At 72.1% G+C, this 454142-nt stretch carries 421 protein-coding genes, 7 tRNA genes, 1 other RNA gene and 3 riboswitches (2 of these 432 only partly in view); of the genes, 155 read left to right on the top strand and 274 right to left on the bottom strand.

From position 1 onward, the window contains the following. Together AOA12_RS09845 and lnt are read left to right on the top strand one after the other, a co-directional pair. On the top strand, positions 1-1186 hold the 3' end of the coding sequence (locus tag AOA12_RS09845; RefSeq protein WP_054682413.1) for a DEAD/DEAH box helicase. Its footprint begins 1223 nt before the window's first position; 1186 of the gene's 2409 nt are visible here — the last part of the coding sequence; its start codon lies beyond the left edge, outside the window; it ends in the stop codon at positions 1184-1186. A 55-nt stretch (positions 1187-1241) separates the two neighbouring features. Continuing rightward, the gene (gene lnt / locus AOA12_RS09840; protein ID WP_197281160.1) at positions 1242-2777 is read left to right on the top strand and encodes an apolipoprotein N-acyltransferase; all 1536 of its coding nucleotides are present in this window, start codon (positions 1242-1244) and stop codon (positions 2775-2777) included. Between the two features lie 3 nt (positions 2778-2780). On the opposite strand, the gene AOA12_RS09835 is transcribed toward lnt, so the two are convergent. The 4 genes from AOA12_RS09835 to AOA12_RS09820 all read right to left on the bottom strand — a co-directional run bounded on the left by AOA12_RS09835 (position 2781) and on the right by AOA12_RS09820 (position 5456). Further along, positions 2781-3155, bottom strand: a complete 375-nt coding sequence (locus AOA12_RS09835; protein WP_054682411.1) for an RNA polymerase-binding protein RbpA — start codon at positions 3153-3155, stop codon at positions 2781-2783. Positions 3156-3271: 116 nt separating this feature from the next. Beyond that, entirely contained in the window at positions 3272-4045 is a 774-nt protein-coding gene (locus AOA12_RS09830) for a glycerophosphodiester phosphodiesterase family protein (RefSeq protein ID WP_054682410.1), read from the bottom strand. Continuing rightward, a complete protein-coding gene (locus AOA12_RS09825) occupies positions 4042-4989 on the bottom strand; it encodes an SPFH domain-containing protein (RefSeq protein ID WP_054682409.1) in 948 nt (315 codons plus the stop codon). Before AOA12_RS09825 ends, AOA12_RS09830 begins: the two co-directional genes overlap by 4 nt. Next, the gene (locus AOA12_RS09820; protein WP_054682408.1) at positions 4986-5456 is read right to left on the bottom strand and encodes an NfeD family protein; all 471 of its coding nucleotides are present in this window, start codon (positions 5454-5456) and stop codon (positions 4986-4988) included. The genes AOA12_RS09825 and AOA12_RS09820 overlap by 4 nt, the downstream gene beginning before the upstream one ends. A gap of 133 nt (positions 5457-5589) precedes the next feature. Here AOA12_RS09820 and AOA12_RS09815 point away from each other — a divergent pair, with 133 nt between their 5' ends. Both AOA12_RS09815 and AOA12_RS09810 read left to right on the top strand, forming a co-directional pair. Beyond that, entirely contained in the window at positions 5590-6372 is a 783-nt protein-coding gene (locus AOA12_RS09815) for an SDR family oxidoreductase (protein ID WP_054682407.1), read from the top strand. Between the two features lie 4 nt (positions 6373-6376). After that, positions 6377-8371 carry an alpha/beta hydrolase family protein gene (locus tag AOA12_RS09810; protein ID WP_054682406.1) on the top strand — a complete coding sequence of 665 codons (1995 nt, stop codon included), beginning with the start codon at positions 6377-6379 and terminating at the stop codon, positions 8369-8371. A gap of 22 nt (positions 8372-8393) precedes the next feature. On the opposite strand, the gene AOA12_RS09805 is transcribed toward AOA12_RS09810, so the two are convergent. Continuing rightward, positions 8394-8939, bottom strand: a complete 546-nt coding sequence (locus AOA12_RS09805) for an HdeD family acid-resistance protein (protein ID WP_054682405.1) — start codon at positions 8937-8939, stop codon at positions 8394-8396. Between the two features lie 36 nt (positions 8940-8975). Between AOA12_RS09805 and AOA12_RS09800 the strand changes: the two genes are divergently transcribed. Beyond that, complete coding sequence (locus tag AOA12_RS09800) at positions 8976-9680, top strand: hypothetical protein (protein ID WP_156366451.1); 705 nt, start codon at positions 8976-8978, stop codon at positions 9678-9680. Between the two features lie 67 nt (positions 9681-9747). Here the strand turns inward: AOA12_RS09800 and zapE are convergent, their stop codons facing one another. Then, positions 9748-10818 (bottom strand): cell division protein ZapE, encoded by a 1071-nt coding sequence (gene zapE, locus AOA12_RS09795; protein WP_082406132.1) that lies wholly within the window; start codon positions 10816-10818, stop codon positions 9748-9750. 50 nt (positions 10819-10868) lie between these two features. Between zapE and AOA12_RS09790 the strand changes: the two genes are divergently transcribed. Beyond that, the gene (locus tag AOA12_RS09790; protein WP_054682402.1) at positions 10869-11429 is read left to right on the top strand and encodes a TetR/AcrR family transcriptional regulator; all 561 of its coding nucleotides are present in this window, start codon (positions 10869-10871) and stop codon (positions 11427-11429) included. Positions 11430-11557: 128 nt separating this feature from the next. Here the strand turns inward: AOA12_RS09790 and AOA12_RS09785 are convergent, their stop codons facing one another. Next, positions 11558-12193, bottom strand: coding sequence for a formylglycine-generating enzyme family protein (locus AOA12_RS09785; RefSeq protein WP_054682401.1), 636 nt, complete (start codon positions 12191-12193; stop codon positions 11558-11560). Positions 12194-12248: 55 nt separating this feature from the next. On the opposite strand from AOA12_RS09785, the gene AOA12_RS09780 reads away from it, so the two are divergent. After that, positions 12249-13562 (top strand): MFS transporter, encoded by a 1314-nt coding sequence (locus AOA12_RS09780; protein WP_054682400.1) that lies wholly within the window; start codon positions 12249-12251, stop codon positions 13560-13562. A gap of 6 nt (positions 13563-13568) precedes the next feature. On the opposite strand, the gene AOA12_RS09775 is transcribed toward AOA12_RS09780, so the two are convergent. Genes AOA12_RS09775 through polA form a run of 4 tightly spaced genes read right to left on the bottom strand, consistent with a single transcriptional unit; the run spans position 13569 to position 20035 of the window. After that, the gene (locus AOA12_RS09775) at positions 13569-14330 is read right to left on the bottom strand and encodes an SGNH/GDSL hydrolase family protein (protein ID WP_054682399.1); all 762 of its coding nucleotides are present in this window, start codon (positions 14328-14330) and stop codon (positions 13569-13571) included. Further along, on the bottom strand, positions 14327-15688 hold the full coding sequence (locus AOA12_RS09770; protein ID WP_054682398.1) for an MFS transporter: 1362 nt from the start codon (positions 15686-15688) through the stop codon (positions 14327-14329). The genes AOA12_RS09775 and AOA12_RS09770 overlap by 4 nt, the downstream gene beginning before the upstream one ends. A gap of 3 nt (positions 15689-15691) precedes the next feature. Then, the gene (locus AOA12_RS09765) at positions 15692-17368 is read right to left on the bottom strand and encodes a DUF885 domain-containing protein (protein WP_054682397.1); all 1677 of its coding nucleotides are present in this window, start codon (positions 17366-17368) and stop codon (positions 15692-15694) included. A gap of 33 nt (positions 17369-17401) precedes the next feature. Then, positions 17402-20035, bottom strand: coding sequence for a DNA polymerase I (polA, locus tag AOA12_RS09760; protein WP_054682396.1), 2634 nt, complete (start codon positions 20033-20035; stop codon positions 17402-17404). A gap of 57 nt (positions 20036-20092) precedes the next feature. Between polA and AOA12_RS09755 the strand changes: the two genes are divergently transcribed. Continuing rightward, positions 20093-20548, top strand: coding sequence for a hotdog fold thioesterase (locus AOA12_RS09755; RefSeq protein WP_054682395.1), 456 nt, complete (start codon positions 20093-20095; stop codon positions 20546-20548). Positions 20549-20604: 56 nt separating this feature from the next. Here AOA12_RS09755 and AOA12_RS09750 read toward each other — a convergent pair whose 3' ends face one another. After that, the gene (locus AOA12_RS09750) at positions 20605-21213 is read right to left on the bottom strand and encodes an ANTAR domain-containing response regulator (RefSeq protein WP_054682394.1); all 609 of its coding nucleotides are present in this window, start codon (positions 21211-21213) and stop codon (positions 20605-20607) included. A 58-nt stretch (positions 21214-21271) separates the two neighbouring features. On the opposite strand from AOA12_RS09750, the gene AOA12_RS09745 reads away from it, so the two are divergent. Further along, positions 21272-21354: transfer RNA gene (locus tag AOA12_RS09745), tRNA-Leu, on the top strand. A 76-nt stretch (positions 21355-21430) separates the two neighbouring features. Here AOA12_RS09745 and pyk read toward each other — a convergent pair. The 28 genes from pyk to AOA12_RS09605 form a co-directional block, all read right to left on the bottom strand. Further along, a complete protein-coding gene (pyk, locus tag AOA12_RS09740) occupies positions 21431-22885 on the bottom strand; it encodes a pyruvate kinase (RefSeq protein ID WP_054682393.1) in 1455 nt (484 codons plus the stop codon). Between the two features lie 58 nt (positions 22886-22943). Further along, positions 22944-24419 carry a glutamate synthase subunit beta gene (locus tag AOA12_RS09735; RefSeq protein ID WP_054682392.1) on the bottom strand — a complete coding sequence of 492 codons (1476 nt, stop codon included), beginning with the start codon at positions 24417-24419 and terminating at the stop codon, positions 22944-22946. After that, positions 24412-28998, bottom strand: coding sequence for a glutamate synthase large subunit (gltB, locus tag AOA12_RS09730; protein WP_054682391.1), 4587 nt, complete (start codon positions 28996-28998; stop codon positions 24412-24414). Before gltB ends, AOA12_RS09735 begins: the two co-directional genes overlap by 8 nt. Before the next feature lie 52 nt (positions 28999-29050). Further along, on the bottom strand, positions 29051-30040 hold the full coding sequence (gene lgt, locus AOA12_RS09725) for a prolipoprotein diacylglyceryl transferase (protein ID WP_054682390.1): 990 nt from the start codon (positions 30038-30040) through the stop codon (positions 29051-29053). Between the two features lie 36 nt (positions 30041-30076). Beyond that, on the bottom strand, positions 30077-30847 hold the full coding sequence (gene trpA / locus AOA12_RS09720; RefSeq protein ID WP_054682389.1) for a tryptophan synthase subunit alpha: 771 nt from the start codon (positions 30845-30847) through the stop codon (positions 30077-30079). Further along, positions 30844-32052 (bottom strand): tryptophan synthase subunit beta, encoded by a 1209-nt coding sequence (gene trpB / locus AOA12_RS09715; RefSeq protein WP_054682388.1) that lies wholly within the window; start codon positions 32050-32052, stop codon positions 30844-30846. The genes trpA and trpB overlap by 4 nt, the downstream gene beginning before the upstream one ends. Next, a complete protein-coding gene (trpC, locus tag AOA12_RS09710; RefSeq protein ID WP_054682387.1) occupies positions 32049-32858 on the bottom strand; it encodes an indole-3-glycerol phosphate synthase TrpC in 810 nt (269 codons plus the stop codon). Before trpC ends, trpB begins: the two co-directional genes overlap by 4 nt. Before the next feature lie 2 nt (positions 32859-32860). Continuing rightward, complete coding sequence (locus AOA12_RS09705) at positions 32861-33091, bottom strand: DUF6704 family protein (RefSeq protein WP_054682386.1); 231 nt, start codon at positions 33089-33091, stop codon at positions 32861-32863. A 32-nt stretch (positions 33092-33123) separates the two neighbouring features. Next, positions 33124-33714: a Trp biosynthesis-associated membrane protein gene (locus AOA12_RS09700; protein ID WP_054682385.1), complete on the bottom strand. Its 591-nt coding sequence runs from the start codon at positions 33712-33714 to the stop codon at positions 33124-33126. Then, a complete protein-coding gene (gene hisI, locus AOA12_RS09695; RefSeq protein ID WP_054682384.1) occupies positions 33714-34064 on the bottom strand; it encodes a phosphoribosyl-AMP cyclohydrolase in 351 nt (116 codons plus the stop codon). Before hisI ends, AOA12_RS09700 begins: the two co-directional genes overlap by 1 nt. Further along, complete coding sequence (gene hisF / locus AOA12_RS09690) at positions 34061-34825, bottom strand: imidazole glycerol phosphate synthase subunit HisF (protein ID WP_054682383.1); 765 nt, start codon at positions 34823-34825, stop codon at positions 34061-34063. The genes hisI and hisF overlap by 4 nt, the downstream gene beginning before the upstream one ends. Further along, positions 34825-35667, bottom strand: a complete 843-nt coding sequence (gene hisG, locus AOA12_RS09685; RefSeq protein ID WP_054682382.1) for an ATP phosphoribosyltransferase — start codon at positions 35665-35667, stop codon at positions 34825-34827. Before hisG ends, hisF begins: the two co-directional genes overlap by 1 nt. A 47-nt stretch (positions 35668-35714) precedes the next feature. Then, a complete protein-coding gene (locus tag AOA12_RS09680; protein ID WP_054682381.1) occupies positions 35715-35978 on the bottom strand; it encodes a phosphoribosyl-ATP diphosphatase in 264 nt (87 codons plus the stop codon). Between the two features lie 19 nt (positions 35979-35997). Next, on the bottom strand, positions 35998-36660 hold the full coding sequence (gene rpe / locus AOA12_RS09675) for a ribulose-phosphate 3-epimerase (RefSeq protein ID WP_054682380.1): 663 nt from the start codon (positions 36658-36660) through the stop codon (positions 35998-36000). An 80-nt stretch (positions 36661-36740) separates the two neighbouring features. Then, positions 36741-38099: an RsmB/NOP family class I SAM-dependent RNA methyltransferase gene (locus tag AOA12_RS09670; RefSeq protein WP_054682379.1), complete on the bottom strand. Its 1359-nt coding sequence runs from the start codon at positions 38097-38099 to the stop codon at positions 36741-36743. Then, positions 38096-39028, bottom strand: a complete 933-nt coding sequence (gene fmt, locus AOA12_RS09665; RefSeq protein ID WP_054682378.1) for a methionyl-tRNA formyltransferase — start codon at positions 39026-39028, stop codon at positions 38096-38098. Before fmt ends, AOA12_RS09670 begins: the two co-directional genes overlap by 4 nt. 8 nt (positions 39029-39036) lie before the next feature. Further along, the gene (locus tag AOA12_RS09660) at positions 39037-41016 is read right to left on the bottom strand and encodes a hypothetical protein (protein ID WP_054682377.1); all 1980 of its coding nucleotides are present in this window, start codon (positions 41014-41016) and stop codon (positions 39037-39039) included. 13 nt (positions 41017-41029) lie between these two features. Further along, positions 41030-42223, bottom strand: a complete 1194-nt coding sequence (gene metK / locus AOA12_RS09655) for a methionine adenosyltransferase (RefSeq protein ID WP_054682376.1) — start codon at positions 42221-42223, stop codon at positions 41030-41032. 105 nt (positions 42224-42328) lie between these two features. Continuing rightward, positions 42329-42583 carry a DNA-directed RNA polymerase subunit omega gene (gene rpoZ, locus AOA12_RS09650; protein ID WP_054682375.1) on the bottom strand — a complete coding sequence of 85 codons (255 nt, stop codon included), beginning with the start codon at positions 42581-42583 and terminating at the stop codon, positions 42329-42331. A 298-nt stretch (positions 42584-42881) separates the two neighbouring features. Further along, on the bottom strand, positions 42882-43778 hold the full coding sequence (gmk, locus tag AOA12_RS09645; RefSeq protein ID WP_054682374.1) for a guanylate kinase: 897 nt from the start codon (positions 43776-43778) through the stop codon (positions 42882-42884). Next, positions 43771-44661: an orotidine-5'-phosphate decarboxylase gene (pyrF, locus tag AOA12_RS09640; RefSeq protein WP_054682373.1), complete on the bottom strand. Its 891-nt coding sequence runs from the start codon at positions 44659-44661 to the stop codon at positions 43771-43773. The genes gmk and pyrF overlap by 8 nt, the downstream gene beginning before the upstream one ends. Beyond that, entirely contained in the window at positions 44658-47945 is a 3288-nt protein-coding gene (gene carB / locus AOA12_RS09635) for a carbamoyl-phosphate synthase large subunit (protein ID WP_054682372.1), read from the bottom strand. Before carB ends, pyrF begins: the two co-directional genes overlap by 4 nt. Next, positions 47938-49074 (bottom strand): glutamine-hydrolyzing carbamoyl-phosphate synthase small subunit, encoded by a 1137-nt coding sequence (carA, locus tag AOA12_RS09630; protein ID WP_054682371.1) that lies wholly within the window; start codon positions 49072-49074, stop codon positions 47938-47940. The genes carB and carA overlap by 8 nt, the downstream gene beginning before the upstream one ends. Beyond that, positions 49071-49613 carry a PH-like domain-containing protein gene (locus AOA12_RS09625; protein WP_054682370.1) on the bottom strand — a complete coding sequence of 181 codons (543 nt, stop codon included), beginning with the start codon at positions 49611-49613 and terminating at the stop codon, positions 49071-49073. Before AOA12_RS09625 ends, carA begins: the two co-directional genes overlap by 4 nt. Next, positions 49610-50929: a dihydroorotase gene (locus tag AOA12_RS09620; RefSeq protein ID WP_054682369.1), complete on the bottom strand. Its 1320-nt coding sequence runs from the start codon at positions 50927-50929 to the stop codon at positions 49610-49612. The genes AOA12_RS09625 and AOA12_RS09620 overlap by 4 nt, the downstream gene beginning before the upstream one ends. Continuing rightward, a complete protein-coding gene (locus tag AOA12_RS09615) occupies positions 50926-51894 on the bottom strand; it encodes an aspartate carbamoyltransferase catalytic subunit (protein WP_054686938.1) in 969 nt (322 codons plus the stop codon). Before AOA12_RS09615 ends, AOA12_RS09620 begins: the two co-directional genes overlap by 4 nt. 5 nt (positions 51895-51899) lie before the next feature. Continuing rightward, entirely contained in the window at positions 51900-52433 is a 534-nt protein-coding gene (pyrR, locus tag AOA12_RS09610; RefSeq protein WP_054682368.1) for a bifunctional pyr operon transcriptional regulator/uracil phosphoribosyltransferase PyrR, read from the bottom strand. 70 nt (positions 52434-52503) lie between these two features. After that, the gene (locus AOA12_RS09605) at positions 52504-53190 is read right to left on the bottom strand and encodes a hypothetical protein (protein WP_156366449.1); all 687 of its coding nucleotides are present in this window, start codon (positions 53188-53190) and stop codon (positions 52504-52506) included. 189 nt (positions 53191-53379) lie between these two features. On the opposite strand from AOA12_RS09605, the gene mvk reads away from it, so the two are divergent. The 6 genes from mvk to AOA12_RS09575 are packed head-to-tail and all read left to right on the top strand — an operon-like array spanning position 53380 to position 59847. Next, the gene (gene mvk / locus AOA12_RS09600) at positions 53380-54408 is read left to right on the top strand and encodes a mevalonate kinase (protein ID WP_335337375.1); all 1029 of its coding nucleotides are present in this window, start codon (positions 53380-53382) and stop codon (positions 54406-54408) included. Beyond that, positions 54405-55370 carry a diphosphomevalonate decarboxylase gene (mvaD, locus tag AOA12_RS09595; RefSeq protein WP_054686936.1) on the top strand — a complete coding sequence of 322 codons (966 nt, stop codon included), beginning with the start codon at positions 54405-54407 and terminating at the stop codon, positions 55368-55370. The genes mvk and mvaD overlap by 4 nt, the downstream gene beginning before the upstream one ends. Positions 55371-55378: 8 nt before the next feature. Further along, positions 55379-56506, top strand: a complete 1128-nt coding sequence (locus AOA12_RS09590) for a phosphomevalonate kinase (protein ID WP_054686934.1) — start codon at positions 55379-55381, stop codon at positions 56504-56506. Then, on the top strand, positions 56493-57653 hold the full coding sequence (gene fni / locus AOA12_RS09585; protein WP_197281231.1) for a type 2 isopentenyl-diphosphate Delta-isomerase: 1161 nt from the start codon (positions 56493-56495) through the stop codon (positions 57651-57653). The genes AOA12_RS09590 and fni overlap by 14 nt, the downstream gene beginning before the upstream one ends. Then, positions 57650-58696, top strand: a complete 1047-nt coding sequence (locus AOA12_RS09580) for a hydroxymethylglutaryl-CoA reductase (RefSeq protein WP_054682365.1) — start codon at positions 57650-57652, stop codon at positions 58694-58696. Before fni ends, AOA12_RS09580 begins: the two co-directional genes overlap by 4 nt. Beyond that, positions 58693-59847: a hydroxymethylglutaryl-CoA synthase gene (locus AOA12_RS09575; RefSeq protein WP_054682364.1), complete on the top strand. Its 1155-nt coding sequence runs from the start codon at positions 58693-58695 to the stop codon at positions 59845-59847. The genes AOA12_RS09580 and AOA12_RS09575 overlap by 4 nt, the downstream gene beginning before the upstream one ends. 52 nt (positions 59848-59899) lie before the next feature. Here the strand turns inward: AOA12_RS09575 and nusB are convergent, their stop codons facing one another. The 16 genes from nusB to AOA12_RS09495 all read right to left on the bottom strand — a co-directional run bounded on the left by nusB (position 59900) and on the right by AOA12_RS09495 (position 74969). Further along, on the bottom strand, positions 59900-60307 hold the full coding sequence (gene nusB / locus AOA12_RS09570) for a transcription antitermination factor NusB (RefSeq protein ID WP_054682363.1): 408 nt from the start codon (positions 60305-60307) through the stop codon (positions 59900-59902). A gap of 6 nt (positions 60308-60313) precedes the next feature. Then, positions 60314-60874 (bottom strand): elongation factor P, encoded by a 561-nt coding sequence (efp, locus tag AOA12_RS09565; protein WP_054682362.1) that lies wholly within the window; start codon positions 60872-60874, stop codon positions 60314-60316. Between the two features lie 55 nt (positions 60875-60929). Next, positions 60930-61403, bottom strand: coding sequence for a type II 3-dehydroquinate dehydratase (locus AOA12_RS09560; protein ID WP_054682361.1), 474 nt, complete (start codon positions 61401-61403; stop codon positions 60930-60932). After that, positions 61400-62731 carry a helix-turn-helix transcriptional regulator gene (locus AOA12_RS23580; RefSeq protein WP_054682360.1) on the bottom strand — a complete coding sequence of 444 codons (1332 nt, stop codon included), beginning with the start codon at positions 62729-62731 and terminating at the stop codon, positions 61400-61402. Before AOA12_RS23580 ends, AOA12_RS09560 begins: the two co-directional genes overlap by 4 nt. Positions 62732-62735: 4 nt before the next feature. Then, positions 62736-63428: a hypothetical protein gene (locus AOA12_RS09550; protein ID WP_054682359.1), complete on the bottom strand. Its 693-nt coding sequence runs from the start codon at positions 63426-63428 to the stop codon at positions 62736-62738. A gap of 116 nt (positions 63429-63544) precedes the next feature. Further along, complete coding sequence (gene aroB, locus AOA12_RS09545; RefSeq protein WP_054682358.1) at positions 63545-64621, bottom strand: 3-dehydroquinate synthase; 1077 nt, start codon at positions 64619-64621, stop codon at positions 63545-63547. Next, positions 64618-65166, bottom strand: coding sequence for a shikimate kinase (locus AOA12_RS09540; RefSeq protein ID WP_054682357.1), 549 nt, complete (start codon positions 65164-65166; stop codon positions 64618-64620). Before AOA12_RS09540 ends, aroB begins: the two co-directional genes overlap by 4 nt. Further along, positions 65163-66374, bottom strand: a complete 1212-nt coding sequence (gene aroC / locus AOA12_RS09535; protein WP_054682356.1) for a chorismate synthase — start codon at positions 66372-66374, stop codon at positions 65163-65165. Before aroC ends, AOA12_RS09540 begins: the two co-directional genes overlap by 4 nt. 4 nt (positions 66375-66378) lie before the next feature. Next, complete coding sequence (locus AOA12_RS09530; RefSeq protein ID WP_054686930.1) at positions 66379-67221, bottom strand: shikimate dehydrogenase; 843 nt, start codon at positions 67219-67221, stop codon at positions 66379-66381. Continuing rightward, complete coding sequence (gene mltG, locus AOA12_RS09525; RefSeq protein WP_054682355.1) at positions 67221-68462, bottom strand: endolytic transglycosylase MltG; 1242 nt, start codon at positions 68460-68462, stop codon at positions 67221-67223. Before mltG ends, AOA12_RS09530 begins: the two co-directional genes overlap by 1 nt. Continuing rightward, entirely contained in the window at positions 68462-68932 is a 471-nt protein-coding gene (gene ruvX, locus AOA12_RS09520) for a Holliday junction resolvase RuvX (RefSeq protein WP_054682354.1), read from the bottom strand. Before ruvX ends, mltG begins: the two co-directional genes overlap by 1 nt. After that, positions 68929-71595, bottom strand: coding sequence for an alanine--tRNA ligase (alaS, locus tag AOA12_RS09515; RefSeq protein WP_054682353.1), 2667 nt, complete (start codon positions 71593-71595; stop codon positions 68929-68931). Before alaS ends, ruvX begins: the two co-directional genes overlap by 4 nt. A 57-nt stretch (positions 71596-71652) precedes the next feature. Beyond that, entirely contained in the window at positions 71653-71922 is a 270-nt protein-coding gene (locus AOA12_RS09510) for a YtxH domain-containing protein (RefSeq protein ID WP_054682352.1), read from the bottom strand. Positions 71923-71995: 73 nt separating this feature from the next. Then, complete coding sequence (gene rpsD, locus AOA12_RS09505; RefSeq protein WP_054682351.1) at positions 71996-72625, bottom strand: 30S ribosomal protein S4; 630 nt, start codon at positions 72623-72625, stop codon at positions 71996-71998. A 204-nt stretch (positions 72626-72829) separates the two neighbouring features. Next, the gene (locus AOA12_RS09500; RefSeq protein WP_054682350.1) at positions 72830-73612 is read right to left on the bottom strand and encodes a siderophore-interacting protein; all 783 of its coding nucleotides are present in this window, start codon (positions 73610-73612) and stop codon (positions 72830-72832) included. A 10-nt stretch (positions 73613-73622) separates the two neighbouring features. Next, positions 73623-74969 (bottom strand): replication-associated recombination protein A, encoded by a 1347-nt coding sequence (locus AOA12_RS09495; RefSeq protein ID WP_054686928.1) that lies wholly within the window; start codon positions 74967-74969, stop codon positions 73623-73625. Between the two features lie 179 nt (positions 74970-75148). Here AOA12_RS09495 and AOA12_RS09490 point away from each other — a divergent pair, with 179 nt between their 5' ends. The 3 genes from AOA12_RS09490 (at position 75149) to AOA12_RS09480 (ending at position 77596) form a co-directional block, all read left to right on the top strand. Beyond that, positions 75149-75493, top strand: coding sequence for a hypothetical protein (locus AOA12_RS09490; protein WP_054682349.1), 345 nt, complete (start codon positions 75149-75151; stop codon positions 75491-75493). Positions 75494-75544: 51 nt separating this feature from the next. Beyond that, on the top strand, positions 75545-76900 hold the full coding sequence (locus AOA12_RS09485) for a DUF349 domain-containing protein (protein WP_335337374.1): 1356 nt from the start codon (positions 75545-75547) through the stop codon (positions 76898-76900). Between the two features lie 126 nt (positions 76901-77026). Next, the gene (locus AOA12_RS09480) at positions 77027-77596 is read left to right on the top strand and encodes a hypothetical protein (protein ID WP_054682346.1); all 570 of its coding nucleotides are present in this window, start codon (positions 77027-77029) and stop codon (positions 77594-77596) included. Here AOA12_RS09480 and AOA12_RS09475 read toward each other — a convergent pair. From AOA12_RS09475 to smc, 10 genes are all read right to left on the bottom strand, one after another. Further along, entirely contained in the window at positions 77583-79850 is a 2268-nt protein-coding gene (locus tag AOA12_RS09475) for a RelA/SpoT family protein (protein ID WP_054682344.1), read from the bottom strand. The two genes, AOA12_RS09480 and AOA12_RS09475, sit on opposite strands and share 14 nt — an antisense overlap. Before the next feature lie 55 nt (positions 79851-79905). Further along, entirely contained in the window at positions 79906-80889 is a 984-nt protein-coding gene (secF, locus tag AOA12_RS09470) for a protein translocase subunit SecF (RefSeq protein ID WP_054682342.1), read from the bottom strand. After that, entirely contained in the window at positions 80889-82604 is a 1716-nt protein-coding gene (secD, locus tag AOA12_RS09465; RefSeq protein WP_054682340.1) for a protein translocase subunit SecD, read from the bottom strand. Before secD ends, secF begins: the two co-directional genes overlap by 1 nt. Before the next feature lie 34 nt (positions 82605-82638). Continuing rightward, positions 82639-83046, bottom strand: coding sequence for a preprotein translocase subunit YajC (locus AOA12_RS09460; protein ID WP_054682338.1), 408 nt, complete (start codon positions 83044-83046; stop codon positions 82639-82641). 75 nt (positions 83047-83121) lie between these two features. Continuing rightward, positions 83122-84156, bottom strand: a complete 1035-nt coding sequence (gene ruvB / locus AOA12_RS09455) for a Holliday junction branch migration DNA helicase RuvB (protein ID WP_054682336.1) — start codon at positions 84154-84156, stop codon at positions 83122-83124. Then, the gene (gene ruvA / locus AOA12_RS09450; protein ID WP_054682334.1) at positions 84149-84766 is read right to left on the bottom strand and encodes a Holliday junction branch migration protein RuvA; all 618 of its coding nucleotides are present in this window, start codon (positions 84764-84766) and stop codon (positions 84149-84151) included. The genes ruvB and ruvA overlap by 8 nt, the downstream gene beginning before the upstream one ends. Positions 84767-84828: 62 nt before the next feature. Next, positions 84829-85398, bottom strand: coding sequence for a crossover junction endodeoxyribonuclease RuvC (gene ruvC / locus AOA12_RS09445; RefSeq protein WP_054682332.1), 570 nt, complete (start codon positions 85396-85398; stop codon positions 84829-84831). Between the two features lie 70 nt (positions 85399-85468). Further along, positions 85469-85969, bottom strand: coding sequence for a DUF2004 domain-containing protein (locus AOA12_RS09440; protein ID WP_054682331.1), 501 nt, complete (start codon positions 85967-85969; stop codon positions 85469-85471). Between the two features lie 44 nt (positions 85970-86013). After that, positions 86014-86883 carry a signal recognition particle-docking protein FtsY gene (gene ftsY / locus AOA12_RS09435; protein ID WP_054682330.1) on the bottom strand — a complete coding sequence of 290 codons (870 nt, stop codon included), beginning with the start codon at positions 86881-86883 and terminating at the stop codon, positions 86014-86016. Positions 86884-86990: 107 nt separating this feature from the next. Beyond that, on the bottom strand, positions 86991-90476 hold the full coding sequence (gene smc / locus AOA12_RS09430) for a chromosome segregation protein SMC (RefSeq protein WP_054682329.1): 3486 nt from the start codon (positions 90474-90476) through the stop codon (positions 86991-86993). A gap of 180 nt (positions 90477-90656) precedes the next feature. Between smc and AOA12_RS22575 the strand changes: the two genes are divergently transcribed. Both AOA12_RS22575 and AOA12_RS09420 read left to right on the top strand, forming a co-directional pair. Beyond that, entirely contained in the window at positions 90657-94325 is a 3669-nt protein-coding gene (locus AOA12_RS22575) for a choice-of-anchor I family protein (RefSeq protein WP_082406122.1), read from the top strand. 91 nt (positions 94326-94416) lie between these two features. Next, entirely contained in the window at positions 94417-94854 is a 438-nt protein-coding gene (locus AOA12_RS09420) for a GNAT family acetyltransferase (protein WP_054682328.1), read from the top strand. Positions 94855-94871: 17 nt separating this feature from the next. Here the strand turns inward: AOA12_RS09420 and AOA12_RS09415 are convergent, their stop codons facing one another. Then, a complete protein-coding gene (locus AOA12_RS09415; RefSeq protein WP_054682327.1) occupies positions 94872-95555 on the bottom strand; it encodes a GntR family transcriptional regulator in 684 nt (227 codons plus the stop codon). 46 nt (positions 95556-95601) lie between these two features. After that, positions 95602-96597 carry an ornithine cyclodeaminase family protein gene (locus AOA12_RS09410; protein WP_054682326.1) on the bottom strand — a complete coding sequence of 332 codons (996 nt, stop codon included), beginning with the start codon at positions 96595-96597 and terminating at the stop codon, positions 95602-95604. A 252-nt stretch (positions 96598-96849) separates the two neighbouring features. Between AOA12_RS09410 and AOA12_RS09405 the strand changes: the two genes are divergently transcribed. The 7 genes from AOA12_RS09405 to AOA12_RS09375 all read left to right on the top strand — a co-directional run bounded on the left by AOA12_RS09405 (position 96850) and on the right by AOA12_RS09375 (position 104190). Further along, entirely contained in the window at positions 96850-97770 is a 921-nt protein-coding gene (locus AOA12_RS09405; protein ID WP_054682325.1) for an ABC transporter permease, read from the top strand. After that, positions 97767-98735, top strand: a complete 969-nt coding sequence (locus AOA12_RS09400; protein WP_082406121.1) for an ABC transporter permease — start codon at positions 97767-97769, stop codon at positions 98733-98735. Before AOA12_RS09405 ends, AOA12_RS09400 begins: the two co-directional genes overlap by 4 nt. Beyond that, positions 98732-99742, top strand: a complete 1011-nt coding sequence (locus AOA12_RS23575; protein WP_054682311.1) for an ABC transporter ATP-binding protein — start codon at positions 98732-98734, stop codon at positions 99740-99742. Before AOA12_RS09400 ends, AOA12_RS23575 begins: the two co-directional genes overlap by 4 nt. Further along, complete coding sequence (locus AOA12_RS23570) at positions 99739-100548, top strand: ATP-binding cassette domain-containing protein (protein ID WP_054682309.1); 810 nt, start codon at positions 99739-99741, stop codon at positions 100546-100548. The genes AOA12_RS23575 and AOA12_RS23570 overlap by 4 nt, the downstream gene beginning before the upstream one ends. A gap of 33 nt (positions 100549-100581) precedes the next feature. Further along, the gene (locus tag AOA12_RS09385; protein WP_054682308.1) at positions 100582-102105 is read left to right on the top strand and encodes an ABC transporter substrate-binding protein; all 1524 of its coding nucleotides are present in this window, start codon (positions 100582-100584) and stop codon (positions 102103-102105) included. Positions 102106-102205: 100 nt separating this feature from the next. Next, the gene (locus AOA12_RS09380; RefSeq protein ID WP_197281105.1) at positions 102206-103429 is read left to right on the top strand and encodes an amidohydrolase; all 1224 of its coding nucleotides are present in this window, start codon (positions 102206-102208) and stop codon (positions 103427-103429) included. After that, positions 103426-104190 (top strand): aspartate/glutamate racemase family protein, encoded by a 765-nt coding sequence (locus AOA12_RS09375; protein WP_231637219.1) that lies wholly within the window; start codon positions 103426-103428, stop codon positions 104188-104190. The genes AOA12_RS09380 and AOA12_RS09375 overlap by 4 nt, the downstream gene beginning before the upstream one ends. Before the next feature lie 80 nt (positions 104191-104270). Here AOA12_RS09375 and AOA12_RS09370 read toward each other — a convergent pair whose 3' ends face one another. Together AOA12_RS09370 and AOA12_RS09365 are read right to left on the bottom strand one after the other, a co-directional pair. After that, positions 104271-104843 carry a GNAT family N-acetyltransferase gene (locus AOA12_RS09370; RefSeq protein ID WP_054682306.1) on the bottom strand — a complete coding sequence of 191 codons (573 nt, stop codon included), beginning with the start codon at positions 104841-104843 and terminating at the stop codon, positions 104271-104273. 73 nt (positions 104844-104916) lie between these two features. Continuing rightward, positions 104917-105390, bottom strand: coding sequence for a GNAT family N-acetyltransferase (locus AOA12_RS09365; protein ID WP_054682304.1), 474 nt, complete (start codon positions 105388-105390; stop codon positions 104917-104919). A gap of 88 nt (positions 105391-105478) precedes the next feature. Here AOA12_RS09365 and AOA12_RS09360 point away from each other — a divergent pair, with 88 nt between their 5' ends. The 4 genes from AOA12_RS09360 (at position 105479) to AOA12_RS09345 (ending at position 107640) form a co-directional block, all read left to right on the top strand. After that, the gene (locus AOA12_RS09360; RefSeq protein ID WP_197281104.1) at positions 105479-105877 is read left to right on the top strand and encodes a DUF1801 domain-containing protein; all 399 of its coding nucleotides are present in this window, start codon (positions 105479-105481) and stop codon (positions 105875-105877) included. A gap of 147 nt (positions 105878-106024) precedes the next feature. Then, a complete protein-coding gene (locus AOA12_RS09355) occupies positions 106025-106363 on the top strand; it encodes an ArsR/SmtB family transcription factor (RefSeq protein WP_054682301.1) in 339 nt (112 codons plus the stop codon). Beyond that, positions 106356-107207: an SRPBCC domain-containing protein gene (locus AOA12_RS23835; protein WP_054682299.1), complete on the top strand. Its 852-nt coding sequence runs from the start codon at positions 106356-106358 to the stop codon at positions 107205-107207. The genes AOA12_RS09355 and AOA12_RS23835 overlap by 8 nt, the downstream gene beginning before the upstream one ends. Before the next feature lie 73 nt (positions 107208-107280). Further along, the gene (locus AOA12_RS09345) at positions 107281-107640 is read left to right on the top strand and encodes a VOC family protein (RefSeq protein ID WP_054682296.1); all 360 of its coding nucleotides are present in this window, start codon (positions 107281-107283) and stop codon (positions 107638-107640) included. Between the two features lie 45 nt (positions 107641-107685). Here AOA12_RS09345 and AOA12_RS09340 read toward each other — a convergent pair whose 3' ends face one another. Then, positions 107686-108315 carry a GyrI-like domain-containing protein gene (locus AOA12_RS09340; protein WP_054682294.1) on the bottom strand — a complete coding sequence of 210 codons (630 nt, stop codon included), beginning with the start codon at positions 108313-108315 and terminating at the stop codon, positions 107686-107688. Further along, a complete protein-coding gene (locus AOA12_RS09335) occupies positions 108312-108971 on the bottom strand; it encodes a class I SAM-dependent methyltransferase (protein WP_054682292.1) in 660 nt (219 codons plus the stop codon). The genes AOA12_RS09340 and AOA12_RS09335 overlap by 4 nt, the downstream gene beginning before the upstream one ends. Positions 108972-109144: 173 nt before the next feature. Here AOA12_RS09335 and AOA12_RS09330 point away from each other — a divergent pair, with 173 nt between their 5' ends. Genes AOA12_RS09330 through AOA12_RS09320 form a run of 3 tightly spaced genes read left to right on the top strand, consistent with a single transcriptional unit; the run spans position 109145 to position 110621 of the window. Beyond that, positions 109145-109495: an ArsR/SmtB family transcription factor gene (locus AOA12_RS09330; RefSeq protein WP_054682291.1), complete on the top strand. Its 351-nt coding sequence runs from the start codon at positions 109145-109147 to the stop codon at positions 109493-109495. Next, a complete protein-coding gene (locus AOA12_RS09325) occupies positions 109488-109958 on the top strand; it encodes an SRPBCC family protein (RefSeq protein ID WP_054682289.1) in 471 nt (156 codons plus the stop codon). Before AOA12_RS09330 ends, AOA12_RS09325 begins: the two co-directional genes overlap by 8 nt. Before the next feature lie 12 nt (positions 109959-109970). Continuing rightward, on the top strand, positions 109971-110621 hold the full coding sequence (locus tag AOA12_RS09320) for a dihydrofolate reductase family protein (RefSeq protein WP_054682287.1): 651 nt from the start codon (positions 109971-109973) through the stop codon (positions 110619-110621). A gap of 40 nt (positions 110622-110661) precedes the next feature. Here AOA12_RS09320 and AOA12_RS09315 read toward each other — a convergent pair whose 3' ends face one another. The 8 genes from AOA12_RS09315 to AOA12_RS09280 form a co-directional block, all read right to left on the bottom strand. Further along, positions 110662-111231, bottom strand: a complete 570-nt coding sequence (locus tag AOA12_RS09315) for a dihydrofolate reductase family protein (protein ID WP_054682286.1) — start codon at positions 111229-111231, stop codon at positions 110662-110664. A 114-nt stretch (positions 111232-111345) separates the two neighbouring features. Continuing rightward, positions 111346-114558 carry a DEAD/DEAH box helicase gene (locus tag AOA12_RS09310; RefSeq protein ID WP_054682284.1) on the bottom strand — a complete coding sequence of 1071 codons (3213 nt, stop codon included), beginning with the start codon at positions 114556-114558 and terminating at the stop codon, positions 111346-111348. Then, positions 114555-115460: a bifunctional DNA-formamidopyrimidine glycosylase/DNA-(apurinic or apyrimidinic site) lyase gene (mutM, locus tag AOA12_RS09305; protein ID WP_054682282.1), complete on the bottom strand. Its 906-nt coding sequence runs from the start codon at positions 115458-115460 to the stop codon at positions 114555-114557. Before mutM ends, AOA12_RS09310 begins: the two co-directional genes overlap by 4 nt. Continuing rightward, a complete protein-coding gene (rnc, locus tag AOA12_RS09300; protein ID WP_054682280.1) occupies positions 115453-116145 on the bottom strand; it encodes a ribonuclease III in 693 nt (230 codons plus the stop codon). The genes mutM and rnc overlap by 8 nt, the downstream gene beginning before the upstream one ends. 4 nt (positions 116146-116149) lie before the next feature. Continuing rightward, entirely contained in the window at positions 116150-116359 is a 210-nt protein-coding gene (gene rpmF, locus AOA12_RS09295; RefSeq protein WP_050721097.1) for a 50S ribosomal protein L32, read from the bottom strand. Between the two features lie 2 nt (positions 116360-116361). Then, positions 116362-116922 (bottom strand): YceD family protein, encoded by a 561-nt coding sequence (locus tag AOA12_RS09290; protein WP_231637218.1) that lies wholly within the window; start codon positions 116920-116922, stop codon positions 116362-116364. A gap of 1 nt (position 116923) precedes the next feature. Continuing rightward, the gene (gene coaD / locus AOA12_RS09285) at positions 116924-117421 is read right to left on the bottom strand and encodes a pantetheine-phosphate adenylyltransferase (RefSeq protein ID WP_054682278.1); all 498 of its coding nucleotides are present in this window, start codon (positions 117419-117421) and stop codon (positions 116924-116926) included. A 79-nt stretch (positions 117422-117500) separates the two neighbouring features. Next, positions 117501-119642, bottom strand: coding sequence for an ATP-dependent DNA helicase RecG (locus AOA12_RS09280; RefSeq protein WP_054682275.1), 2142 nt, complete (start codon positions 119640-119642; stop codon positions 117501-117503). A 92-nt stretch (positions 119643-119734) separates the two neighbouring features. Between AOA12_RS09280 and rsmD the strand changes: the two genes are divergently transcribed. Continuing rightward, on the top strand, positions 119735-120301 hold the full coding sequence (rsmD, locus tag AOA12_RS09275; protein WP_082406119.1) for a 16S rRNA (guanine(966)-N(2))-methyltransferase RsmD: 567 nt from the start codon (positions 119735-119737) through the stop codon (positions 120299-120301). 78 nt (positions 120302-120379) lie between these two features. Here the strand turns inward: rsmD and thiL are convergent, their stop codons facing one another. Then, positions 120380-121360, bottom strand: coding sequence for a thiamine-phosphate kinase (gene thiL, locus AOA12_RS09270; RefSeq protein ID WP_054682273.1), 981 nt, complete (start codon positions 121358-121360; stop codon positions 120380-120382). Between the two features lie 22 nt (positions 121361-121382). Between thiL and AOA12_RS09265 the strand changes: the two genes are divergently transcribed. After that, positions 121383-121856, top strand: coding sequence for a DUF3515 family protein (locus tag AOA12_RS09265; protein WP_054682271.1), 474 nt, complete (start codon positions 121383-121385; stop codon positions 121854-121856). Positions 121857-122040: 184 nt separating this feature from the next. On the opposite strand, the gene AOA12_RS09260 is transcribed toward AOA12_RS09265, so the two are convergent. From AOA12_RS09260 to AOA12_RS09230, 7 genes are all read right to left on the bottom strand, one after another. Then, positions 122041-123120, bottom strand: a complete 1080-nt coding sequence (locus AOA12_RS09260; protein ID WP_082406117.1) for a D-alanine--D-alanine ligase family protein — start codon at positions 123118-123120, stop codon at positions 122041-122043. Continuing rightward, positions 123026-124153 (bottom strand): NAD(P)H-dependent glycerol-3-phosphate dehydrogenase, encoded by a 1128-nt coding sequence (locus AOA12_RS09255; RefSeq protein ID WP_054682265.1) that lies wholly within the window; start codon positions 124151-124153, stop codon positions 123026-123028. The genes AOA12_RS09260 and AOA12_RS09255 overlap by 95 nt, the downstream gene beginning before the upstream one ends. Further along, entirely contained in the window at positions 124143-124898 is a 756-nt protein-coding gene (locus AOA12_RS09250; RefSeq protein WP_054682263.1) for a lysophospholipid acyltransferase family protein, read from the bottom strand. Before AOA12_RS09250 ends, AOA12_RS09255 begins: the two co-directional genes overlap by 11 nt. Then, entirely contained in the window at positions 124895-126259 is a 1365-nt protein-coding gene (gene murA / locus AOA12_RS09245; protein ID WP_054682261.1) for a UDP-N-acetylglucosamine 1-carboxyvinyltransferase, read from the bottom strand. The genes AOA12_RS09250 and murA overlap by 4 nt, the downstream gene beginning before the upstream one ends. 66 nt (positions 126260-126325) lie before the next feature. Further along, positions 126326-126922 carry a 3-isopropylmalate dehydratase small subunit gene (leuD, locus tag AOA12_RS09240; protein WP_054682260.1) on the bottom strand — a complete coding sequence of 199 codons (597 nt, stop codon included), beginning with the start codon at positions 126920-126922 and terminating at the stop codon, positions 126326-126328. 1 nt (position 126923) lies between these two features. Next, a complete protein-coding gene (leuC, locus tag AOA12_RS09235; protein ID WP_054682258.1) occupies positions 126924-128399 on the bottom strand; it encodes a 3-isopropylmalate dehydratase large subunit in 1476 nt (491 codons plus the stop codon). Positions 128400-128561: 162 nt separating this feature from the next. Then, positions 128562-129575, bottom strand: a complete 1014-nt coding sequence (locus AOA12_RS09230) for a TerC family protein (RefSeq protein WP_054682256.1) — start codon at positions 129573-129575, stop codon at positions 128562-128564. A gap of 234 nt (positions 129576-129809) precedes the next feature. Here AOA12_RS09230 and AOA12_RS09225 point away from each other — a divergent pair, with 234 nt between their 5' ends. Together AOA12_RS09225 and AOA12_RS09220 are read left to right on the top strand one after the other, a co-directional pair. Beyond that, on the top strand, positions 129810-130373 hold the full coding sequence (locus AOA12_RS09225; RefSeq protein ID WP_054682254.1) for an RNA polymerase sigma factor: 564 nt from the start codon (positions 129810-129812) through the stop codon (positions 130371-130373). Continuing rightward, the gene (locus AOA12_RS09220) at positions 130370-131521 is read left to right on the top strand and encodes a DUF4349 domain-containing protein (RefSeq protein WP_054682252.1); all 1152 of its coding nucleotides are present in this window, start codon (positions 130370-130372) and stop codon (positions 131519-131521) included. Before AOA12_RS09225 ends, AOA12_RS09220 begins: the two co-directional genes overlap by 4 nt. Before the next feature lie 74 nt (positions 131522-131595). Here AOA12_RS09220 and AOA12_RS09215 read toward each other — a convergent pair. Beyond that, a tRNA-Glu gene (locus AOA12_RS09215) sits at positions 131596-131671 on the bottom strand. Between the two features lie 134 nt (positions 131672-131805). Between AOA12_RS09215 and AOA12_RS09210 the strand changes: the two genes are divergently transcribed. After that, the gene (locus AOA12_RS09210; protein ID WP_054682250.1) at positions 131806-132444 is read left to right on the top strand and encodes an MBL fold metallo-hydrolase; all 639 of its coding nucleotides are present in this window, start codon (positions 131806-131808) and stop codon (positions 132442-132444) included. A 75-nt stretch (positions 132445-132519) separates the two neighbouring features. On the opposite strand, the gene AOA12_RS09205 is transcribed toward AOA12_RS09210, so the two are convergent. The 6 genes from AOA12_RS09205 to AOA12_RS09180 form a co-directional block, all read right to left on the bottom strand. Beyond that, the gene (locus tag AOA12_RS09205) at positions 132520-132789 is read right to left on the bottom strand and encodes an HPr family phosphocarrier protein (RefSeq protein ID WP_054682248.1); all 270 of its coding nucleotides are present in this window, start codon (positions 132787-132789) and stop codon (positions 132520-132522) included. 39 nt (positions 132790-132828) lie between these two features. Next, complete coding sequence (locus tag AOA12_RS09200; protein ID WP_054682246.1) at positions 132829-134853, bottom strand: PTS fructose transporter subunit IIABC; 2025 nt, start codon at positions 134851-134853, stop codon at positions 132829-132831. 26 nt (positions 134854-134879) lie between these two features. Beyond that, positions 134880-135830: a 1-phosphofructokinase family hexose kinase gene (locus AOA12_RS09195; RefSeq protein WP_054682245.1), complete on the bottom strand. Its 951-nt coding sequence runs from the start codon at positions 135828-135830 to the stop codon at positions 134880-134882. Beyond that, the gene (locus tag AOA12_RS09190) at positions 135827-136606 is read right to left on the bottom strand and encodes a DeoR/GlpR family DNA-binding transcription regulator (RefSeq protein ID WP_054682224.1); all 780 of its coding nucleotides are present in this window, start codon (positions 136604-136606) and stop codon (positions 135827-135829) included. Before AOA12_RS09190 ends, AOA12_RS09195 begins: the two co-directional genes overlap by 4 nt. Positions 136607-136951: 345 nt before the next feature. Then, positions 136952-137578, bottom strand: a complete 627-nt coding sequence (locus AOA12_RS09185) for a LysE family transporter (protein ID WP_054682223.1) — start codon at positions 137576-137578, stop codon at positions 136952-136954. Next, positions 137575-138528 (bottom strand): arsenic resistance protein, encoded by a 954-nt coding sequence (locus AOA12_RS09180; RefSeq protein ID WP_054686918.1) that lies wholly within the window; start codon positions 138526-138528, stop codon positions 137575-137577. Before AOA12_RS09180 ends, AOA12_RS09185 begins: the two co-directional genes overlap by 4 nt. A 158-nt stretch (positions 138529-138686) precedes the next feature. Here AOA12_RS09180 and AOA12_RS09175 point away from each other — a divergent pair, with 158 nt between their 5' ends. After that, entirely contained in the window at positions 138687-139799 is a 1113-nt protein-coding gene (locus AOA12_RS09175; protein ID WP_082406113.1) for an agmatine deiminase family protein, read from the top strand. A gap of 281 nt (positions 139800-140080) precedes the next feature. Here the strand turns inward: AOA12_RS09175 and AOA12_RS09170 are convergent, their stop codons facing one another. The 5 genes from AOA12_RS09170 to AOA12_RS09150 all read right to left on the bottom strand — a co-directional run bounded on the left by AOA12_RS09170 (position 140081) and on the right by AOA12_RS09150 (position 145918). Continuing rightward, positions 140081-141130, bottom strand: coding sequence for an EamA family transporter (locus AOA12_RS09170; RefSeq protein ID WP_054682222.1), 1050 nt, complete (start codon positions 141128-141130; stop codon positions 140081-140083). A 78-nt stretch (positions 141131-141208) separates the two neighbouring features. Continuing rightward, positions 141209-143158 (bottom strand): DUF2207 domain-containing protein, encoded by a 1950-nt coding sequence (locus tag AOA12_RS09165; RefSeq protein WP_054682220.1) that lies wholly within the window; start codon positions 143156-143158, stop codon positions 141209-141211. An 80-nt stretch (positions 143159-143238) separates the two neighbouring features. Further along, positions 143239-143859, bottom strand: coding sequence for a TetR/AcrR family transcriptional regulator (locus tag AOA12_RS09160; RefSeq protein WP_054682218.1), 621 nt, complete (start codon positions 143857-143859; stop codon positions 143239-143241). After that, entirely contained in the window at positions 143859-144905 is a 1047-nt protein-coding gene (locus tag AOA12_RS09155; RefSeq protein WP_054682216.1) for a helix-turn-helix transcriptional regulator, read from the bottom strand. The genes AOA12_RS09160 and AOA12_RS09155 overlap by 1 nt, the downstream gene beginning before the upstream one ends. After that, entirely contained in the window at positions 144902-145918 is a 1017-nt protein-coding gene (locus AOA12_RS09150; protein ID WP_054682215.1) for a helix-turn-helix transcriptional regulator, read from the bottom strand. The genes AOA12_RS09155 and AOA12_RS09150 overlap by 4 nt, the downstream gene beginning before the upstream one ends. Positions 145919-146119: 201 nt before the next feature. Between AOA12_RS09150 and AOA12_RS09145 the strand changes: the two genes are divergently transcribed. The 6 genes from AOA12_RS09145 to AOA12_RS09120 all read left to right on the top strand — a co-directional run bounded on the left by AOA12_RS09145 (position 146120) and on the right by AOA12_RS09120 (position 150643). Then, positions 146120-147742: a serine hydrolase domain-containing protein gene (locus AOA12_RS09145; protein WP_054682213.1), complete on the top strand. Its 1623-nt coding sequence runs from the start codon at positions 146120-146122 to the stop codon at positions 147740-147742. Beyond that, complete coding sequence (locus tag AOA12_RS09140) at positions 147739-148050, top strand: hypothetical protein (protein ID WP_054682211.1); 312 nt, start codon at positions 147739-147741, stop codon at positions 148048-148050. Before AOA12_RS09145 ends, AOA12_RS09140 begins: the two co-directional genes overlap by 4 nt. Continuing rightward, the gene (locus AOA12_RS09135) at positions 148047-148943 is read left to right on the top strand and encodes a hypothetical protein (RefSeq protein ID WP_054682209.1); all 897 of its coding nucleotides are present in this window, start codon (positions 148047-148049) and stop codon (positions 148941-148943) included. Before AOA12_RS09140 ends, AOA12_RS09135 begins: the two co-directional genes overlap by 4 nt. Before the next feature lie 97 nt (positions 148944-149040). After that, positions 149041-149568 carry a septum formation family protein gene (locus tag AOA12_RS09130; protein ID WP_054682207.1) on the top strand — a complete coding sequence of 176 codons (528 nt, stop codon included), beginning with the start codon at positions 149041-149043 and terminating at the stop codon, positions 149566-149568. 29 nt (positions 149569-149597) lie between these two features. Beyond that, entirely contained in the window at positions 149598-150251 is a 654-nt protein-coding gene (locus AOA12_RS09125; RefSeq protein ID WP_054682205.1) for a hypothetical protein, read from the top strand. Positions 150252-150370: 119 nt separating this feature from the next. Continuing rightward, positions 150371-150643, top strand: a complete 273-nt coding sequence (locus AOA12_RS09120) for a GlsB/YeaQ/YmgE family stress response membrane protein (RefSeq protein WP_054682203.1) — start codon at positions 150371-150373, stop codon at positions 150641-150643. A 29-nt stretch (positions 150644-150672) separates the two neighbouring features. Here AOA12_RS09120 and tpx read toward each other — a convergent pair whose 3' ends face one another. From tpx to AOA12_RS09105, 3 genes are read right to left on the bottom strand one after another with little or no spacing between them, the layout of a single operon-like run. Next, the gene (gene tpx, locus AOA12_RS09115) at positions 150673-151170 is read right to left on the bottom strand and encodes a thiol peroxidase (protein ID WP_054682201.1); all 498 of its coding nucleotides are present in this window, start codon (positions 151168-151170) and stop codon (positions 150673-150675) included. Between the two features lie 30 nt (positions 151171-151200). Continuing rightward, complete coding sequence (locus AOA12_RS09110; protein ID WP_082406110.1) at positions 151201-152088, bottom strand: DUF6999 family protein; 888 nt, start codon at positions 152086-152088, stop codon at positions 151201-151203. 2 nt (positions 152089-152090) lie between these two features. After that, entirely contained in the window at positions 152091-152765 is a 675-nt protein-coding gene (locus AOA12_RS09105) for an iron-containing redox enzyme family protein (protein WP_054682199.1), read from the bottom strand. A gap of 158 nt (positions 152766-152923) precedes the next feature. Here AOA12_RS09105 and AOA12_RS09100 point away from each other — a divergent pair, with 158 nt between their 5' ends. After that, positions 152924-154273, top strand: a complete 1350-nt coding sequence (locus AOA12_RS09100; protein ID WP_442922258.1) for an IS30 family transposase — start codon at positions 152924-152926, stop codon at positions 154271-154273. A 31-nt stretch (positions 154274-154304) separates the two neighbouring features. Here AOA12_RS09100 and AOA12_RS09095 read toward each other — a convergent pair whose 3' ends face one another. From AOA12_RS09095 to AOA12_RS09065, 7 genes are read right to left on the bottom strand one after another with little or no spacing between them, the layout of a single operon-like run. Next, complete coding sequence (locus AOA12_RS09095; RefSeq protein WP_054682196.1) at positions 154305-155429, bottom strand: 3-oxoacyl-[acyl-carrier-protein] synthase III C-terminal domain-containing protein; 1125 nt, start codon at positions 155427-155429, stop codon at positions 154305-154307. A gap of 14 nt (positions 155430-155443) precedes the next feature. Further along, positions 155444-156082, bottom strand: a complete 639-nt coding sequence (locus tag AOA12_RS09090) for a 4'-phosphopantetheinyl transferase family protein (protein WP_054682194.1) — start codon at positions 156080-156082, stop codon at positions 155444-155446. Further along, positions 156079-159987 (bottom strand): non-ribosomal peptide synthetase, encoded by a 3909-nt coding sequence (locus AOA12_RS09085; RefSeq protein WP_054682192.1) that lies wholly within the window; start codon positions 159985-159987, stop codon positions 156079-156081. Before AOA12_RS09085 ends, AOA12_RS09090 begins: the two co-directional genes overlap by 4 nt. Before the next feature lies 1 nt (position 159988). Beyond that, on the bottom strand, positions 159989-160900 hold the full coding sequence (locus AOA12_RS09080; RefSeq protein ID WP_197281103.1) for an isochorismatase family protein: 912 nt from the start codon (positions 160898-160900) through the stop codon (positions 159989-159991). Continuing rightward, positions 160897-162543: a (2,3-dihydroxybenzoyl)adenylate synthase gene (locus AOA12_RS09075; RefSeq protein WP_197281101.1), complete on the bottom strand. Its 1647-nt coding sequence runs from the start codon at positions 162541-162543 to the stop codon at positions 160897-160899. Before AOA12_RS09075 ends, AOA12_RS09080 begins: the two co-directional genes overlap by 4 nt. A 14-nt stretch (positions 162544-162557) precedes the next feature. Further along, a complete protein-coding gene (locus tag AOA12_RS09070; protein WP_054682187.1) occupies positions 162558-163640 on the bottom strand; it encodes an isochorismate synthase in 1083 nt (360 codons plus the stop codon). Further along, entirely contained in the window at positions 163637-164449 is an 813-nt protein-coding gene (locus tag AOA12_RS09065) for an SDR family oxidoreductase (protein ID WP_197281100.1), read from the bottom strand. Before AOA12_RS09065 ends, AOA12_RS09070 begins: the two co-directional genes overlap by 4 nt. Positions 164450-164559: 110 nt before the next feature. Here AOA12_RS09065 and AOA12_RS09060 point away from each other — a divergent pair, with 110 nt between their 5' ends. Both AOA12_RS09060 and AOA12_RS09055 read left to right on the top strand, forming a co-directional pair. Further along, positions 164560-166329, top strand: a complete 1770-nt coding sequence (locus tag AOA12_RS09060) for an ABC transporter transmembrane domain-containing protein (RefSeq protein WP_197281098.1) — start codon at positions 164560-164562, stop codon at positions 166327-166329. Beyond that, positions 166326-168086 carry an ABC transporter ATP-binding protein gene (locus AOA12_RS09055; protein WP_231637217.1) on the top strand — a complete coding sequence of 587 codons (1761 nt, stop codon included), beginning with the start codon at positions 166326-166328 and terminating at the stop codon, positions 168084-168086. Before AOA12_RS09060 ends, AOA12_RS09055 begins: the two co-directional genes overlap by 4 nt. A gap of 424 nt (positions 168087-168510) precedes the next feature. On the opposite strand, the gene AOA12_RS09050 is transcribed toward AOA12_RS09055, so the two are convergent. From AOA12_RS09050 to AOA12_RS09030, 5 genes are all read right to left on the bottom strand, one after another. After that, positions 168511-170310 (bottom strand): thioredoxin domain-containing protein, encoded by a 1800-nt coding sequence (locus AOA12_RS09050; RefSeq protein WP_054682181.1) that lies wholly within the window; start codon positions 170308-170310, stop codon positions 168511-168513. 67 nt (positions 170311-170377) lie between these two features. Then, on the bottom strand, positions 170378-171229 hold the full coding sequence (locus AOA12_RS09045) for an ATP-binding cassette domain-containing protein (RefSeq protein ID WP_054682178.1): 852 nt from the start codon (positions 171227-171229) through the stop codon (positions 170378-170380). Continuing rightward, entirely contained in the window at positions 171226-173040 is a 1815-nt protein-coding gene (locus tag AOA12_RS09040) for a dipeptide/oligopeptide/nickel ABC transporter permease/ATP-binding protein (protein ID WP_054682176.1), read from the bottom strand. The genes AOA12_RS09045 and AOA12_RS09040 overlap by 4 nt, the downstream gene beginning before the upstream one ends. Further along, positions 173037-173978 carry an ABC transporter permease gene (locus AOA12_RS09035; RefSeq protein WP_054682174.1) on the bottom strand — a complete coding sequence of 314 codons (942 nt, stop codon included), beginning with the start codon at positions 173976-173978 and terminating at the stop codon, positions 173037-173039. Before AOA12_RS09035 ends, AOA12_RS09040 begins: the two co-directional genes overlap by 4 nt. A gap of 85 nt (positions 173979-174063) precedes the next feature. After that, complete coding sequence (locus AOA12_RS09030) at positions 174064-175626, bottom strand: ABC transporter substrate-binding protein (protein WP_054682172.1); 1563 nt, start codon at positions 175624-175626, stop codon at positions 174064-174066. A gap of 234 nt (positions 175627-175860) precedes the next feature. On the opposite strand from AOA12_RS09030, the gene AOA12_RS09025 reads away from it, so the two are divergent. Together AOA12_RS09025 and AOA12_RS09020 are read left to right on the top strand one after the other, a co-directional pair. Then, complete coding sequence (locus AOA12_RS09025) at positions 175861-176829, top strand: alpha/beta hydrolase family protein (RefSeq protein WP_054682170.1); 969 nt, start codon at positions 175861-175863, stop codon at positions 176827-176829. Positions 176830-176843: 14 nt separating this feature from the next. Further along, the gene (locus AOA12_RS09020; protein ID WP_054682168.1) at positions 176844-177815 is read left to right on the top strand and encodes an alpha/beta hydrolase family protein; all 972 of its coding nucleotides are present in this window, start codon (positions 176844-176846) and stop codon (positions 177813-177815) included. A 94-nt stretch (positions 177816-177909) separates the two neighbouring features. Here AOA12_RS09020 and AOA12_RS09015 read toward each other — a convergent pair whose 3' ends face one another. Further along, complete coding sequence (locus tag AOA12_RS09015) at positions 177910-178317, bottom strand: RidA family protein (RefSeq protein ID WP_054682166.1); 408 nt, start codon at positions 178315-178317, stop codon at positions 177910-177912. A 639-nt stretch (positions 178318-178956) separates the two neighbouring features. Further along, positions 178957-179142 carry a hypothetical protein gene (locus AOA12_RS09010; protein ID WP_054682164.1) on the bottom strand — a complete coding sequence of 62 codons (186 nt, stop codon included), beginning with the start codon at positions 179140-179142 and terminating at the stop codon, positions 178957-178959. 1030 nt (positions 179143-180172) lie between these two features. Between AOA12_RS09010 and istA (AOA12_RS09005) the strand changes: the two genes are divergently transcribed. The 4 genes from istA (AOA12_RS09005) (at position 180173) to AOA12_RS08990 (ending at position 184024) form a co-directional block, all read left to right on the top strand. After that, a complete protein-coding gene (istA, locus tag AOA12_RS09005; protein WP_082405821.1) occupies positions 180173-181375 on the top strand; it encodes an IS21 family transposase in 1203 nt (400 codons plus the stop codon). Then, positions 181375-182172: an IS21-like element helper ATPase IstB gene (gene istB / locus AOA12_RS09000; protein ID WP_054678490.1), complete on the top strand. Its 798-nt coding sequence runs from the start codon at positions 181375-181377 to the stop codon at positions 182170-182172. The genes istA (AOA12_RS09005) and istB (AOA12_RS09000) overlap by 1 nt, the downstream gene beginning before the upstream one ends. 151 nt (positions 182173-182323) lie before the next feature. Next, on the top strand, positions 182324-182890 hold the full coding sequence (locus tag AOA12_RS23555; RefSeq protein ID WP_197281095.1) for a hypothetical protein: 567 nt from the start codon (positions 182324-182326) through the stop codon (positions 182888-182890). 348 nt (positions 182891-183238) lie between these two features. Beyond that, complete coding sequence (locus AOA12_RS08990) at positions 183239-184024, top strand: PIN domain-containing protein (RefSeq protein ID WP_054682159.1); 786 nt, start codon at positions 183239-183241, stop codon at positions 184022-184024. A gap of 355 nt (positions 184025-184379) precedes the next feature. Here the strand turns inward: AOA12_RS08990 and AOA12_RS23085 are convergent, their stop codons facing one another. The 20 genes from AOA12_RS23085 to AOA12_RS08895 form a co-directional block, all read right to left on the bottom strand. Then, positions 184380-186323: a hypothetical protein gene (locus AOA12_RS23085; RefSeq protein WP_156366448.1), complete on the bottom strand. Its 1944-nt coding sequence runs from the start codon at positions 186321-186323 to the stop codon at positions 184380-184382. Positions 186324-186753: 430 nt separating this feature from the next. Then, positions 186754-186825 (bottom strand) — tRNA-Gln (locus tag AOA12_RS08985). 78 nt (positions 186826-186903) lie between these two features. Then, entirely contained in the window at positions 186904-188193 is a 1290-nt protein-coding gene (locus AOA12_RS08980; RefSeq protein ID WP_054682157.1) for a threonine/serine exporter family protein, read from the bottom strand. A gap of 51 nt (positions 188194-188244) precedes the next feature. Continuing rightward, complete coding sequence (gltX, locus tag AOA12_RS08975; protein WP_054682154.1) at positions 188245-189756, bottom strand: glutamate--tRNA ligase; 1512 nt, start codon at positions 189754-189756, stop codon at positions 188245-188247. 198 nt (positions 189757-189954) lie between these two features. After that, on the bottom strand, positions 189955-191208 hold the full coding sequence (locus AOA12_RS08970) for an MFS transporter (protein ID WP_054682153.1): 1254 nt from the start codon (positions 191206-191208) through the stop codon (positions 189955-189957). Continuing rightward, on the bottom strand, positions 191201-191968 hold the full coding sequence (locus AOA12_RS08965) for a fumarylacetoacetate hydrolase family protein (RefSeq protein WP_054682151.1): 768 nt from the start codon (positions 191966-191968) through the stop codon (positions 191201-191203). Before AOA12_RS08965 ends, AOA12_RS08970 begins: the two co-directional genes overlap by 8 nt. Positions 191969-191972: 4 nt before the next feature. After that, positions 191973-193073: a branched-chain amino acid aminotransferase gene (locus AOA12_RS08960; protein WP_054682149.1), complete on the bottom strand. Its 1101-nt coding sequence runs from the start codon at positions 193071-193073 to the stop codon at positions 191973-191975. Positions 193074-193124: 51 nt separating this feature from the next. After that, positions 193125-194177, bottom strand: a complete 1053-nt coding sequence (locus AOA12_RS08955) for a 3-isopropylmalate dehydrogenase (protein ID WP_054682146.1) — start codon at positions 194175-194177, stop codon at positions 193125-193127. A gap of 9 nt (positions 194178-194186) precedes the next feature. Next, positions 194187-195791, bottom strand: a complete 1605-nt coding sequence (serA, locus tag AOA12_RS08950) for a phosphoglycerate dehydrogenase (RefSeq protein WP_054682144.1) — start codon at positions 195789-195791, stop codon at positions 194187-194189. A 123-nt stretch (positions 195792-195914) separates the two neighbouring features. Beyond that, positions 195915-196286 (bottom strand): hypothetical protein, encoded by a 372-nt coding sequence (locus AOA12_RS08945; RefSeq protein ID WP_054682141.1) that lies wholly within the window; start codon positions 196284-196286, stop codon positions 195915-195917. Further along, a complete protein-coding gene (locus tag AOA12_RS08940; RefSeq protein WP_231637216.1) occupies positions 196283-196843 on the bottom strand; it encodes a DNA polymerase III subunit gamma/tau in 561 nt (186 codons plus the stop codon). Before AOA12_RS08940 ends, AOA12_RS08945 begins: the two co-directional genes overlap by 4 nt. Before the next feature lie 188 nt (positions 196844-197031). Next, positions 197032-198057, bottom strand: a complete 1026-nt coding sequence (gene ilvC / locus AOA12_RS08935) for a ketol-acid reductoisomerase (protein ID WP_054682137.1) — start codon at positions 198055-198057, stop codon at positions 197032-197034. A 34-nt stretch (positions 198058-198091) separates the two neighbouring features. Beyond that, positions 198092-198601 carry an acetolactate synthase small subunit gene (gene ilvN, locus AOA12_RS08930; protein ID WP_054682134.1) on the bottom strand — a complete coding sequence of 170 codons (510 nt, stop codon included), beginning with the start codon at positions 198599-198601 and terminating at the stop codon, positions 198092-198094. A gap of 1 nt (position 198602) precedes the next feature. Beyond that, a complete protein-coding gene (locus tag AOA12_RS08925) occupies positions 198603-200402 on the bottom strand; it encodes an acetolactate synthase large subunit (protein ID WP_054682133.1) in 1800 nt (599 codons plus the stop codon). A gap of 48 nt (positions 200403-200450) precedes the next feature. Then, complete coding sequence (ilvD, locus tag AOA12_RS08920; protein WP_054682131.1) at positions 200451-202157, bottom strand: dihydroxy-acid dehydratase; 1707 nt, start codon at positions 202155-202157, stop codon at positions 200451-200453. A 9-nt stretch (positions 202158-202166) separates the two neighbouring features. Beyond that, entirely contained in the window at positions 202167-202928 is a 762-nt protein-coding gene (gene otsB / locus AOA12_RS08915) for a trehalose-phosphatase (RefSeq protein ID WP_054682129.1), read from the bottom strand. Continuing rightward, positions 202925-204340 (bottom strand): alpha,alpha-trehalose-phosphate synthase (UDP-forming), encoded by a 1416-nt coding sequence (locus tag AOA12_RS08910; protein ID WP_054682127.1) that lies wholly within the window; start codon positions 204338-204340, stop codon positions 202925-202927. Before AOA12_RS08910 ends, otsB begins: the two co-directional genes overlap by 4 nt. A gap of 119 nt (positions 204341-204459) precedes the next feature. Beyond that, positions 204460-205644 carry an acetyl-CoA C-acetyltransferase gene (locus AOA12_RS08905; protein ID WP_054682125.1) on the bottom strand — a complete coding sequence of 395 codons (1185 nt, stop codon included), beginning with the start codon at positions 205642-205644 and terminating at the stop codon, positions 204460-204462. Continuing rightward, on the bottom strand, positions 205641-206294 hold the full coding sequence (locus AOA12_RS08900; RefSeq protein WP_197281091.1) for a CoA transferase subunit B: 654 nt from the start codon (positions 206292-206294) through the stop codon (positions 205641-205643). The genes AOA12_RS08905 and AOA12_RS08900 overlap by 4 nt, the downstream gene beginning before the upstream one ends. Before the next feature lies 1 nt (position 206295). Next, positions 206296-207072, bottom strand: coding sequence for a CoA transferase subunit A (locus AOA12_RS08895; protein WP_054682123.1), 777 nt, complete (start codon positions 207070-207072; stop codon positions 206296-206298). Positions 207073-207173: 101 nt separating this feature from the next. Here AOA12_RS08895 and AOA12_RS08890 point away from each other — a divergent pair, with 101 nt between their 5' ends. From AOA12_RS08890 to AOA12_RS08880, 3 genes are read left to right on the top strand one after another with little or no spacing between them, the layout of a single operon-like run. Next, entirely contained in the window at positions 207174-207974 is an 801-nt protein-coding gene (locus AOA12_RS08890) for an IclR family transcriptional regulator (RefSeq protein ID WP_054682121.1), read from the top strand. 38 nt (positions 207975-208012) lie between these two features. Next, positions 208013-208267, top strand: a complete 255-nt coding sequence (locus AOA12_RS08885; RefSeq protein WP_054682120.1) for a hypothetical protein — start codon at positions 208013-208015, stop codon at positions 208265-208267. Between the two features lie 53 nt (positions 208268-208320). Continuing rightward, positions 208321-208752, top strand: coding sequence for a MarR family winged helix-turn-helix transcriptional regulator (locus tag AOA12_RS08880; protein WP_054682117.1), 432 nt, complete (start codon positions 208321-208323; stop codon positions 208750-208752). 40 nt (positions 208753-208792) lie between these two features. Here the strand turns inward: AOA12_RS08880 and AOA12_RS08875 are convergent, their stop codons facing one another. The 9 genes from AOA12_RS08875 to AOA12_RS08835 are packed head-to-tail and all read right to left on the bottom strand — an operon-like array spanning position 208793 to position 217370. Next, a complete protein-coding gene (locus tag AOA12_RS08875) occupies positions 208793-209680 on the bottom strand; it encodes an alpha/beta fold hydrolase (RefSeq protein ID WP_054686908.1) in 888 nt (295 codons plus the stop codon). Next, a complete protein-coding gene (locus AOA12_RS08870; protein ID WP_054682115.1) occupies positions 209677-210429 on the bottom strand; it encodes a 3-hydroxybutyrate dehydrogenase in 753 nt (250 codons plus the stop codon). The genes AOA12_RS08875 and AOA12_RS08870 overlap by 4 nt, the downstream gene beginning before the upstream one ends. Beyond that, positions 210426-211112 carry a TetR/AcrR family transcriptional regulator gene (locus tag AOA12_RS08865; protein WP_054682112.1) on the bottom strand — a complete coding sequence of 229 codons (687 nt, stop codon included), beginning with the start codon at positions 211110-211112 and terminating at the stop codon, positions 210426-210428. The genes AOA12_RS08870 and AOA12_RS08865 overlap by 4 nt, the downstream gene beginning before the upstream one ends. After that, positions 211109-212656, bottom strand: a complete 1548-nt coding sequence (locus tag AOA12_RS08860) for a class I adenylate-forming enzyme family protein (protein WP_054682110.1) — start codon at positions 212654-212656, stop codon at positions 211109-211111. Before AOA12_RS08860 ends, AOA12_RS08865 begins: the two co-directional genes overlap by 4 nt. Continuing rightward, entirely contained in the window at positions 212653-213795 is a 1143-nt protein-coding gene (locus tag AOA12_RS08855) for a branched-chain amino acid ABC transporter permease (protein WP_054682106.1), read from the bottom strand. The genes AOA12_RS08860 and AOA12_RS08855 overlap by 4 nt, the downstream gene beginning before the upstream one ends. Beyond that, entirely contained in the window at positions 213792-214667 is an 876-nt protein-coding gene (locus tag AOA12_RS08850; RefSeq protein ID WP_054682103.1) for a branched-chain amino acid ABC transporter permease, read from the bottom strand. Before AOA12_RS08850 ends, AOA12_RS08855 begins: the two co-directional genes overlap by 4 nt. Then, positions 214664-215377: an ABC transporter ATP-binding protein gene (locus AOA12_RS08845; protein WP_054682101.1), complete on the bottom strand. Its 714-nt coding sequence runs from the start codon at positions 215375-215377 to the stop codon at positions 214664-214666. Before AOA12_RS08845 ends, AOA12_RS08850 begins: the two co-directional genes overlap by 4 nt. Beyond that, positions 215374-216138, bottom strand: a complete 765-nt coding sequence (locus AOA12_RS08840) for an ABC transporter ATP-binding protein (protein ID WP_054682099.1) — start codon at positions 216136-216138, stop codon at positions 215374-215376. The genes AOA12_RS08845 and AOA12_RS08840 overlap by 4 nt, the downstream gene beginning before the upstream one ends. A 20-nt stretch (positions 216139-216158) precedes the next feature. Beyond that, positions 216159-217370 carry a substrate-binding domain-containing protein gene (locus AOA12_RS08835; protein WP_054682097.1) on the bottom strand — a complete coding sequence of 404 codons (1212 nt, stop codon included), beginning with the start codon at positions 217368-217370 and terminating at the stop codon, positions 216159-216161. A 188-nt stretch (positions 217371-217558) separates the two neighbouring features. Here AOA12_RS08835 and AOA12_RS08830 point away from each other — a divergent pair, with 188 nt between their 5' ends. Beyond that, a complete protein-coding gene (locus tag AOA12_RS08830; RefSeq protein WP_082406104.1) occupies positions 217559-219724 on the top strand; it encodes an acyltransferase family protein in 2166 nt (721 codons plus the stop codon). A gap of 32 nt (positions 219725-219756) precedes the next feature. Here the strand turns inward: AOA12_RS08830 and AOA12_RS08825 are convergent. Then, a tRNA-Lys gene (locus AOA12_RS08825) sits at positions 219757-219829 on the bottom strand. A gap of 93 nt (positions 219830-219922) precedes the next feature. Between AOA12_RS08825 and AOA12_RS08820 the strand changes: the two genes are divergently transcribed. From AOA12_RS08820 to AOA12_RS08800, 5 genes are read left to right on the top strand one after another with little or no spacing between them, the layout of a single operon-like run. Continuing rightward, entirely contained in the window at positions 219923-220750 is an 828-nt protein-coding gene (locus AOA12_RS08820; protein ID WP_054682094.1) for an inositol monophosphatase family protein, read from the top strand. Between the two features lie 12 nt (positions 220751-220762). After that, positions 220763-221320: a hypothetical protein gene (locus tag AOA12_RS08815; RefSeq protein ID WP_054682091.1), complete on the top strand. Its 558-nt coding sequence runs from the start codon at positions 220763-220765 to the stop codon at positions 221318-221320. Between the two features lie 55 nt (positions 221321-221375). Further along, positions 221376-222053 (top strand): hypothetical protein, encoded by a 678-nt coding sequence (locus AOA12_RS08810; protein WP_231637215.1) that lies wholly within the window; start codon positions 221376-221378, stop codon positions 222051-222053. Then, complete coding sequence (locus AOA12_RS08805) at positions 222050-222595, top strand: hypothetical protein (RefSeq protein WP_054682089.1); 546 nt, start codon at positions 222050-222052, stop codon at positions 222593-222595. The genes AOA12_RS08810 and AOA12_RS08805 overlap by 4 nt, the downstream gene beginning before the upstream one ends. Beyond that, positions 222580-223110, top strand: a complete 531-nt coding sequence (locus tag AOA12_RS08800) for a hypothetical protein (protein WP_054682086.1) — start codon at positions 222580-222582, stop codon at positions 223108-223110. The genes AOA12_RS08805 and AOA12_RS08800 overlap by 16 nt, the downstream gene beginning before the upstream one ends. Here AOA12_RS08800 and AOA12_RS08795 read toward each other — a convergent pair. The 6 genes from AOA12_RS08795 to AOA12_RS08770 all read right to left on the bottom strand — a co-directional run bounded on the left by AOA12_RS08795 (position 223046) and on the right by AOA12_RS08770 (position 229367). Beyond that, on the bottom strand, positions 223046-224353 hold the full coding sequence (locus tag AOA12_RS08795; protein WP_197281089.1) for a hypothetical protein: 1308 nt from the start codon (positions 224351-224353) through the stop codon (positions 223046-223048). The genes AOA12_RS08800 and AOA12_RS08795 overlap by 65 nt on opposite strands. 21 nt (positions 224354-224374) lie before the next feature. Then, positions 224375-225178: an ABC transporter ATP-binding protein gene (locus AOA12_RS23080; RefSeq protein WP_197281088.1), complete on the bottom strand. Its 804-nt coding sequence runs from the start codon at positions 225176-225178 to the stop codon at positions 224375-224377. After that, a complete protein-coding gene (locus tag AOA12_RS23075) occupies positions 225175-226245 on the bottom strand; it encodes a FecCD family ABC transporter permease (protein WP_054682084.1) in 1071 nt (356 codons plus the stop codon). Before AOA12_RS23075 ends, AOA12_RS23080 begins: the two co-directional genes overlap by 4 nt. After that, complete coding sequence (locus tag AOA12_RS08780; RefSeq protein WP_231637214.1) at positions 226242-227315, bottom strand: FecCD family ABC transporter permease; 1074 nt, start codon at positions 227313-227315, stop codon at positions 226242-226244. Before AOA12_RS08780 ends, AOA12_RS23075 begins: the two co-directional genes overlap by 4 nt. Before the next feature lie 31 nt (positions 227316-227346). Next, positions 227347-228426 (bottom strand): iron-siderophore ABC transporter substrate-binding protein, encoded by a 1080-nt coding sequence (locus AOA12_RS08775; protein ID WP_054682082.1) that lies wholly within the window; start codon positions 228424-228426, stop codon positions 227347-227349. Between the two features lie 122 nt (positions 228427-228548). Beyond that, a complete protein-coding gene (locus tag AOA12_RS08770) occupies positions 228549-229367 on the bottom strand; it encodes a helix-turn-helix domain-containing protein (RefSeq protein ID WP_054682080.1) in 819 nt (272 codons plus the stop codon). A 368-nt stretch (positions 229368-229735) separates the two neighbouring features. Here AOA12_RS08770 and AOA12_RS08765 point away from each other — a divergent pair, with 368 nt between their 5' ends. Genes AOA12_RS08765 through AOA12_RS08755 form a run of 3 tightly spaced genes read left to right on the top strand, consistent with a single transcriptional unit; the run spans position 229736 to position 232375 of the window. Further along, entirely contained in the window at positions 229736-230827 is a 1092-nt protein-coding gene (locus AOA12_RS08765; protein ID WP_197281085.1) for an AraC family transcriptional regulator, read from the top strand. Between the two features lie 11 nt (positions 230828-230838). Continuing rightward, positions 230839-231615, top strand: a complete 777-nt coding sequence (locus tag AOA12_RS08760) for an N-acyl homoserine lactonase family protein (RefSeq protein ID WP_054682076.1) — start codon at positions 230839-230841, stop codon at positions 231613-231615. Between the two features lies 1 nt (position 231616). After that, complete coding sequence (locus tag AOA12_RS08755) at positions 231617-232375, top strand: glucose 1-dehydrogenase (RefSeq protein ID WP_054682074.1); 759 nt, start codon at positions 231617-231619, stop codon at positions 232373-232375. A gap of 113 nt (positions 232376-232488) precedes the next feature. On the opposite strand, the gene ssrA is transcribed toward AOA12_RS08755, so the two are convergent. Then, positions 232489-232858: a transfer-messenger RNA gene (gene ssrA / locus AOA12_RS22560) on the bottom strand. 126 nt (positions 232859-232984) lie between these two features. On the opposite strand from ssrA, the gene AOA12_RS08750 reads away from it, so the two are divergent. Next, entirely contained in the window at positions 232985-233644 is a 660-nt protein-coding gene (locus tag AOA12_RS08750) for an SIMPL domain-containing protein (RefSeq protein WP_054682072.1), read from the top strand. Between the two features lie 13 nt (positions 233645-233657). Here the strand turns inward: AOA12_RS08750 and smpB are convergent, their stop codons facing one another. The 4 genes from smpB to prfB all read right to left on the bottom strand — a co-directional run bounded on the left by smpB (position 233658) and on the right by prfB (position 237350). After that, entirely contained in the window at positions 233658-234134 is a 477-nt protein-coding gene (gene smpB, locus AOA12_RS08745) for an SsrA-binding protein SmpB (RefSeq protein WP_054682069.1), read from the bottom strand. A 73-nt stretch (positions 234135-234207) separates the two neighbouring features. Continuing rightward, positions 234208-235122, bottom strand: coding sequence for a permease-like cell division protein FtsX (gene ftsX / locus AOA12_RS08740; protein ID WP_054682065.1), 915 nt, complete (start codon positions 235120-235122; stop codon positions 234208-234210). Continuing rightward, positions 235119-236141: a cell division ATP-binding protein FtsE gene (gene ftsE / locus AOA12_RS08735; RefSeq protein ID WP_054682062.1), complete on the bottom strand. Its 1023-nt coding sequence runs from the start codon at positions 236139-236141 to the stop codon at positions 235119-235121. The genes ftsX and ftsE overlap by 4 nt, the downstream gene beginning before the upstream one ends. 99 nt (positions 236142-236240) lie before the next feature. Beyond that, positions 236241-237350, bottom strand: coding sequence for a peptide chain release factor 2 (prfB, locus tag AOA12_RS08730; protein WP_054682061.1), 1110 nt, complete (start codon positions 237348-237350; stop codon positions 236241-236243). Here prfB and AOA12_RS08725 point away from each other — a divergent pair. Continuing rightward, a complete protein-coding gene (locus AOA12_RS08725; protein ID WP_054682059.1) occupies positions 237349-238617 on the top strand; it encodes an MFS transporter in 1269 nt (422 codons plus the stop codon). The two genes, prfB and AOA12_RS08725, sit on opposite strands and share 2 nt — an antisense overlap. Positions 238618-238627: 10 nt before the next feature. Here the strand turns inward: AOA12_RS08725 and AOA12_RS08720 are convergent, their stop codons facing one another. The 7 genes from AOA12_RS08720 to AOA12_RS08690 are packed head-to-tail and all read right to left on the bottom strand — an operon-like array spanning position 238628 to position 243054. Continuing rightward, entirely contained in the window at positions 238628-239056 is a 429-nt protein-coding gene (locus AOA12_RS08720) for a pilus assembly protein TadG-related protein (RefSeq protein ID WP_231637213.1), read from the bottom strand. Continuing rightward, positions 239053-239508: a TadE/TadG family type IV pilus assembly protein gene (locus AOA12_RS08715; RefSeq protein WP_054682058.1), complete on the bottom strand. Its 456-nt coding sequence runs from the start codon at positions 239506-239508 to the stop codon at positions 239053-239055. The genes AOA12_RS08720 and AOA12_RS08715 overlap by 4 nt, the downstream gene beginning before the upstream one ends. Continuing rightward, positions 239483-239878 carry a TadE/TadG family type IV pilus assembly protein gene (locus AOA12_RS08710; RefSeq protein WP_054682056.1) on the bottom strand — a complete coding sequence of 132 codons (396 nt, stop codon included), beginning with the start codon at positions 239876-239878 and terminating at the stop codon, positions 239483-239485. Before AOA12_RS08710 ends, AOA12_RS08715 begins: the two co-directional genes overlap by 26 nt. Continuing rightward, the gene (locus AOA12_RS08705) at positions 239878-240069 is read right to left on the bottom strand and encodes a hypothetical protein (protein WP_054682053.1); all 192 of its coding nucleotides are present in this window, start codon (positions 240067-240069) and stop codon (positions 239878-239880) included. The genes AOA12_RS08710 and AOA12_RS08705 overlap by 1 nt, the downstream gene beginning before the upstream one ends. 59 nt (positions 240070-240128) lie before the next feature. After that, positions 240129-241040 (bottom strand): type II secretion system F family protein, encoded by a 912-nt coding sequence (locus AOA12_RS08700; protein WP_054682052.1) that lies wholly within the window; start codon positions 241038-241040, stop codon positions 240129-240131. Further along, positions 241037-241894, bottom strand: coding sequence for a type II secretion system F family protein (locus tag AOA12_RS08695; protein WP_054682050.1), 858 nt, complete (start codon positions 241892-241894; stop codon positions 241037-241039). The genes AOA12_RS08700 and AOA12_RS08695 overlap by 4 nt, the downstream gene beginning before the upstream one ends. Next, positions 241891-243054: a CpaF family protein gene (locus AOA12_RS08690; protein ID WP_054682048.1), complete on the bottom strand. Its 1164-nt coding sequence runs from the start codon at positions 243052-243054 to the stop codon at positions 241891-241893. The genes AOA12_RS08695 and AOA12_RS08690 overlap by 4 nt, the downstream gene beginning before the upstream one ends. 100 nt (positions 243055-243154) lie before the next feature. On the opposite strand from AOA12_RS08690, the gene AOA12_RS08685 reads away from it, so the two are divergent. Next, positions 243155-243236 (top strand) — tRNA-Leu (locus tag AOA12_RS08685). Positions 243237-243303: 67 nt separating this feature from the next. On the opposite strand, the gene AOA12_RS08680 is transcribed toward AOA12_RS08685, so the two are convergent. Next, on the bottom strand, positions 243304-244899 hold the full coding sequence (locus AOA12_RS08680) for an isocitrate lyase (RefSeq protein WP_054682046.1): 1596 nt from the start codon (positions 244897-244899) through the stop codon (positions 243304-243306). Positions 244900-245159: 260 nt separating this feature from the next. Here AOA12_RS08680 and AOA12_RS08675 point away from each other — a divergent pair, with 260 nt between their 5' ends. Next, the gene (locus tag AOA12_RS08675) at positions 245160-245867 is read left to right on the top strand and encodes a DedA family protein (protein ID WP_054682045.1); all 708 of its coding nucleotides are present in this window, start codon (positions 245160-245162) and stop codon (positions 245865-245867) included. Between the two features lie 6 nt (positions 245868-245873). Here the strand turns inward: AOA12_RS08675 and AOA12_RS08670 are convergent, their stop codons facing one another. The 4 genes from AOA12_RS08670 to murI form a co-directional block, all read right to left on the bottom strand. After that, on the bottom strand, positions 245874-246788 hold the full coding sequence (locus AOA12_RS08670) for a cation diffusion facilitator family transporter (protein WP_054682042.1): 915 nt from the start codon (positions 246786-246788) through the stop codon (positions 245874-245876). A gap of 105 nt (positions 246789-246893) precedes the next feature. Then, complete coding sequence (rdgB, locus tag AOA12_RS08665; RefSeq protein ID WP_082406490.1) at positions 246894-247484, bottom strand: RdgB/HAM1 family non-canonical purine NTP pyrophosphatase; 591 nt, start codon at positions 247482-247484, stop codon at positions 246894-246896. Positions 247485-247513: 29 nt separating this feature from the next. Further along, positions 247514-248254 carry a ribonuclease PH gene (rph, locus tag AOA12_RS08660; RefSeq protein ID WP_054682038.1) on the bottom strand — a complete coding sequence of 247 codons (741 nt, stop codon included), beginning with the start codon at positions 248252-248254 and terminating at the stop codon, positions 247514-247516. Continuing rightward, positions 248251-249078 carry a glutamate racemase gene (gene murI / locus AOA12_RS08655; protein ID WP_054682036.1) on the bottom strand — a complete coding sequence of 276 codons (828 nt, stop codon included), beginning with the start codon at positions 249076-249078 and terminating at the stop codon, positions 248251-248253. The genes rph and murI overlap by 4 nt, the downstream gene beginning before the upstream one ends. 40 nt (positions 249079-249118) lie before the next feature. On the opposite strand from murI, the gene AOA12_RS08650 reads away from it, so the two are divergent. Next, complete coding sequence (locus AOA12_RS08650) at positions 249119-250444, top strand: nicotinate phosphoribosyltransferase (RefSeq protein ID WP_054682035.1); 1326 nt, start codon at positions 249119-249121, stop codon at positions 250442-250444. A gap of 12 nt (positions 250445-250456) precedes the next feature. On the opposite strand, the gene AOA12_RS08645 is transcribed toward AOA12_RS08650, so the two are convergent. From AOA12_RS08645 to AOA12_RS08635, 3 genes are read right to left on the bottom strand one after another with little or no spacing between them, the layout of a single operon-like run. After that, positions 250457-250720: a DUF3039 domain-containing protein gene (locus AOA12_RS08645; RefSeq protein ID WP_054682033.1), complete on the bottom strand. Its 264-nt coding sequence runs from the start codon at positions 250718-250720 to the stop codon at positions 250457-250459. Positions 250721-250776: 56 nt separating this feature from the next. After that, on the bottom strand, positions 250777-252354 hold the full coding sequence (locus AOA12_RS08640) for a hypothetical protein (RefSeq protein ID WP_054682031.1): 1578 nt from the start codon (positions 252352-252354) through the stop codon (positions 250777-250779). Continuing rightward, a complete protein-coding gene (locus tag AOA12_RS08635) occupies positions 252330-253637 on the bottom strand; it encodes an ABC transporter ATP-binding protein (RefSeq protein ID WP_231637212.1) in 1308 nt (435 codons plus the stop codon). The genes AOA12_RS08640 and AOA12_RS08635 overlap by 25 nt, the downstream gene beginning before the upstream one ends. Before the next feature lie 193 nt (positions 253638-253830). Between AOA12_RS08635 and AOA12_RS08630 the strand changes: the two genes are divergently transcribed. Both AOA12_RS08630 and AOA12_RS08625 read left to right on the top strand, forming a co-directional pair. Next, a complete protein-coding gene (locus tag AOA12_RS08630) occupies positions 253831-254523 on the top strand; it encodes a phosphocholine cytidylyltransferase family protein (RefSeq protein ID WP_054682028.1) in 693 nt (230 codons plus the stop codon). Between the two features lie 54 nt (positions 254524-254577). Then, complete coding sequence (locus AOA12_RS08625) at positions 254578-255540, top strand: hypothetical protein (RefSeq protein ID WP_054682026.1); 963 nt, start codon at positions 254578-254580, stop codon at positions 255538-255540. Here AOA12_RS08625 and AOA12_RS08620 read toward each other — a convergent pair. Both AOA12_RS08620 and AOA12_RS08615 read right to left on the bottom strand, forming a co-directional pair. After that, complete coding sequence (locus AOA12_RS08620; RefSeq protein WP_054682024.1) at positions 255522-256232, bottom strand: response regulator; 711 nt, start codon at positions 256230-256232, stop codon at positions 255522-255524. The two genes, AOA12_RS08625 and AOA12_RS08620, sit on opposite strands and share 19 nt — an antisense overlap. Further along, positions 256229-257506 carry a sensor histidine kinase gene (locus AOA12_RS08615; RefSeq protein WP_054682022.1) on the bottom strand — a complete coding sequence of 426 codons (1278 nt, stop codon included), beginning with the start codon at positions 257504-257506 and terminating at the stop codon, positions 256229-256231. Before AOA12_RS08615 ends, AOA12_RS08620 begins: the two co-directional genes overlap by 4 nt. Positions 257507-257612: 106 nt before the next feature. Here AOA12_RS08615 and AOA12_RS08610 point away from each other — a divergent pair, with 106 nt between their 5' ends. The 3 genes from AOA12_RS08610 to AOA12_RS08600 are packed head-to-tail and all read left to right on the top strand — an operon-like array spanning position 257613 to position 260748. Beyond that, complete coding sequence (locus AOA12_RS08610; RefSeq protein ID WP_054682020.1) at positions 257613-258596, top strand: Bug family tripartite tricarboxylate transporter substrate binding protein; 984 nt, start codon at positions 257613-257615, stop codon at positions 258594-258596. Next, positions 258593-259237: a tripartite tricarboxylate transporter TctB family protein gene (locus AOA12_RS08605; RefSeq protein WP_197281081.1), complete on the top strand. Its 645-nt coding sequence runs from the start codon at positions 258593-258595 to the stop codon at positions 259235-259237. The genes AOA12_RS08610 and AOA12_RS08605 overlap by 4 nt, the downstream gene beginning before the upstream one ends. Beyond that, positions 259237-260748 carry a tripartite tricarboxylate transporter permease gene (locus AOA12_RS08600; RefSeq protein ID WP_054682016.1) on the top strand — a complete coding sequence of 504 codons (1512 nt, stop codon included), beginning with the start codon at positions 259237-259239 and terminating at the stop codon, positions 260746-260748. The genes AOA12_RS08605 and AOA12_RS08600 overlap by 1 nt, the downstream gene beginning before the upstream one ends. 315 nt (positions 260749-261063) lie before the next feature. Here the strand turns inward: AOA12_RS08600 and AOA12_RS08595 are convergent, their stop codons facing one another. Next, on the bottom strand, positions 261064-261828 hold the full coding sequence (locus AOA12_RS08595) for a hypothetical protein (protein ID WP_054682014.1): 765 nt from the start codon (positions 261826-261828) through the stop codon (positions 261064-261066). A gap of 104 nt (positions 261829-261932) precedes the next feature. Beyond that, positions 261933-262484: a hypothetical protein gene (locus AOA12_RS08590; protein ID WP_156366446.1), complete on the bottom strand. Its 552-nt coding sequence runs from the start codon at positions 262482-262484 to the stop codon at positions 261933-261935. 121 nt (positions 262485-262605) lie between these two features. Between AOA12_RS08590 and helR the strand changes: the two genes are divergently transcribed. The 4 genes from helR to AOA12_RS08570 are packed head-to-tail and all read left to right on the top strand — an operon-like array spanning position 262606 to position 267375. Next, a complete protein-coding gene (helR, locus tag AOA12_RS08585) occupies positions 262606-264759 on the top strand; it encodes an RNA polymerase recycling motor ATPase HelR (protein WP_054682009.1) in 2154 nt (717 codons plus the stop codon). A gap of 10 nt (positions 264760-264769) precedes the next feature. Beyond that, the gene (locus AOA12_RS08580; RefSeq protein WP_054682007.1) at positions 264770-264982 is read left to right on the top strand and encodes an SCO4848 family membrane protein; all 213 of its coding nucleotides are present in this window, start codon (positions 264770-264772) and stop codon (positions 264980-264982) included. Further along, positions 264979-266241 carry a maltokinase N-terminal cap-like domain-containing protein gene (locus AOA12_RS08575; protein WP_231637211.1) on the top strand — a complete coding sequence of 421 codons (1263 nt, stop codon included), beginning with the start codon at positions 264979-264981 and terminating at the stop codon, positions 266239-266241. The genes AOA12_RS08580 and AOA12_RS08575 overlap by 4 nt, the downstream gene beginning before the upstream one ends. A gap of 60 nt (positions 266242-266301) precedes the next feature. Then, entirely contained in the window at positions 266302-267375 is a 1074-nt protein-coding gene (locus tag AOA12_RS08570) for a glycosyltransferase (protein ID WP_054686896.1), read from the top strand. 456 nt (positions 267376-267831) lie between these two features. Here the strand turns inward: AOA12_RS08570 and AOA12_RS08565 are convergent, their stop codons facing one another. The 3 genes from AOA12_RS08565 to AOA12_RS08555 form a co-directional block, all read right to left on the bottom strand. Next, entirely contained in the window at positions 267832-269280 is a 1449-nt protein-coding gene (locus AOA12_RS08565; RefSeq protein WP_054682003.1) for a CDP-glycerol glycerophosphotransferase family protein, read from the bottom strand. A 2-nt stretch (positions 269281-269282) separates the two neighbouring features. Then, complete coding sequence (locus tag AOA12_RS08560; RefSeq protein ID WP_054682000.1) at positions 269283-270512, bottom strand: CDP-glycerol glycerophosphotransferase family protein; 1230 nt, start codon at positions 270510-270512, stop codon at positions 269283-269285. A 64-nt stretch (positions 270513-270576) separates the two neighbouring features. Beyond that, positions 270577-272010, bottom strand: coding sequence for a S1C family serine protease (locus tag AOA12_RS08555; RefSeq protein ID WP_054681998.1), 1434 nt, complete (start codon positions 272008-272010; stop codon positions 270577-270579). A 142-nt stretch (positions 272011-272152) separates the two neighbouring features. Here AOA12_RS08555 and AOA12_RS08550 point away from each other — a divergent pair, with 142 nt between their 5' ends. Continuing rightward, complete coding sequence (locus AOA12_RS08550; RefSeq protein ID WP_054681996.1) at positions 272153-273352, top strand: aminotransferase class I/II-fold pyridoxal phosphate-dependent enzyme; 1200 nt, start codon at positions 272153-272155, stop codon at positions 273350-273352. Between the two features lie 11 nt (positions 273353-273363). Here the strand turns inward: AOA12_RS08550 and AOA12_RS08545 are convergent, their stop codons facing one another. Further along, a complete protein-coding gene (locus AOA12_RS08545) occupies positions 273364-274185 on the bottom strand; it encodes a carbon-nitrogen hydrolase family protein (RefSeq protein WP_054681994.1) in 822 nt (273 codons plus the stop codon). Between the two features lie 147 nt (positions 274186-274332). Here AOA12_RS08545 and AOA12_RS08540 point away from each other — a divergent pair. Then, a tRNA-Met gene (locus tag AOA12_RS08540) sits at positions 274333-274409 on the top strand. A gap of 682 nt (positions 274410-275091) precedes the next feature. Then, positions 275092-277086, top strand: a complete 1995-nt coding sequence (locus AOA12_RS08535) for a solute carrier family 23 protein (protein WP_054681992.1) — start codon at positions 275092-275094, stop codon at positions 277084-277086. A gap of 57 nt (positions 277087-277143) precedes the next feature. On the opposite strand, the gene AOA12_RS08530 is transcribed toward AOA12_RS08535, so the two are convergent. Continuing rightward, positions 277144-278049 (bottom strand): helix-turn-helix domain-containing protein, encoded by a 906-nt coding sequence (locus AOA12_RS08530; protein WP_054681990.1) that lies wholly within the window; start codon positions 278047-278049, stop codon positions 277144-277146. Positions 278050-278325: 276 nt separating this feature from the next. Between AOA12_RS08530 and AOA12_RS08525 the strand changes: the two genes are divergently transcribed. The 4 genes from AOA12_RS08525 (at position 278326) to AOA12_RS08510 (ending at position 281749) form a co-directional block, all read left to right on the top strand. Further along, positions 278326-279267, top strand: a complete 942-nt coding sequence (locus AOA12_RS08525) for a helix-turn-helix domain-containing protein (RefSeq protein ID WP_054681988.1) — start codon at positions 278326-278328, stop codon at positions 279265-279267. Positions 279268-279358: 91 nt separating this feature from the next. Next, on the top strand, positions 279359-280216 hold the full coding sequence (locus AOA12_RS08520; RefSeq protein ID WP_054681986.1) for a hypothetical protein: 858 nt from the start codon (positions 279359-279361) through the stop codon (positions 280214-280216). Positions 280217-280353: 137 nt separating this feature from the next. Further along, entirely contained in the window at positions 280354-281298 is a 945-nt protein-coding gene (locus AOA12_RS08515) for a hypothetical protein (RefSeq protein WP_054681977.1), read from the top strand. 64 nt (positions 281299-281362) lie between these two features. After that, a complete protein-coding gene (locus AOA12_RS08510; RefSeq protein ID WP_054681975.1) occupies positions 281363-281749 on the top strand; it encodes a DUF1304 domain-containing protein in 387 nt (128 codons plus the stop codon). Between the two features lie 40 nt (positions 281750-281789). Here the strand turns inward: AOA12_RS08510 and AOA12_RS08505 are convergent, their stop codons facing one another. The 4 genes from AOA12_RS08505 to AOA12_RS08490 form a co-directional block, all read right to left on the bottom strand. Next, positions 281790-282419 carry a TetR/AcrR family transcriptional regulator gene (locus tag AOA12_RS08505; RefSeq protein ID WP_054681972.1) on the bottom strand — a complete coding sequence of 210 codons (630 nt, stop codon included), beginning with the start codon at positions 282417-282419 and terminating at the stop codon, positions 281790-281792. A gap of 1 nt (position 282420) precedes the next feature. Then, positions 282421-284055, bottom strand: coding sequence for an MDR family MFS transporter (locus AOA12_RS08500; RefSeq protein WP_054681970.1), 1635 nt, complete (start codon positions 284053-284055; stop codon positions 282421-282423). Between the two features lie 148 nt (positions 284056-284203). Then, entirely contained in the window at positions 284204-287101 is a 2898-nt protein-coding gene (locus AOA12_RS08495) for a UPF0182 family membrane protein (protein ID WP_054681968.1), read from the bottom strand. An 82-nt stretch (positions 287102-287183) separates the two neighbouring features. After that, positions 287184-288311 carry a YlbL family protein gene (locus AOA12_RS08490; RefSeq protein WP_054681966.1) on the bottom strand — a complete coding sequence of 376 codons (1128 nt, stop codon included), beginning with the start codon at positions 288309-288311 and terminating at the stop codon, positions 287184-287186. Between the two features lie 135 nt (positions 288312-288446). Here AOA12_RS08490 and AOA12_RS08485 point away from each other — a divergent pair, with 135 nt between their 5' ends. Next, a complete protein-coding gene (locus AOA12_RS08485) occupies positions 288447-289835 on the top strand; it encodes a zinc-dependent metalloprotease (RefSeq protein WP_054681964.1) in 1389 nt (462 codons plus the stop codon). 825 nt (positions 289836-290660) lie between these two features. On the opposite strand, the gene AOA12_RS08480 is transcribed toward AOA12_RS08485, so the two are convergent. Both AOA12_RS08480 and nudC read right to left on the bottom strand, forming a co-directional pair. Next, entirely contained in the window at positions 290661-292394 is a 1734-nt protein-coding gene (locus AOA12_RS08480; RefSeq protein WP_054681961.1) for an ATP-dependent helicase, read from the bottom strand. Further along, positions 292391-293320 carry an NAD(+) diphosphatase gene (nudC, locus tag AOA12_RS08475; RefSeq protein ID WP_054681959.1) on the bottom strand — a complete coding sequence of 310 codons (930 nt, stop codon included), beginning with the start codon at positions 293318-293320 and terminating at the stop codon, positions 292391-292393. Before nudC ends, AOA12_RS08480 begins: the two co-directional genes overlap by 4 nt. A 98-nt stretch (positions 293321-293418) precedes the next feature. On the opposite strand from nudC, the gene AOA12_RS08470 reads away from it, so the two are divergent. Next, complete coding sequence (locus AOA12_RS08470; protein ID WP_231637210.1) at positions 293419-294633, top strand: phosphotransferase; 1215 nt, start codon at positions 293419-293421, stop codon at positions 294631-294633. Between the two features lie 36 nt (positions 294634-294669). On the opposite strand, the gene AOA12_RS08465 is transcribed toward AOA12_RS08470, so the two are convergent. Then, entirely contained in the window at positions 294670-297939 is a 3270-nt protein-coding gene (locus tag AOA12_RS08465; RefSeq protein WP_054686893.1) for an ATP-dependent DNA helicase, read from the bottom strand. Continuing rightward, the gene (locus AOA12_RS08460; RefSeq protein WP_054686892.1) at positions 297936-301064 is read right to left on the bottom strand and encodes an ATP-dependent DNA helicase; all 3129 of its coding nucleotides are present in this window, start codon (positions 301062-301064) and stop codon (positions 297936-297938) included. Before AOA12_RS08460 ends, AOA12_RS08465 begins: the two co-directional genes overlap by 4 nt. A gap of 91 nt (positions 301065-301155) precedes the next feature. Between AOA12_RS08460 and AOA12_RS08455 the strand changes: the two genes are divergently transcribed. Together AOA12_RS08455 and AOA12_RS08450 are read left to right on the top strand one after the other, a co-directional pair. Continuing rightward, the gene (locus tag AOA12_RS08455; protein WP_054681955.1) at positions 301156-301380 is read left to right on the top strand and encodes a DUF3107 domain-containing protein; all 225 of its coding nucleotides are present in this window, start codon (positions 301156-301158) and stop codon (positions 301378-301380) included. A gap of 14 nt (positions 301381-301394) precedes the next feature. Continuing rightward, positions 301395-301685 carry a hypothetical protein gene (locus AOA12_RS08450; RefSeq protein ID WP_054681953.1) on the top strand — a complete coding sequence of 97 codons (291 nt, stop codon included), beginning with the start codon at positions 301395-301397 and terminating at the stop codon, positions 301683-301685. Positions 301686-301693: 8 nt separating this feature from the next. Here the strand turns inward: AOA12_RS08450 and AOA12_RS08445 are convergent, their stop codons facing one another. Beyond that, a complete protein-coding gene (locus AOA12_RS08445) occupies positions 301694-302422 on the bottom strand; it encodes a ferritin-like fold-containing protein (protein WP_054681951.1) in 729 nt (242 codons plus the stop codon). A 139-nt stretch (positions 302423-302561) separates the two neighbouring features. Between AOA12_RS08445 and AOA12_RS08440 the strand changes: the two genes are divergently transcribed. Both AOA12_RS08440 and AOA12_RS08435 read left to right on the top strand, forming a co-directional pair. Next, positions 302562-304076, top strand: a complete 1515-nt coding sequence (locus tag AOA12_RS08440) for a DEAD/DEAH box helicase (protein ID WP_054681948.1) — start codon at positions 302562-302564, stop codon at positions 304074-304076. Positions 304077-304209: 133 nt separating this feature from the next. Next, positions 304210-304626, top strand: coding sequence for an SHOCT domain-containing protein (locus AOA12_RS08435; RefSeq protein WP_054681946.1), 417 nt, complete (start codon positions 304210-304212; stop codon positions 304624-304626). A gap of 48 nt (positions 304627-304674) precedes the next feature. Here AOA12_RS08435 and AOA12_RS08430 read toward each other — a convergent pair whose 3' ends face one another. Further along, positions 304675-305499 carry a PHP domain-containing protein gene (locus AOA12_RS08430; RefSeq protein ID WP_054686890.1) on the bottom strand — a complete coding sequence of 275 codons (825 nt, stop codon included), beginning with the start codon at positions 305497-305499 and terminating at the stop codon, positions 304675-304677. Positions 305500-305636: 137 nt separating this feature from the next. Here AOA12_RS08430 and AOA12_RS08425 point away from each other — a divergent pair, with 137 nt between their 5' ends. Continuing rightward, complete coding sequence (locus AOA12_RS08425; protein ID WP_054681944.1) at positions 305637-306671, top strand: endonuclease/exonuclease/phosphatase family protein; 1035 nt, start codon at positions 305637-305639, stop codon at positions 306669-306671. A 62-nt stretch (positions 306672-306733) separates the two neighbouring features. Then, complete coding sequence (locus tag AOA12_RS08420; protein ID WP_054681941.1) at positions 306734-308134, top strand: aminopeptidase P family protein; 1401 nt, start codon at positions 306734-306736, stop codon at positions 308132-308134. A 4-nt stretch (positions 308135-308138) separates the two neighbouring features. On the opposite strand, the gene AOA12_RS08415 is transcribed toward AOA12_RS08420, so the two are convergent. Further along, the gene (locus AOA12_RS08415) at positions 308139-308801 is read right to left on the bottom strand and encodes a general stress protein (protein WP_054681939.1); all 663 of its coding nucleotides are present in this window, start codon (positions 308799-308801) and stop codon (positions 308139-308141) included. A 58-nt stretch (positions 308802-308859) separates the two neighbouring features. Between AOA12_RS08415 and AOA12_RS08410 the strand changes: the two genes are divergently transcribed. From AOA12_RS08410 to AOA12_RS08400, 3 genes are read left to right on the top strand one after another with little or no spacing between them, the layout of a single operon-like run. After that, positions 308860-310143 (top strand): magnesium transporter MgtE N-terminal domain-containing protein, encoded by a 1284-nt coding sequence (locus tag AOA12_RS08410; RefSeq protein WP_054681937.1) that lies wholly within the window; start codon positions 308860-308862, stop codon positions 310141-310143. Then, on the top strand, positions 310143-310682 hold the full coding sequence (locus AOA12_RS08405; protein WP_082406092.1) for a DUF1003 domain-containing protein: 540 nt from the start codon (positions 310143-310145) through the stop codon (positions 310680-310682). Before AOA12_RS08410 ends, AOA12_RS08405 begins: the two co-directional genes overlap by 1 nt. Continuing rightward, on the top strand, positions 310679-311845 hold the full coding sequence (locus AOA12_RS08400; RefSeq protein ID WP_054681934.1) for an Mrp/NBP35 family ATP-binding protein: 1167 nt from the start codon (positions 310679-310681) through the stop codon (positions 311843-311845). Before AOA12_RS08405 ends, AOA12_RS08400 begins: the two co-directional genes overlap by 4 nt. 15 nt (positions 311846-311860) lie before the next feature. On the opposite strand, the gene AOA12_RS08395 is transcribed toward AOA12_RS08400, so the two are convergent. Further along, on the bottom strand, positions 311861-312232 hold the full coding sequence (locus tag AOA12_RS08395) for a twin-arginine translocase TatA/TatE family subunit (RefSeq protein WP_054681931.1): 372 nt from the start codon (positions 312230-312232) through the stop codon (positions 311861-311863). A 75-nt stretch (positions 312233-312307) separates the two neighbouring features. On the opposite strand from AOA12_RS08395, the gene AOA12_RS08390 reads away from it, so the two are divergent. Next, positions 312308-312943 carry an O-methyltransferase gene (locus AOA12_RS08390; RefSeq protein ID WP_054681929.1) on the top strand — a complete coding sequence of 212 codons (636 nt, stop codon included), beginning with the start codon at positions 312308-312310 and terminating at the stop codon, positions 312941-312943. 50 nt (positions 312944-312993) lie between these two features. On the opposite strand, the gene AOA12_RS08385 is transcribed toward AOA12_RS08390, so the two are convergent. Beyond that, positions 312994-313887 (bottom strand): LysR family transcriptional regulator, encoded by an 894-nt coding sequence (locus tag AOA12_RS08385; protein ID WP_054681927.1) that lies wholly within the window; start codon positions 313885-313887, stop codon positions 312994-312996. A gap of 158 nt (positions 313888-314045) precedes the next feature. On the opposite strand from AOA12_RS08385, the gene AOA12_RS08380 reads away from it, so the two are divergent. From AOA12_RS08380 to AOA12_RS08350, 7 genes are all read left to right on the top strand, one after another. Then, positions 314046-316430: a CaiB/BaiF CoA-transferase family protein gene (locus AOA12_RS08380; protein ID WP_054681925.1), complete on the top strand. Its 2385-nt coding sequence runs from the start codon at positions 314046-314048 to the stop codon at positions 316428-316430. Positions 316431-316497: 67 nt separating this feature from the next. After that, on the top strand, positions 316498-317334 hold the full coding sequence (locus tag AOA12_RS08375) for a crotonase/enoyl-CoA hydratase family protein (RefSeq protein WP_054681923.1): 837 nt from the start codon (positions 316498-316500) through the stop codon (positions 317332-317334). A gap of 5 nt (positions 317335-317339) precedes the next feature. After that, a complete protein-coding gene (locus AOA12_RS08370; RefSeq protein ID WP_054686889.1) occupies positions 317340-318512 on the top strand; it encodes a thiolase family protein in 1173 nt (390 codons plus the stop codon). 11 nt (positions 318513-318523) lie between these two features. Next, positions 318524-318919 carry an OB-fold domain-containing protein gene (locus tag AOA12_RS08365; RefSeq protein ID WP_054681921.1) on the top strand — a complete coding sequence of 132 codons (396 nt, stop codon included), beginning with the start codon at positions 318524-318526 and terminating at the stop codon, positions 318917-318919. Between the two features lie 80 nt (positions 318920-318999). Then, on the top strand, positions 319000-320388 hold the full coding sequence (locus AOA12_RS08360; protein WP_082406090.1) for an MFS transporter: 1389 nt from the start codon (positions 319000-319002) through the stop codon (positions 320386-320388). A gap of 123 nt (positions 320389-320511) precedes the next feature. Further along, a complete protein-coding gene (locus AOA12_RS08355) occupies positions 320512-320868 on the top strand; it encodes a PadR family transcriptional regulator (RefSeq protein WP_054681917.1) in 357 nt (118 codons plus the stop codon). Further along, on the top strand, positions 320865-322220 hold the full coding sequence (locus tag AOA12_RS08350; protein WP_054681916.1) for a permease prefix domain 1-containing protein: 1356 nt from the start codon (positions 320865-320867) through the stop codon (positions 322218-322220). Before AOA12_RS08355 ends, AOA12_RS08350 begins: the two co-directional genes overlap by 4 nt. A 101-nt stretch (positions 322221-322321) precedes the next feature. Here the strand turns inward: AOA12_RS08350 and AOA12_RS22555 are convergent, their stop codons facing one another. The 3 genes from AOA12_RS22555 to dapE form a co-directional block, all read right to left on the bottom strand. Then, positions 322322-322495: a DUF3117 domain-containing protein gene (locus tag AOA12_RS22555; protein ID WP_082406089.1), complete on the bottom strand. Its 174-nt coding sequence runs from the start codon at positions 322493-322495 to the stop codon at positions 322322-322324. Positions 322496-322589: 94 nt separating this feature from the next. Continuing rightward, a complete protein-coding gene (locus AOA12_RS08345; RefSeq protein WP_054681915.1) occupies positions 322590-323798 on the bottom strand; it encodes a hypothetical protein in 1209 nt (402 codons plus the stop codon). Continuing rightward, positions 323780-324856, bottom strand: coding sequence for a succinyl-diaminopimelate desuccinylase (gene dapE / locus AOA12_RS08340; protein ID WP_054681914.1), 1077 nt, complete (start codon positions 324854-324856; stop codon positions 323780-323782). Before dapE ends, AOA12_RS08345 begins: the two co-directional genes overlap by 19 nt. Before the next feature lie 36 nt (positions 324857-324892). Between dapE and dapD the strand changes: the two genes are divergently transcribed. After that, positions 324893-325837 carry a 2,3,4,5-tetrahydropyridine-2,6-dicarboxylate N-succinyltransferase gene (dapD, locus tag AOA12_RS08335; protein WP_054681913.1) on the top strand — a complete coding sequence of 315 codons (945 nt, stop codon included), beginning with the start codon at positions 324893-324895 and terminating at the stop codon, positions 325835-325837. Between the two features lie 73 nt (positions 325838-325910). Continuing rightward, positions 325911-326714: a polyphosphate kinase 2 gene (ppk2, locus tag AOA12_RS08330; RefSeq protein WP_054681911.1), complete on the top strand. Its 804-nt coding sequence runs from the start codon at positions 325911-325913 to the stop codon at positions 326712-326714. 22 nt (positions 326715-326736) lie between these two features. On the opposite strand, the gene AOA12_RS08325 is transcribed toward ppk2, so the two are convergent. From AOA12_RS08325 to AOA12_RS08300, 6 genes are all read right to left on the bottom strand, one after another. Then, a complete protein-coding gene (locus AOA12_RS08325; RefSeq protein WP_054681909.1) occupies positions 326737-327111 on the bottom strand; it encodes a type II toxin-antitoxin system VapC family toxin in 375 nt (124 codons plus the stop codon). Then, positions 327108-327371 (bottom strand): hypothetical protein, encoded by a 264-nt coding sequence (locus AOA12_RS08320; protein ID WP_156366443.1) that lies wholly within the window; start codon positions 327369-327371, stop codon positions 327108-327110. Before AOA12_RS08320 ends, AOA12_RS08325 begins: the two co-directional genes overlap by 4 nt. Positions 327372-327404: 33 nt before the next feature. Further along, the gene (locus AOA12_RS08315) at positions 327405-328700 is read right to left on the bottom strand and encodes a citrate synthase (protein ID WP_054681906.1); all 1296 of its coding nucleotides are present in this window, start codon (positions 328698-328700) and stop codon (positions 327405-327407) included. 94 nt (positions 328701-328794) lie between these two features. Next, positions 328795-329901 (bottom strand): succinyldiaminopimelate transaminase, encoded by a 1107-nt coding sequence (dapC, locus tag AOA12_RS08310; protein WP_054681903.1) that lies wholly within the window; start codon positions 329899-329901, stop codon positions 328795-328797. 6 nt (positions 329902-329907) lie between these two features. After that, positions 329908-330228 (bottom strand): ferredoxin, encoded by a 321-nt coding sequence (gene fdxA / locus AOA12_RS08305; protein ID WP_054681901.1) that lies wholly within the window; start codon positions 330226-330228, stop codon positions 329908-329910. Continuing rightward, positions 330225-330611, bottom strand: coding sequence for a histidinol dehydrogenase (locus tag AOA12_RS08300; RefSeq protein WP_335337373.1), 387 nt, complete (start codon positions 330609-330611; stop codon positions 330225-330227). Before AOA12_RS08300 ends, fdxA begins: the two co-directional genes overlap by 4 nt. 157 nt (positions 330612-330768) lie before the next feature. Here AOA12_RS08300 and AOA12_RS08295 point away from each other — a divergent pair, with 157 nt between their 5' ends. The 6 genes from AOA12_RS08295 to AOA12_RS08270 are packed head-to-tail and all read left to right on the top strand — an operon-like array spanning position 330769 to position 337796. Continuing rightward, a complete protein-coding gene (locus AOA12_RS08295; protein WP_054681896.1) occupies positions 330769-331554 on the top strand; it encodes an ABC transporter ATP-binding protein in 786 nt (261 codons plus the stop codon). Next, complete coding sequence (locus AOA12_RS08290; RefSeq protein ID WP_054681894.1) at positions 331551-332390, top strand: ABC transporter ATP-binding protein; 840 nt, start codon at positions 331551-331553, stop codon at positions 332388-332390. The genes AOA12_RS08295 and AOA12_RS08290 overlap by 4 nt, the downstream gene beginning before the upstream one ends. Further along, positions 332387-334255, top strand: coding sequence for an AMP-dependent synthetase/ligase (locus tag AOA12_RS08285; RefSeq protein ID WP_054681891.1), 1869 nt, complete (start codon positions 332387-332389; stop codon positions 334253-334255). The genes AOA12_RS08290 and AOA12_RS08285 overlap by 4 nt, the downstream gene beginning before the upstream one ends. Next, entirely contained in the window at positions 334252-335190 is a 939-nt protein-coding gene (locus AOA12_RS08280; RefSeq protein WP_054681889.1) for a branched-chain amino acid ABC transporter permease, read from the top strand. Before AOA12_RS08285 ends, AOA12_RS08280 begins: the two co-directional genes overlap by 4 nt. Further along, positions 335187-336404: a branched-chain amino acid ABC transporter permease gene (locus AOA12_RS08275; protein ID WP_082406088.1), complete on the top strand. Its 1218-nt coding sequence runs from the start codon at positions 335187-335189 to the stop codon at positions 336402-336404. The genes AOA12_RS08280 and AOA12_RS08275 overlap by 4 nt, the downstream gene beginning before the upstream one ends. 48 nt (positions 336405-336452) lie before the next feature. Further along, a complete protein-coding gene (locus AOA12_RS08270; RefSeq protein ID WP_082406086.1) occupies positions 336453-337796 on the top strand; it encodes an ABC transporter substrate-binding protein in 1344 nt (447 codons plus the stop codon). Positions 337797-337866: 70 nt separating this feature from the next. Here the strand turns inward: AOA12_RS08270 and AOA12_RS08265 are convergent, their stop codons facing one another. Both AOA12_RS08265 and AOA12_RS08260 read right to left on the bottom strand, forming a co-directional pair. After that, positions 337867-338583: an ABC transporter ATP-binding protein gene (locus AOA12_RS08265; RefSeq protein WP_054681885.1), complete on the bottom strand. Its 717-nt coding sequence runs from the start codon at positions 338581-338583 to the stop codon at positions 337867-337869. Positions 338584-338615: 32 nt separating this feature from the next. Continuing rightward, the gene (locus AOA12_RS08260) at positions 338616-340106 is read right to left on the bottom strand and encodes an ABC transporter permease (RefSeq protein WP_054681883.1); all 1491 of its coding nucleotides are present in this window, start codon (positions 340104-340106) and stop codon (positions 338616-338618) included. Positions 340107-340368: 262 nt separating this feature from the next. On the opposite strand from AOA12_RS08260, the gene trpS reads away from it, so the two are divergent. Further along, positions 340369-341409, top strand: a complete 1041-nt coding sequence (gene trpS / locus AOA12_RS08255; protein ID WP_054679560.1) for a tryptophan--tRNA ligase — start codon at positions 340369-340371, stop codon at positions 341407-341409. 8 nt (positions 341410-341417) lie between these two features. Here trpS and istB (AOA12_RS08250) read toward each other — a convergent pair whose 3' ends face one another. The 4 genes from istB (AOA12_RS08250) to AOA12_RS08235 form a co-directional block, all read right to left on the bottom strand. After that, positions 341418-342230 (bottom strand): IS21-like element helper ATPase IstB, encoded by an 813-nt coding sequence (istB, locus tag AOA12_RS08250; RefSeq protein ID WP_054679557.1) that lies wholly within the window; start codon positions 342228-342230, stop codon positions 341418-341420. Then, positions 342227-343906: an IS21 family transposase gene (istA, locus tag AOA12_RS08245; RefSeq protein ID WP_054679554.1), complete on the bottom strand. Its 1680-nt coding sequence runs from the start codon at positions 343904-343906 to the stop codon at positions 342227-342229. Before istA (AOA12_RS08245) ends, istB (AOA12_RS08250) begins: the two co-directional genes overlap by 4 nt. Before the next feature lie 258 nt (positions 343907-344164). Continuing rightward, positions 344165-344479, bottom strand: coding sequence for an AzlD domain-containing protein (locus AOA12_RS08240; RefSeq protein ID WP_054681882.1), 315 nt, complete (start codon positions 344477-344479; stop codon positions 344165-344167). Continuing rightward, positions 344476-345192, bottom strand: a complete 717-nt coding sequence (locus AOA12_RS08235; RefSeq protein WP_054686885.1) for an AzlC family ABC transporter permease — start codon at positions 345190-345192, stop codon at positions 344476-344478. Before AOA12_RS08235 ends, AOA12_RS08240 begins: the two co-directional genes overlap by 4 nt. A 58-nt stretch (positions 345193-345250) precedes the next feature. On the opposite strand from AOA12_RS08235, the gene AOA12_RS08230 reads away from it, so the two are divergent. Further along, the gene (locus AOA12_RS08230) at positions 345251-345808 is read left to right on the top strand and encodes a helix-turn-helix domain-containing protein (RefSeq protein WP_335337372.1); all 558 of its coding nucleotides are present in this window, start codon (positions 345251-345253) and stop codon (positions 345806-345808) included. 98 nt (positions 345809-345906) lie between these two features. Here the strand turns inward: AOA12_RS08230 and typA are convergent, their stop codons facing one another. From typA to AOA12_RS08200, 6 genes are all read right to left on the bottom strand, one after another. After that, positions 345907-347820: a translational GTPase TypA gene (gene typA, locus AOA12_RS08225; protein ID WP_054681879.1), complete on the bottom strand. Its 1914-nt coding sequence runs from the start codon at positions 347818-347820 to the stop codon at positions 345907-345909. 90 nt (positions 347821-347910) lie between these two features. Continuing rightward, positions 347911-348465: a PH domain-containing protein gene (locus tag AOA12_RS08220; RefSeq protein ID WP_054681877.1), complete on the bottom strand. Its 555-nt coding sequence runs from the start codon at positions 348463-348465 to the stop codon at positions 347911-347913. A gap of 1 nt (position 348466) precedes the next feature. Beyond that, the gene (locus tag AOA12_RS08215) at positions 348467-350170 is read right to left on the bottom strand and encodes a dipeptide ABC transporter ATP-binding protein (protein WP_054681876.1); all 1704 of its coding nucleotides are present in this window, start codon (positions 350168-350170) and stop codon (positions 348467-348469) included. Then, the gene (locus AOA12_RS08210) at positions 350167-351114 is read right to left on the bottom strand and encodes an ABC transporter permease (RefSeq protein WP_054681873.1); all 948 of its coding nucleotides are present in this window, start codon (positions 351112-351114) and stop codon (positions 350167-350169) included. The genes AOA12_RS08215 and AOA12_RS08210 overlap by 4 nt, the downstream gene beginning before the upstream one ends. After that, positions 351104-352033 (bottom strand): ABC transporter permease, encoded by a 930-nt coding sequence (locus AOA12_RS08205; protein WP_054681871.1) that lies wholly within the window; start codon positions 352031-352033, stop codon positions 351104-351106. Before AOA12_RS08205 ends, AOA12_RS08210 begins: the two co-directional genes overlap by 11 nt. A 158-nt stretch (positions 352034-352191) precedes the next feature. After that, positions 352192-353829 (bottom strand): peptide ABC transporter substrate-binding protein, encoded by a 1638-nt coding sequence (locus AOA12_RS08200; RefSeq protein ID WP_054681869.1) that lies wholly within the window; start codon positions 353827-353829, stop codon positions 352192-352194. A 134-nt stretch (positions 353830-353963) separates the two neighbouring features. Here AOA12_RS08200 and AOA12_RS08195 point away from each other — a divergent pair, with 134 nt between their 5' ends. After that, complete coding sequence (locus AOA12_RS08195; protein WP_054681867.1) at positions 353964-354752, top strand: CPBP family intramembrane glutamic endopeptidase; 789 nt, start codon at positions 353964-353966, stop codon at positions 354750-354752. A gap of 284 nt (positions 354753-355036) precedes the next feature. Beyond that, positions 355037-356014 carry a hypothetical protein gene (locus AOA12_RS08190; protein WP_054681865.1) on the top strand — a complete coding sequence of 326 codons (978 nt, stop codon included), beginning with the start codon at positions 355037-355039 and terminating at the stop codon, positions 356012-356014. Between the two features lie 171 nt (positions 356015-356185). Here AOA12_RS08190 and gcvP read toward each other — a convergent pair whose 3' ends face one another. The 8 genes from gcvP to AOA12_RS08150 all read right to left on the bottom strand — a co-directional run bounded on the left by gcvP (position 356186) and on the right by AOA12_RS08150 (position 366761). Then, on the bottom strand, positions 356186-359011 hold the full coding sequence (gene gcvP / locus AOA12_RS08185) for an aminomethyl-transferring glycine dehydrogenase (RefSeq protein WP_231637243.1): 2826 nt from the start codon (positions 359009-359011) through the stop codon (positions 356186-356188). Positions 359012-359092: 81 nt separating this feature from the next. Beyond that, complete coding sequence (gene gcvH, locus AOA12_RS08180; RefSeq protein WP_054681860.1) at positions 359093-359470, bottom strand: glycine cleavage system protein GcvH; 378 nt, start codon at positions 359468-359470, stop codon at positions 359093-359095. After that, a complete protein-coding gene (locus tag AOA12_RS08175) occupies positions 359467-360660 on the bottom strand; it encodes a glycine cleavage system aminomethyltransferase GcvT (RefSeq protein ID WP_054681858.1) in 1194 nt (397 codons plus the stop codon). The genes gcvH and AOA12_RS08175 overlap by 4 nt, the downstream gene beginning before the upstream one ends. A 13-nt stretch (positions 360661-360673) precedes the next feature. Next, on the bottom strand, positions 360674-362050 hold the full coding sequence (locus tag AOA12_RS08170) for an L-serine ammonia-lyase (protein WP_054681856.1): 1377 nt from the start codon (positions 362048-362050) through the stop codon (positions 360674-360676). After that, positions 362047-363357 carry a serine hydroxymethyltransferase gene (gene glyA, locus AOA12_RS08165; RefSeq protein WP_054681854.1) on the bottom strand — a complete coding sequence of 437 codons (1311 nt, stop codon included), beginning with the start codon at positions 363355-363357 and terminating at the stop codon, positions 362047-362049. The genes AOA12_RS08170 and glyA overlap by 4 nt, the downstream gene beginning before the upstream one ends. Positions 363358-363402: 45 nt before the next feature. Further along, a riboswitch (glycine riboswitch) is annotated at positions 363403-363505 on the bottom strand. Next, positions 363506-363596: riboswitch (glycine riboswitch) on the bottom strand. A gap of 95 nt (positions 363597-363691) precedes the next feature. Then, positions 363692-365149, bottom strand: coding sequence for an amidohydrolase (locus tag AOA12_RS08160; RefSeq protein ID WP_054681852.1), 1458 nt, complete (start codon positions 365147-365149; stop codon positions 363692-363694). A gap of 80 nt (positions 365150-365229) precedes the next feature. Then, the gene (locus tag AOA12_RS08155) at positions 365230-365967 is read right to left on the bottom strand and encodes a hypothetical protein (RefSeq protein ID WP_054681850.1); all 738 of its coding nucleotides are present in this window, start codon (positions 365965-365967) and stop codon (positions 365230-365232) included. A gap of 32 nt (positions 365968-365999) precedes the next feature. Continuing rightward, on the bottom strand, positions 366000-366761 hold the full coding sequence (locus AOA12_RS08150) for a DUF5058 family protein (protein WP_054681847.1): 762 nt from the start codon (positions 366759-366761) through the stop codon (positions 366000-366002). Between the two features lie 142 nt (positions 366762-366903). Continuing rightward, positions 366904-366993: riboswitch (glycine riboswitch) on the bottom strand. 142 nt (positions 366994-367135) lie between these two features. Between AOA12_RS08150 and AOA12_RS08145 the strand changes: the two genes are divergently transcribed. The 7 genes from AOA12_RS08145 to AOA12_RS08115 all read left to right on the top strand — a co-directional run bounded on the left by AOA12_RS08145 (position 367136) and on the right by AOA12_RS08115 (position 375008). Further along, the gene (locus tag AOA12_RS08145) at positions 367136-367735 is read left to right on the top strand and encodes a TetR/AcrR family transcriptional regulator (protein ID WP_054681845.1); all 600 of its coding nucleotides are present in this window, start codon (positions 367136-367138) and stop codon (positions 367733-367735) included. An 89-nt stretch (positions 367736-367824) separates the two neighbouring features. Then, positions 367825-368502, top strand: a complete 678-nt coding sequence (locus AOA12_RS08140; RefSeq protein WP_054681843.1) for an NUDIX hydrolase — start codon at positions 367825-367827, stop codon at positions 368500-368502. 11 nt (positions 368503-368513) lie between these two features. After that, positions 368514-369824, top strand: coding sequence for a quinolinate synthase NadA (nadA, locus tag AOA12_RS08135; RefSeq protein WP_442922277.1), 1311 nt, complete (start codon positions 368514-368516; stop codon positions 369822-369824). Then, positions 369821-371476: an L-aspartate oxidase gene (nadB, locus tag AOA12_RS08130; RefSeq protein ID WP_082406084.1), complete on the top strand. Its 1656-nt coding sequence runs from the start codon at positions 369821-369823 to the stop codon at positions 371474-371476. Before nadA ends, nadB begins: the two co-directional genes overlap by 4 nt. After that, a complete protein-coding gene (gene nadC, locus AOA12_RS08125; RefSeq protein ID WP_054681840.1) occupies positions 371470-372336 on the top strand; it encodes a carboxylating nicotinate-nucleotide diphosphorylase in 867 nt (288 codons plus the stop codon). The genes nadB and nadC overlap by 7 nt, the downstream gene beginning before the upstream one ends. After that, positions 372336-373478: a cysteine desulfurase family protein gene (locus AOA12_RS08120; RefSeq protein ID WP_054681838.1), complete on the top strand. Its 1143-nt coding sequence runs from the start codon at positions 372336-372338 to the stop codon at positions 373476-373478. Before nadC ends, AOA12_RS08120 begins: the two co-directional genes overlap by 1 nt. 567 nt (positions 373479-374045) lie before the next feature. Further along, positions 374046-375008, top strand: coding sequence for a glycosyltransferase family 2 protein (locus AOA12_RS08115; protein WP_054681836.1), 963 nt, complete (start codon positions 374046-374048; stop codon positions 375006-375008). A gap of 36 nt (positions 375009-375044) precedes the next feature. Here AOA12_RS08115 and AOA12_RS08110 read toward each other — a convergent pair whose 3' ends face one another. After that, the gene (locus AOA12_RS08110; RefSeq protein WP_054686880.1) at positions 375045-376907 is read right to left on the bottom strand and encodes an ABC transporter ATP-binding protein; all 1863 of its coding nucleotides are present in this window, start codon (positions 376905-376907) and stop codon (positions 375045-375047) included. A gap of 133 nt (positions 376908-377040) precedes the next feature. On the opposite strand from AOA12_RS08110, the gene AOA12_RS08105 reads away from it, so the two are divergent. Beyond that, positions 377041-378552, top strand: a complete 1512-nt coding sequence (locus tag AOA12_RS08105; protein WP_054681834.1) for a DHA2 family efflux MFS transporter permease subunit — start codon at positions 377041-377043, stop codon at positions 378550-378552. Between the two features lie 45 nt (positions 378553-378597). Here AOA12_RS08105 and AOA12_RS08100 read toward each other — a convergent pair whose 3' ends face one another. The 3 genes from AOA12_RS08100 to AOA12_RS08095 are packed head-to-tail and all read right to left on the bottom strand — an operon-like array spanning position 378598 to position 380437. Further along, complete coding sequence (locus AOA12_RS08100; RefSeq protein ID WP_231637207.1) at positions 378598-379158, bottom strand: hypothetical protein; 561 nt, start codon at positions 379156-379158, stop codon at positions 378598-378600. Beyond that, positions 379110-379238, bottom strand: a complete 129-nt coding sequence (locus AOA12_RS24025) for a hypothetical protein (RefSeq protein WP_257720156.1) — start codon at positions 379236-379238, stop codon at positions 379110-379112. The genes AOA12_RS08100 and AOA12_RS24025 overlap by 49 nt, the downstream gene beginning before the upstream one ends. 47 nt (positions 379239-379285) lie before the next feature. Continuing rightward, a complete protein-coding gene (locus AOA12_RS08095; protein WP_054681833.1) occupies positions 379286-380437 on the bottom strand; it encodes an AI-2E family transporter in 1152 nt (383 codons plus the stop codon). 105 nt (positions 380438-380542) lie between these two features. Here AOA12_RS08095 and AOA12_RS08090 point away from each other — a divergent pair, with 105 nt between their 5' ends. The 3 genes from AOA12_RS08090 to AOA12_RS08080 are packed head-to-tail and all read left to right on the top strand — an operon-like array spanning position 380543 to position 386201. Continuing rightward, positions 380543-384487, top strand: coding sequence for a Pls/PosA family non-ribosomal peptide synthetase (locus tag AOA12_RS08090; RefSeq protein WP_054681831.1), 3945 nt, complete (start codon positions 380543-380545; stop codon positions 384485-384487). After that, positions 384484-385848 (top strand): M1 family metallopeptidase, encoded by a 1365-nt coding sequence (locus AOA12_RS08085; RefSeq protein WP_231637206.1) that lies wholly within the window; start codon positions 384484-384486, stop codon positions 385846-385848. The genes AOA12_RS08090 and AOA12_RS08085 overlap by 4 nt, the downstream gene beginning before the upstream one ends. Positions 385849-385907: 59 nt before the next feature. Next, positions 385908-386201, top strand: coding sequence for a SelT/SelW/SelH family protein (locus tag AOA12_RS08080; protein ID WP_054681829.1), 294 nt, complete (start codon positions 385908-385910; stop codon positions 386199-386201). A 40-nt stretch (positions 386202-386241) separates the two neighbouring features. On the opposite strand, the gene AOA12_RS08075 is transcribed toward AOA12_RS08080, so the two are convergent. The 3 genes from AOA12_RS08075 to AOA12_RS08065 form a co-directional block, all read right to left on the bottom strand. After that, positions 386242-388209 (bottom strand): BCCT family transporter, encoded by a 1968-nt coding sequence (locus AOA12_RS08075; protein ID WP_231637205.1) that lies wholly within the window; start codon positions 388207-388209, stop codon positions 386242-386244. A 65-nt stretch (positions 388210-388274) separates the two neighbouring features. Next, entirely contained in the window at positions 388275-388739 is a 465-nt protein-coding gene (locus tag AOA12_RS08070) for a hypothetical protein (protein WP_054681826.1), read from the bottom strand. Positions 388740-388841: 102 nt separating this feature from the next. Next, entirely contained in the window at positions 388842-389843 is a 1002-nt protein-coding gene (locus AOA12_RS08065) for a glutamine amidotransferase (RefSeq protein WP_335337371.1), read from the bottom strand. A 170-nt stretch (positions 389844-390013) separates the two neighbouring features. Between AOA12_RS08065 and AOA12_RS08060 the strand changes: the two genes are divergently transcribed. Next, positions 390014-390700: a type 1 glutamine amidotransferase domain-containing protein gene (locus tag AOA12_RS08060; protein WP_054681824.1), complete on the top strand. Its 687-nt coding sequence runs from the start codon at positions 390014-390016 to the stop codon at positions 390698-390700. Positions 390701-390753: 53 nt separating this feature from the next. On the opposite strand, the gene AOA12_RS08055 is transcribed toward AOA12_RS08060, so the two are convergent. The 6 genes from AOA12_RS08055 to AOA12_RS22545 form a co-directional block, all read right to left on the bottom strand. After that, positions 390754-391356, bottom strand: coding sequence for a mismatch-specific DNA-glycosylase (locus tag AOA12_RS08055; protein WP_156366650.1), 603 nt, complete (start codon positions 391354-391356; stop codon positions 390754-390756). A 338-nt stretch (positions 391357-391694) separates the two neighbouring features. Further along, a complete protein-coding gene (locus tag AOA12_RS08050) occupies positions 391695-392561 on the bottom strand; it encodes an AraC family transcriptional regulator (RefSeq protein ID WP_054681820.1) in 867 nt (288 codons plus the stop codon). 196 nt (positions 392562-392757) lie between these two features. Further along, positions 392758-393177 (bottom strand): PIN domain nuclease, encoded by a 420-nt coding sequence (locus AOA12_RS08045; RefSeq protein ID WP_054681817.1) that lies wholly within the window; start codon positions 393175-393177, stop codon positions 392758-392760. Further along, on the bottom strand, positions 393168-393392 hold the full coding sequence (gene vapB / locus AOA12_RS08040) for a type II toxin-antitoxin system VapB family antitoxin (protein ID WP_054681815.1): 225 nt from the start codon (positions 393390-393392) through the stop codon (positions 393168-393170). The genes AOA12_RS08045 and vapB overlap by 10 nt, the downstream gene beginning before the upstream one ends. Before the next feature lie 146 nt (positions 393393-393538). Further along, entirely contained in the window at positions 393539-393907 is a 369-nt protein-coding gene (locus AOA12_RS22550) for a PIN domain-containing protein (protein WP_082406079.1), read from the bottom strand. After that, the gene (locus AOA12_RS22545; RefSeq protein WP_231637204.1) at positions 393904-394044 is read right to left on the bottom strand and encodes a toxin-antitoxin system; all 141 of its coding nucleotides are present in this window, start codon (positions 394042-394044) and stop codon (positions 393904-393906) included. Before AOA12_RS22545 ends, AOA12_RS22550 begins: the two co-directional genes overlap by 4 nt. Before the next feature lie 187 nt (positions 394045-394231). Between AOA12_RS22545 and AOA12_RS08030 the strand changes: the two genes are divergently transcribed. Continuing rightward, complete coding sequence (locus AOA12_RS08030) at positions 394232-394648, top strand: barstar family protein (RefSeq protein WP_054681812.1); 417 nt, start codon at positions 394232-394234, stop codon at positions 394646-394648. 105 nt (positions 394649-394753) lie between these two features. Here AOA12_RS08030 and ychF read toward each other — a convergent pair whose 3' ends face one another. Continuing rightward, on the bottom strand, positions 394754-395827 hold the full coding sequence (ychF, locus tag AOA12_RS08025; protein WP_054681810.1) for a redox-regulated ATPase YchF: 1074 nt from the start codon (positions 395825-395827) through the stop codon (positions 394754-394756). A gap of 48 nt (positions 395828-395875) precedes the next feature. Continuing rightward, the gene (locus tag AOA12_RS08020; protein WP_054681808.1) at positions 395876-396625 is read right to left on the bottom strand and encodes a class I SAM-dependent methyltransferase; all 750 of its coding nucleotides are present in this window, start codon (positions 396623-396625) and stop codon (positions 395876-395878) included. A 77-nt stretch (positions 396626-396702) separates the two neighbouring features. Here AOA12_RS08020 and AOA12_RS08015 point away from each other — a divergent pair, with 77 nt between their 5' ends. Continuing rightward, positions 396703-397287, top strand: a complete 585-nt coding sequence (locus AOA12_RS08015) for an exonuclease domain-containing protein (RefSeq protein ID WP_054681806.1) — start codon at positions 396703-396705, stop codon at positions 397285-397287. Positions 397288-397345: 58 nt separating this feature from the next. Further along, entirely contained in the window at positions 397346-398644 is a 1299-nt protein-coding gene (locus AOA12_RS08010) for a DNA recombination protein RmuC (protein ID WP_054681803.1), read from the top strand. A 7-nt stretch (positions 398645-398651) separates the two neighbouring features. Here AOA12_RS08010 and AOA12_RS08005 read toward each other — a convergent pair whose 3' ends face one another. From AOA12_RS08005 to AOA12_RS07980, 6 genes are all read right to left on the bottom strand, one after another. Further along, positions 398652-398837, bottom strand: coding sequence for a hypothetical protein (locus AOA12_RS08005; RefSeq protein WP_054681801.1), 186 nt, complete (start codon positions 398835-398837; stop codon positions 398652-398654). A 178-nt stretch (positions 398838-399015) separates the two neighbouring features. After that, a complete protein-coding gene (gene glpX, locus AOA12_RS08000) occupies positions 399016-400008 on the bottom strand; it encodes a class II fructose-bisphosphatase (protein WP_054681799.1) in 993 nt (330 codons plus the stop codon). 145 nt (positions 400009-400153) lie between these two features. Continuing rightward, complete coding sequence (locus tag AOA12_RS07995) at positions 400154-401593, bottom strand: GntP family transporter (protein ID WP_082406076.1); 1440 nt, start codon at positions 401591-401593, stop codon at positions 400154-400156. 33 nt (positions 401594-401626) lie between these two features. After that, on the bottom strand, positions 401627-402523 hold the full coding sequence (locus tag AOA12_RS07990) for an NAD(P)-dependent oxidoreductase (RefSeq protein ID WP_054681796.1): 897 nt from the start codon (positions 402521-402523) through the stop codon (positions 401627-401629). A gap of 47 nt (positions 402524-402570) precedes the next feature. Then, positions 402571-404007, bottom strand: a complete 1437-nt coding sequence (locus AOA12_RS07985; RefSeq protein ID WP_054681794.1) for a four-carbon acid sugar kinase family protein — start codon at positions 404005-404007, stop codon at positions 402571-402573. Positions 404008-404180: 173 nt separating this feature from the next. Then, positions 404181-404885, bottom strand: coding sequence for a FadR/GntR family transcriptional regulator (locus AOA12_RS07980; RefSeq protein WP_054681792.1), 705 nt, complete (start codon positions 404883-404885; stop codon positions 404181-404183). 189 nt (positions 404886-405074) lie between these two features. Here AOA12_RS07980 and fbaA point away from each other — a divergent pair, with 189 nt between their 5' ends. After that, positions 405075-406106 (top strand): class II fructose-bisphosphate aldolase, encoded by a 1032-nt coding sequence (gene fbaA, locus AOA12_RS07975; protein WP_054681790.1) that lies wholly within the window; start codon positions 405075-405077, stop codon positions 406104-406106. 148 nt (positions 406107-406254) lie between these two features. Here fbaA and AOA12_RS07970 read toward each other — a convergent pair whose 3' ends face one another. After that, a complete protein-coding gene (locus tag AOA12_RS07970; RefSeq protein ID WP_054681788.1) occupies positions 406255-406767 on the bottom strand; it encodes a DUF6264 family protein in 513 nt (170 codons plus the stop codon). Then, positions 406764-407807 (bottom strand): 4-hydroxy-3-methylbut-2-enyl diphosphate reductase, encoded by a 1044-nt coding sequence (locus AOA12_RS07965; protein WP_197281078.1) that lies wholly within the window; start codon positions 407805-407807, stop codon positions 406764-406766. The genes AOA12_RS07970 and AOA12_RS07965 overlap by 4 nt, the downstream gene beginning before the upstream one ends. 61 nt (positions 407808-407868) lie before the next feature. Here AOA12_RS07965 and xseA point away from each other — a divergent pair, with 61 nt between their 5' ends. From xseA to AOA12_RS07930, 7 genes are all read left to right on the top strand, one after another. Beyond that, positions 407869-409140 (top strand): exodeoxyribonuclease VII large subunit, encoded by a 1272-nt coding sequence (gene xseA / locus AOA12_RS07960; protein ID WP_054681786.1) that lies wholly within the window; start codon positions 407869-407871, stop codon positions 409138-409140. Between the two features lie 551 nt (positions 409141-409691). After that, complete coding sequence (locus AOA12_RS07955) at positions 409692-409925, top strand: exodeoxyribonuclease VII small subunit (RefSeq protein ID WP_082406075.1); 234 nt, start codon at positions 409692-409694, stop codon at positions 409923-409925. Next, the gene (locus AOA12_RS07950) at positions 409925-410560 is read left to right on the top strand and encodes a DUF4245 family protein (RefSeq protein WP_054681782.1); all 636 of its coding nucleotides are present in this window, start codon (positions 409925-409927) and stop codon (positions 410558-410560) included. The genes AOA12_RS07955 and AOA12_RS07950 overlap by 1 nt, the downstream gene beginning before the upstream one ends. After that, positions 410561-411205 (top strand): carbonic anhydrase, encoded by a 645-nt coding sequence (locus tag AOA12_RS07945; protein WP_054681780.1) that lies wholly within the window; start codon positions 410561-410563, stop codon positions 411203-411205. A gap of 66 nt (positions 411206-411271) precedes the next feature. Continuing rightward, a complete protein-coding gene (locus AOA12_RS07940; RefSeq protein WP_054681778.1) occupies positions 411272-412669 on the top strand; it encodes a class II fumarate hydratase in 1398 nt (465 codons plus the stop codon). Between the two features lie 14 nt (positions 412670-412683). Beyond that, positions 412684-413754 (top strand): sensor histidine kinase, encoded by a 1071-nt coding sequence (locus AOA12_RS07935; RefSeq protein ID WP_231637203.1) that lies wholly within the window; start codon positions 412684-412686, stop codon positions 413752-413754. After that, positions 413751-414401: a response regulator transcription factor gene (locus AOA12_RS07930; protein ID WP_054681776.1), complete on the top strand. Its 651-nt coding sequence runs from the start codon at positions 413751-413753 to the stop codon at positions 414399-414401. Before AOA12_RS07935 ends, AOA12_RS07930 begins: the two co-directional genes overlap by 4 nt. A gap of 39 nt (positions 414402-414440) precedes the next feature. Here the strand turns inward: AOA12_RS07930 and AOA12_RS07925 are convergent, their stop codons facing one another. Next, positions 414441-415757 carry a PhoH family protein gene (locus AOA12_RS07925; RefSeq protein WP_231637241.1) on the bottom strand — a complete coding sequence of 439 codons (1317 nt, stop codon included), beginning with the start codon at positions 415755-415757 and terminating at the stop codon, positions 414441-414443. Positions 415758-415995: 238 nt separating this feature from the next. Beyond that, on the bottom strand, positions 415996-416781 hold the full coding sequence (locus AOA12_RS07920) for an isoprenyl transferase (protein ID WP_054681772.1): 786 nt from the start codon (positions 416779-416781) through the stop codon (positions 415996-415998). Positions 416782-416903: 122 nt separating this feature from the next. Here AOA12_RS07920 and trhA point away from each other — a divergent pair, with 122 nt between their 5' ends. Then, a complete protein-coding gene (gene trhA / locus AOA12_RS07915) occupies positions 416904-417608 on the top strand; it encodes a PAQR family membrane homeostasis protein TrhA (RefSeq protein WP_054681770.1) in 705 nt (234 codons plus the stop codon). On the opposite strand, the gene AOA12_RS07910 is transcribed toward trhA, so the two are convergent. Next, positions 417580-417801, bottom strand: coding sequence for a hypothetical protein (locus AOA12_RS07910; RefSeq protein WP_231637202.1), 222 nt, complete (start codon positions 417799-417801; stop codon positions 417580-417582). The genes trhA and AOA12_RS07910 overlap by 29 nt on opposite strands. A gap of 144 nt (positions 417802-417945) precedes the next feature. On the opposite strand from AOA12_RS07910, the gene AOA12_RS07905 reads away from it, so the two are divergent. Then, positions 417946-418356, top strand: coding sequence for a DUF4307 domain-containing protein (locus AOA12_RS07905; protein WP_054681768.1), 411 nt, complete (start codon positions 417946-417948; stop codon positions 418354-418356). A 141-nt stretch (positions 418357-418497) separates the two neighbouring features. Beyond that, positions 418498-418986, top strand: a complete 489-nt coding sequence (gene greA / locus AOA12_RS07900) for a transcription elongation factor GreA (protein WP_054681766.1) — start codon at positions 418498-418500, stop codon at positions 418984-418986. A gap of 23 nt (positions 418987-419009) precedes the next feature. Here greA and AOA12_RS07895 read toward each other — a convergent pair whose 3' ends face one another. The 8 genes from AOA12_RS07895 to AOA12_RS07860 form a co-directional block, all read right to left on the bottom strand. Further along, the gene (locus AOA12_RS07895; protein WP_054681764.1) at positions 419010-420002 is read right to left on the bottom strand and encodes a hypothetical protein; all 993 of its coding nucleotides are present in this window, start codon (positions 420000-420002) and stop codon (positions 419010-419012) included. A 19-nt stretch (positions 420003-420021) separates the two neighbouring features. Continuing rightward, positions 420022-421857 carry a substrate-binding and vWA domain-containing protein gene (locus tag AOA12_RS07890; RefSeq protein ID WP_054681763.1) on the bottom strand — a complete coding sequence of 612 codons (1836 nt, stop codon included), beginning with the start codon at positions 421855-421857 and terminating at the stop codon, positions 420022-420024. A 52-nt stretch (positions 421858-421909) separates the two neighbouring features. Beyond that, positions 421910-423136: a threonine ammonia-lyase gene (gene ilvA, locus AOA12_RS07885; RefSeq protein ID WP_054681761.1), complete on the bottom strand. Its 1227-nt coding sequence runs from the start codon at positions 423134-423136 to the stop codon at positions 421910-421912. Further along, the gene (locus tag AOA12_RS07880) at positions 423133-424320 is read right to left on the bottom strand and encodes an AI-2E family transporter (protein ID WP_054681759.1); all 1188 of its coding nucleotides are present in this window, start codon (positions 424318-424320) and stop codon (positions 423133-423135) included. Before AOA12_RS07880 ends, ilvA begins: the two co-directional genes overlap by 4 nt. A gap of 9 nt (positions 424321-424329) precedes the next feature. Continuing rightward, positions 424330-425217, bottom strand: a complete 888-nt coding sequence (locus tag AOA12_RS07875; RefSeq protein ID WP_054681757.1) for a M48 family metalloprotease — start codon at positions 425215-425217, stop codon at positions 424330-424332. Between the two features lie 97 nt (positions 425218-425314). Continuing rightward, positions 425315-425881: a LemA family protein gene (locus tag AOA12_RS07870; protein ID WP_054681755.1), complete on the bottom strand. Its 567-nt coding sequence runs from the start codon at positions 425879-425881 to the stop codon at positions 425315-425317. 81 nt (positions 425882-425962) lie between these two features. Next, positions 425963-427276 carry a D-arabinono-1,4-lactone oxidase gene (locus AOA12_RS07865; protein WP_054681753.1) on the bottom strand — a complete coding sequence of 438 codons (1314 nt, stop codon included), beginning with the start codon at positions 427274-427276 and terminating at the stop codon, positions 425963-425965. Further along, on the bottom strand, positions 427273-428508 hold the full coding sequence (locus AOA12_RS07860; protein ID WP_054681750.1) for an alanine racemase: 1236 nt from the start codon (positions 428506-428508) through the stop codon (positions 427273-427275). The genes AOA12_RS07865 and AOA12_RS07860 overlap by 4 nt, the downstream gene beginning before the upstream one ends. A gap of 677 nt (positions 428509-429185) precedes the next feature. On the opposite strand from AOA12_RS07860, the gene AOA12_RS07855 reads away from it, so the two are divergent. Further along, the gene (locus AOA12_RS07855; protein ID WP_197281077.1) at positions 429186-430160 is read left to right on the top strand and encodes an AraC family transcriptional regulator; all 975 of its coding nucleotides are present in this window, start codon (positions 429186-429188) and stop codon (positions 430158-430160) included. 27 nt (positions 430161-430187) lie between these two features. Here AOA12_RS07855 and AOA12_RS07850 read toward each other — a convergent pair whose 3' ends face one another. From AOA12_RS07850 to AOA12_RS07840, 3 genes are all read right to left on the bottom strand, one after another. After that, on the bottom strand, positions 430188-430403 hold the full coding sequence (locus AOA12_RS07850) for a hypothetical protein (protein WP_054681746.1): 216 nt from the start codon (positions 430401-430403) through the stop codon (positions 430188-430190). 8 nt (positions 430404-430411) lie between these two features. Continuing rightward, positions 430412-431344 (bottom strand): hypothetical protein, encoded by a 933-nt coding sequence (locus AOA12_RS07845; RefSeq protein WP_054681744.1) that lies wholly within the window; start codon positions 431342-431344, stop codon positions 430412-430414. A gap of 158 nt (positions 431345-431502) precedes the next feature. Next, positions 431503-432753 (bottom strand): benzoate/H(+) symporter BenE family transporter, encoded by a 1251-nt coding sequence (locus AOA12_RS07840; protein ID WP_082406072.1) that lies wholly within the window; start codon positions 432751-432753, stop codon positions 431503-431505. A 64-nt stretch (positions 432754-432817) separates the two neighbouring features. On the opposite strand from AOA12_RS07840, the gene AOA12_RS07835 reads away from it, so the two are divergent. After that, complete coding sequence (locus AOA12_RS07835) at positions 432818-433345, top strand: helix-turn-helix domain-containing protein (RefSeq protein WP_054681739.1); 528 nt, start codon at positions 432818-432820, stop codon at positions 433343-433345. A gap of 42 nt (positions 433346-433387) precedes the next feature. Here AOA12_RS07835 and AOA12_RS07830 read toward each other — a convergent pair. The 8 genes from AOA12_RS07830 to AOA12_RS07795 form a co-directional block, all read right to left on the bottom strand. Then, positions 433388-433460, bottom strand: a tRNA-Leu gene (locus tag AOA12_RS07830). 51 nt (positions 433461-433511) lie between these two features. Next, positions 433512-434888, bottom strand: a complete 1377-nt coding sequence (locus AOA12_RS07825) for an NAD(P)/FAD-dependent oxidoreductase (protein ID WP_442922276.1) — start codon at positions 434886-434888, stop codon at positions 433512-433514. After that, positions 434885-436213, bottom strand: coding sequence for a S8 family serine peptidase (locus AOA12_RS07820; RefSeq protein WP_054681737.1), 1329 nt, complete (start codon positions 436211-436213; stop codon positions 434885-434887). Before AOA12_RS07820 ends, AOA12_RS07825 begins: the two co-directional genes overlap by 4 nt. Before the next feature lie 5 nt (positions 436214-436218). Then, a complete protein-coding gene (locus AOA12_RS07815; RefSeq protein ID WP_054681735.1) occupies positions 436219-436689 on the bottom strand; it encodes a DUF501 domain-containing protein in 471 nt (156 codons plus the stop codon). An 89-nt stretch (positions 436690-436778) separates the two neighbouring features. Next, entirely contained in the window at positions 436779-437276 is a 498-nt protein-coding gene (locus AOA12_RS07810; protein WP_231637201.1) for an FtsB family cell division protein, read from the bottom strand. A gap of 29 nt (positions 437277-437305) precedes the next feature. Continuing rightward, complete coding sequence (gene eno / locus AOA12_RS07805; protein ID WP_054681733.1) at positions 437306-438586, bottom strand: phosphopyruvate hydratase; 1281 nt, start codon at positions 438584-438586, stop codon at positions 437306-437308. Positions 438587-438693: 107 nt separating this feature from the next. After that, the gene (locus tag AOA12_RS07800; RefSeq protein WP_054681731.1) at positions 438694-439365 is read right to left on the bottom strand and encodes an O-methyltransferase; all 672 of its coding nucleotides are present in this window, start codon (positions 439363-439365) and stop codon (positions 438694-438696) included. A gap of 31 nt (positions 439366-439396) precedes the next feature. Further along, positions 439397-440458, bottom strand: coding sequence for a hypothetical protein (locus AOA12_RS07795; RefSeq protein ID WP_054681729.1), 1062 nt, complete (start codon positions 440456-440458; stop codon positions 439397-439399). Between the two features lie 91 nt (positions 440459-440549). Here AOA12_RS07795 and AOA12_RS07790 point away from each other — a divergent pair, with 91 nt between their 5' ends. Beyond that, complete coding sequence (locus tag AOA12_RS07790; RefSeq protein ID WP_054681727.1) at positions 440550-441032, top strand: DUF4442 domain-containing protein; 483 nt, start codon at positions 440550-440552, stop codon at positions 441030-441032. Positions 441033-441177: 145 nt separating this feature from the next. Here AOA12_RS07790 and AOA12_RS07785 read toward each other — a convergent pair whose 3' ends face one another. Next, positions 441178-441963 carry a helix-turn-helix domain-containing protein gene (locus tag AOA12_RS07785; RefSeq protein WP_054681725.1) on the bottom strand — a complete coding sequence of 262 codons (786 nt, stop codon included), beginning with the start codon at positions 441961-441963 and terminating at the stop codon, positions 441178-441180. Positions 441964-442054: 91 nt separating this feature from the next. On the opposite strand from AOA12_RS07785, the gene AOA12_RS07780 reads away from it, so the two are divergent. From AOA12_RS07780 to AOA12_RS07760, 5 genes are all read left to right on the top strand, one after another. Further along, positions 442055-442558: a VOC family protein gene (locus AOA12_RS07780; protein WP_054681723.1), complete on the top strand. Its 504-nt coding sequence runs from the start codon at positions 442055-442057 to the stop codon at positions 442556-442558. Positions 442559-442662: 104 nt separating this feature from the next. Beyond that, positions 442663-443244, top strand: a complete 582-nt coding sequence (locus AOA12_RS07775; protein WP_082406070.1) for a hypothetical protein — start codon at positions 442663-442665, stop codon at positions 443242-443244. A gap of 97 nt (positions 443245-443341) precedes the next feature. Beyond that, positions 443342-443947 (top strand): copper resistance CopC family protein, encoded by a 606-nt coding sequence (locus AOA12_RS07770; protein WP_082406068.1) that lies wholly within the window; start codon positions 443342-443344, stop codon positions 443945-443947. A 189-nt stretch (positions 443948-444136) separates the two neighbouring features. Continuing rightward, entirely contained in the window at positions 444137-444727 is a 591-nt protein-coding gene (locus AOA12_RS07765; RefSeq protein WP_054681721.1) for a copper chaperone PCu(A)C, read from the top strand. Position 444728: 1 nt separating this feature from the next. Beyond that, positions 444729-445970, top strand: coding sequence for a Dyp-type peroxidase (locus AOA12_RS07760; RefSeq protein ID WP_054681719.1), 1242 nt, complete (start codon positions 444729-444731; stop codon positions 445968-445970). 6 nt (positions 445971-445976) lie between these two features. Here the strand turns inward: AOA12_RS07760 and hisS are convergent, their stop codons facing one another. Together hisS and AOA12_RS07750 are read right to left on the bottom strand one after the other, a co-directional pair. Continuing rightward, positions 445977-447278: a histidine--tRNA ligase gene (gene hisS / locus AOA12_RS07755; protein ID WP_082406067.1), complete on the bottom strand. Its 1302-nt coding sequence runs from the start codon at positions 447276-447278 to the stop codon at positions 445977-445979. Between the two features lie 31 nt (positions 447279-447309). Continuing rightward, a complete protein-coding gene (locus AOA12_RS07750; RefSeq protein WP_082406484.1) occupies positions 447310-448038 on the bottom strand; it encodes a MazG nucleotide pyrophosphohydrolase domain-containing protein in 729 nt (242 codons plus the stop codon). A gap of 129 nt (positions 448039-448167) precedes the next feature. Here AOA12_RS07750 and AOA12_RS07745 point away from each other — a divergent pair, with 129 nt between their 5' ends. Further along, complete coding sequence (locus AOA12_RS07745) at positions 448168-450912, top strand: phosphoenolpyruvate carboxylase (protein ID WP_054681716.1); 2745 nt, start codon at positions 448168-448170, stop codon at positions 450910-450912. 6 nt (positions 450913-450918) lie between these two features. Here the strand turns inward: AOA12_RS07745 and AOA12_RS07740 are convergent, their stop codons facing one another. Further along, positions 450919-451521: a gamma carbonic anhydrase family protein gene (locus tag AOA12_RS07740; protein WP_054681714.1), complete on the bottom strand. Its 603-nt coding sequence runs from the start codon at positions 451519-451521 to the stop codon at positions 450919-450921. A gap of 113 nt (positions 451522-451634) precedes the next feature. Here AOA12_RS07740 and gdhA point away from each other — a divergent pair, with 113 nt between their 5' ends. Next, positions 451635-452993: an NADP-specific glutamate dehydrogenase gene (gene gdhA / locus AOA12_RS07735; RefSeq protein ID WP_054681713.1), complete on the top strand. Its 1359-nt coding sequence runs from the start codon at positions 451635-451637 to the stop codon at positions 452991-452993. 139 nt (positions 452994-453132) lie between these two features. Here the strand turns inward: gdhA and mfd are convergent, their stop codons facing one another. Continuing rightward, positions 453133-454142, bottom strand: the final stretch of a protein-coding gene (mfd, locus tag AOA12_RS07730) for a transcription-repair coupling factor (RefSeq protein ID WP_197281076.1). It continues 2587 nt past the right edge of the window; the window shows 1010 of its 3597 coding nt (coding positions 2588-3597); its start codon lies off the right edge, out of view; its stop codon occupies positions 453133-453135.

The raw sequence follows: 454142 nt of genomic DNA, 5'->3' as shown, positions 1-454142 counted from the left end.
GCCCATCACGGCGGGGGAGTACACGCAGCTGACGGGACGCGCGGGGCGGCGCGGCATCGACGTGGAGGGACACGCCGTCATCCAGTGGCGCGACGGCGTCGACCCGCAGGCCGTCGCCGCGCTGGCATCCCGCCGCACCTACCCGCTGAACTCGAGCTTCCGCCCGACCTACAACATGGCCGTGAACCTCATCGACCGGTACGGGCGGGAACGTGCCCGCGAGCTGCTGGAGTCGTCGTTCGCGCAGTTCCAGGCCGATCGTGCCGTCGTCGGGCTGGCGCGGCAGGTGCGCGAGAGCGAGCAGTCGCTCGAGGGCTACGTCACCGCGATGGCGTGCGACCGCGGCGACTTCGTCTCCTACGCGGCGCTGCGCCGCGAGCTCGGCGACGTCGAGCGGCTGAACCGTGCCGACCGCGCGGCGTCCAAGCGGCAGCAGCACGAGCGACAGCAGCAGGTGGCGTCGCTGCGCCGACGGCTGCAGCGGCATCCCTGCCACAGCTGCCCCGACCGCGAGCACCACGCGCGCTGGGGAGAGCGTTATACGAAGCTCAAGCGCCAGATCGACAAGAAGCGGCATGAGATCGAGACGCGCACGGGCACCGTCGCGCGCATCTTCGACCGCGTCGTCGACGTGCTCGCCGAGCTGGACTACGTCGCGATCGACGCCGACGGGACGACGCGGCTGACCGACGCGGGCGCCACCATGAAGCGCATCTACGGGGAACGCGACCTGCTCGTCGCCGAGTGCCTCCGCCGAGGCCTGTGGAACGATCTCGATCCGGCGGGGCTCGCGACGATGGCATGCTGCCTCGTCTACGAGCCGCGACGCGAGGGCGCCGAGACCGACATGCGCGCGCTGCCGCGCGGACCCTTCCGGCGCGCGCTCGACGCCACGCAGACGCTGTGGGCGCAGCTCGACGACCTCGAGCGCGAGCACCGGCTGCCCGGCTCCGAGCCCGTCGCCACGGGCCTCGCCGAGGCGATGCACGGCTGGGCGCGCGGCGGCTCGCTCGATCGCGCCCTCGTCGTCACCGACCTCGCCGCGGGCGACTTCGTGCGCTGGGCGAAGCAGACGATCGACCTGCTCGACCAGCTGGCACGCACCGCCGACGGGCCGATCGCGTCGACCGCGCACCGGGCCGTCGACGCCGTGCGCCGTGGCATCGTCGCGTACAGCTCGGTGTAGACCCGCGCTCGCGTAGGCTCGTTCTGTGCCCGACACCCCCCGCCCGATCCTTCCGATGTGGGCGGCGCTCCTCGGCGCCGTGGCCGGCGGGCTCGCGCTCGATCTGGCCTTCCCGGACGCCGGCGTCTGGCCCCTGGCCTTCGTCGGCGTCGGCCTCTCGCTCGTCTCGCTGATCGGCCGGAGCGCCGGCGGTGCGTTCCTCGTCGGGCTCGCGTTCGCGGCGTCCTTCTGGTTCACGCACGTCTCGTGGACGAGCCGCTACCTCGGTGTGCTGCCCTGGTTCGCGCTCGCGGGCTTCGAATCGCTGCTGTCGGCCGTCGGCGCGGTCGGCATCGCGCTGGCCTACCGATGGATGCCACGCGTCGCGCCCGGCACGACGGGCCGCGTCCTGGGGCTTCCGCTGCTCGTCGCGGGGGTGTGGACGGCGCGCGAGCTGTGGCTCGGCACGTGGCCGTACACGGGCTTCCCGTGGGGCCGCATCGGCATGAGCCAGTCGGAGAGCCCGCTCGCCGCGCTCGCGTCGTGGCTGGGGGTCACGGGCCTCACGTTCGTCATGGTGTTCGCCGTCGCGGCGGCGATCGAGGCCGTGCGATGCCGGCGCACGGCGCACTGGCGCGGCGGCGTGCCCGCGCTGGCGGCGCTGGTGGCGCTGGTCGCCGTGCCGGCGTTCCCCACCGCCGACGCCGGCACGTGGCGCGTCGGGGCCGTGCAGGGCAACGGTCCGGCAGCGTACTTCGACACCCGGGCCCCGTACGCGGTGTTCGAGGCGCAGCGCGCCGCGACGTTCCCGCTCGTCGGCGAAGACCTCGACGTCGTGGTCTGGCCCGAGGGGGGTGTGGACGCGGATCCCACGAACAACGTCGACGTGGCCGAGGAGCTCGACCGGCTCGCGGAGCGCCTCGACGCGCCGCTGCTCCTCAACGCGGCGACGCGGCGCGGCGACGACATCTTCAACACGTCGATGCTGTGGGTCGCGGGCTCCGACAACCCGGTCGCGATGCACGACAAGACGCGGCCGGTGCCCTTCGGCGAGTACGTGCCCGACCGCTGGTTCTATCGTCTCTTCGCCCCGGACCTCATCGACCTCATCCAGCGCGAGTACACGCCCGGCACCATCCCGCCGTTCTTCGACGTCGACGGCGTCGGCGTGGGCCTGGCGATCTGCTTCGACGTCATCTACGACGACGTGATCTGGTCGGGCGTGCGCGACGGGGCCCAGGTCCTGGTCTTCCAGACCAACAACGCCGACTTCCGCGACACCGACGAGAACCTGCAGCAGCTCGCGTTCGCGCGCATGCGCGCCATCGAGACGGGACGTGCCGTCGTGAACATCTCGACGGTCGGCACGAGCCAGGTGATCGCGCCCGACGGACGCGAGCTCGACGCGCTCGACGCCGACGTCGCCGGCGCGATGGTCACCGACGTGCCGCTGCGCGAGGGACGGACACCGGCCGTGGTCATCGGTTTCGCGGTGCAGCTCGTCGTGGGCTGGGGGAGCGTGCTGGCCCTGCTCGCCACGGGCGTGCTCGTGCGCCGGCGACGCGAAGAGCCGGTGCCGAGCCCCCAGGGGACCGACACCGGCTCTTCGTGAACGTCAGGCGCTCAGGCGCTCTTGACGCGCCGCGCCGCGGCGCTCGCGGAGCAGCGCGAGGCGCTCCTCGAGCAGTTCCTCGAGCTCCGGAATCGTCCGGCGCTCCATGAGCATGTCCCAGTGCGTGCGGGCGGCCTTGTCGCCCGAGTGGTCGACCTCGACGACATCGTCGCCGACGCGACGTCGCGCCTCCGCACCGCACGTGCGGCACTCCCAGGTGTCGGGCACCTCTGCGTCGGCAGCGAACGTCATGACCGTCTCACGGTCGCACTGCGTGCAGACATAGGTGTGGTTCGCGCGTTCATGGAACACGACGCCTTCCTCGCTCTGCAGGCTGGAAGCGCCGAGCCGCATGCCGCGCAGGCTGCGATCTGCCATTGTGTGGTCCTCTCGTCGTCACACAGGTATAGCGTTCGGACCTGTGCGCATCATCCCAACCTTCGACGGTACCACTGCATTCACAGGTGATGCTCAGGGGCGGGTCGGAGGAGGCTCTATCCGACGGTTCCGATCGTGCGGAGAGCCACGTCCACGCGGTCGGTGACGAGGCCGTCGACCCCGTGGTCCAGGAGCCTGCGCATCTCGTCGGCGTCGTTGATCGTCCACACGTGCACCTCGACGCCCGCGTCGTGCACGGCATCGATCAGGCGCGGCGTCACGATCGGAAGGCCGCGCTGTCGCGGCGGCAGCTGGACGGCGTCGATCCCGCTCAGGACGCGTCGCACGAGCGCCCTCGAGCGCACGCCGACGGCGGCGAGCAGCCGCGCGATGGTGGCCCGCCCGGCCGAGGTGGCCGGGTCGCCGCCCGCGGCCCGGCAGGCGGCGACGGCGGCCTGACGGCGCGCGTCGGAGAAGCTCGTCAGCAGCACGCGATCGGCGTGGCGGGCGACGATGCGCCCGGCGGGCTCGGCGGCCGCGGCCGCCTTGACGTCGAGGTTGAACCGCAGGGTGGGGAACGTGTCCAGCGCCTGCTCGAGCGAGAGCAGGCCGCCGCGCGTCGCCATGAGCTGCTCGAGCTCGGCGTGCGTCACGTCGGCGATCGGACGGGCGTCGCCCGTCACGCGCGTGAGCGTGTCGTCGTGGAACAGCACGACGGCCCCGTCGGCGGTCAGGTGGCAGTCGGACTCGACGTAGCGTGCCCCGACCGCGTGCGCGGCGGCCACCGCCGCGAGCGAGTTCTCGGAGACGTCCTCGGCGTCGGCGGGCACGAACCCGCGATGCGCGAGCGCGCGCGGGGCCGTGACGCCGCCGAACCAGGGATGCGTCACGAGGAGCCCGTGCCGGCCGGGCCCGACCTCCGCAGTCCGTCGCTCGGCGGACGCGGCGCGAAGGCCGTGCTGAAGCCCTTGAGCGCCTCGGTGAACTCGCTCGGGATGATCCACACCTTGTTCGAGGCGCCCTCGCTGATCTTGGGCAGCGTCTGCAGGTACTGGTAGGCGAGCAGCTTGTCGTCGGGGTTGCCCGCGTGGATCGCGTCGAAGACCGCCTGGATCGCCTGCGCCTCGCCCTGCGCGCGCAGCACGGCGGCCTCCTTGTCGCCCTCGGCGCGCAGGATCTCCGCCTGGCGCCGGCCTTCGGCTTCCAGGATCTGCGACTGCTTGGAGCCCTCGGCCGTGAGGATCGCCGCGCGGCGGTCGCGCTCGGCGCGCATCTGCTTCTCCATCGAGTCCTGGATCGACACCGGCGGGTCGATCGCCTTGAGCTCGACGCGCGAGACGCGCAGACCCCACTTGCCCGTCGCCTCGTCGAGCACGACGCGCAGCTGGCCGTTGATCTCGTCGCGGCTCGTCAGCGCCTCCTCGAGGTTGAGCCCGCCGACGACGTTGCGCAGGGTGGTCGTGGTGAGCTGCTCGACGGCGCTGAGGTAGTTGGCGATCTCGTAGGTCGCGGCGCGGGCGTCGGTGACCTGGAAGTAGACGACGGTGTCGATCGAGACGACCAGGTTGTCCTCGGTGATGACGGGCTGCGGCGGGAACGAGACGACCTGCTCGCGCATGTCGACGAGCGGCCGCAGCCGGTCGATGAACGGCACCAGCAGGTTGAGTCCCGGCGAGAGCGTGCGCTGGTAGCGGCCGAGCCGCTCGACGACGCCGGCGTAGGCCTGCGGGATGATGCGGATGGACCTGAAGATGACGACGACCACGAAGATCGCCACCACCACCAGCAGGACAGCGATGAAGATCTGTCCGATGAACGCGCCGACGTCGATCATGCCGGCTCTCCTTCCTGTGGGATGGGGGAGACCTCGACGGTCGCGCCGCGCACGGCGACGACCGTCACGACGTCCCCCGAGGCGAGATCGAGGGTCGACGACCGCGCCGTCCAGGTCTCGCCGTTGTCGAGCTTGACCGAGCCCTCGCCGTGCACGAACGGCGCCACCACGCGACCGCGCTGGCCGAAGATGGCGTCGACGTTGGTGGGCACGAGCGCGCTCGACCGGCGCAGCGCGCGCAGCAGCAGGGGTCGGATCGTGAACAGCAGCAGCGCCGAGACCGCCGCCGCGGCGAGGATCTGAAGCCACCACACGGACCCCAGGAGGTTCGCGCCGAGCCCGCCGATGAGCGTGCCGGCCGCGAGCATGAGGAACGTGAACTCGAGCGTCAGCAGCTCGATGATGACGAAGAGCACCGCCAGCACGAGCCAGGCGATCCACAGGAACTGCGTGAGATCGGGCAGCACGGCGTACTCCTTCCGGGGAGGTTGATCGAACCCTAACACCCGCCGTCGACACGATGCGTTGATAGTGTCGGTAGGTCCGCCCTTGCGCGGCGGCCCGACCCAGACGCAGCAGTCAGACGCAGCAGGAGCTCACATGTCCCAGCCCATCCCCGCCGGCACGCTCAGCGGCAGGACCGCCCTCGTCACGGGCTCGTCCCGCGGCATCGGCGCCGACACGGTCCGCTACTTCGCGGAGGCTGGCGCGAACGTCGTCATCAACTTCCGCAACAAGGCGCCGCGCGCGGAGAAGCTCGCCGCGCAGCTGCGCGAGCTCGGCGTGCAGGCGCTCGTCGTCGGCGCGGACCTCACCGATCCGGCATCCGTCGCCGACATGTTCGCGCAGGTCGCCGAGACCTTCGGGAGCCTCGACGTCCTCGTGCTCAACGCCTCCGGCGGCATGGAGAGCGGCATGGCCGAGGACTACGCGCTCACGCTCAACCGCGACGCGCAGCTGAGCGTGCTCGACCACGCCCTCCCGCTGCTGCACGGCGCTGACGACGGGCGGCCGGCATCCCGCGTCGTGTTCGTGACGAGCCACCAGGCGCACTTCATCCGCACGACGCCGACGATGCCCGAGTACGAGGCGGTCGCCCTGTCGAAGCGGGCGGGGGAGGACGCCCTGCGCGAGCGGATCCCGGGGCTGACGGAGAGCGGCATCGAGTTCGTCGTCGTCTCCGGCGACATGATCGAGGGCACGATCACCGCGACGCTGCTGGAGCGGGCCAGCCCCGGTGCCATCGCCTCGCGCCGCGAGTCGGCGGGAAAGCTCTACAACGTGTCGGAGTTCGCCGCCGAGGTCGCCCGGGCCGCCGTCGACCCGGTGCCCGCCGACAACACGCGCCTCGTGGGCGACACCTCGTTCTTCGACGGAGAGTGAGGGGATGCGTCCGACCGACATCGAGCATCTGATCGCGGTCGGACGCCCGGCGCTCGCGCCCGACGGCTCGTTCGCGCTGTTCGCGACCTCACGGCCGTCGCTCGAGGCGAATCGGTACGTCGGCCAGATCTGGCGTGTCGAGCTGCGGGGCGATCGGAGCGGCTCGCGTCCGAGGCGGCTCACGCTCGGCGTCGCCGACTCATCTCCCCGGCTCTCCCGGGACGGCTTGACGGTCGCCTTCCTGCGCCCCGACGCCCGCGGTCGCGCGCAGCTCTTCCTCGTCGCCGCGTCGGGCTCCGAGGCGGTTCGGCTCACCGACGCGCACGGCGGCGTCGGCGCCTTCGCGTGGTCGCCGGACGGCGCGCGCATCGCGTACACCGCCCGCGTCGCCGAGCACGGACGCTACGGCACGGTCGAGGGCGTGGATGCCGCGCACGAGCCGCCGCGCCGCATCACCGGCATCCGCTGGCTCGCCAACGGCGTCGGCTACATCGCCGACCGGCCGGCGCACGTGTTCGTCGTCGACGTGCCCTCGCTGGGCGACGAGCCGCGCTACGAGCCCGCCGCCGCGCCTTCGCATGACGCGGCGCCTTCGCATGACACGGCTCGCACGGCGGTCCCGACGTCGCGTCAGCTCACCCTCGGCGACGTCTCGCACGCGGGCGTCGCGTTCTCGGCGGACGGCGCGGAGGTGCTCACCGTGCACGAGCCGATCGAGCGGGATCGCCGCGACCTGCGCACGCCGCTCGTCTCGATCGCGATCGCCGACGGCGCGGTGCGGGAGCGGATCGGCGTCGCCTCGCAGCTGAGCATCCAGGACGTCGAGGTCGCCCCCGACGGTCACGTCTTCGTCGTGGCGCATCACGTGGGGGAGTCGGGCGTCGACTTCGTCGGGCCGCGGCTGGCCGTGTGGATGCTCAACGACGCCGGCCCGCGCCGGCTGACCGACCCGGACGTCGTCGACCCCGGCGAGATCGGCAGCCACCTGTCGTTCCTCGGCGACGACGTGCTCGTGCAGAACCGCGCCCGTGGCCGCGTGACGCTGATGCGGCTCACACGCGGCGGAGACCTCCGTACCGTTCTCGACGGCGACGTCGAGGTGCTCGGGCATGCGGCATCCGACGACGGCACGATCGTCGCCGCGGTGGCGACCCCGGAGGGCTTCGGCGAGCTGGTGGTCGTCGGCGAGGGCGCCGTCACCGACTTCTCCGCCGCCTTGCGCGCGCGGTCGGTCGTCACACCGGCCGAACACGTCGTCCCGGCGCGCGACGGGTATCCCGTGCACGGCTGGCTCGCCGTTCCCGAGGGGGAGGGGCCGTTCCCCGTCGTCCTCCAGATCCACGGCGGCCCATATGCCCAGTACGGCATACACGTGTTCGATGAGACCCAGGTGCTCGTGGACGCGGGATACGCCGTGGCGTACTGCAACCCGCGGGGGAGTGCGGGCTACGGTCTCGCGCACGGCCGGAGCATCCGGCAGCGCATGGGCACGGTCGACATGACCGACGTTCTCGACTTCCTCGACGGCGTGCTCGAGCGCGACCCGCGCGTGGACGCCGCGCGGCTCGGCATCATGGGCGGGTCGTACGGCGGCTACCTGACCGCGTGGATCACCGCTCACGATCATCGGTTCGCCGCGGCGATCGTCGAGCGCGGGCTTCTCGACCCGCTCAGCTTCCAGGGCACGAGCGACATCGGCTCCTACTTCGGCGACGAGTACGTCGGCACCGACGAGACCCGCATCGCGGCGCAGAGCCCGCTGGCCGCGGTCGGCGGTGTCACGACGCCGACGCTCGTCATCCACTCCGAGCTCGACCACCGGTGTCCGCTGGAACAGGGCACCCGGTACTACACCGCGCTGAAGCGCCGGGGCGTCGAGACGGAGATGCTGATCTTCCCGGGGGAGGACCACGAACTGACCCGATCGGGGCAGCCGCGGCACCGCGTGCAGCGCTTCGACGCCGTGCTCGAGTGGTGGCGGCGTCACCTGCCCGTGTGAGGAGCCGGTGACGCCGCCGCGCTCACTTGCCGAACGTGAAGGCGCGTCCGATCTGGATGGCCCCGAGGACGACCGCCGAGATCCCGAGCAGCCACCACAGCACCGCCGCGCCGAAGGCCGGCGAGAACAGCAGCGTGATGCCCGCGATGATCGAGATGATCGAGAAGAAGATCGTCCAGCCCTTCGAGGGTGCGGCGCTCAGCGTGGAGAGCGCCACGACGCCCTCGATGATCCACATGATGCCGACGAGCACGCCGATGAAGACGGCGAGTGTGAGGGCCGTGGCACCGAGGTTCGCGAAGGCGACGATGCCCGCGGCGATGAAGACCAGGCCGAGCAGGATGTGCCCGATGCGCGCCCATCCGCCCTTCTGCTTCGAGAAGATGCCGAGCCCGGCGTAGGCGAGCCCCGCGGCGATGGCGTAGATCGCGATGATCGCCGCGACGACCATCGCCGTCTTGCCGGGCCAGACCAGGATGAGGATTCCGGCGATGAGGGCGAGCACACCGCCGACACCCAGCGCCGTGCGGATCGCGTTGATCTCTGACTTGTCGAGCACAATGGACATGAGCGCCTCTTTCCCGGACCGTTCTGTGAGGTGGCGATGCCCATGCTAGACCCGCCGCGTGCACCGGGGCGAGAGGCACGCGCGTCGGCGCCCGACCGGCTCGAGCGGTCGTCGGGCCTCGTGTCCGTCCGTGCGCGCAGGATGATCGCGCTGGTCGCGGGCGTCGTGCTCGCGGCCGCCGTGACCGCGCTGGCGACCGTGCTCACGATCGCCGCGGCGTCCGACGACGAGGTCACGGTGCTGATCGGATCGTTCGACTCCGCCCGGATCACCGGTCTCGCCGTGCTCGCGGCGCTGTCGAGCCTCGTCGTAGGACTGTGCGCGATCCCCGTGCGCGGGCCGTGGCTGCTCCTCCTGGTGCCCGCCCGCCTCGCGGCCATGGCCGCCTCGTTCCTGGCCCTGCTCGCGTTCTGGCTCGCGTCCTCGGCGTCGGTGGTGCCGCTGGTCAGCGACGGATGCGAGACCGGCTACGTGGTGCAGGAGAGATCGTTCCTGCTGCTCGGGACCGGCACCGTCTACAGGACGGACGGCATTCTCGCCACGCCGGTCCAGTGGATCGGGGGCGACGACGGATACCGTCCGTTCCAGGACGGCGCGTACACGCTCGTCGACGACGGCGACGAGCTCCACGTCTCGTACGACGCCGATCGCGCCGGCTTCGGTCCTTCCGCCACGCTCGAGTTCACGCTGCCGAAGCGAACGGACCGCGATCTCTCCTGCGATGTCACCATTCGCCGATAATGCACATTATGTCAGCTTGAGCGCAACGAACCCGCGAGGGTGCCATCTATCCCGCCGAGGGTGCCAGCTATCCCGCCGAGGGTGCTTCCCCTCCTCCGGTGAAAGCACCCTCGCGAGAACAACCAGCACCCTCGCGTCGGGGTTCGAGCATCGCGAGGCGGCTGAGCGTGCGGGCCGCGTCGAGCGGCGGCTCCCTCGCATCCAGCATGCGGCGCGGTGCGCCGGCCGCCCGGACGTCGAGCCGCCGATCGCGGTCGTACAGCACGTCGACGAGCCGGCACAGCCGGGTGAGCGGATCGCATCCGACGGACGACAGGTCGGGAACGGCGAGCACGCGGATGCGGGCGAACCGGTCGGCGAGCCGCAGGTACTCCCCCGTGCCGAGCGGCCGGTCGCACAGCTCCGCGAAGGTGAACGTCGCGGCCGTCCCGTCCGCGGCGGCAGCGCGGACGACCAGCCCGTTGATCGTCAGGTCGACGCCGCCCGCAGGCTGCCCACCCGGCGCCCCGGCGTCGACCTCCCAGCTCCCTCCCCCGAAGCCCGAGCCGCCGGCCACGTCCCGGCGATAGTCGCGGCCGGACCCGATCGACACGACGTCGAGGCGCGACTCGATCAGAGCGATCGCGGGCAGGAACCGCTCGTGGAACAGCGGGTTGGGCATCAGCCCGCGGGGCTCGTCGTTCGAGGTGGCGAGAAGGAGGATTCCGCGCGCTGCGAGCACCTCGAGCGTCGTCGTCAGGTAGACCGCGTCGGCGACGTCGTGGACATGGAACTCGTCGAAGAGCACGACGCGCGCGGACCCGAGGATGCCGCCGATCGACGCCTCCACGGGTTTCCGTGCCGCCGCGATCTCGGCCTGCAGGTCGCGGAAGAAGTCATGGAAATGGAAGCGCCGCTTGCGAGAGGTCGGCACGGCCCCGTAGTACAGGTCGAGCAGCACCGACTTCCCCCGCCCCACCGGGCCCCAGAGATAGAAGCCGTGCGTCGGCGGCTCGGCGAGTCGTGCGATCGCGGACCGCTGCGCCTCGTCGAACGCGAGCCCCGAGGCGTGCACGGCGCACAGGAATCGTGGGGACGTCGCCGATGCGATGCTGCTCGGCTGTCCCTCTGGACCGGATCCTCGACGCCGGAAGCGCATGTGGCATCCTCCTGTTACTCTACAAACATAGAGTAACAGGAGGATGCCACATGGCCCGCCCGGGAGACCGTCGACCGCTGATCGCCGATCAGGCGATCGCGATCCTCGCGCGCGGCGGCGCGCGCGCTCTCACCCACCACGCCGTGGACCGCGAGGCGGGCATCGCCGCGGGGTCCACGTCCTACTACTTCCGCACCCGCGACGCGCTCGTGTCCGCCGCGGTGGAGCGGATCCGGCACCATTCCCGCACGGCCTTCGACGCCGCGGCGGCGCCCGATCCGCTCACGCCGGGCACGGCATCCGCGTTCATCGCCGACCAGCTGCACGACCTCGCCACGCGACGGCGGGAGCACGCGCTGGCGGTCGTGGCCCTGCTTCCCGAGGTCGCCGAGGTGCCGGCGCTCCGGCGCAGCCTGATGGGCAGTCTCTTCTCCCGCGAGCTGGCCGGCGGGCTCGTCGTCGCGCTCGGGCATCCGCCCGGATCGCCGGCGGCCGACGATCTGGTCGACTATCTGATGGGGCGGCTGCTCAGCCTGCTGTTCGCGCCGCGCGAGGACGCGGGCGACGACCGCGCGGCGACGCAGCATGCCGTGGAACGGCTGCTCCGGTAGCACCGGCCGATCGCCGGGGCCTGCGCTCCCGAGGACGACGTCGTTCCCGAGGACGACGTCGTTCCCGAGGAGCGACACGCCGGGCGTCCGCCGTCGGGAAGGCGCGATCTCCTCGGGAACGAGAGGGTCTACGACGCGCCGCGCGCCAGCCGCATGCCGATGTCGCTGCCGCCCCGTCGCGCCGCGGCGCCGCGACGCAGGTCGGCGCGCACGCTCAGCGGGCTGACCGCGACGCTGCCGCCGCGCAGCACGCGCTCCGCTCCCCCGGCATCCGCGTCGAACAGGTCCCAGCACCACTCCCACACGTTGCCCAGCGTGTCGAAGAGGCCGTTGAGGTTCGGCAGCCGGTGGCCGACCGGCCGGGGCGACGACACGCCGTCGGCGCTCGTCCACGCGATCTCCCGCAACGGTCCGTAGTGGGCGCCCGTCGATCCGGCGCGGCACGCGAACTCCCACTCCGCCTCGGTCGGCAGGCGATAGCCGTCGGCGTCGCGGTGCCACGTGACGTCCTCGCCGTCGAACGAGTAGGCGCTGTCGAGCCCCTCCCACTCGGACGCGGCGTTGCACAGCCGGATCGCCCGCAGCCAGGAGAGGCCGGTGGCCGGCACGCGCGGGCGCGACACCGGCTCCCCCAGCAGCTCGGCGACGACCTCCTGCGTCACGGGGAACACGCCGAGCTCGAAGTCGTCGACCGCGACCGATCGTCGCGGACGTCCCTGCGCGAGCGATCCGCCGGCGATGCGCGCGAGCTCGATGTCCACCACGCCGACGACTCTAGCGGTGCGGAGACCGGTCGGCATCGGAGAGTAGCGTTGTGGGGTGACCCAGCCGAACGACCCCCATGCCGTGCGGGCGTGGTTCATCTGGACGGTCGGCGTCACGGGGTACGTGCTCGCCGTGGCCAACCGCACGTCGCTCGCGGCCGTCGGCGTGGATGCCGCGGGTCGCTTCGGCATCGACGCGTCGACGCTCTCGATGTTCGCCGTGGTCCAGCTCGCCGTGTACGCCGGGATGCAGGTGCCGATCGGCGTCGTGCTCGACCGCTGGGGCGCCCGGCCCGTCATGACGATCGGCATGGCGCTCATGGCCGTGGGCCAGCTGATGATGGCGCTGTCGCCGAACGTCGGCATGGCGCTCGTCGCACGCATCCTCCTGGGCGCGGGCGATGCGGCCGTCTTCCCGTCGGTGCTGCGCCTCATCGCGACCTGGTTCCCGATGCATCGCGCGCCGCTCATGGTGCAGCTCACCGGCATCGTCGGCCAGAGCGGTCAGCTGGTCTCCCTCGTCCCGCTCGCCGCCCTGCTGCACGCCACGAGCTGGTCGGTCGCGTTCGGCGGCGTCGCGGGCCTCGGCGTGCTCTTCACCGTCCTCGTCTTCGTGCTGATCCGCAACCATCCGCCCGAACGGCAGAAGGACGTCGCGGTCGACACGACCACCGGCGCCGTGCGCGTCGTCACGTCCCAGGTCGACGCGCGGACCGGCATCCGCGCGGCCTGGGCGCATCCGGGCACGCGTCTCGCGTTCTGGTCGCACTTCACCACGCCGTTCGCGGGCACCGCGTTCATCCTGCTGTGGGGCGTCCCCTTCCTCACCGCGGGCGAGGGGCTCACGCTCGCCGAGGCGGCGGGGATCACGTCGCTCTACGTCTTCGTCGGCATGGCGCTCGGGCCCGTCATGGGCGAGGTCTCACGCCGCGTACCGCACCGCAGATCGCTGGCGCTCGTGCTGCCGACGATCGCCGTGCAGCTCGTCGCCTGGCTCGCGGTGATCCTGTGGCCCGGGCCCGCCCCGATGTGGCTGCTCATCGTGCTCGTCGTCGCCCTGGGCACGGGCGGCCCGGCGTCGATGGTCGCCTTCGACCATGCGCGCACGCACAACCCCGCCCACCGGCTCTCGACCGCGACGGGCCTCACGAACGTCGGCGGGTTCGTGGCCGCCCTCGCCGCCGTGCTGCTCATCGGGCTCGCCCTCGACATCCAGGGCGCGGGCACGCCCGACACCTATACGCTCGACGCGTTCCGCATCGCCTTCCTCACCCAGATCCCCCTCTGGCTGCTCGGGACCGCCTTCATCCTCGTGGAGCGCAAGCGCACCCGCATCCTGATGGGACTCGACGAGCCGCGCACGACGTGAGCGCGCTCAGCCGGCGACGCGCACCCAGTCGGGCAGCTTCGGCGGCCGTCCGTCACCCGACGACGTGCCGGTGAGGCGCCGTCGGACCCACGGCCCGAGATGTTCGCGCGCGTAGTCGCGGCCGCTCAGACGTGCAGACTCCGGCACGTCGGGGAGCGACCACCACCCGTCGGGCGCCCTCTCCCCCAGCGCCTCCAGCACGCGCGCCGCCACGCGGTGGTGGCCGCGCGCGTTCATGTGCAGCCGGTCCTGCGACCAGTGGTCCGGGCGCGAAAGCTCGGTGTCGGGCCAGTTGAACGCGCGCACGACGTCGTCGCGCCCCACGATCCGCGCGGCGACGGCCTCCGACAGCGCGTCGCCGCGCCGCTGGACGAGCCCGCCGAGCGGCAGCTGCGCCGACGGGTTCGCGCCCGAGAGCAGGATGAGGCGCACGCCCTCCTCGTCGCAGCGGCGCAGCACGTGCGAGAACGCCGCGGCGATGTGCGGCACGGTCGTGCGGGGCCGCAGCATGTCGTTGCCGCCGCCGTTGAAGGACAGGTGCGTCGGCCGCAGCGCGAGCGCCGCCTCGAGCTGCTCTCGCACGATCGGCCAGACGAGCTTTCCCCGCACGGCCAGGTTCGCGTACTCCACCGGCGCGCCTCGCGACGCGGCCCAGCCCGTCGCGACGAGGTCGGCCCACCCGCGCACGGTGCCGTCGGGCAGCTCATCCCCCACGCCCTCGGTGAACGAGTCGCCGATCGCGACGTAGCGGACGGATGCCGCGGTCATCGGTCGTCCAGCGCCGCGCCGCGCCGGTCGACGAGGCCCCACGCGGCGGCGGCCGCGGCGATGAAGAAGACGGCGAACACGCCGAACGCGAGCGGGACGCCGCCGATGAGCAGCATGGGCGGCACGCTCAGCGGCGCGAGGATGGACGCGATGCGGCCGACGCCGGCGGCCCACCCCGCCCCCGTTCCGCGCAGCGACGTCGGGTACGTCTCGGGCGTCACGGCGTACAGGGCGCCCCACGCTCCGAGGTTGAAGAACGACAACGCCATCCCCGTCGCGATGATCATCGCCTCGCCGGCGGCGACGCCGAACAGCACGGCCGAGACGGCCGAGCCGGCGAGGAAGACCGAGAGCGTGAGACGCCGTCCCCACACCTCGATGAGCCAGGCGGCGACCGCGTAGCCGGGCAGCTGCGCGAGGGTGATGATGAGGGTGAACTGGAAGGAGCGCACCAGGTCGTAGCCCTGGCTGAACAGCAGCGTCGGAATCCAGATGAACGCGCCGTAGTAGGCGAAGTTGACGCAGAACCAGACGATCCACAGGCTCGCGGTGCGCGCGCGGAACTCCGTCGTCCACAGGGCCAGGAGGCGCTCGCGCCCCGTGCGTGCCACGGTCGCGGTCGCCGGGACGACGGCGACCGGCGGCTCCGCGGCGGGCGCGCCGCGCGTGAGCGGCGGCGAGGTCTCGAACGTCGCGACGACCGCGCTCGCCTGCGCGTCGCGACCCTGCTGGGCGAGCCACCGCGGCGACTCCGGCAGCCCCCACCGCACGATGAGGGCGTAGGCCGCGGGAATCGCGCCGAGCGCGAACGCCCACCGCCACCCGGCCTCCGAGACGGGGATGACGAAGTAGCCGATCAGCGCCGCCGCGGTCCAGCCCACCGCCCAGAACGCCTCGAGGATGACGATGACGCGTCCCCGCATGCGGGCGGGCGAGAACTCGCTGACGTACGTGCTCGCGACCGGAAGCTCGGCACCGAGCCCCAGGCCGACCAGGAAGCGCAGCACGAGCAGCGCGACGAGGCCGCCGACCAGGGCGCTGGCGCCCGTCGCGATGCCGTAGACCAGGAGCGTGAGCGCGAAGACCGACCGGCGTCCGATGCGGTCGGCCAGCAGTCCGCCGACGCTCGCCCCGATCGCCATGCCCGCGAAGCCCGCCGACGCGATCCACGACGCCTCCGTGGGCGAGAGCGACCACTGGGCGACGAGGGCGGTGATGACGAAGGAGATGAGGCCCACGTCCATGGCGTCCAGCGCCCAGCCGACGCCGGAGCCCGTGAGCACGCGCAGGTGCGCGCGGGTGAACGGCAGCGCGTCGAGCCGCTGCGCGGGCGAGGAGGAGGGCGCTGTCCCGGTCACGGCTCAGCCCTCGCGGAGCGCCGCGCGCAGCGTGTCGAGGCCGACGCCGCCGAGCGCGAGCGCCCGCCGGTGGAACTCCTTGATGTCGAACGCCTCGCCCTGGTGCGCGCGGTAGTCGTCGCGGATCTGCTCCCAGATGCGCTGTCCGACCTTGTACGACGGCGCCTGCCCGGGCCAGCCGAGGTAGCGGTTGACCTCGAAGTCGACGAACTCGTCGGGCATGTTGACGTTGCGGCGCAGGAACTCGCGCGCGTACGCGTAGTCCCACGTGCCGTCGCCCTCGGGCGTCGGCTTTCGCAGGTGCACGCCGATGTCGAGCACGACGCGTGCCGCGCGCAGGCGCTGGCCGTCGAGCATGCCCAGCCGGTCGGCCGGATCGTCGAGGAAGCCGAGCTGTTCCATCAGCCGTTCGGCGTAGAGCGCCCATCCCTCGGCGTGCCCGCTCGAGCCGGCGAGCAGCCGGCGCCAGGAGTTCAGCTCCGCCCGGTTGTACACGGCCTGCGCGATCTGCAGGTGATGGCCGGGAACGCCCTCGTGGTACACCGTGGTCAGCTCGCGCCACGTGTCGAAGGTCGTCACGCCCTCGGGCACCGACCACCACATCCGCCCGGGGCGCGAGAAGTCGTCCGTCGGTCCCGTGTAGTAGATGCCGCCCTCGGTGGTGGGCGCGATCATGCACTCGAGCCGGCGGATCGGCTCGGGGATGTCGAAGTGCGTGCGCCCCAGCTCCGCGATCGCCTGGTCGCTGGTCCGCTGCATCCACTCGCGCAGGGCGTCGGTGCCGTGCAGGGTGCGCGAGCCGTCGCGCTCCAGGTGCGCCACGGCCTCCTCGACCGATGCGCCCGGCAGGATCTCGTCGGCGACGGCCTCCTGCTCGGCCACCATCCGCGCGAGCTCCTCCAGACCCCACTCGTACGTCTCGTCGAGATCGATCACCGCGCCGAGAAAGCGCTGCGAGTGCAACGCGTAGAGCTCGCGCCCCACGGCGTCGTCGGTGCCGGCGGCGGGGGCGAGCTCCGTCGTCAGGAAGGCGGCGAGCCGGTCGTAGGCGGCGCGCGCGGCATCCGCGCCCGTCGAGAGGTCGCGTGAGAGGGAGGCGGGCAGCGATCCGTCGGCCGGCGCCGCGCCCTCGACGAACGTGCGGAAGAACCCGTCGGCGGCGGTGTAGCGATCGATCTGCGTCACGACCTCGGCGACCTGGCGCCGCGCGGGCACGACGCCGCGGGAGACGCCCTCGTGCAGCGTCGCGATGTATCCGTCGATCGCGTCGCTCATCGCGGCCAGACGGCGGGAGATCGTCGCCCAGTCGTCGACCGTCTCGGTCGGCATGAGATCGAAGTTGTTGCGCAGCTCCTGCGCGGGCGACGCGATGACGTTCACGTCGCGCAGGTGCGCGCCCGCCTCGTGCAGCCGGATGCCGAGAGCCAGCTCCGCGGAGAGGTCCGCCTTCGTCACGACGTCGACGTCGTCGACGGGCTGCGCCGCCTCCAGCGCCGCGAGCGTCGCCCTCGTCGCCTCGAGCACGCGCGCGGTGCCCTCGGGCGACAGGTCGTCGAGCCGGTCGTTGTGCTCGGAGCGACCGATGTACGTCGCGAGCCCCGGTGAGAGCGCGGCGATCGTGTCGACCCACTGCTCCGCGATCGCGTCGACGGGGGTCTGGGGACGGAGTTCGTCAGTCATTCCTCGAGGATACTGACGACGGCAGGCAGCGGATCAGTGCCCGGCCTCGTCCCAGTTCGGGCCGCGCCCGATCTGCACGTCGAGGGGGACGCGAAGCTCCGCGGCGTCGCCCATCCGCGCCCGCACGATGCGCTCGGCCTCGTCCCACTCGCCCGGCGCGATCTCGAGCACCAGCTCGTCGTGGATCTGCAGCAGCACGCGCGAGGCGAGCCCGGCGGCCGCGAACTCCGCGTGGATCCGGTTCAGCGCGATCTTCATGATGTCGGCCGCGCTGCCCTGGATGGGCGCGTTGAGCGCCGCGCGCTCCGCGTTCTCGCGCAGCACGCGGTTCGGGCTCGTGAGATCGGGGAACGGGCGGCGCCGGCCGAAGATCGTCGCGGTGTAGCCGTCCTCGCGCGCACGCTCGACCGATGAGCGCAGATAGTCGCGCACGGCGCCGAAGCGCGCGAAGTACTCCTGCATCAGCTGCCGCGCCTCGGCCTGCTCGATGCGCAGCTGCTTCGACAGCCCGAAGGCGCTGAGCCCGTACACGAGGCCGTACGACATGGCCTTGACGCGCGTGCGCATGACGCCCGTCACCTCGGAGGGATCGACGTTGAACACGCGCGCGCCGACATAGCGGTGCAGGTCCTCGCCCGAGTTGAACGCGTCGATCAGCCCGGCGTCCTCCGACAGGTGCGCCATGATGCGCATCTCGATCTGCGAGTAGTCGGCGGTGAGCAGCGTCTCGTACCCCTCGCCCACCTCGAACGCGCCGCGGATCCGACGCGACTCCTCCGTGCGGATCGGGATGTTCTGCAGGTTGGGATCGGTGCTCGACAGGCGTCCGGTCTGGCTGGCCGTCTGCAGATAGGTCGTGTGGATGCGGCCGTCGTCCGCGATCGCGGTGTCGAGCGACTCGATGATCTGGCGCAGCTTCGTCGTCTCGCGGTGCTGCAGCAGAAGGTCGAGGAACGGGTGCGGGTTCGACTCCTGCAGGTCGGCGAGGGTCGCGGCATCCGTCGAGTAGCCGGTCTTGATCTTGCGCGTCTTCGGCAGCTCCAGCTGGTCGAACAGCACCTCCTGGAGCTGCTTGGGCGAGCCGAGGTTCACCTCGCGGCCGATCGTGGCGTAGGCGCGCTGCGCGGTGTCCTCCGCCCGCTCCCCCAGCTCGGCCGAGAACGCCGAGAGCTTCTCGTGCGAGACGGCGACGCCCGCGAGCTCCATGTCGGCGAGCGTCAGCAGCGTGGGCAGCTCGATGTCCACGAGGACGGATGCCACGCCCTCCGGCAGCTCGTCGCGCATCGCCTCGGTCACCCGGAGCGTGAACCACGAGCGCTCGGCGGCCGAGGCGCCCTCCTTCTCGGGGACCAGCTGCGAGGGGTCGGCCTCGGGCAGCTCTTCGCCGAGGAAGCGGTCGACGAGGTGCGCGAGGGTCTTGTCCGGGAAGCTCGGGCGCAGCAGCCAGCCCGCGAGCACCGGGTCGTAGGACAGCCCGCCCAGGTGGACGCCCGCCCGACGCAGCGCCTTCAGCTGCGGCTTGGCGTCGGCGAGCACCTTCGGGGCGTCGCCCTGCAGCCATGCGCGCAGGGCGTCGGCGGCATCATCGTTCCAGTCGCTCTCCGCCGCGGCCGCGAGCGTCGCCGCGCCGATGTACGTGGGAAGGCCGCCCTGGATCTCCACGGTGAGCGCCACGGGCCCCTCGGCCGCCTCCGCCCAGGCCGCGAGGCCGGCAGGGTCGGTCCGCACGGGCGCGGGGGGCTTGGGCGCCGCGGCGGCGCCGGCGTCCTCGCCGTCGGCCTCCAGCGCCTCGAAGACCCGCGGCAGCAGCGTGCGGAACTCCAGGCGCGCGAAGATGTCGCGCACGGCCTGCGCGTCGACGGGGCGCACCTCCAGCTCGGCGGGTGTCACGTCGAGCTCCACGTCGCGCAGCAGCCGGTTGAGCGCGCGGTTGCGCTTCACGTCGTCGAGGTGCTCGCGCAGGTTTCCCCCCACGACGCCCTTGATCTCGTCGGCGCGCGCGAGCAGCTCGTCGAGCGTGCCGAACTGGGTCAGCCACTTGACCGCCGTCTTCTCGCCCACCTTGGGCACGCCCGGCAGGTTGTCGCTGGTCTCCCCCACGAGCGCGGCGATGTCGGGGTAGTTCTCGGGCGGCACGCCGTAGCGCTCGACGACGGCGTCCGGTGTGTAGCGCTTGAGCTGCGACACGCCCTGCACGCTCGGATAGAGCAGCGTCACCTCCTCGGTCACGAGCTGGATCGTGTCACGATCGCCCGAGCACACGAGCACGTCGTAGCCCTGCTCGGCGCCCTGCGTCGCGAGGGTCGCGAGGATGTCGTCGGCCTCGACGTCCTCCTTCGTGAGCACCGTCACGTTCATGGCGCGCAGACAGTCCTGCAGCAGCGGGATCTGACCCTTGAACTCGGGCGGCGACTCCGACCGGTTCGCCTTGTACTCCGCGTACTCGCGCGTGCGGAACGACTCCCGCGACGTGTCGAACGCGACCGCCAGGTGCGTCGGCTTCTCGGCCTTGACGAGGTTCACGAACATCGACAGGAACCCGTAGATCCCGTTGGTGTGCTGTCCGTCCTTCGTGGAGAAGTTGTCCACCGGCAGTGCGAAGAACGCCCGGTAGGCCAGCGAGTGGCCGTCGACGACGAGGAGGGTAGGCTTTTCCGAGTCCGACACCCTGCCAGCCTAGACGCGGGCGCGGACATCCGAACCGGTTTCCTTCAAAGGTGAGCAATGACTTCCGACAACTCCCCGGCCGTCAGCCCCGGCCTGGAATGGGCCCGCAAGCGCGGCCTGGGCAGACTCGCGGAGAAGATGGAGATGGAGCTGCTCGAGTTCTCGGTCGAGCGCTGCGTCGCGACGATCCCCGTCAAGGGCAACACCCAGCCGGTCGGCCTGCTGCACGGCGGCGCCTACGTCGTGCTCGGCGAGTCGCTCGGGTCGATGGCCGCCAACCTGTGGGCGGGTCCCGGGCGGCTCGCGGTCGGGGTCGACATCAACGCGACCCACACGCACTCCGCGATCGACGGCATCGTCACGGGCGTGTGCACGCCGCTGCACCTCGGTCGCAGCATGGCCGTCCACGAGATCGTCGTCACCGACGAGGCGGGCAACCGCTGCTCGACGGTGCGCATCACGAACATGATCCGCGATCTGCCGGCGAACTGGAAGCCGGGGCCGCACGCCTAGGGGCGTGCGAGCTCAGGAGAAGGTCTCGACGCGCCGTCCACGGACGGCGGCTCGACTCACTTCTTCGGGGAGAGCTGCTCGATGATCGCCTTCGCGACGTCCTGCATCGTCAGACGGCGGTCCATCGAGGCCTTCTGGATCCACCGGAACGCCTCGGGCTCGGTGAGGCCCATCTTCTCGTTGAGCAGGCCCTTCGCCCGGTCGACGAGCTTGCGGGTCTCGAAGCGCTCGACCATGTCGGCGACCTCGGCCTCGAGCGTGATGATCTGCTCGTACCGGGCCAGGGCGATCTCGATCGCCGGCAGGAGGTCGTTGGGCGTGAACGGCTTCACGACGTAGGCGAGCGCACCGGCCTCGGTGGCCCGCTCGACGAGCTCCTTCTGGCTGAAGGCGGTGAGGAGCACGACGGGGGCGATGTGGTTCTTCGTGAGCCGGTCGGCGGCGCTGATGCCGTCGAGGACGGGCATCTTCACGTCCATGATCACCAGGTCGGGACGCAGCTCGGTGGCCAGCTGCACCGCGGTCTCCCCGTCGCCGGCCTCGCCCACGACGTCGAAGCCATTGTCGCGAAGGATCTCCACGATGTCGAGTCGGATGAGCGACTCGTCCTCGGCCACGACGACACGACGCGGTACGGTCCCGGTGTTGATCTCCTGCTCAGTCACTCGTTTATCTTACGGCCTGGCGCGGCCTCTTCCTGCGGTATTGTCGACTGCGGCACCTGCCGGTGTGGCGGAATGGCAGACGCGACCGACTCAAACTCGGTTGCCCGAGAGGGCGTGTGGGTTCGACTCCCACCACCGGCACGACGAGCGGCGCGGAGCGCGGAAAGAGGTGTGGGGCGGATGCCGTCCGGCATCCGCCCCACACCTCTTCGCCGTCTCAGCCCAGGCTCTCGCCCTTGTAGATCGGCGCACGACCGTAGACCGCGTCACCGATCTTGTGCACGCGGATGTCGTTGGTCGTGCCCATGATTCCGGGAGGCGAGCCCGAGATCACCACGACCTTGTCGCCGTCTGATGCCAGGCCCCGCCCCAGGAAGTACTCATCCACCTGCAGATACATCAGGTCCGTGTGGGCCACGGGATCGACGAGCGACGACTGGACGCCCCAGGTGAGGGCCATGCGGCGACGGATCGCCGGGTCGGTCGCGAACGCGATCATCGGGATCCGCGAGCGCAGCCGCGACATCCGGCGCGCGGTGTCACCGGATTCCGTGAAGATGCAGATGTACTTCGCCTCGACGAACTTGGCCACCTCCTCGGCGGCCAGGGTGATGATGCCGCCCTGCGTGCGCGGCTTCGCCGTGACCGGGAGGATGCGCTCGAGCCCGTGCTCCTCAGTCGAGTCGATGATGTTCGCCATCGTCTCGACGACCTTCACGGGGTAGGCCCCGATGCTCGTCTCACCCGACGCCATCACGGCGTCGGCTCCGTCCAGCACCGCGTTGGCCACGTCGCTTGCCTCGGCTCGCGTGGGCACGGGGCTGTCGATCATCGACTCGAGCATCTGCGTCGCGACGATCACGGGCTTCGCCATGCGCCGGCACAGCTCGACGGCGTGCTTCTGCACGATCGGCACCGCCTCGAGCGGCAGCTCCACGCCGAGGTCGCCGCGTGCGACCATGATGCCGTCGAACGCGTCGATGATCTCTTCGAGGTTGTCGACGGCCTGCGGCTTCTCGATCTTGGCGATGACAGGCACGCGACGCCCCTCTTCGGCCATGATGACGCGCACGCGCGTGACGTCGGTGGCGCTGCGCACGAAGGAGAGGGCGACGATGTCGCAGCCGGCCCTCAGGCCCCAGCGCAGGTCGGCCTCGTCCTTCTCGCTCAGGGCGGGCACGTTCACCGCGACGCCCGGAAGGTTGATGCCCTTGTTGTTCGACACGGCTCCCGCGACGACGACGGTCGTCGTGACGACGGGGCCGTCGACCGAGGTGACCTCGACACGCACCTTGCCGTCGTCGATCAGCAGGGTGTCGCCCGGCTTCACGTCGTCGGGCAGGCCCTTGAACGTCGTCGAGACGATCTCCCGGGTCCCGACGATGTCTTCTGTCGTGATCTTGAACACGTCGCCGACGGCGAGCTCGTGGGGCCCGTCCGCGAACCGGCCGAGCCGGATCTTGGGGCCCTGCAGGTCGACGAGCACCGCGACGGCGCGCGCAGCGTCGTCGGCGGCCTTGCGCACGTGCGCGAGGCGCTGCTCGTGGTCGGCGTAGTCTCCGTGGCTGAGGTTGAATCGGGTCACGTCCACGCCCGCGTCGATGATCGATCGGATCATCTCATACGAGCCGGTGGCGGGACCCAGGGTGGCGACGATCTTCGCACGTCTCACTGGTATGACTCCGGTCCTTGATGGTGGTGGATGTCTTGATGGTGGTGGATGGTTCAGGTCAGAAACGAGCGAAGTCCAGACCGATCGCGATGTCGGTCGGAGAGACGGGGGCCGGCAGCGACGTACGACCCATCAGGTACTCGTCGACCGCCGCGGCGGCGGCACGGCCCTCGGCGATCGCCCAGACGATGAGCGACTGGCCGCGCCCGGCGTCGCCGGCGACGAAGACGCCCGGTGCCGTGGTCTGGTAGTCGTTCTCCCGCTGCACGTTGCCGCGCGAGGTGAAGACCGTGCCGATCTGCTCCTGGAGCGTCGTCTGCTCGGGGCCCGTGAAGCCCATCGCGATGAGCACCAGGTCAGCGGGGATCTCCCGCTCGGTGCCGCTGCGGGGCACGCGGCGGCCGTCGGGCAGGTACTCGGTCTCGGCCACGCGCAGCGCGCGCACCTCCCCCGCCGCGTTGCCCAGGAACTCGACGGTCGACACGAGGTAGGCGCGGTCGCCGCCCTCCTCGTGGGCGGACTGCATCTCGAAGAGCGTCGGCATCGTCGGCCACGGCTGGTGATCGGGACGCGCCGCCGGGGGCTGCTTGCCGATCGCGAGGTTGGTGACGCTGAGGGCGCCCTGGCGGTGCGCGGTGCCGATGCAGTCGGCGCCGGTGTCGCCGCCGCCGATGACGACGACGTGCTTGCCCGCGGCGCTGATCTGGTCGGGGACGGCGTCGCCCGCGACGACGTGGTTCGACTCGACGAGGTACTCCATCGCGAAGTGCACGCCGGCGAGGTCGCGACCGGGGATCGACAGGTCGCGCGGGACCGTCGCGCCCGTGGCGACGACGACCGCGTCGTAGCGCGCGCGCAGGTCGTCCCACGTGATGTCGACGCCGATCTCCACGCCTGCGCGGAAGCGCGTGCCCTCGTCCTGCATCTGCCGCAGGCGGGTCTCGATGTGGCGCTTCTCCATCTTGAAGTCGGGGATGCCGTAGCGCAGCAGGCCGCCGATGCGGTCGTCGCGCTCGTACACCGCGACGGTGTGGCCGGCGCGCGTGAGCTGCTGCGCGGCCGCGAGGCCGGCGGGCCCCGAGCCGACGACGGCGACCGTCTTGCCCGTCAGCCGCGCGGGCGGCTCGGGCTCGACCCAGCCGTTGGCGAACGCGTCGTCGATCGTCGAGACCTCGATCTGCTTGATCGTGACCGCGGGCTGATTGATGCCCAGCACGCACGCGCTCTCGCACGGCGCCGGGCACAGCCGGCCCGTGAACTCGGGGAAGTTGTTCGTCGCGTGCAGCCGCTCGATCGCCGCGCGTCCCTCCCCCCGCCACATCAGGTCGTTCCACTCGGGGATGAGATTGCCGAGCGGGCAGCCCTGGTGGCAGAACGGCACGCCGCAGTCCATGCAGCGACCGGCCTGGCGGCGGAGCACGGCCGAGTCTCCCGGCTCGTACACCTCCTTCCAGTCCAGGATGCGCACGGGCACCGGACGGCGTGCGGGCAGCTCCCGCTCGGTCGTCTTGAGAAAGCCCTTGGGGTCAGCCACCGGTCACCTCCAGGATTCGGTTCCAGACGACGTCGCCGTCGGGGTCGAGCCCCTCGGCGACCGCCTCCTGGCGGGTCTGCAGCACCGCCGCGTAGTCGCGCGGCAGCACCTTCACGAACTCGAGCGACACGTCATCGAAGCGCGCGAGGAAGTCCGCGGCGCGCGGCGATCCCGTGCTCTCGACGTGCTGCACGAGCAGGCTGCGCAGCACCTCGAGGTCTGCGCGGTCGAGCGGCAGGAGCGACAGCTCCTCCGAGGCCAGCGCCTGCGCGTTGACCTGCTCGGGGGTGAGGGCGTGCACGTACGCGGTGCCGCCCGACATTCCGGCGCCGAGGTTGCGGCCCGTCGCGCCGATGATCACGGCCAGACCGCCCGTCATGTACTCGAGCGCGTGGTCGCCCACGCCCTCGACGACGGCCGTCGCGCCCGAGTTGCGCACGAGGAAGCGCTCGCCGACGACGCCGGAGATGAACATCGAGCCGCCCGTGGCGCCGTAGCCGATGACGTTTCCGGCGATGACGTTCTCGTGCGGTGCGATCGACGCGCCGCGCGGCGGGCGGATGGTGATGTCGCCGCCCGACAGGCCCTTGCCGACGTAGTCGTTGGCGTCGCCCTCGAGGCGCAGCGTGATGCCCGACGGCAGGAAGGCGCCGAGCGACTGGCCCGCCGTGCCGTGCAGCGTGATGTCGATCGTGTCCCGCGCCAGGCCCGCCTCGCCGTACCGGCGGGTCACCTCGTGGCCCAGCATCGTGCCGACGGCACGCTCGGTGTTGCGGATGGGGAGCTCGATCACGACCGGCGCCGCGTCCTGCAGCGCGTCGCGCGACATCTCGATCAGCTGTACGTCGAAGTGCGCGTCGAGCTCGTGGTCCTGCGCGCGCAGGTGCCGGCGGGGCGCGCCCGCCGGGATCTGCGGGCCGCGCAGGATCGGCGTGAGGTCGAGTCCGCTCGCCTTCCAGTGGTGGATCGCGCCGTCGACGTCGAGCAGGTCGCTGCGGCCGATCGCCTCGTCGAGCGAACGGAACCCGAGCTCGGCGAGGTACTCGCGCACCTCCTGGGCGATGAACTCCATGAAGTTGACGACGAACTCGGGCTTGCCGGCGAAGCGGCTGCGCAGCACGGGGTTCTGCGTCGCGACGCCCACGGGGCACGTGTCCAGGTGGCAGACGCGCATCATGATGCAGCCCTCGACGACCAGCGCCGTCGTGGCGAAGCCGTACTCCTCGGCGCCCAGGAGCGCCGCGACGATCACGTCACGGCCCGTCTTGAGCTGACCGTCGGCCTGCACGACGACGCGGTCGCGCATGTCGTTGAGCATGAGCGTCTGCTGCGTCTCGGCGAGGCCGAGCTCCCACGGCGTGCCCGCGTGCTTGAGCGAGTTCAGCGGGCTCGCGCCCGTGCCGCCGTCGTGGCCCGACACGAGGATGACGTCGGCGAGGGCCTTCGCCGTGCCCGCCGCGACCGCGCCGATGCCCGACTGGCTCACGAGCTTGACGTGCACGCGCGCGGACGGGTTCGCCCGCTTCAGGTCGAAGATGAGCTGCTTCAGGTCCTCGATCGAGTAGATGTCGTGGTGCGGCGGGGGCGAGATGAGCCCGACGCCGGGCGTGCCGCCGCGCGTGCGCGCGATCCACGGGTACACCTTCTGCGGCGGCAGCTGGCCGCCCTCGCCGGGCTTGGCGCCCTGGGCGAGCTTGATCTGGATGTCGTCGGCGTGCGTGAGGTACATGCTCGTCACGCCGAAGCGGCCGGAGGCGACCTGCTTGATCGAGCTGCGGCGCTCCGGGTCGAGCAGACGGTCGACGTCCTCGCCGCCCTCCCCCGTGTTCGACTTCGCGCCCAGCCGGTTCATCGCGATGGCCAGGGTCTCGTGCGCCTCGCGCGAGATCGAGCCGTAGCTCATCGCGCCGGTGGAGAACCGCTTCACGATCGACGACACCGGCTCGACCTCGTCGATCGGCACCGGCGGGCGGATGCCCGTCTTCAGCCGGAACATGCCGCGCAGCGTCTTCAGCTCCGCCGCCTGGTCGTCGACGCGACGCGTGTAGTCGCGGAACACGTCGTAGCGCCGCGTGCGCGTCGAGTGCTGCAGCCGGAACACGGTGTCGGGGTTGAACAGGTGCGGTGCGCCATCGCGGCGCCACTGGTACTCGCCGCCCGTCCACAGGCGCTCGTGCGCGCGCGCCGCCTCGTCCTCCGGGTAGGCGAAGTCGTGCCGCTGCTGGTTCTCGGTCTGGACCTCACGGATGCCGATGCCGCCGAGCTTGGTCTCGGTGCCCGTGAAGTACCGGTCGATGAACTCCTGCGAGAGACCGACCGCCTCGAACACCTGGGCGCCCGCGTAGGACGAGATGGTCGAGATGCCCATCTTCGACATGATCTTCAGCACGCCCTTGCCGAGCGCGTAGATCAGGTTCTTCACGGCCTGCTCCGGGGTGCGTCCGGTGATGAAGCCCGCCCGCACGAGGTACTCGACGGTCTCCATCGCCAGGTACGGGTTCACCGCCGACGCGCCGTAGCCCATCAGCGTCGCGACGTGGTGCACCTCGCGCACGTCGCCCGCCTCGACCACGAGCGCCACCTTCATGCGGTTCTCGTTGCGGATCAGGTGGTGGTGCACGGCCGAGACGAGCAGCAGCGACGGGATCGGGACGAGGTCCTTGTTCGAGTCGCGGTCGCTGAGGATCACGTACTCGGCGCCGTCGGCGATCGCGTGGTCGACCTCCTCGCAGATCTCCTCGAGGCGGTGCGCGAGCGCGTCGGGTCCCTGATCGAAGTGGTAGATGCCGCGGATGGTCACCGACCGGCGTCCCGAGAGGGCGCGATCGAGGTTCTGGATCTTCGCGAGCTCGTCGTTGTCGATGACCGGGAAGTCGAGCGTGATGAAGCGCGTGTGCTCCGGGCCCCAGTCGAGCAGGTTGCGCACGGGGCCGAGGCCGATCGACAGCGAGGTCACGACCTCCTCGCGGATCGAGTCGAGCGGCGGGTTCGTGACCTGCGCGAACTGCTGCACGAAGTAGTCGAAGAGCAGCCGCGGACGGTCGCTCAGCGCCGCGATCGGCGTGTCGGAGCCCATCGCGCCCAGCGGCTCGGCGCCCGTCTGGCCCATCGGCGTGAGCAGGATGCGCACTTCCTCCTCGGTGTAGCCGAAGGTGCGCTGACGGCGCGTGATCGACGCGATCGGGTGCACGATGTGCTCGCGCTCGGGAAGCTCCTTGAGACGCACGCGTCCCGCGTCGAGCCACTCCTGCCACGGGTGCAGGGCCGCCAGCTCGGCCTTGATCTCGTCGTCCTCGACGATGCGGCGCTGCGCCGTGTCGACGAGGAACATGCGGCCGGGGCGCAGGCGTCCGCGGCGCTTGATGCGCTCGGGCGCGAAGTCGAGCACCCCGGTCTCCGAGCCGATGACGACGAGGCCGTCGGTCGTCTCCGTCCAGCGCCCCGGGCGCAGGCCGTTGCGGTCGAGGGTCGCGCCGACGACCGTGCCGTCGGTGAAGATGAGGGCGGCGGGCCCGTCCCACGGCTCCATCTGGGCGGCGTGGTACTCGTAGAACGCACGGAGGTCGGGCGCGATGTCGGCCTGCTTCTCGTAGGCCTCGGGCACCATCATCATGATCGCGTGCGGCAGGCTGCGGCCCGTGAGGGTCAGCAGCTCCAGCACCTCGTCGAACGAGGCCGAGTCGCTCTGCCCCTCGACGCAGATCGGCAGCAGGGGACGGATGTCGCCGATGAGGTCGGAGGCGAGCTGCGACTGCCGGGCGCGCATCCAGTTGCGGTTGCCGCCGACGGTGTTGATCTCGCCGTTGTGCGCGAGCATGCGCAAGGGCTGCGCGAGCGGCCACGACGGGAAGGTGTTGGTCGAGTAGCGCGAGTGCACGACCGCGAGCTCCGATGCGAAGCGCGGGTCGCGCAGGTCGGCGTAGAACGGCTCGAGCTGCAGCGTCGTGACCATGCCCTTGTAGCCGAGCGTGCGGCTGGACAGCGAGACGAAGTAGGCGCCGAGCTCGTGCTCGGCCCGCTTGCGCAGGCGATATGCGACCCGGTCGAGCGCGATGCCCGACAGCGCCGGCGCGTCGCCGACCGCGGGGCGCGAGAGGAAGATCTGCTCGAAGGCGGGACGCGCCTCGAACGCGAGCTTGCCGAGGTGCGCGTCGTCGGTCGGCACCGAGCGCCAGCCGAGCACCGTGAGGCCCTCCGAGGCCGCGAGCTGGGTGATGTGCGACTTCAGCTCGTCGCGCGCGCCGTCGTCGAGCGGCAGGAACGCGAGACCCGCGACGTACTCGCCGCGCGGCGGGAGGTCGAACCCGACGACCGCGCGCAGGAACTCGTCGGGCATCTGCGTGAGGATGCCCGCACCGTCGCCCGTTCCCGCGTCCGACCCGATGGCACCGCGGTGCTCCAGATTGCGCAGGGCCTCGAGGGCGAGCTCCACGATGTCGTGGCCGGCCTCTCCGCGCAACGTGGCGACCATGGCCAGGCCACAGGCGTCTTTCTCGAAAGCGGGGTTGTAGAGTCCCTGCTTCCGCGGCAGTCCTGCGAGGCCGGTGCCCGGGGTGGGGCGGCGGGATCGATGGGCCATATGTTGTGTCCTCACGTGTGCTGTGTTGGGGGACGCCATCGGCCCACGGTTGCTATTCGGTTGCGGATGTGCTCTTCGCGATCGCCCCGATCTCGACGTGTGCCGGCGGTTCACTCAGGTCCACGTAGTCCTCAGTGTCTTGCGATTCTACAGCGCCGTCGGCCTGCGGCATACGATCGGCCACGTAGGGCGAGGGCTCGAGCCCGAGGTGGCGGCGCTTCTGCACGATCATGATCGCGAGGCCGACGACGACGCCGATGATCGCGGCCCACACGTTCGTCCGCAGCCCGAGGATGATGTCGCTCGGATCGATGCGGATCGACTCCCACACGATGCGTCCGGCGCTGTACCACACGAGGTAGAGCCCGAACAGGCGACCCCACTGCAGGGTGAAGCGGCTCCCCGCCCAGAGCAGCACGAACACGCCGATCAGGTTCCAGACGACCTCGTAGAGGAACGTGGGGTGGAACAGCGTGCCCGGCTCCAGTCCCGCGGGGAAGGCGGGGTTGGTCTCGCTGATCTCCAGGCCCCACGGCAGGTCGGTGGGCAGGCCGAACAGCTCCTGGTTGAACCAGTTGCCGAACCGGCCGACCGCCTGCGCCAGCAGCAGGCCGGGGGCGAGCGCGTCGGCGAAGGTCCAGAACCGGATGCCGGTCCACCGGCATCCGAGCCACGCGCCCACGGCGCCGCCGATGAGCGCCCCGTAGATCGCGATGCCGCCGTCCCAGACGTTCCAGATCGCGTCGCGCACGAAGGGGTTCCACCACTCGTGGCCCTCGCGGAAGTAGAAGTCCGCGTGCGTGAACACGTGGTACAGGCGCGCCGCGACGATCGCGAACGGCACCGCGAGCAGGGCGATGTCGATCACGACCCACCGCTCCGCCCCTCGCCGCGTGAGACGGTTGTTGGTGAGCAGCGCGGCCAGCACCATCCCCGTCATGATGCACAGGGCGTAGAAGTGGATGGGGACCGGGCCGATCGAGAAGCTGTTGATGCTCGGGCTCGGGATGCTGGCTGCCACGGAGAGTGCGGAGAAAGTCACGACCGCGAGTTTAGCCCGCCCCGCCCCGCGCGCACGTCAGGACGTGAGCGCGCGGGTCGCCTCGGCGAGGCCGTCGAGCCCGCCGTCGCGCAGCGCGCGCACGAGGGCCGTGCCCACGATCGCGCCGTCCGCGTACTCGTGCACGCCCGCGACCTGCTCGCGCGTCGAGATGCCGATGCCGACGCACGCGTTCTCGGCGCCGTGCGCGCGGAGCCGCTCGACGAGCCGCCGCGCGGCCGCGTCGAGCTCGGCGCGCTCGCCCGTGATGCCCATCGTCGAGACCGTGTACACGAAGCCCGTCGTGCTCTTCACGATGAGGTCGAGCCGCTCGTCCGTCGACGTCGGGGCCGCGAGGAAGACGCGGTCGAGACCCGTGCGCTCGGACGCGGCGATCCACTCCTCCGCGGCCTCCGGCGTGATGTCCGGCGTGATGAGGCCCGCGCCTCCCGCGGCCGCGAGGTCGTCGGCGTAGCGGTCGACGCCGTACTGCAGCACGGGGTTCCAGTAGGTCATGACCAGCACCGGCCTGTCGGTGCGCGCCGTGATCTCCCGCACCGCGGTGAACGTGTCGCGCACGCGGAACCCGCCCGCGAGGGCGGCCTGCGTCGCCTCCTGGATGACGGTGCCGTCCATCACCGGGTCGGAGTAGGGAGGGCCGAGCTCGAGGATGTCGGCGCCGTTCTCGGCCAGGGTGACCGCCGCGTCGATCGACGTCTGCAGGTCGGGGAAGCCCAGCGGCAGGTACCCGACGAAGGCGCCGCGGCCCTCCGCGCGCGCCGCCGCGATCGCCTCGGCCACTCGGCTCACGGCTGTGCCCCCTCGTCGTAGAGCCCGAACCAGCGGGCGGCGGTGTCCATGTCCTTGTCGCCGCGGCCCGAGAGGCACACGGCGATCACCGCGTCGGGGCCGAGCTCGCGCCCGAGCCGCAGGGCGCCCGCCAGGGCGTGCGCCGACTCGATCGCGGGGATGATGCCCTCGGTGCGGCTCAGCAGCCGCAGGGCGTCCATCGCCTCGCTGTCGGTGGCGGGGATGTACTCCGCGCGGCCGATCGCCGCGAGCCACGCGTGCTCGGGACCGACGCCGGGATAGTCGAGGCCGGCCGAGATCGAGTGCGACTCGATCGTCTGGCCGTCGTCGTCCTGCAGCACGTAGGTCTTCGAGCCGTGCAGCACGCCCGGACGGCCGCGCTCGATCGAGGCCGCGTGCCGCTCGGTGTCGACGCCGTCTCCCGCGGCCTCGACGCCGTAGAGGCGCACGTCCTCGTCGTCGAGGAACGCGTCGAACATGCCGATCGCGTTCGAGCCGCCGCCGACGCACGCCACGACGGCGTCCGGCAGCCGGCCCGTGACCTCCTGCAGCTGCTCGCGGGCCTCCTCGCCGATGACCTTCTGGAAGTCGCGCACCATCGCGGGGAACGGGTGCGGGCCCGCGGCGGTGCCGAAGATGTAGTTCGTGGTCTCGACCGACGCCACCCAGTCGCGGTACGCGTCGTTGATGGCGTCCTTGAGCGTGCGCGAGCCCGTCGTGACGGGCACGACCTCCGCGCCGAGCAGGCGCATGCGCGCGACGTTGAGCGCCTGCCGCTCGGTGTCGACCTCGCCCATGTAGATGGTGCAGTCGAATCCGAACAGCGCCGCCGCCGTCGCCGTCGCGACGCCGTGCTGGCCGGCGCCGGTCTCGGCGATGACGCGGGTCTTGCCCAGCCGCTGGGTGAGCAGGGCCTGGCCGAGCACGTTGTTGATCTTGTGCGAGCCCGTGTGGTTGAGGTCCTCGCGCTTGAGCAGCACGCGCGCACCGCCCGCGTGCTCGGCGAACCGCGGCACCTCGGTGACGATCGACGGACGGCCCGCGTACGTGCGCAGCAGGCGCACGAACTCGGCCTGGAAGGCGGGATCGGCCTTGGCCGCCTCGTACTCCGCCGTCAGCTCGTCGATCGCGGCGATGAGCGACTCGGGCATGTACCGGCCGCCGAAGTCGCCGAAGAACGGCCCTGCGGCCTCTCGCAGGCTCACGTGGACTCGCTCCGTTCGGTCGGTGCGACGCTCGAGCCCGCCTCCAGGAAGGCGTGCAGCGTCGTCACGGGGTCGTTGGTCACCAGTGCCTCGCCGATCAGCACGACGTCGGCGCCGGCGGCGCGGTAGTGGGCGACGTCGGCGGGCGTGAGCACGGCCGACTCGGCGATCCTGACGGCGTCGGCCGGAAGGTGCGCGGCGAGCCGCCCGAACAGATCGCGGTCGAGCTCGAACGTCGACAGGTCGCGGGCGTTCACGCCGACCAGTCGCGCGCCGACGTCGGCGGCCCGGTGCACCTCGTCGAGCGCGTGCGTCTCGACGAGGGGGGTCATCCCGAGCTCGAGGATGAGCGCGTGCAGCCGCTCGAGCACGGGCTGCTCCAGCGCCGCCACGATGAGGAGCACGAGATCGGCGCCCGCGGCGCGCGCCTCGAGCACCTGGTACTCCGTCGCGATGAAGTCCTTGCGCAGCACGGGCAGCCGGACGGCGGCCTTCACGGCCTCGAGGTCGGCGAGCGACCCCTTGAAGCGGCGTCCCTCGGTGAGCACCGAGATCGCCGAGGCGCCGCCGGTCTCGTAGAGGCCGGCCTGGTGCGCGGGGTCGGGGATCGCGGCCAGGTCGCCGCGGGACGGGCTCGCGCGCTTCACCTCGGCGATGATCTTCACCCGCTCCGAGGGGGCGAGGGCGGCCAGGGCGTCGAGGGCCGGCGTCTGCGCCAGGGCGGCGCGTTCCACGACGGCCGTCGGCCGATCCTGTGCGCGTGCGTCGGCGTCCTCCACCGCGCCCGCGGTGAGGTCCGCGAGCATGCTCAATGCTGCTTCGGGGTGTACTTGGGTCCGTTCACGCCGTAGCCGGCCTTCGCCATGATCCAGCCCACGATCGCGCCCACCACGAGCAGGACCGCCGAGGCGACGACGAGCGCCGGCATCTCGAGCCAGAAGAAGAGCGTGCCCAGCGCGAAGGCGAGCAGCATGATCACAACGGCCGTCCAGGCGGCGGGCGAATGTCCGTGTCCGGGGTCGGCGATCGGGTTGCTCATGGTTCTCCTTACGCTTACGGGATGCCGCCAGTCTAGCGGTCCGTGGGGTCGTCGCCGCGCGACAGGTCGTCCCACGAGTCGATCGCGTCGTGCGGACGCGACCGGTCGACGCGATCGGCCTCGGCCGCGTCGGTGCGGTAGCGCCGCCCCGAGCCGGCCCAGCGGTGCGCGGTGGCGAGGGTGAACACGCCGCCGGCGCCGATCAGGACGGCGGCGGCCAGCGCGAGCACGGGCCACGCGGTGGCCGAGATCGACGAGACGAGCGCCGACACCGCGGCGGTGCCGGCGAGGCCCGTCGCCTCGGTGACGACGGCGGCCACGGCGTCGAGCGGATGCTCGGCGGCGATGCGCCACGCCGACCAGGCGAGCGTCGCCCCGATCGCGAGGGCGAGGGCGCCGAACGCATAGCGCAGCGGCCTGCCCACGAGGGCGAGGGCGAGCCCGAGGGCGAGCGCCGCGAGGCTCAGCGGGGCGAGGAGCGGCACCGCCGCGTCGCCCGACACCTCGAGGACGTCGCCCGTGTCGCCCAGCGTCACGAGCAGCCAGCTCTGCGTCGAGGAGATCAGGGCCAGGGCGCCGCCCACGACGATGACGAGCAGTGCGACCAGCCGCGCGCGGCGCATCACGGCAGTCCCACCACCGGCGTCAGGTCGACGCCGTCGAAGCACGTCCGGTCCCCCGTGTGGCAGGCGGCGCCGATCTGGTCCACCGTGACGAGCAGGGTGTCGCCGTCGCAGTCGAGACGCACGCCCCGCACGTACTGCACGTGACCCGAGGTGTCGCCCTTGCGCCAGTATTCCCCCCGGGAGCGCGACCAGAACGTCACGCGGCCGGTCGTGAGCGTGCGGCGGAGCGCCTCGGCATCCATCCACGCGAGCATGAGCACCTCGCCGGTGTCGTGCTGCTGGATCACCGCGGGCACGAGCCCGTCGCCGTTGAACGCGACGCGCGCGATCGCCTCGTCGGGGCTCATCGCCGCACCTCGACGCCGGCGTCGGCCAGCGCGGCCTTCACCTCGCCGATCGTCAGCTGACCGGAGTGGAAGACCGAGGCCGCGAGCACGGCGTCGGCGCCCGCGGCGATGGCGGGAGCGAAGTGCTCGGTCGCCCCCGCGCCGCCCGACGCGATCACCGGGACGCGGGAGATCTCGCGCATCAGCGCGATCAGCTCGAGGTCGAAGCCGTCGCGCGTGCCGTCGGCGTCGATCGAGTTGACCAGCAGCTCCCCCGCGCCGCGCTCGATGGCCTCCCTCGCCCATTCCAGGGCGTCGAGCGTCGTGAGCGTGCGCCCGCCGTGCGTCGTCACGACGAAGCCCGACGGCGTGTCCGGCGCCCGCTTGACGTCGAGCGACAGCACGAGCACCTGCGCGCCGAACCGGTCGGCGATCTCGTCCACGAGCGCCGGTCGCGCGATCGCCGCCGAGTTCACGCCGACCTTGTCGGCGCCCACGCCGAGCAGGCGCGCGACGTCGTCGGCCGAGCGCACGCCGCCGCCGACGGTCAGCGGGATGAAGACCTGCTCCGCGGTGCGGCGGACGACGTCGAACATCGTCGCCCGCTCGTCGACCGTCGCGGTGACGTCGAGGAACGTGAGCTCGTCGGCGCCCTGCTCGAAGTACCGGCGCGCGAGCTCCACGGGGTCGCCCATCTCGCGCAGGTTCTCGAAGTTGACGCCCTTGACCACCTTGCCGTCGGCGACGTCGAGACACGGGATGACCCGGCAGGCGAGCGTCATCAGAGCCTCGCGTTGTGGATCGCGGTGACGAGGATCGCCCGCGCGCCGATCGCGTACAGGGCGTCCATGACCTGGTTGACCGTCGCGCGCGGCGTCATGACGCGCACCGCGACCCACTCGGGGTCGCGGAGGGGCGAGATCGTCGGCGACTCGATGCCGGGGGCGATCTTCACGGCCTCGTCGACCAGGCGCGCGGGAAGGTCGTAGTCGACGAGCACGTAGCGTCGCGCGACCATGACGCCGCGCAGCCGCCGCAGCAGCGTCTCGGTGCCCTCCGCGTCGTGCGGCGAGGCGATCAGGACCGCCTCCGACTCCAGCAGCACGGGCCCGAAGATCTCCAGGCCCGCCTGACGCAGCGTCGTGCCGGTCGACACGACGTCGGCCACCGCGTCGGCGACGCCGAGGCGCACGGCCGACTCGACCGCGCCGTCGAGCGGCACGAGGTCGACGGCGACGCCGTGGCGGTCGAGATAGGCGTCGACGAGGCCCGGGTAGGCGGTCGCGACGCGCAGACCGTCGAGGTCGGCGAGCTCGCCGAACCGTCCGGGAGGACCGGCGAAGCGGAAGGTCGAGGCGCCGAAGCCGAGCTTCTCGACCTCGCGGGCGCCGGGCATGCGCGCGTCGAGCAGCAGGTCGCGGCCGGTGATGCCGACGTCGAGGGCGCCCGAGCCGACGTAGGTGGCGATGTCCTTGGGGCGCAGGTAGAAGAACTCGACGTCGTTGACGGGGTCGAGCACGTGGAGGTCCTTGGAGTCGCGCCGGCCGGTGTATCCGGCCTCGGCGAGCATCTGGGCCGCGGTGTCGGCGAGCATGCCCTTGTTGGGCACGGCGATGCGAAGCATGCGTAGGTCTTTCGTGTCAGTCGTGTACGTGGGTCACCGGGGCGGGGTCACAGATGTCGGTACACGTCCTCGAGCGTCAGGCCCTTGGCGAGCATCAGCACCTGCAGGTGGTACAGCAGCTGCGAGATCTCCTCGGCGGCCGCGTCGTCGGACTCGTACTCGGCGGCCATCCACACCTCGGCGGCCTCTTCGACGATCTTCTTGCCGATCGCGTGCACGCCGCGGTCCAGCTGCGCGACGGTTCCCGAGCCCTCGGGGCGGGTGGCGGCCGTATGGGTCAGCTCGGCGAACAGCTCGTCGAAGGTCTTCACCCTGCCAGGGTACCGGGCGTCAGTGGCGGTGGTGCGCCGCGGCCTCGTCGCGCAGCGCCGCGATCGCCGCCTCGGGGCTCTCTCTGCCGAAGACCGCCGAGCCCGCGACGAACGTGTCGGCGCCCGCCTCGGCCGCCTGCGCGATCGTCGACTCCGAGACCCCCCCGTCGACCTGCAGCCACACCTGCGAGCCGCGACGACGCACCTCGTCGTGCAGCCGGGCGAGCTTGGGCATCATGCCGGCCAGGAACGACTGGCCGCCGAAGCCGGGCTCCACGGTCATCACGAGGATCTGGTCGAACTCGTCGAGCACGTCGAACAGCGGCTCCACGGGCGTCGTCGGCTTGATCGCGACGCCCGCCCGGGCGCCGATCCGCCGCAGGCGCCGCGCGAGCGTGATCGGCGCCGTCGCGGCCTCGAGGTGGAAGGTGACGCTCGCCGCGCCCAGCTCCGCGTATCCGGGCGCCCAGCGGTCGGCATCCGCGATCATGAGGTGCACGTCGAGCGGGACGGGGCTCGTCGCCTGGATGCGCTCGACCATCTGCGGGCCGAAGGTGAGGTTCGGCACGAAGTGGTTGTCCATGACGTCGACGTGCACGAAGTCGGCGGAGGCGATGCGGGCGAGATCCGCCTCCATGTTCACGAAGTCGGCGGACAGGATGCTGGGATTGATGCGCGGCACCCGTCGATTATCTCAGCGGAGCCGGGAGTATCTCAGCGGAGCCGGGAGTATCTCAGCGGAGCCGGCTCGCTCCCGCCCCGTCACCGCCGGCCGAGGAGCGTGATCGACATCGCGTCGGTGCCGTGCCGGTGCGGCCACAGCTGTGCGCGTCCCGTGCCGTCGACGGGCGCGGGGAGATCGAGCGGATGCCGCGCGACGTCCTGCAGCACGGCGCGGGCGTCGAGCTCGACGAGCTCGCCGTCGAAGGCGCGCCGCACGTCGGCGACGACGCCGGCCGTCTCGGCCAGGTGCGGCGAGCACGTCACGTACGCCACGACGCCCCCGGGCGCGAGCGCGGACGCCGCCGCGCCCAGCAGCTCGCCCTGCAGCGCCGTCAGCTCGGGCACGTCGCCCGGCGCCTTGCGCCACCGGGCCTCGGGCCGGCGGCGCAGCGCCCCCAGGCCCGTGCAGGGCGCGTCGACGAGGATGCGGTCGTAACGCGCGCGTCCCGCGCGCGTGCGGCCGTCCTCCTCCGAGACCGGCACGCCCCCGGGGACGCCCGCCACGGAGTCGCGCACGAGCTGCGCGCGCGCCGGCGCGACCTCGTTCGCCTCGAGGGCGGCGCCGTGCAGGCGGGCCTCCGCGGCCAGCACCGCCGTCTTCCCCCCGGGGCCCGCGCAGAGGTCGAGCCAGCGCTCGCCGGCCCGCACCGGACGCGCGCGGCTGAGGGCCAGCGCCGCGAGCTGCGAGCCCTCGTCCTGCACGCGCAGCCGTCCGCCCGAGCCGGCCACGACCGGCCCCGGATCGCCGCCCGGCCACCGGAAGCCCAACGGCGAGGCGCCCGTGCGCTCCGCGTCGGCGGGGATCTCGGCGAGGCCCGGCAGCGCCGCCATCGTGACGACGGGCGGTACGTTGTCGCTCGCGAGCAGCGCCGTCAGCTCGTCGGCACGCCCCTCGGCGGCGAGGGCGCGGCGGAACGCGCGGATGACCCAGACCGGGTGCGCGAACCGCACGGCGAGACGCTCGTCGTCCGACCGCGCGGCGTCCTCCAGCCGCGCGATCCAGGCGTCGAGGTCGCGCTCCGACACCCGGCGCAGCACGGCGTTCGCGAATCCCGACGCGGGGCCGCCCGCGGCCTTGCGCACGAGGCGCACGGTCTCGTTGACGGCGGCGTGCGAGGGCACGCGCATCGCGAGCAGCTGGTGCACGCCCAGCCGCAGGGCGTCGCGCACCGCCGGATCGATCGCCGCGACGTCGCGGCCCGCGGCATCCGCGACGATCGCGTCGTAGGTGCCGAGCATCCGCAGCGTGCCGTAGGAGAGCTCCGTCGCGAACGCGGCGTCCGCGCCGCCCAGCCCGGCACGCCGCAGGGCGCGCGGCAGCAGCAGGTTCGCGTAGGCGTCGGACTCGGAGACGGCGCGCAGCGTGTCGTAGGCGACCCACCGCGGCGTCGCGCTCACGGGGCCTCCCCCGGCAGCGCGATGCGCGGGTCGTCGGCGCGCAGGCCGCGCCACCAGTCCGCGGCGGCCATGGCGCCCTTGCCGGCCGGCTGCACGGTCGTGAGGGCGATCGTGCCATCGCCCGTTCCGGCGATCACTCCACGCTGGTGCAGAGCGAGGCGGCCCGCGTCGAGCGCGACATCGGGTCCGCGGTGAGCGGCGAGCACCTTGAGCCGCTGCCCGGCGAACATGACGTGAGCGCCCGGTTCGGGCGTCGTCCCCCGGTAGCGCTCGAGCACGCGTTCGGCCGGCTGCGACAGGTCGAGCGCGCCGTCGGCGATCGTCAGCTTGGGCGCGAGCGTCGGCTCCCCCGTCTGCGGCGCAGGCCGGGCGGTGCCGTCGGCGATCCGGTCGAGGACGTCGACGAGCAGCTCTGCGCCGCGAGCGGCGAGCTCGGCGAGCACGTCACCGGCCGTCGCCGTGGGCGGGACGTCGTAGCGCAGCCGCCCGTAGACGTCCCCGGCATCCAGCGCCGGCACGAGGCGGAAGACGTCGGCGCCCGTCTCGCGATCCCCCGCGATGAGCGCGTGCTGCACGGGCGCCGCGCCGCGCCACCGCGGCAGCAGCGAGAAGTGCAGGTTGATCCACCCGTGCGGCGGCAGCGACAGCAACGGCTCGCGCACGAGCCCGCCGTAGGCGACGATCACCCCGAGGTCGGGCTCGAGCCGGGCGATCGCCGCGGTCGCGTCGTCGTCGAGACGGTCGGCCTTGATCACCGGAACCCCCAGCTCGGCGGCCGCCTGCGCCACCGGCGACGGCGTCAGCACGCGCTTGCGACCAAGCGGCGCGTCCGTGCGCGTGACGACGCCGACCAGTTCGTGGGGCGACGCCGCGACCGCGCGCAGCGACGGGACGGCGGGCGCGGGCGTTCCCGCGAAGACGATGCGCATGAGACTCCTCACAGCTCCAGCTCGGGCACGTCGAGCCGCACCCTGAGTGTAGTTCGGCGGTCTCGCCCGCGACGGCCGCGCAGCGCCTCCGAGACGACCGCCGCGCGCAGCGATTCCGCGACCGCCTTGCCCAGGCCGTAGTCGAAGCGCACGAGCGACCGCACCGCGTCGTCGGGCAGCGTGCCCGTCGCGGCGCCGGTGGCCGCGAGCGGGACGGGGCCGAGCAGGGCGTCGGCCGGAAGCGCCGGCACGTCGCCGCGCAGCCGCTCCCAGGCCGCCTTCACGGCCGTCGCGGTCCCCTCCACCGTCGCGACGCGCACGGTCGGAGGCATCCGCAGCGGCGCGCGGTCGGCGAGCTCCGCTCGCGCGTAGGCGGCCTGCGTCCACGTCGCGAGCGCACGCGCGACGGGGCCGTCGACCCCGACGAGGTGCACGGGCGCCCCGGGGGCCGCGAGGGCGGCGGCGTTCGACCACCAGCGCAGGCACGACTCGCCGATCCGCAGCTGCTCGGCCAGCAGCATGCGCTCGGCGTCGAGCAGGACCACGGCGCGATAGCCCCCCGGGGCGAGGGGCTCGGCGCCCCGCGTGGCGATCACGAGCGCCGGCCTCGCCTCGACCTCGGTGACCTGGTGCTCGCCGTCGGCGACGATGACCCGCGTGTGCGGGAAGGCGCGCCCCAGCTCGTCGGCGGTGCGCTCCGAGCCCGATGACACCATGCGCAGCCGGTTCGACGAGCACTCCGCGCAGGCCCACGCCGCGAAGGCCCGGCCGCACCACGCGCAGTCGGGGGCGGAGCCCGGGCGGCGGGCCCGCAGCGGGCCGGCGCAGTGCGGGCAGCGCGCGGGATGCCGGCACTGCGCGCAGACGAGGACGGGCGCGTAGCCGGGACGGGCCACCTGCACGAGCACCGGGCCGTCCGCGAGGGCGTCGCGCACCGCCGCGAACGCCGTCGACGGGATGCGGGCGCCCCGCGGCTCGCTCTCGCCCGTCGCCGACAGCACGACGCGCGGGCTCTGCCGCCGCGCGGCCGGGACGTCGTGCACCCAGCCGAGCAGCACGAGCCGTTCGACGTCGGTCGTGCGCGTGTGTCCCGCGAAGACGAGCGCGCTGCCCTCGAGCTCCTGCCTCAGCAGGGCCGCGTCGCGCGCGTGCACGCCGGGGCTCAGCGGCTCGGCGAGCAGCGGGTCGCCGTCGTCCCAGACGATGACGACGCCGACGTCGTGCGCGGGCGCGTAGACCGTCGACCGCGTCCCGACCACGACGCACGGCACGGGGCTCAGCACGCGGAGGTACGCGGCGTAGCGCTCCGGGCCGGAGCGGTCGGCGTCGTCGCGCACGACGGCGTCGGCCGGGGCGTGCCGTTCCAGCGCCCTCAGGACCTGTGCGCGGTCGCGGTGGTCGGGAAGCGCGACGAGCGCGCTCCGCCCGCGGGCGAGCGTCGCGATCGCGATCGCGGCGAGCAGCTCGGCCCACTGGCCCTGCGGCTCGCCGGGCACGGGATGCGGCACGGCGTCGACGGCGACTCGTTCGCCGGCCGCGATCCGGTCGTCGAGGGTCGGGAAGCCGCCGAGCACGTCGCGGGCCCAGAGCGCGGCCGCGGCGTCGATCGCCGGCGCCGGGGGCGGCGGCGCGGCGAGCCACGCCTTCTCGGCGCGCACCATGCGCTTGGGGATCGCGAGGCGCAGCACGTCGCTCGCCGACCCCGCCGCGCGATCGGCCGCCCGGCGCGCCAGCGTATAGAGGGCGAGCGGCAGCACGGCGACCGGCGACACGACCGCGTCGAGCTGCGACAGCGGTCGCGGCGGCTCGGAGATCTCGGCGAGCTCGACGATCCAGCCCTCGACGACGCGGCCGGCCGATCGCAGCGGCACCTTCACGCGCACGCCGGGCAGCGCCGTCTCTGCGAGCTCGGCGGGGATCTCGTAGTCGAACAGCCGGTCGAGCTGCGGCAGCGGCACGTCGACGAGCACGCGCGCGACGCGGATCATGTCGGCGTCCCGTCTAGAGCCCGGCCGCGGCCTTCAGCTCGTCGACGCGGTCGGTGCGCTCCCACGTGAAGTCGGGCAGCTCGCGGCCGAAATGGCCGTACGCCGCCGTCTGGGCGTAGATCGGGCGCAGCAGGTCGAGCCGCTCGATGATCGCCTGCGGGCGCAGGTCGAACACCTCGCGGATGGCGTCCGTGATGCGCTCGTCCGGCACGTGCCCCGTGCCGAACGTCTCGACGTACAGCCCGACGGGCGCGGCGCGGCCGATCGCATAGGCGACCTGCACCTCGAGCCGGTCGGCGAGGCCTGCGGCGACGGCGTTCTTCGCGACCCAGCGCATCGCGTACGCCGCCGAGCGGTCGACCTTCGACGGGTCCTTGCCGCTGAACGCGCCGCCCCCGTGACGCGCGGCCCCGCCGTAGGTGTCGATGATGATCTTGCGCCCCGTGAGGCCGGCGTCACCCTTCGGGCCGCCCGTCACGAAGGGACCGGCGGGGTTGATCACGTACTTCACGTCGGACAGGTCGAGACCCGTCGACCGCAGCACGGGGTCGATGACCTCGGCCTGCACCGCCGCACGCAGCGCGGGGATGGAGATGTCGGGATGGTGCTGCGTCGACAGCACGACCGTGTCGACCGTGCGCGGCACGGCGCCGTCGTAGCCGAGGGTGACCTGGGTCTTGCCGTCAGGGCGCAGGAACGGCAGGGCGCCGCTGCGACGCGCGTCGGTCAGCCGCTCCGCGAGCCGGTGCGCGGTCCAGATCGCGAGCGGCATGAGCTGCGGCGTCTCGGTCGTCGCGTAGCCGAACATGATGCCCTGGTCGCCCGCGCCGAGTGCGTCGACCGGGTCGTCGGAGCCGCCCTCGCGGTGCTCGATCGCCGTGTCGACGCCGGCCGCGATGTCGCCGGACTGCTCGCCGATCGACACCGTGACGCCGCACGAGTCGCCGTCGAAGCCGGTCTCGCTCGACGTGTAGCCGATGCGGTTGACCATGCGGCGCACGATGCCGGGGATGTCGACGTAGCCGTCGGTGCGCACCTCTCCCGCGACGTGCACGAGACCCGTCGTCACCAGGGTCTCGACCGCCACGCGGCTGCCCGGGTCGACGGCGAGCAGGGCGTCGAGGATGCTGTCGGAGATCTGGTCGCAGATCTTGTCGGGGTGGCCCTCGGTGACCGACTCGGACGTGAAGAGGCGCAGCTGGCTCATGGATGTGCTCCAAGCAGAACAGAAGGGGTGTCACACAATCATGCCCCCGGCATCCGACATCCGGATCCCAGGGGCACGAGAACGCCACACGGCGTCACGGGAAGATCAGTCGACGTGGCGCAGGCGCAGCTTGTCCTCGTGGATCTCGTGCAGCGCGATCGTGAGGGGCTTGTCCTCGATGCTCGAGTCGACGAGCGGCCCGACGTTGTCGAACAGGTTGCCCTCGTGCAGGTCGGAGTAGTAGTCGTTGATCTGGCGCGCGCGCTTCGACGCGTAGATCACGAGCTGGTACTTCGAGTCGACCTTCTCGAGCAGTGCGTCGATGGGCGGGTCGATGATGCCCTTGTCACGCGTGGTCATGGAGGACCTCCTGAGGTCGGATGCGGGTGGAGAGTCGTCGCCGGTGCGTCGCCGCCGGAGCGCAGCGATCACGGCATCCGATCATTCTACCCGACGCGGCGCGACGAGCCCCTCCCGTCGGTCGACGAATCGGGTTTCGACACGCGCACTCCGTGCGCTGCTCGACCAGCGGGGGCGGTAGCCGCCCTCCGCCCCACCCCGCTGGTTGAGGAGCTGCCCCGGAGGGGCAGCGTATCGAAACCCCTCCCGCCGACCGTTGCACAGCCCCCGCGGATTCTCCGCGGGGACGGACCGCGCCCTACCGCGCGAGCGTCGCCACCTCTGCCGCCGCGCGGGCGATGTCGTCGTTCACGACGCGGTAGTCGAACTCGCCCTGCGCCGCGAGCTCGACCTTGGCGGTGCGCAGGCGTCGCGCGCGCTCCTCGGCGTCCTCCGTGCCGCGTCCGACGAGCCGGTCGACGAGCTCGTCCCAGCTCGGCGGCAGCAGGAAGATGAGGGTCGCGTCGGGCGCCGCCGCGCGCACCTGGCGCGCGCCCTGCAGGTCGATCTCCAGCAGCACGGTGCGGCCCTCGGCCAGCGCCGTGTCGATCGGCGCCTTCGGCGTGCCGTAGCGGTGCCTGTTGTGCACCGTCGCCCACTCGAGCAGCTCGCCCGATGCGACGAGCCGGTCGAACTCGGCGTCGTCGACGAAGAAGTAGTGCTCGCCGTGGACCTCGCCCGGGCGGGGCGCCCGCGTCGTCGCCGAGACCGAGAGCAGGATCTCGGGGTGGTGCTCCTTGATGTGCGCCGCCACGGTGCCCTTGCCGACGGCGGTGGGGCCCGCAAGCACGAGCAGGCGGCTGCGACCCGGGCGCGCGACCGCCTCCGGGAGACGCCCGTCGATGAAGTCGAGCAGCACCGTGCGCTGCCGCGAGCCGAGACCGCCCAGCCGCTTGACGGGCGAGATGCCGAGCTCGGACAGGATGCGGTCGCGCTTGCCCTCGCCGATCGCGGGGATGGAGGTGAGGAACTCCGTGACGCGCATCGTCCCCGCCGGCGACGCCGGGTCGGCCCACGCACGGCGCAGCAGCTCCTGCGGGGTCACGACGCGCGTCGAGACGTCGCGCTTGAGCGCGGCGCGGGCGCGGCGCACCTCGACCGCGCGCCGCGATGCCGCGGCGCGGTCGACCTCGGGCGGGGTACGCGAGTCAGCCATCCTTGCCCTCCTGAGCAGAGAGTCCGTCACGAATCGCACGATACAGCGCCGCGCGCTCTGCGATGCGCGCGCGGATGCCGTCGGGGCCGGCCGACAGCACGCTGCGGCTCTCGTTCGCCACGACGCCGGGGGTCAGCGCGCCGAAGATCGCGCGCAGGTCGGCCGGCTCGGCGCCCTGCGCGCCGAAGCCCGGCGCCAGGATGGGCGCCCCGCGCAGCACGTCGTCGCTCAGCCCGACCGACGCGCGGTCGACCGTCGCGCCGACGACCAGGCCGATCGGCCCGAGCCCGTCGCCCGCGAACGCCGCGCTCGAGTTGATCGCCGTCACGTCGCGCGCCACGCGCTGCGCGACGGTCTCGCCGTCGCCCGCGGCCACGTCGACCGTGTGCGCGCTCTGCAGCGCGTACGCCTCGGGGTTGCTCGTCGCGGCCAGCACGAACACGCCCTTGCCCGCGCGCACCGCGGTCGTCAGCGTCTCGCGCAGCGAGTCGGGGCCGAGGTACGGGCTCACCGTGAGGGCGTCCGCCTCCAGGGGCGCGCCCGCGTCGAACCACGCCGCCGCGTATCCCGCCATCGTCGAGCCGATGTCGCCGCGCTTCGCGTCGGCGATCACGAGCAGGCCGGCGTCGCGCGCTGCCCGCTGCACGTCCTCCAGCGCCGCGAACCCGGCCGAGCCGAAGCGCTCGAAGAACGCGACCTGCGGCTTCACGACGCCCGCCTGCCCGGCGGCGGCCTCGACGACGCGCAGGCCGAACTCGCGCACGCCCGCGGCGCCGGCATCCAGTCCCCACTCGCGCAGCAGCGCCTCGTGCGGGTCGATGCCCACGCACAGCGGCCCGTGCGCCTCGAGTGCGGCGCGCAGGCGCGCGCCGAACGAGGTCATGCACGCTCCCGGCGGTCGGCGGCGTACTCCTGCAGGCTCCGCACCGCGAAGCCCTCGCGCAGCACGGGCAGCGCGCTCACGGCGGCGCCGAGCACGGCCATCGTCGTGAACAGGGCCTTGTCGCCCGCGACGGCGGCCGCGCGGATCTCGTAGCCGTCGGCGCGCGCGATGCCGCCCGACGGGGTGTTCACGACGATGTCGATCTCGCCCGCGTTGATGAGGTCGACGATGTTGCGCTCGCCCGTCCCCTGCGTCTCGGAGTACTTCTCGACGGTCTCCACCCGGATGCCGTTGCGGGCCAGGATCTCGGCGGTGCCCTCCGTCGCGACGATGCGGTAGCCCAGCTCCTGCAGGCGGTGCGCCGGCAGGATGACGGCGCGCTTGTCGTCGTCGGCGACCGAGAGGAACACCGTGCCCGACGTCGGCATGCCGCCGTACGCCGCGGCCTGGCTCTTCGCGAACGCGGTCGGGAAGTCGCGGTCGATGCCCATGACCTCGCCGGTCGAGCGCATCTCGGGGCCGAGCACCGAGTCGACCGTGCGGCCGTCGGCGGTGCGGAACCGCTTGAACGGCAGCACCGCCTCCTTGACCGACACGGGGGCGTCGAGCGGCACGCGCGAGCCGTCCTGCGCGGGCAGCAGCCCCTCCGTCTTGAGCTCCGCGATCGTGGCCCCCGCCATGATCCGCGACGCCGCCTTGGCCATCGGGATGCCCAGCGCCTTCGACACGAACGGCACGGTGCGCGACGCCCGCGGGTTCGCCTCGATGACGTAGAGCACGCCCGCCGACACGGCGAACTGCACGTTCAGCAGTCCGCGCACGCCGACGCCCTCGGCGATCGCGAGCGTCGCGGCGCGCACCCGGTCGACCTCCGTGCGGCCGAGCGAGATCGGCGGCAGCGTGCACGACGAGTCGCCCGAGTGGATGCCGGCCTCCTCGAGGTGCTCCATGACGCCTCCGACGTACAGCTCGTTCCCGTCGTAGAGGGCGTCGACGTCGATCTCCACGGCGTCGTCGAGGAAGCGGTCGACGAGCAGCGGCGCGCTCTCGCCGATGATCGCCTGGTCGGCGATGCGCACGAAGTAGTCGCGCAGGCTCGCGGTGTCGTAGACGATCTCCATGCCGCGTCCGCCGAGCACGAAGCTCGGGCGCACGAGCACCGGATAGCCGATCTCCTCGGCGATCGCGATCGCGCCCGCCTCGTCGGTCGCGGTGCCGTGCCGCGGCGCCGTCAGGCCCGCGCGCTCCAGCAGCTGCGAGAACTGCTCGCGCTCCTCAGCGACGTCGATCGCCGCGGGCTTCGTGCCGAGGATGGTGTAGCCGGCCTCCTCGATGCCCTTCGCGAGCCCCAGCGGCGTCTGGCCGCCGAGCTGGCAGACGACGCCGAGGATCTCGCCCGACTGCGACTCCGCGTGCAGCACCTCGAGCACGTCCTCGAGCGTCAGCGGCTCGAAGTAGAGGCGGTCGCTCGTGTCGTAGTCGGTCGAGACCGTCTCGGGGTTGCAGTTGACCATGACGGTCTCGAACCCGGCGTCGGCGAGGGCGAACGACGCGTGCACGCACGAGTAGTCGAACTCGACGCCCTGGCCGATGCGGTTGGGGCCCGAGCCGATGATGACGACCTTCGTGCGCTCCGACGGCGTGACCTCGGTCTCGGTGTCGTAGGACGAGTAGTGGTAGGGCGTGAGCGCCGGGAACTCGCCGGCGCACGTGTCCACCGTCTTGTAGACCGGGCGGATGCCGAGGCCGTGGCGCACGCCGCGCACCTCCGCCTCGGTGAGACCGCGCAGCTGTGCGAGCTGCGCGTCGCTGAAGCCGTGCTCCTTCGCGAGGCGGATCGTCGCGGCGTCCAGCTCCGCGGCATCCGCGACGAAGGCGGCGACCTCGTTGATCAGCACGATCTGGTCGAGGAACCACGGGTCGATCTTGGTGGCCTCGAACGCCTGCTCGATCGTCGCGCCCTTGCGCAGCGCCTGCTGCAGCGTCACGATGCGGCCGTCGGTGGGGGTCTTCGCCGTCTCCAGCAGTTCCTCGACCGAACGCGGCTCCTCGCCCCAGTGGAACGACGAGCCGCGCTTCTCCAGCGAGCGCAGCGCCTTCTGCAGCGCCGTCGCGTAGTTGCGGCCGATCGCCATCGCCTCGCCGACGGACTTCATGGTCGTCGTCAGCGTCGCGTCGGCGGCGGGGAACTTCTCGAAGTTGAACCGCGGCACCTTCACGACGATGTAGTCGAGGGTCGGCTCGAAGCTCGCCGGCGTCGCCCGCGTGATGTCGTTGGGCACCTCGTCGAGGCGGTAGCCGATCGCGAGCTTCGCCGCGAGCTTCGCGATCGGGAAGCCCGTGGCCTTCGACGCGAGCGCCGACGAGCGCGAGACGCGCGGGTTCATCTCGATCACGATGATGCGCCCGGTGTCGGGGTCGACGGCGAACTGGATGTTGCAGCCGCCCGTGTCCACGCCCACGGCGCGGATGATGTCGATGCCGATGTCGCGCAGCTTCTGGTACTCGCGGTCGGTGAGCGTCAGCGCGGGGGCGACCGTGATCGAGTCGCCGGTGTGCACGCCGACGGGGTCGACGTTCTCGATCGAGCACACGACGACCGTGTTGTCGGACGTGTCGCGCATGAGCTCGAGCTCGTACTCCTTCCAGCCGAGGATCGACTCCTCCAGCAGCACCTCGGTGGTCGGCGAGTCGCGCAGGCCGGCCCCGCCGATGCGGCGCAGGTCGTCCTCGTCGAACGCGAAGCCCGAGCCCAGGCCGCCCATCGTGAACGAGGGCCGCACGACGAGCGGGTAGCCGAGCTCCGCGGCGCCCGCGAGCAGGTCGTCCATCGTGTGCGCGATGACCGAGCGGGCCACGTCGGCGCCGGCGGCGATGACGAGCTCCTTGAAGATCTGGCGGTCCTCGCCCTTGCGGATGGCGTCCACCTTGGCGCCGATCAGCTCGACGCCGTACCTGTCCAGGATGCCCTGCTCGTGCAGCGCCATGGCGGCGTTCAGCGCGGTCTGCCCGCCGAGGGTCGGCAGGATCGCGTCGGGCTTCTCCTTGGCGATGATGGTCTCGATCACCGCGGGGGTGATCGGCTCGATGTAGGTCGCGTCGGCGAAGTCGGGGTCGGTCATGATCGTCGCCGGGTTCGAGTTGACCAGGATGACGCGCACGCCCTCCTCGCGCAGCACGCGGCAGGCCTGGGTGCCCGAGTAGTCGAACTCGCACGCCTGGCCGATCACGATCGGGCCCGACCCGATGACGAGGACTGAGTTGATGTCGGTGCGCTTAGGCACGGTTCTCCTTCACCAGGTCCGCAAACCTATCGAACAGGTAGTTGGCGTCGTGCGGGCCCGCGGCCGCCTCGGGGTGGTACTGCACGCTGAACGCGGGGATGTCGAGGGCGCGCAGGCCCTCCACGACGTTGTCGTTGAGGCCGATGTGGCTGACCTCGACGCGGCCGTAGCCGTTCGGGCTGTCCACGGTGCCCTCGAGCGGCGCGTCGACGGCGAAGCCGTGGTTGTGCGCCGTGATCTCGACGCGTCCGGTCGCCTTGTCGAGCACGGGCTGGTTGATGCCGCGGTGGCCGAACGGCAGCTTGTAGGTGCCGAAGCCGAGCGCGCGGCCGAGCAGCTGGTTGCCGAAGCAGATGCCGAAGAACGGCAGCCCCGCGTCGAGCACGGCGCGCAGCAGCGCGACGTGCCGGTCGCTGGCGGCCGGGTCGCCCGGGCCGTTCGAGTAGAAGACGGCGACGGGGTCGATGGCGCGGACGTCGTCGATCGTGACGTCCTGGGGCAGCACGTGCACCTCGAAGCCACGCGCGGCGAGGTTGTCGATCGTCGCCTGCTTGACGCCCAGGTCGAGCACCGCGAGGTTGCCGAGGCGCTCCCCCTGCGCGGGGGTGACGCTGGCGACGTCGACGGAGACCTGCGCCGAGAGGTTCCGGCCCGCCATCGGCGGCGCGTCGCGCACGATGCGCAGCTGCTCCCCGGCATCCAGCGCCGCGGCCTCGCCCGAGAAGATGCCGCCGCGCAGCGACCCGGCGCTGCGCAGCACACGGGTGATCGCGCGCGTGTCGATGCCGCTGATGCCGACGATGCCGTCGCGCACGAGCGCGTCGTCGAGCGACTCCTCCGCGCGCCAGTTGGAGACGACGCGCGAGGGGTCGCGCACGATGTAGCCGGCGACCCAGACGCGACGCGACTCGGGGTCTTCGCCGTTCATTCCCGTGTTGCCGATGTGCGGCGCGGTCTGCAGCACGATCTGGCCGGCGTACGAGGGGTCGGTCAGGGTCTCCTGGTAGCCCGTCATGCCGGTCGCGAAGACGACCTCGCCGAGGGTCGTCCCGCGCGCGCCGTAGGCGCGTCCGGTGTGCCGGGTGCCGTCTTCGAGGACCAGGACGGCGGGGTCTGTCGTGAGGATCATGCGTCGCTTTCCGCGAGGTCGGAGGGATCGGCGGATGCCGAGGGAGGGGATGCCGGCGTCAGGATGCCGGAGATCGCGTCGGTCAGGGCGCGCGCGGAGCTCTCCTGGGGCCGGAAGTAGCTGTCGACGACGTCGCCGGCGTCGGTGCGCCAGCTCAGTCGCACGAGGCCGTCGCGCTCGACGACGCGGTCGATCGCGACGGTGGCCTGCTCGACCGCGGCGATGCGCTCGCGGTCGAAGAAGATGCGGGGCTGGCCGGTGAGGTCGAGGGCCACGCCCGCGTCGGTGACGGTGACGTCGGCGCGCGAGCGGAACGTCAGGCCGCGGATCGAGAGCCGCTCGAGCGGCTCGGCGTGCCGCGTGGTCGCGACGTACAGTCCCGACACGACCGTACGCGTCGCGGCGTTCGCGGGCGCCTCGCCCACGGGCACGGCGATGCCGCTGTCGCGGCGCGCGCGTCGCAGCCAGCCCCACAGGCCGAGGGCCAGCAGCACGACGGCGAAGCCGATCATGATGCCGATGGCGATCTCGCGGGTCATGCGCGTGCCCCCTCGGCGCCGGATGCGGTCAGGTCCTGCAGCTGCGCGTCGGCGACGGTCACGACGCCGCGCGAGATCGTCCAGCGCACCTCGCCCGGCAGCTCCTGGCCCAGGTAGGGCGAGTTGCGGCTGCGGCCGCGCAGGTCGTCGACCGAGAACGCGCGCGCGGGCGCCGGGTCGTAGAGCGTGAGCGAGGCGGGTGCGCCCGCCTCGACGGGCGTGCCGGCGTCGTCGAGGCGGCCGATGCGCGCGGGGGCCGTGGACATGACCCGCGCGACGTCGTCCCAGGTGAGCATGCCCGTGTCGACGCACGCCTGCTGCACGACCCGCAGGGCGGACTCGAGCCCCACCATGCCGTGCGACGCGGCCTGCCACTCGCACGACTTCGTCTCGGCCGGGTGCGGGGCGTGGTCGGTCGCGACGATGTCGATCGTGCCGTCCGCGAGCCCTTCGCGCACCGCCCGCACGTCCTCGTCGCGGCGCAGCGGCGGGTTGACCTTGTACCGCGGGTCGTATCCGCGCACAAGCTCCTCGGTGAGCAGCAGGTGGTGCGGGGTGACCTCGGCGGTGACGTTCACGCCGCGCTTCTTGGCCCAGCGGATGATGTCGACCGAGCCGGCGGTCGACAGGTGGCAGACGTGCAGGCGCGAGCCGACGTGCTCGGCCAGCAGCACGTCGCGCGCGATGATCGACTCCTCGGCGACGCGGGGCCAGCCGGCCAGGCCGAGCTCGGCGGAGACCGTGCCCTCGTTCATCTGGGCGCCCTGCGTGAGGCGCGGGTCCTGCGCGTGCTGGGCGATGACGCCGTCGAACGCCTTCACGTACTCGAGCGCGCGACGCATGATGAGCGGATCCCACACGCACGATCCGTCGTCGCTGAACACGCGCACGCGGGCGCGCGAGGTCGCCATGGCGCCCAGCTCGGCGAGGCGCTCGCCCTTCTGGCCCACGGTGACGGCGCCGATCGGCTGCACGTGCACGTAGCCGGCCGCCTCGCCGAGCGCGAGCTCCTGCTCGACGACGCCGGCGGTGTCGGCGACGGGCTGGGTGTTGGGCATCGCGAAGACGGTGGTGAACCCGCCGGCCGCAGCGGCCTGCGAGCCGGTGAGGATCGTCTCGGAGGCCTCGAACCCCGGCTCGCGCAGATGCGTGTGCAGGTCGACGAGCCCGGGGAGCGCGATGAGCCCGTCGGCGTCGACGACGCGTGCGCCGGCACGGCTCAGTCCGCTGCCGACCTCGGCGATCACGCCGTTCTCGACGACGACGTCGGCGGCCTCTCCCCCGTTGATCCTGGCGCCGCGGATGACGATGGTCATGATGCGTTCTCCTCCGTGTTCGTCTCGCGTTCGCCCGCCAGCAGCAGGTACAGCACCGCCATGCGCACCGACACGCCGTTCGCGACCTGTTCGAGCACGGTCGAGCGCGGTGAGTCGGCGGCGTCGGCGGAGATCTCCAGGCCGCGGTTCATCGGTCCCGGATGCATCACGATGCTACCGGCAGGAAGGGCGGCCAGTCGCCCCGCGTCGAGCCCCCAGCGCCGGGAATACTCCCGTTCGGTGGGGAAATACGCGGCGTTCATGCGTTCCAGCTGGATGCGCAGCATCATGAGCGCGTCGGGCCCCTCGGCGACGGCCTCGTCGAGGTCGTAGCGCACCGACACGGGCCAGGCGGAGAGATCCTGCGGCACGAGGGTCGCGGGGGCGACGATCGTGACCTCGGCGCCGAGCGTCGTGAGCAGCCAGACGTTCGACCGGGCCACGCGCGAGTGCAGGATGTCGCCGACGATCGCGACCCGCATGCCCGCGAGGTCGCGACCCCGGCTGTCGTCGCCGTGCCGGCGCTTGCGCATCGTGAACGCGTCGAGCAGCGCCTGCGTCGGGTGCTCGTGCGTGCCGTCGCCCGCGTTGACGACGCCGGCCGAGATCCAGCCGCTCGTCGCGAGCGTGTGCGGCGCGCCGGAGGCGCCGTGGCGGATGACGACGGCATCCGCGCCCATCGCCTGCAGCGTCTGCGCGGTGTCCTGCAGCGACTCGCCCTTCGAGACGGACGAGCCCTTCGCGGAGAAGTTGATGACGTCGGCCGACAGGCGCTTGGCGGCGGCCTCGAACGAGATGCGGGTGCGCGTGGAGTCCTCGAAGAAGAGGTTCACGACGGTCTTGCCGCGCAGCGTCGGCAGCTTCTTGACCTCGCGGCTCTGCGTCGCGCGCATGTCCTCGGCGACGTCGAGGATGCGCACGGCGTCGGCGCGCGAGAGCGTCTTGGTGTCGAGCAGGTGTCGCATGCCGGTCACTCCCCGCCGATCGAGACGAACTCCTCGCCGTCCACCTCGGCGAGGCGCACGTACACGCGCTCGTCCCGCGCGCTCGGCAGGTTCTTGCCGACGAAGTCGGGACGGATCGGCAGCTCGCGGTGGCCGCGGTCGACGAGGATCGCGAGGCGCACGGCGGCGGGGCGGCCGATGTCGTTCAGCGCGTCGAGCGCCGCGCGGATCGAGCGGCCCGAGAAGAGCACGTCGTCGACGAGCACGACCGTCCTGCCGTCGATGCCGCTGTCCGGGATCTGCGTGGGCTGCGGGGTGCGCGTGGGGTTGCGGTGCAGATCGTCGCGGTACATCGTGACGTCGAGCGCGCCCACGGGCACCGGCTGCCCGCCGAAGTCGCCGAGCAGGGCGCCGATGCGGCGGGCGAGGGCCACGCCGCGGGTGGGGATGCCCAGGAGCACGAGGCCGTCGGGCCCCTTGTTCGCCTCCAGGATCTCGTGCGAGATCCGAGTCAGTGCGCGGGCGATGTCAGCGTCATGCAGCACGGTGCGCGTGCTCATCCGCCGCTCCCTTCTCCGCCTCACGGGACGGGGTTAAAGGTTGCTGTCGGCTCAGTCTATCGTGCGTCCCTCATCCGACGTCGCGTCGGCGTCGTGCGAGCCGGGCGATCAGAGCGGCGAGGGCGGCGATCGCGGCCAGCGCGGTCCAGACGGCGAGCACCGTCTCGGTCCACCGCGTCGTGTCGTACGACCTCTCGGCGAACATCGGGGCGATGGCGAAGGTCGCGACCAGGTAGCCCCACACGGTGGTCGGCACGAGCAGGGCGACGGCGGGGATCCACGCGGCATCGTCGCGGGCGAGCGCGACGATCAGGACGACGAAGCCGATCAGGCCGAGCAGACCCGGGAGCATCACTCCCCATCCGTCGAGGACCGCTGCGAGCGGCGACACCGCGCCGGTCATCCCGGACCACACGCAGTGGACGCCCATGAGCACGAACGGTGTCGCTGCGGCGAGCGCCGCGACCAGGCCCAGCCGTCTCCGGGAGCGCGTGGCGATCCCGGAGATCAGCACGAGCGCGACCGCGATGAGCAGGTGGCCGAGGCCGAAGAGCTCCGCGGCGTTGCCGATCGGCTCCCAGGGGTCGGCCGGGAGGAAGTAGTCGAAGCGGTGGTCCTCGACCCATGCGCCCGCAAGCTCCCACGTGTCCCATGCCGTCACCCAGCGCTGCATCGAGGCGGCGAACTGCGCCACCGCAGAGACAGCGAGGCTCAGCACCGCCAGACCGCCGAGGACGACCACACGAGTGAGGTTCATGCTCCCCCCCTCCGGTCGCAGATCCGTGCGCGCACGCTAACAGCCCAAGATGACGCAGCGGTGACGCGGGTGAGACGCACACCCCCCACCCCCGCATCCCCCTGCACCCCACGTCAGACCTCCCTCTTCAACCGCGGCAAAGTGCGGGTGCGGGCTGGCGCTACCCGCGCTTTGCCGCGGTTGAAGAACATGGGAGACGGGGCTGTTAGCATTCAGACACTTCACATGAGTGCACGCGTAGATGTCCCAGACACCTCGGATGCCCGTCCAGAGATCGATGTCGCACCCCCGTCCGGTGTGGGACATGCCAGTGCGAAAGCGATCCTCTTCGGCGAGCATGCCGTGGTGTTCGGCGAGCCCGCGATCGCGGTGCCGGTGCGCTCGCTGACGGCATCCGTGCGCCTGCACCGCACCGACGGCAGCGCGCGCCTCGACAGCGCCCTCTACCACGGCCCGCTGCACACCGCTCCGCTGCGGCTCGACGTCACGACCACCGCGCTGCACGCCGTGCTCGACCACCTGGGCGAGCCCGGCGCCGCCGTCGCGATGACGATCGAGAGCACCATCCCGGTCGAGCGCGGCCTCGGCTCGAGCGCCGCGGTCTCGGCGGCGATCGTGCACGCCGCCCTCGACGCGTGGCGCACGACCGCCGACGACGAGACGATCCACGAGCTCATCCAGGTGTCCGAGCGACGCGCCCACGGCTCGCCGAGCGGCCTCGACGCGCGCGCGGTACGGGCGACCGGTCCGCTGTGGTTCCAGCGCGGCGCCGTCGCGGGCCTCGAGGTCGCGACCCCCCTGCACCTCGTGATCGCCGACTCCGGCGTGCGCGGCCGCACGCGCGAGGCCGTGCAGGGCGTCGCCGACCGGCGAGAGGCGGATGCCGCGACGATCGACGCGCTCATCGGCGCGCTCGGCGGGCTCAGCGTCGCCGCCCGCGACGACCTCGCCCGCGGAGACCTGCCGCGCATCGGCGCGGGCATGAGCGAGGCGCACCGGCTGCTCGTTGAGCTCGGCGTCGGCGATCCCGCACTCGACCATCTCGCCCGCGCCGCCGCCGGCGCCGGCGCGCTCGGCGCCAAGCTCACCGGCGGCGGCCGCGGCGGATGCGTGCTCGCCCTCGCGACCGACGCCGACCATGCGACGGCGATCGCCGCGCACCTGCGCGGCGCCGGGGCGAGCGCGGTGTGGACGACGACCGTGGAGGCGACGACATGACCCGTGCGACCTGTACGGCGCACCCGAACATCGCCCTCGTCAAGTACTGGGGCAAGGCCGACGCGGCCCTGAACCTGCCCGCCACCGGCAGCCTGTCGATGACCCTCGACGTCTTCCCGACCGTCACGACCGTGACCGTCGACGACGCCCTCGCGCGCGACGAGTTCGTCCTGGGCGGCGAGCCGCAGAGCGGCGTGCCCGCGGAGCGCGTGACGCGCTTCCTCGATCTCGTGCGCGCGCAGGCGGGCAGCGCGGCGCATGCGCGCGTCGAGTCCCGCAACGACGTGCCCTCGGCGGCCGGGCTCGCCTCGTCCGCCTCGGGGTTCGCGGCGCTCGCCGGCGCCGCGGCCGCCGCCTACGGGCTCGATCTCGATCCGACCGCGCTCAGCAGGCTCGCCCGGCGCGGCTCGGGCTCGGCGTCGCGCTCGGTCTTCCCGGGGTTCGCGCTCTGGCGCACGGGCGACGACGCGCACTCCGTCGCCGAGCCCGTCCGCGCCCCGGACATGGCGATGGTGATCGCGATCGTCGATCGCGCGCAGAAGCCCGTGTCGAGCCGCGAGGCGATGCGCCGCACGCGCGAGACGTCGCCGTACTACCCGGCCTGGGTCTCGTCCACCGCCGAGACGCTGGAGGCGGCGATCGCCGCGTGCGCGGAGGGCGACCTCGAACGTCTCGGCGCGCTCGCCGAGACGAACGCGATGCGCATGCACGCCGCGATCCAGGCGTGCGATCCGCCGATCCGCTATCTGACGGCGACGAGCGTCGCGCTGTTCGACCGGGTCGCCGCGCTGCGCGCGCACGGCGTGCGCGCGTGGGCGACGGCCGATGCCGGCCCGAACGTCGTCGCGATGTGCCACCCCGACGACGTCGCCGCGGTGCGGCAGGGGCTCGGCCCGCTCGCGGAGCTCGTGGTGGCGCGCCCCGGCCCCGGCCTCGCGCTGCACGCGGACGCCGACGGGTGACCGCCGGGATGTCCCGCTCCGTCGTCGCCCGCGCGCCGGGCAAGCTCTTCGTGGCCGGCGAGTACGCCGTCGTGTCGCCGGGCGAGCCCGCGGTCCTGGTGGCGGTGGACCGCTTCCTCACCGCGACGCTCACCCCGCACGGCGGCGACGGCGGACGCATCGCCTCGCCCGCGCTCTCGGCGTCGCCGCTCCCCTGGCGCCGCGCGGCCGACGGCTCGATCGCGATCGACGGCACCGGGCGCGCCGCCTACCTCGCCTCGCTGCTCACGCTCGCCGACCGGCTCCGGGCCGAGCGCGGCATCGCCCCGGCCGGCTTCGACCTGGCGATCGACAGCGGCCTCGACGACGACGCGGGGCGCAAGCTCGGACTGGGCTCCTCGGCGGCCGTCGTCGTCGCGACGGCGCGCGCCCTCGACGCGCACCTGGGTCTCGGGCTGCAGCCGCACGAGCTGTTCCGGCTCTGCCTGCTCGCGACCGTGCGCGTCGCCCCCGCCGCCTCGGGCGGCGACCTCGCGGCGTCGTGCCTCGGCGGATGGGTGGGATACCGCTCCCCCGACCGCGCCGCCCTCGCGCGCGTCGTCGACGCCGAGCCCGTGGAACGCGTCCTCGCCCACGAGGCGTGGCGGCGATCCCGCCTGGAGGCGCTGCCCGCGCCCCGCGACCTGCGGCTGCTCGTCGGCTGGACGGGCTCCCCCGCCGCGACGACGAGGCTCGTCGCCGACGTCGCCGCGCGCATCGGCGCCGACGCGCACGCCGCCTTCGTGCGCGCATCGCGCTCCGTCGTCGCGCAGCTTGGCGACGGCCTCGCGGCCGGCGACGACGGCGCCGTGCTCGACGCCGTGCGCCGCGCCCGCGACCTGCTCCAGGGCCTCGGGGCCGGCGCCGGGGTCGGCATCGAGACCGAGCGGCTCCGCGTGCTCTGCGACACCGCCGTCGCGCACGGCGCCGCGGCCAAGACGTCGGGCGCCGGCGGCGGCGACTGCGGCATCGCCCTGGCGCCCCCGGATGCCGATGCGGTCGGTATCGTCGAAGCGTGGCACGCGAACGGCATCCTCCCGCTCCCGCTTCGCGTGGCGGACGCCCGCTCCGTCGCACGGGTCGAGCACGTCGAAGGAGGCCGGCGTGAGATCGCCTGACGACGCGTCCCCCGAAAGCGCCGCGCAGGATCCGGCCGGCGCCGCGCGTAGCGCCGCGGTCGCCGCGCGCAAGGACGACCACCTGCGTCTCGCCGCCGCGCAGCACGAGGGCGCCCCGCGCCGCAACGCGTGGGACGAGATCGAGTTCGTGCATCACGCGCTCGACGCGATCGACCCCGCGCGGTGCGACCTCTCGGTCGAGTTCGCGGGCCTGCGCGCCGCCGCGCCGTTCTACATCAACGCGATGACCGGCGGGAGCGAGCGCACCGGCGAGGTCAACCGCGCGCTCGCGATCGCCGCGCGCGAGACGGGCGTGCCGCTCGCCTCGGGGTCGATGGGCATCGCGCTCGACCATCCCGAGACCGCCGGCACGTTCCGCGTGCTGCGCACCGAGAACCCCGACGGGCTGCTGTTCGCCAACATCGGCGTCGAGCGCACGGTCGACCACGCGCGCCGTGCGATCGACCTCGTCGCCGCCGACGCCCTGCAGGTGCACGTCAACGCCGTGCAGGAGACCGTCATGCCCGAGGGCACGACCCAGTTCTCGTCGTGGATCGGCTCGCTCGAGCGCATCGTCGCCGGCGTCGAGGTGCCGGTCATCGTCAAGGAGGTCGGCTTCGGCCTCAGCCGCCGCACGCTCGAGCGGCTCGCGTCGATCGGCGTGCGCGTGGCCGACGTCGCCGGCACGGGCGGCACCGACTTCGCGCGCGTCGAGAACGACCGGCGCGTCGGCGGCGACCTCGCCTACCTGGCCGGCTGGGGCCAGCCGGCCCCCGCGTGCCTGATCGACGCGCCCGCCGACGGCCCGACGCTGCTCGCCTCGGGCGGCGTGCGCACCCCCCTCGACGTCGTGCGCGGCCTCGCCCTCGGCGCCCGCGCCGTGGGCGCCGCCGGCGCGCTGCTGAAGGTCGCGCTCGACGGCGGCGCCGACGGCCTCGTCGCCACCCTCGCGCAGTGGCAGAGCCACACGCGCGCGCTGCTCGCCCTGCTCGGCGCGGCCGCCCCCGCCGACCTGACCCGCACCGACGTCATCGTGCACGGCGGGCTCGCCCACTTCGCGAACGTGCGCGGCATCGACGTGCGCGCCCTCGCGCACCGGTCCTCTCCCCTCCATCCCGAGAACACCCGAGAAGAGGTCTCCCCATGAGCCAGACGGTGACGCCGATCCCCACCAGCTGGGTCGGACCGCTTCGCCTCAGCGGCGAGGTGACGGGCGAGCAAGAGGTGCCGCTCGCCACCTACGAGACGCCGCTGTGGCCGTCGGTGGGACGTTCGGCCCGGGTCTCGCGCCTGGTCGACGACGGCATCCGCGTGACGATCGTCGACGAGCGCATGACGCGCTCCTCGCTGTTCGTCGCACGCACCGCCGCCGACGCCGTCGCGGCGGGCAGCGCGCTGACGGCGCGCTTCGACGACCTCGCCGCGATCGTGGCCGCGCAGAGCCGCTTCGCCCGGCTCATCGACGTGCACACCGAGGTCGTCGGCAACCTGCTGTTCGTGCGCTTCGCGCTCACGACGGGAGACGCGTCGGGCCACAACATGACGACCCTCGCGGCCGAGACCTTCATCGACCACGTGCTGGCGTGGCATCCCGAGCTGGAGTACGGCTCGATCTCGGGCAACTACTGCTCCGACAAGAAGGCGACCGCCGTGAACGGCATCCTCGGTCGCGGTCGCAGCGCCGTCGCGGAGATCCTCATCCCCGCCGCGGTCGTCGCCGATCAGCTGCGCTCGAGCGCGCAGCGCATCGCCGACCTCAACGTGCGCAAGAATCTCGTCGGATCGACGATCGCGGGCGCCCTGCGCTCGGCGAACGCGCACTACGCCAACATGCTGCTGGCCTTCTACCTGGCCACGGGCCAGGACGCCGCCAACATCGTCGAGGCCTCCCAGGGCATCACCTACGCGGAGGTGCGCGGCGAGGGCGACCTGTACTTCTCGTGCACCCTCCCGAACCTCATCGTCGGCACGGTCGGCAACGGCAAGGACCTGCCGTTCGTCGACGAGGTGCTCACGAGGCTCGGATGCCGCGAGGAGCGCTCCAGCGGCGGCAACGCGCGTCGCCTGGCCGCGCTCATCGCCGCTACCGTGTTGTGCGGCGAGCTGTCGCTGCTGGCGGCGCAGACCAATCACAAAGAGCTGATGGCATCACACCTCGTGCTCGAGCGGAAGGCGGGAGGCCGGCGATGAGCCTGCGACTGGGAATCCACGATCTGTCCCTGGCGACGACGTCGTTCGTCGTGCAGCTCGACGACCTCGCGGCGTACGCGGGCGTCGACCCCGACAAGTACCGCCTCGGCCTCGGGCAGGAGCAGATGAGCGTCCCCGGCGCCGACGAGGACATCGTCACGATGGCGGCGCGCGCCGCCGCGCCGATCCTCGAGCGGCACGGCGTCGACGGCATCCGCACGCTCTACGTCGCGACCGAGAGCGGCGTCGACCAGTCGAAGTCGGCGGCCGTCTTCGTGCACAGCCTGCTGGGGCTGCCGTCGTCGTGCCGCGCGGTCGAGCTGAAGCAGGCGTGCTACTCGGGCACGGCGGCGCTGCAGGCCGCGCTGGGGCAGATCGCGCGTTCGCCCGAGGACCGCGTGCTCGTCATCAGCGCCGACATCGCGCGGTACGCGCTCGACTCGGCGGCGGAGGTCACGCAGGGCGCCGCGGCGGTCGCGATGCTCGTCTCCGCCGATCCCGCGCTCGTCGAGCTGGAGAGCGCCACGGGCATCTACACGGCCGAGGTCGACGACTTCTGGCGCCCCAACGACAGCTCGACCGCGCTCGTCGACGGCAAGCTCTCGGTCGACGCCTACATCGACGCCTATCTCGGCGCGTGGGACGACTACCGTGCCCACGGCGGCGTGCCGATCGAGCAGATCGACCGGTTCTGCCACCACCAGCCGTTCACCCGCATGGCCGCCAAGGCGCAGCGCGCCCTCGCGGAGCACGTGGGCGCCGAGATCGACGAGGCGCGTCATCTGGGATCGACGCGCTACAACCGGCGCATCGGCAACTCCTACACCGCGTCGCTGTACGCGGGGCTCGCGAGCCTGCTCGACGGCGACGACGATCTCACCGGCGCCCGCATCGGCCTCTACAGCTACGGCTCGGGGAGCATCGGCGAGTTCCTCGCGGGACGCGTCGTCCCCGGCTATCGCGACCACGGCCGCGCGGCCGCGACGCTCGCCGCCCTTGACACCCGCACGACGCTGTCGATCGAGCAGTACCGCGCCCTGCATGCGGGCGCCGCGATCGGCAGCGTCCAGGACGTGACGATCGCGCCCGTCTCATCGGGGCCGTTCCACTTCACGGGCGTCACGGGGCGCGCGCGCCACTACCGTCGCTGAGGGCTCGACGTGGGTGGCCGGCCTCGCGCGGGACGTGCCACCCACGGGGTCGTCAGGACCGCGCGATGCGCGCGAGCACGCCGTGCACGAACGCGCCCGAGTCCTCGGTGGAGTACTCCTTCGCGAGCTCGACCGCCTCGTCGATCGCGACGGCGGCCGGGATCTCGTCGTTGAAGAGCAGCTCCCAGGTCGCCAGCCGCAGCACGGCGCGATCGACGGCCGGCATCCGCTCGATGCGCCAGTCGCGCGCGTGCGTGACGATCTGCTCGTCGATCTCCTCGCCGTGGTCGATGACGCCGTCGACGATCTCGCGCGCGTACAGCCAGGAGGCCTCGCGGGCGGGCTCGCTGGCGGCGCGCTTCGCCTCGGCGGCCAGCATGACCGGCAGCGCCTCGCCCCGGATGTCGCTCTGGAAGAGGATGTCGAGCGCGCGCTTGCGCGCCTTGCTTCGGGCGCTCACGCCCGATTACTTCTCGCGGCCGAGGTAGTCGCCCGTGCGCGTGTCGACCTTGACCTTGGTGCCGGTCTCCAGGAACAGCGGCACCTGAATCTCGTAGCCGGTCTCGACGGTCGCCGACTTCGTGCCGGCCGACGAGCGGTCGCCCTGCAGGCCCGGCTCGGTGTAGGTGATCTCCAGCACCACCGACGCGGGCAGGTCGACGTAGAGCGGCGTGTCGTTGTTGAGCGCGATCGTGACCTGCTGATTCTCCAGCAGGAAGTTCTTGGCGTCGCCGACCGTCGCCGCGGGGACGTTGATCTGGTCGTAGTTGGTCAGGTCCATGAACACGAAGCTGTCGCCGTCGTTGTACAGGTACTGGAAGTCACGACGGTCGACGTTCTCGATGTCGACCTTGGCGCCGGCGTTGTACGTGCGGTCGACGACCTTGCCCGTGACGACGTTCTTGAGCTTGGTGCGCACGAACGCACCGCCCTTGCCGGGCTTGACGTGCTGGAACTCCACAACGCTCCAGAGCTGCCCGTCGATCGAGAGCACGACGCCGTTCTTGATGTCTGCGGTGGATGCCATGAGTGTGGAGTTTCCGTTCGTAAGAGTCCGTCGGGCGAGCGCCCGACTCTCGATTCTACGCGATCGCGTCGATCAGCAACTCGGTCGCGCGGGCATAGCCGGCGACGCCCTCGCCGATGACGTGCACGACGGCGACATCGCGCACGTACGAGAAGTGACGGAAGTCCTCGCGCTGGTACACGTCGGAGATGTGCACCTCGGCGACGGGGAGGGAGACGCCGCTCAGCGCGTCGCGCAGCACGACGGAGGTGTGCGTGAGCCCGCCGGGGTTGATCACGATGCCCGCGCAGTCGTGCCGCGCCTCGTGGATCGCGTCGATCAGCACGCCCTCGTGGTTGCTCTGAACCGCACGCACCTCATAGCCGCGCACGGACGCCGTCCCGGCGACGAGCCTCTCCACGTCGGCCAGCGTCTCGTGGCCGTAGATGTCGGGCTCGCGCGTGCCGAGCAGGTTGAGGTTCGGTCCGTTGACGAGCAGCAGGCGTCGGGTCACGATGCGACCATACACCGGGCGCGGCGACCTGCTCATCCGAGCTCGGCGCCGCGACGGCGGGCCAGCTCTGCTGCTCGCTCCCGGTCGGGCACCCGCAGCTTCGTGAGCACGATCGACACGTAGTTCGCGATCGTCTTGCTCGAGACGCCGAGCCGCTCGGCGATCGCCGTGTTCGGCAGCCCGCGCACGATGCCGGCGAGCACCTGGCGCTCGCGATCCGTGAGCTCGGGAAAGGCGGATGCCAGCCGCGCCCCGTGCAGCGCCGGCGCCGCCGCGGCCGCCAGCGTGTCCACGAGGTGACGGTCGGCGCCCGACAGCGCCGACTCGGCCGGACGCGGCCAGACGGTGAGGTCTGCGAGAGGAAGACCGAGGTGCAGGATGGCGCTGGCGTATCGTCCCGGATGATCCGGCTCGGCGCCCGGGCCCGCCTGCGCCCACACGCCCACGTGCCCCGACCGGCGGAGCACGACGCTCCGCGCGCCGGTCGCGACGCGCACCGACTCCGCGAACTGCGCCGGGATCTCGACGGGGTCGACCGCGTTCCGCAGGCGTGTCATCAGCGACGACAGCGCCGCATGCTCGTCGGCGCGCCCGCGAAACACGAGGCGTCGCCCGAGCCGGCGTGCCAGCGGAACGACCCAGATGCCGGCGACGACCGCTGCCGCCGCACCCGCCGGGGCGGGCCAGGGCGGCGGCAGCCACATTCCCGTGACGGCATGCACCGCGGCGAAGACGGCGCCGAGCACGGCACCGGCCACGACGACCGCCAGCCACAGCGCCAGCAGACGGTCGACGAGCTCGGTCCTCGGCGCGACCAGGCCCGCGAGAAACCCGGCGCCCGGCAGCAGGAACGCGACCTGCAGGAGCACCGAGACGACCGGCGGCGGGTCGCCGAGGGCCGAGCCGGTGAGCAGGACGCTCATCAGGTCCGCCGGGACGACGAGCGTCAGGAGCAGGAGCGCGCCCAGCAGCGGCCACCGCACCGACTCGCGCTCGGCAGCGCTCGATCGCCGCCAGTACCGGTACCCCTGACCCCCGATGACGAGCAGCAGCAGGAGCGGCGCGAGCGGCAGCGGCCAGAGGAAGCGCTCGGCGACGTCGGGGCCGACCAGCACGGACACCGCGACCAGCCCGACGGCCAGTGCGGCGATGCCGATCATCCAGCGCGGGACGGACCGCCCGCTGGGGTACAGCGCGAGCAGGAGGAACAGCGTCGCGGCGAAGACGAACGAGGCGGGCGAGCCGGCACGCTCGTCCGTGCGCGGCCACACGACGTCGGCGAGCTGCGCGGCGAGGTGCACGACGACGAGGGCGATCATCCACCGGCGTGAGGATGCGCGCGCCGGCTCCTGCTGCGTCGTCATGTCGTCACTCTGTCACGGGGCTCGCATCGATGACAGGCGCCGATGGCTCCATGCGGCGCGCACGGCGGAGCAGCACGGGTCCGAGCACGAGGAAGGCGAGGACGATCGCGGGGATGCCGCCGAGGTTCGCCACCCAGCCGGCGAGCGGGACGAGCCCTCCGAGCACCGTCACGGCGATCGCGGTGGGAAGCCCGATCGTCCGTGTCCGCGCGCCGCGGACGGCGAACGCGATCCACCAGGCGCAGAAGACGACCGCCGTCGTGATGGCGGCGGCGGAGAAGCCCACGTAGGTGGACTGCAGCGCCGCCCTGGCGATGCCGTCGTCGCCTGCGAGCTCGGCGATGGCCGTCGCGTTGAATCCGCGTCGCGCGATGTTGGTCATGCCCGCCAGGAACCAGCTCGTGATGCCGATGATCGCGGCCGACTGCATCGCCCGCCGCCAGACGACGGCGTCGACCGCCGCGCTGCGCCAGACCAGTTCGGTCGCCGCGGCGAAGAACACGAGGTAGCAGAGGCCGACGATCGTGAAGGTGAGCCCGCCGGCGAGGCCGAACCAGTAGTTCGCGGCGGCCTCGGCGGGAGTCGGATGCTCGGCCTCGCTCAGCGCGGGGCCGATCCCCAGCACGAGGAACTGCAGGAGGTGGGCGAGCCCGGCCACGAGCGCGGACCAGCCGGTGAGTCGGAGCAAAGGGCGCATGGCGCCTCCGTTCGCGAGGGCGCCCGGATGGCGCCGGATGCTCGGAACGCTAGGCCGTCGTCTTCCCGGAAGGTTCGGGAGATCCGGCGGAGGGCACCTGATCCGGCGGATATCCGCTAGGCGCCGACCTCCTGGTAGGCGGCGAAGAGGAGCGACTCGTCGGGGGCCTGCAGCACCGTCGGCTTGGCGATGTCGTCGAGCACGATGAAACGCAGCATCGAGCCGCGCGTCTTCTTGTCGCGCTGCATCGTCGCGAGCAGCTGGGTGAACGCGCCGGCGCGGTACGAGGTCGGCAGGCCGAGCGACTCGAGGATGTCGCGATGACGCTGCGCCGCGGTGTCGGACAGCCGCCCCGCGAGGCGCGACAGCTCGGCCGCGAACAGCATGCCGACCGAGATCGCGGCACCGTGACGCCAGCGGTAGCGCTCGGCGTGCTCGATCGCGTGGCCGAGGGTGTGCCCGTAGTTGAGCACCTCGCGCAGCCCGGCCTCGCGCAGGTCCTCGCCCACGACGCGCGCCTTCATGTCGATCGCGAGCTCGACGCAGCGGCGGAAGGCGTCGCTGCGCGGGTCGACGACGGCGACCGGATCGGCCTCGATGAGCTCCAGGATCTCGGGGTACCAGATGAACCCCGCCTTCACGACCTCGGCGAACCCCGCCGTGCGCTCGTTCGGCGAGAGCCCGTCGAGCAGGTCGAGGTCGCACACGACCGCGCGCGGCGGCCAGAACACGCCGACGAGGTTCTTGCCCTCGGCCGTGTTGATGCCCGTCTTGCCGCCGACCGCGGCATCCACCATCGCGAGCACGGTGGTCGGCACCTGCACGACGGCGACGCCGCGCAGCCACGTCGCGGCCACGAAGCCCGCCAGATCGGTGACCGCTCCCCCGCCGAACCCCACGACGGCGTCGGTGCGCGTGAAGTCGGCCTGGCCCATGACCTGCCAGCAGAACGCCGCGACCTCGACGCGCTTGCCCTGCTCGGCGTCGGGGATCTCGGCGAGCAGCACCTGACGGCCCTCGCTCAGCAGCTCGCGCAGCGCGGACGCCTGGTCGGCGAGCGTCGGCGGGTGCACGATGAGCACCTTCTGCGCCGAGGGCGGCAGCGCGTCGGCGACGAGCGGGAGGATGCCGCGGCCCACGGTCACCTCGTAGGGCGCCTCCCCCGCGACGGTGATGACGGTGTGGTCGGTCATGGCATCTCTCCTTCTGCGGTCGCGGCGGGGTCTGCGGTCTCGGCGGTGCCGGTCTCCGCGGCCCACGCCACGACGCGGTCGACGACGTGCTGCAGCGGGCCCGTCGACGTGTCGACGGTGAGGTCGGCGAGGCGTTCGTAGGTCTCGCGGCGCGCCGCATACACGTCGCGCCAGCGCTGCACGGGGTCGGGGTCGTCGAGCAGGGGGCGGCTCGTGCCCCGGATGCGCGAGGCGACGCGTTCGGGCGACACCGTCAGCAGCACGACGCGATGGTCCGCGAGATCACGCTGCGTGTCGGTGTCGAGCACCGCGCCGCCGCCGAGCGCGACGACGCCCTCGCCCGCGAGGGCCGACGCGACGGCCGCGCGCTCCAGACGCCGGAAGTGCGCCTCGCCGTGGGTCGCGAACAGGGCGTCGATGGGCCCGTGGTCGCGCACGACCGCGGCGTCGGTGTCCACGAACGGCACGTCGAGCGCCTTCGCGACCCGCCGGCCGACGCTCGACTTGCCGGCGCCCATCGGGCCGATGAGGACGAGCGCCGTCATCCGAGCGAGGCGTCGCTGGCGCCCGAGCTGCGCAGCGTCTCGGGGATCGCCGCGAGGTATCCCTCGAGGTTGCGGCGCGTCTCGGCGACGCTGTCGCCGCCGAACTTCTCCAGCACGACCTCGGCGAGCACGATCGCGACCATCGCCTCGGCGACGACGCCCGCGGCCGGCACGGCGCACACGTCGGAGCGCTGGTGGTGCGCGCCGGCGGCCTCTCCGGTCGCGACGTCGATCGTGCGCAGCGAGTGCGGCACGGTCGCGATCGGCTTCATCCCGGCGCGCACGCGCAGCACGGTGCCGGTCGACATGCCGCCCTCCGTGCCGCCGGCCTTGTCGCTCGCGCGCGCGATGCCCGACTCCGTCGAGAACAGCTCGTCGTGGGCGGCCGAGCCGCGACGACGCGTCGTCTCGAAGCCGTCGCCGACCTCGACGCCCTTGATGGCCTGGATGCTCATGAGCGCCTGCGCGAGCTTCGCGTCGAGGCGGCGGTCCCAGTGCACGTGCGAGCCGAGCCCGGGCGGCAGGTCGTAGGCGAGCACCTCGACGATGCCGCCGAGCGTGTCGCCGTCCTTGCGTGCCGCGTCGACCTCGGCGACCATCGCCGCGGAGGTCTCCGCGTCGAAGCAGCGCAGCGGATCGGAGTCCAGGGCCGCGACGTCGTCGGGCGACGGCAGCGCCGAGCCGGCGGGCGCCTGCACGGGACCGATCGAGAGCGTGTGGCTGACGAGGCGGATGCCGAGCTCGCCGAGGAACGCGCGGGCGATCGCCCCGAGGGCGACGCGCGCCGCGGTCTCCCGGGCGCTGGCGCGCTCGAGCACGGGTCGCGCCTCGTCGAAGCCGTACTTCTGCATGCCCACGAGGTCGGCGTGACCGGGACGGGGACGCGTGAGCGCCGCGCCGCGGCCGCGGGACTTCTCGGTGAGCTCGACGGGCTCGGCGCTCATCACCTCGACCCACTTGGGCCACTCGGTGTTGCCGATGCGCAGGGCGATCGGGCTGCCGAGCGTGAGACCGTGGCGCACGCCGGCCGAGATCGTGAGCTCGTCCTCCTCGAACTTCATGCGCGAGCCGCGCCCGTAGCCCAGCTTTCGGCGCGCGAGGTCGGCTTGGATGGCGGCTCGTGAGATCGGGACGCCCGCCGGCAGTCCCTCCATGACGGCAACCAGTTCGGGGCCGTGCGATTCGCCGGCCGTGATCACGCGAAGCATTCGTCTATCCTCCCACGAGCGCCCGGCGCATCTCCGCCAGCACGTCGTCCTCGTCGGGCAGCGGGGCGTGCACGTCGCCCGTCGAGAACACGCGGATCTGCAGCACGGCCTGGTGCAGCAGCATCCCCGCCCCGCTCACCGCGCGCAGCCCGGCCCGCTCCCACGCGCTCGACAGCACGGTGGGCCAGTGGCCGTACACGACGTCCATGAGCAGGCCCCCGGCGTGCTCGCCGCCCGCGAGGGCGTCGGCGACCGCGGGATCGAGCGGCGCGTCGCCCGGGAGCGTCGCGATCGTCACGTCGCGCGGGCCGAACGGGCCGGCCGCCAGCGGCGCGGCGTGCACGACGACGTTCAGCCGCTCGCCGAGCGCGACGAGCGGCACGACCGCCTCGGGGCGGCGCGCCGCGACCTCCACGTCGCGCGCGCCCATCTCGGCGAGGGCGACGAGCGCCGACGTCGCCGTCGCGCCGGCGCCGACGATGCGCGCCCGCTCCGCCTCGGTGACGCCCTCCTCCGCGAGAGCCCGCACGATGCCGCCGACGTCGGTGTTGAACCCCCGCCGCTCCGGCCCGGTCAGCAGCAGCGTGTTCACGGCGCCCGTGAGCTCCGCGCGGTCGTCGCGGGTCGCGGCGGCGGCGTGCGCGACGCCCTTCAGCGGCATCGTGAGCGACAGGCCGCGGTACGAGGCGTCGAGGGATGCCAGCTCGCGCGGGAACGACGCCTCGTCGACGCGCCGGCGCCCGTAGCACCAGCCGCGTCCGAGCCGGCGGTACGCGGCGGCGTGCAGGGCGGGCGAGAGGCTGTGGGAGATCGGATCGCCCCACACCTCCAGCCGGTCGGGCCCCATCAGCACCCCGAGCCGGGGTTCGCCTCGCACCACTGGTCCCACTGCTCGACGTACACGAGGTGCTCGTCGTAGGTCTCGGTGAAGATCGTCTCGCCGGTGTCGAGGTCGACGGTCACGAAGAACAGCCAGGGCCCGTCGGCGGGGTGCATCGCCGCGTCGATCGCCAGATCTCCCGGGTTCGAGATGGGCCCGACCGGCAGGCCCGTGTGCACGTAGGTGTTCCACGGGTTGTCGTCGGTGAGGGCCGCCTCCGACGAGCTCGCGCTGCCCGAGTGCATCTCGTCGTATCCGTACTGCGCCGTCGAGTCCATCTGCAGCAGGCCGTGCGTCTGGTCGTTGCCCGGGTCGAGGCGGTTCTGGATGACGCGCGACACCTTGAAGAAGTCGGCCTCGAAGCGCGCCTCGCGCTGGATGATGGAGGCGATCGTGAGGATCTCCTGGCGGCGCTCGAGCGGCACCCCCGCGGCGTCGAGCGACTGCTCCGCCCGCTCTACCATCGTCTGGATGACCTCGGTCGCGGTCACGCCCGGGTCGAACGTGTACGTCGCCGGGAAGAGCCAGCCCTCGAGCGAGGATGCCGAGACCGCGTACACGCTCGGATCGGCGATCGCCGCCTCGAGGTCTGCGATCGGGATGTCCAGGCTCTCGGAGAGGATCTGCACCGTCTGCACGACGGTGAGGCCCTCGCGCAGCTGCGCGACCGAGTCGCGTCTGCTCGTCGGATCGCTCAGCATCGTCAGCGCGGCCTCGGAGGTCATCGTGCGCTGCAGCGCGTAGACGCCCGGCTGGAACGTCGGGTTCTTGCCGGCGCGGATCAGGTAGTTGTAGAAGGCGTTCGGCGTCTTGGTGACGCCGGCCTCGTGCAGGGTCTCGGAGATCGTCGACCCGTCGTCGCCGCTGACGATGGTGACGAGCACCTCGCCGCTCGCGAGACCCTCCTCGTAGTCCTCCGGCTCCCCCCATCCCATGAAGGCGCGGATCGGAGCCTCGTAGGCGTTCCACAGCGCCGCGCCGCCCCACACCAGGCCGCCGAGCAGCGCGAGCACGACGACGAACATGCCCCACGCCGCGATGCGGCTCTTGCGCCGATCTCGGTCGTGCCGGCTCTGCCGGCCGGGTGCGGAGGACGACTGCTCGGCGAAGAGCGACTCGATCGTGGGGGGCGATGAGGCATCGGCACGATGACGGCGACGCTGTCCGCGATGGTCAGCGAGCCGGTCGTCCGGCGAGAGATCGGGCATCAGGCGGGCTCCTGGGGGATATGCACGAGGGCACCGGCGGGGGTTCCCGTGCCCTTCTCGACGTCGATGGCCTGCTGCAGCAGCACGACCGCGGCGACTTGATCGACAATCCTACGAGACGAGCGCTGGGTACGGCCCGACTGACGCAGCGCCGTGTGCGCCGTCACCGTGCTGAGCCGCTCGTCGACGAGCCGCACGGGAAGCCCCGTGGCCTCCGCGATGCCGTGCGCGAAGGCCCGGGCGTCCTCGGTCGACGACGTGTCGTTGCCGCGCAGCGACACCGGCAGCCCGACGAGGATCTCGAACGCGCCGTGCTCCTCGGCGAGCTGCGTCACGCGGGCGAGCGCCCGGTCGTCGCGCGGAACGGTCTCGACGGGCACCGCGAGCATCCCGTCGGGGTCGCAGCGGGCCACCCCGACGCGTGCGGTGCCGACGTCGATGCCGAGCCGGACGCCCCGCCGAAAGCTCACGCCGCCGCCGTCTCCACGGCCGACACGAGCGACCCGAGGGCCGCGGGCAGCGCCGCGACGTCGGTTCCGCCGCCCTGGGCGAGATCGTCGCGACCGCCGCCGCCGCCGCCGAGCACGCCCGCCGCGGCCTTGGCGAGCGCACCGGCCCGCACGCCCGCGGAACGCGCGGCCTCGTTGGTCGCGACGATGACGACGGGACGTCCGCCGACCTCGGCGCCCAGCGCCACGACGGCCGCGTCGCCGCCCAGGCGCTCGCGCACCTGCAGGGCGAGCGCGCGCACGTCGTCGGCCGACGCGGCGGTGCCGAGGGACTCGGCCACGACGAGGCTCGAGCCCGCGCGCTGCGCGGACTGCACGAGCGACGGGAGCTTCTCCCCCAGCGCCTTCGCCTCGAACTGCGCGATCTTCTTCTCGGCGGCCTTGAGGCTCGCCTGCAGCTCGGCGATGCGCGCGGGGATCTGGTCGCGCGGCGCCTTGAGGTTCGTGGTCAGCTGCGAGACGATCGCGCGCTCGGCCGCCAGCTCGCGGAACGCGTCGAGGCCCACGAGCGCCTCGACGCGCCGGTTCGATGCGCCGACGGACGACTCGCCGACGAGCGAGATGAGACCGATCTCGGCGCTCGTCGCCACGTGCGTGCCCGCGCACAGCTCACGCGACCACGGGCCGCCGATGTCGACCATGCGCACGGTGTCGCCGTACTTCTCGCCGAACAGTGCCATGGCGCCGAGCTCCTTGGCGTCGGCCAGCGGCATCACGCGCGTCGTGACCTGCAGGTTGTCGTGCACGGCGTTGTTCGCGATCTCCTCAATCTCGCTCTTCGTCGCGTCCGACAGCGCCTGGCTCCACGAGAAGTCGAAGCGCAGGTAGCCGGCGCGGTTGAGCGAGCCCGCCTGCGTCGCCGTCTTGCCGAGCGTGTCGCGCAGGGCCGCGTGCACGAGGTGCGTGGCGGAGTGCGCCTGCTGCGCGGCGCGGCGGTTCGCGGCGTCGACGACGCTCGTCGCCGGCTGCCCGACGCCGACCTCGCCCGCCGTGACCTCGACGGTGTGGCTCACCAGGCCCGCGACGGGACGCTGCACGTCGATGACCTCGAGCTCGAAGCCGGGGCCCACGATGACGCCCTTGTCGGCGACCTGGCCGCCCGACTCGGCGTACAACGACGTCTCCGCGAGCACGATCTCGGCGATCTGGCCCTGCGTCGCGCGCGGGGCCGGCCGTCCGTCGACGAGGATGCCGAGGACGCTCGACTCGGTCTCCAGGTCGGTGTATCCCGTGAAGACGGTCTCTCCGCGCCCCCGCAGCTCGCTGTACACGCTGAGGTCGGCGAGGGCGCGCTTGCGCGACTTGGCGTCGGCCTTCGCGCGGTCGCGCTGCTCCTTCATGAGCAGGTCGAACGCCTCGCGGTCGACGCTCAGGCCCGCCTCCTCGGCGACCTCGAGCGTGAGGTCGATCGGGAAGCCGTACGTGTCGTGCAGCAGGAACGCCTCGGCGCCCGCGAGCGCGCCGCCGCCGGCCGCCTTGGTCTCCGTCACGGCCAGGTCGAGGATCGTCGAGCCGGCCGCGAGCGTGCGCAGGAAGGTCTCCTCCTCCGCGAACGCGTACTGCGAGATGCGCGCCCAGTCGGTCTCGACCTCGGGGTAGGCGCTCTTCATCGCGTCGCGCGACGCCGTGAACAGCTCGGGGAAGGTGGGGCCGTCGACGCCCAGGAGGCGCATGGCGCGCACCGAGCGACGCATGAGGCGGCGCAGGATGTAGCCGCGGCCCTCGTTCGACGGCGTCACGCCGTCGGAGAGCAGCATGAGCGAGGAGCGCACGTGATCGGCGATGACGCGGAAGCGCACGTCGTCGGCGTGCTCGGCGCCGTAGCGGCGGCCCGACAGCTCGCTCGCCCGATCGAGCACGGGGCGCACCTGGTCGATCTCGTACATGTTCTCGACGCCCTGCTTGATGAAGGCGACGCGCTCCAGGCCCATGCCGGTGTCGATGTTCTGCTTCGGCAGCGGGCCGAGGATGTCGAACTCCGTCTTGGAGCGCACGTTCGCGATCTGCTCCTGCATGAACACGAGGTTCCAGATCTCGGTGAACCGGCTGTCGTCGACGGCGGGACCGCCGTCACGGCCGTAGGCGGGACCGCGGTCGAAGTAGATCTCCGAGCAGGGACCGGCGGGACCGGGCTGGCCCGTGTGCCAGTAGTTGTCCTCGAGGCCCATGCGCTGGATGCGGTCGGCGGGCAGCCCGGCGACCTTCTGCCACAGGGCCGCGGCCTCGTCGTCGGTCTCGTAGACGGTGACCCACAGGTCCTTCTCGTCGAAGCCGAAGCCGCCGTCGGCCTCGGAGGCGGTCAGCAGCTCCCATGCATAGCCGATCGCCCCCTCCTTGAAGTAGTCGCCGAACGACCAGTTGCCGAGCATCTGGAAGAACGTGCCGTGGCGCGCGGTCTTGCCGACCTCTTCGATGTCGTTGGTGCGGATGCACTTCTGGTTGTCGGCCGCGCGCGGGTAGGGCGGCGGGACCGTGCCGTTGAGATACGGGATGAACGGCACCATTCCGGCGATCGTGAACAGCACCGAGGGGTCGGGGCTGACGAGCGACGCCGACGGGACGATGACGTGGTCGTTCTTCTCGAAATAGGAGAGGAAGCGCTGGGCGATCTCAGCGGTCTGCATGTGGGGTCCTCGGGCATGGCTCATCCCCGGCCCGGAGGGCGCGGGGCGAGCGGGGGGTCAGTCTTTGTCGGTGACGGCGTCGGCCGCGTCGGTCAGCGCCTCGCGGGCGGCGTCGACGACATCGGATGCCGTGTCCTTCGCCTTCTCGGCGAGCTCTGCGATCTGGGCCTCCTGGTCGCGGTAGGCCTCACCGATGCGGTCGGTGAACTCGGAGATGCGCGCGTCGACCTCGGCGAGAAGCTCGTGCCCGCGCGGGTCCTTGTTGACGAAGTGCGCCACGACGAAGCCGCCGGCGATCCCCAGCACGAACCAGAGCACGTTCTTCATGGGTTCCATGTTAGGCGCAAACGCCGAAGGGCGCCGGGGAGTCCCGGCGCCCTTCGGTGTGGGGACGCGAGCGTCAGCGCGCCGCGTAGTACTCGACGACGAGCTGGACGTCACAGACGACCGGGACCTCGGCACGCTTGGGGCGACGCACGAGACGGGCCTGCAGCTTGTCGAGCTCGACCTCGAGGTAGCCCGGAACGGGGGGCAGGACCTCGGCGTGACCGCCGACGGCGGCGACCTGGAACGGCTCGAGCGACTCGCTCTTCCCCTTGACGTGGATGAGCTGGCCCGGCTTCACGCGGAACGACGGGCGGTCGACGAGCTGACCGTCGACGAGGATGTGGCGGTGCACGACGAGCTGGCGCGCCTGCGCCGTCGTCCGGGCGAATCCGGCGCGCAGCACGAGCGCGTCGAGACGCATCTCCAGCTGCTCGACCAGGTTCTCACCGGTCAGGCCGTCCTTGCGGCGGGCCTCCTCGAACTGGATGCGCAGCTGCTTCTCGCGGATGCCGTACTGCTCGCGCAGACGCTGCTTCTCGCGCAGGCGGACGGCGTAGTCGCTGTCGGCCTTGCGCTTGGTGCGGCCGTGCTCGCCGGGGGCGTAGGGACGCTTCTCCAGGTAGCGGGCGGCCTTCGGGGTCAGCGCGACGCCGAGCGCGCGCGACAGGCGGACCTTGCGGCGGTCCTGAGACTTCGTGACCACGAAGCTCTCCTTCCGATGACGCGGCCGTGTCTTTCACGGCTCGCGGACGTATCTCCCGCTTCTCGCCCTCGTCGGACTGCACGCCGGAGCACGCCGAGAGGTCGTGATCAGAGAAGGGGGATGCCCGAGAACACGGTCTCGAGCCGGTCCATCTTATCAGGTGCCGAAGCCGCGACCCGCGCGGCCACACGTGCGACGAGCCGGTCAGTCGGGGAAGATCTGCCCGATCGGCTCGCGCTTCTCGGCCTGGAAGCGGTCCTCCGTGCGCCCGCGCGCCCAGTAGCCCGAGAGCGACACCTGCGCGCGCTCCAGCCCGCGCTCGTCGAAGAGCAGCCGGCGCAGGGCCTTCATCGACTCGCGCTCGCCGTGCGCGAAGACGTTCGCACGTCCCTCGCGCCAGGCGAGCCCGCGCACCGAGGCCGCGAGCGTGCCCGCGTCGTGGCCCGTGTCGAGGATCCAGCGCACCGCCACGCCCGCGGGCGCCGCCAGCTCGATCACGGCGTCGTCGGCGTCGATCTCGATGAGCACATCGCCGACGGCGTCGGCCGGCAGGGCCTCGAGACCGGCGGCGATCGCCGGCACCGCCGAGAGGTCGCCCGCGAACAGGTACCAGTCGGCGGCGGCATCGGGAGCGTAGCCTCCGCCGGGCCCGAAGAGCGAGATCGTCGCGCCGGGCCGCACGCTCGCCGCCCACGGTCCGGCCAGGCCCTCGTCGCCGTGCACGACGAAGTCGATGTCCAGCGTCTGCGCCGCCGCGTCGACGCGGCGCACGGTGTAGGTGCGCGTCACGGGCAGCGACTCGGGCGCGGGCGTCGTGAAGCGCAGCTTGACGTACTTGTCGGTCTCGGGCCGGTCCTCGAACTGCGCGAAGCCCGGTCCGCCGAGGGTCACGCGCACGAGGTGCGGGGTGAGGAACGTCGACGACACGACGACGAGGTCGATCGTGGGACGCGGGGGGCGTGCTGCGGTGCGCGAGGAGAGGGCCATCTCCCCCACGCTACCGGCCGGAGCCGGACGGGGGCCCGTCGTCGCCGAGGATCTTGCGGATCTTGTCGAGGCGCGGCCCGATCTCGCGTTCGACGCCGCGCGCGGTGGGCTCGTAGTAGCGCCGGCCCCGCAGCTCGTCGGGGAGGTACTGCTGGCGCGCGACGCCGACCTCCAGATCGTGCGGATAGACGTACCCCTTGCCGTGCCCCAGCCGCTTCGCGCCGGGATAGTGCGCGTCGCGCAGATGCACGGGCACGCGACCGAACCCGCCCGCGCGCACGTCGGCGATCGCCTGCTCGAGAGCCATGCACGCCGCGTTCGACTTCGCCGTCGTCGCGAGGTAGGCGGTCGCCTCGGCGAGCGGGATCCGCCCCTCGGGCATGCCGATGAACGCGACGGCGTCGGCCGCGGCGACGGCGATCTGCAGGGCCTGCGGATCGGCGAGCCCGATGTCCTCGGCCGCCGAGATCACGAGCCGGCGCGCGATGAACCGCGGGTCCTCCCCCGCCTCGATCATCCGCGCGAGGTAGTGCATCGCGGCATCCACGTCTGAGCCGCGGATCGACTTGATGAACGCGCTGATCACGTCGTAGTGCTCGTCGCCCTGCCGGTCGTATCGCAGCAGGGCGCGGTCGACGGCCTGCGCGACGTGCTCGGCCGTGACGACCGGCGTCTCGCCACCATCGTCCCCGCTCTCACCGTCGTCCCCGCTCTCGTCGTCGTCTCCGTCGGCGGCCTCGACCATGGACGCCGCGGCCTCGAGCGAGGTCAGGGCGCGGCGCGCATCCCCCGACGCGAGGCTGATCAGGGCCGTCCGCGCCTCCGCGGACACCTCGACGGCCCCGGCCAGCCCGCGCGCGTCGGCCACGGCACGATCGATCAGCACGCCGAGGTCCGCGTCGGTGAGGGGCTGCAGCGTCAGCAGCAGCGAACGCGACAGCAGCGGCGAGATCACCGAGAACGACGGGTTCTCGGTCGTGGCGGCGATGAGGATGACCCAGCCGTTCTCGACGCCCGGCAGCAGCGCGTCCTGCTGCGCCTTCGTGAACCGGTGGATCTCGTCGAGGAACAGGATCGTCGACGCGCCGTACAGGTCGCGCTGCGTCATCGCGTCGTGCATGACCTCGCGCACGTCCTTGACCCCGGCGGTCACGGCCGACAGCTCCACGAAGCGCCGCCCCGACGTGCGGGCGATCGCCTGCGCGAGGGTCGTCTTGCCCGTTCCCGGCGGCCCCCACAGGATCACCGAGACGGCGCTGCCCGACGAGGTGGCCGGGTCGGCCAGCGCCACGAGCGGCGACCCCGGGCGCAAGAGATGCGACTGCCCGGCGACCTCGTCGAGCGACGTGGGGCGCATGCGCACGGCCAGGGGCGTCTGGCCGTGGAAGAGGGCAGCAGGGGTCACGCATCCAGGCTAATCGCGGGCACCGACACGGCGTCGCGGCATCCCCGCGCCGATGTCGCACGATCGTCCGCCGGGCGATGGCGCCCAGTACTCTGGAGGCGGCCCGGGAAACCGGGAGAGAGGCAGTCTCTGTGGCAACGGGCAACGACAAGAAGGCGGCGCGCGCCGCACGCGACCGCGCGCGGGTCTACGAGGCGCGACAGCGGTTCCATGACGGGGTGATCTCGCGGCGGCGGCGCGACAACCTCATCGCGGGCGTCGGCGGCGGCCTGCTGCTGATCGCGATCGTCGCCGGCCAGACCGCGTACTTCACGGTCGGCGCCGGTGCCCCGTCCCCGTCGCCGTCGCCGAGCGTGTCGCCCACGCCCGACGCGCCCTCTCCGAGCGTGAGCGCTCCCCCGCCGAGCACCCCCGATCCCGCCCCGAGCACCCCCTCCGCGACCCCTTCGGCGACGGCGCCGGGTGCCGCCCGGTAGGCTGAAGCTCGTTCGAACCACCAGGCGGATCCCGCCGCGATGAGGTATCCCGTGACTGACGACGCCATCTCCCCCGAGTCCGCTTCCAGCGAGACCCCCGCAGGCGACTCCACCGCCGAGTCCGAGGCCGCGCCCGCGACCGAGAACGAGGCGGTCGCGACCGCCGACTCCGCCGACCCCGGCCCCTGGGGCCGCGTCGATCCCGACGGCACGGTCTCGGTGCGCGAGGGCGACCAGTGGCGCGTCGTCGGCCAGTACCCCGACGGAACGCCGGAGGAGGCGCTCGCCTACTTCGAGCGGAAGTACGCCGACCTCGCCGGCGAGGTCACGCTGCTCGAGGTGCGCTACCGCCGCGGCGGCCGCTCGGCGTCGGATCTCCGCTCGACCGTCAAGACCGTGCGCGGGCGCATCACCGACGCCGCCGCGGTCGGCGACCTGGCCGCGCTGCACGCGCGCCTCGACGCGCTGGAGTCCGACCTCTCCGAGGCCTCCGTCGAGGAGCAGCAGGCCCAGCGCGAGGCCCTCGCCGCCGCCGTGGCCGAGCGCACCGGCATCGTGGAGCAGATGGAGGCGATCGCCGCGCGCGATCCCCAGCGCATCCAGTGGAAGCAGACCTCCGCCGATGTGACCGCGCTGTTCGAGCAGTGGCAGCGGCACCAGGCCTTCGGGCCGCGGCTGCCCAAGTCGACGGCGCAGCAGCTGTGGAAGCGCTTCCGCGACGCGCGCTCGGTCGTCGACAAGCACCGCCGCGAGTTCTACGCGAGCCTCGATGCCGCGCACAAGAACGCCCAGGCGGCCAAGACGCGCCTCATCGAGCGCGCCGAGGCGCTCGCCAGCCGCGGCGAGGACGGCATCCCCGCGTATCGCGCTCTGCTCGACGAGTGGAAGTCGGCCGGGCGGGCGGGCCGCAAGGCCGACGACGCCCTGTGGGTGCGGTTCAAGGCCGCCGGCGACGTGCTCTACGGCGCGCGCACCGACCGCGAGACGGCGGAGAACGAGGCCTCCAAGGAGAAGATCGACGCCAAGCGCGCGCTGCTCGACGAGGCGGCGGCGATCGGCACGGAGAAGGACGTCGCGCGGGCGCGCGCGCTGCTCACGAGCATCCAGCGCCGCTGGGACGATCTCGGCCGCATCTATCCGCGTGAGACGGAGCGCTCCCTCGACGACCAGCTGCGCAAGGTCGAGCAGGCCGTCAAGAGCCGCGAGGACGCCGAGTGGAAGGCCAGCAACCCCGAGACCAAGGCGCGTCAGAACGACATGACCCAGCAACTGCGTGACGCGATCGCCAAGCTCGAGGCCGAGCTGGTGGCCGCGCAGCAGACCGGCGACCGCGGCAAGATCGCGCGGGCGCAGGAGGCCCTCGACGCGCGCAAGGCGTGGCTCACCGCGCTCGGCGGCAACGCGTAGTCGTCGCACGCGGGCGAGACCCGGGGCGAGGGCACTCCTCGTCCCCATCGCGCGCGATCGCGATGTTGTCCACAGATGGACGGCTCCTGGCCGTGCGGACCGCCGCCACTGCGCGATCATGCCGGTATGGGCTCGCTCTACCTCTACCGTCCCGGTGACCGGTTCTCGCCGGCCGAGCTGACGGCCGCGCGCATCGACGGCGACCTCACGGAGATCGGCGAGGCCTTCATGCCCACCGACGCCGTCGAGACGGCCGATCTGCGCGGGCGCTCGCTGCGCGGCGTCGTGCCGTCGCAGCTCGCGGCGACGCGCGCGACCGCGGCGTGGGTGCACGGCGCCCTCGCCGACCTCCCGGTGCGGCTGACGCTGCAGCGGGCGTCGGACACCCGCGTGCACCGCATCGTCGATGCGCGGATCGACTACTCCGACCAGCGCCTTCCGCTCGCGCACATGTGCGAGGTCGGCGGCATGCTGGTGAGCACGCCCGAGCGCACGCTCGCCGATCTGGTGCGCGACCGCTGCGCCGGCATGTCCGACGCGGAGGCGACGATCGCCGCGATGATCGCCTGGCGGCCCGGCCTCGTCGACCGCACGGCCCGATGGCTCGCCGCCGCCCCGCCCGTGCACCACAAGCGCGCGGCGCTGGCGCACCTGCGCCGCCGCGCTCAGGAGGTCGCGGCCCTCACGAGGTCGTGACGCGGTAGACGTCGTACACGGCGTCGATGCGCCGCACGGCGTTGAGCACGCGGTCGAGGTGCACGGTGTCGCCCATCTCGAAGACGAAGCGGCTCAGCGCGAGCCTGTCGTCGGTCGTCTGCACCGTGGCCGACAGGATGTTCACGTGGTGCTCGCTGAGCACGCGCGTGACGTCGCTGAGCAGGCCCGAGCGGTCGAGCGCCTCGACCTGGATCTGCACCAGGAAGACGCTCTTCGACGTCGGCGCCCACGTCACGTCGATGAGACGCTCGGGGTTGGCGCGCAGCGCGGCGACGTTCGTGCAGTCGGAGCGGTGCACCGAGACGCCGCTGCCCCGGGTGACGAAGCCGAGGATCTCGTCGCCGGGAACGGGCGTGCAGCACTTCGCGAGCTTGACCAGGATGTCGGGCGCGCCTCGCACGAGCACGCCGGAGTCTCCCCCGCGCGGCGCCTTCGAGCGACCCACGCGCGGCAGGTCGATCGGGCCCGTCGCGGTGTCCTCCTGCGCGGCGACGATCGCGGCGACCTTCTCGATCACCGACTGCGTCGAGACGTGCCCTTCACCGACCGCGGCGTACAGGGCCGTGACGTCCTCGTAGCGCAGCTGGCGGGCGACCTCGGCGATCGACTCCTGCTGCATGAGCCGCTGCAGCGGCAGGTTCTGACGTCGCATCGCGCGTGCGATGGCATCCTTGCCCTGCTCGATCGCCTCGTCGCGCCGCTCTTTCGTGAACCAGCCGCGGATCTTGCTGCGCGCACGCGTGCTCCTGACGAAGCCCAGCCAGTCCTGGCTCGGGCCCGCGTCGGGGTTCTTCGAGGTGAACACCTCGACGACGTCGCCCGAGTGCAGCTCGGACTCCAGCGGCACGAGCCGGCCGTTGACCTTCGCGCCCATCGTGCGGTGACCGACCTCGGTGTGCACGGCGTAGGCGAAGTCGACGGGCGTCGCGCCCGCGGGCAGCCCGATCACGCGGCCCTTGGGCGTGAAGACGTAGACCTCCTTGGCGCCGATCTCGAAGCGCAGCGAGTCGAGGAACTCGCCCGGGTCCGCCGTCTCGGCCTGCCAGTCGGAGATGTGCGCGAGCCAGGCCATGTCCGCGTCGACCGAGGACGTGCTGCCCTTGCCGCCGTTGGCCTGCTCCTTGTATTTCCAGTGCGCCGCGACGCCGTACTCGGCCTGGTGGTGCATCTCGTGCGTGCGGATCTGGATCTCGACGGTGCGTCCGCCGGGACCGATCACGGTCGTGTGCAGCGACTGGTAGAGGTTGAACTTCGGCGTCGCGATGTAGTCCTTGAACCGGCCCGGCAGCGGCGTCCAGCGCGCGTGGATCGCCCCGAGCACCGCGTAGCAGTCCCGCACGGTGCCGACGATCACGCGGATGCCGATGAGGTCGTAGATGTCGTCGAACTCGCGACCGCGCACGACCATCTTCTGGTACACCGAGTACAGCTGCTTCGGGCGGCCCATGACGCGGCCGCGGATGCGCAGCTCGCGCAGATCGTCCTCGACGGCGTCGATCACCGTGTGCACGTACTGCTCGCGCTGCGGTGTGCGCTGCTTGACGAGGCTGTCGATCTCGGCGTAGAGCTTGGGGTGCAGCACGGCGAACGAGAGGTCCTCGAGCTCGTTCTTGATCGCCTGGATGCCGAGCCTGTTGGCCAGCGGGGCGTAGATCTCCAGCGTCTCGGTGGCCTTCTTCGCGGCCTTCTCGGGCGGCACGAACCCCCAGGTGCGCGCGTTGTGCAGGCGGTCGGAGAGCTTGATGAGCAGAACGCGGATGTCCTTCGACATCGCGACGATCATCTTGCGCACGGTCTCGGCCTGCGTCGCGTCGCCGTAGGTGACCTTGTCGAGCTTGGTGACGCCGTCGACGAGCATCGCCACCTCGTCGCCGAAGTCGTGCGTCAGCTGCTCGAGGCTGTAATCGGTGTCCTCGACCGTGTCGTGCAGCAGCGCCGCCGCGACGGCCCGCGGGCCGAGGCCCAGATCCGCGAGGATCTCGGCGACGGCGAGCGGGTGCGTGATGTAGGGCTCGCCGCTCTGGCGCTTCTGCGACGCGTGCGCGGCGGCGGCGACCGAATAGGCCTGCTCGATGATCGCGAGATCGCCCTTGGGGTGATGCGTGCGCACGGTGCGGATCAGCTGGTCGACGCCGTCGCGCGAGGCCGCGCGCGAGAAGATCCGCGGCACCAGGCGGCGCAGGCTCGGCGACTGCGGCGAGCCGGAGGCGGGCGGGGTCACCGTATCGGCCATGCCCTCACCTCCACACTGTGCAACGCCCTCATCCTATGCCCGCCGGAGGGGTCGCTCAGACGTCGCCCGCCTCCTTGGCCCGGGCCGCGAGGATGCGGGCGTCGTGCGCGCGGATCTCCGGCTCGCCCTCGCGCATGAGGGAGAACAGCGGGGCGGCGACGAAGAGGGTCGAGTACGCCGCGACGATCGTGCCGACGAAGATCGACAGCGAGATGTCGGTGAGCGTCTGCGCGCCGAGCCAGAGCGCGCCGATGAACAGGATCGCGCCGGTCGGGATGGCCGCGACGACCGTCGTGTTGATCGAGCGGACGAGCGTCTGGTTGACGCCGAGGTTGACCGACTCGCCGAACAGCCGCGACGTCCCCTCCTCGCTCGTCGTCTCCCGGATCTTGTCGAACACGACCGTGGTGTCGTACAGCGAGTAGGAGAGGATCGTGAGGAAGCCGATCACGGCGGCGGGCGAGATCTCGAACCCGCAGAGCGCGTAGATGCCGACCGTGATGATCAGCACGTCGAGCAGGCCGATGATCGCGGCGACCGACATCTTCCAGGTGCGGAAGTAGATCGCGAGCACGATGAAGGTCAGCGCGAGGAAGATCGCGAGGCCCCACAGCGACTGCCGCGTGACGTCCTGCCCCCAGGCCGGGCCGATGAACGACGAGCTGACCTCGTCGGTCGAGACGCCGTACGCCTCGGCCAGCGCGGCCGTGACGGCGCGCGTCTCGGCATCCGTCATCTGGTTCGTCTGCACGCGGATCGCGTCCTCGCCGACGGTCGTGACGTGCGCCGTCGCGTCGGAGACGACCGACCGGACGGCGTCGCTCGCGAGCAGCTGGTCCGTCGACTGCACGTTGTTGACGGTGAACTGCGATCCGCCGGTGAACTCGATCGAGAACTGCGGCGGCTTGACGACGAGCACGAGCGCGGAGCCGATCACGAGCAGCGCGGCGATGATGAACCACAGCCGCCGCCGGGCGACGAACGGGAACGAGGTCTTGCCGGTGTAGAGGTCGTTGCCGACCTGCGTCATGGTGCGCATCAGCGATCCTCTCCCTTGCCCGCGCCGATCCCGGCCTCGAGCTCGGCCTGCTTCCGTTCCGCGATCGTCTGCCGCTTGACGGCCTCGCCGCGCGAGCGCGACGCGCGCCGTTCGGCGGCGGTCCCGCCGCCGGCGGTGACGGGGGCGCGGAACTGGGCGCGCCCGCGATAGACGGCGCCGAGCGCGGTGGGATCCATGCCCGACAGCGGATGCCCGGATCCGAAGAAGCGCGAGCGCGCCGCGAGCTGCATCACGGGGTGCGTGAACAGGATGAAGATGAGGATGTCGATGAACGTCGTCAGGCCCAGCGTGAAGGCGAAGCCCTTCACCGTCGCGTCGGCGAGGATGTACAGCACGACCGCGGCGAGGATGTTGATCGACTTCGAGATGTAGATCGTGCGCTTCGCGCGCGCCCATCCGTCCTCGACCGCGCTCGTGATCGACTTGCCGTCGCGCAGCTCGTCGCGGATGCGCTCGAAGTACACGATGAACGAGTCGGCCGTGAACCCGATCGTGACGATCAGGCCCGCGACGCCGGCGAGCGAGAGCCGGAATCCCATGCGCCACGCCAGGATGCACAGCGTGAGATACGTGAGCACGCCCATCACGGCGAGCGAGGCGATGATGACGAAGCCGAGCGCGCGATAGACGATGAGCGAGTACAGCGCGACGAGCGCGAGGCCGATGAGGCCCGCCACGAGGCCGATCTGCAGCTGCTGCGAGCCGAGCGTCGCGGAGATCGAGCTGGAGCTCTGCACCTCGAAGCTGATCGGCAGCGCGCCGTACTTCAGCTGGTCGGCGAGCGTCTTCGACGACTCCTGGTCGAAGTTGCCGGTGATCTGCGGACGGCCGTCGAGGATGACGGAGTTCATCCGCGGGGCCGTGAGCACGGAGCCGTCGAGCACGAACGCGAACTGGTTGCGGGGGCTCTCCAGGCCGAACACGCGCTGGCTGACGGCGCCGAAGGCCTCCGTGCCGGACTCGTCGAAGCGGATGTTGACCGACCACTGCCCGTTCTGCGGGTTGACGCCGTTCGTCGCGTCGGCGATCGACGACCCGTCGAGCTCGACGGGCCCGAGGATGTACTTCGCCCCGCCCTCCCGGTCGCACGTGATGAGCGGCTGATCGACGGGAGCGCTCGCGGGGTCGTTGGCCGGATCCGCGCAGTCGTGCGCGAGGAACTGCGCGTACAGCGCGTCGGTGATCCACGCGGGATCGGATCCGTCCGTCGGCTCCGCCGTGGGGGTGGCGTTGAGCGTGGGGTCGGGGGACGGATACGGCGTCTCGACCCCGTCCTCGCCCACGAACGACGTGGCCGGCGCACCCGTGAAGATCACCGCGCGCAGCTGGAGCTGCGCCGCCGCCTCGATGCGGTTGCGCGTGTCCTCGTCGGCCTGGCCCGGGATCTGCACGACGATCTGGTTGCCCGCCTGCGTCGTGATGTGCGGCTCGCTCACGCCGGAGGCGTCGACGCGCTGGCGGATGATCGAGGCGGCCTGGTCGAGCTGCTCCGCCGAGGGGTTGGCGCCGTCGGGCGTCTGCGCCTCGAGGACGATCTGCGTGCCGCCCTGCAGGTCGAGCGCGAGCTCGGGGACCCAGGAGCTGCGCTCGAAGACGTGCACGCCGAGGGCGTTGATGCCGAAGAGCACGGCGATGATCGCCAGCAGCGCTGTCAGCGCGCGCCAGGCATGGCGAACGGGTGTTGGTGTGGCCACGGTGCGGGCAGCTTTCCGGGAAAGTGAGGGGGGATCAGGCCTTGGGCTTGTCGTCGCCGTCGGGCGTCACGTCGTCCGGCGTGGCGTCGTCGATGAGGTCGTCGCCGGGGACGTCGGTGCCCTCGGGCTCGACGACGCGGAGGATGCCCTGGCTGTGCACCTTGATCTGCACGCCGGGGGCGAGCTCCACGACCGCGGGACGCGAGAGGTCCTCGCCGTCGAACTCGACGAGGGTTCCGTACAGCCCGCCCTGCAGCAGCACCTCGACGCCGGGCAGCATCTGCCGCGCCTTCGCCTCCTGCTCCTCCTTCATGCGCTTCGTGCGGCGCCGCGAGCTCCAGAACATGAAGACGATCAACGCGACGAGCACGAGGGGGAAGAGGAGGTCCATCGCGCCGAATCCGGGCTGCTGCTCGGTGGCTGGCGTCGTAGCGAAGATCATAGAGTCGGGTCACCTTTCACGGTGGGCACGGCGCAGCGGCGCGGGAAGAGGAAGGACGGCGAAAGCCTCCAGCGATTATAGGTCATCGAGTCTCAGGGCCTGCTCGGCATGCGGAACACGGAGATGCGCGTAGGCCTCCGGCGTCGCGATGCGGCCGCGGGGCGTGCGTCCCATCAGTCCGATGCGCACGAGGTAGGGCTCCACGACCGACTCGATCGTCTCGCCCTCCTCCCCGACCGTCACGGCCAGCGTGCTGAGACCCACGGGGCCGCCGCGGAACCGGCGCACGAGCGCGTCGAGCACGGCGCGGTCGAGACGGTCGAGCCCGATCTCGTCGACGTCGTAGAGGTCGAGCGCCGCCGACACCGATCCCGTCGGGACCGCGCCGCCCCGCGGGCTGCCGTGCACGACGGAGTAGTCGCGCACGCGGCGCAGCAGCCTGTTGGCGATGCGCGGCGTGCCGCGCGACCGGCGCGCGATCTCGGCGCGCGACTCGGGTCGCAGGTCGACGCCGATCACGAGCGCGGAGCGCTCGATGACCTGCTCGAGCTCCGCCGGCTCGTAGTACTCCAGGTGCGCCGTGAAGCCGAAGCGGTCGCGCAGCGGGTTCGGCAGCAGGCCCGCGCGCGTCGTCGCGCCCACGAGCGTGAACGGAGCCAGGTCGAGCGGGATGCTCGTCGCGCCGGCGCCCTTGCCCACCATGATGTCGATGCGGAAGTCCTCCATCGCGAGGTAGAGCATCTCCTCGGCCGACCGCGCCATGCGATGGATCTCGTCGATGAACAGCACCTCGCCGGGCACGAGGCTCGACAGGAGGGCGGCGAGGTCGCCCGCGTGCTGGATCGCCGGGCCGCTCGACAGACGGAGGGGGCGCTCGCTCTCGTGCGCGACGATCATCGCGAGCGTCGTCTTGCCGAGGCCCGGAGGGCCCGACAGCAGGATGTGGTCGGGCGGACGCTGCTGGATGCGGGCCGCGTCGAGCAGCAGCTGCAGCTGTCCGCGCACCTTGTGCTGCCCGACGAACTCGCCGAGCGAGCCGGGACGCAGCGCGCCCTCGACGGCGAGCTCGGTCTCGTCCTCGGCGAGGCCGGGATCGCGCGGATCAGGCACCGGTCTTCTCCGCACGTGCGGGGCCGAGCTGCGCGAGGGCGAGCTTCAGCAGGGCGGGCACGCTGTCGGGCGCGTCGGAGGCGCCCGTGACATCCGTGACGACCTCGTCGGCGACCCGCTGGTTCCAGCCGAGCGACACGAGCGCCGACACCACCTGGGCGGCGACGCCCGCGGCGGGGGCGGATGCCGGGCCCGCCGGCCGCGCGCGCGCCAGGTCGATCTTGCCCGCGAGCTGCACGACGATGAGCTTCGCGGTCTTCGGGCCGATGCCGGAGACCCGGCGGAACGGGGCGTCGTCCTCGGCGGCGACGGCGTCGGCGATCTGGTCGACCGTGAGCGACGACAGCACCCCCATCGCCGATTTGGGGCCGACGCCCGAGACGCCGAGCAGCTGGGTGAAGACCGTGAGCTCCTCGCGGTCCGGGAACCCGAAGAGCGAGAACGCGTCGTCGCGCACGATGAGGCTCGTGTGCAGCGTGATCTCGTCGCCGACGTGCGACGCGCGCGCGAGCTGCGGCGAGACCGCGACCGAGAAGCCGACTCCCCCGACGTCGACGACCAGCAGGTCGGCGTCGATGAGGAGCACGACGCCGCGCAGAGAGGAGATCATGTCGATAGCCTAGGATTCGATTCGGATGTTTGTTCGACCGACACGCCGCGGCGGGCGGCGGATCAGCGGCGGGAGAGACGTTCGGCATCCATCCACGCGCGTTGCGCGGGCGTCAGCGTCCCCGCGGAGGGCGCGGCGGGACCCGGGGCGCCCCCCCGCCACGCATGGCAGAGGGCCAGGGCGAGCGCGTCGGCGGCGTCCGCAGGCTGCGGAGGCGTGTCGAGGCGGAGCACGCGGGCGATCATCGCCTGCACCTGACGCTTGTCGGCCGAGCCGTAGCCCGTGACCGCGGCCTTCACCTCGGAGGGGGTGTGCGTGGCGGCGGGCAGCCCGTTCTCGGCGGCGACCAGCAGCGCGATGCCGCTGGCCTGCGCGGTGCCCATGACCGTGTGGCGGTTCTGCTGCGAGAAGACGCGCTCGACCGCGACGACGTGTGGCCGGTGCTCGGCCACGGTCGCGCGCAGTCCCTCCGCGATGAGCGCGAGACGCCGCTCGATCGCCAGCTCCGGCGGGGTGCGCAGCACGCCGACGTGCACGAGGCGCGCCGTGCGGTCGGGCCGCACGTCGACGATCCCGACGCCGCAGCGGGTGAGGCCGGGGTCGACTCCGAGAACGCGAAGAGCGGATGCCACTCCCCCACGCTACGCGGCTCGACGGCGTCCAGGGCGCATTGCGCCGCGAGTCCGCCGACGTCGGAGAGCGCTAGTCGGCGCTCGTGACGGACTGCACGGAGCCGTCGCTGTGCAGGTTCACCAGCAGCACGGCGTCGGTGTCATCCAGGTCGAGGCAGTACTCCAGCACGGCGAACGGGTCGGAGCCGCCGAGCTCGTCGGCCAGGATCGTCATGCTCACGAGCTGCATCGACTGGATGACGTCGATGTGCACGTCGCCGGTCAGCTCCGTGAGGAAGTCGGTGATCTCCTCGCCGTGGCGCTCCTGCGCCTGCAGGATGTACTCGGTCACCTCGCTCGTGCGATCGTCGAGCTCGGAGACCATCGCGTTGCGCGCCTGCAGGTCGATGCCCTCCAGGGCGAGGATCATCGAGGCGGCGACGTCGAGGGCGTGGGCCGAGACGTCCTCCTGGTCGGGCGCGGTCAGATCCACGACGACGCGCTGGTCGCCGAAGTCCACCTCCGACGACCAGAAGATCGAGCCGTCCGGGCCCGTCTCCAACAGTCCGAAGTAGTCGTGCTCGATGGCCATGCCTCCATACAACCAGCCCCGGCCGCCGCGCGCGACCCCGAAGACTACTCCACGAGCGACGCCGCGAACACGTGCGGTGTGAAGCCCGTCAGGTCGCCGATGCCCTCGCCCTGGCCGAGCAGCTTCACCGGGATGCCGGTGCGCTCCTGCACCGCCAGCACGAAGCCGCCTTTGGCCGAGCCGTCGAGCTTCGTGAGCACGAGTCCCGTCACACCGGCGTGCTCGAGGAACGCCTCGGCCTGCATGACCCCGTTCTGCCCCGTCGTGGCGTCGAGCACGAGCAGCACCTCGCTGATCGGGGCCTGCTTCTCGATGACACGACGGATCTTGGTGAGCTCGTCCATGAGCCCGCCCTTGGTGTGCAGCCGCCCGGCCGTGTCGACGAGCACGATCTCGGTGCCGGTGCGCTTGGCGTAGTCGATCGTCTGGAAGGCGACGGAGGCCGGGTCCTGCCCCTCCTGCTGCGGACGCACGATCTGCGCTCCCCCGCGCTCGGCCCACGTCGCGAGCTGGTCGACCGCGGCGGCGCGGAACGTGTCGGCGGCGCCGACGACGACCGAGCGCCCGTAGCGCTGCAGGAACTTGGCGAACTTGCCGATCGTCGTCGTCTTGCCGACGCCGTTCACGCCCACGACGAGCACGACCGCGGGACGCTCGGTGAGCTTCAGGGTCGTGTCGAAGCGCGCGAAGCGCTCCTCGAGCGACTCCTTGAGCATCCGCTGCAGGTCACGCGGGTCCGTCGTGCGGTACCGCTCGACCTTCTCGCGCAGGTCGTCGACGATCTGCTCGGTGATGTCGGGGCCGAAGTCGGCGGTGATGAGCGCCGTCTCCAGATCGTCCCAGGTTGTCTCGTCGATCGTCGGCTTGACGAACATGCCGCGCAGCGCGCGCCCGAGTGACCACTTCTCCGCCATGCATCCACCCTAAGGCCGCCGCCGCTCCGCCATCCTGCCCCGCGATGGCGGCGGTCTCCTGCCGCGGCGCGAGAGATCTCCGCCGCGCGGGCAGGATCGTGGCGCCCTCACTCGGCGGCGCGCACGCGCTGGCCGACGACGGCCGACACGCCGTCCTGGCGCATCGACACGCCGTAGAGCGCGTCGGCGATCTCCATGGTGCGCTTCTGGTGCGTGATGACGATGAGCTGGCTCGACGAGCGGAGCTTCTCGAACACGCCGAGCAGGCGGCCGAGGTTGGCGTCGTCGAGGGCCGCCTCGACCTCGTCGAGGATGTAGAAGGGGCTCGGCCGCGCCGTGAAGATCGCGGTGAGGAAGGCGACCGCGGCGAGCGACCGCTCGCCGCCCGACAGCAGCGACAGCCGCTCGATCTTCTTGCCGACCGGCCGCACCGCGACCTCGATGCCGGTCGTGAGGGGGCTGTCGGGGTCGGTCAGCGAGATGCTGCCGGTGCCGCCGGGGAACAGGATCGGGAACACCTCGGTGAAGGCCGTGCGGGTGTCCTCGAAGGCGGCCAGGAAGATCGTCTGCATCCGCTCGTCGAGCTCGTCGATGATCGTGAGCAGGTCCTGCCGGGTGCGGGTCAGGTCGGCGAGCTGCTCCGTGAGGAACGCGTGCCGCTGCTCCAGCGCGGCGAACTCCTCCAGGGCGAGCGGGTTCACCCGGCCGAGCTGCACGAGCTTGCGCTCCGCCTCCTGCAGCCGCTTGCGCTGCCGCGCGCGGTCGAACGGCACGGGATCGGCGTCCTCGCCGTCGGCGGGGACGGGCTGGTCGGGTCCGTACTCGGCGACGAGGATCTCCTCGTCGAGGGCGAGCTCGGATGCCACGCGCTCCAGCAGGCTCGTCACGTGCAGCCGCTTCTCGTGCATCTGCAGCTCGAGGCCGTGCACGCTCTCGGTCAGCACCGCGAGGCGTTCCCGCACCGTCGACTCCCTGCCCCGCAGGTCGCGCAGCTGCGCCGACAGCTCGGTGCGGGCCCGCTCGGCGAGCTGCAGCGCCACGCGCGCCTGCGTCACCGACCGGTCGACCGAGTCGAGCAGGGCCGGCAGCTGGTCGGCGACCTCGGCGGCGATCTCACGCTGCTGACGGCGGATCACGGCCCGGCGCGCCGCCTCTTCGGCGGCCGCGCGCTCACGCTCGCGCTGCCGCTCCAGCTGCACGACGCGCGCCTGCCCCGCGCGCACGCGCTCGCGCAGCGTCTCGACGTCGAGGCGCGCGCGCATCTCGGCCTCGCGCGCCTCCTCGAGCGCGGCGAGCAGCTCGTCGCGCGCCGACGCGTCGAGGATGGGCCGCGGCGTGTCCTCGGCGCGCGCGAGCTCGGCGTCGGCCGCCCGCGCTGCGTTCTCCGCCTCGGCGACGGCGCTCTGCGCCTGCGCGACGCCGGCCTCCAGCCGCTCGCACTCGGCGACCGCCGACTCCAGGCGCACGGTCGCGCGATTGAGCTGCTCGGAGTGCGCGGCCAGGGCGGCGTCGTGCTCGCGCAGCGCCGCGAGCGACTCCCGCGTGCGCCGGCGCGCGTCATCCCACCGGCGCTGCGCCTCGGCCAGGGCATCCCGCAGCGCGTCGGCGACGACGACCAGCTCGTCGTGGCGGGCGCGGGCCGCGTCGCGCTCGGCCGCGAGCTCGAGACGCGACCGGTTCGCGCCGGATCCCGCGCGCACGGTCGCCGCCGTGACGACCTCGCCGTCCCGCGTGACGACCGTGAGCGGCCCCTCGGCGTCCGCGACGGCGGCGTGCGCGGCGTCGAGGTCGTCGGCGATCGCGACGCCGGCGAGCACGGTGAGGACGCCCGGGGGCGCGGTCACGACCTCGCCCGCCGGCGTCAGCCCGCCGGGCGGGCCCGCCGCGCCGCGCTCGACCGCGGCGACGACGATGTCGACGACGCCGAGGTCGGCGCCGCGGGCGTCGGCGGCCAGCACGCGCGCCGCCCCGACGTCGTCGACGAGCACGCCCTCGGCGAGCGATCCCAGCGCGGCGGCGATCGCCGTCTCGAAGCCCTTGCGCACCTTCACGGCGTCGCCGACGAGCCCGCGCACGCCCTCGCCGCCGCGTTCGATGAGCGCCGCCGCCGCGTTGCGCACGTCGAGCGCTCGGCCGAGCGCCGTGGTCTGGGCCGTGAGCGCGTCGATCTCGCGCTCCGCGACGTGCAGCCGCTCGCGCAACTCGCCCACCGCGGTCTCGGCCTCGGTCGCGTCGCGCTGGGCCTGCTCGTAGGCCGTCGCGTACTCGTCGGTGGACCCCTGCGGCGCCGCGCTCGTGTCGATGCCGGCGAGCGCCGCCTCGGCCTCCGCGCGGCGCTGACGTGCGGCATCCAGCGCGCGCTCCTGCCGCTCGACGGCCGCGCGCACCGCCTCCAGCCGCGAGGCCGCGGCCTTCGCGGACCCGCGCAGCGCCGTGAGCCGCATGTCGTGCTCCGAGACGAGGGCGCTCTGCGCGGCGATGTCGGCGTCGAGGGCGTCGAGCTCGGCCCGGGCCCGGGTCACGTCGCGCGACGCGGCCTCCGCGGCATCCTGCACCTCGCCGATGCCCGCTGCGACCTCGTCGTTCTCCGCGCGCGCCTCGTCGATCGCGGCCTGCGAGACCGTCGTCACGTCGAGCACGAGCCCGCCGTCGTCCTCGAGCAGCGCGAGGCGCTGACCCGCGAGCCCGTACAGTCCGCGCAGGCGCTCCTGCACCTGCTCGAGGGCGAACGCGGTCGCCCTCGCCGCATCGACGGCCTCCGACCGGCGCTGCCCCTCGAGCTCCGCGATGCGGCGCTTGAGCTGATCGGCCTCGTCCTGCAGCACGATGCGCTCGGCGTGACGCTCCTGCTCGTTGCGCGCGTGGTCGGCGAGCTGCGTGCGCAGCGCCACGAGCTCGTCCGCGTGCAGGCGCGCCTTCGCGTCGCGCACGACCGCGGCGATGGATGCCGCCTCGCGCGCGATCTCGGCCTGCTTGCCCAGCGGCTTGAGCTGACGGCGCACCTCGCCGGCGAGGTCGCTCAGGCGCGTGAGGTTCGCCTGCATCGCCTCGAGCTTGCGCAGCGTCTTCTCCTTGCGGCGCCGGTGCTTCAGGATGCCCGCGGCCTCCTCGATGAACCCGCGGCGGTCCTCGGGCGTCGCCTGCAGCACGTTGTCGAGCCGACCCTGGCCGACGATCACGTGCATCTCGCGGCCCAGGCCCGAGTCGCTCAGCAGCTCCTGCACGTCGAGCAGCCGGCAGGACTCGCCGTTGATCGCGTACTCGCTCGAGCCGTTGCGGAACAGCGTGCGGCTGATCGTCACCTCGCTGTACTCGATCGGCAGGGCGCCGTCGCCGTTGTCGATCGTGAGCTGCACCTCGGCGCGCCCGAGCGGGCCGCGCGTCGCGGTGCCGGCGAAGATGACGTCCTCCATCTTGCCGCCGCGCAGCGTCTTCGCGCCCTGCTCGCCCATGACCCATGCGAGCGCGTCGACGACGTTGGACTTGCCCGATCCGTTCGGTCCCACGATGCACGTGACGCCGGGCTCGAAGACGAACGACGTCGGCTGCGCGAACGATTTGAAGCCCTTGAGCGTGAGGCTCTTGAGATGCATACGGGGCGCCTCCGCGACTCGGAACTGTCGTCCACGGTAGCGGACGCCCCGCCGCGCGCCGCGCTGACGCGCCCTGATCGCGGCGCCCGCGCGACAGCGCCCCGTCGCCGGCCGTTCACTCCGCCGTCACCCCGGGTGAGTACGCAGGGAGGGCACCTGTCACCGACCCCGAGGACACCCATGCCTTCGCATCCCCGACGCCGCGCCGGCGCGATGACCGCCGCGACCGCCGTCGCGTGCGCGCTCGCGCTCGCTCCGGTGACCGCGGCATCCGCCGCGATCGTCGACGCCCCCATCGTCCACTCCGCCGCCGACGCGGCGCTGACCCTGACCCCGATCGGCAGCTTCGAGACGGGCGTGTTCGACGAGTCCGCCGCCGAGATCGTGCAGGCGCACGGCGACCGCCTCTTCGTCGTCAACGCACTGGCCGGCTCGGTCACGGTGCTCGACTACTCCGACCCGACCGCGATGACCGAGCTGTTCGCCATCTCCTCCGACGGCGTCGCGAACTCGGTCGCCGTGCGCGCCGACGGCCTCGGCGTCATCGCGTTCGAGGCGACGACGAAGACCGACCCGGGACACCTCGTGTTCTTCGACGCCGCCGCGGAGGACGCCGCGACGGCCGTGCTCGGCTCGGTGACGGTCGGCGCGCTCCCCGACATGGTGGCGATCTCGGCCGACGGGCGCTATGCGGTGGTCGCGAACGAGGGCGAGCCCGCCGACGACTTCCAGATCGACCCCGAAGGGTCGATCGGCGTCGTGACGCTGCCCTCGACGCTCGCGGCCCCCGCGCAGGCCGACGTGCGCATCGCCGACTTCCACGCCTTCGAGGGCGGCGCGCTGCCCGCCGGCGTGCGGGTCTTCGGCCCGCAGCCGCACGGCGCCGACCTGCCGGTCAGCCGCAACCTCGAGCCCGAGTACATCACGGTCGTGGGCGGCACCGCGTACGCGACGCTGCAGGAGGCGAACGCGATCGCGACGATCGACCTCGACACGGCGACGGTGACCTCGATCGCACCGCTCGGCACGAAGGACCACGGCGTCGCCGCGAACGCGCTCGACCCGAGCGACCGGGACGGCGTCTTCTCGCTGCGCACGTACGAGGGGCTGAAGGGGCTGTACATGCCCGACGCCATCGCGTCGTTCACGGGCGCCGACGGCGCGACCTACCTCGTGACGGCGAACGAGGGCGACGCCCGCGAGTGGGGCGACTACGTCGAGCCGTCGCGCGTCAAGGACCTCGCGGACAAGAACGGCCAGCCCAAGGACGGCTTCGGCCCCGTGTGCGCCGACAGCCCGCTGGCGGCGCACCTCGGCGACGACGGGCTCGGACGCCTCAACGTCACGAAGGAGTCGGGCTTCGACGAGGCCGCCGGCTGCTACCGCGAGCTGTACGCCTTCGGCGGCCGCTCCTTCTCGATCTGGACGACCGCGGGCGACCTCGTGTGGGACTCGGGATCCGCGTTCGAGGAGATCACCTTCGCGGCCGCGCCCGACTTCGTGAACTCCAACCACACGGCGTCGGGCTTCGAGAGCCGCAGCGACGACAAGGGCCCCGAGCCCGAGGCCGTCGCGATCGGCACGCTGAGCGGACGCACGTACGCCTTCATCGGCTTCGAGCGCGTGGGCGGGGTCGCCGTCTACGACGTGACCGAGGCATCCGCCCCGTCGTTCGTGACCTACGTCAACAACCGCGACTTCGCGCAGTCGGTCGAGGACGGCGGCGACCTCGCCGCCGCGGGCGACCTCGGTCCCGAGGGCCTGGCCTTCGTCGCGGCGAGCGACTCGCCCACGGGCACGCCGCTGCTCGCGGTCGGCAACGAGGTGTCAGGCACGACCACGGTGTTCGAGATCGACGACCTGCTCGCGCCGTCGACGATCGACCTGCAGGTGCTCACGATCAACGACTTCCACGGCCGCATCGAGGCGAACCACGAGAACGGCGAGGCGGGCGCGGCCGTGCTCGCGGGCGCCGTCGACGCGTTCCGCGCGGCGAACCCGAACACGCTGTTCGTCTCGGCGGGCGACAACATCGGCGCCTCGACGTTCACCTCGTTCATCGACGACGACAACCCCACGATCGACGCGCTCGTCGCGGCGGGCCTCGACGTGAGCGTCGTCGGCAACCACGAGTTCGACCAGGGCTTCGACGACCTCGTGGACCGGGTCATCCCCCGCTACGGCGACGACCGGTTCGCCCTGGGCGCCAACGTGTACGAGAAGGGCACGACGACGCCGGCCCTGCGCGAGTTCGCGGTCGAGGAGGTCGACGGCGTGCGCGTCGCCTTCATCGGCACGGTCACCGAGCAGACGGCCGCCATGGTCAGCCCCGCCGGCATCGCGGACATCGGCTTCGGCGACCAGCTGGAGGCGGCGAACCGCGTCGCCGAGCGGATCGAGCGCGACGGCCTCGCCGACGTGACCATCCTGCTCACGCACGAGGGCTCCGACTCCGACGACTGCGCCGTGATCGCGGACGAGGACACCCTCTACGGCGACCTGATCCGCGGCGCGGCCGACAGCATCGACGCGATCGTGTCGGCGCACACGCACCAGCGCTACTCGTGCGAGATCGCCGGCCGGCCGGTGATCCAGGCGCACCAGTACGGCACGACGCTCGGCAAGCTCGACATCTCGGTGGACGCCGCGACGAAGGACCTGCTCTCGATCGACGCCTCGCTCGTGCCGCTGGTCGTCGACAAGCAGCCCGCGTTCGGCGTCAACACGGTCGTCGAGCAGATCGTGGCCGCCGCCGTCGAGCTCGCCGAGCAGGAGGGCGCCGTGCAGGTCGGGCGCATCAGCGCCGACATCCTCCGCGGCGGAACGCCTCCCGGCGACGACCGCGGGGTGGAGTCCTCGCTCGGCAACCTCGTCGCCGACCTCTATCTGTGGGCCACGTCGAACGACGAGTACGTCGGGACGCCCGCCGTCATCGGCCTGATGAACCCGGGCGGCCTGCGCGCCGACCTGCTCTACGGCACCGACGGCACGATGACCTTCCGCGACGTGGCGAACGTGCAGCCGTTCGCGAACACGCTCGTGACCGTCTCGCTCACCGGCGCCCAGCTGAAGTCGGTGCTCGAGGAGCAGTGGCAGCCCGACGGCTCGTCGCGGCCCAAGCTGCACCTCGGCGTGTCGGAGGGCTTCGCCTACACCTACGACCCGGATGCCGCGCGCGGCGCGCGCATCGTGTCGATGACGCTGAACGGCGCGGCGATCGATCCCGCGTCGACGTACACGGTCGTGACGAACTCGTTCCTCGCCGACGGCGGTGACAACTTCGTCACGTTCGCGAGCGGCGCCGACCGCACCGACACGGGACAGGTCGACCTGCAGGCGACCGTCGCGTACTTCGCGGCGCACGACGTCGTGGACCCCGCTCCGCTCGGCCGCGCCAAGGTCGCGTCGGGCAACGGCGGGGGCGGGAACAATGGCGGTGGCGACGGCGGCAACAATGGCGGCGGGAACAACGGCGGCGGGAACGACGGCGGGAACAACAACGGCGGCGGCGGGAACGACGGCGGCAATGGCAACGGCGCTCCCGGTGGCGGCAACGGCGGCGGAAGCGGCCAGACCCCCGGTGGCGGCCAGCCCGGCACGGGCGGCACGCCCGGCGGGCAGCCGGGGGCGAACGGCGGCGGCTCCGGCACGCCCGGCGGCTCCACCGACGGCGTCGGCGGACAGGGCTCGCACGGCAGCGGCTCCAACGGCGGCGGCTCGGCCGACGCGGCCGACCGCCTCGCGGCCACCGGCGGCGAGGCGCCGTACGCGCTGAGCCTGACGTTCGGCGTGCTCCTGCTGATCGCCGGTGGCGTGCTGCTGGCGGTGCGCCGCCGGCACGCCGGCTGACGCTCGGCGACGACGTGACGGTGGGGCCGGATGCTCGGGCATCCGGCCCCACCGTGCGTGTCCCCTTCGGCATCCGCGATACCGTGCTGCCATGCCCGACAGCAGGCCCCGCGCCGAGATCCGCGAGTTCGACGCACGCGACACCGACGAGACCGTCGCCCTCTGGGAGGCCTGCGGGCTGACCCGCCCGTGGAACGACCCGCGCGCCGATATCGCGCGCAAGCTCGCCTCGCAGCCCGAGCTCTTCCTCGTCGCGGAGGACGCGTCCCGGATCGTCGGCAGCGTCATGGCCGGCTACGACGGGCATCGCGGCTGGATGTACTACCTCGCCACGGCCGTCAGCCATCGCGGCCAGGGCCTGGGTCGCGCGCTCGTGGCCGAGGTCGAGAGACGTCTCGAGGTGCGGGGCTGCCCCAAGGCCCAGCTGATGGTGCGATCCGACAACCGGCGCGCCACGGGCTTCTACGCCGCGCTCGGCTACGAGGCGAACGACGTGCTCGTGCTCGGCAAGCGGCTCATCGAGGACTGACTGCGCCGCGCGCGGGACTACGCCTGTTCTCCCCCGCCCAGCAGCACGAGCGTGGGCACGCGGCCCTTCTCGATGTGCGCGTAGGCCAGGCTCTCGGCGAGGCGCTCGTTGCCGGTCTCGATCGCGTGCAGCAAGTCGTCGTGCTCGTGCGACTGCGTGTGCGGGTCGCGGTCGGCGGTGAGGTAGAAGAGCCACGTCATCCTGCCGATGACGGGCCGCATGAGCGCCGTGAGCAGCTCGCTGCCGGCCATGCGCACGATCTCGTCGTGGACGTGCGCGTGCGCCTCGGCGACCGCGAGCCGGTCGCCCTGGGCGACGGCGTCGTGGGCGCGCTCGAGGACCGCGCGCAGCGGCTGCACGCTCCCCGCCTCGGCCGCACGGCGTGCCGCGAGGCGTGCGGCGAGCGTCTCGAGCCCGAGCCGCACGTCGAAGAACTCCTCGATCGTGCGGGCCGTCCACTCGGCGACCCGCGCGCTGCGGCGGTGGGCGGTGCGCAGGAACCCGTCGTTGTCGAGCTGGTGGATCGCCGTGCGCACGGGCACCCGCGAGACGTTCAGCTCGCTCGCGAGACGGCCCTCCTTGATCGCCGTGCCCTGCGGATAGTGACCCGTGATGATCGCGGTGCGCAGCTTCTGGTAGGCCTGCTGCGCCAGCGACTCGTCGGGGGTCTCCGCCCCGCCGCCCGCACCGGCCTCGACCATCGCCGTGCCCTCCCGCCTCTCCCGGCCCCGTCTCGGGGCCCTCGTCTCATCCCCGCAGCGCGATGGTCGTGCCCGCGCCGACGGCGCGTGCCCGGTCGAGCACGTGCACGACCGCGGCGAGGTCCTGCCCGCCGATGCCGACGGAGTTGAACACCGTCACCTGGCTCGCGCCGGTGCGTCCGCGTGCGTCCCCGGCCAGGATAGCGCCGAGCTCCACGAGCTCCTCGACGGCCACGCTTCCGGCGTCCACGGCGTTGCGCACGTTGCCCGAGTCGGCGAGGGCGACGGCCAGCGCGTCGACGGCGACGAGGTGCGCGCGCGCGAACACGGCCGGCGTCACCTCCGTGTAGGCGGGACGCGGCGGCGAGCCCACCGCGTTGACGTGCACGCCGTCGGCGAGCTGGCCGACGTCGAGAATGGGCCGGGCCGAGGGCGTGAGGGTGCACACGACGTCGGCGCCGTCGGTCAGCGCGTCGATGCGCGGCACCGCCCGGGCGGCGATGCCGGCGCCGTCGAGCGCCGCGATCGCCGTCCGCGCGCGGTCCTCGGATCGCGACCAGAGCCTCACGTCGTCGTACCGGTGGCCCGCCGTGAGCGCGCGCACGTGCTCGACGGCCAGCGGCCCCGCCCCCGCCACGGCGAGCGTCCTCGCATCCGGCCGGGCGAGCGCCCTCGTGGCCAGGAGCGTCATCGCCGCGGTCCGGAGCCGGGTCAGGGCCGCGCCGTCGACGATCGCCAGGCAGGCGCCCGTGTCGGCGTCGTAGAGCGACACCGTCGACCTCTGCGCCGGCAGCCCCCGTGTCCTGTTGGCAGGGGCGTCGGCGAGCACCTTGACGGCGAAGAGGCGGCGATCGGCGTCCATCGACATCATCGGCACGATCGCGGCCGCGTCGGGTGCGGACGAACGGGGATCGCGGAGCGCGTGCGGCGCGGGCTGCACGACATGGCCCCGGGCCATGCCGACGTGGACCCGCTCGAGCTCCGCCACCAGTCCGTCCCAGTCGACGAGCTGCTCGACGTCGGCAGATGTCAGCACGTGCATCCGATGGCCTCCTCAGTTTTGGTATACCGAACATAAGGTAGGCGGCATCCCGACCTCAAGTCGACGGCGTTCCCCGGTGCCGCATGAGCACGGGTAGTCGCGAGTCGAACACCGTTTCTCCCTGAAAAATCAACATCTGCGACGATCGCACGCGTCCGGAATGTTCGCTCGGCGAAACTGCGATGCCACACGCCTGAAACACGGGATGGCGATCCTGTATACCAAATACCGGAACGAGCGGATCGAGGACACATGGCAGGCTGGCTGCTGCGACGCGCCGCGCAAGCGCTCGCGACGATCTTCGTGGTCTGCACGATCGCGTTCCTGCTCGGCCGGCTCAGCGGCAGCCCCGCCGCCCTGCTGCTGAGCGAGAACGCCACACCCGAGCAGATCTCCGCGCTCGACGCGGAGCTGGGCTTCGACCGGCCGCTGTGGCTGCAGTACCTCGACTACCTCGCCGGCCTCGTCCGCGGCGACTTCGGGGACTCGTACCGACAGCGCGGCGTCTCGTCCATGGACCTCGTGCTGGAGCGTCTTCCCGCCTCCCTCCAGCTCGGCGCCGTCGGACTCGTCCTGGGGCTCGTCCTCGCGATCGGCGCGGCGCTCCTCATCCAGCTGCGCGCCAGCTCCGCGCTGCGCACGACCTTCCTCACCCTGGGCTCGGCGCGGCAGGCGATCCCCGACTTCTTCTTCGGCCTGCTCCTCGTGCTCGTGTTCTCGGTCGGGCTCGGCGTGCTGCCCTCGCTCGGCAACCGGGATCCGCTGGGCATCGTGCTGCCCGCCGCCACGGTGGCGACCGCGCAGTTCGTCGTCTACATGCGGCTGCTCGACAACGCGCTGGGCGAGCAGTTCCGCCTCGACTACGCGCGCACCACGCTCGCGCGCGGCGAGAGCAGGTTCCGGGTCGTCGTGTTCGAGCTGCTGCCCAACGCCGCGCTTCCCGTGCTCACGATCGCGGGCATCAGCCTCGGCACCTTCCTCGGCGGCCTCGTCATCGTCGAGAACGTCTTCGCGTGGCCAGGCATGGGCCAGCTCATGCTCAGCGCCGTCTACGCCCGTGACTTCCCCGTCGTGCAATCCGGTCTCATCGTCGTCGCGCTCCTGTTCATCCTCTCGAACGCCCTCGTCGACGTGCTGACCGCCGCCCTCGATCCCCGTGTGAGGCTCCGATGACACCCGAGACTCCGATGAGCCGTGACGCCGTCACGCGCACGGACGCTCCCCTGAGCACGGACACGACGCCGCCCGCCGTGGCGGCCCCCGACACGGCCGCGCGCTTTCGCCTCCCCCGGCTCTCCGCGCTGGAGTGGACGGGCGTCGGCATCCTCGCCGTCGTCGTCGCCTTCATCCTGATCCTGCCGCTCACGCCCGGCTACGACCCGCTCGGGCAGGATCTGTCCCGCACGTTCGTCCCGCCGTTCACCGACCCGGCCCATCCCCTCGGCACCGACGTGCTCGGACGCGACACGATGAGCAGGCTCGCGCAGGGCGGCCAGGTCTCCCTCGGCATCGTGCTGCTCGTCGTGATCGTCAACGCGATCATCGGCATGACGATCGGGATGATCGCGGGCTACGCGGGCGGGCGGCTCGACAGCCTCCTCATGTCGTGGGCCGACGTGCAGCTCGCCATGCCGGTCATCCTCATCCTGATCGCGCTCTCGGCGACCTTCGGGCCGAGCAGCGCGCTCATGGTGATCACCCTCGCGGCGACCTACTGGGTCGGCTACGCGCGGGTCGCGCGCAGCACCGCCCTGACCCTGCGCGAACGCGACTTCGTCACCTCGGCGCGCATCCAGGGCGGCACGCCCCAGTGGATCGTCTCGACGCACATCGCCCCGCACGTCGGCGTGCAGACGCTCATCCTCGCGTCGTCCGACATCGGCGGCATCCTGCTGCTGACGTCGTCGTTCGACTACCTCGGCCTCGGCGTGCAGCCCCCCACGCCCTCGTGGGGCCTGCTCATCTCGGAGGGGCAGAAGTTCATCCGCGACGCCCCGTACCTCTCGATCATGCCCGGCGTGGCGATCTTCCTCGTCGTCATCGCGACGAACCTCGTCAGCCAGCGCTTCACCGCCGAGCGCGACCTGTCCACGCTGCGACGCCGACGCGTGTCGCGCTGGAGGAAGGATGCCTCATGACCGCCGAGCTTCTCCGCGTCGACGACCTCGTTGTGACCACGCGCACCGAGGAGGGCCGCGACGTGCGCCTGGTCGACAATGTGTCGTTCACGGTGCACGACGGCGAGGTGCTCTGCCTCGTCGGCGAGTCGGGGTCGGGCAAGAGCCTGACGATGGCCGCCGTGCTGGGGCTGCTCCCCGCGGGCGTCGAGGTGAGCGGGGGCAGCGTGACCTACCGCGGGCGCGACCTGCTCGCCATGACCGAGCGCGAGCTGCGGTCGCTGCGCGGCAACGAGCTGTCGATGGTCTTCCAGGACCCGATGACGGCGCTCAACCCCGTCAAGCGCGTGGGCGCCCAGCTCGCCCGGGCCGTGCGGCTGCACGCTCGGGGGATGACACGGGCGCAGGTGCGCGCTCGCGTGATCGAGCTGCTCGAGGCCGTGGGCGTGCGGGACGCCGCCGCGCGGGCGCGCACGTACCCGCACCAATGGTCGGGCGGCATGCGCCAGCGCGCCGTCATCGCCGCGGCGATCGCGCACGATCCGCGCCTGCTGGTCGCCGACGAGCCGACCACGGCGCTCGACGTCACGATCCAGGCGCAGATCATGGATCTGCTCGCCGACGCCCGTCAGCGCACGGGCGCGGCGATGGTGCTCATCACCCACGACCTCGGCCTCGTCGCGCAGACCGCCGACACGATCTGCATCATGTACTCCGGCAGGATCGTCGAGCAGGGCAGCGTCTGGGACGTCTTCGACCGGCCCCGGCATCCCTACACGGCGGGCCTGCTCGGAAGCCTGCTGTCCAGCGCGCACGCGGGCGGCCGCGCCTACTCGATCCCCGGCGCGCCCCCGGCGCCCGCGCGCCGGCCCGCGGGCTGCGCCTTCGCGCCGCGCTGCGAGCTCGCCGCGAAGTCGGCCGTGTGCGAGACGACGCCGCCCGCGTTCCGGCTGGTCGGGGCGGGGCACCGGTCGGCCTGCCATCACGCCGACGACGTGCGCGCCTTCGCCGAGGAGGTGACCGCATGACCGAGCGGGAGGCGGTGCTGGAGATCGAGGACCTGCACGTGCACTTCTCGCGCCGGCGAGAGGTGACCAAGGCCGTCGACGGCGTCTCGCTCACGCTGCATCGCGGCGAGACGCTCGGCCTCGTCGGAGAGTCGGGATGCGGCAAGTCGAGCCTCGTGAAGACGATCTTCGGCATCAACACGCCGACCTCCGGCACGATCCGGGTCTTCGGCGAGGATCTCGCCACGCTCCCCGCGCGGCGGCGGCGCCAGCTGCAGAACCGCGTGCAGCTCGTGTTCCAGGATCCGTACTCGTCCCTCGATCCGCGCCTCAGCGCGCACGACATCGTCGCCGAGCCGCTCGTCATCCACCACCGGTACTCCAAGGACCGCGTCGTCGAGCTGCTCGACAGCGTCGGCATCGGCGCCGACGCCCTGCGCAAGACGCCCGCGCAGTTCTCCGGCGGCCAGCGTCAGCGGCTCGGCATCGCGCGCGCCCTCGCGCTGCAGCCCGACGTGCTCGTGCTCGACGAGCCCGTGTCGGCGCTCGACGTCTCGGTGCAGGCGCAGGTGGTCAACCTGCTGCTCGACCTGCAGGCGAGCCGCGGACTGTCCTACCTGTTCATCGCGCACGATCTCTCCGTCGTGCGCTACCTCTCCGACCGCGTCGCCGTCATGCGCCAGGGCCGCATCGTCGAGACCGGCGCGAGCGACGAGGTCTTCGAGCGCCCCCGCGACCCGTACACGCGCATGCTGCTCGACGCGATCCCGATCCCCGACCCGCACGCCCGCCCACGACCGAGCCCGTCCCGCACCACCACCACCTGACCCCACACCCCGATCCCCCTGCCAAGGAGAACCATGTCACGTCACACTGCCGCCGGGCGGCGCGCCGCCGCCGTCGCCGCGGCCTCCGTCCTGCTGCTCAGCGGCTGCGCGTCTTCCGCCCCGGCCGAGGACGCCGGCACCGAGCTGACCGTCGGCGTCGTCACCGAGCCCGAGCGCTCCCCCGACCCGATCGTCGACGGCTCGCTCGCCGGCTACAACGTCTACTACAACCTGTTCGACCAGCTCACGCTTCTCGACGCCGACGGCGCCGTGCAGCCCGCCCTCGCCACGTCGTGGGAGGCGAACGACGACTTCACCGAGTGGACGTACACGCTGCGCGACGACGTCGTGTTCCACGACGGCTCGCCGCTCACCGCCGACGACGTCGTCTTCACCTACGAGACGGTGCTCGCGACCCCGGATGCCGACAACCTCGGCTACATGGGGATGCTCGAGTCGGTGAGCAGCCCCGACGAGTCGACCGTCGTCTTCCACCTCGACTCGCCGTTCTCGCCCTGGCCGTCGATCACGACGACCCAGTCGATCGTGCCGAAGGCCGTGTACGAGGAGCTCGGGTCGGAGGGCTTCGCCAAAGCGCCCGTGGGCACGGGGCCGTTCCGCTTCGTCAGCTGGACGCGCGGCGTCGACTACGTGCTGGAGCGCAACGAGGACTACTGGGGCACCGTGCCCGAGATCGGCACACTCACCTTCCAGACCGTCGCCGACGAGCAGGCCCGCCTCAACGGCGTGATCTCCGGCAGCCTCGACATCGCGCTCATCTCGCCGAACCAGGTGTCGTCGGCGGACGGATCGGGCGTCGAGATCGCCGAGCGCGCGTCGAACGGCGTGACGTTCCTCGGCATGAACTCGACGAGCGGACCGCTCGCCGACGCGCGCGTGCGCACGGCCGTCTGGCACGCCATCGATCGCGAGGAGCTGGTCACGTCGGTGCTGAGCGGTCGCGCAGTGGCCAACGACCAGGTCGTCGCGCCGAACGTCGCGGGTCACGTCGCGGACATCGCGGGCCCCGCCTTCGACCCCGCGGCGGCGCAGGCGCTCCTCGCCGAGGCGGGCTACGACGGCACGCCGATCCCCCTCGAGTACGCGACCGACGGGCGCATCCCGCTCAGCTCCGAGATCGCGCAGGCGATCGCCGGCTATCTCGAGCGCGTCGGCATCACGGTGGAGCTCGTCGGCATGGACCAGGCCAGCCTGTCCAACCGCATCTACGGCACGGTCGACATGAAGGGCATCTTCCTCAACACGTGGGCGCCCTCGACGATGGACGGCGACATGCCGATCACCAACATGTTCGCGGGCGGCCAGAACGACTACGCGAAGAGCGCGGAGACCGCGGCCCTCGTCGACGCGCAGCGCCGCGTCGAGGGCGCCGACCGCGACGCGGTCTTCCAGGAGCTCGCCGAGCTCAACTTCGCGCAGGCCTACCTCATCCCGCTGTTCACCCCCGAGACGGCGTACGCCGTCGCCCCGGGGATCGAGTGGACGCCCCGCGTCGACGGGCTGTACTCGCTCGCCGACCTGACCTTCGGCGGCTGAGCCGAGACGGTCCAGGATACCGCCGCGCACCCTTCGGCGGCATCCTGGACCGAACCCCGTCCTCCCCGACGACACCTCCCTCCGACGAAGGATCATGCCCATGACCGAGCTGTTCATCCGCAACGTCCGCCCGTGGGGCGCACCCGCCTCCGACGTCGTCCTGCGCGACGCGCGCATCGCGACCGTGCAGACGGCCGGGAGCGCGCCGCCGCCCGCCGCCGCGGAGGAGCTCGACGGGCGTGGCGGCATCCTGCTGCCGTCGTTCAGCGACGTGCACGTGCATCTCGACTCGACGCGCATGGGTCTGCCGTTCCGGCCCAACACGGCGGGCGACACGCTGTGGGATCGCATCATGAACGACCGGAAGAACTGGCGCTCCGCCGAGAAGCCCGTCGCCGAGCGCGCCGCGTACACGCTCGGCCGCATGATCGCGCAGGGGGCGACGCGCGTGCGCTCGCACGCGCAGGTCGACGCCGACTCCGGCCTGGAGAAGTTCGAGGGCGTCGTGAGCGCGCGCGAGGCGCACCGCGACCGGGCGCACGTCGAGATCGTGGCGTTCCCGCAGGTCGGCATCCATCTCGAGGACGGCGTGCCCGACCTGCTCGACGCCGCGCTCCGCAACGGCGCCGACATCATCGGCGGGCTCGACCCCTGCGGCATCGACCGGGATCCGCGACGCCACCTCGACACCGTCTTCGAACTCGCCGAGCGGCACGGCGTGCGCATCGACATCCACCTGCACGAGCAGGGCACCCTGGGCCTGTTCTCGCTCGGGCTGATCGCCGAGCGCACCCGCGCGCTCGGGCTCGCGGGCCGTGTGACCGTGTCGCACGCGTTCTCCCTCGCCTCCGGGCTGCCGCAGGTGGGACACGCCCTCGACGAGGTCGCGGAGCTCGACATCGCCCTGACGACGGTGGCGCCGAAGGGCTCGGCGGCGTGGCCCGCCGACCTGCCGCTTCTGGAGGTGCTCGACCGCGGCATCCGGGTGGGCCTCGGCGAGGACGGCCAGCGCGACTACTGGTCGCCGTGGGGCAACGGCGACATGCTCGAACGCGCCTGGATGCTCGCCTTCACCCAGGGCTACGTGAAGGACGAGCACGTCGAGGCGGCGCTCGCCGTCGCGACGTGGGGCGGGGCGACCGTCATCGACGCGGCGCTGCCGAGACTCGGCCGCTCGCCCCATCCCGGCGTGGCGCCCGGCGACCCCGCCGAGCTCGTCGTCGTCCAGGGCGACTCCCCCGCCGCGGCCGTGATGGACCGTTCCGCGGACCGCGTCGTCATCCACGCGGGACGCGTCGTCGCGGCCGGGGGCGAGCTCGCGTGAGCGCGCCGACGATCCTCGTCGTCAACTGCAACACCGACGCGGCGATGTCGGAGGCCATCGCCGGCGTCGCGCGCACCGCGGCCTCCGCGGGCACGCGCATCGTCCCCGTGACGCCCGCGTGGGGGCCCGCGTCGGCGGAGGGCTACGTCGAGAGCTTCGCGAGCGCCGTGGCGACGATGGACGCCGTGGCCGCCCACGCCGAGCCGTTCGACGCCGTCGTGATGGCGGGCTTCGGCGAGCACGGCCGGGAGGGGATGCGACAGCTCGTGCGGCAGCCCGTCGTCGACATCACCGAGGCGTCCGCGTACCTCGCCTGCCTCGTGGCGCACCGCTTCGGCATCGTCACGACGCTGCCCTCCACCCTGGCCGGCATCGACGAGGCGCTGCGCACGATCGGGCTGTCGGGCCGGTGCGCGGCGATGCTCGCGAGCGGGGTCCCCGTGCTGCACGCGGGCACCGACCCCGTCGCGACCGCGGACACCCTCGAGGCCACCGCGCGCGAGGCGCTCGCGCGCGGTGCCGACGCGATCGTGCTCGGCTGCGCGGGCTTCGCCGGCCTCGACGCCGAGCTGGAGCGGCGCCTCGGCGTGCCGGTGCTCGACGGCGTCGCGTGCGCCACCCGGCTCGCGGAGGACCTCGTCGCCCTGGGCAAGCGCACGAGCACGCGCGGCCCCTACGCGCCGCGCGACGCCGCGAAGCACTGGGAGGGCCCGCCGCTCGGCGCGCGACCCGCCCCGCCGCCGTCGTTCCCGAGGAGATGAGTCCCTCCCGAGGAGCGACACGCCGGCATCCGGCCCTCGGGAACGACCCTCCCCTCGGGAACGAACGCGGCGGTCGCGGCTCAGGCGAACGGCAGTCGCATGAGCACGCGCGGGAAGCCGTCGAGCACGGAGCCGGTGTCGGCGGCCTTCGCGAACCCGGCGTGCTCGAAGAGGCTGCGGGTGCCCACGTAGGCCATGGTCAGATTGACGCGGGCACCCTCGTTGTCCACCGGGTACCCCTCGATCGCCGGAGCGCCGGACTCGCGCGCGTGCGCGACCGCGCCGTCGACGAGCGCGTGCATGATCCCCTGCTTGCGGTGACCGGGGCGCACGCGGAAGCACCACAGCGACCAGACGTCGAGGTCGTCCACGTGCGGGATGAGCCGGTTCCGCGCGAAGCTCGTCGCGGCGCGCGGATGCACCGCCGCCCAGCCGACCGGCTCGTCGTCGAGATAGGCGAGCACTCCCGGCGGCGGATCCTCCGCGCACAGCTCCCGCACGCGCGCGGACCGGCCGGGCTCGCGCAGGGCCACGTTCTCCTTGCTGCCGATGCGGTAGCTCAGGCAGAAGCACACGTTCGACGTCGGCTTCTTCGGCCCGATGACGGCCGCGACGTCCTCGAACACGGTCGCCGGGCGCACGATGATTCCCATGTCACCAGTGTGGCAAGGCGCCGGTCGTCGCTGAAGGGCCCCGGCATCCACGAACCGACCCACGGCAGGGGATCTACGCGGCGGGCCCCAGCGGCATGCCGTAGTACCGGCTGTGCGGGTCGTCGGCGTAGTCGGCGAACGGCCCGCGGGCGACGAAGCCGTGCCGTTCGTAAAGCCGCTGCGCCGCCGCGAAGTAGTCGTGCGTGCCGGTCTCGAGGTTGAGCTCCCGCAGGCCGGCGGCCCGCGCGGCGGCGACGATCTCGGCGAGCAGCGCGCCCGCGACGCCGTGACCGCGGGCGCTCGCGGCTGTCCTCATCGACTTCACCTCGCCGGTGCCGTCGTCGTGCACCTTGAGCGCGCCGACGCCGAGGAGCGCGCCGCCGTCGTCGGCGCGAGCGGACCACATCGTCACCGACGGATGCTCCAGCGCCTCGACGTCGAGGGCGTGCACGCTCTCGGCCGGCGACAGGGTGTGCATGTCGCCGAGGTGCTCGCCGAGCAGCGCGAGCACGTCGGCGGCGCGGGGGCTCTCGATCGCGATGCGCATACGGGGAGTGTATCCGCGCCCTGCGGAGCGATACGCTCGGTGCACGTCCGACCAGATCGCAGGAGCAGCGGAGGTCAGCATGCGCGCCGTGCCCGATGACATCCTCGACTATCACGCGCGGCTCGACGCCGAGGCGCGACCGGTCTGCGACCTGCTGCTCGCGATCGTCGAGCGGGAGCTGCCCGACGCCGACCGCAAGATCTGGCACGCGCATCCGGTCTGGTTCTTCGACGGGAACCCCGTCGTCGGATACGACCGGCTGAAGGCGTCCGTGCGCCTGCTGTTCTGGAGCGGGCAGTCGTTCCGCGTGCCGGGCCTGAGCCCGGAGGGCACGTTCCGCGCCGCGGAGGCGCGGTACACGGCCCCGGATCAGGTCGACGCCGAGGCGGTGCGCCGCTGGCTCGCCGACGCGCGCGACATCCAGTGGAACTATCGCGACATCCGCAGGAACGGCGGCCTTCGCCCGCTTCGCGGCCTCGACGGATGACGCACGGCGCGGGATGCCGCGCTGCTGCGCGCGCTCGATGCCGGCCCCGGTTCGCACGACCGCCTTGGGATCGATTCTTCACCAATATCCATAAGTACAAACGTATGCTTGTGCTATGATGATCGCAGCCGAGCAGAGAGGCGCACGATGAGCACCGACGCAGCCGCAGCGGATCTCGATCTGGCGCTGCGCGCCCTGGCCGACGGGAACCGGCGCGCGATCCTGCAGGCGATCCGTTCCACGCCGCAGCCGGTCGGCGCGATCGCCGACCGGGTCGGGCTGTCGCAGCAGACGACCTCCCACCACCTCGGCGTGCTCCGGAAGGCCGGGCTCGCCGTCGGCACGCGAGAGGGCACCCGTCACCTGTTCGCCATCGACACCGACGGCCTCGCGGCGGTGCGCTCGTACCTGGACGACTTCTGGCCGCGAAAGCTCGCCGACCTGAAGACCGCGATCGAGGCCCGGGAGGAACAGGACCGTGGCTGAGTTCCGGGACTCCATCGACATCGCCGCCTCGCCGGAGACGGTGTTCCAGTACCTCACGACGAACGACGGCATGACCGCCTGGATGGGTCAGTACGCCGATCTCGATCCGACGCCCGGCGGACGGTTCGCCGTCGACATCGCGGGCCACCCCGTGCGGGGCGCGTACCTGCACGTCGAGCCCCCGAACCGCGTGGTCGTCTCCTGGGGGTTCGCCGGCAGCGACGACCTGCCCCCCGGCTCCTCGACCGTGGAGTTCCGGCTTACCCCGATCCGCGGCGGCACCCGGGTCGATCTGCGCCACTCCGATCTGCCCGACACCGAGGCGCGCGGCCACGCGGACGGCTGGGCGAACTTCCTGCCGCGCCTCGCCGTCGCCGGCGCGGGCGGCGACGCCGGACCGGATGACTGGCGCCCGCTCCCCGACCGAACCGATCCGCCACGCACCGACACCCGCACCGACCCGGAGGATCCCATGACACCCGACACCGCACCCGACACCGCCCGCGACATCGTGCAGCAGTACCATCGCGCGTGGACGAGCGGCGACGTCGAGGCCGCGATGCGCCATATCGCCGACGACGTCGTCTGCCGCGCCCCGGGCATCGACCTGAACGGCAAGGACGCCTACCGCGCGTTCATCGGCGGGTTCGCCCCGATGCTCACCGGCATCGGCGACATCGCCGAGCTCGTCGACGGGGATCGCGTCGCGCTGTTCTACTACCCGCAGACGGCCGCGACCTCGACGGCGCCGGCCGCGGAGCTCTTCACCGTGGCAGGCGGGAGGATCACGGCGAGCGTGCTGATCTTCGACCGGCTCTCCTACGGCCCTCCCGAGCAGGAGTGAGACGGGATCTCATCCTTGCCTGCGGGATGCCGGGCCCCCTTGTGCGAGGGCGGGCGGTGGGTACACTGACCGCATGCCCGTCATCGGAATCGGCGGCCTGTTCTTCCGCAGCCGCGACCCCGAGGCCCGAGCCGCCTGGTATCGGGAGCACCTCGGCATCGACGCCGGGCACGACGCCATCTGGACCCAGGGCGAGGGCATGACCGTGTTCGCGCCGTTCGCCGCGGACAGCGACTACTTCGCCGCCGACCAGCCGTTCATGCTCAACCTCCGCGTGACCGGCCTCGACGAGCTGACGGCACGACTGGAGGCCGCGGGCATCGAGGTCGAGCGCCGCGACGAGTGGGACACCGAGTACGGGCGGTTCGTGCGCATCCACGACCCCGAAGGCCTGCCGATCGAGCTGTGGGAGCTGCCCGAGCGGTCCGCCTGATCACGCGGCCCCTGCAACCCGGCCCGGTCGCGGCGTCGGCGAGGACTACTGCGCGGAGACGTTGGCGACGGGCTGGCGGAGCAGGGTGCGCAGCTTCTCCGGCGCGACCTTCCGGGCGTCGCTGAAGTACACCTCGTGATGCTTCCCGCGCACGCGGAGCCCGTTGTCCGGGATGAACCGGTGATGCATCCGCTCGAGCACCGGCCCCTCGTCGTCGAACGAGCCGATGTGCAGCGTCTGCACGCAGCGCCCCTCCGACAGCGACTCGAGACGGATGTCGTCGAGACGCGGCGGCGGGGCCTTCTCCCCGACCAGCTCGATCGCGCTCTCGAACATGCCGCGGCCCATCCACTCCGGCACCATGAGCATCATCGTCCAGTCCCAGCGGGACTTGTCGCGCGAGACGGTGAAGGCATCCATGTCCTCCGCCCACCAGAGCCCCTCGAGAGGGGGCACGACGTAGTCCCGGCCGAGCTCCCGACTGCTGGCGAACTTCAGCTTGTAGGCGACCGGATACAGCGTGGCGAGAGCGTCGGCATAGGCCGGCGAGCTGTTGGGATCCCCGTGCCCGTCGACCATGAGGTACTGCATGTCGGGCACGTCGACGATGCGGAACCGGCCGCGGACGGCCCGGTAGCTGTCGAGAGACTTCTTGACATCGATCTTGTCGCTCATCGGGCACCTCGGGCTCGGGAGGCGGAGTTCCGCACCGCGGCCGTGCGCGAGGCACTCGGCGAGCGGACGGCAAGGAGCGCGCCGTGAGGCCGAGCGCCGGGATCCGTGCGCCCCTCCGTGCGGGTGACGACGAAGCCCGCCGCCTCGACGCTCGCCGCGAGCAGTTCGATCGGCCAGGAATACGCGGTGGTGACCGCGTGATCGAACGGCTCCGGCCTCGGGCCGGCGAAGAACCCGATCGCGAGACCGCCGCCCGGCCCGAGGCTCCGCGCGAACTCGTCCAGCGGTGCGCTGACCAGCTCAGGGTCCGTGTGGATGAGCGAGTACCAGGCGAGCACGCCGCCCAGCGAACCGTTCTCGACGCCGAGGTCCTCGGCCAGGCCGAGCCGGTAGCGCGCTCCGGGGTAGGCAGCCCTCGCATGCTCGATGAACTCGGGAACGGGATCGATGCCCTCGACGTCGACTCCGCGCCTGGTGAGATGATCGGTCCATTGACCGGGACCGCAGCCGACGTCGAGCACGCGCCCGTCGATGCCGCTCGCCCACTCCTCGATGAGAGCGAGGTCGGGTCCAGCCACGTGTTCGATGCGCCCGACCGCGTCGATGTACTCGCCCGCCCGGGCACCGTACGAGGCTCGGACCGATTTCAGCGACATCCCGTCCCTGCCCCGCCGGCCGCGTGCCGGCGCTTCGCGCTCGCATCGGCTCTGCCGTCCATCCCCTCAGCCTAGAGCCGGCGGACCGTCGCGAGACCGGAGGGGTCTTGCGCACAGCGGACCGAATCTCGCTTGCCTCTGTACATTTTCCGATATGGGCATATGATCGTCTCATGGCACGAGCAGCGACGACCTCCGACGCGTTCAACGCGATCGCCGAGCCGCAGCGCCGGGAGATCCTCATCCGGCTGCGACGCGGCGAGCGTGCGGTGGGCGATCTGGCCCAGGAGCTCGGGATGTCCCAGCCCCAGGCGTCGAAGCACCTGCGGGTGCTTCGCGAGGTCGGACTGGTGCACGTTCGCGGCGACGGCAAGCAGCGGCTGTACGACCTCGATGCGAACGGGCTGCTGCCCGTCAAGGAATGGCTGGGCGGCTTCGAGCAGTTCTGGAACGAGAGCTTCGACCGCCTCAACGACTACGTCCAGGACCTGAGCCGGACGCGACAGGAGGAGACGCATGAGTGACACGGCCGACCGGGAGATCGTGGTCTCCCACATCATCGACGCCCCACGGGACCTCGTCTTCGAGGCGTTCACCGACGTCCGGCATCTCTCGCGGTGGTGGGGGCCCGAGGGGTTCACGACGACCACCCGGTCGTTCGAGTTCCGCGTCGGCGGCGAATGGAGCTTCGTCATGCACGGGCCCGACGGCACGCACTACCCCGAATGGATCCTGTGGCGGGAGATCACCCCGCCGGAGCGGCTCGTGCTGCTGCACGGCGCGTTCCGCGACGACCCCGACGCCTTCGACTCCTTCCTCAGCTTCGAGGAGGCGGGCGACCGCACGCGGATCGTGATGCGCACCGTGTTCCCCACTCAGGCGCTCCGAGACGAAGCCGTCGAGAAGTACCACGCGATCGAAGGCGGCCAGCAGACCCTGCGCGGTCTGGCGGCCTACGTCGCCGAGATCTCGCAGACCGACCGATAGCCAGGAGGCATCATGTCACTCGTCCGCGTGCACAACTTCTCCGTCTCGCTCGACGGCTTCGGCGTCGGCGAGGGCCAGCGTCTGGAGGCGCCGTTCGGGCACGCCGGACACCGGCTGCTCGAATGGGCCGTTCCGACGCGCACCTTCGCCGCGATGGGGTTCCACGGCGATCAGGAGGGCACGGTCGGCGTCGACGAGGCTTTCGCGAGCCGGTGGAACACGGGCATCGGCGTGGAGATCATGGGGCGCAACAAGTTCGCCCCTCAGCCCGGCCCGTGGCCCGATGACGACTGGCGAGGCTGGTGGGGCGACGACCCGCCCTTCCACACGCCGGTCGTCGTGCTCACGCACCATCCGCGTCCGCCGCTGGAGCTGAAGGGCGGCACCACCTTTCACTTCGTCGACGCCGAGCCCGCCGACGCGCTGGCACGGGCCCGTGAGCTCGCCGGCGGCCTGGACGTGCGCATCGGCGGCGGCACCACGACGATCCGCGAGTTCCTGCACGCGGACCTGATCGACGAGATGCACATCGCCGTCGTGCCGATCCTGCTCGGGCGGGGCGAACGGCTCTGGGAAGGAGCGGAGGGGCTCGAGCAGCGCTTCCGCATCGAGGCGGTCGCCTCGCCGAGCGGCGTCGTCCATCTGACGTTCTCGCGACGATGACGGCGGCGTGGTCCCTTCGCGCCGGCCCGGTCGCATCGCGTCAGGCTCGGGCTCGCACGGGCCGGTACCGCAGGGCGAGCGCTCCCGACCGGAACTCCCGGCGGTCCACGAGCTCGAGCTCGATGCGCTCGCGCAGGCCGGCGAGGAGCGTGGGTCCGTGTCCGGCCAGGACCGGCTGCACGACGAACTCGTACTCGTCGATCAGCCCGAGATCCGCCAGCGCCAGGGGCAGCGTCACTCCGCCCGCCCACAGTCCCTCGCCCGGCTCCTCCTTGAGCCGCCGGACAGCCTGCCCCACGTCGCCTCGCACCAGCTCGGCGTTCCAGTCGACCTCGCTCAGCGTGCTCGACACGACGTGCTTCCTCGCCCCGTCGATGGCCTCGGCGAACGGGACCTCCCACTCGTTCATCCAGTCGGGCCACGCACCGGTGGCGGGCCTCCGCCACGCCGACTCCATCATCCGGTAGGTCATCCGTCCGAAGAGCAGGGCATCCGCGCGCGCCATCTCGTCGGTCCAGTAGCGCATCGACTCCTCGTCGGGCGGGAGCCCCGCCTCGTGATGGCAGCAGCCGTCGAGCGTGACATTGATCGAGTATCGAAGCGGTCTCATCTCACCGATCTCCCTCGTTCGATCGAAGGCCCGGGTTCTCCCGTGTCGGGTTCACCCTAGCCGAGCCGCCCCGATCCGGTGGTGCGGAACGTGCCGCTGCACAGTCGTGCAGGACTACGGCGCGAGGGATGCCGCGAGCTGCTGGAAGTAGTTGTGCCTCGCCCAGGCGGCACGGTCGCCGATGACGTACAGCCGGCGTCTCGCGCGACTGGCCGCGACGTTGACGAGGTTGACGGTGGATGCCGCCCATGCCTTCGCACCGGGAGAGGCGGGATCGCCGCCGAGGACGAGGAAGACCACCGACGCCTCCTTGCCCTGCGCCGTGTGGATCGTGCCCGCCGTGAGTCCGGGATGGCTTCGCGAGAGCGTCTCGAGCCGGTCGGCGACGGCTCGGAACGGCGAGATCGCGATCACCTCCTCCGGAGGGATGCCGTGTTCCGAGAGGTAGGCGAGAGCCTTCTCCAGGCGGACGATCTGGTTCTCCTGAAGGTGGCTCCCGCGGGTCGGCGCCGGCTCGTCCACCCAATGGCTTCGGGCGATGAGCGGGCCGGTGGCGCTGTCGAAGGGATCCGGCTCGTCCGGATCGTCCGGGCGACGCGTGACGCCGTTCACCATGATGCCGTTGTAGGCGATCTCGTTGCAGAGGGTGAACATCGGGTCGTCGCAGCGGCGGTGCACCGTCAGCGGCGCGCTCACCCACACGCGCTGATCGCCCTGCTGAAGGGTCGTGCCGTGGCGCGACACCCGGTCGGCGAGCGTCTGCACCGACGCCTGGGGAGGCAGCCACGTCTCCGTGACCCCGTAGGCGATGGCGATGTCGCGCTGGGCCTTGTGCGGGATCGTCACGACGGGCTGCAACTGGAGCGGGTCGCCGACGGCGACCACGCGCTGCGCGCGCCAGATCGCGCCGACGGCGTGCTGCGGCGAGGCCTGACCGGCCTCGTCGACGAGGACCCATCCGATGCTCTCGGCGCCGATGTCGCCGAACATGCGCCCGAACGACGCGAACGTCGTCGAGACCAGCTGGACGACGAGAAAGAACAGCTGCCACGCTGCGAGCCGCTTCTCGGGCTCGAGGTGGCGCGGGCCGCCGCCCGCGACGATCTCCAGCGCGGCCCGGAGCCCGTCGATCACCGTGGCGGCGGTGTTCGCGAGGAAATCCTGGTGGAGCCGCATCGCGGCGAGGAACAGATCCGACCGTGCGGCGTCGAGCTCTGCGTCGAGCCAGGGGGCGCGCAGCTCGCGCGCCTCGCCGGTCCACGCCTCGTCCGGGTACGACGGCCCGACGTCCATCCTGTCGGTCTCGATCCGCTGCCGGAGGTCGGCCAGGGACGCCGACGCGCGCGCTGCTCCCTCCTCGGCTTCGGCGAGCTCGCGCCGGAGCTCGGCGGCGCGCTCCTCCTGCAGGCGGAGGCGTGTCTCCGCATCGTGCAGGGCGGTCTCCACGGCGTGCAGGCGTTCCTCGAGGGGATGCAGCGCCGCACGCCATTCGCGAACGGCGCGTCCGAACGTGAAGATCGTCTCCCACGCGCCTGGCCTGGCGCCGACATGGCGATCGCGGACCGTCGCGGCGAGAGCGGTCTCGCCGTGCGCCCGTTCGACGACGCTCCGCTCGGCGGCCACCTCCTCCTCGACGCCGTGGAGCTGAGATCGGACCCGTGCCGTGTGCTCGAGCCGGCTCCGCTCGGTCTCGATCGCCTGCGGGAGCCGGCCCCAGCGCTCCTGGGCCTCTCGTCGCCTCGCCAGCAGCGCGTCGACCCGCTGCTCGGCCCGCGCGAAGTCGTCACGCGCGTCTTTCCAGCTCTTGTGCGGAACGGTCCCGTCACGCCACTGAACGAGACGGGTCTGCATGCGCGGCGGGCTGTCCGGCACCGGCTCTCCCGTGCGCGGATCCTTCTTGTCGAACCAGAACGCCGACCGGAAGGAGCTGCGATTGCGCTTGTTGCCGAGGCGAGCGGCGACCAGTCCCCAGGCTCGGGCCTCCGGCGCGTGGCCGTTCTGCGCGTCGACGTCGGCGAGCACCTCGGTGGCGATGTCGGCGAAGTAGTCGGCCTCGTCGTGCCACCGGGAGTGGATCGCGCCCTGCGCGGGGATCTCCGCCGTCACGTTCTCGACGGCGGCGTTGTTCGCCGACACGACCACCATCTCGTAACCCGTCAGTTCGGGCCGCAGCTGGCGCACGGCCCGGCGATGCCCGTCCCCCGAGGTCCACAGGTGGGTCGTCGACGTGAACGCGTCCTCAGAACGGGCGAGCGACGCCAGCCGCCGAGCGCGTTCGACGACGTTGCCGGCGAGGACGTCGCGCAGCATGGTGGTCTTCCCCGTGCCCGGCGGACCGTTCACCCCCATCAGCCCGCGAGCGGGCGCCACGTCGGCGAGGGCGTGGTTCACCGCGAACTGCTGCCGCAGCGAGAGACCGTGCGCCGGGTCGGAGGGCCAGCGTCCCTTCGGGAGACGCTCCACCGCCACACCGCGGTCCGCCGCATCCCGGGTTCGGATCACATCCACGCGCTCGGCACGATCGAGGGCGCCGTCGGTCGTCAGGTAGCTCGCGAAGGCGTCGCCCATGCGACGACCGCCGACGACCTCCTCCCGGACGGCGGCGAGATCGTCCAGGAAGAAGCTGTTCAGGAAATCGGCGTCGCCGGTCTCATCCGCACGCTGCAGCGAGACCGCCACGGACTGGACGACGATCGTCTCCGTCGCGAGGCGAGGACGGCCGGCGACGCCCGCGACGGTCTGCGCCGTGCGCATCAGCGTCACGAGCGATTCCCCGTCCTGCGCGAGAGGCGTGTCTATCCCCGCTGCCTCGCGACGACGCCCCTCGTGCTCGTCGACCGCTTCGAGCAGGCGCTGCTGGGCCGCCGGGAACCCGTCCGCCCACGCGCCGCCGCGCGCGCCGAGCGTCTCGATCCGTCCCACGCCCCACAGCGCAGAGGACAGAACCGCGGAGTCGGCCGCCAGCCGCCCGCCGCCGTCGACCAGAAGCCCGGCGCACGCGCTTCGCCCGGCGGGGCGCTCATCGTACGCGTCCCTGTCCTCGCCGAAGGCCTCGTGCAGGCTCTCGTAGGTCGCTTCGAGGTCGTAGACGCCGAGATAGACGGTGTGCTGCCAGACCCGTCTCGTCTTGCCGACGGGCTCCGGCGGCCGAAGCGCGTCCCACGGCAGCGGATCGCCGGGCCTCCATTCGACCACCTGCCGGTCCCCGGATCGGACTGCTCGCGGGGTGGGCTTCGGAACCCGCTGCGGGCTGAAGAGCTCGAGCATCCACCAGAATCGCAGGATGCGCTGCCGCTCGTCTTCCGTTTCCGTCTGATCGGGCCTCATGGTTCAATGCTCCTCCCCCGCTGACAACGTGGGCAGAAGTGCGAGGAGCGATTCATGAACGCGACCCGCCTGATCGCCGCCCCGCAGCGACGACAGGGCTCCCCGGAACGCCCGTAGACCTGGAGGCTCCTGCTGAAGTATCCCGCCTGCCCGTTCACGTTGACGTACTGGGCGTCGAAGCTCGTGCCGCCCTCGGCCAGTGCCTTCGCGAGCACGGCGCGCACCTCGGCGAGGAGCCGGTTCACGCTCCGCGTCGCCAGCGCCGACGCGGGCGTCTCGGGGTGGATGCGGGCCGCCCACAGCGCCTCGTCGGCATAGATGTTGCCGATGCCGCTCGCCACGGTCTGGTCGAGGAGCACGCGCTTGACGCCGCTCGCCTTGCGGGCGAGCAGCGCGCGGAACCGCTCGTCGGAGAACCCCGGGTCGAGCGGATCGCGCGCGATGTGCGCGACCTGCGAGGGCACGAGGCGCAGCTCGCTCCCCCGGCCGCCCGCGAGCCCGTCGGCACACGGTCGCAGCTCGTCGATCGCGAGCGAGCCGAACGTGCGCTGATCGGCGAAGACGACGGCGAGCGATCCGTGCGCGGGATGCAGGATGTCGATGCGCACGCGCTCGTGCCGCTCGGCCGGCGCACCCGACTCGCGCAGCAGGAGCTGGCCGCTCATGCCGAGATGGCCGACGACGGCCTCGCGCCCGCCGTCGAGCGGCATCCACAGGAACTTGCCCCGTCGCACCGCCGCCGTCAGACGTCGCCCCATGAGCGCGGACGTGAAGACGGCGGCATCCCCGCGGTGCCGGGTGAGCGCCCGCTCGTCGAGAACGCTCACGCCCTCGATGAGGGCGCCCGTGATCGCGGGCTCGAGGCCGGCCCGGACGACTTCGACCTCGGGCAGCTCAGGCACGCGCCGAGAGCTCGTGCCACAGCGCGAGCGCACCGGCCATCTCGGCCTGCTTCTTGCTCGTGCCGGTGCCCGTGCACGACGCGTCGCCGACCGACACCGTCGCGGTGAAGGTACGGTCGTGGTCGGGACCGGTCGAGTCGACCGTGTAGACGGGCGCCTCCATGCCGAGACGTGCCGCGAGCTCCTGCAGGCTCGTCTTCGGATCGATCGCCGCGCCGTAGCGGTCGGGATCGGCGAGCAGCGGTTCGACCAGCCGCAGCACGAGCGCGCTGGCGGCCTCGGGGCCGGCCGAGAGGTAGACCGCGCCGAGGATCGCCTCGGTCGCGTCGGCGAGGATCGAGTCCTTGTCGCGCCCGCCGGTGCGGTCCTCCCCGCGGCCGAGCCGGATGTACTCCCCCAGCCCGATGCCGCGGGCCACCTCGGCGAGGGCGACGGTCGACACGACGCTCGCTCGCCGTTTCGCGAGGGCCCCCTCGTCGAGCTCGGGATGGCTCGTGTAGAGGTGCACGGTCACGGCCTGGCCGAGGATCGTGTCGCCGAGGAACTCGAGTCGCTCGTTGTGGGCGATGCCGCCGTTCTCGTAGGCGAACGAACGGTGCGTCAGCGCAAGCACCAGAAGCTCGGGATCGATATCGACCCCGAGCTTCTGAGTGAGCGCAGCGTGCTGTGCAGGAGCGCCGGTCACGACGTCAGACGTCGGCGACCTTGCGGCCCTTGTACTCCAGGAACAGCTCCGTGCCCTGCGAGTCGGTGACGACCTTCGCCTGGTGCGGGCGGCTGTAGACGACCTTGCCGTTCTCGACCGTCTTCACCAGCGCGGGCGCCTCGGCCTTCCACTGCGCGCGACGCGAGCGGGTGTTCGAACGGGAGACCTTCCGCTTCGGGGGGTTACCTGCCATGACTAGCTCTTCTCTTCTTCGGCGGCGCGCACTGACGCGTCGCCTTCGTGGTCTGGGGTGTAGGCCTGCAGCGCGGCCCAGCGCGGGTCGATCGTGGCATCCGGCGCGGGAGGCTCCGTCAGCTTCTCGCCCGTCACCGGGTCGAGGCCGGGGCAATCCGGCTGACAGACCGGCTGGAAGGGAAGCGACAGGACGATCGCATCCCTGACCAGAGTTTCAAGATCCACGTGGTCGTCTTGAACCTGCAGGTCAGTCGCTTCATCCCCAGGATACCCGAACAGCTCCTGAAACTCGACTTCGACTGGCCGGACGATGTCGGTGAGGCATCGTCCGCACACTCCCGCGTACTCCGTGTCGACCTCCGCCGTCACCAGGATCCCCTCGTGCACCGACTCCAGCCGCACCCGCAGGTCGACGGGCGTCTCCTTGTCGACGGAGACGAGACCCTCGCCCCAGCGCTCGGGAGCGGGCACCGTCCGCTCCAGCTCGCGCATCTCGCCGGGACGGCGCACGATGTCGTGCGCCGAGAAGACGAACGGGCCGTTCAAGCGTGAACGGGCCATGTCAGAACCCTCGCGCGCCCGTGTCGAGGAAGCGGGCGACCGGGCCCGGCACGAACGGCGACACGTCGCCGCCGAGCGCCGCGACCTGGCGCACCAGCGAGCTGGAGACCAGCGCGTGCGACGGGTCGGGCAGGAGGAACACGGTCTCGATCTCCGCGAGATGCCGGTTCACGATCGCCATCGGGGTCTCGTAGGCGACGTCGACCTGCGAGCGGATGCCCTTCACCAGCACGCCGGCGTTGACGTCGCGCGCATAGTCGACCAGCAGCCCGACGCTCCACGAGGCGACGACGACGTTGCCCTCGATCCCCTGCTCGGTGATCGACTGCTCCAGGAGGCTCAGTCGCTGCGCGATCGGCAGCATCGCCTCCTTGCCGGGGTTGTGCACGATCAGGACGTGCAGCTCGTCGTACAGCGAGGCCGCGCGGCGGATGACGTCGAGATGGCCGAGTGTCGGCGGATCGAACGATCCCGGGACAACTGCGATCCGGTTGTTCATGGTCTCCAGCCTATCGTTGCCTCGCTGTGACTCCGCCTCCAGCCTGGACGCGCGCGGACGCGAACCGCCCGCGCTCTCGTCAGCTCCTCGTCAGCGCGGCGCGCTCGCGCTGACCCAGGCGGCGCTCGATCGCCGCGGCGAGGCCGGGATGACGCAGCAGCGCCGGGTCGTCCTGCAGCACGCGGTCGGCCTCGATGCGCGCGTACGCGATGAGATCGGCGTCGGCGACGACCCGCAGCAGGCGCAGCGAGGAGCGCACGCCCGACTGCGCGTCGCCCAGCACGTCGCCCTCGCCGCGCAGCTGCAGATCGATCTCGGCGAGCTCGAACCCGTCGGTCGTGGACGCGACCGCCTCGACGCGCTCGCGCCCGGGCGTGCCCGCGGCCGCCTCGGTCACGAGCAGGCACAGGCCCGGCAGGCCGCCGCGCCCGACCCGGCCGCGCAGCTGGTGCAGCTGCGACACGCCGAACCGCTCCGCCTCGAGGATCACCATCGTCGAGGCGTTCGGCACGTCGACGCCGACCTCGACGACGGTCGTCGCGATGAGCACGTCGATGTCGCCGCGCGAGAAGGCCTGCATGACGGCGTCCTTCTCGTCGCTGGGCATCTTGCCGTGCAGGATCTCGAACCGGACGTCGCGGTACGAGGGATGCCGGGACAGCATGTCGTGCACCTGCACGACGCCCCAGCGCGTCGCCGACTCCGACGGCTCATCGGCCTCGTCGGACGTCGACGCGTCGGCGTCGATCGAGGGGCACACGACGAACGCCTGACGGCGCTGCGCCACCTCCTCCGCGATGCGGTCCCACACGCGCGCCCACCACGCGGGCTTCTCCGCGAGCGGGGCGACGAACGTGGAGATGCCCGCGCGTCCCTCGGGCATGGTGCGGATCGTGCAGACGTCCAGGTCGCCGAACACGGTCATCGCGACCGTGCGGGGGATCGGCGTCGCCGTGAGCACGAGGACGTGCGGGGCGATGCCCTTTGCGCGCAGGCTGTCGCGCTGCTCCACGCCGAAGCGATGCTGCTCGTCGACGACGACGAGCCCGAGGTCGGCGAACGTGGTCGACGCGCTCAGCAGCGCGTGCGTGCCGACGACGATGCGGGCCTGCCCCGAGGCGACGCGCAGGGCCGCCTTTCGCCGCTCCGCGGCCGGCAGCTGTCCCGTCAGCAGCGTCGGCATGAGCTCGGGCGACAGCTGCGGGCCGAGCATGCGGGCGATCGAGCGCACGTGCTGGGCCGCGAGCACCTCGGTCGGGGCGATGAGCGCGGACTGGCCGCCGGACTCGGCGACCTGGAGCATCGCCCGGAGCGCCACCAGCGTCTTGCCCGAGCCGACCTCGCCCTGCACGAGGCGGTTCATCGGCCTCTCGCCCTGCAGCTCATCGGCGACGATGTGCCCCACCGCCGCCTGGTCGGGGGTGAGCGTGAACGCCAGATCGGCGTCGAACCTCTCCAGCAGCGCGCCCGGACGGCGCACGACGGCGGGCATCGCCCGCAGCAGCTGACGGTGCTGCAGCAGCGCGGCCTGCAGCACGAAGGCCTCGTGCATGCGCAGCGTCCGCCGCGCCGGCTCGATCTGATCGAGCGTGTCGGGACGATGCAGCCGCACGAGGGCGGTGCGCGCATCGAGCAGGCCGTGCTCGGCGCGCAGAGCGTCGGGCAGCGGATCGGGCACGTCGCCGAGGTCGTCGAGCACCGTCGCGATGCTCTTCGCGATCGTCCAGCTCGTGAGCGTGCTCGTGGCGGGATAGATCGGGATCGGACGGTTGACCCACCGCTCGGTGCTCTCGCTCGCGGCGACCGGATCGTCGAACAGCTCGTACTCGGGGTGCGCGAACTGCTTCTGATACTTGAACTCGCCGACCTTGCCGGAGAAGATCCCCCGCCGTCCCGCGATCAGCTCGTTCTTGCGCCACTCCTGGTTGAAGAACGTGAGGCTCACGGTTCCGAAGCCGTCGCCGATGACGACCTCGAGCAGGCTGCCCTTGCGCTGGCGCATGCGACGCGACGTGACCGAGATGATCTCGGCGACGATCGTCACCTGCTCCCCCACGGGCAGCGATGCGATGGGGGTGAGCTCGCCCCGCTGCGCGTGCCGGCGCGGATAGTGGTCGAGCAGGTCGCCGACCGTCTCCATGCCGAAGGCGCGCGCGAACGTCTTCGCCGTCTTCGGCCCGAGCGCGCTCTCGAGCGGGCTGGAGAGCGAGAGCGGCGGCATGCCAGCAGTCTAGGCACGGTCGCCGACATGCCCGCCGCGCGGCGACGTGCACGGCGGGCGTCGACGAGCGAGGCGGGCGATATCGTGAAGCGGTGACGAGGATCATCGCGGGCCTGGCCGGATCGCTGCCGCTGGCGGTGCCCGACGCCGGCACGCGTCCGACGAGCGACCGCGTGCGCGAGTCGCTGTTCGCCGCCCTCGAGTCCGCCGACGCGATCGCGGATGCCGCGGTGCTCGACCTCTACGCGGGGTCGGGCGCCCTCGGGCTCGAGGCCGTCAGCCGCGGCGCCGCGGCCGCCGATCTCGTCGAGAAGGCGCCGCGCGCGGCCGCGGTGGCCGAGCGCAACGTGCGCGCCGTGAGCCGGGCGGTGCCCGACGCACGGGTGCGCGTGCACCGTCAGAGCGCCGAGGCCTTCCTGCGCGCCGTCGCCGGCACGTGGTCGCTGGTGTTCGCGGACCCGCCGTACGACCTCGCGGGCGACGAGCTGCGCGGCACGCTCGAGCTGCTCGTGCCGCGGCTGTCCCCCGACGCCCTCGTCGTCGTGGAGCGCGCCACGCGCTCGCCGGAGCCCGCGCTGCCCGACGGTCTCGTCGTCGAGCGCTCGAAGCGCTACGGCGACACGACGCTCTGGTGGCTCGCGCCCGCCACCGCCCCCTGACCGCGACATCCTCCGCCCGGCACCCCCCACGCCCCGATCGTGAGGCGGGGATGCCGGTGGAAGGCGGCGACGAGGCGTTCAGCCGCGGTGGGCGTCCCAGTCGCGATAGGGGTCCCAGCCGGTGCGCCCCGTGGCCGGGAGGCCGCCGATCGTGACGGCGGCATCCGTCAGGGGGTGCACGCTCCCGAGGGGGCGGAAGCCGTCGGGCAGGGCGACGTCGGAGGGGAAGCAGGCCAGGAGCGCGTGGTCCTCGCCGCCGTGCAGGGCGTCGTCGTCGAGGCCGGGCGGGAGGTCGACCGTGACGCCCGACGCCTCGGCCAGACGCGTCGCGTCGAGCAGCAGGCCGTCGGAGACGTCCATGAGCGCCGTCGCTCCCGCCGCCGCGGCGATCGGGCCGAGCGCGACCGGCGGATGCGGCCGCAGCTGCACGTCGAGGTCGCGCCGCTGCGCCGGCGACAGCTCGTCGCGTCGCACCGGCACGGGCTCGCCCGCGGCATCCCGGAAGAGGTCGAACAGCACGCGCAGGCCGCGGCTCGCCGCGCCGAGCTCGCCCGCGACGGCGACCACGTCGCCGGGCCGGGCGCCCGACCGCAGCACGGGCTCGACGCCGTCGAGCACGCCGAGGGCCGTGACCGCGATCGTGAGCGTGTCGGACACCGTGAGATCGCCCCCCTCGACGGCGCACCCCGGCGCCAGCAGCCGGCACGCGTCGCGGAGTCCGCGGGCGAGGTCTTCGACGAAGCCGATCGTGGTCTCGGGGGGCAGGGCGAGCGCGACCACGAGCGCGATGGGACGCGCTCCCATCGCGGCGACGTCGGCGAGGTTGACGGCCGCCGACTTGAACCCGAGGTCGACGCCGCTCGACCACGCGAGCCGGAAGTCGGGACCGTGCACGAGGGTGTCGGTCGTGACGACGATCCGCCCGCCCGGGGCCGCGAGCACCGCGGCGTCGTCGCCCGGCCCGACCTCGGCGTCCGACGGCCCGAGCACCGCGAGGATGCGACGCAGGATCGCCCCCTCGCTCAGGCTGCCGACGGTCTGCTCGCGTTCTGTGCCCACACGTCCACGGTAGCCTTGAACCGTGCCCCGACCCCGCCTCGCCGTCGTCTCGCTGTGCGCGCTCGTGCTGGCCGGAGGGCTCACGGGCTGTGCGGGAACCGTCGCGATGACGCCCGCCGCCGACGCGAACGACCCCGACTGCGCCGCCGTCACGGTGCGCCTGCCCGACACCGTCGCGGGACAGGAGCGCCGGTGGACCGACGCCCAGGCGACCGGGGCGTGGGGCGCGCCCGCGACGACGGTGCTGCTGCGCTGCGGCGTCCCCGAGCCGGGCCCCTCGGCGCTGCCGTGCGAGACCGTCGGCGGCACGGACTGGATCGTCGACGACTCGGAGGCGCCGAACTACCGGTTCACGACGTACGGCACCTCGCCCGCCGTCGAGGTGTATCTCGACGGCGAGCTCGTTCCCGGCCGCACCGCGCTGGACGCGCTCGCATCGGCCGTGCTGCTGCTCCCCCGCACCGACCGCTCATGCAGCGAGCGCCCCTCCACCTGAGAGCTCTCCTCTCTCTCCCTCCCCCCGGGCGAGCACCCCCCTGCCCACGAGGGTGCCAGTTATTGTCGCGAGGGTGCTTCCAGCCGTGCGGCGAGAGCACCCTCGCCGAGACAACTGGCACCCTCGCCGAGATAGCTGGCACCCTCGCGAGGGGGGTGGGGGGATCGTCGTTCGTGGGGAGGGCTCAGAGGGCGGCCTCGATGAGCTCCGTCACGAGCTCTTCGTACGTCATGCCCGACGCGATCCAGCACTTCGGGAACATCGAGATCGGCGTGAAGCCGGGCATCGTGTTGATCTCGTTGACGTAGAACTCCGTGCCCGTGTAGAAGAAGTCGACGCGGGCGAGCCCCTGCCCGCCCACGGCCTCGAAGGCGCGGGCGGCGATGCGCTGCATCTCGGTGAGCTCGCCGTCGCGCAGCGGCACGGGGCAGACCAGCTCCACGCCGGGCACGCCCAGGTACTTCGCCTCGAAGTCGTAGAACTCGCGTCCCGTCACGACGATCTCGCCGGCGAGGCTCACGCGCGGGCGCCCGCCGTCGCGCGCGGGCAGCACGCCGCACTCCAGCTCGCGGGCCGTGACGCCCTGCTCGACGAGCACCGTGGCATCCTCGGCGAAGGCGATGTCGAGCGCCGCGTCGAGATCGTTCCAGTCGGCGACCTTCGAGACGCCCACGCTCGACCCGGCGCGCGCCGGCTTCACGAACACCGGCAGGTCGAGCGAGCGCAGACGTCGCTGCCACAGCTCGGGATCGGCGCCGAGATCGGCACGCGTGACGGTCACCCACGGCACGACGGGCACGTCGGCCGCCTTCAGCACGTTCTTGGTCGTGTGCTTGTCCATCGCGATCGCCGACATCAGCAGCCCCGCACCGGCGTAGGGGATGTCGAGGAGCTCCAGGAAGCCCTGGATCGTGCCGTCCTCGCCGAACCGGCCGTGCAGGATCGGGAACACCACGTCGACGTCGCCCAGCGACTCGATCGAGCCGTCGGCCCGGCGCACGCGCAGCTCACGGGTCGTCGCGCTCTCCGGCCACAGCACGCGCGTGCCGTTGTCGACGACCTCGGGCAGGCGCTGCGGATCGAGGGAGAACTTCGCCGGATCGTCGTCCTCCAGCACGAAGGCGCCGTCCCGCGTGATGCCGACGGGGATCACGCGGAAGCGATCGCGGTCAATGGCCCGCAGCACTCCCCCCGCTGTTGCGGAGCTGATCGAGTGCTCGCTGGAGCGTCCGCCAAAGAGCAGCACCACCGCCGGTCTGGTCATTCTGAGTCCTCTCGCCCTTCGGCTTGTCGTCGTCGGTCGTCAGGTGAGGTGCGATGTCACGAGGGTTCATTGCGCCGTCGAGCACCATCTTGACCTGCTCGACGATGGGCATCTGCACGCCCGCCTCGCGGGCGAGCTGCAGCACGGGCGCGACGGATGCCAGCCCCTCGGCGGTCTGGTCCATCTGCTTGATCACGTCGGGGAGGCTCAGCCCCTGCCCCAGCAGGCGGCCCGCCGTGTTGTTGCGGCTCAGCGGCGACTGGCACGTCGCGATGAGGTCGCCGAGCCCCGCGAGGCCCTGCAGCGTCTCGGGCTGGGCGCCCTGCGCGACGGCGAAGTCGGTCATCTCGACGAGACCGCGGGTGATGATGGACGCCTTGGTGTTCTCGCCATAGCCGACGCCGTCGACGATGCCGATCGCGACGGCGATGAGATTCTTCAGCACGCCGCCGAACTCGGTGCCGATGACGTCGTTGTTGACGAACGACCGGAAGTACGCGTTGCGGGCCCGCAGCGCGACGGCCTCGGCCGTCTGCGGGCTCGTCGAGGCGATGACCGCGGCGGTCGGCTGCTCGCGCGCGATCTCCAGGGCGAGGTTCGGCCCCGATGCGACCGCGATGCGGTCGGGGTCGCAGTGCAGCTCCTGCTCGAGCACCTGGCTCATCCGCAGCCCCGTGCGCCGCTCGACGCCCTTCATCAGGGAGATGATCGGCACCTCGCTCTTCGCGACGAGCGGGCGGACGCCCTTGAGGTTCTGCCGCAGCGCCTGGCTCGACACCGCGATGTAGATCTGCGTCGCGCCGTCGAGCGCCTCGGACAGGTGCGGCGTCGCGGTCATGCGCTTGGGCAGGTTGATGCCCGGCAGATACTGCGTGTTGCGGTGCGCCTCGCGGATCTCGTGCGCCAGCTCGGGACGGCGCGCCCACATGACGACGCGGGCGCCGCCGTCGGCGAGCACCTTGCCGAACGTCGTGCCCCAGCTGCCGGCGCCGATCACCGCGACCTTGGCTCCGTCGCTTCCCCTAGGACTCAAGGCGTCCCGTCTCCTTCTGCCCGTGGTCCGATGGGTTCCATCGCTGGGCCGGCGGCTCCGCGTCGCGCAGGCGTCCAAGCAGGCCGGAGATGTCGGCCATCACGGCGTCGGTCGCGGCCGCCGACTGCGCGGTGCCGGCGAACGCCGAGAGGTCGGTGGGCGGGCCGAGCAGCACGCGCACGCGGCGGCGCAGCGGCCACAGGCGCAGCTTGCCGTAGCGCGGCAGGATCTGCTGCACGCCCCACGTCGCCACGGGGATGACCGGGATCGATCCCGCGAGCGCCAGGCGCACGGCGCCGGTCTTGCCGCGCATGGGCCACAGGTCGGGATCGCGCGTGAGCGAGCCCTCGGGGTAGACGATGACGCCGCGCCCGAGGCGCACGAGCTCCTCGGCCTGCGCGATCGTCTGCTTCGCCGACGACGCCGACGACGCCCGCGCGACCGGGACCATGCCGGTCGCCCGCAGCACCCAGCCCAGCACCGGCACGCGGAACAGGCTCTCCTTGGCCATGAACCGCGGCGCGCGGCCGAGCCGCCACGTCGCGACGGCGATGATGATGGGGTCCAGCTCGCTGTAGTGGTTGGGGGCGAGCACGTAGGGGCCCTCGGCGGGCAGGTGCTCGCCGCCCTCGATCTCGATCTTCGCGAGCAGGCCCGTCAGCGGGATGACGATCACGGCCAGCGGCCAGAACGCGCTGGGCCGCGACTTCTCGGGGCCTCCTCGCCGCGTCACCACGGCGGTCACTCCACGACGTCGAAGTCGGCGCCGAGCGCGGCGAGCTTCTCGAACAGCTTCTCGTAGCCGCGGCGGATGATGCCGACGTTGCTCACGTGTGACTCGCCCTTCGCGGCGAGGGCGGCGATCACGTAGCTGTACCCGCCACGCAGGTCGGGAACGACGACGTCCGCCCCGTGCAGCGGGGTCGGGCCGTTGATGACCGCGGCCTGCTCGAGCGCACGCCGCGCGACGCGCCGGTCGGGGCTGTCGAGCCCCTGGGGGTGGATGACGATGTCGGCGCCCATCTGGTTGAGCGCCTCGGTGAAGCCGAGCCGGTTCTCGTACACGGTCTCGTGCACGATCGACGTGCCGGCCGCCTGCGTGAGGGCGACGATGAGCGGCTGCTGCCAGTCGGTCATGAAACCGGGGTGCACGTCGGTCTCGACCATGACCGGCTTCAGCTCGGCGCCGCGGCGGAAGCGGATGCCGTCCTCCGCGATGTCGAACGTGCCGCCGACCTTGCGGAAGACGTTGAGGAAGGTCAGCATCTCCTGCTGCTTCGCACCGCCGACGAAGATGTCGCCGTCGGTCGCGAGCGCCGCGCACGCCCACGAGGCGGCCTCGTTGCGGTCGAAGATGCAGCGGTGGTCGTATCCGGCGAGCTCGTCGACGCCCTCGATGAAGATGACGCGGTTCGGCTCGTAGGAGATGATCGCGCCCATCTTCTGCAGCACGCCGATGAGATCCATGATCTCGGGCTCGATCGCCGCTCCGCGCAGCTCCGTCGTCCCCTTCGCGCGCACGGCGGTGAGCAGCACCTGCTCGGTGGCCCCGACGCTCGGATACGGCAGCGAGATGTTCGCGCCGTGCAGCCCCTGGGGCGCCGACAGGCGGATGCCGCTCGGCAGCTTCTCGACGACGGCGCCGAAGGCGCGGAGCGCGTCGAGGTGGAAGTCGATGGGACGGTCGCCGATGCGGCATCCGCCGAGGTCGGGGATGAACGCATGGCCGAGCAGGTGCAGGAGCGGCCCGCAGAACAGGATCGGGATGCGCGACGAGCCGGCGTGCGCGTCGATCTCGTCCATCTCGGCCGAGACGGCGTCGCTCGGGTCGAGCCGCAGCACGCCCTCCTCGACGTCGTCGACGTGCACGCCGTGCGCCTCGAGCAGGCTGCGCACGACGCGCACGTCGCTGATGTCGGGCACGTCGCGCAGCACGCTCGCGCTCCCGCCCAGCAGCGATGCGACCATCGCCTTGGTCGCGAGGTTCTTCGCGCCCTTCACCTCGACGCGCCCCGCGAGGGGTCGTCCGCCGCGGATGACGAGCGTGGTCCCGCCGTGGACGTCACCGTTGTTCGGTGCCGTCTCGACGCTGGGAAGTGTGTTCATTCGGAGGATCTCGCTTGCTGGTTGACGGATGCTGCGGCCGAAGCGCCCCGAGGGGCGCGTCGCACACTATCGGATGGGCAGCGTACGAGGACGCCATGCCTCGCGGCGCGCCTCGAACTCGGCGATGCGGTCCTCGTTGCGCAGCGTGAGCCCGATGTCGTCGAGGCCTTCGAGCAGCCGCCAGCGCGTGTAGTCGTCGATGTCGAACGGCACGACGAGGTCGCCCAGGACCGCGGTGCGCTCCACGAGGTCGATCGTGATCTGCACGCCGGGCTGCGCCTCGATCGCGGCCCACAGCCGCTCCAGGTCGGCCTCGCCGATCACTCCCGTGAGCAGGCCCTGCTTGCCGGAGTTGCCGCGGAAGATGTCGGCGAACTTGGGGCTGAGCACGGCCTTGAAGCCGTAGTCGCGCAGCGCCCACACGGCGTGCTCGCGACTCGACCCGGTGCCGAAGTCGGGGCCCGCGACGAGCACGGACGCGTTCGCGTACACGGGCTGGTTGAGCACGAACTCGGGGTCCTGCCGCCAGTTCGCGAACAGCGCGTCGTCGAACCCGGTCTTCGTCACCCGCTTGAGGTAGACGGCCGGGATGATCTGGTCGGTGTCGACCGCCGAGCGGCGCAGGGGCGCCGCGACGCCGGTGTGCGTCGAGAACTTGTCCATGTCAGGCCTCCGCCCCGTTGATGCCGCTGATCGAGTACGCGGCGTCGGCTGCCGCGTCGAGATCGGCGGGACTCGCCAAGCGGCCCAGCACGGCGGTCGCGGCGGCGACGAGCGGCGACACCAGGTGCGTGCGCCCGCCCTTACCCTGGCGGCCCTCGAAGTTGCGGTTGCTCGTCGAGGCGCAGCGCTCGCCCGGCGCCAGCTGGTCGGGGTTCATGCCGAGGCACATCGAGCATCCGGCGAAGCGCCATTCGGCGCCGAAGTCGGTGAAGACCTTGTCGAGGCCCTCGGCCTCCGCCTCCAGGCGCACGCGCGCCGAGCCGGGCACGACCATGACCCGCACGCCCTCGGCCTTGGTGCGGCCCTTGACGATCGAGGCGAACTGGCGCAGGTCCTCGATGCGGCTGTTCGTGCACGAGCCCATGAAGACCGCATCCACCGGGATGTCCTTCATCGGCGTGCCGGGGGCGAGGTCCATGTACTCGAGCGCGCGCTCGGCGGCGACGCGCTCGTTCGGGTCGTCGAACGACGCGGGGTCGGGCACCGTCGCCGACAGCGACACCCCCTGGCCGGGGTTGGTGCCCCACGTGACGAACGGCTCCAGCTCGTTCGCGTCGAGGAAGATCTCGGCGTCGTAGACCGCGCCCTCGTCGCTGGGCAGCGTGCGCCAGTAGGCGACGGCGTCCTCCCAGTCCTGGCCGGTCGGCGCGTGCGGCCGGCCCTTGACGTAGGCGAAGGTCGTCTCGTCGGGTGCGACCATGCCGGCGCGGGCGCCCGCCTCGATCGACATGTTGCACATCGTCATCCGGCCCTCCATCGAGAGGGAGCGGATCGCGCTGCCGCGGAACTCCAGCACGTAGCCCTGGCCGCCGTTGGTGCCGATCTTGGCGATGACCGCGAGGATGATGTCCTTCGCGCTCACGCCCGGCTTCAGCTCGCCCTCGACGGTGATGGCCATGGTCTTGAAGGGCTTGAGCGGCAGCGTCTGGGTCGCCATGACGTGCTCGACCTCGCTCGTGCCGATGCCGAACGCCATCGCGCCGAACGCGCCGTGCGTGCTCGTGTGCGAGTCGCCGCACACGACCGTGATGCCGGGCATCGTCAGGCCCAGCTGGGGGCCCACGACGTGCACGATGCCCTGCTCGGCGTCGCCGAGCGAGTGCAGGCGCACGCCGAACTCCTCGGCGTTGCGGCGCAGCGTCTCGATCTGCGTGCGGCTCGTGAGGTCGGCGATCGGCTTGTCGATGTCGAGCGTCGGGGTGTTGTGGTCTTCCGTGGCGATCGTCAGGTCGAGCCGCCGCAGCGGCCGTCCCTCCGCGCGCAGACCGTCGAAGGCCTGGGGGCTGGTGACCTCGTGCACCAGGTGCAGGTCGATGTAGATGAGGTCGGGCTGGCCGTCCTCGCCCTTCACGACCAGGTGATCGTCCCAGACCTTCTCGGCCAGGTTGCGGGGGCGATCGGGGATCTGCGTTGTCATGTCTCTCGTGCTCCTGTGGGTCGGATGTGCCCGCGCCAGACTCCGCGACGAGAGGGGGCTCAGAACGAGGTCCCGTCGCGGCGGCTAAGGAGGAGGCGCGCGATCCGCATCCCACGATTCTAACACCGCGCCCGCTGGGCGCCCCCAAACCGCCCCCGCGGCTCAGGCGTCGTCGGAGCGCGGGGCGATCTTCGCCTCGGGACCGCGGCGCGCCTCGCGCGCCGATGCGATGAGGCTCGCGACGGTCGCGACGGTCATCGAGACCACGATCACGAGCAGCGACGTCCAGGTGGAGATGTCGGGCACCCACGTGATGTGCTGCCCGCCGTTGATGAAGGGCACCTCGTTCTCGTGCATCGCGTGGAAGATGAGCTTCACGCCGATGAACGCGAGGATGAAGGCGATGCCGTAGTGCAGGTAGCGCAGCCGGTCGAGGAGCCCGCCGAGCAGGAAGTACAGCTGGCGGAGGCCCATGAGCGCGAAGATGTTCGCGGTGAACACGATGAACGCGTTCTGGGTGATGCCGAAGATCGCCGGGATCGAGTCGAGGGCGAACAGCAGGTCGGTCATGCCGATCGCGACGAACACGATGACCATCGGCGTGAAGATCTTCTTGCCGTTCACGACGGTGCGCACCTTGGCGCCGTCGTAGTCGTCGCTGATCGCGACCCGGCGGCGGATCATCCGCACCAGGAAGCCCTCCTTCTGCTCCTCGTGCTCCTCGCCGGGGAACGCCTGCTTCCAGGCGGTGTAGATCAGGAAGGCGCCGAAGAGGTAGAAGATCGGCAGGAAGTTCTCGATGATCGCGGCGCCCAGCAGGATGAAGATGCCGCGCAGCACGAGCGCGATGATGATGCCCACCATCAGCACCTTCTGCTGGTACTGCCTGGGCACCGCGAACTGCCCCATGATCAGCACGAACACGAAGAGATTGTCGATCGACAGGCTGTACTCGGTGAGCCAGCCGGCGACGAACTGGCCGGCGAACTCGCCGCCCGCGAACATCCACAGCAGCCCTGCGAAGATGAGCGCGAGCACGACGTAGAACACGACCCACAGGGTCGACTCCCGGGCCGACGGGATGTGCGGGCGCTTGATGATGAGCAGGAGGTCGATGATGAGGATGGCGACGAGAACGACCATCGAGCCGATCTCGAACCAGACGGGGAGGTCCATGCAGGCCTTTCGGAGGGTAGGGAGAATTCCCGAAAGTCTCTCCCCCGCTCGCGCGGCGCGCACCCGGAGCGCAACGATGGAGCTCGTGATGACGGGTGCGCGAGGACGGGATACTCCCTCTCGCTCTGAGAAGAATACAGGGGATGCGGTGTGCGGGATGACCCGTGAGACGTTTCTCTCTTTGATGACACTGAGCAGTCGAGAGACGATGAGGACGGCAACGATGAGGACGGCATGAGCGAGACGGCATCCCCTCCCACTGACGCGGAGCTCGTCGCGGCCGCCGCGGGCGGCAGCGAGCACGCGTTCCGGCGGCTGTATCGCGCGTACGTGCGGCCGGTGTACTGGATCGCGCACGGGCTCCTGGGCAATCCCGCGGATGCCGAGGAGGTCGTGCAGGAGACGTTCCTCGCCGCGTGGCGCAAGCTGCCCGGGCTGGAGCTCGCCGGCGAGTCGCTCCTGCCGTGGCTCGTGACGATCTGCCGCTTCCAGAGCGCCAACAGGGTGCGACGGCAGATCCGCGATCGCGAGCACACCGCCGGCGCCGTGGAGGAGACGCTTCCCGCGACCGTCGACGTCGAACGGCAGGTCGTCGACGGCCTGCTCGTCGACGCCGTGCTCGCCGAGGTCGGCGCGCTCAGCACGCTGGACCAGGAGATCTTCCGCCTCTGCGCGGCCGAGGGCTACGCCTATCACGCGGCGGCCGAGCAGCTCGGGGTGTCGCACGGCACCGTTCGCAATCGTCTCTCCCGCATCCGCACCCGGCTGCGGACCACGATCGACTCGGAGATGACATGAACGACAGGACCATCGCGCTGCCGCCGCTGAGCGAGGCGCGCATCGATGAGATCGAAGACGCGCTCTTCGACCGGATCGCCCGTGACGACGCCGCACGCCGATCCGCAGAGACCCGCCGCACGCGCCGTCGTGGCCGCGCGTGGGCGGGCGGGCTCGCCGCGGCGGGCATCGTCGCCGTGGCCGCGTTCATCGGCCCGCAGCTCGTGTCGGGCGGGATCTCGGGCGGGATGTCGGCCGACAGCAGCGCCGCGGAGTCGGCGCCGATGCCGGCCGACGGCTCGTCCTTCATGGGCGGGAGCGGGCTGAGGGAGAGCAGCACGAGCGACTCGCTGGCGGTCGACCCGGAGCTGCCGCAGAGCATCGACGGCGTCAAGGCCTCGGAGCTGGTCGAGGCCGACGCGCCGCGCGAGGTCATCGTGACCGCGAGCGCATCGGTCGAGGTCGATGACATCGACACGGCGCTGGAGGCGATCCAATCGGCCGTGACGAGCCGCGGAGGCTTCGTCGAGAACATGAGCGTGGGCGACGGCGGCTCGCCCGTCTACGACTCGGGCGCCTACGCGCCCGACGTGTACTCGGCGCCCGCCTCGTCGCACGCGTGGATCACGGTGCGCGTGCCGTCCGATGTCCTCACCGAGGTCAACACCCAGCTTCGGGAGATCGGCCGGGTCACCGCGTCGCAGATCGACCGCAACGACGTCACGACGCAGGCGATCGACCTGCGCGCGCGCGTCGCCTCGCTGGAGGCCTCCGTGGAGCGGCTCACGACGCTCATGGGCGAGGCGGGCTCGACGGCCGACCTGCTCGCCGCCGAGAGCGCGCTGTCGCAGCGGCAGGCCGAGCTGGACTCCTACCGGCAGCAGCTCACGTACCTGGAGGGTCAGGTGCAGCTGTCGACCCTGTCGATCTCGCTGAGCACGCCCGCTCCCCCCGTGAAGGCCGACCCGGCCGGCTTCGGCGACGGCCTCGCGGCCGGCTGGAACGGCTTCGTCGCCACGGTGAACGGGATCGTCATCGGCCTCGGCTTCCTGCTCCCCTGGCTCGTCGCCGCCGCCGTCGTGCTGTTCATCGTGATCGCCGTCCGCCGCGTCCGCCGCGCCCGCCGCACGGACACGAAGGACACCGCCGCACCACCGCTGGCCGAGTAGCCCGCGGGGGGTGGCCCGACCACCCGGCCGACAATGAACAAGCCCCCGCTCTGGAGAGCGGGGGCTTGTTCCGTTGGTGACCCCAGCGGGATTCGAACCCGCGTTACCGCCGTGAGAGGGCGGCGTACTAGGCCGCTATACGATGGGGCCTCACCGTGTTGCTCCGCCCTGCGGGGCAACCGTTACATCATGCCACAGCTCTTCACGCTCCGCAAAATCGGACGGGCATCGCGCCGCTCGGGCGCCGCTTGCCACCGGCGTGCGTCGCGCGGTTGACTGGTCGCATGCGCGTCACGAAGCATGAACACGCCTGCCTGCGCCTCGAGCAGGGCGGCAGCACCCTCGTCATCGACCCCGGCGACTTCACCCCGCCGCTGCACGGCGTGCAGGCGCTCGCGGGCATCGTGCTGACCCACCAGCACCCCGACCACTGGACGCCCGAGCACCTCGACCGCCTGCGTCGCGACGCCCCTGAGGCGCCGATCTTCGGCCCCGCGGGCCTCGCCGCCGCGGCCGCCGGTCATGACGTCACGGTCGTGCACGCGGGCGACACCGCCCAGGCGGGGCCGTTCGCCCTGCGCTTCTTCGGCGGGCGGCACAACGTCATCCACGAGTCGATCCCCGTCATCGACAACGTCGGCGTGCTCGTCGACGACGTCTTCTACTATCCCGGCGACTCGTACGCGGTGCCCGAGGGCGTCGACGTGCAGCTGCTGGCGGCCCCGATCGGCGCTCCGTGGCTGAAGATCGGCGAGGCGATGGACTTCGTGCTCGCGACCCGGCCGCGCCGCGCGTTCGGCACGCACGACATGGGCCTGTCGAGCATCGGCCTCGGCATGCACCGCGATCGCCTGCGCTGGGCGACCGAGCAGCACGGCGGCGAGTTCCTCGCGCTCTCGGCGGGCGACAGCACCGAGGTCTGACGACGACGGAAAGGCGGATGCCGCGGGGTCTCCCCCGCGGCATCCGCCTTGTCCCGGTGCTGGATCACCGTGCGGTCACTCCGCGTCGTGGTCGGTCTCCAGGAACGCGACGAGCTTCTCGAGCGCGGCGTCGGCGCCGTCGCCCTCCGCCTTGAGGGTGACGACCGTGCCCTGCGTGGCGCCGAGGCCCATGAGGCTCAGGATGCTGCCGGCGTTGAGGTCGGGGCCGCCCTCGACGGCGATCGTGACGGGCACGCCCGTCTCCTGCACCGCCTGCACGAACAGCTTCGCGGGACGAGCGTGCAGACCCGAGCTGCTCGCGACGGTGGCCGTACGTTCTGCCATGGTGTTTCTCCTTTGTGTGTGGTCGATGTGTGGTCGGACTCAGGCCGGAACGGCGACGGCTGCCGCCTCGACGGGCTTCTTGCGCACCCACGCCTTGAGGGCGATGATAGCCAGCGCCGAGACGACCGTACCGGCAGCCAGCGCGACGAGGAAGCCCCATACCGGGCTGATCGCGAAGAACACGAAGATGCCGCCGTGCGGCGCCCGCGACTCGACCGCGAACGCCATGCTGAGCGCCCCGGTCAGCGCGCCGCCGATCATGGACGCCGGGATCACGCGCAGCGGGTCGGCCGCGGCGAACGGGATCGCGCCCTCCGAGATGAACGATGCGCCGAGCAGCCACGCCGCCTTGCCGTTCTCGCGCTCGACGGGCGTGAAGAGCTTGCGGCCCAGCACGGTCGAGGCGAGCGCCATCGCGAGCGGCGGCACCATGCCCGAGGCCATGACGGCGGCCATGATGAGGTACGGCGTGTTGTTCCCCGCGGTGGCGGCGCCGAGCCCCACGGCGGCGAACGAGTAGGCGACCTTGTTGACGGGGCCGCCGAGGTCGAAGCACATCATGAGGCCCAGCAGCGCGCCGACGCCGACGATCGCGCCCGTCGCGGCGAGGTTGTTCAGCCCGTCGGTCATCGCGACCATGAGCGACGCGATGGGACGCCCGAGGAACAGCACCATGAGCCCGGATGCCACGATCGAGCCGATCAGCGGGATGATCACGACCGGCATCAGGCCGCGCAGCCAGCGCGGCACGTCGAACGTGCCGAGCCACCAGGCGATGAAGCCCGCGAGCAGACCGCCGATGATGCCGCCGATGAAGCCGGCGCTCATCAGGTTGGCGACCGCGCCCGCGACGAAGCCCGGCGCGATGCCGGGACGGTCGGCGATCGCGAACGCCACGTATCCTGCGAGCACGGGCACGAGGAAGCCCATCGACGTCGAACCGATCATGAAGGCGACAGAGCCGAGGTACTGGCCGATGCCGCCCGCCGGAAGATCCCACAGCGAGTTCTGGATGATGACGTTCGCGGCCTCGTCGGTGACGTCGAAGCCGCCGAGCAGGAAGCCCAGCGCCATGAGCAGGCCGCCGCCCGCGACGAACGGGATCATGTAGCTCACGCCCGTGAGCAGCCAGCGCTTGATGCGCGCGCCGACCGACTCCGCCTCGGTGGGAGCGGAGCTCGACGCCGTCGCCGAGCCGCTGACGCGCTCGGCGTTGGGGTCCTTCGCCGCGGCGATCGCCTTGCCGATCAGCTCGGCGGGGCGCTCGATGCCGGCCTTCACGCCCGCGCGCACGACGGGCTTGCCCGCGAAGCGCTCGGGGGTGCGCACGTCGACGTCGACGGCGAAGATGACGGCATCCGCGGCATCGATCACCGCCGAGTCGATGGCCTTGTATCCGCTGGAGCCCTGCGGCTCGACCGTCAGCTCGATGCCCTGCTTCTTGCCCTCGGCGGTGAGCGCGTCGGCGGCCATGAAGGTGTGTGCGATGCCCGTGGCACAGGCGGTGACCGCGACGATGCGGGCGGGCCGGCCGTCGACCTGCACGCCCGCGTCGGCGGGAACCGCGGCGACGGGGGCCGCTGCGGCCTCCTCGGCCGGCGCGGCCTCCTCGATCTCGCCGACGGCGACGCGCACGAGGTGCACGACGTCCTCGGGCGTCGCGGCCTCGCGCAGCCCGGTCGTGAACTCCTCGCGCATGAAGGCGCGGGCGAGCTTCGACAGCACCGCAAGGTGCTCCTCGGCCGCCGTGTCGGGCGCCGCGATGAGGAAGACGAGGTCGGCCGGTCCGTCGAACGCACCGAAGTCGACGCCCGGCTTGAGACGGGCGAACGAGAGCGACGGGGTCGTGACGGCGGGGCTCTTGGCGTGCGGGATCGCGATGCCGCCCGGCAGGCCCGTCTCGTCCTTCTCCTCGCGCGCCCAGGCGTCGGCGGCGAGGGCGGCCGCGTCGGTCGCACGGCCCTCGCCCGCGACGCGCGCGGCCAGGGCCTCGATCACGGCCCGTTTGTCGCCGCCGAGCGGTTCGTCGAGACTGACGAGCTGCGGAGTGATGATGTCTGCCACGGTGACCTCCTGTGGTCGTGGGGGTTTCAGAGGGAGAGGGCGCGCACCGGAATGTCGCCGGAGGGAAGATCGGAAGCCGTCGGGGCCTGGGTGCCCTCGAGGGATGCGGCGGCGGAGCCGTAGCGGATGCCGCTGCGCACGCACTCCTCGGGCGTGGCGCCCTCGGACCGTGCGAGGACGAAGCCGGCGAGCGAGCTGTCGCCCGCGCCCACCGTGCTGCGCACGCGGATGGGCGGCGGCGTGCCGAACCAGGCGCCGTCGGCGGTGACGAGCACCGCGCCCGCGCCGCCGAGCGTCACGAAGGCCGCCGCCACGCGGTCGGGCACGAGCTCGCGGGCGACGCGGTGGACGGCATCCGCCAGGTCGCTCTGCGGGTCGAGCGCGACGCCGGCGAGCTCCGCGAGCTCCTCGTCGTTGGGCTTGATGAGGTCGGGGCGCGCGCGGTCGACGACGGCGTGCAGGGCGGGACCCGACGTGTCCACCGCGATGAGCGGAGCCGCGTCGCCCCACTGCTCGCGCACGGCCTCGATGACGGTGACGTAGAAGTCGGAGGGCGCCCCGGGCGGCAGCGAGCCGGCGATCACGAGCCAGTCGGCGTCCTCGACGGCGGCGACGGTCTCGTCGACGAGCCGGTCGAGCTCGACGGCGCCGAGCGCGACGCCGGGCAGGTTGAGCTTGGTCGTCACGCCGTCGGAGTCGACGATCGCGAGGTTCGCGCGCACGTTGCCGCGCACGCGCACGGGGCGCACGGCGAGTCCCGTCGTGCGCAGCACGGTGGCGAACGGGTCGGCGTCGTCGAGCGGGAGCACGGAGACGACCGCGCGCCCGGCGCCCGCGAGCACGCCGGCGACGTTGATGCCCTTGCCGCCCGCGTCCTCGCGGAGGGAGCGGGCGCCCTGCACCTCGCCGACGCGCAGCGGCGCGGCGAGCGTCACGGTGCGATCGAGCGACGGATGCGCGGTGAGAGTGACGATCATGGGGTCCAGACCTCCGCTTCGGATTCGATGAGCGCCTGCGACAGGGCGGCGTCGGGGGCACGATCGGTGACGAGCACGTCGATGTCGGCGAGCGGCGCGAACGACACGAGCAGCTGCTGCCCGAACTTGCTCGAGTCGCTCAGCACGACGACGCGCTGCGCCGCGGCGACGATCGCCTGCTTCACGGCGGCCTCGTCGGGGTCGGGCGTGCTGAGCCCGAAGCGCTCGCAGATGCCGTTCGTGCCGACGAAGGCGATGTCGGGCCGCATCCGCTCGATCGTCGCGACGGTGTGGGCGCCCACGGCGGCGGCGGTGAGCCCGCGCACGCGTCCGCCGATCGCGGTGAGCCCGAGGCCGGTCACGCCCGCGAGCGCGTGCGCGATGGTCATGGAGTGCGTGACGACCTCGATGGACCGCTGCGCGACGCGCGCACCGAGCGCGTGGGCGAAGACGCCCGTCGTCGTGCCCGCGTCGAGGTAGATCGAGCCCGTGAAGCCCTCGGGCACGAGATCGAGGGCGCGCTGTGCGATGGCGTGCTTGGCCTCGCTGCCGCGCTGCTCGCGCTCGGCGAGGGAGAACTCGGCCGTGCTCACGCGGTTCGGGGCGACGGCGCCGCCGTGCACGCGGCGCAGCACGCCGCGGTCCTCGAGCTGGTGGAGGTCGCGTCGCACGGTCTCGGTGGTCACGCCGAAACGCCGCGCGAGATCGATGACCGAGACGCGACCGTGAGCGTCGATCAACTGCTCGACGATCTGCTGTCGCTCCGGCGCATACACGTTGGCCTCCTGTGGCTCGCCCACAGAATACGACCCAAACCCACACAAAACAAGACCCCTCACACTCACACGCCCCCGCATCCCTCCACCCCACCGAGACCACATCCACCGGCCGAGAGTGCATCCACCGGCCGAGAGTGCATCCACCGGCCGAGACCGCCTCTGCCACCGAGAGTGCATCTGCCGGCCGAAAGTGCATCTGCCGGCCGAGAGTGCGTCTCACGACTGCAGTCTCGGCCGGCAGATGCATTCTCGCGGGATGGACGGAGGGGGTGGATGCCGGGGTGCGCGTGGGCGCGTGGGCGCGTGGGTGGGCGGGCGTGCGCGCGGACGGGGCGGGGCGGGTCAGTGGACGAAGAGGAGGAGGGCGGCGACGACGATGAAGAGGGCGCCGAAGACGGCGTTGAGGGTGCGCTGGCCGCGCGGGGTCGACACGTAGCGGCGGAACGGGCGCGCGGCGGCGGCGAAGAAGAACCACATCACGATCACGTCGACGACCACGACCGTGACGGTGAGCACGACGTACTGCGGCACGAGCGGCTGGTCGAGCCGGATGAACTGCGGGATGAAGGCGAGGAAGAACACGATCGCCTTCGGGTTGAGCAGGTTCACCCACAGCCCGCGGCGCAGCATCGCCCACGCCCCGGTCGTCGAGCGCGACGGCTCGGCGTCGCCGGCATCCGCGCTCGGCTTCGTGAGGATGAGGCGGATGCCGAGAAAGACCAGGTATGCCGCGCCCGCGTAGCGGATCGCGTTGAACAGCACGGGCGATCCGGCCACCAGCACGCCCACGCCCGCGGCGACGATGAGCACGTGCACCACCAGCGCCAGCTGCTGCCCGATGATGCCCCACAGCGAGCGGCGCCATCCGACCGTGAGCGAGTTCGACATCGTGTTCACGGCGCCCGCGCCGGGCGTGAAGCTGATGATGATCGACGCCGTGAGCAGCGAGATCCACAGGGCGAGGCTCATGCGCGCGCCCCCGGCACGCCGGGCACGAGCCGCGGCACGAGCCGCACGAGCACGACGAGCACCACGAGCTCGACGAGCGTCTGCGTCACGACCGCGAGCGGGGCGAGGTCGAGCGCGGCGGGCAGCGCGAGTGCGAGCGGCAGCACGACGAGCGAGTTGCGCGTCACGCCGGTGAACACGATCGCGCGGTGCGCCGGCGCCGCCAGGCGCGCCGCACGGCCCGCGAGCACGCCGATCGCGGTCATCGCGATCGCGAAGAGCAGATAGACCGGCACCGTGAGCGCGAGCGCGCCGAGGCGGCCCACGACCGCGTGCACCTGAGAGGCGACGACAACGGCGAGGGTGAGCACCATCAGCGGCACCATCGCCGTCTCCCCGCCGCGCAGCAGGGCCCCTCCCACGGCGGTGCGCGCCGCGGCCTGCGTCAGGCCCGCCGCCGCGAGCGGCACGACGATCAGCACGAGGAAGGCCTCGGCGAACGGGGCCAGGTCGATCGCCGAGGCCGCCGATCCGCCCGTCATGATCCAGAGCAGGGGCGGCAGCAGCAGCATCTGCGCGATCATCAGCACCGGCGTGACGGCGAGCAGCCGCGTGCGGTCTCCCCCGGCCACCCCGGTGAACGCGATGACGTAGTCGACGCACGGCGTGAGCAGCACGAGCAGCACGCCGATGAGCAGGGCGTCGTCGTGCGCCACGACCCGCGACACCGCGAACACCACGAGCGGCGCGAGCACGAAGTTCACGACCAGCGCGACGAGGAGGAAGCGGCGGTCGCGCAGCGCCGCGCCGAGCCGCGAGAACGGCACGCCCAGGAACGTCGCGTACAGCACGAGCGCGAGCACGGGCGTGACGAGCGCCTCGGCGGGGGCCGCGACGGCGGGCACGGCCAGCCCTGCGACGGCGCCGAGCGCGAGCGCGGCGAGGTACAGCACGACCTGATGCCGTTCCATCCACTCTTGCGCACGCACTCGGACATTGTCGCGCACGCGGGCGGCGTCGCCGCGCACGCGCCGCCGCCGTCGCGCGCGGTCGGCCGGCGCTGGCGACATCCTGCCGTGGCGCGGGCTGACATCGATTAACCTAATTCGGTTTGTTAACCTCGGGGACCATGACGAACGTCGCTCGACCCCCGAGCACCACCCCGAGCACCACGCCGAGCACCACGCCGCGCGACCGGCATCCGCAGCCGCGCCATCGCATGCCGCACGAGAGCGAGCCCCAGGCCCGCACGTGGATGGGATGGCCGGCCGCGAGCTACATGCTCGACGGCTCGATCGTGCCCGTCGACGACGTGTGGGGAGCATGGGCCGCCGTCGCCGGCGCGATCGTCGACGTCCAGCCCGTGACGATGCTCGTCGCGCCCGGTCACGAGCACACGGCCCGGCGCCTGCTCCCCCGTGCCGTCGAGCTGCTCGTCGTGCCGGTCGACGACGCATGGCTGCGCGACAGCGGCCCCACGTTCGTGCGCGACACGGCGCGCGGCGACGCCCTCGCCGCCGTGAGCTGGGAGTTCAACGCCTGGGGCGGCCTGGAGCTCGCGGAGACCGCGGCCGACAACGCGCTCGCCCCGCTCGTCGCCGAACGCGCGGGCGCGACGCTCGTGCGCTCGGCGATGGTGAACGAGGGCGGAGGCATGCAGGTCGACGGCGCGGGAACCGTCATCGTGACCGAGACCGTGCAGCGCGACCCGCAGCGGAACCCGGGATGGAGCCGCGCCGAGATCGAGCGCGAGCTCACCCGCACCATCGGCGCCCGGCACGTGATCTGGCTGCCGCGCGGGCTCGCCCGCGACTACAGCCCCCTCGGCACGCGCGGTCACGCCGACATGGTCGCGGCGTTCAGCGCCCCGGGCACCGTGCTGCTGCACGACCAGCGCGACCCCGCGCACCCCGATCACGCCCTCACGCGGCGCCTGCGTGCGCAGCTCGCACGGGAGACCGACGCGGACGGCCGTCCGCTGCGCATCGTCGACCTGCCCTCCCCGACCGTGCTGCGCGACGCGGGCGGCTGGGTCGACCTCAACTACGCCAATCACGCCGTCGTCAACGGCGCCGTGATCATGGGCGTCTTCGACGACCCGGCCGACGACGAGGCCCGTGAGGTGCTGGGCGCCGCCTACCCCGGCCGCGAGCTGATCGGTGTCGACGCCCGCGCCGTCTTCGCGCTGGGCGGCGGCATCCACTGCATCACGCAGAACCAGCCGGCGGTGCAGGGGACGTAGGCGGATGCCGGCCGTGAACGCGGCAGGTCGGGTGGTGGGGCGGGGGCCAGGGCCGACCTCGGCCTCCGCCCCGGTTTCCGCCTCGCACCCTCGCTGGTCGACCACCCCACCCACCCCACCCCCGCTGGTTGAGTAGCCGCCGTAGGCGGCGTATCGAAACCCGTGTAGCGGTCCGTTAGACGGGTTTCGATACGCGCGCTGCGCGCGCTACTCAACCAGCGGGGTCAGGGGTAAGCGCGCTACTCAACCAGCGGGAGAGGAAGCGGGCGGGAGCGGAGTGCCTAGGCGAGGGACATGCCGACGAGGGAGATGAGGGAGAGGACGATGCCGGCGGCCTGCAGGCGGTTGGGGCGCTCGCGCAGCAGCAGGTAGGCGAGCGCGATCGTCACGGCGGGGTAGAAGCCGCTGACGACGGAGAGCACGGCGAGATCGCCGAAGCCGAGGCCGAACGTGAAGAGGGCGTTCGCCGTGGCGTCGAGCGTGCCGCTGAACGTCGCGAGCAGCACGGCGGAGATCAGCACCGTGCGCCGCGCGGCCGGCGAGACCGACACGCGTGCCGCGACGCCCGGCGTCTCCGCGAGCAGCGGGGCGGCCGTCGCCGGCGGCCGTCCGCCGGCGACGTCGCCGACGACGGCCGCGCCGCGCGACGAGCCCGCGAACAGCTCGGGTGCGGGCGCGCCCGAGCGCGGGTCGGCCGCACGCGTATCGATCACGATCGGGCGCCGCCGCACCAGGAGGACGGCGACGATGAGGAAGGCGACGACGGCGCACGTGATGCGATTGGCCATGAGCGGCGTGAGGCCGGCCTCGTCGACGTGGACGTTGCCGAGACCGCCGTCGAGGTAGATGTAGAAGACGCCGAGGAACGCCCCGGCGAGACCCGCCTTGACCATGTCCACCGGACGCGCCTTCGATGTGCGCGCGTCGGGCGCCGCCGCGACGAGGCCGATCGCGACGAGCCCGACGACGACCGCGGCCCAGCCGAGCGGGCTGAACGTCTCGCCCGTCGCGAGGCCCGCGAGCATCGGCACGACGGTCGACACGATCGCGACGACGGGCGACAGCGTCGTCATGGGGCCGACCGCGTAGGCGGAGTAGAGCAGCCAGATGCCGAGGCACGAGGCGATGCCGGTCGCGATGCCGCCGATCCAGGTCTCGGCGTGCCACACGCCGCCGTCGAAGGGCGCCGCGATCGTCAGGGCGAGCACGCCGGCCAGGGCGGCGACGCCGGTCACGAGCATCGCGACGATGCGCCGCGATGCGAAGCCGCCGATGAAGTCGGCCGCGCCGAAGAAGAGGGCGCTGGCGGCGCCGAAGAGGACGGCGATCATGGCAGGTCTGTCCTTCCGAGGAGAGTGAGGGGGAAGAGGATGCGGGAGGGCGCGAGGTCCGGGGCACGGCGTGCGCGTCTAGACACCGCCGCCTCCCCCTCCCCCTCCGCCTCCGCCCGAGGAGCCGCCGCCGCCCGAACCGCCGGAGCTCGACGATCCGGCGCTGCCGGAGTAGCTCGACGAGGTCTGCGCGACGAACCCGCCGACGTGACCGGCGAGGTGTGCGGGGTGGAAGCCTCCCTCGGCGACGATCCACGACGGCCGGAGGTGCTGGTAGCAGCGGGCGAGGTTCTCCAGCCACTCGCGCTCGAGGCCGAAGACGACCGCATAGGGCAGCAGGCGCTCGTACACCCGCACGACGGCGAGCTCGGCGTCGATCGCCGCGCCCGCCGGTCCGCCGGAACCGGCCGCGACGGCGATGCGCTCGGCGCCCGACGCGCTCTGCAGCATGCGCAGGCGATCGGCCTCGGCGATGCGGATGAACAGCTGCAGGCCGCGCAGATGGTCGGCCAGGTCGCGGCCCGCGGCCGTCAGCGGCCGGCGCCGGAGCGCGGCCACGACGAGGAGCACCGTGGCGACGGTGCCCGCCGAGCCCAGCAGCCACGGCGCCATGAGCCACGGCGTGCGCTCGATCCGGTCGATCAGCACGACGAGCCCGACCGTCTCGGCGGCGACGACGAGGAGGCCGAGCGCGAGGACGAGGGCGACGGCGCCGCCGAGCGTCCGGCGGAGTCCGAGCTCGACGGCCCGACGCCCCGTCTCACGGCGCCACGACACGATCCGCTCGGCGAGGGTCGTGTCCACCCGGTCGAACCAGCGTGCGGCGCCGATCGCGAAGCCCGGCGGGACGAGCATGTCCGCGAAGGTGCGCTCGGCCGGTGTGAGGCCGTGGTGCGCCAGCGCCTGGATGCCGAAGACCGGCACGCCCGGCCGCCGTCCCGCGGGTCCGGCGACAGCGCCGACGGTGAGACCGGGATAGCCGCCGAGCGGCACGACGTGCTCGAGCATGCGCGCGTTGCCGCGCACCGCGAGATCGAGCATGCCGGCGACCGCGGCGCGCCGCTGCTGACCGGCGAGGTCGGCGGCGAGGAACAGGTCGACGCCGGCGGGCGGCTCGTACTGCGCGACGATGGCGCGGCGGCGCGGCGCATCGCGCCAGAGGCTCGCGCGCAGCAGCAGGATCACGACGCCCAGCAGGGCGGCGCCGGCGGCCGGGCCGGCGGCGATCAGCGGCGCGAAGCGCTGCACGAGGCTCGGCTCCGGCTCGGCGAAGGTGCGCGGCGCGAACCCGACCGCGATCGTCAGGTTCTCGCGGGCGGCGAGGCTCTCGACCACGGCGGTGAACACCGCCGCGCCGTCGGGCTCGTCGACGCGCGCGATCGTGCAGGGGTCGCCCGACCCTTCGACGCCCTGATAGCAGGCGGTGTGACCCGTGAGGCCGGCCACGAGCTGCGGGGCGACGCGCAGCTCCGCCGAGACGCGATGGAAGGGCTGACGCCAGCCGGTGCCGTTGACGTCCCAGTAGAACTCGTCGCGCGCCGTGTCGGCGAAGAAGTGCGTCACGTCGCGCTGCGCGTACTCGATGACGTAGGTCTGCGCGCCGTGGACGAACCGCCCCTTCGGCACGGCGATCGTGAGCACGTCGAGGTCGCCGTCGGCCTCGACCGAGTAGTCGCGCGGCCGGCCCGTCTCGTCGGTCACCGCGATGATCTCCAGGTGCGTGTCGATGCCCTGGTAGTGGCTCGGGATCGCGCGGAGGATGCCGCGGTTCTGATCGTGCGCGGGGAACACCGCGACGAGCGTCTCGCGGGTCGTGAGCACCGAACGGCCGTCGGCATCGCGGTCGAGGGCGTACTCGGCGTGGAACGAGGCGAACTCGAAGTCGTCGACGCCGGCCGGGGCCGAGGCCGGGGCGCCCGTCGCCCCGTGCGCCGCCGGCGCGACGCCGACGAGCGCGAGCGCGGCGATCAGCAGGGCGGTCACGAGTCCGCCGGCGGCGCCGTGACGGCGAGGGGTCTCGGTGGTCATGCCGCCACGCTATATTAACCGGATTAGTTTATGCGTGACTCCTTTGTGTCACGGCACGCATCTGACAGGCGGCGACACGGCTACGAGGCGCGGGACGCCAGGCGGTGCTCGAGCGCCTCGATGAACGCGTCGACGGCGAAGGCGAAGACGGCGTCGGCGCGCGCGCTCCCCTTCGGGTTGGCGCGGAGCGAGGCGCCCAGCGCGTTGTCGGCGAGCTCGGTCTCGATCGGATAGACGCGCTCCGGCGCGCCGAGGTCGAGCGCACCGCCGGCGGTCAGCAGGTCGACCGTGCCGATGATGCGATACACCTCCTCGGTCGTGAAGCCGGCGTCGCTGAGCACCTCGGCGAAGTCGATGACGGATGCCAGGGGCTCCGCCGCCGTCACCTGCGAGATCATGAGGTCGGCGGCGAGCCAGGGATGCTGGCCGATCGAGTCGCGGTCGTGGCGGGCGACGTGGCGGATGACCTCCTGCCAGGTCCAGCTGCGATCGATCTTGGGCCCCTGCTCGACGTGGATCGTCTCGCGCATCAGCTCGAGCACCTCGTCGAGCCCGCCGACGTGGTTGTAGAGCGACGGCGAGGTCACGCCGAGGTGCTTGGCGAGCTGGGCCATCGTGAGCCGGCCGTGATCGTCGGCGACCTCGAGCGCCGCGCGCGCGATGCGCTCGCGCGACAGGATCGGGATCTTGGGTCTGGCCATCAGCGGCGTCCTTCTTTCTTCACAGCGTCGTTCTTCTTCACAGCGTCGTTCTCCGTGTCGTCCGCGCCCGGCGCGTCGGCACGGCCGTGCGTCGCCCACCACACGCCGAGCTCGAACCGCGAGCGCACGCCCACGGCGTCCATCAGGCGGGCGAGCTGGCGCTGCAGCGTGCGCGCCGATACGTCGAGCACCCGGGCGATGTCGTCGTCGTTCAGCCCGTGCGCGCGCAGGGCGAGCGCGCGATCGGTCGTGCCGCCCTCCAGCGGCAGCGCCAGGCCCGTCGTCCACCAGCTCTCGAAGACCTCGCCCAGCGCGTGCAGCATGAGGGGGTTCTCGGTCACGAGGGCGCCCGACACGGGGCGGCTCCCCTCGTCGGCGGAGAGCGCGGCGCGCTGGGCGGGGGCGAGCGCGAGCCACGTCGGGACCCGGGCCGACACGCGCACTCGGGCGCCCGACGCGACGAGGGCGGACACGAGCGGTCGCAGCGCGGGATCCCGCAGGGCCCCGACGCCGAGCAGCAGCCGGTGATCGGCCGGCCGCGGCTCGGACGCCCAGCTCTCGAGGTGATCGCGCACGCGGACGAGGTCGGGGATCGCCGCGCTCACGCCGGCCGCGACGCCCCCGAAGAGCTCGTCCCACCACACGTCGATGTTGCCTGCGACGAAGATCAGCGACAGCGAGTGCTCCGCGGCCCGGCTCGCCCCGTTCGCGGACGGCGCCGCGGGGACCGCCGGCCGGTCCGCGCACGTCGTCAGCGCGGCCAGCAGGTCACGCCACTCGCGCATGCGCCCGCGCGATCGGCTCAGCTCGTCGGCGACGGCGCGCGTCACCGTCGTCTCGGGGGGAACGATCTCCAGCCCGTCGCGGGCGACGCGCACGAGCCCCGCCGCCTCCAGCGCCGTGAGCGCCGGTCCGAGGTCGACGCCGGGCGGCGCGATCCGCCTGATCTGCTCGAGCGTGCGCGGCTTGCCGCGCTGCAGCCGCAGCAGCAGGTCGAGGGTGCTCCCGTCGCGCAGCACGGCCGCCATCGCGGCCGCCGCGCTCATGCGCGCCCCGCGGCCCAGGCCGCGCCGAGCTCGAACCGCGACGTGGTGCCGTAGGCGTCCATCGCGTCGGCGATGCGCCGGCGCACGGTGCGCACGCCGATGCCCAGGATCTCTGCGACGTGCTCGTCGGTCTTGCCCTCGCTGAGCAGCTCGAGCACCGACTGCCATCCGTCGGAGGTCTGCGGATAGGGCACGCCGGTCGCCCACAGCGACTCGAACAGCGTGTGCATCGCGTGCACGACGGGCGTCGCGTAGATCATCGCCATGCCCACGGGCGAGTCGGCGCCCCACGTCGTCGGCAGTGCGGTCATCACGCGCTGGTCGACGTAGAACCAGCTCGGCAGCCGCGGCGCGAGGCGCACCCGGATCCCGATGCCGACGAGCGCGTCGAGGGCCTCGCGGTCCTCCGCCCGGTCGAGCGCGGAGTGGTGGAACAGGTAGCGGATCTCGTAGCCGCCGGCGCCGAGCGCCTCCTGCAGGTTGCCGATCATCGGGATGACGTGCTCGTGGATCCAGCCCATGTCGGGCAGCACGGCGCTGGGCGTGCCCGGCGGCACGCGCGACGCGATCTCGAACCAGCGGTGCATCGCGGTGTCGGCGCCCTGCGTGATCTCGCCCTGGATCTCCTGGCCGGCGGGCGCCGCGCCGAGCTGCCAGGCGCGCGAGAGCTCCGGCAAGCCCGAGATGAGGTCGACGAGATCGCCGAGCACCCGCTGCTCGTGCTCGAGCTGGGCGGCCGCGAGCTCGCCGATGACGGTCTCGGGCGCGATGAACTCCAGGCGGCCGTCGGTCTCGACCGCGAAGCCCGCGTGGATGAGGCCGTCGATCGTGGCATCCGCGTCGGCGCGCGCCTCCCCCGCGCTCGCCTCGCCCGCGCCGAGCAGGGCGGCTGCCTCGTCGCGGCTCGTGGGGCGCACCCGCATGAGCGGGACCAGGGCGTCGGCGTAGGCGCGCACGAACGGCTGGAGGCGTCCGACGCGAATGTGATCCTGCGTTTCGGGGAACTGAGCCATCTCGGCACCTCTCGATCGATCGCCGGACACCGGCTGCGCGGGCCCGCCGCGACAGACGCTCGGTGCCAGGACGCTCTGGCAGCGTTGTGTCATGTCCTCTGGACGCCACGCATAAACTAATCGCCTTTGCTTATGGTGCCATTGTGCCCCATCGGAGCACGGATCGCACCATGCGATCGCCGACGCGCCCCAGGAGTGACCATGACCCGCCGCACGCCCTCGTCCGCCGGCGCCTCCCTGCGCGCGCGACGCGCACGATCGATCGCCGCCGCGATCACCGCGGTGCTCCTCGTCGCGACGCCCGGCCTCGGCGCGACGCCGGCGCAGGCCGCCGCGACGAGCGCTCCCGCGACGGAGGGCGCATGGGAGGGGCTGATGACCGGCGCCCTCGCGCGCACGGCGACCCTGCCCGGCGCGCAGGCCCCGGCCGCCTGGGCGATCGTCGAGCCGGATGCCGGCGACGACCTCGTCGCGGCGACGGGCGGTGCCGGGGGCGCGGGCGCCGACACGCCGTTCCTCATCGGCTCGCTGAGCAAGCCGGTGGCGGCGGCCGCACTCCTGCGGCTGGTCGACGCGGGCGCGGTGCGGCTCGACGCGGCGGTGCACGAGTACCTTCCGGGATTCCGCGCGCACGACGCGAATCCGCTCACGGTGACCCAGCTGCTCTCGCACACGAGCGGCCTGAGCACCGAGGCCGGGCTCGACGCGCGCAAGGATCCGGCCCTGACGATCGCCGAGCGCGCCGCCGGGGCCGAGGGCGTCGAGCGCGTCGACGCGCCCTCGCCGGGCTTCGCCTACTCCAACCTGAACTATGCGATCGTCGGCGCGATCGTCGAGCGGGTCAGCGGGCGGGACTATGCGGCGTTCGTGCGCGACGAGGTCTTCTCCCCGCTCGGCATGGACGACTCCTCGGCGGATCCCGCGACGGCGCAGGAGATCGCGCGCCACGGCCATCTGTTCGCCTTCGGCTTCCCGGTCGGCGTGCAGGAGATCGTGCCGGCCGGCGCCGCACCCGACGGCTACACCGTCTCGACGGCCCGCGACCTCGCGGCGTTCCTGCGGATGCTGCTGCGGAGCGGACTCGCCGACGACGGCACGCGCGTGCTCAGCGACGCCGCCGTGCACGCGATGCTCCGCACCCGGGCAGCGGCCACCGAGACGGGCGCCGCCGCGCCCGGCACCGACGGATACGGGCTCGGCTGGGGCACGGGAGGCACCGTCGAGCGGCCGATCGCGGCGCACATCGGCCGCACCGAGGGCTTCTTCGCGCACGCGCTCCTGATGCCGCAGAGCCGGCGGGCGGTCGTCGTGCTGCAGGCGGCGAACGGCCGCCTCTACGATCAGGCGGCCACCGTGCACGCCGCGGCGGCGGCTCTCGCGGGCGAGGACGCGGAGGGCGTCGGCGAGCCCGCCGCCGTGACCGCGGCGATCTTCGTCGCCTTCGGGCTCGTGGCCGTCGGCGCCGTGCCGCTCGTCGGCCTGCTGCGGAGACGGCGCGATCGGCGCGCACCGCCGCGCACGCGCGCCGAGGCGCTGCGACGCCGCGCGCTGCGCGCCGTGCTCGACATCGGGGGCGCCGTGCTCATCCTCGTGCTGTGGCCGCTCGGTGCCGGCATGATGCTCACGGGCACGCCGACGCTGGGCACGAACCCGTTCTCGATCTCGATCGAGCTGACCCTCGTCTCGTGGGCGCTGGCCGCGCTGCTGCTGGTCCGCGGCGTCCTCACCGCGACCCGCCCGTCGCGCGTGCCGCCATCCGATGCCGGGGCCGAAGACGATCACCTGCCCGAAGACCGCCGGGATGCCGAGGAGGACGACGAATGACCGAGGACACGCCCCACTACCGTCGCATCGCGCTCGCCGACGACCTGCACCTCACGTGGGACCGGCACGCCCTCACGCTGGCCACGACCCGCTGGGACCCGGGAACCTTCGTCTACGACATCGAGTACCTCACGATCGAGGCGCTGCCATCGCGCGGCGGGATGAAGGTCGTCCTGGGATCGCGCGGCGCGCACCATCGCTTCGCGGTGCTGCGCTTCGAGCTCGACGACCCGGCGTTCCGCCGGTTCGAGGCCTTCCTCGCGCCCGTCATCGCGTACCGCGATCGGCTTCGCACCTCGCTCGCGTGAGCTATCGCTACGCGATCGGCAGCTACGGCCGGCCGGTGTCGCCGCCCCGCCGGCGACTCGCCTTCGCGGTGTGCGCGCTCGTGGGCTCCGGCGCCGCCCTCGTCGGCGCCCTCGCGCTGGGGTGGGAGATCGTGCCGCCCTGGGTCGCCGCCGTGCTCTTCGCCGCCGCGATCGCGTGCGGCACGCTGTCGGCGGCGCAGGGCCGTCCGGCCGGGGAGATCTTCTTCCCGCGGTCGGACGGCACATGGGCCGACCTGGACGGGAGCCGGGTCGTCGACGCGCGCCACCTGGCGGGAGGGCCTCCGATCGGCGCCTTCGAGGCGGCGTGCACGGGCGGCTTCGCGGCGGCGAGCGTGTGCGGGAAGCGACGCTCCGGACGGTTCTCCGCGGGCACCGAGCTGCACGACGTCACCGTCCTCGTCACGGCCCCGGGTCGGCGCGCATACCGCACGCGCATCCTGCTGCACCTCCTGCCGGGCGACGACGACCGGCTCTGGCCGGGAACCGTGCTGCCGGCCGCCCGGTTCTCCGACGTCGCACCCGACATCGCGATCCTGCCCGACGACCTCGGCGACCTGCTCACCGCCGAGGAGCGGGAGCGGCTCGACGCGGTGTGCCGCGCCGCGCCGTCGCTGCGCGAGGCCGTGCACGCACCCCTCCGCGACACGCAGACGTATCGGCGGATCACCCGCGGGCACAACGAGTTCTGGACCTTCTTCTACGAGCGCCCGCACGCCGTGTGGCAGGATGTCCGCGCACGCGGCGACGGGCTGCGGTACGTGCAGATGACCGGGGTCGCGCTCGGCGCCTTCCTCGGCACGTCCGCGCTGGTCCTCCTCGCGATCGCGCTGCGGCTCGTCGTCCCCTGGCTCGACGGCGGCGTGGCGGGATGATGCATTGGCACTTGGCTGCCCCACTAAAACTAATGATATTTGCTTTACTGATCATGACGCACCCCGAACCGTGCCGACCTGAACGAAGGAGACCCCGATGAAGACGTCCCGCCCGCTCCCCCTCCTCATCGCGACGACCGCGATCGCCGTCGCGACCGTGCCCCTCGCCGGCTGCGGCTCGGCGTTCGATCTGCTCGAGGCGGCCGCGTCCGGCGGCCCGGCCGACACCGAGACGCGAGACGCCGAGACGGGCGAGATCGTCGAGGGCGGCACGACCGACGTGTTCACGATCCGCGTCGGCGACTGCCTGAACGACCCCACGACCGACGGCGAGGTCTACGAGGTGACGACGGTGCCCTGCGGCGAGCCGCACGACTACGAGGTCTACCATCACGCCGAGCTCGCCGACGGCGAGTACCCGGCCGATCTCGACGAGCAGGCCGACGCGCTCTGCATGGCGGCGTTCGCCGACTTCGTCGGCGTGCCCTTCGAGGAGTCGATGCTGGGCTTCACCTACTACACGCCCACCGTGCAGAGCTGGGTGCAGGGCGGCGACCGCGCCGTCGACTGCCTCGTCTACGACCAGGCGCTCACGACGGGCACGCTCGCCGGCACGGCCAGATAGAGCCCCGGGGACCGACGACGGAGACCCCCATGACCGCATCCCCCACAGAGCCTCCGCGTCCGGAACGCCTCGTGCCGTCGAGGCTGAAGACCGACACGGGTGCCGGGCTCGTCCAGGAGCGCGCCGGCGCGAAGACCTGGGCCGCGTTCGTCGGGTCCTGGGCGCTGCTCGCGTTCGGCGTCGTCGGCCTCTTCACGGGCGGCCTGGCGATCATGGGCGTCGGCGGGTTCTGCGCCGAGGGCGGCCCCTACGAGATCGCCGTGCACTGCCCCGACGGCACGGCGCTCGTGATGAACCTCGGCTTCCTGCTCATCGCGATCGGCGTGCTGCTCGGCATCTTCGGCGCGCGCGGATTCGGCCCGCCGGTGCACGGCTACGCGTGGAGCCTCGTGTTCGGGTCGATGGGCGTCGCGTTCCTCGTCTCGGCGTTCGCCCCGCCGGCCGGCGTCTCGGTCTCATGGCTCGTCTGCGGCATCCTGTTCCTCGCCCTCGCGCTGCTGCCGGCGCCGCTGCTGCGCATGGGATGGCCGCGCTCGGTGTTCGGGCGCCGCCGGCTCGACGGACGCAGCCTCGTGGTGCACGGGCTGCCGGTGCGCCACGCCGCCGTGTTCGCGGCGGCGTGGCTGGCGTCCGTCACGGCCGGGGCGCTCCCCGCGCTGCTGCTCGCGCAGCGGTTCTCCTGACGCATCGCGGATACCACGCCCGGCCGTCGCTCCACAATCCCCTGGGGCGACGCCGCCGATCGACCTAGCCTCGTTGTCAACCGCACATCCGTGGTTCGTACAACGGAAGGACATCGATCATGAGCTTCCTCGCTTTTCTCCTTCTCGGCCTGATCGCCGGCGCCATCGCCAAGGCGATCCTGCCGGGCAAGCACGGCGGAGGCTGGTTCGCGACCCTGCTTCTCGGCGTCGTCGGCGCGTTCGTCGGCGGCTGGCTCGGCGGGCTGCTCTTCAACGCCGACCTCGGGAGGTTCTGGTCGCTCGAGACCTGGGCGCTCGCGATCGGCGGCTCCATCGTCGTCCTGCTGATCTACGGGCTGATCACGGGACGGAACAGGAGCCGCGCCGAGTAGCGGCCCCCGTCCCCCGCGATCGCCGCCGCTCAGCCGAGCGCGGCGATCGCGGCGTCGTAGTCGGGCTCGTCCGCGGTCTCGGCCACCAGCTGCGTGTAGACGACGCGACCGTCGGCGTCGAGGACGACGACCGAGCGCGCCAGCAGTCCGGCGAGCGGGCCGTCGGCCATCGTCACGCCGTAGTCCTCGCCGAAGCCGGAGCGGAACGCCGACGCCGTGACGACGTTCTCGATGCCCTCCGCACCGCAGAAGCGGCCGTGCGCGAACGGGAGGTCCTTCGACACCGCGAGCACCACGGTGTCGTCGAGCCCCGCGGCGAGCTCGTTGAACCGGCGCACCGAGGTGGCGCAGACGCCCGTGTCGATGGACGGGAAGATGTTGAGCACGACGCGGCGGCCCGCATAGTCGCCCGACGCGACGGGCTCCAGGCCCGAGCCCACGAGCTCGAAGGCCGGCGCCGCCGACCCGGTGTCGGGCAGCTCGCCGACGGTGCTGACAGGGGTGCCGCGGAAAGTGATGTTCGCCATGCCTTCACTGTAGCGGCGGTCGCCGACGCGTCAGTCGAACTCCGCGGGCGTCTCACGCGGATACGCGCCGCCGGCGATCTTCACGAGCTGCGCGTGCGCGTACTCGCAGATGAGCGCGTGACGGTAGACCATGCGCGGCACGTCGACGTTCGAGTCCATCCACAGGCTCATGCCCGCGATCTTCCAGTGCCGGAACGTGTCGTCGTCGCAGATGAGGGCGAGGATCTCGAGGAAGGAGTCGTCGAACCTCATGGAGTGCACCGCGCGGCGGTACTCCTCCAGGGTGAGCGCCATCGAGAACGGGATGTTCATGAAGCACAGGGCCGTCTGGATGTCGAGCCTCATGAACCGCCGCACGTGCCGCTCCGCATCGAGGGGCGGGATGTCGAGCTGCGCGAAGTCCAGCGTCTCGGCGGGCACGAGCGGCGTGCCGTCGAGCGCGATGAGCACGTCGTAGACGTTGATGTCGTGCTCGACCACGGCGTTGTCGCCGAGGCACGTGAGCGCCGTGGGCCGCAGCGTGACAGGCTCCATGTCGACGGAGCAGTTGCGGATGATGAAGTTGACGAGGTTCGTCTCGACGACGAAGTGCCGGATGAGCAGCTCGACGGCGTCCGGCGCCACGAACCGGCGCAGGAACCAGATGCACAGCCGGTCCATCGTGTGCAGCGGCATCCAGCGGAACGGCAGGACGCGCTTGACCACGGAGACGACGCCAACGAGCAGGCGCGAGAGGATGCGCGCGACCGGGTACAGCCAGCGCCGCGACAGGCGCCGCTGGTCGTCGATGATCTGCCGCACCACCGATCGGTCGAGCGGCACCGACGGGTCGGAGTAGATCGCCTCCCACATGCTCGGGTCGCTGCGGACGTACTCCGGGACCCTGGGCAGCTCGGGCAGGTGCGGGAGCTTCGGCATCGTCAGCTGTCCAGCTCCTCGAGCTGCATCGCGTACAGGCGCGCGACGACCTCGGCACAGCGCACGATCTCGTCGGCGCCCGCGTCGTCGACGATGCCGCTCGTCAGGATCGCCTCGAGCGCGCCGGTGTGCTCCGCGTCGGCCTGCTGGTGGTACGTCATGAAGTGCACCTGGTCGTCGGCGAGGCCCAGCACCTCCTGGAAGCGCGCGGCCCAGCCCGCGGCGCGCTTCGCCCCCAGCCCCTCGATGATGAACATGGCGCCCATGAGCCCGACCGGGTTCGGCCGGGACGCGTAGTGGAACATGTACCCCGAGAGCGCCTCGGAGCCGATGTTCTTGCGGCCGGCGCGGATCTCGTCGAGCGTGCCGCCGACGGCGACGTAGTCGCGCTCGATCATCTGGTAGTCGCGGTGCTCCTCCTCGGCGTGGCGGATCGCGGCCGAGCGCAGCACGAAGTGGTCCATGTCGAAGCTCGACGCGGCGCGCGAGATCCAGGGCGACCCGTCGACCACCTGCTGCCGCAGGTTGAACAGCAGCCGCTTGTAGTCGTCGAGCGTCACGGTGCCCTCGGCGAGCCTGCGCAGCACGGGCACCTGATCGAGCCGTTCCTCGAGCGAGGCCCAGACGTCGGAGAGGCGCTCGAACAGCGTGTCGGTGGAGGTCGCGGTGGTCGGCATTGTGGTGCTCCTTTACAGGGCGAATTCAACTGGTCGTCGCAACACCTTGATCGTGGAGGTGTTCAGCAGTGGCGACAAAGGATTGGCTCGCGAAGACGAGCGAGGTTCCTGAGGGTGCGCGTCGGCAGTGGCGTGCGGATCGAGCGTTGCGGCCGCCGATGCGTTCGCCTGGACGACCTGAGCCCTCGCGGGCGGTGCAGCGGCAGTTCTGGTGTCTGATCGCGACGGGCATCACCTCGGCCGAGGCGGCGCTGAAGGTGGGCGTGTCCGTGCCGGTCGGGACCCGTTGGTTTCGTCACGCTGGCGGCATGCCACCGATCTCACTGGCCGAGCCCACCGGCCGCTACCTGTCCTTCGAAGAGCGCGAGGAGATCGCGCTGTTACGCGCCAAGGATGTCGGGGTGCGTGAGATCGCACGCAGGATCGGCCGCGACCCGGGAACGATCTCCCGCGAGCTACGCCGCAATGCCGCTACGCGCAGCGGCAAGCAGGAATACCGGGCGCTGGTGGCGCAGTGGAAGGCGCAGCAGGCGGCGAAACGACCGAAGGCGGCGAGATTGGTGACCAACGCTAGGCTGCGCGAGTACGTCCAGGACCGTCTCGCCGGCAACGTTCGCCGGCCTGATGGCAGCGTCGTCGTTGGCCCGGAGCCGCTGGCATGGAAGGGGCGGAACAAGCCGCACCGGCAGGACAGGCGGTGGGCGATCGCGTGGAGCCCGGAGCAGATCTCGCATCGGTTGGAGATCGACTTCCCGGATGATGAGTCCATGCGCATCAGCCACGAGGCGATCTACCAGTCGCTGTTCATCCAAGGCCGTGGCGCGCTCAAACGCGAGCTCGTCACCTGCCTGCGAACCGGCCGTGCGCTCCGGCGGCCACGGGCTCGAACGCAGAACCGCCCGCAAGGGCACGTCACCGCCGATGTCGTGTTCTCCGAACGCCCCGCAGAGGCTGCGGACCGCGCCGTCCCTGGGCACTGGGAAGGCGACCTGATCATCGGCACCGGCCGGTCGGCGATCGGCACGATCGTCGAGCGCAAGAGCCGCTCGACCCTGCTGGTGCATCTGCCGCGGCTGGAAGGCTATGGCGAGATCCCACCGGTCAAGAACGGTCCTGCGCTGGGCGGCTACGGCGCCGTCGCGATGAACGCCGCGCTCATCGCGACGATGACCAAGCTCCCCGAACAGCTCCGGAAGACGCTCACGTGGGACCGCGGCAAGGAACTCTCAGCGCATGCCCAGTTCGCGCTCGAGACGGGCACGAAGGTGTTCTTCGCTGATCCCCACTCGCCCTGGCAACGCCCGACGAACGAGAACACCAACGGGTTGCTGCGACAGTACTTCCCGAAGGGCACCGACCTCTCACGGTGGTCCGCGGAAGACCTCGAAGCAGTCGCTCTCGCGCTGAACAACCGGCCACGCAAGGCCCTCGACTGGAAGACACCCGCCGAGGTGTTCGAAGAGCAGCTACGCTCGCTTCAACAACCCGGTGTTGCAACGACCGGTTGAACGCAGGCAGCCCTCTGCGGGGACGAGACGGTCAGGACGGCGGGGCGACGACGGTGAGGTGGGCGAAGGCGAACGAGAAGCGTCCCGACTCGGGCACGGCCAGCAGCACGGTCTCGCCCGGGGCGAACCGGCCCGTGCGCCACGCCTCTTCGAGGGCGATGAAGATGCTCGCCGATCCCGTGTTGCCCCTCGTCTCGAGGTTCGAGAACCAGCGGCCGGTGTCGAGGGTCGGGATGCGGCGCCGCAGCGCGTCGAACGCGACGTCGCGGAAGACGTTGGTGCTGTAGTGGCAGAGCACGTGGTCGAGATGCCGCACGTCGACGAGGCCGATGTCGACGAGCTGCTCGAACTGCGCGATGCCGGCCTCGGCGAGCCCGTCGAGCACGCTCACGTCCTGGCGGAGCAGGAACATGCCGGCATCCGCCGCGGTCTGCACGTCGACGTCCTGCCACGTGCGTCCGACGAGCGGGTCGAGGCCGTCCATGCCGGCGCGCATGCACACGTCGTGCTCGTGCGCGAGCGACACGTGGCGCACCCAGTCGACGCGCAGCGACGGCCGGGCCGGGTGCGGCTGGAACTCGACGATCACGGCGCCGGCGCCGTCGGAGAGCATCCAGCGCAGGAAGTGCGCGTCCATGCCGGCGCGGATGCCGTCGTAGCGGCGCTCGCGCAGGCTGCGGCTCGCGAGCTCCGAGCCGACGACGGCGGCCCGCGGGTGGTCGCCGAGGCGGATCTTGCTCACCGCCGCGTCGAGTGCCGCGAGGCTCGAAGCGCACACGCCCGACGCGGAGAGGAGCTGCATCGGCCCGCCGCCGAGCCGGCCGTGCACCATCGAGGCGAAGCCCGGGACGAGCACGTCGCCCATGGTCGTGGCGCACGCGAGCATGCGGAGGTCGCCCGCCGCGATCCCCCGGTCGTCGAGGGCCGCCCGCAGCGCCTTTACCGCGAGCTCCTCGTTCAGCTCGGTCGGCTCGCCGTGCTCGTCGAGCGCGTAGTGGCGCTGCCGGATGCCGTTGGCCTCGAGCACGCGGCGGCGGATGCGCGCCGTGACCGCGTCGTCGCCGCCCAGTCGCGCCACGATGCCGTCGTTGTCGACGGGCGGTCCCGGCAGATACCGACCGAACCCCGTGAGATAGGCGGTCGCGGTCGTTCCCATAGATCGACCCTAGGTCAGAAGCCGGACATTCCTCCCGATTCGTCCACGACGCACCAGGAGCCCAGGGCCGATCGCCCCTGCCACTCCCCGAACCGCACGCCGTCGGGCGCCCGTCGCGCGTCGACCGCGTGCACGCGGTCGAGCGTCGCGAGCCCCGCCTTGACGAGGCACTCCTTGCGCGTCCACAGCGCCAGGGCGGCCCGCGCGGGCTGCGCCTCGCCCTCCAGCCACGCGCGCTCGGCGGGCGTCAGCGCCCCCGCCGGCACGGCGCCCGGCATCCGCTCCACGTCGACGCCGCACGGCCGCCGCGCGGCGATGGCGGCGACCACGCCCCGCGCGTGGCTCAGGCTCACGTGCACGTCGTCGGGCGCGCCGACGATCCGCGGCACGCCGTGCTCGTCGCTCCCGCATCCCTCGCATCGCTGCGCCAGCACGAGCGCCCCGGGATCGCGGCCGAGCAGTTCGCCGGCGACGTCGCGCGCCAGCAGATGCGCCGCCTCGTAGGCGGCGCGATCCTCGGCGTGCACGAGGCGATCGCGGCGCGCCGTCTCGACGTCGGTCAGGGAGGCCGTGCCGCGCGTCCGCGTGAACCCGCGCTCTCGCTCCCCGGCGAGCCCGTGCCCCGAGGCCTCCACGAACCGGACGACGGTCACACGAGAGTCCTTTCGCGGTGCCCCTGGCGCTGGACCTCCGACGCTATCACCGCGGCGACCTCGGCGGCGGCCGGCCGGCGCACGAGCTCGGCGTGCGTGACGGGCAAGCGCACGATCCGCACCTCGCCCGCGACGTGGCCGTGCCATCCCTCGGGATCGAGATGGGTCTCGCTGCGCGGGGCGGCGGCCTCGATGAGGGTCAGGTCGCCGGGCAGGACGCCCGGCGGCGCCGTGCGCACGATGCGCGCGGCCTCGATCACGCTCGCGATGCACCCGTTCAGCAGCCGTTCGGGCAGGGCGGCCAGCGCGCTCCCCGAGCCGCGCAGGCGCCGGGCGACCTCGGCGCGGTCGAGCCGGGCGGCGCGGCGGGGATCGGTCTCGTCGAGGCCCGCGAGCCGCAGCACGCCGAGCAGCGCGTCTGCCTCGGTCGGCTCCGACAGGTGCTGCCACTGCTCGGCGGGATAGGCGTCGAGCAGCACGACCGCTCCGACCGGCTGGCCCTCGCTCCGCGCCAGGGCGGCCACCGCGTGCGCCGCCATGCCGCCCAGCGACCAGCCCGCGACGTGGAAGGGGCCGTCCGGGACGACCGCCCGGATCGCCGCGAGCTGGCGGCGCGCGAGCGCGCCGAGCGAGGCCGCCGGCTGCGGCGCGCCCTCGCCCAGCCCCGGCGCCTGGACCACGTGCACGGGGAGGTCGCGGGGCAGCGACGGCAGCAGGCTCGTGTAGCACCAGCCGAGGCCGCCCGCGGGCGGCAGCAGGAAGAGCGGGGCGCCGCCGGGCTCGCCGCGGCGCAGCGTCAGCAGCTCGTCGAAGTCGGAGGTCGCGGCGCCGTCGTCCGTCCCGCGCCCCGCGAGGGCCGCGGCGAGGGCGGCGGGCGTGGGGTGCGCGAAGACGTCCGAGAGCCGCGGCTCGAGCGCGCACTCGTCCTCGATGCGGCCGATGAGCCGCAGCACCGACAGCGAGTCGCCGCCGAGCGCGAAGAAGTCGGCGTCGGCGGGCGCCGACGGCATCCCGAGCACGTCCGCGAACGCGGCGCAGAGGCGCTGCTCGAGCAGATCCCGCGGACCCGTGCCGTCCGCGGGCACGGACGTGCCGGCCGGCCACTGCTCGCGCAGGCGACGCCGGTCGGTCTTCCCGCTCGGCGACAGCGGGATCTGCGGCACGCGGATCCACTCCGCCGGCACGAACCCGGCCGGCAGGCGGGCCTCGGCGGCGGCGCGCAGCCCCGCGACGAGGCCGCGGGCCCCGTCGCCGTCCGTCTCGCCGTCCGCCGCGAACCAGGCGACCAGGCGCCCGCCCTCGGCGCCGACCGCGACCCCTCGCACGCCGGCGGCATCGGCCGCGCCCAGCAGCACGGCCTCGATCTCGCCCAGCTCGACGCGCTGGCCGCGGATCTTCACCTGGTCGTCGATGCGCCCGCCGTAGCGGAGGGCGCCGTCGGGGCGCCAGGCGGCGAGGTCGCCCGTGCGGTAGAGGCGGCCCCACGGGGTCTCCACGAAGCGCTGCGCCGTCAGGTCCGCCCGGCCGACGTAGCCGATCGCGAGCTGCACGCCGCCGAGCCAGAGCTCCCCGGTGGCGCCGATCGGCACGGGCCTCAGGCGGGCGTCGAGCACGAGGCACGAGGAGTTCCACACCGGCCGTCCGATCGGCACGGCCGTGCCGGGCGCGGCATCGTCGGGCCCGCAGTCCCACGCGGTGATGTCGACGGCCGCCTCGGTGGGGCCGTAGAGGTTGACGGGGAAGACGCCGAACACCTCCCGGGAGCCCGCGACGAGCTCGGCGGTGAGCGCCTCGCCGCTCGTGACGACGGCCCGCGGACGGGCGGCGTCCGCCGTCGCGAGGACGCCGCGGCTGACGCGATCGTCGAGGAAGGCGCGCAGCATCGACGGCACGAAGTGCACGACGCCGACGCGCTCGTCGACGAGGAGGCGGGCGATCTCGCGGGGATCGCGGTGCGCGCCGGGCGGCGCGATCACGACCGCGGCGCCCTGCTGCAGCGGCCAGAACAGCTCCCACACGGACACGTCGAACGAGATCGGCGTCTTGTGCAGCACGCGCTCATCGGGCGCGAGCGCGAGATGGTGCTGCATCCACGCGAGGCGGTTGTCGATCGCGCGGTGCGACACGAGCACGCCCTTCGGCCGTCCCGTCGAGCCCGAGGTGAAGAGCAGGTACGCGGGCGCGTCGACGTCGTCGAAGACGTCGCCCTGCCACGGCTGCTCCCGCCGCGCGTCGGCGAGCGTCTCATCGTCGATCACCAGGACCGACCGCGCGTCCTCGAGCATGTCGGCGATGCGCGCGGCGGGCAGCTCGACGTCGATCGGCAGGTAGACCGCGCCGATCAGCGCGAGCGCGTGGATCGCCTCGTAGAGCCCGAATCCCCGCTCGAGCCGCACGCCCACCGCGTCGCCCGGCCGCACGCCACCGCGCACGAGCAGCGTCGCGATGCGGCGCGCGGCCGCGTCGAGGTCGCAGTAGGCGCGGCTCTCGCCGGCGTGGCGCAGGGCGACGGCCGACGGCGTGCGCGCGGCCTGGGCGGCGAACCGCTGTCCGAGGGTGCGCGGCTCGCGTGCGACGGCCGTGTCGTTGAACCCGCCGGCCGGGACGAGGCGTCGCCGCTCGTCGTCCGGCAGCAGCTCGAGATCGTCGACCGGCGTCTCGGCGTCGGCGGCGGCCCACACGCCGATCCAGTGCCGCAGCCGCTCGAGGTGCAGGTCGAGGTCATCGTCGTCGTACAGCGCCGGGTGCGCGTCGAGCTCGAGGCGCACGTCGCGCCCGCGGCCGGGGGTGCCGCGCACCGTGAGCGTGAGATCCTCGACGGGACCCGCGGTGACGTTGCGCACCGTCCCGGACGTGTCGCCGAACGTCAGCTCGAGGCCGAACGGGATGAGGTTGACCTGCAGGCCGAACAGGTCGGTCCCCGATCGTCGCGCGAGGCGCCGGGCGAGCCGTTCCTGCCGCTCGAACGGGTGCGCGCGCAGCGCGCGCTGCTCGGCGCGGGTCGCGTCGAGGGCGTCGGCGACGGTGCCGGATGCCGGGATCGTCGCGGGCAGCACGTTCATCGCGGTGCACACGGTCTGCGCGGCGACGAGCGCGCCGACGCCGGGGAGGGCGCGGTTCATGAGCGGCAGGCCGATGCGCGCCGATGCGCCTCCGGTGAACCGGGCGACGTAGCTCCCGGCCGCGGCGACGAGCAGGTCGGCCCAGGTCGTGCCGAGCCGGCGTGCGCCGCCGGCGATCGCCGCCTGCAGCTCGTCGTCGAGCGCGAGCGCGCGGCGGATCGCGCGGGGCGCCGGCGTCTGCACGCGGCCCGCGAGCGAGGCCGATCCGGTCATCGCCGCGAGCCGCTCGTCCCAGAACGCCTCCGACGCCGGCGCCCGGTGGTCCTCCGCGACGAGCGCCGCGAGCGGCACGGGCGGCCGCTCCTCGGCGCCCGCGTACAGCTCGGCGATGCGGCGCAGCAGCTGCTGGGCGCCGTAGCCGTCGCATACGACGTGGTGCGCGGCGTGCCACCACTGCGCACGACGGCCGGGCAGCCGGACGAGCCCGGTCCTCGTGGTCTCGCCCGCCGGCAGGTCGAACGGCCGTTCCAGGGCGGCGCGGATCGCGCGATCGGCATCCTCGTCGCTGCCCGCGCCGACGACGTCGAACGGCACGGGCGCGGGCGGACGCACGCGCTGCTCGGGTCCCTGCGCCGTGAGCCGGAACTCGGTGCGCAGCTGCGGGAACTCCCGATACGCGGCGGCGACCGCCGCGGCGAGCCGGTCGGCGTCGACGTCGCCGTGCAGGTCGACGACCTCGGCCGTCGTGTAGGCGGTGCTCCGCGGGTCGAGCTGGTGCGCGAAGAACAGTCCCTGCTGCGCGGCGGTGAGCGGAAGCCAGTCGTGGTCGGCGTCGTGCGGCATCTCAGCAGCGCACAGCCACGGCGGCCTGCGCGCGCAGCCAGCTCACGGTGGGCGTGCGCACGAAGTCGCCGAACTCGATGTCGATGCCGTCGTCGGCGAGGGCGTCGAGCAGCTCGAACGCGCGCAGCGAGTCGAGACCGAGCGCGAAGAGGTCGGCATCCGGCTGGGCGAACGCCTGGGAGACCTGCTCGGGGTCGACGAGCGTGCGCAGGCTCTCGTGCAGGAGGGCGTCGACGCCCTCGCCGGCACCCGGATCGGCGTCGCCCTCGCCGGCACCGCGATCGCGCAGCGTCGCGACGACGTCGCCGGCGCGCAGCACGACGCCGCAGCATCCCGCGATCTGGGCGAGCGCGAGCCGGTGCTGCTCCTCGCCCAGGTCGGCGACGCCGTCGGCGACGACGAAGGGCTGGATCTCGCGCTGGAACGCCTCCATCGCCGTCGCCGCGATGCCGATGTGCGCGTAGACGCCCGCGATCACGAGCTGGTCGCGGGAGGCGGCGGCGAGCCGCTCGGCGAGGTCGCTGCGCGCGAAGGCGCTGTAGCGGTGCTTCTGCAGCACGGTGTCGCCGGGTGCGGGCGCGACCTCGGCGACGATGTCGGTGTGCTCGGGGATCGCGCGCATGCCGGGGCCCCACAGGTCGCGCTGCAGGCCGCGCTCCGCCTGGTCCTGGTCGCCGTGCTGCGCCGTGTAGAACACGGGCACGCCCCGCTCGCGCGCGGCGGCGAGGATCTCGGCCGTCGCGGCGATCGCCGTGCGCAGCGCCGCGCACGTCTCGGCGTAGGGGCGCACGAAGTAGCGCTGCAGGTCGTGCACGAGCACGGCCGCGCGCGCGGCGTCCAGGCTCCACGCCGCCCGGCTCGCGGGCAGCTCGGTCACGGGGGCGGCGTAGTCGACGGCGGTGGGGAGGCTCATGCCGGCACGTCCTTCCGAAGGTTCTGGGAGAGCAGGCGGCGCAGCTCTCGGCGGCTGTTCTTTCCGACGTGCGTGACGGGCAGCTCGTCGAGGAACACCACGCTGTCGGGGATCTTGTAGGCGGCGAGCCCCGCGTCGCGCAGGAAGCCCGCGAGATCGGGGCGGTCGGCGGCTCGCTCGGTCTGCGCGACGAGCACGACGCGCTCGCCCAGGTAGGCGTCGGGCACGCCGACGACGACCGCGTCGCGCACGTCCGGATGCGTGAGCACGACGTTCTCCAGCTCGTCGACGGAGACCTTCTCGCCGCCGCGGTTCACCTGGTCGCTGTCGCGGCCCGTCACGACGAGGTGGCCCGACGGCAGCCGGCGCACGCGGTCGCCCGTGCGGTAGAAGCCGTCGTCGGTGAACGAGTCGGCGTCGGCGCGGGGCGAGCGGTAGTAGCCGCGGATCGTGTACGGACCGCGGGTGAGCAGGCTGCCCTCCTCGCCCGGGGCGACGTCGACGTCGTTCTCGTCGACGACGCGGATCTCGTCGTCGGGGCTGATCGGCCGTCCCTGCGTCGAGACGACGAGCTCGTCGGGATCGTCGGCGCGCGTGTAGTTCACGAGCCCCTCGGCCATGCCGAACACCTGCTGCAGGCGCGCGCCGAGCACCTCGCCGATCTCGGCGGCGACGGTGTCGGCGAGTCGTGCGCCGCCGACCTGCAGCGTCGTCAGGCTCTCCAGCCGGGGCGCCCGGCGCCGTGCCGCCGCGATCCACGCCTGCGCGAGCGGCGGCACGAGCGCCGCCGTCGTCACGCGGTGCCGCTCGATGAGGCGGAACGCGGTGCGCGGGCTCGGATCGGATGCCAGCACGACCGTGCCTCCGGTGTGCAGCACGCCGAGGATGCCCGGCGAGCTCATGGGGAAGTTGTGCGCCGCAGGCAGCGCGACGAGCATGCGCGTGCTCTCGTCGAGCCCGCAGATCTCGGCGCTCGCGCGCACGGAGTAGAGGTAGTCGGCGTGCGTGCGCGGGATCAGCTTCGACACGCCCGTCGTGCCGCCCGACAGCTGCAGGAACGCGATCTGCTCGGCGTGCGCGGTCGGCAGCGGCACGGTCGACGGCGCGGCCGTCCACGGGTTCTGCCGCCACAGGTTCACGTCGACGAGCTGCGGGGGGCGCACGCCCTCCGCGCGCAGCCGATCCGACACGTCGGCGTACAGCGCCGCATGGTCGACGCGGTCGGCGCCCGCCGAGACGACGAGGGCGGCCGCGTCGGCGAGGGCGCAGAACTGCGTGAGCTCGACCTCGCGGTGCGACGGCAGCGCGAACACGGGCACGGCGCCGAGGCGGAACAGCCCGAGCAGCGCCTCAAGGTACTCGACGACGTTGGGCAGCGCGACCACGACGCGGTCGCCCGGCGCGACGCCGAGCCCCGCGAAGCGGCACGCCGCCGCCCGGGCGCGGGAGCCCAGCTCGGCGTAGGTCCAGCTCTGCTCGGTGCCGTAGGCGTCGACGCCGACCACGGCGACGCGGGGGGCGAACCGCGCCGTGCGGTCTTCGACGAACGAGGCGAACGTCTCGTCGGTCCAGTGGCCGCGCGCGCGGTAGCGCTCCCGGAACTCCTGGGGCCAGCCGCGCACGTCGGCGATCGCGCTCCTCACCGCTCCGCCGCCGCTCACAGTCCGACCGCGCCCAGCATCGTGGCGAGCTTGGCGCCCGTCTCGCGCACCTCGGCGTCGGGGTCGGAGCCGGCGACGATGCCCGCCCCGGCGTACAGCCGCAGCCGGTCGCCCTCGAGCACGCCGGCCCGGATGGTCACGGCGAACTCGCCGTCGCCGTCGGCGTCGACCCAGCCGACCGCGCCGGTCAGCGGGCCCCGGTCGCTCTCCAGGCGCGCGATCACGTCGAGGGCCGCGCGACGCGGCACGCCGCCGACCGCGGGTGTCGGCTGCAGCAGCTGCGCGACGTGCAGCGCGCTCAGCGCGCGGCTCGAGGGATCGGCGAGCTCGGCGCGGATCTGCGTGCCGAGGTGGTGCAGCGTGTCGGTCGAGATCACGCGCGGCGCGGCGTCGGCCTCGATGCGCACGCAGTGCGGGCGGAGCATGGCGACGATCTCGTCGACGACGAACGCGTGCTCGGCGAGGTCCTTCGCCGACTCGGCGAGCAGCGCCGCGCGCTCCAGGTCGCGCACCGGGTCGTCCGAGCGCGGCACCGAGCCCGCGAGCGGGAAGCTCACGAGGTCGCGGCCGGTGCGCCGCACGAGCAGCTCGGGGCTCGCGCCGATGAGCTGCGGCGACTCCGGCCCGTCGTCCAGCGGCACGCCGAACACGTAGCGCCCGGGACGACGACGCAGCAGTCCGCCCAGCACGGCGGCCGGCTCGAGCGGGGGCGTGCTGAAGACGTCGAGCCCGCGGCCCAGCACGACCTTCTGCACCGCACCGGCGCGGATGCGCTCGAGCGCGAACCGCACGTTCGCGGCGTACTCCTCGGGCGTGGGGCGCGCCTCGATGCGATGCGACCGCTCCGGGTCGTCGCCGGAGGGCGCCTCGCGCCCGCGATCGTCCGTGCCGCCCGAGACGACGTGCGCGACACCGGGGCCGTCGGGCTCGAACGAGAGGGCGGCGACGGCGCGCTCCCCCGGCGCCAGCCCGCCGATCACCTCGTCCGCCCACGACGATCCCGCCCCGCGCAGCGTGCGCACGACGGCGCCGTCGACCGTCGTGTCCCCCGCGAACAGCACTCTCTTCTGCCCCGTCATAGCGACGCACCTCCATCTACGAAGATCTGCTGCAGCGTGATGTGCCGGGCGGCATCCGACAGCAGAAAGCACACGAGCTCCGCCACGTCGCCCGGGTCGGCGATGCGCCCGAGCGGGATGCCGACGCGGAACGCCGCGGGGTCGCCGCCGATCGCCGCGCGCGCTCCCGCCTCGGCATCGGGCCAGAGCGTGCGCTGCATGGGCGTGTCGGTCGAGCCGGGCTCTACGACGTTGCAGCGGATGCCGCGTTCGGCGAGCTCCAGGCCCGCGCATCGCGTGAGAGCCGACGCGGCGGCCTTCGAGGCGGCGTAGGCGAGCATGCCCGTGCGCGGCACGCGCGCGGCGTTCGAGCTCACGACGACGACGGAGCCGCCGTCGCGCACGCGCGGGGCGCCGTGCCGCAGCAGGTGGAAGGGACCGGTGGCGTTGACGTCGAGGTGGCGCTGCCAGGCGCCGGGGGTCGTGTCGTCGAGCCTGCCGGGCTCGAGCACGCCGGCCGCCGAGACGAGGCCGTCGAGGGGGCCCCGGGCCTCCGCCCGCGCGAACGCCGCGGCCACCGCGTCGTCGTCGGCGACGTCGGCCGCGAGGACGAGCGTCGCCGCCGCACCGGCTCGCGCGGTCTCGGCGGCGACCGAGTGCAGCCGATCAGCATCGCGGTCGAGCAGGGCGAGCGACGCGCCGGCCGCGGCCAGCCGCAGGGCGATCGCGCGCCCGATGCCCGACGCGGCGCCGCTCACGGCGAACGCGGCCGGCGGCACCGGGGACGTCGCCGGGACGCCGAGGCCGGCCCGCATCGATTGCACATTCATCGGTTGAATATTAGCCCAGGCTAACCTATGCCGTCGACGCCCTGTTTCACCTCCTGACACCGCGCCCGGAAAGCATGGTCCGCGCTAAGGCATGCCTATCCTTGGGAGCGATGAACGCGCCCCGGATGGTCCCCGTCTCCCCCGTCACGGATGCCGAGAGCACGGCGGATGCCGCCCTGCGGCCCCGCTGGTTCGGCGTGCGCTGGCCGCTGTGGTTCCAGGCTCCGCGCGAGCCGCTGACGTCGGCGCCCATCGCGTACGACGAGGGCACCACGCCGACGCGGTTCACGTGGCGGGTGATCGCCGCCGCCTGGTCGTACACGGTTCCCGCGACGCTGCTGCTGATCGTCGGCCAGGTCGCCGCCGCCATGCTGCCGGTGATCGCGGGCCTCGCGATCGACCGGAGCATCGCGACGGGCGATCCGGGCGCCCTCGTCTGGTGGCTGGCGGTGCTGCTGGCCGACATCGCCGTCATGTCGATGGGCTTCCGGTTCGGCTCGCGGATGGGCTTCTTCGGCATGCAGACCGTGCAGCACCGGCTGCGCACGCAGGTCACCGACCGCCTGCTGCACCCCGCAGGCATGGCCGATCGCCGGCTCGACGGCGCCATGCTGTCGATCGCGACGAGCGACGTGCTGCGCCTGGCCGCGAGCCGGCAGCTCAGCCTCTATCCCGTCGGCGACCTCGCCGCCGTCGTGGCCTGCGGGGTGGGCCTGCTGGTGATCGACGTCGCGCTCGGCGTCGCCGTGCTCGTCGCCGCCCCGGTGCTGCTGTGGGTCATGACGATCGCCGGGCGCCCGCTGCAGCGCCGCAGCGCGCAGCAGCAGGTCCTCGTCGCGGCGGCGACCGGCCAGGGGTCCGATCTCGTCGCCGGGTACCGCATCATCAAGGGCGTGCGCGCCGAGGCCGAGGCGGCCGCGCGGTATCGGGTGGCCAGCCGCACCGCGCTGCAGAGCGCACTGGCGGCCCGCACGACGCGCGGCCTCTACGTAGGGTCCATGAACATCGTGACCGGCCTGTTCATCGCCGGGCTGACCATCGCGGCGGCGGCGCTGGCGCTCGCCGGCCGCATCAGCGTGGGAGAGCTGATCGCCGCCGTCGGCCTGATGCAGTTCCTGATCACCCCGCTCACCGCCCTGCCGGCGGGTGTCGGCGCGGTGTGGGCGGTCGCGATCGCCTCGGCACGGCGCGTGCTCGACCTGCTGCGCACCCCGTACGCCGTGCCGCCCGGCAGCGTCGCCGTGCCGCCGAGGGCGCTGCCCGCGCCCGCGACGGCGCCCCCGCGGATCGCGCTCGACGACCCGGCGCTCGGCGGCGCGTCCGGCATCGTCGTCCGTCCGGGCGAGTGCGTCGGCATGCGACTCGACGGCGTGCGCGCACGGCGGCTCGTCGACGCGCTCGCGCTCGGGCGCGGCATCCGGCTCGACGACGTGCCGGGCGACGGACTGCCCGTCGAGGACTACCGCACGCGGGTGCTGGTCGCCCCGCACTCCGCCGACCTGTTCGACGGCAGCATCGCCGACAACCTGGTCAGCCCCGGATACGACGACGGCCGCGTGCTCGAGGCGCTGCACGCCGCGGCGTGCGACGACATCCTCGACGTGCTGCCCGACGGCATCCGCAGCCACGTCGGCGAGGGCGGCACGCGGCTGTCGGGCGGGCAGCGGCAGCGCATCGCCCTCGCGCGGGCGTATGCGGCGGATCCGCCGGTGCTGGTGCTGCACGACCCCACGACGGCCGTCGACTCGGTGACCGAGGCGGCGATCGCCGAGCGCCTGCGCGCCATGCGCGCCGGGCGCTCGACGCTGCTGATCACCGGCTCGGGGGCGCTGCTGTCGGTCTGCGACCGCGTCGTCGCCGACGAGGCGGTGCGGGCGTGAGCGGGATCGAGACGGGCGCCGAGCGGATGCCGGAACGCCTGCCCATCGCGAACGGGCGCGACACGGCGCGCACGATCTGGAGGGCGCTGCGCGGACACCGGTGGACGCTGGTGCTGTCGATGCTGGCGTCCGCCGGCGGAGCCGCGCTGAGCCTGGTCACCCCCGCGGTGCTGGGACGCATCGTCGACGACATCTCCGCGCGCGCCGAGGTGCCGGTGTGGACGTACGGCGCGGCGATCGCGGGCGCCTCGGTCGCCTCTGCCGCCCTGTCGGCGGCGGGCGTGATCGTCGCATCGCGGGTCATGGAGCGCGTGCTCGCCGACCTGCGGGAGCGGCTGGTCGGCACGGCGCTCGATCTGCCGCAGCAGCGCGTCGAGCGGTCGGGCACGGGCGACCTGGTGTCGCGCGCGAGCGACGACGTCGGCCAGGTGTCGGAGGCGCTGTCACAGGTGCTGCCGACGCTCTCGGCGACGGTGTTCACGATCGCGCTGACGGTGGCGGGGATGACGGTGCTCGACTGGCGCTACGGCATCGCCGTGGTCGTCGCGCTGCCGCTCTACGCGCTCGCGCTGCGCTGGTACCTGCGCACGGCTCCCCAGATGTACGCCGCCGAGCGGGCGTCGGTCGGCACGCGGGCGCACCATCTGCTCTCGGCGCTGCGCGGCATCGACACGGTGCAGGCGTACCGGCTCACCGACCGGCACGCCCACCGCATCGCCGACGCGTCGTGGGACGTCGCGCGCTGGTCGCTGCGCGCCCGGACCGTGCTGACGATGTTCTTCGGCCGCCTCGACCTCGCGTTCGGCGTCGCGCTGGCGATCGTCATCGGCACCGGGTTCTGGCTGGTGGACGCCGGGGTCGGCACGCTCGGCGCCGCGACGACCGCGGTGCTGTTCTTCCTGCGCCTGGGCGGTCCGATCCGCCAGCTGATGATGGTCGCCGATGTGCTGCAGTCGGCGACCGCGTCGCTCGCGCGCATCGTCGGCGTGATCGGCATCGCGCCCGACGCGGCCGAGCGAGCGGACGGGTCGCCGGCCGGCGGGCGGGTGCGCATGCACGGGGTCGGCTTCGGCTACGAGCCCGGCCAGCCGGTGCTGCACGACGTGACGCTGCTCATCGACGAGGGCGAGCGGGTCGCCGTCGTCGGCACCTCGGGCGCGGGGAAGTCGACGGTCGCGGCGCTGCTCGCCGGCATCCACGCGCCCGTCAGCGGATCGGTGCAGCGGCCCGGCGACACCGTGCTCGTCACGCAGGAGAGCCACGTGTTCGCCGGCACCCTGCGCGACAACCTCACGCTCGCGGCGCCCGGGGCGAGCGACGACGAGGTCGTGGCCGCGCTGGCGGCGGCGGGCGCGCACGACCTGCTCGACCTGCTGCCCGAGGGGCTCGACGCGCCGGTGGGGTCGGCGGGGCACCGGCTCACGGCGGCGCAGGCGCAGCAGCTGGCGCTCGCCCGCATCGCGCTGGCCGACCCCGACCTGGTCATCCTCGACGAGGCGACCGCCGAGGCCGGGTCGGCGCACGCGCAGGCGCTCGACGACGCCGCGGATGCCGCGCTCGCCGGCCGCACGGGCCTCGTGATCGCGCACCGCCTGTCGCAGGCCGCCGCCTGCGACCGCATCGTCGTCATGGCGCACGGGCGCGTCACCGAGACCGGCACGCACGACGAGCTCGTCTCCGCCGACGGCGAGTACGCCCGCCTCTGGCGCGCCTGGGACACCCCGCCCCCGACGGTCGGCCCACCGGCATCCGGGTAGTTCCGCGTCGCGGACCATCAAACGGGTTTCGATACGCCCGCTCCGCGGGCCACTCAACCAGCGGGGTGTGGGGCGAACCACACCCCCGAAACCCCACCCCGCCCCACCCACCCCGCTGATCGAGTGCCCGCGGCGGAGCCGCGGGCGTATCGAGATCCGTGTAACGGACCGTTAGACCGGTTTCGATACGCCCGCTCCGCGGGCTACTCAACCAGCGGGGTTGGGGCGAGCGAGCGGGGTCGGGGCGAGCCGCGCCCGCGCCCCACCGCACCCACCGAGCACCCCCGAAACCCCACCCCACCCACCCCGCTGATCGAGTGCCCGCGGCGGAGCCGCGGGCGTATCGAGATCCGTGTAGCGGACCGTTAGACCGGTTTCGATACGCCCGCTGCGCGGGCTCCCCAACCAGCGGGAGGGGACCGCTTCACGCCCGAGACACCGGGACGGCGTCCGGGTCCGAAGCGGGCAGGCGGCACGCGAAGCCGCGGCAGTCGTGGGCGAGACCGGGCGTGTCCGCCTTCCCCTCGAACAGCGCGAAGCCGGCATCCGCGAGCGCGCTCGCCTGGTCCGCCGTGACGCACGCCACGAGGTCCGCGTCGGCGCGGAGCGCCGCCTCGCGGAGCGGCGCCGCACCGTCGACGACGACGATCTGCCGCGGGGGCTCGACGAGTCCCGCCGCGGCCCGGAGGTATGCGGCGTGCGCGAACGGCTCCCTCCGCGCCCGCTCGGCGTCGCGGGCGACGATCGCGACCGCGGCCTCGCGGTACCGCTCCCCCGCGCCGAGCCGCCAGGCGGTGAGCGCCGCGAGCGCGAGCGACGACGGCCCCGACGGCAGATCGCCGTCGCCCTCGCCGCCCGCCACGGCGAGCCCGTGCGCGGCGAGCACCGGGTCGGCGGCGAGCCTGCCCTCGAGCGCGTCGTCGAGGACGTCGCGCGCCCGCACCGCCCACGAGGCGGCGCCGGTCGCGAGCGCGAGCCCGAACAGCCCCTCGGCCAGCAGTCCGTGATCGGCCGCGGTGGCGACGGCGTCCGACGCGACGCCCGCCACCGAGGCACGCACGAGCCGCCCTGCGGCATCCCGGTTCACCCGCAGGATCGTGGATGCCGCGGTCGCCGCCGCGTCCACCCATTCCCGCTCGCCGAGCACGGCGCCCGCGCGGGCGAGCGCCCCGATGGCGAGTCCGTTCCAGCCGGTGATCGCCTTCTCGTCGACCGCGGGCCGCACGAGCGCGGGGCGGTCGGCGAGCGGATGCCGGTAGTAGCCGCCCTCGCTGCGGGCCCCGTCGATCGTCGACTCGGAGTCCTGCGCGGCACCGAACGCCCCGCCCTCGAGCCGCAGGGTGTCGAGGAGGAAGCCGGCGATGCCCCGGGCGATCTCCGGGGATCCCGCGTCGAGGGCGACGTCGAGCAGCTGGGCGTTGTCGGTCAGCATCCGCTCGTAGTGCGGCACGCTCCAGTCGCGGCGGGTCGCGTAGCGGAAGAAGCCGCCGTCGAGGTCGCACAGCTCCGATCCCGCCATCGCCGCGAGCGCACGCGAGGCGGAGGCCGCGGCACCCGGGGCCTCGCGCCGCACGAGCGGCGTCTGCAGGAAGCGCAGCACGGTCGCGACGGGGAACTTCGGCTCGGAGCCGAACCCGCCGTGGACGAGGTCTTCGCCCGCCGCGATCGCGTCGGCCGCCGCCGCCAGCGCCGCGGCATCCGGGGGCGTCCCGGGAGCGTCCGCCGGGATCGAGGCGAGCGCCTCGGCGACGGTCGCAGCCGCGGACTCGAGCCGGTCGCGGCGCCGCGTCCACGCCTCGCGCACGGCCGCGAGCACGTCGACGAAGCCCGCCTGCGACGGCCGGGCGACGGGCGGCCAGTAGGTGCCGGCGAAGAACGCCCGCCCGTCCGGCGTCGCGAACACCGTGAGCGGCCAGCCGAGGCCGCGGGTGAATAGGGAGGCCGCGGCCATGTAGGCGGCGTCGACGTCGGGATGCTCCTCGCGGTCGACCTTGACCGCGACGAAGCCCTCGTCGATGCGCGCCGCGATCGCCGGGTCCGAGAACGACTCCCGGGCCATCACGTGGCACCAATGGCAGGTCGAGTACCCGATCGAGATCAGCAGCGGCACGTCGCGGCGCTGCGCCTCGGCGAACGCCTCCGGCCCCCACGGGAACCAGTCGACGGGGTTGTCCGCGTGGGCGCGGAGGTAGGGGCTGAGCGCGTTCTCGAGCCGGCGGGCCATGCCTCCACGGTACGCGCCCCGTCGCCGATGCGGGGATGCGCGTACCGTGGAGGCATGGCCCGGTCGGCTATGACGCGGCGGCCTCCGCGGCGAGCATCCGGCGTCTCTCGGCCCGGCGTTCGGCCTGCTTCTCGGGGTCGAGCAGCGGCGACGCGAACAGCAGCTTCTTCGTGTACGGATGCTGCGGATGATCCGTCACCTGCAGCGCGTCGCCCTGCTCGACGATGTCGCCGCGGTAGATCACCGCGACGCGATGGCTCAGGTGGCGGACGACGTCGAGGTCGTGGGAGATGAACAGGTACGACACCTTCGTCTCGTTCTGGATCGACAGCAGCAGGTCGAGGATGCGCGCCTGCGTCGTGAGGTCGAGGGCGCTCACCGGCTCGTCGCACACGATCAGCTTCGGGCTGAGCGACAGCGCCCGCGCGATCGCGACGCGCTGCCGCTGGCCGCCGGAGAACTCCCGCGGCAGCCGGTCGAGGGCGCCCGCGGGCAGCCCCACCTGGTCGAGCAGCTCGTCGATCCGCGTGCGCGCGTCGCGGCGCGAGACGCCCTGTGCGCTGAGCGGCTCGGCGAGGATGTCGCCGACCGTCATCGACGGGTTCAGCGACGAGTACGGGTCCTGGAAGACGACCTGCACGTCGTTGCTGAGCCCTCGTCGGGCGCGGCGGCTGAGGTGGGAGATGTCGCGGCCCTCCAGGAGGATCCGTCCCTCGCTCACGGGGGCGAGCCCGAGCACGGCCCGGCCGATCGTGGTCTTGCCCGATCCCGACTCGCCGACGAGTCCGAGCGTCTCCCCCTTGCCGATGCGCAGCGAGGCGCCGCGCACGGCCTGGAAGATCTCGCGCTTCAGCCCGCGCTTGCGGTAGTTGACCGCGAGGTCGTCGATGACGAGCAGGTCGTCGTTCTGCGCGCTCATTCCGCGCCCTCCTTGTCGGTCGTGAGGAGCATCGTGCGCGGCTCCTTGCCCTCCAGCGTCGAGTCCAGCAGCATCCTCGTGTACGGGTCCTGCGGGTGGCGCAGGATCTGCGTCACCTCGCCCGACTCGATGAACTTCGAATGGCGCAGCACGACGACGCGGTCGCACAGGTCGGCGACGACGCCGAAGTTGTGCGTCACCATGACGATGCCCATGTCGAAGCGCTTCTGCAGGTCGCGGAGCAGGTCGAGCACCTCCGCCTGCACGGTCACGTCCAGCGCCGTCGTCGGCTCGTCCGCGATCAGCAGGTCCGGCTCGCACGACACCGCCCCCGCGATCAGCACGCGCTGCGCCATGCCGCCCGAGATCTCGTGCGGATAGGAGCGGAACGTGCGCTCCGGGTCGGCGATCCCCACCGTCGCGAGCAGCTCGAGCGCACGCTTCTTCGCGTCGGCGCGCGACATGCCCATGCGCTTCACGAGCGGACGGGTCAGCTGGTAGCCGACCGTGTAGGCGGGGTCGAGGTTCGACATCGGCTCCTGCGGGATGTACGCGATGCGCACGCCGCGCAGGGGGTCCATCCGCGACGCGGAGATCGCCCCGTTCGCGGAGCTCACGAGCTCGATGCCGTCGAAGACGATGTGGCCCTCGGCGACGACCGCCTCGGAGGGCAGCAGCCCGAGGATCGCGAACGCCGTCTGCGACTTGCCCGAACCCGATTCGCCGACGATGCCGAGCACCTCGCCGCGGTCGACGTGGAAGGAGAATCCGTCGACGACGCGGCTCGCCGTGCCGTCGGGCCGCGGGTACTCGATGGAGAGATCTGAGACCGAGAGCAGGTGCGGGCTCGTCTCGACGGCGCCGGTGGATGCCGCGGCCCGCCGCCCCGGGGTCTTGCGCGGCTGCGTCTTCCTCTTCGCCTTCTTGGTCTTCTCGCCCTCTTCCAGCGCATCGCGCAGGGCGTTGCCGAACAGCGCGAACGCCGCCGTCACGATCGAGATCGCGGCCGCCGGCCACAGCAGGCCGATCGGGTTGACGTAGATGTTGCGGAACGCCTCGTTGAGCATGACGCCCCACGTCGGGTTGGAGGGGTCGCCGACGCCGAGGAACTCCAGGCCCGCCTGCACGTTGATGGCGATGCCGGCGACGAGCGACGCCTGGATGATGATCGGCGCGCGCACGACCGTGAGCACGTGCCGCGCGATGATGCGCCCGTCGGAGAGGCCCGACACGCGGGCGGCATCCACGTACAGCTCTCCGCGCACGGTGATCACGGCGGTGCGCACGAGACGGAAGAAGCCGGGGCTGAGCAGGACGCCGAACACGACCATCGCGAGCCACAGGTTCGGCCCGAAGGCGGCGCGCGCCGCGAGCAGGATGATGATGCCGGGCAGGGCCATGAGCATCTCGGTGAACCACGACGAGATCGAGTCGAACCAGCGGCCGTAGAAGCCGGCGACGAGACCGGCGGGCACGCCGATCACGAGGCCCACGCCGACCGCGACCATGGCCGCGGCGAGGGTGAGCAGCGTGCTGCTGACGAGCTGCGAGAAGATGTCGCGCCCCGCGCTGTCGGTGCCGAACCAGAACTCGGGCCCGGGCGGCTTGAAGATGTTGCCGAGGTCGATGGTGCTCACGTCGTGGGGCATGATCCACGGCGCGAGCAGTCCGACGATGAGCGTGAGCGCCAGGATGAAGACGGAGATCGCGCCGAGCGGCTCCCGGATCACCCGCAGGAAGGTGTTGCGCTGCGGCCGGCGGCCGGCCACGAGCGACTTCACGGACGTCGTGTTGAGTGCGGGCTGGGTCATGACAGTCGCGCCTTCGGGTTGAGCCACGCGACGGCGAGGTCGATGGCGAAGTTGACGATGACGACGATCAGGATCGTGACCGTGACGACGCCCTGGATGATCGGGATGTCGCCACGGGCCGTCGACTGCACGGCGAGGTAGCCCATGCCGGAGATGTTGAAGATCTGCTCCACGATCACCGAGCCGCTGAGCAGGCCGATGATCTGCAGGGAGAGGATCGTGAGTCCGGGCGGGGCCGCCGATCGGAGGACGTGCTTCCAGAGGATCTCCCGCTCGCCGATGCCGCGGCTGCGCAGGGTGCGCACGTAGTCGCGGCGGAGCACGTCGATGAGCGCGCCGCGCACCTGCTGCGCGGTCGCGGCCACGGTGCCGACGACGAGGGCCGTGACGGGGAGGACGAGCGACCACGCCCATCCCCCGAGGCCCTGCTCGATCGGCACGTAGCCCGTGGCGGGGAAGATGCGCCAGTTGATCGCGAACAGCGTCACGAGGAGCATCGCGATGATGAACCCCGGGACGGCATAGCCGACGATCGCGAGCACCTGCACCACGCGGTCGGCCCAGCCGCGCCGCACGGCGGCGGCCATGCCGAGCGCGACCGCCAGGATCGCCGAGAGGACGATGGTGACGATGACGAGCGACAGCGTGACGGGAAGGCGGCTGAGGATCGCCGAGGTCACGGGCTCGGAGGTGAACCACGACGTGCCGAGGTCGCCCTGCAGGGCCCCGATCGCCCATTGGAAGTAGGACTGCAGGACGGGCTGGTCCAGGCCGAGCTGGACCAGCCTCGCCTCGATCATCTCGTCGGTCGCCTCGAGCCCCGCGAGGCGGGCCGCGATGTTGCGTCCCCCGGAGAACACCATCACATAGGTGAGCAGGGTGACCACGAACAGCAGGAGCACGCTCATGCCGATGCGGCGCAGCAGATAGCCGATCATGTCTCTCCTCGGGCCGGCGGGTGCGGCGGCTCATGCGAACCGCCGCACCCTCTCCGGCGCTCTGATGCCGTCGGACGGCTTCCGGTCAGCTCGCCGGCCGGAAGTTGTACAGGAACGGGATGGACGCGGCGTACTGCGCGTCGACCTCGAGCCGCGGCGAGTGGTAGTAGCCGTAGGGCTGCGCATAGATCGGCACGATCCAGGCCTGCTCCATCACGAAGCGGTTCAGCTCCTCGGCCCCGGCCTTCAGCTTCTCCTCGTCGAGGAAGTTCGCGCGCATGTCCGCGATGATGCGGTTCGCCTCGGGGTCCTCGATCTTGAAGGTGTTGAACGGCTGGGTGGGCGCGGCCGACATGGCGCCGTTCCACGGGTCGGGGCGGTTGCCCGCCGACCAGAGCACGGTCGGCATGTCGGGGCGGATGAGGCCGAACGCGTCGCTGGCGACCAGCTCGTTGACCACCGGGACGAGGCCGATCGAGGTGAACGCCTCCTGGATGACCGCCTTCACGGCGGGGTCGGTGTACGTGAGCCACGTGACGCCCACCTCGGCGCCCTCGAAGCCGGCCTCGCTCACGAGCTCCTTGCCCTTCGCGGGGTCGTAGGGATACAGCTCCTCGAGCTCCTCCAGGTAGCCGTCGACGCCGGGCGCGTACAGCTGGGTGTTCATGGCGGCGCGGCCGTTGAAGAGCGACGCGGCGATCTTCTCGCGGTCGAACGCGTAGTTGAGCGCCTGCCGGACGCGCACGTCGGCGATCGCGGCCGACTTGGTGCCGTTGCGGTCGGTCAGGTGCAGGCCGTAGCCGGCGTTCTCGGTGCCCACGTAGATCATGCCCGCGCCCTCGACCTGGTCGGCGGAGCTGAGGTCGACGTTGACCGCGTCGATCTGGCCGCTGACCAGCGCGTTGACGCGTGCCGTCTGGTCGCCGATGATCTGCAGGTTGACCTTCTCGAAGTGCTGCAGGTCAGGGTTCCAGTAGTCGGGGTTCTTCGTGAACCAGAGGTTCTCCCCCACGCTGCTGGCCGTCGCGTCGTAGATGTAGGGGCCCGTTCCGACGGGGTTCGTCTTGATCTCCTCGGTGCCCAGCTTCTCGGGGCTGCCCATGAAGCCCGACCCGTTCGCCAGGTACATCAGCAGGTAGGGCTCGACGTCGGAGAGGACGATGTCGACCGAGTACTCGCCGGTGACGACGACGTCCTGCACGAGGCGCAGGTTGCCCGCGGTCGCGCCGGTGCCATCGCGGTAGTGCAGGATGTTCGCCTTGACGGCCTCCGCGTCGAACTTCGCGCCGTCGGTGAACGACACGTCGTCGCGGAGCTCCATGGAGAGCGTCTTCAGGTCGTCGCTGAACTCCCACGACGTCGCCAGCATGGGCTCGAACTGGCCGTCCGGCGTCAGCAGGATGAGCGAGTCGTACGTGGTCTGGAAGACGAAATGCTGCTCGCCCGCGAGCGCCTGCTCCGGGTCGAGGGAGGGAGGTCCGGCGTGCTGTGCGATCGACAGCACCGTCACGGCGTTCGATGACGCGCCGTCGCCGCCGGTGCTGCCGCTGCCGCCATCACCGCCTCCGCCGTCACCACCGCCGGCGCAGCCGGCGAACAACAGGGCCGAGACGGCCACGACGGCCGCCAGGGAACGGGGAAGCTTCACAATTTCTCCTTCGAAATCACGCTCGGTTTTGTCACCTTAGGACGCGGCGGCCCAAAATCCAACTGCCACTTGATAGATTTTCATAAACGGGTATCCCAGTTGCTCCCACGAGGGCTTCGGGAAGGCCCGTCGACGCCGGAGCATGCCCGCCAACGACGGTCGCGGCATCGCCCGTCGTCCCGGGGTTCGCCCGCGGGGCTCGGCCCGGCACCGCAACAGATCGAGGAGGATCGCGTGAGCGAAGAAATCGTCGCCATGATCAAGCAGGCCGACAGCAGGATCGAGGACCTCTCGCTGCTGGACGGACGCGTCACCGGGTTCCGCGTGCGCGTGGAGGATGCCGGTGACGCGCCGCTCGTCGTCTACCTGCACGGCGGCGGAGGCGGGGCGTTCGAGTGCCTCACACCCGGCCGGTCGGCGCTCGGCACGGCCGCGGACCACGGCATCCCCGGGTTCTCGCTGAACCGGCCCGGGTATCACGGCAGCGAATGGCTCGGCGTCGGCGCCACGGAGGACGACGCGCTCTACCAACCGACCGCGAAGGTCATCGACGACGCCCTCGCCGACCTCTGGGAGCGCTTCGGCGGCGAGTCCCGGGGCATCGTGGTCTACGGCGCGTCGGTCGGCGGCGCGGTCGCCATCGACCTCGCGAGGATCTGGGGCGAGCAGGCCGCGACGGGCAGCAACCGCTGGCCGCTGATCGGGCTCATCGCCACCGACGTCGGGCACGCGAAGACGCAGGAGGCGTTCGACTGCTGGAATGCGACGGAGGTCAAGGAGGTCGTCGACAGCGTCGCCCCGCTCGTGCAGCAGTACTTCGACTTCGGGCCGGACTGGTGCCGCTTCGGCTCGCCGGGCGAGGGCGGCCGCGCACTCGTCATCCCGCGCGCCGAGATGCTCGAGATCACCGGCGGCTGGGCGCGTCGCGCGCTCGATCAGGCCGCGTCGGTCACGGTGCCGGTGCTGTATCGCGTCGGCGAGTTCGACCCGCTGTGGCTGACGGAGGACGAGCACATCGCCGCGTTCAACGCCGCGCTGCGCACGTCGTCGCCCTATGTCGACGGGGGGCGCGTGGACGGTGCGAGCCACGGCATCACGGGTGGGCCGCGGGGCGCCTCGTGCATCCTCGAGTTCGTCGCGTTCCTCGAGCTGTGTCGCGCGGCCGCCAAGGAGCCGCGCCTCATCGACCACAGCAAGCGCTGAGCGACGGCCGCATCATGGAACAGGCGATCATCGACGCGATCAAGGCATCGGACGAGCGGATCGAGGAGCTGTCCCTCGACGGCGGCCGCACCACCGGCGTGCGACTGCGCCTCGGCGACACGGGAGACGCGCCGCTCGTGATCAGCATCCACGGCGGGGGCGGCATCGCGTGGGGCGCGGTGGTGCCGGGCGCGTCGGAGCTCGGCAAGTATGCCGACCTCGGGATGCCGGGATTCGCGCTGAACCGGCCCGGCTACGGCGGCAGCGAGTGGCCGGGCATCGACCCGACCGTCGACGACCGGTACTTCCCGATCACGGCCGAGCGCTTCGACGACGCGCTCGCCGAGATCTGGGAGCGCTTCGGCGGCGCGTCGCGCGGCATCATCGTCCACGGCGCGTCGACCGGCGGCGCGATCGCGATCATGCTGGCCGCGCGCTGGGGCCGGCGCGACGTCGCGGGCGAGGCGCAGCGGTGGCCGCTGCTGGGCATCTCGGTGACCGATGTCGGGCACGACCCGTCGCAGCGGGCGATCGACGTGTGGAAGTCGACGAGGGTCGTGGACTTCTTCGACGACCTGCTGCTGCAGCTGCTCGACAACTTCGACCTCGGCCCGTCGTGGTGCCGCGTCGAGATCCCCCGCACGACCGTCGCCGAGCTGACGCCCCGCGTCGAGGCCACCGAGATCTCCTCGGGAGGCTGGCCCCGCATCGCCCTCGGCGAGGCGTCGGCGGTGACGGTTCCGGTGCGCTATCGCCTCGGCGAGTTCGACCCGCTGTGGAAGACCGGCGACGAGCAGATCGCCGAGTTGGCCGCCGCGTTCCGTACGCGGTCGCCGTACGTGGATGCCGCACGCGTGGACGGCGCGAGCCACGGCATCGGCAGCGGGCCCCGCGGACGCTCGGAGGAGCTGTGGCGGTTCTCGTTCCTGGAGCTGTGCCGTGCGGTGGCGGCTGAGCCGCGGCTGGTGGATCGCACGAAGCGCTGAACGTGCGGCGGAGGGCGCGCGTACCGGCGGGAGCCGGGGCGCGTGCCCTCCGTCGTGCGGCGCGGGTGTGTCTGTTGCGGGAGCGTTTGATTGCTCAGTCGGTGACGGCGGCGATGGCCTCGATCTCCACGAGCTGCTCGTCGTAGCCCAGGACCGTGACGCCCAAGAGTGTGCTGGGTACGTCGTGCTCGCCGAACGCGTCGCGCACGACCTCCCACGCCGTCACAAGGTCGGCCTGCCGCGCTGACGCGACCAGCACGCGCGTGCTGATCACATCGTCGATCGTCGCACCGGCCGCCGCCAGCGCGCGCTTCATCGTCTCGATGCACGCGGCCGCCTGGCCGGCGTAGTCGCCGACGGCGACAGTCGCGCCGTCCTCATCCAGAGGGCAGGAGCCTGCCAGGAAGATCAACCGCGCATCCTTGGGCGCTGTCGCGGCGTAGGCGTACTCGGCAACGTCGGAGAGCGTGGATGCGCGGATCAGGCGGACGGCGCTGGGCATGGGTCCATCCTGCCAGGGTGTTGGTGGGCCTGTCGGGGGTGGGTTGCGCGGGCGCTGAGGGCGCGTGATGGGTGGACTCGGACCGAGAACAACTGAGGGGCTCGGACCAGGTGACGCCGCGGGTGCCGATCCGGCTAGAACCCGCGTGATTCCGTGGTTCTCATGCCGACAACGCTACCGGTACCTACCGGCTGATGCCGGCCGATCCGGGGGTTTCTGGTCACCAATCTGGTCACCTGAGCAGGCTCCGAAGGCCGCCCAGCGCACTTGTCCCCAGGCGTGCGACAGAGCCATCAGGGCGTCCAACCCGGGATTCCTGCGCCGATGAGACGACGACGCGGCTACCCCGAGATTCTCGCCGCCGAACTCTCCCTGCAGCGCCAGCGTGCGCTGGATGGTGGCGCTGAGGTCCGGGTCGATGCTAGTGATGCAGCCAACCAGAGTGTCCGCCACCGGCGCTGGGCGTAGGGGTGTCATATATAACAACGCGGGTCGGGGCGCGTCCTGAAGGAGGCAACGGTGTCACATGAAGCCCAGGTCAGATCTGGGTTCTTTCAAAGAAATGTAGGGGTTATTGCAGCATTCGTTGCAGTTCCACATCGATTTCTTGCCTGGCTTCGAGTCTCGACGGGCGGTGTCTCAGATCGGGGATGGCAGCAGGGCGAGGTCGGATAGTAGGTAGCGCCGTCTGACGCGCCGCATTCGTTCGTCGTCTCCCCAGGGTTCGATGGTGATCGTCAGGAGGCCGAGTTCGTCTAGTTCCTTCGTGGCGCGAGTCCAAGTGTCGTCCGACATGCCGTACTGCGGCTTCCGGTAGCCGTCCATGAACTGTCCGTCCGGGTGCTTGTTACCTCCAAGCAACTCGCGGAGGGCGACGTAGACAGCGAGCGCTCGGCCAGAGAGCTCGAATATCCATCCTGCTTCCCAGAGTTGGATGGGAAGCGTTACCCATCGCGCTCCTCCGGTGGTCGTCCATATCTTCTCCCGAGCCGTCTGGTTGCAGGAGTGTGATCTGAGCGGGTTTTCCGGGTCGAGGAGTTCGGTCGATGAGTTGCCGCGAACTGAGCCATTTCAGGGCTTCGTTCACACGTCGACTACCTGAGGCTTCCGGAAGGTCGAGCAGCCGGGCATAGCCGGCGGAGGTGCGAGGGGCGACGGTGCGCGGCGGCCTCGTCGCTTGCATCGCCAACGTGAGGTAGAGCTTCAGTCGGACGCTGCCGCCCTGACCACCTGCCATGAGTTGCGCGAGCATCGGGGGCTCATCCCCGATCGAACGAACGAACTCCACGGGGAACTGGACACTTGCCGTGCGCTTGGATCGGGCAACCGTGGCCTTCATCGCTGCGACTGCATCAGCGGATACCATCAGTTCGCCTCCCGGAGCTCATGTCGTTTGTAGCGGAGTAACAGGGAGTCCGGGGGTACATGGGGTCCTCTGGGGTACCCGTACTTCTTATGGATACCGCTGCAAGCGCACTCTTGCCTCCGCTGTTGAGACGATGCTACTCCGCTGATAGTGGGTGTGTAACTCCGCTACGAGCGGTAGTTCGCTCCGCTTGGATAGTGAGGGTGAGCGCGTTGCATCGAAGTGAAGCACAAGCCAAGGTGGAGGTACATGACAGACGATGCCCCTCTGTCGGTCAGGACAGAGGGGCATCTGACAGAACGAAAGGAGCAACCCATGAGTCGCGGATTCCGTCTTACCGTCCGTATCACTGTAGCCGGACTCGAAATCACAATCGAGCCCTGGTAGCTCAGGGGGAGAGCGTCATCGGCGCTCTCCCCCTGAGTGTCGACGGCGCTTGAGAACTGATCGATAGCGGCGCTCGAAAAGTGGACACTCAACGATTGGAGAGTGATCACTTTGGAAGACTGGGCGCTGATCAGGAGGCTGGCTTCGGACGGGGTTCCGAAAGCGCAGATCGCGGCGCGGTTGGGGATCTCGCGGACGACCGTGATCAAGGCGGTGAACTCCGACGGGCCGCCGAAGTATGAGCGGTCGCCGCGGCCGACGTCGTTCACGCCGTTCGAGGTGCGGGTGCGGGCGTTGCTCGCCGAGCATCCGCGGATGCCGGCGACGGTGCTCGCGGAGCGGGTTGGTTGGGAGGGCTCGATCCGCTGGTTCCGGGACAATGTCGTGAGACTGCGACCTGAGCATCACCCGGTCGACCCGGCGGATCGGCTCTCGTGGGCGGCGGGCGATGCGGCTCAATGTGATCTCTGGTTCCCGCCGCGGAAGATCCCGCTCGAGGACGGCACGACGGCGCTGTTGCCGGTGTTGGTGATCGTCGCGGCGCATTCGCGGTTCGTGACTGCGCGGATGATCCCGACCAGGAAGACGGAGGATCTGCTGCTCGGGCACTGGGATCTCATCCAACGGCTCGGCGCGGTCCCGCGGCGGCTGATCTGGGACAACGAGTCCGGCATCGGGCAGCGCGGCCGCCTCGCGCAAGGTGTTGCGGCGTTCGCGGGGACCCTCGCGACGAAGGTCGTGCAGCTGAGGCCCTACGACCCGGAATCGAAAGGGATCGTGGAGCGCCGCAACGGCTGGCTCGAGACCTCGTTCATGCCCGGCCGCACGTTCACTTCCCCGGCGGACTTCAACGCCCAGCTGGAGGGCTGGCTGGAGAGAGCGAACGCGAGGGTGGTGCGGACGATCAAGGCACGCCCGGTCGATCTGATCGGCCACGACCGTTCACGGATGCTCCCGTTGCCGCCGATCCCGCTGCAACTGGGCTGGCGAGAACGAGTCCGCCTCGGGCGGGACTACTACGTCCGCCTCGACGCGAGCGACTACTCCGTCGATCCCGCCGCGATAGGCCGGTTTGTCGACGTAATCGCCGATCTCGACCGTGTTCGGGTGCGCCTGGAGGACAGGCTGGTCGCTGACCACGCGCGGGTCTGGGCGCGCGGCTCCACGATCACCGATCCCGCACATCTGGAGGCCGCGAAACGGCTGCGGCAACAGTTCCAGACCCCACGTCCTGATCCCGTTGATGACCTGGCGCGTGATCTCGCGGACTACGACCGGGCGTTCGGGATCGAAGGAGTCGCCTGATGGCTACCTCGAAGACCAGCGAGTCGGTGAAGCAGATCACCTACCTCGCCGGCGCACTCAAGGCACCCCGGATCACGGAGGCCGCAGCCCGGATGGCGGACCAAGCACGCGACGCCGGGTGGTCGTTCGAGGACTACCTCGCCGCCGTCCTCGAACGCGAAGTGAGCGCTCGCAACGCTTCCGGCGCGGAGCTGCGGATCAAAGCGGCCGGGTTCCCGAGCCGGAAGACGCTCGAGGACTTCGACTGGGACGCGCAACCAGCCACTCGGCAGCAGATCGCGGCGCTCGCTTCGGGAGGGTTCCTCCTCGAAGCGCAGAACGTGGTCCTGCTCGGCCCTCCCGGAACCGGGAAGACCCACCTCGCGACCGCGCTCGGAATCGTCGCCGCCCGCCACGGGCACCGAGTGCTGTTCGCGACCGCGACCGACTGGGTCACCCGCCTCACCGACGCCCACCGGCAAGGCAACCTCCCGAAAGAGCTCGCCCGGCTGCGGCGTTACGGGCTGATCATCGTCGACGAAGTCGGCTACCTCCCGTTCGAACAAGACGCAGCGAACCTGTTCTTCCAACTCGTCTCCAGCCGCTACGAGCACGCGTCACTGATCCTGACCTCGAACCTGCCGTTCTCCAGCTGGGGAGGGGTCTTCGGCGACCAGGCCGTTGCCGCCGCGATGATCGACCGCATCGTTCACCACGCCGACGTCCTCACCCTCAAAGGCGCCAGCTACCGACTCCGCGGCCGCGGCATCGACAGCCTCCCCAGCATCCGCACCACCACCGACGAAACACCTAGCTAGACTGCCCGCAACCGTTCACTTTTCGAGCGCCGAAAGCGTCCAGAGTTCGAGCGCCGCCGACACTGAGCCTTCTCAGCCTGCATCGAGCAACCGAGAAGGCTCGCACGCCGCAATCGCAGAGCGCCCATCCCCGCATCGGCAAAATAGGAGGATGAGCCTCGACCACATGGACACACCCTCCGAGGGAGTGGTCGTGGAGCGCCTGCGTACCGAAGCGACCAACTGGATCAATGCGGTCTCGCTTCAGTCAGGACGTGTGGGCCGCCGCTTCCGTAAGCAGCATCCCGAGCAGGTGGAAGTTCAGGCCCTCGAAGTCGACCTGCACTTCTTCCTCGTGGCGGTGGTTCGTCTCCGCCGCTGCATCGAACGCACCGCCAAACGTGTCACTGGACTCGATGCTCCCCTCGGTAAGCGCCTCCATGCCTTCGACGGCGAAGTGCCGTGGTTACTCCGGGTCAGAAACGTGAGCGAGCACATTGACGAGTACACCCTTGACGAAGGTCGCGACGGAACAGTTAGCCGCCAGCAGGTGCAGACCTGGTACCTCGACGTCGCCGAGGACGGCGGCCCGATCTGGGGCTGGCTCGGCGAACGACTCGACATCGAGCAGACCGAGAAGGCGGCACTTGCCCTCTACCGCGGTTTCCTCTCCGACTGTGAGGCATGGATCATGACAAGACCGGACGATCACAGCTCAGGAGCGAAGCCGACCGTGTGACCGAGCCGAGCTTCCCCAGACACCGAAACTCGCAGAGGTCGTACTAGCGTCAGAGATCCCATGTGGTATTTCCGCAATCCCACCTATAATTCTCTGCCCAGTAATGCTCTCCTGGCCAGAGACTTCGCCGCCACCATCGCCCACACGACTCCGCCTATCCGGCTGGCCCAGAACCATTCGCGACAATCCGCCCCATGGCGCGTTGTGAGAGGCTCATTGAGTCCCACTGTCTGCGGTCACGGATACGGTGAGCGGGTGGTCCAACTAACTCCTGGCGCTTCGCTTCAGAGCGCGATCGCGGCACTCGAAGAGACATCCCGCACAGCCTCAAACATCGTCGGAGCAGGGATGCCCGTCGATCGGCTGAACGAGTATCGTACGTGGTCCACTCGCCAGATTAGGTCGCTCACCGGCCAGCTCATGCCCGCTTCGATCGAAGAACTGGTGGCCTCGCGTCGACACTGGCTGCTCCAGTCGCTCGACCCTATCGCGTATGGCGTTGCAGCGGTGGGTGAACTCGTGGATCTAGAAGTCACTAGCTGCATCGAAGCCGTAAGTGCAGCACTCAAGGACTTGCGGGGGCAGGCGGATGTTTGGTCGAAGTGGCGAGAACACGGCATCGCCGGAAAGCCCTATGCCGCCGTCGTCTTGGACACCAACGTGCTGCTTCGACACTCCGAGAATCTGATCGACATCCCCTGGAATGTCGGGCTCAACATCTTCCCCCACGAAGCCATCGCTCTCGGGATCCCAATGGTTGTCGTCGAAGAACTCGACAGGCTGAAGGACAGCAACGGTGCCATGTACCTCGGAGATGAGAAGCTCGCTGTGCGGACGCTTGCGCGGAAAGCGCTTCGCTCCCTCGATACCGTCTTCAAGGCGGGCTACTTGAACTGGCAGATCCGAGAACGCGGGGCAGGTGGCATGCAGCTGCCAGATGAGCTCCACGCAATACTGATCGTCGACGATCTTCACCACACACGCACGCGCGACGCCGATCTGGAGATTATGGATCAGGCAATTCGGCTGCGCCCCTTCACGTCGAACGTTGCTCTCGCAACGTACGATCAGGCGATGATCTTCCGAGCACGAAGCGCAGGCTTGAAGGCGTTCAGGCCGACGGAGGATTCCTGACCATGGATTGACCTCTTGCTCACGCGCCTCGTGGCATCCCGAAGTTCGGCAGCTCGAGTTGATCGACCGCTACTACTTACCCCTTGAAGCCAGTGTCTTGGGTTTCAACGAGCGTTGGTGGATCAGCCGAGCTGTACCGATGAGCCAGCAAAAGTACTGCCTGGTTCTCGTTCGTTCTTGACGGAGAGGAAGTTGCGCGAGCTGAAGTGAATCATGCGGCTCATCTCGGTGGGGACCACGTCGGTTCGCCCCTCCCCCGGCACATCGTGGAAGTTGCCCTCATCGAACTACGCTCCCAATATGCCAACGACCCAGGAACCAACGACACAGTGCACTAGGAGCACGGAAATGCCCCTTACTGGCTTGGCGGGACTGATTGCCCCGCTGCGACCGACAACCGTTCAGCATCAGACGCGGGGCGAGACGCGCGCTCGCTCTCAACATGGAGTTTGAGATCCGCAGGTAGCCAGGAGCGACGGCGTCGGAAACACTCAGCGCAACGACGGAGCACAGCAGGCAGTTTCGTCGCTCGTCCCAATAGCCAGACAGAAACAAGGATAGCCGCGAGAGATGCCAATACTACCCACGGCCCCCATTCACCGGTATCGGCCGCCAACCTGAGAGGAAACAGCATCTTGCCGATCACGGTCGACGTATCGACCTCCGAGACGTAGTCGAGCAGATCCCGCAAGGCTGGCACAGCCACGAGCGCCGCGAGAATGGTCGCAATCCAGGCCAACCGCAACGAGCGGCTCGCCTGAGTATTTGCAGACCGAGTGGCATTGGCTTGCGACGATAGATCCAATGCGGTCTCGACTGTGCGTCGCATCTCCTCCCCGCCAAGGTCCGTCAGGAGGCGGGTTGCAATCTGGCGCGCTGATCCAAAGCGAATCTCCTGTTGTCGCATGTCGGCCAAGACCTTAATGGCTTCGGCATAAGCGCGTTCAAGTTTCTTGCCATACAGCGCGCCGCCGGTAACGGCCGATTCCAGATTTCGCAGACGGAAGTATTGCACGAGTGTGTGCTCGACGATCAGCACGGTATCAAGATCACGGATTGGCTCTGGGGGCGCTCCAATGAGTTGAATACGGGTCGTCGAGCCGAGGTTCGTATAAAGCTGGTGGTCGGCACTCACCGAGAGATCTGCGCCGGAGAGTCGGTCAAGATTGACGTTGGCGTCTGAGTCGAATCGAGTAGCCACCCGAGCGATCGCGTCCTTGTGACGGACCTGCCACAGCTCCGCAGACCCACAACAATGGCCCATCGCGGCCATCACGGTGGCATGAGTGTTCCACTCTCGTGGGAGGGGAACTCCAAGTGCTGTCCCGACGGCACCAAAATGCCGCTCGAGCGAGTCCGCCATGGTTGGCGAGTCAGGGAACTCCATCGCCCGCAGGCGTGCACCTGCATCAGAGATCGTCCGCCACTCCCCCAGAAGACGTTTCACTGGGAGGCCGATCAGCAGTGGCTCTGGGATTTCCGATCGTACGAGAACCGCGCGATCAGATCGGGCGATCTCGACAAGCTGTGCGGTCGTCATCTCTCGATGAATGGGAAGCGCGATTGTGAGCTGAACTACGCCGCATCGGTGTATGAGCAGCCGCGGCTCGAACGCCGCGTGCGCAGTCTCGCTCACCCCTGGGATCCGCAGGTCATGGTAGGAGCCTCGGAGAATCAGCCGTACGAAGTCATCGCCAATGCGGCTTGCACCACCGAACAGCGTCTCGTCGATCTGATGCTCGGCAGCCGCAATCTTCTGGGCATCTACGATTACTTTCCGAGCCATGCTGAGCGCCCCATCAAGCGAGTCAGCGCCGCTATCCGCCGCATCGACGACGGGAGCATCGACAGCCGCGGATCGAGACCACCTGCGTCGCAGTGCATTGGTGACGAGTCGTGGGTGCCGCCAAGCGAACCTCGCGGCCGCTGCAAACGACTTGCCCGACCTGAGGTCAGCCACATCATCTCGCAGTCTCTCACCCGAACGAATGACCTTGACCAGCGAGCGCATCTTCGGTGTGAGTCGGACCCCGGATTCCGATGGCCATGCCGCTGCAACCGCAATGTCCGCTCGAAACAGTCGCCGCACTGCAAATTCGAGGTCGATTGGCCCACCGGCATGGCTGGTCATCGTGAAGTGAATAGTAGGCGACGTAAACAGCGCATCGTGAGAATCCTGCTGATCGATCACGTTCACCCTATCCGTCGGACGCCCCAAGGTAGACATGATGCTCGCCATCTTCTTCAAGGGATTGCACAAAATTGCGCCTAAGAAATTCCATGCCTTGGTAGCAATCACGGACCTCCTTCGAGCGGTCAGCTGCTGTGACGGAGTCATCGTGCCACGGAGTCTCTCACTACCCTCCGCGATCCGATACTCGTACATCCGCACCACGCGCGCCTGGATCTCCGCGTCATACGTCCTCACTGCTGACATGATCATTCCTTGTTAGATCATGCCCTCCCACAGCCCCAGGCCGGTTCACCTCAGCGCCCACCGACGCTAGTGGACAACACCCCAGTTGCACCATTGAACTAACAGGCCCGGACTACAAGGTTCGCGTCGTCGGCGAACGGAACGCTGCGAACGTCGGTGTGCGGCCGCTCCATGCGCCGCCCAGCGCACAGAACCCGGAGAACGGAAGACCCGCCGAAACCGCAGGGAGCCCCTGAGAATCAAGGGGCCAAGGCCAGTTCGATTGACCATGGTTCGAGTAACGTCCTCACTGCTGGGGTACCTGGACTCGAACCAAGAACAACTGAACCAGAATCAGCCGTGTTGCCAATTACACCATACCCCAAGGGCATCAGCCGAAGCCGTGCACCGAGGGTCAAGCTTAGCCGACGATCCCCGAACCGCCAAAACGAGGAACCCGCTCCTACCCCTGTCCCCGGAGCTGCTCCCGCACCGAGAACCGTGACGGGTCGAACAGGCTCGCGAGGTACGCGCCCAGCGCGACGCCCACGCCGACGCTGAGGCAGATCGCCGCGGCGGTGCCGAAGTGCGCGAGGCCCGATCCGCCGCTCATCTGCTGCAGGATGCCGAGGAACACCTGCAGTCCGGGCAGCAGCGCACCGGTGATGCCCATGAGGGCGAGCACCTGCTGCGGGTATCCGGTCCGCGCGGCGAACACGACGGTCACGACGCCGAGCACGACGCCGCTGAGCGAGCTCGCCCACAGGGCGTCGAGCCCGACGACACGCAGCAGCAGCTGGTTGGTCGCGCCGGTCACCACGCCGAGCACGAGCGCGGGGAGGATCAGCGAACGCCGGCCGCCGTTCGCGAGCGCATTGGACAGTGCGCCCAGTCCCGAGAACACCAGCACGAGGTACCACGGCATGCTCGGCAGGTCGTCGATGCGCGGGTGCTCCATGTGGAACAGCTCGCCGAGCGCGAACGTCACCACCCCGCCCAGCGCGATGCCGACGGCCGTCACCGCGAGGCTTCCGGCACGGCTCATCGCCGACAGGTAGTCGGCGTCGATCGCGTCGGTGACGGCGCTGATGAGCTGCGGCAACGGCAGGATCAGCAGCCACGTCACGGCGATCGCCGCGGCGGCGCCGACCGGATCGACGAACCCGGCGAGCACGAGCGCGGTCGCCACCGCTCCCCCGGCGGCGCTCTGCACGGCCGCCGCGAACAGCCGCGGCATGAGCACGCGCGACGCGCCGAGCCCCACGAACGAGCTGATCAGCTGCAACACCGCGGCCGTGACCCACGCCTGCCAGAGCACCCCGACCTGCATCGTGATGAACACGGCGAGCATCGTGAGCCCCGCCGTCGTCACCGCCCCGTTCGTCGCGCGGTCGCGCACGCGAGAGACGTCGTCGCGCAGCACGTCCACGCGCGCCGACTCGCCGATGCGCGCCGCGACATCGGCCAGGCCGCGCAGGCGCGAGCAGTCGATCACGTCGAGCGTCCGCGCGGCGCCCGAGACGCTCACGGAGCCCCCGTCGGGCGCATGCGCCTGCGTCAGCACCACGCGACCGAACACGGTCACCGACGCCTGAGCCAGCCCCAGCAGCGAGGCGCACGACGTCAGCACGCGCGACGTCTGGCCGCCCGACTGACCGGACTCCAGAAAGCCGAGACCCAGCGCGCTCAACAGCTCCAGCCGCTGCCGCACGTCGTCGGCGGACAGGTCACGAACGGCATCCGCGGCGGTCATGCGTCGATCCTAGGGCCGCGCACGGCCCCACGACCGCACACGCATCCGAGCTCAGCCCAGGTGCTGCACGAGCGCCCCGAGCCGGCGCACCGTCTCGGCCTTGCCGAGCAGTTCCATCGACTCGAACAGCGGCGGCGACACGCGACGTCCGCTCAGCGCGACGCGCGGCGGGCCGTATGCGACGCGCGGCTTGAGCCCGAGCCCGTCGATGAGCGCGTCCGACAAAGCCTGCTGCACGGCCGCGGCGGTGAAGCCCTGCTCCGGCACCAGCTCGAGCGCGGCGACGGATGCCACGAGCACCTCGCCCGCGTTCGCGGGCAGCCCCTTGAGCGCATCGTCCTCGTACGTCACCTCGTCGCGGAAGAGGAAGCCGAGCAGCCCGGGCGCGTCGCCCAGCAGCTGCATGCGCTCCTGCACGAGCGGCGCCGCGGCATCCAGCATCCGTCGTTCGTCGTCGGTCAGCGGCTCCGACACCAGACCGGCCGACGCGAGGTACGGCACGAGGCGACCCGCGAAGTCGGCGGGCTCGAGCAGGCGGATGTGGTCGCCGTTGATCGACTCGGCCTTCTTCTGGTCGAAGCGCGCGGGGTTGGGGTTCACGTCGGCGATGTCGAACGCCGCGACCAGCTCGTCGAGCGAGAACACGTCGCGGTCGGGCGCGATCGACCAGCCGAGCAGCGCGAGGTAGTTCAGCAGGCCCTCGTGGATGAAGCCCTTCTCACGCTGCAGGAACAGGTCGGCCTGCGGGTCGCGCTTCGACAGCTTCTTGTTGCCGGTCTCGCCGAGCACGAGCGGCATATGCCCGAACCGCGGCACGAAGTCGGCCACGCCCGCCTCGACGAGCGCGTCGTACAGCGCGAGCTGCCGCGCGGTCGACGGCATCAGGTCCTCGCCGCGGATCACGTGCGTGATGCCCATCAGCGCATCGTCCACGGGGTTCGTGAACGTGTACAGCGCCTGACCGCCGGCCCGCACGACCACGAAGTCGGGGAACGAACCGGCGGGGAACGTCACCTCGCCGCGGATCAGGTCGACGTAGGTGAGGTCCACGTCGGGCACGCGCAGGCGCCACGCGGGCTCGCGACCTTCGGTGCGGAACGCGGCCTTCTGCTCGTCGGTGAGGTCGCGGTCGTGGTTGTCGTAGCCGAGCTGCTTGGCGCGGCCGGCCGCCTCGTTGCGGGCGTCGATCTCCTCCGCCGTCGAGTAGGACTCGTAGACGGCACCGCTCGCGATGAGCTTCTGCAGCGTCTCGGCGTAGATCTCCGTGCGCTGCGACTGGCGGTACGGCTCGTGCGGCCCGCCCTTCTCCACGCCCTCGTCCCAGTCGATGCGCAGCCACGTGAGCGCATCGATGAGCTGCCGGTAGCTCTCCTCGCTGTCGCGCGCCGCATCGGTGTCCTCGACGCGGAAGATGAGCCTGCCGCCGGTGTGCCGTGCGTACGCCCAGTTGTACAGCGCGGTGCGGATCAGGCCGACGTGCGGAAGCCCCGTCGGCGAGGGGCAGAAGCGCACGCGGACATCGCTGCCGGTCGCCGTGGTGGTGCGAGGATGCGGAGTAGCCATAGGCGTTCCAGTCTACGGCGGGGTGCACGTGTGGCGGTGGGGTGTGCACGTCTGGCAGTGAGGATGCGCATCACGAAGACAGGAGAAATCAGCGCTACAGGACGATCCGCGGCGAAACCTCCTGTCCCGGTGATATCTCCTGTATTGAGGGGATGCCGGGGCCTGGGCATACGGCGCGCCGCATGCGTGCCCGGCGGCTCAGCGCTGCCGGGCGAGCGGCGCCGCGGCCGCGACGGCGACGACGATGACCAGCGCGACGAGCGCCAGGCCGCCGTAGCCGATCGCGCCGAGCACGCCGCCCGCCGCGATCGCGCCCAGGCCGCCGACGAGGCTCATCGCGAGGTCGCTGCGTCCCTGCCGCACCGTGCGCCTCTCCTCCGACGACGACTCGGTGAGCAGCGTCGAGCCGGCGACCGTCGACGCGCTCCAGCCCAGCCCGAGCAGCACGAGCGCGATCGTCACGGCCGTGTTCGAGTCCTGGCCGAAGGACGCCGTGAGCATCGCCGCGACGAGCAGCACCTGCCCCACCAGCACCGTGGCGACGCGTCCGACGCGGTCGGCGAGCATGCCGAACACGGGCGACAGCGCATACATGCCCGCGATGTGCAGGCTGATGGTCAGGCCGACGACCTCCAGCGACGCGCCGTGGTGCACGAGGTGCACGGGCGTCATCGCCATGACCGCGACCATCACGCCGTGCGCCCCGGCGATCGCGATCATCGCGAACAGCGCCGTGCGCGGACGGTCGTCGCGCGCGATGGCCGCGCCGGCGCCCGACGCCCGCTCGCCCGCGACGCGCTGCGCCAGCTTCAGCGGATCGGGACGCAGCAGCACGAGATACAGCACGATCGCCAGCACCTGCGCGACGACCGTGAAGACGTACGCGCCGGTCATCGGCGGCATCCCGAGCGCCTGCCCGATCGCCTCGCCGGGCCCGACGAGATTCGGGCCGAGCACAGCGCCGATCGTCGTCGCCCACACGACCACCGACAGATCGCGTCCGCGCGACGCATCGGTCGCCAGGTCGGCGGCCGCGAAGCGCGACTGCAGGTTCGCCGCCTGCCCCGCGCCGATGAGCGCGAACCCCGCGATCAGCAGCGGGAACACCCGCACCGCTGCTCCGAGCACGACGACCCCGACGCCCAGCAGGGCGATGACCATGCCGATCGCGAGGCCGATGCGACGGCCCCGCCGGCGGGCGAGCGTCGCGAGCGGCACCGCGACGGCCGCCGTGCCGAGGGTCACGAACGCCGTCGCGAAGCCGGAGAGGGCGTCGTCGCCCGAGACGTCCGCGGCGAGCACCGCGCCGAGCGAGATCGTCGCGCCGAACGCCACGCCGCCGAGCACCTGCCCGGCCGACAGCACCGCGACGGTGCGACGCTGCACGCGGGCGAGCGTCGTCGCGTCGACGCCGGTCGCCGCCTCCGGCCCGGATGCCGAGGACTCAGGCATCGCGTGCGGTGTTGCGCAGCACGCCGATGCCGGTGATCTCGACCTCCAGCGTGTCGCCGGCGACGAACGGGCCGACGCCCGCCGGCGTTCCGGTGAGGATCACGTCGCCCGGCAGCAGGGTGAACGCCGCCGACGCGTACGCGATGATGTCGGGCACCGTGTGCACCATGTCGCTGATCGGCCCGTCCTGCCGCACCTCGCCGCCCACGCGCGAGATCACGCGCGCTCCGCCGTCGAGGTCGAACTCCGTCTCGATGACCGGGCCGAGCGGGCAGAACGTGTCGAACCCCTTCGCACGCGACCACTGCCCGTCGGACCGCTGCAGATCGCGCGCCGTCACGTCGTTGCCGATCGTGTAGCCGAAGACGTGGTCGAGGGCGTTCTCCGCGGGCACGTTCTTCGCGATCCTGCCGATCACGACGGCGAGCTCGCCCTCGAAGTCGGTGCGCTGCGACTGCGGCGGGCGCACGATCGCGTCGCCCGGGCCGATCACCGCCGTGTTCGGCTTGAGGAACAGCAGCGGCTCCGCGGGCGCCTCGCCACCCATCTCGGCCGCGTGGTCGCGGTAGTTCTTGCCGACGCACACGACCTTGGAGCGCGGGATGACCGGGGCGAGCAGCGTGGCATCCGCGAGCGGGACCCGCTCCCCCGTCGTCTCGAACCCGGCGAACAGCGGATCCCCGGCGAGCACGACGAGATCGCCCTCGTCGACGACGCCGTACCGGATGCGCTCGCCGTGACTGAACCGCGCGATCTTCATCGCGTCAGGCGTCCAGGCGGATGAGCCAGCCGTGCGTGTCCTCGCGACGTCCGTACTGGATGTCGGTGAGCTCCTGGCGCAGCGACAGCGCGAGCTCGCCCGTCGGCTGCGCGTCCTCGAAGCCCTCGGCCTTGAGCACGCCGATGGGCGTCACGACCGCCGCGGTGCCGCACGCGAACACCTCGACGATGTCGCCGGATGCCACGCCCTCGCGCCACTCGGCGAGCGAGATCGGCCGGCGCTCCACGCGGTGGCCGCGGTCGACGGCGAGCTGCAGGATCGAGTCGCGCGTGATGCCCTCGAGGATCGAGTCGGAGTGCGGCGTGACGATCGTGCCGTCGGCGAACACGAACACCACGTTCATGCCGCCGAGCTCCTCGACGTTGCCGTCCTGGTCGAGGAAGACCACCTGGTCGCAGCCCTGCGCGTACGCCTCCGACTGCGGGAGCAGGCTCGCCGCGTAGTTGCCGCCGGTCTTCGCCGCACCGGTGCCGCCCTTGCCGGCGCGCGCGTACTGCTCGCTCAGCCAGATCGACACCGGCGTCACGCCGCCCTTGAAGTAGGCGCCCGCGGGGCTCGCGATGAGGTAGTAGGCGACCTTCTCGGCCGGGCGCACGCCGAGGAACGCCTCCTTGGCGAACAGGAACGGACGCAGGTACAGGCTCTGGTCGTCACCCGACGGCACCCAGGCGCCGTCGACGGCGATGAGCTCGCGCAGCGACTGCAGGAAGTAGTCGGCCGGCAGCTCGGGCAGGGCGAGCCGGCGCGCCGAGCGCTGCAGCCGCAGCGCGTTCTGGTCGGCCCGGAACGTGTGGATCGAGCCGTCGGCGTGCCGGTAGGCCTTGACGCCCTCGAAGACCTCCTGGCCGTAGTGCAGCACGGCCGCCGCCGGGTCGAGCGAGATCGGCCCGTAGGGCTGCACCCGGGGCCGGTGCCACCCGCCGCCTCGCGACCAGCAGATGTCGACCATGTGATCGGTGAAGTTGGTGCCGAAGCCGGGGTTCGCCAGAATCGCATCGCGCTCGGCGGTGCTCTTGGCGGCGAGGTTCTTCGTCACGGCGAACTCCAGCGGAGTGATGTTCGACGCGGTGTCGGTGAGTGTCATGAGCGATCCTTGTTCCACGCGCCGTGGGAGGCGCCCACGCGCGATTCCAGATTACGCCGATACGCGGGCGGCGATCGCGTCTCCGACCTCGCCGGTCGTGCGCGCGCCGTCGCCTCGCGAGGCGATGTCGTCTTCGACCGCCCGGGTCACGCGCTCCGCCTCGTCCACCAGCCCGAGGTGATCGAGCAGGAGGGCGACCGACAGGATCGCGGCCGTGGGGTCGGCCTTCGCCTGACCGGCGATGTCGGGGGCCGAGCCGTGCACCGGCTCGAACATCGAGGGGAACGCGCCCTCGGGGTTGATGTTGCCCGAGGCGGCGAGCCCGATACCTCCGGTGATCGCACCGGCGAGGTCGGTCAGGATGTCGCCGAAGAGGTTGTCGGTGACGATGACGTCGAATCGGCCGGGGTTCGTGACCAAGAAGATGGTGGCCGCATCGACGTGCAGATAGTCTACGGCCACATCCGGATACTCCGCGCTCACGGCATCCACGAGCCGCTTCCAGATGCCGCCCGCGTGCACGAGCACGTTCGTCTTGTGCACGTAGGTGAGCTTCTTGCGGCGGCGTGCGGCCTGCGCGAACGCGTAGCGCACGACGCGCTCGACGCCGAACGCCGTGTTGACGCTCGTCTCGTTCGCGATCTCCTGCGGCGTGCCGACGCGGATCGCCCCGCCGTTGCCGACGTAGGGCCCCTCGGTGCCCTCGCGCACGACGACGAAGTCGACGTCGCCCGGCTCGGCGAGCGGGCCGGGAACGCCGGGGTACAGCTTCGACGGCCGCAGGTTGATGTAGTGGTCGAGCGCGAAGCGCAGCCGCAGCAGCAGCCCGCGCTCGATGTTCGCGTCCTTCAGGCGCGGGTCCCCGGGCACTCCCCCCACGGCGCCGAGCAGGATCGCGTCGTGCGCCGCGATCGACGCGAGGTCGTCGTCGGTGAGGGTGTCGCCCGTGGCGAGGAACCGGTCGGCGCCGAGCGAGAACCGGGTCTTCTCGAACGTGACCTCGCCGCCCGCGGTCACGGCGTCGAGCACCTTCTCCGCCTCGGCGATGACCTCGGGCCCGATGCCGTCACCGGGGATGACGGCGAGCTTGACGATGCGCGACATTGCGGCCTCTCAGGACTCGGTGATCTGGATCTGCGTGAACAGGTCGGCGTGGATCTGCGCGCGCACGTCGGCGAGCAGGTCGTCGGGCACCGGCGAGTCGACCGTGAGCACCGACAGCGCCTGGCCGCCGGCGGCGTGCCGGGCGATCTGCATGCCGGCGATGTTGATGCCCGCGTCGCCGAACTTCTGGCCGTAGACCGCGACGATGCCGGGACGGTCGGCGTAGCGCATGACGACGTGGTGCGTCTCGATCGGCAGCTCCAGGGCGTAGTCGTCGATGCCGACGAGCTTCTCGATCTGCTTCGTGCCCGTGAGCGTGCCCGAGACCGCGAGCTGCGAGCCGTCGGAGAGCGCGCCGCGCAGCGTGATGACGTTGCGGTACTCCTCCGAGCGGTCGTCGACGATGAGGCGCGCCTCGACGCCGCGCTGCTCCGCGAGCAGCGGCGCGTTCACGTACGACACCTTCTCGCTCACGATGTTGGTGAACACGCCCTTGAGCGCGGCGAGCTTGTAGACGCTCACGTCGTACTGGTTGAGCTCGCCGTGCACCTCCACGTCGAGGCTCGTGAGCGGCGACTGCGCGAGCGCCGCGAAAATCTGGCCGAGCTTCTCGACGAGCGGGATGCCGGGGCGCACGTACGGGTCGATGACGCCGCCCGCGACGTTGACCGCGTCGGGCACGAGCTCGCCGCCGAGCGCGAGGCGCACCGACTTGGCGACCGAGACGCCCGCCTTCTCCTGCGCCTCGTCGGTCGACGCGCCGAGGTGCGGCGTGACGAGCACGTTGGGCAGGCTCAGCAGCGGGAACGCCGTGCCGTCCTCCTTCGGCGGCTCGCTCGTGAACACGTCGAGGCCGGCGCCCGCGATCTGGCCGCTCGTGAGCGCCTCGTGCAGCGCGGCCTCGTCGATGAGACCGCCGCGCGCGACGTTGACCACGTAGGCGGTCGGCTTCATGAGCGCGAACTGCGCCGTGCTGATCATGCCCGTCGTCTCGGGCGTCTTCGGCATGTGGATCGTGACGAAGTCGCTGCGCTGCAGCAGGTCGTCGAGCGACACCAGCTGCACGCCCAGCTGCTGCGCGCGGGCGCTCGTCACGTAGGGGTCGTACGCGACGACGTCCATGCCGAACGCCTGCAGGCGCGCCGCGATGAGCGCGCCGATGCGGCCCAGGCCGATGATGCCGAGCGTCTTCTCGTACAGCTCGACGCCCGTGTAGGCGCTGCGCTTCCACTGCCCGGCGGCCAGCGAGGCGTTCGCGGCCGGGATGCGGCGGGCGAGGCCGAGGATGTGGGCCACCGTGAGCTCGGCGGCCGAGATGATGTTGGAGGTCGGCGCGTTGACGACCATGACGCCGGCGGTCGTCGCCGACTTGATGTCGACGTTGTCGAGGCCGACGCCGGCGCGCGCGATGACCTTCAGCCGGGGCGCGGCCGCGATCGCCTCGGCATCCATCTTCGTCGCCGAGCGGATGAGCACGGCGTCCGCCTCGGCCAGCGCCGGCAGCAGCTCGGCGCGGTCCGCGCCGTTGACGCTGCGGATCTCGAAGTCTGGACCGAGCGCGTCGATCGTTGCGGGAGACAGTTCTTCGGCGAGGAGGACGACGGGCTTAGACACGCTGGCAGACCTTCGGTGTGACGCGGATGCGTGGGAGCAGGGAACGGGTCGACGCCGCACGCACGGGGCGAGACCGAGGATCAGCCTATCGAACGCGCGGCACGACTCCCGACAGCGTGACGCTCAGCCGCCGACGAGCGAGGCGCCGTTGGAGTACGCGTAGGCGAGGATGTTCAGCCAGAACACCCCCACGAGGCCCATGCCGGCCAGCATGATCAGCAGGAACGGCACCGCCGGGCGGCGGGAGCCCAGCGCCACCCCGCCCGCGAACACCGCGATGGGGAACACGACGGCGAGCAGCAGCACGAACCATCCCATGCCGTTGAGCCCGAGCGGCCCGATCGCCTGCGAGACGAGGAACGAGATGGCCGCCCACACGAAGTAGGCGTACAGCAGGCCGAAGAAGCCCGTGATCGTCAGGACGAGCCAACGTGGCAGCGCCGAGGTCTTCGCGGTCTTCTCCGCCTTCGCGGGCTTCGCGGTCTTCTCCGTCATTGCCCCACCGCCCCCACCATCACGAACGGCCACGGCACGAGCAGCACGACCCCCGCGACCAGCAGCGCCAGTCGCACCCACGCCGCCGAGGCGCGCGTGACGACGACGACCGTCACGAACCACAGCAGCGGCGCCGCGACGGCGAACACGAACGCGGGCAGATACGCGGCGTCCGAGACGAGGAGCCGGGCGACGACGCGCAGCCGGTCGCCCGAGATGAACCAGCCGATCGTGTAGAGCAGGTACACGCCCGCGAGCACGCCGAGCGTGACGAGCGCCGCGTTGCCCATCGGCGCGGGCTCCGACGGCATGGTCACCGTGCCGTCGGGGGCGATGTGCCCCACGGCGTTCGCGCCCTTGCCCACCGCGGTGAAGCCGTCCGGCAGCGCCAGGGGGTCCGCCGTCGCCGCCGGATCCTGCTGGGCGGCCAGATCCTGCTGCGCGACCGGATCCTGCTGCGCAGTGGGCTCCTCGGCGACCGGTGCCGCCGTGCCCGCCTCCAGCGTGGGATCGTCGTCGCCGTCCCATCTCAGGGCGTCGTCGTCTCTTCCGCTCATCACGGCATCAGCCTAGCGGGCGGCGCCGCACGGCGAACGGAAGAGCCCGGCCCCTGTGGGGGCCGGGCTCCGTGCGGCATGATGCCACGGGCCGGCACGGTGGTGCCGGCAGTCTGGTGCCGGGTCAGCGCGCAGCGCTGCGCTGAACCGAAGAGGTCAGCGCGCAGCGCTGCCCTGAACCTAGGAGGTCAGCGCGCAGCGCTGCCCTCGGTGTAGTCGGCGTCCTCCTGCTTCCAGGCGAACAGGGCGCGCAGTCCGCGGCCGACCTGCTCGATGGGGTGCTGGGCGGCCTTCTCGCGCAGCTCGAGGAACTCCTTGGCGCCGTTGTCCTGGTCGCCGATGAAGCGCTCCGCGAACGCGCCCGACTGGATGTCGGCGAGCACGGCCTTCATGTTCTCCTTGACGTGCGGGTCGACGACGCGCGGGCCCGAGACGTAGTCGCCGTACTCGGCCGTGTCGGAGACCGACCAGCGCTGCTTGGCGATGCCGCCCTCCCACATGAGGTCGACGATGAGCTTGAGCTCGTGCAGCACCTCGAAGTACGCGATCTCCGGCTGGTAGCCGGCCTCGGTCAGCGTCTCGAAGCCGTACTGGATGAGCTGCGACACGCCGCCGCAGAGCACGGTCTGCTCGCCGAACAGGTCGGTCTCGGTCTCCTCGGTGAAGGTCGTCTTGATGACGCCCGCGCGGGTGCCGCCGATGGCCTTCGCGTACGACAGCGCGGTCGCCCACGCCGAGCCCGAGGCGTCGCGCTCGACGGCGATGATGTCGGGGATGCCGCGGCCCGCGACGAACTCGCGGCGCACCGTGTGGCCCGGGGCCTTCGGCGCGATGAGGATGACGTCGACGCCCTCGGGAGCCTCGATGTAGCCGAAGCGGATGTTGAAGCCGTGCGCGAACGCGAGCGTCTTGCCGGGCGCGAGGTTCGGCTTAATCGACTCGCTGTAGATCGACCGCTGGTGCTGGTCGGGCGCGAGGATCATGATGAGGTCGGCCCACGCCGAGGCGTCGGCGACGTTCTTCACCTCGAAGCCGTCCTCCTGGGCCTTCGCGATCGACTTCGAGCCGTCCTTGAGGGCGATGACGACCTCGACGCCCGAGTCGCGAAGGTTCTGCGCGTGGGCGTGACCCTGCGAGCCGTAGCCGACGATCGCGACCTTCTTGCCCTGGATGATCGACAGATCGGCGTCGTCGTCGTAGTACATCTCGGCCATGGTGTGTGTTTCTCCTTGGGGGTTGTGGTCTGGATCAGCCGCGCAGGACGCGTTCGGTGATGCTCTTGCTGCCGCGACCGATGGCGAGCAGGCCCGACTGGGCCAGCTCCTTGATGCCGTAGGGCTCGAGGGCGCGCAGCAGCGCCTCGACCTTGCCGCGGTCGCCGGTGACCTCGACCACGAGCGAGTCGGGGCCGTAGTCGACGACCGAGGCGCGGAAGAGGTTGACGACCTCGATCACGTTCGACCGGTTCTGGTTGTCGGCGCGCACCTTGATCAGCATGTGGTCGCGCTGCACGGATGCCGCGGCGTCGAGCTCCACGATCTTGATGACGTTCACGAGCTTGTTCAGCTGCTTCGTCACCTGCTCGAGCGGCGCCGACTCGACGTCGACGACGACCGTGATGCGCGAGAGACCCGGCACCTCGGTGACGCCCACGGCGAGCGACTCGATGTTGAAGCCGCGGCGGGCGAACAGGCCCGCGACACGCGTGAGCAGGCCCGGCTTGTTCTCGACCAGCAGGCTCAGGACGTGATGGCTCATGTCACACCTCCTCATCGAACGCGGGCGCGTGGTCGCGCGCGTACTGCACATAGCTGTTGCTGACGCCCTGCGGCACCATCGGCCACACCATCGCGTCGGCGCTCACGACGAAGTCGATCACCACGGGGCGGTCGTTGATCTCCAGCGCCCGCTGGATCGCGGCATCCACCTCGTCCTCCTTCTCGACGCGCAGCGCGACGCAGCCGTAGGCCTCGGCGAGCTTGACGAAGTCGGGGATGCGCACGGTGTCGTGGCCCGTGTTCAGGTCGGTGTTCGAGTGACGGCCGCCGTGGAAGAGCGTCTGCCACTGGCGCACCATGCCCAGCGACGAGTTGTTGATGATCGCGACCTTGATCGGGATGTCGTTGATGACGCAGGTCGCGAGCTCCTGGTTGGTCATCTGGAAGCATCCGTCGCCGTCGATCGCCCACACGACGCGCTCGGGCTGCGCGACCTTGGCGCCCATCGCCGCGGGCACCGAGTAGCCCATCGTGCCGGCGCCGCCGGAGTTGAGCCACGAGTCGGGGCGCTCGTACTTGATGAACTGCGCCGCCCACATCTGATGCTGGCCCACGCCGGCGACGTACACGGCCTCGGGGCCCGTGAGCTCGCCGATGCGCTGGATGACCTGCTGCGGGGCGAGCAGGCCATCCTCGGTCGGCGCGTAGCCGAGCGGGAACTCGGCGCGCAGGCCGTCGAGGAACGACCACCACTCCGAGATGTCGGGCCTGTCCGCGCCCACGATGCTGCGGTAGGCGGCCTCGAAGTCGACGAGCACCTCGCGCACGTCGCCCACGATCGGCACGTCGGCCGTGCGGATCTTCGAGATCTCGGCGGGGTCGATGTCGACGTGCACGACCTTGGCGTGCGGCGCGAAGCCCGCCACCGAGCCCGTCACGCGGTTGTCGAAGCGGGCGCCCAGGGCGACGATGAGATCGGAGTCCTGCAGCGCCAGCACCGCGGGGACGGTGCCGTGCATGCCCGGCATGCCCAGGTGCTGCGGGTGCGAGTCGGGAAAGGCGCCGCGGGCCATGAGGGTCGTCACGACGGGCGCGCCCGTCGTCTCGGCGAGCCGCAGCAGCTCCTTCGACGCGTGCGCGCGGATGACGCCGCCGCCGACGTAGAGCACGGGCTTCTTGGCCTCGGCGATGAGCGCCGCGGCGGCCTGGATCTGCTTGCCGTGGGCGCGCGTCACCGGGCGGTAGCCGGGCAGGTCGACGACGGGCGGCCACACGAAGGGGGCGCTCGCCTCCTGCGCGTCCTTGGTGATGTCGACGAGCACCGGACCGGGGCGGCCGGTCGAGGCGATCTCGAACGCGGCCGCGAGGGCGCCGGGGATGTCCTCGGCCTTCTTCACGAGGAAGGAGTGCTTCGTGATCGGCATCGTGATGCCGACGATGTCGGCCTCCTGGAACGCGTCGGTGCCCATGAGCGGCGCGTGCACCTGGCCCGTGATGCACACGATCGGGACGGAGTCCATGTAGGCGTCGGCGATCGCGGTGACGAGGTTCGTCGCGCCGGGGCCGCTCGTGGCGATCGCGACGCCGGTGCGGCCCGAGACGCTCGCGTAGCCCTCGGCGGCGTGGCCGGCGCCCTGCTCGTGGCGCACGAGGATGTGGTTGACCGCCGGGTCGTCCATGAGCGGGTCGTAGACGGGCATGATCGCGCCGCCGGGGATGCCGAAGACGTCGGTGGCGCCGAGGAGCTCGAGCGAGCGGACGACCGCCTGCGCGCCGGTCAGGGTCTGCGGGGCTGTGGAACGGGCGGGCGGCCGAGGCACGGCCGCGGTGTCGGATGACATAGGTGTGTTGTCCTCAGGAGAAGAACGGGAATCGGAGTGTGTGTGGGCCTAGCCCGTGGTGGCGCCTTCGGCAGCCGAACGCACGAGCTTCGAGTACTTGGCCAGGACGCCACGGGTATAGCGCGGAGGAAGGGGCTCCCAGCCCTCACGGCGGGAGCTCAGCTCAGCCTCATCGACGAGTAGGTCGAGAGTGCGAGTCGCGATATCGACCCGAATCAGATCACCATCGCGCACGAAGGCGATGGGACCTGCGTCCACCGCTTCGGGTGCTATGTGGCCGATGCACAGGCCGGTTGTGCCGCCGGAGAATCGACCGTCCGTCAATAGTAGGACATCTTTCCCGAGCCCGGCGCCCTTGATGGCGGCGGTGATCGCGAGCATCTCGCGCATGCCGGGGCCGCCCTTGGGCCCCTCGTAGCGGATCACGACGACGCTGCCCGCCGCGATGTCGCCGGCGGCGAGGGCGTCGAGCGCGCCGCGCTCGCGCTCGAACACGCGTGCCGGGCCCTCGAACACGGCGGCGTCGAAGCCGGCGGTCTTGACGACCGCGCCCTCGGGCGCGAGCGAGCCGTGCAGGATCGTGAGGCCGCCCGTCGCGTGGATCGGGTTGTCGAAGGTGCGGATGACCTTGCCGTCGATGGGGTCGGGGTCGAGGTCGCGCAGGTTCTCGGCGACCGTCTTGCCGGTCACCGTGAGCGCGTCGCCGTGCAGCAGGCCCTCGTCGAGCATCGCCTTCATGATCACGGGGATGCCGCCGTGCCGGTCGACGTCGTTCATGACGTACTGGCCGAACGGCTTCAGGTCGCCGACGTGCGGCACCCGGTCGCCGATGCGGTTGAAGTCGTGCAGGCTCAGCTCGACCTCGGCCTCGCGCGCGATCGCGAGCAGGTGCAGCACGACGTTCGTCGAGCCGCCGAGCGCCATCGCGAGGGCGATCGCGTTCTCGAACGCCTCGGGCGTGAGGATGTCGCGCGTCGTGATGCCCAGGCGCAGCAGGTTGACGACGGCCTCGCCCGAGCGGTGCGCGAACGCGTCGCGGCGGCGGTCGGCCGACGGCGGGGCGGCGGAGCCGGGCAGGCTCAGGCCGAGGGCCTCGGCGACCGAGGCCATCGTGTTCGCCGTGTACATGCCGCCGCAGGCGCCCTCGCCGGGCGCGAAAGAGCACTCGATGCGCTTGAGGTCGGCCTCCGACATGCGGCCGGCGAGGCACGCGCCGACGCCCTCGAAGGAGTCGATGATCGTGATCTCCTTCTCCGTGCCGTCGGAGAGCTTGACCCAGCCGGGCGCGATCGAGCCGGCGTAGAGGAAGACGCTCGACAGGTCGAGGCGCGCCGAGGCCATGAGCATGCCGGGGATCGACTTGTCGCAGCCGGCGAGCAGCACCGTGCCGTCGAGGCGCTCGGCCATGACGACGGTCTCGACGGAGTCGGCGATGACCTCGCGGCTCACGAGCGAGAAGTGCATGCCCTCGTGGCCCATCGAGATGCCGTCCGACACCGAGACCGTGCCGAACTGCAGGGGGTAGCCGCCGCCGGCGTGCACGCCCTCCTTGGCGCCCTGCGCGAGCCGGTCGAGGCTGAGGTTGCAGGGGGTGATCTCGTTCCAGCTCGAGGCGATGCCGATCTGGGGCTTGTCCCAGTCCTCGTCACCCATGCCGACGCCGCGCAGCATTCCGCGGGACGTCGTGGCTTCAATGCCGTCGGTGACCACTCGGGAACGCGGTTTGATGTCGATGGTGTCGTCGCTGGAGGCCATTGTGAAAGTCTATTCCCGAGCGGCCGCCCGTTCGTGCGCCAGGCCGGTGAGCAGCCGCGCGAGGGCGTCGATGTCGTCGACGCGCACGGCCGCCGCCGTCTCCCCCGGCCCCACCCGCACGCCCACGTCGCCGGGGCCGAGGCTGCGGATCGCGTCCTCGTCGGTCACGTCGTCGCCCGCGAAGAGCACCGCCGAGGCGCCCGTCTCGGCGCGCAGCCGCGCGATCGCGGCATCCTTGCCCTCGGCGCGATGGGAGAACTCGACCACGTCGTGGCCCTCGCGCCGGCGCCAGTGCGGCGCCGCCTCGGCCATCACGGCGTCGACGGCGTCCCGGGCGCGCGGGGCGAGCGCCCCGTCGGCGAGGCGGGTGTGCAGCGCGAGGCCGAAGGTCTTCGTCTCGATCCAGGCCCCGGGAACGCCGGAGATCTCCGCCGCGATCCGCGCGCGCAGCGCGTCGCGCAGCGCGGTCGCGGCCTCGTCGGTGTCGGCGGACGCGCCGGCCCCCGGCATCCAGAACTCCGCGCCGTGCGAGCCGGCCAGCAGCTCGCGCGCGTCGTCGTCGTGCTCGGCGATCACGCGCAGGTCGGCGAGGCTGCGGCCCGAGACGAAGGCGACGCGCGTGTCGGGCACGGCGAGCAGCGCGTCGACCGCGCGCCGCGCCGCGGGCGCCATGCGCGCCGACATCGGCTCGTCGACGAGCGGCGACAGCGTGCCGTCGAAGTCGAGCGCGACGAGCAGCACGGGCGTCGTCACGAGCGCGTCGAGCGTCATCGCGAACCGCGCATGGCCTCGAGGTCGGCGAGGAACCGTCGCGACCAGCCCGCGACGTCGTTCACCCGCACGCGACGGCGCAGGGCGCGCATCCGGCGCCGCTGCTCGGCATCCGACATCTCGACGGCCGCGACGATGGCGTCCTTGACGCCCTCGATGTCGTGGGGGTTCACCCGCACGGCCTGCGTGAGCTCGTCGGCCGCCCCGGCGAACTCGCTCAGCACGAGCGCGCCCCGTCCGTCGATGCGGCTCGCGACGTACTCCTTGGCGACGAGGTTCATGCCGTCGCGCAGCGCCGTGACGAGCATGACGTCGGCGGCGAGGTAGAGCGCGACCATCTCGTCGCGCGGATAGGAGTGATGCAGGTAGCGCACGGCCGAGTGGCCGACGGTGTCGAAGTCGCCGTTGATGCGGCCGACCATGAGCTCGATCTCGTCGCGCAGCTGCATGTAGGCGGCGACCCGCTCGCGGCTGGGGCTGGCGACCTGGATCAGCGTGACGTCCTCGCTGTCGAGCCGGCCCTCGTCGAGCAGCTCGCCGTAGGCCTTGAGCCGGTGCCGGATGCCCTTCGTGTAGTCGAGCCGGTCGACGCCGAGCAGGATCGCGCGCGGGTTGCCGAGGCTCTCGCGGATCTCCCGCGCCCGTGCCTGGATCTCGGGCCGGCGCGCCAGTTCCTCGTACTGCGCGCCGTCGATCGAGATCGGATACGCCTTCGCGACGGCGCGACGCACGCCGTCGCCCTCGGGCACCGTGATCGAGCCCGCCTTCGTCTCGTAGCCGAACAGGCGGCGAACGGCCCGGGCGAAGTTGCCCGCGTCGGCCACGCGCTGGAAGCCGATCACGTCGGCGCCCAGCAGGCCGTCGATCACCTGGCGGCGCCAGGGCAGCTGCGAGTAGATGCCGTATGCCGGAAACGGTATGTGATGGAAGTAGCCGATCAGCACGTCGGGACGCAGCTCGCGTAGCAGGCGCGGCACGAGCTGCAGCTGGTAGTCCTGCACCCACACGGTGGCGCCGTGCGCCGCGACGTCCGCGGTCGCCTCGGCGAAGCGCCGGTTGACCTTGACGTAGGCGTCCCACCACGCCCGGTGATACGTCGGCGCGGCGATCACGTCGTGGTAGAGCGGCCAGATCGTGTCGTTCGAGAAGCCCTCGTAGTACTCCGCGATGTCGTCCTCGCTCAGCCGCACGGGCACGAGCGACATGCCGTCGAACGTGAACGGGGGCAGGTCGAGGCCGGCGCGACCGGGCCAGCCCACCCAGGCCCCGTCGGCGGCGCGCATCACGGGCTCGAGCGCCGTGACGAGCCCGCCGGGCGAGTGACGCCACGGATCGTCGTCGTCATCGGTCCGATCGACGGGGAGGCGGTTGGAGACGACGACGAAGTCGGCTCGATCTTGCGGAAGGTTCACGAAGCTCCTCTCCGTGAACCAACATAACCGCAAACGTCCCGCGGGCGGGACGAGCGCGGACAGACCGCCTGGACGGCCCGGCGGGGGGAGCCGGGCCGTCCAGGCGGAACCTGGGGCCGTCAGCGCGTGAGGATGAGCGCCTCGCCCTGTCCCCCGCCGCCGCACAGGCCGACGGCGGCCGTGCCGCCGCCGCGCCGTGCGAGCTCGTGCGCCGCGTGCACCACGAGACGCGCGCCGGAGGCGCCGATGGGGTGGCCCAGCGCGATGCCGCCGCCGTGGATGTTGACGACGTCCTCCGACAGGCCCAGCTCGCGCTGCGAGTGGGCGACCACCGCGGCGAACGCCTCGTTGATCTCGACGAGGTCGAGGTCGGAGGCGGCGATGCCCTGTTTGTCGAGGGCGCGAGCGATGGCGCGCGCGGGCTGCGCGTGCAGCGAGTTGTCGGGGCCGGCGACCTGGCCGCTCGCACCGACCGTCGCGAGGACCGCCCAGCCCTTCTGCTCGGCGTGCCCGCGCGTCGTGAGCACGACGGCCGAGGCGCCGTCCGAGATCTGCGACGAGCTGCCCGCCGTGATCGTGCCGTCCTTCGAGAACGCCGGCCGCAGCCCCGCGAGGCTCTCCGCCGTCGTGTCGGGGCGGACGCCCTCGTCGCGGGTCACCGCGATCGGGTCGCCCTTGCGCTGCGGCACCTCGACCGCGACGATCTCGGCGTCGAACGCGCCGCTCGCCTGCGCCGCCGCGGCCCGCTGGTGCGACAGGGCGGAGATACGGTCCTGCTCCTCGCGGGTGATGCCGAAGGAGGGGTTGAGGCGCTCCGTCGACAGGCCCATGCTCTCGCGGTCGTACGCGTCGGTGAGGCCGTCGTAGGCCATGTGGTCGAGGACCTCGACCGATCCGTAGCTCCAGCCGTCGCGCGAGCCGACGAGCAGGTGCGGCGCGCGCGTCATGGACTCCATGCCGCCGGCGACGACGACGTCGACGTCGCCCGTGGCGATCATGCGCGCGCCGTCGATGATGGCGGTGAGGCCGGAGAGGCACACCTTGTTCACCGACGAGGCCGGCACGTCCCAGCCGATGCCGCCCGCGATGGCCGCCTGGCGCGCGGGGTTCTGCCCCGAGCCGGCCGGCAGCACCTGGCCCATGACGACCGCGCCGACGTCGCCGGCGTCGATGCCGCCCTGCGCGAGGGCGCCCGCGATGGCGAGCCCGCCCAGCTGAGGCGCGCTGAACGACGCCAGGCCTCCCTTGAGGCGGCCCTGCGGCGTGCGGGCCGCGGCGACGATGACGATGTCCTGAGCGCTCATGCGTTCTCCTTCAGCGTGTCGGCGATGATCAGTTCGGGCTCGGTGGCGGCGACGACCTCGTCGATCGTCACGCCTGGGGCGACCTCGACGAGCACGAGCCCGGCGTCGGTCACGTCGATGACGGCGAGGTCGGTGATGATACGGTCCACGACGCCGCGCCCCGTGAGCGGCAGCGCGCACTCGTCGACGATCTTGGGGGCGCCGTCGCGCGCCACGTGCTCCATGAGCACGATGACCTTGCCGGCGCCGTGCACGAGGTCCATCGCGCCGCCCGGGCCCTTGACCATCTTGCCCGGGATCATCCAGTTGGCGAGGTCGCCGCTCGGCGACACCTGCATCGCGCCGAGGATCGCCGCGTCGATCTTGCCGCCGCGGATCATGCCGAAGCTCGTCGCCGAGTCGAAGAACGAGGCGCCGGGCAGCGTCGTGACGGTCTCCTTGCCGGCGTTGATGAGGTCGGGGTCGACGGCGTCCTCCGTCGGGTACGGGCCGACGCCGAGGATGCCGTTCTCCGACTGCAGCACGACCGTGACGCCCTCGGGCACATGGTTGGGCACGAGCGTCGGCAGGCCGATGCCGAGGTTGACGTAGGAGCCGTCGGCCAGCTCCTGGGCCGCCCGGGCGGCCATCTCGTTGCGGGTGAGGGCCATGTCATGCTCCTTCGGGCTGGGCGACGGTGCGGCGCTCGATGCGCTTCTCGATGTCGGGACCGACCTCGACGATGCGGTGCACGAACACGCCCGGCAGGTGGATGCGGTCGGGGTCGAGCCCGCCCGGCGGCACGAGCCGCTCGACCTGCGCGATGCAGACGCGGCCCGCCATCGCGGCGAGCGGGTTGAAGTTGCGCGCCGCCTTGTTGAAGACCAGGTTGCCGTGCGTGTCGCCCGCGACGGCGTGCACGAGCGAGAAGTCGGTGGCGATCGCCTCTTCGAGCACGTACTCGCGCGGCTCCCCCGTCAGGTCGAACGTGCGCACGTCCTTCGGCGCCGACGCGACGGCGACGCCCCCGTGGTCGTCGTACCGGCGCGGCAGGCCGCCCTCGGCGACCTGCGTGCCGACGCCCGTCTGCGTGTAGAAGGCGGCGATGCCGGAGCCGCCGGCGCGCAGCTTCTCGGCGAGCGTGCCCTGCGGCGTCAGCTCGAGCTCCAGCTCGCCGGAGAGGAACTGCCGCTCGAACTCCTTGTTCTCGCCGACGTACGACGAGGTCATCTTGTGGATCCGCTTGGCGTTCAGCAGCACGCCCAGGCCCCAGTCGTCCGTCCCGCAGTTGTTCGACACGATCGACAGGTCGGTCGTGCCCTGCGCCAGCAGCGCCTCGATCAGCGCGATGGGATTGCCCGAGAGGCCGAATCCCCCGACCGCGATCGAGGCCCCGTCGGGGATGTCGGCGACGGCGTCCGCCGCCGAGGGGAAGGTCTTGTCGATCACGCGCGCTCCTTCGTCGTCGTCTCTCGTCCAGCATCCTGCGCGGTGCCCGCGGGCGCCAAGCCGCCGCTTGCGATGTGGAACCGTGGCGCTCTAGTGTCCATATGGTGGACACCAGACGCTCCGTGCCCGGCGCGCAGGCGATCGCCCGGGCCGCGCACCTGCTGCGACTCGTGACCGCCGCGGGCGACACGGGACGCGGCGTGCAGGAGCTCGCGCGCGACGCCGGCCTCTCGCGATCGACGGCGCACCGCCTGCTCTCGGCGCTGCGTGCGGAGGGGCTCGTCGATCAGGACGAGCACACGGCCAGGTGGATGCCGGGGCCCGAGCTGTTCCTCATGGGATCGGTGGCCGCCGCCCGGTACGACGTCGCCGGCCTCGCCCGCGACATCGTGCGCTCGCTGGCGGTCACGACCGAGGAGAGCGCCTTCCTCTCGGTGCGACGCGGCGACGAGACGGTGTGCCTGCTCCGTGAGGAGGGCTCGTTCCCGATCCGCTCGTTCGTGCTCGCCGAGGGGGTGCGGTTCCCGCTCGGCGTCGCGTCGGCGGGGCTCGCGATCCTCTCCTTCCTGCCCGACGACGACCTGGAGGCCTACCTCTCCCGGCATCCCGAGCTCGGCGAGCGCTGGGGACGCGCCCACGATGCGGAACCGCTGCGGGCTCGGCTGGCCGAGACGCGCGACCGTGGCTACGCCGTGAACCCCGGCCTCATCGTGGAGGGCAGCTGGGGCATGGGCGCCGCGGTGTTCGACCCCGCGGGCCGCCCGGAGTGGGCGCTGAGCCTCACCGGGGTCGCGTTCCGCTTCAACGCGGACAGGCTTCCCGCGCTGGGCCGGCTGCTGCTGGCCCACGCGCATCAGCTCACCACGCGCATCGCCGCGACGCGGCGCGGACACGTGCGATAGCCACGCCGGGCCACCCGCATCGCGCTACCGTGGAGGGCATGCGCAAGTACGTGTTCGGAACCGGGATCATCTCCGCCGTGACCAGCGGGCTGGCGCTGCTCCGTGCCACGCGCGGCGGCCAGCCCTTCACCTGGCGCCACGCGCTCGCCTGGCTGGGATGGGCGATCACCCTCGCCTACGCCATCGGCGCGATCGTCGACGAGCGCCGCGTCAGCCACGGCGTCGAGGTCGCCCCCGACTCCCCCGCACACGTCAAGCAGCAGAAGCTGCTCGCGGCGCAGCTGCGTCGCTGACGCGCCGCGTCGCGCAGCCGCGCGCATCGTCGCCCGCCATCCATACTGGAGGGATGAACCGCGAGGAGACGTTGCTGCGCCTGATCATGAGCGTGCACACGCTCACGCGCGTCGCCTCGCTGGAGACGCGCAACGAGACCCCCGTCGCCCAGTGGCGCACGCTCGCGCTGCTGCGCGACCACGGCCCTCAGCGCGTGGGCGACCTGGCCCGGCTGAGCCGCGTCACGCAGCCCGGCATGACGCGGCTGGCCGGTCACATGATCGATGCGGGACTGCTCAAGCGCTCGCTCGATCCGGGCGACGCGCGCGCCTCGGTGCTGTCGATCACGCCCGACGGCGAGGCGGCGCTCGTCGACTGGCTCGATCTGCTGTCGTCGACCGTGTCCCCGCACTTCGCCGACCTCGACGACGCGGACTGGGCGGCCCTCGAGCGGGTCACCGAGATCCTCGCGGACAAGTCGGCGACGCTCGACCTGCCGCGCTGAGCCCTTCCCGCCGGGCGCGCCCGTGAGCCCGCCGCGCGCCCTACGCCGCCAGCCGCTCCCGGATCCGGCCGACGATCTGTTCCGCGCCGCGCTCCGACATCACCACGGTGTAGTGGTTGAGATCCGGGAGCTCGAGCTGTCGCAGCTCGGGATACCGCTCGCGCAGCGCGTCGCGGTGCGCCGGCGGATACAGGCCGGGCGTCTCGTCCTGCAGGCCGCGCGGAACGGTGATCAGGTCCGCCGGATGGCGCAGCGCGCCGAGGGCGTCGAGCAGCGCCGTCCCCGCGTTGAGGTCGACCGTGTCGTCTCGGGTCGTCTCGTAGCTCGTCGCGGGCCGCAGGGTCTCGCCGTCGGGCACGAGGTCGTACGCGAGGTAGCGCTCCAGCTCGGGCGACCAGTCGCGGACGAACGCGGGGTGCGCACGCCAGAAGTCGAGGTACGCGTCCACGTCGGCGAACCTCATCGACAGTCGGGCGGCCGTCGGGCCCAGGATCGCCTCGATGAGCGCGTCGGGGTCGAGCCCCTCGGGCGTCGCGAGCGGCGCCCCGCCGTCGACGAGCAGCAGGCGCGTGACGAGCTCGGGATGCCGGTGCGCGAACACGACCGCGACGAACCCGCCCATCGAGTGGCCCACGACGAGCGTGGGAGCGATGCCGAGGTGCGCGAACACGGCCGCGAGGTCGTCGGCGTGCGCCGACATGCCCGCGGCACCCCGCACGCCGTTGCTGCGGCCCCTCCCCCGCAGGTCGGGCGCGACGATCCGCACGTCGGGCAGGAGGTCGGCGACGAACTGCCACGCCAGGTGCGACGAGGTCACGCCGTGCACGAGCACGACGGTCGGGGCGTCGTCGGCCGCGGCGTCCCAGACGCCCACGCACAGGGTGCCGCCGTCCACCGGCACCTCCACGATGCGATGCTCGCGTGTCATCGTGCGGTCCACCCTCCGTCGATCGTGTAGCTCGCGCCCGTGACCATGCCGGCCGCGTCCGAGGCGAGCCACACGGCGAGCGAGGCGACCTCGTCGGGCTCGATCAGCCGCTTGACGGCGCTCTCGGTGAGCATGATCCGCTCGACGACCTCGCTCTCGGCGATGCCGTGCACCTTCGCCTGGTCGGCGATCTGCCGCTCCACGAGCGGCGTGCGCACGTAGGCGGGATTGATGCAGTTGCTCGTCACGCCGTGCGGCCCGCCCTCCAGGGCGGTGACCTTCGACAGGCCCTCGAGGGCGTGCTTGGCCGAGACGTACGCCGACTTGAAGGCGCTCGCGCGCAGGCCGTGCGCGCTGGAGATGTTGATGATGCGCCCCCAGCCGCGCTCGTACATCCCCGGCAGCGCCGCGCGGATGAGCAGGAACGGCGACTCCACCATCAGCCGGTGCATGAACCGCCAGCGGTCGGGCTCGAACTCGGGCAGCGGCGCGACCGTCTGCACGCCGGCGTTGTTGACGAGCACGTCGACGCGCAGGTCGAGCGACTCCTGCGCGGCGGTGTCGGAGAGGTCGACGACCCAGGCCTCGCCGCCGATCTCGTCGGCCACGGCGCGGGCGCTGTCGCCGTGCAGATCGGCGACGGTCACGTGGGCGCCCTGCGCCGCGAACGCGCGGGCGCACGCGAGGCCGATGCCGCTCGCGCCTCCCGTGACCAGGGCGCGCTTGCCCTCCAGCTGCAGACCCGTCATCGTCCCGTCCCTTCCTCGCGCCGCTCCAGCGCGTTGCGGATGAATCTCGCCATGTGTCCCGCGATCTCGGCGGGCACGTCGTCGGACAGCCGGCCGTCGGCCTCGCCCTCCCACAGCAGGTAGCGCATGCCGATCAGCTCGCCGGCCCCCATCAGCGCCCATGCCGTGACCTCGGGGTCGAGCCCGGGGTCGACGTCGCCGCTGGCCTGGGCCGCACGGAGCCCCGCCTCGTAGCCCTCCACGATGCGGGAGTAGTGCAGCCGCAGCAGCTCGGGCGACACCGATCCCGCCTCGCGGATGACGCGGTAGAGCGACGGGTGCGCGACGGTGAACCGGAAGAACCCCTCGAAGCCCGCCCGCTCGGCCTCGATGCGGTTGGCCGCGCCTTCCATCGCCTCGGCCATCGCGTGCCGCACGCGGCGGTTGAGATCGATCACGAGCGCCTCGAAGATCGACTGCTTGCTGTCGAAGTAGAGGTAGAACGTGCCGAGGCCGGCCCCGGCGCGCTCGGTGATCTTGACGATCGACGCCTCGTGGTAGCCGAGCGTCGAGATGACGTGCTCGGCGGCATCCAGCAGTCGCCGGCGCGTCGCCTCGCCGCGCTTGGTCAGCGGCTTGCCCGCGGCCGACAGCGACGCGGCGTCGGCATCGAGGTCGTCGACGGCGAAGCCCTCCGCGCTCATGCGTCGCCTCCGAGCGATGCGCGCGCACGATCGCGCAGCCGGGAACGGGCGATCTTGTCGATCCCCGAGCGCGGCAGCTCGTCGACGAAGTCCACCCGCACCGGCACCTTGAACCCGGCCAGCTGCGAACGCGCGTGCGCGAGCACCTCGTCCTCGCCGAGCGTGCGGCCGGGACGGCGCACGACGAAGGCGACGCCGCGCTCGCCCCACACGTCGTCGGGCACGCCGACGACGGCGGCCTCCGCGACGGCGGGATGCAGGCACAGGGCGCGCTCCACCTCGGCGGGCGCCACGTTCTCGCCCCCGGAGATGAAGATGTCCTTGCGCCGGTCGACGATGCGATAGACGCCGGCGTCGTCGCGACCGGCGATGTCGCCCGTGCGCAGCCAGTCGCCCGCCATCGCGCGGGCCGTGGCCTCGTCGTCGTGGAGGTAGCCCGCGAAGACGCTCGGGCCGCGCACCCACAGCTCCCCCGTCGCCGCGCCCCGCAGCTCCAGTCCGGTCTCGGGGTCGGACAGCCGCACGTCGACGTGCGGGTACGGCCGGCCCACGGCACCGGGATGCGCCTCCGTCTCTGCGGCGGGCAGCACCAGCACGTTCGGGCCCGCCTCGGTCAGGCCGTAGCCGCGCGTGAGCCCGCAGCCCGCGTCGCGCCACGCGTCCGACACGTCCTGCGGCAGCGCCGCGCCGCCGACGAGCGCGCTGCGCACGGTGCGGACGGCGGCGGCGGAGAACGACGGATCGTCGGCCAGCATCCGGTAGTGCGTCGGGACGCCCATCATCGCGGTGACCCCGCGCTCGGCGATGAGCTGCAGCACGCGCTCGGGACGGAACGACCGCTCCATCACGACCGTCGCGCCCACCCACCAGGCCAGCAGCGGCTGGCAGTTCCACGCGGCGATGTGGAACTGGGGCAGCACCGCCAGCACGACGTCGTCGGCCGTCAGCTGCACGGCGCCGGCGAAGGCGAGGTTGTTCCAGAACACGTTGGCGTGCGTGAGCACGACGCCCTTCGGGGCGGCCTCGCTGCCCGACGTGTAGATGACCAGCAGCGGATCGTCGTCGCGCGCCTCGCGCAGGTCGGCCGGCGCCCCGCGCCGGGTCGGCACCTCGCTCTCGACCTCGGTCGTTCCCAGCAGCGCCATCGGCGGACGCCCTTCGAGGCGGCGCAGCGCATCGCCCGCCGTGCCGAGGTACTCGTCCTCCACGAGCAGCAGCGCGGGTCGCGCCGAGGCGAGCGCCTCCGCGAGCTCGCGCGGGGCGAGCCGCCACGACAGCGGCACGAACGCGATGCCCGCACGGGCGCACGCGAAGAAGGCCACGACGTGGTCGATGGAGTTGCCCGACACCGTCGCGATGCGGTCGCCCGGCCCGTAGCCGCGCCGACGCAGCCGGTCGGCCAGTGCCGCCGCCCGCGCGTCGAGGGCGCGGTAGGCGATCGTGACGCCGCGGTCGTCGATCGCGACACGGTGCGGCGTGGCGGCGGCCCGGTCGGCCAGCAGGCGCCCGATCGTGTGCGGCCCGGCGTGCTGCGGGCCGCTCATCCCCGCACCTCGACGGCCTCGTCGGCGCCGGCCTCGGCATCGTCGAGCTGCCGCAGCTGCGTGCGCGTGCGCTCGCCGCGACGGCGGCGCACCCAGCCGTCGATCGTGCCGGCGATGCCGCCGGGCAGGAACATCACGACGAGGATGAAGAGCACGCCCAGCAGGAACAGCGGCTCCGACAGCGGCACGCGCAGCACGCCGGGCAGGTCGGCGATCCACTCGGAGCGGGCGAGCACGGCGAGGCGCTGGTCGAGGATCGTGTAGAGCACGCCTCCCAGGATGGCACCCCAGCGGAAGCCGACGCCGCCGAGCACGACCATCACGAGCACCGTGATCGTCAGGTCTGCGCCGACGGCGCTGGGCTGCGTGCCCGACTGCAGCAGCATGTACATGATGCCCGCGAGCGTCGCGCAGCCGGCCGCGACGACGAAGACGACGAGCTTCGCCGCGTACGGATGCAGGCCGAGCACGCGCACGCGCACCTCGTTCTCGCGCACGGCCTCGGCGAGGTGCCCGAGGCGCGAGCGGTCCACCCACAGCGCGATCAGGTACACGACGACGACAACGACGAGCGTGAGCCAATAGAGGTTGCGCGTGTTGACGACCCCGACGAGCCACTCGGGCACCTGCGCGACGGGCAGCCGCATGCCCTCCTCGCCGCCCGTGACCTGCTGGTTGCGTCGCACGAGCACGGAGCCCGCCTGCGCGAAGGCGAGCGTCACCATCGCGAACGGGATGCCCGAGACCCGCATCGCGACCGATCCGGTCAGCAGCGCGATGAGCAGGCCGCCGACGAGGGCGATGAGCGCGCCGGGCCACAGGGGCACGCCCAGGTACTTCAGCGCGATGCCGAGGCCGTAGGCCCCCGCGCCGAAGTACAGCGCGTGGCCGAACGAGAGCATGCCCGCGGTGCCGAGCAGCATGTTGTACGACAGCGCGAGGGCGGCGAACACCATGCACAGCGAGAGGAGCGCGAGCGTGCCGGAGGTGTAGGTCGCGCCGGGCAGGATGCCGGGGATCTGCACGTTCAGCAGCGGCAGCACGGCCATCAGGACGATGAGCGCGGCGCCGACGACGAACGGCACGTACGCGCCCTTGCGGCCCGGAACGAGCGCGGGGGCGCCGGTCGTGAGCGTCATGCCTTCCTCCCCAGGATGCCGGCGGGACGCACGAGGAGCACGACCGCGAGAAGGGCGACGACGATGAAGTCTCCCGTGCCGCCGAGATAGAAGTTCGCGAACTGCTGGAGCACGGCCACGAGCACGGAGGCGATGGCCGCTCCCGTGAGCGAGCCGAGTCCGCCGATCACGGTCACGATGAACGCGAAGATGAGCAGCGTCGACCCCATGTGCGCGGAGACGAACGTGTACCAGTGCATCGCGAGCACGCCGCCGATGCCGGCCGCGGCCCCGCCGATCGCGAAGACGATCGTGAACGAGCGGCGCACGTCGATGCCGAGCGCCGTGACCATCGAGCGGTTCTCGACGCCGGCGCGGATGATCATGCCGTAGCGCGTCTTCCGCAGGAACAGGACGATCGCGGCCAGCACGACGCCGGCCGCCAGCATCAGCAGCCAGTAGATGTTCGGGATGCTGGCGCCCAGCACGGGCGTCGTCTGCTTGAGCCAGGCGGGGCCGGCGATGTTGATGGCATCCGTTCCCCAGATCCCCTCGAACAGGGCGATCGCGGCGAACGAGAGGCCGACCGTGACGAGCACCTGCTCGATGTGGCGCTCGTAGAGGGGCCGGATGAGCACGAGCTCGGTCAGCGTCGCGAAGACGGCGCCGACGAGCGCGCCGACCAGCACCGACAGCAGGAACGAGCCCCACGAGGCCGTGCCGAGCGCCTGCGCGACCTGCCAGCCGATGAAGGCGCTGAGGGTCAGGAACGCCCCGTGCGCGAAGTTCAGCACGTGCATGAGGCCGTAGATGAGGCTGAGGCCCGATGCGACGAGGAAGTACAGCGCGCCGAGGCCGACGCCCGTGACGAGGATGACGACGAGGGTGCTCACGCGTGCACCTCCCCGCTGACGCCCAGCAGGCGCGTCGTGAGAGCGGTGTCGTCGAGGATCTCGCGCGCGTCGCCGGTGTGCACGACGCGGCCGCTGGAGATGACGATCGCTCCCGCGGCGAGACGCCGGACGACGTCGAGGTTCTGCTCGACGAGGAGGATCGGCACGGTCTTCGAGGCCTCCTGCAGCGCGTCGGCGACCTCGGCGACGATCTTGGGCGCGAGCCCCTTCGTCGGCTCGTCGACGAGCAGGATCCTGTTGTCGTTGAGCAGGGCGCGGGCGACCGACACCATCTGCTGCTGTCCGCCCGACAGCGTCCCGGCCATCTGCGCGCGGCGCTTCACGAGGTCGGGGAACAGCTCGGCGACGAACTCGCGGCGCGGGCTGCCGTCGCGCTCGGCGAGGGCGAGGTTCTCGGCGACGGTGAGCTTGGCGAACACCTCGCGGTCCTCCGGAACGTAGCCGACGCCGCGCTTCACGATGCGGTGCGTCGGGAGGCCGTCGATGCGCTCGCCGGCGAGCGTCACGGCGCCGCGGCGGTGGATCAGGCCCAGGATGCCGCGGATGGTCGAGGTCTTGCCCGCGCCGTTGCGGCCGAGGACGGCGGTGATGCCGACGGGCGGCACCGAGAACGTGACGTCCTCGACGACCTGCTGGCCGGCGATCGACGCCGAGAGGTGCTCGACGGTGAGGACGGGGGCCGCGGTCATGCCGCCGTCCCCAGGTAGGCGCTCTGCACGAGCGGGTTCGCCATGATGGCCTGCGGCGTGTCGAACGCGATGATCGACCCCGAGTACATCACGGCGACCTTGTCCACGAGGCCCATGAGCACCTCGATGTGGTGCTCGACCATGAGCACGGTGCACTCCTTCTCGATCTGCATGCGGCGGATCGTGTCGATGAGGCCCGGCACGTCGCCCGACGCGACGCCCGCCATGGGCTCGTCGAGCAGCACGATCCGGGCGTCGGTGGCCAGCAGCACCGCGATCTCGAGCTTGCGCTTGTCGCCGTGCGAGATGTCGCCCGCCGCGCTGTCGAGCCGGTGGTCGAGGCCCACGAGGGCGAGCTTCTCCCGGGCGAGCTGCGTCGCGGCATCCGATCTGCGCGGGAAGCGCAGCAGCGAGTAGTTGCCGCCGAGCGACACCTGCGCCGCGATGCGCACGTTCTCCAGCACGCTGAGCCGTGGGAAGAGGCTGGATGTCTGGAAGGTGCGCCCCAGTCCCGCCCGCGCCCGCTGGGGCACGGAGGTGCGGGTGATGTCCGCGCCGTTCATGAGGATGCGGCCCGAGGTCGGCGCGACGAGGCCGGAGATCACGTTGAAGAACGTGGTCTTGCCGGCGCCGTTCGGGCCGATCACGCCGACGAGCGTGCCCGGCGCGACCTCCAGGTCGACGTCTTTCAGAATGGTGGCTCCGCCGATCTGCAGGCCGAGGCCTTCGGCACGCAGGGCGGGCGGGACGGGGGCGTTCATGACGCGATGCTCTCCAGAGGTCAGTTCGCTTCGGCGGGTGCGACGGCGTCGGCCGGCACGCGCTCGATGAGCTCGGGCACGAAGGAGCCGCCGTCGGCGACGAGCCTCACCTGGTACATCTCCTGGAGCAGGGCGTGGTCGCTCGCGCGCACCGTCGTCGTGCCCTTGGGGCCCTCGAAGGAGTAGCCCTCGAGGGCCGCGATCATGGCATCCACGTCGCCCTTGCCCTCGCCGATCGCGTGCACGAGGAGCTGCGCGGCGACGAACCCGTCGGGTGTGAACAGGTCGGGCGTTCCGCCCGCGGCCGTGACGGCCTCGACCATCGCGGTGTTGACCGCGTTGTCGGGTCCGCCCGAGAAGTAGTGGTTGAGGAAGCTGATCTGCTCGCTCGCGGCGCCGTACGCGCCGAAGGTCGCCGCGTCGCCGAGACCCGTGACGACGGGGATCGAGTCGAGCACGCCCTGCTGGCTCATCGCCTGCCACATGGCGCCGGAGGTGGCGCCCGCCCATGCGACGAACACGAGGTCGGGCGCGGCGGCGATCACCTGCTGGGCGGCGGGCGTGAACTCCGTGACGTCCTCGGCCACGAGCACGCTGTCGACCGTCGCGCCCTGGGCGCCGAGGATCGCCTTCACGGCCGCCTCGTTGCCCTGGCCGAAGGCGGTGTTCTGTGCGAGGACGGTGATCTTCTTGCCCTCGAGGTCGTCGAGGAACGTTCCGGCGGTGGCGACGTCCTGCGCCGACTGGCGGCCCGTGCGGAACGTGTACTCGTTGATGCCGGTGACGCCGTCGGCCGCCGCGGGGCCGGAGAGGAACAGCACCTGGTTCTGCGCCGCCTGCTCGGCCAGCGCGAGGGCCACGCCCGACGACGCCGAGCCGCCGAGGATGTTCACGCCGTCGCCGATGAGCTCCTTGGCGATCGTGACGGCCGTGTCGGGATCGCCCGTGTCGTCGCGGTAGATGACCTCGATCGTCGTCCCGTCGACCTCGCCCGTGCCGTCGGTCGCGTAGTCGAGACCGGCCTTGAAGCCGTCGAGGTACTGCTTGCCGTAGCCGGCGAGCGGCCCGGTCTCGCTCGTGATGATGCCGACCCTGACGGTCGCGGGACCCTCCTCGGTCGCCGCCGTGCCGTCACCCGTCGCCGGGGCGTCGGCCGTGGGCGCGCACGCCGCGAACGCGAGCGCCGACACCGCCACCACCGATCCCAGGAGCAACTTCTTCGTAACCCGCATGTGAGTGCCTTTCACCATTGGAAGAACTGACCTGAAACCTGATTCAGGTATTCACATTGTGCGCCCGACAGCCCCGCCTGTCAACCTGGCGAGCCGACTCGCTGCCACGAGAACCGCGCCGACGCAAGCCCCTTTGATGCTCAGCGCGAGCCGACCTAGCATCGAGAGGAAGATCTGAGGGGGAGCTGATGCCGACTCAGGCCTCGACCGTGAAAGCTGCGGCGGCCGACAGGTCACATTTCCGACTCGACATGCAGGGCCTGCGGGCGGTCGCCGTGCTCGTCGTGTTCGCCGATCACATGTTCGGGTGGCCCGCCGGCGGCTTCCTCGGCGTCGACGTGTTCTTCGTCATCTCCGGGTTCCTCATCACCGGCTTGCTCCTGCGCGAGTACGAACGCACCGGACACATCTCCTTCCGCGCCTTCTACACCGGACGCCTCAAGCGCATCGTCCCGTCGGCGACCGTCGTCCTCCTGCTCACCGTCGCCTTCTCCCATGCCCTGTTCACCGCGCAACGCGCCACGTCCATCACCTGGGACGCGCTGTGGGCCTTCCTCTTCGGCGCCAACTGGAACTTCGCGATCGCCGGGACCGACTACTTCCAGCAGGGCGGCGCCGTCTCGCCTCTGCAGCACTACTGGTCCCTGTCCGTCGAGGAGCAGTTCTACTTCGTCTGGCCCTGGCTCCTGCTCGGCCTGCTCGTCGTCTTCGCCCGCTTCACGACCGTCACTCCCGTGCGCGCACGCTGGATCGCCGGCACCGCGATCACGATCGTGAGCCTCGCGTCGTTCGCCTGGGCGCTGGTCCAATCGGCGACCAGCCCCACCGTCGCGTACTTCTCCACCTTCACCCGCGGGTGGGAGCTCGGCGTCGGCGCGCTCATCGCCATCGCGGCGCCGCTGTTCACCGGCATCCCGGCGCGTGCGCGCACGACGCTCGCCTACATCGGCCTGGGCGGGATCTTCGCCTCGTGCCTCCTGATCACCTCTGAGACGACCTGGCCCGCGCCGTGGGCCCTGCTGCCCGTGTTGGCCACGGCGCTGGTCATCGTCTCCGGCATCGGCGCACAGGCACCGCATCTGGCGCCCCTGACCAACCGCGTGTCGGTCTTCATCGGCGACATCTCGTACAGCCTCTACCTCTGGCACTTCCCCGTCGTCGTCTTCGGCCATGCCCTCTATCCGGGCGCCGGCCCCTGGGTCTCGCTGTGCATCGTCGCCGTCGGCTTCGCCCTCGCGGTCGCGCAGTACTACGGCGTCGAGAAGCCGCTCTGGAAGTCCCCGCTGGGCCGGCGGCGTGCGCGCGGATCCTGGGCCTCGTGGCGACGCGAGCACGCGGGCCGCATCGTCCACGGTCTCGCCGCGGGGTGCGCGGTGCTCCTCCTCGTCGCGATGAGCGTCGTGTTCCTCCCCTCGCCGCCGCCCGCGAGCGTGGCCTCCGCGGGCTCGTCCGTGCCCGCGCCCTCCGCGTCGCCGTCGGACCCCGCGCCCGCACTGCGCACGCACGCGACGAAGGTGTTCGACGGCCTGCGCACGACGTCGTGGCCGCAGGAGCTGACCCCGTCGGTCGACGAGGTCGGCCCCGACGCCAAGGCGAAGGCGTGGGTCGACGACGGATGCCTCGCGCTCGGCCCCGGCACCGACGCCGATCCGCACGAGACGGCGGAGCGATGCGTGTACGGCGATCCGGACGCGCCGAGATCGGCGCTGCTGGCGGGAGACTCGATGGCCATCAGCTGGCTGCCGGCTCTCCAGGGCGCCCTGGGACCGGATTGGTCGATCCGCGTGGTGGCGCTGCAGCAGTGCCCGTTCGCGGACGTCAGCGTCACGAAGAACGACGGCAGCGATCACGCCGACTGCGACGACTTCCATGCCCTCACCCGCGAGATCGTCCGCGAGACCGAGCCCGACCTCATCGTGCTCTCGCAGACGGACAGCACGCTGCGTCGGCTGGTCGACGCCGACGACGAGGCCGAGTCGGCGTCGCTGGTCCGCCGCGCGGCCGAGGACACGATCAGCGCCTTCGCGGCGTCGAGCGAACGGGTCATCGTGCTCGGCGCACCGCAGAGCATCCCCGACATCGCCGAGTGCTACACCCGCACGGCGGGTCCCGCGACGTGCGCGGGCACGATCCAGGACCTCCACCGGACCGCGGCGGCCCAGCTCGCGCGGGCCACCGCGAGCGTCGACAACGCCACGTTCGTTCCCGCCGACCCGTTCCTCTGCTGGCACGGCGACTGCCCGGCGACGATCGACGGCTACGTCGTGATGGCCGACGGCGCGCACCTGACCCAGCAGTACTCGGCCTCGCTGGCCCGCGTGCTGCAAGAGGCCCTGCCCCCGGACATCCCCTGAGGGGGTCTGGGAGGCAGGGCCTCTCGTGTGGGTGCGCCCCCAGGGACTTGAACCCTGAACCCACTGATTAAGAGTCAGTTGCTCTGCCGATTGAGCTAGAGGCGCGTCGGTCCGCATCAGGCGAACCGAGGAGAAACGTTACCATCCCACGGCGCGCTCCGCCAATCGAGGGCGCGAGACCCCCGTATCCTGGGGAGCGTGACCGATTCCCCCGTGCGGCGCCGCTGGGATGCGCCCTTCGACGGCGACCTGTCAGCCGATCTCGGGCTGGCCCTGCGGCTGGCCGACACCGCCGATCGCGTGTCGATGGCGCGGTTCGACGCGGCCGATCTCGACGTGCGCGTCAAGGCCGACGCGTCGCACGTGACCGAGGCCGATCTCGCGACGGAGCGCGCGATCCGCGATCTGCTGCAGAGCGAGCGGCCGGAGGACGGGGTCTTCGGCGAGGAGTTCGGCACGAGCGGTTCCGGCGACCGTCAGTGGATCATCGATCCCATCGACGGCACCGCCAACTATCTCAAGGGCATCCCGATGTGGGCGACGCTCATCGCGCTGGTCATCGACGGCGTCCCCCGCGTGGGCGTCGTCAGCCAGCCCGCGATCGGACGACGCTGGTGGGGTGCCACGGGTCAGGGCGCCTGGACCGACGGCACCGACGGCCCCCGGCGTCTCTCCGTGTCGGCGGTGTCGGCGGTCGAGGAGTCGAGCATCAGCTTCCAGAGCATCGCGCAGTGGCGCGACGCGGGGCGCCTCGACGACCTGCTGCGCGTCAGCGCCGAGGTGTGGCGCGACCGCGGCTACGGCGACGCGTGGCCCTACATGCTGCTCGCGGAGGGACGGCTGGAGCTCGTCGCGGAGTTCGGCGTGCAGGAGTACGACATCGCCGCGCACGTGCCGATCGTGCACGAGGCCGGGGGGCGCTTCACCGACATCGACGGCGCCGACGCGCTGTCGTCGCGATCGTCGCTCGCCACCAACCGCGTGCTGCACGACGACTTCCTCGCCCTGCTCTCCCGCCCCGACTGAACGGCCATCACGATGAGGACTCGCCCGCGCACCGCACTCGCGATCACCGCGACGCTGACGCTCCTGCTGGCGGGGTGCGCCGAACTGGATCCCGCCGGCCCGAACGGCTCCTCCGGGTCGCCGTCGGCCGGCGCGGGCCCGGACGCCACGACCGATCCCGGCGTCGACCCGACCCTGCCGCTGGACTGCACGACGCTCGTCACGCCCGCCACCGTCGGTCAGCTCGAAGAGGCGGGGCTCTCGGCGCGCGAGGACCCCTTCTACATCGGGGAGACGGAGCTGACCGACGGCATCCAGTGCATCTGGGCCGATTTCACGGCGCCGTCGGGCAACATCCTGCTCTTCGCATGGGCGCCGGTCGACGACCAGCTCGCCCAGACGCTCCAGGACAACCTCGTCGCGCTCGGCATGGAGCGCGACGACGCGCCCGAGGGCGTCTACCTCACCGACGACCCCGAGAACGCGCCCGTCGTGGATGCCGAGGGCTTCGGCTTCACGTACCTGTTCGGCGACGGCTGGGTCATCGCCGCCGACACGCGCGCCAACCTCGCCCTCATCCAGCGCCGCTAGCCCGAGCGCCGCTCGCCGGATCGGGAGAGCCGGCGCGGGCTCGTAGGCTGGAGGCATGGCGGAGGCACAGGAGCAGCAGGCGGCTGTGCAGCTGCGGGCCCGCCGGCGATCCCGGAGGCCGACCCGTCGCGAGCGGGCACGCGCTCTCGCGGCGAAGACGCCGACGAGATGGTTCGCCGGCATCCTGACGGTGCTGTTCCTCGGCACCACCGCCGCCTTCGGCGGCATCGCCACCGCCGAGCCGCCCCCGCTGCCGGAGCTGCAGCCCGGAGACGAGCATCGCAGCACGCAGGTGGCCATCACCCCCGTCCGTGCCGTGCTCGTCGACGACCTCGCGGAGGCGGGCGCCTCCCCCGCCGACGGCGAGCGCGTGCTCGCCGTGCACGTGCGCCTCGAGAACGCCTGGACCGAGCCGCTCACGCTGTACACGACCAGCACGACCCTCGAGACGATCAGCGTCGCCGAGCTCGCCGGCACCGCGCCGACGGCGGTTTCACGTCTCGACGACGCCACCCGCAACCCGATCCTCCAGCCGCGGGTGCCGGTGGACGTGGTGCTCGCCTGGACCGTCCCCGCGGAACGGTTCGCCGACGGCGACCCCCTCGCCCTGACGCTCAACGACATGACGCTGCACACCGGGTCGTCGGTGGCCTCCGGCCGATGGTGGAAGGACCCGGTCCCCGCCGCACGCGTGACGCTCTCCCTCACGGACGTCGGGACGGGCGCCCCGTGAGCCGGGCGCTGCAATGGGGCGCCGGCGTCGCGCTCATCGCCGCGGCATGGGTCGTTCTCGCGATCGCACCGCCGACGGATTCGCGGGAGGCGCCGTTCCCCGTGACGATCGCCGTCGGCGAGACCGGCGTCGCACGCACGTTCGAGGTCACGGTCGACGGGGTTCGCCGCGCCCGCGCCGCGACCGACGGCGCGTGGAGCGCGGAGGCGAACTGGCTCGTCGCCGACCTCACCGCCGTGGCGACGCAACGGGAGACCGGCATGAGCCTGTTCACGATCGCGCTCGACGTCGACGGTGACACGTACACGGCGAGCGAGCGCCCCGCGTCGTTCCGCGAGGCGTGGCTGGCGGTCGGCATCCCCCGCTCGGGCAGCGTCGCGTTCGAGCTGCCCGATGACGTCGACGGCGGCATCGCGACGCTGCGCATCGCGCAGCGCGTCGACACGCGTCTCGACTCCGTCGTCGAGACCCGGATCGACCTCGGCTCACTGCCCGTCGACGACGAGACCGCGCTTCGCCCGAGCGGATGGGCGACCCCGTGACCGGGTGGTGGCGACGCAACGCCGTCTCCCTGGTCGCCCTCGCGGTGCTCGCTCCGGCGACGGCGGTCGCGATCTCGCTGGGCGTCTGGGCGGAGGAGGGCGGCAAGCGGGCGTCCGAGGAGATCACCGTCGCGCCGGGCGGGGTCATCGACCTCGTCGGCTCCCGCATCGGTCCCGCCGAGGCCGCCTTCACCGACGAGGCCGAGAGCGCCCCGCCGGGAGCGCGCGTCGTCGCCGTCACCGTCGACGTCGCCCCGGGGCCCGACGGCATCGCCTGCACGGGGCTCGTGCTCCGCGAGCAGGCGACGGGACGTCAGTGGGACGAGGACTCGGCGTCGAGCGTCGGCGTTCCCTACGACCCCGACCGCACGACGTACTGCGACCAGGCTCAGACGGCACCGTTCACGCTCTCGCTGTTCTACCTGGTCCCGGATGACGCGGCCGGCCCGTTCACGCTCGAGTTCGTGTCCGGTCCTGCCCTGCCGACGTTCGCCGGGTTCGTGCTCGAGCCCTGAGCGGGGCCGAAGGCTCCTCTGCGGGAAGGGCATCGGCGTCGTGTCCGCGCAGCCGCCCGATCACCGCGTCGTATCCGCCCGCGACGAGCGCGATGCGCAGGGGCTCGATGACGAGCGGGATCGCCAGCAGGATGATCTGGTCGTTCACCATCCAGAAGCCCTGCAGATCGTGGGGACCGATGAGCCGCGTGATCCCGAAGCCGACGACCGGCTCGAGCGCGCGCAGCACGGCGAACGCCAGCACGTACGTGCCGATGAGCACGGGTCCCGCCCGCCACATGAGCACGATCGCGCGCCAGATCGGCTGGAACCGCCCAGTGAGGTCGTTCCACAGGTCCACGAGCCGCGTGCGCAGCCAGCCGGGAACGCCGGCCCATCGCGCCTGCGCGGCGGCCACCGAGCGATGCGCGACGCGCACCGGCGCGTGGGCGACGGCCTGACCGTAGACGACGCCGGCGATCGTGAGCCACGCGAGCGGCAGCAGCATGACCTCGCCGACCTGGCCCGCCAGCCACAGGACGCCGTCCCACGCCCAGATCACCGGCGTGAAGAGGTCGGCCAGCCAGGAGCGGACGTCGTCGAGCCACACCATCGCCTGCCGCGTCTGCACCCACGCGCTGACGCGGGCGACGAGGTCGCCGACGGCCGTGGCGGCGAGGAACACCCAGAGCGTCTCCAGGTAGACCGAGAGGAGCACGGACCAGCGCGGGAGCCGATCGCGATGGCGATCGAGCAGCCAGCGGATGCCGAAGGCGACCACGATGAGCGCGAGCGTGCCGGGGCCGAGCTCGAGCCAGCCGTTGGCGGCATCCCCCACCTCCGCATCGGGCCCGTGCTGGAGGAGAAGCTGCGTGCGCACCTGCAGCACGCGCTGGAAGTAGGCGTTCACGTCGTCGCGCAGCAGACCCGATGCACCGTAGAAGGCGATGAACGGCAGGATCGAGGCGAGCAGCGACCGCACGAACGTCTGCCGGCGCTCACGGCCGCGCGGCGGGTACGGCGCGACGAGGCCGAGCTGCCGCATCCCGTCGCGGACGACGAGGAACATGGCGACGTAGCTGACGACGCGCGCGAGGATGCCGAGGGGAAGCAGCAGCGCGCCGCCGAGGGCCGAGTACGCGCCGACCGTGCCGGCCAGCTGCAGCAGCAGGTGGTTCGCGAGGACGCCCGCGAAGAACCAGGCGAGGATCGCGGGCCAGTGCGCGGCGAGCAGCCGACCGGCGGTGCTGACGATCGCGATCACCCAGCTACGGTACCGCGCGGGCTATCGGCGCACGGCCTTCGGGATCACCATCGGCGTGCCGGTCTCGGGGTCGGGCTGGATGCGGCAGGGCAGCTCGTACACGCTCTCGATGAGCTCCTCCGTGAGGACGTCGGCCGGCGGCCCGGCCGTCACGATCCTGCCGTCCTTCATCACGACGAGGTGCGTCGCGTACCGCGCGGCCTGGTTCAGGTCGTGCAGCACCACGACGACGGTGCGCTCGAGCTCGCGACGCAGCGTCTCGAAGAGCTCGAGAAGACCGTACTGGTGGGTGATGTCGAGGAACGTCGTCGGCTCGTCGAGCAGCAGCACCGGCGTCTGCTGCGCCAGCACCATGGCGACCCACACCCGCTGGCGCTGGCCGCCCGAGAGCTCGTCGACCGGACGTCCGGACAGGTCCGTGGTGCCCGTGGCCGCCATCGCGTCGCGGACGATCTGCTCGTCGGCCTTCGACCACCGGTCGAACATCCCCTGATGCGGGTACCGGCCCCGGGCGACCAGGTCGGCGACGCGGATCCCGTCCGGCGACAGCGACGACTGCGGCAGCAGTCCCAGCCGCGCGGCCAACCGCCTCGTCGGGATGCGCGCGATGTCCTGCCCGTCCAGCAGCACGCTTCCCGCCGAGGGCGGCAGGATGCGGGCGATCGCACGCAGCAGCGTCGACTTCCCGCAGGCGTTCGGCCCGACGATCGCCGTGTACCCGCCCGTCGGGATGAAGAGGTCGACGTCGTCGCAGACCGGCCTCTTGTCGTATCCGACGCTCAGCCCCACGACCTCGATCGCGGCCGACGATGCGATGCTCGTCACTTCTTCCTCCGATATTCCGCGGTCAGGAGCCACACGAGATACGTCCCGCCGACCGACACCGTCACCACGCCGACGGGGAGCCCCAGCCTCTGCGCGACGACGTCGGACGCCAGCAGCACGAGGGCGCCGACGAGCGCCGAGGGCACGAGCACCAGCCCCGTGCCGCCGACCAGGCGGCGCGCGATCTGCGGTGCCGCGAGCGCGACGAACGCGATCGGTCCGGCCGCGGCGGTCACGAGGGCCGTCAGCGCCACTCCGACGACGACGGCCGTCGCGCGCACCCCGTCGGCGCGGGTGCCGAGCGACCGGGCGACGTCGTCGCCGAGCTCCAGCTGACGGATGCCGGGAGCGAGCCCCGCCACCGCGACGAGGAGCAGGGCGAGCATCGCCGCCATCGGCCACAGCTGCTCGTGCCCCAGTCCGTTCAGCGAGCCCGCCGCCCAGACCGCCGCGAGCATCGCCGAGTCGATGTCGACGGCGAGCATCAGCATCGAGTTCAGCGAGCCCAGCAGCGCGGCGACGCCGATGCCCATGATGATGAGCCGGAACCCGCCGACGCTGCCGCGCTTGATCGCGAGGACGTACACGACGGCGGCGGTCACGGCTCCCCCGACGAGGGACCCGACGGCGATGTCGAGGTACCGCGTCGAGCCGATCCACAGCATCACGACGATCGCGCCGGTGTACGAGCCGGTCGAGAAGCCGATGATGTCCGGCGATCCGAGGGGGTTCCGCGTCAAGGACTGGAAGATCGCGCCCGACAGCGCCAGCGCGAGACCGCAGAGCACCGCGAACAGCGCCCGCGGCAGCCGCCATTGGAAGACGACGAGCCTCGCCTGCGGATCGGCGTCGAGATAGATCAGCGCCTCGATCACCTGCGCCGGCGACAGCTCGAAGGCCCCCATCCCCAGGGTCGCGACCCCCAGGGCCACGGTGGCCGCCGCGAGGACGCCGCACACGACGATGCTGCGGATCCCCACCAGCAGCGAGACGCGGCCCAGGCGGAGCGACAGCGCCCGATAGCCGTGATCGACGTGCTCCGCCGTCGTCGAGGACACGGCGGTCACAGCCCGCTCACCGACGAGCGTCTCGCGAGCGCGATGAGCACCGGGGCCCCGATGAGCGCCGTGACCAGCCCCACGCGCAGCTCGCCGCTGGGCAGGATGATCCGGCCGACGATGTCCGCCGCGAGCAGAAGGATCGGCGAGACGACGATCGTGTACGCGACGATCCATCGCTGATCCGGTCCCACGAACCACCGCACGACGTGCGGCACCATCAGTCCGACGAACGCGATCGGCCCGGCCAGGGCGGTCGCCGTTCCCGCCAGCAGAGTCACCGCGACGATCACCGCGATGCGGATGCGTCCGATCCTCACCCCGAGCGACGTGGCGAGCTCGTCCCCCAGTGCGAGCGCGTTCAGCGGCCGCGCCACCAGCACGGCGACGAGCGCGCCGAGCGCGATCAACGGCGCGAACGACAGGACCACCGACAGGTCGCGACCGCCGACGGAGCCGACGCCCCAGAAGCGCATGATGTCGAACGTGTCGCGGCTGGTGAGCACCACCGCCGTCGTCACGCCGCCGAGCACGGCGCCGATCGCGACCCCGGCGAGCGTGATCTTGGCGGGCGTCGCCCGTCCGCCGCCCGCCCCGCCGAGGAGGGAGACGGCGACGGTCACGATCGCCGCGCCCGCCAGCGCGAACCAGACGTATCCCAGGGGTGCGGTGATCTTGAGCAGTCCGACGGCGATCGTGACGGCGAACGCGGAGCCGGCGTTGACGCCGAGGATGCCGGGATCGGCCAGCGGATTGCGCGTGAACGCCTGGATCAGCGCCCCCGACAGCCCCAGCGCGACGCCGACGACCACGCCAGTGATCGTGCGCGGGATCCGCAGCTCGCGGACCATCGCGTGCTCGTCGAGGGCGTCGTCGTAGGCCCAGAGCGCGTCCCACACGGTCGCCGGAGGGATCTCCCGGGCGCCGACGCCGATGCTCAGGACAACGGCCGCGGCGAGCAGGCCGACCGCCAGCATCAGTCCGGCGGAACGGAGGGCGACGCTGCGAGCGATCCCCGCGGCGGTCTCCTCCTCCGCCGCGGTCCCCGCCGCGGTCAGCGCCGCCGTGCGTCCCCTCACCGACGGGCCGGGGAGAACGGTGCCCGCACGCTCATCGAATCTCGCGGATGACCGCGCCGCCGTCGATCGCCGACGAGAGGTCGTCCACGTACCCCTCATCGAGCGCCCACGGGATGCTCAGCACGCTGGGTGCGCTCGTCGCGCTCGACATCGCCGGATCGTCGATGAAGTAGTAGCGTCCGGCCGCGATGGGCGCCCACCTCGCGATGAGCGGGTTCTGCAGCGTGTACTGCGTCTCTTCGGGCAGGTACGACCACGACACCACGAGATCGGTGTCGATGCCGTCGAGCTCTTCCAGGCTCACCCCGCCGTACCACATGTCGTTGCCGACCCCGGAGGTCGCGGACGCGAGGCTGGGGCTGTCCACGAGCCCGAGCTCGTGCAGGAACGCCACGCGCGCATCCTCGGAGATGTAGAGCGCGAGCTCGGTGAGCCCCTCCCCGCCCGACGTCGTGTAGATGAACGAGGTCCCCGCCAGGTTCGGATGCTGCTGCACCTCTTCGTCGATGCGTGCGCTGACGCTCTCGATGAGGTCGTCGGCGGCCGCCTTCTCGCCGATCGCGGTTCCGACGAGCGCCGTCAGATCCTGCCAGGATCCCGCCGCCCATGCGCGCTCGGCGTGCACGATCGTGGGGGCGATCTCGCTGAGGCGCTCGTACTCGACCTCGGTGAAGCCCGAGTACGGGGCCAGGATCAGGTCGGGGTCCAGAGCCAGCAGCGCCTCGTAGTCCACGCCGTCCTCGCCCCACGGGACGATCCCCGGCACCTCCGCGCCGAGCACGTTCTCGACGTGCTCCCGGAACCAGGTCGTGTATCCCTCCTCGTCGCCGCCCCAGGCCTCCGTGACACCGACGGGAACGATGCCCAGCGCCGCCACGATGTCGTGCGAGATCCATCCGAGCGTCACGATGCGCTCGGGCTTGCTCACGATCTCGGTCTCGCCGTAGGCGTGCTCGAAGGTGACGGGAAAGCCGTCCGACGGGGAGGCCGCCGACGCGTCGCTCGAGCCGGCGGTCGAACCGGAACCGGCACCGGGCGCTCCCGTGCAACCGGTGACCAGCAGCGCCGCGGCGAGGAGTGCTGCGCCGAGCGCAGAACGATGGGCTTTCATGTGATGACGTTCACTTCCTAGGCTTATGTAGGGCAAGCTAACCTAAGAAGGCTACTGTTCGCCGGCGCGCGCGGGTGGTCAGTCGTTTACGCGTAGCGGACAGGTGTCGAGAGCGTCGTCTGCTATCCCTGGACGGGATGGAACTCGTGCGGCCGGCGGCCCACCACGCGATGGAACGCGTTGCTGAACGCCCCGATCGTGGCGTATCCGACGCGACGGCCCACCACGCCGACGGGCATCCCGTCGCTCAGCAGCTCGACCGCCCGCGTGATGCGAACCCGTGTCCGCCACTCGTTGAACGACATGCCCGTCGTGTTGCGGAACGCGCGAGAGATCGTCCGGCTGCTCATCGAGAGCTGCCACGCCCACTCCTCGATCGAGCGCCGATCGCCCGGATCGCCCAGCAGCGCGCGCACGATCGGGACGATCCGAGCGTCTTGCGGGATGACGAGCTCGAACTCGGGCCGCCCCTCGTTCGTGAGCAGCTCCAGGCATACCCGCTGCGCGCGCCGTCGCTGCTGCGGCGGGATCGGCGCGTGGATCAGGTAGAGCAGCATCTCGCGCAGGGCGGGGCGCACCGCCACGCCTCGCACCTCCGCCCCGGGCTCGCCCCACGCGACCGGATCGATGTGCACCGCGGCGAGGGACGACGACGGCATCCGCTGCACGACGTGCGCCTCCCCGGCGGGGACCCAGAGTCCTCCGCCGACCGTCAGGTCGTGGCGGACGCCGCCGACCTCGACGGAATCGGCACCGACGACGGGCCAGAAGACGACGTGCTCGGGATGGCCGTGCGGGATGTGCGGCGGGCAGCCATAGGAGTCGTCGACGTACTCGTCGCGCATCAGCCTCGTCGTCAGCAGATAGCTCTCGGGGATGATCGCCAGGCAGCGGACCGCACCGCTCGCCGCGGCCGGCGGCGCGTTCCGATCCGTTGTCACGGTCCCGTGCTCCTCCTCGGCATCGCGTGCGAATCCCCGCTCCAGACTAGCCTCGCCGCACGACACAGCCTGTCATCCACAGACAAACGGTCCTCCTCACCGCATTGGGCACCCGCCCGCCGCGCGTTCCGGAGAGACGCCCGCGAGAACGTTCCCGCCTCTCCCCTCACGCCGGGGCGACGACGATCTCGCCGTGTCCGAAGATGCCCGCTCCACCGCGCATCCTGGCCGATAGAGACCCCCCTTCCGGCGCTAGAGTGCTGTTGCGGGATCACGCGAAGGAGCGTCGATCGATAAACACCGCGATTCGAGCGAGGAGAAGCCGTGTCTTGCATTTTCGCGGTCCTTTCCTCGCACAAAGACATCGAATGCCCATGATCACCGGAGATCCACTTCGACAAGCCGGGTCGACGCCGTTGACCCGATGGGATCAGGCGTCTTTCCTTCCCACTCAGATCGCTCGCCTCTACGACGAAGTGGCCGGGATCGGAGAGGATCCGTCGGCGATCCTCGCGGCCGCTCACGTGAACGCGGAGTCTCTTCGCTCCTCCGACACGAGGGTGTCGCTCCGTCAGATCCTCGAGGCCTACCGCACCGCCGCGTCGCTGTCGGCGGACCCGGAGTTCGCCTTCCTCATGGGCACCCGCAACAAGGTGACCTACTACGGGATGTACGGCTTCGCCGTGATGAGCGCCCCGGACCTCGCGACGATGCTCGACTTCATCAGCGAGGCGCAGACCCTCTCCGCGAACCTCGTCGACCTGCGGATCGAGCGCGACGCCGACAGGGTCGCGCTCTGCATCGAGCCGCTCATACACCACGACATCGACACCACGCTCCACCGCTTCCTCGTGGAGGAGCTGCTCGGCCTGGCCTTCTCGGCGTTCCGCGACATGCTGGGCGAGGCGTTCTCCCCGTCCGCCATCCGGCTGACATACCCCGAGCACGACTCGGCGACCAGGCTCGCCGAGCTCATCGGGGTCCCGGTCTCGTTCGGAGAGAAGACCAGCGCCTTCGTGTTCGACGCGTCGTGGCTGTCGGCGCCGCTGCAGTTCGGCAATCGCGTCGTGCACAGCTCCGCCCGCAAGACCTGCGCCGCCCTTCTCGGCGAGCTGCGCGCGCAGGCGGGGCTCGCCCACCGCGTCGGCGAGGCGCTCATCGCCTATCGCGGCCGCATACCGCCGATCGAAGAGATCGCGGCGCAGTTCGGCATGTCGGAGCGAGACCTCCGTCGCAAGCTCAGCGCCGAGGGAAGCGGCTATCGCCTGGTCTGCGATGACGTGCGAAGCCAGATATCCATGAAATACCTTCGCGACACATCGCTCTCCATCGATCAGATCGCATCGATCATGGGATTCGACAATGCCGCGAATCTTCGCCGCGCCTTCCGCCGATGGACCGACATGACGCCGACGGAATACCGGATCGCAGCGGCCTCGGAAAAAGAACCCGACAAATGAAAGGACATTCGATGACGAATGCAACTCGACTCTGGGCATTGGACGGCGCGTTCTTCACACTGCCGTTGAACCTGATCGTGCTGGGCGGACAGGGAATGACCACCCTTCCGATCCCGGTCTACGTGATCGAGCACCCTGACGGGCTGATCGTGTTCGACACCGGCGTCGCGCCCGAGGCGTGGGACGACCCCCGCGCCGTGTACGGGCCGCTCGTGGACGTGTTCGAGCTCACCTGTCCGCCCGAGAACCTGCTGGAACGTCAGTTCGCCAAGACCGGCTACACGTTCGACGACGTGACCCATGTCATCGTCTCGCACGGGCACTTCGACCACACGGGCGGCATGTACCTCTTCCCGCAGGCGAAGTTCTACATGTCCGAGGAAGACCTCCGCTACACGTTCTGGCCGGACGACTTCTGCGCCGGCTTCTACCGGCATGAGGACATCGAACGCACCCGAGGGTTCGAGTGGCACCCGATCAGCTCCGACCTCGACCTGTTCGGCGACGGCAGCATCCAGATCCTCCGCACGCCGGGGCACACCCACGGTCAGCTCAGCCTGCTGGTCGACCTGCCCAGCCGCCCCGTGCTGCTCACCGCCGACGCCGTGCACGTGCGCGCGAACATCGACCAGAAGACCCCGTGCCCCGTCGATCTCGACACCAGCACGGCGCTGCGATCGGTGGAGCGGATCCGCCAGGTCGCCGAGAGCGCGGGCGCCGACATCTGGGTCATGCACGACACCGCCGACTGGGAGACGTTCACGACCGAGGAAGGCTGGGTGAGCTGACATGGAGATCACCTTCAAGGATCAGGTGGCGCTCGTCACCGGCGGATCGTCCGGCATCGGCGAGGCGACCGCCGTCGCCTTCGCCGAGGCGGGAGCGGCCGTCGTCATCGCCGACGTCTCCGATCGCGGCGCCGAGGTGGCGCAGCGTCTCGTCGACGGCGGACACCGGGCGATCTTCGTGAAGACCGACGTGAGCGACGAAGCCCAGGTCAAAACGATGATCGATGCAGCCGTCTCGGAGTTCGGATCGCTGGACGTCGCGTTCAACTGCGCCGCCTACGAGGGCGCGCTGGGCCCGGTCGACGCTCAGGAGCTCCCCGATGTGCAGAAGGTCATCGCGACCAACCTGCAGGGGATCTGGTTGTGCGACAAGTACGAGCTCGATCAGATGAAGAAGCAGGGCAAGGGCGCGATCGTGAACTGCGCGTCGGTCGGCGGCCTGGTCGGCGTGGCCGCCATGCCGGTCTACTCCGCGACGAAGCACGGCGTCATCGGCCTGACCCGTTCCGCCGCGCTGAGCACCGCCACGACCGGCATCCGCATCAATGCGGTCTGTCCGGGCTACGTCCAGACGCCGATGGCCGACCGGCTCACGAGCCTCGCCCCCGGGGTGCACGAGGGACTTCTCTCGGCCCAGCCCATCGGCCGCGTGGGCGAGCCGTCAGAGGTCGCCGCCGCCGTGCTGTGGCTCGCGAGCCCGCTGGCGAGCCTCGTCACCGGCACCGCGCTCGCCGTCGACGGCGGCTGGTCGGCGCAGTAGCGCGCAGCGGACGGGCGGTGCCATCCGCCCGGAAGTCGAGCAGAAAGACCGAAGAGAGGAGACCGCCCATCGTTCGGGGCGGTCTCCTCTCTTCTCAACTCGGTGACAGTGGCCGGTGGAGCTGGGGGGAATCGAACCCCCGTCCAACGCTGGGATACGGCGTCTTCTCCGGGCGCAGTCTGTGGAGACGTTCTGCTCGGCCCCGACCTTTGTCACAGACGCCTAAGTCGACGGGCCCAGTCTGGGAAGAGTCCCGAACGACGTCCAGACGCCGTCGTTCAGCGAGATCCCTAGATGACGCCAGGGTCCGTGTCGGGATCAGCCACGGTCTGACGGACTATCGGGCTCGCTTAGGCAGCGAGGGCGAAGTCAGTGCGCTTTGCATCGGCACTTATTGGTTCGCAGAGATCGTTAACGAGATAACCCTGCATCCTCGGCCCGCTTCTCGCCGCTTCACAGACGCTGTCGAAACCGATCAGCCCCGTGTGCCGCGTGCGCAGCGAGCCACTGTCACACTGTGGAGTTGCCATCTCGGATGCCAGGGCACCCGAGCCCTCCATTCTACGTCGTTCCCTCGCGTCGCGCCACTCGCGGCGTAGAGTCTCGTGTATGAGCGATGTCATCATCACCGTCCGCGGCTCGCACCAGACCCGCATCGCCCCCGAGCTCGGCGTCGCGCACGTGAGCGCCGTCGCCGAGGGTCCCGAGCGCGGTCCCGTCGTCGAGGCGCTCGCGGCGATCGCGCAGCCCGTGCGCGACGACCTGGCGGCGCGGAAGGCGGCCGACACGATCGTCGACTGGTCGAGCGAGCGCGTCACGGTGTGGGCGGAACGCCCGTGGAACAGCGAGGGGCGGCAGCTCGCGCCCGTGCACCACGGCCGCGTCGACCTGACGGCGACGTTCGACGACACCATGGCGCTCTCCGACTGGCTGAACGGCCTGGCCGCTCGCGACGGCATCCAGATCGGCACGGTCGACTGGCAGCTCTCCCCCGGCACGCGCGCCCGCGTCGAGCGCGAGACCGCGACGGCCGCCGTCGCGGTGGCGGTCGCGCGCGCCGAGGCGTACGCCGCCGCGATCGGGCGCGACGACGTCACGCCGATCGAGATCGCCGACCTCGGCCTGCTCTCGTCGGGCGTCGCACACCCCGAGGGCGCTCCGATGATGCGCATGGCGATGGCGGCGTCGGCGTCCGACAGCGCCATCGAGTTCCGCCCCGACGACATCGTCATCACGTCGTCGGTCGAGGCGCGGTTCCGCGCCGTCTGAGCGGCGCCTGCGGCTACTCCCCCAGCCGGTTGCGCGTGCGCATCGCGCGCTCGGCCTCGCGCTTGTCCTCGCGCTCGCGGATCGTCTGGCGCTTCTCGTACTCGCGCTTGCCCTTGGCCACCGCGATCTCGACCTTGGCCCGCCCGTCGGAGAAGTACAGCTTCAGCGGCACGAGCGTGTAGCCGCCCGCGCTCACCGCGTGCGAGAGCTTGACGATCTCCTCCTTGTGCAGCAGCAGCTTGCGCGTGCGCTTGGCGGAGTGGTTGGTCCAGTGCCCCTGCGAGTACTCCGGGATGTGCACGGCATCGAGGAACGCCTGCCCGCCGTCGATGTAGGCGTAGCCGTCGGTGAGGTTCGCACGCCCCTGCCGCAGAGACTTGACCTCGGTGCCCGTGAGCACGAGACCCGCCTCATACGTCTTCTCGATGGTGTAGTCGTGGCGCGCGCGACGGTTGGTCGCGATGACCTTCTCGCCGCGTTCCCTGGGCATGGTGACTCCTCGCTGAATGGATGCCGCACATCCGCGGCAGCCTGCCAGTCTAGCGCCTGTTCGCGCGTGCGGCCTACGCGCGCAGCCAGCGGCGGATCGCGAAGCCGGCCGAGAACGCCGCGAGCAGCACGCCGATGCCGATCACGAACGGGAGCACGGTGAGCGCCTCGGGCACGCCGATCCACGTCGTGACGAAGTCCATGCGCGGCTTCAGGTACTCCCCCACGCCGTAGCGCACGCCCACGAGGATCGCGCCGCTCGCGAGCAGCGACCCCAGCAGGGCCGCGAAGACCCCCTCCAGGATGAACGGCGTCTGGATGAACGGGTTCGACGCGCCCACGAGGCGCATGATGTTCAGCTCGCGTCTTCGCGCGTACGCGGAGAGGCGGATCGTCGTCGAGATGAGCAGCACGGCCGCGATGAGCATGAGCGCCGCGATCCCGATCGCGATGTAGGTGGCGACCGTCAGCGCAGAGAACAGCGGCTCGAGGTACTGCATCTGGTTGCGCACCTGCTGCACGCCGTCCATGCCCGAGAACGCCTCGTCGATCACGGCGATGTTGCCCGGGTCGTAGAGGTTCACGTAGAACGTCTCGTTGAGCTGCTCGGGGGTGACGAACTCGACGTAGTCCTCGCCGTAGATCTCCAGCACCTTCTGGTAGGCCTCGTCGCGGCTCTCGAACCGGTGGTCGCGGATGACCTTCTGCAGCGCGCTGCCGCCCAGGCGCTCCTCGACCGCGGCGATCTGCTCCTCTGTCGCGACGCCCCCGGCGCACGTCGTCTCGGCGGCGCCGTCGCGGCACAGCCAGATCTCCACCTGCGCGCGGTCGGCCCAGAACGCCCGCATCGTGCCGATCTGCATCTGCATGAGCATCGCCGCGCCCACGAACGTGAGCGACACGAAGGTGACCAGCACGACCGAGATGACCATCGAGACGTTGCGGCGCAGTCCCGAGAGCGCCTCGGCGAGGATCAGGCGCAGCCTCATGAGGTCGGTCCCACGGAGTCGTCGCGCCGCGAGAGGCCGAGCTTGGACACGTCGATCCCGTCGAGCCCGAGATCGCCCAGGTCGACCTCCGGCGCATCGATCCGGATGGGCTGCGTGGCCGGGGCCGGCTCTGCCGAGGCGACGGCCGACGCGGAGTCCGCGGCATCCCTCGGGACCGGGGTCTCGCGGGCGTCGGGCCGTGCGGGGGCGGTGTCCGCGCGCGGCACGCCCTGCCGCTCGCGGCTGATCTCGAGACGCAGGTTCTGCACGGCGGTCTTCGCCGCGACGGCGGCCTCGGCGCGCCCCTCCGTCGGGGCCAGCGACGGCAGCGACGACATGTCGCCGTAGCCGCCCCGGTCGACGTCGCGCACGAGCACGCCGTCGCGCAGCTCGATGACGCGGCGCTGCATCTGGTTGACGAAGCCCGCCTCGTGCGTCGCCATGACGATCGTCGTGCCGCCCGCGTTGATGCGCGCGAGCAGCTGCATGATGTCGGTCGACGTGGCGGGGTCGAGGTTTCCGGTCGGCTCGTCGGCGAGCAGGATCTGCGGACGGTTCACGATCGCCCGCGCGATCGCCACGCGCTGCTGCTCGCCGCCGGAGAGCTCGTGCGGCATCCGCTTCTCCTTGCCCTCGAGGCCGACGAGGGCGAGCGCCTCGGGCACCGACTGCTGCACGAAGGCGCGCGACGCGCCGATCACCTGCAGCGAGTAGGCGATGTTGTGGAACACCGTCTTGGCGGGGAGCAGCCGGAAGTCCTGGAACACGGATCCGATGTGCCGGCGGAAGTACGGCACCTTGCGCCCCGGCAGCGTGCGCACGTCACGGCCGAGCACGACGACGCGGCCCTCCGTGGCGATGTCCTCGCGCAGGATCAGCCGCAGGCAGGTCGACTTCCCCGACCCCGAGGCGCCGACGAGGAACACGAACTCGCCGCGCTGCACATCGAAGCCGATGTCGTGCAGCGCGGGCTTGCTGGCTCCGCGATGGCGTTTGGTGACCTGTTCGAACCGGATCATGACTCGTCGAGCCTAAGCGCGCCGTTGGTGAAAGCCGCTCGCGACACTCTGCGCGCCGCATGTCGGTCCACGGGGCGCGCCGCGCTCACCGGGTCTCGCTCAGTCGTCGTCCTTGCGCTTGCGCCAGCGGATGCCGGCCGCGATGAAGCCGTCGAGGTCGCCGTCGAAGACCGTCGCGGGGTTGCCCGACTCGAAGCCCGTGCGCAGGTCCTTCACGAGCTGCTGGCCGTAGAGGAAGTAGGAGCGCATCTGGTCGCCCCAGCTGGCCGTGATGGTGCCGGCGAGCTCCTTCTTCTTCGCCTGCTCCTCCTCGCGCTTGAGCAGCAGGAGCCGCGTCTGGAGCACGCGCATGGCGGCGGCGCGGTTCTGGATCTGGCTCTTCTCGTTCTGCATCGAGACGACGATGCCGGTCGGGAGGTGGGTGATGCGCACCGCGGAGTCGGTCGTGTTGACCGACTGCCCGCCGGGGCCCGACGAGCGGAATACGTCGACGCGGATGTCGGTCTCGGGGATGTCGACCTCCTGCGCCTCCTCCATCACGGGGATGACCTCCACCGCGGCGAACGAGGTCTGCCGCTTGTCGGCCGAGCCGAACGGGCTGATGCGCGCGAGCCGGTGCGTGCCCGCCTCGACCGAGAGCGTGCCGAAGGCGTAGGGCGCGTCGACCTCGAACGTCGCCGATTTGATGCCCGCGCCCTCGGCGTAGGACGTGTCCATGACCTTGACGGGATGCTTGTGCCGCTCCGCCCAGCGCAGGTACATGCGCAGCAGCATCTCGGCGAAGTCGGTCGCGTCGTCGCCGCCGGCGCCCGAGCGGATCGTCACGACGGCGGAGCGCTCGTCGTACTCGCCGTCGAGCAGCGTCTGCACCTCGAGGTCGCCGATGACGCGCTCGAGGTCGGCGATCTCGCGCTTGGCCTCCTCGATCGAGTCGGCGTCCTCCATCTCGTTGGCAAGCTCGATCAGCACCTCGACGTCGTCGAGCCGCTGCTGCACGTCGGTGATGCGCTTGAGCTCGGCCTGGCGATGGCTGAGCGCGCTCGTGACGCGCTGCGCCTTCTCGGGGTCGTCCCAGAGGTCGGGCGCGCCGGCCTCTTCGCTGAGCCGAGCGATCTCGGAGTTCAGCGCCTCGACGTCCACGACCGCCGTGATCTCGGCGAACGTGGAGCGCAGGGCCTGGATATCGGCGGAAGCATCGAATTCGAGCATGACACTTCAGACTAACGTGGATGCCGTGCCGGACGAGCCCATCCGCCGCGTCCTGTGGCGTCTTGCCCCGATGATCTACGGCCCGACCGTGCTGTTCTCGATCGGAGAGGGCGCCGTGCTGCCGGTGCTGCCCGTGCTCGCGGCCCGCCTCGGCGCCGACGTCCCGACGGCGGCGGTCGTGGCATCCGCCCTCGTCGTCGGCCAGCTGTGCGGCAACCTGCCCGCGGGCGCCGCGGTCTCGCGCGTCGGCGAGCGCGCCACGATGGCGGGGGCCGGCGTGGTCGCGATGGCCGGGGCCGTCGGCGCCGCCCTCGCGACGACCGTCTGGATGCTCACACTCGCGATGTTCGTCACGGGCCTGTGCGCGGCGGCCTTCGGTCTCGCGCGGCACTCTTTCATGGCGACGCGCGTGCCGCTGGGATTCCGCGCGCGGGCGCTCTCGCTGCTCGGCGGCAGCTTTCGGCTGGGCATGTTCGCGGGGCCGTTCGTCGCCGCCGGTCTGCTCGCGCTGACGGGCGACGAGCGCTCCACGCTGTGGCTGTTCCTCGGATGCCTCGTGGCGGTGGTCGTGCTGGTGCTCCTGGGCCCCGACCCCGAGACGCGCGTCGCCGCGCTGCCTTCCTCCGCTTCCGGGGACACGGGGGCGGTCTCCCTGCCCGAGCGCGCGGGCGTGCTCGTCACGATGTGGCGCTACCGCGGCGTGCTGGCGCGCCTCGGGCTGGCCGCGGCGGCGCTCGCGGCGGTGCGCTCGGCCCGTCAGATCGTGCTGCCCGTCTGGGGCGTGTCGATCGGGCTCGACGCGTCGTCGATCGCGCTCGCCGTCGGCATCTCGGGCGCGGTCGACTTCGCCCTGTTCTACGCGAGCGGCCAGGTGATGGACCGTTTCGGGCGGCTGTGGGCGGCGCTCCCCGCCACCGTGCTCATGGGCGCGGGCTTCCTCGCCCTGTCGTTCACACACGACCTCTCCGACGCGGCGATGTGGTTCACGATGCTCGCGGCGGTGCTCGGCATCGGCAACGGCCTGTCGAGCGGCATCCTGCTCACGCTCGGCGCCGACATCGCGCCGCGTGACGATCCCGCCTCGTTCCTGGGGTCGTGGCGCACGCTCACCGACGCCGGCGGCGCGCTCGCGCCCGTGCTCGTCGCGGCGATCGCGGCGGCCGGCTCGCTGCCCCTCGCCGTCGCGGTCGTCGGCGTTCTCGGGCTACTGGGCGCCGCCGGATTCGCGCGCTGGGTGCCGCGGTTCGTGCCACGCATCCGCCCCTGAGCGCGCCCGCCTATCGCAGCGCGGTGCGGCTCGTCGCCGTGGCCTCGAGGGCGACGCCGCCGGGCACGAACGGCGAGACGATCGGCGGATGCCAGCGGGTGGCGACCGTCACCCGCACCGATGCGCCGTCGGGCGTCGAGGCCGCGACCAGCTCGACGTCGCGGACCGCGTCGACGACGTGCCGCGCCTGTGCCGACACCTCGGCGTCGGTGAGCGCGGCGGTCGCGACCCCGTCGCGCACGACGAGGGCGACGCCGTCGGCCGCGGCCACCGCGGCGGCGTCGGCGATGCCGTCGGCGCGCTTCTGCGCGAGGTACAGGCTCGTGGCGTTGACGCACACGAAGAGCAGCACGAGCGACAGCACGGCGTAGCCGAGCACGAGCGGCAGGATCGTGCCCGCCTCGTCCCGATGCAGGGGGCCGCGTCGCGGCGTCGTCACGGTGCGTCCTGCCAGTGCTGCGAGACCTTCTGCACGCTCGTGGCGGTCACGGGGATGCGCGCGTGCCGGTCGAGCCCGAGGATCGCCGGCACGAGCGGGAGCGTCACGATCGACGAGAGCTCGACCGTGAGCAGGGCGCCCGCCGCGGGGCATGTGCGACCGGCCGGCGCGCACTGCACGCGCAGATCGAGCTCGTCCGGGTCGAGGCCGTACTCGTCCGCGATCGCGCCGAGGACGCGGGCGGCGCGGGTGCCCGCGTCGTCGGCGTTCGACGCCGTCGCGATCGCGCGCGCCGCGTGGCGGGCGCCCGCCTCGACGCCCAGCGCGCGGGACTGCACGGACCCGAGGGCGACGACGAGCCAGATCAGGGGCACGAGCAGCAGCACGCCGACAGCGATGAACTCCAGCGATGCGCTCCCGCCGTCGTCAGTCCAGAGTCTCCAGCGGCGCATGCGCCGTCACCTCCCATCCCTCGGGCACGCCCCACAGCCCCACGATCGGGAACGTCGCGACGACGGTCACGGATGCCGCGGGGTATCCCCCGGCATCCGTGACCGCCGCGGTCGCGCCCTGCACGAAGCCCTCGCCGATCGTGCGGTCGACGATCGCGGTCGCGCGCACCGCGCCGTCGGCGAGGTCGGTGTCGGCGAGCGCCGCGTGGTAGGCGCCCTCGACCGCGGCGTCGTGCACGAGGGCGCGCACGTAGACGGCGAGGCCGAGCTGCAGGACGGCGAGCGTCAGCAGCGTCAGCACGGCGCCCACGAGCACGAACTCGACCGGACCGGAGCCCCGCTCGCAGCGCGCGAGCGAGCCGGCGGGCATCAGAAGCCCTGCACCTGCCGGATCGCCTGCTCGAACAGGTCCTCCAGCGCCGGACCCGCGAGGGCCCAGATCGCGACGACCAGGCCGGCCGTCATCAATGTCACCAGAACCCAGCCGGGCACGTCGCCGCGGTCGTCGGCGACGATCCCCCGTGCCTCGCATCGCACGCGCGTCCTGAGCTTCTCGATCATCGCTGTCTCCTTCTGTGTCTCTTGCGGTGTCTCGTGGATGGGGGTCTCGTGGTGGCGGCTCACCCCGTGCCGAGCCGCAGCATCACGACACCGGGGAAGATCGCGAACAGCACCGAGAGCGGGAGCACGAGGAAGACGAGCGGCAGCAGCATCAGGATCTCGCGGCGGCCCGCCGACTCGATGAGCACGCGCTTCGCGTCTTCGCGGGCGTCGCCCGCCTGGCTCTGCAGCACCTGGGCGAGCGGCGCTCCGCGGTCGAGCGCGGCGACGATGTGCTCCACGGCGCGCCCGAGCGCGGGCACGTGCAGGGCGCGGGCCATGTCGAGCAGGGCGTCGGACAGGCTCGAGCCGGTGTCGGTGGCGAGCACGGCGCGGCGCAGCTGGGCCGTGAGCTCGCCGCTGCCGATGTCGCCGACGCGGCGCAGGGCGTCGCGCAGGCCTTCGCCGGCGGCGAGGCACAGGGCGAGGAACTCGAGCACGGTCGGCAGCTCGTCGGCGATGCGGGCGGCACGGCGGCGTGCCGCCGCGGTGAGCTCGGCCTCCGTGAGCGCGAGCGCCGCGACCGCGCCGAGCACCGGCAGCACGACGGAGCCGGCGTGCGCGCGTCCCGCCAGCGCGAGCGCGACCGCGAGCGCGCCACCCACGGCGAGTCCGACGAGCGTCCAGGTGAGCTGACGGGCGCGGAACCCCGCGACGTCCTGCGGGCGGCCGGCGCGGCGCAGGCGGACGGCGAGCGCGTCGGCGCCGCCCCACGCGGCGATGACGCGGTCGCGCGCGGCGTGCCACGCCGGACGCGGCGGTGCGAGCGGGGTGAGCCCGCGCGGATCGGTGACGTCGCGCACGTAGGGGGCGATGCGTCGGGAGAGCGACGGGGCCGCCCAGCGCGGCACGCGCGTCGCGACGAGCAGGATGCCGGCGGCGAGCGCCGCGCCGAGCACGACGGCCCCGGCGAGCTGGCCCAGCACGTTCACGAGAACCACCTCTGCGGCTCGGGCAGGCGGCCGAGCCAGAGCATGACGCGGAAGGCGACGACCGACGCCGCCGCGCCGGCGAGCACGACGACGACGCCCTCGGGGCTGGAGTAGGCGGCGACCCCCTCGGGGCGCAGCGAGAGCAGCAGCAGCACGATCCACGGGGCGACGACGCCCACGACGGCGGCGCCGCGAATCCACGACTGGCGGGCGTCGACCTCGGCCCGCACCGCCGCGTCGGCGCGCACCGACGCCGACAGCGCGCGGAGCACGCCGGTCAGCTCCGTGCCGCCGACCTGCCGGGCCATGCGCAGCGTCTCGACGATGCGATCGGCCACCGGGTCGCCCAGCGCCGCCTTGAGGCGCAGCGCGGCCGAGTCGAAGTGCCCGGATGCCGCGACGTCCGACGCGAACCCGGCGAACGCGGGCCGCAGCGCCGGCGGGCCGTTGGCGGCGAGCGCGCTCACCGCGTCGGGCAGCGACGACCCGGCGCGCACCGACGAGATGAGCAGGTCGCACACGTCGGCCCACAACGCGCGCCGCGACCGGCGCAGACGTCGCGCGCGGGCGCGGAGCCACACGACGGGCGCCGCCGCGCCGGCCAGCAGCGCGAGCATCGCGACGACGGCGAGCGACGTCGCGAGCCAGGCGGCGGCACCGGCGAGGGCGCCGAGCAGCGCCCCGATCGCGGGCACGCGGCCGACCGGCGCGTGGGCGTAGCCCGACTCCTCTAGCAGGCGCCCGATCGGTCCCGCCCGCTCGGGCCGGACGGCGACGGGTCGTGGCGGCCACAGCCACGGCGACAGCGTCAGCAGCAGGCCCGCCGCGAGGACGACGCCCCAGAGCACGGTCACTCGGCGCTCCGGAAGAGCGATCGGGTCTGCACGACGCCGCCGACGACCTCTCCCGTGGTCTCGGCGATCTCCTGCACGCGGCGGCGCCCTCCGGCATCCATCGCGCAGTGCACGACGAGCTGCACGCCCGCGGCGATCGCGGGCAGCACGAACCCGAGGTCGATGTTGCGGCCGGCCAGCAGCGGGAGCGCCGCGAGCTTGCGCAGCGCGTCGCCCGCGGAGTTCGCGTGGATGGTCGCCGCGCCGGGCACGCCCGTGTTGAGGGCGAGCAGCAGGTCGAGCGCCTCGGCATCGCGCACCTCGCCGACGACGATGCGGTCGGGCCGCATGCGCAGCGCCTCCTTCACGAGACGGCGCAGGGCGACCTCGCCGGTGCCCTCGAGGCTGGGCTGGCGGCCTTGCAGTGCCACGACGTCGGCGGCGTCGATCGCGAGCTCGAAGGTCTCCTCGACCGTGACGATGCGGCGGTCGGGAGGACAGGCGCCGATCAGGGCCGACAGCAGCGTGGTCTTCCCCGCGTGCGTCGCCCCCGACACCAGCACGCTGCGGCCCGCGGCCATGGCCGAGCGCAGCAGCTCGGCGGCGTCACGGGTGAGCGACCCCGCGTCGACGAGGTCGTCGAGCGTGCGCCGGCCCGGCAGGAACTTGCGGATGTTCACCGCCCAGTGCGCCCGGGTGATGTCGGGGATCGCGACGTGCAGGCGGCTGCCGTCGGGCAGCGACGCGTCGACGAACGGCTGGCTCAGGTCGACGCGCCGTCCCGTGGACTGCAGCATCCGCTCGACGAGGTCGCGCACGGCCGCGTCGGTCAGCACGACGGGAGCCCGCTGCGCGCGACCCGCGACGGCGAAGAACACGCGGTCGGGCGCGTTGATCCAGATCTCCTCGACCTCGGGATCGTCGAGCAGAGCCTGCAGCGGGCCGTATCCGGTCACGAGCGCGAGCGCCGCGCGCACGCACGCCGCCTCGTCCTCGATCTCCTCCCACCCGCGGGCGGGCGCGACGTCGTTGTGGCGGCGCACCTCCCGCAGCGCGACCTGCTCGGCACGGCCCGGCTGCCGTGCCGGATCGGTCTGCTCCTCGCGCAGGCGATCGCGCACGCGCTCGGCGATGACCGGCACGATCGACGACGGGAGGGAGGTGACGTTCGCGAGGCTCACGCGAGGAATGCTGGCAGGTCCGCCGGATCCCCCGCGCAAGTTATCCACAGCCGGCCGACGCCGGGGCCGCCGATGGCCACGCGGCTAGACTGAAGCTCCCGCGGGAGTGGTGAAATCGGCAGACACGCAGGATTTAGGTTCCTGTGCCTTCGGGCGTGTGGGTTCAAGTCCCACCTTCCGCACGGCATGCAACGGCAGGAGCGGCCCCCGGCGCGTTGCCGGGGGCCGCTCCTGCTCGTTCGGCTCGGGTCAGCTGAACTGGTTCATCGTGTTGTCCTTGCCCGAGGCCTTGAGCGCGGCGTCACCGGAGAAGTACTCCTTGTGGTTGTCGCCGATGTCGCTGCCGGCCATGTTCTGGTGCTTGACGGTCGCGATGCCCTCGCGGATCTCGCGGCGCTGCACGCCCTTGACGTAGGCGAGCATGCCCTGGTCGGCGAAGTAGCCCTTGGCCAGGTCGTCGGTCGAGAGCGCGGCCGTGTGGTAGGTCGGCAGCGTGATCAGGTGGTGGAAGATGCCGGCGCGGGCGGAGCCGTCGCGCTGGAAGGTGCGGATCTTCTCGTCGGCCAGCTGAGCGAGCTCGGTCTCGTCGTACTCGACGCTCATCAGGTTCGCGCGGTCGTACGCCGAGACGTCCTTGCCCTGCTCCGCGAGCAGGTCGTAGGCCTGCTGGCGGAAGTTGAGCGTCCAGTTGAACGACGGGCTGTTGTTGTAGACGAGCTTCGCGTTCGGGATCTCCTCGCGGATGCGGTCCACCATGCCGGCGATCTGCTCGACGTGCGGCTTCTCGGTCTCGATCCACAGCAGGTCGGCGCCGTTGCGCAGCGACGTGATGCAGTCGAGCACGCAGCGGTCCTCGCCGGTGCCGGAGCGGAACTGGTAGAGGTTGCTGGCCAGGCGCTTCGGGCGCAGCAGCTTGCCGTCGCGCTTGATGACGACGTCGCCGTTGCCGAGGTCGGCGTCCGAGATCTCCTCGACGTCCAGGAACGCGTTGTACTGGTCGCCCAGGTCGCCCGGGGTGCTCGTCACGGCGAGCTTCTGGGTGAGGCCGGCGCCGAGCGAGTCGGTGCGCGCGACGATGACGCCGTTGTCGATGCCGAGCTCGAGGAACGCGTAGCGGACGGCGTTGATCTTGGCGATGAAGTCCTCGTGCGGCACGGTGACCTTGCCGTCCTGGTGACCGCACTGCTTCTCGTCCGAGACCTGGTTCTCGATCTGGATGGCGCAGGCGCCCGCCTCGATCATCTTCTTGGCGAGCAGGTACGTGGCCTCGGGGTTGCCGAAGCCGGCGTCGATGTCGGCGATGATCGGCACGACGTGGGTCTCGTAGTTGTCGATCTGCGACTGGATGAGCTCCTCCGAGACGGTGTCGCCGGCCGCGCGGGCGTCGTCGAGCTTCGTGAAGAGCAGGTCGAGCTCGCGGGCGTCGGCCTGGCGCAGGAAGGTGTAGAGCTCCTCGATGAGGGCGGGGACCGCGGTCTTCTCGTGCATCGACTGGTCGGGCAGCGGGCCGAACTCGGAGCGGAGGGCGGCGACCATCCAGCCCGACAGGTACAGGTAGCGCTTGTTGGTGCTCTTCAGGTGCTTCTTGATCGAGATCAGCTTCTGCTGGCCGATGAAGCCGTGCCAGACGCCGAGCGACTGGGTGTACACCGACGAGTCGGCGTCGTACTCGGCCATGTCGCGGCGCATGATGTCCGCGGTGTACTGCGCGATCTCGAGGCCGGTCTTGAAGCGGTTCTGAGCGCGCATCCGGGCAACGTACTCAGGGTTGATGGCGTCCCAGCTGGAGCCGTTCTCCTCTTTGAGCGCCTGGATGGCGGTGATGTCGTCCTGGTAGGCAGTCATGGTGTTTCCTTTGCGATGGTGCTTCACCCGCTGTTGCGTTACTTCGACTCTGCACCAAGAAGAATGCATCTTCCGACCAGAAGCGATGTGAAGATATGTCGTTCTTCTCTTCTCATGAATTAGCCGACGGCTATCGGCGACCACGGCTCCGACGGGCGACGTCTCGAGGACCGAGCGACGCGCAGAGCTAGACTGAACCCAGGAATGCGCACCCCCGGCATCCGCTCACGGCCCCGACTCGCACCGACGGAGACCCCCGCTTGCACTCCCTCGCCCTCATCCCCTGGCTCGACCCCGAGACCATCATCGGCGCGGCCGGCCCCTGGGCGCTCGCCGTGGTCTGCTTCATCGTCTTCGCGGAGACGGGGCTGCTGGTCGGCTTCCTGCTGCCCGGCGACACCCTCCTCGTGATCTCCGGGCTCCTGTCGCATCCGACGCCGTACGCCCCCGACGGCGTCTTCGGTCTCAACGTCTGGTGGGTCGCCCTGCTGATCGGCGTCTCGGCGTTCATCGGCGGAGAGGTCGGCTACGTCATCGGCCACAAGGGCGGGCCCGCGGTCTTCGAGCGCAAGGAGTCGGGGCTGTTCAGCCGCAAGAACGTCGAGCGCACGAACGCGTTCTTCGAGCGCTACGGCGGCCTCACGGTCATCCTGGCCCGGTTCGTGCCGATCGTGCGGACCTTCGCGCCCGTCGCCGCCGGCGTCGGACACATGCCCAAGGGCAAGTACACGCTCTACAACCTCGTCGGCGCCGTGCTCTGGGGCTTCGGCCTCACCGTCTTCGGCTACCTCATCGGGTTCATCCCGCCGGTTGCGCGCTTCGTGCAGGACTACATCGACCTGATCCTGCTCGCCGCCGTCGGCGGCACGGCGCTCGTCACGATCTGGCACTACTTCTCCGAGCGCCGCAAGGTGCGCCGTGAGAAGGCGAACCCCGTGGCGGCGGACGGCGCGACCGAGGACGCCTGAGCGACCTCAGTGGTGCACGTCGTGCTCGACGTGACCGGCCGGCTCGAACTGGAACGTCGAGTGCTCGACGTCGAAGTGCTCGGCGAGGCAGCCCTGCAGCTGCGACAGCAGCCGGCCCGTGCCCTCGGCGCTGAGGATCTCCGGATCGACGACAACGTGCGCCGTGAAGACCGGCGCCCCTCGCGTGAGCTGCCACACGTGCACGTCGTGCACGGCGACCACGCCCTCGGCACCGAGCAGGTGATCCCGGATCTCCCGCACGTCGGTTCCGGTGGGCACGCGCTCGCCGAGCACCGAGAACACCTCGCGCAGCAGCGAGACGGCGCGCGGCACGATGAGCGCGGCGATGACGAGCGAGGCGAGCGCGTCGGCCGCCATCCATCCCGTCGTCGCGACGACGATCGCGGCGACGATGACGAGCGCCGAGCCCACGAGGTCTCCGAGCACCTCCAGGTAGGCGCCGCGCACGTTGATGCTCGTCTTCTGCGCCGCGCTCAGCAGGTACAGCGAGACCGCGTTGGCGAGCAGGCCGACGCACGCGATCACGAGCATGACGCCGCCCGCGACCTCGACCTCGTCGCCGCGCACGAGCCGGCCGACGCCTTCGACCGCGACCCAGGCGCTCAGGACGATGAGGATGACGGCGTTGACGAGCGCGCCGAACACCTCGGCGCGCCGGTAGCCGTACGTGTTGCGGGCGTCGGCGGGACGCGCCGCCACGGCGCTCGCGATGAGCGCGATCACGAGCGCCGACGAGTCGGTGAACATGTGCGCCGCGTCGGCGAGCAGCGCAAGCGATCCGCTCCACAGCGCGCCGACGACCTGCACGACCATGACCGTCGCGGTGAGCGCGAGCGAGAACGCGAGCAGGCGGCGGCTGCTCGCGCCGCGGATGCCCCCGGCGGGCGCGTGATCGTGCATGTCCTCGAGCCTACGAGCGCTCCCGGCGCCTGGCGGCCGCCGGGGCCAACTCGGGAATGAGTGTGATTCTCAGCCGCGCCCGAGGGGCGTGCTCGCGTCGCGTGCTCAGAGCGCGCGCAGCAGCTCCGCGAGCGCGACGAACGCGCGCGCACGATGCGACGTCGCGTTCTTCTCCTCGGGCGAGAGCTCGGCGGCCGTGCGGTCGTCGCCGTCGGGGATGAAGGCGGGGTCGTAGCCGAAGCCGTTCTCGCCGCGCGGCGCCGTCGCGAGCCGGCCCGGCCAGACGCCCTCCACGACGTGCTCGTCGCCGTCCGGCGTCACGAGCGCGATGGTCGAGACGAACCGCGCCGCCCGGTGACGGTCGGCGACGTCGGAGAGCTGGTCGAGCAGCAGGGCGAGGTTCGCCGTGGAGTCCTTGCGGTGCCCCGCCCAGTAGGCGCTGAACACCCCGGGCGCCCCGCCGAGCACGTCGACGCAGATGCCGGAGTCGTCGGCGAGCGCGGGAAGCCCCGTGTGCGCCGCGGCCGTGCGCGCCTTGATGAGCGCGTTCTCGGCGAAGGTCACGCCGTCCTCGACGGGCTCCGGGCCGTCGTAGCCGACGAGCTCCAGGTCGGGGCGCACGCGCGACACGATGCCGCCGAACTCCTCCACCTTGTGCGGATTGTGGGTCGCCAGCACGATACGGCGCCCCGTCACGTGCGAATCGGAGGAGTTCGGGATGCCGCTCACTCGGCGGCCTCCAGCGCGGCCGCCTGCGCGTCGCGCAGGCTCGCGCATCCCGCGAGCCCGAGCTCCAGCAGCTGGTCGAGCTCACGCTTGTCGAACGGAGCGCCCTCGGCCGTGCCCTGCACCTCGACGAACAGGCCGCGCCCCGTCACGACGACGTTCATGTCGGTCTCGGCGCGCACGTCCTCGACGTAGGCGAGGTCGAGCAGAGGGGTGCCGTCGACGATGCCGACCGACACCGCGGCGACGGAATCGCGCAGCACGACCGCGTTCTTGGTCACGTGTCCCCTGCGGCGACCCCACTCGATCGCGTCGGCGAGGGCGACGTAGGCGCCCGTGATCGCGGCCGTGCGGGTGCCGCCGTCGGCCTGCAGCACGTCGCAGTCGATCACGATCGTGTTCTCGCCCAGCGCCTTCGTGTCGACGACGGCGCGCAGCGAGCGGCCGATGAGACGCGAGATCTCGTGCGTGCGCCCGCCGATCCTGCCCTTGACCGACTCGCGGTCGCCGCGCGTGTTCGTCGCGCGCGGCAGCATCGCGTACTCCGCGGTCACCCAGCCCTTGCCCTTGCCGGTGAGCCAGCGCGGCACGCCGCCCGTGAACGAGGCGGTGCACAGCACGCGCGTGCCGCCGAAGGAGATGAGCGCCGATCCCTCGGCGTGCGCGCTCCAGCCGCGCTCGATCGTGACCGGGCGCAGCTGGTCGGGGGTGCGGCCGTCGGCGCGGACGAGATCGGTCATGGGGTTCCCTTCGGCAGGTCGATCGCCCCGGTCTGCACGAGGCGCACGGCGGAGACGCCCCGCCCGATGAGGCGGTCGGCGAGGCGGATGAAGTCGTCGGCCGAGTCGCCGGTGGCCTCGTACACGTGCTGTGGGCGCGCGCCGGTGCCGGCGAGCAGCTCGCGCGAGACCAGCTGACGGTACACGTCCTTCGCGGTCTCGGTGTCGCTGGAGACGAGCGAGACGTCGGGGCCCATGACGTAGCTGATCGCGCCCTCCAGGAACGGATAGTGCGTGCAGCCCAGCACGAGCGTGTCCACGTCGGCGTCGCGCAGCGGCGCGAGGTACTCCTCGGCGACCGCGAGCACCTCGGCCGTGTCGGTGACGCCCGCCTCGACGAACTCGACGAAGCGCGGGCACGCGCGGGCGAGCACGGTGAGCCGCTCGTTGACCTCGAGCATGTCCTGGTAGGCGCGGGAGCCGATGGTGCCGACGGTGCCGATCACGCCGATGCGCCCGTTGCGCGTCGTCGAGATCGCAGTGCGCACGGCGGGTCCGATCACCTCGACGACGGGCACGTCGTAGCGCTCGCGGGCGTCGCGCAGCATCGCCGCCGACGCCGTGTTGCAGGCGATCACGAGCATCTTCACGCCCTCGGAGACGAGCACGTCGAGCACCTCGAGGGCGTAGCGGCGCACGTCGGCGATCGGCTTGGGACCGTAGGGCGAGTGCGCGGTGTCGCCGATGTAGTGGATGGACTCCCGCGGCAGCAGCTGCGAGACGGCCCGGGCCACGGTGAGACCGCCGACGCCGGAGTCGAAGATCCCGATGGGCGCGTCATTCACAATCGATCAGCCTACCGGCCGTCTCGATAGAGTGGCGGCCATGAGTCACGTCTCCAGCGCGCTGCTGACCGACCGCTACGAGCTCACGATGCTGGGCGCCGCCCTGCGCGACGGCACCGCGCACCGGCAGTGCGTCTTCGAGCTGTTCGGCCGGCGCCTGCCCGGCGCGCGCCGCTTCGGCGTGGTCGCGGGCACGGGCCGGCTGCTGGCGCGCCTGCGCGAGTTCCGGTTCGGCGACGACGAGCTGCGGTTCCTGCGCGACGAGCGCATCGTGGACGCCGACACCCTCGCCTATCTCGAGGGCTTCCGCTTCTCGGGCACCGTCACCGGGTACCGCGAGGGCGAGCTGTACTTCCCCGGCTCCCCCGTGCTGACCGTGGAGGGCACGTTCGCCGAGGCGGTCGTGCTGGAGACGGTCGCCCTGAGCATCCTGAACCACGACAGCGCCGTCGCCACGGCCGCCGCGCGCATGAGCATCGCGGCGGGCGAGCGCCCGCTGGCCGAGATGGGCTCGCGCCGCGCGTCGGAGACCTCCGCCGTCGCGGCGGCGCGCGCCGCGTACATCGCGGGCTTCGGCGCCACGAGCAACCTGGAGGCCGGGCGCACGTGGGGCATCCCCACGATGGGCACCGCGGCACACGCCTGGACGCTGCTGCACGATAGCGAGGAGGACGCCTTCCGCAGTCAGATCGACGCGCTGGGCACCGACACGACGCTGCTCGTCGACACCTACGACATCCGCGCGGGGGTCGAGACCGCCATCCGGGTGGCCGGCACGGGCCTGGGCGGCGTACGCCTCGACTCGGGCGACCTGCCGACCGTCGCCGCCGAGGTGCGGCAGCAGCTCGACGCCCTCGGCGCCACCGGCACCCGTATCACGGTCACGAGCGATCTCGACGAGTTCGCGATCGCCGCGCTCGCGGCATCCCCCGTCGACGCGTACGGCGTCGGCACGTCGGTCGTCACGGGATCGGGGGCGCCGACCGCCGGCATGGTGTACAAGCTCGTCGCCCGCCAGGCCGCCGACGGCGCGTGGATCGCGGTCGCGAAGGCGTCCGCGGACAAGGCGTCGGTGGGCGGCCGCAAGGCCGCGTTCCGCGAGCTGGATGCCGGGACCGCGACGCGCGAGATCGTCGCCGTCGCCGACGGGTTCGAGTCGGTGCCCTCCGCCGACGCGTTCGAGGACGCGCGGGCGCTGCAGACGCTGCTCGTCGACCACGGCGAGCCCGACCCGGCCTTCGAGGGCGTCGCGGGCACGCAGGCGGCGCGCGCCCATCACTTGCGCGTGCGCGAGGAGCTGCCCGTGCGGGCGCTCGCCCTCAGCCGGTCGGATCCGGCGATCCCGACGGTCTACCGCCAGGTGTGATCGCGGGGCCGCTCAGGCCATCCGCTCGTAGATCTCCTTGCACGTGGGGCACACGGGGAACTTCTGCGGGTCGCGGCCCGGCGTCCACTTCTTGCCGCACAGGGCACGCACGGGCTTGCCCGTGACCGCCGACTCGACGATCTTGTCCTTCTGCACGTAGTGCGAGAAGCGCTCGTGGTCGCCCGGCTCGATCGTCTCTTCGCGCAGGAGCTCCTCGAGCTCGCGGTCGAGAGTGGCCAGGCCACCCTGGTCGGGGCTGTCGAGAGGCGTGCTCATAGCGACTCAGTGTAGCCGCCGCGGTCAGCGGCGGCGCCGTCTGCGCCCGTCGCCGCCTACTGCGACTCGGCGAGCTCCAGCAGCGCCCGCTGGCGTCGCCGGTAGGCCCACGCACCGCTCAGGATGCCGAGCACCATCACGGCCAGACCGGTGCCGACGCCCGCCCACAGCACGGACGTGCCCGCGCTCTCGGGGTCGTCGAGGGAGCGCCAGGCGAGCCAGAGCGTCGGCGCGGTCACGGCGAGCGCGCCGAACAGCACGATCGCGGGGCCCGCCGTGCCGCGCGACCGCTGCGGCTGCTGGAACGGGCCGTCGCCGGGCGAGGCGACCGCGTACGGCAGGAGCGCGGAGCTGACCGACGACAGGCCGAGGCCGCTCAGGAACAGGCTCGCGCAGACGCCCGCGACGACCGGCAGCAGCGCCCACGAGCCCTGCAGCCACACGGCCGCGGGCACCGTGACGGCGAGGAGCGGCACGGCGACGAGCACGACCGGCACGAGCCGGCCCACCCGGTCGGCGAGACCCGCGACGCGCGCCGAGACGTGCATCCACAGCGCCGTCGCGTCGTAGGCGAGGTCGTTGTGGGCGAGCCAGCCGAACAGCAGCGCCATCATCGAGACCGACAGCAGCGCGGCCGTCGGCAGGCCGACGCCGACGAGCACGAGCGGCACCGCCGTGAGCACGGCGGCGACGGGGACCATGACGAGATTGGTGACGTAGCGCACGTCGCCGAACCAGTACACGAGGCTTCGCGCCGCGATCGCGCCCGTCGCCGTCGACGGCAGCACGGCGAACCAGCCGAGGCCCGCGCGCATCCGCGTCGCCCGCGGACGGCCGACCGACGCGATCACGCGGCCGACCAGCCACACCCAGGCGACCGCGAGAGCGGCGGACGTCGCGAGCGCGACCACGACCGACCACGGCGTCCCGCCCTCCGCGCCCACCGCGGGCAGGGCCCAGACGGCGCCGAGGGGCGTGACCGCGAGCACGTCGGCGATCGCGGCGACGGACGGCGGGACCGCGTCGCGCCAGGGACGGGCGACGGCGAACACGGCCACGAGCAGCACGACCGCCGGTGCGACGACGAGCGCGCCGGTGAGCGTGCGGGCCCGCCGCGGACGCAGCAGCAGGGCGCCCGCCGCCTGCGACACGCGCACGGTCAGCAGGCACGTCGCCGCCCCGAGCACGGCGGCGGGAACCGACGCGAGCGGCGAGACGCCCTGCGCCGTCCATAGCGTCACGAGGCACGCCGAGAGCGCGAGCAGCACGATGCCGGTCGCGCCGACGGGCGCCGCGAGGGCGAGCGGGCCGGCGATCGCCCGCGCGTCGAGGCCGACGACCGCGAACCGGCGCGGATCGAGCACGTCCTCCGTGCCGGTCAGGAGCGGCACCGCGACGCATCCGAGCAGCACGACCGCCCCGCCCAGCACGACCGCGGTGCGCGCGACCGGCGCATCGGCGTCGCCCAGGGCCAGGATGCCGGCCGCGACGGCGAGCACGGCGAGCACCGTCGCCGCGAGCGCGACGACGATCGCGATCCGTCGGCGACGGCCTCCCGAGATCAGCTCCCGCGCCGCCGCCTGCAGGGCGCCGCCCAGCAGCGCCGTCCTCAGTCGGAGAACGTGTGCAGCCATTCCAGGCCCTCCGCGTCGTCGCCGGCGCCGGCGAGCTGCAGGAAGCGCTGCTCCAGCGACATCTCGCCACGCACTTCGGCCACCGTGCCCGCGGCGACGACGTGGCCGGCGACGATGACCGCGACGCCGGAGCACGTGCGCTCCACGAGCTCCATGCCGTGGCTGGAGAGCACGACGGTGCCCCCGTGCCGCACGAACGCCGACAGGATCTCCAGCATGACCGCGGAGGAGACCGGGTCGACCGACTCGAACGGCTCGTCGAGGACCAGCACGCGCGGCGAATGGATGAGGGCGCCCGCCAGCATGATCTTCTTCGTCATGCCGGTCGAGTAGTCGGAGACCGGACGCGACAGGGCCTCCGCCATGTCGAGCGCACGGGTGAGATCGTGGGCGCGCCGCGAGACGGCATCCGCCTCGAGGCCGCGGAGCGCGCCGTAGTAGTGCAGCAGCTGGCGCCCCGTGAGCCGGTCGAACGTGCGCAGACGGTCGGGCAGCACGCCCAGGCGACGGGCCGCGGCACGGGGGTCGGCGGCCAGGTCGACGCCGGCGACCTCGATCGTTCCCGCGTCGGGGCGCAGCAGGCCCGCGAGCAGCGACAGCGTCGTGGTCTTTCCCGCGCCGTTGGGCCCGACGATGCCGTAGAAGCAGCCCGCGGGGATCTGCAGATCGATGCCGTCCACCGCGCGCGTCGCCCCGAACGACTTCGACAGGCCGCGTGCCTGGACCGCGAGCACGTCGCTCTCGTAGCCGCTCGCCGCGACCGGCACGGGCGCCGGGTGCGCGACGGCGGCGGGCGGCTCGGGAGCGTCGGGGCCGGAGCCGGACGGCTGCGAGGGGCGGGGCTCGTCGAGGAGAGGCACGTCGGCCGGAGCCTCGCCGGCGGCGGCCTCCGCGGCCGGCTCGGCCGAGGGCTCCGCGACGAGCGGCTCGACGACGGGTGACTCGACGACAGACGACTCCGTGACCGAGGGCTCGACGACGAACGCCTCGTCGGGCACGGGCTCCTCCCCCGACGGCGCGACCGGCGGCTCGGCCACCTGGACGGCGACGGGCGGGGGGACGGGCGGCGACGCGGGGCGCTCGGGCGCCGCCGCGCGCACGGCCTTCTTCGTCTTGCGCGGCTGACGCGGCTTGGCCGTCTCGGCGCTCTCCGTCACCGTCGGGACCACGATCGGGCGCGCCGCGGCCACGGCAGCGGGGATCGACGGCTTCGGGGGCAGTTCCACGCGACCGAACCCGTCGGAGCCGCCATCCGGACCGTTCACGACGTCGTCGGAGGTCACACCCCCACGCTAGCAAGCGGTCGCGCGCTGCGCCCGAGGCCGTGCGCAGACGATGAGGAGACTCTCATATAACGACCTGGCCACGGCACACGGATTTCCGGCGCCTTTTCAGGCGCGATCGCTAGCATGGCCCCGGCACGACGGAGTGTCACCGTGGAGAACACACCGTGAACACTTTACCTAGGAGCGCGTCTTGACCCTGCAGATCGTCATCCTCGCCGCCGGGATGGGCTCACGGCTCGGGCGCCCGTTGCCCAAGCCGCTGACCCCCCTCAGCGACGGCCGTTCGATCATGGGTCAGCAGCACGACAACATCCGTGCCGCCTTCGGCACGCGCGTGCGGATCACGACGGTCGTCGGGTATCGCGCCGAGACGATCGTCGAGGCCTTCCCGCACGTCGACTACGTCTACAACGACCGCTACGACCAGACCAACACGTCGAAGAGCCTGCTGCGCGCGCTCACGACGACGGGCCGCGGGGGCGTGCTCTGGATGAACGGCGACGTCGTGTTCGACCCGCGCGTGCTCGGCCGCGCGATCCCGCTCATCGAGCGCGACCAGTCGTTCGTCGCGGTCAACACCGACAAGGTGAGCGACGAAGAGGTCAAGTACACGCTGACGCCCGAGGGCACGATCCGCGAGCTGTCCAAGACCGTGCGCGGCGGACAGGGCGAGGCCGTCGGCATCAACTACGTCTCGTCGCACGACAAGCGCGCCCTCATCGCACAGCTGCGCCGCGTGGACGACCAGGACTACTTCGAGCGCGGCCTCGAGCTCGCGATCGCCGAGAACGGCGTGAAGGTCGTGCCGATGGACATCAGCGACCTCTACGCCGTCGAGGTCGACTTCGCCGAGGACCTCGAGCGCGCCAACCTCTACGTCTGATCGCGCCGGGCGTTCAGCGGGCCTCCAGCACACGCGCCTAGGATCGCCGACGACATGGCCAAGGTGCACCGCATCCACTCGCTCCCGCCCGACACTCCCTGGGCGGGAGGGCTGCCGCCTGCCGGTCACGAGGAGCACCCGTACGTCATCCGCCTGCTCGACCGCGCGCTCTCGGTGCAGCGTCCCGCCGTCGTCGCGCACCTACGGTCGATCCGGCTCCGCAACCCGCACGCGAGCACCGCGGAGATCACGCGCATGCTCGAGCGGCGGTACCTGGCCGCCATCACGACCGGCGGCGCGGCCGTGGGCGCGACCGCCGTCGTGCCCGGCATCACGACCGGCGTCACCCTCGCGCTGAGCGGCGTCGAGACGGTCGGCTTCCTCGACGCGACGGCGCTCTTCGCCCAGTCGCTCGCCGAGCTGCACGGCATCCCCGTCGAGAACCCCGACCGCGCCCGGGCGCTCGTGCTGACCCTGATGCTCGGCAAGGAGGGCGTCGACCTCGTGTCGCAGCTCGCCCAGCAGGCGTCGGGCCGCGGCCAGGGCCGCGACAGGTACTGGGGCACGCTCGTGACGACGTCACTGCCGCGCGCCTCCATCGGGCCGCTCGTCGACAGGCTCAAGGCCGCGTTCATCCGCCAGTTCGCGGCGAAGGGCGGCGCGTCGTTCGTGGGCAAGGCGCTGCCGTTCGGCATCGGCGCCGCGATCGGCGGCATGGGCAACAACATCCTGGGACGGCGCGTCGTCGACGGCGCACGACGCGCGTTCGGCCCGCCGCCCCTGCAGTTCCCGCCGGAGCTCGAGCCGGCATCCGACGCGCTGCGCCTCGAGCATGCCGCCGTCGCCGGCCTCCGTCGCGTGGGCGGCTCGGTCACCTCGGCGACGCGCGCGGTCGGCAAGGCCGTGTCGGGCGCCGTCACGGCACGGCGGCGCGGCGAGGACGCGGCCCCGGCCGAGATCGCCGCGCCGGAGACGGAGCCAGAGCCCGGGCCGGACGGTCAGAGCGCGCGACGGTAGAGGACCTCGGGACGGCCGCGCGCGCCGAAGCGATGCGAGACCGTGAGTTGCCCCGTGCGCCCCAGATGGTCGAGGTAGCGGCGCACGGTCGGCGCCGACGCGCCCGAGCGCTCGGAGATCTCGCGCACCGTCACCGCCGTCACGGGGTCGAGCGCATCGAGCACGACCTGCAGCGTCGACGCCGACAGCCCCTTGGGCAAGGACGCCGGCGCCGGAGCGCGCGCGGCGGACGGTATCGCGTCCGCCCGCCGCGCCGCGACGATCGCGTCGATGTCCCCCTGGCCGAGCGGCACCGGCACCTCGGGCGGGCGCTCGGCCCGCTGCGCGCGATACTCGTCGAGCCGGCGGGTCAGGGCCTCGCGCGTGAACGGCTTCACGAGGTAGCCGACGACCTGCGCCGACAGCGCCTGGCGCACCGTCGTCGCGTCGCGCGCCGAGCTGATCACGAGCACGTCGACGCGGGCCGACAGGACGGTGCGCAGCCGGTGCAGCACCTCGACGCCGCTGAAGTCGGGCAGGTTCACGTCGAGCAGCACGAGCTCGACGTCGCCCGCGGCGACGCGGTGCAGCGCTCGCGCGCCCGTGCCCGCGGTGCCGACGACGACGAAACCGTCGGTCCCCGCGACGTAGCGCGCGTGCAGCTGCGCGGCCGCGGCGTCGTCATCCACGACGAGGGTGCGGATGCCGCTCACGCCTGCGCCCCCGCACGATCCACGCCGGCGCGCCGTCCGGCGCGCCGCGCCGGCAGGTCGACGGTGAACAGCGCCCCGCCGGCGGGCGACACGCCGACCTCGACGGTCCCGCCGCGTTCCCCCACGGTCCGCCGCACGAGGTCGAGCCCGATGCCGCGCTGCGGCCCCTTGGACGAGACGCCCCGGTCGAAGATGCGCGCGACGTCGGCGGCCGGGATGCCCGGCCCGTCGTCGCCGACCGCGAGGTGCGCGCCCGCGGCATCCGTCGCGACGAAGACGCGCACGTGCGCACGGCACGCCTCGGCGGCGTTGCGGCACAGGTTCGAGAGCACCGTGAGGGCGTCGTCGTCGAGCGTGCCCGGATCGACGCTGCTGCGCTCGTCGACCTCCAGGGCCGCGCCGCGGCCCTCCATCCGCGTGGCGGTCGCGGCGAGGATCGCGCGCGCCGCCGGATCGCGCACGAGCGTCGCCGCGGGCGCGTCGGCGACCTCGACGAACGAGCCGATGTAGTCCAGCGCCGCCGCGGCGTCGTTCTCGGCGACGAGACCGCGGATGACGTGCAGTCGCGTGTGGAACTCGTGGGTCTGGTCGCGCAGCGCCGCCGCGACCCGGCGCTGCGTCTCCAGCTCCGCGCTCTGCGCCTCCAGCCGCCGCACCCGACGCCGCACGATCGAGGTGAGGGCGGCGCTCAGCAGGCAGCCGACGATCACCGAGCCCGCGACCCACGGCAGCAGGCCCCACAGCGCATCGGCGAAGTCGGCCGCGATGCGGCTCTCCAGGATGCCCACCGAGACGCCGCCGACGACCGCGCCGTCGGCGACGACGGGGACCTTCGCCCGCAGCGTGGGTCCCAGCGTGCCCTCCTGGGTGCCGAGATACGTCTCGCCGTCGAGCACGCCGGAGGGGTCCGTCGACACCGCCTCGCCGATCTCGCCGCGCGACGGATGCGTGAGGCGCGTGCCCTCGGCATCCATGATGACGACGTAGTCGACGCCCGACGCCGCGCGGATCGTCTCGGCGAGCGGCTGCAGGGCCTCGGTCGCGGCCTGCCGCGGCAGCCCCGCGCTCTCGCGCACGAGGTCGATCTCGGCGAGGTGCTGCGCGACCGCGAGCACCCGCTCGGCGGTCGCGTCGCGCAGGGCGCGCTCGGTGACCGAGATCGCGACGGCCGTCGTCACCGCGACGCACAGGAGCACCACGAGGCACTGCAGCACGAGCACGAAAAGCACCCGTGCGCGCAGTCCTTGCGACGCACGGCCGGTCGATCGCGTCATGGCCATGATGATCAATGAGCGTAACGCGCGCCGCCCCTCCCGCACCGCCGGCGTTCGTGACAGGCTTCCGGATACATTTCCACGCACGGTGAGGTGCAGGAGGACCATGGTGCGTCAGAGAGTCACCGGAACGATCGTCGGGATCGCCGCGGCGGCGCTGTTCGTCGTCGCCGCCGTCACGGCCGGCAGCGGCGGCGGCGGGGACAGCCCGCGTGCGCGGCTCACCCTCATCGCCCCCGCGGCGCCGGGCGGCGGATGGGACGGGTTCGCCCGCGAGGCCCAGCGGATCATGCGCGCGGAGAGCATCGCCGGCAGCATCCAGGTCGTCAACATCCCCGGCGCGTCGGGCACGATCGGTCTCGGCGCCCTCGCCGAGATGGGCAGCCGCCACGACATCATGATGGTCACGGGCGGCGTGATGGTCGGCGGCATCATCATCAACGGCTCGTCCGTCGACCTCGAGGACGTCACGCCCATCGCGCGGCTCGCCGACGACTTCAACGTGCTCGTCGTGCCCGCCGACTCCCCCTACGAGACGCTCGCCGACTTCGCCGAGGCGCTCGCCGAGAACCCGGGCGGCACGGCGATCGGGGGCGGCTCGCTCGGCGGCATCGACCACCTGCTCGCGGGCATGCTCGCGCAGGACATCGGCGTCGACCCCGTCGACGTCAACTACGTCGCCTACCCCGGCGGCGGCGAGGTCGTCACCTCGATCCTCTCGCACACCACCAAGGCGGGCCTGTCGGGATACAACGAGTTCCGCGACCAGATCGAGGCGGGCAACATCCGCGCGCTCGCGGTGAGCGCCGCCGAGCCCGTCGAGGGCATCGACGTGCCGACCTTCGTCGAGCAGGGATTCGACGTCGCGATGTCGAACTGGCGCGGCTACGTCGCCCCGCCCGGCGTCACCGACGAGGTGCGCGCGGAGCTGATCGACATGGTGACCGAGATGCGCGACAGCGCGGAGTGGCAGGACGCGCTGCGGCGGTACAACTGGGTCGACAGCTACATGGCGGGCGACGAGTTCGCCGAGTTCATCCGCACCGAGACCGAGCGCACCACGGCGATCATGAAGGAGCTGGGACTGTGAGCGTGAACGAACCGCCTGTGGCGACCACGACGACGACCCGGCTGCAGAGGATGCCGCGGTGGTACACGGGCCGCAGCGAGCTCATCGTCGTCGCGGGCGTGCTGCTGCTCGCCGTCGGCCTCACGATCGGCATCGTGACGATGCGCGTGCCCGAGGGCACCGCGTTCCCCGGGCCGCAGTTCTTCCCCATCATCGTCGCCGTCTTCCTGTACGGCGTCGCGATCGCACTCGCGATCGAGGTGCTCGTCTCGCCGAAGCGTGCGCACGCGGCCGGCGAGACGACCGAGGTCTCGACCGACATGCTCGAAGACCTCGGCGGCCTGGACGCCACGAGCGAGATCCGCGTCGTCGCGCCGGAGACCGCGGTCGCCGCACCGAGCGACACCGCGCAGAGCCGGCTCGACTGGCGCACGGTGGGCATCACCGTCGCGGCGCTCGTCGTGTTCATCCTGATCCTGGAGCCCGTGGGCTGGCTCGTCTCCGCGGCCCTGCTGTTCTGGCTGCTCACCTGGGCGTTCGGCAGCAGGCGTCCGCTGTTCGACATCGGCGTCGCAGTCATCACGTCGTCGATCATCCAGATCGCCTTCGGCGCGGGCCTGGGCCTGTCGCTGCCGGCCGGGATCCTGGGAGGGATCTTCTGATGGACCAGCTGACGCACCTGCTCGAGGGCTTCGCCGTCGCCTTCACCCCGCAGAACCTGCTCTTCCTCGTCATCGGCGCCGTGCTCGGCACCGCCGTGGGCGTGCTGCCCGGCCTCGGCTCGGCGATGGCGGTGGCCCTGCTGCTGCCGGTCACCTTCAGCCTCGACCCGACCGGCGCCTTCATCATGTTCGCGTCGATCTACTTCGGCGGACTGTTCGGCGACTCGACCGCGGGCATCCTGCTCAACACCCCGGGCAACTCGTCCGCGATCGCGACGACGTTCGAGGGCCATCGGATGGCCAAGAGCGGACGAGCCGCCAAGGCGCTCGGCACGTCGGCGATCGGCGCCTTCATCGGCGGCATCATCTCCTGCACGCTCGTCGTGTTCTTCGCGCCCTACATCGTCGAGCTCGCGCGCATCTTCGGCCCCGCCGAGTACTTCGCGCTCGCCGTGTTCGCGTTCGTCGCGATCTCGGCGGTCGTCGCCGACTCGATCGTGCGCGGCCTCGTCGCCCTCGGCATCGGCTTCGCCCTCGCGCTCGTCGGCATCGACGGCATGAGCGGCACGGAGCGCTTCACGATGGGCAGCCCCGTGCTCTTCGACGGCATCTCGATCATCGTCATCACGGTGGGCCTGCTCGCGATCGGCGAGGTGCTGCACGTCGCGAGCCACGTGCGCCGCGGGCCGGTCGACGCGAAGGTGCTCAAGGCCGACGGCTCGCCGTTCCTCACGGCGTCCGACTGGCGCAAGGCCCTGCCCGCCTACCTGCGCGGCACCGCCTTCGGCGTGCCGTTCGGCGCGATCCCCGTCGGCGGCTCGGAGGTGCCCACGTTCCTCGCCTACGGCACGGAGAAGAAGCTGGCCGCGCGGCGCGGCGACACGGAGTTCGGCACGACCGGCTCGATCCGCGGCGTCGCGGCGCCGGAGGCTGCCGGCAACGCGACGGCGGGCTCGGCGATGGGCGCCCTGCTCGGCCTCGGCCTGCCGACCTCGGCGACCGCGGCGATGATGATCGCGGCCTTCCAGCAGTACGGCATGCAGCCCGGTCCCCTGCTCTTCGACCGCAGTGCCGACCTGGTGTGGCCGCTGCTCGCGAGCCTCTTCCTCGGGCTCGTCATCCTGCTCATCATCAACCTGCCGTTCGCGGCGGTGTGGGCGAAGCTGCTCGTCATCCCGCGCCACTACCTGTACGCGTCGATCACGGTGCTCTCGGTGCTCGGCGTCTACGCGATCGGCTCGCGCACCGTGGACCTGTGGATGGCGCTCGGCATCGGCGTGGTGGGCTTCGGCATGCGGCACTTCTCGATCCCGCTCGCGCCCGTGCTCATCGCGGCGATCCTCGGACCGATGGCCGAGACGCAGCTGCGCCGTGCGCTCGCGGTGTCGGAGAGCGACCCGTCGATCCTCGTGTCGTCGCCGCTGACGATCGTGCTCTACCTCGTGCTCGCCGGCATCGTCGTCTTCAGCGGCGTGCAGCACCTGCGCCACCGCCGCACCGCGCAGCTGTAGCCCCGCGCGCGGCCGCGCGGGGTATCGCGCAGGGCCGCGGCCCCACGTGCCTGCCTCCCCAAGGTGCCACTTGTTCTCGCGAGGGTGCTGGTTGTTCTCGCGAGGGTGCTGATTGTTCTCACGAGGGTGCTGGTTGTTCTCGCGAGGGTGCTGATTGTTCTCGCGAGGGTGCTGATTGTTCTCGCGAGGGTGCTTTCGAAAGCACCCTCGGCGAGACAACTGGCACCCTCGGCGGGACAACTGGCACCCTCGGCGGGACAACTGGCACCCTCGCGGAGGTAACTGGCACCGTGGGGATGAGCGGGGGGACCTCGGTCAGGGTGGGGGGCAGCCGGGTCCGTGGGGGTCTTCGATGCAGGTGTGCTGGACGAGGGCGGTGCGTTTCTCCAGGACGGTGATCTCGGTGGTGGGGCTGGTGAGGGGAAGGATGCCGGGGATGGGGTGCCATCCGGTGCCGGTGCCGGTGTCGATTTCGGCGGTGTAGACGACGGTCACGGTCGCGGAGTAGATGCCGCGGGTGTTGTAGATGTGGGTCGTATCGGTGGGGGTGAACTGCGGGACCCCGAGGGTCTCCCAGGAGACGCCGCCGGTCGTGGTGGTGTGGGTGGTGTGGTCGCCGTGGTCGAAGTGGTAGTGGGTGGGGGTGAAGCGGACGGTGACGGGGTGGCCGAGCAGGTCTCCGGTGGTGGTGTGGGTGTCGGCGTGGGTGTAGAGGTTGGTGGGTGCTCCGGTGATCCCGAATCCGAAGGGCTCTCCGATCAGGTCGGGTGGGGCGGGGGTGAAGGAGGCCAGGTCGGTGATCGTGACACCCGGGACGGTGTCGGCGTAGGTGGGGGTGGTGCAGTCATTGGTGCAGGTGCCCGGTGCGGGTGTGGGGTTGGTGAGGGGCCAGGGGCGGGCGTCGTGACGCTCCGGCGGCGGACCGGCCGGGACCAGCCGGGGTTCCCAGTCGGCATCGTCCGTGCCCGGCGCCCACCCGGAGCCACCGTCACCGGGGTCACCGTCGCCAGAGCCGCCGTCGCCAGAGCGGCCGTCGTTTCCGCCCGTGCCCGGGACCTCGTACGACCCGCTCACCTCCACCGACGAACCCGTATTCGACACATCAGGGCAGTACCCGTGCGCTGAGAATCCAGCGTTGCATGATGGCATCGCTGCAAGCGACAAAGCCAGTGCGACAAGCGGGCTCAACATGGTTCCGGACTCGTCTCACCGCTTGAGATGAGAGTGCCGTTCGGCGTCTGAACCACGGTTGCACGTGCGGCCACCTTGTCCGGACGTCCTGTCGGCGTGACGTCCTGACCCGTCGAATCGACCACCTTCGTATCGGCCGAGTTGAGACAGACGTCGATGGTGACCGTCGCTCCGTCCACTTCGATCAGGCGGACGGAGTCGATCTTGGTGTGGCCCTCGATGTGGACGCCGTTCGCTCTCTCATAGCGAAGAAGTGCGACATCGTCCTCCAACGCAAACCCCGTCAGATAGTCGCGCGGGTTGGCTCCGGATTCGGGATCATCTCGATCACGATTCACCGCATCCACGTACGCCCGATACGTCGCCTCCGCGGCGGCGAGGGCCTCGTCGTCGCTGGCGAACGCGGGAGGGCTCGGGCTCGGCTCCGCGCCAGGAGCGCAGCCCGTCCCGAGCGAGACGGCGAGCAGGAGGAACACGGGAAGGGATCGGCGTCGCATGGCCGATACGGTAGCCACCGGCATCCATCGGCCGCGGAAGTTGTCCACAGGCGAGAATCCCCTCCGCCCTTTCCATTGTACCGAGGGGGTGGGGGCTTGCGGCAAGGGCCCCCTGATGGGGCAGGATCGATCCTCGCTCGCGCGTTCTGCGCGGGTCTGGAGGAGGATCATGCCCGATATCCGTCCCATCGCCGACCCGTTCGACCTGCCCGTCCACCGGCGCACGGCGCGCATCGACGCGCTCGTGGACGCCGATCGCGCGCACTTCACCGAGATCGCCCGCTCGCTGGATGCGCAGCGCGCAGAGCTCACGACGCGCATCGCCGAGCTGCGCCGCTCCCCCGGCGGCGCCGGCGAGCAGGCGATGGAGCGCGACCTGGAGATCCGCCGCCTCTCCGGGCGCCTGCGCCTTCTGCAGCGCTACGGCGCCGACCTGTGCCTCGGCCGCATGACGCCGGTCGGCGGAGAGCCCGTGTACCTCGGCCGGGTGGGACTCTCGGCGGCGGACGGACGCCGGCTGCTGATCGACTGGCGCGCCCCCGCCGCGGAGCCCTACTTCGCCGCGACGCACGCCGATCCGCGCGGTCTCGCCGCCCGGCGCCGCTACCGCTGGACGGGCGGGCGCGTCACCGACTTCTGGGACGAGGCGTTCACCGACGAGGCGCGGCGGGACACCGCGGCGCTCGACGACCAGTCGGCGTTCATCGCCGGCCTCTCGGCCAGTCGCTCGCCACGCATGCGCGACGTGCTGTCGACGATCCAGGCCGATCAGCACGCCATCGTCCGGGACGGGTCCCGCGGCGCGCTCGTCATCGACGGCGGCCCCGGCACGGGGAAGACGGTCGTCGCGCTGCATCGCGCCGCCCATCTGCTCTACGCCGAGCCGCACCTCACCCGCGGCGGCGGGGGCCTGCTGTTCGTGGGGCCGCACGCCGCCTACCTCGCCTACGTCGACGACGTGCTGCCGAATCTCGGCGAGACGAGCGTGCGCATGTGCACGCTGCGCGACCTCGTGCCGGAGGGCGCGGATGCGGGCGACGAGAACGACCGGCGCGTCGCGGCGCTCAAGGAGGACCTCGACCCCGTCGCCGTCGTCGACAGGGCCGTGCGCTACCACGAGCAGCCGCCCGCGCGGCCCCTGCAGCTGGACACGCCGTGGGGCGACGCGTGGATCGACGCCGCCGACTGGGCGGAGGCGTTCGACGCCGCCGACCCCGATGCTCCGCACAACGAGGCGCGCGACGCCGTGTGGCAGGGGGTGCTCGACATCCTCCTCGACCAGCTCGGCGAGGCGCCCGTGCCGGCCGCGCGGCGCTGGCTCGCGCGCGACGAGGACCTCGCGCGCACCTTCGCGCGGGCCTGGCCGCTGCTCGATCCGCGCGGCGTCGTCGCCGACCTGTGGTCGTCGCCCGCGTATCTTCGGCTGAGCGCGCCCCGGCTCGACGCCGCCGCCGTCGAGCTGCTGCAGCGCGACGACGCGCGGGCGTGGACCGTCGCCGATCTGCCCCTGCTCGACGCGGCGCGGCAGCGCATCGGCGACCCGGACGCGGTGCGGCAGCGGCACCGGCGCGAGGCGGTCATCGCCGCGGCGCAGGACCAGGTCTCGCACGTCGTCGACCATCTCGTCGAGAGCGACGACAGCGAGATGCAGGTCATGTCGATCCTGCGCGGGCAGGACGCCCGCAACGTGCTGCAGGACGTCGACGCGCCGCCCCCGCCCACGCCCGACGCCCTCGCCGGGCCGTTCGGACACATCGTCGTCGACGAGGCGCAGGAGCTCACCGACGCGCAGTGGCGCATGCTCGCGCGGCGGTGCCCCTCGGGAAGCCTCACGATCGTCGGCGACCGCGCGCAGGCCCGGCACGGGTTCACGGAGAGCTGGGCGGAGCGGCTGCGGCGCGTGGGCCTGCGGGACGTGCGCGTGGCATCCCTCACGGTCAACTACCGCACGCCGTCGGAGATCATGGCCGAGGCCGCGCCCGTGATCCGTGCCGCGATCCCCGATGCCAACGTGCCGACCTCGGTGCGGTCGATCGGCGTGCCCGTGGAGCACGGGAGCGTCGCGGAGCGCGACGCGATCCTGGAACGCTGGCTCGCCGCGCACGCCGAGGGGATCGCCTGCGTGATCGGCGACGACGCGTTCGCCGCGACCGACCGGGTGCGCTCGCTGAGCCCCGTGACCGCGAAGGGGCTCGAGTTCGACCTCGTGGTGCTCGTCGCGCCCGAGCGCTTCGGCGACGGCGTCGAAGGCGCGGTCGACCGCTACGTCGCGATGACGCGGGCGACGGGACGGCTCGCTGTGCTGTCCGGCGCGGAACGGTAACGTCGAGGCTGTGACCGTCTTCGCCGCTCTCGTGCTGTTCGTCTCCGCCGCCTTCAACGTCTTCACCTGGCCCACCTTCCTGCGCCGCGTCGCGAAGGATCCGCGGGCGACGGATGCCGCGGGCCGCCGCACGCGGTTCTACACCGTGCACCTCGTGCTGGTCTCGATCGCGATCGTGCTCGCCGTGCTGTCGGTCGTCGCGGGCGTGGCGCTGCTGCTGTGACCCGGATCGACGACATGGACGACCTGCTCCCCCTGCTCCGTGCGTGGATGCCCGCGCAGCGCTGGTACGCCGCGAAGGGCGGCGAGCCCGCGCTCCGGCTCGTCGACGTGCGCGAGACGCCCTCGCCGGAGCCCGGCGCGCTGGTGCGCACGCTGCTGGTGGCCGACGGCGCCACGCTGTACCAGGTGCCGGTCGTCGTGCGACCCGCCGTGCCGGCGCAGACGATTCCGGCGCATGCGATCGGCACGCTGCCGGACGGATCGGTGCTCCTCGACGGCGTGCACGACGAGGCCTTCACGAACGCGCTCCTGAGCGGGCTCACGGGCGCACCGGTCGCCCGGGCCGCGCACGTGCTCGCGGGCGAGCAGTCCAACACGTCGGTGATCTATCCCGCCCACGGGCGCGAGACCGCGGTGATCTGCAAGGTGTTCCGCCAGCTGCACGACGGCCTGAACCCCGACATCGAGCTGCAGACGGCGCTCTCGTCGGCGGGGTCTCCGTACGTCCCCGCGGTCGTCGGGCACGTCGAGGGCACGTGGCGCGACGGCGGCGCCGCGCACGCGGGCTCGTTCGCGTTCGCGCAGGAGTTCCTCTCCGGGGTCGAGGACGCGTGGCGCGTCGCGCTGCGCGCCGCCACCGCCGGGACGCCGTTCGCCGAGTCCGCGTTCGCGCTCGGCCGGGCGACCTCGGCGGTGCACGCCGACCTCGCGCGGCTGTTCCCCGCCCCGGCCGCGGATGCCGCGGCGCGCGCCGCCGTCGCCGCGGCGTGGGAACGCCGCCTACGTCTCGCGACGGCCGAGGTGCCGGGCCTCGTCGCGCACGCCGACGGCATCCGCGCCGTCTACGCCGCGGCGGGCGACGCGCACTGGCCCGCCCTGCAGCGCGTGCACGGCGACTACCACCTGGGCCAGGTGATCCTCGTGCCGCAGCGCGGCTGGGTGCTGCTCGACTTCGAGGGCGAGCCGCTGCGCCCGATCGAGGAGCGCCGGCGCGCCGACGTGCCGGTGCGCGACGTCGCGGGCATGCTGCGCTCGTTCGACTACATCGCGGGGTCGCTCGCCCGCGAGGGCCACGACGCGGCCGCATGGACGCGCGACGCGCGCGACGCGTTCCGCGAGGGATACGGCCCCGTCGACCCGCTGCTGCTGGCCGCCTTCGAGCTCGACAAGGCCGTGTACGAGGCGCTCTACGAGACCCGCAACCGACCGGACTGGGTCGGCATCCCGCTCGCCGCCGTGCAGCGTCTCGCCGCCGCGTGACCGCCGCGGCCCGCGCCCGCATGGGAGGATCGACAGGTGCACGATGGCGAACCGGCGACGATGACGGCGCGTGACGCCCCCGTGCCGCCCGCCGGCTCGGGGGTGACGTTCGTCATGCCCGTGCTGAACGAGGAGCGGTATCTGCGGCGTGCGGTCGAGAGCGTGCTCGCGCAGGAGATCGACGGCCCCATGGAGCTCGTGATCGCGCTCGGCCCGTCGACCGATCGCACGGCCGACGTCGCGCGCGCCCTCGCAGAGGCCGACGCGCGCATCGTGCTCGTCGACAACCCCGCCGCGCACATCCCGATCGGGCTGAACCGCGCCATCCGGGCGGGCACGCTGCCGACAATCGTGCGCGTCGACGCGCACTCCGAGCTCGAGCCGGGCTACGTGCGCCGCGCGCTCGCGACGCTCGAGCGCGTTCGCGCGGCGAACGTCGGCGGCGTCATGCGCGCCGAGGGGCGCACGCCGTTCCAGCGCGCCGTCGCGCGCGGCTACAACGCGCGCATCGGCCTCGGCGGCGGCGCGTATCACGGCGGCGCGCCCGAGGGGCCGGCGGAGTCCGCGTACCTGGGCGTCATGCGCCGCGCCGTGCTCGACGAGGTGGGGCTGTTCGACGAGTCGATCCGGCGCGGCGAGGACTGGGAGCTCAACCTGCGCATCCGCTCCGCGGGCTACCGGGTGTGGTTCGACCCGGGCCTGGGCGTGACCTACTGGCCGCGCGAGAGCTGGTCGCGGCTCGCCCGCCAGTTCCACTCGACGGGCGCGTGGCGCGCCGAGCTCGTGCGCCGCTACGGCCGGCGCAACTCGCTGCGCTTCTTCGCTCCGCCCGCGCTGGTCGTGCTGCTCGCCGTGGCGGTGCTCACCGGCATCCTGCAGCTGACGAGCGTGCTCACGGGCGTCTGGTCGGCGGCCGCGTCCCTCGTGTATGTGCCGCTCGCCGCATATGCCGTGCTCGTGATCGCCAACGCGCTCGCACCCGGGGGCGGCGGCCTGCGCGAACGGCTCTGGTCGCTCGCCGTCATCCCGACGATGCACATCGCGTGGGGCATCGGCTTCCTCTCCGGCATGACGCGCGGGGCGCACGACACCGTCGACACGTCCCGGCTGCACCGCAACACCCCGCTGCCGTGACCGCGTAGCCGACCGCCGGACGGACACCCGCGGCAGCCCGCCCCACCACCCCGTGGATCGGGGCCACCACCCCGTGGACTGCGCGCACCACCCCGCACACACCCCACCCACCACCCCGCTGGTCGAGTGCTCGTGGCGCAGCCGCGAGTGTATCGAGACCCGTGTAACGGACCGTGGCAAGGGTTTCGATACGGCGCCTGCGGCGCCTACTCAACCAGCGGGAGTGCCAGGCTCCTGCGGCGACGTGGCCCGGCGCCCTCGCCCGCCACCCCGAGGACCGCGGCCACCACCCCGCTGGTCGAGTGCTCGCGGCGGAGCCGCGAGCGTATCGAGACCCGTGTAACGGACCGTGGGAAGGGTTTCGATACGGCGCCTGCGGCGCCTACTCAACCAGCGGGGGTGCCGGGCGCTTGCTCAGCCGGCGGGGGATGTCGGCCGGCGGGGGCGGGTGCCGGGTCAGCGGTCCACGAAGCCCTGGTCGAGGATGCGGGCGACGACGCGCTCGGCGGCGCAGCCGTCGTCACGGGCGTTGAAGCGCTCGCGCCAGGCGGCGTAGCGCTGCGCGAACCGCTCCGGCACGGCGGGGTCGCGCAGCACCGCGGTCAGCTCCTCGGCCGTGCGGGTCACGGGTCCGGGCGCCTGCGAGGCGAGGTCGAAGTAGAAGCCGCGCAGCTCGCCGCGGTAGTGCTCCAGGTCGGGCACGAAGAAGTACACGGGGCGCCCGGTCACCGTGAAGTCGAACATCGCCGACGAGTAGTCGGTGACGAGCGCGTCGGCGGCGAGCATGAGGTCGGTGATGTCGGGATAGGTCGTGACGTCGATCACGCGCGTGCCGACGGCATCCGCCCCCGGCAGGATGGTGCGCGAGTGGCCGCGCACCAGCACGACCGCGCCCGTGTCGGCGGCGAGGCGCTCCAGGTCGAGGAAGTCGACGATCTCGCTGCGGTCGTCGCGCCACGTCGGCGCGTACAGCAGCACCCTCTCGGCGGGATCGATGCCGAGCAGCGCCCGCATCCGCTCGCCGCCCTCGCCCCGCGCGAGCACGTCGTTGCGCGGATAGCCCTCGACCCACACGGGACGGCGCCCGATCGCGTAGGCGCGGCGCATCACGCGCTCGCCGTACGGGTTCTGCGCCAGCAGCACGCTCCAGCGGCGGCCCTCGCGCACGACCGCGACGTCACGGCGCGGATCGAAGCCGGGCCGGTGCAGCGCGAGCCGCTTGAGCGGCGTGCCGTGCCAGGTCTGCAGCACGGTCTGGCCGGAGCGACGCGCGTAGCGGCGCCGCAGCCAGTCGTTGACCACCAGCAGCCGCGCGGCGCCGCGCACGCGCCACCACTCCGGCGTCCCCTCGACGACCGCGATCGCCCCCTCGGGCACGCGCACCGACAGGTCGACGACGCTCCAGTAGCGGGTGACGCCGGGCGCCACGCGCGCGAGCTCCCGGTCGATCGCGAGCGGGTTGCAGCCGGTGGTGCGCCCGTAGAAGCTCTCGAAGAACACCGCGTTCTCCAGCGGCGCGGGCGAGATCGCGTAGCGCTGCTCGAGCGCGGTCTGCGCCTCGTCCGACTCGTAGACCGCGTCGATCGGCGGGCCGATGCGCACCGTCGCACCGCTCAGCGCGGCGCTCAGCACCGTCGCACCCAACGGGCCGAGCAGCACGCGGGGAAGCTCGCGGGCGAGGGCGGCATCCGCGCCGTCGACCTGCAGCCGGTACTCCCCGGCCGGCAGCGGCAGCTCGGGTCCGCCCCATCGCGCCGCCTGCAGCGGCACGACCGCCGTCCAGCCGTCGGCGGTCTGCGTGACGCCGCCCTCCGTGTGCGCCCGCCGTCCCCGCAGGCCGACGGCGCCGGGGGCGTCGCCCGTGCCGCGCACGACGAGCGTCGTGCCCTCGAACTCCGCCTGCATGCTCACGTGTCTCCTCGCAGTCTCGCCGTGATCGCACGGTACACGCGATCGGTGTTGCGGCCGTCGCGAAAGGCGTGCACACGAAGGCTCAGCACCTCGGCGGCCGCGCGACGGCGCGCGTGCTCGGCGGGGTCCGACCATACGGCATCGAGCTGTGCGGCCGCATCGCGCCAGTCGCGGGCCGGGTCGTCGCCGGCGACGTCGCGGTAGGTGCCGTAGAAGCCGCGCGAGCGCGCGTAGTCCTCGATGTCGGGGGCGAGGTACACCGTGGGCAGCGGGACGAGCCCGGCGTCGTAGGCGAGCGACGAGTAGTCGGTCACGAGCACGTCCATCGCCGGCAGCAGCGGCGTGACGTCGGCGACGAGATCGGAGCCCAGCGCGCGCACCCGGTCGGTCGCGACGGGCGGCGCGTACTCGCCTCGCCCGAGCGGATGCGAGCGGATCGCGAGCACCGCGTCGTGACGCCGCAGCACGTCGAGCAGGAGCCTCCACTGCTCGGGCGTGGGCGCCGCCGGATCGGGCGCGCCGTCGCGCCACGTCGGCGCGTACAGCACGACGCGACGGTCCCCGATGTCCTCGCCCAAGGCGCCGGCGAGGCCCGCACGGGCGCTCGCGCGACGCTCGGCGGGCGTTCCCGCCGACAGCACATCGACGCGCGGGTCCCCCGTCACCGGCACGCACGACGACGGCAGCCCGAACGCCGACTCGAGGCGGCCGCGCACGAGCTGCGACGCCGCCGGCAGCACGCGGATGCGCGCCTGCGTACGCCGGTACGAGGAGGCGAGGAAGGCACGCGCGAACGGCACCGGGCTGTGCGTCGTCACGGGGGCGTCGAGCCCGATGCGCTTGAGCGGGATGCCGTGCCACAGCTGCACCACCACGCCGCCCGTCGCCGCATACCGGTTGACGTCTCCGAAGCCGTGCGTGACGACGATGACGCGCGCGCGGGCGGTGCGCCAGAACCCCCGCACCGAGTGTCTGGTCACCGTGCGGATGCCGCGGTCGCGCGCCGCGGCGGCCTGGCCGTCGTCGACCAGCCAGACGGCGCGCGTGCCCTCGGCCTCCGCACGTCGCCACAGCGCGAGCGCGCCGTCGGCGATGCCCACGGCGCAGCCGAAGACCCACTCGTCGCGCGAGCGCGGGATGAGCGCCGTCGCGATGCGCCCGAGCACGTACAGCGGAATGCGCAACAGCTTTCCGGCATTGCCGGCGCCGAACGAGAAAGACGCCACCCGCCGAGCCTATCGTCCGGCGGGTGGCGTGGTCCTCGCGGGCGCGGCCCGCGGGTGAGGGGGCTTACAGGTCGAGCGTGCCGAGCGTGACCGTCGCGGTGTGCGTGCTGCCGTCGCGCACGTAGACGACCTCGGCCTCGCTGCCCGCCGCGAGCGCGCGCACCTGAGCCGTGAGGTCGATCGCGCCGGTGATCGGCACGCCGTTGAACGAGGTGATGACGTCGCCCGCGCGCAGGCCCGCCGACGCGGCCGCGCCGCCGCCGGTGGCCTCCTGGAGCAGGGCGCCCGAGATCGTCGCGCCGTCCTGCGCGGCGGCGTCGCGCACGCTCGCGCCGAGCAGGCCGTGCGTCGCGGCGCCGTCCTCGATGATCTCGCCCGTGACGCGCTGCACGATGTCGGAGGGGATCGAGAAGCCGACGCCGATCGACCCGGCTCCGCCGTCGTAGCCGCCGGTCGAGGCGATCGCGACGTTGATGCCGATCAGCCGCCCCTCGGCGTCGACCAGCGCACCGCCCGAGTTGCCGGGGTTGATCGCCGCGTCGGTCTGGATGACCGCGATCGAGATCGTGCCGGTCGCCTGGCGCTGCTGCTGGCCCTGGCCGAAGTCGAACTCGAAGGGCGACTGCGGCGACGTGCCCTCGTCCTCCGGAGCGCCGGAGCTGTCGGGCACCGCCGAGGACGCGATCTGGATCGAGCGGTTGAGCGCGCTGACGATGCCGGTCGTCACGGTGTTGGAGAGGCCCAGGGGCGCGCCGACGGCCACCGTCTGGTCGCCGACGTTGAGCGCGCCGGAGTCGGCGAACTCGATGGGCGTGAGGCCCGAGGCGTCCACGAGCTTGATGACGGCGAGGTCGTAGACGGGGTCGAGCCCGACGATCTCGGCCGCGTACACGCGGCCGTCGGACGTCGTGACGCTCAGCCGCGGCTCGCCGGTCGCGCCGTCGAGGGTGACGACGTGGGTGTTGGTGACGACGTAGCCGTCCTCGGAGAGGATGACGCCCGAGCCGGTGCCGCCCTCCGTGCCGCTCGACGCCGAGATGGTGACGACGCTCGGCACGACCTTCGCCGCGATCGCCGTGGTCGGGGTGACGGCGTCGGGGTTGTTGACCGTGACCGTGGTCGGCGACGACGCGCCCACGACGCTCGTCGGGGCGAACAGGGTGGCGCCCAGCGCCGACCCGCCGACGCCCGCGACGCCGCCGATGAGCGCCGCTGCGACCATGATCGCGACGATGCGGCCGGTGCCCACCTTGCCCTCGGGCGTGTTGTCGGGCTGCGGCGGCGCCTCGGGTGCGACGCCGAGCGGGCCCAGCGGCTGCGTCGGGCCCGTGGTGGCGTAGGGCAGCGTGTCCGCGGCATCCGCCGGTGCGGCGGAGCCGTGCGCGGGCGCGGGCGTGCTGTACAGCTGCGTGCCGGCCGCGGGCGGTGCGTACGCCGGTGTCGGCAGCGGCGGGCGCGGGGGGATCTCCGAGTGGGGAGGAGGGGTGGTGTCACTCATCGCTGATTCCTTCTTTCACGAGCATGTTCAGCTTGCTCGGCGATGCTGTGCATTGGCTATGGCGGCACCACGACGTGTCTATGGACGTGTCCGTGCACGTGACGCGCCGTCGGCGGGCCCGCGGACGTGTAGCGTGTGGCGAATGCCACAGATTCCCGGAGCCTGGCGGCGCGCGGCGATCGGAGCGGGTCTGCTCAGCGCCGACGGCACCGCCCAGCCGACCATTTTCGCGGAGATGACCGCGCTCGCCGTGCGCACGGGGGCCCTCAACCTGGGTCAGGGCTTTCCCGACGAGGACGGGCCCGCCGAGGTGCTGGAGGCGGCGCGCGAGGCGATCGCGGCGGGCGCGAACCAGTATCCGCCGGGCCGGGGAACGCCCGATCTGCGCGCCGCGATCGCCGAGCACCAGCAGAGGTTCTACGGTCTCGCGGTCGATCCGGAACGCGAGGTGCTCGTGACCGCGGGGGCGACCGAGGCGCTCGCAGCGACCCTGCTCGCGCTCATCGACTCCCCCGACGACGAGATCGTCGTCTTCGAGCCCTACTACGACTCGTACGCCGCCTGCGTGGCGCTCGCGGGCGCCCGCCTCGTCACGGTGCCGCTGCGCTGGCCCGGCTTTCAGCCCGATCTCGACGATCTGCGGCGCGCGGTCACCGATCGCACGCGGCTCATCCTGGTCAACGATCCGCACAACCCGACCGGCGCGGTGCTCTCGGCCGAGGTGCGCGAGGAGATCGTGCGGCTCGCCGAGCGCCACGACGCGCTCATCGTGACCGACGAGGTCTACGAGCATCTCGTGTTCGAGGGGCCGCACGTGCCTCTCGCGACGTTGCCGGGCGCCCGCGACCGCGTCGTGTCGATCTCGTCGGCGGGCAAGACCTTCTCGACGACGGGATGGAAGATCGGCTGGGTGACCGCGACGCCGGGGCTGGTCGACGCCGTGCTCGCCGTCAAGCAGTGGCTCACGTACGTGAACGGGTCGCCCTTCCAGCCGGCGATCGCCGCCGGCCTGCGTCTGCCCGACGCGTTCTTCGCCGGCATCGCCGAGACGATGCGCGCGAAGCACGAGCTGCTCGGCGCCGGCCTGCGCGCCGCGGGCCTGCAGGTCGCGCCGCCCGCGGGCGGGTACTTCACGGTCGCCGACGCCGCTCCGCTGGGCGCGACGGATGCCGCCGACTTCTGCCGCGCGCTTCCCGAGCGGGCGGGCGTCGTCGGCATCCCGCTCACGGCCTTCGTCACGCCCGAGCGCCGCGCCGACTACGCCACGTTCGTGCGCTTCGCGGCGTGCAAGCGGCGCGACGTGCTGGAGGAGGCGTCGGCGCGGCTCGCCGCCCTGCGGTAGCGGCCGCGCGGTCAGCCGCGGGGCGCGACAGTGAAGCGCCGCAGCTCGAGGGCCGGGTTGACCCGGCGCACACGATCCACGGCGTCCGACTCGATCCAGCCCACCGCGACGTCGCTCCCGGTGCCGACCGCGGCGATCTCGACGCCCTGCGGGTCGACGATCATCGAGGCGCCCACGCCGAGGGGCGGGGGGTGGTCGGCGGCGACGATGTAGAGGGTGTTCTCGATCGCGCGCGCGTGCAGCAGCGTGCGCCAGTGGTGCTCCTTGAGGGGGCCGCGCACCCATTCCGCCGCGACGAGGATCGCCTGTGCGCCCGTGTCGGCGAGCAGACGCGCGACCTCGGGAAAGCGCAGGTCGTAGCACGTCATGAGGGCGAACCGGATGCCGCCGACCTCGAACGTCTCGGGCTCCCCGATCTCGCCGGGCTCGACCCAGTCGGACTCGCGCTGCCCGAACGCGTCGTACAGGTGCAGCTTGCGATAGGCGGCCTCGACGCCGTCGGGCCCGACGGCGACCACGGTGTTGCGCACGCGCTGCCCGTCGTGGCCGCGCTCGAGCAGTCCCGCGACGACGTGCACGCCGTGTGCGCGCGCGATCTCGGTGAGCCCGTTCACGAACGGCCCGTCGACGCCCTCGGCGTTGGCGGCGAGCGTCTCGTCGAAGGGCTGCACGAAATAGCTGGAGTACTCGGGCAGCACGACGATGCGCGCGCCGCGGTCTTCGGCGCGGTCGACGAGGTCGCCGATGAGCGCGAGGTTCGCCGTGCGATCGGGCGTCGGCGCGAACTGCGCGACGGCGATGGCGACGGCATCCGTTCCGGTCTCCAGGGGCATGACGTCATCCTCTCACGGGGCCGTTCCGCGCACGGGCCGCGCCGGGAACAGGACGCCGTCAGAACGCCTGTTCCGGCGATGGACGCCGGCGCCGGGTGCACGCGATTCGCCTTCTCCCGAAACCCGTGCTAGGCTCTTTACTTGTGCCGCGGGGTGGAGCAGCTCGGTAGCTCGCTGGGCTCATAACCCAGAGGTCGTAGGTTCAAATCCTGCCCCCGCAACCAAGAAGAGGCCCCTGGCCTGGGATTCGTCCCAGGACAGGGGCCTCTCGCCTTGCCCGCGCGGCCTCGAACGAGGGCCGGCCGGCCCGCATACGATGCGGGGTCGGTGGCCCTCGGCGCCTGCCGGCCGCGATCCAGCGGCATCGCCCTCATCGCCGCGTCGGAGCGCCTTCCGCGCCGACCCGGGCCGGATGCCGGAGCCGCGATCCGCACGGACCCGCCGCGCTTCGCCCGCGGGCCGACATCCGGCGCGCCCTCGGCGCCTCGGATCGATAGACATGGAGCGACGGCGCACGCACCGGAGGAACTCCCGGGCTCGCGTTCGCCGACGGCTTCCTACGGCACAACCGCTCTCGCCCACCCCCTGCCCCAGCGTCCCGGCGAGAGCGGCGGCAGAGCCGCAGGAGACCGAGAGTGGCTCCTCACCCACGACGAGTGCGGTGGAGAGCCACTCTCTTTTTCCGCGTCCCTCCGGCACGCCTGCCTCCTCCGCGGCCCTCCGTGCGCGTCGGCCGCCGAGGCCGGAGAGCCGTCACGACACGGAAACAGCCGCGCAATCGCGGCGTCGCGGGGCGTCGATAGCGTGACTCGCACCTCCCCCCGGAAGACCGGCCGGCGTCCGCCGGTCGTCACACGGCCGGCCCTTCTCAAGGCCCGCTGCTCTGCATTCCGAAGGAGATCCCGCATGTCCCGTTCCACCGACGTCAGCGTGCGCGCCCGGCGCGTCCATCCGGTCGACCAGGTGCCCCCGGTGCCGAAGCTCCTCACCTACGGGTTCCAGCACGTCGCCGCCTTCTACGCGGGCGCCGTGATCGTGCCGCTCATCATCGGCGGCGTGCTCGGCGTCTCCGGCGACGACATGATCAAGCTCATCCAGGCCGACCTGCTCACCTGCGGCATCGCCTCGCTGCTCCAGGCGATCGGATTCCGCATCGGCAGGTTCCGCGTCGGCGTGCAGCTGCCGCTGCTGCAGGGCGTGGCGTTCGCGGGCGTCGCGCCGATCATCACGATCGGGTTCATGGCCGGCGGCGGATCGGAGTCTCTGCCGCTCGTCTTCGGATCGGTGATCGTCGGCGGCATCCTGTTCTTCCTCGTCGCACCGCTGATCGCCCGGCTCGTGCGGTTCTTCCCGCCCGTCGTGACGGGCTCCGTGCTGACGATCATCGGCATCACCCTGCTGCCCGTCGCGGCCAATCACGCGATCGGAGGTCAGCTCGGCCTCCCCGGCTTCGACTGGTCCTACGGCGTGATGGGTGCGTCCCCGGGCGGCCACGGCGATCCCACGAGCTCCGTGAACTTCGCCTTCGCGATCGGGACGGTGCTCGTCATCCTGCTGCTGCAGCGGTTCTTCAAGGGGTTCCTGTCCACGATCTCCGTGCTGCTGGGCCTGATCGCGGGGACCGTCGTCTGGTACATCGTGCACCCCGACTCCGACTGGTCCGGCGTCGCCGACGCGGGCTGGTTCTGGTTCGCCACGCCGTTCCACTTCGGCATGCCCCGGTTCGAGATCGTCCCGGCTCTCCTCATCCTCCTCGTCATGATGATCACCGCGGTGGAGACGGTCGGCAGCCTCTACGCCACCGGCGACATCGTCGGCAGGCGCATCCGCAAGGACGACATCGCCGCGGCCCTGCGGGCCGACGGCCTGTCGACCGTGCTCGGCGGCACGATGGGATCCTTCCCCTACACGTGCTTCGCGGAGAACATCGGGCTCGTGCGGGTGACGGGAGTCAAGAGCCGATGGATCGTCGCGGTCGCGGGCGGCTTCATGATGGTCCTCGGGCTGTTCCCCAAGGCCGCCGCGCTCGTCGGCATGATCCCCGAGCCGGTGCTCGGCGGCGCCGCGCTCGTGCTGTTCGCCGCCGTCGCGGTCGTCGGCATCCAGACCCTGTCGACCGTCAACTTCAACGACCACCGCAACCTGATCGTCGCCGGCACATCCATCGCGATCGGGGTCTACGTCATGGCCTTCCCGGCCGTGCAGGATGCGGTGCCGGAATGGCTGCAGTGGTACTTCTCGGGCGGCATCGCCGCGGGCGCGTTCACGGCGCTCCTGCTGAACGTGCTCTTCTTCCACGTCGGCCCCGACCGCGGCCCGGCGATCGCGAAGAGCGCGACGGGCACCCGCGTGCACCTCGCCGAGATCAACGACATGGATCGCGAGCAGTTCGAGCGGACCTTCTCCTCGGTCGTGCAGGGCAGCGCCTGGGCGATCGAGCGGGCCTTCGCGCTGCGCCCCTACCCCTCCGCCGCGGCCCTCGGCGAGGCGTTCCAGGACGCGCTCCTCATGGCCACCCCGGAGGAGCAGGCCGCCCTGCTGAACACGTTCCCGGACCTCGGCCGGCTCGACGACGACGGGCAGCCGGTCGCCCGCGAGCACGGTCAGGGCGCGCTCGACGGGATCGGAGAGGACGAGCAGGCCGAGATCGCCGAGCTCTCCCGCGCGTACGTCGATCGCTTCGGGTTCCCGCTGGTCATGTCGGCACGCGAGCACGAGCGCTACGACCAGGTGCTGCGCGCGGGCTGGACCCGCATGGACAACTCCCCCGCGACCGAGCGGCAGGCCGCGCTCATCGAGGTGTCCAAGATCGTCAACCACCGCTACGAGCAGATCGTCGCCGACGCCAACCCCATCTCCAGCGCGCGGTTCGGCCGATTCGCCCATCTGGGAACGGAATGACGACGGCCGGCTCCCGGCGGACGATGCGAGGCCGGCTCGCGTCCGCCGGGGGCCGGCCTACGCCGGACGCCCGCCCGGCGCGTCGCTGCGCCGCAGCGCCGCCTGCATGCGGGCGACCGTCGAGAAGCCCGCGTCTCGCGCGACGGCGGTCAGGGCGCCGCCGTGCGACGCGTCGTCGCTGCCGAGGAGCGTCCACGCCGCCCGCACCCGTCTGGCCTCGATCGCCATCCGCGGCGTCGTGTGCGCCACCGCGAAGACGGTCCTGAGATACCTCGACGAGACGTGGAGCGCCGCGGCCAGGGCCGTGGCGTCGAAGGCGCTGTCGGCGTAGCGCGACTCGATGACCGACATCGCCCGCCGGAACAGCGCCTGCTGACCCGTGGTGAACGCCATCGCCTCGCCGGTCGCGTCGACGATCGCGGACTGCACGATGAGGGACAGCACGTCGGCGAGCATCCCCGCGCTCGGCGACCGGCCCAGAGCGGGGTGGCCGCACAGTGCGTTCGTCGTGGACGTCAGCAGCGCGTGGTTCGCGACCGGCAGAGGGAGCGGCCGGTCGAAGTGGGGTGCGAACCGCTCGTGCTGCGCGGCCCGCCAGGGCAGACGCCACTCGCACCGGGCCCAGAGACCGGAGCTGTCCGTCGAGAGGGGCGTGTCGCCGGCGCTCACCATCATCTGCCCGGCGCGGAGGGCGGATCCGACCCCGCCCGCGACGACCTCCGCCTCGCCCTGGACCCCGACGACGACACGGATGGATCGAGGCGGCAGCGGCGACGACGTGAGGACGCACGGGCTGCTCCAGAGCCTCGCGACCGCCCAGGTGCCGCTCGCGACGACCTCGACCGACGACGTCGGAGCGGCGCCGCGGCGGCCCGTGCGCCACCCGAACGCGGCCAGCCTTGCGGCCGACGCGGAGGATCGCGCCTCGGGTACGGGGTCGTTGCGCATGGATTCGGACGACATTCGGCTCGAACGGACGATGGGTGAGCTCTGCCGGCACGCCTGGGTATCGCATCGCTGCTCCCGGACGCCGAGTCTCATAGGTCAGTGACAACACACCATCTGCTCCGTTACGGACTCCGGGGAAACCGGAACGCCATCCCTGCAAAAGCGGATCTATCTCGGCCGAACGGGAAACGATCGCCGGCCGACGGCGTCTCCTACCGAGGAGCGCGATCGCGTGGCGTGCGGATGCCGCCGCGATCGCGCGCGACCGGAGCGAGCAATGCGAGGCGAGACATGGCGACAGGCGACGACGCGCTGACCTATCTGGCTGCGCGCATCACGGCGGAGCCGTCGGAGCACGGCGCGCAGTTCGTGGGCGCCCGACGGTACCGCGCGGTGCTGATCAGCAGGTCCAGGTGGACGCAGCAGACGACATGGCGATGGAGCGGGCAGGAGGACGGGTTCGCCGTGGTCGTGCTCCCCGACGGCGTGGCGGCCCGTCTCCGCGTCTCCGCGACCGACGGCGCGACGACGTCGCCGTTCCTCCTGCACGACGGCATCGACGAGCTGGTGCGCTGGAACGGACCGGGCTCGTGCACGATGGTCTGGCTGCCGCGGCGCGCCCTGACCGACCTCGCCGGCACGGACATCGAGCTGCCCCGCGTCCTCTCGGAGGGACTGCTCGCCCGCGGGCTGCGCGCGCTTCTCGGAACGCTCTCGGCGTCCGCGCCGCCGGAGGCCGGCACCGTGAGCGCGTATCTCCTCGAACGCCTCTTGATCGAGCACGTCTGGGGCCTCGTGCTCGAGTCCGCGGGGATGCCGCGGACGGCCTACCGCAGAGGATCCCTGTACGAGCGCGCGCACGCCCTCATCCGGCTCAACGCCGCCGACGCCCACTACGGCGTCGCCTCCCTCGTGCACGACATGGCGATATCCGAACGTCACCTCCAGCGCCTCTTCGCCGAGCACGGGGCGACGCCTCGCGGCGCGCTCCGCCGGGCACGCGTCGACGTGGCGTCGTCGATGCTCGGGAACCCGGACTACGACGTGCTGTCGCTCGATCAGATCGCCCGCAGCGCGGGCTTCGCCGACGGCGGCTCCATGCGCTCGGCGTTCCTCCGCGAGGGGATGCCGACACCGCGTCGCTCGCGCGCCGCGCGCCGGAACCCGGGAGAACCCGCCACAGTTCAGGTCGCACCCGACCACGGCGCCGTCATCGAACGACCCGGCGGCTAGAAACGGAGTCGGTTGCGCCGTTCACCGGGGGGAGGGCGGCGCAACCAGCCAAGACTCTCCCCGTGACCCATGAACTTGAAGGAGTGCTCTCGTGACCGAAGAGATCACCGCATCACCGTCGGCGGGGATGCCCCGCCGCAGTCTCGTCAAGGGCGCCGCCTGGTCGCTTCCCGTCATCGCCGCGGCGGTCGCCTCGCCCGTCGCCGCCGCCACCGCCACGACCCCGTGGGACGTCTCCATCGGCGGCGGCTGCGTGCTCGACTTCGCCGGATCCGGAAACCTCTTCCCCGGGTTCACGGTGTCGGCGCAGTGCGGGACGACCGTCCCCGACAGCCCGCTGCTGATCAGCGAGACCGCCGTGGGCACGTGGACCTACACGCTGCCCGCGCCCACCGTGCTGGGCAGCACGATCCCCGCTGACGCGGCGATCGCCCTCGCGACCCCGCTGTTCGCCACGTACTCCCTCGCGTATGCGACGGCGATCGTGGCGAGCGTCGCCGCCCAGGCCGGGCTCAGCGGTCGCGGTCCCGGCGTGACCGGCCCGAACTGGCTCACGCCCCTCTCGGTCGCCGACTTCCTCACGTTCAACACCACCACGACCTACTCGGGCACGGGCGCGGACCGCGTCGCCCACCTCGCGGTGACGTTCTCCATCGCCCGCCAGCTGCAGATCGTCGGCCTGCAGCCGTGCGGTCAGACCGGGTGGAACTACCTCGGCGCGATCGTGCCCCCCGACGCGAAGAGCCTTCCGGCGTACGACACCCTCGTCCTCGCGCTGGGCGCCATCCCGTTCCTCGGTTCGTGGGTGAGCAGCGGCCTCGACACGATGATCGGCGGGCTGAGCCCTCAGCTCAGCCTCACGGCCTCCGGCCTGTGGACCGACGCGAACAACGGAAACCACGCGGGTCACTCGCTCGGCAACAGCATCGTGCAGGGCGGCTGCTCCTGACGCCTCGCGACCGTCGGCCCTGACAGGCGGCGGGCCGGAACGGAACCTCGTCCTTCCGGCCCGCCGCCTCGGTCCTCTAGCATCGCTCGTACGACGCAGATCGCATCGGCACGGCTCGCGTTCGGGCAGGCGCAGACATGGCAGCAGCACCAGGCGACACGTCGGCGTCATCGCCGTCGCCCTTCGCCGCCGCGCTTCGCGAGGCGATCGCGGCTCGGCGGATCTCGCTCGCCCGGCTCCACCGCCGTCTCGCCGATGCGGGAAGCCCCGTCTCTGCGGCGACGCTCAGCTTCTGGAGGTCCGGCGCCCGTCGCCCCGAGGGGGCCGCATCGCTGGCCGCGGTCAGCGAGCTGGAGCACCTCCTCGGCCTCGCGCCGCGCTCTCTCACGAGCCTGATCGGCCCCACCCGTCGCGTCGGCCGGTCGCGCACCCCGGGGATCGCGATGTCCGACGAGGAGATCAGCGCCGCGCTCGAGGAGACGAGGGCGCAGCTGGGCACCGATCCCCAGTCCTGGCTCCGAGAGACCTCGTCCGTCAACATCGCCGTCGTCGGCGCGAACGGCGGAGCCCGGGAGTACACGAGCAGAGCCCTCGTGCAGGCCACGACCCGCGTCGTGCGCGCCATCCCGATCATCTTCAGGGTCCCGCTCGTGACCGAGCAGCCGGATCGGCCGGAGGTCTACGCGATCAGCGGAGGGGCGATCACCGCCGTGCACCAGCACCCGAGCGGCCATCTCATGGGCGCCCGGTTCGAGCTCGACGCCCCCGTCGCCGCTCCGGGGGATTTCATCGTGGAGTACGGCATACGCGTCCCCGAGAGCTATCCGCCGGATCGGTATGCGGTCCACGGGGTCCTCCGCGCGAGCAGGGAGCTCGTCGTGCAGGTGCGCTTCCCTCCCGGCATCCGGCCGGCATGGGTTCAGGAGGTCGAGGACGACGAGGACGGCGAGCTCGTCATCCCCCGCACGATGACGGGCTCCACGGTGCACGCGACCCGCCGCGGCTTCGGCCCCGGCAGCCTCGGCATCCGCTGGGGCTTCGACGGCGACGAGCCGCCGCACGCCCCCGCAGACGCGGGGTGACCCGCGGCGCGCTCTGGAAGGATACGGATGGGAGCACTCGACGGAGTGCGGAAAGGGGCTGCGCATGATCGTGGCCGGACTGGTCCTCGCGGGCATCGCCGCCGCGCTGCACGTCTACATCTTCTACATGGAGTCGATCGCCTGGACGTCCCGCCGGGTGCGCGCCGTCTTCGGCACGACGGCCGAGGAGGCGCGGACGACCAAGGAGCTGGCGTTCAACCAGGGCTTCTACAACCTCTTCCTCGCCGTCATGGTCGCGGCGGGCATCGCCTTCTTCGTCGCGGGTCAGGACGCGGTCGGCGCCGCGCTCGTGTTCGCCGGCGCGGGCGCCATGACGGCGGCCGCGGCGGTGCTGGTGATCTCCAGCCCGAAGAGGCTCTCCGCCGCCCTCGCCCAGGGGGCCGCCCCGGCGCTCGGCGTCATCGCCCTCGCGGTCGGCCTGATCCTCTGACGCGGGCCGCCGCGCGGGCTCGCCGGCCCGGCGCGGAGGATCACTCCGCGACGAGCTCGCGGACGAGCGCCAACGACGCGTCGATCGACGGCTGCGGATCGGCGGGCATGCCGTGCTGCAGCCACTCCTGCGCCAGGTGGTGCAGCACCCCGAACGCGAGGGAGAAGAGCATGCCCGATCGCTGCACGAGGTCGGCCTCCTCCGCCCGCGGCATGTCGGCGGCGAGGCGCTCGCGGATGAGGCCGACGATGACCTGCTGGGCGTCTTCGAGACGCGACAGCTCGCGGGCCGCGAGCTCGGGGTTCGCCTCCAGGATCCTTCGGCGCTTGCGCACGAGGTCGTGCGCCCCTGCGCCGCCCCCGGCGTCGGAGAACGCCCCGGTCATCGTCGCGAGCAGGTCGCGCAGCGGCGACCCGCCGAGGCCCGCGACGTACGCCGCCCTCCGCCGGTCGCTCGGCAGCGGCGGCTCGATGCCGAGCACGGCCCGCTCCTTCGATCCGGCGTAGTTGAAGAACGTGCGCTGCGAGATCGTCGCGGCCTCGCAGATCATCTCGACCGTCACGTTCTCGTATCCGTGCTCGATCACGAGATCGACGGCGTTGAGCTCGATCGCATCGCGTGTCGCACGGCGCTTGCGGGCGCGCAGGCCCTCGGGGGCGGGCTCGGTCATGTCATCCATCGTCGCGCACTCCGGCGCGCTCCGCACGCGCCTGCGCACGCTGCTCGGCCTCCAGCCGCTCCGCGTCCTCGCCGCCGATCGCCTCGCCGCGCGCGACGAGACCCGACTCGTCCGACAGCGGGATCTCCTTCAGCAGCAGCGACAGCACGAACGCCACGGCGACGAACGGCAGCAGGTACCAGAACACCGGCGCCAGCGCGTCGGCGTAGGCGGTGACGACCCCCTCGCGCACGGCGTCGGGCAGTTCCGCGAGGGTCGCCGGGTCGATCGTCGACATCGCCTCGCCCGCCTGCTCCGCGCTGGCGCCCGCGTCGACGAAGACGCTCGTCAGGTTCTCGCTCAGGCGCGACGTGAACATGGCGCCGAACACGGCGACGCCCAGCGAGGCCCCCACCTCGCGGAAGTAGTTGTTCGTGCTCGTGGCCGTGCCGAGCTCGGTCGCGGGCACCGCGTTCTGCACGACGAGCACGACGACCTGCATGATCAGGCCGAGGCCGGCGCCGAACACGAACAGGTACACGCAGATGAGCCAGATGGGCGTCGACGCCGCGAGCGAGGTCATCATGGCCATCGCGGCGCCCGTGACGAGCGTGCCCACGATCGGGAAGACCTTGTACCGTCCCGTCTTCGTGATGAGGATGCCGGAGCCGATCGACGTCAGCATGAGGCCCGCCATCATCGGCAGCATGAGCAGGCCCGACGCGGCCGCCGAGGTGCCCGACGACATCTGCAGGAACGTCGGCACGAAGCCGATGGCCGCGAACATCCCGAGCCCCAGCGTGAGGCCGATGGCCGTCGCGTTGACGAAGATCGGGTTGCGGAACAGCGACAGCGGGATGATCGGGTCGGCCGCGCGCGACTCGACGAAGACGAACAGCGAGGCGGCGACCAGCAGGCCCAGCGCCCAGGCCCAGGTCGCCGGCGACCCCCAGCCGTGATCGGAGCTGCCGCCGAAGTCGGTGAAGAAGATGAGGCAGGTCGTGGCGGCCGACAGCAGCACGACGCCGAGCCAGTCGACCGGCTTCTCGGCCTTCTTGCTGGGCAGGCGCAGCGTGAACAGGGCGATGAGGAAGGCGGCGATGCCGACGGGGATGTTGATGTAGAACGCCCAGTGCCACGTCAGGTGGTCGACGAAGAAGCCCCCGAGCAGCGGCCCCGCGATCGCCGCGAGCCCGAAGATCGCCCCGAGCGGCCCCAGGTACTTGCCGCGCTCCGACGCGGGCACGATGTCGGCGATGATCGCCTGCGACAGGATCATCAGGCCGCCGCCGCCCAGGCCCTGCATCGCGCGGAAGACGACGAACGTCCAGAAGTCGGGCGCGACGGCGCAGCCGACGGATGCCAGCGTGAAGATCGCGATCGCGACGAGGAAGAGCGTGCGCCGGCCGAGCACGTCGCCGAACTTGCCGTACACGGGCATCACGATCGTCGTGGCGAGCAGATAGGCCGTCGTGATCCACATCTGGTGCTCGACGCCGCCGAGCTGACCGACGATCGTCGGCATGGCCGTCGAGACGATCGTCTGGTCGAGGCTCGACAGCAGCATCCCCGCGATGAGCGCCGAGAAGATGAGCCAGATGCGCCGCTTCGTGAGCAGCATGACCGGGGGCGCGACGGGTGTGCTCATCGCAGCATCCTTTCAATACGTGCAGGTCTGCATATACGCAGCCATGCAACTCTAGCTCACGCCGGGATGCGCGGCGCGCGGCAGCGCACAGGGCCCGCGGCGCATGCCGCGGGCCCTGTGCGTATGAGCGGGAGCCGTCCTCCTCGGCCTACTCCCCCGAGAGCTCCAGCAGCCGCTCGACGGCGTCGGTGAGCCGCGCGTCGGCCTCGGCGAAGGCCGCGAGGTCGCCCGACTTGAGCGCGGCGTCGCGGTCGAGCATGGCCTGCCGCGCGTCGGCCTTCGCGGTCTCCAGCGGCGTGCCCGGCTCCCCCGGCGTCGGCGTGGGCGTGGGCTCGCCCGGCTCGGTGGGCGTCGGCGTGGGCGTCGCGTCGACGACGTCGCCGTCGCCGGTCGCGGCGCCGGAGTCGCCGCCGAAGAGCGCGTCGAGCGCCTCCTGCAGCGTGTCCTCGAACGCGACCTCGTCGCCGAAGGCCACGAGGATCTTCCGCAGCGCGGGCAGCTTCGTGCCGCTGGAGGCCTGCACGAAGACCGGCTGCACGTAGAGCAGGCCGCCGCCGACCGGCAGCGTCAGCAGGTTGCCGTTGAGCACCTCCGACTGACCCTGCTTGAGCAGGTTGATCTGCGACGAGACCTCCTGGTCGGAGTTGAACCGGTTCTGCACCTGACCCGGTCCCGGCACGCTCACGTCGGCGCTGATCTCCAGCAGCCGCAGCTTGCCGTAGCCCTCGCCCTTCTCGCCCGCCTCGCTGCCCGCGTTCGCGTCCACCGCGAGGTAGCCCATCAGCACGTTGCGGGCGCCCTCCCCCTCGGAGGCGGGGATGAACGACGTGAACATCGAGTACGTCGGCGCCTCCTGGCCCGGCATCTGCATGGTCAGGTAGTACGGCGGCTGCAGCGTCGTCGGGTTCGGCGGGTCGTTCGGGGTGCGCCACGCGTTGTCGCGGCGGATGAACGAGGCCGCGTCGTCGACGTGGTACGTGCCGAGCATGGCGCGCTGCACCTTGAACAGGTCGGTCGGGTAGCGCACGTGGCTCATCAGCTCCGAGCTCATCTCCGAGATCGGCTTGGTCGTGGCCGGGTAGATCTCCTGCCACGCCTTCAGCAGCGGGTCCTCCTCGTCCCACGCGTACAGCGTCACCGAGCCGTCGTAGGCGTCGACCGTCGCCTTGACGGAGTTGCGGATGTAGTTGATGTCGTCGAGCGCGACGCGCGGCGAGGCGTTCGACGTGTCGCTGATCGCGTCGCGCAGGCTGCGCACCTCGGAGTACGGGTAGTTCGCGCTCAGCGTGTATCCGTCGACGATCCACACGATGCGGCCGTCGACGACCGACGGGTACGGGTCGTTGTCGAGCTCGAGGTAGGGCGCGACCTTCGCCACGCGCGTGCGCGGGTTGCGGTCGTAGAGGATCTGCGACTCCTCGTTGACGCCGTCCGAGAACAGGATGTCGGTCGACTGGAACTTCATCGCGTAGATGAGGCGGTTGAACAGGTTGCCGACGCTCGGCCCGCCGTCGCCCGTGAAGGTCGTGCGCGTGCCGTCGGTGCCGCGCGGGTAGTCCATCTCGATGTCGTCGGAGCCCTCGGGGGCGCCCACGATCGAGTACAGCGGCGACGACTCGCCGAAGTAGACGCGCGGCTCGTACGCGCGCCCCGTGGTCAGCTCGCCGGCGGTGGGGATGCCGCGCTCCATGAACACGGGGTTGCCGTCGGCCGTGCGGTCGTTGCCCTTCGCGGCGACCATGCCGTAGCCGTGCGTGTAGACCAGGGTCGTGTTGTACCACGACGCGCCCTGCGTTCCGAGCTGCGCAAGGTTCAGCTCGCGCACCGCGACGACGGCGTCCTGCGAGCGCCCGTCGAGCTCGTAGCGGTCGACGTCGAGGTTGTCGGGGAAGCGGTAGTACGAGCGGTACTGCTCGAGCTGCTGGATCGTCGGGCTGATGATCGCGGGGTCCATGATGCGGATGGACGCCGTCGTCTCGGCGTCGGCGCGCAGCTGGCCCGGCTCGACGTCGGTCACCGCCTCGAAGTCGCTCTTCTCCAGGCCGTCGATGCCGTAGGCGAGCTTCGTCGCCTCGAGGTTGCGCTGCACGTACTTGCTCTCGAGCGTCTCGTAGTTCGGCGCGACCTGGAACTGGCGCACCATCCACGGGTAGCCGATGCCGACGACCAGCGAGGTGACGATGAGCAGCGCCGTGCCGATGAGCGGGAAGCGCCAGCGGCCGATCACGGCGGTCACGAAGAACAGCAGCGCGACGACGGCCGCCGCGATCGCGAGGATCTCCAGGCCGGGGATGATCGCGTTGTCGTCGACGTAGGTCGCGCCCGTGACGCGCTCGCCCGGCTCCAGCAGCGTCTTGTAGCGGTCGAGCCAGAGGCTCGCGCCCTGCACGAGCAGGTAGAGGCCCGCCAGCACCGCGAGCTGGATGCGCGCCGCCTTCGAGATGCGCAGCTCCCGCTGGCCGATGCGCACCGATCCGTACAGATAGGACACGAGGGCGGTGACGAGCAGGCACACGAGCAGCACCGCCGACGCGAACCCGACCGCCGAGCCGAGGAACGGCAGGTCGAAGAGGTAGAAGCCGATGTCGAGGCCGAACTGCGGGTCCTGCGTCCCGACGTCGGAGCCGTGCATCCACAGCCACACGGTCTCCCACTGCGCCGAGGCCGCGAAGCCGGCGAAGAACCCGAAGAAGATGGGGATGCCCCACATCGCGAGCCGGCGCAGCGGCTCGACGACCTCCTGGTAGTGGTCCAGCTGCGAGCTGAGCCGCACGTACACGGGGCGCAGCCGGTAGGCGAGCTGGATCGCGACGAACACCGGCAGCGCCATCGCGAGGAAACCGACCGCGAACATGATCGCGCGCGCGATCCACTGCGTCAGCAGCACGCTCTCGTAGCCGATCTGGCTGAACCACAGCCAATCGGCGTAGAGGCTCGCGAAGACGAAGAACGCGGCGACGAGGGCGACGATGATCACGAGGGTGATCGTCAGTGCACGGCGGGCGGGACTGGGCGTGGCCTGATTCGGCGCAGAGGTCGTGGTCACCCGTCCATCCTAGGCAGGACTGGCTGGGCGAGCGCCGCGTGACGGTCCGGACGGCCGCCCGGACGGCCTCGGGAGCGGTCGGTCAGGGCGTCGGCGCCGCCGCCGTCGTGCACGTCGGCAGCGCGTCGAGGTCGCCGTCCTCCCGCACCGTCTCGAGCACCTCGAGCGCCTCGTCGAGCGTCTCCACGGCGAACACCCGGAGGCCGCCGGGGACGTTGCCGACGACCTCGCCGCAGTTGTCGAGGGGCGCGAGCATGTAGTCGGCGCCCGCCGACAGCGCGCCGTGCATCTTCTGCCGGATGCCGCCGATCGGGCCGACCTCGCCGTGCGCGTCGATCGTGCCGGTGCCGGCGAACGCGTGGCCGCCGGTGAGGTCGCCGGGGGTCAGGAGGTCGATGATGCCGAGGGCGAACATCATGCCCGCGCTGGGCCCGCCGACGTTGTCGAGCTGGATCGTGACGTCGATCGGGAAGTCGAACGTGCGCATCGTCGTCACGCCGATGAGCCAGGTGGTCGCGCCGTCGGTCTCGGCCGCCACGGGCGTCACGGTCACGTCGTGCAGGGCGCCGTCGCGCTCGACCGTCAGCTCGACGGGCGTGCCGCCGCCCGCGTTGATGATCGACCGCAGGTCTTCGACGAAGTCCACGGGCGTGCCGTCGGCGGCGCGCACGATGTCGCCGTCCTCCAGGACGCCCGCCGAGGGCGAGTCCTCGGTGAACCCCGTGATGACGATGCGCGCGTCGACGTCGTAGCCGAGCTCGAGCAGCGCCGCCGCGGTGGCCTCGTGCTGCGAGTCGACCATGAGGGCCGAGTTCTGCTCCTTGCGCTCCTCCTGCGTCTGGCCGACGGGGAAGACCTGGTCGAGGGGGACGACGGCGCGCGACGTGTCGAGCCACGCGGCCGCGAGGTCGAGCCACGACGGCGTGCTCTCGCGGTTGCCGCGCACCTGCACGGTCAGCAGGTCGAGCGAGCCCTCGGCGGCGAACGTCTCGGCGCCCTCGACGCTGATGAGCGGCAGCTCCTCGCCGTCGGCGCCCGTCGCCGTGCCGAGCGTGTTGAACACGGGACCGGGCTGCTGGATCACGAACGAGGTCGGCAGGATCGTGAGCACGAACAGCGCGACCAGCGCGACCGTCGCCGCCCAGATGCCGGCGACCATGCTGCGCGAGCGACGCCTCGGGCGCGCGGGCGCCTCGTCGAACAGAGCCACGGGGTCCTTCCTGATCCGGTCGTTCGCGACCGGCGTACACGTGCGCTCCCGGTGCGCGCGGATTCGCGGCCACTCGAAGGGAACGTGCGATTAGCCTAGAGCGCGACGTCATCCCACAGCTGAAAGGCGCCCGAAATGACCGACGAGGACCGCCCCGGCGACGACGACTTCCAGGAGCTGCTGCGAAACCTTCTCGGCGGTCAGGGCGCGGTCGACCCGGCGATGATGGAGCAGCTGCGCGCGATGGGCGTCGAGCCCGCCATGATGCAGCAGGCGATGCGCGCGATGCAGGGCCTGTTCGCCGGCGGGGCCGGCGCCGACGGCGGCATCGACTGGAACGCCGCCAAGACGCAGGCGCTGCACCTGGCCAACCGGGACGGGCTCTCGATCACCGACGGCTCGCGCGGCGACCTCGCCCAGGCGTTCGCGCTCGCGAACCTCTGGCTCAGCGAGGCGACGTCGATCTCGGAGCTCGCCTCGGTGCCCGTCGCGATGACGCGCGGGCAGTGGGTCGAGCACACGATCGCGGTGTGGCAGCAGCTCGCCGAGCCCGTCGCACTCTCGATCGCCGACGCGCTCACCGCCGCGATCGACGAGCAGACCCCCGAGGAGATGAAGGGCATCGTCGCGGGCGCGGGACGCCTCATGCGCTCGCTCGGCGGCTCGCTGTTCGCCGCGCAGCTCGGCCAGGTGATCGGGCGCCTGTCGCAGGAGGTCGTCTCGGGGGGCGACGTCGGCCTGCCGGTGATGCCCGACGGCGAGGCGGCGATCCTGCCGCAGAACTTCGCCGACTTCGGCCGCGACCTCGACATCGAGCAGGATCAGCTCGCGCTGTACCTCGCGACCCGCGAGCTCGCGCACGCCCGCCTCTTCCGGCACGCGCGCTGGCTGCGCCTGCACGTGATCTCGCAGGTGACCGACTTCGCCCGCGGCATCCACGTCGACACGAGCGCCCTCGAAGACCTCGCGACGCGCTTCGACCCGTCGAACCCGCAGGAGCTGCAGGCCGCGCTGCAGAGCGGCGCCCTGCTGCCGGCGCGCACGCCGGCCCAGACCGCCGCGCTGGCGCGGCTGGAGAACGTGCTCGCGACGATCGAGGGCTGGGTGGAGGTCGTCACCGACGACGCCACCGGGCGGCTGCCCGCCGCGGGCCGCATCTCCGAGACCGTGCGCCGGCGGCGCGCCGTCGGCGGCCCCGCCGAGGACGCGCTCGAGTCGCTCGTCGGCCTCACGCTGCGGCCTCGGCGCCTGCGCGAGGCGGCCGCGATGTGGCGCGCGGTGACCGACGCGGTCGGTCCCGCCGCGCGCGACGCGCTCTGGGACTACCCCGACCTCATGCCCACCGCCGAGGACATCGACGACCCCGCCGCGCTCGTGGCCCGGCTCGAGGCGCGGGCGCGCGGCGAGGAGCCCCCGCGCGACGCGCTCGACGACGCGCTCGAGGAGCTGCTGCGCGGGGCGGACGACGAGCGGGCCGGCCACGGGGAGCCGGGCGACGACGAGGCGGATGCCGGCGAGCGCTGACCGCGCCGTCCGGCGCTCTCCGGCGGACGAGTCCTCGTCCCCAGGCGGCGTTCTCGGCGACGTCGCGACCTGACCTGTGGACAGCGGCCGCCGAGCGGGCGGCGGGATGCCACGATCGGGACATGCTCCGACTGGCCTCCTCGAGCCCGCCCCTGTGGCGGCGCGACTCCTCCGTGCAGCTGGGCACGGACGCCCCCATCCGTCTCGACGACGTGACGCCGTGGCAGGAGGCGCTGCTCGATGAGCTGAGCACCGGCATCCCCGACGCGATGCTCATCCCCCTCGCGCGCTCGCTCGGGGCGTCCGCCGCGGAGACGGAGAGGTTCGTCGCGCAGATCGCGCCGGCGCTGCACCCGGGCCCGCCCGGCCTGCCGCCGCTGCGCCTCGAGATGCCGCCCGACACCGCCTATGCCGACGAGTCCTCGCTGGTCGCCGGCCTGCGGGCCGCGGGGGCCTCGCCCGAGAGCACGACGCGATGGGTCGTCGACGACCCCGATCCCCGGCACACGGTCGTCGCCGTGAGCCACCGGCTGACGCTCCCCCAGCGGGCCGGGCGCCTGATGTCCGCCGACGTCGCGCACCTGCCGATCGAGCTGGCCGGCGATCGCGTCACGGTCGGCCCCCTGGTCGTGCCCGGCCGCACGGCCTGCCTCGCGTGCCGCAGCGCCGACCGGCGCGACCGCGACCCCGAGTGGCCGCAGCTCGCCACGCAGCTGCTCGGCCGCGCGGCCGTCGCGACCGATCCGCCGCTGCTGGTCGAGGCGGCCGCCGTCGCCGTGCGCCTCCTGCGCGCGGGCGCCGCGACGCCGTCGTTCTCGGTCGTGCTCAGCGCGACGAGCGAGCGCCGCCGCTGGTTCTCGCACCGCCCGCATCCAGCGTGTCTGTGCCGATCTCCTGCAGGAACCGCGAGGGACCCCGCGCACCGTCCGCCCACGACAGCGACAGGGTTCGCGCGGCCCGCGTGATGCCCACGTAGGCGAGCCGCCGCTCCTCGTCGACCTGCTCGAAGGTCGTCGCGTAGCCGATGGGCAGCAGCCCCTCCGCGAGTCCGACGAGATGCACGTGCGGCCACTCCAGGCCCTTCGCCGCGTGCAGCGTCGCGAGCGTCACGGTCTCCATCGTCGGCTCGTGCTGATCGCGGGCGCGCGCCTGCAGATCGTCGGCGAACGCGCGCATCGTCATGTCCTCGGGGGCCTGCTCGGCCAGCCGCAGCAGAGTGGCCCGCGCCTCCCAGCCCTCGCGCAGCGCGCCGTCGGCCGCGGGCGGCTCGTCGGTCAGCCCGAGCGAGCGCAGGATGTCGCGCACGGCCTGCGCGAGCGGGGCCGTGGTCGGGGCCACCGCGGCGCCGCGCAGCGCGAGCACCGCCTGGCGCACCTCGGGCAGGTCGAAGAACCGGGCGCCGCCGAGCACCTTCGCGGCGATCCCGCGCGCGGCGAGCGCCGACAGCAGCAGCGCCGACTGCGCGTTCGCGCGATACAGCACCGCGACCTCGGCCGGCCGGGCGCCCGCGGCCAGCTGCGCGGCGACGAGCGCCGCCACGCCCTCGGCCTCGGCGCGCTCGTCGGGGTAGCCGCGCAGCCGCGGCTTCGGGCCCGGCGGCGCGTCGCCGCGCAGCTCGAGCGCACCCGGACGGCCCCGCATGAGCGTGTTCGCGACGGCGAGCACGGCGGCGTCCGAGCGGTAGTTGCGCTCCAGGCGCACGACCTGCGCGTCGGGATACCGGTGCGTGAACTCGAGGAGATACGCCGGGTCGGCGCCCGCGAACGAATAGATCGTCTGGCTCGGATCGCCCACGACGCACAGATCGCGCCGCGCGCCCAGCCACAGCTCGAGCAGCCGGAACTGCAGCGGCGAGATGTCCTGGAACTCGTCGACCGTGAAGTGCCGGTACTGCTCGCGCACGGCCTGCGCGACGCGGGGCTCGGCCTCGATCATGCCCGCGCAGGCGAGCAGCACGTCCTCGAAGTCGAGCTGCCGCCGGCCGTCCTTGTGCCGCTCGTAGGCGCGCTGCAGATCGGCGACCGCATCCGCGTCGAGCGCGCCGAGCCCGCGCGGATGCCGCGCGGCGTCCTCCTCGATCGACAGCATCGTGACCTTGCGCCGCTCGATGCGCGCCGCGAGGTCGCGCAGCGTCGCACCGTCGACGCGCACGCGCGCCTCGTCGGCGACCTGCCCGAGCAGGCGCACCTTGCCCGACAGCACGGCCGGCGCCGTGTCGCCGGCCACCTGCGGCCAGAAGTAGTTGAGCTGCGCGAGCGCGGCGGCGTGGAACGTGCGCGCCGCGACGCCGTCGACGCCGAGCGCCCGCAGCCGGCCCCGCATCTCGCCCGCCGCCTTCGTCGTGAACGTCACCGCCATCACCCGCTGCGGCGTGAAGGCGCCCGTCTCGACGGCGTGCGCGATGCGGCGGGTGACGACGCGGGTCTTGCCCGTGCCCGCCCCGGCGAGCACGCACACGGGACCGCGCACGGCCGTCGCGGCCTCGAGCTGCTGCGGGTCGAGACCCGCGAGCGGTCCCGTCGCGGCCGGCTCGCGTCCGGCCGCACCCGCTCCCGTCATGGTCGCTCTTCCACCCAATCGACGATGAGGCGGTGCGCGATCGAAGCCGCCCCGGGCAGCCCGAAGTCTGCCTCGCCGCGCAGCCCCGCCCGCAGCTCCTCGCGGGTGAACCAGCGCACCTCCACGATCTCCTCGCCGTCGGCGCGGGCCTCGGCGTCGTCGATCGCGTGCGCGTGGAAGCCGAGCATGAGCGAGCGCGGATACGGCCAGGCCTGAGAGCCGCGGTACTCCAGCCGCGCGACGCGCACGCCGGCCTCCTCCTCGACCTCGCGCACGATCGTGGTCTCCAGCGACTCCCCCGCCTCGACGAAGCCGGCGAACGTCGAGAACATGTTCGCGGCGGCCCACAGCGCGTTCCGCCCGAGCAGCAGCCGCTCGCCGTCGGAGGAGATCACGCCGACGATGACGGCGGGATCGGTGCGCGGGAAGTGCTCGCGATCGCACGCGGGGCAGCGCCGGGCCCAGCCCGCCTGACGGTCTTCGAGGCGTGCGCCGCACCCGGCGCAGTGCGGCGCGTCGACGAGCCAGCGGCCGAGGGAGACCGCCTCGACGAAGGCGCCCGACTGGTCGGCCGGCAGATCGCCGCCGACGGCGCGCAGGGCGCCCCACCGCTCCGCCTCGACCGGCGCCGGCTCCTCGGCCGCGGTCGCGGCCACGAGCAGGGCCGTGCCGTCGGCGTCGCGTCCGAGGAACGCCCACCGGGCGTGCTCGGCGACGTCGTGCGGGGCGACGAGCAGCAGGCGCCCCGCCTCGTCGAGCGGCGCGCGGTCGGCGTGCGCCGGGAGTACGCGGGTGCCGGCATCCGCACGCAGCCGCTCCAGCAGATCGGGCTGGGTGCGCTCCGCCGCGGAGCGGTCGAGGCCGCCGCGCGCCAGCGGCGCCAGCGAAGGGAGCGGCGCTCGCGAGGAAGTGTCATCGGACGTCATCGGGGACCTCTCTTGCCGGGCGTGGCGCGAAGCCGATGGCGTGCGCCCCACTTACTGTGGAGGTCATGGCACGCTCAGCTCTCACTCTAGCCGCGTCGGTGACCGCCGCTCTTCCGCAGGCCGCCGTCACCGGTGTGCGCCCGCTCACCGAGGGCGGCGGCGGCCGGTTCGACAGCGCCGTGGCGACCCTCGACGACGGCCGCCGGGTCGTCGTGCGCGTTCCCACGAGCGACGAGGCCGACGACGAGCTGCGCGGCGAGGCGCGCGCGCTCAAGGCCCTCACGGCGGGCGTGCGCGGCGTGCTGCCGTTCGGCGCGCCCGACGTGCTCGGCGAGACCGTGGTCGACGGACGGCACGCCGTCGTGCAGACCCTCCTGCCGGGCTACCGCGTCGACGCGAAGCACGTGCCGCCCGGACCGGGCGTCGCCACGGCGATCGCCGACGCGATCGCCCGCGTGCACGACCTTCCCGTCGCCGTCATCCGCGACGCCGGACTGCCCGTGCGCAGCGCGGCGCAGGCCCGCGACGACGCCGAGCGCCTGCTCGACCGCGCCGAGGCGACGGGCGAGCTGCCGTTCGGGCTGCTGCGCCGCTGGAGCACCGCCCTCGGCGCCGACGGCCTGTGGCGCTTCGAGACGACGGTCACCCTCGGCGGCGCCGACCCGGCGTCGTTCGTGCTCGAGGACACCGCCGCGGGCGTTCCCGCGGTGACCGGGCTGCTCACGTGGGGCGGCCTCGGCGTCGGCGACCCGGCGGTCGACCTGCACTGGACGGCGTCGTCGCCGATGGCCCGCGACGACGTCATCGCGACGTACGCCGAGCGGTCGCACCGCGCCCCGGACGCGCTGCTGACGGCGCGCACGCGCCTGTACGCCGAGCTGGAGTTCGCGAAGTGGCTCGTGCACGGCACGGCGGTCGGCTCCGCGTCGATCATCGCCGACGCCCGTGAGCTGCTCGTGTCGCTCGACGCCGCGGTGCGCGACGAGCCGCCGCTCGCGACGCAGACGATCAGCGTGCAGGACGCGATCACGGCGGGCGGGCGGGTCACGCCCGCGCCGGGCGTCGACACCTCGATGCAGACCGACGCGTACTCCCCCGACGAGCTGGCGCTGCTGGTCGACGACGAGCACACCTCGGCGGCGCAGCCGACGGTTCCGATCGATCTGTCGGGCTGGAACGCGACGATGACGCGCCTGCGCGACACGCAGGGCCATGCGCGCGGGCCCGTGGACACGCCGCCGGACGACGAGACCGACGCCGACGTCGACACGGCGGCGCAGAACGCCCTGCGCCGCTGGACGGGCACCGCCTGAGCGGACGTCCGCGGCGCACGCGGCCCGGGGGCGGGCTCAGCCGCGCAGGACGAGGCCCTCGGCGACATAGAAGAGGGCGACGTCGATCTGCTCCAGCGGCACGCCGCGCGCGGCGTGGTACGCCGTGCGGTACAGCTCCAGCTGCAGCATGCGCGCCTCCCGCTGCGCCGCCGTGCGGGGGGCCGCGCCGGTCTTCCAATCGACGATCTCCACGCGGTCGCCGCGACGGTAGACCGCGTCGAGCTTGCAGATGACGATGCGGTCCTGCCCGTCGCCGAGCGCGTCGGGCAGGACGAAGTCGATCTCCGACTCGACCTCGACCGGCTGCAGCCCCGCCCACTCCGACGCCAGGAAGGCCTCCTTCAGCGCGTCGAGCGTCTGCGCCTCCTCGCCGTCGTGCGGGACGTCGTCGGCGAGAGCGTCGTCGTCCCAGAGCGCGTCGTCGAGCGAGGAGCCCGCGCCGGCGAGGCCCGACCTCTGCTCGATCCACGCGTGGAACCGCGTGCCCACGCGCGTCTGCCGGTAGGGGCGCTCGGGAAGCGGCCGCGCGAACGAGGCGCCGCCGTCGGCGCGCACGTCTTTGAAGCGCGATGCCGGGATGCGGTCGGGCACGACCGGCGGGGCGCCCGCCCGCGCGTCGTCGCGCTCGGCGAGCAGCAGCGCGAGGTCCCCGCCGGGCTCGCGACGCGGCGCGTCGAGCGCGGCGCGGACGAGCGCCGCCGCCCGTTCGACGACGGGACGCCGCGCGCCGAGCGGATCGAGCGGCCAGACCAGCTGCTTCCGCTCGCCGAGGTACGGGTCGTCGCCGGCATCCTGCTCCGCGAGCTCGTTGCCCAGCGCGGTCGCGATCTCGGCGAGGAAGCGGCTCGCTGGCCGGGGCCGGCGCGCCCCCGACCACGCCGACGACGACAGCAGCAGGTGGTCGCGCGCCCGGGTGACCGCGACGTACGCGAGGCGGCGCTCCTCGTCGAGGTGATGGGCGCGGTTCTGCTCCACGTAGCCGTCGAGCAGCGCCTTGAGGTCCTGCTGCGTCCGGGCGGTCGCCCATGCGAACCGCGGCAGCCACGCCGCGTCGCCGCGGAACTCCGACGGCAGCACGCCGAAGCGCAGCCATCCCTTGGTCTCGCGCAGCGCGCCCGGAAGCTCGTCCTCGACGAGCCGCACGACCGCGACGGCGTCCCATTCGAGGCCCTTCGAGCCGTGGACGGTCAGCAGCTGCACGACGTCGTCCTCGGGCGGCTCGGTGCGCGGAGCGAACTCGTCGACGCGCTCGGCGCGGTCGATCCAGGCGAGCAGGCTCGTGAGCGAGGTGTTGTCGTCGCTGGCCAGGAAGCCGTGCAGCTCGTCGACGAAGGCGCGCAGCTGGTCGCCCGCGACCCGCGCGGGACCGCGCGCCTCGTTGGCGGCGAGCTCGATGTCGAGCCGCAGCTCGCTCTCGATGAGGCGCACGAGCTCGGCGACCGGCAGCCCGGCCTGACGGCGCAGGCCCGCGAACACGCCCGCCGCGTCGCGCAGGCGCGCGACCGCCTCGGGGGTGAACGACGCGAGCCAGCCGTGGTCCGCGGCGCTGCGGCCGACGAAGTCGAGCGCGTCGATGAGCGAGCTCGCGTCGTCGGCACGGTGCTCGCGCTGCAGCGGCTGCAGCGCGGCGTCGTGCCGGGTGAGCCGGTCGGCCAGCTCGGCGAGGGCGCGCAGATCGGCGATGCCGATGCGCCAGCGCGGCCCCCCGAGCAGGCGGAGCAGCGCGGAGCCCGCCTGCGGGTCGGCGATGACGCGCAGCGCCGACACCACGTCGACGACCTCGGGGGTGCTGAGCAGTCCTCCCATGCCGAGGATCCGGTGCGGGATGCCGTGACGCGCCAGCGCGTCGGCGAACCGCGTCATGTGCCTCTTGCTGCGGAAGAGCACCGCGCCCGTCGTCGCGCGACCGCGGGCGGCGCGCACCCGCGAGAACCACTCGGCCACGCGGTCGGCCTCCGCGTCGACGTCGCGCTCCACGACGATCTCGACCTCGCCCGCCGGCGCGCCCGGACGGGGCTCGAGCGGGTCGACCCGCACCGGCGCCGAGGCGGCCAGCGGGGCGAGCACGGCCTGCGCGGCGTCGAGCACGCGCACGCTGTTGCGCCAGCTCGTCATGAGCGAGAAGGCGCCGGCGGCACCCGCTGACGCCGGCTCGCCGCCGCCGGCGGCGAACGCCGCCGCGAAGCCGCCCAGATTGCCCGCGCTCGCGCCGCGCCAGCCGTAGATCGACTGGTGCGGGTCGCCGACGGCCATGACGGCGCCGCCCGCGAACGCCGCGGCGAGCAGCTCGGTCTGCACGACCGACGTGTCCTGGTACTCGTCGAGCAGCACGGCCCGATGACGCGTGCGCAGGTCGTCCCGCACCGCGGCGTGCTCGCGCACGAGACGGCAGGCGCCGGCGACCTGGTCGGAGAAGTCGATGAGGCCGCGCCGCCGCTTCTGCGCCGCGTACTCGCGCGCGAGCTCGACGAGCGGCGCGAGGCCGCCGACGGCCGCGACGGCCTCCCCGACCTCCTTGTACACCGTCACCCGCTTGCTCACCGAGGGCAGCTCCGCGATGCCGGCGAACCGGGCCGGAAACGCTGCAAGCGCATCGAGATCGACGAGGTTGTCGACACCGTCGCGCGCGATGCGCAGGGCGGCGTCGATGATCGTGCTCAGACTCTCGGTCAGCTCCTCCAGGCGCGGGTCGTCGCTGTCGAGCACGACGCGCCGCATCAGCAGCCAGGCCGCCGACTCGGTCAGCACGACCGCCTCGGGATCGTGCCCCGCGCGCACCGCGTGCTCGCGCACGATCTGGTCGGCGAAGCTGTTGTAGGTCGCGACGACCGGCCGGTCGAGCAGCGCGTCGGCAGCGGGCGCGGCATCCGCGTCGACCGTGCCGAGCCGCTGCAGCGCGTCGTGCCACGCCCGCTCGCCCGCTCCGGCGCGCTCGATCTCGCCGAACACGTCGAGGGCGCCGCGCGCGTGCAGCCCGGGCAGCGCCGGCAGCAGCCCGCGGCGCTCGAACTCGCCGAGCCGTCGCAGCCGTCGATGGATCCGCTCGGCGAGCTCGCCCGCCGCCTTGCGCGTGAACGTGAGCCCCAGGACCTCGTCGCGGCGCACGAGGCCGTTCGCGACGAGCCAGACGACGCGGCCCGCCATCGTCTCGGTCTTGCCGCTGCCGGCACCCGCGATGACCAGCGACGGCTGCAGCGGCGAGGAGATCACGCGCGCCTGCGCATCGGTCGGCGCGGGCTGGCCCAGCGCCGCGGCCAGCACGTGCGGAGTGAGCGCCGCGTTCACGAGGCGCTCACCGCCGGGATCGTGTGGATGCGGCACACGCCGTAGCTGTGCTCGTCGCGGCAGTGCGTCTCGAAGGGCGCCGCGAACGTCGGCTGGGCCATGGTCGCGACGGCCTCGCGCAGGCGCGCGACGAACGCCGCGCGCGTCTCGGCGTCGAGCGGGGGCTGGTGCGGATCGGCGTAGGGCTTCGTCTTCGCCGTCGGCCTCAGCACGAGCAGCTTGGCGCCGCCCGGGGTGAGCTCCGCGGCCGCGGGGATCGCGCCGGCGTCCAGGGCGAGCTGATAGGCGGCGAGCTGGGCGTTGTCGGCGACCTTCGCGTCGGTCTGCGGCTCGTTCTTGCCGGTCTTGAGGTCGACGATCACCACGCGGCCGTCGGCCGTCTCCTCGACGCGATCGATGTATCCGCTGAGGATCGCCTCGCGGAAGCCGGGCACCTCGACGGGCACCTCGAAATGGGGCTCGGCGGTGAGCAGCCGTCCTCCGGCCGCCTCGAACCGGTGCAGGTACAGCGCGAGGCGACGCACCAGATCACGGGCACGCGCGCGCTCGGCGCGCTCCTGCCACGGCGCGGCGAACTCCAGCTCGCCCCAGCGCGACTCCACCACGCCCCACAGCGCCTCCTCGTCGGCGCCCGCGGCGTCCTCGAGGGCGGAGTGGATGATCGTGCCCAGGCCCGCCACCGTCGTGCGCGCGTCGCCGCCGAGCTCGGAGACGACCCAGTCGAGCGCGCACTGCTCCAGGCGCTCGACGCGCGAGGGCGACACCCGGATGCTGTCGGCCCCGGGGCCGTACAGCCCCGCCGTCGTCGTCGGCGGCGCGATGCCGTACCACTCGGCCGGGTCGGCGCCGGCCACACCCGCATCCGACAGCAGCGCGAGCTGCGCCGCCGCGTCGTCGCGCTGCGCCGCCGGAACGCGATCGGACGTGAGCGTGCGCCGATGCGCGGCGACCATGCCGCGCAGCGACAGCGGGTGCTCGTCGGTGCGCGGCCGCGCGGGGGGAAGCAGATCGAACAGGGGCGACGGACCCGCGTCGTCGTCGTCGACCGCCGTCACCACGAGGTGGGAGCGGGCACGCGAGACGGCGCGGGCGAACAGCCGCAGCTCGTCGTGCAGCACCCCACGACGGCGGTCCGCCGCGGGGGCGTCGTCGGCGAGCCGCCACGTCTCCAGCAGCGTGCCGCGCACGCGCAGGTTGGGCCAGACGCCGTCCTGCAGGCCCGCGACGACGACCGTGTCGAACTCGAGCCCGAGCGCGCCGGCCGGCGTGAGCACGGGCACCGCGCCGCGCGGCGCAGGCCCCTCCAGCCGGTCCTCCGCGACGTCGGAGTCGAGAACGCCGCGCAGGAACGAGAGCGGCGACGTGCCGTCCGCGCGCTCGCCGTGGCGCTTGGCCGCCTGGAACAGCGCGACGACCGCGTCCAGCTCGCGGTGCGCCTGCGCCGCGAGCGGCCCGGTGCCCGCCGCGATCGTCGTCCAGGCCCGCTCCCCCCCGAGTCCGTCCCACGCCTCCCAGAGCAGCTCGTGCGCCGTGGCGTCGGCCTCGATCGCCGCGCGGATCGCGCCGACGGCCCGCGCGACGCGCGCGGCGCGACGCGCCTCGCGCGTGTCGAGGAGCTCGAGCTCCAGCGGGTGCGCGAGCGCCGAGAGCAGCAGCGCGCCGCCGGAGAGCGGCTCGCCGGGCGTCTCGCCGACGTTCTCATCGGCGGTCCCGTCGGCGGTCTCCTCGCGCAGCGCCGCGTGACGCAGCGCCATGCGCAGCCGCCGCTGCTCGATCGCATCGAGACCGGCGGCGGCCAGCGCCACCGCGACGTCGTCGGCCTCCCACGCTCCGGGACCGCTCTCGGCGAGCAGCACGACGCGCAGCAGATCGCGCACGCTGCGCGACGCCGCGAGCGGCGCGCCGTGCGAGCCCGCCCGCGTGGGCACCTCGCGGGCGGCGAGCTCGGCCTCCAGGGCCGCCACCTGCCGGGCGTCGTGCGCGACGACCGCGCACTGCTCCCACGGCACGCCGGCGTGCACGTGCCGCTCGCGCAGCACCCGGGCGACGATGTCGTACTCCTCGGTCGCCGAGCGCGCCGTCCACACGCGCACGCTCTCGTCGGGCGCCGCGTCGCGGCGCGGCTGCCGATGGCTGACGACCCCGATCGCGCCGATGCGGCTCGTCACCTCGGCGCACAGGTCGCGCTGCATCGGCGTGCCGCGGTGCACGGCGGGCAGCACGTGCACGTCGACGCGGGCGGCCAGCCGCGCGAAGTTCTGCGGCGTCGCGCCGCGGAACGATCCCGATCCGACGTCGGGGTCTCCGAAGGCGAGCACCGCCACGCCGCGCGCACGGCACGCCTCGAGCAGCTCGATGCCGCCGAGCGTGAGCTCCTGCGCGTCGTCGACGAGGATCGTGCGCAGCCGCCGCACGCGCTCGAGCGCGGGCGCACCGGAATCCGCCACGCGCACGAGCGCGAGCGCCTCGCGCACGAGACCCGCCGCGTCGCGGTGCGCCGCCCGCAGCGAGCCGCGCACGTCGTCGTACTCGCTCGCGAACGAGGCCATCGCCGACCAGACCTCGGGGCCGCCGTCCGCGGCCCGGCGGGAGAGCCCGGCGGGATCGATCCCCAGCGTCGTGCACTCGGCGAGGAACGCGCGGACCTCCGCACGGAAGCCCGCCGTGCCGCGCACGTGCGAGGGCAGCCACTCCGGCCAGCGCGAGCGCCCCGCCCGCTCGTCCTCCAGGTCGCCGTCGAGCAGGTCGGCGATGATCTGGTCCTCGTCGGCGCCCGTCAGCAGCTGCGGGGGCTCGGCGCCGGCATGCGCGGCGTGCGCGCGGACGATGTCGTAGGCGAACGCGGCGACCGAGCGCGCGAGGGCGCCGGGCGTGGCGAGCCGCACCTCCAGGGCGAGGCGGTCGCGCAGCACGGTGGCGGTCTGGCGCGTCGGGGTGAGCACGAGCAGCTCGTCGGGCCGCAGGCCCTCGGCGAGCAGGCGGCGCGCCCGCGCCACGAGCGTCGCGGTCTTGCCCGACCCGGGCGCGCCCACGACGACGCCGGACGCGTCGGCCGGCAGGGCGGCGACGGCGAGCTGCGCGGCGTCGAGCGCGACGGCGGGGGCGTCGGAGGGCGTCGAAGGCATGACGTTCACGGTAGCGGGCGGCGCCGACACGGCCGCCCGTGACATAGGCTCGTAGCGTGCCCGCGACGGCGGGTGAGAAAGGCAGCATCACGTGGAGATCCGCATCGGCATCGCGAACACCGCCCGCGAGCTCAGCTTCGAGTCCGACCAGACGGCAGACGCGGTGAAGCAGGCGGTCGCCGCGGCCCTCGACTCCGCGGCCGCGTCGGTCTCGTTCACCGACGCCAAGGGCAACTCCTACATCGTGCCGACGGCGTCGCTCGCGTTCGTCGAGATCGGCACCGAGGAGTCGCGCCGCGTCGGCTTCGTCGCCTGACCCGCCCGCGACCCATGGAGATCGCCCTCGGGCTCGTCTTCGGCGCCGCGATCGGCGCCGCCCTCCACTACGCCCTGCCCCGGCGCGGTCAGCGCGGAGCGGCCCTCGGCCCCCTGCTGGGCGCCGTGATCGCCGGCCTCGCCTGGCTCGCGCTGACCTGGGCGGGCGCGGGGGCGGCGACGCCCTGGCCGTGGCTCGCGTCGGTCGTCCTCCCCGCCCTCGGCGTCTGGGCGGTGCTCGCGGGCCTCACCCGGGCGCGCACGGCGCGCGACGCCCGCGAGCGCGCGCGGCTCGGCATCGTCTGAGACGACGTCTACGCGTCGAGCCCGATCTCGTTCATCCGGCGCGCGTGCGCGGCCATGAGCTGCGTGAAGACCGGCTCGACGGTGCGCTCCCCCGCCTCGCCCAGTCTCTGCGGGGAGTCCGTGCGCAGCGCCGATCGGGCCACGAGGAGCGTGTCGCCCACGAGACGCCGTCCCCACAGGGCGAGCAGCGCGCGCAGCTGGTCGTCGCCGTCGATCGATCGCCGCACGAGGTCGACGATCGCCTCGCGCGCGTCGTCCTCGCGCAGGATCTGCGCGACGCGCGTGCCGACGGACCCGTACGAGGCCGAGAGCGCGAAGTAGAAGTCGTCGAGCAGCCCGGCCGTGACGTGCACGGTGAGCATCGTCTCCTGCGGACGGGCGCCCTTGGTGTTGTGCCGGAACGCGTCGAGGTCCTCGCGGAACGGCAGCATGATCTCGGTGGGGTCGTCGCCGCGATCGCGGATGAGGGCGACGAGCCGCTGGTGCTTCGCGAGGGCCGCGCCGGCCGCCGACGAGAGCGCCTCCTTGTCGGCGAGCCCGGGCGTGGTGCGGATGAGACGGGTGATCGTCTCGAAGTAGCCGAGCTGCAGGTAGGCGGCCTGGCCCAGGAAGGTCTCGATGTCGGGGGCGAGCGCCTCGAAGTCGATGCGGTCGACGTCGCCGTAGTCGCCGCGCGAGCGCAGCCGGAGCGTACGACCTGTCGGCCTCTTCTTGCGCTGCCAGAACCACGTGACCACGTGCCTAGCCTAGGACCGATGGCGCCTCGGGTAGGCTTGGTCACGTCTCGGCGATGGATCGAGACCACCGCGCCTGCGGATGAGTAGAGGGCGTGGACCTCCTCCCCGGCGGCATCTCACCGCCAGACAGGCATGACATATGACGACTTTCTCCGAGCTCGGCGTCGATCAGGACATCGTGGACGCCCTCGCGGCCAAGGGCATCGTCGACGCGTTCCCCATCCAGGAGCAGACGATCCCGCTCGGCCTTCCCGGCCAGGACATCATCGGCCAGGCCAAGACCGGCACGGGCAAGACCTTCGGCTTCGGCATCCCCGTGGTGCAGCGCCTCGGCCTCGACCCGGCGCCCGGCGTCAAGGCGCTCATCGTGGTGCCGACGCGCGAGCTCGCCGTGCAGGTGTACGAGGACATGGACATGCTCACCTCGAACCGCTCGACGAGCGTCGTGGCGATCTACGGCGGCAAGGCGTACGAGGGCCAGATCGACCAGCTCAAGGCGGGCGCCCAGATCGTCGTCGGCACGCCCGGCCGCCTGATCGACCTCGCCGGCCAGCGCCTGCTCGACCTCTCGCACGCGGCGGAGGTCGTGCTCGACGAGGCGGACAAGATGCTCGACCTCGGGTTCCTCCCCGACATCGAGAAGATCTTCGCGAAGCTCCCCGCGGTGCGGCACACGATGCTCTACTCGGCGACGATGCCGGGGCCCATCGTCGCCCTCGCCCGCCGGTTCATGTCGAACCCGATCCACATCCGCGCGACCGACCCCGACGAGGGCCTCACGCAGGCGAACATCAAGCACCTGGTCTACCGCGCGCACTCCCTCGACAAGGACGAGATCATCGCGCGGATCCTGCAGGCCGAGGGCCGCGGCAAGACCGTCGTGTTCACGCGCACCAAGCGTGCCGCGCAGAAGCTCGTCGACGAGCTGAACGACCGCGGCTTCAACGCCGGCGCCGTGCACGGCGACATGAGCCAGGAGGCGCGCGAGCGCTCGATGGCGGCCTTCAAGGCGGGCAAGAAGGACGTGCTCATCGCGACCGACGTCGCGGCCCGCGGCATCGACGTCGACGACGTCACGCACGTCATCAACCACACCATCCCCGACGACGAGAAGACCTACCTGCACCGCGCCGGACGCACCGGACGCGCCGGCAAGACCGGCATCGCGGTGACGTTCGTCGACTGGGAGGACCTGCACAAGTGGGCGCTCATCAACCGCGCCCTCGAGTTCGGCCAGCCCGATCCCGTCGAGACCTATTCGTCGAGCCCGCACCTGTTCGGCGACCTCGGCATCCCCGAGGGGACGAAGGGCCGCATCGCCAAGGCGCGCACGACCGAGACGGCGCCCGCACAGCGCCCCCAGCGCGCGACCGAGGTCGCCGCGGAGGGCGACGCGGTCGGCACGACGCGCCGGCGCCGGCGCCGTCGCCGCGCCTCCGACCGCGTGGGCGAGACGTTCCTCGCCGAGGCGGATGCCACGGTGGGCGCGACCACGGCCGGCGCGGAGCGTCCCGCGTCGGGCGACGCCGCGCAGGAGGGCGCCGGCACGCACGACGGCGGCGGCCGGGAGCACCACGACGGCAAGCCCGCGCCCGCGCGCCGCCGGCGTCGTCGCGGCGGCGGCGGCGGTGCGGCGCCCGTCGCCGCGCCCTGACGGGCCGAGGCTCGCCGACCGGCTGAAAAGATCCGTATTCTTACGGCGAGAAGATCGGTCGCCGACCCTCGAACGTGCGTACTCTTGAGGTCGGGCCCACCGGGGTCCGCATCACACCAAGAGTGAGGGCATAATGCGCTTCGTTAACGCACCTGTCGAGTATCAGGGATTCTGGGGATCGTTCTGGGATCTGATCTGGTGGTTCCTCGCGATCTTCGTCTTCATCGCGTACATCTACACGATCTTCGCGATCATCAGCGACCTGTTCCGCGATCGCAAGCTCGGCGGCGTCGCCAAGGCGATCTGGATCATCTTCCTGGTCTTCCTGCCGTTCCTGACCGCGCTCGTGTACCTCATCGCCCGCGGCGGCGGCATGGGCGAGCGCGCGTCGCAGCAGGCTCAGGCGTACAAGGACGCGCAGGACGCCTACATCCGCGAGGTCGCCGGCATCTCCCCTGCCGAGCAGATCGCGCAGGCGAAGGGGCTGCTGGAGTCGGGCGCCATCACGCAGGAGGAGTTCGACCGGCTGAAGTCCAAGGCCCTGGCCTGATCGTCACGACCGGAGGCGCGCCGTCGCCGTCCCCGAGCGGTCGTCCGCTCATCCGGGAGGCAGCGGCGCGCTTCCGGTCGCTCGCTCCACGATGCGGGCGACCATCTCGGGCGCCGTCGTGTTCTCGCCGGGGAGGTTGTGCTTTCCGGTGCCGTGGTAGTCGCTCGATCCCGTGATGATGAGGTCGCGCCGCACGCACAGCCGCCGCAGCCGCTCGGTCGGTCCGGGCAGGTTCTCGCGATGGCCGAGCTCGAAGCCCGCGAGCCCCGCGTCGAGCAGGTCGTCGACGACGCGGGCGGGCAGCAGCCCGTCGCGCGCGGCGGGGTGGGCGATGACCGGCACGCCGCCGGCCGCGACGATCGCGCCGACCGCGTCGACGGGCTCGGGCGCGTAGTGCTCGATGTAGTAGGGGCTCCCGGGGTGCAGGATGCGGGCGAACGCCTGGCCGCGGTCGGCCACGATGCCGCGGGCCACGAGGGCGTCGGCGATGTGCGGCCGGCCCACGGTCGCCCCGTCGGTCGTCTGCGCCACGATGTCCTCCCACGTCACGTCGTAGTCGCGCGCGATGCGGTCGGCCATCGTGCGCACGCGCCCGAACCGGGCGTCGCGGATGCGATCGGTCATCGTGCGGATCGCGTCGTGCGCGGGGTCGAAGAGGTAGCCGAGCACGTGCACGCTGTGCCAGCCGTGTCGGGCCGAGAGCTCGATCCCGGGCAGCAGCGCCATCCCCAGGGCCGCCGCCGCAGACGCGGCCTCGTCCCATCCGGTCGTCGTGTCGTGGTCGGTGAGCGCGAGGGTGCGCACGCCGTGGCGGTGCGCCGCGGCGACGACGTCCGCCGGCGCGTCGGTGCCGTCGGAGTGATGCGAGTGCATGTGCAGGTCGCTCACGCCCCAGTCGAGATCGCGTGCTGTCACACATCGAGCGTATCGGCGCCGTGCCCGAGGAGCGCTCAGGCCGCTCATCCGCGTCGCGCGGGGACCGCTCAGGCTCCTCGCCTAGAGTCGGAGGCGTGCTGCGACTGATCGGGATCCTCGCCTCGGTGCTGTTCGCGATCGCCGCAGCCGTCCTGACCTGGCCGCAGTTCTTCCGGCTCGAGCGCACGTTCCCGATCGCGCAGATCGTGTCGATGCGCGGGGCTCTGACGCTCGCGTTCGCCGCCATCCTGGTCCTCGCGCTCCTGGCGTGCGCGGTGCGCGCGGTGCGCGGCTTCGCGGCTTCGATCGCGCTCGTCGCCCTGCTCGCGGTCGTGGCCGGCGCCGGCATCCTCGTCGTGCGCGGCCTGGGCGAGGACACCCTCCCCGAGCCCACGGCGAGCAGCGTGCGGGTCATGACGTGGAACACCGCCGGCGTCGACGCGCAGGTCATCGCGCGGGCCGCCGTGGAGGCGGATGCCGACATCGTCGCCCTGCCCGAGACGACCATCGACACGGGCACCGAGGTCGCCGTCGCGATGCGCGAGCTCGGCAGGCCGATGTGGGCGCACCACGAGTCGTTCGCCGACCGTCCGGGGTACGCGGAGTGGGCGGCCAACTCGACCACGCTGCTGATCTCGCCCGATCTCGGCGACTACGCCGTGATCCAGTCGAACTCCGACGGCACCACGAACACGTCGACCGTGCCGACCGTCGTCGCGATGCCGGTCGTCGAGGGCGCGGGGCCGACGGTCGTCGCGGTGCACGCCGTGGCGCCGCGCCCGCAGGACATGGAGGGGTGGCGCGCCGACCTGCAGTGGCTCGCCGATCAGTGCGCCAGCGACAGCGTTATCATGGCGGGCGACTTCAACGCGACGGTCGACAGCATGATGCGCCTGGGCGTCGACGGCGGCCTGCTCGGCCGATGCCACGACGCGGCGGTCGCGACCGGAAACGGCGCCGTCGGCACGTGGTCGACCGCGTGGCCGGAGCTTCTGGGCAGCCCGATCGACCACGTGATGGCCACGTCGGCCTGGGAGCCGACCGGCTCGGTCGTGCTCTCGTCGCTGGACGACGCCGGCAGCGACCACCGCCCGCTCATCGTGCAGTACGAGCCGGCGTCGGCCGGCTGACGCCCCGCATCCCGGCGGGGACGCCGCTCCGCCGACGCCGTGCGTCTGAGAAACTAGGCGTCATGAGCACGAGCGACAGCGACACAATCGCGACCGAACAGACCGGCACGAACCGCAAGCAGCCCTTCCCGCGGGGATTCCTCGACACGATCGGCACCGGATGGGCCGACCGGCCCGATCAGGCGCCCCCGCGACGCGACCAGGCCCCGTTCGCCGCGGCGCGGCGCGCGGCGATCTCGGCGGCCTTCCCGGGCGCGCGCCTCGTGATCCCCGCCGGCGAGTTCAAGCAGCGCTCCAACGACACCGACTACCCGTTCCGCGCGCACTCCGCGTTCTCCCACCTGACCGGCTGGGGCAGCGACACGGTGCCCGGCTCGGTGCTCGTCTTCGACCCGACGCCGTCGGGGCACGAGATCACCCTGTACCTGCGCGAGCGCGCCGACCGCACGACGACGGAGTTCTACTCCGACGCGCAGATCGGCGAGTTCTGGATCGGGCCGCGCCCGTCGCTCGCCGGCGTCGCCGCCGACCTCGGCATCCGCACCGCTCATCTCGACGAGTTCTCGCCGTCGGACGCCGACCGCGTGCCCGACGCCGACGACGAGCTGACGCGCGCGCTCTCCGAGCTGCGCCTCGTCAAGGACGAGTACGAGATCGCGCAGCTGCGCCTGGCCGTCGAGGTCACCGCGCGCGGCTTCGACGACATCGTCGCCGACCTCCCCCGCATCGTCGAGACGCCGCGCGGCGAGCGCGCCGTCGAGGGCGTCTTCCACCAGCGCGCACGCACCGAGGGCAACGGCGTCGGCTACGACACCATCGCCGCGTCGGGCCCGCACGCGTGCTACCTGCACTGGACGCGCAACGACGGCGCCGTCGTGCCGGGCGACCTCATCCTCATCGACGCCGGCGTCGAGGTCGACAGCCTCTACACCGCCGACATCACGCGCACGATCCCCGTGTCGGGCGCCTTCACCGACGTGCAGCGCCGCATCTACGAGACGGTGCGCGAGGCGGCCGACGCCGGTTTCGCCGCGGCCCGGCCCGGGGCGCGCTTCCGCGAGGTGCACGAGGCCGCGATGGGCGTCATCGCCGCGCGCGTCGCCGAGTGGGGTCTGCTGCCGGTCTCGGCCGAGGAGGCGCTCGACGCCGACCGCGGCGGCCAGCACCGCCGCTACATGGTGCACGGCACGAGCCATCACCTGGGCATCGACGTGCACGACTGCGCGCAGGCGCGCCGCGAGATGTACTACGACGGCGTCCTGGAGCCCGGCATGGTGTTCACGATCGAGCCGGGCCTGTACTTCCAGATCGACGACCTCACGGTGCCCGAGGAGTTCCGCGGCATCGGCGTGCGCATCGAGGACGACATCCTGCTGACCGAGGACGGCCCCGTGAACCTCTCGGCCGGCATCCCGCGCACGGCCGACGAGGTCGAGGCGTGGGTGGCGCGACTGCGCCGCTGACGCCTCAGCGCTGCGGGTCGTCGCCCGAGGGCGCGGCCGGGTCGACGCGCTCGCCGTAGCGCGGCGGCTCGGCGGCGCTCGGCGGCTCGGGCGCCCCGGGCGAGGCCTCTCCGGCTCGCGGCGACGACGGGGTCTCGCCGGGCAGGATCCGCTCGCCGTACTGGGGCGGCGGCAGCGTCGACAGGTCGACGGCGGGGGGCGGTGTCGCGGCGCGCGTGCCGACGGCCTCGCGCGCACGGTGGATGCTGCCCTCCAGCACGTGCAGCTCGTAGCTGTCGGCCACGATCTGCGTGATCGACGTGTACGACCGGCGGCGGCGCACGATCGCGTACATCAGCAGGCTCATGAGCATGCCGAGCGCGATGCCGACGAGCATGACGCCCGCGAACACCTGGATCGCCGCGTCCGGCGTGCCGAGCACGAAGATGGCCGAGAAGAGCAGGCCGAACAGGATGCCGTTGACCGCGCCCTGGCGCGCCGCGGCGGCGTATCCCAGCCGGCCCGTCACGGTCTCCACCGATCGCAGCCCGCGGCCGATGATCTGGATGTCCTTGGCCGGCACGTCCGCCTCGATCAGCTGCGTGACCGCCTTCTGCGCGGCCTCGTACGATGCGAACTCGGCGATCTTCTCGCCCTGTTCACGCGGAATGCCGCCCATCATGCTCATCCCTCCATCTTGTCACGGCGACGGATGCGGCCGGCGGGGAGCGGACTACGCTGGACGGGTGAGCACGCAGAGGGTTTTCGTCGCACGTCTCGCGGGATGCGCCGTCTTCGACCCCGCCGGCGATCGACTGGGCAAGGTACGCGACGTCGTCGTCGTGTACCGCAAGGACGACCCGCCGCGCGTCGTCGGCCTCGTCATCGAGATCCCCGGCCGCCGGCACGTGTTCCTCTCGATCGGCCGCGTCACCTCGATCGCGACCGGGCAGGTCATCACGACCGGCCTCATCAACGTGCGCCGGTTCCAGCAGCGCGGCGGCGAGGTGCGCGTCATGGCCGAGATGCTCGGACGCCGGGTCTTCTTCACCGACGGGTCGGGCCAGGCGGTCATCGAGGACGTCGCGATCGAGCGCAACCGGCTCGGCGAGTGGGATGTCGCGCAGCTCTTCCTGCGCAAGCCCAAGACGAGCTCGTCGCCGTTCGCGAAGGGTCCGACGACGTTCGCGGCGTGGTCGGCGGTGCGCGAGCATCAGACGCCCGGCGAGTCGCAGTCGGCGGAGCAGCTCGTCGCGAGCTTCTCCGAGCTGCGGGCGGCCGATCTGGCCAACACGCTGCTCGACCTGCCCGAGGAGCGTCTGCTCGAGGTGGCCGAGGAGCTGCCCGACGACCGGCTCGCCGACGCCCTGGAGGAGATGCCCGAGGACGAGCAGGTGCTGATCCTGGAGGCCCTCGGCGAGCAGCGCGCCGCCGACATCCTCGATCAGATGGAGCCCGACGACGCCGCCGACGTGCTCGCCCAGCTGCCCGAGGAGCAGCGCGAGGAGCTGCTCGAGCTCATGGAGCCGGAAGAGGCCGAGGACGTGCGCGAGCTGCTCAAGTACGGCGCCGACACGGCCGGCGGCCTCATGACCAACGAGCCGATCGTGCTCTCGGCGGATGCCACGGTCGCCGAGGCGCTCGCGCTCATCCGGCGGCACGAGCTGCATCCGGCGCTGGCGGCCGCCGTGTTCGTCACGCTGCCGCCGTACGAGACGCCCACCGGCCGGCTGCTGGGCACCGTGCACTTCCAGCGCATGCTGCGCTATCCCCCGCACGAGCGGCTCGGCACGATCATCGACGACAGCCTCGAGCCGGTGCCGGTGACCGCGTCGGCCGCCGAGGTGGCGCGCCTGCTCGCGAGCTACAACCTGGTGTCGCTCCCCGTCGTCGACGCGGCGCACCGGCTCGTCGGCGCGGTGAGCGTCGACGACGTGCTCGACTATCTGCTGCCCGAGGACTGGCGCTCGCACGACGCCGAGCAGACGCCCGCACCGCGCACGGCGCACGCGAGCGGGGGGCGGCGATGATGGCACGCGCCCGGACGCCCAACCTCGACGCGCCGCGTGGCCGCCGCGTCGCGATGCTGTCGCGGCCGCCGCAGCCGTCGCGCGACCGCTTCGGCCGGTTCACGGAATGGATCGCCCGGGCCATGGGCACGCCCATGTTCCTCCTGATCCTCACGCTCTTCTGCGCCGCGTGGATCCTGTGGAACACGGTCGGGCCGCCCGAGCTGCGCTTCGACGACGCGGCCCTCGGGTTCACGGCGCTCACGCTCATGCTGTCGCTGCAGGCGTCGTACGCGGCGCCGCTCATCCTGCTCGCGCAGAACCGCCAGGACGACCGCGACCGCGTGCAGATCGAGCAGGACCGCCAGCGCGCGGAGCGCAACCTCGCCGACACGGAGTACCTGGCCCGCGAGGTCGTCGCACTGCGCATGGCGCTCACCGAGCTCAACGAGCAGGTGCTCACGCGCGACGCGCTGCGTCAGGAGCTGAAGGCGATGCTCGAACGGCTCGAGCGCGCGGAGCGCCCCGAGCACGCCGACGACGGATCGGATCCCGCATGAACGCCGCCGCCGTCACACGGGCCGTCGGCGCGGTGCTCGACCCGGAGCTGCGTCGTCCGCTGAGCGAGCTCGACATGCTGCGCGGCGTCGAGGTCGAGGGCACGACGGCGCACGTGCGCATCGCGCTGACGATCGTGGGCTGCCCCGCGGCGGATCGCATCGAGCGCGAGGTGCGCGAGGCCGCGGCATCCGTGCCCGGCATCGACGGCGTCGTCGTGGAGGTCGGCGTGATGACGCCCGCCGAGCGGCACGCGCTCACCGAGCGCCTGCGCGGACCGGAGCGTCGCGTCATGCCCTTCGGCCCCGACTCGCTGACCCGCGTGATCGCGGTCACCAGCGGCAAGGGCGGCGTCGGCAAGTCGACGCTCACGGCGAACCTCGCCGTCGCCCTCGCGGCCGGCGGGCTGTCGGTGGGGCTGATCGACGCGGACGTGCACGGCTTCTCGATCCCCGCGCTGCTCGGGCTCGTCGACGACGAGGGGGTGCCGCCGCAGCCCACGCGCGTGGACGATCTCATGCTGCCGCCCGTCGCGCACGGCGTGAAGGCCATCTCGATCGGCATGTTCCTGCCGCGCGACCAGCGCAGCGCGGCCGTCGCCTGGCGCGGGCCCATGCTGCACCGCACGGTGCAGCAGTTCCTCACCGACGTGTTCTTCGGCGATCTCGACGTCCTCCTCATCGACATGCCCCCCGGCACAGGTGACGTGGCGATCTCGGTGGGGCAGCTGCTCCCCCACGCCGAGGTCGTGGTCGTGACGACGCCGCAGACCGCCGCATCCGACGTCGCGGTGCGCAGCGGTCGCGTCGCACGGCAGACGGGGCAGCGCGTCATCGGCGTCATCGAGAACATGGCGGCCATGGTGCTGCCCGACGGCTCGGTGCTCGACCTGTTCGGCTCGGGCGGCGGCGCCCAGGTCGCGGCGGCGCTCTCGTCCGACGGCGATCCGGTGCCCCTGCTCGGCTCGGTGCCGCTGAGCCCCGCCCTGCGCGAGGGCGGCGACGCGGGCCGTCCGATCGTCACCGCGGTGCCGGGCGACGCCGCGGCCGCAGAGATCGCGCGCATCGCGCAGCTGCTGGCCCGCGGCGGCCGGCGCCTCAGCGGTAGGGCGCTGCCGGTGCGCCTGCCGTCGTCGGCCGATCCTTCCGCGGCCGGCGGCCGCTGACGCCGCGCGCCGGGCTCAGGTCGCCTCGTCGTCGAACGGCACGGGGCCGTCGGGCTCGAAGCGCTGCGGCGGCGCCGCGGCGGCGGTGATCGCCCCGCCGACGGCCGCGGCCTGCACGGTGCGCACGGGCGCGTCGTCGAGGAGGGCGTCCCGGATGATGCGACGCGGGTCGTACTGGCGCGGATCGAGCTTGCGCCATTCGATCTCGTCGAAGTCGTCGCCGAGCTCGTCCTTCATCTTGCCCTTCGCGCCGCGCATCCAGTCGCGCGCCTGCCGGATGAAGCGCGTGAGCGCCTCCGCCGCCTTCGGCAGACGTTCGGGGCCGATGAGCAGCGCCGCGATGACGCCGATGATGATCAGCTTCTCCATGTCGAGCCCGAAGAACATGCCCTCAAGGTTACCCGTGCGCCTCAGCACGGGTTGTTCCGACGGGCCGTACCCTTGCCGGGGGAGGTTCACCACATGGGCGACATCGACGCCATCCGCAGGTTCCTCGACGAGTCGACCGTCGAGCCGGACGTCATCGCGCGGGCGCGCACGCACGCCCTCGAGGTCGGCGCCGCGCCCGTGAGCCCCGCCGTCGGCGCGCAGATCGCCGTGCTCGCCGCGGCGACCGACGCGCGCAGCATCGTCGAGGTGGGCACGGGCACGGGCGTCTCGGGCCTGTGGCTGCTGCACGGCGCCCCCCGCGCGACGCTCACGACGATCGACTGCGAGCCCGAGCACCTCGCGCTCGCGCGCCGCGCCTTCGCCGATGCGCGCGTGCCGACGACGCGCGCACGGTTCATCACCGGCCGCGCCGCCGACGTGCTGCCGCGCATGAACGAGGCCGCCTACGACATCGTGCTCGTCGACGCCGACCCGGAGGGCGTGATCGAGTACGTCGAGCACGGCCTCCGGCTCGTGCGACCGGGAGGCACCGTGCTGGTGCCGCGCGTGCTCGCGGGCGGCGCCGTCGCCGACCCGGTGCGCCGCGACCCGGTCACGCGCGCCTATCGCTCGCTCATCCAGGAGACCCGCGACTCCCCCGCCGTGCTCGAGGCCCTGTCGATCGCCGGCGAGGGGCTGCTGCAGCTCACGACGATCCGTCACGACTAGGGCGTGTCCCCCCACCTCGCACGGCACACCGCGAGGTCGTGAGGGGCGCCCTAGACGACCTCTGCGGGCTTGTCGCTCGGATGCACGTGCTCGACGAGGGCTCGGATCCGGTCGCCGCGCAGGCTGTCGGCGGTGCGCCAGACGAGGCCGAGCTCGAAGTGGATGTCATCGAGGTCGAGCGGTGTGCGGATGAGGTTGCCGCGGCTGAGCATGGGCCACAGCGGGGTGTCGGGCGGGGCGTTGCAGAGCAGCACGGCCTGTTCGCCCCGGAGGAGCGACTCGAGCATGACCAGCTGGGCGAAGTCGATCTCGTGCATGTCCAGTCCCGCGTTTCGTGCCGATGCGACCAGCTCCTCCATGGGCGCCGGCTGCAGCGCCGACGGGAGGGTGAGGCCACGGCGTCCGGCGAGCTCTGACAGGTGGATGGTCGTCTCGGGAAGGCCGGAGTCTGCGGAGCTGAACGCATAGAACTGGTAGCGGGCCAGCGGGCGGACGCTGACCCCCGGGAGATCGACGGGCAGGTGCACGACCGCGAGGTCCAGGTCGCCGTGTGCGAGCGGGACCAGGAGTGTGGACGACATCGCCTCGGTGACGGTCGAGAGGGGCTCGTCGTGCTGGTGCATGGCCTCGCGCACCCGTTCGATGTACCGGGCAGGTGCCCAGGGCGTGCAGCCGACCCGTATGGCCCGAGGGCGGTCGGCGGGCACGACCAGATCGTCCACCAGCGACAGGATCTCCACGACCCGGGGCAGGAGATCCCGGCCGGCATCGGTGGGCGCGAGCTCGTGATACCGCCGTTCGAAGAGCTGGACGCCCAGCTCCTGTTCGAGCTGCCGGAGCGTGCGGCTGACCGGTGACGGGGTCAGATGCAGGGACTCTGCGGCACGGGCGATGTTGTGGGTGCGGGAGGCGGCGAGGAAGGCACGCAGGTGCGAGAGCTGCATTCCCCCATCCTGCCATCACCGTGCATGGATTAGCAGGTGCAGCGCCCAAATCGGCGCGTATGCAGCAGTCCGAAGCGGCGATGTACGTGCACGGGGCGCGATGCGACAGTGGGTGGTGACCGCTTCGCAGCGCGAGTCACGACAAAGGAGTATGTGGCATGCCGACGCACCTCACCTATCAGCCGCCTCTGGACGGAGTCCGGATCCTGGATGCCGTTTCTGGTCGCAACGAGAGCCTCGGCGCCTATCTCGCAGAGCTGGGGGCCGATGTCACGGCCGTCGATCTGCCGCGAGACGACGCGACCGGGACGGATCCGCTGGCCCGCGCGGTGCGTGGATCCGGCAAGCGGCGGGCGGTCGCCGACCCGCGTACGCCCGCGGGGCGCCGTGCCTTCGAAGCGATGCTCGTCGGAGCGGACGTCTTCCTGGTGAATCTTCCCGCCGGTGTGCTCGACGACTGGGGGTACACCGCCGCGCGTCTGGCCGAGATCGCCCCGCAGCTGGTCACCCTGTCGGTCACGGACTTCGGTCTGACGGGCCCGCGTGCCGCGTGGTCCGCGACGCCGGATGTGCTGTTCGCACTCAGCGGCGTGCTGTCTCGATCGGGGCTTCCGGAGATCGTCGAGCCGCTGCTTCCGCCGGAGCATCTCGCGTATGAGGCGGCCACGATGCAGGCGGCGTGGGTGGTGATGCTCGGCGTCGCGCACGCCCGCCAGCGGGGCAGCGGCGAGTACATCGACTTCTCCGTCCTGGACGCGATGACGCATCTGCTCGACCCCGGGTTCGGGATCGGCGGCAGCGCGCGCGCCGGCGCGCCCATGGCTGATCTGCCGCGCGGCCGGCCCGATGCCCGCCACCTGTACCCGACCTTCCCCGCCAAGGACGGCGATGTGCGCATCTGCGTGCTGAGCCCGCGGCAGTGGCAGAGCATGCTCGACTGGCTCGGCCGGCCGGAGCAGCTCGCCGGGGACCGGTACGACGAGCTCACCTCTCGCCAGCAGGCCGACGCCGTCATCCGCCCGTACTACGAGCGTCTTTTCGCGGGTCTCACCCGAGCCGAAGCGGTCGAGGCGGGAACCCGTCACGGCGTGCCGATCGCTGCGGTCCTCACCGCAGGGGAAGTGCTCGCGGAGCCCGCGTTCGCGGCGGCGGGCACGTTCCGCGAGACCGAGCTCGCCGACGGCACCCGCGTTCCCGTGCCCACCGGGGTGCTCGAGATCGACGACGCGAAACGCGCGCCGACGGCACCCGCGTCCGATGCGCCGCACCCGTCCCCTCAAGACGGCTCCTCCGTGAGAGGACGGCGCCACCGGATCCGTCCCTTCGAGGGCCTGCGTGTGCTCGACCTCGGTGTGATCGTCGTCGGTGCGGAACTGGGCCGGCTGTTCGCCGACTACGGCGCCGACGTCATCAAGATCGAGAGCCGCCAGTTCCCCGACGGCAGCCGGCAGACCTACGGCGGGCAGCTGATCACCGAGGGGTTCTCCTGGGGGCATCGCAACAAGCGCAGCCTGGGCCTGAACCTGCGCACGGAGGAGGGCATGGGGATCTTCCGCGACCTCGTCGCGGAGGCCGACATGGTCTTCTCCAACTTCAAGCCCGGCACCCTGGAGAAGCTCGGCATCGGCTACGCCGACCTCGCCGCCCTCAACCCGCGCATCATCCTCACGGAATCGAGCGCGTTCGGACGCAAGGGCCCGTGGAGCGGGCGGATGGGATACGGCCCGCTGGTTCGGGCGAGCTCGGCCCTGAGCCGTTCCTGGATGTACCCCGGCGTGCCCGACAGCTACAGCGACGCGATCACGATCTACCCCGACCACGTCGCCGCACGCGCCATCGCCGCGGGGGTCGTCGCCTTGCTGCTGCGTCGCGAGCGCACCGGCCTCGGCGGGCACCTGTCCTGTGCGCAGATCGACGTCATCTTCGCCGGACTGGCCGAGAGGTTCGCCGCCGAGCACCTGCACCCCGGGCGGATCCGCGCCGAAGGCAACCGTCGCGGACACGATGCGCCGTCCGGCCCCTACCCCGCCCGGGGTGATGACGAGTGGGTCGTCGTCGACGTGACCGACACGCGCTCCTTCCTCAGCCTGGCGAGGGCGATGTCGCGGACCGACTGGCTCGAAGACGCGGTCCTGCACACCCCCGAGGGACGCCTCGCCCGCGCCGGAGAGCTCGAGCGCGCGGTGACGGCATGGACCGGTGAGCGTGACCCGGAGCGCATCGAGCACGAGCTGCAGTCCGCGGGGGTCGCGTGCGGGCGGATGCTGCGCGTCGCCGACCTCGCCGCCGACGAGCATGCCGCGGCCCGGGAGCTGCTCGGCCTGCTCGTGCAGCCGCAGTTCGAGGAGCCGCTGCCCACGTTCCTGTCCGAGGCCCGGTTCAGCAGCGGCCTCAGCCCGTTGCTGCGCCCCGCACCGTTGCAGGGTCAGCACACCGAGGACATCGCCCGCGACATCCTCGGCCTGGACGACGCCGCCATCGCGCGGCTGGTCGCCGCGGACGTCCTGCAGCCATATCCCGTCCCGGCACCGACGCGCTCCTGACCGTGCTCGCCCGACCCGAAGACCCCTGCCCGACAAACACCCCTACCCAACGAACCAAGGAGGACTCATGACCGACAGCGCAACCACGATCAGTGGCGAACAGGTGCAGATCGGCGGCGACGGAGCGGTGCTGGCGCACCGGGACGGCCACATCCTGACCGTGACGATCAACCGCCCCGAAGCGCGCAACGCCGTGAACATGAACGTGATGATCGGCATCGGCGAAGCGCTGGAGGTCGCCGAGAACGACCACGACATCTGGGTCGTGATCATCACCGGCGCCGGCGACAAGTCGTTCTGCGCAGGAGCGGACCTGAAGGCGGCGGCACGCGGAGAGCTGACGCCCACCGACGACAGGGTGAAGGCATGGGGATTCGCCGGCTTCGTGGAGCACCACGTCTCCAAGCCCGTCATCGCAGCGGTGAACGGCTTCGCCCTCGGCGGGGGCACCGAGATCCTGCTGCAGTGCGACCTCGCGGTCTCCATCGACACCGCCTCCTTCGGCCTGCCGGAGGTCAAGCGCGGCATCTACGCCGGCGCCGGCGGGGCGTTCCGCCTGGGCCGCCAGATCCCGCGCAAGATCGCGATGGAGGCCATGCTTACCGGTGAGCCGATCTCGGCGCAGCGCGCCCTGGAGGTCGGCCTGGTCAATCGCGTCGTTCCCGCCGATCAGCTGACGGACGCCGCCCGCGACCTCGCCGAGCGGATCTGCGCGAACGCGCCGCTGGCCGTGCAGGTCACCAAGCGCATCGCGCAGGGCATCACCGACGGGCACCGTGACGACGAAGTGGCCGACTGGGAGCGCAACGCCGCCGAAGGAGAGATCCTCCTGGCCAGCGACGACACGCGCGAGGGTCTCGCGGCGTTCGCCGAGAAGCGCGCACCGCGGTGGACGGGACGGTGACGGCGATGACCACCACTCACCGTTCCCCCGCCATCGCGGGTCTGGGAATCACCGAGGTCGGCAAGGTGTTCGGCTCCACTGCGCCGCAGTTCGCCGCGCAGGCCGTGCGCCTGGCCGCCGACGACGCGGGCCTGGGTCTGGCCGACATCGACGGTCTGATCGTCTCGGGCGGGCTGAGCAACGACATCGGCCTGGACATGCAGAACGAGCTGGGCATGACCGACCTGAAGCTGTTCACCTACATGCAGGGATACGGCTCGACCGCCGGCCAGATGGTGCAGTACGCGTCGATGGCGGTCCAGTCCGGCATGGCCGACACCGTCGCCGTGGTGTGGGCCGACAACCCGCTGAAGCAGAACCGCGGCGGAGGCGCCGCCTATGGCGCGTACGCCCAGAAGACGCCCTCAGGATGGATGTCGATCCGCAACACCGGTGGCGCGCTGACGGCCAACAACATGTACGCCCTCGCCGCCCGTCGACACATGGACGCCTACGGCACCACCAGCGAGCAGCTCGGGTCCATCGCGGTCGCACAGCGGGAATGGGCCGCGATGAACCCCCGCGCGCAGATGCGCGAGCCGATCAGCCTCGAAGACCATCAGGCATCGCGGATGATCTCCGACCCGTTCCGCCTGCTGGACTGCTGCCTCGTCTCCAACGGCGGCATCGCCGTCATCGTCACCAGCCGCGACCGGGCCGAGGGGCTTCGCCAGCCCGTCGTCGACGTCCTCGGGTGGGCCCAGGCTCACCCCGGCCGTACCGGGATCCGCAACGAGGACTTCGGACTCGTCAGCGGGGCGGCGTCGGCGGGGCCGGCCGCGTTGAGGATGGCGGGACTGAGCCTGGCCGACATCGACGTGGTCGAGCTGTACGACTGCTACACCTTCACCGCGCTGATCAGCCTGGAGGACTACGGGTTCTGCGAGAAGGGGGAGGGCGGCGCGTTCGTGTCGCAGCCGGGCGTGCTCGGCCCCAACGGCTCGCTGAAGGTCAACACCGGCGGCGGCCAGCTGTCGTCGTACTACCTCTGGGGCATGACGCCCCTGTCCGAAGGGATCATCCAGGCCCGCGGACAGGCCGGCGAACGCCAGGTCGACAAGCACGCCCGCGTGCTCGTGTCCGGCAACGGCGGCGTCCTCGACTATCACTCCACCCTCATCCTCGGCAACGACGACTAGGAGACACCGCCATGCCCATTTTCCCGATCGTCCGCGACGACGCCACGAGCACGTTCCTGGACGGCTGCGAACGCGGAGAGCTGCTCATCGTCCAGAACACGCAGACCGGCGAGCACCTCGACGCGCAGACCGACGTCACGGCCGACCCGGAGCACCTGCGCTACGTTCCGGCCTCCGGCGAGGGCACCGTCGTCAGCTGGTCCATCGGCCACAACCGTGGTCCTGACGGATCGCCGACGCAGGTCCTCTTCGGGATCGTCCAGCTCGCCGAAGGCCCGTGGCTGTGGGCCGAGCTGCTCACCGACCGCGTGCCGGAGCAGCTGACCGGCGCCGCCGCGCACGTCACGTTCCTTCGCACCGGTCCCGAGCCCGAGCACGCCACCGTTCCCGCCTTCACCATCACCTGAACGATCCTGGGGCCGGACCGCGCGGCGCGGCGGCCGGCCCCATCCGCGACAGGCCGCGCCTTTTCGAGAAAGCGACAACGATGTCCGACGAAACCACTGTCCCCGCCTCCGTGGCGCAGACCAGACCGACAATCGCACAGGCGATCGACGCGATGCCACGCGTGGGTCTCAACCGCGGAGCCTGGTTCGCCCTCTTCCTGGCCTACTTCTTCACGAACTACGAGATCTCAGTGTTCGCACTGACCATCCCCGGAATCCGCAACAGCCTCGGGCTGGAGACCGCCGACTTCGGTCTCCCGGTCACCCTGAACCTCGTCGGCTACGCCATCGGCGCGTACGCGTTCGGCTACATCGCCGACCGCAAGGGCCGTCAGCTCGGACTGCTGCTCACCTTCATCACGCTGGGTGTCGGCGGGCTTGCGACAGCATTCGTCTGGGACGGACTCTCGCTGGCCCTGTTCCGCTTCGTGGCCGGATGCGGCATGGGCGCCGTTCTCGCCCTGTGCACCGCGTACATCGGCGAGATGGCACCGCAGAACCGACGCGGTCAGTACCTCGCCCGCATCTACCTGTGGGGCGCTTTCCTCCTGCTGGCGAGCGGACTGCTGTCGCTGCCGCTCCTCGAGGCTCTCCCCGACTCGGGATGGCGGGTGCTCCTCGGCTTCGGCGGCGCCGTTCTGCTGGTCGTGCCGTTCATCAACTCCCGGTCGCTCATGGAGTCTCCGCGCTGGCTGGCCGAGCACGGCCGCATCCGCGAGGCCTCCGTGATCGCCCACCGCATGCGTGGCCTCGCCGGCCTTCCCCCGGAGGCCGTGGACGAGGACTTCGCCGAAGAGCTCAAGCCCGTTGCGCACGGTCCGGTCGAGTCGCCGCTGCGCTCTCTCCTGCGCCGCCCCTTGCTCGGTCGCCTGCTGGTCGTGCTCGGCTTCTGGTTCATCTTCTACATCGGCATGTACGCCTTCACCAGCTACCTGCCGCTGATCCTGGAGGGAATCGGCGTCTCCACCTCGAACGCGCTCATCATCACGGTGCTCACCCGTGCCACTCCGATCGTCGCCGCACTGATCGTGGTGTTCCTCATCGAGCGCATGGAACGACGCACCATCGTGATCGGCGGAGTGCTCCTGTTCGCCGCGGCAGTGGCCCTCGTCATCTCCGGACTCGGTGAATGGGCCGCAACCGCCGGGGCCCTGCTGGCCACCTTCGGCATCGCGGTGATGGCCACCCCCGCGTACACGTACACCGCCGAGGTGTTCCCCACCCGTGCACGCGGCACCGCCGCATCCATCTGCGACGGCATCGGCCATCTCGGCGGCGCCGTCGCACCGTTGATCGTGCTGCCGATCCTCGTGCAGTCCGGTGCCGTGCCCGCGGGCATCGCGATCATCGCAGCAGTCGTGCTGTCGGCCGTGATCATTGCTTTCGGTGTGCGGACCCGCAACCGCTCCCTGGAGGAGATCGCGAGCTGACCCGCCCGTTCGCTGCTGAGCCCGCCGACGAGGGGATCCCCTCGTCGGCGGGCTCTCATACCTCTCACAGTTATACATAGAGCTGCGAGGCATATGATCAGGTCACCGACACCGGGAGGCCGCATGCACATCGGAAAAGACCTCGTCGCCGCCGCCGCGACGCCCCTCGTCCTCGGCATCCTCGCCGAGGGCGAGTCGTACGGCTACGCGATCCTGCAGCGCATCGCCGAGCTCTCCGAGGGACGCCTCGAGTGGAGCGACGGCATGCTCTACCCGCTGCTGCACCGCCTCGAGCGGCTCGGGCACATCGAGTCGACCTGGGTGCGGGCGCCCAACGGGCGCCGCAGGAAGCACTACCGCCTCCGCGAGAGCGGGGCGCGCGTCTTCGCGGAGCAGCGCGCGCAGTGGCAGGTCGTGGGTGCCGCCCTCGGCCGCGTGTGGGACAGCGGCGACGGCCTCGCCTGGGGAGCCGCACGATGAGCGCCGCGTCGTCGCCGGCCGAGCAGCGCATCGCGCACTGGCGGTCGTTCGTCAGCCGCGGGCGCTCGATCGCGCACGACGACGTCGACGAGCTGGAAGACCACCTGCGGCACCAGATCGACGCACTGGAGCAGTCGGGGCTGAGCGACGACGAGGCCTTCCTCGTCGCCGTGCGCCGCCTGGGCCGCGTCGACGACCTCTCGCGCGAGTTCGGCCGCGAGCACGCCGACCGGCTCTGGAAGCAGCTGGTCGCGGGCGACGAGGCGACGCCGCAGCCCCGGCGGCACACGCTCGCCGTCGCCGTCGTCGCCGCGATCGCGGCGGCGCTGTGGGTCACGGCGCCCACGCTGTTCGGCCTGACGCCGTGGGACACGCCCGAGATCATGGTGCCCGCGCTGCCGGTGCTCTACCTCGCTCCGCTGGCCGCCTACCTCCTGATCCGCCGCGGCGCCCGCGCGACGACGACGGTCGGCACGCTGCTCCCGTTCGTGCTGGTCGGCGCGCTGCTCGCGTGGTATCCGTTCGACGCGTTCGGCATGACGCACGTGCTCGCGATCGCGCACGCGGCGGTCGTCCTGTGGCTGGCCGTGGGCTTCGCGTACGCGGACGGCGACGCCCGCAGCGGGCCCGCGCGGATGAACCTCATCCGCTTCACGGGCGAGTGGATCGTCTACGTGGCCCTGATCCTCGTCGGGGGCGTCGTGCTCACGGCCATCGCGGTCGGGGCGTTCGCGACCGTCGGCGTCTCGGCCCTCGAGCCGGCCGTCGAGTGGATCGCGCCCGCGGGCACGGCCGCGGCGTTCGTCATCGGCGCCTGGCTCGTCGAGGAGAAGCAGAGCGTCATCGAGAACATCGTCCCCGTGCTCACGCGCCTGTTCACGCCGCTGTTCACGATCGTGCTGCTCGCGCTCGTCGCCGCCGCGGTCGTGCAGAACGACCTCATCGACGGCAGCCGCGAGCTGCTGATCGTGTTCGACGTCGTGCTCGTCGCGACGCTCGCGCTCCTGCTGTACACGATGTCGGCGCGCGACCCCGACGCGCGCCCGGGCTGGTTCGAGGGCACGCAGCTGGCGATGATCGCGGCGGCGCTCATCGTCGACCTCATCGTGCTCGCCGCGATGCTCGGCCGCATCGGCGAGTACGGGCTGAGCGCCAACAAGCTCGCGTCGCTCGGCGTGAACCTCGTGCTGTTCGCCAATCTCGCGGGAGCGGGCTGGCTGCAGCTCGGCTTCCTGCGCGGCCGCGAGAGGTTCTCGGCGCTCGAGTCGTGGCAGACGTCCTACGTGCCGGTGTACCTCGCGTGGGCGGCCGTCGTCGTGGTGGTCTTCCCGCCGGTGTTCGCGTTCGCCTGACGCCGGCCGGCCCTTCCCTGCCGCAGACAGCAGAAGGGCGACCCGTCACGGGAAAGCGAAAGCGGCCGGTCGCGAGGCGACCGGCCGCTGGTGCGGGGGTGTCAGGCGGCGCCGACGACCTCACCGAGCACGCTGTGGAGTTCCTTGGCCTCGTCGTCGTTCACCGACACGACCAGACGTCCTCCGCCTTCCAGGGGAACACGCACGATGATGAGGCGCCCCTCCTTCACGGCCTCCATCGGTCCGTCACCGGTTCGCGGCTTCATGGCTGCCATTTGCGGCTCCCTTTCCATCGGTCTCTCCCAGAGAGTTTACCGGGCCGCGCGCGACATCGTCGCTTCCGCTCGCCCGAGAGGACGGCGACGCCCCCTACGGCACCTGATAGAACGCGTTGCCGAGCACCAGCATCTGGTGGATCCACAGCCACTGCCCCGCGAGACCCGCCACGAGCACCCCGATCCGCCACGGCCGCGCGGGGACCAGCGCGAGGGCGCCCGCGAGCGGGGCGAGCGGGAGCAGCAGGCGGAAGATGCTCGACTGCGGGAAGAAGACGGCCAGCAGGTACAGGACGTAGCTCGCCGACCACAGCCGGATCTCGATGCCGAGCCGCCGCACGTGCGGATCGAACAGCAGCAGCGCGGCGAAGGAGGCCACGAGCACGACGAGCGCGACGAGCCCGAACCACACCGGAACGCCCCAGTACGGGAACCAGATGCCCGCGGCCTGGACGAAGCCCTCGAACGGCACGAACCCGCCGTCGTCGCCGTCGAGCCAGGTGCGCCGCCACGACAGCTCCGTCTCCAGGTACGCCTCGGCGTCGCCCGTCACGACGCCCGCGAGCACCTGCCACGAGAACCCCACGACGGCGGCCCAGAGCCCCGTCGCGACGATGTGCACGACGTGTCCCACCGGCAGGGGGTCGCGACGACGGTCCCGCCAGCGCTGGATGCCGTAGAGCGCGAGCAGCAGCGAGAACGCCAGCACGCCGGGCCGGGTGAAGCCCATCAGCGGGATCAGCAGGTACAGCCACGCGAACCGCCGCCGCACGAGCACGTCGAGCGCGAGGAACAGCCAGAGCAGGAAGAGCGCCTCGGCGTATCCCATCTGGAACAGGGCGGCGAGCGGCCCGGCCGCGAAGAACGCGACCGCCCACGTCGCGGCGGCGTCGTCGACGCGCCGGCGGAGCAGGCGATGCAGCACGAGGCTCGCGAGGTATCCCGCGACGACGGACACCGCGACGGCCGTCACCCGATAGTCGCCGGAGAACGACGAGAGAAGCCGCGCGAGCATCGGGTAGAGCGGCATGAACGCCCACTGGTTCGTGGCCACGAGCCCCGTCTCGTCGCGCGGCAGCTCGGCGGGATACCCCTCGACGGCGATGAGCCAGTACCACTGCGCGTCCCACCCCATCATGAGGTCGAGGGGCGTCGCGTGCGCGCCGTGCCGGGAGCCGGGTCCCGCGAGCGACGCGGCGAGGATCAGCATCGCCGTCGTCGCGATGCGTGCCGCGAGATAGATCGCGGCGACCCGGGCCCACGCGGGCCACGCACGGAACCCGGTCAGGATGCCGTGAGCCACGTGCGCAGGCCGCGCTCGACGTCGATGATCTGCCGCACCGGCACGCGCTCCTCGTCGTGGTGGGCCAGGTGCGGGTCGCCCGGGCCGTAGTTGACCGCCGGCACGCCCATCGCCGAGAACCGTGCGACGTCGGTCCAGCCGTACTTGGGCCGCGGGCGCGCGCCGACGGCGGCCACGAACTCCTGGGCGAGCGCCGCGTCGAGCCCCGGCCGGGCGCCGGGCGCCGCGTCGACGACCTCGACCTCGAAGCCCGCGAGCACGTCGCGCACGTGCGCCTCGGCCTCGGCGACGTCGCGGCTCGGCGCGAAGCGGTAGTTGATCTCGACCTCGCACAGGTCGGGGATGACGTTGCCCGCGATGCCCCCGCCGATGCGCACGGCGTTCAGCCCCTCGCGGTACACGAGACCCTCGACCTCCACGTCGCGCGGCGTGTAGTCGGCGAGGCGCTGCAGGATCGGCGCCGCGCGGTGGATGGCGTTCTCGCCGATCCACGCCCGGGCGCTGTGCGCCCGCACGCCGTGGGTGCGCGCGACGACGCGGAGGTTGCCGTTGCATCCGCCCTCGACCTCGCCGTCCGACGGCTCGCCGAGGATCGCGAAGTCGGCGGCGAAGAGATCGGGGCGGGTGCGCGCGAGCCGGGTGAGGCCGTTCAGCTCGGCCGCGACCTCCTCGTGGTCGTACCACATCCAGGTGATGTCGACGGGCGGCGCCGTCAGCTCGGCGGCGAGCTTGAGCTGCACCGCGACGCCCGCCTTCATGTCGACGGTGCCCCGGCCCCACAGCACGGTCTCCCCGTCGGTCTCGAGCGTGCGCGTCGGCAGGTTCGCGTTGATCGGCACGGTGTCGATGTGCCCCGCGATCGCCACGCGGCGGGCGCGGCCCAGCTGCGTGCGCGCCACGATCGTGTCGCCGTCGCGATGGACGTCGAGGTGCGGGCACGCGCTCACGGCCTCGAAGATGAGATCGGCGAGCGCCGTCTCGCCTCCCGACACGCTCGGGATGTCGCAGATGGCGCGCGTGATGTCGACGGAAGATGCGGTCAGATCCAGCCCGGGCATGCTGCCGAGTCTATCCGCGGGCGATAGCCTGGACGGATGAGCGAACAACGATGGGTATGGGGCGCCGGGCTCGCGACGCGCAGCGCCGATGGCACCGTTCTCGACACCTGGTTCCCCGCGCCCGCTCTGGGCCGCGTCCCCGGCGATCTCGACACGAGCGGGCTCGAGGCGCAGGCGGGCCCCGACGAGCGCCGCGCCGTCACCGTGGACGTCGTGACCGCCGAGATCGACCTGGATGCGCCCCCGGCGGGCACGACCGACGCCTATCTGCGTCTGCACGCGCTCTCCACGCGCCTCGTGCGCCCGAACGACCTCAACCTCGACGGCATCTTCGGCCACCTGCCCATCGTCGCCTGGAGCAACGCCGGCCCCGTGCACCCCGACGACGCGCAGCGGCTCCGCCCGCAGCTCACGCGCGCCGGCATCCACGTGCACAGCCTCGACAAGTTCCCGCAGTTGCTCGACTACGTCACGCCGCCCGGCGTGCGCATCGCGGATGCCGCGCGGGTGCGCCTCGGCGCCTACCTGTCGCCGGGCACGACGGTCATGCACGAGGGTTTCGTGAACTTCAACGCCGGCACGCTCGGCGCCTCGATGGTCGAGGGCCGCATCTCGCAGGGCGTCGTCGTCGGCGACGGCAGCGACATCGGCGGCGGCGCCTCGATCATGGGCACGCTCTCGGGCGGCGGCACGCACCGCATCGAGATCGGCGCGCGCACCCTGCTGGGCGCCAACGCGGGCGTGGGCATCTCCCTCGGCGACGACTGCGTCGTCGAGGCCGGCCTCTACGTCACCGCGGGCTCCAAGATCCAGCTCACCTTCGGACCGCTGCGCCACGACGGCTCGCGTGCCGTCGTGAAGGGATCGGAGCTGTCGGGCGAGTCGGGCATCCTGTACCGGCGCAACTCGCTGACGGGCGCGATCGAGGCCGTGCGCCGCGACGGCGTCGGCACCACGCTCAACGCGGCTCTGCACGCCTGACCCGGTATTTTCTCCGGTCATCGAATCATCACGTTGCGTCGTGCGCCGCTAGGCTCGGCGCATGACGCAACGTATGCCGAAGAAGCTGTACGAGACGGAGCTCGCCGCCCTGCAGGCGCGACTCGTCGACATGCAGGCGTGGGTGCAGTCCTCGGGCGCCCGCATCGTGGTGATCTTCGAGGGCCGTGACGCCGCGGGCAAGGGCTCGACGATCAAGCGTGTGTCGGAGTACCTCAACCCCCGCGTGACGCGCATCGTGGCGCTCCCCACCCCCACCGAGCGCGAGAAGACGCAGTGGTACTTCCAGCGCTACATCCCGCACCTGCCGGCGGCGGGCGAGATCGTGCTGATGGACCGGTCGTGGTACAACCGCGCGGGCGTCGAGCACGTCATGGGGTACTGCAGCAACGCCGAGTACCACCGCTTCCTGCACCAGGCGCCGATCTTCGAGCGCATGCTCGTCGAGGACGGCATCCTGCTGCTCAAGTACTGGTTCAGCGTCTCCGACGTCGAGCAGGAGAAGCGCTTCCGCTCGCGCAACGACGACCCCATGCGGCGCTGGAAGCTCTCCCCCAACGACGTGCTGTCGATCACGAAGTGGGAGGACTACTCGCGGGCGAAGGACACGATGTTCGTGCACACCGACATCCCCGAGGCGCGCTGGTTCGAGGTCGACAACGAGGACAAGCGGCGCGGGCGCGTCAACATGATGGCGCACCTGCTCTCGCAGGTCCCGTACCACCAGGTCGAGCGACCCGCGATCGCGATCCCCGAGCGTCCCGCGTCGGGCGGCTACGAGCGCCCGCCGCGCGAGCAGCAGAACTACGTGCCCGACTACGCGGCCGAGCTCATCGCCCACGCGCACCGCAAGGGCTGATCCTCCCCCGCGCGGTCGCGGATCAGGCCACGCCGACTCCGCGCGCCCGCGCCGCGTCGCGCAGTGCATCGTCGTACGTCGCGAGCGGTCGGCCGGTCTGCTCGGCGAGGGCGAGAGGATAGCAGTCCGGCAGGGCGACGCCGCTCTGGGCGCGCAGAAGCGCGACGCGCTCCGGCTCGTCGTCGTCGGGGCTCCAGAGCCGGATGCCGAGCCCGTCGAGCAGCGCCTGTCGCACCTGCCCGGCTCGTCCGGCCCGCGCCGGCCGGACGAGACACTCGGCGAGCGTCACCGGATGGACGATGAGCCGGTCGGCGTCGAGCACCAGTGCGGCGGCGCGCTCGGCATGAACGTCCTGCGGCGAGCGGAGGGCGATCAGCACGCTCGCGTCCAGGATCATCGACGCCACTCCTCACGGAGGCGTTCGCGCTCGTCCGGTTCGTGGAGATCTGCGCCGAGCGCGCGCAGCCTCTGCAGCGCGGCTCGGCGCTCGAGGGTGCGGCGCGCGCGCTCCTCCAGCCCCGAGCGGTCGCCCGCGAGAGCGAGCCTGCGCACCAGCTCGCTGCGCGACACGCCCGGCCAGCGCACGGCAGCGCGCTCCAGCGCCGCCAGCAGCTCTTCGTCCGGCGTCACCTGGATACGAGGGTGTACCGTTGTCATGCGGCGAGTGTACCACCCGCCCGTGCGCGCGTCTCAGACGGCGCCGGGGTAGTCCCGTGCCGGGGCGCCCGTGTACAGCTGCTGGGGGCGGCCGATCTTCGTCTGCGGGTCGAGCTGCATCTCGCGCCAGTGCGCGAGCCAGCCGGGCAGCCGGCCGATCGCGAAGAGCACCGTGAACATGCGCGTGGGGAAGCCCATCGCCTTGTAGATGACGCCCGTGTAGAAGTCGACGTTCGGGTAGAGACGGCGCTCCTTGAAGTAGTCGTCGTTGAGCGCGATCTCCTCGAGCTGCTTGGCGAGGTCGAGCAGCGGGTCGTGCACGCCGAGCTCGGAGAGCACCTCGTCGGCCGACTCCTTGACGAGCTTGGCGCGCGGGTCGTAGTTCTTGTACACCCGGTGGCCGAAGCCCATGAGCTTGACGCCGTCCTCCTTGTTCTTGACCCGCTCGACGAAGCGCTCGACGCTCTCGCCCGAGTCGCGGATGCGCGCGAGCATGTCGAGCACCGCCTCGTTCGCGCCGCCGTGCAGCGGGCCGTAGAGCGCGTTGATGCCCGCCGAGATCGACGAGAACTGGTTGGCGCCCGTCGACCCGACCAGGCGCACGGTCGAGGTGGAGGCGTTCTGCTCGTGGTCCTCGTGCAGGATCAGCAGGCGCTCCAGCGCCCGCGACATCACGGGGTTGATCTGGTAGATCTCGCTCAGCACGCCGAAGTTGAGCTTGAGGAAGTTGTCGACGAAGCTCAGCGAGTTGTCGGGGTACAGGAAGGCCTGTCCGACGCTGCGCTTGTGCGCGTAGGCGGCGATGACCGGCAGCTTGGCGAGCAGTCGGATCGTGTTCAGCTCGACGTGCTCGGGGTTGTCGGGGTCGGACTGGCCCTCGTAGTAGGTCGACAGTGCGGCCGTCGCCGACGACAGCACCGACATGGGGTGGGCCGTGTGCGGCAGCGCGGAGAAGAAGCGCTTGAGGTCTTCGTGCAGCAGCGTGTGGCGGCGGATCCGCTCGTCGAAGTCCGCCAGCTCGGTGGCCGACGGCAGCTCGCCGTAGAGCAGCAGCCAGGCGACCTCGAGGTACGTCGAGTTGCGCGCGAGCTGCTCGATCGGATAGCCGCGATAGCGCAGGATGCCCGCGTCGCCGTCGATGTAGGTGACCGACGACTTGGTGGACGCCGTGTTCACGAACCCGTAGTCGAGCGCCGTATGCCCGGTCTGCTTGGTGAACGTCGAGAAGTCGACGCTGGGCACACCGTCGCTCCCCTTCAGGATGGGCAGCTGCGCCGTACGGTCGCCGACGGTGACGCTCGCCAGTTCGGGGGTGGGCGTGTCGCTCACGAAGCCTCCTTGCAGTGCGGGTGTGTACAGCCTATCCGCCACCGGGGCATACTCCGACAGCCGACAAAGGATCGTGCGATCGCTAGGCGATCGTCTACGAAGCGGCCAGGCGAGCGGCCGCTTCGGCGATGCGCTCGTCGGTCGCGGTGAGCGAGAAGCGCACGTGCTGCGGGAAGTGCGACCCGTAGAAGTGACCCGGTCCGGCGAGGATGCCGATGTCGGCGAGCCGGCCCATCGACTCCCACGCGTCGACGCCCTGCGTCGCCCACAGGTACAGCCCCGCCTCGGAGGCGTCGATGCGGAACCCGGCGCCCTCCAGGGCGGGACGCAGCGCGTCGCGCCGCGCGCGGTAGGTCTCCTTCTGCTGCGCCACGTGGGCGTCGTCGCGCAGGGCGACCGCCATCGCCGCCTGCACCGGCGCGGGGAGCATGAGGCCCAGATGCTTGCGCGCGGTGAGCAGCCCGGCGACGAGCCCGGGATCGCCCGCGACGAACGCCGCGCGATAGCCGGCGAGATTCGACTGCTTCGAGAGGGAGTAGACCGACAGCAGGCCGCCGACGTCGCCGCCGGCCACGCGCGGGTCGAGCACGCTCGGCACGGGCGCCGTCCGCCACGGGCCGTCCCAGCCGAGCTCCGCGTAGCACTCGTCCGACGCCACGACCGCGCCCAGCTCGCGGGCCCGCTCGACGGCGGCGCGCAGCGCGTCGACGTCGAGCACGCGGCCGTCGGGGTTGCCCGGCGAGTTGAGCCAGACGAGCCGCGTGCCGGCCGGCCACTCGGCCGGGTCGTCGGCCGCGACGGGCGTCGCGCCCACGAGCTTCGCGCCGGCCTCGTAGGTGGGATACGCGGCACGGGGATGCACGACGACGTCGCCCGCACCGATGCCGAGCAGCAGGGGCAGCAGCGCGACGAGCTCCTTGGAGCCGATCGTCGGCAGCACGTGCGCCGGGGTCAGCCCGGGCACCGCCCGGCGGCGCGCGAACCAGTCGACGATCGCCTCGCGGAGCTCGGGCGTGCCGACGGTCTGCGGATAGGCGTGGGCGTCGGTCGCCGCGGTCAGCGCGCGGCGCACGACCTCGGGGGTCTCGTCGACCGGCGACCCGATCGACAGGTCGACCAGTCCTCCGGGGTGGGCTCGCGCACGCTCCGCGTAGGGTGCGACGGCGTCCCAGGGGTACTCGTCCAGGTCACGGACGCCCATGGCGCGTCAGTGGCCCTGCGGAGGAAGGTCCGCGATGAGCGGGTGGTCCTTGGGGATCACGCCCGTCTTCGCCGCGCCGCCGGGCGAGCCGATGTCGTCGAAGAACTCGACGTTGGCGGTGTAGTAGTCCTGCCACTCGTCCGGCAGGTCGTCCTCGTAGTAGATGGCCTCGACGGGGCACACGGGCTCGCAGGCGCCGCAGTCGACGCACTCGTCGGGGTGGATGTACAGCGAGCGCTCGCCCTCGTAGATGCAGTCCACGGGGCATTCGTCGATGCAGGCCCGGTCCTTCACATCCACACACGGCAAAGCGATCACATAGGTCACCCCTCCAGCTTAGACTCCCTGCCCCGAAGGGTCGGCCACGCGACGACAAGAGCCGTAACAAGAGGCACGAGGACCGTCCAGATCACGCCCGTCGACAGCTCGCCCTCGGGCGCCGCGGGCACGACGACCGAGCCTCCGGGGCCCCGCCCCGACAGCACGAGCATCGTGGCCATGGCGCCCAGCCCGCCGGCCAGCGCGGCCCATCGGTCGGACGTCAGCAGGCGCATCGCGACGAGGAGCGCGGCGACGCCGACGCCCGCCACGACGAGGCCGATCGGCAGCACGCCCCAGCGCGCGGCCTGGCCGATCGTGCCGGCGACGCCGTACACGGCGCCGATCACGAACGCAACGATTCGAGCGGCAAGGTTCGAGAGTCGGCTCACCACGCAAGTCTACGAGCGTGCCGAAATCGTTACTCGCGTGAGACGGAATATCAGTTACAGTGGTCCCCAGTTCCACCCCTGCACGACGGGGGTGAGCCGGTGCCGACGATGTCGTCGACACCCGTTCATGTCACAGCGCCGTGACCGGAGGGAAGCCATGACGCTGGCCGTACACAATGTCGAAGTCGTCTACGAAGACGTGATGCTCGTCGTGAAAGGCGCGAGCATCCGCGTGCCGCGCGACGGGATCGTCGCACTGCTCGGAGCGAACGGGGCCGGGAAGACCTCGCTGCTGCGCGCCATGACGGGCCTGCTCGACGTGCACCGAGGACGCATCTCGCGCGGGCACATCTCGATCGACGACGCCCCGCTCGACACGCGCCGCGCCGCCGACGTCGTGCGCGCGGGAGTGAGTCAGGTGATGGAGGGACGCCGGGTCTTCGTCGAGTTCACCGTCGAGGAGAACCTGCGCGTCGGCGCCTACACGCGCCCGACCGCCGCCAACGCCGAGAAGCTCGAGCGCATCTACGCGATGTTCCCGATCCTGAAGGAGCGGCGCGGGCAGCGTGCCGGATACCTCTCGGGCGGCGAGCAGCAGATGCTGGCGATCGGCCGTGCTCTCATGGCCGAGCCGCGGTACATCCTGCTCGACGAGCCCAGCCTGGGCCTGGCCCCGCAGGTGGTCGAGCGCATCCGCGACCTCATCGTCGAGATCCGCAGAAGCGGCACGGGCGTGCTGCTCGTCGAGCAGAACGCCGCCATGGCGCTGTCGATCGCCGATCACGGATACGTGATGGAGAACGGCAAGATCGTCATGGACGCCCCGGCCCAGGCCCTGCGCGACGACGACGACATCCGCGAGTTCTATCTCGGCACCGGCGCGTCGGTCGCCAGCCTGAGAGACGTCAAGCACTACAAGCGACGGAAGAGGTGGCTGTCGTGACGCTGCTGGACGCCCAGGGCCTCACGCTGCGCTTCGGCGGCGCGACCACCCTGAACGGCGTGTCGTTCGACGTGCGGCACGGCGAGCTGTTCGCGATCATCGGCCCGAACGGCGCGGGCAAGACGTCGACGTTCAACTGCATCTCGGGCGTCTACCGCCCGCAGGAGGGCGCCCTCACGCTCGAGGGCGAGTCGCTGCTCGGACAGGCGCCCGACGAGATCGCGCGCCGCGGCGTCGCCCGCACGTTCCAGAACGTCGAGCTGTTCGACAACCTGACCGTGCTCGACAACCTGCTGCTGGGACGTCACCAGAAGACGTCGTACTCGTGGCCCGAGGGACTGTGGTGGTTCGGCCGCGCGCGCCGGCAGGAGCTCGCGGCGCGCCGCCACGTGGAGGACCTCATCGACTTCCTCGGGCTGGCCCCGTACCGTCGCATGCCGGTCGGCATCCTTCCGTACGGCATCAAGAAGCGCATCGAGCTCGGCCGCGCCCTCGCGATGGAGCCCAGGCTGCTGCTGCTCGACGAGCCCGTCGCGGGCATGAACTCGGAGGAGACCGAGGACATGGCGCGGTTCATCCTCGACATCCGCGGCGAGCTGGGCACCTCGATGATCATGGTCGAGCACGACATGCGCCTCGTCATGGACCTCGCCGATCGCATCATGGTGATCGACTTCGGCAAGCGCATCGCGCTGGGGACGCCCGACGAGGTGCAGCGCGACCCCGCGGTGATCGCCGCCTATCTCGGCGGCGCGACCGAGACGATGGCCCATCAGGTGATCGACGGCGCCGACGCCCTCGCGGACGACGGCCCGGCGCAGGGAGGCCCGGCATGACCGAGACGACGTACCTGATCCGGATGCTGCGGACCTCGGCCGCCGAGGTCGGCGACCGCACGGCGCTGCGCGTGAAGCAGTCGGGGGTGTGGCGCGACATCACCTGGCGCGCCTACCTCGACGCGGTCGAGCGCATCGCCTTCGGCCTCGCCGCCCTCGGCGTGACGCCGGGCGACCGCGTCGCGATCCAGTCGGAGAACCGGCCCGAATGGCTGTTCTGCGACCAGGCGAGCAATGCGCTGCGCGCCGCGATCGTCGGCTTCTATCCGACGAACCCGACGGCGGAGATCGTGTACCTGCTGCAGGACAGCGGCGCGCGCGTGCTCATCGCCGAGGACCAGGAACAGGTCGACAAGGCGCTCGAGGCCGAGCCGCACGCCCCCGGGCTGCAGTGGATCGTGGCGCTCGACAGCCGCGGCACGTCGGGCTACGACCACCCGAAGCTGCTCACGATCGACGAGCTCATCGCACGGGGCGACGCGCACCGCGCGGCCCACCCCGCGCTGCTCGACGAGATCGACGCGGAGCGCTCCCCCGACGACATCGTCACGCTCATCTACACCTCGGGGACGACCGGTCCGCCGAAGGGCGTCATGCTGAGCGCGGGCAACGTCTCGTTCTCGTCGTCGATCCTGACGCTCGACGACGGGCTGCTGGGCGCGAAGCCCGGTCCCGACGACGTGCTGCTGTCGTACCTGCCGCTCTCGCACGTCGTGGAGCGCGGCATCTCGATCTGGGCCAACATCGCGGCGCGCACGGTCGTGCACTTCGCCGAGTCGATCGAGACGGTCACGGCCGACCTCGCCGACGTGCAGCCCACGATCCTGTTCGCCGTGCCGCGCATCTGGGAGAAGATCCAGGCGACCGTCGCGATCAAGATGGCGGGGGCCTCCCCCGCCAAGCGCGCCGTCTACCGGGTCGGCGCGAAGTGGAGCGCGACGATCGCACGCGAGCGCATCGACAACGCCGGCGGCTTCACGCCCAAGGCCCGCGCGCTCTACGCGCTCGGATACCTGCCGGTCTACCGCCCGCTGCGCAAGCGCCTGGGCCTGCTCAAGGTGCAGCACGCGATCTCGGGCGCCGCCCCGATCGCCCCCGAGGTGCTCTCGTTCTTCGTCGGCATCGGCGTGCCGCTGTACGAGGCCTACGGCATGACCGAGAACGCCGCGATCGCGACGACCAACCGCCGCGGGCGCATGCGGCTCGGCACGGTCGGCGAGCCGCAGCCGCAGGTCGAGGTCGCCCTGGCCGAGGGCACGGGAGAGGTGCTCACCCGGCATCCGGCGAACTTCGTCGGCTACTGGAACCGGCCCGAGGCGACGGCGGAGACGATCGACGCCGACGGCTGGCTGCACACCGGCGACGTCGGCGAGTGGGTCGACGGCACGCACCTGCGCATCATCGACCGCATCAAGGACATCATCATCACCGCGGGCGGCAAGAACATCTCGCCGAGCGAGATCGAGAACGCGCTGAAGGCCTCGCCGTACGTCAAGGAGGCGGTCGTCATCGGCGACAAGCGCCCGTACCTCACGGCGCTCATCGGGATCGAGTACGACACCGTGGCCGACTGGGCGGCACGACGCCGCATCGAGTTCACGACGTATCGCGACCTCTCCACGAAGCCCGAGGTGATCGACCTCGTGGGCGGCGTCGTGCGCGACGTCAACACGCGGTTCGCGCGCGTCGAGAGCATCCGCAAGTTCCGCATGCTCACGAAGGAGCTCGATCACGAGGACGGCGAGCTGACGGCCACGCAGAAGCTCAAGCGCCAGGCGTTCGCGAAGACGGTGCCGCATCTCATCGACGACATGTACGCCGGCTCCGACGCGTACCCCGGCGCCGACCTCGGGAGGAACGGATGAACACGCTGCTGTCCTCGATCGCCAACGGCCTCGGCCAGGGCGGCGTCTACGCGCTCATCGCCGTGAGCTTCGTCATCATCTACCGCGCCACGGGCGTGCTGAACTTCGCCCAGCCGGCGCTCATGATCCTCGGGGCCTTCGCGACGAGCGTCTTCGCGACGCAGATCGGGCTGCCGTTCTGGGCCGCGGTCGTGGTCGCCATGCTCGTGCTCGCGGCGCTGTCGGTCGCGGTCGAGCGCGTCGCCATCCGGCCGATGGTCGGCCGCCCGCCGTTCTCGGCCGCGATCGTCACGGTGGGCCTGTTCATCGTGCTGCTCGTGCTGGCGTTCCGGCTGTTCGACTCCAACCCCCGCACGGTCGGCGACCCGTGGCAGCTGAAGACGCTGTGCCTCGGCGGCGAGGTGAGGGAGTCGTTCGGCGTCGTGAGCTGCACGGGCGGCGTGCAGATCTACGAGAACGCGGTCGCGCGCGTCGTCATCGCCCTCGCGGTCATCGGGCTGCTCGGCTGGTGGCTCGCGCGCTCGAAGGTCGGCCTCGCGATGCGGGCGACCTCGCTCGACCAGGAGACCTCGCTCGCGCAGGGCATCAACGTCGGCCGCATGTTCTCGGTCTCGTGGGCCATCGGGGGCGCGCTCGTCGGGCTCGCGGGCGCCCTGCTCGCGGCGAACGGCTCGGTCATCCAGGCCACCGACGCGTTCTTCGCCCTCGTCGCGCTGCCCGCGATCATCGTCGGCGGGCTCGACTCGCTCAAGGGCGCGGTCGTCGGCGGGTTCGTCGTGGGCCTCGCCATGGCCCTCACGAAGACCTATCAGCCCACGATGGCGCCGTGGCTCGGCAACAACGTCGAGAACGTCGTCCCCTATCTGATCATGATCGTGGTGCTGCTGATCCGGCCCTTCGGCCTGTTCGGCACCAAGGAGGTGCAGCGCGTATGACCATCGCAGAGAAGCGCACGACAGACGTGGCCTCGAGGCGGCTGACCGGCAGGTCGCAGGCGCTCGACGTCGAGGGCGCGCGCGGCGTCGTCTCGTCGCGGGTGCGCCGGGGACGCTCCCGCCTCTACACGAGCTACGCGGCCGAGCAGCGGATCTGGAACACCCCCGCCAAGCTGTGGTGGACCGTCGGCCTCGTCGTGCTCGTCGTCGCCGCGCCCTTCCTCGTGGCCGCCGACCTCGTCTACCTGCTCACGATGGCGATGGTCTACGCGATCGGGGGCATCGGGCTCAACCTGCTCACGGGGTATGCGGGCCAGGTGTCGCTGGGCCACGCGTTCTTCCTCGGCCTCGGGGCCTACACCGGCGCCGTCTTCGGCGGCACGCCCGGCACGACGACGTGGGGGCTCGGCCTCGACCTCGCGATCGTGCTGCCGCTCGCGGCGATCATCCCGGGGATCGTGGGCCTCATCGTCGCCCCGCTGGCGACCCGCGTGCGGGGCCTGTACCTGGCGATCCTCACGCTCGGCCTGCTGATCCTCGGCGAGCACCTGTTCAAGGTCATGGTGCCGGTCACGGGCGGGCAGGGCGTGGGACGCGGCGTCGCGCAGCGCACGCTCTTCGGCGTGGACCTCACCAAGACCTATGCGATCGGGCCGCTGCACATCGCCCCGCACGTCTCGTTCATGCTGCTGAGCCTCGTGCTGCTCGTCGTGCTCGCGATCGCCGCGCGCAACCTCGTGCGCGGCCGCTACGGCCGGGCGTTCGCCGCGGTGCGCGACCGCGACATCGCCGCCGAGGTCATGGGCGTCAACCTGCTGCGCACCAAGACGCTCGCCTTCGCGCTGTCGTCGGCCTACGCGGGCATCGCCGGCGCGCTGTTCGCGATGCTCATCGGCCGCGTGGCGCCCGAGACCTGGAACCTGTTCCTGTCGATCGACTTCCTGGCGGTCGTCGTGATCGGCGGCATCGCGACGATCTCGGGAACGCTCATCGGCGCCTGCTTCGTCGTGCTGCTGCCGCGCCTGCTCGAGGAGCTCACCCACGTCATCCCGTGGATCAGCGTCTCCAGCGGCGGCCTCATCAACGTCTTCCAGCTGCAGACCATCATCTTCGGCGTGCTGATCATCCTGTTCATCACGCTCGAGCCGCGAGGGCTCTACGGCCTGTGGGTGCGCGTGCGCAACTACTTCACGGCCTGGCCGTTCTCGTACTGACACAACTGAACACCCTTTGCCGCATCACACATCACCAAGGAGCACAGCATGACACTGCGTCGACGTGGCCGCATGGCACTTGCCCTCTCGGCCGCCGGCCTTCTGGCCCTGACCGCCTGCACAGCGGTCGACGACACGCCCGCCGCGACCGATGCGCCGCCGCCGAGCGACGACGGGACGATCAAGACGGGTCAGGGCGTGACCGCCGAGCCGTGCCCCGACGCCGTCAACACCGACAACGGATGCATCTACCTGGGCGTCCTCTCCGACCTCACCGAGGGTCCGTTCGCGGCGCTGGCCGTGCCGATCACCGACGGGCAGCGCGCCTTCTGGCAGAAGGTGAACGAGGAGGGCGGCATCGGCGGCTACGACATCGACATCGACACCTACACGCGCGACACGAAGTACCAGCCGGCCGAGCACGCCGCCCAGTACCAGCAGATCGCCGGCAACATCGCCGGCATCGCGCAGACGCTCGGCACCGTCAACACCGAGTCGGTGCTCGACGACATGGTCAGCCGCAGCCTCGTCGCCGTCCCCACCACGTGGTGGTCGGGCTTCGCCTTCGACGAGAACGACTCCGGCATCGTCTTGGAGACCGGCTACTCGTACTGCACCGAGGCGATCGTGGGCCTCGACTGGTTCGCCGAGAACAAGTCGGCTCCCGCGACGGTGCAGGCCGTCGGCTATCCGGGCGACTACGGCGGCGACTCGGCCGAGGGCGTGCGCCGCTGGGCCGAGGTGAACGGGGCGACGGCGCTCGACGCCATCGGCACGGGCCCCAACCAGGTCGTGGGCAACCAGGACCAGGTGGTCGCGGCCGTCCTGGCCGGCAGCCCGGACGTCGTCGTGCTCGCCGTCGGTCCCGCCGAGACCGCCGAGATCGTCGGCAAGCTCGCCGCGAGCGGCTTCCAGGGTCGCTTCCTCGGCGCACTGCCGACGTGGAACGGCGCGCTGCTGCAGTCGGCGGCCGCTCCCGCCCTGACCGCGATGTACAACCACCTCACGCCCTACCAGAACTGGGACGGCACGAGCGCGGGCATGGACGCCATCAAGGAGTCGCTGGGCGGCACGCCGCCCGCCAACGCCGGGTACATCATCGGCTGGACGATCGGCTACCCGTTCAAGGCGGCGATCGAGGCGGCCGCCGCCGCGGGCGACCTGACGCCCGAGGGGCTGCGCGCCGTCGTCGACGGCCTCGAGGTCGACTTCGAGGGCCTCGCGCCGGCGCACGTCTACGGCGGCGACCCGCAGGAGCACGCGCAGCAGACCGCCAACGTCGGCGAGCCGAGCGCGGAGGTCGAGCTCGGCCTCAAGACGATCGCGAACGACTACGCGGGGTCGACGTTCGACAAGACCGACTACTCGGCGGCGTGCGTCGCGACGAGCTGATCCGAGACGAGAGGCGGGGGATGCCGTCGCGGCATCCCCCGCCTCTCCCCTGCGCCGGTGTCGGTGCTGGTCAGCGCGTGGTGATGTCGGTCACCGTGCCGCGATCGAGGCGCAGCCGACGCCGTGCGCGACGCGCGACCGCCGAATCGTGCGTCACGACGACGAGGGTGAGCCCCTCGGCGTTCAGCTCCTCGAGCACCGCGAGGATCTCGTCGCGCATCGACTCGTCGAGATTGCCCGTGGGCTCGTCGGCCAGCAGCACGCGGGGGTGGCCCGCGATCGCCCGAGCGATCGCGACGCGCTGCTGCTGACCGCCCGAGAGCTCGCCCGGCCGATGGTCCGCACGATCGGCGAGGCCCACGCGCCGCAGCGCATCGCTCACCCGCTGAGACCGCTCGGCACGGGCCAGCCGCAGCGGTTCGAGGCCCATGTCGACGTTCTCGGCCGCCGTGAGCGTGGGGATCAGGTTGAACGCCTGGAACACGAACCCCACGTCGGTGGCACGCACGCGCTGGAGCCGCGCGGGAGACGCCGCGGCCAGATCGACGTCGCCCAGCGATACCTCACCGGAGGTCGGGGTGTCGAGGGCGCCCAGCAGCTGCAGAAGCGTCGACTTCCCTCCCCCTGTGGGGCCCTGGATCGTCACGAAGTCGCCCTCGGCGATCTGCAGGTCGACGCCCTTGAGGGCCGTCACCTCGCGATCGCGCTGCCGGTAGGTCTTGGTCACGCCGGTGAGGCGGTAGGCGGCCGGGGCGATGACCGCCTCGGCCTGTGCGGTGATGCTCATGCGTGTTCTCGTCTCTGTCGTTGCGGATCGGATCAGGCGACGGCGCGAAGCGCCTCGGCGGGACGGAGCCGGGCGGCGCGCCAGCCGCCGAGGGCGCCCGCGACCAGGCCCGCGGCGACCGCCAGTGCCACCGCGGTGAGAATGATCCCGGGCGACAGCGGCGCGGAGAGCACGATGTCGCTCGCGGCCTGGGCCGATCCGGCGCCGAACCCGGGACGGTCCGCCCCTCCCATCCCGCCCATTCCGCCGGCGGCGCCTTCGGGCCCGGCCGCCGACCCGGCGGCGACGGAGACCGTCGGCGAGACGAGGTTCACGGCCCAGACCGCGCCGAGCCCCAGCAGCACGCCCGCCACACCGCCGAGAAGCGCCTGCACGACCGATTCGCCGGCGACCTGACCGACCACCCGGCCGTTCGACCAGCCGATCGCCTTCAACGTTCCCAGCTCACGTGTCCGGCGAGACACGCCGGAGAGGGTGAAGAGCACGGCGAGAGCGACCGCGACGCCGAGCACCACGACCGAGAGCCACGTGCCGAGGCTCGAGATCAGCGATGACGCGCTGGCCAGCGAGCCGGACACGGTGCCGGCGAGCTGCGACTGGGAGCTCACGGTGGCATCGGGCAGCGCGTCCTGCAGCGCCGACTGCACCCCGTCGATGGCGTTGGCCGAGTCTGCCTGCACGTAGACGGTCGACACCACGGCACCCACGCCCGACAGCTCCTGCGCGACGTCGAGGGGGACGTAGACGTCGGCGGCGGTGTCGGCCTCGTCCGAGGCCGACGAGACGACGCCGACGACGTCGAACGGCTCGCCGCCGAGGTCGATGGTGTCGCCGACGGCGAGCGAGGCCGAGTTGGCGTATGTCGCGTCGAGCACCGCGACGCGCGAGCCGGCGTCGGTGTCCGCCAGGGCCCGTCCCTCCTGGAGCGACGTCGCGGTCAGGGGTCCCACGGCGGCCTCCCCCGGCTCGACACCGAGCACGTCGAACGAGTCGATGCCGAAGGAGTCGCCGCCGAAGCCGCCGCCGCCCTGCTGCGGCAGCTGTCCCTGCTGCGGCGCGGCGTCGGGCGTTGTCTCCTCTCCCGACGGCATCTGCGGCAGCTCTCCCGAGAAGGTCATGTTCGTGAGGCTCAGCGCGCCCGTCGCCGCGGCCACGCCGTCGATCGCGGCAGCCGCGTCCACCGCAGCGGCATCGAGAGTGCCGCGCCCGAAGCCTGTCGTCAGCCGCGACTGGCTCAGCGCCGTCGTACCGTCCTCACGCTGCTCTCCGCCGCCCTCGCCGAACTCGAACTGCGGTCCCGCCGCGCCCCCGCGCTGGCCCGGCTCCGCCTGCGCGCCCGTGATGGTCAGGTCGGTGCCGACGCCGTACACCGACTGCAGGGCCGCTGCCTGTGCATCGCGCACCCCGGCCGACAGCGCGTTGACGACGACGACGAGCGCGATCGCGATCGTCAGGCCTGCGGCGACGATCGCCGTCTGTCTCGCGCGCCCCGCCAGCTCGCGACGCAGATAGATCCAGTACATGGACGTTCCTTCCCGGTGCTTCGGAGCACGCCGACGTGAGAATGTCAACCTCAGCTGGGCCCAGGGCGGCAATCTAAACGGGACCCACCCTGTGGTTTCTGGTCTTGGTTCCGGGCCCCGGTAGTATCTCGTTCATGAACTTCAACCGTTCCGCTTGGTGGTGGCTGCGATAGCAGCCGGTTGAAGTATGTTCACGGGCTGCACGGCAGCTCGTGGAACGGCCCGAGTACTCCGTGTAGCTCCCAATCATCGGGAGACACAAATGGAGTCCTTCATCGCAACCGCGCAACGCTCGGCAGAGGTCGCGGTCCTCGTGGCCGAGCACCCCGAGCACTTTCGAGTCCTCACGGGTGAGCGGCCGACTGGGCCGCTGCATCTGGGCCACTACTTTGGCACCATCAGGGAACGGGTGCGTCTCCAGCAGGCTGGCGTCGAGATGTTCCTCGTGCTCGCGGACTATCAGGTCATCACCGACCGAGACACGATGGCTCACGTTCGCGAGAACGTCTATAGCGCTGTGCTCGACTATCTCGCCGCGGGCATCGACCCGGAACGGACGACCATTTTCACCCACTCGTCGGTGCCGGCGCTGAATCAGTTGATGCTGCCGTTCCTGAGCTTGGTCACCGAGGCGGAACTGCATCGTAATCCGACCGTCAAAGCGGAACTCGCGGCGTCCGGGCGCGCGTTGAGCGGGTTGCTCTTGACCTATCCGGTGCACCAGGCGGCCGACATTCTGTTCTGCAAAGGCAATCTCGTGCCCGTCGGCAAGGACAACCTCCCGCATGTGGAGATGACTCGCGTGATCGCTCGACGGTTCAACGAGCGCTATGGGGATGTCTTCCCGGTTCCGGATGCGTTGATCACGTCGACGCCGGAGGTTCCGGGCTTGGACGGTCGGAAGATGTCGAAGAGCTACGGGAACGCGATCGCGTTATCTATGACACCGGACGAGACAGTTGCGGTGATTCGTCAGACTCGGACCGATCAGGACCGGCGGATCAGTTTCGATCCCGAGGACAGGCCTGGTGTTTCGGCGCTGTTGTCGACGGCCGCGCTGTGCCGCGGTGTCGAGCCAGCCGAGTTAGCCGACGAGATCGGTGATGGCGGCAGCAGCGCCCTGAAAGCCATGACGGCGACAGCCGTGAACGACTTCTTGGAACCGTTGCGCGTGAGGCGGCAAGCCTTCGCCAAAGACGAGGATCTCGTGCGGGCGATTCTTCGCCACGGCAATGAGGCTGCGAACACTTCGGCGGAGTCAACACTGGCCCAGGTGCGCGAAGCAATGGGGACGATCTACTAGGACCTCGGTCAGACCTGGTCAGTGAGTCGGCGGGTGTGGGCGAGGCGATAGGAGTCGGTGCCGGTTTCGATGATGCTGCCACCGAACGTGAGTCGGTCGACGATCGCAGCGCAGAGCCTCGGGTCGGTGAAGGTCCTCGTCCATCCGGAGAACGATTCGTTGGAGGCTATCGCGACGGAGTTCTTCTCTTCGCGTTCGGTGAGGACCTGGAACAGGAGCTCGGCTCCGCGGCGGTCGAGTTCCATGTAGCCGAGTTCATCGATGCAGAGCAAGTCGACGCGGCCGTAGCGAGCGATGGTGCGGGCGAGCTGCTTCTCGTCGGCGGCTTCGACGAGTTCGTTGACGAGTTTCGTCGCGAGCGTGTATTTGACCCGATAGCCCTTCTCTGCAGCCGCGGTTCCCAGACCGATCAGTAGATGCGATTTCCCGGTACCGGAGTCGCCGATGAGGCAGAGCGGTTCGCCTTTGCGGATCCAGTCACCGGTAGCGAGTTGGTGGATCGTGGCCGGGTTGATGTTCGGGTTCGCGTCGAAATCGAAGTCACCGAGCCACTTGCTCCGCGGGAAGCCAGCCGCAGACACGCGCCGAATCGAGGAGCGCCGATCGCGATCATCGCACTCCGCGAGCAGTAGCTCTGCCAGGAACCCTTGGTAGGACAGCTGCTCTCGGTTCGCGGTCACCAGGGCCTCGTCAACGACGGCGCGGACAGTCGGGAGCCGGAGACGCCGGCAGGCCTGATCGACAGCCGCGATCGCTGCTTCTTCGGTGAGCCCGCGTCTCCGGCGCAGCGTCGTCGTGACGGTGGTGGGTTTCGTGGTCATGTTCCCGTGGTTCCTTCCCGATCAATCGCTTCGTCCGTGAGCGTCGGGCGTGCCCGACGTTCCAAGAGTTCGTCGTAGCCGGCGACACTCGGCAGTGGTCTCGTGTCGGCCGGGAGACCTGCGATCACCGCGGCCGGATCAGCGAGACGGCGTTGGGTGAGACTGACAACTCGTTGCTCGCGGCCAGACGCGAGTTCACGGAGATGACCATGCAGGCCAGGCCCACCCGTCGAAGTTTGTCTGCGGGCTTCGACAGCGACGACATCGGCGGTGACTGCCCCGACTTGGAGTGCTGCGTGGATGCCGGCGATCACTTCCTCTGCGGGCATGCTCCGGTGCAGAAGCAGAACATCAATGAGGGCTCGCGTGCCGACGGCATCACCATCGGTCTTGCGGGCGGCCGCCCAGAACGCATCGTGGGCAGCCGTAAACACTCCGGCCTCCCGCGCCCTCGCTAAGGCGGTGGCTCCCGGGAGCGCTCCGGGCTTCTGACGCAACACCTCGAGGTAATGGTCGAGGACGACTGATTGTCCGCCGCGCGCGACAACTCGCTCATGGCGGGCAACTTCCTGGTGCCCGTCGAAAACGACGACCACGGACGCGCGTAATGAGACGCGGACGTTCCGGCCGATCAGATGGGCGGGGACGGAGTACTTCGCCATCCGAACCGTGATCAGACTCGACCTGTCGACCCGCGGATGCAGCGTCAGGCCTGGATCGAATCGCTCATACGGCAGCGGCGACAGCAGTGCCTGTTCGACGGCGAAGTCCTGGCCGACTGTGCGAATCCGCGACGCGATCCGCCGCCTGTCATCCGCCGCGTCCCAGGCGCGGATTCTCGCGTTGAGTTCTGCGAGGGAATCGACAACCGGCATGGGTGTCAAATGTGTTCGCCGGAACCGCCCGACCTCACCCTCAACGCCGCCCTTCTCATGTGCGCCCGTGATACCGGGTTGGCAGTAGAACGAATCGAACCCGTAGTGGGAGCGGAACAGCACCCACCGCTCGTTCTCGATCCGGCCGCGCCCGTTGCCATAGAGCACCGCCTGGACTGCCGATGTCAGATTGTCGTAACGGATATGCCGGGTCGGGATGCCGCCAATCTCTTCGAACGCATCAATGTGGCCCTCGAGGAATGCTTCCTGCGACTGAGTCGAATAAACCCGGTGGATCGCCTTCCCCGAGTGAGAGAGCCGGAACACGAACATGTGGCACTTCGTCTTCACCCCAGCTAGCACCACCCACACCTCGCCGAAATCGACCTCAGCCTCCGCACCTGGCTGGTGGTCTTGAGGGATGAAGACCTCCACCCGCCGGCCCGCGACCGCGTCGATCTCGGGCCGGCGAAAGCGGACGTAGTTACGAACAGTCGAATACGACAATTCAGTCGCTCCGTGCTCCTCAATAAGACGATCCAGTACCCGGGTCGCGGTGTGGCGCTGCTTCCTTGGTGCCGTCAGATCCTCCCGCAGCATCGCGTCGATCGCGGGCTTGAACCGGTCAAGCCTCGGCGCCGACCTCACCCGCGTCTTCTTCGGCGGCGGTTCCGGCGAAGCCAACGCCTGCCGCACCGTCGCTCGCCCAACGTGATGACGGCGCGCAAGCTCTCTGATCGAGAGCTCCTCCACCCGCGCATCACGCCGAATCGCCGCGAACACATCCACCCGAGATCCCATCCCAAACCTCCACCATCAGCATCCGGAACAACAGTTCCGTCAACGGTGGAGGTGGACTCGGCTCAGGCTGCCGTGGACACCCCGTCAAGCAGCAAGTGGTCTCCGCTTAGATTGCCCTGGTGGGTCCGACTTACGCTGCCATAGTCACCGACGAGCCGACCATAGAGAGCACGGCTAAGCGCGCGTTCTGCGCGACTGATGAACGCGCTATGGACGGTCTCCGTTCCCCTCCCGGGCCAAGGCGGTCCGCAGGCCGGCTCAGGCCGCGACGCCCCACAGTCGCAGCAGCGCCGCGACGGCGGCCGCGGCGACGACCACGACGAGGAACGGCGCCCGCATCATGAGCAGTCCCGCGGCCACGAGCACGGCGGGCACGCGGGCGTCGACGATCACCGCCTGGCCCGCGCCGAGGGTCTGCACGGCGACGAGCGCGGAGAGCAGGGCGACCGTGAGCAGATCGGTGATGCGCGCGGGCGTCGGGGCGTCGAACCAGCGCGGCGGGACGAGGTAGCCGATCGCCTTGAGCGCGACGCAGACGATCGAGGCGATCATGGTCGCCGTCCACAGCGTCACGGCGTGCGCTCCCGGGGTGCGAGCCAGTTGGCGGCGCCGACGACGACCGCGACGAGCGCGGCGACGATGACCGGCAGGCCGGGCATCAGCACGGGCGTGAGCGCGGTCGCGACGACCGCCGCGCCGACGCCCACGGCGATCGCCTGACGCTGTCTCAGCCGCGGCCACAGCAGGGCGAGGAACGCGGCGGCGGCAGCGGCGTCGAGCCCGTAGGCGCGCACGTCGCCGAGCACGTCGCCGAGCAGGGCGCCGGCGAGCGTCGTCAGGTTCCACCCGACGTAGATGCCGATGCCGGTGATCCAGAAGCCCGCGCGTCGCGCGGCCGGCGTGGTCTGCGCGAGCGAGACCGCCGTCGACTCGTCGATCGTGAACTGGGCGGCCGCGGCGCGCTGCAGTGGCCCGCCGATCACGGGCGCCATGCGGATGGCGTAGGCGACGTTGCGCACGCCGAGCAGCGCCGCCGACGCGATCGCGGCGGGCGCGGCGGCCAGTCCCCCGGCGCCGATGACGCCGACGAAGGCGAACTGCGAGCCGCCCGTGAACATGACGAGGCTCAGCACGCAGGTCTGCCACACGTCGAGGCCCGACGCCACGGCCAGCGCGCCGAACGACACGCCGTAGGCGCTCGTCGCGATCGCCACGCCGAGGCCCTCGCGGCGCGCGAGGCGCACCTCGGCCGGTGTCCGCCCGTCCGGCCGGTCAGATGAACGCATGGTCATTATTCTGAACGTTCGCGGCACCGTTCGTCAAACGGAACAGTCGGATGAAATGATGAACGGCATGGAACCGCTCGGCACGCGCATCGCCACCGCCCTCCGCCGCGAACGCGAGGGCGCGGGGCTCTCGGTGTCGGAGCTCGCGCGGCGCGCCGGCGTCTCGAAGGCCACGGTCTCGCAGCTGGAGGCCGGCTCGGGCAATCCGAGCGTCGAGACACTGTGGGCGCTCGGCACCGCCCTCGGCGTGCCGTTCTCGGTCTTCGTGCACGACGAGGCTCCCCCACTGACGCTCGTGCGCATCGGCGACGCGCGGCGCATCCTGTCGGCATCCGCGCCCTACGCCGCGTCGCTGCTGTCGGCCAGCCCGCCGAACGCGCGGCGCGACATCTACCTCATCCAGGCCGAGCCCGGCACCCCGAAGCCCTCGGATCCGCACGCGCGCGGCACGATCGAGCACGTCGTGCTCATCGCCGGCCGCGCCGTCGCCGGTCCCCGGGACGAGCCCGTGACGCTCGAGCCCGGCGACTACCTGAGCTACCCCGGCGACGCCCCGCACGTGTTCGAGGCCCTCGAGCCGCGGACCTCAGCCGTCCTCATCAGCGAGCTGCGCTGACCCATTCACTCCGTTCGACCGCGGTGAAGTGCGGGTGTGCGGATGCCGCACCCGCACTTCGCCGCGGTCGAACCGGGGATTGAGCGGGTGAGCAGGCCCTACGCGTTCGCGTCCTGGCGCTTCAGGCGGCTCGCGGCGCGGCCGCGCTCGGTCTGGTCGAGGATCACCTTGCGGATGCGCACCTTCTCGGGCGTCACCTCGACGCACTCGTCGTCGCGGGCGAACTCCAGCGACTCCTCCAGCGAGAGCTGACGCGGCGGAGTGAGACGCTCGAGCTCGTCGGCGGTCGACGAGCGCATGTTGGTGAGCTTCTTCTCCTTGGTGATGTTGACGTCCATGTCGTCGGCGCGCGTGTTCTCGCCCACGACCATGCCCTCGTACACCTCTTCGGTGGGCTGCACGAAGAACGACATGCGCTCCTGCAGCGCCATCATCGCGAACGGCGTCGCGACGCCGGCGCGGTCGGCGACGATCGAGCCGTTCTGGCGCGACTGGATCGCACCGGCCCAGTCGTCGTAGCCGTGCGAGATCGCGTTGGCGATGCCCGTGCCGCGCGTGATGGTGAGGAACTCGCTGCGGAAGCCGATGAGACCGCGCGAGGGCACGATGAACTCCATGCGCACCCACCCGGTGCCGTGGTTGGTCATCGTCTCCATGCGGCCCTTGCGCGCCGCCATGAGCTGCGTGATCGCGCCGAGGTGCTCCTCGGGCGCGTCGATCGTGAGGTGCTCGAAGGGCTCCTTGACCTTGCCGTCCTCGCCCTTGCGGGTGACCACCTGGGGCTTGCCGACGGTGAGCTCGAAGCCCTCGCGGCGCATGTTCTCGACGAGGATCGCGAGGGCCAGCTCGCCGCGGCCCTGCACCTCCCACGCGTCGGGACGGCCGATGTCGACGACCTTGAGCGACACGTTGCCGATGAGCTCGCGGTCGAGGCGGTCCTTCACCATGCGCGCCGTGAGCTTGTGCCCCTTGACCTTGCCCACGAGCGGCGACGTGTTCGTGCCGATCGTCATCGAGATGGCCGGGTCGTCGACCGTGATGGCCGGCAGCGCGCGCACGTCCTCGGGGTCGGCGATCGTCTCGCCGATCGTGATGTCCTCGATGCCGGCGATCGCGACGATGTCGCCGGGGCCGGCCGACTCGGCCGGGTAGCGCTCGAGCGCGCGCGTCTTCAGCAGCTCGGTGACGCGGGCGTTCGCGTGCGTGCCGTCGTGGCGCACCCACGCGACCGTCTGCCCCTTCTTGAGCGTGCCGTTGAACACGCGCAGCAGCGCGAGGCGGCCGAGGAAGGGCGACGAGTCGAGGTTCGTGACCCACGCCTGCAGCGGCGCCTCGTCGTCGTACGACGGCGCGGGCACGTGCTCCAGGATCGCGGCGAACAGCGGCTCGAGGTCGGCGTTGTCGGGAAGCTCGCCGTTCTCGGGCCGGTTGCGCGAGGCGGCGCCCGCGCGTCCCGAGGCGTAGACGACCGGCACGTCGAGCAGCGCGTCGACGTCGAGGTCGGGCACGTCGTCGACGAGGTCGCCCGCGAGGCCCAGCAGCAGGTCGTGCGCCTCCTCCTCGACCTCGGCGATGCGCGCGTCGGGTCGGTCGGTCTTGTTCACGAGCAGGATGACCGGCAGCTTCGCCTCCAGCGCCTTGCGCAGCACGAAGCGGGTCTGCGGCAGCGGCCCCTCGCTGGCGTCGACGAGCAGCACGACGCCGTCGACCATCGACAGGCCGCGCTCGACCTCGCCGCCGAAGTCGGCGTGGCCGGGCGTGTCGATGACGTTGATCGTCACGGGCACGTCGGTGTGGATGCCGTTGTAGGTGATCGCCGTGTTCTTGGCGAGGATCGTGATGCCCTTCTCACGCTCCAGGTCGTTGGAGTCCATCGCGCGCTCCTCGACGTGCGCGTGCTCTCCGAACGAGCCGGTCTGACGCAGCATCGCGTCGACGAGCGTCGTCTTGCCGTGGTCGACGTGGGCGACGATCGCGACGTTGCGGAGGTCCGGGCGAAGGGCATGCGCCATGAGGGTGTTCCAATGCAGAAGGGGATGCCGTCCCGAATCCGGGGGCGTTCTATTCTACAGACCGCGTCCTGTGCGCCTCCCGCGCGGCCCTCATCCGACCGTGAGCGCCGTCGCCGCCACGGTCAGGACGAGCAGGGCGACGCCGATCACGAGCGCGCGGAGGTCCCAGCTCGAGCGCACCGGGGCATCGCTCGGCGCGCTCTCGGCGCGGGCGTGCTCCAGCGCGTCGACGATCTCGTCGTGCCCGGAAGGCCGCGCGTCGGCGTCGGCCGACCGCGGGCTCTGCCGACGCGGGAAGGGCGCGCCCCAGCAGACCAGACGCCGCCCGTCGGCGAGCTCGAGCGCGACCTGCGGGCGCGCCACGATGCCCTCCACCCGGCCCCACGGCACCTCGTGGCGACGGAGCAGGTTCTGCACCACGATGCGCGACGGCTCCAGCCGGACGCAGGAATGATACTGCACGAGCCACAGCGCCCAGACGATCAGCGCGCCCGCCGCGCCCCACGAGAGCACGACGTCCCACGCGCCCCGCACGACGGCATCCGCCGTGAAGAAGACGACGAGGGCGACCGCGATCCAGAACGCCACCTGCGACGAGCCGGCGCGCAGCACGCGCGGCCGGGGCTCGCTGCCCGAAGAGCTCACGTCACCGGACCCCTCCGTCGGCCGCTCCCTCGCCCATCCCGGCTCCGAGCTGGATCGACGCGCCGGGGATGGCGTCGAGGAGGCGCCGCGTGTACTCCTGCTGCGGCGCGACGAAGATCTCGTCGACGGGCCCCTGCTCGACGACGCGTCCCTTCTCCATGACGCACACGAGGTCGGCGACGACGCGGACGACGGCGAGGTCGTGCGTGATGAACAGGTAGGTGAGGCCGAGCTCCGACTGCAGCTCGGCGAGCAGGGTGAGGATCTGGTCCTGCACCAGCACGTCGAGCGCCGAGACGGCCTCGTCGAGCACGACGATGTCGGGCTTGAGCGCGAGGGCGCGCGCGATCGCGACGCGCTGACGCTGGCCGCCGGAGAGCTCGTTCGGGTAGCGCGAGACGAGGTCGCGCGGCAGGGCGACCTGGTCGAGCAGCTCCAGCACCCGCGCGCGGCGCGACGCCGGGTCCCCCACCCTGTGGATGTGCAGGGGCTCGGAGATGAGGCTGCCGAGGTCGCGCAGCGGGTCGAGCGACCCGTACGGGTCCTGGAAGACCGGCTGCATGCGGCGGCGCAGGTCGAAGGTCTGCCGCGGCGACAGCTGAGAGATCTCCTGGCCGTCGATCGCGATCGAGCCCGAGGTGGGGTTCTCCAGCTTGAGCACCATCTTCGCGACCGTCGACTTGCCGCTGCCCGACTCGCCCACGAGCGCGAGCGTCTGACCCCGCGGGATCTCGAACGACACGCCGTCGGCCGCGCGGAACGGCGTGCTGCGCAGGCCGGCGCCGCCGCGGATCCGGTACTCCTTGACCAGCTCGCGCACGGCGACGACGGGGGGCTCGTCCGGCTCGGCCGCGACGACGGCCTCGCGCACGCGCACGGCACCGGCCTGGATGCGCTTCGAGGCGATGCTCGGCGCCGCCGCGACGAGACGCTGCGTGTACGGATGCTGCGGGTTGACGAGGATCTCACGGCTCGGACCCGACTCGACGACCTCGCCGTTCTTCATCACGACGAGGCGCTCGGCGCGCTCGGCGGCCAGGCCCAGGTCGTGCGTGATGAGCAGCACCGAGGTGCCCTTCTCGCGCGTCAGCGACGCCATGTGATCGAGGATGACGCGCTGCACCGTGACGTCGAGCGCCGAGGTCGGCTCGTCGGCGATGAGCAGCTTCGGGTCGGCGGCGAGGCCGATGCCGATGAGCGCGCGCTGGCGCATGCCGCCCGAGAACTGGTGCGGGAACTGGTGCATCCGCTTCGCGGCATCCGCGAGTCCCGCCTGCTGCAGCACCTCGATCGCGCGGCGCTCGACCTCTTTGCGCCCCGTCGCGATGCCGTTCGCGCGCACCGCCTCCTTCACCTGGAAGCCGATGCTCCACACCGGGTTGAGGTTCGACATCGGGTCCTGCGGCACGTAGCCGATGTCGCGGCCGCGGATCTGCTCCATCTGCGCACGGCGCAGCCCCGTCAGCTCGCGTCCCGCGAGCGTGATGGAGCCGCCCGTGACGCGACCCGTGCCGGGCAGCAGCTGCAGGATCGCCGTCGCGGTCGTGGACTTGCCCGACCCCGACTCGCCCACGATCGCCACGGTCTCGCCGGGGAAGATGTCGAGGCTGACGCCGTGCAGCACCTCGCGCGTGCCCGACTGGGTGTCGAAGCCGACGCGCAGATCGCGGATGGAGACCAGCGGGGTGTCGACGTGGTCGCTCATCGCTGCGCCCTCGCTCTCGGGTCGAGGGCGTCTCGGATGAGCTCGCCCAGCATGATGAAGGCCAGCACGGTCACGGTCAGCGCGATCGACGGCCAGATGAGCGCCATCGGCGCGACGCGGAGCGACGTCTGCGCCTGGCTGACGTCGTTGCCCCACGACATCGTCTCGCTGCCGAGCCCGACGCCGAGGAAGGCCAGCGTGGCCTCCGCGGTGATCGCCGCCGCGAGGCTCAGCGTGACAAGCACGAGCAGCGGCGCGATGGCGTTGGGGATCACGTGCACGAGCAGCGTGCGGAACCTCGAGAGGCCGAGCGCCTGCGAGGCCGTGACGTAGTCGGCCTGCCGCACGCGCAGCACCTCGGCGCGCACGACGCGCGCCGTGGACGCCCACGCGAAGCCTCCGATCGCGAGCGAGAGGGTGAAGACGTTGCGGTACTGGGAGAAGACGCTCATCACGACGACCGCGGCCAGGATGTAGGGGATCGAGAAGAAGATGTCGCCGACGCGCGAGAGCACCGAGTCGAGCCATCCGCCGTAGAAGCCGGCGAGCGATCCCATGACCAGGCCGATGACGCCGCCGATGAGCGCGGACAGCACGCCGACGGCGAGCGAGGTGCGGGTCCCCCACACGATGCGCGCCCAGATGTCGCAGCCCTGGAAGGTGAAGCCGAGCGGATGCCCGGGGGCGGGGCCGCCGTTGCTGTTCGCCAGCTGGCATCCGTTGTTCGGCGGGGTGTGCGTGAACAGCGTCGGCCACGCGGCCATCAGGAGGAGGACGAGGATGATGAGGAGCGAGATCCAGAACATCGGACGCTTGCGCAGGTCGCGCCACGCGTCGTTCCACAGGTTCGACGTCTTGTCGCTCACGCGCACCTGGTCGACCGTGACCGTCGCCTCCTCGACGGGTGCGACGTAGTGCTCCATACGGCTGGCGTTACTTGACATAGCGGATCCTCGGGTCGAGCAGACCGTACAGCAGGTCGACGAGAAGGTTGACGAGCACGTAGATGATGACGAAGACCGTCACGAACGACACGATCGTGGGGCCCTCGTGCGCGAGCGTCGCGCGGAACAGCGTGTTGCCGACGCCCGGGACGTTGAAGATCGCCTCGGTGACGGTCGCGCCCACGAGCAGGACGCCGAAGTTCGTCGCCGAGTTGGTGATCACCGGGATGAGCGAGTTGCGCAGCACGTGCACGGGGATCACGCGACGGCGCGGGAGCCCCTTGCTGTAGGCCGTGCGCACCCAGTCCTGGTTGAGCGTGTCGATGACCGAGCCGCGCATGAGGCGCATGCTCGTCGCGTACATGCTCACGCCGAGCACGATCGCCGGGAGCCACAGGTCGCCCCAGTCGTTGTTGCCCCCGACGGTGGGCTTGAACCAGCCGAGCTGGATCGCCAGGAAGTACTGCGCGAGGAAGGCGAGCACGAAGATCGGCACCGCGAGGAAGACCAGCGCCAGCATGAGCGACGCGTTGTCGAAGATCTTGCCCTTGCGCAGCGCCGAGATCGTGCCGATGACGATCGACAGGATGAACTCGATGGCGATCGCCATGATGCCCAGGCGCATCGTCACGGGCAGCGTGCGGGCCAGCACGTCGTTGACCGACTGCCCCGAGAAGGTGACGCCCATGTTGCCCTGGAAGATGCCGGCGAGGTAGTGGAAGTACTGCACGATGAAGGGCTCGTCGAGCAGGTACTGCGCGCGCAGCTTCTCGAGCAGCTGCGGGCTGGGCGTCTTGTCCCCGAACAACGCGAGAATCGGATCGCCGGGCATGGCGAAGACGAGGAAGTAGATGAGCAGGGTCGCCCCGAAGAAGACGGGTATGACCTGCAAGACGCGTTTGAGGATGTAGCCCAGCATTGCTCTCCCTCGGGCATGGACGGCGCGGCCGGATCGACCGCGGGCGAGTGCGGAAAGCCTACAAGCTTCGCGCGGTCAGAGCGACGAGCGAAGGCGTGGCGGCGCAGACGACGGGGCGGCGGCCGGTGTGGCCGCCGCCCCGCGTCCGATCACAGAGGTCAGTCCTTGGTGATCTCGTAGTACAGCGGAACCGAGTTCCAGCCGAAGGTGACGTTGTCGACGTTCTCCGAGAAGCCGCCGGTCACGTTCGAGTACCAGAGCGGGATCGCCGGGAGGTCCGTGAGCAAGATCTCCTGGGCCTTCGTGAAGTCGGCGTTCGCCGCGTCGATGTCGGTCGAGCCGGCACCCGAGGCGAGCAGCGCGTCGAACTCGGCGTTCGTGTAGTCGCCGTCGTTCGACGACGCGCCCGTGGCGTAGAGCGGCGCGAGGAAGTTGTACACCGCCGGGTAGTCGGCCTGCCAGCCGGTGCGGAACGCGGTCGCGATCACGCGGTCGTTGACGTCCTTGCGCAGACCGGCGAAGTCGACGTAGGGAGCGCCCGACGCCTCGATGCCGAGCGTGTTCTTCAGCTGGTTGGCGACCGCGTCGACCCACGGCTGGTGGCCGCCGTCGGAGTTGTACGCGATCTGGAACGAGCCCGACCACGGTGCGATCGCGTCGGCCTGGGCCCACAGCTTCTTCGCCTCGTCGGCGTTGTAGTCGAGCACCTCGGCGCCCGTGAGCGAGTCGGACCAGCCGCCGACGACGGGCGACGTGAAGTCGCTCGCGGGCGTGCGGGTGCCGCTGAAGATCGTGTCGGTGATCTCCGGGCGGTTGATCGCCATCGAGATCGCGGCGCGACGCAGGGCGCCCTCCTCACCGGCGAAGTGCTCGAGGCGCTCCGGGATGGTGAACGACTGGAACACGGCGGCGGGCTGGTTCACGGCGCGGTCGCCGAGGTCGGCCTCGAACGTGGCGAGCGACGACGGCGGGATGTTGTCGATGACGTCGACGTTGTTGCCGAGCAGGTCGGCGTAGGCGGCGTCGTACGAGGCGTAGAACGTGAACGTGACGCCGCCGTTCTGGGCCTGGCGGCCGCCCGTGTAGTCCTCGTTCTTGACGAGGTCGATCTGCACGTCGTGCTGCCACGCGCCCTCGCCGGCGAGCTTGTAGGGGCCGTTGCCGATGGGGTTCTCGCCGTAGGCGTCGATGTCCTCGAAGGCGACCTCGGGCAGCGGGTAGAACGCCGAGTAGCCCAGGCGGGTCGCGAAGTCGGCGGCCACGGGCTTGTTCAGGGCGATCGTGAAGGTGTGCTCGTCGACGACCACGAGACCGGTGAGGGGCGAGTCCTTCTCGGCCGAGAAGCCCTCGATGTCCTCGAACCACGACATGTTCTGCTGGGCGTTCGACAGCTGCGCGCCGAAGTCCCACGCCTTCACGAAGCTCTCGGCCGTGACCGGCGTGCCGTCGGTGAAGGTGTTGCCCTCGTTGAGGGTGATCGTCAGGTTGCTCTCGTCGTCGACCGCGATCTCCTTCGCCACGTCGTTGACGAGCTCGCCGTCGGCGTCGTAGTACGCGAGACCGGCGAAGATCGCGTCGAGGATGCGGCCGCCGCCGACCTCGTTGGTGTCGGCAGGGAGCAGGGGGTTCTCCGGCTCGGTGCCGTTGGCCAGGATGATGGCCGCCGACGTCTCGGGGCTGGTGCTGCCGTCGCCGGTGGACTCCGGCGAGCCGCTGCCGCCGCTGCAGCCCGCAAGGGCGAGGGTGCCCGCCGCGAGCAGCGCGAGCCCGGCAAGGGCGATCTTGTTGCGCTTCACAATTCCTCCTGTAAAGGGATGCCGCCGCACGCCTGGTGCGCGATGCGGCCAAAGTCCCAGCGTAGGCACTGCTATGCCGAATGCACCACATGGGATCGCCAACCGTTACAAAGCCTTGACTCGAGCGGCTCAGAATGTGGCATTCTGACAGCGTGACGCTCCTCCCCCGCGAGCCTTCCCGCACTCGGCTGTGGTGGGAGGTCTCGATCGTGCTGGCCCTCTCCGTGGGACGGTCGGCGCTGTACTCGGTGCTCTCGCTGGTGCAGGCGCTCACGCGCGATACGCCCCTCGGCGACCAGTCCACCGCGCTGAACCCGGGCGCGAACGCCGAGCAGTTCTGGGACGTGCTGTACCAGTTCCTGGGGATCCTGTTCGGCCTCGTGCCCGTCGCGCTCGCCCTGTACCTGCTGTGGGAGCCCGCGGCATCCGCGTTCCGTCGCATCGGCCTCGACCTCACGCGCGCCGGGCGCGATCTCGGCACGGGGCTCGCGCTCGTGCTCGTGATCGGCGTGCCGGGCCTCGGGCTCTACGCGGCCGGCCGGGCCCTGGGCGTCACGATGCGCGTCGACGCCGCGCCGCTCGACCCGTCGTGGTGGACGATCCCCCTGCTCGTGCTCGCGGCCGTGCGCGCCGGCCTGCTCGAGGAGGTCGTGATGGTCGGCTACCTGTTCGACCGGCTGCGCCGGCTCGGCTGGAGCACGTGGACCATCATCCTCTCCGCCGCCGCCCTGCGCGGCGCCTACCACGCCTACCAGGGCTTCGGCGCGATCGTCGGCAACATCGCGATGGGCATCGTCTTCGGCTGGGTCTACCAGCGCTGGGGCCGCGTCATGCCCCTCGTCGTCACCCACGTCGCGATCGACGTCATCGCCTTCGTCGGCTACCCCCTCGCCGCCGCCTGGTGGCCCGCCCTCTTCGCCTGACCGCGCGGGATATCGCCCACGTTCACAACGCCACGCCCCACGCATCCACCCGCCCATCCCACATCCCACATCGCGAGAGTGCATCTGGCGGCCGAGAGTGCGGTCCTAGCGCGCACTCTCGGCCGCCGGATGCACTCTCGGCCGCCGGATGCACTGTCGGGCGGGGCGGCAGGGGCGGTGGGCGAGTTGTTGTCCACAGGGCGGGGGTGTGGCGGACTGTCCACGGGTGTGGGGTGGATGCCGCATGCCGGGGCAGGGAAGAGTGCACGCTAGCGGGCATGCATATGCCATCGAGAACCGGCATCCTCTTCCGTCCGAGCCCGATCGCGCTCCTGCGACGTGACACGTTGCCCCACCCGGAGCGTGCCATAGCCCGCGGCGAAGCCGTCAAGGTGCGGCGCGGGGTGTTCGCCGAGCGGGAGGCGTGGCGCGCTCTCGCGCCGTGGGACCGGTATCTCGCGCGGGTGCACGCCGTGGCGCTCGACCATCCCGGCGCCGTCTTCTGCGACGAATCCGCCGCGGCGCTTCTCGGCGCCGCCGTCTTCGGCGATCCCCACGTCGTGCACGTGAGCGTTCCCGCCGGCGCGACCTCGCGGCAGTCCGGCGGCATCCGCACTCGTGTGCGCACCGAGACCGACGGCATCCTCTCGTCAGCCGGGATGACGGCGACGGATGCCGTCGTCACCGCCGTGACCCTCGCACGGCACCGCCACCCGGTCATCGGGCTCGCGGTCGCCGACTCGATCCTGCGGCTCGACCGCTCCCTCACGCGCGACATGCTGCGCGCGGAGAACGAGCATCGCGCCAGCGGCCGCGGACGGGCGTGCGCGCGCTGGGTGATCGATCGCGCGACCCCGCTCGCCGAGAGCCCGCTCGAGTCGGTGTCCCGCGCCGTCACGGAGTGGCTGGGGTTTCCCGATCCCGTTCTCCAGCGTGAGTTCGTCGCGACCGGCGGCACGACCGATCGCGGGGATCTCTGGTGGCCGCATCTGCGCCTCCTCGCGGAGGCCGACGGCGACGTCAAATACGACGGAACCCACGGCGATCCGCTCGAGGCGCTGCAGAAGCGGCGCACACGCGACATCCGCCTCCTCGCGGGCGAGGTGTCGAAGATCGCGCACTTCGGGTGGACGGAGGTCACGTTCGTGGACCCTTACCGCGCGCTCCTGCTCGGCCAGGGCCTGCAGACCGTGGCCCCGGAGAACACCGCCGCCCTCGCCGGCGTCAAACGCCTGCTCGCACCCCGCCGCCACGACACCTGAGCCCCTCCCCACCCAACCGCACCCCACAGCCGAAACCGCATCCCGCGGCCGAGAACGCATCTGGCGGCCGAAACCGCATCCCGTGGCCGAGAACGCGGCGACGAACCGCACTCTCGGCCGCCAGATGCATTCTCGCGGGGAGGCAGGCGGGAGCAGGAGGGAAGAGGCGCGTCAGACGGCGGCGAACGCCTCGGGCGGGGGGCAGGCGCAGACGAGGTTGCGGTCGCCGTAGGCGTTGTCGACGCGGCGCACGGGGGGCCAGTACTTGGCGCGCACCAGCGAGGGCACGGGGTACACGGCGACCTCCCGCGAATAGGCGTGGTCCCAGGCGTCCGAGACGGCGGCCGCCGCGGTGTGCGGGGCGTTCACGAGCGGATTGTCGTCGGCCGGCCACTCCCCCGCCTGCACGGCGAGCGCCTCGCGCCGGATCGAGATCATCGCCTCGATGAACCGCTCGACCTCGCCGAGGTCCTCCGACTCGGTGGGCTCGACCATCAGGGTCCCCGCGACCGGGAACGACATCGTCGGCGCGTGGAAGCCGTAGTCGATGAGCCGCTTGGCGACGTCGTCGACCGTGATCCCCGTCTCGTCCCGCAGGGGGCGGAGGTCGAGGATGCACTCGTGCGCGACCAGGCCGTCGTCGCCCGTGTAGAGCACCGGGTAGTGCGCGCCGAGGCGCCGGGCGATGTAGTTCGCCGAGAGCACCGCGGATGCCGTGGCGCGGGCGAGGCCGTCGGCGCCCATCATGCGCATGTACGCCCACGAGATGGACAGCACGCCCGCCGAGCCGTAGGGCGCGGCCGAGACCGGGCCGCCCGCGAAGACGTGCCCGCCCGCGTGCGCGTCGCGCTGCGCGAGGGGATGCCCGGGCAGGTGGGGCGCGAGGTGCGCCTTCGCCGCCACGGGGCCGATGCCGGGACCGCCGCCGCCGTGCGGGATCGCGAACGTCTTGTGCAGGTTGAGGTGCGAGACGTCGCCGCCCAGCTCGCCGAGGCGGGCGTAGCCGATGAGCGCGTTGAAGTTCGCGCCGTCGACGTACACCTGGCCGCCGGCGTCGTGCACCGCGCGGGTGATGTCGAGCACGTCGTGCTCGTACACGCCGTGGGTCGACGGGTAGGTGATCATGAGCGCGGCGAGGTCGTCGGCGTGGTCGGCCACCTTGGCCCGCAGGTCGTCGAGGTCGACGTTGCCGGCCTCGTCGCACGCGACGACGACGACGCGCATGCCCGCGAGCACCGCGGATGCCGCGTTGGTGCCGTGCGCCGACGACGGGATGAGGCACACGTCGCGCCCGGCGTCGCCGTTCGCACGGTGGTAGCCGCGGATCGCGAGCAGGCCGGCGAGCTCGCCCTGCGAGCCCGCGTTGGGCTGCAGGGAGACCGCGTCGTAGCCGGTGACCTCCGCCAGCCAGGCCTCGAGCTGATCGATGAGCTCGAGGTATCCCCGCACGTCCTCCGCCGGGGCGAACGGGTGGATGCGGGAGAACTCCGGCCACGTGACCGCCGCCATCTCGGTGGCGGCGTTGAGCTTCATCGTGCACGAGCCCAGCGGGATCATGCCGCGGTCGAGCGCGTAGTCGCGGTCGGCGAGGCGCTTGAGGTAGCGCATCATCGCGGTCTCGGAGCGGTGGCTCGTGAACACGGGATGCGTCAGGTAGCCGTCGGCGCGGTGCAGCGCGGCCGCGACGCCCGCGAGGGGGGTCGCGTCGCGGAAGGCGAGGCCCGTGCCGAACGCGCCGCCCGCGACCTCGACGCCGAAGGCGGCCGCGACGGCGGCGAGATCGGCCGCGGTCGTGGTCTCGTCGGCCGTGATCCCGACGGTGCTCTCGTCGACGAGGCGCAGCAGGTAGCCTGCCTCCCTCGCCCTCTCGACGACGGCGGCGGCGTCGACGCCCGTCACCTGCAGGGTGTCGAAGAACGCCTCGCCCGCGAGTCTCAGGCCCGCTGCGCGCAGCGCGGCGGCGAGCGCCTCCGCCTTCTGCGCCGTCTCGGTCGCGATCCGGCGGATGCCGTCGGGCCCGTGGTACACGGCGTACATGGATGCCAGGACGGCCAGCAGCACCTGTGCGGTGCAGATGTTCGACGTCGCCTTCTCGCGGCGGATGTGCTGCTCGCGGGTCTGCAGGGCGAGCCTGTAGGCGGGGTGGCCCTCGGCGTCCTGCGAGACGCCGACGAGGCGGCCGGGCAGCTGACGCTCGAGGCCCGCGCGCACGGCCAGGTAGCCCGCGTGCGGGCCGCCGAAGCCGAGCGGCACGCCGAAGCGCTGGGTCGTGCCCACGGCGATGTCGGCGCCGAGCGAGCCCGGCGAGGCCAGCAGGGCCAGCGAGAGCAGGTCGGCGGCGACGACCGCCTGGCCGCCCGCGAGGTGCACGGCGTCGATGACGCCCGACGGGTCCCACACGCGCCCGGAGGCGCCGGGGTACTGGACGACGACGCCGAAGACGCCGTCCGGGAGCATCTCTCCCGCGGCGAGGTCGAGCTCGGCGATCTCGATGCCGAGCGCCTCGGCGCGCGAGGCGAGCAGCGCCTTCGTCTGAGGCAGCGCGTCGGCGTCGACCGCGAAGACCGCGCCCTTGCCGCGCACCGCACGGCGGGCGATGAGCATCGCCTCGACCACCGCGGTGCCCTCGTCGAGCATCGACGCGTTCGCGGTCGCCAGGCCGGTCAGGTCGGTCACCATGGTCTGGAAGTTGATCAGCGCCTCCAGGCGCCCCTGCGAGATCTCCGGCTGGTACGGCGTGTAGGCGGTGTACCACGACGGGTTCTCGAGCACGTTGCGGCTGATCACCGACGGGGTGATCGTGTCGTGGTACCCGAGGCCGATCATCGCGCGGCGCACCGTGTTCTGCGCCGCGAGCTCCCGCAGCTCGGCGAGGGCCTCGGCCTCGGTCGCGGCCTCCGGGATCGCGCTGTCGGCCACGGGCCGGGCGTGGATGGATGCCGGCACGGCGGCCTTCACGAGGGACTCGACGCTCTCGTGGCCGAGCGCGTCGAGCATGACGCGCTCGGCGGCCGCGTCGATGCCGATGTGACGGTCGGCGAAGACGTCGCCGCCGGTGGTGTCCCGGGTCACGCGGGATCAGCCCTCGGTGAGGGCGACGTAGGCGTCGCGGTCGAGCAGGCCGTCGAGGGCGCCGTCGGCGACGCGCACCTTGATCAGCCAGCCGCCCTCGAAGGGGCCGGAGTTGACCAGGGCCGGGTCGGCGACGACGTCGTCGTTGATCTCGACGACCTCGCCGGAGATCGGCGCGTAGAGCTCGCCGACCGACTTGGTCGACTCGATCTCGCCGACGACGGTGTTCGCCTGGATCTCGGTGCCCACGGCGGGCAGCTCGACGAAGACGACGTCGCCCAGCCGCTCCGCGGCGTAGTCGGTGACGCCGACGGTGGCCACGTCGCCGTCGAGGGCGACCCACTCGTGCTCCTCGCTGTAGCGGAGCGTGTTCAGATCGGTCATTTCTTCCTCCGGTAGAAAGGCAGGTCGGTGACGGTCGCGGGGATCCTGGTGCCGCGCACGTCGAGGAACAGGTCGCCGTCCGCGGCGGACGGGTCGACGAAGGCCATCGCGATCGGATGGCCGAGGGTGGGGCTGAGCGCGCCGCTGGTGATCTCGCCGACGACGGCGCCGTCGGCATCCGTCACCGCGTAGCCGGCGCGGCCCGCGCGGCGGCCCGAGGCGGCGAGGCCGACGAGCACGCGGGCGCCGTCGGCGGGCTCGATGCCCTCCTTGCCGACGAAGCGCTCCTTGTCGGCCGCGACGACCCGGCCGAGGCCGGCCTGGGCGGGGACGACGTCGAGCGAGAGCTCGTGGCCGTACAGCGGCATCCCGGCCTCGAGGCGCAGGGTGTCACGGGCGGCGAGGCCGCACGGCACCAGGCCGTGGCCGGCGCCCGCGGCGACGACGGCGTCCCACAGGGCGGGCGCGCGGTCGGCGGCGACGAGCAGCTCGAAGCCGTCTTCGCCCGTGTAGCCGGTGCGGGCGATCAGCAGCGGAGTCCCCTGGAACAGGCCGTCGGCCCAGGCGTAGTACCTCTGCTCGGACCAGGGCGTGGAGACCTCGGTGATGCCCTCGGTCGCGGCGACGATCGCCTCGGCGTTCGGGCCCTGCACGGCGAGCAGCGCGTAGTGGTCGGAGACGTCCTCGACGCGCACGCCGGTCTCGCCCACGACGAAGCCGAACGATCCGTCGTCGCCGACGAGCTCGGGGGTGCGGCCGAACGCGAAGGAACGGGTGCGCGCCCGGAGCGCCTCGGACACCGCGTCGCGGTTGCCCGCGTTGGAGATGATGAGGAACCGGTCCTCGGCGAGGCGGTACACGATGACGTCGTCGACGATGCCGCGGGGCTCGGCGAGCAGCAGCGAGTACTTCGCCTTGCCGACGGCCATGTTCGACAGGCGGCCCGCGAGGGCGTGGTCGAGGAAGACCGCGGCCTCCGCGCCGTCGATCGTGAACTCCGCCATGTGCGAGATGTCGAAGATGCCGGCGGCCTCGCGCACCGCGCGGTGCTCGGCGAGGTCGGACGTGTAGCGCACCGGCATCTGCCAGCCGCCGAAATCGGTGAACGATGCGCCGAGCGCCTCGTGCCGCTCCCTCAGGGGCGTGAACCGGGACCGCTCGCCGGGACCGGCGTCGTTGCTGTCTGTCATGGTGTCCTTCCGCTCAGCATTCCACGACGTTCACGGCGAGTCCGCCCCGTGCCGTCTCCTTGTACTTCGAGCTCATGTCGCGGCCGGTCTGCCGCATCGTCTCGAGCACCTCGTCGAGCGAGACGCGGTGGCTTCCGTCGCCCCACATCGCCATCCGGGCGGCGTTGATCGCCTTGCCCGCGGCGACCGCGTTGCGCTCGATGCACGGGATCTGCACGAGCCCGCCCACGGGGTCGCACGTCAGCCCGAGGCTGTGCTCCATCGCGATCTCCGCGGCGTTCTCGACCTGGGCGGGCGTGCCGCCGAGCACCGCGGCGAGCGCGGCGGCGGCCATCGCCGACGCCGAGCCGACCTCGCCCTGGCATCCCACCTCCGCGCCCGAGATCGACGCGCGCGTCTTGCACAGCGCACCGATCACGGCGGCCGTCAGCAGGAAGACCCGGGTGATCTCGCCGTCGGAGACGCCGGATGCCGCGGCCGGGGTGTAGGTGCGCGCGTAGTGCAGCACGGCGGGCACGATGCCGGCGGCGCCGTTGGTCGGCGCCGTGACGATGCGTCCTCCGGCGGCGTTCTCCTCGTTGACGGCGAGCGCGACGAGGTTGACCCATTCCTGCGCGTAGGCGACGTCGCGCCGCGGGTCCTCGCGAAGGAGCCGGTCGTGCCAGTCGGGCGCCCGACGGCGCACCCGCAGCCCTCCGGGAAGGACGCCGTCGGCGGCGACGCCGCTGCGGACGCAGTCGTCCATGGCGTCGCGGATGCGCAGGATGCCGTCCTGCACCTCCTCGGCCGTTCGGCGCGACGTCTCGTTGCGCCAGGCGATGCCGGCGACGTCGGTGCGCTCCGCGGCGCAGAGCTCCAGGAGCTCGGCGGCGCTGCGGAACGGCAGCGGAACGGCGTCCGCGGGCGCGGCGGGCGCGACGTCGCCCTCCCGCTCGATGCTGCCGCCGCCCGTGGAGTAGTAGACCGCCTCGTCGAGGACGGCGCCGTCGGGTCCGGTCGCACGGAATCGCACGGCGTTCGCGTGACGGGGCTTGACCGTGCGGGGCGAGAGCACGATGTCGTCGGCGCACAGGGGGATCTCGCCGCCGCCGGCCAGCCGCAGCCGGCGCTCGTCCGCGATGCGGGCGGCACGCCGCTCGACCTCGTCGCGGAGCACGGCGTCGGGCCGGCATCCCTCGAGCCCGAGCAGCACGGCCGTGAGCGTCCCGTGCCCGGCGCCGGTGGCCGCCAGCGAGCCGAACAGCTCGACGTCGACCCCGGTCGCGTGCGCCGCCCGCGGGCCGAGACGGGCCGCGAAGTCGGCGGCGGCCCGCATCGGCCCCACGGTGTGCGAGCTCGACGGCCCGACCCCGATCGTGAACAGGTCGAAGACGCCCACGTACCCGCTCATCGGATCCCCGGGAGCGTGTCGTCGGTGCCGGCGTAGAGCGGGTGGGCCGCCGCGAGGACGTCGACGCGACCGGCGAGCGGGGCGAGCTCGTCGTCGGACGCGAGCAGGGCCGCCGCGATGATGTCGGCGACCTCGACGAACGCGGCGTCGTCGAATCCGCGGGCCGCGAGCGCCGGCGTCCCGATCCGCAGGCCGCTCGTGACCATCGGCGGGCGGGGGTCGTCCGGCACGGCGTTGCGGTTGACGGTGATGCCGATGCGGTGCAGGCGCTCCTCGGCGGCGCGGCCGTCGAGCGCGCTGTCACGCAGGTCGACGAGCACGAGGTGCACGTCGGTCCCTCCGCCCACGACCCGCACGCCCGCGGCGACGCAGTCCGGCGCGCTGAGGCGCGTCGTGAGGATGCGGGCGCCCGCCACGGTGCGCTGCTGCCGACGGCGGAACTCCTCGCCGGCGGCGAGCTTGAGGGCCACGGCCTTCGCGGCGATGACGTGCTCGAGCGGGCCGCCCTGCTGTCCCGGGAAGACCGCCGAGTTCAGGCGCTTGGCGATGTCGGCGTCCATCGACAGGATGAGCCCGCCGCGCGGACCGCCCAGCGTCTTGTGCGTCGTCGTCGTCGTCACGTGCGCGTACGGCACGGGCGAGGGGTGCAGGCCCGCGGCGACGAGGCCGGCGAAGTGCGACATGTCGACGAGCAGGTAGGCGCCCACCTCGTCGGCGATCTCGCGCCAGGGCGCGAAGTCGAGCGCGCGCGTGTACGCCGACCAGCCGGCGATGATCAGCGCGGGCCGGTGCTCGCGGGCGAGGCGCGCGACCTCTCCGAGGTCGATCTCCTCGGTGTCGGGCGAGCGGTGGTACGGCACGACCTCGTAGAGACGCCCCGAGAAGTTGAGCCGCATGCCGTGGGTGAGGTGGCCGCCGTGCGCGAGGTCGAGGCCGAGGATGGTGTCCCCGGGCTTGATCAGCGCGTGCATCGCGGCGGCGTTCGCCTGCGCGCCCGAGTGCGGCTGCACGTTCGCGTAGGCGGCGCCGAACAGGCTCTTGGCCCGCTCGATCGCCAGCGTCTCGATGACGTCGACGTGCTCGCAGCCGCCGTAGTAGCGGCGGCCCGGATAGCCTTCGGCGTACTTGTTGGTGAGCACGCTCCCCTGCGCCTGCATGACCGCGAGCGGTGCGTGGTTCTCGGATGCGATCATCTCGAGGCCGCTGCGCTGGCGCTGCAGCTCGGCCGCGATCGCCGCCGAGACCTCGGGGTCGATCGTCGCGAGCGACGCGGTGAGAACGGCTGCGGTGGAATCGGTCGTCACCATCGAGGAACTCCTTCGTGAGGCATCCGCGACGCGGATGCGGTGAGTTCCTCCCGCTCTGTCATAGGCCTGAGAGTTTCCGCGCCGTAGCGCTTGCCCCGTCGGCGGGCGAGGCCGGATGAGACATCCGGCTCGCCGCTTTTCAGAGTGACCTGCCGCCACGGTACGTGGGCCTGAGAGATTCCGGGAGGAGTTGCTCCTACGGCAGCCGCGCGATGGCGGCGTTCTCCCGTGGCGGGTGAGTGGTCGTTCAGTTGTACCGCCGAGCATACCAGCGCGGCGGCCCGCGCGGTGCCCGAGGTGGCGCGGGCGTGCGCACGCCCGCCGTGTCGCCCCGTCATGCCGGACGGTATCCGGGACGCAGCGGAGGCACGGCCGTCCCCTCCGGAATGGGGCAGTCGTAGGGCGTGCGCGCCGTCAGCGCGGCGAACTCCTCCTTGGCCGCCTCGAGCAGCCCCTCGTCGGTGAAGAGGTCGAGCGCGGTCGCGGCGATCGCCGTCGCCGCGTGCACCATGCCCTTGTGCGCCCACGCGCTCTTGCCCTGGGCGACCATCTGCCAGGAGTGCATGGGCGTGCCGCACGCGGCCGTGCCGCCCCAGATCTGGACGGTGGGCGCCGTCCAGCTGACGTCTCCGACGTCGCTCGAGCCGTGCAGCAGCAGCCGGCGACGCTCATCGGCCAGCGGCAGGACGCCGGTGAACAGCGTCTGCGGCTCGTTCTCCAGGTCGTGGTCGGCGAAGACGGAGTCGACGGCATCGGGCGGGAACGTCGCCTGGATCTCGCGGGCCGCGGCCTGGTCCTCGTCGTCGAAGGGCACGCCGCCGAGCACCTCGACGTTGCGATGCAGCGCCTCCTCGAGCACGCGGTTGGGGAGGATCTGCGCGCTGGCCCCGTCGAAGACGACCTCGACCTCGGTCTCGGTCATCCAGGCGGCGCCGTGCGCGACGCGGACGACGCGGTCGTACAGCGTGCGCATGCCGGCGACCGTGGGCGAGCGCACGATGTAGTAGAGCTCGGCGGAGGCCTGCACGACGTTCGGCGAGGTTCCGCCGGCGTTCGTGAAGGCGTAGTGGATCCGCTCGTCGTCGCGGATGTGCTCGCGCAGGTAGTTGACCCCGGTGTTCATCAGCTCGGCGGCGTCGAGCGCGCTGCGCCCGAGGTGCGGCACGGCCGCGGCGTGCGCGGCGAGCCCCGTGAACCGGAAGTACGCCTGCGTGTAGGCGAGCAGGCGCACCTGGCTCGTCGACATCACGTCGGCCGGATGCCACGTGACGGCCGCGTCGATGCCGTCGAACGCGCCGCCCGCGACCATGAACGACTTGCCCGCCGCGCCCTCCTCCGCGGGGCATCCGTAGTAGCGCACCGTGCCGGGCAGACCCAGCTCTTCGAGGCGGCGGGCGGTGGCGACGGCGGCCAGCAGCGCTCCCGCACCGAGCAGGTTGTGACCGCAGCCCTGCCCGGCGCCTCCCACGTTCTGCGGGTCGGGCTCGCGCACGGCCGATCCGGCCGCCTGGCTCAGTCCGGCGAGCGCGTCGTACTCGCCGAGGAAGGCGATCACGGGGCCGCCCGAGCCCCATTCCGCCCGGAAGGCCGTGGGCACACCGCCGGCCTGCGGCTCGATGCGGGCGCCGAACTCCTCGGCGGCGGCGATGTGGGCCGCGACGGACGCGTGCTCCTCCCAGCGCAGCTCCGGGTGGTCCCAGACGTCGTCGCTGAGCCAGATGAACCGGGGGGCCAGCTCGGCGATGAGCGGGCCGATGCCCGACACCGAGGGGGCTTTCGTGGATTGCGTCATCGTTCTCTTCCTTCTCTTCTCTGATGGGGCGGGGGTCCCTGATGGGACGGGCTTGGCCGACGGAGCGGCGGGGCGAGCGGTCACGGCGCATCCGAGGATGCGGCGGCGTCCTGCTTCTTGCTCGCCCCGGGGAGGAAGAGGGCGAGCAGGATCGTCGCGGCCACCGTGAGCGCGATCGCGAAGGGCCCGATGGCGGGCACGAGCGGGGCGAGCACGAAGGTGACGACGGCGCCGACCGCGAGGGCGATCGCGATGACCCGCGGCTGCCGGCTGCTCGCGATGGCCTGCACGACGACGGCGCCCATGATCGCGGGCAGGATGTAGGTCTGCACGCTCACGGCGACGTTCTCGGGAATGGCCCGCGAGATGACGCTTCCGAGGAGGCCGACGAAGAGCGCGAGCGAGGCCAGGTGCACGACGGCGGCGCCGCAGATGGCGAGCACCGAGGCGAACTGCCCGCGCTTCGTGCCCGGCTCGGCGCCGATCGTCGACTGCGCGACGACGGCGGCCGGCAGCAGCTTGTTCGAGATGTTGCCGATCATGAACGCCTGGTACATGCTCGCGGACCCGAGGATCGGGAAGTACGCCAGCGGCTCGATCGCCATGACGATGCCGAAGGCGACCAGGATGGCGACGACGCCGGTGACGACGCCCGCGACGGGCACGTCCAGTTGCGCGGCCAGCAGAGCGGGGCCACCGACCATGGAGATCAGGGCGAGGATCATCGTGATGCGGCCCCAGCGCGACGTGGTCTTGTCGAACCTGTTCCAGGCGGCGTCGACGTCGGCGGGGGAAGGGGACGGGGTCTCGGTGGACATCGTTCGGCTCCAGGGGGTGATGTGCGGGCCGCTCAGGCGATGCCGGCGGCGTTGATGAGGACGGCCACGACCAGGCCGATGACGACGGCGATGCCGAGGCCCCATTCCCGCAGCCAGTTCTGCGAGAAGCGGCGGGCGATCCACAGCGCGATGGCCATGACGGCGGCCGTCGTCGCCACGACGAGCGTCGCGCCGAGGCCGCGCTGGACCTGCTGCATGCCGAGCGTCGCGAACGCGCCCAGCAGCGCCGCCCCGGGGATGATCGACATGGCGCCGGCCGCCCGGCCGACGGTGCGGCCCTCGAGCCGGTTCGCGCCCCGTTTGAGCAGCGGCGTCGCGATCAGCGTCACGAGCATCCAGACCGTTCCGGCGAGCGACAGCGAGAGCAGCACGCTGGCGAAGACGGACTGCGTGTAGCCCTCGCCGCCGAGCTCCGCCCCCTGCGCGTTCGCGGAGATCGCCGCGCCGCCCACCTCGAAGGCGGCCGACCCGATGAGGCCGATGCGCACGAGCGCCGCCGGGGTCCCGAAGACGGTGATGAGCGTGAGCGCGATGAGCGCGACGGCGAGCGACGGGCCGATGGATGCCACGGCGCCGGCGCGGAACGAGGTGGCGACCTCCTTGCGGGACATCCCGACGGCGGGGGCCGCCTTGCGCACGGCGACGTAGTAGATGACGCTCTGCGCGATGATCACGCCGAACACGGCGACGACCGTCAGCCACAGCACCGGCGCGTTGACGATCGGGGCGAGATCCGTCGAGTCCGGATCGAGGGCGAGGGGGAACGATGGCATGGGGGCTCCTCTGGAAAGGGAAACGCTCCGCGGACCGCGGCGCGATGCTGCCTGCCCGTTCTGTCCCTTGTGCCTGAGAGCGTCGCGCCGCGTGCGGCGCTTTCCCCTTCGGCGGGCTCGTCGCCGAGCCTCTCTCCAGAGTTGACGGCTGCGGGTCCCTGATGCCTGAGAGATTTGCGGGTACTTGCCCCTTCGGCGTCCGCGTTCGCGGAACTCTCCCCAGCAGCCGTGTCGCGCATCCCGGGTCGAACCGGGATGCCCGTGCGATCTTCAGTTGTCGTCGTGCATGAGAACATTATGGACACTGTCCGATTTCCTGTCGGTCTCACCGGTGTTTCGGACGGATGAACGCTCATCGCGGCTATCGTGATCGCGTGAGCAGCCCCGCCAAGCAAGAGGACTTGCGCTCGCGCCGGATCGACAACGACGACCCGCGCGTGCTGCGCACGCGGACGAGGCTGACGGCCGCCTACCGCGCGCTCGTCGAGGAGTCGGGCGGCGGATGGCCGACGGTCATGGCCGTCTCGCGGCGCGCCGGCGTCCCCCGGTCGTCGTTCTACGCCCACTTCCGCAGCGTCGACGCCCTCGCCCTCGCGGCGCTGGCCGAGTCCACCGAGGCGCGGACGGCGCGCGCCCGCACGCTGATCCAGGCGGGCGGGGAGCGGCGCACGGTGAACACCGAGGCGATCCTCGACCTCGTCCGGCACTTCGCCGAGCAGCCCGGCGTGCGCGAGCGGCTGGAGGATCCCGGGAGCGAGTTCGCCCGGACGATCGAGGACATCCTGGTCGCCGACGTCCTGCGGGCGCTGCACTCGCGACCGTCGCTCCAGGCCGACGCGGAGGTCACCGCCCGCTTCGCCGCGGCCGGGCTCATGCGCGTGATCTCGTGGTGGCTGCGCGACGGCGACGGCCTGACCGCGGAGGACCTCGTCCGCGAGCTCATCACGATCCTGCCGTACGACCTGGCCGGCTGAGGCGCACGGCGGCCCCGCCGCGACGACGTCGACCCCGGTTGCACTTCAGGTCGCAATGACACTAAGATCGTGCCCGGGAGGTTAGGGTCATGAAGACACAAACCAGGCGCACCGACGACGTGCGCGTCGCCGTGTCGACGGTGATCTTCACGCTGCGCCGCATCGGCGACACGTCGCAGGTGGCCCTCCCCCTCGTCCGCCGCACGCGCGACCCCTTCGAGGGCCTGTGGGCGCTGCCCGGCGGATGGCTCGGGATCGACGAGAACCTCGAGGCCGCGGCATCCCGCACCCTCGCCGAGACGACCGGCATCGAGCCGAGCTACCTGGAGCAGCTGTACGCCTTCGGCGACGTCGGACGGTCCACGAGCCGCGTCGTCTCGATCGTGTACTGGGCGCTCGTCCGCCAGGACGACGCGCCCGCGGCGCCCGAGAACACCGCATGGTTCGACGCGACCGCGCTGCCGCTGCTCGCCTTCGACCACAACCAGATCGTCGACTACGCGCTCTGGCGCCTGCGCAACAAGGTCGGCTACAGCCGCATCGCGCACGGCTTCCTGCCCGACGAGTTCACCCTCGCCGACCTGCGCGAGGTCTACGAGGCCATCCTCGGCCGCCGCCTCGACCCGCCCAACTTCCGGCGGCAGGTGGAGAGCTCGGGCACCCTCATCCCCACTCCGTCGTTCCGCACGGGCAATCACCGCCCCGCACGTCTCTACCGCTACAACCACGATGTCGAGCTGGCCGACCGCGGCCCGCTCCCGGCCTGAAGGAGCCGATCATGAGTACCTCCGTGACGATTCAGCCCCGCCCCGTCGACCCCAGCGTCGACCACGCGATCCAGGCCATCGTGTCGGGCAGCGCGCAGGGAAGCACGTGCTCGACCGACCTCGCCGCCGGCCCCTGGGACTTCGACGCCCGGCCCGGCTACGGCCCGGGCTCCTCGATGGGCGACGTGATCCCCACCGGCGCGCCGCGGCAGGGCGAGCTGCCCGCCGCGTACCGCGAGGCCGGCGACGAGGAGCTGCACGAGCGCATCCGCGCGGCGAAGCAGACCCTCGGCGACCGGGTCGTCGTGCTCGGCCACTTCTACCAGCGCGACGAGGTCGTGCAGCACGCCGACTACGTGGGCGACTCGTTCCAGCTCGCGAACGCGGCGCTGGAGCACCCCGACGCCGAGGCGATCGTGTTCTGCGGCGTGCACTTCATGGCCGAGACGGCCGACCTGCTCTCCGGCCCCGACCAGGCGGTCATCCTGCCCAACCTCGCGGCGGGCTGCTCGATGGCCGACATGGCCTCGATCGACGAGGTCGAGGAGTGCTGGGAGCAGCTGGAGGAGGTCTTCGGCGACATGGATGCCGCGGACGCCGACGGCCTCGTGCCCGTCATCCCCGTCACCTACATGAACTCCTCGGCCGCGATCAAGGGCTTCGTCGGCCGGCACGGCGGCATCGTGTGCACCTCCTCGAACGCGCGCACGGTGCTGGAGTGGGCGTTCGCGCGCGGCCGCCGCGTGCTGTTCTTCCCCGACCAGCACCTGGGCCGCAACACCGCCAAGGCGATGGGCGTGCCGCTGGAGCAGATGCCGATGTGGAACCCGCGCAAGCCCTTCGGCGGCTCGACCGAGGACGAGCTGCGCGACTCCCGCGTCATCCTGTGGCACGGGTTCTGCTCGGTGCACCGCCGGTTCACGGTCGACCAGATCGCGCAGGCGCGCGCCGACCACCCGGGCGTCCGCGTGATCGTGCACCCCGAGTGCCCCATGCCGGTCGTCGACGCCGCCGACGAGTCGGGCTCGACCGACTACATCCGGCGCGCGATCGACGGGGCCACCGAGCCGACCACGTTCGCGATCGGCACCGAGATCAACCTCGTGCAGCGCCTCGCCGCCCAGTACCCGCAGCACGAGATCTTCTGCCTCGACCCGGTCGTGTGCCCGTGCTCGACGATGTACCGCATCCACCCCGGCTACCTCGCGTGGGTGCTCGAGGGACTCGTCGACGGAGAGGTGCACAACCGCATCGCCGTGACCGCCGACGTCGCGGAGCCCGCGCGCCTCGCGCTGGAGCGCATGCTGGCGGCACGGCCGTGAGCGCCGGAGCCGCAGAGGTCGTCGTCGTCGGCTCCGGGATCGCGGGGCTGACGACGGCGCTGCACGCGGTGCGACGCGGCTGCCGCGTCACGCTGGTCACGAAGGACGTGCTCGACCACGCCAACACGCGCTTCGCGCAGGGCGGCATCGCGGGCGTCATGTTCGACGACGACCGGCTCGAAGACCACGTGCGCGACACGATCGTGGCGGGCGCCGGGCTGAACGACGAGGCCGCGGTGCGCGTGCTGGTGGACGAGGGGCCCGACCGCATCCGCGAGCTCGTCGCGCTCGGCGTGGGCTTCGACCGCGACGGCGACGGCGCCTACGTGAAGGGACTCGAGGCGGCGCACTCGTACCCCCGCATCCTGCACGCGGGCGGCGACGCGACCGGCACCGAGATCGAGCGCGCGCTCGTGGCGCGGCTGCGCGAGAGCGCCGTCGAGGTGGTCGAGCACGCCTTCCTCGTCGATCTCGTCGTCGACGGCGGCCGCGTGACCGGCGTCGAGCTGCTCGTCGGCGAGCGGCCCGGCTCCCCCGGCATCCGTGAGACGCGGCGGGCGGATGCCGTGGTGCTCGCCACCGGCGGCGCCGGCGAGCTCTACGCGTACTCGACGAACCCTCCGGTCGCGACCGGAGACGGCATCGCCGCCGCCCTGCGGGCCGGCGCCGACGTGAGCGACCTGGAGTTCTTCCAGTTCCACCCCACGATCATCGCGAAGGGCGACGCGTTCCTCGTGTCGGAGGCCGTGCGCGGCGAGGGGGCGGCCCTCGTCGACGAGAACGGCCGCCGCTTCGCGTTCGACGCGCATCCCGACGGCGAGCTGGCCCCGCGCGACGTCGTGGCCCGCGCGATCGCACGGCGGATCGCGGCGCAGGACGGACGACCCGTGCTGCTCGACGCGACGCGCCTGCACTCCGACGACCCCGCCGAGCGCGCCGCGTTCCTCGCGCGCCGCTTCCCGACGATCGACCGGGCCGTGCGCGAGCGCGGGCTCGACTGGGCGCGCGAGCCGATCCCCGTCACGCCCGCCGCGCACTACCTCATGGGCGGGGTGACGGCGGACCTCGACGGCCGCACGAGCCTGCCGGGCCTCTACGCCGTGGGCGAGGTCGCGCGCACGGGCGTGCACGGCGCGAACCGGCTGGCCTCGAACTCCCTGCTGGAGGGCGCCGTGTTCGGCGCGCGCGCGGGCGAGGCGATCGCGGGCGATGCGGCGTCGGGCGTGTGGCCGGTCGCGGGCTCCGTGCGGGCGCCGGTGCCGGCCGCAGCCGCGCCGGCCCCGGACGCGCCGCCGTTCACGCGCGCCGCCCTGCAGCGGCTGATGTGGCAGCACGCGGGTCTCGTGCGCGACGGCGCCGGCCTGGAGCGCGCCGCGGCCGTGCTCGCCGCGTGGCGCGCCCTCCCCCGCACCCCGCGCACCGAACGGGAGCTGGAGGACGAGAACCTGCTGGTCGTCGCGGCGGCGCTGGTGGATGCCGCCCGCGCCCGCCCCTCATCCGTCGGGGCGCACTTCCGATCGGACGCCCAGACTCCTCCAGAACCGCCGGCGAACGTCGCGACGGACAGCGATCCGGCCTCTCCGGCACCGGATCGAAGGATTTCGGGCACGACGGTCCCGGCCACCGGCCGGGCGGAGGTGCCGGCGTGCTGAGCCGGGCGCACATCGACCGCGTCGTGCAGGCGGCCCTCGACGAGGACGCCCCGTGGGGCGATCTCACCAGTGCCGCGCTCATCCCGGAGGAGGCGGCGGCGACGGCGCGCCTGATCGCGCGGGAGGCCGGCGTGTTCAGCGGCGGCGAGGTGTTCGCCGCCGCGTTCCGGCTCACCGACCCGGCCGTCGACGTGCGTCTGCGGGCGGCCGACGGCGACGTCTTCGCCCCCGGCGACGCGCTCGCCGAGGTCTCCGGCCCGGCGCAGGCCGTGCTGACCGCGGAGCGCATCGGGCTCAACTTCGTGCAGCGGATGTCGGGCATCGCGACCCTCACCGCCCGGTACGTCGCCGAGGTCGCGCACACGGGCGCGCGCATCGCCGACACCCGCAAGACCACCCCGGGGCTGCGGCAGTTCGAGCGGCACGCCGTGCGCAGCGGCGGCGGGCACAACCATCGCTTCTCGCTGTCGGACGCCGTGATGGCGAAGGACAACCACCTCGCCGTGCTCACCGCCGGCGGGCTCGGCGTGACCGAGGCGCTGCGCGCCGCGATCGCGCGGCTGCCGCACACGACGGCCGTCGAGGTGGAGGTCGACCGGCTCGACCAGATCGAGCCGGTGCTCGCGGCGGGCATCGACGTCATCATGCTCGACAACTTCTCGCTCGACGACCTGCGCACGGGCGTCGCGCAGGTCGCGGGCCGCGCGGTCGTGGAGGCATCGGGCGGCGTGAGCCTCGACACCGTGCGCGCGATCGCCGAGACCGGCGTCGACGTGGTCTCGGTCGGCGCCCTCACGCACTCGGCCCGGGCCCTCGACCTGGGGCTCGACATCGAGATCGATCCGGGCGGGGCCCGCTGATGCTGTACCTCGACCACGCCGCGACGACGCCGGTGCGCGACGAGGTGGTCGAGGCGATGCTGCCGTACCTGCGCGAGCGGTTCGGCAATCCGTCGAGCCATCACACCGTCGGCGAGCGCGCCGCCGCGGCCCTCGCCGACGCCCGCGCGCGGGTCGCCGCGATCGTCGGGATGCGCGCGGGCGACATCCTGTTCACCTCGGGCGGCACCGAGGCGAACAACCTCGCGATCAAGGGCGTCGCCGTCGCCCGCACGATCGCGCGCGGCGCGCCCGTGCACGTCGTGACGACCCCCATCGAGCACGAGTCGGTGCTCGCCTCGTGCGACCACCTGCGCCGCGTGCACGGCGCCGAGATCACGCACGTGCCCGTCTCGTCCACGGGCATCGTCGATCCGGACGACATCGCGGGCGCCCTGCGCGAGGACACCGCGATCGTCGCGATCGGCTACGCCAACAACGAGATCGGCACGGTGCAGCCCGTCGGCGGGATCGCCGCCGTCACGCGAGCGGCACGGGTGCCCCTGCACCTCGACGCCGTGCAGGCCGCCGGCTGGCTGCCGCTCGCCGGCACGGGCGCCGACGCGATCGCCGTCGCGGGTCACAAGGTCGGCGCGCCGCAGGGCACCGGCATCCTCGCGATCCGGGGCCGCATCCCCCTCGAGCCCCTGCTGCACGGCGGCGGGCAGGAGCGCGACCGGCGCAGCGGCACCGAGAACGTCGCAGGCGCCGTCGGCTTCGCGACGGCGCTCGAGCTCGCCGAGCGCGAGCGGGAGGAGTCGGCAGCACGCGTGGGCGCGCTGTGCCGCGCGCTGATCGGCCGCGTGCTCGAGCGGGTGCCCGAGGCGCGGCTCACGGGCGATCCCGTGCATCGGCTGCCCGGCACGGCCAGCTTCGTCTTCCCCGGCGTCTCGGGCGAGGCGGTGCTGCTCGAGCTCGAGCGGCGCGGCGTCGTGTCGTCGAGCGGATCGGCGTGCGCCGCGGGCAGCGATGAGCCGTCGCACGTGCTCCTCGCCTGCGGCATCGCCCCCGAGATCGCCCAGACCGCCGTGCGGTTCACCCTGGGCCACGCCGCGCCCGACGATCTCCCGCTCGTCGCCGACGCCGTCGCCGCCAGCGTCGCCGCCGTGCACGCCGGCGGATAGCCCCTCCACCCCCGCTGGTTGAGCAGCGGCCACGGGCGGCGTATCGAAACCCATGTCACGGTCCGCGGGAAGGGTCTCGATACACTCGCGGCTCCGCCGCGAGCACTCGACCAGCGGGGCCAGGCGCCCCGGCCCGCCCGACTCACCCCCGCTGGTTGAGTAGCCGCCGCAGGCGGCGTATCGAAACCCGCGTAACACACCGCGGGAAGGGTCTCGATACACTCGCGGCTTCGCCGCGAGCACTCGACCAGCGGGACGAAACGCACCCCCGTCTACCCCCGCTGGTTGAGTAGCCGCCGGAGGCGGCGTATCGAAACCCGTGTAACGGACCGCCGGCCCGCATCCCCCTCCATCCGCACACACCGGCGGGCGCGGCCTCGGATCCGCCCCTTCGCGTGCCGTCCGCGCCCGGCGTTCCGAGGCACGTCGAGATCGTGGGCGCTTGTGGCGGCATCCCGTCGCTCCAAGCGACCACGCGCGCCCACGACTCCGGGAACGGCACGACGCCGGCGTCCCCCGCCGTCACATCGCGTCCGCCGCGGGGACCGCGGCGGTACGATCGGGCGAGTGAGCAGCCCTCCCGTCGTGACCGTCGTCGTTCCCGGCCGCGACGTCGCCCCCTATGCGTCCGAGGCGCTCGACTCGCTGCGGGCGCAGACGCTGGAACGCTGGACGGCGGTGCTCGTCGACGACGGGTCGACGGATGCCACCTCCGCGCTGTTCGCGCAGGCGACCGCCGACCCGCGGTTCCGCCTCGTGCGCCACGAGACGCCGCGCGGACTGGGCGCCGCGCGCAACGCGGGCCTCGACCTCGTCACCACGCCGTTCGTCAGCTTCCTCGACGCGGACGACGTGCTCATGCCGCGCGCCCTGGAGCGGCTCATCGGCACGCTCGACGCGTCGGGCAGCGATCTCGCCGTCGGCGCCTACGTGCGCCTGCGGCCCGACACGGCGGGCGGCTACACGGCGGGCACCGTGCAGCCCTGGGTCGCGGCGGCGACCGATCCGGAGCGCCGCGGGGTCACGCTCGCGCAGCATCCGGCGGCGTCGGGCAACGTCGTCGCGTGGTCGAAGGCGAGCCGCATCGAGCTCTGGCGCCGCGGCGGCCTGCGCTTTCCCGAGGGCTCTCTCTACGAGGACCAGATCGTCGCGCAGCGGATGTACACGACGGCGCGGGCGTTCGACGTCATCCCCGACGTGATCGTGCAGTGGCGCGAGCGCGCCGACGGCTCCTCCATCACGCAGCGCACCGGCTCGCCCGCCGTCATGCGCGACTACCTCGCGGCCCTCACGGGCGGTCTCGCCGTGCTCGACGCGGCGGGGCATCGCGCGGCGGCCCGCGCGCGCGTGCGGCTCATCCTCGACATGGACACGCCCGCCCTCGTGCGGACCGCGCGCGACCACCCCGACCCCGGCTACCGCCGCACGGTCGGCGCGTTCGTGCGTGCGCTCTGGGCGCGCGCCGAGACGGAGTCGATCGCGCTCGACCCGGCATCCGCTCCCCTGCTCGCCGCCGCCCGCCTCTGGTAGCCGCGCACCCGCGAGGCACCGCGGACGCACGCCCCCTCAGCCGGGCAGCTGCTGCGCCGCGAGCTCCGCGTACCGCCCGCCGCGCGCGAGCAGCTCGGCGTGCCGGCCCGACTCGACGATGCGGCCGCGATCGAGCACGTGGATGACGTCGGCGCCCGAGATCGTCGACAGGCGGTGCGCGATCGTGAGGGTCGTGCGGCCGCGCGCGGCGTTGTCGAGCGCCTCCTGCACGATGCGCTCCGAGACGGTGTCGAGCGCGCTCGTCGCCTCGTCGAGCAGCAGCACGGGCGGATCCTTCAGCAGCACGCGGGCGATCGCGATGCGCTGCTTCTCGCCGCCGGAGAGGCGGTAGCCCCGTTCGCCCACCACGGTGTCGTATCCCCGCTCGAAGCCCGTGATCACGTGGTGGATGTTCGCCGCCGTGCACGCCGCGACGATCTCCTCCTGCGTGGCGTCGGGCCGCGCGTAGCGCAGGTTCTCGCGGATCGTCGCGTGGAACAGGTAGGTCTCCTGCGACACGATGCCGACGTCGTCGATGATCGACTCCTGCGTGAGCGTCCGCACGTCGGCGCCCGAGAACAGCACGGTCCCCTGCGATGCCTCGTACAGCCGGGGCGCGAGGTAGAGGATCGTGGTCTTGCCCGCGCCCGAGGCGCCGACGAACGCGACGTGCTGGCCGGGCTCGGCGACGAACGAGACGCCGTCGAGCGTGGGCGTCGAGTCCGGTGCGGCGTCGGGATAGCGGAAGACGACGTCGCGGAACTCGATGCGGCCGCGCGGTCCGGGCGCGTGCGCGGCGTCGGTGGCATCCGGCGCGTCCTCGATCGCGGGGTCCAGGTCGAGGTACTCGAAGATGCGGGCGAACACGGCCTGCGAGGTCTGCACGTCGAGCGACACGCGCATGAGCCCGATGAGCGGCTGCAGCAGCCGCGCCTGCACGGTCGTGAACGCGACGATCGCGCCCGCCGTGATCGCCCCAGGCTCGGCGCCCATCAGCAGACCCGCCACGAGGTAGATGACCGCGGGCACCGACGACATGATCACCTGCACGACCGCGAAGAAGCCCTGGCCGCTCATGGCGCGGCGCACCTGCAGCTGCACCTGCTTCGCGTTCTCGACGCGGTAGCGCTCCGACTCCGTGCGCTGCCGGTTGAACGACTTGGACAGCAGGATGCCGCTGACCGAGAGCGTCTCCTGCGTGATCGACGTCAGCTCCGACAGCGACTCCTGCGTCTGCGCGGCGATGCGGGCGCGCACCTGCCCCACGCGACGCTGCACGAGCACGAGCACCGGCATGATCACGACGGCGATGAGCGTCAGGCGCCAGTCGATGAGCACCATCGCGACGAGCGCCGAGACGACCGTCACGGTGTTGCCGAGGATGCTCGCGACGGTGTTGGTGAGCACGCCCGCGACGCCGCCCACGTCGTTCTGCAGGCGCGACTGGATCACGCCCGTCTTCGTGCGCGCGAAGAAGCTCAGCTCCATCGCCTGCAGGTGCTCGAACAGGCGCACGCGCAGGTCGCCGGTGACGGCGTTGCCGACGGTCGCGGTCAGCCACGTCTGCACGAGTCCGAGGCCGGCCGCGACGAGGAAGAGCGCGACCATGATCGAGACGAGCACGCCCAGCAGCGACAGGTCGGGGCCTGCGGCGCCCGCGGGGAAGAGCGCGTCGTCGAAGATGCGCTGCACGATGAGCGGCGGGACCACCCCGATCGCGGCGCCCGCGACGACGAGGATGCCGGTGAACAGGATGCGCCAGCGGTAGGGCCGGAACAGCGCGACCACGCGCGGGCCGAGGCTCGCGATGCGCGGGGCCTCGGCGTTGAGCCGACGCTGCGCCTCCTCGTCGACCGGGCGGAACCCGCTGCCGCGTCCGCCACCCCCACCGCCGCCCATGCCGCCCATCGCCATCCCGCCAGCCTAGGAGAAGCGACGGGAATACGATGTCAACCCCGTCGGTTACGCTCTGTCATGCGCCCGCGCCGGGCGCCTCGCGCATCGCGCGATCGCGCCTTCCCTGGGAGTCTCCGTGTCTGGACCTACGACCGCTCCGTCGCCCGTCGTCTCGTCGGCGACCGGCCTCACCGGCGAGCAGACGCGCATCGTGTGGCTGCTGCTCGCGGCCGCCTTCGTCGCGATCCTCAACGAGACGACGATGGGCATCGCGATCGCGCACCTCGTCGACGACCTCGGCATCACCGAGGTGCAGGCGCAGTGGCTCACGACCGCCTTCATGCTCACGATGGCCGTGGTCATCCCGGTCACGGGCTTCCTGCTGCGGCGTTTCACGACCCGGCAGGTCTTCATCACGGCGATGACGCTGTTCACCGTCGGCACCGCGCTCGCGATGCTGGCGCCGGGCTTCGTCGTGCTCGTGGTCGCGCGCGTCGTGCAGGCGATGGGCACGGCGATGATGATGCCGCTGCTGATGACGACGCTCATGACGATCGTGCCGCCGGCCTCGCGCGGCCGCATGATGGGCCGCGTGTCGATCGTGATGTCGCTCGCGCCCGCGATCGGCCCCGCGATGTCGGGCTTCGTGCTCGAGAACCTGGGCTGGCGGTGGAACTTCGGCATCGTGCTGCCGATCGCGATCGCCTCGCTCGTCGCCGGCACCGTCTGGGTGCGCAACCTCGGCGAGACGACCCACGCGCCGGTCGACGTGCTCTCGGTCGTGCTGTCGGCGCTCGGCTTCGGCGGCATCGTCTACGGCCTGAGCCAGATCGGCGGCGCGGCGGGCCACGGTGGCGGCGCGGCCGCCGAGGCGGCCCAGACGGCGCAGACCACGTCGCTGACGGTCTCGCTGGTCGTCGGGGTCGTGACGCTCGCGCTCTTCTTCTGGCGGCAGGTGCGCCTGCAGCGCATCGACGACGCCCTGCTCGACCTGCGCGTGTTCCGCTCCGTCAACTTCTCGCTCGCCGTCGCGCAGCTGGGCGTGCTGTCGCTCGCGTTCTTCGGCACGATCACGGTGCTGCCGCTGTACATGCAGCGCGTCCTCGAGATCTCGGCGAGCGACACCGGCCTCGCGGTGCTGCCCGGCGCGCTGCTCATGGGCTTCGCGGGCCCGTTCATCGGGCGCGTCTACGACGCCCGGGGCACGCAGGTGCTGCTCGTGCCGGGAGCGATCATCGCGGTCGCCATGCTGTGGGTGTTCGCCCTCACGTTCACGGCCACCACGCCGCTGTGGCTCATCGTCGTGTGCCAGACGCTGCTCTCGCTCGGTCTCGCGCTGTCGTTCACGCCGCTGTTCACGGCGTCGCTCGGCTCGCTCGAGCGACGCTTCTACTCGTACGGCTCGGCGGTCGTCGGCACGGTGCAGCAGGTCGGCGGGGCCGCGGGCGTCGCGGTCATGATCGCGGTGATGTCGGGCGTGACGGTCTCGGGGACGGATGCCGGGATGGATGCCGCGAGCGCCGGCGCCGCGGGCGCGCACGCGGCGTTCCTGCTCGCCGCGATCGTGTCGCTGCCGATCATCGTGGGCGCCTTCCTCATCCGCAAGCCCGCCGACGACGCGGGCGAGAGCGCGCCGCCGGTGCACTGACCCTCGTCCGCAGGTGCACTGACCCTCGTCCGCGGCCCGCGGCGGTCAGTGGTGGATCAGCGACTTGAGCGCGACGAGCACGATCCCGAACCCGGCCGTGACCAGGGCGTTGAGCGCACGCACCCACAGGTGCGGCGACCACCGCGCGGCGACCACCCAGCCGAGCGTGCCGAGCAGCAGCGCGTCGACGAGGAGGGCGGTCCAGATCGCGACGTCGTCGTCGAAGACGCGCGCGACGCCGAGCGACAGCACGGCGATCGGCAGCAGGGCGACGACGAGCATCCCCTGGGAGTGCTGGACGGCCGCGCCGATGCTGCGGCGCACGTCCGGCTTCCGGGCGGTCGCGAGGCGCGACACCGTGCCCGCGTAGACGTGCGCGAAGAAGAACACGACGACCGTGATCACGACGGTCAGCAGCGCGTTGGCCGAGGTGCCGGCGAGGTTGTTGCTGACGACGATCATCCCCGAGACGAGGATGAGCCCGTAGATCGACTCCTCGGAGAGCAGGATCCGCGACAGCCGGGCACCACGCCCCGGGTCGCGGGCGGCGGGGTCGCTCAGCTCTCGCTGTTCGCGCTGCCGCCGCACGAGGTGCCGCCGCAGCACGACGACGACTCGCCGATGATCTCGAGGGGGGCGTCGACGGTGGGAACGGTCTGCGGCGAGGGGAGGTGCGAAGTGGCCATGCGTGCGATTCTAGCCTCACGGCGCCCGGGCGCGAGGCCCGCGCCCGCTACGCCTGTTCCACCCGCTTCTGCCGGGCCCAGCGCACGGGGGTGCCGGGCCCGTCCCAGACCTGCACGATGCCCCAGACGACGGCCGTGATGGGAACGGCGAGCACCGCGCCGAGGATGCCGCCGAGCGCCGTGCCGACGGTCAGCGCGATGAGCACGACGAAGGCGTGCAGCTTCATCGACCGCGACATGAGCACGGGCTGCAGGAAGTTGCCCTCGAGCTGGTTGACGAGCACGACGACGCCGACGACGAGCAGGGCGATGAACCAGCCGTTGGCGACGAGCGCGACGAGGGCGGCGAGGATGCCCGCCAGGGTCGCCCCGACGATGGGGATGAAGGCGAGCAGGAACACGAGCACCGCGAGCGGAACGGCCAGCGGCACCTGCAGGATGAGCAGGCCGATGAGGATGCCGATCGCGTCGACGGCCGCGACGGTCGCGGTGCCGCGCACGTACGACCCGAGGGTCGACACGGTGACGGCGCCGATGCGCTGCGCGCGCGCATAGTGCTCGCCCTCGAACGGCCGCAGCAGGAACTCCCACATCTGCGGGCCGTCCTTCAGGAAGAAGAACAGCACGACGATCAGCAGCACGAAGCCGGTGACGAAGCTGGCGACGGCGCTCACGCCCGCGATCGCGCCCGAGCCGAACTGCGCGCTCGTGACGAAGTCGGTGAGGGCGCCGGTCCACTCCTGGATCTGCTCGTCGCTGGGGGCGATGGGCAGGGTGCGGATCCACTCCAGCAACTGCGTGAAGCCCCCGGTCGCCTGCTCCGACAGCTCGTCCCACTGGTCGCGCACGGTCCACACGATGAGCCACCCGATGCCGGCGAGCAGCACGATCACCGCGAAGAACGTCGCGAGGGTCGTGAGCAGCGGCGGCACGCCCCGCGAGCGCATCCACTTCGTGACGGGCCAGAACGCCGACGCGAAGATGAGCGCGAGGATCAGCGGGATCGTGACGACCGTGACCTGGCGGATGCCGTAGATCAGCGCGCCGACGAGCGCGACGACGAGGATGATCTGCAGCGAGCGGATGGCGGTGCGCCCGAGGCCGTCGGCCCAGAGGCTCCACGGCGCCCTGCCGGCGCGGAGCCCGACCTCGACGTTCTCGATCCGGACCGTGCGCGGCGACCTGTCGAAAAGACCCATGCTCCGACGCTAGTCCACCGGCGGTTCCCTTCGGACCTGTATCCTGTGCCCCTCACAGCGGCCCCACAGCCAGGGGAACCGCGAACGCAGAAAGGCACAGCCGACGTGCAGGAGTATCTCGACCGGGGCGGCCGCGCACCGGCCCCCCGGACGCTCATCGACATCCTCGACGAGACCGCCCGCAGGCATCCCGAGGCGTCGGCGATCGAAGACGCGGCCGGCGCGCTCAGCTACGGCGAGCTGCGCGTGCGGGTGCGCCAGACCGCCGTGCGCCTGCGCGAGCGCGGCGTGCGGCGCGGCGACCGCGTGGGCGTGCGCATGCCGTCGGGCGACCGGGAGCTGTACATCGCGATCCTCGGCATCATGGCCGCCGGAGCCGCCTATGTGCCCGTCGACGCCGACGACCCCGAGGAGCGCGCCGAGCTCGTGTTCGGCGAGGCCGCGGTGCGCGGCGTCATCGGCGCCCGCGGACGATACGCGCCCTGGCGGACGGACGAGGGCCGGGACGGGCCGCCCGCGCCCGCCGGGCTGTTCGACGGCGACGACCCGCATCCGGCATCCGCGCCGCTGTTCGTCGTCGAGCCTCCGGGGCTGGACGACGACGCATGGATCATCTTCACGTCGGGGTCGACGGGCGTGCCGAAGGGCGTCGCCGTGCAGCACCGCTCGGCGGCGGCCTTCGTCGACGCCGAGGCGCGCATGTTCCTGCAGGGCGAGCCGCTCGGTCCCGGCGACCGCGTGCTCGCGGGGCTCTCGGTCGCCTTCGACGCGTCGTGCGAGGAGATGTGGCTGGCGTGGCGCCACGGCGCGTGCCTCGTGCCCGCGCCGCGCGCGCTCGTGCGCTCGGGCGAGGACCTGGGCCCCTGGCTCGTCGGCCACGGCATCACGGCCGTGTCGACCGTGCCGACGCTCGCGGCGCTGTGGCCGCAGGACGCGATCGAGAACGTGCGCCTGCTCATCTTCGGCGGCGAGGCGTGCCCGCCCGAGCTCGCCGCGCGGCTCGTCGGCGACGACCGCGAGGTGTGGAACACGTACGGCCCCACCGAGGCGACGGTCGTCGCGTGCGGCGCGCTCATGGACGGGGTCGGGCCCGTGCGCATCGGCCTGCCGCTCGACGGCTGGTCGCTCGCGGTCGTCGACGCCGACGGGCACCGGGTCGCCGACGGAGAGGTGGGCGAGCTGATCATCGGCGGCGTCGGGCTGGCCCGCTACCTCGATCCCGCGAAGGACGCCGAGAAGTACGCCCCCATGCCCACGCTCGGCTGGGGCCGTGCGTATCGCTCGGGCGACCTCGTGCGCGCCGAGCCGGAGGGCCTGGTCTTCCAGGGCCGCGCCGACGACCAGGTGAAGATCGGCGGCCGCCGCATCGAGCTGGGCGAGGTCGAGGCGGCCCTGCAGTCGCTGTCGGCCGTGTCGGCGGCGACGGTCGTCGTGCAGCGCTCCGAGGGCGGCGTGCCGCTGCTCGTCGGCTACGTCGTGCCGGCCGAGGGGTTCGACCGGCAGACGGCGCGCGCCGAGCTGGCGGCGACGCTGCCCGCGCCGCTCATCCCGCTGCTGGCCGTCATGGACGACCTGCCCGTGCGCACCTCCGGCAAGGTCGACAAGGCGGCGCTGCCGTGGCCGCTCACCGACACGGATGCCGCCGACTCGACGCTCACGGGCACGTCGGCCTGGCTCGCCGAGCAGTGGCTCGCGGTGCTCGGCACGCGGCCGGCCGACGAGGACGCCGACTTCTTCCAGCTCGGCGGCGGATCGCTGGCCGCCGCGCAGCTCGTCTCGCGCATCCGGACCCGCGCGCCCGAGTTCACGATGGCCGACGTCTACGACCTGCCGCGGCTGCGCCAGATGGCCGACGCGATCGAGGCGGAGGCCGACGACGCCGACGCCGAGCCGGCGGGCGGCTTCAGCACCGCGGCGCCGACGCCGCGGATCATGCAGTGGGTGCAGACGATCGCGAGCGTGCCGCTGTTCGTGCTGAGCGGGCTGCGCTGGATCCTGTGGCTGCTCACGGCGAGCTGGATCCTGCGCCTCTTCCCCGGCTTCGAGGTGCTGCCCGAGGCCCCGCTGTGGCTCATTCTGGTGGGCCTCATCGTCGTCGCGACGCCGTTCGGGCGCATGGCGCTGTCGGCGCTCGCGGCGCGCGTGCTGCTCGCGGGCCTCCGGCCCGGAGACTATCCGCGCGGCGGCGGCGTGCACCTGCGGCTGTGGCTCGCCGAGCAGGTCGCGCAGCAGATCGACCCCGTCGGCCTCGCCGGCGCGCCCTGGGTGACCTACTACGCGCGGGCGCTCGGGGCGAAGATCGGCCCCGGCGTCGACCTGCACACGCTGCCGCCCGTCACCGGGATGCTGCAGATCGGCGCGGGCGCGGCGATCGAGCCCGAGGTCGACCTCTCGGGCTACTGGATCGACGGCGACACCGTGCGCATCGGCGCGATCCGCATCGGCGCCGACGCGACGGTGGGCTCGCGCTCGACGCTGGCCCCCGGCACCAAGATCGGGCGCGGCGCCGAGGTCGCGCCCGGGTCGGCCGTGTTCGGCCGCGTGCGCGCGGGGCAGCGCTGGGCGGGCTCCCCCGCCGTGCGCGTCGGCGGCACCTCCACCCCGCTCGCGTCCGAGCGTCCGCCCGCGCGCAAGCGCTGGCTGTGGGCGTACGCGACGTCGTCGTCGCTCATCGGCCTGCTGCCGATCCTGTCGTTCGTGATCGGCGGCCTCGTGCTGGTGCCCGCGTTCCGCGACGCGCCGTCGCTCGCCGACGCCGTGCCGGGCCTGCTCGCGGCGCTCGTGCCCGCCACGATCGTCACGGGTCTCGTCTTCGCTGTGAGCGTTGTCGGGCTCGTGCGCCTGCTCTCGATCGGTCTCGTCGAGGGCGTGCATCCCGTGCGCAGCCGCGTCGCGTGGCAGGCCTGGAGCACCGAGCGCCTCCTCGACTCGGCGCGCACGATCCTCTTCCCCGTCTACTCGAGCCTGTTCACGCCCGTCTGGCTGCGTCTGCTCGGCGCGAAGGTGGGGCGCGACGTCGAGGCGTCGACGGTGCTGCTCATCCCCTGCATGACCACGATCGACGACGGCGCGTTCCTCGCCGACGACACGATGGTCGCGACCTACGAGCTGCGCGGCGGCTGGATGCGCATCGCCCGGGCACGCATCGGCAAGCGCGCGTTCCTCGGCAACTCCGGGCTCGCGGGAGCCGGGCACCGGGTGCCGAAGGACGGCCTCGTCGCGGTGCTCTCGGTGGCGCCGCCGAAGGCGAAGGCGGGGTCGTCGTGGCTCGGCTCCCCCGCCGTGCGCCTGCGCCGCGTGGTGAACGAGGCCGACCTGGAGCGCACCTACCGGCCGCGCACGGGGCTGCGCGTCGCGCGCACGGCGTGGGAGCTGTGCCGCTTCGTGCCGGTCGTGCTCACGTGCGCGCTGGGGCTCGCGGTGCTGCTCGCCCTCGCGGCGATGATCGAGGCGTGGGGGCTCGGCGTCGCGATCCTGCTGTCGGGCGCCGTGCTCATCGTGGCGGGCGCCGTCGCGGCGGCGGTCACGACGATCGCCAAGTGGGCGTTCGTCGGCGTGATCCGCGCCGGGGAGCACCCGCTGTGGTCGAGCTTCGTGTGGCGCACCGAGGTGTCCGACACCTTCACCGAGATGATCGCGGCGCCCTGGTTCGCGAACGCCGCGGCGGGCACACCGGCGCTGGCGATCTGGCTGCGTACGCTGGGCGCGAGGATCGGCACGGGCGTGTGGACCGACAGCTACTGGTTCCCCGAGCCCGACCTCGTGACGCTCGGCGACGGCGCGACCGTGAACCGCGGATGTGTGGTTCAGACGCATCTGTTCCATGATCGAGTGATGAGTATCGATACCGTGAGTCTCGAAGCGGGGGCGACGCTGGGCCCGCACAGCGTGATCCTGCCCGCCGCCTCGCTCGGAGCCCATGCGACGGTCGGTCCGGCGTCGCTCGTCATGCGCGGCGAGACGGTGCCCGCGGGCAGCCGATGGAGCGGCAACCCGATCGGCCCGTGGCGCGTCGTGAAGACCCGGCCGTACCAGGCGGAGACGTCGTGACGAGCGACCCGTACACGCCGCAGAGCGGCGACCACCGGCTGCGCGTCGATCACTACGCCCTGTCGATCGACTACCGGGTCACGACCAATCGGCTGAGCGGCACCGCCGTGATCACCGGACACGTCGTCGAGGCGACCTCGGCGCTCACCTTCGACCTGGTCGGGCTGCGCGCGAGCAAGGTGCAGCTCGCGGGGTCGAAGACGCCGTTCCGCCAGAGCGACCGCAAGCTCACCGTGCCCCTCCCCGCTCCGCTGCAGCCCGGCGACGCGTTCACGCTCACCGTGGCGTATGCCGGGGCGCCGCGCCCGCGCCGCTCGCGCTGGGGGGCGATCGGCTGGGAGGAGCTCGAGGACGGCGCGCTCGTCGCATCGCAGCCGACGGGGGCGCCCACGTGGTTCCCGTGCAACGACGTGCCGTCCGACAAGGCGACGTACCGCATCGAGCTCACGACCGACCCCGAGTACACGGTCGTCGTGGGCGACGTGACCGAGCGGTCGACGCGCAAGGGCCGCCGCACGTGGGTGTTCGACAGCGCCGTGCCGACGGCGACGTACCTCGTGACGGTGCAGATCGGCACGTACGCGCACAAGGCGCTGGACCTCGGATCGGTGCGCGGAGAGCTGCACTATCCCTCGGCGATCGCGGCGCGGGTGAAGGCCGACTTCGCGCCGCTGCCGCGGATGATGGCCGCGTTCGAGGACGCCTTCGGCCCCTATCCCCTGCCCGCCTACCGCGTCGTCGTGACGCCCGACGAGCTCGACATCCCGCTCGAGGCCCAGGGCATGGGCGTCTTCGGCGCGAACCACATCGACGGCAAGGGCGGGCTCGAGCGCCTGGTCGCGCACGAGCTCGCGCACCAGTGGTTCGGCAACAGCGTGGGCGTGCGGCAGTGGCGCGACATCTGGCTCAACGAGGGCTTCGCGTGCTATGCGGAATGGATCTGGTCGGAGCGTTCCGGCGGAGCGACCGCGGATGCCAAGGCGCGCGGCCACCACGCCCGGCTGGCCCGGCTGCCGCAGGACATCGTCGTCGGCGACCCCGGCCCCGACCTCATGTTCGACGACCGCGTCTACAAGCGCGGGGCGCTCACGCTGCACGCGCTGCGCCTCACGATCGGCGACGAGCCGTTCTTCCGGCTGCTGCGCACGTGGACGGCGCAGCACCGCGACGCGACCGCGACGACCGCCGACTTCCGCGTGCTCGCCGAGACGGTGAGCGGCGTGCCGCTCGCGGCGCTGCTGCACGCGTGGCTCGACCGGCCGGAGCTTCCCGCACTGCCCGGTGCGGGCGATGCGGGCGGGACGTCGGAGGCCGCGCCGATCACCGAGACGATCCTGCTGCCGTCGCAGCGGGGCCACTGACCGCGACGCGCGGGGGCGGGCGGATGCCCGGGCCCGGGAGATCTGCGATCCTTGCAGACATGACCCGGCCACACGTCACGATCACCTACTGCACACAGTGCAACTGGCTCCTGCGCGCCTCGTGGATGGCCGGCGAGCTGCTCTCGACGTTCGGCACCGACCTCGGCGCGGTGACCCTCGTCCCCGGCACGGGCGGCGTCTTCCACATCGAAGTCGACGGCGAACAGGTGTGGGAGCGCGCGCGGGACGGTGGCTTCCCCGACGCCGTCGCGCTCAAGAAGCGCGTGCGCGACGCCGCCTTCCCCGACCGCTCCCTCGGACACGCGGACCGCGCCGCCCCTCCGGCCGGCTGAGCCGGGCCGCCGCGTCGCCGGCGGCCCGTGAGGGGCGATGTCAGGCCTTGTCCCCGGCATCCGCCGCGTCCGCGGCATCCGTCCGCCCGGCGTCCTCCTCTTCGAGGACGATCGCCGCCTCGGGGATGATCTCGACGGCGCCCGTCGTCGCCGCCTCGTAGACCTCGGCGAGCGTCTCGTCGACCTGCTCCTCGTCGACCCACGCGATGTTGTCGCGGGAGTGGTCGTACTCGACCGGCACGAGCGCGAAGTCGTCGCCGTACTCCTCGAGACCCGCCTGCACGCTGTGCTGCACCGCCGCGCGCGCATAGCGCTCGCGCAGGATCATCGGGTCGCGACGCAGGTCCTTCAGGAAGGCGATCATCATGAACGCCATGATCACGGCGAACGGCAGGGCCGCGACGATCGTCGTGTTCTGCAGGGCGCGCAGCCCGCTGCCGGCCTCGCCCGAGACGAGCAGCACGGCGGCGATCACGCCGACGACGGTTCCCCACGTGACGGTCACCCAGCGCGCGGGGTCGGGACGCCCCTGCTGCGACAGCGTTCCCATCACGAGCGAGGCCGAGTCGGCGCCCGTGATGAAGAAGATCGCGACGAGCAGGATGAGCGCGACGCTCGTGATCAGGGGGAACGGCAGGTTCGCCAGCACGCCGAACAGCACGGACTCGGGCGGGCTGACCTGCAGGCCGGCGCCGTTCATCTGCTGATCGATCGCGGTCGTGCCGAAGATCGCGAACCAGAGGAACGAGATCACCGACGGCACGAGGATCACGACCGACACGAACTGCCGCAGCGTGCGGCCGCGCGAGATCTTCGCGATGAACATGCCCACGAAGGGCGACCACGAGATCCACCACGCCCAGTAGAAGATCGTCCAGCCCGACAGGAAGGCCTGCGTCGCCTCGCCCTGCGAGCCCGAGCGGCCCACCATCGTCGGCAGATCGGCGATGAACTGCGCGGCCACGGCCGGCAGCACGTTGAGGATCAGCATGGTCGGCCCGACGACGAACACGAACACCGCCAGCACGATCGCCGCGATGGCGTTGATGTTCGACAGGGCGCGGATGCCGCGGGAGACGCCCGAGACGGCCGAGACGATGAACGCGGCGGTGAGCAGCGCGATGACGGCGATCAGGATGCCGTTGCCCAGCTCCCCCGCGCCGCTCACGATCTCGATGCCGTGGCCGATCTGCAGCGCGCCGAGGCCGAGCGAGGCCGCCGTGCCGAACAGGGTGACGATGATCGCGAAGATGTCGATGGTCTTGCCGAGGGGCCCCGTCGTGCGGTCCTCCCCCAGCAGCGGCGCGAAGATCGACGAGATCAGCGGCGTGCGCCCGCGACGGAACGCGCCGTACGCGATGGCGCCGCCGACGAGCGCGTAGAACGCCCACGCCTGCGGGCCCCAGTGGTAGAGCACCTGCGTCTGCGCGGTGTGCATCGCCTCGAGGGTCTGCGCCTCGACGGTGCCCGGCGGCGGGCTCTCGAAGAAGGTGAGGGGCTCGGCGGCGCCCCAGAACACGAGCCCGATGCCCATGCCCGCGGCGAACAGCATGGAGATCCAGGAGAACATCGAGAACTCGGGCGCCTCGTCGTCGCGGCCGAGCGGGATGCGCCCGTAGCGGCTGAACCCGACGAACAGCATGAAGACCAGGATGACCGTCGCGATCGACGTGAAGAAGAAGCCGAGGTAGTCGACGACCCAGTTCAGCGCCGTGCTCGCGGTCGCCGCGAGGCTGTCGCCCGCGAGCACGCCCCACGCGATGAAGCCGAGCGCGAAGGCCAGCGCGATGCCGAGCACGAGCCCGTCGGTGCGGAACCGGCGCGGCACCTCCTCCACGCCGACGCCCGGGACGAGGGCCGGGTGGATGCTCCGCGGCGGCAGCGTCGAGATCTCCTTGACCACCCGCCGGGCCGCCTGCGACGCCCGCGCCGGCACCGTCGCCTCGCGCGCGAGAGGGGGCACCGGGCCCGCGGCATCCGTGGTCTGTTTCCTGTCCGAATCGTCCACGACGATCCATCCTTGCACGCGAACGCGCCCGACGGCCAGGCACGAGCGCGACCGGCGCCCCGCCGCTACTCGCGGCCGAGCCGTCGCAGGCGGCGTCCCGTCGCCAGGAAGAGGACGCCGAGACCCGCCGCGAGCGCGCTCACGCCGTACGCGAGAACCGACGTCATGAGCGACGTGCGCAGGGATGCCGCCGTCGCCAGCGCCGTGCTCTGGTTCCGCAGCTCGCGCGCCTCGTCGCTGTTCTTGTCGACGTCGCGCAGCGCCGCGCTGATGTCCGCGAAGGTGCGACCGCCCGCGCCACGCTCGGCGTTGCCTTTGATGACGAGCGCCTCGACGTAGGCGGTGACGGGGTCCTGGACGCGCTTCCCCGCGAGCATCGGAGCGTTGCCGGGCACCGTGATGCCCTCGTCCCGCAGCTGCCTCGTCACTGCGCACCACGCGCCGGAGCCGGCGACGAGGAGCAGGGCTCCCGCGGCGACGGTGAGGCCGCCGACGTGACGAAGGGTGGAGAGCGAGCGCGGCGCGGTCATCGATGGTCCTTTCGGCAGCGGAGGCGCGGAGGCCGTCTGTCGGGCCGAGGCTCGACGACGCGCCGTCGGGCGGCGCCTGGTCTCCCATTCTCGCGCAGGCCGTCAGCGCTGGTCGAGACCGCTCACCGTGTACCGCCGTTCGATGCCCGTCGTCGCCCGCCCCCACTCGCTCGCCGCGACACGCTCCTGGTGCGCCGCGAACGCGGCGGCGCCGGTGAACCGCTCCGCGACCCGCCACACGAGCGGGTCGTCGGTCTGCACGACCTCGAACGACAGGCATCCCGTCTCGGCCCGCGTCAGCGCGACGTGCCGCGGCAGATGCTCGCGCACGGTCGCGGCCTCGTCCGGCGTCGCGCAGACGAGCTCGCCGACCAGCGTGACCTGCGCGCCGGCGGCGCCGCCGCTCTCGGCGCCGTCCAGCCATGCCGCGAACACGGCGCGTGACCGATCGGCGAGCTCGGGACCGTGCGTGAGCGCGTCGGCACGGAGGCGGGCGGGGTCGACGGCGTGCGCGGCGAGCTCGTGCGCGTGTCCGATGAGCCACTGCTCGATGCGGCGGTGGTCGGCCTCGAGGTGGAACTGGAGCGCGAGCACGGCGGGTCCCCGCGAGAACGCCTGGTGCGGGAAGCCCGGCGTGGAGGCGAGCAGCGTCGCACCGTCAGGGACGTCGAACTGGTCGCCGTGCCAGTGCAGCACGGGGACGCGGCCCAGCGGCGCCAGCGGGTTGCCGGGGGCGGCGTCGAGCGTCAGCGGTCCGTAGCCGATCTCCGCCCGTCCCGTGGGAGCGACCGCCGCGCCGAGCGCGGCGGCGATCAGCTGGGCGCCCAGGCAGATGCCGAGGGTCGGCCGGCGCAGCTCGACCCGCCGCGCGATCGCGTCGATCTCGTCCCGCAGGAACGGATACGCCGCCTGGTCGCCGACGCCGATCGGACCGCCGAGCACGACGAGAAGGTCGGCATCCGCGATCGCGTCCGGGTCGATCCGGTCGAGCCCGGCGTCGATGTACCCGACGTCGTATCCGCGCTCGCGCAGCAGCGGATCGAGGATGCCGAGGTCTTCGAAGAGCAGGTGACGGACGGCGACGGCGGTCTTCGGTCGGGTCATCTCGTCGTCCTCTCGGGATGCGTCGGCGTCGCGCGCGCCACGATACCGCTCGCACGTCCTCGTCCGCCTGCGCATCGCCGGGCGGTCGCAGCCGGGCGACATCGCTACGCTCGTACGACACGACCCGCACGTCTTCCCTCACCGCCGTCTGAAGAGGAGATCCGAGAATCATGAGCACGCGCGTCCTCCTCGTCGTGACCAACGTCGACCGCTACGAGACCGATCCCGAGCATCCGACGGGTCTGTGGCTCTCGGAGCTGACCCACGCCTTCGACCTCTTCGAGAAGCGGGGGTTCGAGCAGACCATCGTCAGCCCTCGCGGCGGAAAGTCGCCGCTGGAGCCTCGATCGCTGACGTTCCCGAATCTCGACCGCTCCGCCCGGGCGTGGCGCGATGATCCCGCCCGCATGGCGATGCTCGACGACACCGCGCATCCCGACCGGATCGACGCCGCCGACTATGACGCGATCTACTTCACCGGCGGCCATGCCGTGATGTTCGACTTTCCCGGGAGCACGGGCCTGCAACGCCTCACTCGCGAGATCTTCGAGCGCGGCGGCGTCGTGGGCGCCGTGTGCCATGGCTACTGCGGTCTGCTCGACACCAGGCTCTCGGACGGAGGCCATCTGGTCGCCGGCCGCAACCTCACCGGCTTCTCCTGGCGCGAGGAGGTCCTCGCCCGCGTCGACAGGCTCGTTCCCTACAACGTCGAGCAGGAGATCCGGCAGCGCGGCGCGCACTACTCCAAGGCCCTGCTGCCGTTCGTGTCGAACACCGTCGTCGACGGCCGGCTGGTCACCGGCCAGAACCCCGGCTCCGCCAAGGAGACCGCGGCGAAGGTCGCGGCACTGCTCTGACGTCGTGCAGGCTGCGCACCGCCTGCCATCCCCGGGGTGCGCGGGGCCGGCACTCAGCCGCCGATCGCGTCCCACACCTCGCGCCAGCGCGCGGCGAGCGAGTCGACGGTCTCGTGCGCGTTCAGTCCGCTGGGCTGGGGCACGACCCACAGCGGGACGCCGTGCGGCCAGTCCGGGATCAGCGTGGCATCCTGCTCCCCCATCCGCGCCCGGGGCTGACCGAACGCGACGCGGAACGCCGTGACGCCGGCGAGCGCCACCATCGCCGGCCGCAGCTCGGCGACGCGCGCGACGAGCGCCGTGCCGCCGGCCCGCAGCTCCTCGCGACTCAGCTCAGACGCCTTCGCCGTGGCGCGCCCGACGAGGTTGGTGATCCCGATGCCGCGACCGACCAGCCGTGCCTCGTCCTCCGGCCGCAGCCCCGTCGTCGCGTCGATCACGTGGTCGGTGAGGCCGGCGCGATGCAGCGACGGCCAGAACCGGTTGCCCGGATACGCGAACGGCGCGTTGACCGCGGCCGTCCACAGCCCGGGATTGATGCCGACGATCAGCAGTCGCAGCGGATGCCCGGGCGCAGGCAGCACGTCGTCGATCGCCTGCGGGTCCTCCGTCGCGAACCGCGCGAGCTCGTCGCGGGCGGGCCGGCGCCCCGCCATCGGCGAGGGCCGGCGCGGCCGCGCGGGAACGGCATCGGTCATCGGCGCATCACCCCGCACCGGAGGCAGCACCCCGCCGCTGCGCGGCGAGGGACCCGCCCCGGCCGGCGAGCACCGAAGCGGTGGGCGGCCGTGGTCGGATGAGACGCCGGAAGGCGGCCACGGCTGCCCACGACATCGGCGCAACGAGGATGATGGGCGGCCTCTGGCCGGGCGATCGCTCCGCTCGGCCGCGCACGGCGGGGCTCGTACGTCGGAGGCGGCACATCGACAACGCTAGACGTTGGACCGGGCCTCCACCACGTTCCGCACGGAGCGACCGCGGAGAAGCTCCGAGGTCACTCCCGCTCGACCGGGAACCACAGCTCGCACGTGGCCGTGCTGAAGTCCTCCGCGCGCTCGAGGATCGTCACGATCGACGGTCCCGGGCGCAGGCGCCAGGGGTTGGAGGGGAACCACTCCGCAGCGGATGCGGCATACGCCTCCTGGAGCGCGGCCGGGTGCGGTCCCGAGGAGCGGAAGGCGACCCACGCTCCAGCATCCAGATCGATCGCGTCCAGATCGGCGGGAGCATCGGCATCGGCGTCGACCGCCACGCCGTGGAGATAGGTGAGCTCGCTCCCTTCCCGGTAGTCGGGGTCGACGTCGGCGCTGACCTGCAGGAGTCCACGCGGATCCGCACTGCTGAGGCCCTTCAGCCGCTCGTGCTCCTCGGCCGGCAGCGAGGCGATGTGCCGCTGGATGTGCGGGTTCACCCCTTCGTGGATCAGCGGCACGCGCGCGGCGTGGCCGATGAGACGGAAGGCGGGTCGTTCGATGATGCGGGCGTCCATGGCGGAGCTCCCTTCGACGGTCAGGCGGAACCTGAGGGTGGGTTGGGTTCGAAGGGGGCCGCCGTCCCGGCGGACAGCGCCATGGCTCACACCGTGCACCGACCGGAACGCACGCCCGAACGCCTCGACGGATCCATAGCCGAAGCGCACGGCGATCGTCAGGAGATCCTCGCCGCCGATCACGTCGGACGCCGCGACGGTCATCCGACGCCGGCGCACGTATTCCGACACCGGCATGCCCGCCAGCGACGAGAACATCCGACGCAGGTGATAGCCGGTCGTCCCCATCGATGCGGCGAGCGCCTCGATGTCGATGTCGTCGCCGAGACGGTGCTCGACCTCGTCGACCAGGCGGTTGAGGATCTTGATCATGGTCGCTCCCTTCGCCCTCCACTCTCGTTCGACCGGCGCGACGCGCGCCCGATCGTCCCGGTCCGATTCTGTCGGGTGCCCGGAAGAGGAACGCCCCGCCGATCACGACGATCGGCGGGGCGTCGACGGCGCTCTGGGGGTCACACGTCGAACCGGAACTCCACCACGTCGCGTCAGCGTTGGCGGTGTGCAGGACTCACCTCAGCGCCAGCGTTTCCACCCGTTGGCCGGTGGTCTGGGCGATCAGATCGAAGTCCTTGTCAACCGCGAGAACCGTCAGCCCGACCTTTTCCGCAGTTGCCGCGATGAGAAGGTCCGGGATGGAGGCGGCACGATGCTGTCCGCGATCGGCAAGCAGCATCTGAACCTCGAACGCGCGGTCCTCCATCGCGGGGCTCAGGTGCTCGATCGGCATGAGCGACAACGGCGGCAGACCGAACGCCTCGCGGCCTGCCCCACCTGAGCGCGCCGAGAAGCCGAGTTCCAGCCTCGTCACGGTCGAGATGCGAACCAGACCGCGCTCGATCCGCGCGTTCCATTCTGCGATGTTCAGCGCTTGCCCCGACTGCATCCGCACGTAGGCGGACTTGTCGATGAGCCAACTCGTCACCGCCACGCGGCGTCCATGACTCCGGGATCGGCGAGGTCGCCGAAGGTCGCGGCAGATCGATTCCAGTCATCGGCGGTAACCGTGGCGACCATCGCCGCAGACGCCTCCAGCTCAAGCCGACGTCGAAGGAACTCGTTGCGAGACAGCCCCAGCGCGGCCGCCTCCGCATCGATCCGCTCGACAGCGGCATCGCTCAGTCCGCGAATCAGCACGTTCGTCATAACCACCTCCAGGGTCTGCTTGATATCACGATATCATGCGTGCACGCAACAGCGGCCGATTCTGCGATCGCACGAAGCGGCGCTCGACCGCACCAGGGTGCGGCTCTCGTCCCCATCGTCAGTTCGAGAACCGGAGCTCCACCGGGTCACGTCGCCGATAGGCATCGGTCGAAACCGTGGCTCGGGACCCAGAGCCGATCACCGCAGATGTCGCACCACTCATGACCATCGACAGTGCGATCGTCTCCAGCTGAACTGCGGCTCGACCTGCTGTGACGAGATCTCGTCACGGACCGCGCGGCGTGCCGTGCGCTTCGCTGGGCCGCCACCACCGCTCTCTCGAGCTCTGCTCTGCGCCGCCGTTCCGGCATCCTGCGGACGCCGGCGAGCAGTTCGGCGAGCGTCACGGCCGTGATCGCGACCTCGTCATCGAGCGACTCCAGCCATGACGCCACCCGCGCATCGGGGTCTCGACGGAAGAGCTCGGAGATCACGTTGGTGTCAAGGACGATCATTCGAAGTTCACCGCGCGAGCGACATCGTCGCGATCAGGAACAAGAAGATCATCGGCTCCCCCGGCGCTCCGCGCGGCGTGCATCAACGCGACGCCGATGTTCGGACGCTGAGCCGCCTTGGTGAGGATGTCACGCACCTCGGCTTCCATCGAACGGACCGCACGCGGGGGTCACGCGTCGAACCGGAGCTCGACTGGGTCACGTCACAGAGGGGCGTCTACGCTCACGAGTGCTGAAGCACCAAGCCCGCGCCACCGGCGACGTCGGCGAAGGCCGGCGAGCGCGCTCCCGACCGGTGCGCGCGGCGTCTGTCAGACTCGGAGCATGGCCGAAGAGTCCCGTGGCGGTTCCGCTCAGGTGTTCCGCATCGAGGGTGCCCGCATCGACACGATCGAGGATCTGTACGCGCAGCTGAACGCGTTGCTGATGAAGGAGGAGGACTGGGAGCTCGGCGCAAGCCTGGATGCGCTCGACGACGTGCTGTACCGCTTCAGCCCGAGAAGCGCCGTCGGTCCGACGGTGTTCGTCTGGGCGGATCACGGGCGCAGTCGGGAAGCCCTCGGCCGGGCAGCGACCGAGCGCTGGCTTGAGGACAAGCTCCGTCACCCGCACTCCTTCGACGTGCGAGCGATCCGTGCGCAACGGGACGCGCTGATGTCCGGCGAGGGGAAGACCTACTTCGAGATCGTCCAGGACGTGTTCGCCGCACACGACCCGGACGTTCGCCTGGAACTGGACTGACCGCATCGACGCACGCCCGAGTCCCTCGACGTCACCGCTCTGCGCGTGCCATCCGGGAGTTCGGCCCGTTTCTATCCGCTTTGATCGCTCGATGACCGACCCGGGTCACACGTTGAAGCGGAACTCCACCACGTCCCCGTCCTGCATGACGTAGTCCTTGCCCTCGAGGCGGGCCTTGCCCTTCGCACGGGCCTCGACGACGGATCCGGTCGCGACGAGGTCCTCGAACGAGATGACCTCGGCCTTGATGAAGCCCTTCTCGAAGTCGGTGTGGATGACGCCCGCGGCCTGCGGCGCCTTCCAGCCCTTGCCGATCGTCCAGGCGCGCGCCTCCTTCGGCCCGGCCGTGAGATAGGTCTGCAGGCCGAGGGTGTCGAAGCCGATGCGCGCGAGCTGGTCGAGACCCGACTCGGTCTGACCCGTCGACGCCAGCAGCTCGGCGGCATCCTCGGGGTCGAGGTCGATGAGCTCCGACTCGATCTTCGCGTCGAGGAACACGGCCTGCGCGGGGGCGACGAGGGCGGCGAGCGCGGCCTTGCGAACGTCGTCGGTCAGCACGGCCTCGTCGACGTTGAACACGAAGATGAAGGGCTTGGCGGTGAGCAGCCCCAGCTCCTTGATCGGCCCGAGGTCGATGCCCGTCGCCGACAGCAGCTCGCCGCGCTGCAGGGCGTCCTGCGCGGCCTTCGCGGTCTCGAGCACGACGGGGTCGAGCTTCTTGCCGCGCACTTCCTTCTCGTAGCGCGCGATGGCCTTCTCGAGGGTCTGCAGGTCGGCGAGCTGCAGCTCGGCGTTGATCGTCTCCATGTCGGATGCCGGGTCGACCTTGCCGTCGACGTGCACGACGTCGCCGTCGGCGAAGCCGCGCACGACCTGCGCGATCGCGTCGGCCTCGCGGATGTTCGCGAGGAACTGGTTGCCGAGCCCCTCGCCCTCGCTCGCTCCGCGCACGATGCCGGCGATGTCGACGAACGACACGGCGGCGGGCAGGATGCGCTCGGAGCCGAAGATCCCGGCGAGCGTGTCGAGACGCGGGTCGGGGAGGTTCACCACCCCGACGTTCGGCTCGATCGTCGCGAACGGGTAGTTCGCCGCGAGCACCTGGTTCTTGGTGAGGGCGTTGAAGAGGGTCGACTTGCCGACGTTCGGGAGACCGACGATTCCGATGGTGAGAGCCACGGGCACCCAGCCTACCGGCGGATGGCCCGCGCCCGTGCCGGGCGGCCGCTACGGGCGGATGCTGCGGAACGCCTGCGTGACGTACGGCAGCTCGACCAGCCGCTCGCCCACGGCGCCGATCTCGTCGAACAGCTCGGCGGTCTCGCGGTCGATGCGCGCCTTCTCGTCGTCGGGCGCCGTGATGATGTAGCTGCGGGAGCGCACCATCGCGGTGAGGGTCTCGCGCGTCACGGCCCGCGACCACCGCCAGGTCTCACGCTCCAGCCCCGCGAACGGCGCCGCGATGGGCGGGTCTCCGGCCGCGAGCATGCGCTCGGCGTTGCTGCCCTTCATGATGCCGGTGAGCCGATGCACCCACGGCACGTCCTCGTCGCGCACGTTCCAGACGAGCCCCAGCACACCGCCGGAGCGCACGACGCGCGCGACCTCCGCGGATGCGGCGGCGGGATCGACCCAGTGCCACGCCTGCCCCAGCACGACGGCGTCGAGGGCCGCGTCGGGCAGGGGCATCCGCTCGGCGGCGCCGACGAACGTGGGCACGCCGGGCACCGCGTCGCGCAGTGCCTGGAGCATGTCGGCGTCGGGGTCGACGGCGACGACCTCGGCCCCGGCGTCGACGAGGGCGCGCGTGAGCTTGCCCGTTCCCGCGCCGACGTCGGCGACGCGCGGCCAGCGGTCATGCCGGCGCACCGGCTCCAGCATCCACGCGACGGCCTCGGCCGGATACTCGGGACGTCCCCGCTCGTAGACGTCGGCCGCTTGCCCGAATGATGTCGCCAGGTCGTCCGCGTTCGCCATGCTTCGACCCTACGCGGGGTCGCCGTCCCGCGGCGCGCCTGTCGCGCGGATCGGCGTCGGCGAGCGAGGCTGGAGCCATGCTGGAGTTCACTGCGATCGACTTCGAGACGGCGAACTCCTCGAGCGCGTCGGCGTGCGCGGTCGGGCTCGCGCGCGTGCGCGGCGGCCGCGTCGTCGATCGGGCCGGCTGGCTCATCCGTCCTCCGGCGGGCCACGACCGGTTCTTCGAGCTCAACACGGGCATCCACGGCATCGCCGCGGAGCACGTCGTCCACGCCAAGGGCTGGGCAGATCAGCTCCCCGATCTCGCCGCGTTCGTCGGCGCCGACGTGCTCGTCGCGCACAACGCGGGGTTCGACATGCGCGTGCTGCGCAGCGCGTGCGAGGCCACCGGCTCGGCGTGGGAACCCTATCGCTACCTCTGCAGCGTGCAGGTGGCGCGCAAGACCTACGCGCTCGACTCCTACCGCCTGCCGCTCGCGGCCGCCGCGGCCGGCTTCACCGATCTGCGGCACCACGACGCCGTCTCCGACGCCCTCGCGTGCGCGCACATCGTGATCGACGCCGCCCGGCGCGCGCGTGCCGGCGACGTCGCGCAGCTCGCGGCGGCCCTCGGGCTGCGGCTGTCGCAGCTGCCCGCCGCCGCCCCTGCGGCGGCCTGATCCGCTCCCCGCGGGGCGGGCTCCGGCGGATGTCGGAGGGTGCGGGCATGCTGAGGTCATGGATGCCGTCGCCTCTGTCGCCCTCGCCGTGCTGTGCCTGCTCGCCGGGCTCCTCGCCGGGTGGTTCGCCGCCTCCGCGCGCGGCGCCGCACGCGGCGAGGCGGCGCGCGCCGCGCTCACCGCGAAGCTCGCGGCGAACGAGGCCGCGTACGCGGCGCTCGCCGCGCAGTTCGACCAGCAGCGCACGCTGACCCGCGAGCTCGCCGACCGGGCGCGCGACGAGCAGGCCGCCCGCGACGAGCGCGAGCGGCGCGAGCAGCTGGTGCTGCGCGCCCTCGCCCCCGTGAGCGAGAGCCTGCAGGCCATGCAGACGCGCGTCGACCAGCTGGAGCGCGAGCGGCACGAGCAGCTGGGCTCGGTCGCCGAGCAGCTGCGGCGCACCGCCGAGCAGAACGAGGCGCTGCGCGCGACGACCGAGTCGCTGGCGGGCGCGCTGCGCTCGGGCTCGGTGCGCGGCGTGTGGGGCGAGACGCAGCTGCGTCGCGTGGTCGAGGCGGCGGGGCTCACCCGCTACGTCGACTTCGAGCTGCAGGCGACCGTCACGAGCGACGCCGGCGCGGGACGACCCGACATGGTCGTGCGCCTGCCCGGCGGCAAGGCGCTCGCGGTCGATGCGAAGGCGCCGCTCGACGCCTACCTCGCGGCGAGCGAGATCCCCGTCACCGCGACCGGCGCCGAGGCGACGCGACGCGCGTCGCTGCTCGCCGCGCACGTCGCGGCGGTGCGGGCGCACGTCGACGCGCTGGCGAAGAAGAGCTACTGGGCAGGCCTGACGGCGAGCCCCGAGTTCGTCGTGTGCTTCCTGCCGAGCGAGTCGCTGCTGGCATCCGCCCTCGACGAGGACCCGACGCTGCTCGACTACGCGTTCTCGCGGCGCGTCGCCCTCGCCTCGCCCGTGAACCTCTGGGCGGTGCTCAAGACCGTGGCGTACACGTGGACCCAACACGACGTGTCGTCGGAGGCGCGGCGCCTGTTCGACCTGGGCACCGAGCTGTACCGCCGGCTCGGCTCGCTCACGACGCACGCCGACGAGCTGCGGCGGGCCATCGAGCGCACGGTCGACAGCTACAACCGGTTCGTCGGCTCGCTCGAGACGCGCGTGCTCGTGACGGCGCGCAAGTTCCCGGGCATCGACGACACGAGACTCGACGCCGTCGCCGCGCCGGCGGTCATCGATCGCGGCACGCGACCGCTCACGGCTCCCGAGCTGCTGCACGCGCAGGACGACGCTGCCCCGCCCCGGGAGGAGGGGACGGCCGCCGAGATCGGCGAGCTGAGGTCACGGCTGACCCCGTGAAGGCCCCTCAGCTCGCGGGAAAGACGTTCAGCATGAGCACGACGCCCACGGTCACGAAGGCGAACGCGCCGATCATCCACCACGCGCTCACCTGGTGCCCGTCGGGCATGCGACGGCGGAGGAGGACGTCGGGTCGCCGTGCCGGGTCGTCGGAGACGGGACGGACCTGCGGCTGCTCGGATGCTGCGGACATGACTGCCTCTCGTGGATCACCTCATGCGCGGGCGCCCGACGCGCCGTGCCGACCGGTAGTGGTCAGTCGGATGCGCCGCACACCGCGGCCCATTGTGCCAGAGCCCGCGGCACGAACCCTGAGCGCGACCGGGAAGCCGCGAAAACGTGATCTTCGGCCGATCAGTCCCCGAAGACCGTCACAGCCACTTCGACGTGAGGTGCTCCGACGAGATGCGGCGCAGCGTTCCCGACCGGCCGCGCAGCACGACCGACTCCGTGTAGATGTAGTCGCCCTCGCGGCGCACGCCCGCGACGAGCTCGCCGTTGGTCACGCCCGTCGCGACGAAGATCGTGTTGTCGCCCTTGACGAGGTCGTCGGCCTCGTAGACCTCGTCGTCGCCGACGCGGAGACCGGCGTCGATGCCCCGCTGACGCTCGTCGTCGTCGCGCGGCCACAGCCGGCCCTGGATGTGGCCGCCCAGCGCCTTGATGGCGCACGCGGTCACGATGCCCTCGGGGCTGCCGCCGACCCCGACGCACATGTCGGTGCGCGCGTTGTGACGCGCCGCGTTGATGCCGCCGGCGACGTCGCCGTCGCTCATGAGGCGCGTGCCGGCACCGGCCTCGCGGATCTCCTCGATGATGCGGGCGTGCCGGGGGCGGTTGAGCACCGAGACGACGATCTCGTCGACGGGCTTGCCGATCGCCTTCGAGAGCAGGCGGATGTTCTCGCCGATCGGCAGGCGGATGTCGACGACGCCGACGCCCGCGGGGCCCGTGACCAGCTTGTCCATGTAGAACACGCTCGATGCGTCGAGCATCGAGCCGCGATCGGAGACCGCGAGCACCGAGAGCGCGTTGTTGCGCCCCTCGGCCGTCAGCGTGGTGCCGTCGATCGGGTCGACGGCGATGTCGCACTGCGGGCCGTCGCCGGTGCCGACCTGCTCGCCGTTGTAGAGCATGGGCGCGTTGTCCTTCTCGCCCTCGCCGATGACGACGACGCCGGCGAAGTCGACGGTCTGCAGGAACGCGCGCATCGCGTCGACGGCCGCCCCGTCGGCGAGCTCCTTCTGGCCTCGGCCGATGAACGGCACCGAGCGAATCGCCGCCGCCTCGGTGGCGCGCACGAGCTCGAGCGCGAGGTTGCGGTCGGGATGCAGGGGGCTCATGTCGGCCTTCAGACTCACCATGTTCGCTAGCCTACTCATTCGATCGATCCCTCCACGGCGGCTTTCGCCGGTCCGAGTGCGAAGGATTCTGGTTTCTTCTCTCTGCAGAGGGCTCATGAGAGCCGGAGGGTCCGGGCGCAGGTCGTCCCGCGCCCGGACCCATGGCCTACGCGGCGGCCGAGACCACGAGCCAGATGACGCTCGTGATCAGGAAGCCCGCCACGCCGAGCACCGTCGTCAGCACCGTCCAGCTGCGCAGGCCGTCGCTGACGCTCAGTCCGAGGTAGCGGGTCACGACCCAGAACCCCGAGTCGTTGACGTGCGACAGGCCGAGGGCGCCGAACGCGATCGCGAGCGCGATGACCACGATCTGCAGCGAGGAGTAGCCGCCGCCGGTGATCGCGCTCGAGAGCAGGCCGGCGGTCGTCAGGATCGCGACCGTCGCCGAGCCCTGTGCCGCCCGGAGCGCGAGCGAGACCAGGAAGGCCATGAGGATGATCGGCAGCCCCGTCGCGAGCAGCGTGTCGGCCAGAGCCTTGCCGATGCCCGACTCCGTCAGGATCCTGGCGAACGCGCCGCCGGCGCCCGTGACCAGGATGACGATCGCGGCGGGCGGGAGCGCGCCCTCGAACACGTCGGAGAGGTGCGCGGCGCTCCAGCCCCGGCGGATGCCGAGGAAGTAGCCGGCGAGCACGACGGTCACGAGCAGCGCGAAGACCGGCGCACCGATGAAGCCGAGCACGGCGCGCAGCGCCGAGTCGGCCGGAAGCAGCGTCGCGGCCGTCGTGCCGAGGCCGATCATCACGAGCGGGGTGATGATGAGCGTCAGGATCATGCCCGCCGACGGCGGAGCGAGGGTCTTCGTCGCAGTCTTCGCGGCGGAGGCACCGGCGGCGTCGACCTCGTCGCCGCCGCCGAACGCGTCGAACATCTCCTTCGTGCTCGCGAGCATGGGGTACTCACGACGGTTCAGCACCTTGGACACGAAGTGTGCCAGGACGCCGAGCGGGATCGCGATGAGGATGCCGAGGATCGTGAGCCAGCCCACGTCGGCGCCGAGCAGCGCGGCCCCGCCGACGATTCCCGGGTGCGGCGGCACCGCCACGTGCACCGCGAGCATGATGCCCGCGATCGGCAGGCCGAACTTCACCGGGTTGAGGCCCGCGGCGTGACTGAAGCCGTAGACGATCGGCACGAGGATGATGAATCCCACGTCGAAGAAGACCGGGATCGCGAGCACGAGCGCCGCCGCGGTGAGCGCCCCCGACACGCGGCGCGGTCCGAGCAGCTTCGTGAAGCGCCCCGCGAGGCTCGAGGCGCCGCCCGAGAGCTCGATGATGCGGCCGAGCATGGAGCCCAGCGCGACGAGGATGGCGACGGAGCCGAGCGTTCCGCCCATCCCGGCGATGATCGCCGGAATGATGCCGAGTCGTTCGGGGGTCGTCTCGGTCGCGGGCACGTTCGCGAGCGGCACGCCGGTCGCGAGACCGACGAGCACGCTGGTGATGAGCAACGCCAGGAAGGCGTTGACTTTGAAGCGGACGATCAGCACGAGCAGCAGGGCGATGCCCGCCGCGCCGATCGCGAGCAGCAAGGGTGTAGGCACGAGTGTCTCCTTCGACGTTCGAGGCGGGGTGGATCAGTTGCTGAGGCGCTGCGGCGCGACGACGCGGATGACCGCCGAGTCGTCGGCGGATCCGAGGCCCTGGGCGGCACCGAGCAGGTAGAGCTGCTCGGCGGCCGCCGCGATCGGCGTGGCCAGGCGCGCCGCGCGGGCGGCCTTGTTCACGATGCCCATGTCCTTGACGAAGATGTCGAGCTGGCTGAGCACCTCGGCTCCCCCGTCGTCGTACGCCTGCAGGATGCGCGGGCCGCGGTTGCCGAGCATGAAGGATGCCGCGGCGCCCGCGCCGAGCGCCTCCAGCGTGCGCTCGGCGTCGAGCCCGAGGGCGTCGGCGAGGGCGAGGGCCTCGGCGGCCGCGGCGATGTGCACGCCGCACAGCAGCTGGTTGACCGTCTTGAGCGCCTGGCCGTCTCCGGGCCGGTCGCCGACGACCGTGAGCGTGGAGGCGAGCCGCTCGAGCACGGGCTGCGCCTTCTCCCGGGCCTGCGGCGTCGCTCCCACGACGATGAGCAGGTCGCCGGCGCCGGCGCGGGCGGGGCCGCCGCTCAGCGGCGCGTCGACGAGGTCGATGTCGCGCTCGGCGAGCGCCGCGGCGACGCTCTGGATGCCGTCGGTGCCGACCGTGCTCGTGAGGATCACGATCGCTCCCGGGCGGAGCGCGGCGGCGATGCCGCGGTCGCCGAACAGCACGTCGTCCAGCTGCGCGGAGTCGCGCACCGCGAGCAGCACCGCGTCGGCGCCGGCGACGGCGTCCTCGGCCGATGCGCAGCGGGCCACGCCGGCCGCCTCGGCGAGCGCGAGCCGCGCCTCGGCGATGTCGAACCCGCGCACGGGCATGGTCTCGGCGAGACGCGTGGCCATGGGAAGCCCCATGGCGCCGAGTCCCAGGACGGCGACCGTCGTCGTTGTCATGGTGGTCCTTCTCTCTTCTCTGAGGGGGTGGAGGGGATGGCGGGCGGTCAGCCCTGCGCGGGAGCGCCGGAGGCGGAGATCGAGAGCTTCTCGACCGCCTCCGTGAGGGTCGTCTCGCCGCCGACGTTGCCGGCGAAGACGATGTACGGGATGCCGGCGGCGGGGCCGTCGGCGGGCTGCCAGACCGAGACCAGGCCGGGGAAGAGCGAGCCGCGAACGGTCGCCCGGGCGATCTGCAGGCCGCGGCTGGCGACGTCGCTCGAGGTGATGCCGCCCTTGGCGATGACGAAGCGCGGCCGGCGCGCGGCGATCGTGCGCTGCACCACCTCGACGAGGGCGTCGGAGACCTTCCGCGAGATCGCCAGGCTCTCGTCCGGGTCGTCGGTGCGCACGAGGGTGCGGCTGGAGTGGAAGACGACGTCGCCCGACGCGATGCCCTCGACGACGCGCGCGACGGCGGCGTCGATCGTGTCCCGCGCGGTGGCCGGGTCGAGCACGGACGGCACGTCGAGCTCGACGACGATGGCGGCGGGACGGTGCGCGAGCAGGTGCGCGAGCTGGCGGCTGGTCAGCCCCACGTGCGAGCCGACGACGACGAGGCCGCCCGGCGCGGTCTCGGCGCCGCTGTCGTCGATCTCGATCGGCGGGCGCTGCTCCTGGCCGATGCGCGCGCGGACGAACGGCGGACCCACGCGGTAGACGTAGTCGCGGCCGGCGGCCTCCGCCTGCTCCAGGCCGAGGGCGAGCTGGCGCAGGTCGTCCTCGACGACGACGTCGGCGGCCAGCACGCTGCCGGCGGGCGCGGCGAGGAGGGCGTCGGCGACGGCATCCGCCCCGGCCCGGATCGTGTCGAGGGCGAGCACGACGACCGCGTCGGCCGAGACGTCGCCGCCGGTCTTCTCCTCGACCCAGTCGGCGAGGAGCGAGGAGCGGTAGCCGAACGTCGAGTCGCGCGCGAACTCGGTCTCGCCCACGGGCGTGAAGGCGTCGCCGTCGGCCATGCCGTGCATGCCGCCGATCGTGATGCGTCCCGCGTCGGGGAAGGCGGGGACGAGCAGGACGCCGTCGGGCCGCTTCTCCCCCAGCTCGGCGAGCGTCTCGGCGATCGTGTCCGGCTCGAGCGGGAAGTGGCCGCGCAGCGTGGAGTCGCCGCGGCTCGCGAACGCGACCCGGATGCCGCGGGCCCGCGCCGCGGAGACGGCGCCGGTGACGACCTCGCGATTGATGCGGGCGGCGGTCTCGGGGTCGAAGCTGCGGGAGTTGGTGAGCACGTAGACGGCGGGCGCGCCGGAGTCGAACGCCCACTCGAAGTCGGCCGGGGTCCAGCCGGAGAGCACGGGCAGGTCGGCGACCGACTGCGTCCCCGTGGGGTCGTCGTCGAGCACGATGAGCACGCGGCCGGCCTCGCGGACCAGCTCGGCGATCCGATCGGGGTCGACGGGGCGCGGCTCAGGGTACGAGGCCAGCAATGTGTCGAGGTTCATGGCAACTCCGGTGTCTGAGACTTCTTTGTCAGCTACCTGCTAGCAGGTGTCATACAGGATAGAAGACAAAGCAGTCGCCGTCAACCCGCTCCTCCCCACCCGTCGCGGGGATGCCGCGGGCTGCCGCGCCGCCGGAGCCTCGGCCCCACCGGAGCCTTGCCGCGGCGGAGCTCTCAGTCGCGGCCGAGCACGTAGTGCGTCAGGTCGTCCAGCGTCTGCTGCATGTGAAGGTCCATCGCCGTGCGCGCCGCCGCCTCGTCGCGGGCGCGCAGGGCCTCGAGCACCCGCCGGTGCTCCGCGATCGCGTGGCTCTGGATCTCGGGGACGCGCGACGTCTCGGCGCGCCGCTCGGCCAGCACGCGGGTGATCGGGTCGAACAGCGCGGCCAGGAAGATGTTGCCCGAGCCGCGCATGATGACGTCGTGGAAGCGCAGGTCCGCCGCGACGAACGCGTCGACGTCGCCGCGTGCGCTGGCATCCCGCATCCCGTCGATGCACCCGTCGAGCTCGACGAGCGCCTCGTCCGAGAGCCGGGTCGCCGCGAGGGCCGCCGCCTCCGTCTCGAACATGCGCCGCACGGCGATGAGCTGCACCGCCACGTCGCCGTCGTCGGCGTGCGCCGAGCGATAGCGCACGAGCGCGTCGATCGAGCGCCACTCGTCGATCGGCCGCACCGACGAGCCGATGCCGGACGCCACCTGCACGACGCCCTGCGCCGTGAGCACGCGCAGCGCCTCGCGCACGGTGACCCGGCTGACCTCGAACTCCTCGCCGATCTCCGCCTCGCTGGGCAGCGCCGCGCCGACGTCCAGCTCGCCCGCGACGATGCGGTCGAGCAGGGCGTCCGCCACGACGTTCACGAGCGACTTGCGTGCCATCCGTGCGCCACCCTCTCGCATTCTCCCGCCCCGGGGTCCCCGGCTCCGCGACCAGCCTATCCAGGAGCGTCGGCGCCGCATGTCGCGATGCCGCGGCGAAGGGCCGTTTTTCCCCGGCCGCGCTCCCAGCCGAGCGGACAAAGTGGATAGAGTCGGAAGCGCTCACCACAGTCGATCCGAGGAGCTGACATGCCCATCGCCACCCCTGACCAGTACGCAGCGATGCTCGACCGCGCCAAGGCCGGCGGGTTCGCCTTCCCCGCGATCAACGTCTCGAGCTCGCAGACGGTCAACGCCGTGCTCCAGGGACTCGCCGAGGCCGGCTCCGACGGCATCCTCCAGGTGAGCACGGGCGGTGCCGACTACTTCGCGGGCCACACCGTCAAGGCGCGCGCCACGGGCGCGATCGCCTTCGCCCGCTACGTGCGCGAGGTCGCCAAGAACTACTCGATCACGGTCGCCGTGCACACCGACCACTGCCCGAAGGAGGCGCTCGACGGCTTCGTGCTGCCGCTCATCGCCGCGAGCGAGGAAGAGGTCAAGGCGGGTGGCGAGCCGATCTTCCAGTCGCACATGTGGGACGGCTCCGCGGTGCCGCTCGCCGAGAACATCGAGATCGCCAAGGACCTGCTCCCCCGCATGCGCAACATCAACGCGATCCTCGAGGTCGAGATCGGCGTCGTCGGCGGCGAGGAGGACGGCGTCAAGCACGAGGGCTCGAACGACGCGCTCTACACGACGCTCGGCGACGTGACGCAGGCCGTCGAGGCGCTCGGCCTCGGCGAGAACGGCCGCTACATCGCGGCCCTCACCTTCGGCAACGTGCACGGCGTCTACAAGCCGGGCAACGTCAAGCTGCGCCCCGAGCTGCTCGGCGAGATCCAGGAGGGCATCGCCGCGAAGTTCGGCACGGGCCCCAAGCCGCTCGACCTCGTCTTCCACGGCGGCAGCGGCTCGAGCGCCGAGGAGATCGCCACGGCGGTCGCCAACGGCGTCATCAAGATGAACATCGACACCGACACGCAGTACGCGTTCACGCGCTCGGTCGCCGGCTACATGCTGTCGAACTACGACGGCGTGCTCAAGGTCGACGGCGAGGTGGGCAACAAGAAGCAGTACGACCCGCGCGCCTGGGGCAAGGTCGCCGAGTCGGCGATGGCCGCCCGCGTCGTCGAGGCGACGCAGCAGCTCGGCTCGGTCGGCAACTCGATCAGCGCCTGATCCTCGCGCGGGCCCGCACCGCGCAGATACAGGAGAAATCACGGGGACAGGACAATTCCAGCGGAAACGTCCTGCCCCCGTGATTTCTCCTGCTGCGGTGAGCGGGATGGATGCCGGTGGATGCCGGGCGAGCGGCGCCGACGGCCGGTCAGCGGCCGAAGTGCGCGGCGATGCCGGGGTCGCCGAGGATCGGCACGCTCAGGCAGATGCTGGCGATCAGGAACGTGACGATCGCGCCGACGAGCGGGATCCACCAGGCCACGCGCCCGCGGCGCAGCGCGCGCACGGATGCCAGGGCCGTGACGACCCACCCGAGGCCGAACACGACCGCGCCGATGTGCCCCCACACGCGCCCCTGCGCGAAGTTGGTGAACTCGGCGTCGACGCCGGCGACGTCGATCCACGCGTCGACGAAGCCCTGGAAGTCGAGCAGCTGCGGAATCGCGGTGAGCACCGTCAGCAGCCCGTAGGCGAGCAGCGCGATCGTCAGCACGCGATCGGCCGTGCGCCGGGGCCGCGCCGCCGTGGTCGTGGCGCGCTCGGGCTCGGGAGCCGGGTGCGGGGCCTGCGGCAGCGGCTGCCGGATCGCCGCCCGCTGCTGCTCGGGGGTCGCGTACTCGCCGTACTGCGGCACGGGCCGCGGCTCGTCGGGCGTGCTCACGGACGCGACCGTCCGCCGCGCGCCTCGCCCTGCTGGCGCAGCTCCTTCGGCAGCGAGAACATGAGGTCCTCGTGCGCCGTGCGCACCTCCTCGACGTCGCGGTAGCCGGCGCCGGCGAGCTCCTCGAGCACCTCGCGCACGAGCACCTCGGGCACCGAGGCGCCGCTCGTCACGCCGACGGTGGCGACGCCGTCGAGCCACTCCTGCCGGATCTCGTGCGCGTAGTCGATGCGGTGCGCGGCCTTCGCGCCGTGCTCCAGCGCGACCTCGACGAGACGCACGCTGTTCGACGAGTTCGCCGAGCCGACGACGATGACCAGATCGGCGCCGGTCGCGACCTTCTTGATCGCGACCTGACGGTTCTGCGTCGCGTAGCAGATGTCGTCCGTCGGCGGATCGCTCAGCTGCGGGAAGCGCGCGCGCAGGCGCCGCACCGTCTCCATCGTCTCGTCGACCGACAGCGTCGTCTGCGACAGCCACACGACGCGCGACGGATCGCGCACCTCGACCGTGTCGGCCTCGTCGGGCGAGTTCACGATCGTCACGTGGTCGGGCGCCTCGCCCGCCGTGCCCTCGACCTCCTCGTGGCCGGCGTGGCCGATCAGGAGGATCTCGTAGTCGTCGCGTGCGAAGCGCACCGCCTCGCGGTGCACCTTCGTGACGAGCGGGCACGTCGCGTCGATCGCGTGCAGGTCGCGGTCCGCGGCGGCCGAGACGACGGCCGGCGCGACGCCGTGCGCGCTGAAGACGACCGTGGATCCCTCGGGCACGGCATCCACCTCGTCGACGAAGATCGCGCCGCGGGCCTCCAGCTCGCGCACGACGTGGATGTTGTGCACGATCTGCTTGCGCACGTAGACGGGGGCGCCGTATTGCTCCAGCGCCTTCTCGACGGCGACCACGGCGCGGTCGACGCCCGCGCAGTAGCCGCGCGGCGCGGCGAGGAGCACGCGCTTGTGTCCGGGCACCGGGTTATTCTGGAGCCGTCCGCGCGGCCCCGGCACGCGCGGTGCCGGCAGGGAGACGGTGGTCGAGCTCACGTCTCGATCCTATCGACGCCCGTCTGAGCCGTACCCGAGAGAAGCGCCCGGAAGGGGTCAGATGCCGTCGTTCCAGGCCGAGGCCGGCGAGACCGCGCCCCCCGACGCCGTGCACCCGCGCGATTCGTCGCCGCAGGCGCCCACGTCGGTGTCGCGCCTCAACGAGACGATCCGCGACTTCGTGCAGCGCTGGGGCGCGGTGTGGGTCGAGGGCGAGATCACCTCGTGGAACCTGCGCGGCGGGCACGTGTTCGGGCGTCTCAAGGATGCCGAGACCGATGCGGCGCTCTCGTTCCGGCTCTGGTCGTCGACGCTGCAGCGCGTCACCGACGACCTGAAGGTGGGCGACCGCGTCGTCGCGTGTGTCAAGCCCGACTACTTCATCAAGACCGGCGACCTCACCTTCACGGTCTCGTCGATGCGGCACACGGGCCTCGGCGACCAGCTCGAGCGCCTCGAGCGGCTGCGCGCGCAGCTGCGGTCGGAGGGCCTGTTCGACGCGTCGCGCAAGAGGCCCGTCCCCTTCCTGCCCGGCGTGATCGGCCTCATCACGGGCGAGCGCAGCGACGCGGAGAAGGACGTGCACCGCAATGCCGAGCTGCGCTGGCCGCAGGTGCGCTTCCGCACCGTGCACGTCGCCGTGCAGGGCGAGCGATGCGTGCCCGAGGTGCTCGCCGCGCTGCAGACCCTGGATGCCGATCCCGAGGTCGACGTCATCGTCATCGCGCGCGGCGGCGGCGACCCGCAGACGCTGATGGGCTTCAGCGACGAGCGCCTCGTGCGCGCGGTGGCGGCGGCATCCACGCCCGTCGTCTCGGCGATCGGTCACGAGAACGACCACCCGCTGCTCGACGACGTCGCCGACCTGCGCGCGTCGACGCCGACGGACGCCGCGAAGAAGATCGTGCCCGACGTCGCCGAGCAGCGCGCGCTCGTGCAGCAGCTGCGCAGCCGCGCCTACACACGGCTCGCGCAGCGCGTGGCGCACGACATCGCCCAGCTCGAGCAGCTGCGCTCCCGCCCCGCGCTGCGCGACCCCGAGTCGATGCTCACAGGGCGTGCGCACGAGCTGTTCACGCTCGTCTCGCGCGGCCGCGACCAGATGCGGCGACGGCTCGAGACCGCCGAGCGGCGAACGGCCGAGCTGCGCGCCGGCCTGCGCGCGCTCTCCCCCGGTGCGACCCTCGCCCGCGGCTACGCCATCGCCCACACCGGCGACGGCACGATCGTGCGCGACGCCGCGCAGGCCCCGGCCGGCACCGCCGTGACCGTCACCGTCGCCCGCGGCTCCTTCGCCGCCCGCTCCGACGGCGAGATCCCCGAAGACGGGTAGTCCGATCCCCACCCCGCTGGTCAAGTGCCCACGCCACAGCCCCTCCTCCCACCCCGCTGGTCGAGTGCCCGCGGCGCGGCCGCGGGTGTATCGAGACCGATGTAACGGACCGTGGGAAGGGTTTCGATACGCGCGCTGACGCGCGCTACTCAACCAGCGGGCGTGGGGCCGACGCTGGGCATCTTCCTCCCGCTGGTTCCTCCAGCTGGTCGAGTGCTCGCGGCGGAGCCGCGAGTGTATCGAGACCCTTCCCACGGACCGATACACGGGTTTCGATACGCGCGCTGACGCGCGCTACTCAACCAGCGGGGGTCGCGGGCAACCAGCGGGCGTGGGGGGCACCGGTCACCACCATCGCCCCCACGCCGTCATCGCCCCCTACCCACACTCCGCTGGTCGAGTGCTCGCGGCGGAGCCGCGAGTGTATCGAGACCCTTCCCACGGACCGTTACACAGGTCTCGATACGCGCGCTGCTCGCGCTGCTCAACCAGCGGGGGTGGGTGCGGGCATCCGTCCGGGCGGGCACAGCGTGTCGGCGGGGCGCCGTAGGATGGAGGGCATGACCGCCGACCTCGTCGATGTGGCGGGCCTCTCGTTCGAGGAGGCTCGCGATGAGCTCGTGCGCGTGGTCGCCGAGCTGGAGCAGGGCGCGCCCACGCTGGAGCAGTCGCTCGAGCTGTGGACGCGCGGCGAGGCGCTCGCCGCGCGCTGCGACGAGTGGCTGCTCGGCGCCAAGCAGCGCCTGCAGGCCGCCCGTCCGTCGGCCGAGACCACGGAGGACTGATGGCATCCACCCCGCGCGTCGTCGCCGAGCTCGGCCGCCCCGAGACGCCCGACGAGACCGCGGCGCGCAAGGCCGCGTCGTCGCGCGCCTACCGCTCGAGCCAGACCTTCCGCAACCTCCTCGTCGCGCTCGGCGTCACGCTCGTCGTCGTCGCGATCGTCATCTTCGGCGTGCCGCGCGGCTCACTGCCCGGCCAGGAGTCCGTCGACGTCGCGGCGGCGGCCGAGGCCGCCCAGGCCGGGCTCGGCCGCACCTTCCTCGCCCCCGAGGTCCCCGAGGGCTGGCGCGCGAACACCGCCCGCATGGAGCGCGCCGCCTGGGTCGTCGTGTTCACCCCCGACGTCTTCGACTCCGACCAGGGCTTCGTGCGCCTCACGCAGGCGCCCGCCGACGACGAGCGGTGGGTCACCGAGACGGTCGGCGGCTTCGCCCCGACCGGGACCGTCGCAATCGACGGTGTCGTCTGGGACGAGTACGACGTCGCGACGTCACGCGGCACCGAGGTGACCTACGGGCTGTCGACCCGCGTCGGCGGCGATATCGTCGTCTTGGCCGGACCGACCACGGCCGACGACGCCGCGCTCATCGCCGCCGCGCTCGCCGATGACATCCGCGCCCTGCAGAGAGGGAACTGAATGAGCGAGGTCCGCACGCCGCGCGACGCCTGGAACGCGATGAAGCAGGGCAACGCCCGCTTCGTCGAAGGAGCCCCGCGGCATCCGCGGCAGAACGTCGACCGTCGCAACGAGCTCGCTCACACGCAGACGCCGATCGCCGCCCTGTTCGGCTGCTCCGACTCGCGCCTGGCCGCCGAGATCATCTTCGACATGGGCCTGGGCGACCTGTTCGTGATCCGCAACGCGGGTCAGGTCATCTCCGACTCGGTCATCGGCAGCATCGAGTACGCCGTCGCGGTGCTCGACGTGCCCCTCATCATCGTGCTCGCGCACGACGAGTGCGGCGCCGTGCGCGCCGCGATCGACTCGACGGGCATCGACGCGCCGACGCTGCCGGTGCACATCTGGAAGCACATCGCCCCGATCGTGCCGGCCGTGCGCCGCGTCATGCGCTCGGGCGCCGTCACGGTACCCGAGGCGGTCGACGCGGAGGAGGTCGGCCGCGAGCACCTGCGCGACACGGTCGCCGACCTCCTGCACTCGTCGGATCTGATCAGCGAGGCCGTCCGCGAGGGACGCCTCGCGATCGTGGGCGCGAACTATCGCCTCGCCCAGGGCGCGGTGGTTCCCGCCGTCGCCGTCGGCCTGCCGGAAGAGTCCTGACCCCGGAATCCTGACCTCCATCCGCACTCCGCATCAACGAACGCAAGAAACGAGGACGTGACTGCCATGACCGACGCCGTCGAGTACCGCATCGAACACGACACGATGGGCGAGGTGCGCGTGCCCAAAGATGCGCTCTACGCCGCCCAGACCCAGCGAGCCGTCGAGAACTTCCCCATCTCGGGCAAGGGGCTCGAGTCGACGCAGATCGCGGCGCTCGCGCGCATCAAGAAGGCCGCGGCCCTCGCGAACAAGGAGCTCGGCACGCTCGACGGCGCCATCGCCGACGCCATCGCGTGGGCGGCCGACGAGGTCGTCACGGGCCGCTACGACCAGCACTTCCCCGTCGACACCTACCAGACCGGCTCGGGCACGTCGTCGAACATGAACATGAACGAGGTGCTCGCGACCCTCGCCACCGACAAGCTCGGCGCGACCGTGCACCCCAACGACCACGTCAACGCCTCGCAGTCGTCGAACGACGTGTTCCCCACCTCGGTGCACATCGCCGTGACGCAGGCCCTCATCGACGACCTCATCCCCGCCCTCGATCACCTGGCCGTCGCGCTCGAGGCCAAGGCCGAGCTGTGGAAGGATGCCGTCAAGTCGGGCCGCACCCACCTGATGGACGCCACGCCTGTGACCCTCGGCCAGGAGTTCGGCGGCTACGCCCGCCAGATCCGCCTCGGCATCGAGCGCGTGCAGTCGACGATCCCGCGTGTGGGCGAGGTGCCCCTCGGCGGCACGGCCGTCGGCACCGGCATCAACACCCCCCTCGGCTTCCCGCAGAAGGTCATCGCCCTGCTGCAGGCCGAGACCGAGCTTCCCATCACCGAGGCGAAGGACCACTTCGAGGCGCAGGCCAACCGCGACGGCCTCGTCGAGGCCTCGGGCGCGCTGCGCACGATCGCGGTGTCGCTCACGAAGATCAACAACGACATCCGCTGGATGGGCTCGGGGCCCAACACGGGACTCGCCGAGATCCACATCCCCGACCTGCAGCCGGGCTCGTCGATCATGCCGGGCAAGGTCAACCCCGTCGTCCCCGAGGCCGTGCTGATGGTCGCGGCCCGCGTGATCGGCAACGACGCGACCGTGGCATGGGCCGGCGCGTCGGGCGCGTTCGAGCTGAACGTCGCGATCCCGGTCATGGGCACCGCGCTGCTCGAGTCGATCCGCCTGCTGTCGAACGCGACGCGCGTGCTCGCCGACAAGACGATCGACGGCCTCGAGGCCAACGTCGAGCGCGCCGCCGCCTACGCCGGCATGTCGCCGTCGATCGTCACCCCGCTCAACAAGCTCATCGGCTACGAGGCCGCCGCGAAGATCGCCAAGCACTCGGTCGCCAAGGGCATCACGGTGCGCGAGGCGGTCATCGACCTCGGCTACGTCGAGCGCGGCGAGCTCACCGAGGCGCAGCTCGACGAGAAGCTCGACCTGCTGTCGATGACCCACCCGGGCTGATCGATCGGCGCCGGATGACGGAAGGCACGACCGACCGGCGCGCGATGCGACTGCGCATCGCCGCGCTGGTCGCGGTCGTCGTGGGCACGGGCTTCGCCCTTACGGCGCTGGCCCTGGTGCTGCCGATCGTCGTCCGCGGCGGCTCGCTGGCGTGGCTCCCGGTCGTGCTCTTCGCGATCGGGGGCACGCTGACGACCGCGACCGCCGGCGCCCTCGCCTGGGTGCTGGCCGGAGCCCTCGCGCCGTCGCCGGAGCCCGTCGCGCACGAGCGCACCGCACCGCCCGCCGCGCCCTCCCCCGAGACGCCGCCCGCGCCGCTGCCGGCCGCCCACGAGGACACGGCCGCGACCGACCGCGCCGACGCGTCGTTCCAGGCGCAGCGCCGTCTGCTCGACGACATCCGGCACGAGCTCAAGACGCCGATCACGATCGTGCGCGGCCACCTCGAGATCATGGACGCCGCGGACGGCGACGACGTCAACGCGGTGCGTCAGCTCGGCATCGCCGAGCTCGACCGCATGACCCGGCTCATCGGTGACATCGACGTGCTGGCGACCGTGGAGGCGGGGCAGGTCGAGATCGGCGACGTGCACCTGCCGACGCTGTCGGCCCGCCTCTTCGAGCTCGTCGCGGTGATCCCCGGCCACGCGTGGAGCATCGAGGAGACGTCGGATGCCGTCATCCGCGGCGACCGCGACCGGCTGCTGCAGGCGTGGCTGCAGCTCGCCGACAACGCCGCGAAGTACACCCCCGCGGGCACGCCCATCGAGGTGGGCTGCGCCGCGCACGCCGCCGCGGCGCAGTTCTGGGTGCGCGATCACGGCCCCGGCGTGCCGCCGGCGCTGCGCCATCGCATCTTCCGGCGCTTCGACCGCGGCAACGGCCGCCGCACCGTCGGCGGCTCCGGGCTCGGGCTCGCGATCGTCGACGCGATCGCCAAGGCGCACGGCGGGTCCTGCCGCGTGGCCGACACGCCCGGCGGCGGCGCGACCTTCACGCTGGAGATCCCGATCGGCACCTCCGCCGCCCTGCCCGCCCCCGTGCGCGCCGGCGACGTGCTGCAGCAACGAGAGGCGAACCCATGACACGCATCCTCGTCGTCGACGACGAGCCCGACATCCTCTCGCTCGTGACGCGCGGCCTCGCCGCCGACGGCCACGAGACGGTCACGGCCGAGGACGGTCCGGAGGCGCTCGACCATGTGGAGGCGGGTGACATCGACCTCATCGTGCTCGACGTGGGGCTGCCGACGATGGACGGCTTCGAGGTGCTGCGGCATCTGCGGGCGCGCGGCGAGACGATGCCGGTCATCATGCTCACGGCCCGCAGCGCCACCGCCGACACCGTCGAGGGGCTCGACGCCGGGGCGAGCGACTACGTGCCGAAGCCGTTCTCGGTCGTCGAGCTGCGCGCACGCGTGCGCTCACGGCTGCGCGAGCGCGGCGAGGTGTCGGCGCTCACGCGCGGCGACGTCGCCCTCGACCTGCTCGCCCGCCGGGCGACGCTCGGCGGCCGCGAGGTCGTGCTGTCGGCGCGAGAGTTCGCGCTGGCCGAGCAGTTCCTGCGGCATCCGGGCGAGGTCCTCACGCGCGAGGCGCTGCTGCGCAGCGTGTGGGGCATGGACTTCGACCCGGGCTCGAACGTCGTCGACGTCTACGTGCGCTACCTGCGCACGAAGTTCGGCCCCGGCTGCATCGAGACCGTGCGCGGCGAGGGATACCGGTGGCCGTGAGGCGCTGCCCCGCCACCGGCATCCCCCGCCGCCCTCGGCTCAGCTGAGCTCGCGCGCCTCCAGCAGGTCGGTGACGAGCGCCGCGATCGCGGAGCGCTCGCTGCGGGTGAGCGTGACGTGGCCGAAGAGGTCGTGTCCCTTGAGCGTCTCGATGACCGAGGCGATGCCGTCGTGCCGCCCCACGCGCAGGTTGTCGCGCTGGCCGACGTCGTGCGTCAGCACGACGCGGGAGTTCTGCCCGATGCGGCTGAGCACCGTCAGCAGCACGTTGCGCTCCAGCGACTGCGCCTCGTCGACGATCACGAACGCGTCGTGCAGCGAGCGCCCGCGGATGTGCGTGAGCGGCAGCACCTCGAGCAGGCCGCGGTCGACGACCTCCTCGATCACGTTGCCCGACACGACGGAGCCGAGGGTGTCGAAGACCGCCTGGCCCCACGGGTTCATCTTCTCGTTCTGGTCGCCGGGCAGGTAGCCCAGCTCCTGGCCGCCGACGGCGAACAGGGGCCGGAAGACGAGGATGCGCTTCTGCTGCTGGCGCTCCAGCACCGCCTCCAGGCCCGCGCACAGCGCGAGCGCCGACTTGCCCGTGCCGGCGCGTCCGCCGAGCGAGACGATGCCCACGTCGGGGTCGAGCAGCAGGTCGATCGCGATGCGCTGCTCCGCGGAGCGCCCGTGCAGCCCGAACACGTCGCGGTCTCCGCGCACGAGCCGGTACGACGCGTCGCCGTTCACCCTGCCGAGCGCGGATCCCCGCTCGGAGTGGATCACGAGACCCGTGTTGACCGGCAGGCCGCGCACCGCGTCGTGCGTGGCCACCTCGCTCTCGTACAGGTCGCTCATCTCGTCGCCCGACACGTCGATCGAGGCCACGCCGGTCCAGCCGCTGTCCACGGCCTGCTCGGCGAGGTACTCCTCGGCGTGCAGGCCGAGCGAGGCCGCCTTCACCCGCATCGGCAGGTCCTTGGAGACGATCGTGACGCCCTCGCCCTCGAGGGCGAGGCTCGCGGCCACCGCGAGGATGCGGCTGTCGTTGTCGCCGAGGCGCATGCCGGAGGGCAGCACGGCGGCGTCGGTGCCGGCCAGCTCGACGCGCAGCGTGCCGCCCGCGCCGACGGGGACGGGCACGTCGAGACGGCCGTGCTCGATGCGCAGCTCGTCGAGGTGCCGCAGCGCCTGCCGGGCGAAGTACCCGATCTCCGGATCGTGACGCTTGCCCTCCAGCTCCGAGATGACCACGACGGGGATGACGACCGTGTGCTCTGCGAAGCGGAAGAACGCACCCGGGTCGCTCAGCAGCACCGACGTGTCGATCACGTAGGTGCGCGTCCGCTCGTCGGCCGACACGACGGTGTCGATCTCGGTGGGGTGCTGCGTCTGAAGTGCTTGTGTGGTCACAACCCGCTCCTGCCCCGGGGTTTCCCCGGCACCTACGAGTCGACCGTTGTCCCGAGTCGTGAGAGGCCGACTCGACCGGGCACCGTGCCCGATGAGGCCAAGCTACGTCTCCCGCGCACGGCACGCCAATCGCGACACGCGGCACCGCGTTTCCGGCCGGTGAATTTTTGGTGGCGCGCTCGGCACGCGCCGTGCGGCGTCAGCCGCCGAAGCGACGGTCCCGCGTGGCGTAGTCGCGGATCGCGCGCAGGAAGTCGACCTCGCGCAGGTCGGGCCCGAGCGCCTCGACGAAGTAGAACTCCGAGTGCGCCGACTGCCACAGCAGGAAGTCGCTGAGGCGCTGCTCGCCCGACGTGCGGATGACGAGGTCGGGGTCGGGCTGCCCGCCCGTGTAGAGGTGCTCCCCGATCTGCTCGGGCGTCAGGCTGGCGGCGAGCTCGTCGAGGGTGCCGCCGCGCTCGCCGTGCTGCGCGATGATGCTGCGCACGGCATCCACGATCTCGCTGCGTCCCCCGTAGCCGACCGCGAGGTTGACGTGCAGGCCGGTGTTGCCCGCCGTGCGCTGCGCGGCCTCCCGCAGCGTCTCGGCGAGGTCGTCGGGCAGCGCCTCGGCGCGGCCGACGTGCTGCACCCGCCAGTTGCGCTCGTGCGAGAGCGACCGGGCCAGGTCGGCGATGATCTCGATCAGGTCGGCGAGCTCCGCGGAGTCGCGCTTGCGCAGGTTGTCGGTCGAGAGCAGGTAGAGCGACACGACGCGGATGCCGAGGCCGTCGCACCAGCGCAGGAACTCGTGCATCTTGGCGGCGCCGGCCCGGTGCCCGTCGGCGACCGTCGCGAAGCCCGCCTGACGGGCCCAGCGGCGATTGCCGTCGATCATCATCGCGACGTGGTGGGGCACCTCCCCCGGGGTCAGCTGACGCCGCAGCCGCGAACTGTAGAGGCGGTAGAGGGGGCCCGGCCCCCCGCCGGTGCCGAAGGGTTTCACTCCCCCACGCTATCGCCTCCGCCCGTGCGAACGTCGCAGGCGGCGGCCGTATGTAAGCCGCGGTATACGTGCACGCGTAGGCTCTTCTCGTGGAACGAGATCTCACCGATGACGGGGTCGAGATGCCCCAGCTGCCGCTTCTCGACGCGGCCGCCGAGAGCGCCCATGCGGAGCTCCGGCCCTCATGGCGCGGATGGATCCACGCGGGCACGCTGCCCGTCGCGATCGCCGCCGGGATCGTGCTCATCGTGCTCGCCACGGGCGCTGCGGCGACGTGGGCGTGCACCGTCTTCACGATCTCCTCGCTGCTGCTGTTCGGCAACTCGGCGCTCTACCACCGGTTCGACTGGAAGCCGCTGACGAAGGCCGTCCTCAAGCGCATCGACCACGCCAACATCCTGCTGCTCATCGCGGGCACGTACACGCCGATCGCCGTGCTCGCGCTGCCGCCGGAGAAGGGCGCGATCCTGCTCGTCGTGGTCTGGAGCGGCGCGATCCTCGGCATCCTCTTCCGCGTGTTCTGGATCGGCGCGCCGCGCTGGCTCTACGTCGCCCTCTACCTCGCGCTCGGCTGGGCGGCCGTCATGTACCTCGGCGACCTGCTGAACGCCAGCGTCGCGATGATGGTGCTCGTGATCGTCGGCGGCCTGCTCTACACGGTGGGCGCCGTCATCTACGCGCTCAAGCGCCCGAACCCGTGGCCCGACCACTTCGGCTTCCACGAGATCTTCCACGTGTGCACCGTGCTGGCGTTCCTGTGCCACTGGACCGCGTGCCTGCTCATCACGCTGACGCCGGTCACTCCTTCGCTGGGCTCTCCCCTGTAGCCGTCCCCGTGGCCGACGAGCCCTGCTGCTCCGCGAGCTCGGCGTCGAGCTCCTCGTTGATCATCGACCGGTACTTGGCCCGGCGCACCCGGCGCAGCATGTCGAGCACGAGCGCGACCACCGCGAGGGCGAGGATCGCGATCGCGACGAACCCCGCGAAGCCCGGCGTCACCGACTCGGGATCGACGGTCATCGTGGGGGTCGGCACTGTCGCGCTGAGAATCCATGACATCGACACGTGCATCAACCTCTGCTCTCGTTCGGCGGTAGCCTAGGACCACCAGCCTAATCGGCCCCTGGAACTCCTTTCGCACCGTCCCTCCCGCATCGAGAGCACATGAGCACCGACACCGCCGCCCACGCAGAGCTGCTCGCCGACCGCTACGGCCGGCGCAGCTCGCAGCGCCGCACGCGCTGGTGGGTCGCCGGCGTCGTGATCGTCGCCGGGGCGGCGCTGGGCGTCACGGTCTGGTCGACCATCGCGTCGTCGCTGCGCACCGCCGACGCGATCGACCTCGGCTTCGAGCCGCCGACGGCGCACGAGATCACGCTGCGCTTCCAGATCACCACCCGGCCCGACGTGCCGGTCGCGTGCGCGCTCGAGGCGCAGGACGCCGAGCACGGCGTCGTCGGCTGGCGCATCGTCGAGTATCCGGCCGACGCCGCGCACAGCCGGATCTTCACCGAGACCGTTCCCACGGTCGCCGAGGCGACGACCGCTTTTGTCAAGGCGTGCTGGATCCCCTAAGCTGTTCCGAACATCTTCGATCTGACATCTGTGCGCCCTGGCTCGACGCCGGGGCGTTTGGCTTAGCTGCCGGGATCGACGCGGTCGTCCACGACGGCCGCTTTCACGAAGACCCGTTTCACGACGACCAAAGGAGAAGACGTGGCCAGCGACAGCACGGCGACCTTCCTCACGCAAGAGGCCTACGACCGGCTCGCCGCCGAACTCGAGCACCTCACGACGATCGGCCGTGAGGAGATCGCGAAGCGCATCGAGGCGGCGCGCGAAGAGGGCGACCTGAAGGAGAACGGCGGCTATCACGCCGCGAAGGACGAGCAGGGCAAGCAGGAGGCGCGCATCCGCACGCTGCAGAAGCTGCTCAAGGAGGCGACCGTCGGCGAGGCGCCCGAGTCGGACGGCACCGTGCGCTCGGGCACCGTCGTCACCGCGATCGTCGCGGGCGGCGAAGAGGTGTTCCTGCTCGGCAGCCGCGAGATCGGCGTCGGCTCCGACCTCGACGTCTACAGCGAGGCCTCGCCCCTCGGCGCCGCGATCATCGGCCTCAAGGAGGGCGACAAGGCGTCGTACACGGCCCCCAACGGACGCGAGATCGCCGTCGAGGTCGTCAAGGTCGACACCTACACGGGCTGAGGCGACGACACCCGTCGTCCGCCTCACGCACCGTCGGTCGCGCGGCGGAACTGGCGTTCCCAGTCGCGCAGCTCCTCGCGCCCGACGAGCGAGTCGAGCGACACCTGGAAGCGCAGGGCGTGGCGTGCGTTGACCTGCTTGATGTTGTCGACGAGCTGCACCGACACCGCTTCCAGGGCCTCCAGCACCTCGGCGACCCGCTGCTGCGGGTCCTCCCACAGGTCGGGGTGCGCCAGCAGGTCGAGCAGATAGTCGTTCGACACGGCGGCCAGCAGCCGTCCGAGCTTGTCGGCGTACTCGTTCTCCGCGAGCGCGCGCTGGTCGGCGCCGCCCTTGGCGTCGAGGCGTGCGAACAGCTGCGGCACGTTCGCGACGATGCGCGCGAGCTCGGCGTCCACGCGCGCCGCCGTCGCGTCGCCGGCCCGTGCGCGCCGCGCGTACTCGGAGCGCAGCGCCGAGAGCCGCTCGACGGCGGCCCGGATGCGCGCGGGCATGCGGCCCGACGGCGTGCGCGCGCGGCGACGCCGGCGGGCGACGGCCACGACCCCCGCGCCCGCGGCGACCACGACGACGCCCGCGATCACGGCGGGGAGCATCCAATCGCCGCCCGGCGACGCCGGCGCGCCGGAGGGCAGCTCGTCGGCGATCTGCTGCACCGTCTCGGTGAGCGCCCCCGTCAGGTCGCTGCCCGCATCGGCCTCGGCCTGGTTGGCGATGCTCAGGGCGGTCGCGCTGTCGATGACGCGCGAGCCGGCCATGAGGTCGCTGCCGATCGCGATGACGACGGTGTCGTAGTCGCTGCCGTCGAGCATGCGATCGATCGGGTACGCCTGGTAGACGACCTCGTGCCGCGCGTCGGCGGGGAGCACGACGACGCCGATGCTGCCGTCCTGGGGGACGACGGCGCGCAGCGCGTCGCTCAGCCCCGCCTGGTCGCGCACGTCGGGCGAGACGTAGACGGGTCCCTGCGCGAGCCCGCTCACGGCGTCGTCGAGCCAGCCGCCTGCCACCGCCACGCGTGCCTCCATGTCGGGCTCAGAAGTTGTTGATGACCGATGCGAACACGAGGTCGATGCGCTCGGGGTCGGACGCGTCGAACAGCTGCCCGCCCGTGGCGTCCGCGATGCGGCGCAGCGCCGTCGTGTCGGCGTCCTCGCCGTAGGCGATCGGGAAGATCCGCACGCGCGCGCTGTCCGTCGACTCGGCGGACGACGGCGAGATCCGCGCGACCAGGGAGTCGAGCGAGAGGCGCGAGTCGGTGTCCTGCCCGTCGGAGAGCACGACGATCGCGTTGATGCGCCCGGGCTCCGCGCGCGCCGTCATGACGTCGTAGGCGGCGGCGATCGCGTCGTAGAGCGGCGTGCCCGCCCGGTTCGCGTAGCGCAGGTCGTCGAGGGTCGCGTTGAGGCTCTCCCGGTCGGAGCTCAGCGCCACGATGTCGCGCATGACCTCCACGCCCTCGCCCGCCTCCGAGCGGATGCCGGTCGTGAAGGCCCACACGCCGACCTCGTCCGTGGGGCGGAAGTGGCCGAGCGTCGTCTGGGCGCCCTCGATCGCGCCGTCGAGACGGCTGCGGCCGTCGCCGATGGACTCGTCCATCGAGCCGGAGATGTCGATGAGCTCCAGCACCGACGAGGGCTTGCGCACCTGCGTCCACTGATCGATCGCGGCCGAGATGACGCTCACCTCGGGCTTGGGCAGCGTGATCGCCGGCTGTGCGGGGTCGACGCCGTACGCGGCGGTGAAGAGCTCGCCGAGCGGCACCGACTCGTCGAGCGGGCGGAAGCCGTACTCCGGCAGGATCTCCTGGGCGGGCTTCGTCGACAGGTAGGCGACGAACGCCTCGCCGGCCGTGCGCTGCTCGGGCGTCACCCAGTCGGCGCCGAGCACCGTGATGGGGTTGTCCGACCACATCGAGCCGCCCTCGGGATAGACCGCGACGAGCTTCTCGCGCGGCGGCGTGAGCGTCTCGCCGGGCTGCACGGTGTGCGAGTCGGGGTTGCCCAGGTTGTAGTTGAGCAGCGAGGTCTCCTCGAGCGCGACGGCCGAGACGTAGCCGGAGCCGCCCGCGCCGTGCTGCGTGTCGTTGTAGAGCGTCGTGAGGACGTTGCCGGTCGTGTCGCCGTAGTGGATGACGCACTCCTCGAAGACGCGCGAGAAGTCGGCGGCCGCGTCGACGTCGGCGGCGGTGAGTCCCTCGCTCTTCTGCGTGGCCTCGTAGGACTGCATGAGGATCGCGGAGAGCCCCGTCGTCGAGGTGTTCGGGTTGGTCTTGGAGATCTTGAACGAGCCCCAGATCGACTTGCCGACGCTGCCCCAGCCGGCGGGGTCCTGGCACATCGAGGCGAACGACGAGATGCTGAGGGGGGTGTCGGGCCAGCCGAGCGCCCGCGCCATGGGCTCGGGCATGCCGAACACGACCGGCGTGCGCGTGAACGAGACGGGATCGCCGACGAGCGCCGGTCGCGCCGCCGCCGCGACGCGGTCGGTCCACACGGTCGACGCGGGCGACCACAGCGTCGGCCAGAGCGCGCGGTCCTGCGCGGGCCACTCCTCGCCCGAGGTGAGGAAGCGCGCGGCGTTGCCCGACGAGACGTTGATGGGGCGCACCGTGGCGCACGTGTCGAGGGCGTCGTGCTCGGGCGACTGCTTGAACGCCTCGGCGAGCGCGTCGAGCATGTTGACCTTCTCGGACGAGGTCGCCACGACGATGTGCGTGCACCCGTCGCTCTCGAAGATCCCGTCGGACTCGGTCGACCCGGTGCCGGTGCAGCCGGTGAGCGTCACGGCCGCGACCGCGGCCAGCGCCGCGATGCGGGTGAGACGTCGTCGAGAGCGGGAGCGTGCGGGGCGACCGGACGAGAGCGACATAGATCCACACTACCCATGTGATCCACAGGATCCGATCGCTCTCATCACTCTGTCAGTCCGGCACGATGCGCGGCCGGAAGCCCGCGTCCTCGAGGATCGAGATCACCTGGCGGCGATGCTCCTCGCCCCGGGTCTCGACGCTGAGCTGCAGGATGACGTCGCTGATCTGCAGGCCCTGCCCGTGCCGCGTGTGCATCGCCTCGATGACGTTCGCGCCCGCGACGGCGAGGAGCTCGGCGACGCGGGCGAGCTGCCCGGGCCTATCGGGCAGCGGGACCTGCAGCGTCATGTAGCGGCCCGACGCGGCGAGGCCGTGCGCGACCACGCGCTGCAGCAGCAGCGGGTCGATGTTGCCGCCCGACAGGATCGACACCGTGGGTCCGCTCGCCGTGACCTTGCCCGCGAGGATCGCGGCGACGCCCACCGCGCCCGCCGGCTCCACGACCTGCTTGGCGCGCTCGAGGAGCACGAGCAGGGCGCGCGCGATGTCGTCGTCGCTCACCGTGACGACCTCGTCGACGAGCTCGCGCACGACCTCGAAGGTCAGGTCGCCGGGGCGCGCGACCGCGATGCCGTCGGCGATCGTCGGCGTCGTCGCGACGGTGAGCGGCTCGCCCGCCTCGAGGGAGGCCGGGAACGCCGCCGAGTTCTCGGCCTGCACCCCGATCACGCGCACCGTGCGGCCGTCGGCCGCCGCGCACGCCTTGACCGCGGCCGCGACGCCCGCGATGAGGCCGCCGCCGCCGATGCCGACCAGGAGGGTCTCGATGTCGGGCACGGCGCGGTAGATCTCGAGGCCGAGCGTGCCCTGGCCGATGATGACGTCGCGGTGGTCGAACGGGTGGATGAGCACGGCGCCCGTGCGCTCGGCGAACTCGACGGCCAGCCGCATGGGCGTCTCGAAGGTCGCGCCCTCCAGCACGACGTCGGCGCCGTACCCGCGCGTCGCGAGCAGCTTGGGCACGGGGACGCCGAGCGGCATGAAGATCGTCGCGGGGATGCCCAGCTTCTGCGCCGCGAGCGCGACGCCCTGCGCGTGGTTGCCGGCCGACGCGGCGACGACGCCACGGGCGCGCTCCTGCTCGTTCAGCCGGGAGAGCCGGTAGGTCGCGCCCCGGATCTTGAACGAGCCCGTGCGCTGCAGGTTCTCCAGCTTCAGCCACACCGGTGCGCCGAGCACGTCGCTCAGATGATCGGACCCCTCCATCGGGGTCTCGGTGATGACGTCGGCGAGGACGCGCGCGGCGTCCTCGAACTCGGCCAGGGTGGGGATGGTCACGACCGGTCTTCCTTTCCACGTGGCACGGTGCTCCAGATCAGCTCGTCGGGGCCGGGCAGGTCGCCGGTCTCCCACTGCCGTCTGGAGAGATAGATCGCCACGACGTTGACGAACGCGGCGAGCGGCACCGCGAACAGGGCTCCCGGGATGCCGGCGATCATGGCTCCCCCGGCGACGACGAGCACGACGGCGAGCGGGTGCACCTTCACCGCGGAGCCCATCAGCAGCGGCTGCAGCACGTGGCCCTCCAGCTGCTGCACGCCGAGCACGACGACGAGCATCCACAGCGCGATCCACGGGCCGTTGTAGACGAGTGCCAGGAACACCGCGAGCGCTCCCGTCACGACGGCGCCGACGAAGGGGATGAACGCGCCGAGGAAGACGAGCACGCCGATCGGGATCGCGAGCGGCACGCCGAGCAGGAACGCGCCGAGCGAGATGCCGACCGCGTCGATCGTGGCGACGAGAAGCTGGGTGCGCGCGTAGTTGACGACCGTGACCCAGCCGGCCTTGCCGGCGCCGTTGACCGCGGGCCGCGCCGTCGCGGGGAACAGCCGCAGCGTCCAGCGCCAGATGCCCGCCCCGTCGGCGAGCGTGCAGAGCAGGATGAACAGGGCGAGCAGGGCGCCCGTGGCCACGTGCCCCACGGTGGTGCCGATCGCGAGCGCGCCCGACCACAGCATCGACGCCTGCTGCTCCAGCAGCGACCCGGCCTGGTTCAGCAGATCGTCGATCTGCTCGGCGGTGAGGTGCAGCGGTCCGTCGATGAGGTACTGCCGCAGCTGGTCGATCGCCCCGAGCGTGCGCTCGCGCACGGACGCCCACTCGCGCGTGATCTGCCAGATCGCGAGGTAGAACAGCCCGGTGATGACGGCGAGCGTGCCGACGACGCTGATCACGATCGCGATCCAGCGGGGGACGCGGTGCCGCAGCAACCAGGTGAAGGCGGGCCAGACGAGCGCGGTCACGAGGATCGCGATCAGCAGCGGGATGACGAGCAGCTTGAGCTGGATGATCAGCCACACCAGGATCGCCGCGGCGGCCACGATCACGACGAACCGCCACGCGTAGGCGGTCGTGACGCGCAGCGCGCGCGGCAGATGGTCGGTGACGTCGTTGGACAGCACGCGCGTGCGCAGCGCGTCTCGCAGCGATCCCCGCTTCGGCTCTTCCTTACCGCTCACTCGTCAATCCTAGAACTCGCCGCCGATGCGGCCGAGGCGTGCGATGCGATCGGGCAGCGGCGGGTGCGTCGCGAACAGGCGCGTCATCGCCCCGGGCCGCAGCGGATCGCTGATCCACAGGTGCGCCATCGACGTGTTCGCCTTGCGCAGCGGCTGCCCGTGCTCGGCGAGCTTGCCGAGGGCGGACGCCAGGCCGTCGGGGTCGCGCGTCGTCATGGCGCTCGTCGCGTCGGCGAGGTACTCGCGCTGGCGCGAGATCGCCGCCTGCACCGCGCCGGCCAACAGGGGCGCGACGAGCGCGGCGACGACGCCGAAGACGAGGAAGAGCAGCTGCGCCTGCGCGTTGTTGCTCCGGCGCGCGCCGCCGAAGAAGGCCATGCGCATGAACATGTCGGCGAGCATCCCCACGGCGACGACGAGCCCGAACACGACGAGCGACACGCGGATGTCGTAGTTGCGGATGTGGCCGAGCTCGTGACCGAGCACGCCCTCCAGCTCGCGATCGGTCATCAGCTCGAACAGCCCCGTCGTCACCGTGATCGCCGCCTTGTCGGGCGTGCGCCCGGTGGCGAACGCGTTCGGCGCCGGGTCGTCGACGACGTAGAGGCGCGGCATGGGCGCGCCCGTCGTGATGCACAGGTTCTCCACGATGCGGTGGAATCGCGGCGCCTCCTGCGCGGTGACCTCGACGGCGCCCGCGAGCGCGAGCGCCTCGCGGTCGGCGGCGAAGTACTGCACGGTCGCGTAGCCCGCGGCGAAGATCAGCACGAACGCCGTGATGAACCAGTTGTTGCCCGCGAGCCAGCCCGCGGCGAGCCCGATCAGGCCGAGGAAGAGCACGAAGCCGGTCAGGATCAGCCACGTGTTGCGCTTGTTGCGAGCGATCGCGGTGTACATGGGTCACACCCCGCTGGTGGAATGCCGCCGATCGGGGGCGTTCGCGCCCCCGCTGGTCGAGTGCCGGCGGCTCAGCCGCCGGCGTGTCGGGACCGGGTCAGAACTGTATCCGCGGCGGCTCGGCGATGGCGGCCCCGTCGACGACCTCGAAGAACTCGCGCTCGCGGAAGCCGAGGTTGCGGGCGAAGAGGTTGTTCGGGAAGACCTTGATCTTGGTGTTGAGCTCGCGCACGCCGCCGTTGTAGAACCGGCGCGACGCCTGGATCTTGTCCTCGGTGTCGACGACCGCCTGCTGCAGCTGCAGGAAGTTCTGGCTCGCCTGCAGCTGCGGATACGCCTCGGCGACGGCGAACAGCGACTTCAGCGCCTGCTGCATGTGCCCCTCGGCGACGCCGGCGTCGGCCGGGCTCTGCGCCGACAGCGTCTCGGCCCGCGCGCGCGTCACGTTCTCGAAGACGGCCTTCTCGTGCGCCGCGTAGCCCTTGACCGCCTCGATCAGGTTCGGCAGCAGGTCGGCCCGTCGCTTGAGCTGCACCGTGATGTCGCTCCACGCCTCGTCCACGCGGACGTTGAGCGTGACCAGCGAGTTGTACGTGGCCCACAGGTAGATGCCGACGATCACGACGAGACCGACGATGATCAGGATCGGGATCAGCAATTCCATTGCGGTTCTCCCATCGATTGTGCTCCCATCCTACCGACGCGCTCAGACGCCGATGCGGACCTGGCGAGCAGTTCCCAGCCCTTACTCACCCAGCACGCGGGTCAGGTACGGATTGGCGAACGCGCGCCCCGGGTCGAGGCGGTCGCGCAGCGCGACGAAGTCGTCGAACCGCGGGTAGACGCGGCGCAGCCCGTCGGCGTCCATCGTGTGCATCTTGCCCCAGTGCGGCCGCCCGCCGAGCGCGCGCATCGCCTCCTCGACGGCGGCGAAGTACGCGGTGTGGTCGGCGCGTGCGTACCGGTGCACCGCGATGTATCCGGTCGCCCGCTCGTGCGCGGTCGAGAGCCAGAGGCCGTCGGCGGCGCTCGTGCGCACCTCGATCGGGAACTCGATGCGCCAGCGGCTCTCCTCCACGAGCCGGCGCACTGCCCGCAGCGCACGCGGGAGGTCGTCGAGCGCGATCGCGTACTCCATCTCCCGGAACCGCACGCCGCGCGTCGTCGCGAGCACCCGGTGCGAGAGGTCGGAGAACGCGCGGTCGCCCCACACGCGCGCCGACAGCCGGTTGATCGCCGGGACGAGCGGCGGCATCGCGCGTCCGATCGAGCACAGCGCCTGGTGCGCGCCGTTGCCGATCACGATGTCGTCGACGAACCGGGACGCCGCGCCGAGCGGCCGCGTGGGGGCGTCGGCGGGCAGTCTCGTCAGGGTCTTGGTGAGCGCGAGGTCGGTGTGCGGGAACCAGAAGAACTCGAAGTGGTCGGCCTCCTCGGCGCGCGCCACGACCGCGTCGCACACGGCGTCGAGCGGCTCGGGACGCTCCGCGGCCGCCAGCGCGAACGCCGGGACGCACTGCAGGGTGACGTCGACGACGATGCCGAGGGCGCCCAGGCCCACGACCACCGCCGGCAGCAGCTCGGCGTTCTGGTGCTCGTCGATCGTGAGCAGCTCTCCGTCGGCGGTCACGAGCGTGACCGCGACGACCTGCGTCGCGATCCCGCCGAGACGGCGGCCGGTGCCGTGCGTGCCCGTCGAGATCGCTCCCGAGATCGACTGGCGGTCGATGTCGCCGAGGTTCTGCATCGCCAGGCCGGCCGGCGCCAGCAGGGCGGGGATGCGGTGCAGCCTGGTGCCCGCGAGCAGACGCGCCCGGCCCCGCTCGCGGTCGAGGTCGACGAGGCCCGTCAGGTCGCTGAGGTCGAGGAGCACGTCGGGCGCGACGGCGACGCCGCTGAAGCTGTGCCCCGCGCCGACGGCCTTGACGCGCAGGCCCCGCGCGGCCGCGGCGTGCACGGAGCGCCGCACGGCCGCGACGGTGGGCGGGTGCTCGACGCGCACGGGACGCACGCGCTCGGTGCGCGCCCAGTTCTGCCAGACGCCGCCGGGCCGGGTCACAGGAACGCCCGCCCCTCGCCGCGATACGTGGGCAGCTCGCCCACGATGCGCCCGTCGCGCACGAGGTGGTACCGGTCGACGTGCTCGGCGGGCTCGCCGCTCTTCGCGTGCCGGAACCACACGCGGTCGCCGACGGCGAGACGGCGCGCCGCGTCGCCCCGCAGCGGCGTCTGCACCTCGCCCGCGCCCTCACGCGCGAGCGTGCGCAGGCCGCGCGGCCACACCGGCACGGGCTGCCGCGAGGCGGCCGGCGGTCCCGACGCGATCCATCCGCCGCCGAGCACCGTGACGATGTCGGGGGCCGGCTTGCGCACGACCTCGAGGGCGAAGGCGGCGGCCGGGGCGGGTGCGAACGCCCGGTAGCGGTCGAACAGGTGACCGGCGAGCAGCCCGCTGCCGGCGGTCGCCTCGGTGACGGCGAGGTCGGCCGCCGTCGACTCGAGCGAGCCCGTTCCCCCGCCGTTGACGAACTCGAGGGGCGAGACGCGGTCGACGGCGGCCACGATCTGCGCCCGGCGTTCGCGCAGCTCGAGGGCACTGCGGCGCTGCATCCACCGGATCGCCGCGTCGTCGGGGCCGCCGGCGGCGTCGGGCTGGCCCGCGATCTGCGCCTCGTACATCATGAGGCCGACGAGACGGAAGCCGTCGCGCGCGACGATGCGGCGGGCGAGGCGCTCGGCCTCGGCGGGCTCGTGCACGGGCGATCGGCGCACGCCCAGATGGCCGAGCACGGGCGCCCGCCACGAGGCGTCGACGTCGATCGCGACGCGCAGCGCGGGGCGCCCCGCCGGCGCCGCGACGGCGTCGATCAGATCCAGCTGGGCGACGTCGTCGACCATCAGCGTGACGCGTGCCGCCGCCTGCTCGTCCGCGGCGAGCCGGGCGATCGCCGCGCGGTCGGCCGTCGGGTAGCCGACGACGACGTCATCGTGGGTGCGGGCGAGCCAGAGCGCCTCGGGGAGCGTGTACGCGAGGATGCCGCGGTATCCCGCGATGCCGAGCACGGCGTCGAGCACGCCGCGAACGCGGACCGACTTGCTGGCGACCCGGATCGGCACGCCGGTCGCGCGCACGACCAGGTCGAGGGCGTTGAAGCGGAGCGCGTCGACGTCGATGGTCGCCACGGGCCCGGACAGCGCGCTCACGGCCGCGGTGCGGGCGGGCCAGTACGCGGCCGGATCGGTCCACGGCTCGTGCGCGACGCCGGCATCCTGCACAAGATCGAGGCTCATGGGGCAGGCTCCTTACGTACGGGTCTCCCGGCACGGCGCGGTCGCGCGACGTTGTCAGGCTAACCGAGCCGCGAAGTTGGCGGGTTCTGCGTTGCCATCGACGCATTCTTCGGTTTGCCACCGTCGTTCGTCGAATGCCGTCGAGCATGGGTGAGCGATGTGCGACGAACGCGGTGTTCGCGCGGTCGATGACGCACGAATCCCCGAAGGAGGCAACGACATGGACGCCCGCGTCCTCGGCTGCCCCTTGAGGTGGTGCGGGTCCGGGTGGTGCGGGTCCGGGCGATGCGGGTCCGGGCGATGCGGGCATGCGAGAAGAAGACGACGAACGGCCTCGACGTGGTCGTCGGGGTGAGTACGGCGACACTGGGGGGTGCCGCCGTACTCGCCCCGATGATCACGACGGGCCCGCGCTCCGCGTCGTTCCGCGCGTTCGCCGGAGGGGCCTCGGAGAGAGGCCTCTTTCCACGGCCGCGCATGACCGCCGCCGTCGCCTTCGAGGCAATACGCTCGCATCGTCAGGGCATCCTTTCACGGGTGCGGGGGAACGGGGCAGGCGAGGGGCGGGGGACACCGGTGGTCACGGCGGCGGGGGCGCCGACGATGTCAGCGACGCAGCGGCATCGGCGGACGGATCCGTCCGGAGACCCCACCCGTCCGCGCGAGGGGGGCGAGGAGTGGACACGAACACGGCCGACAGCGGGAGCACCGAGGGCTTCGGGTTACAGGTACGTCGCATGCGCGGCCTCGACCAGGCGTCGGCGGACGCGCTGCTGCGGGCGGAGATCCTGCAGACGGGATGCTCGCGCCTGAGCCTGAAGGGGATCGACAGCGCCGTCACGACGCTGGCCCGGCTCCGGCACTACATGATCGCCCGGGTGAGCGCTCGCAGCATCGACGCGCTCTGGCCCCGCGACCGGCTCGCGTCGAAGTACCGCTGCATGTACGTCTTCATCAATCGCGGGGACATCACGGTCACGGGCAGCACGACCTCGCACGTCGACACCGGCGTGTGCGTCGTGCGACCCGGTTCGACCGCGGTCGGGCTCTCGGCGACCGAGGCCTTCGACGTGCTGGTGTTCAGCTTCGACTACCGCGACGCGGGGCTCACCGACGCCGACTTCCGATCGCCGTCCATCGAGGCGCACCGGCGGTCGCCGCGATCGCCCACGTCGACGGTGCGGGAGAACACCCTGCACGGCCCGTTCTTCCTCTTCCTCGCCGCGCTGCTCGACACCACGCCCGACCACGACGAGGACACGGTGGGCCCCACGGTGCAGATCCTGCGGAGCATCGCCCACACGCTCACGTCGCAGGACTTCCCGCAGAACGAGGACCCGCTGATCGGCGCACTCGTCGACGTCGTCGAACGGCGGCTCGGCGAGCCGCACCTCACCGTCGGCGAGATCGCCCGCGAGCTCGGCGTCACGCGCCGCACGCTGGAGCGCGTGTGCTCGTCGGCCGGCGTGACGGTCGGCGCCCTGCTCATGCGCGCCCGCGCCACGCGGGCGAAGGAGATGCTCGTGGGCGCCTCCGACCTGAGCATGGCCGAGATCGCGGAGAGCGCGGGGTTCGGCTCGGTGGACTCGATGCGCTACGCGATGAAACGTCTCTACGGCAGCACGCCGTCACGCATCCGGAACGAGTGCTGACGCGGGACCGGGTCGGCGCGGCCGCCCTCAGCGCCCCGACTCCACCGGCACGCAGTCGATGTCGGCGCAGATGTCGCGGAGGTCGGGCGAGATCTCCGACGGGCCGGGCGTCACGGTCGTGAGATGGGGCGACGGCTGATCCACGTGCGGCATGCGCTCGTCCTCGCTGGCGGAGGCGGCGAGCCCGCCCGCGGCGACGAGCACGACCAGGAGCCCCGCGGTCACCACGGCTCGCTTCCACATGGCGGGCGTCATCCCTCGACGAACACGCAGTCGATGTCGGCGCAGATGTCGGGAAGACCGACCGGCAGGTCCGTGACCGGACCGGGCGACACCTTCCTGAGCGCCTCCGACGGCCGGTCCGCTCCGAGCACGCCGTCCGCCTGCCGCGCCGTGGCCGAGGAGAACACGTTCATGCTCGCGCCCCACTGGCTCAGCACCGTCTCGATGGGCAGGTACACACCGGCCACGTAGGGACCGCCCTGGCCCTGGGTGACGTAGCCGACGTTGATGCCGACGGCCCGCAGGCCCGCGGAGTCCCAGCGCCAGACGGGTCCGCCCGAGTCGCCCTTGCCGCTCGGGTAGTCGGCCAGGACCGCGTCCACGCCCTTCCAGTCGTAGGTGCCGACGATCGTCCCCTCGGTCCAGCCGCTGGTCTTGCCCATCTTGCCCACGGCCTTGCCCGTCGTCTGCTCCGAGGTCGGCATGATCCCGGTGATGCGTCCCTGCCCGCCCGGTCCCGGACGGGCGCCGTTGAGCGGGTTGACCACGATCTGGTACGCGATGACGTTCGAGGAGAAGGAGATCAGCGCGGAGTCTCCGTGCGGAGCCCCGTTCTTCTTGTGGGCCAGCGTCCCGAAGGCCGCCCCGGTGCCGTAGACCGTGCCGCCGACGGTGCCGCAGTGCCCCGCGGTCAGGATGAACGACCCCGAGGTGCCGTAGACGGTGTAGCCGCCGGTGCACGACCCCGGATTGCTGCCCGGCGAGCCGAAGAAGATCGGATGCCCCGCGTTGTAGGCGTAGGTCCCCGCCGCCTGAGACGCCGGCCGCTGCACGCCCGCCTCGCTCGGGGTCGCGTCGACGGCCTGCTCGGCGGCGGCGAAGGAGCCCGTCATCACGGACGCCCCCGCCATCACGGCGAGCGAGAGGGCGGCGATGATCGCCCGGGATCGTCTCGTCTTCATCGGTCTCCCTCTCGGCGTCTGCTCCGTGCGCGCCCCTCGTCGAGAGCCTGAGAACCGCGGCGTGCGCTGAGCACCGTCGCCTCTGGCCTCTCCCGTGGCGCCTCCTAGCGTAGCGAACGACGCTCCGGGCCGTCCCGCCGTGGACGACGACCGCCGGATCATCCGCGCGGGTCCGGGGACCCGTGCCCTTCCGGCCGCCTCCCCCGCGGACGGGCCGCGGCGCGCACGGCCGAGGGGCCGGTCGGGCCCCGGAACGGCCGTGCCGCGGACAGCCCCCACACGATCAGGCCGGCGACGAGGCTCCAGAGGCTCGGGCCGATGCCGAGGAGGACGACGGGGCTCGCCGCGATGACGAAGGTGAGGACGACCGCGACCTGCCGGGATCGCTCGGCGACGGCCGCCGACAGCGCGGAGGCGAGCGTTCCGAGCAGGGCGAGCCCGGCGACGGCCTCGATGAGACCGGCCGGCGCGGCGGCGGCGAGCACGACGAGCAGCGGCGTGAGCGCACCGAGGACGAGATAGGCCCATCCGGCGGCGTGCGCGGCGATCCAGCGGCGCCGGCGGTCGGGATGCGCCTCGGCCGAGGCGGACAGCGCGGCGGTGATCGCCGCCAGATTGATCGCATGGCCGCCCGCGGGCGATCCGAGCATGGTTCCGGCGCCGGTGAGGAACAGCGACTCGCGCCACGGCACGGCGACGTCGAAGGATGCCATGATCGCCGCCCCCGGCACGTTCTGAGACGCCATGGTGACGATGTAGAGCGGCAGCGCGATGCCGATGAGGGCGGGGAACGTGAACGACGGCATCGTGAACGTCGGCAGCGGGGAGGCCACGACGAGCGCCTCCCCCCGCGCGAGCACGTCGGCGACCGCGATCCCGAGAGCGAGCGCGAACGCCACCGGGGCGGCCCACCGCGGCGCGAAGCGCGCCAGCACCACCCAGGCGAGCAGCACGGGCCCGACCATCAGCGGCGTCTGTGCGAAGGCGATCACCGGCTGCACGCACAGCGTGAGCAGGACGCCGGCCAGCATCGCCTGCGCGAGCGGTGCGGGGATCGCCGCGACGAGCCGGCCGAGCGCCGGCAGCGCGGCCGTGAGCACGATCATCAGCCCCGTGACGAGGAAGGCGCCCACCGCCGCGGGCCAGCCGCCCTCGGCCGCCCCCGCGGAGACGAGGATCGCCGCGCCGGGCGTCGACCAGGCCAGCATCAACGGCGTGCGGTGCCGCAGCGTCAGGAGGATCGTCCCCGCGCCCATCAGGGCGCACAGGGCGATCAGCCCCGTCGTCGCCTGCGCCGTCGTCGCCCCCACGGCCGAGAGTCCCGCGAGCACCACGGCGAACGAGCTCAGGAAGCCGACGAGCGCGGCGGTCACCCCCACCGATATCGGACGCCACAGCCATCGTTCCACAAACAGAACCGTAGAGGGCGACGCATCGTTCTGCAAACAGAACCCTGGCGACTAGGCTGGGGCGATGGAGAGCGACGAGCTGTCAACGCTGATCGGCGAACGCGTGCGGACGGCCCGCGCCGTCCGCGGACTGTCGCTCGCCGCCCTGGCGCGCCTCGCCGGCATCGGCAAGGGCTCGCTGTCGGAGATCGAGAACGGCATCCGCAACCCCACCCTCTCGACGCTCTATGCGCTCGGCGACGCCCTCGGGGCGCCCCTGTCGTGGCTGCTGGCCGAACGCGCGGGCGCCGAGGTCCGGTCCCCCGGGATCACGGCCCGGCTGCTGGACTCGAGCACGAGCGACGGCCTGACGGTCGAGGTCTACCTGCTGCGGCTCGATCCCGGCCCGCCGCACGTGTCCGAGGCGCACGGGCCGAACGTCACCGAGCACCTCGTCCTGACCCGCGGCAGCGCACGCGTCGGCGGGCGGGGCGAGGAGGCCACGCTCGAGGCCGGCGACGCCGCGACCTGGACGGCCGACGTCGAGCACAGCTATCGCGCCCTCGGGGACGACGTCGCCGAGGGCGTGCTCGTCATGCGCTGGCGGGACTGACCGCCGGCGGCGAGCGGCATGCCGCTGCTCCGGCGCGTCGCGTGCCCCCGGTGGGACTCGAACCCACACTGAGGCGATTTTAAGTCGCCTGCCTCTGCCATTGGGCTACGGGGGCCCACAGCACGTCCCACGGTAGCGGGTCCGCCGCGGGCGCCCCGTCGCGCGGCTAGCTCGACGCGGGCGTCTTGACCGCGCCGGTCTCGGGTGCGGCGGGACGCGGCCGGGCCGCGAACTCCTCGAAGACGTAGCGCGGGTTCTGCACCGTCTGCAGCGAGAGGTTCTCGCGGCCGAGCCAGAAGTTGTGCCACCAGTCGCCGAAGACGCGCCACTTGCGCTCCCACGACGGCATCGCGAGACCGTGATAGCCGCGGTGCGCAACCCAGGCGATGAAGCCCTTGAGGGCGATCTTGCCCGACTGGAACACGCCGTTGTAGAGGCCCAGGCCGGCCACGGCGCCGAGGTTGTGGTGGATGTACTGCTGCGGCTCCTCGCCGCGCAGCACCGCCACGACGTTCTTGGCCAGCAGCTTGGCCTGACGCACGGCGTGCTGGGCGTTGGGCACGCAGTAGCCCCCCACGCCCGCCCCGGTCAGGTCGGGCACGGCCGAGATGTCCCCCGCCGCCCACGCGCCCTCGACGATCTCGTCGTCGGTGCCGACCCGCAGGTCCGCGCGGGTGCGGATGCGGCCGCGCTCCTCGACGGGGAGGTCGCTGCCGCGCACGACCTCGGGATTGGCCATGACGCCGGCCGTCCAGATGATCACGTCGCTCGGGATCACCTCGCCCGTCGACAGCTCGATGTTGCCGTCGACGGCGCCCGTGACCTGCGTGTCGAGGTGCACGTAGGCGCCGCGCTTGGCGAGGTCCTTCAGCACCCACTGGCTGGTCTCGAGCGAGACCTCGGGCATGATGCGGCTCATCGCCTCGATGAGGTGGAAGTGGGTCTCGTCGAAGCCGATGCCCGGGTAGTACTCGAGCAGCGACGACGCGAGGGCGCGGGTCTCGGCGAACACCTCGATGCCGGCGAAGCCGCCGCCGACCACGACGACCGTCAGCAGGCGCTCGCGCTGCGGGCCGGGCGGGAGGTTCGAGGCGTGGTCGAAGTTGGAGATGATCCGGTCGCGGATCGCGACGGCCTCCTCGATCGTCTTGAGCCCGATCGCGTTCTCGGCGATGCCGGGGATCGGGAACGTGCGCGACACGGCGCCCGCCGTCACGATGACCTGGTCGTAGGTCTCCTGCCACGGCTCGCCGACCACGGGGGTGATCGTCGCGGTGCGCGAGGCGTGGTCGATGCCCGTGACCTTCGCCGTCACGACGCGCGTGCGCTTGAGGTGACGGCGCATGCCCACGATGACGTGACGCGCCTCGATCTCGCCCGCGGCGACCTCCGGCAGGAACGGCTGGTAGGTCATGTACGGCAGCGGGTCGACGACCGTGACGTCGGCCTCGCCCTTGCGGAGGTGCTTCTCGAGCTTCCACGCGGTGTAGAAACCCGCATATCCGCCGCCGACGATCAATATCTTGGGCACGGTGGTGGTCACGGTGGAAAAGACTCCTCGGTTCGTGGGTTCGGAGTGCGCATTGCGCGTGTCGAAAGGATTCGCCGGGCAGCCGCGGTGACACCGAGCGCGACCAGTATAGCGGCCAGGGTTCCCGCCGCCAGCGGCAGCGTCCCGTACCTGAGCGTGTCGGTCGAGGGCACGAGAGGCGAGACCCGCGGCGCCGACTCGGCCTGCGGAAGCGCGGGGACGTCGACCGGCGCGACGGTCGGCTCCGGCTCCGGCGTCTGCTCCGCGCGGCGGTACAGGCGGATCCACTCCGCGAGGTCGCCCATGGGGTTCGCGTCGACCGCGTCCACCGGCGCCGACACGGCCGCGGCGGCATCCACGAGCCCGAACCCGTACAGGTTGTCGGGCACGGCGGTCGCGCCCGCGGCGGGGCGGGCGGTGCTCACGATGCGGTTGATGACGTTGTTCGCGTCGAGCTCCGGGTGCGCCGCGCGCACGAGCGCCACGATGCCCGCGACGATCGGCGCCGCCCCGCCCGTGCCCTCCCACTGGACGACGCGGCCGTCGGCCGACACCCCGAGCAGCTGCTCGCTCGGCGCGGAGATGCCCACCGTGATGCCCTGCGTCGACGCCCCCTGGCTCACCTGGCCGGAGCGGTCGACGCCCGCCACGGTGAGGACGCCGGGGATCGTCGCGGGCGCGCCGACCTCCTCCGTCCCGTTGCCGCGGTTGCCGGCCGCCACGACGACCACCACGTCGTTGTCGAACGCGTACAGGAACGCGTCGTCCCACAGCGGGTCCCACGTGAGGGTGTTGGTCGTGAACGAGAGGTTGATGACGTCGGCGCCGTTGTCGACGGCCCACCGGATGGCGTCGGCGACCTGCTCGACGAACGGCACCGAGACCGACGAGCCGAAGCCGATCGACAGCGAGAGCAGCTCGGCGTCGGGCGCGACACCGAGCATGCCCGTCTCCGCGCCCGTGCCGCGCGCGCCCGCCAGCGAGGCGACCCAGCTGCCGTGGTCGGCGTCGACGGCGCCGACGGACGACCGCCCGTCGGACGCGCCGAGGCCGGAGAAGTCCGCGCCGCCGACCACGCCGGAGAACTCGACCGGTCCGCGCCCCACGCCGGTGTCGATGATCGCGATCCGCACGCCCTCGCCCCGCGTGGTCTCCCAGGCCGTGCGGATGCCGTAGTCGTCGAGCCAGTACTGCGCGGCGCGTATCGGATCGACCGGCGCCGTCGGGCTCGGCGTCGGCGTCGGCGTCGGCGTGGGCGTCGCCGGGGCGGAGGTCGCCGCGGCCCCCGCCAGGGCGATCGTCGCGGCGACGATCGCCGCAGCGACCGCCGCGCGCATCGATCTCACGGAGCGTCCCCGGGGGTCTCGCACGTGCAGCGCTGCGGCGACCAGGTGCCGCGCGCCAGGGCCGCGTCGCCGATGGGGTTGACGCCGGGGCCGGCCGCCAGGGCGTGGGCGGCGAGGGCGTGCAGGCACTTGACCCGGGTGGGCATGCCGCCCGCCGAGACGCCCTCGATCTCGGGCACCTCGCCGTAGGGCGCGCGGTCGGCGAGGTACGCCTCGTGCGCGGCCCGGTACGCGGACGCCACCTCGGCGTCGTCGGCGAGCAGGTCGTTGAACTCCTGCATGACGCCGACCGCCTCGAGCGCCGACATCGCGGCCGTCGCCCCGGGGTGGGTCAGATAGTAGAACGTCGGGAACGGCGTCCCGTCGTCGAGGCGGGGCGCCGTCGCGACCACCGCGGGGTTGCCGCACGCGCACCGTGCCGCGATGCCGACGACGCCGCGCATGGGACGTCCGAGCTGCGCGCGCATGACGGCGAGATCGGCGGCGGTCGCGGGGGTCAGAGCAGTTGCGGGCACCCGCCCAGGCTACCGGCGGCCGGCCGGATGCGACCTGAGCGTCACCGGCTCGTGACCGTCTGCGCGACGCCGGCCGACACGACCGAGCGCAGCAGCTGCGCGGGCCAGTCGACGACGGTCTGCTCGACGTCGCTGCTGACGGGCGCGCGATCGGGGCCGGCGAGCACCGGCGGCAGGTCGTTGTCGACGAGGTACACGACCTCGCCGGGGAACACGTAGTAGAGGCGTTCGCGCGCCTGGGCGACGAGGTAGGCCCGGTCGGTCCATCGCTCGCGATCGCGTTCGAGCTCGGCGATCTGCTCGGCGCTCGCCTGCACCGATCGCTCGAGCTCGGCGATGCGCTGACGCTGGTCGATGTAGGTGCCCACCGTCGGCATCAGCACGAAGACGGCGAGCACGACGAGGCCCAGCATGATCGCGACGAACCCCGAGAAGCGCACGTCGGCGAACCACTCGCGCACGCTCACGCGGCCCGTGCCGGCGCGGGGCGAGGCGCCCGGGGAGCCGACGCGAGAGGGGGACGCCGTCCTGGAATCCACGGCGTCCCCCTCTCGTCCGTTCGCGTGCGTCAGCCCTTGAAGCGCGGGAAGGCCGCGCGGCCGATGAACTCCGCCGCGTCGCCCAGCTCCTCCTCGATGCGCAGAAGCTGATTATACTTCGCGACCCGCTCGCTGCGAGCGGGCGCGCCGGTCTTGATCTGGCCGCAGTTCGTCGCGACCGACAGGTCGGCGATCGTGGTGTCCTCGGTCTCGCCCGAGCGGTGCGACAGCATCGAGCGGTAGCCGCTCGACGTGGCCAGGGCCACGGCGTCCAGCGTCTCCGACAGCGTGCCGATCTGGTTGACCTTCACGAGCAGCGCGTTCGCGACGCCCAGGTCGATGCCGCGCTGCAGGCGTGCGGGGTTGGTGACGAACAGGTCGTCGCCGACGAGCTGCACCTTCGAGCCGATCGCATCGGTCAGCGCCTTCCAGGCGTCCCAGTCGTCCTCGGCGAGCGCGTCCTCGATCGTGACGATCGGGTAGCTCGCGACGAGGTCGGCGAAGTAGTCGGTGAGCTTCTCGGCCGACCAAGCCTGCCCCTCGACGGTGTAGACGCCGTCGGCGAAGAACTCGGTGGCGGCGACGTCGAGTCCCACGGCGATGTCGCGGCCGGGCGTGAAGCCCGCCTTCTCGATCGCCTGGATGAGGAAGTCGAGGCCCTCGCGGTTGCTCGGCAGGTCGGGGGCGAAGCCGCCCTCGTCGCCGAGGCCGGTGCCGAACCCGGCGGCCTTGAGCTCGCCCTTCAGCACGTGGTAGACCTCGGTGCCCCAGCGCAGCGACTCGGCGTAGGTCTCGGCGCCGATCGGCGCGAGGAAGAACTCCTGGAAGTCGATGCCGTTGTCGGCGTGCTCGCCGCCGTTGATGACGTTGAACAGCGGCACGGGCAGCACGTGCGCGTTGGGCCCGCCGATGTAGCGGAACAGCGGCAGGTCGGCGCTGTCGGCGGCGGCCTTGGCGACCGCGAGGCTCACGCCCAGGATCGCGTTGGCGCCGCAGCGCGACTTGTTCTCGGTGCCGTCGGTGCCGATGAGGATCTCGTCGATGACGCGCTGCTCGCTCGCGTCGATGCCCTCGATCGCCGGGCCGAGCTCGTCGATGACGGCGTCGACGGCCTTCAGCACGCCCTTGCCGCCATAGCGGCTCTTGTCGCCGTCGCGCAGCTCGTACGCCTCGAAGGCGCCGGTGGACGCGCCCGACGGAACGGCGGCGCGCTGCACGATGCCGTCGTCGAGGAGCACCTCCACTTCGACGGTCGGGTTGCCACGCGAATCCAGGATCTCGCGTGCGCCTACAGCCTCGATCAGTGCCACAGGGACTCCTTGTTCGTGGAGGGTGATGGTGGGAGCGTTGTCGGCCCGCCTTCGAGTCTAGTGAGACGGATGCCGCTGGCACAGGCCGACATCCTCGCCGTGCGGCCTCAGGCGACGAGCGCGATCGCCACGCCGTCCCACCCCTTCGCGTCGAGGGTCTGCAGCGCGGTCGCGTCGAAGCGCGGGTCGGCCGCGAGCATCTCCAGGCCCGCCCGCACGCCGAGGATCTGCGAGGTCTGCGCGGCGGGGTCGGCGACGGCGCCCCCGCGCACGACGTTGTCGACGACGACCACGGTGCCGGGGCGGCCGAGCTGCGCCGCCCAGTCGAGGTAGACCGTGTTCGACTCCTTGTCGGCGTCGATGAAGACGAGGTCGAAGGGCTCGCCGCCGACGAGCGTCGGGAGGACGTCGGCTCCGAGCCCGACGAGGATGTCGACGCGGTCGCCGACGCCCGCGCGGTCGATGCTCGCGCGGGCGACGGCGGCGTGCGCGGGCTCGGCCTCGATCGTCACGACGCGACCGCCCGGCGGCAGGGAGCGCGCGAGCCAGATCGTGGAGTACCCGCCGAGCGTGCCGACCTCGAGCACGCGCCGCGCGCCCGCGAGACGGGCCAGCAGGTGCAGCAGCTTGGCGTTCACGGGGGCGACCTCGATCGCCGGCATCCCCGCCTCGCGCTGCGCCGCGATCGCGGCGTCGAGCACGGGGTCGTGCCCCACGAGGGCGTCGGTCAGGTAGGCGTCGACGCGCTGCCACGCGTCGGCGCTGGGCTGCTCGGTCATGCCCCCAGCCAACCCCGGCCCGGCGGCGCCGTCAACCACCCTCGCCGTCGCGCCCGTCCGCGCCGCGGGGTCGTCGCGGCAGGGTGCGCAGCAGCGCCGCGCCCGCCTCGGCGTCGTCGGCCGTGACCGTGACCGTGCCCCCGTCGCGCAGCCGCACCTCGATGCCGGGGCCGCCGCGCACGACGACCGCCCGGCGCCCGCCGGGCAGCCGGCGCATCCCCCAGCCGCCGAACTGCTCCATCGGATGCACCGTGACGACGGTGGCCGTCGCGATCTCGTCGGCGGGCACGAACACGCACGGCCAGCCGGCCGCCGACCGCAGGGTGAGGCCGGTGGCATCCACGCGCGCCCGGAAGGCGACGTTCGTCACGAGCACCAGGATCGTGAGCAGCAGGGCCGTCAGCGCGGCGACCCACAGCAGGCCCGCGGGCGCGATGACGAGGATGCCGATGACGGCGCCCGTCGCCAGGACGAAGACCACCGCGAGCGAGACGAGGCCGGCGGTGGACAGCATGAGGTGGCGTTCCCAGAGCGCGTCGTCGTCCTCGTCGGGCCCCGGCGCGGGCTCGTGCCGCTCCCCGCGTCGCGCGATCGCCGGCTGCGCCGCCCAGCCCGCGATCGCGGCGAGCAGGCCTCCGGCGGCGGCGACCGGCAGCGCGGGCGAGCCCGCGACGGGCTCCCAGGTCTCGGCCGCGTGCGGCGGGACCATCATGCGCACCATCGCGATCGTGACGAAGACCGCGGCGCCCAGCGACAGCGCCGACAGGATGCGGTAGCGGATGCCGCGGGCGCCGCGCCGCACGCGGGGCGCCGCCCACAGGCTCAGCGCGGCGGGCAGGGCGAGGCCGGACGCCAGCAGGATCCCCAGCGGCAGGAACAGGACGGTGTCGTCGTCGAGCACGCCGTCGAGGTTCTCGTCGACGACGACGGACGCGAGCGGATCGCCGTGATGGATGTAGGCCGTCATGGCGCCCGCGACGACGATCGCCGCCGGCAGCAGGATGCCGGCGAAGACGAACGCGTGCCGCGCCCGGCGCGGGTTCGCGGGCACGGGGCGGCGCGCGGGGACGCGTGCGCTCTCGTTCCGTGACATGACTCGATCATGCCGCGTCCGACGTCGTCGCGTTGTAGATCACCGACAACGCGCGTGCGTGGCATCCGGTTCATCGGCACAATCACCTGTCATGCGCATCACCCCGAGGCGGCTCGCCGTCGGCATGAGCCTGTACCCGCCCAACCTGTTCAGCGGCATCCGCGTGCGACGGTTCTCCGACGACTGGACCGAGGCCGTCGTCGAGCTGCGCGTCAACGTGCTGACGCGCAACTACGTGCGGACGGCGTTCGGCGGCTCCCTCTCGGCGATGACCGACCCGTACTACTTCATGCTCATCGCGCACCAGCTCGGCCGCGACGTGGTGGTGTGGGACACGCGCGGCGAGATCGAGTTCGTCAAGCCCGGTCGCGGCGTGCTGACGGCGCGCTTCGAGGTCTCGCGCGAGAAGGCCGCCGAGCTGCGGGAACGGGCGCGCGGCGGCGCGAAGGTGCTCGAGTGGTTCGAGACGGAGGTGCACGACGCGAGCGGCGACGTCGTCGCGCGCGTGCGCCGCGAGGTCTACGTGCGCGAACGCCCCGAGATCACCGCCGCAGCCCGCGACGCCCAGAAGTAGTGGGCGGTCGTGGGCGGATGCCGTCCCGCGAGACGACCACGAGCGCCCGGCATCCGCCCACGGCCGACGCTGGTGGGCGGTCGTGGGCGGATGCCGGTCGGCGAGGCGGCCACGGGTGCCCACGAGTGCGTGCGGCGGCGCGGCGTCAGGGCTCGCGAACGGCGCGGTACTCGCTGGGGGTGAACGAGAGCACGGTGCGGAAGTCGCGGGTCAGGTGCGCGTGGTCGGCGTAGCCGAGCTCGGCGGCGAGCGCCGCGAGGTCGGCGTCCGGCCGCTCGCGCAGGCGCTGCGCCGCCTCCTGCAGGCGCCGACGGCGGATCATCGCGGCGGGCGGCACGCCCACGTACCGCCGCGCGAGGCGCTGCAGGGTGCGCGGCGAGACGCCCAGCCGGTCGGCGGCGTCGCCGACGTGCAGGATGCCGGCATCCTGCAGCAGCAGGTCGGCCATCGCGTTCGCGAGCAGCGCGTCGCCGGCCGGCGGCGGCACCGTCGCCTCGAGCCACGCGGAGAACGCCGCGGTCGCGGCCGCGTGCCGCTCCCCCGCGTCGGCCGACGACATCGCCGCGGCGACCGCGGCGTGCAGCTCGGGATGCCGCACGGCGGCGAGCCGGTCGACGAGGGCCTCGGGCCGCTCCGCGAGCGCCGCGGTGGCCGCGGGGCGCAGCAGCGCGCCGACCGCCCACCCGCGGCCCGTCAGCTCGCGCCGGCCGCTGCGCGTCGTGGGACCCGACAGCGAGACCCCGCCGGGCTCGACGACGAGGTTCACGGCCGGATAGCCGACGAGCTGCTGCGCCGACGCCTGGCCCGGCGCGAGGTCCCACTCCGGGATCCAGTACCAGCGCACGAGCGCCGCGACGCGCCCGATGGGCTCGAGGCGCGTGAACGTCGGCAGCCGCTCCGGGAACAGCACGCCGCGGGTCGCATCGATCATCGCGCCCAGACTAGGCCGCGGGCGCCGCCTCCCGCAGGACGTGTCGCGAATCTTCAAGCGCACGGACGGGCGGACGGCGTAGCGTCGTGCCATGACTGCTGCCATCCCTCCCGCCGCGAACGGCCGTCACACCACCGACGGGCGGCCGCACGGCCTGACGAGCCTCACCCCGTTCCTCGCGGTCTCCCCCGCCGCCGACGCGATCGCCTTCTACCGCGACGTGTTCGGCGCGCGGGTCGTCGACGTCACCGAGATGGGCGGGCTCGTCGTGCACGCCGAGCTCGACTTCGGCGCCGGCCACCTACAGCTCGGCGAGCCGACCCCCGACTATCACCTGGTGCCCGCGCCGGCCGGAGAGGACGACTGCTACTCGATCGGGCTGTACTGCCCCGACGTCGACGACCTCACGGCGCGCGCCGAGGCCGCGGGCGCGACCGTGCGCGAGGCCCCGTCGACGTTCGTGTCGGGCGACCGCTTCGCCAGCATCCGCGACCCGTTCGGCGTGCGCTGGTCGATCATGACGCGCGTCGAGGACATCTCCGAGGAGGAGAGCGCGCGTCGCGTGGCCGAGTGGGCGGCCTCGATGAACGGCTGAGCACGCCGTCCGGCATCGCGGGTTCCCGGCGCGGCGGCGACGTGCCGGCGAGGTCGGCGGAGCCTGGCACAATGGGACGCATGCGAGCGTCGAGAGCCCCCCGCGTGGCACGCGCGGCTCTCGCCGCGTCGATCGCGACGTTCGCGGCGCTGCTGTCGCACGTGGTCGCGGGCGGCGCCCTGCCGGGACCGCTCGGCATCGCGGTGCCGTGGGTGCTCTCGCTCGCGGTGTGCACGATGCTCGCGGGTCGCCGGCTCTCGCTTGTGCGGCTCTCCGCCTCGGTCGCCGTGAGCCAGACCCTCTTCCACGTGCTCTTCGTCGTGGGCGCGGCCGACGGCCTGCCCGCGCTCGGGGCGCACGCGCACCACTCGCCGGTCGTGCTCGCCGCGGCCTCGCCCTCGCTCGTGCCCGCAGACCCCGCGATGTGGCTCGGTCACGCGGTCGCGGCCGTCGTGACCGTCGCCGTCCTGCACCGCGGCGAGCGCACCGTGCTCGCACTCCTGCGGGCCGCCGCCGGCCTCGCGGCGTGGCTGCGCCGCCGCCTGCTTCTCCTCCCCGCCGTGCCGGCCCTCGCGCCGGCGGGCATGCGGCGTCCCCGTGACACGGGCGCCGTCGTCGTCCTGCGGCCGCGGCTCGGCGCCGACGCCGTCGACCGTCGCGGTCCTCCCTCTCTCGTCGTGGCCTGAATCCCGCGCCTTCGCGCGTCCCTTCGATCCGCCGGCCCTCTGATCCGCCGGCATCCCACGCATCGGCGTCGCGCCGCGACGCCCGAGAGGACCTCTCATGACCCGTACCCGTCTGCGTACCCGCGTGCTCGTCGCCGCGGTCGCATCCGCCCTCGCGACGCTGCTCGTCGCCGCCCCCGCGTCGGCGCACGACGCGCTCGTCTCGAGCGATCCCGCAGCCGACGCCCGCCTGGAGGCGGCGCCGAGCGAGATCGTGCTGACCTATTCCAACGACGTCATCGACGCGAGCGCCTCGGTCGCCGTCGTCGACGACGCCGGCCAGGACTGGACGGCGGGCGATCCCGTCGTCGCGGGCTCCACCGTCACGGTTCCCGTCGACGAGGCCATGCCCGACGGCGCCTACGAGGTGCGCTGGCGCGTCGCCTCGTCGGACGGCCACCCGATCGACGGGCTCATCCCGTTCACGATCGGCGACGCCGTGCCCGCACCGGCCGCGACGTCCGTCATGCCGACCGCGACCGCGACCGATGAGGCCGGCGGGACGGCGCACGACCACGCACAGCCGCCGGCCGCCGAGGAGCCCGCGGCCGACGACGGCGTGCTGCGCACCGTGCTGATCGGCGCCGCGGGCGCCCTCGTCGCCGTCGCCGTGTTCGTCATCGTCGTGCTCGTGCGGCGCCGCGGCGCCGCACGAGACAGCTGACCGTACCCCTCACCTGACCGTACCCCTCACCATCCCTCCCGGCGCCGCTCCGCCGGCGCCTCCGCGCGGGAGCGTGCGGTGCTCCCGGCGTGCCCGCCGCGCGCAGCGCGCCACGCACACCGTCACGGCGCACCCCTGCCGCGGCGCACACCGCCGCCGCAGCGCCCCGCATCCTTCGAAAGGCCCATCATGTTCCGTTCCCTCCGTCCCTCCACCCGTGCCGGCGCCGTCCTCGTCGGCGCGGCCCTGCTGCTCACCGGCTGCTCGACCGCCGCGAGCACCGACGCCAGCACCGACACGACGCCCTCTTCGGCCTCCACGCCGGCCGCCACCGATCAGGCCACCGGCGATCAGGCCACCGGCGATCAGGCCGCCGGCGCGGCCGTGACCCTGACCGACGCGTGGGTGAAGGCCGCCGACGAGGGCATGTCGGCCGCGTTCGGCGTGCTCGAGAACACGGCCTCCGCGGACGCCGTGATCGTGTCGGCCGCCACCGACGCGGCCGCCCGCCTCGAGCTGCACGAGACAGCGCCCGACAGCGCCGGCCAGATGGTCATGCGCGAGGTCGAGGGCGGGTTCACGATCCCCGCCGGGGGGTCGCTGACCCTCGAGCCCGGTGGCGACCACCTCATGCTCATCGACCTCGCCGGGCCGCTGCGCGCGGGCGACGAGATCACGTTCACGCTCACGTTCGCCGACGGCTCCGAGGCCGCGTTCACCGCGCCGGTCAAGGACTTCGCGGGCGCGAACGAGACGTACGAGCACGGCGGCGGGCACTGACATGACGGCCGCGACCCCGCACGAGCGGCCCCGCGGCACGCGCTCGACCCGGCGGCAGTTCCTCCTCGGAGGAGCCGTCGCCGGCGTCGGCGCCGCCGCCGCGATCGGCCTCGACCAGGTGCTGAACCGCGGCGGCGAGCCGGACGCCCCGCTCGCCGCGGCCGGCGACCCGCCGCTCAACGGCACGTCGGTCGTGCCCTTCCACGGCATCCATCAGGCCGGCATCGACACCGATGCGCAGGCGCACGCGACGTTCGTGGCGCTCGACCTGAACGCCGACGTCGACCGCGACGGCCTGCGGCGCCTGCTGCGCATCCTCTCCGACGACGCCGCGCGGCTCAGCCAGGGGATGCCGGCCCTCGCCGACACCGAGCCCGAGCTGGCGACCGCGCCCGGGCGGCTCACGGTGACCTTCGGGTTCGGCCCCGGCCTGGTCGCACGCGCGCGGCCCGACGCCCCCGTCTGGCTCCGCCCGCTGCCGGCGTTCGCGATCGACCGGCTGCAGCCCGAGGTCTGCGACGGCGACCTGCTGCTGCAGATCGCCTCGGACGATCCCCTCACGGTCGCGCACACCGCGCGCATGCTGCTGAAGGATGCCCGCAGCTTCGCGTCGGTGCGCTGGCTGCAGCAGGGCTTCCGCCGCGCCTACGGCACGGTCTCCCCCGGCACGACGATGCGCAACGTCTTCGGCCAGGTGGACGGCACCGCCAACGCGCGGCCCGGGACCGCCGAGTTCGATCGTGTCGTATGGAGCGACGACGGCTGGCTCGCGGGCGGCACGAGCGTGGTCGTCCGCCGCATCCGGATGGATCTCGAGGGATGGGACCGCGTCGACGCGCACGGGCGCGAGCAGTCGGTCGGGCGCACGCTCGCGACGGGTGCGCCGCTGACCGGTGCGCGAGAGCACGACGAGCCCGATCTCGAGGCGAAGAACGCGCTCGGCTTTCCCGTGATCGCCGATTTCGCGCACCTGCGCCGTGCGCGGCCCGACGACGAACGGCAGCGCATCTTCCGTCGCTCGTACAACTACGACGACGTGCCGCACGCGGGCGAGGTGTCGAACTCGGGGCAGATCTTCGTCTCCTTCCAAGCCGACGTCGATGCGCAGTTCACGCCGATCCAGCGACGCCTCGCCGAGCTCGACCTGCTCAACGAGTGGACGACGCCGATCGGCTCGGCCGTCTTCGCCGTGCCGCCGGGCTGCGCCGAGGGAGGGTTCGTGGGCGAGACGCTGTTCGCGTGACAGCGCTCAGCGGTCGAGCGGCCTGAGCTCCAGCTCGTCGCGCGTCGCGCCGGCGCGCACGGTCGCGAACGATGCATAGCCGTCGGCCGTGGCGCGCTCCAGCAGTCCCTTGATGTTCTTGGGGCGCCTCTCCAGGCGCACGCGCGCGCCCTCCGCGACGAGCGCGGCCTTCAGCGCCACCAGCTCGGCCACGGGGACGTCGGCGTCGTGCACGAGCACGACCGCGGCGTCCCCGGCATCCTCGGTCTGCGCGACGAGGTCGACGATGCGCTCGAACCCGATCGAGAAGCCCACGGCGGGCACGTCCTGGCCGAGGAAGCGCCCGATCATGCCGTCGTAGCGGCCACCGCCGCCGAGCGAGTAGTCGACCGACGGGTGCGCAAGCTCGAAGATCGTCCCGGTGTAGTAGCCCATCCCGCGGACGAGGAACGGGTCGAAGACGAGCGGCACGCCCCCGATGTCGTCGGGGCGCACGGGCCGCGCCGCCGCGACCGCGCCGCCGATGCCGGCGAGCGCGGCGACGACGTCGTCGGGAGCGCCCTCGGGCAGCGCCTTGCGGATCTGCCGTTCGCCGAACGGCGTGTACTCGAGCGTCTGCGGCCGCAGCAGGAACGCCTCGAACGCATCGACGGCACTCGCCGTCGCGCCGCGCGTGCGCAGCTCGTCGGCGACGCCCGCGGGCCCGATCTTGTCGAGCTTGTCGATCGTGATGAGCACGCCCGGGCGCTCGTCGGCCGCGAAGCCGAAGGCGCCGAGCATCCAGTCGAGCAGGCGCCGGTCGTTGATGCGGATCGCCCCGCCGGCCAGACCCAGCGCATCGAGCGTGTCGAGGCTCGCGACGACGAGCTCGGCCTCGGCGCGCGCCGACGGGTCGCCGATGATGTCGATGTCGCACTGCACGAACTGGCGGTAGCGGCCCTTCTGCGGCCGCTCGGCACGCCACACCGGCGCGATCTGGATCGACCGGAACACCGTCGGCAGCTCCGCGCGGTGGCTCGCGTAGAACCGCGCGAGCGGCACCGTGAGGTCGTAGCGCAGGCCGAGGTCCGACAGCGCCGCCGGCTCGTCGGCCGCCGCGCGGATCGCGTCGGCATCCATGCCGCGCTTGAGCACGGCGAACGCGAGCTTCTCGTTGTCGCCGCCGATGCCGGCGTGCAGACGCGAGAACTCCTCCATGACGGGCGTCTCGATCTCGTCGAAGCCGTGCGCGCGATAGCGCTCGCGGATGACGGCGAGCACGCGCTCGCGACGGGCCTTGTCGGCGGGGAGGAAGTCGCGCATGCCGCGCGGCGGGGTGACGGATGCCATGGAGACCATTCTCTCAGCCCGCGCCCTCCGCTCAGCCCGCGCCGTTCTCTCCGCCCCTGCCCCGGGCCTCCGCCGCCCGCACCTCCGCCTCCAGCACCCGGAGCCGCCCCCGCAGCGCCCGCTCCGCATCCCACCCGTTCTCCCGCGCCGCCGCCACCAGCCCCAACAGCGCCTCCCCCAGCTCCTCCTCACTCACCGGCCCCGCACCTTCCTCACGAGACTGCACGGGCGCAACGAGACTGCCCGTCACATCGGCTGTCTCGTCGCGCGGGTGCAGTCTCGCGGGATCCGGGATGCCGGGGGCGGGAGCGGCGGGGAGGAGGGGGGCGGGGAGGACGGCCGCGGACTTGGCGAGGAGCTTCTGGGCGAGGGCGAGGGCGGGCATGTGGTGCGAGACGCCGTCGAGCACGCTCGCACGCTCGCGCTTCTCGGCGGCCTTCGCGGCGTTCCAGTGCACGAGCACCTCCTCGGGCGTCGTCGCCACGGCATCCGCGAAGACGTGCGGATGCCGGCGCACCATCTTCTCGGTGAGCGTGCGCGCCACGTCGTCGATGTCGAACGGGTCGTCCTCGTCGCGCGACGCGATCTCCGCGTGGAACAGCACCTGCCACAGCAGGTCGCCGAGCTCTTCGCGTAGGTCGCCCGGCGAACCCGCCTCGACCGCGTCGACCACCTCGGCCGACTCCTCCACGAGGTAGGGGACGAGGTCGCGGTGCGTGATCCGCTGGGTCCAGACGCAGCGGTCGCGCACGGCGCGCATCGTCTCGGCCGCGGCTCGCAGTGCATCGGTCACGGGAACCACTCTCCTTCGGCTCCCCCGATGCTACGCCGCCGCGTCACCGCGACGACGCGTCATCTCGTCGCAACATGGCGCGACTAGCGTGGGGGCATGCGAGATCTCACGGTGACGGAAGCGATCGACGTCGTCGGCCGCGGCGAGGCCGAGCACGAGCTGCCCGGCCCCCTGCGCGCCGACGTGCGGATGCTCGGCGGCCTGCTGGGCCGCGTGCTGCGCGAGAGCGGCTCGGAGGGGCTCTTCGACGACGTCGAGCGGCTGCGGCACGCGACGATCGCCGCCTACACCGACGACTCGCCGCAGGCGTTCGCCCGCGCCGAGGAGATCGCCGACTCGTTCGACGTGCAGCGCGCCGACGAGGTCGCGCGCGCGTTCACCGCCTACTTCCACCTCGTCAACCTCGCCGAGGAGCACCAGCGCGTGCGCGTGCTGCGCGAGCGCGACGGCCGCCCCGAGGCGCGGGACGCCAAGGACTCCGTCGCATCGGCGTACGCGCGGCTGACCGGTGAGATCGGCGCCGAGGCCGCGACCGAGCGCCTGCAGCAGCTGCGCTTCCACCCGGTGTTCACGGCGCACCCCACCGAGGCGCGGCGGCGCGCCGTGTCCATGAGCATCCGCCGTCTCGCGGCCCTGCTCATCGAGCACGATCGCGCCGCGCACGACGCCGCCCAGCGCGACGGCGCGGACGACGCGGCGCCGGAGCAGGTCCGCGGGGACGCCGACGGGGCCGAGCGCCTCAGCTCGGAGCAGCGCCGTCTGCAGCGGCTCATGCTGCAGGAGATCGACACGCTGTGGCGCACGGCGCCCCTGCGCGCCGAGAAGCCCACGCCCGTCGACGAGGTGCGCGCGGTCATGGCGATCTTCGACGACACCCTGTACATGACGATCCCGCAGGTGTACCGGCGCGTCGACGACGTGCTCCAGGGCGGCGACGCGGGAGCGCGGGCGCCCCTCGTGAAGCCCTTCGTGCGCGTGGGCACCTGGGTCGGCGGCGATCGCGACGGCAACCCGTTCGTGACGGCGTCGGTGACCAAGAAGGCCGCCGCCATCGCCTCGGAGCACATCCTCCTGGGCCTCGAGCACACGGCCGAGCGCGTCGCGCGCTCCCTCACGCTCTCCGGCGACTCGACGCCGCCGTCGACCGCGCTGCTGGCGCTGTGGCAGCGGCTCTCCGACGCCGACGAGGATGCCGCCGTCGAGGTCGCCAAGCGCGCCCCCGACGAGCCGCACAAGCGCGTGCTCATGCTGCTCACGCGGCGCCTCGCCGCGACGCGGGCGCGCAACGCCGACCTCGCCTACGCCGACCCCGATCCGTTCCTCGCCGATCTGCGCACGGTGCAGGACTCGCTCGTCGCCGCGGGCGCGCCGCGCCAGGCCTACGGAGAGCTGCAGCACCTGATCTGGCAGGTCGAGACGTTCGGCTTCCACCTCGCCGAGCTCGAGGTGCGGCAGCACTCGGCCGTGCACGCGAAGGTGCTCGCCGAATGCGAGGCGGGCGAACCGCTCAGCCCGCTCGCCGAGGAGGTGCTCGAGGTCTTCCGCACGATCGCGCAGCTGCAGCGCCGGTACGGGCCGCGCGCCGCGGGCCGCTACATCGTGTCGTTCACGCAGTCGGCCGCCGACCTCGCCGCCGTGCACCGGCTGGCGCGCTTCGCCGTCGGCGAGCAGGGCACCCCGCCCGTGCTCGACGTCATCCCGCTGTTCGAGACCTTCGCCGACCTGCAGGCCGCGCCCGCGATCATGGCCGAGATCATCGAGCACCCCGCGTTCGCGGAGCGGCTCGCCGCGACCGGCCGCCGCCTGGAGGTCATGCTCGGCTACTCCGACTCGTCGAAGGACGTCGGCCCCGTCGCCGCGAACCTCGCGCTCTACGAGGCGCAGGCGCTCATCGCCGAGTGGGCGCGCGAGAACGGCATCCAGCTGACGCTGTTCCACGGCCGGGGCGGCGCCCTCGGACGCGGCGGCGGCCCCGCGAACTCCGCCGTGCTCGCGCAGCCGCCGCACTCGGTCGAGGGCCGGTTCAAGCTCACCGAGCAGGGCGAGGTGATCTTCGCCCGCTACGGCGACCCCGACATCGCGATGCGCCACATCGACCAGGTCGCGGCCGCCGTGCTGCTGGCCTCGGCGCCGTCGTACGCGGCGCTCAACCGCGAGGCCGCGGAGCGGTTCGCCGACGTCGCCGCGACGATGGACGCCGCGTCGCGCGCGAAGTTCTTCGAGCTCGTGAAGGCGCCCGGCTTCGCGCCGTGGTTCGCGACCGTCACGCCGATGGAGGAGATCGGCCTGCTGGCGCTGGGCTCGCGGCCCGCGCGCCGCGGCCTGTCGGTCGAGTCGCTCGCCGACCTGCGCGCGATCCCGTGGGTGTTCGCGTGGTCGCAGGCGCGGATCAACCTGGCCGGATGGTTCGGGCTCGGCACCGCCCTGGAGGCGGTCGGCGACGAGGAGCTGCTGCGCGGCGCGTACGATGAGTGGCCGCTGCTGCGCACCATCATCGACAACATCGGCATGAGCCTCGCCAAGAGCGACGTGCGCATCGCCCGCCGCTACCTCGACCTCGGCGACCGCGACGACCTGGCCGCGCTCGTGCTCGACGAGCTCGAGCTCACGCAGCGCTGGGTCGTGCGCATCGTCGGCGGCGACGACCTGCTCGCCAACAAGCCCGTGCTGCAGCGGGCGGTGAAGATGCGCGACCCCTACGTCGACGCGCTCTCGCTGCTGCAGCTGCGCGCCCTGCGCGCGCTGCGCACCGCGTCGGACGACCAGGACGTCACGCCGTGGCAGCACCTGCTGCTGCTGTCGGTGAGCGGCGTCGCGGCCGGCCTGCAGAACACCGGCTGAGCGCGCTCAGCCGTCGACGCGGCGGTCGAGCGCGTGCCGTGCGAGGGCCGCGCCGTAGCGCTCGGTGAGCTGCACCATGTAGTCGGGCGCCGAGCGGTCGAGGCCGAACACGAAGCCCGGGAAGTCGAGCTCGGCGTGCACCGCCGAGATCGCCTCGGCCTCGTCGGCGGGCAGCAGCTGCACGGGGTCGCCGATCGCGACCCACCCGAGCGGCACGACTGTGTTCTCCGGCACGACCGTGCGCAGGTGCACGACGGCGTTCGTGCGCACGAGGCTCCCCCGGCCCACGTGGGCGCCGTTCACGACGCGGCTGCCCGTCGCGAGGTACACCTCGTCGTCGACGACCGCGCCCGACACGCTCGCCATCGGCCCGACCAGCACGTGCGACCCGATGTGCGCGGCGTGCACCGCGCTCGCCCGGATGATCGCGTTCTCCATGACGATCGTGTGCTCCCCGATCGTGATGGGAGAGCCCTCGCTCGTGATGACGGCGCCGTGCAGGATCTGGCATCCGACGGAGACGGTCACGTCGCCGGAGATGACCGCCGTCGGAGCGACGACGGCCTCGGCGTGGACACGGGGCACGGTTCCCAGGTGTTCGAAGCGCATGCTGCGAGCCTACGGCGCCGTCGGCGGGTGCGTCGAGTGCGAGAGTCTGGGCGCTAGAGTGAACGGGTTGCCCGGGCGCCGCCGCCCGTGTCCACTGGCAAGAAAGCTCCACCGTGACCGAAGAATTCACCCCCCTTCCCGCCGTCGTCCGTGACGTCTACGACGTCGTCGTCGCCCGCAATCCGCACGAGCCGGAGTTCCAGCAGGCGGTTCACGAAGTGCTCGACTCGATCGTCCCCGTGCTCGAGGCGCACCCCGAGTTCGTGGCGAACGGCATCGTCGAGCGCATCGTGGAGCCCGAGCGCCAGATCATCTTCCGTGTGCCGTGGACCGACGACGCGGGCGGCATCCACGTCAACCGCGGCTTCCGCGTGCAGTTCTCGTCGGTGCTCGGCCCCTACAAGGGCGGCCTGCGCTTCCACCCGAGCGTGAACCTCTCGATCATCAAGTTCCTCGGGTTCGAGCAGATCTTCAAGAACGCCCTGACCGGGCAGGGGATCGGCGGCGCCAAGGGCGGCAGCGACTTCGACCCGCGCGGCCGGTCCGACGCCGAGATCATGCGGTTCTGCCAGTCGTTCATGAACGAGCTCTACCGCCACCTGGGCGAGCACACCGACGTGCCCGCCGGCGACATCGGCGTGGGCGCGCGCGAGATCGGCTATCTGTTCGGCCAGTACCGCAAGGTCACCAACCGCCACGAGTCGGGCATGTTCACCGGCAAGGGCGTGCAGTGGGGCGGTGCCGAGGTGCGCACCGAGGCGACCGGCTACGGCGCCGTCTTCTTCGCCGAGGAGATGCTCGCCGTGCACAGCGAGACCTTCGAGGGCAAGCGCGTCGCGGTGTCGGGCTCGGGCAACGTCGCGATCTACGCGATCGACAAGGCCTATCAGCTCGGTGCCGTGCCCGTGACGGCATCCGACTCGTCGGGCTACGTCGTCGACGACGCCGGCATCGACCTCGACCTGCTCCGCCGCATCAAGGAGGTCGAGCGCGGCCGCATCAGCGAGTACGTCCTCGCCCGCCCGGACGCGCGCTTCGTCGAGGGCGCACGCCCCTGGGAGGTCCCCGTCGACGTCGCGATCCCCTCGGCCACGCAGAACGAGCTCGACGAGTCCGACGCGCAGGCCCTCATCGCGAACGGCGTGCGCGCCGTCGCCGAGGGCGCCAACATGCCGTCGACGCCGGGCGCGGTCGCCGCGTTCCAGAAGGCCGGCGTGCTGTTCGGCCCCGGAAAGGCCGCCAACGCCGGCGGCGTCGCGACCTCGGCGCTGGAGATGAGCCAGAACGCCGCGCGCCAGCGCTGGAGCTTCTCCGACAGCGAGGCCAAGCTGCGCGCCATCATGCAGCGCGTGCACGACTCCGCCTACGCCGCCGCCGAGCGCTACGACCGCCCGGGCGACTACGTCGTCGGCGCCAACGCCGCCGGCTTCGAGCGCGTCGCCCACGCGATGCTCGCCCAGGGCGTGATCTAACCCTCACCCCGCGCGAGGGTGCCATTTGTTTTCGCGAGGGTGCCAGTTGTCCCCACGAGGGTGCTCCTGAAAAGCACCCTCGGCGAGATAAGTGGCACCCTCGGCGAGATAAGTGGCACCCTCGGCGGGATGGTCAGGGTTACGCGGGGGCGACGACGGGTGCGACGGGCCAGAGCTGGTCGAGCAGCTGCGCGGTCCACGCGATGAGGTCGGCGCCCGTGACGAGCTCGCCGCCCGCGGTGGGCAGCGGCACGATCATCGCCTCGCCCGCCGCAAGGATCTTCGACTTCGGGTGCAGGCGCTGCAGGCGCACGCGCATCGAGTCGGGCAGGTGCGCCGGCGCGACGCGCAGGTTCGGGCCCATCGCGACGACGTCGGTGAGACCCGCCTGCGCGGCACGGCGACGCAGGCGCGCCATCGCGAAGAGTCCCTCGACCTCCGCGGGCGGCGCGCCGTAGCGGTCGTGCAGCTCCTCGGTGACGAGCGCGATCGCCTCGTCGGACGCGGTGACGGATGCCGCCGCCGACAGCTTCTGGTACGCCTCCAGCCGCAGGCGCTCGCTGTCGATGTAGCTCTCCGGGATGCGCGCCTCGACGGGCAGCTCCAGGCGCAGCTCGGCGGGACCCTCGGCATCCTCGCCGCGGAACGTCGCGACCGCCTCGCCGATCATCCGCAGATACAGGTCGAAGCCGACGCCCGCGATGTGCCCCGCCTGCTCGGCCCCCAGCAGGTTGCCGGCGCCGCGCAGCTCGAGGTCCTTGAGAGCGACCTGCATGCCGCTGCCGAGGTCGTTGTGCACGGCGATCGTCTCCAGCCGGTCGGCGGCGGTCTCGCTCAGCGGCTTGTTCTCGTCGTACAGGAAGTACGCGTACGCGCGCTCGCGGCCTCGGCCGACGCGGCCGCGCAGCTGGTGCAGCTGGCTGAGCCCGTACTTGTCGGCGCGATCGATGACGATCGTGTTGGCGTTCGAGATGTCGAGGCCGGTCTCGATGATCGTCGTCGAGACGAGCACGTCGGCGCGCCGCTCCCAGAAGTCGTCGACGACCTGCTCGAGCTGGTGCTCGCCCATCTGCCCGTGCGCGACGGCGATGCGCGCCTCGGGCACGAGCTCGGCGAGCTGCGCGGCGACGCGCTGGATCGACTGCACGC

Origin of the sequence: Microbacterium sp. No. 7 (genome assembly GCF_001314225.1) — a bacterium.
Lineage (GTDB): Bacteria > Actinomycetota > Actinomycetes > Actinomycetales > Microbacteriaceae > Microbacterium.
The sequence above is the reverse complement of the archived record's forward strand: the minus strand, read 5'-3'. Positions and strand labels throughout refer to the sequence as shown.

Excerpts from the sequence above, each read along its gene's own strand:
- lnt (WP_197281160.1), top strand. The coding sequence starts at position 1,242 with ATGTGGGCGGCGCTCCTCGGCGCCGTGGCCGGCGGGCTCGCGCTCGAT.
- AOA12_RS09835 (WP_054682411.1), bottom strand. The coding sequence starts at position 3,155 with ATGGCAGATCGCAGCCTGCGCGGCATGCGGCTCGGCGCTTCCAGCCTG.
- AOA12_RS09825 (WP_054682409.1), bottom strand. The coding sequence starts at position 4,989 with ATGATCGACGTCGGCGCGTTCATCGGACAGATCTTCATCGCTGTCCTG.
- AOA12_RS09815 (WP_054682407.1), top strand. The coding sequence starts at position 5,590 with ATGTCCCAGCCCATCCCCGCCGGCACGCTCAGCGGCAGGACCGCCCTC.
- AOA12_RS09810 (WP_054682406.1), top strand. The coding sequence starts at position 6,377 with ATGCGTCCGACCGACATCGAGCATCTGATCGCGGTCGGACGCCCGGCG.
- AOA12_RS09805 (WP_054682405.1), bottom strand. The coding sequence starts at position 8,939 with ATGTCCATTGTGCTCGACAAGTCAGAGATCAACGCGATCCGCACGGCG.
- AOA12_RS09800 (WP_156366451.1), top strand. The coding sequence starts at position 8,976 with ATGCCCATGCTAGACCCGCCGCGTGCACCGGGGCGAGAGGCACGCGCG.
- zapE (WP_082406132.1), bottom strand. The coding sequence starts at position 10,818 with ATGCGCTTCCGGCGTCGAGGATCCGGTCCAGAGGGACAGCCGAGCAGC.
- AOA12_RS09790 (WP_054682402.1), top strand. The coding sequence starts at position 10,869 with ATGGCCCGCCCGGGAGACCGTCGACCGCTGATCGCCGATCAGGCGATC.
- AOA12_RS09775 (WP_054682399.1), bottom strand. The coding sequence starts at position 14,330 with ATGACCGCGGCATCCGTCCGCTACGTCGCGATCGGCGACTCGTTCACC.
- AOA12_RS09765 (WP_054682397.1), bottom strand. The coding sequence starts at position 17,368 with ATGACTGACGAACTCCGTCCCCAGACCCCCGTCGACGCGATCGCGGAG.
- AOA12_RS09755 (WP_054682395.1), top strand. The coding sequence starts at position 20,093 with ATGACTTCCGACAACTCCCCGGCCGTCAGCCCCGGCCTGGAATGGGCC.
- gltB (WP_054682391.1), bottom strand. The coding sequence starts at position 28,998 with ATGGCCCATCGATCCCGCCGCCCCACCCCGGGCACCGGCCTCGCAGGA.
- trpC (WP_054682387.1), bottom strand. The coding sequence starts at position 32,858 with ATGCTCGCGGACCTCACCGCGGGCGCGGTGGAGGACGCCGACGCACGC.
- AOA12_RS09705 (WP_054682386.1), bottom strand. The coding sequence starts at position 33,091 with ATGAGCAACCCGATCGCCGACCCCGGACACGGACATTCGCCCGCCGCC.
- AOA12_RS09700 (WP_054682385.1), bottom strand. The coding sequence starts at position 33,714 with ATGCGCCGCGCGCGGCTGGTCGCACTGCTCGTCATCGTCGTGGGCGGC.
- hisI (WP_054682384.1), bottom strand. The coding sequence starts at position 34,064 with ATGAGCCCCGACGAGGCGATCGCGCGCGTCGCGTTCAACGGCGACGGG.
- hisF (WP_054682383.1), bottom strand. The coding sequence starts at position 34,825 with ATGACGCTCGCCTGCCGGGTCATCCCGTGTCTCGACGTCGCCGACGGC.
- hisG (WP_054682382.1), bottom strand. The coding sequence starts at position 35,667 with ATGCTTCGCATCGCCGTGCCCAACAAGGGCATGCTCGCCGACACCGCG.
- fmt (WP_054682378.1), bottom strand. The coding sequence starts at position 39,028 with ATGCGCATCGTCTTCGCGGGAACGCCCGCGCCCGCCGTCCCGTCGCTG.
- AOA12_RS09660 (WP_054682377.1), bottom strand. The coding sequence starts at position 41,016 with ATGATCCGCGTCGCGCGCGTGCTCGTCGACGTGCCGCTGCCGCAGCTC.
- metK (WP_054682376.1), bottom strand. The coding sequence starts at position 42,223 with ATGAGCCAGCTGCGCCTCTTCACGTCCGAGTCGGTCACCGAGGGCCAC.
- rpoZ (WP_054682375.1), bottom strand. The coding sequence starts at position 42,583 with ATGACCACGCGTGACAAGGGCATCATCGACCCGCCCATCGACGCACTG.
- gmk (WP_054682374.1), bottom strand. The coding sequence starts at position 43,778 with ATGGCTGACTCGCGTACCCCGCCCGAGGTCGACCGCGCCGCGGCATCG.
- pyrF (WP_054682373.1), bottom strand. The coding sequence starts at position 44,661 with ATGACCTCGTTCGGCGCGCGCCTGCGCGCCGCACTCGAGGCGCACGGG.
- carA (WP_054682371.1), bottom strand. The coding sequence starts at position 49,074 with ATGATCCTCACGACAGACCCCGCCGTCCTGGTCCTCGAAGACGGCACC.
- AOA12_RS09625 (WP_054682370.1), bottom strand. The coding sequence starts at position 49,613 with ATGACCCGCGAGATCGCCATCGGCATCATGATCGGCTTCGCCGTCGTG.
- AOA12_RS09620 (WP_054682369.1), bottom strand. The coding sequence starts at position 50,929 with ATGACCATCGTCATCCGCGGCGCCAGGATCAACGGGGGAGAGGCCGCC.
- AOA12_RS09615 (WP_054686938.1), bottom strand. The coding sequence starts at position 51,894 with ATGCGACACCTGCTCGACACCAAGACGCTCTCGCGCGCCGACGCCGTG.
- pyrR (WP_054682368.1), bottom strand. The coding sequence starts at position 52,433 with ATGAGCACGCGCACCGTGCTGCATGACGCTGACATCGCCCGCGCACTG.
- AOA12_RS09605 (WP_156366449.1), bottom strand. The coding sequence starts at position 53,190 with ATGAACCTCACTCGTGTGGTCGTCCTCGGCGGTCTGGCGGTGCTGAGC.
- mvk (WP_335337375.1), top strand. The coding sequence starts at position 53,380 with ATGGGAGACGGGGCTGTTAGCATTCAGACACTTCACATGAGTGCACGC.
- mvaD (WP_054686936.1), top strand. The coding sequence starts at position 54,405 with ATGACCCGTGCGACCTGTACGGCGCACCCGAACATCGCCCTCGTCAAG.
- AOA12_RS09590 (WP_054686934.1), top strand. The coding sequence starts at position 55,379 with ATGTCCCGCTCCGTCGTCGCCCGCGCGCCGGGCAAGCTCTTCGTGGCC.
- AOA12_RS09580 (WP_054682365.1), top strand. The coding sequence starts at position 57,650 with ATGAGCCAGACGGTGACGCCGATCCCCACCAGCTGGGTCGGACCGCTT.
- AOA12_RS09575 (WP_054682364.1), top strand. The coding sequence starts at position 58,693 with ATGAGCCTGCGACTGGGAATCCACGATCTGTCCCTGGCGACGACGTCG.
- efp (WP_054682362.1), bottom strand. The coding sequence starts at position 60,874 with ATGGCATCCACCGCAGACATCAAGAACGGCGTCGTGCTCTCGATCGAC.
- AOA12_RS09560 (WP_054682361.1), bottom strand. The coding sequence starts at position 61,403 with ATGAGCAGGTCGCCGCGCCCGGTGTATGGTCGCATCGTGACCCGACGC.
- AOA12_RS23580 (WP_054682360.1), bottom strand. The coding sequence starts at position 62,731 with ATGACGACGCAGCAGGAGCCGGCGCGCGCATCCTCACGCCGGTGGATG.
- AOA12_RS09550 (WP_054682359.1), bottom strand. The coding sequence starts at position 63,428 with ATGCGCCCTTTGCTCCGACTCACCGGCTGGTCCGCGCTCGTGGCCGGG.
- aroB (WP_054682358.1), bottom strand. The coding sequence starts at position 64,621 with ATGACCGACCACACCGTCATCACCGTCGCGGGGGAGGCGCCCTACGAG.
- AOA12_RS09540 (WP_054682357.1), bottom strand. The coding sequence starts at position 65,166 with ATGACGGCGCTCGTCCTCATCGGCCCGATGGGCGCCGGCAAGTCGAGC.
- aroC (WP_054682356.1), bottom strand. The coding sequence starts at position 66,374 with ATGCTTCGCGTGATCACGGCCGGCGAATCGCACGGCCCCGAACTGGTT.
- AOA12_RS09530 (WP_054686930.1), bottom strand. The coding sequence starts at position 67,221 with ATGGGGCCCGACCGGCTGGAGGTGTGGGGCGATCCGATCTCCCACAGC.
- mltG (WP_054682355.1), bottom strand. The coding sequence starts at position 68,462 with ATGCCCGATCTCTCGCCGGACGACCGGCTCGCTGACCATCGCGGACAG.
- alaS (WP_054682353.1), bottom strand. The coding sequence starts at position 71,595 with ATGCAGACCGCTGAGATCGCCCAGCGCTTCCTCTCCTATTTCGAGAAG.
- AOA12_RS09510 (WP_054682352.1), bottom strand. The coding sequence starts at position 71,922 with ATGAAGAACGTGCTCTGGTTCGTGCTGGGGATCGCCGGCGGCTTCGTC.
- AOA12_RS09500 (WP_054682350.1), bottom strand. The coding sequence starts at position 73,612 with ATGGCCCTCTCCTCGCGCACCGCAGCACGCCCCCCGCGTCCCACGATC.
- AOA12_RS09495 (WP_054686928.1), bottom strand. The coding sequence starts at position 74,969 with ATGCGCCCCACGTCGCTCGACGAGGTCGCCGGGCAGTCGCATCTCTTG.
- AOA12_RS09480 (WP_054682346.1), top strand. The coding sequence starts at position 77,027 with ATGGGCTCGCTCTACCTCTACCGTCCCGGTGACCGGTTCTCGCCGGCC.
- AOA12_RS09475 (WP_054682344.1), bottom strand. The coding sequence starts at position 79,850 with ATGGCCGATACGGTGACCCCGCCCGCCTCCGGCTCGCCGCAGTCGCCG.
- secF (WP_054682342.1), bottom strand. The coding sequence starts at position 80,889 with ATGCGCACCATGACGCAGGTCGGCAACGACCTCTACACCGGCAAGACC.
- AOA12_RS09460 (WP_054682338.1), bottom strand. The coding sequence starts at position 83,046 with ATGATCTTCGCTACGACGCCAGCCACCGAGCAGCAGCCCGGATTCGGC.
- ruvA (WP_054682334.1), bottom strand. The coding sequence starts at position 84,766 with ATGATCTCCTCTCTGCGCGGCGTCGTGCTCCTCATCGACGCCGACCTG.
- AOA12_RS09440 (WP_054682331.1), bottom strand. The coding sequence starts at position 85,969 with ATGGCCATCGAGCACGACTACTTCGGACTGTTGGAGACGGGCCCGGAC.
- ftsY (WP_054682330.1), bottom strand. The coding sequence starts at position 86,883 with ATGGCGGAGAAGTGGTCACTCGGGCGCGCGCTGCGCGGCATGTTCGTC.
- smc (WP_054682329.1), bottom strand. The coding sequence starts at position 90,476 with ATGCATCTCAAGAGCCTCACGCTCAAGGGCTTCAAATCGTTCGCGCAG.
- AOA12_RS22575 (WP_082406122.1), top strand. The coding sequence starts at position 90,657 with ATGCCTTCGCATCCCCGACGCCGCGCCGGCGCGATGACCGCCGCGACC.
- AOA12_RS09420 (WP_054682328.1), top strand. The coding sequence starts at position 94,417 with ATGCCCGACAGCAGGCCCCGCGCCGAGATCCGCGAGTTCGACGCACGC.
- AOA12_RS09415 (WP_054682327.1), bottom strand. The coding sequence starts at position 95,555 with ATGGTCGAGGCCGGTGCGGGCGGCGGGGCGGAGACCCCCGACGAGTCG.
- AOA12_RS09410 (WP_054682326.1), bottom strand. The coding sequence starts at position 96,597 with ATGCACGTGCTGACATCTGCCGACGTCGAGCAGCTCGTCGACTGGGAC.
- AOA12_RS09405 (WP_054682325.1), top strand. The coding sequence starts at position 96,850 with ATGGCAGGCTGGCTGCTGCGACGCGCCGCGCAAGCGCTCGCGACGATC.
- AOA12_RS09400 (WP_082406121.1), top strand. The coding sequence starts at position 97,767 with ATGACACCCGAGACTCCGATGAGCCGTGACGCCGTCACGCGCACGGAC.
- AOA12_RS23575 (WP_054682311.1), top strand. The coding sequence starts at position 98,732 with ATGACCGCCGAGCTTCTCCGCGTCGACGACCTCGTTGTGACCACGCGC.
- AOA12_RS23570 (WP_054682309.1), top strand. The coding sequence starts at position 99,739 with ATGACCGAGCGGGAGGCGGTGCTGGAGATCGAGGACCTGCACGTGCAC.
- AOA12_RS09385 (WP_054682308.1), top strand. The coding sequence starts at position 100,582 with ATGTCACGTCACACTGCCGCCGGGCGGCGCGCCGCCGCCGTCGCCGCG.
- AOA12_RS09380 (WP_197281105.1), top strand. The coding sequence starts at position 102,206 with ATGACCGAGCTGTTCATCCGCAACGTCCGCCCGTGGGGCGCACCCGCC.
- AOA12_RS09370 (WP_054682306.1), bottom strand. The coding sequence starts at position 104,843 with ATGGGAATCATCGTGCGCCCGGCGACCGTGTTCGAGGACGTCGCGGCC.
- AOA12_RS09365 (WP_054682304.1), bottom strand. The coding sequence starts at position 105,390 with ATGCGCATCGCGATCGAGAGCCCCCGCGCCGCCGACGTGCTCGCGCTG.
- AOA12_RS09355 (WP_054682301.1), top strand. The coding sequence starts at position 106,025 with ATGAGCACCGACGCAGCCGCAGCGGATCTCGATCTGGCGCTGCGCGCC.
- AOA12_RS09345 (WP_054682296.1), top strand. The coding sequence starts at position 107,281 with ATGCCCGTCATCGGAATCGGCGGCCTGTTCTTCCGCAGCCGCGACCCC.
- AOA12_RS09340 (WP_054682294.1), bottom strand. The coding sequence starts at position 108,315 with ATGAGCGACAAGATCGATGTCAAGAAGTCTCTCGACAGCTACCGGGCC.
- AOA12_RS09335 (WP_054682292.1), bottom strand. The coding sequence starts at position 108,971 with ATGTCGCTGAAATCGGTCCGAGCCTCGTACGGTGCCCGGGCGGGCGAG.
- AOA12_RS09330 (WP_054682291.1), top strand. The coding sequence starts at position 109,145 with ATGGCACGAGCAGCGACGACCTCCGACGCGTTCAACGCGATCGCCGAG.
- AOA12_RS09325 (WP_054682289.1), top strand. The coding sequence starts at position 109,488 with ATGAGTGACACGGCCGACCGGGAGATCGTGGTCTCCCACATCATCGAC.
- AOA12_RS09320 (WP_054682287.1), top strand. The coding sequence starts at position 109,971 with ATGTCACTCGTCCGCGTGCACAACTTCTCCGTCTCGCTCGACGGCTTC.
- AOA12_RS09315 (WP_054682286.1), bottom strand. The coding sequence starts at position 111,231 with ATGAGACCGCTTCGATACTCGATCAATGTCACGCTCGACGGCTGCTGC.
- AOA12_RS09310 (WP_054682284.1), bottom strand. The coding sequence starts at position 114,558 with ATGAGGCCCGATCAGACGGAAACGGAAGACGAGCGGCAGCGCATCCTG.
- rpmF (WP_050721097.1), bottom strand. The coding sequence starts at position 116,359 with ATGGCAGGTAACCCCCCGAAGCGGAAGGTCTCCCGTTCGAACACCCGC.
- AOA12_RS09290 (WP_231637218.1), bottom strand. The coding sequence starts at position 116,922 with ATGGCCCGTTCACGCTTGAACGGCCCGTTCGTCTTCTCGGCGCACGAC.
- coaD (WP_054682278.1), bottom strand. The coding sequence starts at position 117,421 with ATGAACAACCGGATCGCAGTTGTCCCGGGATCGTTCGATCCGCCGACA.
- AOA12_RS09280 (WP_054682275.1), bottom strand. The coding sequence starts at position 119,642 with ATGCCGCCGCTCTCGCTCTCCAGCCCGCTCGAGAGCGCGCTCGGGCCG.
- AOA12_RS09260 (WP_082406117.1), bottom strand. The coding sequence starts at position 123,120 with ATGACCAGACCGGCGGTGGTGCTGCTCTTTGGCGGACGCTCCAGCGAG.
- murA (WP_054682261.1), bottom strand. The coding sequence starts at position 126,259 with ATGAACACACTTCCCAGCGTCGAGACGGCACCGAACAACGGTGACGTC.
- leuD (WP_054682260.1), bottom strand. The coding sequence starts at position 126,922 with ATGGACAAGTTCTCGACGCACACCGGCGTCGCGGCGCCCCTGCGCCGC.
- leuC (WP_054682258.1), bottom strand. The coding sequence starts at position 128,399 with ATGACAACGCAGATCCCCGATCGCCCCCGCAACCTGGCCGAGAAGGTC.
- AOA12_RS09230 (WP_054682256.1), bottom strand. The coding sequence starts at position 129,575 with ATGGACCTCCCCGTCTGGTTCGAGATCGGCTCGATGGTCGTTCTCGTC.
- AOA12_RS09225 (WP_054682254.1), top strand. The coding sequence starts at position 129,810 with ATGAGCGAGACGGCATCCCCTCCCACTGACGCGGAGCTCGTCGCGGCC.
- AOA12_RS09220 (WP_054682252.1), top strand. The coding sequence starts at position 130,370 with ATGAACGACAGGACCATCGCGCTGCCGCCGCTGAGCGAGGCGCGCATC.
- AOA12_RS09210 (WP_054682250.1), top strand. The coding sequence starts at position 131,806 with ATGCGCGTCACGAAGCATGAACACGCCTGCCTGCGCCTCGAGCAGGGC.
- AOA12_RS09205 (WP_054682248.1), bottom strand. The coding sequence starts at position 132,789 with ATGGCAGAACGTACGGCCACCGTCGCGAGCAGCTCGGGTCTGCACGCT.
- AOA12_RS09195 (WP_054682245.1), bottom strand. The coding sequence starts at position 135,830 with ATGATCGTCACTCTCACCGCGCATCCGTCGCTCGATCGCACCGTGACG.
- AOA12_RS09185 (WP_054682223.1), bottom strand. The coding sequence starts at position 137,578 with ATGAGCCTCGCCCTGTGGATCTCGCTGCTCACGGCGTCGATCATCATC.
- AOA12_RS09180 (WP_054686918.1), bottom strand. The coding sequence starts at position 138,528 with ATGGAACGGCATCAGGTCGTGCTGTACCTCGCCGCGCTCGCGCTCGGC.
- AOA12_RS09175 (WP_082406113.1), top strand. The coding sequence starts at position 138,687 with ATGACGAACGTCGCTCGACCCCCGAGCACCACCCCGAGCACCACGCCG.
- AOA12_RS09170 (WP_054682222.1), bottom strand. The coding sequence starts at position 141,130 with ATGATCGCCGTCCTCTTCGGCGCCGCCAGCGCCCTCTTCTTCGGCGCG.
- AOA12_RS09165 (WP_054682220.1), bottom strand. The coding sequence starts at position 143,158 with ATGACCACCGAGACCCCTCGCCGTCACGGCGCCGCCGGCGGACTCGTG.
- AOA12_RS09160 (WP_054682218.1), bottom strand. The coding sequence starts at position 143,859 with ATGGCCAGACCCAAGATCCCGATCCTGTCGCGCGAGCGCATCGCGCGC.
- AOA12_RS09155 (WP_054682216.1), bottom strand. The coding sequence starts at position 144,905 with ATGAGCGCGGCGGCCGCGATGGCGGCCGTGCTGCGCGACGGGAGCACC.
- AOA12_RS09150 (WP_054682215.1), bottom strand. The coding sequence starts at position 145,918 with ATGGCTCAGTTCCCCGAAACGCAGGATCACATTCGCGTCGGACGCCTC.
- AOA12_RS09145 (WP_054682213.1), top strand. The coding sequence starts at position 146,120 with ATGACCCGCCGCACGCCCTCGTCCGCCGGCGCCTCCCTGCGCGCGCGA.
- AOA12_RS09140 (WP_054682211.1), top strand. The coding sequence starts at position 147,739 with ATGACCGAGGACACGCCCCACTACCGTCGCATCGCGCTCGCCGACGAC.
- AOA12_RS09130 (WP_054682207.1), top strand. The coding sequence starts at position 149,041 with ATGAAGACGTCCCGCCCGCTCCCCCTCCTCATCGCGACGACCGCGATC.
- AOA12_RS09125 (WP_054682205.1), top strand. The coding sequence starts at position 149,598 with ATGACCGCATCCCCCACAGAGCCTCCGCGTCCGGAACGCCTCGTGCCG.
- AOA12_RS09120 (WP_054682203.1), top strand. The coding sequence starts at position 150,371 with ATGAGCTTCCTCGCTTTTCTCCTTCTCGGCCTGATCGCCGGCGCCATC.
- tpx (WP_054682201.1), bottom strand. The coding sequence starts at position 151,170 with ATGGCGAACATCACTTTCCGCGGCACCCCTGTCAGCACCGTCGGCGAG.
- AOA12_RS09110 (WP_082406110.1), bottom strand. The coding sequence starts at position 152,088 with ATGCCGAAGCTCCCGCACCTGCCCGAGCTGCCCAGGGTCCCGGAGTAC.
- AOA12_RS09105 (WP_054682199.1), bottom strand. The coding sequence starts at position 152,765 with ATGCCGACCACCGCGACCTCCACCGACACGCTGTTCGAGCGCCTCTCC.
- AOA12_RS09100 (WP_442922258.1), top strand. The coding sequence starts at position 152,924 with ATGCGTTCGCCTGGACGACCTGAGCCCTCGCGGGCGGTGCAGCGGCAG.
- AOA12_RS09095 (WP_054682196.1), bottom strand. The coding sequence starts at position 155,429 with ATGGGAACGACCGCGACCGCCTATCTCACGGGGTTCGGTCGGTATCTG.
- AOA12_RS09085 (WP_054682192.1), bottom strand. The coding sequence starts at position 159,987 with ATGCCGCACGACGCCGACCACGACTGGCTTCCGCTCACCGCCGCGCAG.
- AOA12_RS09080 (WP_197281103.1), bottom strand. The coding sequence starts at position 160,900 with ATGAGCCTCCCCACCGCCGTCGACTACGCCGCCCCCGTGACCGAGCTG.
- AOA12_RS09070 (WP_054682187.1), bottom strand. The coding sequence starts at position 163,640 with ATGACGGGGCAGAAGAGAGTGCTGTTCGCGGGGGACACGACGGTCGAC.
- AOA12_RS09065 (WP_197281100.1), bottom strand. The coding sequence starts at position 164,449 with ATGAATGTGCAATCGATGCGGGCCGGCCTCGGCGTCCCGGCGACGTCC.
- AOA12_RS09060 (WP_197281098.1), top strand. The coding sequence starts at position 164,560 with ATGAACGCGCCCCGGATGGTCCCCGTCTCCCCCGTCACGGATGCCGAG.
- AOA12_RS09050 (WP_054682181.1), bottom strand. The coding sequence starts at position 170,310 with ATGGCCCGCCGGCTCGAGAACGCGCTCAGCCCCTACCTCCGCGCCCAC.
- AOA12_RS09045 (WP_054682178.1), bottom strand. The coding sequence starts at position 171,229 with ATGAGCGCGCAGAACGACGACCTGCTCGTCATCGACGACCTCGCGGTC.
- AOA12_RS09040 (WP_054682176.1), bottom strand. The coding sequence starts at position 173,040 with ATGACCCAGCCCGCACTCAACACGACGTCCGTGAAGTCGCTCGTGGCC.
- AOA12_RS09035 (WP_054682174.1), bottom strand. The coding sequence starts at position 173,978 with ATGATCGGCTATCTGCTGCGCCGCATCGGCATGAGCGTGCTCCTGCTG.
- AOA12_RS09020 (WP_054682168.1), top strand. The coding sequence starts at position 176,844 with ATGGAACAGGCGATCATCGACGCGATCAAGGCATCGGACGAGCGGATC.
- AOA12_RS09015 (WP_054682166.1), bottom strand. The coding sequence starts at position 178,317 with ATGCCCAGCGCCGTCCGCCTGATCCGCGCATCCACGCTCTCCGACGTT.
- AOA12_RS09010 (WP_054682164.1), bottom strand. The coding sequence starts at position 179,142 with ATGGACGGCTACCGGAAGCCGCAGTACGGCATGTCGGACGACACTTGG.
- istB (WP_054678490.1), top strand. The coding sequence starts at position 181,375 with ATGGCTACCTCGAAGACCAGCGAGTCGGTGAAGCAGATCACCTACCTC.
- AOA12_RS23555 (WP_197281095.1), top strand. The coding sequence starts at position 182,324 with ATGAGCCTCGACCACATGGACACACCCTCCGAGGGAGTGGTCGTGGAG.
- AOA12_RS08990 (WP_054682159.1), top strand. The coding sequence starts at position 183,239 with ATGCCCGTCGATCGGCTGAACGAGTATCGTACGTGGTCCACTCGCCAG.
- AOA12_RS08980 (WP_054682157.1), bottom strand. The coding sequence starts at position 188,193 with ATGACCGCCGCGGATGCCGTTCGTGACCTGTCCGCCGACGACGTGCGG.
- gltX (WP_054682154.1), bottom strand. The coding sequence starts at position 189,756 with ATGGCTACTCCGCATCCTCGCACCACCACGGCGACCGGCAGCGATGTC.
- AOA12_RS08970 (WP_054682153.1), bottom strand. The coding sequence starts at position 191,208 with ATGCCTGAGTCCTCGGCATCCGGGCCGGAGGCGGCGACCGGCGTCGAC.
- AOA12_RS08965 (WP_054682151.1), bottom strand. The coding sequence starts at position 191,968 with ATGAAGATCGCGCGGTTCAGTCACGGCGAGCGCATCCGGTACGGCGTC.
- AOA12_RS08960 (WP_054682149.1), bottom strand. The coding sequence starts at position 193,073 with ATGACACTCACCGACACCGCGTCGAACATCACTCCGCTGGAGTTCGCC.
- AOA12_RS08955 (WP_054682146.1), bottom strand. The coding sequence starts at position 194,177 with ATGTCGCGCATCGTCAAGCTCGCCGTCATCCCCGGTGACGGCATCGGG.
- AOA12_RS08945 (WP_054682141.1), bottom strand. The coding sequence starts at position 196,286 with ATGACGGAGAAGACCGCGAAGCCCGCGAAGGCGGAGAAGACCGCGAAG.
- AOA12_RS08940 (WP_231637216.1), bottom strand. The coding sequence starts at position 196,843 with ATGAGCGGAAGAGACGACGACGCCCTGAGATGGGACGGCGACGACGAT.
- ilvC (WP_054682137.1), bottom strand. The coding sequence starts at position 198,057 with ATGGCCGAGATGTACTACGACGACGACGCCGATCTGTCGATCATCCAG.
- ilvN (WP_054682134.1), bottom strand. The coding sequence starts at position 198,601 with ATGAGCCATCACGTCCTGAGCCTGCTGGTCGAGAACAAGCCGGGCCTG.
- AOA12_RS08925 (WP_054682133.1), bottom strand. The coding sequence starts at position 200,402 with ATGTCATCCGACACCGCGGCCGTGCCTCGGCCGCCCGCCCGTTCCACA.
- ilvD (WP_054682131.1), bottom strand. The coding sequence starts at position 202,157 with ATGGCCTCCAGCGACGACACCATCGACATCAAACCGCGTTCCCGAGTG.
- otsB (WP_054682129.1), bottom strand. The coding sequence starts at position 202,928 with ATGACGCTCGACGCGCTCGTGACGACGCCCGTGCTGCTCGTCGCGCTC.
- AOA12_RS08905 (WP_054682125.1), bottom strand. The coding sequence starts at position 205,644 with ATGAGCGCTCAGGACATCGTCATCGTCGCCGCGGCCCGCACGCCGCAG.
- AOA12_RS08900 (WP_197281091.1), bottom strand. The coding sequence starts at position 206,294 with ATGGCCCTCACCCGCAACGAGATGGCCGCCCGGGCGGCCCAGGAGCTG.
- AOA12_RS08890 (WP_054682121.1), top strand. The coding sequence starts at position 207,174 with ATGGTGGACACCAGACGCTCCGTGCCCGGCGCGCAGGCGATCGCCCGG.
- AOA12_RS08885 (WP_054682120.1), top strand. The coding sequence starts at position 208,013 with ATGCGCAAGTACGTGTTCGGAACCGGGATCATCTCCGCCGTGACCAGC.
- AOA12_RS08880 (WP_054682117.1), top strand. The coding sequence starts at position 208,321 with ATGAACCGCGAGGAGACGTTGCTGCGCCTGATCATGAGCGTGCACACG.
- AOA12_RS08875 (WP_054686908.1), bottom strand. The coding sequence starts at position 209,680 with ATGACACGCGAGCATCGCATCGTGGAGGTGCCGGTGGACGGCGGCACC.
- AOA12_RS08870 (WP_054682115.1), bottom strand. The coding sequence starts at position 210,429 with ATGACGGGTCTGCAGCTGGAGGGCAAGCGCGCCCTGGTCACGGGAGGC.
- AOA12_RS08865 (WP_054682112.1), bottom strand. The coding sequence starts at position 211,112 with ATGAGCGCGGAGGGCTTCGCCGTCGACGACCTCGATGCCGACGCCGCG.
- AOA12_RS08860 (WP_054682110.1), bottom strand. The coding sequence starts at position 212,656 with ATGAGCGGCCCGCAGCACGCCGGGCCGCACACGATCGGGCGCCTGCTG.
- AOA12_RS08855 (WP_054682106.1), bottom strand. The coding sequence starts at position 213,795 with ATGACGCTCACGACCGGCGCCCCCGCGCTCGTTCCGGGCCGCAAGGGC.
- AOA12_RS08845 (WP_054682101.1), bottom strand. The coding sequence starts at position 215,377 with ATGACCGCGGCCCCCGTCCTCACCGTCGAGCACCTCTCGGCGTCGATC.
- AOA12_RS08840 (WP_054682099.1), bottom strand. The coding sequence starts at position 216,138 with ATGAACGCCCCCGTCCCGCCCGCCCTGCGTGCCGAAGGCCTCGGCCTG.
- AOA12_RS08835 (WP_054682097.1), bottom strand. The coding sequence starts at position 217,370 with ATGCGGGTTACGAAGAAGTTGCTCCTGGGATCGGTGGTGGCGGTGTCG.
- AOA12_RS08830 (WP_082406104.1), top strand. The coding sequence starts at position 217,559 with ATGCCGACTCAGGCCTCGACCGTGAAAGCTGCGGCGGCCGACAGGTCA.
- AOA12_RS08815 (WP_054682091.1), top strand. The coding sequence starts at position 220,763 with ATGAGGACTCGCCCGCGCACCGCACTCGCGATCACCGCGACGCTGACG.
- AOA12_RS08810 (WP_231637215.1), top strand. The coding sequence starts at position 221,376 with ATGGCGGAGGCACAGGAGCAGCAGGCGGCTGTGCAGCTGCGGGCCCGC.
- AOA12_RS08800 (WP_054682086.1), top strand. The coding sequence starts at position 222,580 with ATGGGCGACCCCGTGACCGGGTGGTGGCGACGCAACGCCGTCTCCCTG.
- AOA12_RS08775 (WP_054682082.1), bottom strand. The coding sequence starts at position 228,426 with ATGAAAGCCCATCGTTCTGCGCTCGGCGCAGCACTCCTCGCCGCGGCG.
- AOA12_RS08765 (WP_197281085.1), top strand. The coding sequence starts at position 229,736 with ATGCCCATGATCACCGGAGATCCACTTCGACAAGCCGGGTCGACGCCG.
- AOA12_RS08760 (WP_054682076.1), top strand. The coding sequence starts at position 230,839 with ATGACGAATGCAACTCGACTCTGGGCATTGGACGGCGCGTTCTTCACA.
- AOA12_RS08755 (WP_054682074.1), top strand. The coding sequence starts at position 231,617 with ATGGAGATCACCTTCAAGGATCAGGTGGCGCTCGTCACCGGCGGATCG.
- AOA12_RS08750 (WP_054682072.1), top strand. The coding sequence starts at position 232,985 with ATGAGCGATGTCATCATCACCGTCCGCGGCTCGCACCAGACCCGCATC.
- smpB (WP_054682069.1), bottom strand. The coding sequence starts at position 234,134 with ATGCCCAGGGAACGCGGCGAGAAGGTCATCGCGACCAACCGTCGCGCG.
- ftsX (WP_054682065.1), bottom strand. The coding sequence starts at position 235,122 with ATGAGGCTGCGCCTGATCCTCGCCGAGGCGCTCTCGGGACTGCGCCGC.
- ftsE (WP_054682062.1), bottom strand. The coding sequence starts at position 236,141 with ATGATCCGGTTCGAACAGGTCACCAAACGCCATCGCGGAGCCAGCAAG.
- AOA12_RS08725 (WP_054682059.1), top strand. The coding sequence starts at position 237,349 with ATGACACTTCAGACTAACGTGGATGCCGTGCCGGACGAGCCCATCCGC.
- prfB (WP_054682061.1), bottom strand. The coding sequence starts at position 237,350 with ATGCTCGAATTCGATGCTTCCGCCGATATCCAGGCCCTGCGCTCCACG.
- AOA12_RS08715 (WP_054682058.1), bottom strand. The coding sequence starts at position 239,508 with ATGCGCCGCTGGAGACTCTGGACTGACGACGGCGGGAGCGCATCGCTG.
- AOA12_RS08710 (WP_054682056.1), bottom strand. The coding sequence starts at position 239,878 with ATGCCCGCCGGCTCGCTCGCGCGCTGCGAGCGGGGCTCCGGTCCGGTC.
- AOA12_RS08705 (WP_054682053.1), bottom strand. The coding sequence starts at position 240,069 with ATGATCGAGAAGCTCAGGACGCGCGTGCGATGCGAGGCACGGGGGATC.
- AOA12_RS08680 (WP_054682046.1), bottom strand. The coding sequence starts at position 244,899 with ATGACTGCCTACCAGGACGACATCACCGCCATCCAGGCGCTCAAAGAG.
- AOA12_RS08670 (WP_054682042.1), bottom strand. The coding sequence starts at position 246,788 with ATGCACGATCACGCGCCCGCCGGGGGCATCCGCGGCGCGAGCAGCCGC.
- rph (WP_054682038.1), bottom strand. The coding sequence starts at position 248,254 with ATGACCGATCTCGTCCGCGCCGACGGCCGCACCCCCGACCAGCTGCGC.
- AOA12_RS08650 (WP_054682035.1), top strand. The coding sequence starts at position 249,119 with ATGAGTCACGTCTCCAGCGCGCTGCTGACCGACCGCTACGAGCTCACG.
- AOA12_RS08645 (WP_054682033.1), bottom strand. The coding sequence starts at position 250,720 with ATGAGCACGCCTCTCGACAGCCCCGACCAGGGTGGCCTGGCCACTCTC.
- AOA12_RS08640 (WP_054682031.1), bottom strand. The coding sequence starts at position 252,354 with ATGGCTGCACACGTTCTCCGACTGAGGACGGCGCTGCTGGGCGGCGCC.
- AOA12_RS08625 (WP_054682026.1), top strand. The coding sequence starts at position 254,578 with ATGGCCAAGGTGCACCGCATCCACTCGCTCCCGCCCGACACTCCCTGG.
- AOA12_RS08615 (WP_054682022.1), bottom strand. The coding sequence starts at position 257,506 with ATGACGCGATCGACCGGCCGTGCGTCGCAAGGACTGCGCGCACGGGTG.
- AOA12_RS08610 (WP_054682020.1), top strand. The coding sequence starts at position 257,613 with ATGGTGCGTCAGAGAGTCACCGGAACGATCGTCGGGATCGCCGCGGCG.
- AOA12_RS08600 (WP_054682016.1), top strand. The coding sequence starts at position 259,237 with ATGGACCAGCTGACGCACCTGCTCGAGGGCTTCGCCGTCGCCTTCACC.
- helR (WP_054682009.1), top strand. The coding sequence starts at position 262,606 with ATGCCCGATATCCGTCCCATCGCCGACCCGTTCGACCTGCCCGTCCAC.
- AOA12_RS08570 (WP_054686896.1), top strand. The coding sequence starts at position 266,302 with ATGACGGCGCGTGACGCCCCCGTGCCGCCCGCCGGCTCGGGGGTGACG.
- AOA12_RS08565 (WP_054682003.1), bottom strand. The coding sequence starts at position 269,280 with ATGCAGGCGGAGTTCGAGGGCACGACGCTCGTCGTGCGCGGCACGGGC.
- AOA12_RS08555 (WP_054681998.1), bottom strand. The coding sequence starts at position 272,010 with ATGAGTGACACCACCCCTCCTCCCCACTCGGAGATCCCCCCGCGCCCG.
- AOA12_RS08550 (WP_054681996.1), top strand. The coding sequence starts at position 272,153 with ATGCCACAGATTCCCGGAGCCTGGCGGCGCGCGGCGATCGGAGCGGGT.
- AOA12_RS08545 (WP_054681994.1), bottom strand. The coding sequence starts at position 274,185 with ATGCCCCTGGAGACCGGAACGGATGCCGTCGCCATCGCCGTCGCGCAG.
- AOA12_RS08535 (WP_054681992.1), top strand. The coding sequence starts at position 275,092 with ATGTCCCGTTCCACCGACGTCAGCGTGCGCGCCCGGCGCGTCCATCCG.
- AOA12_RS08530 (WP_054681990.1), bottom strand. The coding sequence starts at position 278,049 with ATGTCGTCCGAATCCATGCGCAACGACCCCGTACCCGAGGCGCGATCC.
- AOA12_RS08525 (WP_054681988.1), top strand. The coding sequence starts at position 278,326 with ATGGCGACAGGCGACGACGCGCTGACCTATCTGGCTGCGCGCATCACG.
- AOA12_RS08515 (WP_054681977.1), top strand. The coding sequence starts at position 280,354 with ATGGCAGCAGCACCAGGCGACACGTCGGCGTCATCGCCGTCGCCCTTC.
- AOA12_RS08510 (WP_054681975.1), top strand. The coding sequence starts at position 281,363 with ATGATCGTGGCCGGACTGGTCCTCGCGGGCATCGCCGCCGCGCTGCAC.
- AOA12_RS08505 (WP_054681972.1), bottom strand. The coding sequence starts at position 282,419 with ATGACCGAGCCCGCCCCCGAGGGCCTGCGCGCCCGCAAGCGCCGTGCG.
- AOA12_RS08500 (WP_054681970.1), bottom strand. The coding sequence starts at position 284,055 with ATGAGCACACCCGTCGCGCCCCCGGTCATGCTGCTCACGAAGCGGCGC.
- AOA12_RS08485 (WP_054681964.1), top strand. The coding sequence starts at position 288,447 with ATGACCGACGAGGACCGCCCCGGCGACGACGACTTCCAGGAGCTGCTG.
- AOA12_RS08480 (WP_054681961.1), bottom strand. The coding sequence starts at position 292,394 with ATGACGGGAGCGGGTGCGGCCGGACGCGAGCCGGCCGCGACGGGACCG.
- nudC (WP_054681959.1), bottom strand. The coding sequence starts at position 293,320 with ATGACGTCCGATGACACTTCCTCGCGAGCGCCGCTCCCTTCGCTGGCG.
- AOA12_RS08460 (WP_054686892.1), bottom strand. The coding sequence starts at position 301,064 with ATGCCTTCGACGCCCTCCGACGCCCCCGCCGTCGCGCTCGACGCCGCG.
- AOA12_RS08450 (WP_054681953.1), top strand. The coding sequence starts at position 301,395 with ATGGAGATCGCCCTCGGGCTCGTCTTCGGCGCCGCGATCGGCGCCGCC.
- AOA12_RS08440 (WP_054681948.1), top strand. The coding sequence starts at position 302,562 with ATGACGACTTTCTCCGAGCTCGGCGTCGATCAGGACATCGTGGACGCC.
- AOA12_RS08435 (WP_054681946.1), top strand. The coding sequence starts at position 304,210 with ATGCGCTTCGTTAACGCACCTGTCGAGTATCAGGGATTCTGGGGATCG.
- AOA12_RS08430 (WP_054686890.1), bottom strand. The coding sequence starts at position 305,499 with ATGCACTCGCATCACTCCGACGGCACCGACGCGCCGGCGGACGTCGTC.
- AOA12_RS08420 (WP_054681941.1), top strand. The coding sequence starts at position 306,734 with ATGAGCACGAGCGACAGCGACACAATCGCGACCGAACAGACCGGCACG.
- AOA12_RS08415 (WP_054681939.1), bottom strand. The coding sequence starts at position 308,801 with ATGAGCATGATGGGCGGCATTCCGCGTGAACAGGGCGAGAAGATCGCC.
- AOA12_RS08405 (WP_082406092.1), top strand. The coding sequence starts at position 310,143 with ATGGCACGCGCCCGGACGCCCAACCTCGACGCGCCGCGTGGCCGCCGC.
- AOA12_RS08400 (WP_054681934.1), top strand. The coding sequence starts at position 310,679 with ATGAACGCCGCCGCCGTCACACGGGCCGTCGGCGCGGTGCTCGACCCG.
- AOA12_RS08395 (WP_054681931.1), bottom strand. The coding sequence starts at position 312,232 with ATGTTCTTCGGGCTCGACATGGAGAAGCTGATCATCATCGGCGTCATC.
- AOA12_RS08390 (WP_054681929.1), top strand. The coding sequence starts at position 312,308 with ATGGGCGACATCGACGCCATCCGCAGGTTCCTCGACGAGTCGACCGTC.
- AOA12_RS08385 (WP_054681927.1), bottom strand. The coding sequence starts at position 313,887 with ATGCAGCTCTCGCACCTGCGTGCCTTCCTCGCCGCCTCCCGCACCCAC.
- AOA12_RS08380 (WP_054681925.1), top strand. The coding sequence starts at position 314,046 with ATGCCGACGCACCTCACCTATCAGCCGCCTCTGGACGGAGTCCGGATC.
- AOA12_RS08375 (WP_054681923.1), top strand. The coding sequence starts at position 316,498 with ATGACCGACAGCGCAACCACGATCAGTGGCGAACAGGTGCAGATCGGC.
- AOA12_RS08370 (WP_054686889.1), top strand. The coding sequence starts at position 317,340 with ATGACCACCACTCACCGTTCCCCCGCCATCGCGGGTCTGGGAATCACC.
- AOA12_RS08365 (WP_054681921.1), top strand. The coding sequence starts at position 318,524 with ATGCCCATTTTCCCGATCGTCCGCGACGACGCCACGAGCACGTTCCTG.
- AOA12_RS08360 (WP_082406090.1), top strand. The coding sequence starts at position 319,000 with ATGTCCGACGAAACCACTGTCCCCGCCTCCGTGGCGCAGACCAGACCG.
- AOA12_RS08355 (WP_054681917.1), top strand. The coding sequence starts at position 320,512 with ATGCACATCGGAAAAGACCTCGTCGCCGCCGCCGCGACGCCCCTCGTC.
- AOA12_RS08350 (WP_054681916.1), top strand. The coding sequence starts at position 320,865 with ATGAGCGCCGCGTCGTCGCCGGCCGAGCAGCGCATCGCGCACTGGCGG.
- AOA12_RS22555 (WP_082406089.1), bottom strand. The coding sequence starts at position 322,495 with ATGGCAGCCATGAAGCCGCGAACCGGTGACGGACCGATGGAGGCCGTG.
- dapE (WP_054681914.1), bottom strand. The coding sequence starts at position 324,856 with ATGCCCGGGCTGGATCTGACCGCATCTTCCGTCGACATCACGCGCGCC.
- dapD (WP_054681913.1), top strand. The coding sequence starts at position 324,893 with ATGAGCGAACAACGATGGGTATGGGGCGCCGGGCTCGCGACGCGCAGC.
- ppk2 (WP_054681911.1), top strand. The coding sequence starts at position 325,911 with ATGCCGAAGAAGCTGTACGAGACGGAGCTCGCCGCCCTGCAGGCGCGA.
- AOA12_RS08325 (WP_054681909.1), bottom strand. The coding sequence starts at position 327,111 with ATGATCCTGGACGCGAGCGTGCTGATCGCCCTCCGCTCGCCGCAGGAC.
- AOA12_RS08320 (WP_156366443.1), bottom strand. The coding sequence starts at position 327,371 with ATGACAACGGTACACCCTCGTATCCAGGTGACGCCGGACGAAGAGCTG.
- dapC (WP_054681903.1), bottom strand. The coding sequence starts at position 329,901 with ATGGGCGTCCGTGACCTGGACGAGTACCCCTGGGACGCCGTCGCACCC.
- AOA12_RS08295 (WP_054681896.1), top strand. The coding sequence starts at position 330,769 with ATGACGCTGGCCGTACACAATGTCGAAGTCGTCTACGAAGACGTGATG.
- AOA12_RS08285 (WP_054681891.1), top strand. The coding sequence starts at position 332,387 with ATGACCGAGACGACGTACCTGATCCGGATGCTGCGGACCTCGGCCGCC.
- AOA12_RS08280 (WP_054681889.1), top strand. The coding sequence starts at position 334,252 with ATGAACACGCTGCTGTCCTCGATCGCCAACGGCCTCGGCCAGGGCGGC.
- AOA12_RS08275 (WP_082406088.1), top strand. The coding sequence starts at position 335,187 with ATGACCATCGCAGAGAAGCGCACGACAGACGTGGCCTCGAGGCGGCTG.
- AOA12_RS08270 (WP_082406086.1), top strand. The coding sequence starts at position 336,453 with ATGACACTGCGTCGACGTGGCCGCATGGCACTTGCCCTCTCGGCCGCC.
- AOA12_RS08265 (WP_054681885.1), bottom strand. The coding sequence starts at position 338,583 with ATGAGCATCACCGCACAGGCCGAGGCGGTCATCGCCCCGGCCGCCTAC.
- AOA12_RS08260 (WP_054681883.1), bottom strand. The coding sequence starts at position 340,106 with ATGTACTGGATCTATCTGCGTCGCGAGCTGGCGGGGCGCGCGAGACAG.
- trpS (WP_054679560.1), top strand. The coding sequence starts at position 340,369 with ATGGAGTCCTTCATCGCAACCGCGCAACGCTCGGCAGAGGTCGCGGTC.
- istB (WP_054679557.1), bottom strand. The coding sequence starts at position 342,230 with ATGACCACGAAACCCACCACCGTCACGACGACGCTGCGCCGGAGACGC.
- istA (WP_054679554.1), bottom strand. The coding sequence starts at position 343,906 with ATGGGATCTCGGGTGGATGTGTTCGCGGCGATTCGGCGTGATGCGCGG.
- AOA12_RS08235 (WP_054686885.1), bottom strand. The coding sequence starts at position 345,192 with ATGCGTTCATCTGACCGGCCGGACGGGCGGACACCGGCCGAGGTGCGC.
- AOA12_RS08230 (WP_335337372.1), top strand. The coding sequence starts at position 345,251 with ATGAACGGCATGGAACCGCTCGGCACGCGCATCGCCACCGCCCTCCGC.
- typA (WP_054681879.1), bottom strand. The coding sequence starts at position 347,820 with ATGGCGCATGCCCTTCGCCCGGACCTCCGCAACGTCGCGATCGTCGCC.
- AOA12_RS08215 (WP_054681876.1), bottom strand. The coding sequence starts at position 350,170 with ATGAGCGACCACGTCGACACCCCGCTGGTCTCCATCCGCGATCTGCGC.
- AOA12_RS08210 (WP_054681873.1), bottom strand. The coding sequence starts at position 351,114 with ATGTCAAGTAACGCCAGCCGTATGGAGCACTACGTCGCACCCGTCGAG.
- AOA12_RS08205 (WP_054681871.1), bottom strand. The coding sequence starts at position 352,033 with ATGCTGGGCTACATCCTCAAACGCGTCTTGCAGGTCATACCCGTCTTC.
- AOA12_RS08195 (WP_054681867.1), top strand. The coding sequence starts at position 353,964 with ATGTGGCATTCTGACAGCGTGACGCTCCTCCCCCGCGAGCCTTCCCGC.
- AOA12_RS08190 (WP_054681865.1), top strand. The coding sequence starts at position 355,037 with ATGCCATCGAGAACCGGCATCCTCTTCCGTCCGAGCCCGATCGCGCTC.
- gcvP (WP_231637243.1), bottom strand. The coding sequence starts at position 359,011 with ATGCTCGACGCGCTCGGCCACGAGAGCGTCGAGTCCCTCGTGAAGGCC.
- gcvH (WP_054681860.1), bottom strand. The coding sequence starts at position 359,470 with ATGACCGATCTGAACACGCTCCGCTACAGCGAGGAGCACGAGTGGGTC.
- AOA12_RS08175 (WP_054681858.1), bottom strand. The coding sequence starts at position 360,660 with ATGACAGACAGCAACGACGCCGGTCCCGGCGAGCGGTCCCGGTTCACG.
- AOA12_RS08170 (WP_054681856.1), bottom strand. The coding sequence starts at position 362,050 with ATGAGCGGGTACGTGGGCGTCTTCGACCTGTTCACGATCGGGGTCGGG.
- glyA (WP_054681854.1), bottom strand. The coding sequence starts at position 363,357 with ATGGTGACGACCGATTCCACCGCAGCCGTTCTCACCGCGTCGCTCGCG.
- AOA12_RS08160 (WP_054681852.1), bottom strand. The coding sequence starts at position 365,149 with ATGACGCAATCCACGAAAGCCCCCTCGGTGTCGGGCATCGGCCCGCTC.
- AOA12_RS08155 (WP_054681850.1), bottom strand. The coding sequence starts at position 365,967 with ATGTCCACCGAGACCCCGTCCCCTTCCCCCGCCGACGTCGACGCCGCC.
- AOA12_RS08150 (WP_054681847.1), bottom strand. The coding sequence starts at position 366,761 with ATGCCATCGTTCCCCCTCGCCCTCGATCCGGACTCGACGGATCTCGCC.
- AOA12_RS08140 (WP_054681843.1), top strand. The coding sequence starts at position 367,825 with ATGAAGACACAAACCAGGCGCACCGACGACGTGCGCGTCGCCGTGTCG.
- nadA (WP_442922277.1), top strand. The coding sequence starts at position 368,514 with ATGAGTACCTCCGTGACGATTCAGCCCCGCCCCGTCGACCCCAGCGTC.
- AOA12_RS08120 (WP_054681838.1), top strand. The coding sequence starts at position 372,336 with ATGCTGTACCTCGACCACGCCGCGACGACGCCGGTGCGCGACGAGGTG.
- AOA12_RS08110 (WP_054686880.1), bottom strand. The coding sequence starts at position 376,907 with ATGGGCGGCGGTGGGGGTGGCGGACGCGGCAGCGGGTTCCGCCCGGTC.
- AOA12_RS24025 (WP_257720156.1), bottom strand. The coding sequence starts at position 379,238 with ATGGCCACTTCGCACCTCCCCTCGCCGCAGACCGTTCCCACCGTCGAC.
- AOA12_RS08095 (WP_054681833.1), bottom strand. The coding sequence starts at position 380,437 with ATGGGTCTTTTCGACAGGTCGCCGCGCACGGTCCGGATCGAGAACGTC.
- AOA12_RS08080 (WP_054681829.1), top strand. The coding sequence starts at position 385,908 with ATGACCCGGCCACACGTCACGATCACCTACTGCACACAGTGCAACTGG.
- AOA12_RS08070 (WP_054681826.1), bottom strand. The coding sequence starts at position 388,739 with ATGACCGCGCCGCGCTCGCTCTCCACCCTTCGTCACGTCGGCGGCCTC.
- AOA12_RS08065 (WP_335337371.1), bottom strand. The coding sequence starts at position 389,843 with ATGACCCGACCGAAGACCGCCGTCGCCGTCCGTCACCTGCTCTTCGAA.
- AOA12_RS08060 (WP_054681824.1), top strand. The coding sequence starts at position 390,014 with ATGAGCACGCGCGTCCTCCTCGTCGTGACCAACGTCGACCGCTACGAG.
- AOA12_RS08055 (WP_156366650.1), bottom strand. The coding sequence starts at position 391,356 with ATGGCGGGGCGCCGGCCCGCCCGCGACGAGCTCGCGCGGTTCGCGACG.
- AOA12_RS08050 (WP_054681820.1), bottom strand. The coding sequence starts at position 392,561 with ATGATCAAGATCCTCAACCGCCTGGTCGACGAGGTCGAGCACCGTCTC.
- vapB (WP_054681815.1), bottom strand. The coding sequence starts at position 393,392 with ATGACGAACGTGCTGATTCGCGGACTGAGCGATGCCGCTGTCGAGCGG.
- AOA12_RS22550 (WP_082406079.1), bottom strand. The coding sequence starts at position 393,907 with ATGATCGTCCTTGACACCAACGTGATCTCCGAGCTCTTCCGTCGAGAC.
- AOA12_RS08030 (WP_054681812.1), top strand. The coding sequence starts at position 394,232 with ATGGCCGAAGAGTCCCGTGGCGGTTCCGCTCAGGTGTTCCGCATCGAG.
- AOA12_RS08020 (WP_054681808.1), bottom strand. The coding sequence starts at position 396,625 with ATGGCGAACGCGGACGACCTGGCGACATCATTCGGGCAAGCGGCCGAC.
- AOA12_RS08015 (WP_054681806.1), top strand. The coding sequence starts at position 396,703 with ATGCTGGAGTTCACTGCGATCGACTTCGAGACGGCGAACTCCTCGAGC.
- AOA12_RS08010 (WP_054681803.1), top strand. The coding sequence starts at position 397,346 with ATGGATGCCGTCGCCTCTGTCGCCCTCGCCGTGCTGTGCCTGCTCGCC.
- AOA12_RS08005 (WP_054681801.1), bottom strand. The coding sequence starts at position 398,837 with ATGTCCGCAGCATCCGAGCAGCCGCAGGTCCGTCCCGTCTCCGACGAC.
- glpX (WP_054681799.1), bottom strand. The coding sequence starts at position 400,008 with ATGGTGAGTCTGAAGGCCGACATGAGCCCCCTGCATCCCGACCGCAAC.
- AOA12_RS07990 (WP_054681796.1), bottom strand. The coding sequence starts at position 402,523 with ATGACAACGACGACGGTCGCCGTCCTGGGACTCGGCGCCATGGGGCTT.
- AOA12_RS07985 (WP_054681794.1), bottom strand. The coding sequence starts at position 404,007 with ATGAACCTCGACACATTGCTGGCCTCGTACCCTGAGCCGCGCCCCGTC.
- AOA12_RS07980 (WP_054681792.1), bottom strand. The coding sequence starts at position 404,885 with ATGGCACGCAAGTCGCTCGTGAACGTCGTGGCGGACGCCCTGCTCGAC.
- fbaA (WP_054681790.1), top strand. The coding sequence starts at position 405,075 with ATGCCCATCGCCACCCCTGACCAGTACGCAGCGATGCTCGACCGCGCC.
- xseA (WP_054681786.1), top strand. The coding sequence starts at position 407,869 with ATGCCGTCGTTCCAGGCCGAGGCCGGCGAGACCGCGCCCCCCGACGCC.
- AOA12_RS07955 (WP_082406075.1), top strand. The coding sequence starts at position 409,692 with ATGGAGGGCATGACCGCCGACCTCGTCGATGTGGCGGGCCTCTCGTTC.
- AOA12_RS07950 (WP_054681782.1), top strand. The coding sequence starts at position 409,925 with ATGGCATCCACCCCGCGCGTCGTCGCCGAGCTCGGCCGCCCCGAGACG.
- AOA12_RS07945 (WP_054681780.1), top strand. The coding sequence starts at position 410,561 with ATGAGCGAGGTCCGCACGCCGCGCGACGCCTGGAACGCGATGAAGCAG.
- AOA12_RS07940 (WP_054681778.1), top strand. The coding sequence starts at position 411,272 with ATGACCGACGCCGTCGAGTACCGCATCGAACACGACACGATGGGCGAG.
- AOA12_RS07935 (WP_231637203.1), top strand. The coding sequence starts at position 412,684 with ATGACGGAAGGCACGACCGACCGGCGCGCGATGCGACTGCGCATCGCC.
- AOA12_RS07930 (WP_054681776.1), top strand. The coding sequence starts at position 413,751 with ATGACACGCATCCTCGTCGTCGACGACGAGCCCGACATCCTCTCGCTC.
- trhA (WP_054681770.1), top strand. The coding sequence starts at position 416,904 with ATGCCCCAGCTGCCGCTTCTCGACGCGGCCGCCGAGAGCGCCCATGCG.
- AOA12_RS07910 (WP_231637202.1), bottom strand. The coding sequence starts at position 417,801 with ATGACCGTCGATCCCGAGTCGGTGACGCCGGGCTTCGCGGGGTTCGTC.
- AOA12_RS07905 (WP_054681768.1), top strand. The coding sequence starts at position 417,946 with ATGAGCACCGACACCGCCGCCCACGCAGAGCTGCTCGCCGACCGCTAC.
- AOA12_RS07890 (WP_054681763.1), bottom strand. The coding sequence starts at position 421,857 with ATGTCGCTCTCGTCCGGTCGCCCCGCACGCTCCCGCTCTCGACGACGT.
- AOA12_RS07875 (WP_054681757.1), bottom strand. The coding sequence starts at position 425,217 with ATGTACACCGCGATCGCTCGCAACAAGCGCAACACGTGGCTGATCCTG.
- AOA12_RS07870 (WP_054681755.1), bottom strand. The coding sequence starts at position 425,881 with ATGGAATTGCTGATCCCGATCCTGATCATCGTCGGTCTCGTCGTGATC.
- AOA12_RS07860 (WP_054681750.1), bottom strand. The coding sequence starts at position 428,508 with ATGAGCCTCGATCTTGTGCAGGATGCCGGCGTCGCGCACGAGCCGTGG.
- AOA12_RS07850 (WP_054681746.1), bottom strand. The coding sequence starts at position 430,403 with ATGTGGAAGCGAGCCGTGGTGACCGCGGGGCTCCTGGTCGTGCTCGTC.
- AOA12_RS07845 (WP_054681744.1), bottom strand. The coding sequence starts at position 431,344 with ATGAAGACGAGACGATCCCGGGCGATCATCGCCGCCCTCTCGCTCGCC.
- AOA12_RS07835 (WP_054681739.1), top strand. The coding sequence starts at position 432,818 with ATGGAGAGCGACGAGCTGTCAACGCTGATCGGCGAACGCGTGCGGACG.
- AOA12_RS07820 (WP_054681737.1), bottom strand. The coding sequence starts at position 436,213 with ATGCGCGCGGCGGTCGCTGCGGCGATCGTCGCCGCGACGATCGCCCTG.
- AOA12_RS07815 (WP_054681735.1), bottom strand. The coding sequence starts at position 436,689 with ATGCGCGCGCAGCTCGGACGTCCCATGCGCGGCGTCGTCGGCATCGCG.
- AOA12_RS07800 (WP_054681731.1), bottom strand. The coding sequence starts at position 439,365 with ATGACCGAGCAGCCCAGCGCCGACGCGTGGCAGCGCGTCGACGCCTAC.
- AOA12_RS07795 (WP_054681729.1), bottom strand. The coding sequence starts at position 440,458 with ATGTCACGGAACGAGAGCGCACGCGTCCCCGCGCGCCGCCCCGTGCCC.
- AOA12_RS07790 (WP_054681727.1), top strand. The coding sequence starts at position 440,550 with ATGCGCATCACCCCGAGGCGGCTCGCCGTCGGCATGAGCCTGTACCCG.
- AOA12_RS07785 (WP_054681725.1), bottom strand. The coding sequence starts at position 441,963 with ATGATCGATGCGACCCGCGGCGTGCTGTTCCCGGAGCGGCTGCCGACG.
- AOA12_RS07780 (WP_054681723.1), top strand. The coding sequence starts at position 442,055 with ATGACTGCTGCCATCCCTCCCGCCGCGAACGGCCGTCACACCACCGAC.
- AOA12_RS07770 (WP_082406068.1), top strand. The coding sequence starts at position 443,342 with ATGACCCGTACCCGTCTGCGTACCCGCGTGCTCGTCGCCGCGGTCGCA.
- AOA12_RS07765 (WP_054681721.1), top strand. The coding sequence starts at position 444,137 with ATGTTCCGTTCCCTCCGTCCCTCCACCCGTGCCGGCGCCGTCCTCGTC.
- AOA12_RS07760 (WP_054681719.1), top strand. The coding sequence starts at position 444,729 with ATGACGGCCGCGACCCCGCACGAGCGGCCCCGCGGCACGCGCTCGACC.
- hisS (WP_082406067.1), bottom strand. The coding sequence starts at position 447,278 with ATGGCATCCGTCACCCCGCCGCGCGGCATGCGCGACTTCCTCCCCGCC.
- AOA12_RS07750 (WP_082406484.1), bottom strand. The coding sequence starts at position 448,038 with ATGCGCGCCGTGCGCGACCGCTGCGTCTGGACCCAGCGGATCACGCAC.
- AOA12_RS07745 (WP_054681716.1), top strand. The coding sequence starts at position 448,168 with ATGCGAGATCTCACGGTGACGGAAGCGATCGACGTCGTCGGCCGCGGC.
- AOA12_RS07740 (WP_054681714.1), bottom strand. The coding sequence starts at position 451,521 with ATGCGCTTCGAACACCTGGGAACCGTGCCCCGTGTCCACGCCGAGGCC.